The sequence below is a fragment of the Halpernia frigidisoli genome (assembly GCF_900113805.1).
Classification (GTDB): domain Bacteria; phylum Bacteroidota; class Bacteroidia; order Flavobacteriales; family Weeksellaceae; genus Halpernia; species Halpernia frigidisoli.
This window is the reverse complement of the sequence record NZ_FOQT01000002.1, coordinates 288,358-690,532: the sequence shown is the minus strand read 5'-3', so window position 1 is coordinate 690,532 and position 402,175 is coordinate 288,358. Positions and strand designations below refer to the sequence as shown.

Annotated in this window: 362 protein-coding genes, 7 tRNA genes, 1 other RNA gene, 6 pseudogenes and 2 riboswitches (1 of these 378 cut by a window edge); of the genes and pseudogenes, 237 read left to right on the top strand and 139 right to left on the bottom strand. The window is 33.3% G+C overall.

Features of this window, described 5'->3' with window-relative positions; genetic code table 11:
- Positions 1–77: 77 nt before the first annotated feature.
- A complete protein-coding gene (locus BM238_RS08315) occupies positions 78–500 on the bottom strand; it encodes a very short patch repair endonuclease (RefSeq protein WP_090079729.1) in 423 nt (140 codons plus the stop codon).
- A 214-nt stretch (positions 501–714) separates the two neighbouring features.
- On the opposite strand from BM238_RS08315, the gene BM238_RS08310 reads away from it, so the two are divergent.
- The 4 genes from BM238_RS08310 to BM238_RS08295 are packed head-to-tail and all read left to right on the top strand — an operon-like array spanning position 715 to position 4,256.
- Positions 715–915: a helix-turn-helix domain-containing protein gene (locus tag BM238_RS08310; protein WP_090079727.1), complete on the top strand. Its 201-nt coding sequence runs from the start codon at positions 715–717 to the stop codon at positions 913–915.
- A 54-nt stretch (positions 916–969) separates the two neighbouring features.
- Positions 970–2,040, top strand: coding sequence for a DNA cytosine methyltransferase (locus BM238_RS08305; protein ID WP_090079726.1), 1,071 nt, complete (start codon positions 970–972; stop codon positions 2,038–2,040).
- Entirely contained in the window at positions 2,030–3,346 is a 1,317-nt protein-coding gene (locus BM238_RS08300; RefSeq protein ID WP_177205445.1) for a DNA cytosine methyltransferase, read from the top strand. The genes BM238_RS08305 and BM238_RS08300 overlap by 11 nt, the downstream gene beginning before the upstream one ends.
- On the top strand, positions 3,291–4,256 hold the full coding sequence (locus BM238_RS08295) for a restriction endonuclease PLD domain-containing protein (RefSeq protein ID WP_090079724.1): 966 nt from the start codon (positions 3,291–3,293) through the stop codon (positions 4,254–4,256). Before BM238_RS08300 ends, BM238_RS08295 begins: the two co-directional genes overlap by 56 nt.
- Before the next feature lie 32 nt (positions 4,257–4,288).
- On the opposite strand, the gene BM238_RS08290 is transcribed toward BM238_RS08295, so the two are convergent.
- The 4 genes from BM238_RS08290 to BM238_RS08275 all read right to left on the bottom strand — a co-directional run bounded on the left by BM238_RS08290 (position 4,289) and on the right by BM238_RS08275 (position 11,605).
- Entirely contained in the window at positions 4,289–5,953 is a 1,665-nt protein-coding gene (locus tag BM238_RS08290; RefSeq protein ID WP_090079723.1) for a sodium:solute symporter family protein, read from the bottom strand.
- Between the two features lie 289 nt (positions 5,954–6,242).
- On the bottom strand, positions 6,243–8,678 hold the full coding sequence (locus tag BM238_RS08285) for a PIG-L family deacetylase (RefSeq protein ID WP_090079722.1): 2,436 nt from the start codon (positions 8,676–8,678) through the stop codon (positions 6,243–6,245).
- An 84-nt stretch (positions 8,679–8,762) separates the two neighbouring features.
- On the bottom strand, positions 8,763–9,593 hold the full coding sequence (locus BM238_RS08280) for an alpha/beta fold hydrolase (RefSeq protein WP_090079721.1): 831 nt from the start codon (positions 9,591–9,593) through the stop codon (positions 8,763–8,765).
- Positions 9,594–9,976: 383 nt separating this feature from the next.
- Positions 9,977–11,605 carry an acyl-CoA carboxylase subunit beta gene (locus BM238_RS08275; RefSeq protein WP_090079720.1) on the bottom strand — a complete coding sequence of 543 codons (1,629 nt, stop codon included), beginning with the start codon at positions 11,603–11,605 and terminating at the stop codon, positions 9,977–9,979.
- A 210-nt stretch (positions 11,606–11,815) separates the two neighbouring features.
- Between BM238_RS08275 and miaA the strand changes: the two genes are divergently transcribed.
- From miaA to BM238_RS08250, 5 genes are all read left to right on the top strand, one after another.
- Positions 11,816–12,718 (top strand): tRNA (adenosine(37)-N6)-dimethylallyltransferase MiaA, encoded by a 903-nt coding sequence (miaA, locus tag BM238_RS08270; protein ID WP_090079719.1) that lies wholly within the window; start codon positions 11,816–11,818, stop codon positions 12,716–12,718.
- A gap of 24 nt (positions 12,719–12,742) precedes the next feature.
- Positions 12,743–13,300, top strand: coding sequence for a thioredoxin family protein (locus BM238_RS08265; RefSeq protein ID WP_090079718.1), 558 nt, complete (start codon positions 12,743–12,745; stop codon positions 13,298–13,300).
- Between the two features lie 115 nt (positions 13,301–13,415).
- The gene (locus BM238_RS08260; protein ID WP_090079717.1) at positions 13,416–14,642 is read left to right on the top strand and encodes an MFS transporter; all 1,227 of its coding nucleotides are present in this window, start codon (positions 13,416–13,418) and stop codon (positions 14,640–14,642) included.
- The gene (treF, locus tag BM238_RS08255) at positions 14,632–16,110 is read left to right on the top strand and encodes an alpha,alpha-trehalase TreF (protein WP_090079716.1); all 1,479 of its coding nucleotides are present in this window, start codon (positions 14,632–14,634) and stop codon (positions 16,108–16,110) included. Before BM238_RS08260 ends, treF begins: the two co-directional genes overlap by 11 nt.
- Positions 16,111–16,118: 8 nt before the next feature.
- Positions 16,119–17,144 (top strand): hypothetical protein, encoded by a 1,026-nt coding sequence (locus BM238_RS08250; protein ID WP_090079715.1) that lies wholly within the window; start codon positions 16,119–16,121, stop codon positions 17,142–17,144.
- A gap of 33 nt (positions 17,145–17,177) precedes the next feature.
- Here the strand turns inward: BM238_RS08250 and BM238_RS08245 are convergent, their stop codons facing one another.
- Positions 17,178–17,816 (bottom strand): MBL fold metallo-hydrolase, encoded by a 639-nt coding sequence (locus tag BM238_RS08245; protein WP_090079714.1) that lies wholly within the window; start codon positions 17,814–17,816, stop codon positions 17,178–17,180.
- 95 nt (positions 17,817–17,911) lie between these two features.
- On the opposite strand from BM238_RS08245, the gene BM238_RS08240 reads away from it, so the two are divergent.
- A complete protein-coding gene (locus tag BM238_RS08240) occupies positions 17,912–19,123 on the top strand; it encodes a type IX secretion system plug protein (protein WP_090079713.1) in 1,212 nt (403 codons plus the stop codon).
- Between the two features lie 3 nt (positions 19,124–19,126).
- Here the strand turns inward: BM238_RS08240 and hemH are convergent, their stop codons facing one another.
- Positions 19,127–20,155, bottom strand: coding sequence for a ferrochelatase (hemH, locus tag BM238_RS08235; RefSeq protein ID WP_090079712.1), 1,029 nt, complete (start codon positions 20,153–20,155; stop codon positions 19,127–19,129).
- Positions 20,156–20,324: 169 nt separating this feature from the next.
- Positions 20,325–21,203, bottom strand: a complete 879-nt coding sequence (locus BM238_RS08230; protein ID WP_090079711.1) for a NifU family protein — start codon at positions 21,201–21,203, stop codon at positions 20,325–20,327.
- Between the two features lie 136 nt (positions 21,204–21,339).
- Between BM238_RS08230 and BM238_RS08225 the strand changes: the two genes are divergently transcribed.
- The 3 genes from BM238_RS08225 (at position 21,340) to BM238_RS08215 (ending at position 25,070) form a co-directional block, all read left to right on the top strand.
- Positions 21,340–21,852, top strand: a complete 513-nt coding sequence (locus BM238_RS08225; protein ID WP_090079710.1) for a gamma carbonic anhydrase family protein — start codon at positions 21,340–21,342, stop codon at positions 21,850–21,852.
- 98 nt (positions 21,853–21,950) lie between these two features.
- On the top strand, positions 21,951–22,898 hold the full coding sequence (locus BM238_RS08220) for a YihY/virulence factor BrkB family protein (RefSeq protein WP_090079709.1): 948 nt from the start codon (positions 21,951–21,953) through the stop codon (positions 22,896–22,898).
- A 45-nt stretch (positions 22,899–22,943) separates the two neighbouring features.
- Entirely contained in the window at positions 22,944–25,070 is a 2,127-nt protein-coding gene (locus BM238_RS08215) for a helix-turn-helix domain-containing protein (RefSeq protein WP_090079708.1), read from the top strand.
- Between the two features lie 144 nt (positions 25,071–25,214).
- Here BM238_RS08215 and upp read toward each other — a convergent pair whose 3' ends face one another.
- Together upp and der are read right to left on the bottom strand one after the other, a co-directional pair.
- Positions 25,215–25,865, bottom strand: coding sequence for a uracil phosphoribosyltransferase (gene upp / locus BM238_RS08210; RefSeq protein WP_090079707.1), 651 nt, complete (start codon positions 25,863–25,865; stop codon positions 25,215–25,217).
- A gap of 269 nt (positions 25,866–26,134) precedes the next feature.
- Positions 26,135–27,445, bottom strand: coding sequence for a ribosome biogenesis GTPase Der (gene der / locus BM238_RS08205; RefSeq protein WP_090079706.1), 1,311 nt, complete (start codon positions 27,443–27,445; stop codon positions 26,135–26,137).
- 156 nt (positions 27,446–27,601) lie between these two features.
- Here der and BM238_RS08200 point away from each other — a divergent pair, with 156 nt between their 5' ends.
- From BM238_RS08200 to ribB, 3 genes are all read left to right on the top strand, one after another.
- A complete protein-coding gene (locus tag BM238_RS08200; RefSeq protein WP_090079705.1) occupies positions 27,602–28,090 on the top strand; it encodes a heme-binding domain-containing protein in 489 nt (162 codons plus the stop codon).
- 6 nt (positions 28,091–28,096) lie between these two features.
- Positions 28,097–28,507 (top strand): thiol-disulfide oxidoreductase DCC family protein, encoded by a 411-nt coding sequence (locus BM238_RS08195; RefSeq protein ID WP_090079704.1) that lies wholly within the window; start codon positions 28,097–28,099, stop codon positions 28,505–28,507.
- 84 nt (positions 28,508–28,591) lie between these two features.
- On the top strand, positions 28,592–29,713 hold the full coding sequence (ribB, locus tag BM238_RS08190) for a 3,4-dihydroxy-2-butanone-4-phosphate synthase (RefSeq protein WP_090079703.1): 1,122 nt from the start codon (positions 28,592–28,594) through the stop codon (positions 29,711–29,713).
- 75 nt (positions 29,714–29,788) lie between these two features.
- Here the strand turns inward: ribB and BM238_RS08185 are convergent, their stop codons facing one another.
- Together BM238_RS08185 and BM238_RS08180 are read right to left on the bottom strand one after the other, a co-directional pair.
- Positions 29,789–32,626 (bottom strand): alpha-amylase family glycosyl hydrolase, encoded by a 2,838-nt coding sequence (locus BM238_RS08185; RefSeq protein ID WP_090079702.1) that lies wholly within the window; start codon positions 32,624–32,626, stop codon positions 29,789–29,791.
- A gap of 58 nt (positions 32,627–32,684) precedes the next feature.
- Positions 32,685–33,383 carry a DUF4230 domain-containing protein gene (locus tag BM238_RS08180; protein WP_090079701.1) on the bottom strand — a complete coding sequence of 233 codons (699 nt, stop codon included), beginning with the start codon at positions 33,381–33,383 and terminating at the stop codon, positions 32,685–32,687.
- 133 nt (positions 33,384–33,516) lie between these two features.
- Between BM238_RS08180 and BM238_RS08175 the strand changes: the two genes are divergently transcribed.
- From BM238_RS08175 to rpoN, 7 genes and pseudogenes are all read left to right on the top strand, one after another.
- Positions 33,517–33,966, top strand: a complete 450-nt coding sequence (locus BM238_RS08175; RefSeq protein ID WP_090079700.1) for a hypothetical protein — start codon at positions 33,517–33,519, stop codon at positions 33,964–33,966.
- 67 nt (positions 33,967–34,033) lie between these two features.
- A complete protein-coding gene (locus BM238_RS08170; RefSeq protein ID WP_090079699.1) occupies positions 34,034–34,543 on the top strand; it encodes a nitroreductase family protein in 510 nt (169 codons plus the stop codon).
- 9 nt (positions 34,544–34,552) lie between these two features.
- Positions 34,553–35,146 (top strand): hypothetical protein, encoded by a 594-nt coding sequence (locus BM238_RS08165; protein ID WP_090079698.1) that lies wholly within the window; start codon positions 34,553–34,555, stop codon positions 35,144–35,146.
- Positions 35,147–35,266: 120 nt separating this feature from the next.
- A pseudogene (locus BM238_RS08160) lies at positions 35,267–35,866 on the top strand (30S ribosomal protein S16); the annotation flags it as partial.
- 146 nt (positions 35,867–36,012) lie between these two features.
- Positions 36,013–36,555 carry a ribosome maturation factor RimM gene (gene rimM, locus BM238_RS08155; protein ID WP_090079791.1) on the top strand — a complete coding sequence of 181 codons (543 nt, stop codon included), beginning with the start codon at positions 36,013–36,015 and terminating at the stop codon, positions 36,553–36,555.
- A gap of 175 nt (positions 36,556–36,730) precedes the next feature.
- Positions 36,731–38,179 (top strand): asparagine--tRNA ligase, encoded by a 1,449-nt coding sequence (gene asnS / locus BM238_RS08150; protein ID WP_090079696.1) that lies wholly within the window; start codon positions 36,731–36,733, stop codon positions 38,177–38,179.
- 304 nt (positions 38,180–38,483) lie between these two features.
- Positions 38,484–39,962: an RNA polymerase factor sigma-54 gene (gene rpoN, locus BM238_RS08145; RefSeq protein ID WP_090079695.1), complete on the top strand. Its 1,479-nt coding sequence runs from the start codon at positions 38,484–38,486 to the stop codon at positions 39,960–39,962.
- A 94-nt stretch (positions 39,963–40,056) separates the two neighbouring features.
- On the opposite strand, the gene pncB is transcribed toward rpoN, so the two are convergent.
- Positions 40,057–41,235 (bottom strand): nicotinate phosphoribosyltransferase, encoded by a 1,179-nt coding sequence (gene pncB / locus BM238_RS08140; protein ID WP_090079694.1) that lies wholly within the window; start codon positions 41,233–41,235, stop codon positions 40,057–40,059.
- A gap of 179 nt (positions 41,236–41,414) precedes the next feature.
- Positions 41,415–43,124 carry a T9SS type A sorting domain-containing protein gene (locus BM238_RS08135; protein ID WP_090079693.1) on the bottom strand — a complete coding sequence of 570 codons (1,710 nt, stop codon included), beginning with the start codon at positions 43,122–43,124 and terminating at the stop codon, positions 41,415–41,417.
- Between the two features lie 129 nt (positions 43,125–43,253).
- On the opposite strand from BM238_RS08135, the gene rpsL reads away from it, so the two are divergent.
- The 7 genes from rpsL to BM238_RS08100 all read left to right on the top strand — a co-directional run bounded on the left by rpsL (position 43,254) and on the right by BM238_RS08100 (position 48,966).
- Complete coding sequence (gene rpsL / locus BM238_RS08130) at positions 43,254–43,667, top strand: 30S ribosomal protein S12 (protein ID WP_090079692.1); 414 nt, start codon at positions 43,254–43,256, stop codon at positions 43,665–43,667.
- 23 nt (positions 43,668–43,690) lie between these two features.
- A complete protein-coding gene (rpsG, locus tag BM238_RS08125; protein WP_090079691.1) occupies positions 43,691–44,167 on the top strand; it encodes a 30S ribosomal protein S7 in 477 nt (158 codons plus the stop codon).
- 4 nt (positions 44,168–44,171) lie between these two features.
- Positions 44,172–46,289: an elongation factor G gene (fusA, locus tag BM238_RS08120; RefSeq protein ID WP_090079690.1), complete on the top strand. Its 2,118-nt coding sequence runs from the start codon at positions 44,172–44,174 to the stop codon at positions 46,287–46,289.
- Positions 46,290–46,307: 18 nt separating this feature from the next.
- Positions 46,308–46,613 (top strand): 30S ribosomal protein S10, encoded by a 306-nt coding sequence (gene rpsJ, locus BM238_RS08115; RefSeq protein WP_090079689.1) that lies wholly within the window; start codon positions 46,308–46,310, stop codon positions 46,611–46,613.
- Between the two features lie 184 nt (positions 46,614–46,797).
- Positions 46,798–47,112: a hypothetical protein gene (locus tag BM238_RS08110; RefSeq protein ID WP_090079688.1), complete on the top strand. Its 315-nt coding sequence runs from the start codon at positions 46,798–46,800 to the stop codon at positions 47,110–47,112.
- A 64-nt stretch (positions 47,113–47,176) separates the two neighbouring features.
- Positions 47,177–48,022, top strand: coding sequence for a GLPGLI family protein (locus tag BM238_RS08105; protein WP_090079687.1), 846 nt, complete (start codon positions 47,177–47,179; stop codon positions 48,020–48,022).
- A gap of 209 nt (positions 48,023–48,231) precedes the next feature.
- Positions 48,232–48,966 carry a GLPGLI family protein gene (locus tag BM238_RS08100; RefSeq protein WP_090079686.1) on the top strand — a complete coding sequence of 245 codons (735 nt, stop codon included), beginning with the start codon at positions 48,232–48,234 and terminating at the stop codon, positions 48,964–48,966.
- Positions 48,967–49,066: 100 nt separating this feature from the next.
- On the opposite strand, the gene BM238_RS08095 is transcribed toward BM238_RS08100, so the two are convergent.
- From BM238_RS08095 to BM238_RS08085, 3 genes are all read right to left on the bottom strand, one after another.
- Complete coding sequence (locus BM238_RS08095) at positions 49,067–50,809, bottom strand: tetratricopeptide repeat protein (RefSeq protein ID WP_143093369.1); 1,743 nt, start codon at positions 50,807–50,809, stop codon at positions 49,067–49,069.
- 389 nt (positions 50,810–51,198) lie between these two features.
- Positions 51,199–53,865, bottom strand: coding sequence for a hypothetical protein (locus BM238_RS08090; RefSeq protein ID WP_090079684.1), 2,667 nt, complete (start codon positions 53,863–53,865; stop codon positions 51,199–51,201).
- Between the two features lie 24 nt (positions 53,866–53,889).
- Positions 53,890–54,864: a hypothetical protein gene (locus BM238_RS08085; protein ID WP_090079683.1), complete on the bottom strand. Its 975-nt coding sequence runs from the start codon at positions 54,862–54,864 to the stop codon at positions 53,890–53,892.
- A gap of 89 nt (positions 54,865–54,953) precedes the next feature.
- On the opposite strand from BM238_RS08085, the gene BM238_RS08080 reads away from it, so the two are divergent.
- The 31 genes from BM238_RS08080 (at position 54,954) to rplQ (ending at position 71,140) form a co-directional block, all read left to right on the top strand.
- Positions 54,954–55,271: a hypothetical protein gene (locus BM238_RS08080; protein WP_143093368.1), complete on the top strand. Its 318-nt coding sequence runs from the start codon at positions 54,954–54,956 to the stop codon at positions 55,269–55,271.
- A gap of 52 nt (positions 55,272–55,323) precedes the next feature.
- The gene (locus BM238_RS08075; protein WP_090079681.1) at positions 55,324–56,034 is read left to right on the top strand and encodes a GLPGLI family protein; all 711 of its coding nucleotides are present in this window, start codon (positions 55,324–55,326) and stop codon (positions 56,032–56,034) included.
- Between the two features lie 4 nt (positions 56,035–56,038).
- Positions 56,039–56,875 (top strand): GLPGLI family protein, encoded by an 837-nt coding sequence (locus BM238_RS08070; protein WP_090079680.1) that lies wholly within the window; start codon positions 56,039–56,041, stop codon positions 56,873–56,875.
- Positions 56,876–57,110: 235 nt separating this feature from the next.
- On the top strand, positions 57,111–57,737 hold the full coding sequence (gene rplC, locus BM238_RS08065; RefSeq protein WP_090079679.1) for a 50S ribosomal protein L3: 627 nt from the start codon (positions 57,111–57,113) through the stop codon (positions 57,735–57,737).
- Positions 57,728–58,357 (top strand): 50S ribosomal protein L4, encoded by a 630-nt coding sequence (gene rplD / locus BM238_RS08060; RefSeq protein ID WP_090079678.1) that lies wholly within the window; start codon positions 57,728–57,730, stop codon positions 58,355–58,357. Before rplC ends, rplD begins: the two co-directional genes overlap by 10 nt.
- A gap of 3 nt (positions 58,358–58,360) precedes the next feature.
- Complete coding sequence (gene rplW, locus BM238_RS08055) at positions 58,361–58,651, top strand: 50S ribosomal protein L23 (RefSeq protein ID WP_090079677.1); 291 nt, start codon at positions 58,361–58,363, stop codon at positions 58,649–58,651.
- Between the two features lie 14 nt (positions 58,652–58,665).
- Positions 58,666–59,487, top strand: coding sequence for a 50S ribosomal protein L2 (rplB, locus tag BM238_RS08050; protein WP_090079676.1), 822 nt, complete (start codon positions 58,666–58,668; stop codon positions 59,485–59,487).
- Between the two features lie 2 nt (positions 59,488–59,489).
- Entirely contained in the window at positions 59,490–59,768 is a 279-nt protein-coding gene (rpsS, locus tag BM238_RS08045) for a 30S ribosomal protein S19 (RefSeq protein ID WP_090079675.1), read from the top strand.
- Positions 59,768–60,172 (top strand): 50S ribosomal protein L22, encoded by a 405-nt coding sequence (rplV, locus tag BM238_RS08040; protein ID WP_090079674.1) that lies wholly within the window; start codon positions 59,768–59,770, stop codon positions 60,170–60,172. Before rpsS ends, rplV begins: the two co-directional genes overlap by 1 nt.
- A 7-nt stretch (positions 60,173–60,179) precedes the next feature.
- Positions 60,180–60,932, top strand: coding sequence for a 30S ribosomal protein S3 (gene rpsC, locus BM238_RS08035; protein WP_090079673.1), 753 nt, complete (start codon positions 60,180–60,182; stop codon positions 60,930–60,932).
- Positions 60,933–61,012: 80 nt separating this feature from the next.
- On the top strand, positions 61,013–61,438 hold the full coding sequence (gene rplP, locus BM238_RS08030) for a 50S ribosomal protein L16 (protein ID WP_090079672.1): 426 nt from the start codon (positions 61,013–61,015) through the stop codon (positions 61,436–61,438).
- Positions 61,439–61,449: 11 nt separating this feature from the next.
- On the top strand, positions 61,450–61,638 hold the full coding sequence (gene rpmC, locus BM238_RS08025) for a 50S ribosomal protein L29 (RefSeq protein ID WP_090079671.1): 189 nt from the start codon (positions 61,450–61,452) through the stop codon (positions 61,636–61,638).
- Positions 61,639–61,650: 12 nt separating this feature from the next.
- Entirely contained in the window at positions 61,651–61,908 is a 258-nt protein-coding gene (rpsQ, locus tag BM238_RS08020) for a 30S ribosomal protein S17 (protein WP_090079670.1), read from the top strand.
- A complete protein-coding gene (gene rplN, locus BM238_RS08015) occupies positions 61,908–62,276 on the top strand; it encodes a 50S ribosomal protein L14 (RefSeq protein WP_090079669.1) in 369 nt (122 codons plus the stop codon). Before rpsQ ends, rplN begins: the two co-directional genes overlap by 1 nt.
- A gap of 18 nt (positions 62,277–62,294) precedes the next feature.
- Entirely contained in the window at positions 62,295–62,624 is a 330-nt protein-coding gene (rplX, locus tag BM238_RS08010; protein ID WP_090079668.1) for a 50S ribosomal protein L24, read from the top strand.
- A gap of 11 nt (positions 62,625–62,635) precedes the next feature.
- On the top strand, positions 62,636–63,187 hold the full coding sequence (gene rplE / locus BM238_RS08005) for a 50S ribosomal protein L5 (protein WP_090079667.1): 552 nt from the start codon (positions 62,636–62,638) through the stop codon (positions 63,185–63,187).
- Between the two features lie 3 nt (positions 63,188–63,190).
- Complete coding sequence (rpsN, locus tag BM238_RS08000; protein WP_090079666.1) at positions 63,191–63,460, top strand: 30S ribosomal protein S14; 270 nt, start codon at positions 63,191–63,193, stop codon at positions 63,458–63,460.
- 87 nt (positions 63,461–63,547) lie between these two features.
- Positions 63,548–63,946 (top strand): 30S ribosomal protein S8, encoded by a 399-nt coding sequence (rpsH, locus tag BM238_RS07995; protein ID WP_090079665.1) that lies wholly within the window; start codon positions 63,548–63,550, stop codon positions 63,944–63,946.
- 17 nt (positions 63,947–63,963) lie between these two features.
- Positions 63,964–64,509 carry a 50S ribosomal protein L6 gene (gene rplF / locus BM238_RS07990; RefSeq protein WP_090079664.1) on the top strand — a complete coding sequence of 182 codons (546 nt, stop codon included), beginning with the start codon at positions 63,964–63,966 and terminating at the stop codon, positions 64,507–64,509.
- Positions 64,510–64,521: 12 nt separating this feature from the next.
- Positions 64,522–64,875, top strand: a complete 354-nt coding sequence (gene rplR / locus BM238_RS07985; protein ID WP_090079663.1) for a 50S ribosomal protein L18 — start codon at positions 64,522–64,524, stop codon at positions 64,873–64,875.
- A gap of 12 nt (positions 64,876–64,887) precedes the next feature.
- Entirely contained in the window at positions 64,888–65,409 is a 522-nt protein-coding gene (rpsE, locus tag BM238_RS07980) for a 30S ribosomal protein S5 (RefSeq protein ID WP_090079662.1), read from the top strand.
- Between the two features lie 10 nt (positions 65,410–65,419).
- Positions 65,420–65,596 (top strand): 50S ribosomal protein L30, encoded by a 177-nt coding sequence (gene rpmD, locus BM238_RS07975; protein ID WP_090079661.1) that lies wholly within the window; start codon positions 65,420–65,422, stop codon positions 65,594–65,596.
- 107 nt (positions 65,597–65,703) lie between these two features.
- Positions 65,704–66,150, top strand: coding sequence for a 50S ribosomal protein L15 (gene rplO / locus BM238_RS07970; RefSeq protein WP_090079660.1), 447 nt, complete (start codon positions 65,704–65,706; stop codon positions 66,148–66,150).
- A 58-nt stretch (positions 66,151–66,208) separates the two neighbouring features.
- A complete protein-coding gene (secY, locus tag BM238_RS07965; protein ID WP_090079659.1) occupies positions 66,209–67,594 on the top strand; it encodes a preprotein translocase subunit SecY in 1,386 nt (461 codons plus the stop codon).
- The gene (gene infA, locus BM238_RS07960; protein ID WP_090079658.1) at positions 67,595–67,810 is read left to right on the top strand and encodes a translation initiation factor IF-1; all 216 of its coding nucleotides are present in this window, start codon (positions 67,595–67,597) and stop codon (positions 67,808–67,810) included.
- A 138-nt stretch (positions 67,811–67,948) separates the two neighbouring features.
- Positions 67,949–68,065 (top strand): 50S ribosomal protein L36, encoded by a 117-nt coding sequence (rpmJ, locus tag BM238_RS07955; protein ID WP_007839480.1) that lies wholly within the window; start codon positions 67,949–67,951, stop codon positions 68,063–68,065.
- Positions 68,066–68,068: 3 nt separating this feature from the next.
- A complete protein-coding gene (gene rpsM, locus BM238_RS07950; protein ID WP_090079657.1) occupies positions 68,069–68,446 on the top strand; it encodes a 30S ribosomal protein S13 in 378 nt (125 codons plus the stop codon).
- A gap of 12 nt (positions 68,447–68,458) precedes the next feature.
- Positions 68,459–68,848, top strand: coding sequence for a 30S ribosomal protein S11 (gene rpsK, locus BM238_RS07945; RefSeq protein WP_090079656.1), 390 nt, complete (start codon positions 68,459–68,461; stop codon positions 68,846–68,848).
- Between the two features lie 89 nt (positions 68,849–68,937).
- A complete protein-coding gene (gene rpsD / locus BM238_RS07940; RefSeq protein WP_090079655.1) occupies positions 68,938–69,546 on the top strand; it encodes a 30S ribosomal protein S4 in 609 nt (202 codons plus the stop codon).
- A gap of 28 nt (positions 69,547–69,574) precedes the next feature.
- Positions 69,575–70,570, top strand: a complete 996-nt coding sequence (locus BM238_RS07935; RefSeq protein ID WP_090079654.1) for a DNA-directed RNA polymerase subunit alpha — start codon at positions 69,575–69,577, stop codon at positions 70,568–70,570.
- 6 nt (positions 70,571–70,576) lie between these two features.
- Positions 70,577–71,140, top strand: a complete 564-nt coding sequence (gene rplQ, locus BM238_RS07930) for a 50S ribosomal protein L17 (protein WP_090079653.1) — start codon at positions 70,577–70,579, stop codon at positions 71,138–71,140.
- A gap of 114 nt (positions 71,141–71,254) precedes the next feature.
- Here the strand turns inward: rplQ and BM238_RS07925 are convergent, their stop codons facing one another.
- Positions 71,255–71,617: a hypothetical protein gene (locus BM238_RS07925; RefSeq protein ID WP_090079652.1), complete on the bottom strand. Its 363-nt coding sequence runs from the start codon at positions 71,615–71,617 to the stop codon at positions 71,255–71,257.
- 180 nt (positions 71,618–71,797) lie between these two features.
- On the opposite strand from BM238_RS07925, the gene eno reads away from it, so the two are divergent.
- The 6 genes from eno (at position 71,798) to BM238_RS07890 (ending at position 79,855) form a co-directional block, all read left to right on the top strand.
- Positions 71,798–73,090 (top strand): phosphopyruvate hydratase, encoded by a 1,293-nt coding sequence (eno, locus tag BM238_RS07920; protein WP_090079651.1) that lies wholly within the window; start codon positions 71,798–71,800, stop codon positions 73,088–73,090.
- Between the two features lie 83 nt (positions 73,091–73,173).
- Entirely contained in the window at positions 73,174–74,460 is a 1,287-nt protein-coding gene (locus BM238_RS07915; protein ID WP_090079650.1) for a citrate synthase, read from the top strand.
- Positions 74,461–74,970: 510 nt separating this feature from the next.
- Complete coding sequence (locus BM238_RS07905) at positions 74,971–75,885, top strand: dimethylarginine dimethylaminohydrolase family protein (RefSeq protein WP_090079648.1); 915 nt, start codon at positions 74,971–74,973, stop codon at positions 75,883–75,885.
- 256 nt (positions 75,886–76,141) lie between these two features.
- Positions 76,142–76,247: riboswitch (SAM riboswitch) on the top strand.
- 136 nt (positions 76,248–76,383) lie between these two features.
- Positions 76,384–77,679: an O-acetylhomoserine aminocarboxypropyltransferase/cysteine synthase family protein gene (locus BM238_RS07900; RefSeq protein WP_090079647.1), complete on the top strand. Its 1,296-nt coding sequence runs from the start codon at positions 76,384–76,386 to the stop codon at positions 77,677–77,679.
- A gap of 17 nt (positions 77,680–77,696) precedes the next feature.
- A complete protein-coding gene (locus BM238_RS07895; RefSeq protein WP_090079646.1) occupies positions 77,697–78,650 on the top strand; it encodes a homoserine O-acetyltransferase family protein in 954 nt (317 codons plus the stop codon).
- An 11-nt stretch (positions 78,651–78,661) separates the two neighbouring features.
- Positions 78,662–79,855 (top strand): homoserine dehydrogenase, encoded by a 1,194-nt coding sequence (locus BM238_RS07890; RefSeq protein WP_090079645.1) that lies wholly within the window; start codon positions 78,662–78,664, stop codon positions 79,853–79,855.
- A 106-nt stretch (positions 79,856–79,961) separates the two neighbouring features.
- Here the strand turns inward: BM238_RS07890 and BM238_RS07885 are convergent, their stop codons facing one another.
- The gene (locus BM238_RS07885) at positions 79,962–80,624 is read right to left on the bottom strand and encodes a copper homeostasis protein CutC (protein WP_090079644.1); all 663 of its coding nucleotides are present in this window, start codon (positions 80,622–80,624) and stop codon (positions 79,962–79,964) included.
- Between the two features lie 9 nt (positions 80,625–80,633).
- A complete protein-coding gene (locus BM238_RS07880) occupies positions 80,634–81,623 on the bottom strand; it encodes a glycosylasparaginase (RefSeq protein WP_090079643.1) in 990 nt (329 codons plus the stop codon).
- Positions 81,624–81,723: 100 nt separating this feature from the next.
- On the opposite strand from BM238_RS07880, the gene ctlX reads away from it, so the two are divergent.
- A complete protein-coding gene (gene ctlX / locus BM238_RS07875; protein ID WP_090079642.1) occupies positions 81,724–82,647 on the top strand; it encodes a citrulline utilization hydrolase CtlX in 924 nt (307 codons plus the stop codon).
- An 83-nt stretch (positions 82,648–82,730) separates the two neighbouring features.
- Here the strand turns inward: ctlX and BM238_RS07870 are convergent, their stop codons facing one another.
- From BM238_RS07870 to BM238_RS07855, 4 genes are all read right to left on the bottom strand, one after another.
- Positions 82,731–84,956, bottom strand: a complete 2,226-nt coding sequence (locus BM238_RS07870) for a TonB-dependent receptor domain-containing protein (protein WP_090079641.1) — start codon at positions 84,954–84,956, stop codon at positions 82,731–82,733.
- A 104-nt stretch (positions 84,957–85,060) separates the two neighbouring features.
- Positions 85,061–87,259: a TonB-dependent receptor domain-containing protein gene (locus tag BM238_RS07865; RefSeq protein WP_090079640.1), complete on the bottom strand. Its 2,199-nt coding sequence runs from the start codon at positions 87,257–87,259 to the stop codon at positions 85,061–85,063.
- Positions 87,260–87,697: 438 nt separating this feature from the next.
- A complete protein-coding gene (locus BM238_RS07860; protein WP_090079639.1) occupies positions 87,698–90,067 on the bottom strand; it encodes a M1 family metallopeptidase in 2,370 nt (789 codons plus the stop codon).
- 76 nt (positions 90,068–90,143) lie between these two features.
- The gene (locus tag BM238_RS07855) at positions 90,144–90,725 is read right to left on the bottom strand and encodes a HupE/UreJ family protein (protein ID WP_090079638.1); all 582 of its coding nucleotides are present in this window, start codon (positions 90,723–90,725) and stop codon (positions 90,144–90,146) included.
- 56 nt (positions 90,726–90,781) lie between these two features.
- Between BM238_RS07855 and BM238_RS07850 the strand changes: the two genes are divergently transcribed.
- Positions 90,782–91,282: a DUF6702 family protein gene (locus BM238_RS07850; protein ID WP_090079637.1), complete on the top strand. Its 501-nt coding sequence runs from the start codon at positions 90,782–90,784 to the stop codon at positions 91,280–91,282.
- Positions 91,283–91,331: 49 nt separating this feature from the next.
- Positions 91,332–92,756, top strand: a complete 1,425-nt coding sequence (locus tag BM238_RS07845) for an SDR family oxidoreductase (RefSeq protein WP_090079636.1) — start codon at positions 91,332–91,334, stop codon at positions 92,754–92,756.
- Here the strand turns inward: BM238_RS07845 and BM238_RS07840 are convergent.
- From BM238_RS07840 to recJ, 3 genes are all read right to left on the bottom strand, one after another.
- Complete coding sequence (locus BM238_RS07840; RefSeq protein WP_090079635.1) at positions 92,753–93,094, bottom strand: DUF3817 domain-containing protein; 342 nt, start codon at positions 93,092–93,094, stop codon at positions 92,753–92,755. The genes BM238_RS07845 and BM238_RS07840 overlap by 4 nt on opposite strands.
- Before the next feature lie 89 nt (positions 93,095–93,183).
- Positions 93,184–93,765, bottom strand: a complete 582-nt coding sequence (gene nadD / locus BM238_RS07835) for a nicotinate (nicotinamide) nucleotide adenylyltransferase (RefSeq protein ID WP_090079634.1) — start codon at positions 93,763–93,765, stop codon at positions 93,184–93,186.
- Positions 93,766–93,777: 12 nt separating this feature from the next.
- Positions 93,778–95,505, bottom strand: coding sequence for a single-stranded-DNA-specific exonuclease RecJ (recJ, locus tag BM238_RS07830; RefSeq protein ID WP_090079633.1), 1,728 nt, complete (start codon positions 95,503–95,505; stop codon positions 93,778–93,780).
- Positions 95,506–95,844: 339 nt separating this feature from the next.
- Between recJ and BM238_RS07825 the strand changes: the two genes are divergently transcribed.
- A complete protein-coding gene (locus BM238_RS07825; protein WP_090079632.1) occupies positions 95,845–96,561 on the top strand; it encodes a ferritin-like domain-containing protein in 717 nt (238 codons plus the stop codon).
- Between the two features lie 27 nt (positions 96,562–96,588).
- The gene (locus tag BM238_RS07820; protein WP_090079631.1) at positions 96,589–97,425 is read left to right on the top strand and encodes a ferritin-like domain-containing protein; all 837 of its coding nucleotides are present in this window, start codon (positions 96,589–96,591) and stop codon (positions 97,423–97,425) included.
- Positions 97,426–97,507: 82 nt separating this feature from the next.
- Here the strand turns inward: BM238_RS07820 and BM238_RS07815 are convergent, their stop codons facing one another.
- The gene (locus BM238_RS07815; protein WP_090079630.1) at positions 97,508–99,130 is read right to left on the bottom strand and encodes an ABC-F family ATP-binding cassette domain-containing protein; all 1,623 of its coding nucleotides are present in this window, start codon (positions 99,128–99,130) and stop codon (positions 97,508–97,510) included.
- Between the two features lie 85 nt (positions 99,131–99,215).
- On the opposite strand from BM238_RS07815, the gene smpB reads away from it, so the two are divergent.
- The 5 genes from smpB (at position 99,216) to BM238_RS07790 (ending at position 104,023) form a co-directional block, all read left to right on the top strand.
- Positions 99,216–99,674, top strand: coding sequence for an SsrA-binding protein SmpB (gene smpB / locus BM238_RS07810; protein WP_090079788.1), 459 nt, complete (start codon positions 99,216–99,218; stop codon positions 99,672–99,674).
- Between the two features lie 77 nt (positions 99,675–99,751).
- A complete protein-coding gene (locus tag BM238_RS07805) occupies positions 99,752–101,245 on the top strand; it encodes an OmpA family protein (protein ID WP_090079629.1) in 1,494 nt (497 codons plus the stop codon).
- Positions 101,246–101,337: 92 nt separating this feature from the next.
- Entirely contained in the window at positions 101,338–102,078 is a 741-nt protein-coding gene (locus BM238_RS07800; protein ID WP_090079628.1) for a YebC/PmpR family DNA-binding transcriptional regulator, read from the top strand.
- Positions 102,079–102,225: 147 nt separating this feature from the next.
- Positions 102,226–103,050: a UDP-2,3-diacylglucosamine diphosphatase gene (locus BM238_RS07795; RefSeq protein WP_090079627.1), complete on the top strand. Its 825-nt coding sequence runs from the start codon at positions 102,226–102,228 to the stop codon at positions 103,048–103,050.
- A gap of 1 nt (position 103,051) precedes the next feature.
- Entirely contained in the window at positions 103,052–104,023 is a 972-nt protein-coding gene (locus BM238_RS07790; protein ID WP_090079626.1) for a glycosyltransferase family protein, read from the top strand.
- Here BM238_RS07790 and BM238_RS07785 read toward each other — a convergent pair.
- From BM238_RS07785 to BM238_RS07775, 3 genes are all read right to left on the bottom strand, one after another.
- Positions 104,012–104,302 carry a GNAT family N-acetyltransferase gene (locus BM238_RS07785; RefSeq protein WP_090079625.1) on the bottom strand — a complete coding sequence of 97 codons (291 nt, stop codon included), beginning with the start codon at positions 104,300–104,302 and terminating at the stop codon, positions 104,012–104,014. The genes BM238_RS07790 and BM238_RS07785 overlap by 12 nt on opposite strands.
- Before the next feature lie 250 nt (positions 104,303–104,552).
- Entirely contained in the window at positions 104,553–105,746 is a 1,194-nt protein-coding gene (sucC, locus tag BM238_RS07780) for an ADP-forming succinate--CoA ligase subunit beta (protein WP_090079624.1), read from the bottom strand.
- A gap of 296 nt (positions 105,747–106,042) precedes the next feature.
- Positions 106,043–107,323 carry a chloride channel protein gene (locus BM238_RS07775; RefSeq protein WP_090079623.1) on the bottom strand — a complete coding sequence of 427 codons (1,281 nt, stop codon included), beginning with the start codon at positions 107,321–107,323 and terminating at the stop codon, positions 106,043–106,045.
- A gap of 237 nt (positions 107,324–107,560) precedes the next feature.
- Between BM238_RS07775 and BM238_RS07770 the strand changes: the two genes are divergently transcribed.
- Positions 107,561–109,438: a chloride channel protein gene (locus BM238_RS07770; protein WP_090079622.1), complete on the top strand. Its 1,878-nt coding sequence runs from the start codon at positions 107,561–107,563 to the stop codon at positions 109,436–109,438.
- Between the two features lie 17 nt (positions 109,439–109,455).
- Here BM238_RS07770 and BM238_RS07765 read toward each other — a convergent pair whose 3' ends face one another.
- The 5 genes from BM238_RS07765 to BM238_RS07750 form a co-directional block, all read right to left on the bottom strand.
- Positions 109,456–109,713 (bottom strand): hypothetical protein, encoded by a 258-nt coding sequence (locus BM238_RS07765; RefSeq protein WP_090079621.1) that lies wholly within the window; start codon positions 109,711–109,713, stop codon positions 109,456–109,458.
- A gap of 27 nt (positions 109,714–109,740) precedes the next feature.
- Positions 109,741–110,487: a DUF1223 domain-containing protein gene (locus tag BM238_RS07760; protein WP_090079620.1), complete on the bottom strand. Its 747-nt coding sequence runs from the start codon at positions 110,485–110,487 to the stop codon at positions 109,741–109,743.
- A 195-nt stretch (positions 110,488–110,682) separates the two neighbouring features.
- Positions 110,683–111,069, bottom strand: a complete 387-nt coding sequence (locus tag BM238_RS07755) for a DUF423 domain-containing protein (protein ID WP_090079619.1) — start codon at positions 111,067–111,069, stop codon at positions 110,683–110,685.
- 1 nt (position 111,070) lies between these two features.
- Positions 111,071–111,235 (bottom strand): hypothetical protein, encoded by a 165-nt coding sequence (locus BM238_RS14410; RefSeq protein ID WP_177205443.1) that lies wholly within the window; start codon positions 111,233–111,235, stop codon positions 111,071–111,073.
- Positions 111,236–111,238: 3 nt separating this feature from the next.
- Complete coding sequence (locus tag BM238_RS07750; protein WP_090079618.1) at positions 111,239–112,567, bottom strand: hydroxymethylglutaryl-CoA reductase, degradative; 1,329 nt, start codon at positions 112,565–112,567, stop codon at positions 111,239–111,241.
- Positions 112,568–112,714: 147 nt separating this feature from the next.
- Between BM238_RS07750 and BM238_RS07745 the strand changes: the two genes are divergently transcribed.
- Positions 112,715–112,945 (top strand): hypothetical protein, encoded by a 231-nt coding sequence (locus BM238_RS07745; RefSeq protein ID WP_090079617.1) that lies wholly within the window; start codon positions 112,715–112,717, stop codon positions 112,943–112,945.
- A gap of 274 nt (positions 112,946–113,219) precedes the next feature.
- Here BM238_RS07745 and BM238_RS07740 read toward each other — a convergent pair whose 3' ends face one another.
- A complete protein-coding gene (locus BM238_RS07740) occupies positions 113,220–115,148 on the bottom strand; it encodes an ABC-F family ATP-binding cassette domain-containing protein (RefSeq protein WP_090079616.1) in 1,929 nt (642 codons plus the stop codon).
- Positions 115,149–115,711: 563 nt separating this feature from the next.
- Here BM238_RS07740 and tkt point away from each other — a divergent pair.
- From tkt to BM238_RS07700, 8 genes are all read left to right on the top strand, one after another.
- The gene (gene tkt / locus BM238_RS07735) at positions 115,712–117,718 is read left to right on the top strand and encodes a transketolase (RefSeq protein WP_090079615.1); all 2,007 of its coding nucleotides are present in this window, start codon (positions 115,712–115,714) and stop codon (positions 117,716–117,718) included.
- 30 nt (positions 117,719–117,748) lie between these two features.
- On the top strand, positions 117,749–118,213 hold the full coding sequence (locus tag BM238_RS07730) for an RpiB/LacA/LacB family sugar-phosphate isomerase (RefSeq protein WP_090079614.1): 465 nt from the start codon (positions 117,749–117,751) through the stop codon (positions 118,211–118,213).
- A 144-nt stretch (positions 118,214–118,357) separates the two neighbouring features.
- Positions 118,358–119,449: a transaldolase gene (gene tal / locus BM238_RS07725; protein WP_090079613.1), complete on the top strand. Its 1,092-nt coding sequence runs from the start codon at positions 118,358–118,360 to the stop codon at positions 119,447–119,449.
- A gap of 2 nt (positions 119,450–119,451) precedes the next feature.
- On the top strand, positions 119,452–120,075 hold the full coding sequence (locus BM238_RS07720; RefSeq protein WP_090079612.1) for an HAD family hydrolase: 624 nt from the start codon (positions 119,452–119,454) through the stop codon (positions 120,073–120,075).
- Between the two features lie 4 nt (positions 120,076–120,079).
- Positions 120,080–121,516 carry an NADP-dependent phosphogluconate dehydrogenase gene (gndA, locus tag BM238_RS07715; RefSeq protein WP_177205442.1) on the top strand — a complete coding sequence of 479 codons (1,437 nt, stop codon included), beginning with the start codon at positions 120,080–120,082 and terminating at the stop codon, positions 121,514–121,516.
- 141 nt (positions 121,517–121,657) lie between these two features.
- Entirely contained in the window at positions 121,658–123,169 is a 1,512-nt protein-coding gene (zwf, locus tag BM238_RS07710; protein ID WP_090079610.1) for a glucose-6-phosphate dehydrogenase, read from the top strand.
- Positions 123,170–123,172: 3 nt separating this feature from the next.
- Positions 123,173–123,895 carry a 6-phosphogluconolactonase gene (pgl, locus tag BM238_RS07705; RefSeq protein ID WP_090079609.1) on the top strand — a complete coding sequence of 241 codons (723 nt, stop codon included), beginning with the start codon at positions 123,173–123,175 and terminating at the stop codon, positions 123,893–123,895.
- Positions 123,896–123,927: 32 nt separating this feature from the next.
- Positions 123,928–124,674, top strand: coding sequence for a hypothetical protein (locus tag BM238_RS07700; RefSeq protein WP_090079608.1), 747 nt, complete (start codon positions 123,928–123,930; stop codon positions 124,672–124,674).
- Between the two features lie 18 nt (positions 124,675–124,692).
- Here the strand turns inward: BM238_RS07700 and glk are convergent, their stop codons facing one another.
- Positions 124,693–125,763 (bottom strand): glucokinase, encoded by a 1,071-nt coding sequence (gene glk, locus BM238_RS07695; protein ID WP_090079607.1) that lies wholly within the window; start codon positions 125,761–125,763, stop codon positions 124,693–124,695.
- 458 nt (positions 125,764–126,221) lie between these two features.
- Between glk and BM238_RS07690 the strand changes: the two genes are divergently transcribed.
- The 19 genes and pseudogenes from BM238_RS07690 (at position 126,222) to BM238_RS07605 (ending at position 154,646) form a co-directional block, all read left to right on the top strand.
- Positions 126,222–129,356: a glycoside hydrolase family 2 TIM barrel-domain containing protein gene (locus tag BM238_RS07690; RefSeq protein WP_090079606.1), complete on the top strand. Its 3,135-nt coding sequence runs from the start codon at positions 126,222–126,224 to the stop codon at positions 129,354–129,356.
- A gap of 85 nt (positions 129,357–129,441) precedes the next feature.
- Positions 129,442–130,845, top strand: a complete 1,404-nt coding sequence (locus tag BM238_RS07685; protein WP_090079605.1) for an Ig-like domain-containing protein — start codon at positions 129,442–129,444, stop codon at positions 130,843–130,845.
- A gap of 11 nt (positions 130,846–130,856) precedes the next feature.
- Positions 130,857–131,687 carry a glycoside hydrolase family 16 protein gene (locus tag BM238_RS07680; RefSeq protein ID WP_090079604.1) on the top strand — a complete coding sequence of 277 codons (831 nt, stop codon included), beginning with the start codon at positions 130,857–130,859 and terminating at the stop codon, positions 131,685–131,687.
- 29 nt (positions 131,688–131,716) lie between these two features.
- Entirely contained in the window at positions 131,717–135,151 is a 3,435-nt protein-coding gene (locus BM238_RS07675; protein ID WP_090079603.1) for a hypothetical protein, read from the top strand.
- A 45-nt stretch (positions 135,152–135,196) separates the two neighbouring features.
- Positions 135,197–137,575 carry an MFS transporter gene (locus tag BM238_RS07670; RefSeq protein ID WP_221404929.1) on the top strand — a complete coding sequence of 793 codons (2,379 nt, stop codon included), beginning with the start codon at positions 135,197–135,199 and terminating at the stop codon, positions 137,573–137,575.
- A gap of 15 nt (positions 137,576–137,590) precedes the next feature.
- Positions 137,591–138,489 (top strand): annotated as a pseudogene (locus BM238_RS07665) (glycoside hydrolase family 17 protein).
- Between the two features lie 8 nt (positions 138,490–138,497).
- Positions 138,498–139,445, top strand: a complete 948-nt coding sequence (locus BM238_RS07660) for a glycoside hydrolase family 17 protein (protein WP_090079602.1) — start codon at positions 138,498–138,500, stop codon at positions 139,443–139,445.
- Complete coding sequence (locus BM238_RS14405; RefSeq protein WP_177205441.1) at positions 139,438–139,596, top strand: hypothetical protein; 159 nt, start codon at positions 139,438–139,440, stop codon at positions 139,594–139,596. The genes BM238_RS07660 and BM238_RS14405 overlap by 8 nt, the downstream gene beginning before the upstream one ends.
- Positions 139,597–141,147 carry a family 16 glycosylhydrolase gene (locus BM238_RS07655; protein WP_233741940.1) on the top strand — a complete coding sequence of 517 codons (1,551 nt, stop codon included), beginning with the start codon at positions 139,597–139,599 and terminating at the stop codon, positions 141,145–141,147.
- Between the two features lie 173 nt (positions 141,148–141,320).
- Positions 141,321–142,841 carry a T9SS type A sorting domain-containing protein gene (locus tag BM238_RS07650; protein ID WP_090079600.1) on the top strand — a complete coding sequence of 507 codons (1,521 nt, stop codon included), beginning with the start codon at positions 141,321–141,323 and terminating at the stop codon, positions 142,839–142,841.
- Between the two features lie 72 nt (positions 142,842–142,913).
- The gene (locus BM238_RS07645) at positions 142,914–145,601 is read left to right on the top strand and encodes a helix-turn-helix and ligand-binding sensor domain-containing protein (protein ID WP_143093367.1); all 2,688 of its coding nucleotides are present in this window, start codon (positions 142,914–142,916) and stop codon (positions 145,599–145,601) included.
- Positions 145,602–145,998: 397 nt separating this feature from the next.
- On the top strand, positions 145,999–147,333 hold the full coding sequence (locus BM238_RS07640; RefSeq protein WP_090079598.1) for a phage integrase SAM-like domain-containing protein: 1,335 nt from the start codon (positions 145,999–146,001) through the stop codon (positions 147,331–147,333).
- Positions 147,334–147,372: 39 nt separating this feature from the next.
- A complete protein-coding gene (locus BM238_RS07635) occupies positions 147,373–147,711 on the top strand; it encodes a type II toxin-antitoxin system RelE/ParE family toxin (RefSeq protein WP_090079597.1) in 339 nt (112 codons plus the stop codon).
- Positions 147,693–148,007 carry a helix-turn-helix domain-containing protein gene (locus BM238_RS07630; protein WP_090079596.1) on the top strand — a complete coding sequence of 105 codons (315 nt, stop codon included), beginning with the start codon at positions 147,693–147,695 and terminating at the stop codon, positions 148,005–148,007. The genes BM238_RS07635 and BM238_RS07630 overlap by 19 nt, the downstream gene beginning before the upstream one ends.
- Before the next feature lie 29 nt (positions 148,008–148,036).
- Positions 148,037–148,636 carry a hypothetical protein gene (locus BM238_RS07625; RefSeq protein ID WP_090079595.1) on the top strand — a complete coding sequence of 200 codons (600 nt, stop codon included), beginning with the start codon at positions 148,037–148,039 and terminating at the stop codon, positions 148,634–148,636.
- Between the two features lie 247 nt (positions 148,637–148,883).
- Positions 148,884–149,504, top strand: a complete 621-nt coding sequence (locus BM238_RS07620) for a hypothetical protein (RefSeq protein WP_143093366.1) — start codon at positions 148,884–148,886, stop codon at positions 149,502–149,504.
- Between the two features lie 77 nt (positions 149,505–149,581).
- Positions 149,582–149,860: a helix-turn-helix domain-containing protein gene (locus BM238_RS07615; protein ID WP_090079593.1), complete on the top strand. Its 279-nt coding sequence runs from the start codon at positions 149,582–149,584 to the stop codon at positions 149,858–149,860.
- Positions 149,861–150,079: 219 nt separating this feature from the next.
- A complete protein-coding gene (locus tag BM238_RS07610; protein WP_090079592.1) occupies positions 150,080–151,363 on the top strand; it encodes a hypothetical protein in 1,284 nt (427 codons plus the stop codon).
- A 529-nt stretch (positions 151,364–151,892) separates the two neighbouring features.
- Positions 151,893–154,646: a class I SAM-dependent DNA methyltransferase gene (locus BM238_RS07605; protein ID WP_090079591.1), complete on the top strand. Its 2,754-nt coding sequence runs from the start codon at positions 151,893–151,895 to the stop codon at positions 154,644–154,646.
- Between the two features lie 333 nt (positions 154,647–154,979).
- Here BM238_RS07605 and BM238_RS07600 read toward each other — a convergent pair.
- Positions 154,980–155,051, bottom strand: a tRNA-Gln gene (locus BM238_RS07600).
- 252 nt (positions 155,052–155,303) lie between these two features.
- Between BM238_RS07600 and recA the strand changes: the two genes are divergently transcribed.
- Positions 155,304–156,311, top strand: coding sequence for a recombinase RecA (gene recA / locus BM238_RS07595; protein WP_090079590.1), 1,008 nt, complete (start codon positions 155,304–155,306; stop codon positions 156,309–156,311).
- 57 nt (positions 156,312–156,368) lie between these two features.
- Here recA and fmt read toward each other — a convergent pair whose 3' ends face one another.
- The 5 genes from fmt to folK all read right to left on the bottom strand — a co-directional run bounded on the left by fmt (position 156,369) and on the right by folK (position 162,357).
- Positions 156,369–157,316: a methionyl-tRNA formyltransferase gene (gene fmt, locus BM238_RS07590; RefSeq protein ID WP_090079589.1), complete on the bottom strand. Its 948-nt coding sequence runs from the start codon at positions 157,314–157,316 to the stop codon at positions 156,369–156,371.
- 14 nt (positions 157,317–157,330) lie between these two features.
- Positions 157,331–159,229, bottom strand: coding sequence for a RecQ family ATP-dependent DNA helicase (locus BM238_RS07585; RefSeq protein WP_090079588.1), 1,899 nt, complete (start codon positions 159,227–159,229; stop codon positions 157,331–157,333).
- A gap of 79 nt (positions 159,230–159,308) precedes the next feature.
- Positions 159,309–160,757: an OmpA family protein gene (locus BM238_RS07580; protein ID WP_090079587.1), complete on the bottom strand. Its 1,449-nt coding sequence runs from the start codon at positions 160,755–160,757 to the stop codon at positions 159,309–159,311.
- A gap of 85 nt (positions 160,758–160,842) precedes the next feature.
- The gene (locus BM238_RS07575; RefSeq protein ID WP_090079586.1) at positions 160,843–161,922 is read right to left on the bottom strand and encodes a flagellar motor protein MotB; all 1,080 of its coding nucleotides are present in this window, start codon (positions 161,920–161,922) and stop codon (positions 160,843–160,845) included.
- A 12-nt stretch (positions 161,923–161,934) separates the two neighbouring features.
- Positions 161,935–162,357, bottom strand: coding sequence for a 2-amino-4-hydroxy-6-hydroxymethyldihydropteridine diphosphokinase (gene folK / locus BM238_RS07570; RefSeq protein ID WP_090079585.1), 423 nt, complete (start codon positions 162,355–162,357; stop codon positions 161,935–161,937).
- Positions 162,358–162,380: 23 nt separating this feature from the next.
- Here folK and sppA point away from each other — a divergent pair, with 23 nt between their 5' ends.
- The gene (gene sppA / locus BM238_RS07565) at positions 162,381–164,135 is read left to right on the top strand and encodes a signal peptide peptidase SppA (protein WP_090079584.1); all 1,755 of its coding nucleotides are present in this window, start codon (positions 162,381–162,383) and stop codon (positions 164,133–164,135) included.
- A 278-nt stretch (positions 164,136–164,413) separates the two neighbouring features.
- On the opposite strand, the gene BM238_RS07560 is transcribed toward sppA, so the two are convergent.
- The 5 genes from BM238_RS07560 to rpmB all read right to left on the bottom strand — a co-directional run bounded on the left by BM238_RS07560 (position 164,414) and on the right by rpmB (position 166,587).
- Positions 164,414–164,674 (bottom strand): GlsB/YeaQ/YmgE family stress response membrane protein, encoded by a 261-nt coding sequence (locus BM238_RS07560; protein WP_090079583.1) that lies wholly within the window; start codon positions 164,672–164,674, stop codon positions 164,414–164,416.
- Positions 164,675–164,781: 107 nt separating this feature from the next.
- A complete protein-coding gene (gene ftsY / locus BM238_RS07555) occupies positions 164,782–165,738 on the bottom strand; it encodes a signal recognition particle-docking protein FtsY (protein WP_090079582.1) in 957 nt (318 codons plus the stop codon).
- A gap of 242 nt (positions 165,739–165,980) precedes the next feature.
- On the bottom strand, positions 165,981–166,136 hold the full coding sequence (locus BM238_RS07550) for a DUF4295 family protein (RefSeq protein ID WP_090079581.1): 156 nt from the start codon (positions 166,134–166,136) through the stop codon (positions 165,981–165,983).
- A gap of 19 nt (positions 166,137–166,155) precedes the next feature.
- Entirely contained in the window at positions 166,156–166,338 is a 183-nt protein-coding gene (gene rpmG / locus BM238_RS07545) for a 50S ribosomal protein L33 (protein WP_090079580.1), read from the bottom strand.
- Between the two features lie 6 nt (positions 166,339–166,344).
- Positions 166,345–166,587 carry a 50S ribosomal protein L28 gene (gene rpmB / locus BM238_RS07540; protein ID WP_090079579.1) on the bottom strand — a complete coding sequence of 81 codons (243 nt, stop codon included), beginning with the start codon at positions 166,585–166,587 and terminating at the stop codon, positions 166,345–166,347.
- Positions 166,588–167,058: 471 nt separating this feature from the next.
- Between rpmB and BM238_RS07530 the strand changes: the two genes are divergently transcribed.
- The 3 genes from BM238_RS07530 to BM238_RS07520 all read left to right on the top strand — a co-directional run bounded on the left by BM238_RS07530 (position 167,059) and on the right by BM238_RS07520 (position 171,357).
- Entirely contained in the window at positions 167,059–167,787 is a 729-nt protein-coding gene (locus BM238_RS07530) for a sterol desaturase family protein (protein ID WP_090079577.1), read from the top strand.
- Positions 167,788–168,120: 333 nt separating this feature from the next.
- Positions 168,121–168,567: a KTSC domain-containing protein gene (locus BM238_RS07525; RefSeq protein ID WP_090079576.1), complete on the top strand. Its 447-nt coding sequence runs from the start codon at positions 168,121–168,123 to the stop codon at positions 168,565–168,567.
- Between the two features lie 195 nt (positions 168,568–168,762).
- Positions 168,763–171,357: a KAP family P-loop NTPase fold protein gene (locus BM238_RS07520; RefSeq protein WP_090079575.1), complete on the top strand. Its 2,595-nt coding sequence runs from the start codon at positions 168,763–168,765 to the stop codon at positions 171,355–171,357.
- A 6-nt stretch (positions 171,358–171,363) separates the two neighbouring features.
- Here the strand turns inward: BM238_RS07520 and BM238_RS07515 are convergent, their stop codons facing one another.
- The 7 genes and pseudogenes from BM238_RS07515 to BM238_RS07490 form a co-directional block, all read right to left on the bottom strand.
- Positions 171,364–172,821, bottom strand: coding sequence for an FAD-dependent monooxygenase (locus BM238_RS07515; protein ID WP_090079574.1), 1,458 nt, complete (start codon positions 172,819–172,821; stop codon positions 171,364–171,366).
- A gap of 47 nt (positions 172,822–172,868) precedes the next feature.
- Positions 172,869–173,420 carry a hypothetical protein gene (locus BM238_RS07510; protein ID WP_143093365.1) on the bottom strand — a complete coding sequence of 184 codons (552 nt, stop codon included), beginning with the start codon at positions 173,418–173,420 and terminating at the stop codon, positions 172,869–172,871.
- 58 nt (positions 173,421–173,478) lie between these two features.
- Positions 173,479–174,381 carry a histone deacetylase family protein gene (locus BM238_RS07505; protein WP_090079572.1) on the bottom strand — a complete coding sequence of 301 codons (903 nt, stop codon included), beginning with the start codon at positions 174,379–174,381 and terminating at the stop codon, positions 173,479–173,481.
- 192 nt (positions 174,382–174,573) lie between these two features.
- On the bottom strand, positions 174,574–174,786 hold the full coding sequence (locus tag BM238_RS14530; protein ID WP_233741937.1) for a hypothetical protein: 213 nt from the start codon (positions 174,784–174,786) through the stop codon (positions 174,574–174,576).
- Positions 174,783–174,968 (bottom strand): hypothetical protein, encoded by a 186-nt coding sequence (locus BM238_RS14525; protein WP_233741936.1) that lies wholly within the window; start codon positions 174,966–174,968, stop codon positions 174,783–174,785. The genes BM238_RS14530 and BM238_RS14525 overlap by 4 nt, the downstream gene beginning before the upstream one ends.
- A 296-nt stretch (positions 174,969–175,264) precedes the next feature.
- A complete protein-coding gene (lnt, locus tag BM238_RS07495; RefSeq protein WP_090079571.1) occupies positions 175,265–176,893 on the bottom strand; it encodes an apolipoprotein N-acyltransferase in 1,629 nt (542 codons plus the stop codon).
- Positions 176,894–177,112: 219 nt separating this feature from the next.
- A pseudogene (locus BM238_RS07490) lies at positions 177,113–178,132 on the bottom strand (LLM class flavin-dependent oxidoreductase).
- A 150-nt stretch (positions 178,133–178,282) separates the two neighbouring features.
- Here BM238_RS07490 and BM238_RS07485 point away from each other — a divergent pair.
- Positions 178,283–178,966, top strand: coding sequence for a cytochrome b/b6 domain-containing protein (locus BM238_RS07485; protein WP_090079570.1), 684 nt, complete (start codon positions 178,283–178,285; stop codon positions 178,964–178,966).
- The gene (locus BM238_RS07480) at positions 178,956–179,702 is read left to right on the top strand and encodes a molybdopterin-dependent oxidoreductase (RefSeq protein ID WP_090079569.1); all 747 of its coding nucleotides are present in this window, start codon (positions 178,956–178,958) and stop codon (positions 179,700–179,702) included. Before BM238_RS07485 ends, BM238_RS07480 begins: the two co-directional genes overlap by 11 nt.
- A 144-nt stretch (positions 179,703–179,846) precedes the next feature.
- Here BM238_RS07480 and murB read toward each other — a convergent pair whose 3' ends face one another.
- From murB to BM238_RS07445, 7 genes are all read right to left on the bottom strand, one after another.
- On the bottom strand, positions 179,847–180,866 hold the full coding sequence (murB, locus tag BM238_RS07475) for a UDP-N-acetylmuramate dehydrogenase (RefSeq protein WP_090079568.1): 1,020 nt from the start codon (positions 180,864–180,866) through the stop codon (positions 179,847–179,849).
- On the bottom strand, positions 180,866–181,318 hold the full coding sequence (locus BM238_RS07470) for a hypothetical protein (RefSeq protein WP_090079567.1): 453 nt from the start codon (positions 181,316–181,318) through the stop codon (positions 180,866–180,868). The genes murB and BM238_RS07470 overlap by 1 nt, the downstream gene beginning before the upstream one ends.
- A gap of 6 nt (positions 181,319–181,324) precedes the next feature.
- The gene (locus BM238_RS07465; RefSeq protein WP_090079566.1) at positions 181,325–182,524 is read right to left on the bottom strand and encodes a pyridoxal phosphate-dependent aminotransferase; all 1,200 of its coding nucleotides are present in this window, start codon (positions 182,522–182,524) and stop codon (positions 181,325–181,327) included.
- Between the two features lie 470 nt (positions 182,525–182,994).
- Positions 182,995–183,519 (bottom strand): SRPBCC family protein, encoded by a 525-nt coding sequence (locus BM238_RS07460; RefSeq protein ID WP_090079565.1) that lies wholly within the window; start codon positions 183,517–183,519, stop codon positions 182,995–182,997.
- A 77-nt stretch (positions 183,520–183,596) separates the two neighbouring features.
- Entirely contained in the window at positions 183,597–183,875 is a 279-nt protein-coding gene (locus BM238_RS07455; RefSeq protein ID WP_143093364.1) for a hypothetical protein, read from the bottom strand.
- 178 nt (positions 183,876–184,053) lie between these two features.
- Positions 184,054–184,812: a hypothetical protein gene (locus BM238_RS07450; RefSeq protein WP_090079563.1), complete on the bottom strand. Its 759-nt coding sequence runs from the start codon at positions 184,810–184,812 to the stop codon at positions 184,054–184,056.
- 497 nt (positions 184,813–185,309) lie between these two features.
- A complete protein-coding gene (locus tag BM238_RS07445; protein ID WP_090079562.1) occupies positions 185,310–185,792 on the bottom strand; it encodes a hypothetical protein in 483 nt (160 codons plus the stop codon).
- Between the two features lie 578 nt (positions 185,793–186,370).
- Here BM238_RS07445 and BM238_RS07440 point away from each other — a divergent pair.
- Positions 186,371–187,000 (top strand): LemA family protein, encoded by a 630-nt coding sequence (locus BM238_RS07440; protein ID WP_233741935.1) that lies wholly within the window; start codon positions 186,371–186,373, stop codon positions 186,998–187,000.
- A 90-nt stretch (positions 187,001–187,090) separates the two neighbouring features.
- Positions 187,091–188,992: a DUF2207 domain-containing protein gene (locus BM238_RS07435; protein WP_090079561.1), complete on the top strand. Its 1,902-nt coding sequence runs from the start codon at positions 187,091–187,093 to the stop codon at positions 188,990–188,992.
- Between the two features lie 475 nt (positions 188,993–189,467).
- Here the strand turns inward: BM238_RS07435 and BM238_RS07430 are convergent, their stop codons facing one another.
- From BM238_RS07430 to BM238_RS07390, 9 genes are all read right to left on the bottom strand, one after another.
- Positions 189,468–190,397 (bottom strand): hypothetical protein, encoded by a 930-nt coding sequence (locus BM238_RS07430; RefSeq protein ID WP_090079560.1) that lies wholly within the window; start codon positions 190,395–190,397, stop codon positions 189,468–189,470.
- Positions 190,394–190,993, bottom strand: coding sequence for a P-loop NTPase family protein (locus tag BM238_RS07425; RefSeq protein WP_090079559.1), 600 nt, complete (start codon positions 190,991–190,993; stop codon positions 190,394–190,396). The genes BM238_RS07430 and BM238_RS07425 overlap by 4 nt, the downstream gene beginning before the upstream one ends.
- A 353-nt stretch (positions 190,994–191,346) precedes the next feature.
- The gene (locus BM238_RS07420) at positions 191,347–193,659 is read right to left on the bottom strand and encodes an FdhF/YdeP family oxidoreductase (RefSeq protein ID WP_090079558.1); all 2,313 of its coding nucleotides are present in this window, start codon (positions 193,657–193,659) and stop codon (positions 191,347–191,349) included.
- Positions 193,660–193,691: 32 nt separating this feature from the next.
- Complete coding sequence (locus tag BM238_RS07415; protein WP_090079557.1) at positions 193,692–194,063, bottom strand: DUF7009 family protein; 372 nt, start codon at positions 194,061–194,063, stop codon at positions 193,692–193,694.
- The gene (fdhD, locus tag BM238_RS07410; protein ID WP_090079556.1) at positions 194,053–194,898 is read right to left on the bottom strand and encodes a formate dehydrogenase accessory sulfurtransferase FdhD; all 846 of its coding nucleotides are present in this window, start codon (positions 194,896–194,898) and stop codon (positions 194,053–194,055) included. The genes BM238_RS07415 and fdhD overlap by 11 nt, the downstream gene beginning before the upstream one ends.
- Positions 194,882–195,487 carry a molybdenum cofactor guanylyltransferase gene (locus BM238_RS07405; RefSeq protein WP_090079555.1) on the bottom strand — a complete coding sequence of 202 codons (606 nt, stop codon included), beginning with the start codon at positions 195,485–195,487 and terminating at the stop codon, positions 194,882–194,884. Before BM238_RS07405 ends, fdhD begins: the two co-directional genes overlap by 17 nt.
- Positions 195,488–195,810: 323 nt before the next feature.
- A complete protein-coding gene (murA, locus tag BM238_RS07400) occupies positions 195,811–197,118 on the bottom strand; it encodes a UDP-N-acetylglucosamine 1-carboxyvinyltransferase (RefSeq protein WP_090079554.1) in 1,308 nt (435 codons plus the stop codon).
- The gene (locus BM238_RS07395; RefSeq protein WP_090079553.1) at positions 197,118–197,765 is read right to left on the bottom strand and encodes a DUF4290 domain-containing protein; all 648 of its coding nucleotides are present in this window, start codon (positions 197,763–197,765) and stop codon (positions 197,118–197,120) included. The genes murA and BM238_RS07395 overlap by 1 nt, the downstream gene beginning before the upstream one ends.
- A gap of 52 nt (positions 197,766–197,817) precedes the next feature.
- The gene (locus BM238_RS07390; RefSeq protein ID WP_233741934.1) at positions 197,818–198,402 is read right to left on the bottom strand and encodes a ComF family protein; all 585 of its coding nucleotides are present in this window, start codon (positions 198,400–198,402) and stop codon (positions 197,818–197,820) included.
- A 281-nt stretch (positions 198,403–198,683) separates the two neighbouring features.
- Here BM238_RS07390 and BM238_RS07385 point away from each other — a divergent pair, with 281 nt between their 5' ends.
- From BM238_RS07385 to BM238_RS07355, 7 genes are all read left to right on the top strand, one after another.
- A complete protein-coding gene (locus BM238_RS07385; RefSeq protein ID WP_090079551.1) occupies positions 198,684–199,130 on the top strand; it encodes a 6-pyruvoyl trahydropterin synthase family protein in 447 nt (148 codons plus the stop codon).
- Positions 199,131–199,261: 131 nt separating this feature from the next.
- Entirely contained in the window at positions 199,262–200,032 is a 771-nt protein-coding gene (locus BM238_RS07380) for a UDP-2,3-diacylglucosamine diphosphatase (RefSeq protein WP_090079550.1), read from the top strand.
- Positions 200,032–200,508, top strand: coding sequence for a hypothetical protein (locus BM238_RS07375; protein ID WP_090079549.1), 477 nt, complete (start codon positions 200,032–200,034; stop codon positions 200,506–200,508). Before BM238_RS07380 ends, BM238_RS07375 begins: the two co-directional genes overlap by 1 nt.
- Positions 200,505–201,509: a LuxE/PaaK family acyltransferase gene (locus BM238_RS07370; RefSeq protein WP_090079548.1), complete on the top strand. Its 1,005-nt coding sequence runs from the start codon at positions 200,505–200,507 to the stop codon at positions 201,507–201,509. Before BM238_RS07375 ends, BM238_RS07370 begins: the two co-directional genes overlap by 4 nt.
- 4 nt (positions 201,510–201,513) lie before the next feature.
- Positions 201,514–202,053: a hypothetical protein gene (locus BM238_RS07365; RefSeq protein WP_090079547.1), complete on the top strand. Its 540-nt coding sequence runs from the start codon at positions 201,514–201,516 to the stop codon at positions 202,051–202,053.
- Between the two features lie 123 nt (positions 202,054–202,176).
- Positions 202,177–202,563, top strand: a complete 387-nt coding sequence (locus tag BM238_RS07360; RefSeq protein ID WP_090079546.1) for an START-like domain-containing protein — start codon at positions 202,177–202,179, stop codon at positions 202,561–202,563.
- A gap of 60 nt (positions 202,564–202,623) precedes the next feature.
- Positions 202,624–203,409, top strand: a complete 786-nt coding sequence (locus BM238_RS07355; RefSeq protein WP_090079545.1) for an aminotransferase class IV — start codon at positions 202,624–202,626, stop codon at positions 203,407–203,409.
- 155 nt (positions 203,410–203,564) lie between these two features.
- On the opposite strand, the gene BM238_RS07350 is transcribed toward BM238_RS07355, so the two are convergent.
- Positions 203,565–204,113, bottom strand: a complete 549-nt coding sequence (locus BM238_RS07350) for a YqgE/AlgH family protein (RefSeq protein ID WP_090079544.1) — start codon at positions 204,111–204,113, stop codon at positions 203,565–203,567.
- A 22-nt stretch (positions 204,114–204,135) separates the two neighbouring features.
- Here BM238_RS07350 and pdxH point away from each other — a divergent pair, with 22 nt between their 5' ends.
- Positions 204,136–204,780, top strand: a complete 645-nt coding sequence (pdxH, locus tag BM238_RS07345; protein WP_090079543.1) for a pyridoxamine 5'-phosphate oxidase — start codon at positions 204,136–204,138, stop codon at positions 204,778–204,780.
- A gap of 43 nt (positions 204,781–204,823) precedes the next feature.
- Here the strand turns inward: pdxH and BM238_RS07340 are convergent, their stop codons facing one another.
- Positions 204,824–205,141, bottom strand: coding sequence for an HU family DNA-binding protein (locus tag BM238_RS07340; protein WP_090079542.1), 318 nt, complete (start codon positions 205,139–205,141; stop codon positions 204,824–204,826).
- A 356-nt stretch (positions 205,142–205,497) separates the two neighbouring features.
- Between BM238_RS07340 and panD the strand changes: the two genes are divergently transcribed.
- Both panD and BM238_RS07330 read left to right on the top strand, forming a co-directional pair.
- Positions 205,498–205,848, top strand: coding sequence for an aspartate 1-decarboxylase (panD, locus tag BM238_RS07335; protein ID WP_090079541.1), 351 nt, complete (start codon positions 205,498–205,500; stop codon positions 205,846–205,848).
- Positions 205,849–205,851: 3 nt separating this feature from the next.
- A complete protein-coding gene (locus BM238_RS07330; protein WP_090079540.1) occupies positions 205,852–206,877 on the top strand; it encodes a lysylphosphatidylglycerol synthase transmembrane domain-containing protein in 1,026 nt (341 codons plus the stop codon).
- A gap of 393 nt (positions 206,878–207,270) precedes the next feature.
- Here BM238_RS07330 and BM238_RS07325 read toward each other — a convergent pair whose 3' ends face one another.
- The gene (locus BM238_RS07325) at positions 207,271–209,283 is read right to left on the bottom strand and encodes a M3 family metallopeptidase (RefSeq protein ID WP_090079539.1); all 2,013 of its coding nucleotides are present in this window, start codon (positions 209,281–209,283) and stop codon (positions 207,271–207,273) included.
- Between the two features lie 208 nt (positions 209,284–209,491).
- Here BM238_RS07325 and BM238_RS07320 point away from each other — a divergent pair, with 208 nt between their 5' ends.
- The 3 genes from BM238_RS07320 to BM238_RS07310 all read left to right on the top strand — a co-directional run bounded on the left by BM238_RS07320 (position 209,492) and on the right by BM238_RS07310 (position 211,647).
- Positions 209,492–210,010 (top strand): SRPBCC family protein, encoded by a 519-nt coding sequence (locus tag BM238_RS07320; protein WP_233741933.1) that lies wholly within the window; start codon positions 209,492–209,494, stop codon positions 210,008–210,010.
- A 53-nt stretch (positions 210,011–210,063) separates the two neighbouring features.
- Positions 210,064–210,699, top strand: coding sequence for a hypothetical protein (locus BM238_RS07315; RefSeq protein ID WP_090079538.1), 636 nt, complete (start codon positions 210,064–210,066; stop codon positions 210,697–210,699).
- Between the two features lie 84 nt (positions 210,700–210,783).
- The gene (locus tag BM238_RS07310) at positions 210,784–211,647 is read left to right on the top strand and encodes a glycoside hydrolase family 25 protein (protein ID WP_090079537.1); all 864 of its coding nucleotides are present in this window, start codon (positions 210,784–210,786) and stop codon (positions 211,645–211,647) included.
- Between the two features lies 1 nt (position 211,648).
- Here BM238_RS07310 and BM238_RS07305 read toward each other — a convergent pair whose 3' ends face one another.
- Together BM238_RS07305 and BM238_RS07300 are read right to left on the bottom strand one after the other, a co-directional pair.
- Positions 211,649–212,437 carry an alpha/beta fold hydrolase gene (locus BM238_RS07305; RefSeq protein WP_090079536.1) on the bottom strand — a complete coding sequence of 263 codons (789 nt, stop codon included), beginning with the start codon at positions 212,435–212,437 and terminating at the stop codon, positions 211,649–211,651.
- A 56-nt stretch (positions 212,438–212,493) separates the two neighbouring features.
- Entirely contained in the window at positions 212,494–213,621 is a 1,128-nt protein-coding gene (locus tag BM238_RS07300) for a hypothetical protein (protein WP_090079535.1), read from the bottom strand.
- Positions 213,622–213,734: 113 nt separating this feature from the next.
- Between BM238_RS07300 and BM238_RS07295 the strand changes: the two genes are divergently transcribed.
- The 5 genes from BM238_RS07295 (at position 213,735) to BM238_RS07275 (ending at position 220,428) form a co-directional block, all read left to right on the top strand.
- Positions 213,735–215,627, top strand: a complete 1,893-nt coding sequence (locus tag BM238_RS07295; protein WP_090079534.1) for an ABC-F family ATP-binding cassette domain-containing protein — start codon at positions 213,735–213,737, stop codon at positions 215,625–215,627.
- Between the two features lie 266 nt (positions 215,628–215,893).
- Positions 215,894–218,209 carry a TonB-dependent siderophore receptor gene (locus BM238_RS07290; RefSeq protein WP_090079533.1) on the top strand — a complete coding sequence of 772 codons (2,316 nt, stop codon included), beginning with the start codon at positions 215,894–215,896 and terminating at the stop codon, positions 218,207–218,209.
- A 75-nt stretch (positions 218,210–218,284) separates the two neighbouring features.
- Entirely contained in the window at positions 218,285–218,803 is a 519-nt protein-coding gene (locus BM238_RS07285) for a hypothetical protein (RefSeq protein WP_090079780.1), read from the top strand.
- A 105-nt stretch (positions 218,804–218,908) separates the two neighbouring features.
- The gene (locus BM238_RS07280) at positions 218,909–219,496 is read left to right on the top strand and encodes a hypothetical protein (protein WP_090079532.1); all 588 of its coding nucleotides are present in this window, start codon (positions 218,909–218,911) and stop codon (positions 219,494–219,496) included.
- Positions 219,497–219,588: 92 nt separating this feature from the next.
- Positions 219,589–220,428 carry a mechanosensitive ion channel family protein gene (locus tag BM238_RS07275; protein ID WP_090079531.1) on the top strand — a complete coding sequence of 280 codons (840 nt, stop codon included), beginning with the start codon at positions 219,589–219,591 and terminating at the stop codon, positions 220,426–220,428.
- A 4-nt stretch (positions 220,429–220,432) separates the two neighbouring features.
- On the opposite strand, the gene BM238_RS07270 is transcribed toward BM238_RS07275, so the two are convergent.
- From BM238_RS07270 to pfkA, 5 genes are all read right to left on the bottom strand, one after another.
- Positions 220,433–220,714 (bottom strand): DUF427 domain-containing protein, encoded by a 282-nt coding sequence (locus tag BM238_RS07270; RefSeq protein ID WP_090079530.1) that lies wholly within the window; start codon positions 220,712–220,714, stop codon positions 220,433–220,435.
- A gap of 21 nt (positions 220,715–220,735) precedes the next feature.
- Positions 220,736–221,017 (bottom strand): Txe/YoeB family addiction module toxin, encoded by a 282-nt coding sequence (locus tag BM238_RS07265; RefSeq protein WP_090079529.1) that lies wholly within the window; start codon positions 221,015–221,017, stop codon positions 220,736–220,738.
- Complete coding sequence (locus BM238_RS07260; protein WP_090079779.1) at positions 221,002–221,208, bottom strand: DUF2683 family protein; 207 nt, start codon at positions 221,206–221,208, stop codon at positions 221,002–221,004. The genes BM238_RS07265 and BM238_RS07260 overlap by 16 nt, the downstream gene beginning before the upstream one ends.
- Positions 221,209–221,468: 260 nt before the next feature.
- Complete coding sequence (gene gap, locus BM238_RS07255) at positions 221,469–222,473, bottom strand: type I glyceraldehyde-3-phosphate dehydrogenase (RefSeq protein WP_090079528.1); 1,005 nt, start codon at positions 222,471–222,473, stop codon at positions 221,469–221,471.
- A gap of 32 nt (positions 222,474–222,505) precedes the next feature.
- Complete coding sequence (gene pfkA / locus BM238_RS07250; protein WP_090079527.1) at positions 222,506–223,492, bottom strand: 6-phosphofructokinase; 987 nt, start codon at positions 223,490–223,492, stop codon at positions 222,506–222,508.
- A 619-nt stretch (positions 223,493–224,111) separates the two neighbouring features.
- On the opposite strand from pfkA, the gene BM238_RS07240 reads away from it, so the two are divergent.
- From BM238_RS07240 to BM238_RS07220, 5 genes are all read left to right on the top strand, one after another.
- Positions 224,112–226,568: a TonB-dependent receptor gene (locus BM238_RS07240; RefSeq protein ID WP_090079525.1), complete on the top strand. Its 2,457-nt coding sequence runs from the start codon at positions 224,112–224,114 to the stop codon at positions 226,566–226,568.
- A gap of 80 nt (positions 226,569–226,648) precedes the next feature.
- Positions 226,649–227,161: a YceI family protein gene (locus BM238_RS07235; protein ID WP_090079524.1), complete on the top strand. Its 513-nt coding sequence runs from the start codon at positions 226,649–226,651 to the stop codon at positions 227,159–227,161.
- An 82-nt stretch (positions 227,162–227,243) separates the two neighbouring features.
- Positions 227,244–227,816, top strand: coding sequence for an acyl carrier protein phosphodiesterase (locus tag BM238_RS07230; protein ID WP_090079523.1), 573 nt, complete (start codon positions 227,244–227,246; stop codon positions 227,814–227,816).
- A 50-nt stretch (positions 227,817–227,866) separates the two neighbouring features.
- The gene (locus BM238_RS07225) at positions 227,867–228,115 is read left to right on the top strand and encodes a hypothetical protein (RefSeq protein WP_090079522.1); all 249 of its coding nucleotides are present in this window, start codon (positions 227,867–227,869) and stop codon (positions 228,113–228,115) included.
- Positions 228,112–228,390, top strand: coding sequence for a type II toxin-antitoxin system RelE/ParE family toxin (locus tag BM238_RS07220; protein ID WP_090079521.1), 279 nt, complete (start codon positions 228,112–228,114; stop codon positions 228,388–228,390). The genes BM238_RS07225 and BM238_RS07220 overlap by 4 nt, the downstream gene beginning before the upstream one ends.
- A 1-nt stretch (position 228,391) precedes the next feature.
- Here the strand turns inward: BM238_RS07220 and BM238_RS07215 are convergent, their stop codons facing one another.
- The 4 genes from BM238_RS07215 to BM238_RS07200 all read right to left on the bottom strand — a co-directional run bounded on the left by BM238_RS07215 (position 228,392) and on the right by BM238_RS07200 (position 233,730).
- Positions 228,392–229,237 (bottom strand): alpha/beta hydrolase family protein, encoded by an 846-nt coding sequence (locus BM238_RS07215; RefSeq protein WP_090079520.1) that lies wholly within the window; start codon positions 229,235–229,237, stop codon positions 228,392–228,394.
- A 295-nt stretch (positions 229,238–229,532) separates the two neighbouring features.
- Positions 229,533–230,441 (bottom strand): ribokinase, encoded by a 909-nt coding sequence (locus BM238_RS07210; RefSeq protein WP_090079519.1) that lies wholly within the window; start codon positions 230,439–230,441, stop codon positions 229,533–229,535.
- Positions 230,442–230,476: 35 nt separating this feature from the next.
- On the bottom strand, positions 230,477–231,112 hold the full coding sequence (locus tag BM238_RS07205; protein ID WP_090079518.1) for a DUF4241 domain-containing protein: 636 nt from the start codon (positions 231,110–231,112) through the stop codon (positions 230,477–230,479).
- On the bottom strand, positions 231,109–233,730 hold the full coding sequence (locus tag BM238_RS07200) for a valine--tRNA ligase (RefSeq protein WP_090079517.1): 2,622 nt from the start codon (positions 233,728–233,730) through the stop codon (positions 231,109–231,111). Before BM238_RS07200 ends, BM238_RS07205 begins: the two co-directional genes overlap by 4 nt.
- Before the next feature lie 117 nt (positions 233,731–233,847).
- Here BM238_RS07200 and BM238_RS07195 point away from each other — a divergent pair, with 117 nt between their 5' ends.
- The 3 genes and pseudogenes from BM238_RS07195 to BM238_RS14685 form a co-directional block, all read left to right on the top strand.
- A complete protein-coding gene (locus BM238_RS07195) occupies positions 233,848–234,309 on the top strand; it encodes a DUF1573 domain-containing protein (protein ID WP_090079516.1) in 462 nt (153 codons plus the stop codon).
- 79 nt (positions 234,310–234,388) lie between these two features.
- Complete coding sequence (locus BM238_RS07190) at positions 234,389–235,258, top strand: PPK2 family polyphosphate kinase (RefSeq protein ID WP_090079777.1); 870 nt, start codon at positions 234,389–234,391, stop codon at positions 235,256–235,258.
- 111 nt (positions 235,259–235,369) lie between these two features.
- Positions 235,370–235,834 (top strand): annotated as a pseudogene (locus tag BM238_RS14685) (CPBP family intramembrane glutamic endopeptidase); the annotation flags it as partial.
- Between the two features lie 160 nt (positions 235,835–235,994).
- Here BM238_RS14685 and rnpB read toward each other — a convergent pair.
- The 4 genes from rnpB to BM238_RS07165 form a co-directional block, all read right to left on the bottom strand.
- Positions 235,995–236,321, bottom strand: an RNA gene (gene rnpB / locus BM238_RS07180) — RNase P RNA component class A.
- A 158-nt stretch (positions 236,322–236,479) separates the two neighbouring features.
- Positions 236,480–238,267, bottom strand: coding sequence for a membrane protein insertase YidC (yidC, locus tag BM238_RS07175; RefSeq protein ID WP_090079515.1), 1,788 nt, complete (start codon positions 238,265–238,267; stop codon positions 236,480–236,482).
- Positions 238,268–238,413: 146 nt separating this feature from the next.
- Positions 238,414–240,021, bottom strand: a complete 1,608-nt coding sequence (locus BM238_RS07170) for a CTP synthase (RefSeq protein ID WP_090079514.1) — start codon at positions 240,019–240,021, stop codon at positions 238,414–238,416.
- A 461-nt stretch (positions 240,022–240,482) separates the two neighbouring features.
- The gene (locus BM238_RS07165) at positions 240,483–241,226 is read right to left on the bottom strand and encodes a dienelactone hydrolase family protein (protein WP_090079513.1); all 744 of its coding nucleotides are present in this window, start codon (positions 241,224–241,226) and stop codon (positions 240,483–240,485) included.
- A gap of 129 nt (positions 241,227–241,355) precedes the next feature.
- Here BM238_RS07165 and BM238_RS07160 point away from each other — a divergent pair, with 129 nt between their 5' ends.
- The 9 genes from BM238_RS07160 to BM238_RS07120 all read left to right on the top strand — a co-directional run bounded on the left by BM238_RS07160 (position 241,356) and on the right by BM238_RS07120 (position 245,506).
- The gene (locus BM238_RS07160; RefSeq protein WP_090079512.1) at positions 241,356–241,793 is read left to right on the top strand and encodes a DUF6759 domain-containing protein; all 438 of its coding nucleotides are present in this window, start codon (positions 241,356–241,358) and stop codon (positions 241,791–241,793) included.
- Positions 241,794–241,996: 203 nt separating this feature from the next.
- A complete protein-coding gene (gene radA / locus BM238_RS07155) occupies positions 241,997–243,349 on the top strand; it encodes a DNA repair protein RadA (protein ID WP_090079511.1) in 1,353 nt (450 codons plus the stop codon).
- Between the two features lie 59 nt (positions 243,350–243,408).
- Positions 243,409–243,606 (top strand): 30S ribosomal protein S21, encoded by a 198-nt coding sequence (gene rpsU / locus BM238_RS07150; protein ID WP_090079510.1) that lies wholly within the window; start codon positions 243,409–243,411, stop codon positions 243,604–243,606.
- Positions 243,607–243,680: 74 nt separating this feature from the next.
- Positions 243,681–244,562 (top strand): tyrosine-type recombinase/integrase, encoded by an 882-nt coding sequence (locus BM238_RS07145; protein WP_090079509.1) that lies wholly within the window; start codon positions 243,681–243,683, stop codon positions 244,560–244,562.
- 115 nt (positions 244,563–244,677) lie between these two features.
- The gene (locus BM238_RS07140; RefSeq protein WP_090079508.1) at positions 244,678–244,968 is read left to right on the top strand and encodes an HPF/RaiA family ribosome-associated protein; all 291 of its coding nucleotides are present in this window, start codon (positions 244,678–244,680) and stop codon (positions 244,966–244,968) included.
- Positions 244,969–245,068: 100 nt separating this feature from the next.
- Positions 245,069–245,142: transfer RNA gene (locus BM238_RS07135), tRNA-Thr, on the top strand.
- Positions 245,143–245,162: 20 nt separating this feature from the next.
- A tRNA-Tyr gene (locus BM238_RS07130) sits at positions 245,163–245,243 on the top strand.
- 72 nt (positions 245,244–245,315) lie between these two features.
- Positions 245,316–245,388: transfer RNA gene (locus BM238_RS07125), tRNA-Gly, on the top strand.
- A gap of 46 nt (positions 245,389–245,434) precedes the next feature.
- Positions 245,435–245,506: transfer RNA gene (locus BM238_RS07120), tRNA-Thr, on the top strand.
- 119 nt (positions 245,507–245,625) lie between these two features.
- On the opposite strand, the gene BM238_RS07115 is transcribed toward BM238_RS07120, so the two are convergent.
- Entirely contained in the window at positions 245,626–247,143 is a 1,518-nt protein-coding gene (locus BM238_RS07115) for a DUF4394 domain-containing protein (protein WP_221404928.1), read from the bottom strand.
- Between the two features lie 335 nt (positions 247,144–247,478).
- Between BM238_RS07115 and tuf the strand changes: the two genes are divergently transcribed.
- The 5 genes from tuf to BM238_RS07090 all read left to right on the top strand — a co-directional run bounded on the left by tuf (position 247,479) and on the right by BM238_RS07090 (position 250,798).
- Positions 247,479–248,666 carry an elongation factor Tu gene (gene tuf / locus BM238_RS07110; RefSeq protein ID WP_090079506.1) on the top strand — a complete coding sequence of 396 codons (1,188 nt, stop codon included), beginning with the start codon at positions 247,479–247,481 and terminating at the stop codon, positions 248,664–248,666.
- A 53-nt stretch (positions 248,667–248,719) separates the two neighbouring features.
- Positions 248,720–248,790 (top strand) — tRNA-Trp (locus BM238_RS07105).
- Positions 248,791–248,802: 12 nt separating this feature from the next.
- Positions 248,803–249,009, top strand: coding sequence for a preprotein translocase subunit SecE (secE, locus tag BM238_RS07100; RefSeq protein WP_090079505.1), 207 nt, complete (start codon positions 248,803–248,805; stop codon positions 249,007–249,009).
- Between the two features lie 21 nt (positions 249,010–249,030).
- Positions 249,031–249,573, top strand: a complete 543-nt coding sequence (gene nusG / locus BM238_RS07095; RefSeq protein WP_090079504.1) for a transcription termination/antitermination protein NusG — start codon at positions 249,031–249,033, stop codon at positions 249,571–249,573.
- Positions 249,574–249,784: 211 nt separating this feature from the next.
- Positions 249,785–250,798 carry a zinc-binding alcohol dehydrogenase family protein gene (locus BM238_RS07090; protein ID WP_090079503.1) on the top strand — a complete coding sequence of 338 codons (1,014 nt, stop codon included), beginning with the start codon at positions 249,785–249,787 and terminating at the stop codon, positions 250,796–250,798.
- 94 nt (positions 250,799–250,892) lie between these two features.
- Here the strand turns inward: BM238_RS07090 and BM238_RS07085 are convergent, their stop codons facing one another.
- The 3 genes from BM238_RS07085 to BM238_RS07075 form a co-directional block, all read right to left on the bottom strand.
- A complete protein-coding gene (locus BM238_RS07085; protein ID WP_090079502.1) occupies positions 250,893–251,303 on the bottom strand; it encodes an OsmC family protein in 411 nt (136 codons plus the stop codon).
- 95 nt (positions 251,304–251,398) lie between these two features.
- Positions 251,399–252,475: a GNAT family N-acetyltransferase gene (locus BM238_RS07080; RefSeq protein ID WP_090079501.1), complete on the bottom strand. Its 1,077-nt coding sequence runs from the start codon at positions 252,473–252,475 to the stop codon at positions 251,399–251,401.
- Positions 252,472–253,464: a polysaccharide deacetylase family protein gene (locus tag BM238_RS07075; RefSeq protein WP_090079500.1), complete on the bottom strand. Its 993-nt coding sequence runs from the start codon at positions 253,462–253,464 to the stop codon at positions 252,472–252,474. Before BM238_RS07075 ends, BM238_RS07080 begins: the two co-directional genes overlap by 4 nt.
- 252 nt (positions 253,465–253,716) lie before the next feature.
- On the opposite strand from BM238_RS07075, the gene rplK reads away from it, so the two are divergent.
- The 12 genes from rplK to BM238_RS07015 all read left to right on the top strand — a co-directional run bounded on the left by rplK (position 253,717) and on the right by BM238_RS07015 (position 265,118).
- On the top strand, positions 253,717–254,160 hold the full coding sequence (rplK, locus tag BM238_RS07070; protein WP_090079499.1) for a 50S ribosomal protein L11: 444 nt from the start codon (positions 253,717–253,719) through the stop codon (positions 254,158–254,160).
- A gap of 11 nt (positions 254,161–254,171) precedes the next feature.
- Positions 254,172–254,861, top strand: a complete 690-nt coding sequence (rplA, locus tag BM238_RS07065) for a 50S ribosomal protein L1 (protein ID WP_090079498.1) — start codon at positions 254,172–254,174, stop codon at positions 254,859–254,861.
- Positions 254,862–254,874: 13 nt separating this feature from the next.
- Positions 254,875–255,477, top strand: a complete 603-nt coding sequence (gene rplJ / locus BM238_RS07060) for a 50S ribosomal protein L10 (protein WP_090079497.1) — start codon at positions 254,875–254,877, stop codon at positions 255,475–255,477.
- A gap of 51 nt (positions 255,478–255,528) precedes the next feature.
- Complete coding sequence (gene rplL / locus BM238_RS07055; protein WP_090079496.1) at positions 255,529–255,897, top strand: 50S ribosomal protein L7/L12; 369 nt, start codon at positions 255,529–255,531, stop codon at positions 255,895–255,897.
- Positions 255,898–256,145: 248 nt separating this feature from the next.
- Positions 256,146–256,667 carry a hypothetical protein gene (locus BM238_RS07050; protein WP_090079495.1) on the top strand — a complete coding sequence of 174 codons (522 nt, stop codon included), beginning with the start codon at positions 256,146–256,148 and terminating at the stop codon, positions 256,665–256,667.
- A gap of 98 nt (positions 256,668–256,765) precedes the next feature.
- Complete coding sequence (locus BM238_RS07045; protein WP_090079494.1) at positions 256,766–258,553, top strand: SdrD B-like domain-containing protein; 1,788 nt, start codon at positions 256,766–256,768, stop codon at positions 258,551–258,553.
- A gap of 253 nt (positions 258,554–258,806) precedes the next feature.
- A complete protein-coding gene (locus tag BM238_RS07040) occupies positions 258,807–259,583 on the top strand; it encodes a hypothetical protein (RefSeq protein WP_143093363.1) in 777 nt (258 codons plus the stop codon).
- Between the two features lie 194 nt (positions 259,584–259,777).
- Positions 259,778–261,286 carry a hypothetical protein gene (locus BM238_RS07035; protein ID WP_090079492.1) on the top strand — a complete coding sequence of 503 codons (1,509 nt, stop codon included), beginning with the start codon at positions 259,778–259,780 and terminating at the stop codon, positions 261,284–261,286.
- A 77-nt stretch (positions 261,287–261,363) separates the two neighbouring features.
- On the top strand, positions 261,364–262,011 hold the full coding sequence (locus BM238_RS07030; RefSeq protein WP_090079491.1) for a hypothetical protein: 648 nt from the start codon (positions 261,364–261,366) through the stop codon (positions 262,009–262,011).
- Between the two features lie 291 nt (positions 262,012–262,302).
- Entirely contained in the window at positions 262,303–262,869 is a 567-nt protein-coding gene (locus BM238_RS07025) for a hypothetical protein (protein ID WP_143093362.1), read from the top strand.
- A gap of 113 nt (positions 262,870–262,982) precedes the next feature.
- Positions 262,983–264,470, top strand: coding sequence for a DUF11 domain-containing protein (locus BM238_RS07020; protein WP_221404927.1), 1,488 nt, complete (start codon positions 262,983–262,985; stop codon positions 264,468–264,470).
- A gap of 72 nt (positions 264,471–264,542) precedes the next feature.
- On the top strand, positions 264,543–265,118 hold the full coding sequence (locus tag BM238_RS07015) for a hypothetical protein (RefSeq protein WP_090079488.1): 576 nt from the start codon (positions 264,543–264,545) through the stop codon (positions 265,116–265,118).
- A gap of 104 nt (positions 265,119–265,222) precedes the next feature.
- Here BM238_RS07015 and BM238_RS07010 read toward each other — a convergent pair whose 3' ends face one another.
- The gene (locus BM238_RS07010; RefSeq protein ID WP_090079487.1) at positions 265,223–266,050 is read right to left on the bottom strand and encodes an alpha/beta fold hydrolase; all 828 of its coding nucleotides are present in this window, start codon (positions 266,048–266,050) and stop codon (positions 265,223–265,225) included.
- A gap of 529 nt (positions 266,051–266,579) precedes the next feature.
- Here BM238_RS07010 and rpoB point away from each other — a divergent pair.
- The 8 genes from rpoB to BM238_RS06970 all read left to right on the top strand — a co-directional run bounded on the left by rpoB (position 266,580) and on the right by BM238_RS06970 (position 283,183).
- A complete protein-coding gene (gene rpoB / locus BM238_RS07005; protein WP_090079486.1) occupies positions 266,580–270,407 on the top strand; it encodes a DNA-directed RNA polymerase subunit beta in 3,828 nt (1,275 codons plus the stop codon).
- Between the two features lie 88 nt (positions 270,408–270,495).
- The gene (gene rpoC / locus BM238_RS07000) at positions 270,496–274,761 is read left to right on the top strand and encodes a DNA-directed RNA polymerase subunit beta' (protein WP_090079485.1); all 4,266 of its coding nucleotides are present in this window, start codon (positions 270,496–270,498) and stop codon (positions 274,759–274,761) included.
- Between the two features lie 107 nt (positions 274,762–274,868).
- A complete protein-coding gene (locus tag BM238_RS06995; protein ID WP_090079484.1) occupies positions 274,869–275,189 on the top strand; it encodes a DUF3467 domain-containing protein in 321 nt (106 codons plus the stop codon).
- Positions 275,190–275,401: 212 nt separating this feature from the next.
- Positions 275,402–278,212 carry a T9SS type A sorting domain-containing protein gene (locus tag BM238_RS06990; RefSeq protein WP_090079776.1) on the top strand — a complete coding sequence of 937 codons (2,811 nt, stop codon included), beginning with the start codon at positions 275,402–275,404 and terminating at the stop codon, positions 278,210–278,212.
- Between the two features lie 75 nt (positions 278,213–278,287).
- A complete protein-coding gene (locus tag BM238_RS06985) occupies positions 278,288–278,683 on the top strand; it encodes a hypothetical protein (protein ID WP_221404926.1) in 396 nt (131 codons plus the stop codon).
- 219 nt (positions 278,684–278,902) lie between these two features.
- Positions 278,903–279,442 (top strand): hypothetical protein, encoded by a 540-nt coding sequence (locus tag BM238_RS06980; RefSeq protein ID WP_090079482.1) that lies wholly within the window; start codon positions 278,903–278,905, stop codon positions 279,440–279,442.
- Between the two features lie 42 nt (positions 279,443–279,484).
- A complete protein-coding gene (locus BM238_RS06975) occupies positions 279,485–281,635 on the top strand; it encodes a TonB-dependent receptor (protein ID WP_090079481.1) in 2,151 nt (716 codons plus the stop codon).
- Positions 281,636–281,917: 282 nt separating this feature from the next.
- Entirely contained in the window at positions 281,918–283,183 is a 1,266-nt protein-coding gene (locus BM238_RS06970) for an alkaline phosphatase family protein (RefSeq protein ID WP_090079480.1), read from the top strand.
- 50 nt (positions 283,184–283,233) lie between these two features.
- Here BM238_RS06970 and cdd read toward each other — a convergent pair whose 3' ends face one another.
- A complete protein-coding gene (cdd, locus tag BM238_RS06965) occupies positions 283,234–283,713 on the bottom strand; it encodes a cytidine deaminase (RefSeq protein ID WP_090079479.1) in 480 nt (159 codons plus the stop codon).
- A gap of 103 nt (positions 283,714–283,816) precedes the next feature.
- On the opposite strand from cdd, the gene namA reads away from it, so the two are divergent.
- The gene (namA, locus tag BM238_RS06960; protein WP_090079775.1) at positions 283,817–284,866 is read left to right on the top strand and encodes an NADPH dehydrogenase NamA; all 1,050 of its coding nucleotides are present in this window, start codon (positions 283,817–283,819) and stop codon (positions 284,864–284,866) included.
- A gap of 303 nt (positions 284,867–285,169) precedes the next feature.
- Here the strand turns inward: namA and hemL are convergent, their stop codons facing one another.
- The 3 genes from hemL to BM238_RS06945 all read right to left on the bottom strand — a co-directional run bounded on the left by hemL (position 285,170) and on the right by BM238_RS06945 (position 288,600).
- Entirely contained in the window at positions 285,170–286,456 is a 1,287-nt protein-coding gene (hemL, locus tag BM238_RS06955) for a glutamate-1-semialdehyde 2,1-aminomutase (protein WP_090079478.1), read from the bottom strand.
- Positions 286,456–287,505 (bottom strand): glucosaminidase domain-containing protein, encoded by a 1,050-nt coding sequence (locus BM238_RS06950; RefSeq protein ID WP_090079477.1) that lies wholly within the window; start codon positions 287,503–287,505, stop codon positions 286,456–286,458. Before BM238_RS06950 ends, hemL begins: the two co-directional genes overlap by 1 nt.
- A gap of 189 nt (positions 287,506–287,694) precedes the next feature.
- Positions 287,695–288,600, bottom strand: coding sequence for a 1-aminocyclopropane-1-carboxylate deaminase/D-cysteine desulfhydrase (locus tag BM238_RS06945; RefSeq protein WP_090079476.1), 906 nt, complete (start codon positions 288,598–288,600; stop codon positions 287,695–287,697).
- 324 nt (positions 288,601–288,924) lie between these two features.
- Between BM238_RS06945 and BM238_RS06940 the strand changes: the two genes are divergently transcribed.
- The 12 genes from BM238_RS06940 to BM238_RS06880 all read left to right on the top strand — a co-directional run bounded on the left by BM238_RS06940 (position 288,925) and on the right by BM238_RS06880 (position 304,499).
- Positions 288,925–292,188: a beta strand repeat-containing protein gene (locus BM238_RS06940; RefSeq protein WP_090079475.1), complete on the top strand. Its 3,264-nt coding sequence runs from the start codon at positions 288,925–288,927 to the stop codon at positions 292,186–292,188.
- A 165-nt stretch (positions 292,189–292,353) separates the two neighbouring features.
- The gene (locus BM238_RS06935; protein WP_090079474.1) at positions 292,354–292,593 is read left to right on the top strand and encodes a VF530 family protein; all 240 of its coding nucleotides are present in this window, start codon (positions 292,354–292,356) and stop codon (positions 292,591–292,593) included.
- Between the two features lie 273 nt (positions 292,594–292,866).
- The gene (gene lpxK / locus BM238_RS06930; RefSeq protein ID WP_090079473.1) at positions 292,867–293,892 is read left to right on the top strand and encodes a tetraacyldisaccharide 4'-kinase; all 1,026 of its coding nucleotides are present in this window, start codon (positions 292,867–292,869) and stop codon (positions 293,890–293,892) included.
- 98 nt (positions 293,893–293,990) lie between these two features.
- Positions 293,991–295,076: a DNA polymerase IV gene (dinB, locus tag BM238_RS06925; protein WP_090079472.1), complete on the top strand. Its 1,086-nt coding sequence runs from the start codon at positions 293,991–293,993 to the stop codon at positions 295,074–295,076.
- A 47-nt stretch (positions 295,077–295,123) separates the two neighbouring features.
- Positions 295,124–296,701 carry a Na+/H+ antiporter gene (locus tag BM238_RS06920; RefSeq protein ID WP_090079471.1) on the top strand — a complete coding sequence of 526 codons (1,578 nt, stop codon included), beginning with the start codon at positions 295,124–295,126 and terminating at the stop codon, positions 296,699–296,701.
- Between the two features lie 75 nt (positions 296,702–296,776).
- Entirely contained in the window at positions 296,777–298,249 is a 1,473-nt protein-coding gene (locus BM238_RS06915) for an alpha-amylase (RefSeq protein WP_090079470.1), read from the top strand.
- Positions 298,250–298,261: 12 nt separating this feature from the next.
- On the top strand, positions 298,262–298,651 hold the full coding sequence (locus BM238_RS06910) for a barstar family protein (protein ID WP_090079469.1): 390 nt from the start codon (positions 298,262–298,264) through the stop codon (positions 298,649–298,651).
- A gap of 270 nt (positions 298,652–298,921) precedes the next feature.
- Positions 298,922–299,980 (top strand): NAD(P)-dependent alcohol dehydrogenase, encoded by a 1,059-nt coding sequence (locus tag BM238_RS06900; protein ID WP_090079467.1) that lies wholly within the window; start codon positions 298,922–298,924, stop codon positions 299,978–299,980.
- A 247-nt stretch (positions 299,981–300,227) separates the two neighbouring features.
- The gene (locus BM238_RS06895; RefSeq protein ID WP_090079466.1) at positions 300,228–300,518 is read left to right on the top strand and encodes an NTF2 fold immunity protein; all 291 of its coding nucleotides are present in this window, start codon (positions 300,228–300,230) and stop codon (positions 300,516–300,518) included.
- A gap of 152 nt (positions 300,519–300,670) precedes the next feature.
- Positions 300,671–300,982 (top strand): NTF2 fold immunity protein, encoded by a 312-nt coding sequence (locus tag BM238_RS06890; protein ID WP_090079465.1) that lies wholly within the window; start codon positions 300,671–300,673, stop codon positions 300,980–300,982.
- Positions 300,983–301,147: 165 nt separating this feature from the next.
- Positions 301,148–301,331: riboswitch (cobalamin riboswitch) on the top strand.
- Positions 301,332–301,440: 109 nt separating this feature from the next.
- Positions 301,441–303,345, top strand: coding sequence for a TonB-dependent receptor plug domain-containing protein (locus tag BM238_RS06885; protein ID WP_090079464.1), 1,905 nt, complete (start codon positions 301,441–301,443; stop codon positions 303,343–303,345).
- Positions 303,346–303,491: 146 nt separating this feature from the next.
- Positions 303,492–304,499, top strand: coding sequence for a DNA/RNA non-specific endonuclease (locus BM238_RS06880; RefSeq protein WP_090079463.1), 1,008 nt, complete (start codon positions 303,492–303,494; stop codon positions 304,497–304,499).
- 54 nt (positions 304,500–304,553) lie between these two features.
- Here BM238_RS06880 and BM238_RS06875 read toward each other — a convergent pair whose 3' ends face one another.
- Both BM238_RS06875 and BM238_RS06870 read right to left on the bottom strand, forming a co-directional pair.
- Entirely contained in the window at positions 304,554–305,981 is a 1,428-nt protein-coding gene (locus tag BM238_RS06875) for a CCA tRNA nucleotidyltransferase (protein WP_090079462.1), read from the bottom strand.
- A gap of 268 nt (positions 305,982–306,249) precedes the next feature.
- Positions 306,250–306,798: an L-threonylcarbamoyladenylate synthase gene (locus BM238_RS06870; protein ID WP_090079461.1), complete on the bottom strand. Its 549-nt coding sequence runs from the start codon at positions 306,796–306,798 to the stop codon at positions 306,250–306,252.
- A gap of 311 nt (positions 306,799–307,109) precedes the next feature.
- Here BM238_RS06870 and BM238_RS06865 point away from each other — a divergent pair, with 311 nt between their 5' ends.
- Positions 307,110–308,129 (top strand): LLM class flavin-dependent oxidoreductase, encoded by a 1,020-nt coding sequence (locus BM238_RS06865; protein ID WP_090079460.1) that lies wholly within the window; start codon positions 307,110–307,112, stop codon positions 308,127–308,129.
- A gap of 70 nt (positions 308,130–308,199) precedes the next feature.
- Here BM238_RS06865 and BM238_RS06860 read toward each other — a convergent pair whose 3' ends face one another.
- From BM238_RS06860 to gldB, 6 genes are all read right to left on the bottom strand, one after another.
- The gene (locus tag BM238_RS06860; protein ID WP_090079459.1) at positions 308,200–308,691 is read right to left on the bottom strand and encodes a DNA-deoxyinosine glycosylase; all 492 of its coding nucleotides are present in this window, start codon (positions 308,689–308,691) and stop codon (positions 308,200–308,202) included.
- Between the two features lie 3 nt (positions 308,692–308,694).
- Complete coding sequence (locus BM238_RS06855) at positions 308,695–309,234, bottom strand: hypothetical protein (RefSeq protein WP_090079458.1); 540 nt, start codon at positions 309,232–309,234, stop codon at positions 308,695–308,697.
- Positions 309,235–309,240: 6 nt separating this feature from the next.
- Positions 309,241–309,735 carry a DinB family protein gene (locus tag BM238_RS06850; protein ID WP_090079457.1) on the bottom strand — a complete coding sequence of 165 codons (495 nt, stop codon included), beginning with the start codon at positions 309,733–309,735 and terminating at the stop codon, positions 309,241–309,243.
- 84 nt (positions 309,736–309,819) lie between these two features.
- Entirely contained in the window at positions 309,820–310,965 is a 1,146-nt protein-coding gene (locus BM238_RS06845; protein ID WP_090079456.1) for a cystathionine gamma-synthase, read from the bottom strand.
- Between the two features lie 92 nt (positions 310,966–311,057).
- Complete coding sequence (gene gldC, locus BM238_RS06840; protein ID WP_090079455.1) at positions 311,058–311,384, bottom strand: gliding motility protein GldC; 327 nt, start codon at positions 311,382–311,384, stop codon at positions 311,058–311,060.
- Positions 311,385–311,489: 105 nt separating this feature from the next.
- Complete coding sequence (gldB, locus tag BM238_RS06835; protein ID WP_090079454.1) at positions 311,490–312,470, bottom strand: gliding motility lipoprotein GldB; 981 nt, start codon at positions 312,468–312,470, stop codon at positions 311,490–311,492.
- 103 nt (positions 312,471–312,573) lie between these two features.
- Here gldB and nadE point away from each other — a divergent pair, with 103 nt between their 5' ends.
- From nadE to BM238_RS06815, 4 genes are all read left to right on the top strand, one after another.
- Positions 312,574–313,365 (top strand): NAD(+) synthase, encoded by a 792-nt coding sequence (gene nadE, locus BM238_RS06830; RefSeq protein WP_090079453.1) that lies wholly within the window; start codon positions 312,574–312,576, stop codon positions 313,363–313,365.
- A 58-nt stretch (positions 313,366–313,423) separates the two neighbouring features.
- Positions 313,424–313,918, top strand: coding sequence for a ribonuclease domain-containing protein (locus tag BM238_RS06825; RefSeq protein WP_090079452.1), 495 nt, complete (start codon positions 313,424–313,426; stop codon positions 313,916–313,918).
- A gap of 109 nt (positions 313,919–314,027) precedes the next feature.
- Positions 314,028–314,552, top strand: a complete 525-nt coding sequence (locus BM238_RS06820; RefSeq protein ID WP_233741932.1) for a matrixin family metalloprotease — start codon at positions 314,028–314,030, stop codon at positions 314,550–314,552.
- On the top strand, positions 314,553–314,840 hold the full coding sequence (locus tag BM238_RS06815) for a barstar family protein (RefSeq protein WP_090079451.1): 288 nt from the start codon (positions 314,553–314,555) through the stop codon (positions 314,838–314,840). It abuts the gene before it with no gap.
- 74 nt (positions 314,841–314,914) lie between these two features.
- Here BM238_RS06815 and BM238_RS06810 read toward each other — a convergent pair whose 3' ends face one another.
- Positions 314,915–316,339, bottom strand: a complete 1,425-nt coding sequence (locus tag BM238_RS06810) for a hypothetical protein (protein WP_090079450.1) — start codon at positions 316,337–316,339, stop codon at positions 314,915–314,917.
- 39 nt (positions 316,340–316,378) lie between these two features.
- Positions 316,379–319,171: an outer membrane beta-barrel protein gene (locus BM238_RS06805; RefSeq protein WP_090079449.1), complete on the bottom strand. Its 2,793-nt coding sequence runs from the start codon at positions 319,169–319,171 to the stop codon at positions 316,379–316,381.
- Between the two features lie 258 nt (positions 319,172–319,429).
- Here BM238_RS06805 and BM238_RS06800 point away from each other — a divergent pair, with 258 nt between their 5' ends.
- The 10 genes from BM238_RS06800 (at position 319,430) to BM238_RS06755 (ending at position 330,662) form a co-directional block, all read left to right on the top strand.
- Positions 319,430–320,107 carry a response regulator transcription factor gene (locus BM238_RS06800; RefSeq protein ID WP_090079448.1) on the top strand — a complete coding sequence of 226 codons (678 nt, stop codon included), beginning with the start codon at positions 319,430–319,432 and terminating at the stop codon, positions 320,105–320,107.
- A gap of 8 nt (positions 320,108–320,115) precedes the next feature.
- Entirely contained in the window at positions 320,116–321,144 is a 1,029-nt protein-coding gene (locus tag BM238_RS06795) for a sensor histidine kinase (RefSeq protein ID WP_090079447.1), read from the top strand.
- A gap of 121 nt (positions 321,145–321,265) precedes the next feature.
- Positions 321,266–321,832: an IS1096 element passenger TnpR family protein gene (locus BM238_RS06790; RefSeq protein WP_090079446.1), complete on the top strand. Its 567-nt coding sequence runs from the start codon at positions 321,266–321,268 to the stop codon at positions 321,830–321,832.
- 204 nt (positions 321,833–322,036) lie between these two features.
- Positions 322,037–323,380 (top strand): alpha-amylase family glycosyl hydrolase, encoded by a 1,344-nt coding sequence (locus BM238_RS06785; protein ID WP_090079445.1) that lies wholly within the window; start codon positions 322,037–322,039, stop codon positions 323,378–323,380.
- Positions 323,381–323,567: 187 nt separating this feature from the next.
- On the top strand, positions 323,568–325,313 hold the full coding sequence (locus BM238_RS06780; protein WP_090079444.1) for a DUF885 domain-containing protein: 1,746 nt from the start codon (positions 323,568–323,570) through the stop codon (positions 325,311–325,313).
- A gap of 45 nt (positions 325,314–325,358) precedes the next feature.
- The gene (locus BM238_RS06775) at positions 325,359–325,799 is read left to right on the top strand and encodes a hypothetical protein (protein ID WP_090079443.1); all 441 of its coding nucleotides are present in this window, start codon (positions 325,359–325,361) and stop codon (positions 325,797–325,799) included.
- 60 nt (positions 325,800–325,859) lie between these two features.
- Positions 325,860–326,654, top strand: coding sequence for a thymidylate synthase (locus BM238_RS06770; RefSeq protein ID WP_090079442.1), 795 nt, complete (start codon positions 325,860–325,862; stop codon positions 326,652–326,654).
- 176 nt (positions 326,655–326,830) lie between these two features.
- Positions 326,831–327,055, top strand: coding sequence for a hypothetical protein (locus BM238_RS06765; RefSeq protein WP_090079771.1), 225 nt, complete (start codon positions 326,831–326,833; stop codon positions 327,053–327,055).
- A 6-nt stretch (positions 327,056–327,061) separates the two neighbouring features.
- Positions 327,062–329,566 (top strand): M1 family metallopeptidase, encoded by a 2,505-nt coding sequence (locus BM238_RS06760; protein WP_090079441.1) that lies wholly within the window; start codon positions 327,062–327,064, stop codon positions 329,564–329,566.
- Between the two features lie 262 nt (positions 329,567–329,828).
- Positions 329,829–330,662 carry a hypothetical protein gene (locus BM238_RS06755; RefSeq protein ID WP_090079440.1) on the top strand — a complete coding sequence of 278 codons (834 nt, stop codon included), beginning with the start codon at positions 329,829–329,831 and terminating at the stop codon, positions 330,660–330,662.
- A 241-nt stretch (positions 330,663–330,903) separates the two neighbouring features.
- On the opposite strand, the gene BM238_RS06750 is transcribed toward BM238_RS06755, so the two are convergent.
- Together BM238_RS06750 and BM238_RS06745 are read right to left on the bottom strand one after the other, a co-directional pair.
- Positions 330,904–332,133: a dicarboxylate/amino acid:cation symporter gene (locus tag BM238_RS06750; RefSeq protein ID WP_090079439.1), complete on the bottom strand. Its 1,230-nt coding sequence runs from the start codon at positions 332,131–332,133 to the stop codon at positions 330,904–330,906.
- 47 nt (positions 332,134–332,180) lie between these two features.
- The gene (locus tag BM238_RS06745; RefSeq protein ID WP_090079438.1) at positions 332,181–332,528 is read right to left on the bottom strand and encodes a hypothetical protein; all 348 of its coding nucleotides are present in this window, start codon (positions 332,526–332,528) and stop codon (positions 332,181–332,183) included.
- Between the two features lie 176 nt (positions 332,529–332,704).
- Here BM238_RS06745 and BM238_RS06740 point away from each other — a divergent pair.
- From BM238_RS06740 to BM238_RS06715, 6 genes and pseudogenes are all read left to right on the top strand, one after another.
- A pseudogene (locus tag BM238_RS06740) lies at positions 332,705–334,030 on the top strand (hydroxymethylglutaryl-CoA synthase family protein).
- A gap of 91 nt (positions 334,031–334,121) precedes the next feature.
- A complete protein-coding gene (locus BM238_RS06735) occupies positions 334,122–335,021 on the top strand; it encodes a DnaJ C-terminal domain-containing protein (RefSeq protein ID WP_090079437.1) in 900 nt (299 codons plus the stop codon).
- Between the two features lies 1 nt (position 335,022).
- On the top strand, positions 335,023–335,322 hold the full coding sequence (locus BM238_RS06730; protein ID WP_090079436.1) for a chaperone modulator CbpM: 300 nt from the start codon (positions 335,023–335,025) through the stop codon (positions 335,320–335,322).
- Between the two features lie 26 nt (positions 335,323–335,348).
- On the top strand, positions 335,349–339,554 hold the full coding sequence (locus tag BM238_RS06725) for a T9SS type B sorting domain-containing protein (RefSeq protein WP_090079435.1): 4,206 nt from the start codon (positions 335,349–335,351) through the stop codon (positions 339,552–339,554).
- Positions 339,555–339,895: 341 nt separating this feature from the next.
- Complete coding sequence (locus tag BM238_RS06720) at positions 339,896–344,113, top strand: T9SS type B sorting domain-containing protein (RefSeq protein WP_090079434.1); 4,218 nt, start codon at positions 339,896–339,898, stop codon at positions 344,111–344,113.
- 98 nt (positions 344,114–344,211) lie between these two features.
- On the top strand, positions 344,212–345,177 hold the full coding sequence (locus BM238_RS06715) for a YpdA family putative bacillithiol disulfide reductase (RefSeq protein ID WP_177205438.1): 966 nt from the start codon (positions 344,212–344,214) through the stop codon (positions 345,175–345,177).
- 259 nt (positions 345,178–345,436) lie between these two features.
- Here BM238_RS06715 and BM238_RS06705 read toward each other — a convergent pair whose 3' ends face one another.
- The 6 genes from BM238_RS06705 to fbp form a co-directional block, all read right to left on the bottom strand.
- Positions 345,437–347,110: a glutamine--tRNA ligase/YqeY domain fusion protein gene (locus BM238_RS06705; protein ID WP_090079770.1), complete on the bottom strand. Its 1,674-nt coding sequence runs from the start codon at positions 347,108–347,110 to the stop codon at positions 345,437–345,439.
- 65 nt (positions 347,111–347,175) lie between these two features.
- A complete protein-coding gene (locus BM238_RS06700) occupies positions 347,176–348,183 on the bottom strand; it encodes an o-succinylbenzoate synthase (protein ID WP_090079431.1) in 1,008 nt (335 codons plus the stop codon).
- Positions 348,184–348,198: 15 nt separating this feature from the next.
- Entirely contained in the window at positions 348,199–348,744 is a 546-nt protein-coding gene (locus BM238_RS06695; protein ID WP_090079430.1) for a cysteine hydrolase family protein, read from the bottom strand.
- A gap of 65 nt (positions 348,745–348,809) precedes the next feature.
- Complete coding sequence (locus tag BM238_RS06690; protein WP_090079429.1) at positions 348,810–349,280, bottom strand: GNAT family N-acetyltransferase; 471 nt, start codon at positions 349,278–349,280, stop codon at positions 348,810–348,812.
- Between the two features lie 82 nt (positions 349,281–349,362).
- A complete protein-coding gene (locus tag BM238_RS06685; protein WP_090079428.1) occupies positions 349,363–349,752 on the bottom strand; it encodes a tautomerase family protein in 390 nt (129 codons plus the stop codon).
- 101 nt (positions 349,753–349,853) lie between these two features.
- Positions 349,854–350,870, bottom strand: coding sequence for a class 1 fructose-bisphosphatase (gene fbp, locus BM238_RS06680; protein ID WP_090079427.1), 1,017 nt, complete (start codon positions 350,868–350,870; stop codon positions 349,854–349,856).
- 217 nt (positions 350,871–351,087) lie between these two features.
- Between fbp and BM238_RS06675 the strand changes: the two genes are divergently transcribed.
- The 4 genes from BM238_RS06675 to BM238_RS14400 all read left to right on the top strand — a co-directional run bounded on the left by BM238_RS06675 (position 351,088) and on the right by BM238_RS14400 (position 355,319).
- A complete protein-coding gene (locus BM238_RS06675) occupies positions 351,088–352,326 on the top strand; it encodes an aspartate kinase (protein ID WP_090079426.1) in 1,239 nt (412 codons plus the stop codon).
- A 12-nt stretch (positions 352,327–352,338) separates the two neighbouring features.
- Complete coding sequence (locus BM238_RS06670) at positions 352,339–354,180, top strand: lysophospholipid acyltransferase family protein (RefSeq protein WP_090079425.1); 1,842 nt, start codon at positions 352,339–352,341, stop codon at positions 354,178–354,180.
- A 90-nt stretch (positions 354,181–354,270) separates the two neighbouring features.
- A tRNA-Phe gene (locus tag BM238_RS06665) sits at positions 354,271–354,343 on the top strand.
- A 211-nt stretch (positions 354,344–354,554) separates the two neighbouring features.
- A complete protein-coding gene (locus BM238_RS14400; protein ID WP_177205437.1) occupies positions 354,555–355,319 on the top strand; it encodes a PD-(D/E)XK nuclease domain-containing protein in 765 nt (254 codons plus the stop codon).
- Between the two features lie 26 nt (positions 355,320–355,345).
- On the opposite strand, the gene BM238_RS06655 is transcribed toward BM238_RS14400, so the two are convergent.
- Complete coding sequence (locus tag BM238_RS06655) at positions 355,346–355,780, bottom strand: PDDEXK-like family protein (RefSeq protein WP_090079424.1); 435 nt, start codon at positions 355,778–355,780, stop codon at positions 355,346–355,348.
- Between the two features lie 281 nt (positions 355,781–356,061).
- On the opposite strand from BM238_RS06655, the gene BM238_RS06650 reads away from it, so the two are divergent.
- Entirely contained in the window at positions 356,062–356,541 is a 480-nt protein-coding gene (locus BM238_RS06650) for a restriction endonuclease (protein WP_090079423.1), read from the top strand.
- On the opposite strand, the gene BM238_RS06645 is transcribed toward BM238_RS06650, so the two are convergent.
- The 7 genes from BM238_RS06645 to BM238_RS06615 all read right to left on the bottom strand — a co-directional run bounded on the left by BM238_RS06645 (position 356,538) and on the right by BM238_RS06615 (position 365,081).
- Entirely contained in the window at positions 356,538–357,308 is a 771-nt protein-coding gene (locus BM238_RS06645) for a DUF2971 domain-containing protein (RefSeq protein ID WP_090079422.1), read from the bottom strand. The two genes, BM238_RS06650 and BM238_RS06645, sit on opposite strands and share 4 nt — an antisense overlap.
- A gap of 2 nt (positions 357,309–357,310) precedes the next feature.
- Positions 357,311–360,310: an Eco57I restriction-modification methylase domain-containing protein gene (locus BM238_RS06640; RefSeq protein WP_090079421.1), complete on the bottom strand. Its 3,000-nt coding sequence runs from the start codon at positions 360,308–360,310 to the stop codon at positions 357,311–357,313.
- A gap of 72 nt (positions 360,311–360,382) precedes the next feature.
- Positions 360,383–361,594, bottom strand: coding sequence for a tyrosine-type recombinase/integrase (locus BM238_RS06635; protein WP_090079420.1), 1,212 nt, complete (start codon positions 361,592–361,594; stop codon positions 360,383–360,385).
- Between the two features lie 2 nt (positions 361,595–361,596).
- A complete protein-coding gene (locus tag BM238_RS06630; protein ID WP_090079419.1) occupies positions 361,597–361,809 on the bottom strand; it encodes a helix-turn-helix transcriptional regulator in 213 nt (70 codons plus the stop codon).
- A 78-nt stretch (positions 361,810–361,887) separates the two neighbouring features.
- Positions 361,888–362,274, bottom strand: coding sequence for a hypothetical protein (locus tag BM238_RS06625; protein ID WP_143093361.1), 387 nt, complete (start codon positions 362,272–362,274; stop codon positions 361,888–361,890).
- Between the two features lie 303 nt (positions 362,275–362,577).
- Positions 362,578–363,282, bottom strand: a complete 705-nt coding sequence (locus BM238_RS06620; RefSeq protein WP_090079417.1) for a hypothetical protein — start codon at positions 363,280–363,282, stop codon at positions 362,578–362,580.
- 131 nt (positions 363,283–363,413) lie between these two features.
- The gene (locus BM238_RS06615) at positions 363,414–365,081 is read right to left on the bottom strand and encodes a hypothetical protein (RefSeq protein ID WP_090079416.1); all 1,668 of its coding nucleotides are present in this window, start codon (positions 365,079–365,081) and stop codon (positions 363,414–363,416) included.
- 672 nt (positions 365,082–365,753) lie between these two features.
- Between BM238_RS06615 and BM238_RS06610 the strand changes: the two genes are divergently transcribed.
- Positions 365,754–366,353 carry a recombinase family protein gene (locus BM238_RS06610; protein WP_090079415.1) on the top strand — a complete coding sequence of 200 codons (600 nt, stop codon included), beginning with the start codon at positions 365,754–365,756 and terminating at the stop codon, positions 366,351–366,353.
- 574 nt (positions 366,354–366,927) lie between these two features.
- Positions 366,928–367,752 carry a hypothetical protein gene (locus BM238_RS06605; protein ID WP_090079414.1) on the top strand — a complete coding sequence of 275 codons (825 nt, stop codon included), beginning with the start codon at positions 366,928–366,930 and terminating at the stop codon, positions 367,750–367,752.
- Between the two features lie 58 nt (positions 367,753–367,810).
- Here BM238_RS06605 and BM238_RS06600 read toward each other — a convergent pair whose 3' ends face one another.
- Positions 367,811–368,128, bottom strand: a complete 318-nt coding sequence (locus BM238_RS06600) for a hypothetical protein (RefSeq protein WP_090079413.1) — start codon at positions 368,126–368,128, stop codon at positions 367,811–367,813.
- A 79-nt stretch (positions 368,129–368,207) separates the two neighbouring features.
- Complete coding sequence (locus BM238_RS06595; protein WP_143093360.1) at positions 368,208–368,423, bottom strand: hypothetical protein; 216 nt, start codon at positions 368,421–368,423, stop codon at positions 368,208–368,210.
- Between the two features lie 386 nt (positions 368,424–368,809).
- Here BM238_RS06595 and BM238_RS06590 point away from each other — a divergent pair, with 386 nt between their 5' ends.
- From BM238_RS06590 to BM238_RS06565, 6 genes are all read left to right on the top strand, one after another.
- On the top strand, positions 368,810–369,145 hold the full coding sequence (locus BM238_RS06590) for a 7(1) septoil knot domain-containing protein (protein WP_090079411.1): 336 nt from the start codon (positions 368,810–368,812) through the stop codon (positions 369,143–369,145).
- 23 nt (positions 369,146–369,168) lie between these two features.
- Entirely contained in the window at positions 369,169–370,602 is a 1,434-nt protein-coding gene (locus BM238_RS06585) for a WG repeat-containing protein (RefSeq protein ID WP_090079410.1), read from the top strand.
- A 50-nt stretch (positions 370,603–370,652) separates the two neighbouring features.
- Positions 370,653–372,350: an MORN repeat-containing protein gene (locus BM238_RS06580; RefSeq protein ID WP_177205436.1), complete on the top strand. Its 1,698-nt coding sequence runs from the start codon at positions 370,653–370,655 to the stop codon at positions 372,348–372,350.
- A 411-nt stretch (positions 372,351–372,761) separates the two neighbouring features.
- Entirely contained in the window at positions 372,762–373,937 is a 1,176-nt protein-coding gene (locus BM238_RS06575; protein ID WP_090079408.1) for a thioredoxin family protein, read from the top strand.
- On the top strand, positions 373,938–374,543 hold the full coding sequence (locus BM238_RS06570; RefSeq protein WP_090079407.1) for a DUF3575 domain-containing protein: 606 nt from the start codon (positions 373,938–373,940) through the stop codon (positions 374,541–374,543).
- Positions 374,544–374,747 carry a hypothetical protein gene (locus tag BM238_RS06565; protein ID WP_090079406.1) on the top strand — a complete coding sequence of 68 codons (204 nt, stop codon included), beginning with the start codon at positions 374,544–374,546 and terminating at the stop codon, positions 374,745–374,747.
- Positions 374,748–374,752: 5 nt separating this feature from the next.
- Here BM238_RS06565 and BM238_RS06560 read toward each other — a convergent pair whose 3' ends face one another.
- Entirely contained in the window at positions 374,753–375,949 is a 1,197-nt protein-coding gene (locus tag BM238_RS06560) for an exo-beta-N-acetylmuramidase NamZ family protein (RefSeq protein ID WP_090079765.1), read from the bottom strand.
- A 4-nt stretch (positions 375,950–375,953) separates the two neighbouring features.
- On the opposite strand from BM238_RS06560, the gene BM238_RS06555 reads away from it, so the two are divergent.
- Both BM238_RS06555 and BM238_RS06550 read left to right on the top strand, forming a co-directional pair.
- A complete protein-coding gene (locus BM238_RS06555) occupies positions 375,954–377,183 on the top strand; it encodes an ABC transporter permease (RefSeq protein WP_090079405.1) in 1,230 nt (409 codons plus the stop codon).
- 310 nt (positions 377,184–377,493) lie between these two features.
- Positions 377,494–378,474 (top strand): PLP-dependent cysteine synthase family protein, encoded by a 981-nt coding sequence (locus BM238_RS06550; protein ID WP_090079404.1) that lies wholly within the window; start codon positions 377,494–377,496, stop codon positions 378,472–378,474.
- 92 nt (positions 378,475–378,566) lie between these two features.
- On the opposite strand, the gene BM238_RS06545 is transcribed toward BM238_RS06550, so the two are convergent.
- Positions 378,567–381,476, bottom strand: a complete 2,910-nt coding sequence (locus BM238_RS06545) for a TonB-dependent receptor plug domain-containing protein (RefSeq protein WP_090079403.1) — start codon at positions 381,474–381,476, stop codon at positions 378,567–378,569.
- Positions 381,477–381,801: 325 nt separating this feature from the next.
- Between BM238_RS06545 and BM238_RS06540 the strand changes: the two genes are divergently transcribed.
- The 5 genes from BM238_RS06540 to BM238_RS06520 all read left to right on the top strand — a co-directional run bounded on the left by BM238_RS06540 (position 381,802) and on the right by BM238_RS06520 (position 386,189).
- Positions 381,802–382,137 (top strand): PadR family transcriptional regulator, encoded by a 336-nt coding sequence (locus tag BM238_RS06540; protein ID WP_090079402.1) that lies wholly within the window; start codon positions 381,802–381,804, stop codon positions 382,135–382,137.
- A gap of 4 nt (positions 382,138–382,141) precedes the next feature.
- Positions 382,142–383,818, top strand: a complete 1,677-nt coding sequence (locus BM238_RS06535; protein WP_090079401.1) for a PspC domain-containing protein — start codon at positions 382,142–382,144, stop codon at positions 383,816–383,818.
- A gap of 396 nt (positions 383,819–384,214) precedes the next feature.
- Entirely contained in the window at positions 384,215–384,781 is a 567-nt protein-coding gene (locus BM238_RS06530; RefSeq protein ID WP_090079400.1) for a 1-acyl-sn-glycerol-3-phosphate acyltransferase, read from the top strand.
- Between the two features lies 1 nt (position 384,782).
- Positions 384,783–385,205, top strand: coding sequence for a PaaI family thioesterase (locus BM238_RS06525; RefSeq protein WP_090079399.1), 423 nt, complete (start codon positions 384,783–384,785; stop codon positions 385,203–385,205).
- A gap of 3 nt (positions 385,206–385,208) precedes the next feature.
- Positions 385,209–386,189 (top strand): chorismate-binding protein, encoded by a 981-nt coding sequence (locus tag BM238_RS06520; protein ID WP_090079398.1) that lies wholly within the window; start codon positions 385,209–385,211, stop codon positions 386,187–386,189.
- Here the strand turns inward: BM238_RS06520 and BM238_RS06515 are convergent.
- The 9 genes from BM238_RS06515 to BM238_RS06475 form a co-directional block, all read right to left on the bottom strand.
- Complete coding sequence (locus tag BM238_RS06515; protein ID WP_090079397.1) at positions 386,179–386,376, bottom strand: hypothetical protein; 198 nt, start codon at positions 386,374–386,376, stop codon at positions 386,179–386,181. The two genes, BM238_RS06520 and BM238_RS06515, sit on opposite strands and share 11 nt — an antisense overlap.
- Positions 386,377–386,470: 94 nt before the next feature.
- Positions 386,471–387,067, bottom strand: a complete 597-nt coding sequence (locus BM238_RS06510) for a MarC family protein (protein ID WP_090079396.1) — start codon at positions 387,065–387,067, stop codon at positions 386,471–386,473.
- 40 nt (positions 387,068–387,107) lie between these two features.
- Positions 387,108–388,835 carry a BatD family protein gene (locus BM238_RS06505; RefSeq protein WP_090079395.1) on the bottom strand — a complete coding sequence of 576 codons (1,728 nt, stop codon included), beginning with the start codon at positions 388,833–388,835 and terminating at the stop codon, positions 387,108–387,110.
- Positions 388,835–389,551 (bottom strand): tetratricopeptide repeat protein, encoded by a 717-nt coding sequence (locus tag BM238_RS06500; protein ID WP_090079763.1) that lies wholly within the window; start codon positions 389,549–389,551, stop codon positions 388,835–388,837. The genes BM238_RS06505 and BM238_RS06500 overlap by 1 nt, the downstream gene beginning before the upstream one ends.
- A 107-nt stretch (positions 389,552–389,658) precedes the next feature.
- On the bottom strand, positions 389,659–390,666 hold the full coding sequence (locus BM238_RS06495; protein ID WP_090079394.1) for a vWA domain-containing protein: 1,008 nt from the start codon (positions 390,664–390,666) through the stop codon (positions 389,659–389,661).
- A 66-nt stretch (positions 390,667–390,732) separates the two neighbouring features.
- Positions 390,733–391,731 (bottom strand): vWA domain-containing protein, encoded by a 999-nt coding sequence (locus BM238_RS06490; protein WP_090079393.1) that lies wholly within the window; start codon positions 391,729–391,731, stop codon positions 390,733–390,735.
- Entirely contained in the window at positions 391,724–392,620 is an 897-nt protein-coding gene (locus BM238_RS06485) for a BatD family protein (protein WP_090079392.1), read from the bottom strand. Before BM238_RS06485 ends, BM238_RS06490 begins: the two co-directional genes overlap by 8 nt.
- Before the next feature lie 6 nt (positions 392,621–392,626).
- A complete protein-coding gene (locus BM238_RS06480; RefSeq protein ID WP_090079391.1) occupies positions 392,627–393,490 on the bottom strand; it encodes a DUF58 domain-containing protein in 864 nt (287 codons plus the stop codon).
- A gap of 240 nt (positions 393,491–393,730) precedes the next feature.
- Entirely contained in the window at positions 393,731–394,735 is a 1,005-nt protein-coding gene (locus tag BM238_RS06475; protein ID WP_090079760.1) for an AAA family ATPase, read from the bottom strand.
- A gap of 229 nt (positions 394,736–394,964) precedes the next feature.
- On the opposite strand from BM238_RS06475, the gene BM238_RS06470 reads away from it, so the two are divergent.
- The 8 genes and pseudogenes from BM238_RS06470 (at position 394,965) to BM238_RS06440 (ending at position 401,978) form a co-directional block, all read left to right on the top strand.
- Positions 394,965–395,435 (top strand): DinB family protein, encoded by a 471-nt coding sequence (locus BM238_RS06470; RefSeq protein WP_090079390.1) that lies wholly within the window; start codon positions 394,965–394,967, stop codon positions 395,433–395,435.
- A 111-nt stretch (positions 395,436–395,546) separates the two neighbouring features.
- Positions 395,547–396,299, top strand: coding sequence for a 23S rRNA (guanosine(2251)-2'-O)-methyltransferase RlmB (gene rlmB, locus BM238_RS06465; RefSeq protein WP_090079389.1), 753 nt, complete (start codon positions 395,547–395,549; stop codon positions 396,297–396,299).
- Between the two features lie 53 nt (positions 396,300–396,352).
- Positions 396,353–397,408: a DUF6263 family protein gene (locus BM238_RS06460; protein ID WP_090079388.1), complete on the top strand. Its 1,056-nt coding sequence runs from the start codon at positions 396,353–396,355 to the stop codon at positions 397,406–397,408.
- 20 nt (positions 397,409–397,428) lie between these two features.
- The gene (locus BM238_RS06455) at positions 397,429–397,662 is read left to right on the top strand and encodes a hypothetical protein (RefSeq protein WP_090079387.1); all 234 of its coding nucleotides are present in this window, start codon (positions 397,429–397,431) and stop codon (positions 397,660–397,662) included.
- A gap of 13 nt (positions 397,663–397,675) precedes the next feature.
- A complete protein-coding gene (locus BM238_RS06450) occupies positions 397,676–400,261 on the top strand; it encodes a YfhO family protein (RefSeq protein ID WP_090079386.1) in 2,586 nt (861 codons plus the stop codon).
- A 111-nt stretch (positions 400,262–400,372) separates the two neighbouring features.
- Positions 400,373–400,447 (top strand): annotated as a pseudogene (locus BM238_RS14655) (GIY-YIG nuclease family protein); the annotation flags it as partial.
- Positions 400,448–400,476: 29 nt separating this feature from the next.
- On the top strand, positions 400,477–400,626 hold the full coding sequence (locus tag BM238_RS14650; RefSeq protein WP_317040683.1) for a GIY-YIG nuclease family protein: 150 nt from the start codon (positions 400,477–400,479) through the stop codon (positions 400,624–400,626).
- Between the two features lie 53 nt (positions 400,627–400,679).
- Complete coding sequence (locus BM238_RS06440) at positions 400,680–401,978, top strand: glycosyltransferase family protein (protein ID WP_090079385.1); 1,299 nt, start codon at positions 400,680–400,682, stop codon at positions 401,976–401,978.
- 134 nt (positions 401,979–402,112) lie between these two features.
- Here BM238_RS06440 and BM238_RS06435 read toward each other — a convergent pair whose 3' ends face one another.
- On the bottom strand, positions 402,113–402,175 hold the final stretch of the coding sequence (locus BM238_RS06435) for an endonuclease MutS2 (RefSeq protein WP_090079384.1). Its footprint extends 2,085 nt past the window's final position; 63 of the gene's 2,148 nt are visible here — the last part of the coding sequence; its start codon lies off the right edge, out of view — the gene reads right to left on this strand; the stop codon is at positions 402,113–402,115.

Below are 402,175 nucleotides of genomic sequence, written 5' to 3'. Positions count from 1 at the left end.
AATAATACCAGAAATAATTTAATTATTGCTGATGATAAAAGTAATTTTAAACCGTCATATCAGTATAAATGCAGTAATTAACTTTCGTTTTTGATCTGTTCAAAGACTTCTAATAATGTTTCTTCAAACTTGTCTGTTTTAAGATCACATTCCCAAACTGTGATTACCTTCCAACCGAGATCAGTCAATTTTTTATTATTGATTTTATCCCGATTTGCAGTTCCGGTGATTTTATGTGTCCAGAATTCTGTGCGTGTTTTTGGGATGATAAAATACCTGCAACCTTCATGGCCATGCCAAAAACAACCGTTCACCTGAATGATAGTTTTGTATTTTCTTAAAACAATATCCGGTTTTCCTGGAAGTTTTTTATTGTGAAGTGAGTATCTGAAACGTTCTGCGAATAATGCTTTACGAAGTTTTACTTCGGGTTTTGTATTGCTACTGCGAACTTTACTCATGTTAAAGCTGCGCTGCTCTTTTGTGTGAACGTCTGCCATTAAAACTTTTATAATATTTTCACTGCAAAAGTAATCAACGTTTTGTAAACGCAGTATCAAGTGACAATTTTAATGGTCACTTTATGCGTCTAAATTCTATTTATTTCTAAATGAAAAGAACTTTAAAAACTAACAATATTAATTATTGTTGTCTATTGCCAGTTGTAGTATTGACAACAAAAGACAAAATTTACAATGCTTCAAATATATATTTATGAATGTAAAAGAAAAGCTAGGAGAGCGGATTTGCGAATTGCGAAGAGAACAATCATTATCTCAGGAAAAGCTCGCATTGAAAGCAAACATAGACAGAGCTTACATGCATTTGATCGAAAAAGGTAAGACTAATGTTTCCATAGAATTGATTGAAAAGATAGCAATTGCTCTGGAGATAAATATTAAAGATCTTTTTTGATTTAATGTTTAATGAACATTATAAAAATAAAAGTTAAAAATAGACTATATAAAAATGAACGGTAAGATAACAGCAGTAGATTTATTTTCAGGATGTGGAGGTTTTTCATATGGCTTTCAACAAGCGGGCTTTCATGTTGTTTTAGGTGTCGACAATACTGCAATTGCTCTAAAAACATTTGAAAAAAATCATAATAATTCGAAAACATTACAACTTGATTTGCATAAAGAAAGTGCAATTGATGAGATTTTAAGTGAAACTAAAGATATAGAAATTGATGTTGTAATTGCGGGTCCTCCTTGCCAAGGATTTTCACTTACAGGTACAAGAAAAGAAAACGATGAGAGAAACTCTCTTTTCTATTCTGTTTTTAGACTTGCTGAAAAACTAAATCCTAAAGCAATAATAATTGAGAATGTACCAGGTTTATTAAATCTTTACGGTGGAAAGCCAAAAAAGGAAATAATGCGACTCTGTGAGGAGATGGGTTATGCATGTCATCCACAGATACTTTACGCACCCGATTTCGGTGTTCCTCAAATTCGTAAACGTGTTTTCTTTGTCGCATTGAAAAAGGAGTTAGGGATTTTTGAATTTCCAAAACCAACTTACGATGTTGAGAATTATGTGGGTTGTGAAGATGCTATAGGAGATTTACCAGATTTAGTAAATAGTTTAGGAGGTGATAATTTGAAATATGACAAACAAACTTTTAGCGATTATCAAAAGATAATGAGAAATGGTAATAAAGTATTAAAAAATCATGTAGGAACTCAACATACAGAGCATGTAATTAATGTTATTTCTCAAGTTCCTGAAGGGGGGAATCACAAAGATTTACCGAAAGGTGTGGGAGATTCTCGGAAATTTAATGAGGCCTGGACAAGATATCACAGCAAGAAACCTTCAAAAACAATAGATACTGGACACAGAAATCATTTTCATTATAAATGGAATAGGGTTCCAAGTGTTAGAGAAAATGCGAGATTACAATCTTTTCCAGATGTCTTTGAATTTTTAGGAAATAAGACTGAACAATATAGACAGGTTGGAAATGCTGTACCGCCATTATTAGGAAAAATACTTGGAGAGCAACTTTTAAAATATTTAAATCATGAAGTTTAATGTAATAGATTTATTTGCTGGGTGCGGAGGATTAACTGATGGTTTTTTACAAACCGGAAATTACAATACATTGGCTACAGTGGATTGGGAGTTTCCTACCGTTCAAACTCTGAAAAAAAGATTAATTACAAAATGGAATTATGATTTAGAGGCAAATAACGTTTTACATTTTGATATTCAGCGAACTGAAGAATTAGTATCAGGCTATAATGATTCAAAATTCGGAAATAGTATTGGTCTTGATAAAATTATAGATAAACAAACTGTTGATCTAATTATTGGCGGTCCTCCTTGCCAAGCATATTCTATGGCAGGAAGAGTTAAAGACGAAAATGGAATGCAAGATGATTACCGTAATTTTTTATTTGAGAGTTATGTACAAATGGTTGCTCATTATCAACCGAAGGGTTTTGTTTTTGAAAACGTGGAAGGAATTTTATCTGCAAAGCCAGGTGGAGTTTCAATTATAAAGAGAGTTAAGGAAGCATTTGATGAGATAGGTTATGTAATAACTGAAAATTTGCGTGTCAACGCTTTGTTTGATACATCCTATTATGATGTTCCCCAAAAGAGAAAAAGAGTTATTATTTTTGGTGTTAAAAAAAGTGAAAATAGCGAAAAGCAAGTTAGAAGGTTTTACTCAATAATGAAGGAAAGTGGTAGTGTGAATCAAATTAGTTCTAAAATTGCTTTTGAAAATTTACCAAAAATTTTTCCCTATAAGAAAAATGCAAAGCATTCGCACTCAATAAAACTGAATGGAACGTCTCTTATTAAAAATCATGAACCAAGATTTCATAGTGAAAGAGATATTGAGATTTTTAAACTACTAGCGGAAGATATAAAAAGTGGTAGAGAAGAATACATCACAAGTAAAGCTCTAATTCAACTTTATAAAGAGAGGACGGGTAAAGAATCTAATTTTCATAAGTATAATGTTATTCGGGAAGATAAACCAAGTAATACAATACCTGCTCATTTATATAAAGATGGATTGAGACACATTCATCCTGACCCAGAGCAAGCCAGATCCATAACAGTTCGCGAAGCAGCGCGTATACAAACTTTCGATGATGATTTTGAATTTTTAGGTTCTAGAGGTGATCAATATAAAATGATTGGTAATGCTGTGCCACCAAAATTTGCAAAATTGATAGCTGAAACAGTCTTTAAAATTTTTGTAAATGATGATAATTTATACAGATTAGGAAACGAACTTTTCACAGAATTTAACGAACAAAAATCAAACTATGCTTTATCACCAAAACTTAGAGGAATTAATTTTCCAGAGACACGAGATTCTTGACACAGATGAATTAATTGTACTTTCTGGTTATTTAGGTCCAACTCCAGTTGAGCGATTAGAAGAATTACCTTTAAGCACCAGAGTAATCTACGGTATGTATGGATCAGAAGGAATTCAGACAAATTTGCATAATTCTCTACGAAGAATACAGCATTCAGTTAAAAATTTGAATATTTTTTATTCTCAAATTCCTGTTCACTCAAAATGCTATGCTTGGAGAAAAAATGGACAAATTATTCATGCTTTAATTGGTTCTGCTAATTTCTCTATAAACGGATTAACAACACCTTACAGAGAAATTCTAGCTGAAACTACAAAAGATACTTATAATCCTTTAAATGAATACATATCTCATATATTTAATAATTCTATTTCTTGTTTAGAAATAGGTTTACGCGGTATACAAGAAAAAATTCGAGGAGGTACTTTTTGCGACATGTCTTTTTTGATGGACAACGGTGAAACTCACAATGCAAGTGGACTCAATTGGGGTTTTATGGCTAATGGTTTACCATCCCCAAAAAGAGGTATTAATGACGCTTGCATACCCATTAGTATTAGTCATATTAGACAATTTCCAGATTTGTTCCCTCCAAAACTAACTGCGAGAGAGCTTGTTGATATTAGAGGAAGGAGACAAAGATCCAACGAGGCAATTGAACTTATTTGGGATGATGGCATCACCATGGAAGGTTTGTTGGAGGGTACTAACAACGTTGATGGTGTTGAATATCCTAAACAGATTAGTTCTTTTCCTGCTAAAAATCAAATGGGAGAATATTTAAAAATGAGGCTTGCTATTCCACTTGGACAACCAATAAGAAAACATCATTTAGTAAGTTACGGCAGAACGGATGTTACAATTTCTTTAATTGGAGATGGAATTTATAGTTGCGATTTTTCAGTGTAATAACTTATAACTTGTGTTACATATCTATATAATTAAATAAGTCTTTTTCTCATAACTGACTCCAACAAACTCGCCACTCCAATCATCAACAAACACCCAATCGGATTCAGCCACAAAAACTCCAGTTCAATCACCTCTTTAAAATCCAAAAAGTAAAGCAAAATAATAACAGGTTCTACAATCAGAATACTTCGCATTGTGGCTTTACCACCAATTTTTGGAAAGAGAAAGGCGATGGCGAAAACACCGAGAATTGTTCCGTAAAATAAAGAGCCTATAATATTCACGGCTTGAATTAAATTTTCAAATAAACTCGCATTCACGGCGAAAAAAACGGCAACTATTCCCCACATTAAAGTAAAAAATCGGGACGCATTTAAATATTGCTTATCCGAAATATTAGGCGCAAAATTTCTTTTGTAAATATCTACAACGGTCGTTGTTGCCAAAGCATTCAATTCTGAAGACGTAGAACTCATCGCGGCAGACAAAATAACGGCGATCAATAAACCGACAATTCCGGTGGGCAAATAATGTAAAATATAATAAATAAAAACGTAATCTTTGTCGTTAGATTCTATGTCGGGCGCATTTTTGTCAATGACTTTTTTGGCGTTGCTTCTGATCTCAGCTTCTTTTGCATGAAGATTTTTCAGTTCAGACATTACTTTTTCAGAATGTCCGTTTTTCCACTCGGCAATTTTCTTTTCTTTTAAATCAAAATTTTTCTCAAATTCTAAATTCAAATTTTTATATTCCGTATTATTTTGAAGTTTTTGCGAAAGCGGATTGAAATTTAAAGGCGTCTTTTCAAACTGAAAAAAGACGAAAACCATCACGCCAATAAAAAGGATAAAAAACTGCATCGGGATTTTAAACAAGCCATTAAAAAGCAAACCCAAACGTGCTTCCTTCAAACTTTTCCCAGTTAAATACCGTTGAACCTGACTTTGATCTGTCCCAAAATAACTCAAAAACAAAAATGTTCCACCCAAAAAAGCCGACCAAATATTGTAGCGGTTATTTAGATCAAATTCAAAATTCACCGGATTAATTTTCCCCATCGAGCCGGAATAAAGCAGCGCGTCATTTAAGTCTAATGGCAATTTTTGCAGAATGAGAAAAAACGCCAAAAACATCCCGATAAAAATCACGATCATCTGTTGTTTCTGCGTCTGGCTCACGGCTTCCGTACCGCCGACTATCGTATAAATAGTCACCAAACCACCAATTAAAATATTGGTAAAAATTAAATTCCAACCTAAAATTGTGGACAAAATAATGGCAGGTGCGAAAATCGTAATTCCCGCAGCCAAACCTCTTTGTATCAAAAATAAAATCGCCGTTAAAATTCGGGTGGAAAGTCCAAAACGTTTTTCCAGATATTCATAAGCCGTTAAAACATTCATTTTGAAGAATTTAGGCAAGACCCAAACGCACAAGATCACCATCGCAATCGGCAAACCAAAGTAGAATTGCACGAAACCCAAACCGTCATTATACGCTTGTCCGGGCGTTGATAAAAACGTGATCGCGCTCGCTTGCGTCGCCATTATGCCCAATCCGACCATCCACCAGGGATTGGTTTTTCCGCCCAGAAATGATTCTGAAGTTTTTACCTGTCGCGATTTATAAATGCCGTAAACCACGATAAACAGTAAGACAAAAACCAAAACTATCCAGTCTAACTGCTTCATTTATAGTGATTTTGAAATAGTAACATTGCAACGATCAACAGAAAAGTAAACACCAAAAGTGATATATAGAGTTTTTTCCAGTTTGTGTTTTTTTCTTCGTTCATTTCTTATATTTTTTTGGGCGCCAATTTCCGCCTTCCGTTCCCAATCTTTTTTTCAAATGCAAAAAAAGGATTTCCACTCAAGTCGGGGCGCAGAGTTGTCAAAATTTCAAATTTGTCTTTTAAAAATTAATTTTTTTTGAGAAAGACAATTCAAAAACTGTCAACGGACAACAATCAACTGACAACTATTTTTTTCCCCCCAAAGCCAACAAATTCATAAACAATTTATAAGCGCTCGGAACGCCCGCCGGCAATTCCCGGAAAAACGATAAACCCGTGTAAACATATTTTCCTTTGCCATAATTCGCAACCATTAACATTCCTCTTTGCGGACTTTCGCCCGTATCATTTCCTTCCAAAAGTGGCGTAAAATTTTTGTCCCAGGAATCCGCAAAATACAATCCTCTTTCCTGAACCCAATTTTCCATATCGTTTCGCGTGATCTTATTCGGCACATTAAAAACAGGACTTTCCGGAACTAAAAATTTCAGTTTTGCATCTTCTTCTGAAATTCTATTTGATGTTAAATGAATGTCGTAAGGTGCAATTTCATTGGTTAAAAGTCCGCCATTTACATTGTACTGATTTAAAACCAAGCCGCCATTTTGCACAAATGTCCACAAATCTTTATTGATCAAACTCATTTCAGGTTTTGTATTATAAATTCTAATTCCTAAAATAATGACATCGTAATTTTGTAAAAGTGCAGCATTCCAGTTTTTCAGATCCAATTCATCAACCGTTAAACCAATCGCTCGCAAAGATTGCGGAATATCATCACCCGAACCTTTAATGTAAGCAATTTTCACATTTGGAATTTTTAGATCTAAATTGAGAATTTGTGCTTCTGCTTTTTTAAGTAAAATTTGTCGATTAATATGAGGATAATCGACCACATCCAAAGATTGATTGTAATTATTTCCCTGTGATTCAATGTTTGCGCTTAATGTAGAATTGGCATTTTTAGAAAGTGGTTCGATGGTAAAAACCACATTTTTCTTTTCACCAATTTCTGCAAAATTTATCGTTTGCGGTGCAGAAACTTTCCAGTCTTTATTGGTGTCAAGAGAAACTTTTGCCGTCGAATTTTTTACAAAACTTTCTACTTCAATGCTGATTTGTTTTGGTTGATTACTAAAAATATAATTGCCTTGTTCAAAATTGGCAACGAAAGCCGGAACATTATAAAAAGGTTCATAACGCTCTCCAATTGAAGGATTTACTGTTTTTTGTTGCAAAGGAATTTCAAAATTTATTTCCTCAGAACCAAACTTTATTATAATGTTTTTCGTAATTGGATTTAAAATTTCTGGCTGACCAATATTTTCCTGATCATTATCAACATATAAATTATGAACAGGTTTTTCATTTAACCAATATGGCGAAGAATAATTGTCATTATCAATTTTAAATTTTTCTGCGGTTTTAAAATCATCACCTGCTAAAATTTCCTGTGATGATTTTCCGGAAATCGATACAGAAAGATTTTTTGGACTTCTATTCGTCATTTCCAAATTAGTTGAAATTTCTTCGTCTTTTGTTCCAAAAGCATCTTTTGTTGTCCACTCAAAATAAATTCCCTGGGTTTTTAGAATTAAATCTTTTAACTGTGATAATTCTAATTTTTCAGCGGGATTATTTTTAAATAAATTATACAACTGAAGCAAATTATTTAAAGACAATTGCGGATTATTAAACTGATAATCTGAAATCAATCTGTTCATTTTATCCTTAATTTCTTTATTGTCAAAAGTCAACGGAATTCCGTCAAAAATATCTGTGTTTTTTGGTTTGTCGCCTTTTAAAAATTTTAAATATTCAATGTCATTTCCGCGTTGCAATGCCATTCCAAATCCCTGACTTGCGTGACTGCTTCGGCTTTTTGAGGAAATTTCATTATTAGAAATCCCAAGATTTTGGTAATAATTTCCGACGTTTATAGAGTAGAAATCACTTTTACTGGCTTTGTCAAAATCATCCTGGCTTTTGTAAAAAAACGAACCTGTATTCCAAAATAATCTTTTAGGCTGCCAGATTTTCACATATTTTAATTGTTCTGGAAAGGCATTTTTATCGCCAGCCAAATCAAATGCTTCCATTGCTAAAATTGCAGAAGAAGTGTGATGACCATGGGTTTGCCCATTTGAATTAGGATCAAAACGCGTGATAATTATTTCTGGTTTATTTTTTCGAATTGCCCAAACTACATCTGCTAAAACTTTTTGTTTGTCCCAAAGTTCCAGACTTTCCGTGGCAGTTTTAGAAAAGCCAAAATCATTTGCTCTTGTAAACCATTGTCTGCCTTTGTCAATCTTTCTTGCCTGCAGAAGTTCCTGAGTACGCATTAAACCTAACAATTCACCTTTTTCTGTGCCGACTAAATTTTGTCCGCCATCGCCTCTTGTTAAAGATAAATAAACTGCATCAACATGTTTTTCGTGTGTCAACCAGGAAATAACTTTCGTGTTTTCATCGTCCGGATGCGCTGCCAAATACATGACGGTCACATTATTTTGCAGACGAAGCATGTCGTCGTAAATTTCCGAGGAACTGTTTGAAACCGACTGTGCAGAAAATAAAAGTGCTGCAAAAAGACAAATTCCAAGAAGATATTTTATCATGTGTTAAAGATAAAAAGTTATTCTTAGAATTTGTAATATAAAAATTTCTTTTAGAGAATTAAAGTAAATGGTATTGCTAAAATTTTAATGCAAGAAACTTTCAATTAAAGGAAATAGTTTTTCCGGTTCCTCAACTTGTGGATTATGCCCGGATTTTTCAAACATCACGAATTTTGCCTGTGGGCAATATTCTTTATATTTCACCATCATTTCCGGGACAGCAACTCTGTCAAATCTTCCGCCATAAATTAAGACTGGCAATTTTAAATTTTTTAAATCTTTCCGAAAATCGAACGTTCCAATATCGCTTCCCACAATAAAATCGCCGTCTCTTCCGACCATTTGATAATACAATTTAGAATTGAAAGGATTTGGATAAGGTTTGCCGCCACGTCCTACAAATATATCTGGATTATAAGCATATAAAAAACCATAAGGTACTTTTCCGTAAATTTCCTGATGACTGGCGTCGCTGGAAACGGCGCCTTTTTCACGAATTACCATTAATTCTGCCCAGACTTCCGGGTAATTGGTTTTTATTTCATGGTTGGAATTATCATCATTTTTTTGCCACATTAAATAACTGTGAAATGTGTCTGCAAGATTCAAATGATTAACGTTTTGTGGATATTTTACAGCATAACCTTGTGCAACCAAACCGCCGTAAGAATGCCCCAGAACATTGATTTTGTTTAATTTTAATGCTTTCCTCAAACTTTCAATATCTTCGATGTCACGCGCCAAGGTATATTCCGTCACTACTTTTGCGGTATCGCTTTTTCCCCTGCCAAATCCGTCATAATAAATGATTTTATTGTCTTTTGCAATGGCGTCAAAAGCACGGTATTTAAGATGATTACCTCCCGGTCCGCCAGGAATTATGATCATCGGATCACCTTGCCCGACTTCTACCACATAGAGTTTTGCGCCGTTTACTTCGACATATTTTCCGTCTGTATAACTGCTTGGATGGTTTTATGCGAAACTAAATTTTACTAAGAAAAATGCGAAAAGAAAGATTAATTTTTTCATGTTTTAAATGTTTAAAAATGTTCTTTTCATCTTATTTAATGAACAGAAATTGTAAGTAAAAGTTCTAATTTTTCTATTTTAATAAAGTTGAACATTCAATTGGAAAATCGAAAATCGTTCTTACTAGCCGCGGGTGAAGTGGCATCCTTTTTTTGCTTACTAAGTCTTTTTTTTTAAAGAATAAATTTCCAGCAAAAAAAAGATATAACGGAACACGGGAACCATCTTCGGAAATATGAATTCTTGTCTTGCTCCTTATTTTTCTATTACACCTGAATCACGCCCAAATTAAATTTCTCCGTGATCGGCGAATGATCGGCCGCTTCAATTCCCATGGAGATCCATTTTCTGGTGTCGATTGGATTAATGATAGCGTCGGTCCAAAGTCTTGCGGCTGCGTAAGTGGCTTCGGTTTGCTTTTTATATTTCGCGGAAATTTCGTCTAAAAGTTTTTGACGGTCTTCATCGGTTAAGATTTTACCTTTCTTTTTTAAAGTCGATTCCTGGATTTGTGCTAAAACTTTCGCTGCCTGACTTCCGCCCATTACAGCCAAATCCGCCCATGGCCACGCCACTATTAATCGTGGATCATATGCTTTTCCGCACATCGCATAATTTCCGGCGCCATAAGAATTTCCTGTAATGATCGTAAATTTTGGAACAACAGAATTGGAAACGGCGTTCACCATTTTTGCGCCGTCTTTAATAATTCCACCTTGCTCAGATTTTGACCCAACCATAAAACCCGTCACATCTTGAAGGAAAACTAGAGGGATTTTTCTTTGGTTACAATTCGCAATAAATCGCGTTGCTTTGTCAGCAGAATCTGAATAAATAACGCCGCCAAACTGCATTTCGCCTTTGCCGTTTTTCACTAAAGTTCTTTGATTGGCGACAATTCCGACGGACCAACCGTCAATTCTTGCGGTCGCACAAATAATTGTTTTGCCATAATCTGCTTTGTATTCCTCAAATTCAGAATTATCAGTCAGGCATTTTAAAATTTCTTTTGTGTCATATTGCTCGTTTCTCAAAGCGGGCATAATCCCAAAAATATTTTCAATCTTCTCGTTTGGTTCTGCGCTTTCAATCCTATCAAATCCGGCTTTTTCAAAATCACCAAGAGATTTCATAATATTTTTAATTCTATTTAAAGCATCCGCATCATCTTTTGCTTTAAAATCTGTCACGCCGGAAACTTCACAATGCATTGTTGCACCACCAAGTGATTCATTATCAATAGATTCGCCAATTGCGGCTTTCACCAAATAACTTCCGGCAAGAAAAATTGAACCGGTTTTATCAACGATCATCGCTTCATCACTCATAATTGGCAAATAAGCGCCGCCTGCAACGCAACTTCCCATCACCGCAGAAATCTGGATAATTCCTGCCGCGCTCATCTTTGCATTATTTCTAAAAATCCTACCAAACATTTCTTTATCAGGAAAAATTTCATCCTGCATCGGCAAATAAACGCCTGCAGAATCTACCAAATAAATAATCGGCAAACGGTTTTCCATAGCAATTTCCTGCGCTCGTAAATTCTTCTTTCCTGTAATTGGAAACCATGCGCCTGCTTTCACGGAAGCGTCATTTGCAACTACCAGACATTGTCTGCCGGAAACATAGCCCATTTTCACCACAACGCCTGCTGCAGGACAACCGCCTTCTTCCTCATACATTTCAAAACCTGCAAAAGCGCCAATTTCTATAGAATCTTTTTTATCATCCAAAAGATAATCAACACGTTCACGAGCCGTCATTTTCCCTTCATCACGTTGTTTTTGCAGGCGTTTTTCGCCGCCGCATTTATTTATTTCTTTTAGCAAATAATTGATGTCCGACAATTTCTGCTTGTTGATATCTTCGCGTTTATTAAATTCTAAGTCCATAATAATATTTATGTTTTAAAGATAAGGATTTAATTGAAAAATGAAAAATTCTTTAATGCTTGAGTTATTTAAATATAATATTTTGACTTTTACGGCGTTATAAAATTAATAGTTTATCCTAAGTTTATTTTTTTAATAGTTGAGAATCCCGAGAATTACAAAGTTCTTGGGATTTTTAATTTATTGAGTTAATTTTGGAAAAAATATCTTTTGGCTAAAAAATTAATCTCCATCATTGGTTCTACTGGAATTGGCAAAACTTCTTTAGCAATAAAAGTGGCGAAATATTTTGAAACCGAAATTATTTCCTGCGATTCCCGCCAGTTTTTTAAAGAAATGAAAATCGGAACGGCTGTTCCTTCAGATGAAGAGCTAACTGAAGTTTCGCATCATTTTATTGGAAATCTTTCGGTGGAAGATTATTATTCGATTGGTCAATATGAAATTGACGCTTTAAAAAAAATTGACGAAATTTTCATTAAAAATGATTTCGCCGTTTTAGTTGGCGGAAGCGGAATGTATGAAAAAGCCGTCGTTGAAGGTTTAAATAATTTGCCGGAAGCCAATGAAGAAAACCAACAGAAATTAATGCAGATCTGGGAAACTGAAGGTTTAGAAAAATTGCAAAATATTTTAGAAAATTTAGATCCAGAATATTTTAAAATAGTTGACAAAGATAATCCACGCCGACTTTTGCGTGCGATAGATATTATCTGGCAAACTGGAAAAACTTACACAGAAAATATTAAAGAACATCAACCAAAACGAGATTTTGAAACTTTCAGAATTTGTTTGGATGCGCCGCGGGAAATTATTTACGACAGAATAAATCAGCGTGTTGATGTGATGCTGGAAAATGGTTTAGAAGCAGAAGTTAAAAATTTAGAAAAATTTAAAAATTTAGTGCCTTTACAAACCGTTGGTTATAAAGAATTGTTCAATTATTTTGATGGAATTTGGAATCTTGATTTTGCAATAGAAGAAATTAAGAAAAATAGCCGCCGTTACGCAAAAAGGCAAACGACCTGGAATAAAAAATTAGAAAACATTGAAGTTTTGCCCTACGATTATTCTTGGGAAGACGTTCTTAAAATCTTACCTTTGAAGTCTTAAATTAAACTTTTAAAAAATTAAACCATGTCTGATACCAATTCTAAAATGCTTCCTTTAGGCACAAAAGCACCGTTTTTTGAACTTCCAAATCCTTCAAAGAAAAATGAAGTTCAAACTTTAGAAGATCTTAAAGGTGAAAAAGGAACTTTGGTTATTTTTATGTGTAATCATTGCCCGTTTGTATTGAGCGTAATCGATCAGTTGGCCGAATTGTACGAAGATTACGGCGAAAATGGTATTGAATTTATTGCGATCAGTTCTAATAATGTTGAGAAATATCCTGAAGATTCACCAGAAAAAATGGCGGAATTTCAAGAAGATGAGGGTTTTAAATTTCCTTATTTGTATGATGAAAGTCAAAGTGTGGCGAAAGCATTTGACGCGGCTTGCACACCAGATTTTTTCTTTTTTGATGATAAATTAGACTTAATTTACCGCGGACAAATGGATGATTCCCGCCCGGGAAATCAGAAAGAAGTAACCGGCGAAGATTTAATAATTGCTTTTGAAAATCTTTTAGCAGGCGAATCTCAGGAAGAAGTTCAAAAACCAAGCATGGGTTGCGGCATTAAATGGAAATAAGATGTTGACATCTTTCTTTTAATAAAATATTTTTACGCTTTTACTTATAATTCATTTACTTTGTTAAATGAATTTTTTGTTTAAAGACGCTAGATTTTATATTTAAAAGTAACCAATGAAGAACATTTCGCTTAAAATCGCCTTATTTATCAACTATTTTGTTTTCGCCGCGCTTTTAAACAGTGTTGGGATTTTAATTTTAAAATCGCAAAATGTTTACGGTGTTTCAGAGAATTTAGCTGGGTGGCTTGATCCAGCAAAAGACATGACTATTGCTGTTGTGGCTTTTTTTGTTGGTTCACTTTTGCCCAAATTTGGTCATAAAAAAGGAATGTTGATCAGTTATATAATAGTTTTTGTAGGCTGTTTAACGATGTATTTTGCGGATTCTTTTTTCACTGTCGCTCTATTATTCGCATGTACCGGTTTTTCTTTTGCTATCATAAAAGTTTCAGTTTATACCTTAATTGGCGTTGTTGCGGAAACTGACAAAGCGCACAAATCCTTTATGAGTATCATAGAAAGTGTTTTTATGCTTGGGATTGTCTTTGCTTATATTGTTTTTCCCTTATTTAACAGTGAGACTGATCCGAAAGCGTGGTTGAATGTTTATCTGGTTTTAGCTGCATTAATTGCAGTAGTTTTTATATTCATTGCTTTTTCAAAATTTGATCTTCCGGCAGAAGTTCCAAGTTCGTTAAAAGAAGATGTAAACACGATGGGAAATCTTTTAAAAAGACCATTAATTATTTTATTCGCCGTTTTTGCGTTTATGTATGTCATGACAGAACAGGGAATTATGAGTTGGCTGCCGACTTTTAACCAAAAAACTCTTCATTTAAATGAAAGTCTGGCGAGTCAGATGGCTGTTATTTTAATGTTGTCGATCGCGATCGGGCGTTTTGTTTCGGGTTTTATTATTAAAAAAATCCATTGGTATATTTACCTTACGAGTTGTTTAGTAGCGGCTGCGCTTTTGGTCATTTTTGCTTTACCGTTGGCTTCTGGTTTAGCAGTAACAAATATTTCAACACTGGAAAATGTGCCTTTAATTGGATTTGTTTTCCCTTTAATTGGTCTTTTTTTAGCGCCAATTTATCCCATCATCAATTCTACTATTTTGAGTGCTACCGAAAAAATACATCATAGTGCTGTAGCAGGTTTGCTGACATTTTTCTCTGCTGTTGGTGGTAGTTTTGGTTCTGTGGTTATCGGCAGATTATTTCAGGTAGTTGGTGGTGATAAAGTATTTTATTTTGCGCTAATTCCTTTGACAATATTAATAGTGGTCCTATTTTTTATAAATAAAACAACTAAAAAGACAGAAATAAATGCAGACTAATTTTCATACAGAAGCTATTTTTGAATTGTTTGATGCCGTTCAAACCGCAGAACTTTTTGCTGACCAAAAAACTTTTTGTGACGCCATTCCTAAATTTGAAGTGGAAATAATTAATCAAAAATTCAGCACAGAAAAAAATCTTAAAAATTTTGATTTAAAAGATTTTGTTAATGCCAATTTTGATTTTAAAAATGAAGATCTTTTAGTTGAAATTGTAGAAAATTTGCCAATTGAAAAACATATTGATCAACTTTGGAAAGTTTTAACACGGGAAGCAAAAGACAATAAAAGTTCACTTTTAGCCTTACCAAAACCGTACATCGTTCCTGGCGGAAGGTTTAATGAATTTTTTTACTGGGACAGTTATTTCGTGATGCTTGGTCTGCAGGTTTCTGGCGAAAAAGAAATGGCAAAAAATATTGTTGATAATTGTGATTTTTTAATACAAACAATTGGTTTTGTGCCAAATGGAAACCGCACTTATTTTCTCAGTCGTTCGCAACCGCCGTACTTTTCACTGATGGTAGAATTGCTGGTTGAGATTTATGGTGATGAAAGTTTGTATGAAAAATATTTACCTTCCTTAATTAAAGAATATGATTTCTGGATGAACGGTTCCGATGAATTTTCTGAATCGAACGCGCATAAAAGAGTTGTAAAATTAAACAATGAAAATATTTTAAACAGATACAACGACACAGATAATTCACCGCGACCGGAAAGTTATTTAATTGATATTTTAGATAAAAAAAAGACAGAAAATCCTGATTTTTATAATGATGTCCGTTCGGCGTGTGAGTCTGGGTGGGATTTTTCAAGCCGTTGGTTTTCAGATCCACAAGATATTTCGACGATACAAACGCAATCTATTTTACCAATTGATTTGAATTGTTTACTTTTTCATTATGAAAAAACTTTAGAAAACTTTTTTAGCAAAACAGATATTGAAAAATCAGATTATTACAAATCAAAATCTGAAAAAAGAAAATCTGCCGTTCAAAAATACTTATACGACGAAAAAACTGGAGTATTTTCTGATTATAATTTTAAAGAAAATAAAATCTCAAAAAGCATAAGTGCGGCAATGGCTTATCCATTATTTCTAAATATTGCAACCGAAGATCAGGCGATAAATACTGCAAAAAACATCGAAAAGTTTCTCTTAAAAGATGGCGGAATTATCACAACCGACATTATTTCCGGTCAGCAATGGGACGCGCCAAATGCTTGGGCACCTTTGCAATGGATCTGTTTTAAAGGTTTGAAAAATTATGGATTCGATGATTTAGCCGATAAAATTAAAAATAATTGGTGCGAAAATGTGGAAAGAGTTTACGCAAATACCGGCAAATTAATGGAAAAGTATAACGCAATGGACACAAGCCAAAAAGCAGGCGGCGGCGAATATCCAAACCAAGATGGTTTTGGCTGGACGAATGGTGTTTATTTGAAAATGAAAAATTCTTAAATTTGCATATGGAATCATTTGAACCACAAAATTATTTAAGGAAATCTGTCATTTTTGGTTTGCCAATTTTAATGATCATTTTTTCTGTTTTGATACTAAAATCCAGAAGTTATTTAGCCAGACCAGATTTGATGTCTTTTGCAGTTACTTTTGATTTTTTATTTACAATCCCAATAATTTATTATTTTTTGATTCGAAGTACTAAAATTACAAAAAATTCAATATCAATTTTATTGACGTTAAATATTATTTTAGCAACAATTTTCATCTCTAATCAAAATCAATTTTATTTAAATTTTTTCAAAAAATGGTTTCTGCCTTTATTAGAAGTGATAATAATTGGAATTTTAGTATTTAAAGTAAGAAAAGGGATCCGCGATTTAAGTGAACCTGAAAACAGACATTTAGATTTTTTTAATATTTTAAAAAAGGTTGCGGAAAGTATTGTTCCAAAAAGTTTGGTGACACCGCTTTCAACAGAAATTGCAGTTTTTTATTACGGTTTTTTAAATTGGAAAAAACCGATTTTAAAGGAAAACGAATTCAGTTATCATAAAAAAAGTGCGATAATAGCGATTTTAAGTTCGATTATTTTTTTAACAATTACTGAAACATTTGTTGTGCATAAATTATTGGTCAAGTGGAATGATGCATTTGCATGGGTCATTACTGCGATAAGTATTTACACGATAATTCAAATTTTTGGCATTTTAAGAGCAATTCCAAAAAGACCAATTGCAGTCTTAAAAAATGGAATTTCAATAAAATATAGTTTTATAAGCGAAACTTTCGTGGAGTTTGAGAATATTCGAAATGTTGAAATGTATAATTCGGAGATTTTAAAAAAAGGTAACATAAAATATTTTTCACCTTTTGGGAAATTTGAAGGAAATAATATTAAAATTGAATTAATGAATGAACAAACTGTAGAAAGTTTTTACGGCATAAAAAGAAAATTAAATACTTTTGTTTTAAACGTTGACGATGAAAATGAATTTATAAAACAAGTGAAACTGTCTTTGCCAAAAACATAATTTTATTTTTAAAAGTTCAAAAAATATTTTAATCTATTTAAAAAAAGTATTAAAATCTCTTTCAAAACCTATACTAGTCGGATTTCCGTGACCATTAAAAACCTGGGTTTCGGCGTGTAAATTAAACATTTTCATTCTGATACTTTCTAAAAGTTGTGCGTGATCGCCTTTATACAAATCGGTTCTGCCAATGCTTCCTTCAAATAAAACATCACCTGAAATGATCAATTTTTGCGCTTCATTGTAAAATGCAATGTGTCCCGGCGAATGTCCCGGAAGATGCAAAACTTTCAATTCATCTTCATTTAAATTTAAAACATCATCTTCCTTCAAATAAAGAATTTCCCCGACGAAAGCTTTAAACTGAAAACCAAAACGCATCGCATCAATTGGATTTCTGTCTAAAATTTCCCTTTCGATTTCATGCAACATTACCGGAACTTGATATTCGTCAAAAGCCCATTGCACACCTAAAACGTGGTCAATATGAGCATGAGTCAATAAAATGTGTTCAACTTTCAGATCATTATCCTTAATAAAATGTTTTAAAATATTATTTTCCTCATCAGTGAAATTTCCAGGATCAATAATATAAGCGTTGTTAAACTCGTTATAAACGACATAAGTGTTTTCTGAAAAAGGATTAAAAGTGAAAGATTTTATCTGAAGCATTATATTAAAATTTAAAATACAAATCTAAACTTTTTTAAAAATTATCAAATTGTCAAATTGAAGAATTGTCACATTAAAAATCTTATCTTCGTTTTATGAAGTTTTTTCACATTTTTTTATGTTTTTTTTCTCTGTTGATTTTTGGACAGAATATCCAAAGTATTCAGCTTTTTAATCCAAAAACCAATGACGAAACGCCGATAATTGGTTTTAATGATCAATTAATTTTAAAATTTGATGATCTTACAAATTCAAGTCAGATTTACCGTTATACTTTTAAGCATTACGACAGAAACTGGGAAGATGACAACTTATTTTTCACAGAATTTGCAACCGGAACTTTGAATGCGCTCATCGATCAGTTTCAATATTCTTTTAATACGACTCAACCTTACACAAATTATACTTTAACTTTTCCCAACGATAAAATTCAGCCGAAAATTTCCGGAAATTTTGAAATTATTGTTTACAAAGATTCTGCGGATAAACCGTTATTTACAAAACGATTCTGCATTGTGGAAGACGGTGTAAATCTGGCTTTAAATATCACTCGTTTTCAGGATGCATCAAAACCAGATCTTAACCAAAGAGTCGAAGTGCAGGCAGTTTCTAATGGTAAGGATCTTTCTTCAAATTTAAATTCTATCAGTTTAAATGTCATTCAAAACAATAATTTTCAAAACGGCGTTTTCGACCAAAGACCGAGTTCGAGTTTGGGAAGCAAAGTTTTATTTCAACAGTTAAGTCTGGCTTTTCCGGGAAATAATGAGTTTTATTATTTTGATAATAAGAGCATCAATCAGGCTTTCGATCAAGTAGCAAATGTTGAGAATATTGACGGTAAAAATCAAACATTTCTGTTTCCGGTCTTTGCGTATCCATTAAATTATCAAAATCAAGGTGATGTAAATGGTGCTTTTTATTTCCGCAGAAATGATCTCGGAATTGAACGTAATGCCGACAAAGAAGCTGATTATTCCTGGGTTTATTTTAATCTGGATGCTGATAAAACGGATAAACAACTTTATGTTTTGGGTCAGTTCAACGATTATATTCCCAACGAAAAAAGCGAAATGTTTTATGATGCTGCTAATAAAAGATATACGGCGAAAATTTATTTAAAACAAGGATTTTACAACTATCTTTTAGCTACAAAAGATGAGTCGGGATTATTAAATTTAGGCGAAATAAACGGTAATTTTTGGCAAACTGAAAATCTTTATCAGGCCTTTTTATACTACAAACCTTTCGGCAGAAATTACGACGGACTGATTGGTTACGGGGAAACCAGAAGAGCCGTTCGGTAGAAATTAAACCAAATAAAACTCATTTATTTTTTCCATACAAAGTGTTTTTACAACTTCGATCCAGCGGTCTTCATCGTTCAAACACGGAATATAATTAAAAGTTTCGCCGCCTGCTTCCTCGAAAATTTCTTTGCCTTCCACGGAAATTTCCTCTAATGTTTCAAGACAATCGGAAACAAAAGCCGGACAAACGACCGCTAAATTTTTAATTCCTTTTTTTGGCAATTCTTCTAAAGTAGCGTCGGTGTATGGTTCCATCCACTTATCTTTTCCCAAACGTGATTGAAAAGTCACTAAAACTTTTTCTTTTGGTAAACCTAATTTTTCGATCACTTTTTCCGTCACTTTAAAACACTGGTGTCTGTAGCAAAACTGATGACTCGGGTTTTCCGCGCGTGAACAGCAATCCGTTAAATTACAGGTATTTGTAGGGTCAGTTTTATAAATATGACGCTCCGGAACGCCATGATATGAAAATTGCAAAGCATCAAAATTTTCCGGTAATTTCTCACGGATACTTTCTGCCAAGCAGTCAATATAAATTTCCCGATTATAAAAAGGTTCTATATAATTGATCTTAATATCTTGAAAATATTTTTTGCGAACTTCTTCTGCTTTATCGATCACAGTTTCCGTCGTGCTCATCGCATATTGCGGATAAAGAGGGAATAAAACAATTTCTGTCACTCCTTGTTCAGTTAGTTTTCTGATTCCTGCTTCAATGCTTGGTTGCGCGTAACGCATCCCGATTTCCACTGGAACATCCACTATTTTTTGAAGTTTTTCCTGAATTTTTTGGGTGAAAACAATTAATGGTGAACCTTCCGGCGTCCAAACAGTTTTATAAGCTTCAGCCGATTTTTTTGGTCTGGTATTCAAAATAATTCCCTGCACCAAAAGCGAGCGGAAAAACCAGGGATAATCGATCACTTTTTCGTCCATCAAAAATTCATCAAGATATTCACGCACATCTTCTGTTTTGGTAGATCTTGGCGAGCCGAGATTAACGAGTAAAATTCCTTTTTTAGACAAAATATTTATTTTTTTTGGGCGCCTTTATCCGTCTTCCACTCCCGCTTTTTTGTTCCGCTTCGCTTCACAAAAAGAGCTCCGTTCAAGCCGGGGCGCAAATTATATTTTTTAATTTAATGATTTTATAATAATTAAAGTAAATTTTATCTTCAATCATTAATCATTATTTTTAGCCATTTACAGCTTCCACGTGTTCTACAACTTCCGGTAAAAACTGTTTCAAAATATTTTCAATTCCACCTTTTAGAGTGGCTGTTGAAGAAGGACAGCTAGAACACGCACCTTGTAAAAGCATTTTTGCTGTTTTACTTTCTGCAACGTATTCTATTAAAGAGATTTTTCCACCATCGTTTTCAACTGCCGGCGAAACATATTCATTTAAAATATCTGAAATTTTTTGCTCGGTTTCAGTATAATCTCTTTCAATTAAATTTTCAACCGGTTTTTCGTGAGACTGAGGTTTTGCATGAGAAACAGTTTTTCCTTCCTGCAAAAAATCTGAAATTAACGCGCGAACCGCAACCATTACTTCATGCCATTGTACAGTTTCATCTTTCGTAACTGCTACAAAATTATCAGAGATAAAAACTTCTTTTACAAAATCAAATTCATTATAAAGCGCTTCAGCTAAAGGCACAACAACAGAACTTTCCTTTGTTTTAACTTCCACAAAACCTTCCATCAAAAATCTGTTTGAAACAAATTTCATCACATTTGGGTTTGGTGTCATTTCAGAATAAACCTGAAAAAGTTCACGCTTTTTTTGCTGATAAATTCTTGGATTTGCCAAAAGTTCATCTTCAATAATATTTTTTAAACCTTCGATCACATGTTCCCATTCCACAGAATCCTGTTTTGCGATGGCGATAAAGTTAGCTGTAATAAAGATCTTTTCTACAAATGGAAATTTAAAAAGTTCTTTTGCTAAAGGTATTTCTGAAAGATCAGAATCTCTGTCAAGTTCCACAGAACCGGGAATTAGAGTGTAATCCGTCACAAATTTCATTACTTTTTTGTTTTCGGTAGGCTCTATTAATATTTGCTGCATTTTATTTTTTAAATTTACTTTACAAAAATACGCATTCAAAGTTAGAAGATTTAGATTGTCAGTAGATTTTTTAAATGATATATATTGCGTAATTTAGTTTCAAACTTTTACAGAATTTTTAATTAAAAAAAACAAAATGGCTTTTATAAGAGAGGTTTTAGGACACACACCAATAATTGGAGAAAATACTTTTTTAGCCGAAACTGCAGTGGTAATTGGCAATATCGAAATGGGAAAAGATTGCAGTGTTTGGTACAATGCCGTGATTCGCGGCGATGTCAATTTTATAAAAATGGGAGATAGAGTAAATGTTCAGGATAACGTTATGTTGCACTGTACATTCGAGAAATTTCCTTTGATAATTGGCAATAATGTGTCGATAGGTCACAACGCAATTGTTCACGGCTGTACGGTAAAAGACAATGTTTTGATAGGAATGGGCGCCATTGTGATGGACGATTGTTTGATTGAAGAAAATTCAATTATTGGCGCAGGTTCAGTTGTCACCCAAGGTACGAGAGTTAGATCTGGTGAAGTTTGGGCAGGAAGTCCGGCAAGAAAATTAAAAGATATTTCAGCAGAACTTTTGGAAGGCGAAGTGGAAAGAATTGCAAATAATTATGTGAAATATTCAAGTTGGTATAAATAAGTTCTCACCTCAAAAGAGAAATCTTAATTTTTAGAGAAAAAAAAGTAAAATCAAATTTACTTGGCACAAGTTTCGTGGCAAAATTTTTAAACTTATTTATGAATAAACTAAAACTCACCTGGAAACTTTTTAAAACAACTTACAACGATTGGTCAGGAAGTCCAGCGATGAAAGAAAGTGCTGGTATAGCCTATTTCGCGCTGTTTTCTATTCCTGGATTATTGATAATTATAACCTGGGTTGCAGGTATTTTTTTCGGCGACGAAGCCGTTAATGGACAAATTCAAAGTAGTATTAGCGGTTTTATGGGTCCGGATATTGCCAAAAGTATTCAGGAAATGGTGGCGAGCGCAGTTTTAGACAATACCAATATTTTGATGAAAATTATTGGAATAGGTTCTTTAGTTTTTGGTGCGACAACTTTATTTTTTCAGATGCAGCGTACTTTAAATCAACTTTGGGATGTTGAATCCGCGCCCAAAAAAGCCTTTCAACAATATCTTTTAGATCGAGCCAATTCCTTGGGAATGATCGTTATGATCGCATTTTTGCTTTTGGTCAGTTTGATTTTATCTTCGATTATTGGCGTTGCGAATAATTGGTTTACAAAATTTTTCGGCCTTGAAACTTTTGTCTTGATGAAAGTAATTTACTGGCTTATAAGTTTTGGAATTATCTGGTTGCTTTTTGCCATTATGTTCAAAGTTTTACCTGATCTTCAAATACAATGGAAATCAGTTTGGATGGGCGCTTTCGTAACTGCAATTTTATTTAATTTAGGGAAATTGTTATTAACATATTACTTCGAAGTTTCAAATCCAGCTTCTCTTTTTGGCGCCGCAGGAAGCGTAATTTTATTAATGGTGTGGATCAATTATTCCTGTCAGTTAATATTTTTCGGCGCAGAGTTTACCAAAGTTTACGCTCAGGAAATGGGTCACAAAATAAAGCCATCAAAACACGCAAAATGGATCGCTTCGAAAGTACTTCGTCAACAGGAATTAGACAAAGCAGAGAAATCTTTGACTCAGGAAGTATTAAATTAGACTAAATTTTCAATTTTTTAGATCTCATTTCCTATTTTTGTAGAAATGAATGATTCTCTATTTGATTTACTTGAATTTACCAACCGAAGCATTTTTCTCACCGGAAAAGCAGGAACAGGAAAGACCACTTTTCTGAATGATTTTGTTAAAAAAACTCAGAAAAAACACATTGTAGTTGCGCCTACAGGAATTGCCGCAATCAACGCAGGTGGCGTTACCATTCATTCTATGTTCAGTTTGCCTTTGCGGACTTTTCTTCCAACTACGGAAAGAATTGACACCAATTACGCGATGAATATTGCGGATTTAATGCCGCATTTCAAATACAGAAAAGATAAATTAAAACTTCTTCGTGAAATAGAAATCATTATTATTGATGAGGTTTCAATGTTGCGCGCAGATGTTTTAGATATGATGGACTTTTCTTTAAGATCTGTTCGCAGGAATCCACAGAAATTTGGTGGCGTTCAGATGCTTTTTATTGGTGATCTCTACCAACTTCCGCCGGTTGTTCGTGATGAGCATATTCTGAAAAAATTATATAATTCCCCGTTCTTTTTTGAAAGTTTAGCGATCAAAGAATTGCCGTTTATCACAATTGAATTAGAAAAAGTTTACAGACAAACGGATGAAGATTTTTTAGCAATTTTAAATGCAATCCGTGACGGCGACAAAAGGGATATAGATTTTGAAAAATTAAACGAACGCTATATTCCGGATTTTGATCCTAAAGAAGAATCTTATGTTTATTTGACGTCGCACAATAAAATGGCAGATGAAATAAACCGCAAAAAAATTCAGGATCTAAAAACAAAATTATACAAATACGAGGCAAAAATCACGGGTGATTTTAAAGAAAACCAGCATCCAAACGAAGTGGTTTTAGAATTGAAGGTTGGCGCGCAAGTTATGTTCATTCGAAATGATGCAACTGAAAAACGTTATTTTAATGGAAAATTAGCAGAAATCATTTATCTGGACGAAGAAGAAGTGCAGGTTGTTTTAGACGGAAGTGACGTTGAAATTACCTTGAAAAAAGAAGTTTGGGAGCAGAAGAGATACAGTTTGGACGGTCAAAAAAACATTCAGGAAGAAGTTTTGGGCAGTTTTGAGCAGTTTCCAATTCGTTTGGCTTGGGCGGTTACCATTCATAAATCTCAAGGTTTGACATTTGACAGATTGATTATAGACGCCGGAAAAAGTTTTGCTTCCGGACAGGTTTACGTTGCTTTGTCACGTTGCCGGACTTTAGAAGGCATTGTTTTAAAATCTAAAATCACGCCCGATGTTATTTTCAGCGATCCGAGAATTTCGGTTTTTCAAGGCGAAACAAATGCAAATGATCAATTAGAAACAATTTTAAGCGCAGAAAAATTTGATTACAGCATTAAAAAAGTTTTGAGATACACGGATTGTCGTTGGTTTCAGGAATCCCTAAATTCCTGGAATATTTCTGCGCAGGAAAGTAAATTTTTAGATAAAGCAAAAGCCAAAGAACTTCATTCAAAATTGAAAATTGACGTTGATAATTTGATTCAGGTTTACGATAAATTTGAAAAAATTCTGCTTCACAAATCACATCAATTTTCTATAAATAAAATTGAATGGCAGGAAATTGAAGATAAATCTGTGGGAGCGGTGAATTTCTTTTTTAAAAATATCAATGAGAAAATTTTTGCTGATTTAAAAGAATTTTATTCTGAAACGAAATCAATGAAAGGTTTGAAATCCTACAATGAAGATTTGCGAACTTTTATTGATGATCTTGAAGATTATCTAAAAGGTTTACGCGATGTGAAATTGCTGGAAAAGTATTTATTTGATTCTAAAAATAATGTTGAGATTTCCACAAAAATTATAAAAGTGCCATCACATATTTTAAGTTTTAAATTATTTGAAGAAGGAAAAACAATCCCTGAAATTTCCAAGGAACGTGGTTTGGTTACGGAAACGATTTATGGACATTTAGCACGTTTTGCCGAACAAGGCGTTTTGGATGTAAAACGGATTTTTGCCAAAGAAAAAATTAAAATCTTTGAAGATAGTTTCAATAAAAATTCTTTTGAATCTTTAAACGACTGGAAACGGGAATTGCCAAATGATTTTGAGTTTAATGAAATCCGATTGTTGCTCAATCATTTTACTTATTTAAAGGAAAAGGAAAATGCATAATTTTTACCGCAAAGTCGCAGGAGTATGATTTTTAGGCAAAAAATATATATTTTTATTACTTTGTCATTCTGACGAAGGAAGAATCTTCAGTAAATAAAGATTCTTCACTTCACTTTTTTTCGTTCAGCATGACAAAAATCAAAATTACCGCTGCAATTTCTCACCATAACTTAAATCACCTGCGTCGCCTAAACCTGGCGTGATATAACCTTTTGAAGTTAATTTTTCATCAATTACCGCGATCCAAAGTTTCGCATTTGGATAAGCATTTTGAATGGTTTCTACACCTTGTTGGCTTGCAATTGCGGCAACAATGTGCATTTCTGTTGGTTTTCCGTGGTTTAATAAGTCTTTGATTGCTTCAATTAAACTTGCGCCGGTTGCAAGCATTGGATCTGCGACGATTAAAGGTCTCCCGTTTAAGTCGGGACAAGTCAAGTAATCTTGTTTGATGCTAAAATAATCATTCGCGTCGTGTTTTCTGTAAGCCGCCACAAATCCGCAATCTGCTTTATCAAAATAATTTAATAAACCTTGAAACATTGGAACGCCGGCGCGTAAAATCGTTGTAATAACGGGTTGAACCGCAATTTCTTGAGAAGTGATTTTTTCTAAAGGTGTGGTGATTTCTACCGTTTTTTGTTCTAAAGTTTTGCTGATCTCAAACGCTGCAATTTCCCCAATTCTTTCCATGTTTCTGCGGAATTTCATTCTGTCCTGTTGAACATCGACGTTTCGCAGGTCGTTGATCCAGGAATTTACGAGGGAAAATTGTTTGGAAAGTATCGTTATCATCGGATTATTTTAGACTGCGAATTTCGGAAAAAGATTTTAAACTTTAAATGTTTGATTTTGTGAGAAGTCGGACAAAAAAATACATTTCAATTTAGCCCCGATTGAAGGGAAAATCCTTTTTTTTTTGTTAAAAACTTTCGTTTTAAAAGCAACTTTACTAAAAAAAAGATTGGAATGAAAGCGGGTTTTATTTTGGATAAAAGCACAAAACTTCTTGCTCCAAAAAAAACCTCCAGAAAATCTGAAGGTTTAATATTATTTTAAAATTTTTATTTCTGTCTAAAATAAATTTCAATCGGAACTCCGGTGAAACCAAATTCTTTTCGCAATTGGTTTTCAGTAAATCTTTTATACGCTTCTTTTACGTATTGTGGCAGATTGCAGAAAAATACAAACTGCGGCGACGGCGTCGGCAATTGCACGCAATATTTAATTTTAATATATTTTCCTTTATTGGCCGGCGGTGGCGTTCTTTCGAAAATTGGCAACATGACTTCGTTTAATTTTGAAGTTTTGATACGTTTTTTACGGTCTTCGTAAACTTCCATTGCCACTTCAACGGCTTTTAAAATACGTTGTTTGGTCAAAGCAGAAACAAATAAAATTGGAATATCTGTAAACTGACCGATTCTGTCTTTGATCTTTTCTTCAAAGTCACGCATCATATTTGTGGTTTTATCTTCCACTAAATCCCATTTATTAATCAAAATGACGATGCCTTTTCTGTTTTTCTGAGCCAAACCAAAAATGTTCATATCCTGACTTTCCCAACCTTGCGTGGCGTCAACCATGATAATGACAACGTCAGAATATTCTATGGAACGGATGGCACGCATCACGGAATAAAATTCTAAATCTTCTTTTACTTTGGCTTTACGACGCATTCCAGCGGTATCAACCAAGACAAATTCATGTCCGAATTTGTTATATAAAGTTTGAATACTATCGCGGGTTGTTCCAGCAATGTCAGTTACAATATTTCTTTCATCATCCAAAAGCGCGTTTGTCATCGTAGATTTCCCCACATTTGGACGACCAGCGATCGTGATTTTTGGTAAACCTTCAAAAGGATCTTTGTATTCTGTGGTTGGAAAATCTTTTACAACCTGATCTAATAATTCACCAGTTCCGGAACCACTTGCGGAAGATAACGTGAAATAACTGTCAACGCCTAATTGGTAAAATTCTGTAGCAGCGAGTTCTTCTTTATTCGTATCAACTTTATTGATGACCAAATAAATTGGTTTGTTGGATTTTCTTAAAAGATGAAAAATTTCTTCGTCAGTTTCCACTAAACCTTCGTCAACATTTACCATGAAAATAATGGAAGTGGCTTCTTCGACTGCCAATGCAACCTGTTTGCGGATTTCTATTTCAAAAACATCTTCTGTTCCGATATCGTAACCTCCGGTATCAATTACCGTAAAATCCACACCGTTCCAGTCAGATTTCCCGTAATGACGGTCTCTGGTAACGCCTGCTTCGGAATCTACAATGGCTTCTCTACGTTCTAAAAGTCTGTTGAATAAGGTTGATTTACCCACGTTTGGGCGGCCGACAATGGCTACAATGTTTGACATAAATTTTGTTTAATAATGTAATTATTAATGGGTTACTCCAGGTATTGAAGCCCAAAAATTTTTGCAAAGGTAAGGTTTAATTTGCAGAATCTTTTATCCAAATAAATATTGCTTAATCTCTAAGATTTTTACTTAAATTTATACATTATTAAAATTATGAAAAAAATATTAATTGTTCTGCTGCTTGCGTTTGTCATCATTCAATTTTTCCCAATCGACAAAACGAATCCACCGGTGAATAATGGAACAGACTTTTTAGTGGTTAAAAATACCCCGGAAAATGTAGCTAAAATAATTAAAACTTCCTGTTATGATTGCCATTCAAATGAGTCAAAATATCCTTGGTATTCAAGCATTCAGCCTTCAGCCTGGTTTTTGAAAGATCACATTGAGGAAGGAAGAAAACATTTAAATTTTTCAAATTTTGCTACCTATACGGTAAAACAGCAATCAAGAAAACTGGAAGAAGCTGCGGAAGAAATTCAGGGTGGCGATATGCCGTTAAGTTCTTACACGATGATTCACGGTGATGCAAATATGACCGCAGAACAAAAAGTGCTGGTCATTAATTATTTTAAGGAAATGTCAAATGATATCAGGATCTTAAATAATTTGCCTGCAGATCAGGTAAAAGTTAAAAAATAAACTGTTTTGAATTTAGTAAATAAATATGTCGTTTTTTACGATGGTGATTGCGGTTTCTGCAATTTCTGGGTGGGCTGGATCTTAAAAAATGACAAAAAAGACCAATTTCTTTTTTCAGCGTTACAGTCGGAATTTGGTCAGAAGTTTTTGAGTGAGAGAAACCTTGAATTGAAAAATCTAAGTACTTTATACCTTTTTTCTCCGGGAAAATTTTATCTAAAAAAATCAGCAGCGGTTCTCAAAATTGCCACACTTCTTGGCGGCAAATATTCTTTAATGGAAGTTTTTAAAATAATTCCCGCTTTTTTTAGTGATAAAGTTTATGATCTGATTGCCAAAAACCGCCAGAAGATCGCGTCGGCAAAATGCTATCTTCCAACGCAGGACGAGCGGAAGAAATTCATTCAAAATAATTAAATCTTCATAATTCCTTTTTACTATTTTAATAAATTGGCTGATGCTTCAATTGTAAGTATCTTTGTGAAAATTTAAAAAAATAGAATGTCAGAAGTTATTTTGAATACAATTCCTGAAGCGATTGAAGATCTTAAAAACGGTAAAATCATTATTGTTGTTGACGACGAAAATCGCGAAAACGAAGGTGATTTTCTTTCTGCAGCAGAATTAACGACGCCGGAAATCATCAATTTTATGACCATTCACGGTCGCGGTTTGATCTGTACGCCACTTCCTGAAAAACGTTGCGATGAATTAGGCTTAGACGTAATGGTTTCCAGAAGCAGCGATCCGAAAGAGACGGCTTTTACAGTGTCAATCGATCTTTTAGGCAAAGGTGTTTCGACAGGAATTTCTGCCAGTGACCGCTCTCAAACTATTTTAGCATTAATGGATAAAGATACAAAACCGGAAGACTTTATGCGTCCGGGACATATTTTTCCATTGCGTGCAAAGAAAGGTGGCGTTCTTAAAAGAGCCGGACATACTGAAGCGGCGATCGATCTAACAAAATTATCAGGTTTAAAAGAAGGCGGCGTTATTTGCGAAATCATGAATGACGACGGTTCTATGGCGCGTTTGCCAGAACTATATGTTTTAGCAAAAAAACACGATCTTAAAATTGTTTCTATCGAAGATCTTATTCATTATCAACTCAAAAAAGGAGATTTAATTGAGAGAATCGAAGAAAAAGAAGTGAAAACTTTTTATGGCGATTATCAATTTTACGCTTTTAAAGAAACGAGCACGGACCAAATTCACTTTGCTTTAACTAAAGGAAGTTGGGTTGCAAATGAACCGGTTTTAGTTCGCGTACAATCTTCAAATTCTTATTTTGATGTTTTAAGCCGTTTAAATTCCGGGGAAAAACCTTTGCTTGAGAAAGTTTTTAACAAAATAAATGAGGAAGGAAAAGGGGTGGTAATTTTTATTAACAATGTTTCAACTTCTGAAAATACGTTAAGAAAATTGCAACAGTTTTTAGATTTTCAAAATGGAAAAGAAGAGCGCCCGACTTTAGCCTCGAACTTTCACGATTATGGAATTGGAACTCAGATTTTAAAGAACTTAGGTGTTAATAAATTTAAAGTTTTAACACAAAATCCAGACTTAAAACCTTTGGTTGGTGGATATGATGTTGAGGTTACAGAAATGGTGCAACTTTAAAAACTTTTAAAAATTTAAATAAAAAAAGCAGGAAAAATTAATTTCCTGCTTTTTCTTTTATCAAAATGATGGCAATTATTTCACGATCATTTTTGTGACAGCGTTTCCTTTTTCAGTTCTTAACTGAATAAGATACATACCAGATTTTATGTTATTTAATTTTAAAACCTGAGTTCCGTTATCAGTTTCAGTTTTCGCAGATGTAATCAATTTTCCGCTAAGATCATAAATTGCAATCGTTCCGTTTTTGGCGTTGTTCAATTTTAATCTTGCTTCGCCGTTCGCTACCGGATTTTGCTCCAGCTGAAGTTTGACTGAATTTATGCTGGTTTTAGTTTCATCCGTTGCAAGAGCTGCAGAAGGTTTGTTCCCTAAAATGATAAAATCTCCTGGCTGTAAAGTAACTGCATCTGTTGTTGTACCGAAGTTTCTAACAGAGCTGTCCATTAAATTATACCAGGTTCCGGCGTAAGGTAAATTTGGAATTATGTTTTGTACCGTTAAAGTTAAATTAGCCAAGATAACAACATTTTTGAGTGTTGAAGCGTCCAGTGCATCATTATTAATGAAAATTATTGGCATTAAATTACCAGATTCTACGGTAAAAGTTTTTGTGTCAAAAACCTGATTTGCCAATCTGATCTGTAAAATTTTTGCCCAGGTGTCGTAAACTGCTTTTCTGTTTGCGTCCTGATCGTAACCTAAAGTAAAGGCAACTGGTTTTTCATCCAAGCGACAGTTGTTGTTTATTGATCCGTCCACACATCTGTTGATGCCGAAATCATAACCTAGTTCCCCAAACTGCCAGATCATTTTTGGTCCTGGAATTGGTAAAAATATTGCGCCGTACGCTTTTTGTCTTTGCAATGCGGTTGCTAAATCTTTCACATTGTAAGTACCATTTGTAGCGCCAAAATTAATGTCTTTATAGACGATTCTCTCTTCGTCATGACTTTCGCCATACGTCATATTTCTTCTTTCTGTGAAACCGTGGTTCTCAAAATCAGCTCTTCCAATATTGCTGTCTGAAGTGTAACCCATCGAGTTTTGGTCATAAGCGCCGGTGATATTATCCCACATCATAATTCCTTTTCCCTCGTTTATTCTGTAATTCGCCCATTCCTGTTCTTCAGCATCAGTTCCTAAATGTTCAAAAATAATGTAGGAATTTGGATCGCTTGCCCACTGATAGTCTGCATAACCTTTCAAAATATCCACACGATCTTGTTGGTAAGCATTAGTACAGGCTTGATCTGCGTCTGTGCACTTTTGTGTGAATCCTTTTGTAAGATCCCAACGGAAACCATCCACTTTATATTCATTGATCCATTGTGCTAAAACACGGTTCACATAATATTTAGTTTCAGGTTTTGAATGGTCAAAATCATAAAAAACACTGTATGAATGTTTCGCAGTCTGGTTAAAATAAGGATTGTTTGCGGCAACCGGTCCGTAACCGCTTCCATCATCTACGCTCCACATTCTTTCTAAAGGTGATTGTCCTGTCGCGTGATTTAATGCGATATCCAAAATTACGGCAATTCCGTTTTGGTGGCACTTATCAACAAATTCTTTAAATTTTTCTGGTGTTCCGTAAGCTTTATCTAAAGCATAATGGAAAGCAGGATTATAACCCCAGGAATTATTTCCATCAAATTCCATAATTGGCATTAATTCGATGGCGTTAACGTTCAATCCTTTTATGTAAGGAAGTTTATCGATCATTGCCTGCCAGTTTTTATTGGCTGTAAAATCTCTTACCAAAGCTTCATAAACAATTAAATTTTGTTTAGCAGGTTTGGTAAAGTTTGTAGTTGTCCAGTTGTAAGCAGGTTTTGCAGTTTGAATAATTGAAACATCAAATTGCTGTCCTGCAGGGTAAGCCGGCATATTAGGATAAGTAGTTGCTGAAATAAATTTATCATCATCCGGTGAAAGAATTAATGAAGAGTAAGGATCGGCTACTTTTACGCCGTCATTTGTTCTGTATTGAAAAGTATAGATCTGCTGCGCCGTCAGACCTATAATTTCAATCCAGTAAAGATCGGGGTTTGCCGTGTCTTTTTTCATTAAATAATTACTGTTCACAGACCAGTTATTAAAACTTCCAAGTACATGAACATAAGTCTTTAAAGGCGCATAAAGTGCTAAACCGACTTTCGTTGGATCTGCAGGATCGTAATTTATACCTTGTTTTATATAAGCTGGAATTGCGGCACTTTGTACAACCGGAGTATTACCAAAGGCAAATTTTGAACTTAAAACACTATTGTCTGCAGGATTTGTCGCAGTTAATTCCATATTGACATCAGTTGTTACCGAATATGGGTAAAAATATGATGACGTATTGTTTGCAGTATTAATAACCGTTCCATTCGCTTTTAAAACCCAATTTGCTGCAATTGAAGTTTTGTAATTGATAGGGTAACTTCCGCCAGGTGCTACAAATGTTGTTGTTCCGCTTTTAGGATTGAGATTGGTAAACTGAAATGCACCGATTGCCTGAAAATAATCAATAGTCTGAACCGTTCCCGTTTGATTTTTAATTAAAAACCCCATTTTATTAATACCGTTTCTGCCAAAAAAAGCAGTCGGCGTAAAAGTATAGGTGTAATTATTTGCGCCGGCGTTGTAAGTCATTTTATTTGTTGCCGTAGAGTTGCCGAAAGAAGATCCGTTTGTAGGACAGTCAACCTGAGTATTTGTCGCAGTGTCGAAAGACCAGGACCAGATATAAAGATTGGTAGTTGCCCATACAGCCTGATTAATAGTGCTGGCATCAACAGTTAGCGTGACACTTTGATTTTCACCAAACGTAGTTGGTGAAAAGGTGTAAGTAATGTTTTGTTTTTGAGAAAAAGCGAGCATCTGTATTAAAAACACAAACGTCAGAGCATATAATTTTTTGTACATAAATATTATTTTGGGGGTAAATATAAAAATAATATCGAAATGTAATCGGTTAATTAAATTATTTAACCATTAGCTCTTTTTGAGAAATTAAGGAAGGATTTTCTATCTGCCAGTTTTTGCCCTGTAAAAGTTCAATCAAAAGCATTTTCATCTGATCTGCAGCAACTTGGGGAAGATGACTTTTTTTTGCAGCTTCGATCACCTGCTTTTTTCCATTCTGCTGAATATTTGCCAGATCATCCTTACTGAAAAGATTAAAAAACTGTTCTTCAATGTTATAATATTTATAATCTGTTTCTGTTGAAAGAATTTCAGGTTCGGGAAAATAGAGGAGTTTTACGGTTTTAAGTTCATCGTTTATTTCCCATTTAAATTTATCGAAATCGTAGCCAACTAAAATTTTTGCCTGCACAATTACCAGTGCTTTTTTCTTTGAAGGAATAAAATTAAAAAGTTTCGTGGTTTCTTCGTAATTATAGATTTCATTGAAATGACCTTCCGCTGTCACTACTTTAAAAACCTTCCGCATACTTTCTGCGATCGTGTGCGAGCTTTCAGAAATAACCGGCGCAGAACTACCGAACTTTTTTGAGGCTAAAAACGCAATGATTCCGCCTAAAACCAATCCGATTAAAAGCATTATCACCGTAATTAAAGCGCTGTTTCCTTTAGAATTTGCGGCATTAAAAGCAACCAATGCTAAAATTAATATTAAAAATCCACCAATTGACCACAGAATTATTTTAAATTTTTTCAACCTCAATATTTTTGGCAAAGTTAATGATTATTGTAATTATTATTTTTAATGTTAATAGCCGATAATATTTAAATCTATCGCACTATGTTTTGAATATTAGTACAATTTATTACCTTTAATTTTATTTTAAAATATGCAGCAGAAAACAATTGTTAAAGATGAGATAAGAGACTTTGTATTGTCCATTATAAAAGATAAGATCGAACGGCAGGGAAATTTTTTGGAATTCACGCTGGAAGCAAGTCGAGAAATAAAGAAAACCGCGAAATACGATTCCATTCGTGAAGAAATGCAGGAAGAAATTTATCAGATGCAAAAACAGCAGGCTTTTTTACACGGCTTGAGGCGCGACATGGCTAAAGTTAGAAATAATTCCGCCGAAATCATAAGATTGGGATCGCTTGTGATTACCAACAAAGCCAGATTTTACATTTCTGTAGGACTGGGCGAGTTTTTCTTTGAAAAAGACCGTTTTTACGCCATATCAGAAATCAGTCCAATGGCGCAGATCATGAAAGGCAAAAAAGCGGGTGATTTTTTTACTTTAAATAACATTAGCCAAACTATCGAAGCGGTTTTATAGAGAATTTCGATTAATCGCGAACAGACGCAAGTTTTGTTTTGTTTATTTTTGTGCCTTTAAAACAATTATGGAAAACAGAGAAATTCTTAAAAAAATAATAGAAGACAGAAAAAGTCATTACCCGAAAGATTTTATTCCCGGCGATCTTAAAGAAGGTGTGATTGATGAGATCTTATATTCCGCACAGTTTGCACCCAATCATAAAAAAACCAAACCCTGGCGTTTTCAGGTCTTTGAAGCATTAGACAAAGATGTTTTGGGCGAAGAAATGGCGGAAGTTTATAAAAAATCAACATCGGAAGAAAAATTTTTAGAAAAGAAATACTTAGATATTCAGGAAAAAGTAAAACAATCTGCGGCAGTGATTGCAATATCTGTTAACTTCAGCGGGCTTTTACCTGAATGGGAAGAAATTGCGGCCACCTCTATGGCGGTTCAAAATATGTATCTTACTTGTACGGCAATCGGAGTGGGATGCTATTGGAGCACGCCTGCCGTCAAAGATGAACTTAGCAAATTTTTGAACCTTGAAGAAAACCAAAAGTGCATTGGATTTTTTTACATCGGGAATATTTAAAAAAAAGTTTTGAATATTTATAAAAATTTTAACGAAGAAGAATTAATTGACGCATATATTAACTTGACGGATTATGCAGGTGAGATTAATGATGATCTACTAAAAGTCATTAATGAAAGATCAGATTTAAAAACTATTAAAGAAAAGGCAAATCAGAAAAGAATCATAATTAAAGAAAAAGGCAGGATTTCTTTTGAAATTAATCAATTGATTAAGAATAATAAAACTTTAGATGAGATTGATGAAAATATAAAGTCAGATATTTTAACAGATCAGGAATTATCAGATTTTGTTTTAATTAAATATAATTTTCATAAAAAGGATGTAGAAAATAGGAGGCTTGATAATAAAACTCTTTATAAAAGCCTGATCGCGATACTGCTTTCAACATTTATTGGAGTTATTTTCCTTTTATTAATCGCCGTTAATTTAGAATTTTTCTTTTACTATTTTCTGGTTCCTTTATATATCTTTTGTTATTTTATTATAAAATTGATTACAGGGAAAAGCAGAGAAAATCTTTTTGTTTTTATTTCAAGTTTGGTTGCAACAGTTTTATCGGTAGTTGTTGTCATCCTCTTGGGTTTTAGAATTTCTAAATAGTTTTTTTATTTAATATTTTGGTAGAATCTATTCAAAAATAAAATGTTTGTAAAACGCAATTTTTTCATATCTTTGCGCACTTAATAAATAACGGGACGAGTTCCCACAAACTAAACTTATATGTCAGTAAAAATTAGATTACAAAGACACGGTAAAAAAGGAAAACCTTTTTTCCACATCGTAGTAGCAGATGCAAGAGCAAGAAGAGATGGTAGATTGATTGAAAAAATCGGTACTTACAATCCAGTTACCAATCCAGCAACTATCGATTTAGATGTTGATGCAGCAGTAAAATGGTTAAACAATGGTGCGCAACCAACGGATACAGCCAGAGCAATCCTTTCTTACAAAGGCGTGCTTTACAAAAAACACCTTTTAGGAGGCGTGGCAAAAGGTGCTTTTGATGAAGCCGAAGCAGACAAAAAATTTGCAGCTTGGTTAGAAGAGAAATCTAAACAAGTAGAAGGTAAAAAATCAAATTTATCTCAATCTAAAGCAGATGCTAAAAAAGCAGCTTTTGATGCAGAATCTAAAGTAAACCAAGATAGATTAGACGCAGCAGCGAAAATTCAGGCAGATGCAAAAGCGGAAGAAGATGCTAAAAAAGCAGAATTAAAAGCAGCAGCAGATGCAAAATTAGCAGAAGAAAAAGCGGCTGAAGAAGCAGCGAATGCTGCTGTTGAAGAAGAAAAAACTGAGGAAGCTCCGAAAGTTGAAGAGCCTGCAGCTGAAGATAAAAGTGTTGCAGAAATTGCAGCAGAAAACGTAAGTGAAAAAGCCGCAGCGAACGTAGATGAAAGCGCAGCTAACGGTTCTGATAAAACAGAAGGAACTGAAGAAGCAAAAGCATAAATAAAAAAACCATGATGCGAAAAGAAGATTGCTATTTTTTAGGCAAAATTACTCGCAGACATGGTCTGGCTGGAAATGTCATCCTGAAAATGGATACTGACCAACCGGAATTTTATAAAAACCTGGAATCAATATTCGTTGAAATAAACGGAATATTGGTTCCTTTTTTTATTAATAAATTGGGTTTTTCGAAACGGGATACACTCAATATTTCCTTTAAAAATTCTACTGAGGCTTTGGTTGATCAAAGTATTGGCAGAAACGTTTTCCTTCCGATGGAAACTTTGCCGCCACTTTCCGGCACCAAATTTTATTACCATGAAGTGATTGGTTTTGAAATTCTGGATCAAGACGGAAAATCTTGTGGCATCATCAAAGAAATTAATGATTATATCGCGCAACATTATTTTATCCTAAATCTTAATGGCAAAGAAGTCATAATTCCAGTAATTAAAGATTGGGTTTTAGAAGTGAGTCGTGAAGAAAAAACTATTAAAATGCAGGTTCCAGAAGGACTTTTGGATGTGTATTTAATTAATTCTAAAAAAGACGAGTAGAAACAATTCGTTAATAATCATACTTACAAAAGTTTAAAATTTCTTTTTTAAACCTTATTTTTTACCATCAAAAATTTTCCCCTTCATCAATAATTACGCCATTTTTTATTATATTTGTGAACCTTTTTAGATATTTAGAAATAGATATTTACAAAGCAAATATTTTAAAAACTACATGGAAAAGACAACGATAAAAAAACTTCTCGGAGATTATAAAAAATTAATTCACCACGATATCACCGTTCAAGGCTGGGTTCGGGCATTTCGCTCAAATCGTTTCATCGCATTGAATGATGGTTCTACAATTAATAACTTACAGATCGTTGTTAATTTTGAAGATTTCAGCGAAGAATTAATTAAAAATATTCATACAGCAAGTTCTCTTAAAATTACCGGAGAATTGGTTGAAAGTCAAGGTTCTGGGCAAAGCATCGAAGTTTTAGCCAAAAAAATAGAAATTTTAGGTGATAACTTTTTTGAAGAAATGCAAACTACGATTCTTCAACCTAAAAAACACAGTTTAGAAAAACTTCGTGAGCAGGCGCATTTGCGTTTTAGAACTAATCTTTTTGGAAGCGTTTTTAGAATTCGCCATGCCGTGAGTTTTGCGATACATCAATATTTTAATCAAAATGAATTCTTTTATTTAAATACGCCGGTTATTACGGGAGCAGATGCAGAAGGCGCTGGCGAAATGTTTGGAGTTACTAATTTTGATTTAAATAATTTACCAAAAAATGAAGAAGGAGAAATTGATTACGAGCAGGATTTCTTTGGTAGAAAAACAAATCTGACGGTTTCCGGACAATTGGAAGGTGAAACTGCAGCGATGGGATTGGGAAGGATTTATACTTTCGGACCAACATTTAGAGCAGAAAATTCTAATACCACACGTCATTTAGCAGAATTTTGGATGGTGGAACCAGAAGTTGCTTTCAATGATTTGGAAGACAATATTGATTTGGCAGAAGATTTTTTAAAATATGTAATTAAATATGTTTTAGAAAACTGCAAAGATGATTTAGCATTTTTAGATAATAGATTTGCAGAGGAACAAAAAACAAAACCAGAAAAAGACAGAGCAAAAGAAGGTTTAATAGAAAAATTGGAAAATGTTATTGAAAAGCGTTTCAAACGTGTAAGTTATACAGAAGCAATTGAGATCTTATTAAACTCAAAAGAAAATAAAAAGGGTAAATTTCAATTTCCGATCGAGAATTGGGGAACGGATTTGCAATCCGAACACGAACGTTATTTAGTGGAGAAACATTTTGAAAGTCCGGTTGTTTTGTTTGATTATCCGAAAGATATTAAAGCGTTTTATATGCGCCAAAATGAAGATGGAAAAACTGTTGCAGCGATGGATGTTTTATTCCCGGGAATTGGTGAAATTATTGGCGGATCTCAGCGGGAAGAACGTTATGAACTTTTAAAAACCAGAATGCAGGAAATGCACGTCGATGAAAAAGAACTTTGGTGGTATTTGGATACGCGAAAATTTGGATCTGTGCCGCACGCAGGTTTTGGTTTAGGTTTGGAAAGGCTGGTGCTTTTTGTGACAGGAATGTCGAATATTCGAGATGTAATTCCTTTCCCAAGAACTCCGAAAAATGCGGAATTTTAGTTTTAATTTAACCACAAAGTCACAAAGTTTTTTTATTTAAATAACAAAGAGGCACAAAGAATTATTTGAAATAAAATTTTAAGCCACGAAAACAAGATTTTTTAACTTTAATAAAAAAGTATTGAAACTTTAAATAAATTGCAGCCCGACTTGAGTGGAAATCCTTTTTTTTGCATTTGAAAAAAAAGATTGGGAACGGAAGGCGGAAATGTCTGCCAAAAATATAATTTAAAGTAAACATTCGATGTAATCAAATGTTTGCCAAAATAATAAAAAAAATCACTTCAAAAGTGAAGAAGCATATATGTTAAAACAAGGTTTTCAATTAAAATTAGGGCAGAAATTAGCGCCACAACAAATTCAGTTGATGAAATTGATTCAGCTTCATACATTAGAGTTTGAAGAAGAACTGGAGCGTGAACTGGAGGAAAATCCCGCTTTGGAGAAAGCCAAAGAAGAAAATAAGGAGGAATACGAAGACAACTCCGAAGATTATAACGACGAAGGCAGCGAAAGTATTGATACGGATTTTGACGTCAATGACTATATTTTTGACGATGAACCGGCCTATAAAACCAGTGCAAATAATTATTCTGCGGATGACGAGGAATTCGACAGTCAGGCACTTTTAACCGAAAGTCAATCTCTTTATGATTATCTTTTAGAGCAGATCAGGTTAAGCGCGATTGATGAAGATGATCTTCAAATCGCTGAATATATTATTGGAAATCTTGATAACGACGGCTATTTACGACGTGAGATAAAAGCACTTGTTGATGATCTTGCCTTCGCAAGAGGTCTTTATACAACAATTGAAAAAGTAACGGGAATTTTAGAAAATTACGTTCAGAAATTGGATCCGCCAGGAGTTGGCGCAAGAAATCTTCAAGAGTGTTTGCTTTTGCAGATTGAAAAAAGAGTAACAACTGATAAAGCAGTTTTTTTGGCGGCAAGTATTTTGAGAAATCAATTTGATGCTTTAACCAATAAACACTACCAAAAAATAGTGCAGAAATATGACATTGAAGAAGATGATTTAAAAGATGCGTTGGATGAGATTTCAAAACTTTCACCACGTGTTGGTGGAAATTTCGATACGCAAACCATCACCATTAACCAGGAAATTATTCCGGATTTTTTAATTCAAATTATTGAAAAAGGAAAAAATGGGGCAGAAGTTTTGGCAACGTTAAACAGTAAAAACGCGCCAAGTTTAAGGGTTTCAAGTGAATATAAAGATATTTTAAGTACTTATTCTCACGATAAAAAATCTAAAGAACATAAGCAGGCAGCACTTTTTATCAAGCAAAAATTAGATGCTGCGAAATGGTATATTGATGCGATCAACCAACGCCAGAATACTTTGTTGCAAACTATTAATGCTATTATTAGTTTACAGAAAAATTATTTTTTAACAGGTGATGATAAATCATTAAAACCTATGATTTTAAAAGATGTTGCTGACATAACTGGTTTTGATATTTCGACAATTTCCCGTGTTGTAAAAAGTAAGTACGCTGATACGCCGAACGGAATTTTATATCTTAAAAACTTGTTTTCGGATAGTTTGACTAACGATGATGGTGAAGAAGTTTCTACAAAAGAAATTAAAACGCATTTGATGGATATTATCGAAAAGGAGAGTAAAAGAAAACCTCATACTGACGATGCTTTGGTTAAACTTTTAAAGGAAAAAGGTTACAATATCGCAAGAAGAACGATCGCAAAATACCGCGAACAGCTTAATATTCCTGTTGCGAGATTGAGAAAGGAATTGCTTTAGAATATTAGGTTGTAGTTTTTTGGTCGTAGGCATTGGGAATATTTAGTTTATTGCTAATTCGTACCACCTAAAACCTTAAAGCAACGACCTAAATTTAATCCTTGATTCTCAAAAATTCTTTTGCTAATTCTATCATTTTAGGATCGCCGGTGTATTTTCCTTTTTCGTCGGACAATTTTACGGTCGCGATCCAGTCTTTATTTGGTGCTTGAACGCCAATTAATTTCATCACGATATTCATTGGTTTTAAGCCGACATCGTTGGTAAGATTTGTGCCAATTCCAAAAGAAATACCGATTTTTCCGCGACATGCTTTGGTGATTTCATCTACTTTTTCGAGATTTAAACCATCTGAAAAAATAATGTATTTGTATAATGGATTGATGCCGTTTTCCTCATAATGTTTAATAGTTTTTTGCGCAAATTCAATCGGATCTCCGCTGTCGTGACGAACACCGTCAAATAACTTGGTGAATTTTTTATCAAACTGTTTAAAGAAAACTTCCGTCGTAAAAGTGTCTGAAAGAGCAACTCCCAGATCGCCGCGATAGATATCTACCCAATGTTCGAGCGCGATTTTATTGGCCATTTTAAAACCATATTCTGCGGCGTGAAACATAAACCATTCGTGCGCGTGCGTTCCAATAGGTTTTGTCTGGTACAGCATCGCCATATGTACATTTGAGGTTCCGATAAACGTGGAAGTTCGATCACGGCTCAATGCATCTAAAACCAAGCGCTGCACTTTATAAGAATGTCTTCTGCGCGTACCAAATTCAGCAAAAGTAACGCCCAAATATTTTAGATGTCTTGCTTTATCTAACGTATTTTCTAAAACCGTTTCATTAGAATTTCTCTCCAGATTTTCCATTATATAATGCAATTCGCTTATTAAAGAAAGTAAAGGAACTTCCCACAAAATAGTGCGGTACCAAAGTCCTTCAACAGTAACTTCCAAATCATTTCCATTTTGTGAAATGTGAACTTCTGATGGATCATATCTGTAACCTTCCAGAAAATCTAAATAAGGCAAATCAATGTAAGGACAAGTTTTCGCCATGAATTTCTTTTCCTCTTTCGTCAATTGTAATTCTGCCATTGAATTGACCGAATTTCGCAATTCTTCCCCAAAATTTTCAGGAAACGTGTGTTGACCGCGGTTAATGAATTTGTACTTTACGATTTGGCTCGGGAATAATTTCACCACGGCATTTTGCATGGTAATTTTATAGAAATCGTTGTCAAGAATAGAATTAAGTTTAACTAAAGGCATTTAGGATAAATTTTAACGAAAGATAAGAAAATTCCAATTTTAATTAAAAACTTATTGCTTTTTTTTGGGCAGCAATTCCGCCTTCCGTTCCCACTCTTTTTTTCAAATGCAAAAAAAGGAGTTCCACTTAAGTCGGGCTGCAAAGATTTCTTCTAATTAAGTGCAAAAATCGTATGAAATTACTTCTTAATAAATTTAAAAGTTTTGGTGGAAGTCGGCATTTTTAGCAAAATGACATAAGCGCCACTTGGAAAATTATGAACATTCACGCGCAATTTAGATGGCCCTGAATCGGAAAAAATCATTTTGCCACTCATATCGAAAATGGAAATACTTTCCACCTTTTCATTAACTGCCCGGATAAAAAGCAGATCAGAAGTAGGATTTGGATAAATACTCAGATTTTTATCAATTTCAGAAGTGCTCAACGTGGAAACTAAAGTTACCGGTTCGCGGTAGAAAGATATTTCAAGAAAATAATCCGTATAATTTTTTGCAAAATAAGCTTCACAAGTATAATTTGTGTAATCGTCTTGTTTAATGCCATTAATATAAAAATTCTCTGATGTTGACGACTGTCTGTCCTCCAAATTTTTAAACCAGGAAAACTGATAATCGTCTCCTGAAAGTGATTGTTTTAAAACGACATTTTCTTCAAAAGCTGCCGGAACAGAAAGTGGGTCGTCATATCTTTGAGGAGAATAAGTGAAATCCGTTAATTTTGATTTTTTATCTAAAAAAGTTTTAATATCAGACAAGGAAAATCGGTTGTCATCAATAAAAGTAAGCGCCGGAATTTTAGCCGGAATGGTGCCCGAAAGTTGATTTCCCGTTAAAGATAACATTTGAAGTGTTGACAGTTGTAAAAGATCTGTGGGAAAACTATCCTTTAATATATTATGATTTAAATAAAGTTGCTCCAGATTTTTTAGACTTAAAAGTGCCGAAAAATTACCTGCAAGTAAATTTCTACCTAAATTTAAATGAACAAGATTGGTTAAAGTGCCAATATTTGACGGTAAATTTTCCAGTAAATTATTTTCGAGGGAAAGCCATTCGAGATTTTTTAAATTACTTAAAGGTGATTCAAAATTTGTGGCTAAAAGATTTCGGCTAAGATCTAAAGTCGTCAATTTCGTTAGAGTTCCGAGTTGTGTCGGCAATTTCGAAAGTTGATTTCCTGCTAAATTGAATTCTTTTAAATTTATTAAAGATGAAAGATTATCAAATCCTGTTTTTAGTTGGTTATCGCTGAGATCTAAACTTTCTAATTTTGTAAGTGTTGCAATTTTCGGCGGAACTGCATTCAGATTAAGTCCTGCAATATTTAAAACTTTTAGCTGTGAAAAATTCTGAATTAAAATATCAAGATCAGCGATATTAAATAAATTATGACCAATGGAAAATTCTGCTAAATTGGAAAGTGACGATAAAGCTGCAGAAGGATCGCCGGTTAATTTATTATCATTAAAACTTAAAGAAACCAAATTTGTTAAAGTTCCAACACTTAGTGGAACATCGCCCGACAGATTGTTATTGCTGAGATCCAAAACCTGTAAACTTGAAAACGCAGAGAGATTTGAAGGGAAACTACCTTTTAAAAAATTACCACGTAAACTAATCCCGGTTACGACGTGATTTTTAATTTTAATGCCGTACCAGTTTTGCGGATCTTTATTTAAATCCCAGGTTTGGCTCCAGTTGTTGCCATCAGTACTTTGATAAATTGAAAGTAAGGCATTTCTTTCCGCAGAAGTGATGCTGTACTGCGCAGGAAAAAAAGTTGAAAAAAGTATAAAAAGTAAAGTTATTTTCAATGAAATGTAATAAGTGGTTGTAGAAAAATGAAAAAGAACCAGCGGAAAACTGTTTTTTTTATCAAGTGTCAAATATATTTAATTTCACTGAGGTATAAACTTTTTTTAACACTGATTTATAAAAAGTTACACTTATTATTGTACAATCAAATTAATTTCTTATTTTTGCACCCTGAATTATTTAAAACAAAAAGCAATTAAATGCCTACTATTCAACAATTAGTAAGAAAAGGAAGAGCCACACTTGCCAAGAAGAGCAAATCGGCTGCTTTGGATTCTTGTCCACAAAAACGCGGTGTTTGTACGAGAGTATACACCACAACTCCTAAGAAACCTAACTCTGCACTACGTAAAGTAGCGCGTGTAAGACTTTCTAATGGGAAAGAAGTTAACGCCTACATCCCGGGCGAAGGACATAATCTCCAAGAGCACTCGATAGTATTGGTACGAGGCGGAAGGGTGAAAGACCTACCGGGAGTAAGATATCACATCGTGAGAGGTGCTTTAGACACTGCAGGAGTTAGTGGAAGAACACAGAGAAGATCCAAGTATGGAGCAAAAAGACCTAAACCAGGCGCTGCAGCAGCTGCACCGGCAAAAGGCAAGAAAAAATAATCATTAAATAAGGTACAGAAGCAATGAGAAAGACAAAAGCGAAAAAAAGACCGTTGTTACCAGATCCAAAATTTAATGATCAATTGGTAACTAGATTTGTGAACAATTTAATGTTTGATGGTAAAAAATCCATCGCATTTAAAATATTTTACGATGCATTAGAAATCGTAGAAAGCAAAAAAGGAGAAAATGAAAAAACTTCTTTAGAAATTTGGAAAGACGCACTTACTAATGTGATGCCTCACGTAGAGGTAAGATCAAAAAGAGTAGGTGGAGCAAACTTCCAGATTCCAATGCCTATTAGAGCTGATAGAAAAATTTCTATGGCGATGAAATGGTTAATAAAATATTCTACTGCAAGAAATGATAAATCTATGGCTAACAAATTAGCAGCAGAGATCATCGCGGCAGCAAAAGAAGAAGGTGCAGCTGTTAAAAAGAAAACAGACACTCATAAAATGGCTGAAGCTAACAAAGCATTTTCACACTTTAGATTTTAATTAAATGAGTAGAGACCTACAATACACACGTAATATTGGTATTGCTGCGCATATTGATGCCGGTAAAACCACTACTACTGAAAGAATTTTATTTTACACAGGTGTAAATCATAAAATTGGAGAAGTGCATGATGGTGCTTCTACAATGGACTGGATGGAGCAGGAAGCAGAAAGAGGTATTACAATTACTTCTGCTGCAACAACTTGTTCCTGGAATTTCCCTACAACTCAAGGTAAGGTTTTACCTGAGACAATGCCTTATCACTTTAACATTATTGATACACCTGGACACGTAGATTTTACGGTTGAGGTTAACAGATCTTTAAGAGTTTTAGACGGTTTGGTATTTTTATTTTCAGCAGTTGATGGTGTTGAGCCGCAATCTGAAACCAACTGGAGATTAGCTGATAATTACAACGTTGCAAGACTAGGTTTTGTAAATAAAATGGACCGTCAGGGTGCAGACTTTTTAATGGTTGTAAATCAGGTTAAAAAAATGTTAGGTTCTAATGCAGTTCCTATCGTTTTACCAATTGGTGCTGAAGAAACATTTAAAGGTGTTGTAGATCTTATCAAAAACAGAGCGATCGTTTGGGATGAAGCAGGACAAGGAGCAACTTATGAAGTAGTGCCAATTCCTGAAGACATGAAAGCAGAAGTTCTTGAATACAGAGAAAAATTAGTTGAGGCTGTTGCAGATTACGATGATACTTTGATGGAGAAATTCTTCGAAGATCCAGATTCAATCTCAGAAGACGAAATTAATGAAGCCTTAAGAAAAGCGACGATTGATTTATCAATTATCCCGATGACTTGTGGTTCTTCTTTCAAAAACAAAGGTGTTCAGTTCATGTTGGATGCAGTTTGTAAATATCTTCCTTCTCCAATGGATAAAGATGATATCGTAGGAACTAATCCTGATACCGAACAAGAAGTTACGAGAAAACCAAGCGTTACAGAACCTTTCGCAGCATTGGCTTTTAAAATTGCTACCGATCCTTTCGTAGGGAGATTGGCATTCTTTAGAGCATACTCTGGAAGACTTGATGCAGGTTCTTATGTTTTAAACACAAGATCTGGTAACAAGGAAAGAATCTCTCGTATCTATCAGATGCACGCTAACAAACAAAATCCTGTAGATTATATTGAAGCAGGAGATATTGGTGCAGCAGTTGGTTTTAAATCAATTAAAACTGGTGATACTTTATGTGATGAGAAAAATCCTATCGTTTTAGAATCTATGGTTTTCCCAGATCCAGTAATTGGTATCGCGGTTGAGCCTAAAACTAAAGCAGATCAAGATAAAATGGGGAATGCTTTGGCTAAATTGGCTGAAGAAGATCCAACTTTCCAGGTTAAAACTGACGAGGCTTCTGGTCAAACTATCATTTCAGGAATGGGTGAACTTCACCTAGATATTCTTGTTGACCGTATGAGAAGAGAATTTAAAGTGGAGGTAAACCAAGGTGAACCACAAGTTGAATACAAAGAAAATCTTACGCAAACTGCTAATCACAGAGAAGTTTACAAAAAACAATCTGGTGGTCGTGGTAAATTTGCTGATATTGTTTTCACAATTGGTCCTGCTACAGATGGCAAACCAGGTTTGGAATTCATAAATGAGATCAAAGGTGGTAACATTCCAAAAGAATTTGTACCAGCAGTTGAAAAAGGATTTAAAGAATGTTTGAAAAATGGTCCTTTAGCAGGATTTGAAGTAGAAGGTTTTAAAATCGTATTAAAAGATGGCTCTTTCCACCCGGTGGATTCTGATGCATTATCTTTTGAATTGGCTGCAAAGATGGGCTTCCGTGAAGCTGGGCGCGCTGCTAAACCAGTAATTATGGAACCAATTATGAAACTTGAAGTGGTAACTCCGGAAGAGTATATGGGAGATATCGTTGGTGACCTTAACAGAAGAAGAGGCACGGTAAACGGTATGGACGATAGAAATAACGCGAAGATCATTAAAGCTTTTGTACCTTTATCAGAAATGTTTGGTTATGTAACTTCACTTCGTACACTTTCCTCAGGTAGAGCAACTTCTTCCATGGAATTTGAAAAATATGAAGCGGCACCATCAAACGTTGCAACAGATGTAATTGCAAAAGCAAAAGGTTAATCTCTAAATTAAATTAAAATGTCACAAAGAATCAGAATAAAATTAAAATCTTATGATTACAATTTAGTAGATAAATCTGCTGAGAAAATCGTAAGAACTGTAAAAGCTACAGGTGCAGTAGTAAATGGACCAATTCCATTGCCTACAAACAAGAGAATTTTCACAGTGTTGAAATCTCCACACGTTAACAAAAAAGCAAGAGAGCAATTTCAGTTATCTGCACACAAAAGATTGATGGATATTTATTCATCTTCTTCCAAAACTGTAGATGCATTAATGAAATTAGAATTGCCTTCAGGCGTTGATGTAGAAATTAAAGTATGATGCAATTTGCTACGGCAAAAAATCAAAACTTATATTATAAAATCCCTTTTCGAAAGATTGGGGATTTTTTTTATTTAAAATGAATCCAAATTACGTTATTTTAGTTAAATTTTAAAAAATAACTTGCATAGTTTTAGTTTTAGTTTTAGTTTCGTACTACATTATCCAACAAAAATAATGTATTATGAAAAAAGTTTTATTATTAGCAGCTTTTGGAGTTGCAGGATTGATGAGTGCAAATCAAGTGAGTCAAACATTTGCTAAATCACATTTAACCGCTGAACAAAATTTAAATTTTATCAAATCAGCAAACAATAAATTTGCTCCACCAGCACATCAATTTGTTCCTATTCAATCACCATGTGGTCAAGTTTATTATTTGGATTTGAATCAATATAGCGATGATGCCGCTGGGCTAATACAGTTTGGAAATGATATTAATTATTTCAATGAGCAAAAATGTGGCAGCGGTGGCGGTTTTCAAGGACAATATACCTAATGTTTTTTAATATTACGTAGTATGATTTAATTTCATCTTAAATTTTTATAGTAATAGATGTCCTATGATTTATTTAAAATTTGCACTCTTTTTTTTTCCAATTATTTTATTGTCCCAAGAAACCACATTTCCCAAAGACTTTAAAATGAGAAGCTCTGCTTTTTTGGTCAAAAACTACGACGAAAGTATTTTAAATGTTTACTATATTTTTAATTCTATTGATAAGAGTAATTTAAAAGGTAAATCAGTTGAATCTGTCTGTATTCTGCAAATTGGAAAAAATTTTTCAAAATTTAGCGATACATCAAGGTTAAGATTAGATTCTTTAATGACAAAATATTCTCGTCAAGATAATATTGGGTCAGTAGAAATTAATGATCTTCTCAGGTATAAAATACTTTGGTCGGGTGTAAGTTTAAAAGATTTTAAGGAAAAAAAAGTAACCCATCAAAACACAGTAGCGGGAAAAATATACCAATATGACGAAGGGGTTCCCGAACAAATTTGGCAACTTAAAAACGAAGTAAAAATTGTTCTGGGTTATAAATGTAATAAGGCAATTCTCAAATATCGCGGAAGAATATATACAGCTTGGTACGCGCGGGAAATTTCAATCAATAACGGGCCCTATATATTTCAGGGACTTCCGGGATTAATCTTGGAAATACAAGATCAGGATAATTATGTTCATTTTACTGCAAAAGGTATTGATAGAAAATTAATGGATATTTATTTGGAAAACAATCAATCGATACTTAATGTTAACCGGGAGAAATATAGAGAAATAAGAAAAAATTATTTTGATAATCCATCGGCTTTTATTTATGGCACTGCATATAACCAGGATGGCACGCCAATAATTTCAAAACCAATTCATACTAGTGTATATAATCCACTGGAATTAGAATGAAACTATCAAATCCCTTTTCGAAAGATTAGGGATTTTTTTATTAAGAAGTTCGTCATTGTGAGGAACTTCCTGTCCCGCAACTTCGGGAAAACAATCCGTTCACATAAAGAATAATTCTTAGAAGCAACAAGATTTGCGATACTTTTCTAAGTCTCACCCGCTTTCCGCTATATCTTTTTCTGCGCTCGCTTCGCTCGCACAGAAAAAGGATGCCGCTACAATCGGGGCTAGATCACCATTTGGATATTAATCCAGGTAATGTAGAATACTATGACAGAGATTATTTTATAATGGATTCTCTAATGACCAATAATGCTCCGATGACAGAGGAGAATGTAAAATTGAATCTCGGTGATGTTGAAATTCACGATAAAAATTCCCAAAATTATGATACTTATGAATTGCTGCAATTTGATATGATTCATCTAAAATCTGTGGACAAACAAAAATGGAAACTTTCTAATGACAAAAAAATGATTGGGCAATATAACGTTCAAAAGGCAGAAACCAATTGGGGCGGAAGACATTGGACGGCTTGGTTTGCAGAGGCAATACCATTTTCAGAAGGTCCGTATAAATTTAATGGACTTCCAGGCATTATCATGGAACTATCTGACTCAAGAAAAGATTACAGTTTCAAAATGATAAAATCTGAAAATTTACCAGAAACTGCAAAAACGCCATTTTCTTTTTTTATTAAAAAAGCCGTCTTTATTCCAGGAGAAAAATATGTAAAGACCAAAATAATGTATTACAATGATCCTCTGGCTTTTTTAAAAAATATGAATATAACATTAACTCCAGATAATTGGGCGATGTTAAAGGATGGAACAAAAGTGAATTTAACCAATCAAAAAGAAGTCATAGCAACTCAACAAAAATTGATCAGAGATTACAATAATCCAATTAATTTAGACGAAGCGATTCAATATCCCTCAAAATAAATTTTTAAAATCTTTATTTCAGTTGTTCAATAACTTTTGCTAAAACAATCAGCAACAACTAAATGGAATTGTACGTCTATTTGAAAGATCAGGGATTTTTCTATTTATAAAATTCAAAAAATTTCTCGTACTGATCTTCATATTTTAAACGAAGCCTTTGCTTTGCTTTCTTTACTGCATAAAGAGTGACACCCAATATTCTGGCAATTTCCGCATTATTGAGTTCCAATTGTGTAAGGTAAATTACTCTCAAATTTGCTTCTGTAAGATTCGGAAAATTTGTTTCTAAATATTTTGAGTAGACTGGCTTTTCATTTTCAAAGGCAGCTTTAAAATTATTCCAGTTTTCTGCCGTTAAAAGATGGGATTTTAACAGATCGTCTAATTTTGTTTTATGATCTTCTTTTTTATTTCCCAAACCCCTCGTTTTTTGTACTTCTGCCTCCAATTCCTGAATTTGTCCTGTCTTTTCCAAAAGATAATTTCGATAAGAAACCAACGATTTTGTTTTTGAATTTAGCTTATTTTCAGAAATTAACTTTTCCATTTGCAAAGCCAGCAAACTTCTTTCGTAAGTTATTTTTTGATTTTTTCTTTTTTTTCTGGAGGTAATAATAAGAATAACTAAAGCGGTCAGAAAAATACCTGCAAATAAATAAGCAATTATTTTTAAATAAAATTGTTGTTGGTATTTATTTTTTTCGAACTCAACTTTATTTTCTAAATTTTTTTGCCCGATCTGCCAGCCGACAGCCTTAATAACATCCAGTCCATCTAAAGTTTTTAGTGAATCCTGCAAAATTTCCAAAGTTCGACGCGCTTTTAGTTCTTTTTCAGAATTCCCTTGTCTTCTTGCAATTTGAAGCATAAATTCATTTATTTCATACAAGGAATTTTTAAAATAAGGTTTAGACTTTGCATAAAACTCTGCTTTTATGATTGCATCTTCGGCTTCATTTACTTTGTTTTGCTTTAGATAAAACTTACAAAGCTTGATCAGAGCAAACATTGTGTTTTTATCACTTTTAAGATTTTTAGAAATGTAAATATCTTTTTGTAATTTATTTACTGCATTTTCCAGATCATTATTTCTAAAATCAATTTCAGCCAGATTGCCCAATACTTTTGCTTTTCTAATATCGTCCTGGAACTTCTCAGAAATTTGTAATGCTTTTTCAAAATAACTTTTTGCGGCGATCAGATTGTTTTTATTTAGAAAAGCAAGACCAAGATTATCTTGAATTTTTGCCATTTCTTTACTTTCTCTCTCCGCAATTTTCTCGGCTTTTTTTAGAAAAGAAATAGCAAGGTCATTTTCATTCGAAGTAATTAAAAAGAAAGATATTTTTTCAAAGGTATCAAGCGGATCTATCAGGTTTTTTTCGTTGTCTTCATTTATTTTTTTAATGCAAAACATAAAATAGGGATAGCAATCTTTATATTTACTGAAGCAGTAAAGATATTTTCCGTAGTTAAGATTGGTCCATATTTCAAAACTTTCGTCATTGGTTTCTTTTGATAATTTAATAGCTTTTAAAAAAAGTGCTGAACTTTCAGGATTGATCTTATCTAATTTCTCAGCATTGTTTTGAGCCTTGAAAATATTTTTCGCGATAACTTCTGCATATTTATTTAGCTCTGAATGATTATCCTTATAATTCTTTAGAAACTTTTTTAAATTATCGTTCTCAACTTTAGAATATTTGATTGCAGAAGTAGAATCTACGCTAACAGTTGGTGCACCAAAATGTATTTTGCGCAGATTATTTTTACAAAAACTGTAATGTATGAAGAGGAAAAATAGGATAAATGTGCCGTTTCGCCACATATTTCGATTATCCATTGCAAATATTACTATATTTTAAAAAGTTATTCTAAAATTATTATTCAATTAAGTTATTGATATACAGCTATTTAATAAATGTCCACCCCTTTGTCTACTACTATTTTAATTGCAGTGTTTTCTAAAATAATAAATTAGCATCAACAAAATAACACGATAAGTGTTTAAATGGCATAAAAAATGCGGTGATTCGTAATTATAAATAACAGATAAATTTATAAAATTTAAATTAAACAGAAATATATTTTTCAGAAGCTTTTTTTTGCTTTAAAAGTTAGTAACTGAATTACAATACGGGATTAACACAAATGATGAAAAAAAATTTAATCTCCTAGCCCTTTTCGAAAGAAGAGGGTTTTTTTTGTCTTAAAATTTTTAAGTACAAACTATTATTTACTCAGATAATATTGAAAATATAGACAAGTGCTTTGCAGGTTTTGAAAGGTTTTTGTGTCACCATAATTTTTCTTCAAATTTGCAAAAGAAGATCTGTACTGAGAATTTTTAAGTTGATCTAACTGCAATTGTTCTGCCTCAGATTTTGCTTGATAATCTTTGTCGCTGTAATCTGTTACTTTGCGATTTTTGCTTTCATATTGGTAATATTTTCCTTGTTCTGCGCTCGCCATTTGAAATAATATTTGCGCTTGTGATTCTTTATCTTTACTTAAAGACAATGCTTTTTTATAATAACTGATGGCGAGATCAAAATTATCAGGCTCAATAAAGCTCACGTCAGTGAAGTTTTTATAATAATACTGAAATGTATTCTGAGAAGTTCCAAATTGAAATTTTGGACCGTTTTCATTATCAATATCCATCACAAAAGTTTGTCTGTAATATCCCAGAATAGAAGTGTTATACAAAAGATTGCCAAGTAATTTATTAGCAAGAGCGCTTTTTTCTGAATTCCCCTGCGCTATTTTATATAACTGGATTGCATTTGCCGCAAGTTGTAATTTGTTCATTTTATTTTTAATGAAAGGAAAATCTGTAATATTTTCTGCTTCCATTGATTCGTTTTCCGTGCTTTCAAAACTTTCCCAAACGTTGTGGCCGAATATCAAATCTGATATATTATTAAAACCATCGTATTCCTTATCATTAAATTGCAAAGGTGATTCAGTTCGTGTATTTTCAGACCAATCATAAATTACTCTCGGAATTCCGCTAAAATTTTGTGCCTTTTCGTAAAAATTCTTTGCCTTGATGAAATCTGCTTGTCTCATAGCAAAATCGCCATAAATTACATTAAAAAAAGCATCCGTGTTTCCAACATTATTTAAGTTTTCCGCGATATATTTTTCAAAGCTGTTTTTATTCGGTTTTCTGTAAAAATCTTCTACCTTTTTTACCAGTTTAGAATTTGGATTATATTGCAGATCAGAAAGCTGATTGTTCATTAAAAATGCTTTTCCATCTTCGCCTTGTAGAAAATAACGGTTTGCAAGTATATCGCGAATAAATTCTTTTGTGTCCGGCAAGTCGCCGTAATCTTCCGTATTTATTACTTTTGGCGCATTAAAAAACGATGCGTAATCAGTCATCATTTTATTCTCAAAATCAGCATTTATTTTTGGCTGTGACACGATCTCGTTCAGCATTTTCATCCGGTTGATCTGCGTAAGATATTCCGGATTTGTAGTTTTGATTTCCTTTAAAATCTCTTCACTTTTTGTATAATCTTTTTTTAGGAAAGAAAGATAAGCGCTTGTAATTTGCCAAAATTCGTCAGTCGATTTTTCTTTTATTTTTGAAGTTAAATTTTCAAAATCATTCAGAAAATTTTCAGAAGGCTCGTCAGAATAAAGGTTATTATTTGCGCTAAAAAAAGGTATTCTATTGGAATTATTTAAAAGTTCACCATCATCGTCGGTGGTTTTTTTATTTTCAGTCTTACTTTTATCTGAGCTAAAAATATTTTTGAAAAAATTAATAAATCTTTGCCAGAAACCTACTTTTTTTACTGAAGAATTATCCTGTTTTCCTGAAACGTTTTCTTTCTTTTCTGAATTGTCTTTAAAGTTTTGGTTTAAATTATTCGTGTCTTTTTGATTATAATATGTTGGAAGAAAGTCGCGCTCCAATTCATTCACACTTCTCGCCGCAAGAACTTTTAATATTTCTGAATTCGGATCTATTTCAAACATTTTTTCCATCATCGGAATTGGGTCGTTGAAATCTTCATAAGCCAAAAGAAAATAGGCCATATTTTTTTCCTCCGGCGTTTGAGCACGTTTCAGAACATTATTAAAACTGGCAGAATCTGATAATTTCATAGAAACAAAAGCACTTTCTTTCCGGCTTTTGTTGTTCATAAATACTTTAAAAAAATTCCAGTTGGCTTCAGTTCCATTGCTTAATCCGCTTTGCGCGCCAGCGAGTTGATCCAAAGCCATAAAATAGGGCGCAGATCTGGATTTTAAAGGTTCAACATAATTTCTGAATGCTTCTTCAGATTTTGAGTAATTTCTTGTGTAATGATTAAAACGAACGATCTGAAAACCGTATCGCATTTTAATTTCACGGTTTTCCACGGATTTATAAAGCAAGATTAAAGCAGAAATTGTTTTGGTATAATCGAGCTGCGTTGCATTTTTAGTGTTTTCGCTGGCAGAATAATAAAAAGAATTAGGACTTTCAACATAATTGATTCGCATAAAAGGTTCTAAATATTTAGCTTCGATCAAGTAATCGATACCTTCAGAATATTTTTGATAGGAACCTAATTTTTTCAAGATCAAATTGGCAGAATTACCTTTTTTAAACAAATTAAGTTCGCTCATTGGCAATTGTTCCACCAGATTTTTAGTGTCAGTATAATTTAATGTTTTACCGAAATATTGTTGCCAGCTTTCAATGCTTTCATCAGGAATTTCAAAATGTTCGTGACCGTAAAAACGGTTGGAAAATGTGAGTAAAAAAGGCAGATAGCTTTTATCTTTGATGATGCCCTGTGTGAAGAGATTAAAATATTCATAATCCGGATCGTACCAGGAGCAGGCTTTCGTATTCCCAAATAAAATTATTGATAATAATAAAATTAGTTTTTTCATAATGTATGTGTTTTAAAATATCAACTATTTTAAATTGTAGTTTTTAATGAAACGGCTGTCAAGCTGATAATATATAATGTTGTAAAAAGTAATTTGTCCATTTATAAACGAAAGTGTTTCATCAAGATCTTTTTGTGAAACGGCTTCAATTTTTATTTTAAAACCTTTACTTAAATAATTTCCAAAGTAGAAACCATCTTTTAAAACTTCAAAATTATCATCAGAAATTTTCTTAAAATTATTGTTTTTTTTCAATTCTTCGGAAGATAAAGCGTTGATCAATTTATGTTTTCCTAAATGATTGGTGACAATTCCCCAGGAATAGATCGGAAGTGCTATGTCCATTTTCAGTGGATAAACCATTAAATGGTCGAGATAATTTTTTAAAGTTGTGACGTCTAAAATTGAATTTTTTAAAGAATTTTCTAAAGGTGAAGATGTGGCGTAACACATTAAATAAACTTTTTCAACCGGAGGAATTCCCATAAAATTTCTGTCTTTTACCTGATGCAACCTTAAAGTACAAGTAATGTTTTTGTGGGAAATTTGCTTCAGACTTTTAAGCAAATCAAAATATTCCTTATTTGTTCCTGAATTCCAATCGCAGTCGATCTGGATCTCGTCGCTTAAATTAAGTTGGAGTTGTTTGCCTTTTCTGATAATTAAATTAAAAATACTTTTTGCTAAAAAATCGATCTCATCAGGTTTGATGTCGTACAAAATTTCATTTTTTATAAAAACTACCGGCACAATTTTTTTATTGGTTTTAAAACTGTCGTCTTTTGTAAGAACACCAACGGGCTGAAATTTTCCCTCAATTTTATCAATGTCAAAAAAACGGGTATATAAAAAAGGAACTTTGGAATTATTGAGTGCTGTTTTTTCTGCCTTATTTAAACTTAGGTTCGTTCGCCAGTAGTAAAAAGTATGCTCGTGGGAAGTTAGTTTTCCGCACGATAAAAGAAAAAGTAAGCAGAAAATAAGAAGACGATTTTTCATTTTCAAATTTATTAAAATTAAAGTAAAATAAAATGGCTATTTAGTTTGAATACAAATTGCGAATATCTTGTTAAAAATTAAAAAAGAACTTGCATAATTTTAATTTTAATTTTAATTTTAATTTAGCACTTATTAACCAACAAATATTATTTATTATGAAAAGATTTATTTTATTAGCAGCCTTTGGAGTTGCTGGAATGATGAGTGCAAAAACAGCAGAAGTTAAAAATAGCACAACGTCTCTAGTAGAAAAAACAGTAGTGAAGGACGAGTGTCAATGGTGCGTTCTTGCTAATGGAAATCAGTATTGTGCTGAAGCTGCAACCTGTGGTGAAGCAAAAGATGCTGCGAGAAAAATGGCAATTGCTGAAATTACCCCACCACCAACACCAGGACAAGGAGCATAAATAACAATTATAAGGGCTATTATTTAGCCCTTATAATTTTAATAAAAGACAAATGAAATTATTATTACTATTGTCAATATTTTCAAATATCGTAGTTTTTTCACAAAGTGGGCTTGACGTTAAATACACAACAAATAATGAAGGGACTAAATTCCAAAGTGAATTATTTTATTCGAATGAAAGTTCCCTGTATATTAACTATACTAAAGATATAAAACCTGGTACGGCGCACTTCAATGATAGAGATGAGATGGTGGGTGAAATGATTGAATCCAGAGAAGAATTTTTTAAAGATTTCAAAAAAGATTCTGTTTATTCAGAGTCAAATATATCGTACGTTACTAAAAAAATTTTAAAAGAGTCTTTAAAATTTGATTGGAAAATAGATTATTCTAAAACAAAAACAATATTAAATTATAACTGTTTTCAGGCGAAAACTGAATTTAGAGGTAGGAGTTATACTGCTTTTTTTTCTAAAGATTTAAAGATACCAGATGGTCCTCGTAAATTTGCTAATCTTCCAGGTTTAATTTTAGAATTAAAAGAAGATTCTGGTAAATTGGAAATTACTGCTACTTCAATTTCGGATTTTAAGGGAAAAATTCATACGCAATTAAATATTAGTAGTGCAAAAAATTTAGACTCGCTAATATCAGAAGCTAAAAATTTGTATTATTCAACTAAAGAAAAAATTGAAAAGGAATCCAACAGTCATATTCACACAGATTTTTCTAGTAGATTAGAAGTGTTTGATTTAAATTAATAAAATGAAACTGTACATATTTATATTTATTTTAAGTGCTTCTTTTATGCATTGTCAGGGGTTGCAGGTAATATATGAAATTTCTTACAATCCGATCAAAAACAATCCTAAAAAAGAAAAGGAACTGATGGCTCTCGAGATAGATAAGAATAATTCTGTGTTTTATAGCTACGCAAAAGTTATATCTGATTCTCTTTATCAAAAAATTAATATTGCCAACGAAGCCAATAAAAATTATTTAAGAAGTATATTACCATCTCAATCTTTCAACGAAATTATTGTCAAAAACTATTTAGATAAAAAAGATCAAGTGATAGAAAGATTTAATGGTGAATATTTTAGTTATCCTAATTCTTTTAACGGTAAATGGGAAATTCAAAAGTCCAGTAAAATAATTAATAACTATAACTGTACTGCAGCAAAATTATTTTACGGAGGTAGAATTTGGGAAGCCTGGTTTACAAATGATATTCCAATTCAAGATGGTCCGTTTTTATTTCAAGGTTTGCCAGGTTTAATTCTACAGATTTCAAGCGATGATGGGGATTATTTTATCAGTAGTAAGTCAATTTTGAAAAAAAAGTCAACATTTGAGTTACCGAGTAAAATTGTGACAATTAAAACATTAAATAAGTTAATAGACATTAAAAAAAATTACATCCGGGATCCTAGTGCAAAATCTCGACAAGAAGATGCGATCGATGGAATTTCAGGAACTTCAATTATTAACGGTGTAAAATTTAATGCTGTGGAATCTTATAAATTTTTAAACAATGAATTATGGAATTGGATGAAGCTTCATAATAATCCTTTAGATAAAACTGATATATGGGTAAGGTAGATATTGAAATAAATACTCTATTATTTTTTTGAAAAAAGCATTTTCATTTGGAGGATGTTTTTTTTTCATCCTTTAAAAGAATTATTTCGCAATTTTTTTTAATTGTCTCATTGTCAATTAAAAATATATTCTTACATTTGCACACTCAATTTAAGAAGAAGTGTGCCTATTTCAAACATAGAAACTACGGAAACTTAAGTGAGACAACCAGAATATAAATAGATATATATAAACAATGTCAGGTATTATTGGAAAAAAAATCGGGATGACTTCTCTGTTTGACGCAAACGGCAAAAATATGCCGTGCACCGTTATTCAAGCAGGTCCTTGCTCGGTTTTACAGGTCAGAACCAAAGAAAAAGATGGGTATGTTAGTGCACAACTAGGTTTCGATGACAAGAGTGAAAAGAACGTTGGTAAAGCGTTACTCGGCCATTTTAAAAAGGCTGGGTCTGCTCCAAAAGCGAAGTTGGTAGAATTCTATCACGAGTTTGTAAAAAACTTAAGCGTTGGAGATGAAGTGAAAGTAAACTTATTTGCTGAAGGTGAATTTGTTGATGTAACTGGAACTTCAAAAGGAAAAGGCTTTCAGGGTGTTGTGAAAAGACACAACTTTGGAGGTGTAATGCAAGCAACTCACGGACAGCACAACAGATTAAGAGCTCCAGGTTCTATCGGTGCAGGTTCAGATCCTTCAAGAGTATTTAAAGGAATGAGAATGGCAGGAAGAATGGGTGGTGACAAAGTTACTGTTCAAAATCTTCAAGTGTTAAAAGTAGACGAAGAGCAAAACCTTTTAGTAGTAAAAGGCGCGATTCCGGGAGCAAAAAATTCTTATGTAATTATTAGAAAATGGAATTAGTAGTATTAAATACATCAGGAAAAGAAACCGGGAGAAAAGTAACGTTTGATGATGCTGTTTTCGGTATCGAACCAAACCAACACGCGGTTTACTTAGAAGTGAAGCAATATCTTGCCGCTCAGCGTCAAGGGACAAGCAAGTCTAAAGAAAGAAGTGAAATAACAGGATCTACTAAGAAACTTAAGAAACAAAAAGGTTCAGGATCTGCTAGATACGGTGATATTAAATCTCCAATTTTTAGAGGTGGTGGTCGCATTTTCGGTCCAAAACCAAGAGATTATAGATTTAAATTAAATAAAGCACTTAAAAGATTGGCTAAGAAATCAGTTCTTTCTCAGAAAATGAGAGAAAACAGCATTTCAGTTTTAGAAGATTTATCATTTGATGCGCCAAAAACCAAAGATTTTATCAAGTTGCTTGCGGCTTTAGAATTCACTGGTAAAAAAGCATTATTTATTCTTCCGGAAGCAAATAAAAATGTGTACTTATCTTCAAGAAATTTACCTAAAACAAAAGTGATGAACTACAATGAAATTAGTTCTTACGATATTGTTCATGCAGGTGAAGTAATTTTCTTAGAAGGTGCAATAGAGAAATTTCAAGAAAACTTAAAGAAATAAATCATGTCGATTATCATTAAACCAATTATTTCGGAAAAAGCGAATTACTTGCAGGATTTAAGAGGTGCTTATTCTTTCTTAGTTCAACCTAAGGCGAATAAAATCCAGATTAGAAAAGCAGTAGAAGCAATGTACGGTGTAAAAGTAACTGACGTTCGCACAATGATTTATGCGCCAAAAGTTTCTTCGAAAAACACTAAAAAAGGATTACAAGTTGGGAAAACCAACAAATTGAAAAAAGCAGTAGTTTCCCTTGCAGGAGGAGAAGTTATTGACATTTTTGCAACTAACTAAAATAAACAATCGTAATGTCTGTTAGAAAATTAAAACCTATCACCCCGGGACAGAGATTCAGAGTTGTAAACAACTTTGAGGAAATTACTACCAACAAACCAGAGAAATCTCTAACAGTTGGTCTAAGTAAATCAGGTGGTCGTAACAATACTGGTAAAATGACCATGCGTTACACCGGAGGTGGACACAAAAGAAAATACAGAATTATCGACTTCAAAAGAAATAAATTCGATGTTGAAGCAACGGTAAAATCTGTGGAATACGATCCAAACAGAACTGCATTTATCGCTTTATTAGAATATGCTGACGGAGAGAAGAGATATATCATCGCTCCACACGGTATCAAAATAAATCAAACAGTAGTTTCAGGAGAAACAGTGGAACCAGAAGTGGGGAACGCTATGAAATTGAAAAATATTCCTTTGGGAACAACAATTTCTTGTATTGAATTAAGACCAGGACAAGGTGCTATTATGGCAAGAAGTGCAGGTTCATCCGCACAATTGACTTCCAGAGATGGAAAATATGCTATCGTAAAATTGCCTTCTGGTGAATCTAGAATGATTTTGGTAGAATGTATCGCAATGGTAGGTTCGGTTTCAAACGGTGATCATCAGTTGACAGTATCTGGTAAAGCAGGTAGAAGCAGATGGTTGGGTAGAAGACCTAGAACCAGACCAGTAGTAATGAACCCTGTCGATCACCCAATGGGTGGTGGTGAAGGTAAATCTTCTGGTGGACACCCAAGATCTAGAAACGGTATGCCGGCTAAAGGTTACAAAACTAGAACTAAAAATAAAGCGTCTAACCGTCACATTTTATCTAAAAGAAAATAATTATGTCTAGATCACTTAAAAAAGGACCTTTCATTCACTATACATTAGTAAATAAGGTCGAAGCAAACAAAGAGTCTAATAAAAAGACGGTTATAAAAACTTGGTCTCGAGCATCTATGATATCTCCAGACTTTGTAGGTCAAACTTTCGCAGTACACAACGGGAAATCTTTTATCCCTGTTTATGTTACTGAAAATATGGTTGGCCATAAATTGGGAGAATTTTCCCCTACGAGATCTTTTAGAGGTCACGGTGGTAACAAAAATAAAGGAAGCAGATAATGGGATCAAGAAAAAGAGAAAGTGCTTTAGCACGTAAAATAGCAAACCAAGATGTGGCAAAATCGTTATATAATGATTGCCCTTCTTCCCCAAGAAAAATGCGATTAGTTGCAGACATCATCAGAGGTGTTGAAGTTGCAAGAGCATTATCTATCTTAAAATTTTCTAAGAAAGGTGCTTCTATTAAATTAGAAAAAGTTTTACTTTCTGCGATGGCCAACTGGCAATCTAAGAACGAAGGACAGGATATTGAAGCAGCAAACCTTGTTGTGAAAGAAATTATGGTTGATAGCGCGAGACAATTGAAAAGATTACGCCCTGCACCACAAGGTAGAGGACACAGAATCAGAAAGAGATCTAACCACATTACCTTAATTTTAGGTGATAAAACAGTAAATCAATAATCTAGTTATGGGACAGAAAACAAATCCAATTGGCAATAGATTAGGAATCATCAAAGGATGGGACTCTAACTGGTATGGTGGGAAAGATTATGGAGACAGAATCGCAGAAGACTATAAAATCAGAAGATACCTTGAGGCAAGATTGTCTAAAGGTGGAATTTCTAAAATTTATATTGAAAGAACATTAAAACTTGTTACAGTTACTATTACTACTGCGAGACCAGGTTTAATTATCGGGAAAGGTGGTTCTGAAGTAGATAAATTGAAAGAAGAATTAAAAAAATTAACTGGGAAAGATATTCAGATCAATATTTTTGAGATCAAAAGACCAGAACTTGATGCAATCCTTGTTGCTGATAGTATTGCAAAACAAATTGAAAATAGAATTTCTTACAGAAGAGCTGTTAAAATGTCAATTGCAAGTACTATGAGAATGGGTGCAGAAGGTATTAAAGTACAAATTTCCGGCAGATTGAACGGTGCGGAAATGGCAAGATCTGAGAACTTTAAAGAAGGTAGAATTCCTTTATCAACATTTAGAGCAGATATTGATTATCACATTGCTGAAGCAAATACTACTTACGGGAAGTTAGGTGTGAAAGTATGGATCATGAAAGGAGAGGTTTATGGTAAAAGAGATCTTACACCATTAGTTGGTCAGCAGAAAAAAGGCGGACCTTCTGATAGAGGACCAAGAGATAATGACCGCAGAGAAAGAGGTGATAGACCTGACAGAAGACCATCAAGAGATAAAAAATAATTAAAAATTTTAGGCCACAATTTTAAACGACCGTTACTTTTTTAAAATTCAAATCTAAAATTCAATCTAAAATTTAAATTATGTTACAACCAAAAAGAACCAAGTTCCGAAAAGTTCATAAGATGAAGATGAAGGGGATTGCCCAAAGAGGGAATCAACTTGCTTATGGAACTTTCGGTATTAAAGCGAACGAAGGCGCTTGGGTTACTGCAAGACAAATTGAAGCGGCGCGTATTGCTGCAACAAGATATATGAAAAGAGAGGGTCAACTTTGGATCAAAATATTTCCAGACAAGCCAATTACTAAAAAACCAGCCGAAGTAAGGATGGGTAAAGGTAAAGGTGCTGTGGAATATTGGGTATCTGTAGTGAAACCTGGTAAAATAATGTTCGAAGTAGGAGGTGTTCCTTATGATGTGGCTAAAGAGGCTTTGCGTCTTGCTGCTCAGAAACTTCCCGTAACTACAAGATTTGTAGTAGCGAATGATTTTGTTAAACCTCAATAATCTTAAAAGAAATGAAAAAAGCTGACATCAAAAATTTAAGCGCAGGGGATATTCAAAATAAACTGACTGAATTAAGAACTGATTTTAATAAACTTAAAATTACTCATGCAATCAGTCCTGTTGAAAACCCAATTCAAATCAAAGATTTGAGAAGAACAATCGCAAGATTGGAAACAGAATTAACACTAAAACAACAATAAGAATTTCATTTTATCATGGATAGAAATTTAAGAAAAGAAAGAATCGGAGTAGTTTCCAGCAATAAAATGGAAAAGACCATTGTTGTAAGTGAAACAACCAGAGTAAAGCATCCTATGTATGGAAAGTTCGTTTTAAAAACGAAAAAATATACAGCTCATGATGAAAATAATGAGTGCAACGAAGGTGATACAGTAGAAATTACTGAAACAAGACCTTTAAGTAAGAGTAAAAGATGGAGATTAGTAAGAATCATTGAAAAAGCTAAATAATGTTACAAACAGAATCAAGATTAAAAGTAGCTGATAACACTGGTGCAAAAGAAGTATTGGTAATCAGAGTTTTGGGTGGTACCAGAAGAAGATATGCTTCCGTAGGTGACAAAATTGTAGTAACAATTAAAGATTCTTCACCATCAGGAACTGCAAAAAAAGGACAGGTTTCTAAAGCCGTTGTTATCCGTACTAAAAAAGCGGTAAGAAGAAAAGACGGGTCTTACATCAAATTTGATGATAATGCTTGTGTACTTCTTAACACGACAGGAGAAATGAGAGGAACACGTGTTTTTGGCCCAGTTGCCAGAGAATTACGTGATAAAGAATATATGAAGATCATTTCATTAGCCCCGGAGGTTTTATAAATTTTAAATTTAAAAAAAATGACAAAGTTAAAAATCAAAAGAGGCGATAACGTAATCATCACCACCGGAAGAAAAGAAATCAAAGGTAAAACAGGTGAGGTTATCGAAGTGATTAGAAAAGAAAACAAAGACGCTAGAGTAATTGTTGCTGGTTTAAATATCGTGAAAAGACACACAAAACCTTCTGCTGGAAACCCACAAGGAGGAATTGTTGAAAAAGAGGCTTCTGTACATATTTCTAATGTAATGCTAATTGATCCTAAAGATAATAAAGGAACTAAAGTAGGTTACAAAATGGATGGTGACAAGAAAGTAAGAATTTCAAAATCATCTGGTAACACTTTATAATAATTAAGAAGATGGAATATATAGCAAGACCAAAGCTAAACTATAACGAAAAAATTGTTCCTGCAATGATGGAAGAATTTGGGTACAAATCCATAATGGAAGTTCCTAAATTACTTAAAATCTGTCTTTCTCAAGGTTTGGGAGAAGCAACTGCAGACAAGAAAATTGTAGATTACGCTGTAGAAGAAATGACACAGATTACAGGTCAAAAAGCGGTTGGTACAATCTCTAAGAAAGATGAGGCTGCTTTTAAATTAAGAAAAGGAATGCCCGTTGGCGCAAGAGTTACTTTAAGATCTCATAAAATGTATGAGTTTTTAGACAGATTAACTTCTTCTGCTTTACCACGTATTAGAGATTTTTCTGGTATTAAAGCCGCTGGTTTTGATGGTAGAGGAAACTACAATCTTGGTATTACTGAGCAAATCATTTTCCCAGAGATAGCAATTGACAAAGTAAAGAAAATACAAGGTATGGATATTACTTTTGTAACTTCAGCTAAAACCGATAAAGAAGCAAAATCTTTACTTGCTCATTTCGGATTACCTTTTAAAAAGAACTAAGAAATGGCAAAAGAATCAATGAAAGCGCGTGAGCGCAAAAGAGAGGCTACTGTAGCAAAATATGCTGAAAAGAGAAAAGCTCTAAAAGCAGCAGGTGATTTTGAAGGACTTCAAAAATTGCCAAAAGATGCTTCACCAGTAAGATTACACAACAGATGTAAATTAACTGGAAGACCAAGAGGATACATGAGAACTTTCGGCTTATCTAGAGTAACATTTAGAGAAATGGCTAACAAAGGTCTTATCCCGGGAGTGAAAAAAGCCAGTTGGTAATAATTTAGAAAAATCGAGGTGAGAAAGTTTTTTAAGATAAACTTATTAAATACTGCTCATCATAAACCAATAATTTAAAATGAAGAAATGGTAACAGATCCAATTTCAGATTTCCTAACTAGAGTAAGGAACGCACAAAGCGCAGGCCACAAAGTGGTGGATATTCCTGCATCGAAAATTAAAAAGGAGATTACGAGAATCTTATTTGAACAAGGTTATATCTTAAACTACAAGTTTGAAGAAAGCGCTGTTCAAGGGAATATCAAAATCGCCCTTAAATATGACAAGCAAACAACTAAAGGGACTATCAAGTCTATTCAGAGAGCTTCAAGACCAGGTCTTAGACAATACAAAGGATCGCAAGATCTTCCTAGAGTATTGAACGGTCTTGGTGTTGCGATCATCTCTACCTCTCATGGTTTGATGACGGACAAAAAAGCCCGTAAAGAAAAATTAGGTGGTGAAGTAATTTGCTATGTTTATTAATTGTAAAAAAGGAAGAAATGTCTAGAATTGGTAAATCCATTATACAAATTCCTGCCGGTGTTACAGTTAGCGTTAAAGATAACGTAGTAACAGTTAAAGGTCCCAAAGGAGAACTTCATCAGACTCTTACGGAAGGTATTATCTTAGAACAAGAAGATGGTGTCATCACAATGACGCGTCCTTCAGAATCTAAGTCACATAAAGCATTACACGGTCTTTACAGAGCGTTGGTAAACAATATGATTATTGGAACTGCAGAAGGTTTCACTAAAAAATTAGAATTGGTAGGTGTAGGTTATAGAGCTTCTAATACGGGTAACCGTTTAGATTTGTCTTTAGGCTTTTCACACGGTATCGTGCTAAATCTTCCATCGGAAGTTAGCGTAGAAACATTGACTGAGAAAGGGAAAAACCCGATCATTACTTTAAATTCTTATGATAACCAACTTTTAGGAATGGTTGCTGCAAAGATCAGATCTTTCAGAAAACCTGAGCCATACAAAGGAAAAGGTGTAAGATTCGTAGGTGAGATAGTAAGAAGAAAAGCCGGTAAATCTGCATAAAATTTAAAGAAAATGGCATTAACAAAAACTCAGAAAAGAAACAGAATTAAAAATAGAGTAAGAGGTAAGATTTCAGGATCTGCATCTTTACCGAGATTGTCTGTTTATAAAAGTAATAAAGAAATCTACGCACAATTAGTAGATGATTTAGACGGGAAAACTTTGGCATCTGCCTCTTCCAGAGAGAAGGGCGTAGACGTAAAAGGAACAAAAACGGAAATTTCTGCCGCAGTTGGTAAAAAAATTGCTGAAAAAGCAAAAGCCGCAGGTATAGAAAATATAGTGTTTGATAGAAATGGTTTCGTGTACCACGGTAGAGTGAAAGCTTTAGCAGACGGTGCAAGAGAAGGTGGTTTGAAATTTTAAAATTAAAGAATTATGTTAGGATTTGACAATATAGAAAGAGTAAAACCAGGAGGCCTAGAATTAGCTGATCGTTTGGTATCAGTAAATAGAGTTACAAAAGTGACCAAAGGTGGTAGAGCATTCGGTTTTTCAGCAGTAGTAGTTGTTGGAAATAGTGATGGTATCATTGGTTTTGGTTCAGGTAAATCTAAAGAAGTTGCTTCTGCTATCGCAAAAGGCGTTGAAGATGCAAAGAAAAATTTGGTAAAAGTTCCTGTTATTAACAGCACTATTCCTCATCAGACTGAAGCAAGATTTGGTGGAGCTCATATTTTCTTGAGACCAGCTTCTGCGGGTACCGGTGTTATTGCTGGCGGTGCAGTACGTGTGGTTTTAGAAAGTGCAGGTATCCATGATATTCTTTCAAAATCTAAAGGATCTTCTAATCCTCAAAATGTAGTAAAGGCAACTTTCAAAGCATTATTGCAGGTGAGAAAACCAGAAGAGATTGCAAGAATGAGAGGTATTTCATTAGATAAAGTGTTTAACGGTTAATATTAAAACAATGGCTAAAATTCAAATTAAACAAGTAAGAAGCGCTATTGGTAGAACCAAAACTCAAAAGAGAACGCTTGAAGCTTTAGGCTTAAAAAAACTTCACCAAGTGGTAGAACATGACGACTCACCAGCTATCTTAGGGATGGTAAATGCAGTTAGTCATCTATTGGAAGTAACTAAATAATTTTAAATTAAGAAGTTAGAAATTAGATACGAATATTAATTACCCTTCGGGATTTTTTAATTTTTTTTTCTGATTTCTAACATTTTATATCTAACATCTATAAAGAAATGAACTTAAATACAATAAGACCTGCAAGTGGTTCTACCCACAACTCAAAAAGACTTGGCCGTGGCCAGGGAAGTGGTAAAGGTGGTACTTCTGCAAAAGGTCATAAAGGACAAAAATCAAGATCTGGTTACTCCAGAAAAATCGGTTTTGAAGGTGGGCAGATGCCAATTCAAAGAAGGTTGCCAAAATTTGGTTTTACCAATATCAACAGAAAGGAATATAGAGGAATTAATATCGATACACTTCAGATATTAGCAGACACGAACAGCATCACAGAGATTACTCACGATGTTTTAGTTCAGCACGGTTTAGCTAAAAAAAGTGAAATCGTAAAGATTATGGGAAGAGGAGATCTTACGGCTGGTTTATCAGTTACGGCTCACAAATTCACAAAATCTGCTGAAGAAGCTATTTCTAAAGCTGGCGGTACAGTAGTTACTCTATAATATTTACAATGAAATCGCAAGATTAAATTTGCCTTAAAAAAATATTGACAAATATCAAATGAAAGAATTTATACAAACAATAAAAAACATCTGGAGTCTTAAAGAATTAAGAGATAAAATTCTTCTTACCTTGGGATTAATTCTGGTGTATAGATTCGCTTCTTATATTTCTTTGCCTGCTATTAATATGGCAGAGGTAGGTAGCCTTTTAGATAAATATCAAAGTCAAGGTGGAAGCAAACAGGGCGCAGGTCTTTTAGGTTTGCTTTCCTCTTTTACAGGTGGTGCATTTAGTCGCGCGTCTGTGATGGCGTTAGGAATTATGCCTTACATATCCGCTTCTATTATCGTACAACTTATGGGAATGGCTATTCCTTATTTGCAGAAATTACAAAAAGACGGCGAAAGCGGTAGAAATACGCTTAACCAGATCACGAGATGGTTAACGATTGGGGTTTGTCTTGTGCAGGCACCGTCGTATCTTACAAGTATTACAAAAGTATTTTTACCAACAACACAATTTGCATCTGCTTATTTGGTTGATCCTAATTCAATCATATTGTTCTGGCTGCCAAGTGTTATTATTTTGGTTGCAGGTTCAGTATTTGCGATGTGGTTAGGTGAGAAAATTACGGACAAAGGTATTGGTAATGGTATTTCTATTTTAATTATGGTGGGTATTTTAGCAAATTTACCTTCTGCTTTTATTCAGGAATTTACTACAAAAACAAGTACTGGTGGATCTGGCGCTATTATGATTTTGATAGAGGTCATTTTTTGGCTCGTGGTTATCATGCTCGCTATTATTTTATCAGTAGCTGTAAGAAAAATACCGATTCAATATGTTAGTAGAGCACAGGCAAGAGGCGGCGTAAACAGAAATTTAATGGAAGGCGCAAGACAGTGGATTCCTTTAAAAGTTAACGCAGCTGGTGTAATGCCAATTATCTTTGCTCAGGCTTTAATGTTTGTTCCAGGTTTATTAACGGGTATCGATTCAACCAATACGTTTTTAGCAGGATTTAAAAATGTTTTTTCCTGGCAGTACAATATTCTTTTTGCACTATTGATCATCATATTTACATTTTTTTATACAGCGATTACAATTCCTGTAAATCAAATGGCTGATGATTTGAAGCGAAATGGTGGTCTTGTACCAAAGGTTAGACCCGGTAAAGAAACCTCAGATTATCTGGATAGTATTTTATCAAAAATAACCTTGCCCGGTTCAATATTTTTAGCTATTTTTGCAATCCTTCCCGCGATAGTGCACGGTACTTTAGTTTCAACAGATGGATTCGCTCTATTTTTTGGTGGTACCTCGCTTCTAATCATGGTAGGGGTGGTTTTAGATACTGTACAACAGATCAATACTTATCTTTTAAATCACCATTATGACGGCTTGATGCAATCAAAATTATCAAGAACGTCCAATAATATTTAAATGGCTAAACAGAAACACATAGAACAAGACGGTTTAATTACCGAAGCACTCTCAAACGCACAGTTTCGTGTAGAGCTGGAAAACGGGCATATTTTAATAGCTCACATTTCCGGTAAAATGAGAATGCATTACATTAAACTTTTACCTGGGGATAAAGTTCGTTTGGAGCTTTCCCCTTATGATTTATCTAAAGGTAGAATTACATTCAGATACTAATTTCAGATTTTTTCTGAAAGTTATTATAAAAGCGAACAGACTATAATCGTAAGATTAAAGTTTGTTTGAAATTTAAACAAAATGGGAATGAATCCATAAGAACTCATTTAACCGTTGCAAAATTAAAATCATTATTAAATGAAAGTTAGAGCATCTATTAAAAAAAGAAGTGCTGATTGCAAAATAGTTCGCCGTAAAGGTGTTCTTTTCGTGATCAACAAGAAAAACCCAAAATTTAAACAAAGACAAGGCTAAATTATGGCGAGAATTTCCGGTATTGATTTACCTAAAAACAAAAGAGGCGTAATAGGTCTTACTTACATCTTCGGAGTAGGTAGAAGTACATCAGCCCAAATCTTGAAAAATGCTGGGATCAGCGAAGACAAGAAAGTCAACGAATGGAATGACGACGAATTGGCATTGATCAGAAACTATATCACTGAAAACATAAAAGTTGAAGGTGAATTGCGTTCTGAAACACAATTAAACATCAAGCGATTGATGGATATTGGTTGCCAACGAGGAATACGTCACAGACTAGGATTACCTTTAAGAGGACAAAGAACAAAAAATAATTCTAGAACCCGAAAAGGAAAGAGAAAAACTGTTGCTAACAAAAAGAAAGCAAGTAAATAATCGGTAAGAATTATGGCAAAACAGACTAAAGTTACAAAAAAGAGAAAAGTAAAAGTTGAAGCAATCGGCGAGGCTCATATCCAGGCGACCTTCAACAATATTATTATTTCTTTGACCAATAAAGCAGGAGAAGTTATTTCTTGGGCTTCTGCTGGTAAAATGGGATTTAGAGGTTCTAAAAAGAATACTCCCTTCGCAGCACAAATGGCTGCAGAAAATTGCTCACAAGTTGCCCATGATTTGGGTCTTAGAAGAGTAAAGGTTTATGTGAAAGGACCTGGTGCAGGTAGAGAATCTGCAATCAGAACTATTCACAATTCAGGAATTGAAGTAAGTGAAATCATTGACGTTACGCCAATGCCACACAACGGATGTAGACCTCCAAAAAGAAGAAGAGTATAATCTAAAGAATTTTAAATTATAGAATTTAAAGCTTTAAATGGAAACATTTATTTTAAATCTAAAATTTTAAATCTAAAATCTTAAAAATAATGGCAAGATATATAGGACCAAAAACAAAAATCGCCCGTAAATTTGGCGCTGCGATCTACGGAGATGATAAAAGCTTCGAAAAAAGAAAAAATCAACCACCAGGAGTTCACGGCCCAAACAGAAGAAGAGGTGCTAAAAAATCTGAGTACGCAATTCAGTTGATGGAGAAGCAAAAAGCTAAATATACTTACGGTATCTTAGAAAGACAATTCTCTAACCTTTTCGTGAAAGCGCAAAGCAGTAAAGGGATCACAGGTGATGTATTGTTACAGCTTTGTGAGTCTAGACTTGATAATGTAGTTTACAGATTAGGTTTTGGTAAAACAAGAGCTGGAGCAAGACAATTGGTTTCTCACCGTCACATCACTGTGAATGGAGAACTAGTAAATATTCCTTCTTATTCTTTAAAAGCAGGTGATCAAATCGCTATCAGAGAGAAATCTAAATCTTTGGAAGTTATTGCTGATTCATTGGCTTACAAATCTAATTATGAGTGGTTACAGTTCAATGACGAGACTAAAACTGGTACTTTTACTTCAGCACCTGAAAGAATTCAGATTCCTGAAGACATCAAAGAACAGTTGATCGTCGAACTTTACTCTAAATAATAATCAAATTTTTGCTCAACCCAATAATATGGCAATTTTAACTTTTATAAAACCCGACAAAGTAATACTAATCAAATCGGATGATTTTAAAGGACAGTTTGAATTCAGACCCTTAGAATCCGGTTTTGGTCTTACGATCGGTAATGCTTTGAGAAGAGTATTGCTTTCTTCTCTTGAAGGATATGCTATTTCTTCTATTAAAATAGAAGGTGTAGAGCACGAATTTTCAACTATCAAAGGTGTAATAGAAGACGTTACAGAAATTGTATTAAATCTTAAGCAATTAAGATTGAAAGCTACTTCTGAAAATGCTTCAGCTGAGCAGGTAACTGCAAAAATTACTGGTAAAGAGGTGATTACAGCAGGTGATTTAGGTTCATCAATTAACGGTTTTGAAATATTAAACCCAGATTTAGTGATCTGTAATCTTACCAAAGATGTTACTTTTGAGATTACTTTTAATATAGAAAAAGGTAGAGGTTATGTGCCATCAGATCAAAACAAAGCAGCGAATGCAGCTCTTGGAACGATCGCGATCGACTCAATTTTTACTCCTATCAAAAAAGTGCAGTACAGTGTAGAAAATTACCGTGTAGAGCAAAAAACTGATTACGAAAAACTTATACTTGATATTGAGACTGATGGTTCCATCTCACCTCAAAATGCTTTAACTGAAGCTTCCAAAATATTAATTTATCATTTCATGTTATTCTCCGATGAGAGAATTACTTTGGAAACAGAAGCAGTGAAAGCATCCATTCAATATGACGAAGAAACACTTCACACACGTCAGCTTTTAAAATCAAAATTAGCCGATATGGATCTTTCCGTAAGAGCTTTAAATTGTTTGAAAGCAGCGGAAGTAGAAACACTAGGTGAACTTGTTTCTTACAGTAAATCAGATTTAATGAAATTCAGAAATTTTGGTAAAAAATCTCTGACAGAACTTGAAGAATTAGTGCACGCGAAAGGTCTAAATTTTGGCTTTGACGTAGCAAAATATAAATTAGACGCAGATAAATAAATAACAATGAGACACGGTAAAAAATTTAATCATTTAGGAAGAACTACTTCGCACAGAAGCGCAATGCTTTCTAATATGGCTTGTTCTCTTATTGAGCATAAAAGAATTAATACAACAGTAGCAAAAGCGAAAGCTTTGAGAGTATATATTGAACCAATTCTTACTAAAAGTAAAGATGACACAACGCACAACAGACGTACAGTTTTCTCTTACCTACAAAGTAAAGAATCAGTTACAGAACTTTTCAAAACTGTAGCACCGAAAATTGCTGACAGACCTGGAGGTTATACAAGAATCATCAAAACTGGTTTCAGATTAGGTGATGCGGCAGATATGGCGATGATAGAATTAGTTGATTTCAACGACATCTATAATCCTAACGAGGCTGAGAAGAAAACTACCAGAAGAAGTAGAGCAACTTCAAAAGCTAAAAAAGTTGAGCCAGTTGCAATTCTTGCTGATGCAAAAGTAGAAGCTAAAACTGAAGAAACTGAAGCACCAGTTGCTGAAGTAGAAGAAGTAAAAGCTCCTGAAGCAGATACAACAACAGAAGAAAAATCTGCGGAATAAATTCCAAAAGATTTTTAAATATAAAATCCGTCCCTTTTTATTTGGGACGGATTTTTTTTGTTAAAAGTTTAATATCTAGTAATTACTTTATCTAAATAATTGAGAAATTTTCAATTAATATTTCTCTAGAACTAAAGGTATCACATTATCATCCTGCGTGATAATTAATGAGTCTTTCTTTATTTTCGCCTGCACGCCATTTCTTTCATACACTTCAGAATCCTGATCACCATCTTTTTTGTCTAATACATATTTCATATTATTTGCTTTAATAGTAATAGTATGGCTACCTCCTGCATTTTGAAAACTAAGATTTACGCGGTCGCTATTTGACGCCAGATAAGTATAGCTTCTACTTTCATCCATTTTTAAAGAATTCAATTCTGGGTCAGCAGCTGGAGTTGTACTGTTATTTTCTTTTTTACAGGCGATTAAACTTAATCCAAGAATCGAAGCAACTAAAAGCGTTTTTTTCATAATGTTTTATTTACGTTAAAGTTAATATATTATTACTAATTAGTGTTGTCTCAATCTATTTAATCTTAAATATTGTTGGGTTAATGCGACGGTTTTAAATGACATATTTTTAATTTCCCCCAAATTTTCCGTAAATTTGTTATTCATATAATTTATAAATCGATTAATCAATATTAAATCATGAGTTACATTTCTTACATTGAAGCACGTCAAATTTTAGATTCCCGCGGAAATCCAACCATAGAAGTAGATGTTTTTACCGAAAACGGTTCTATGGGAAGAGCTGCTGTTCCATCTGGTGCTTCCACCGGCGAACATGAAGCCGTAGAATTGCGGGATAATGCAAAAGAATTCGGAGGAAAAGGCGTTTTGAAAGCCGTAGAAAATGTACGAGAAATTATCGCTCCAGAAATAATTGGAATTTCTGTTTTTGAGCAAAATTACATTGATAAATTAATGATCGAATTAGACGGAACTCCTAATAAAGCCAATCTTGGAGCAAATGCTATTTTGGGTGTTTCCTTGGCAGTTGCGAAAGCAGCGGCTTTAGATTTAAAAATTCCTTTGTATAAATATATTGGTGGTGTAAATGCAAATACACTTCCAGTTCCAATGATGAACGTTATTAATGGCGGTTCACATTCTGACGCGCCTATTGCTTTTCAGGAATTTATGGTAATGCCTGTGAAAGCAGATTCATTTTCTCACGCTTTGCAAAAGGGAACGGAGATTTTTCATGAGTTAAAAGCAATCTTAAAAAAGAGAGGTTTATCGACTGCAGTTGGCGATGAAGGTGGTTTTGCGCCAACATTTGAAGGAACGGAAGACGCTTTGGATACTCTAACGCAGGCAATCGCAAATGCTGGTTACAAAGCCGGCGACGATATTATGTTCGCTTTAGATTCTGCGGCATCGGAATTTTATGTAGATGGAAAATACGATTACAGAAAATTTGAAGGGGAAAATGGAGCTGTCAGAACAAGTGCAGAGCAAGTTGATTATTTAGCAGAACTAGCCTCAAAATATCCAATCATTTCTATTGAAGACGGAATGGATGAAAACGATTGGGAAGGTTGGAAATTATTAACAGATCGTTTAGGAAAAACTGTGCAGATCGTTGGTGACGATTTATTTGTAACCAATACAGAAATTCTGGCGAAAGGAATTAAAAATGAAACTGCTAATTCTATCTTAATTAAAGTAAACCAAATTGGGACTTTATCAGAAACAATGGCAGCCGTTCAAATGGCTCAAAATAATAAATACACGACAGTAATGTCACACAGATCAGGTGAAACTGAAGATTCTACAATTGCAGATCTTGCCGTAGCAATGAATTGCGGCCAAATTAAAACCGGTTCAGCTTCCCGTTCAGATCGTATGGCAAAATACAATCAATTATTGAGAATTGAAGAAGCATTGGGCGATACAGCGGTATTTCCGGGACTTAATGCATTTAAGATAACACGATAATTGATAAAAATCATCGATAATCATTGTCTCAATTTTGTTTAATAATTCATTTTTACTTAAATTTATAAAAATATTTAAATTATATGTCAGATAATAAAGTTACACTTAATTACGACGGAAAATCATTCGAATATCCTATTGTGGAAAGCACTTTGGGAGATCGAGGTATTGATATTTCGAAATTAAGAGATCAAACCGGTTTAATTACTTTAGATTTAGGTTACAAAAATACAGGAGCTACAATTAGTGAGATCACTTATTTAGACGGTGACAAAGGTGAATTATTCTACCGCGGTTACCCAATTGAGCAAATCGCAGAAAAATCAAATTTTTCTGAAGTGATGTATTTGTTGTTACACGGAAATTTACCTAATAAAGACCAGTTTAGTACTTTTGAAAACGGCATTAAAAAATATAATTTCGTTGCAGATGAGATGAAAAGGTTGGTAGATGTTTTTCCAAGATCAGCGCATCCAATGGGTGTTTTGTCTTCCTTAACGTCCGCTTTAACGGCATTTAATCCTAAATCTGTAGATGTAAGTTCAAAAGAAGATCTGGATCACGCAGCAGAAATGCTTATTGCGAAATTCTCCCATCTTTGTGCCTGGACTTATAGAAAGAAAATGGGTTTACCAATTAACCATGGTGACAACAGCTTAAATTACGTAGAAAACTTTTACAAAATGGTTTTCCGTGTTCCAAACAAAGAGTTTGAACTTGATCCTACCGTTGTAAATGCGTTAGATAAATTATTAATTCTTCACGCAGATCATGAGCAAAACTGCTCTACATCAACTGTGAGAATGGTTGGTTCTGCGCACACAGGCTTATTCGCTTCTGTTTCTGCCGGTATCGGCGCACTTTGGGGCCCACTTCATGGTGGCGCAAATCAGGCAGTTATCGAAATGTTGGAAATGATCGAAAAAGATGGAGGCGATGTTGCAAAATATGTTGATAAAGCCAAAAATAAGGAAGATAACTTCCGTTTAATGGGCTTCGGACACAGGGTTTATAAAAACTTTGATCCAAGAGCAAAAATCATTAAAAAAGCAGCTGATGATATTTTTGAGGCTTTAGGAATTGAAGACAAAGCTTTGGATATTGCAAGACAACTGGAAAAAGTGGCGTTGGAAGATGAATATTTCATCGAAAGAAAACTTTATCCAAATGTTGATTTTTATTCCGGAATTATTTACCGCGCATTAGGAATCCCTACAGAAATGTTTACCGTAATGTTCGCTTTAGGTAGACTTCCAGGCTGGATTTCTCAATGGAAAGAAATGCGTTTACACAATGATCCAATCGGGCGTCCGCGTCAGGTTTACCAAGGTGCAACACCACGTGATTACATGGAAATGAATCAAAGATAATTATCTTAAAATATTATAAAAATCCCTTTTAAAATTTTTAAAAGGGATTTTTTTTTTCAATTTTTTAGCATTTTTAAATGTTATGTAATTTGATTTTGGCGCACATTTCCGTCTTCCGTTCCGACTTTTTTGCCATTGCTGTCGAAGATTTTTTATTAAAAGTATAGGTAAATACCGCAATGCCAAAAAGAGTTCCACTCAAGCCGGGGCGCAGATTTTGCGTAAAAGTAGATCATTTTATAAATTCAACTATATTTCATTTTTATAATATTTTTCTTTCAAACCATTGTGCAATTTTGAGCTAATTAGCGAGAAAAAGATTTTTAAAAAAATTATAAAATTTTAGTCTAAGTAAAATTTTGGATTATCATTCTTGTTTTTTTCTTCTTGCTTCTTTTACTTATATTTGTGTAATTGTCAACTAATAAAATCGCTTTGAGATTTTTTGTAAAATCATATTAAAAAACTTTATCGATAAAATTTGACCTTTAAAATTATAAGAATCTAAACATGAAACTCAACATTAAAAACGAAACCGGGAAATTAAGGTCTGTGGTTTTGGGACAACCAACTTCAATGGGTGGAACCCCAACTTTAGCCCAAAGTTACGATGCAAAATCATATAACACCCTTGAAAACGGCAATTACCCAAGCGAAACTGACATTACTTCGGAAATGACCGCTTTTGAGAATATTTTAAAAAAATATGATGTAGAAGTTTTTCGTCCAAATGTAATTCACGATTATAATCAGGTTTTTGCCAGAGATGTAGCTTTCGTGATAGAGGACAAAATGATCATTTCAAACGTCATTCACGACCGTGCGGACGAACAGGAAGCCTACAGAAAAATTTTTGAAAAAGTAAAATGGCGCGATATCATCAATCTTCCGGAAACTGCGCATATAGAAGGCGGCGACGTTATAGTCTGGAATGATTTTATATTCATCGGAACGTGTTACAGCGAAGATTACCGTAATTTTAAAACAGCCAGAACCAATCAATATGCTATTGAAATTTTAAAAGAATATTTTCCAAAAAAAAGAATTTTAGATTTTGAACTGAAAAAAAATGACCAGGATCCCTTCGTTGGCATTTTACATTTAGACTGCACTTTTAACCCTGTTGGTAAAGATAAATGCATCATTTATAAGAATGGTTTTGTTGATGAGAGTGACTACCAGTTGATCATTGATATTTTTGGGGAAGAAAACTGTTTTCATGTTACAGACGAAGAAATGTTTGAGATGTTTCCTAATATTTTCTCCATTTCAAACGAAGTAATTGTCTCAGATAAAAGTTTTAAAAGATTAAATGACCACCTAAGAAATGAGTGGGGAATGACCGTAGAAGAAATTCCTTACCGCGAAATTTCTAAGATGGGCGGGCTTTTACGCTGTTCTACATTGCCTTTGGTGAGAGAATAGTTTTTTTTTGGGCGCCTTTTTCCGCCCTCCGTTCCCGCTTTTTTTGTTCCGCTGCGCTCCACAAAAAAGAGCTCCACTCAGGTCGGGGCGCAACTTTTGAGCAAAATCAAGTGCCAATATAATTTGGAAAATTTAGAAAATTATATTTTGAAAATCTGCGTTATCTACAAAATCTGTGAGAATTATTTTTTAAAATTTGCAGAATAAAAAAACATTTCTATCTTTGCAGAAGAAATTACGTTCTTTAAAACATCGCAACTTATTCAGAAAAGTGGAGGGAATTGACCCGATGAAACTTTAGCAACCTGTTTAGAAATAAATAAGGTGCTACATTCAACTCGCATTAGCGGGCAAGATAAGTCAGAAACAGAAATATAAAATATCACAATATTTATATTAAACTCTTTTGATTTTATCGAAAGAGTTTTTTTTATGCTCTAACGGTAAAACTTTTCAAAGGATAAGTTGCAAAAAATTTAAAATAAAAATATTTAAAATATGAGCAATTTAAGATTTGAAACTTTACAACTTCACGCCGGTCAAACCGTAGATTCAACGACAAATTCCAGAGCCGTTCCGCTTTATCAAACTGCATGTTATACTTTCAACGATGCAGATCATGCCGCGAACCTTTTTGGTTTAAAAGAATTTGGGAATATTTATACTCGTTTGATGAATCCTACAACGGATGTTTTTGAAAAAAGAGTTGCTGCGCTTCATGGCGGTGTTGCTGCTTTGGCAACGGCTTCCGGACACGCTGCACAATTTTTAGCAATAACAAATATTCTTCAAAACGGTGATAATTTTGTTAGTTCACCGTATTTGTATGGTGGAAGTTACAATCAGTTCAAAGTTTCCTTTAAAAAACTAGGGATCGAATGTCGTTTTGCGAAAGATGATAATCCCGCAGATTTTGAAGAACAGATCAACGAAAATACAAAAGCCATTTATCTTGAAACTATTGGGAATCCAAGTTTAAATGTAGCGGATTTTGAAGCAATCGCAGAAGTCGCGAAAAAACATAATTTGCCGTTAATTGTCGATAATACTTTTGGCGCAGGCGGATTTATTTTTCAACCTTTAAAGCATGGTGCAAATATCGTGGTAGAATCTGCCACAAAATGGATCGGCGGTCATGGAACTTCAATCGGCGGAATTATCGTAGATGGTGGGAATTTCGATTGGGGAACGGGAAAATTCCCACAGTTTTCTGAGCCTTCTGAAAGTTACCACGGTTTGGTTTTTTCTGATGTTTTTGGCGTAAATGGTCCTTTCGGAAATATCGCGTTCATCATAAAAGCCAGAGTAGAAGGACTTCGCGATTTTGGTCCGGCGATTTCACCTTTCAATTCTTTTTTACTGATTCAAGGTTTAGAAACATTGTCTCTTCGTGTAGAAAGAACTGTTGAAAATACCCAAAAAATAGCAGAATATTTGGAAAATCATCCGCAAGTAGAAAAGGTTTTATATCCAGGCTTACCAAGTTTTCCGGATCATGAAAATGCTAAAAAATATTTTAAGAACGGTTTTGGTGGTGTTCTTAGTTTTGAGATAAAAGGTGGAAAAGAATCTGCCATCAAATTTATTAACAGTTTAGAACTGATCAGTCACGTGGCAAATGTGGGCGATTCCAAAACTTTAATTATTAATCCAGCATCAACAACGCACGAACAACTTTCTGAAGAAGAACAGTTAAAAGCGGGAATTAAACCCGGACAAGTTCGTTTGAGTGTCGGAATTGAGCATATTGCTGATATTTTAGATGACATTAATAAAGGTTTTGCTTCTCTTTAAATAAATAAAAAAAAGATTTGAAACATTTTAAAACAGAAGATTTTACTTTAGAATCTGGTTCAGAAATCTCTGATATAAATATTGCTTACCAGGTTTTTGGGGATTTTTCACCTTCAAAAAAAGTGGTTTGGGTTTGTCATGCTTTAACGGCAAACTCAGATGTTGAAGATTGGTGGAATGGCTTATTTGGGGAAAATGATTTATTTAATTCAGATAAATACACCATTGTTTGCGCTAATATTTTAGGTTCATGTTATGGTACTTCTTTCAAATCTGAAGAAAAACTACCGCTTATTTCGATTCGGGATATGATAGAAATGCATCAGAAATTAGCAGATTTTTTAAATATTTCAAGTATTGATTTTTTGATTGGCGGTTCACTCGGCGGAATGCAGGCTTTGGAATGGGCAGTTACAAACCCGGATTTTATAAGTAATCTGACGGTAATTGCTACAAATGCGAAACATTCGCCGTGGGGAATTGCTTTTAACGAAGCGCAAAGAATGGCATTAAATTCTGGCGAAAATGGCATCGAAGCAGCGCGTGCAATTGCATTACTGTCTTATAGAAATTATGAAACTTTCGATAAAACGCAGGAAGATAATGAAGAAAAATTAGAAAATTTTCGTGCGGCCACTTATCAAAAATACCAGGGTGAAAAATTAAGAAAAAGATTTACCAAGGAAAGTTATTGGATCTTATCAAAATCAATGGACAGTAATAATCTCGGCAGAAATAGGATTTCCATTGAAAATGCTTTGTCTAAAATCACGGCAAAAACATTAGTAATCGGAATTGAAAGTGACATTCTTTTTCCGATTTCTGAGCAGGAATATTTAGCAAAAAATATAAAAAATTCTAAGTTAGAAATCATTAAATCTTTATACGGACACGATGGTTTTTTATTGGAAACAAAACAAATTTTAACTGTTTTAAAAAATTATTTTATAGAATTAAAAGTTGAAGATTAGAAAAATAAAAAATGAGTAAGAAAAAATTAATTATAGGATTATTCGGTTACGGCGTAGTTGGAAGCGGTTTGTATGAAGTGCTTCATCAAGCCAAAAATCTGGACGCAAGCATAAAAAAAATCGTAGTAAAACATCCGGAAAAAATAAGGAATATTTCAGCGGAACATTTCACTTATGATAAGTTTGATATTTTAAATGTTGATGAAATCAATACGGTCGTTGAATTAATTGATGATTCTGAAGCCGCTTTTGAAATCGTAAAAATTGCGATGGAAAAAGGAAAATCTGTGGTTTCTGCAAATAAAAAAATGATCGCGGAACATTTTCAGGAAATTTATGATCTTCAAAAAAAACATAATGTTTCTTTTCTTTATGAAGCCTCTGTTTGCGGTAGTATTCCGATTATTAGAAATTTGGAAGAATATTATAATAATGATTTTTTACAATCTATTGAGGGAATTGTGAACGGATCAACCAATTATATCTTGACGAAAATTTTCGAAGAAAACATGAGTTTTCCCGATGCTTTAAAGGAAGCGCAGGAAAAAGGTTATGCCGAAAGCAATCCAATTTTAGACACGGGCGGTTTTGATGCGCGCTCGAAATTACAGATTTTATTGGCACATTCTTTCGGGATCATTACTGAACCAAAAGATGTTTTCAACGTCGGAATTCAGAATTTATCAAGTTTAGAACTGGCTTATGCAAAAGAAAAAAACCTGCAAATAAAATTACTCGTTTATGCGCATAAGAAAAACGAAAAGGAAATAATTACTTTGGTAATCCCAAAATTTATTTCCGCGAACAGTTCTTTTTCAAATGTAAATGATGTTTTTAATGGCGTAAAAGTTCAGACTGCTTTTGCAGATAAACAGTTTTTTTCCGGTCGTGGTGCAGGTTCTTTCCCCACGGCGAGTGCGGTTTTATCTGATATTTCTGCTTTGGGTTATGATTATCGATATGAATATAAAAAAATTCAGCAGAATGAGGATTTTTGCTTGACAGAAGATTTTCATCTGAAAGTTCTTTTTAGACATTCCGTAGAAAAAAGCGACTATTTTAAAAATGATTTTGAGGAAATTGAAGAATTTTATGGCAATAAAGAAGAAGCCTATTTCGTCGGAAAAGTTTCATTTAAAAATTTGAAGAAAATTTCAACTGAAAATCCTGATGATATTTCTTTTGTTTTGATTGATTTGTGCTAAAATATTTAAATTTTGTTTTGTCATTCTGAACGGAGCAAAGCGTAGTGAAGAATCTTTTTTTTTTGAGATTCTTCCTTCGTCAGAATGACAAAATTATAAATTTAGACTAAACAGAAAACCGTTTCATTTTCCTGATTTCCTCATCATTTGCAAACTGTTCATAACTTGGAATCGCTGAGGAATGAAAATGAGTTCCTTTAGTATAAATCTTAATTTCCTCAATATTTTCTGAACGAACATTTCCGCCAATCAGAATATTTATTTTACCTGAATATTTTTCAATTAAATTTTTAAGACTTTCTTTTCCTTCTAAAGCCGTTTTTTCACCACCGGAAGTAAGAATAGTTTTAAATCCAATTTCAATCAATGTTTCACAGGATTTTTCTAAATTTTTTGTTCTGTCAAAAGCGCGGTGAAATGTGCATGGAATTGGTTTCGCCAGTTCAACTAAGAAAGAATTTCTTTCAAGGTCAACTTCATTGTTTTCATCTAAAATTCCGAAAACAAAACCATTTGCGCCAAATTTTTTAAATAATTCAATGCTTTTTATCATTAAAGAAAATTCATCTTCATCATAAAAAAAACCGCCGCCTTTTGGACGGATCATCACATAAATTGGTTTTAAATATTTTTCTTTTAGAAATTTAAATTCTTCAATTTCCGGGGTTAATCCACCAAGTGTAATTTCTTTGCAAAGTTCGATTCTACCTGCAGACGATTTTAAGGCAATTTCTGCGGAAGTGATTTCAAAGCAAGCGATTTCTAACATTTTATAATTTTAAATTAAAAATTTTCCGGGAATTAATTTACTTCCAGATTGATCCTGAACGGCATAATTAAAACCTTTTTGCAAACAAAAACCACCAGTTTCACCGTTTTTGTTTAAAGCAATAAAACCGATCTGTATATCTTTTGGATTTTTTTTCCTGTTCAAAACCAATTTCAAAATTCTTTTTACGGCCTCTTCACACGCATCTTGCGGCGATTTTCCTTGTCGCATCAATTCTACAACGAGATGCGTTCCACAGGTTCTGATCACTTCTTCGCCTTGTCCAGTTGCTGTTGCAGCGCCGATTTCATTATCCACAAAAAGTCCGGCACCAATTATTGGCGAATCGCCAACTCGGCCGTGCATTTTGTACGCCATTCCCGAAGTGGTGCAAGCGCCGGAAAGATCACCGTTTTTATCCATAGCGATCATTCCAATTGTGTCATGATTTTCAATATTGACTATTGGTTTATATTGTGAAGTTTTGAGCCATTCTTTCCATTCTTTTTCAGATTCTGGCGTAAGAAGATTTTGTTTTTTAAAACCTTGAGAAAGTGCAAATTGAAAAGCTCCTTCTGAAACCAACATGACGTGTGGCGTTTTTTCCATCACTGCTCTCGCGACAGAAATTGGATTTTTGATATTTTCTAAGCAGGCAACCGAACCAATATTGGCGTTTTCATCCATTATGCACGCGTCCAAAGTCACTTTTCCGTCTCTGTCCGGTCTTCCACCGAAACCGACACTTCTTTCATTTGGATCATCTTCCACCAATCTTACGCCTTTTTCTACGGCGTCTAAAGATTTCCCACCTTTTGAAAGAATTTCAAAAGCCACTTTATTGGCTTCAACACCAAAATCCCAAGTCGAAATTACAATGGGTTGATTTAATTTTTTTGTGGGAAGAGAATTATTTTTAGCAAATAAATCGAAAGGATTTAGAAGTAATGTGGTTGAGGCAATTGCACTGTTTTTAAGAAATTTTCTTCTATTGCTCATTTTAAATATTGTATGAAATAAATTTAAACAAAATTATTCATTTTAAAGTATTTTCTTTAACCGCAGGAATTAGTTAATTTTACAAAAAAAGTAAATAGCAATGCAAACAACGGATACTGTTTTAATGATAGAGCCAGTGAATTTTGGCTTTAATGCAGAAACGGCGGAAAATAATTATTTCCAGACCAATACTGAAAACGGAAATACTCAGGAAAAAGCCTTAAAAGAATTTAATGCTTTTGTAGCAAAATTACGCGACAAAAAAATAAATGTAATAACTGTAAAAGACAGTTCTGACACTTACACGCCAGATTCAATTTTTCCAAATAATTGGGTGAGTTTTGATGCGGCGGGAAATACTTTTCTTTATCCAATGTTTGCAGAAAACAGACGTTTAGAACGAAGAAATGAAGTTTTAGATGCAATAGAAAATTGTGGATTTTTAATTAATGACATTATTGATCTTTCTGAAACTGAAAACGACGGAAAATATCTGGAAGGAACGGGAAGTATGATCTTTGACCATGACAAAAAACTGGCTTATGGCTCTGTTTCATTGCGTTTAGATGAAGATTTATTTAAAAAATATTGTGAAAAAATTGGTTATGAAGCGATAGTTTTTCATTCTTTTCAAACGGCGAATGGTGAAAGATTGCCAATTTATCACACCAATGTAATGATGTGCGTCGGTGAAAAATTTGTGGTGATTTGTTTAGATTGCATCGACGCGGAAATTGAACGTGAAAAAGTAATTGAAGTTATTAAAAATTCCGGGAAAGAATTAATTGAAATTTCTGAAGATCAAATGCACCAGTTTGCTGGAAATATGCTTCAGGCGAAAAATTCGGAAAATGAAAATTTTCTTATCATGTCTCAAACGGCTTTTAAATCTTTAAATCAAAAACAGATCGAAGCCATTGAAAAATATTGCGAAATTATTTACGCCGATTTAGAAACGATAGAAACAAACGGCGGCGGAAGCGCGAGATGTATGTTAGCAGAGGTTTTCTTGCCAAAAGTTTAGATTCTAAAATTTATATAAAGCAAAAACCACCGAAAAATTCCGGTGGTTTTTTAATGAAAAATATAAAACTAACTGAAACTATTCTATCTAGTTCTTCCTTTTATGTCGTCTGTTGCGCTGTTCAGATCACGGATTTTTTTCACTTTTTGATTTCCGAAACTGTAAACTATGGTCAGATCAAAACCGTTATTGAATTGCTGCTGATTCACATAATTAAAGTTTCCGTTGGCTTGCGTATCAGTAATTATGACCTTGCTGGTGTTGAAAACATCATAAACGCCCGCTTTAAATGTCCACTGATTCCATATTTTCTTGATATTTAAATTTAAACTTTGCAGCGCTTTCAATTGTCCTAATTCGATTTGCTGTTTATCCACAAAAAAGTAGTTTGCGCCAAGAAACCAGGTTTTCTTTTTATCAAGTTGCAGGTTGATATCAGATTGGATCTGTAAACTTGTAGAAGCGATACTATTGCTGTATTGAGGAAATATTTGTCCGTCAAGAGGATCCTGGTTTAAAGTACCGCTGTTAATATTTCTCAGCGCACCGATGTTAAAATTTAAACTTACATATTTATTGAAAAAAGATTTTTGCATACCAAGCATTAAACTGATTTCCTGTTTATCGCCAAAATTTGTCCGGATGTAGCGCAATTGATTCACGCCATTTACCAAGCCCTGAAGCGGAACCTGCGTGATGACGTCTTTCGTTTTCGTATAACTTCCAACCAAAAAATAGGAACTTTTAAACATGTATGTCAATTCCTGAGAATAAATTGAAGATGCTTTTACAAAAGGATTATTTTGGGTGTAATTATTTTGGGTTAAAATATTCTTTACCGGATTTAGTTCCCAAAAACTTGGTCTTCTCATTCTGCTCGAAAACGCATAGGAAATATTATTGTTGTCATTTATTGCGTAATTAAAGGTGACATACGGTAAAAACTTACTATAATTTCTTACAATATTTCTGAGGTTTTCATCTTGTGCATTGTCAGAATTTCCTTCACTTTTTGTGATTTCATAGCGGGAACCAATTTTACCTGAAAATTTTGGGGAAAATACCTTTTCAACGGTTAAATAGCCGGCATAAATATTTTCATCGTATATAAAATTATTAGGTAAGTTTTGTGAAAGATTTTGCACATAATCTATAGAATTGTATTTTGTGTCGTTATCGGTTTTTGTTTTATTATAATTTCCGCCTACTGAAACAGTCAGATCTTTTGCAAATTTTTGAATGTAATCTGCTTTCGCTGAAAAGTTGTTGATTTTCTGAGGTTGTTCCTGAAAAATAGTTCCAATTAATGAATTTGTGTTTTGCGAAACATCAGAATTAAAGGTGCGGTTTGTAGAATTCTGCATTCTTTTATAAATTAAACCTGCAACATTTAAAGTCAGTTTACTTCCTAGTGAATCCGTTTTTAATTCGTAATTCAAATTGGCTGAATTATTAGTAGAATGGGCATTTTCCAGATTTTTTGTAATATTATATCCAGTCTTCATTACGCCTAAAGAATCAGTCGTTTTGATGGTATTAAAAAGGTCAAAAACAGAATTATTACTTTTATTAGAATAGGAATTATACGTCAAAGCCAAACTGCTTTTATCATTTAACTGATAATCAACATTTACATAGCCACCGAGATTAAAATTGGGATCAAGCGTAAGTCCTTCAGATTGATTGCTTGAAAATGCATTACCGTTTTTAAGAATATACCGTTGAGCCTCAATATTTTTGCTCATATTAAAATTAGAACTAATTCCCAGTTTATCTTTTCTGTAATTAAGACTTACACCTGCACTTTGGGCATTAGCATAATTTTGAGCATTATTCATTCTCATATTTCCGCTAAGTCCGTTGCTGGATTTTTTCTTGAGAACAATATTGATAATTCCGTCAGAAGAAGCCACATCAAATTCACTTCCTGGAAGTGTAATAACTTCGATTCTTTGGATGTTTTCCGCCGGTGTATTTTTTAGAAAAGCAACCAAAGCATCTGCATCCATCATTGTTTTTCTGCCGTCAATATAAACTACAGCATTAGATTTTCCCGCGATTCTTAATGTTTTATCATCAGTTGAAGATACCAGAGGCGTTTCCTTTAAAAGTCCAAAAGCCGTATTTCCTTTTGCAACGGGGGAATTCGCAACATCGTAAACAAAACGGTCTGATTTTTTTTGAAATACTTTTTTAGTTAAAACCACTTCTTCAATTTTTTTAGTTTGGGTGGAATCTTTTTTTTCTGCTTTCTGCGCGAATATTAGTGAACTTGCAAGAACGGCGAGTGAAGTAATTAGAATTTTCATTTGTAGAGTTTTATAGTTTTAGTTTTTTTAGTCTTTATAATAAACCAGACATTTCAGGTTAAAGAAATATTACATTTAGAAATTGAATTTTTAGAAAAATTTATTTAGGTTCTGTCTTTAATTGAAGAATTTGCGCTTTCAGTTTTTCTAATTTTTTCTACTTTTTTGTTACCGAAATTGTAAGTAATTTTTACGCTCACATTTTTGTTGTGACGATTTTGATCAACACTATTAAAAAATCCTGTGTTTTGTACTTCCTTAAAATTTTCTCTGTTTTTACCGAAAACATCATTTAATTCTACCATAAATGTCCAGTCTTTATAAAGTTTTTTCACAGAGAAATCTAAACTTTGCAGTGATTTTAGTTTACCCAATTCAATTTGCTGAGGTGAAAGATAGAAGTAATGAACGCCTAAGAAAAGATCTTTTTTAGCCGACAATCTGATGTTATTATTAAATTCTAAACTGTAATAAAAAGTGGTCTTATTAATATCATAAGTCGGGAAATCTTCATTGGTAATGGGATCTTTTGAAACTGATCCTTTAAAAATATTATAGGATAAGTTTAAACTGTTATTGGCGCTCCAAATTCCTTTAAAAAAGGTTTTTTGCATACCTAAACTCATCTCAATTTCCTGCTTGTCGCCGTAGTTGGTGCGTATATATCTTAATTCTGTTTCGCCGTTTGCATTTGTTTTCTGCAACGGAATTTCCTGGTTTTCATCTTTTATAAAAGTGTGATTTAAAATTAAAAAATAAGAACTTTTGTACATATAGTTTAATTCATGGATGTAATAGGTTGAAGCCTTCATGAAAGGATTGTTTTGCAGATAATTATTTTCAGTAAGATATTGTCTGGAAGGATTTAAATTAGAAAATGACGGTCTTCTGATTCGGCTGGAAAATGTGTAGGAAAGCGTATTGTCTTTGTTAAAATTATAATTGGCTGTTGCGTAAGGCAAAATGTTAGCGTAATCATTTTTGAAATGATAAAATGGATCATTTTTACCTAAAACATCACCTTGGTTATGCGTTAATTCTAAACGGGCACCAAGTTTTCCGGATAATTTTTCACCAAATGATTTCTCTAGAGTGCCGTAAATTCCGGAAATATTTTCCATGTAAACGAAGTGATTGGAAAGGTCTGCATCGCTTCCTGTTGGCGGAATTAAATTTTCAAAAGTGGTGTCATTATCAGTTTTTGTGTGGTTGTAATTTCCACCAAATGACAGTGTTGTTTCTTGTTTTAATTTCTGAACATAATCTGCCTGAAAACCGAAATTGTTAACTTTTTGTGGCGTTTTTTGCAAAAATTTTAAATCAATGTTATTGGTATCAAGATTTTTTGTGTTGTTCACGTTTTGCTGAAGTCTTTGAAAATTCAGATAAGAGGAGTTTAAAATTAATTTACTTCCTTCCTCATCCGTTTTTAATTCATAGTTCAGGTTTAATGAATGACTTCCTGCGTGGGAATCTTCATCGTTAAATGTGTTAGTTTTCCTAATTGTATTTTTAGAAAAATCTACGGCTGTATTATTTAAATTTGTTTGAGAATTATTACTATTAAATCTTGTGTTATAAGAAAGTCCTATATTTTGAGTTGGTGTTAATTCATAATCTAAATTTAAATAGCCACCAAGATTTTTATTTGGATTTGTAATTGCGCCAATACTTGTGTTTTTGTAGGTGTCGTTTCCGTTGGTTAAAAATAATGTTCGTTCCTGTTTTTGCAAACTTGAATACACATTTCCATCAATGCCCAATTTTCCTTTTCTGTAGTTTAAACTTAATGCCGCAGAAGGCTGATTGTAAAAAGATTGTGTATCGGCCAGTTTTAATGTACCATTTAAACCATCAGTTTGTTTTTTCTTTAAAATAATATTGATAATTCCATCATTACTTTCCACCACAAATTCAGACGAAGGAACAGTGATAATTTCAATTTTTGAAATATTTTCAGAAGGCATATTTTTTAGCATTTCAACAACCGCTTCTGCGTCCATATTGCTTTTTTTACCATTGATGTAAATTATTGCATTGTTTTTTCCTAAAATTTTTAAAGTAGCGTTGTCTGTGGAAGAAACTAATGGCGTTTCTTTTAAAAGGTCAAAAGCGTTTGTTCCTTTTGCAATCGGTGAGTTGGCGACATCGAAAATCATTCTGTCTGCCTTCTTTTGAAAAACTTTTTTTGTCATTACAACTTCTTCAATTTTTTTAGTTTGGGTTGAATCTTTTTTTGAAGTTTCCTGTGCGAAAAACATTGAACTTGCAAGAAGAGCGAGAGAAGTAATTAAGATTTTCATTTGTAGATTTTTATAGTTTTTATTTGTCAAATGTTATCGCCAGAAATTTATTTCTCTTTAACAAAATTTGTTAGTGGCGATTTCATAGTTGTTAGTTTTAAAAAAAATAAAAGCCGCTGATTATTAGTTTGTTGATTTGGTTATCAGTTTGCGACTTTTATTTTGAGTTGTTTTAGTTTCTTATTAATTGACATTGCAAAGATATATAATTATTTAAGTAATATGCAATACAAAGTAGTAAATAAAATGTTTAAAGTATTTTAACCAATTGATTATCAGTTATAAAAATTTAATTATAATTTCCTGAATTTATATTTTGTAAATAATTTTGATTCCCAAACGATTATTTTTAAATCAAATATTATTTTTAAATCAAAAAAAAGAACAAAAAAAATGCTGAAATTTAATTCAGCATTTTATAAAAATATTTAAATAAATTTATTTTTTTCCTGCGGCTTGCATTGGATTAATTTTTCCTGCGGAAGCGCCTCTTATAGGTCCATTGCTTTTTTGTTTAAAAACCTGAAATTTTGAAACTGGTGCAGGAATTTCTCCCCAGAAATTATTCGTGATGTCAATATCTGCCGTTTCAAGCATTGGATCAAGCTGAATTGATTTTAGTTTTTTAGAAAAATAATAGGTTTTAGATACCTTATTTTCATTTAATCTCCAGATCTGTGCAGAAGATTTGTCGCTTAATCTTGTGCCATCCTGGAATGTGAACTGCAAAATAATTGGCATTACCAAACCGCCTTTATTACTAAAGTCAATTTGATAAGCGTACATATCTTTAAATTTATCTTTATCTGCAGCATCGGTGGTTGCAAAATAATTATCTTCTATGGTATAAGTTTTCAAAGAATCTACTTTCTCCTGACCGCGATCATATTTGTAATAAAAGTCCTGTACTGTTTTATCTTGTTCTACTTCAAATTTAATATTTTTATTATTTCTGTTTCTTATTTTCGAAATGTCATCATAAGTTGGCGTCAGAGCTTTGTCCATCTTATAAGTAGCCGTTTTAGCTTTTGGCGCAACAGGGAAATCAGGTGCTGCTACAGTAACTTTATCTATAGAAATATCAACAGCTTCGATTCCGTAGAACCACCCGCGCCAAAACCAATCAAGGTTTTCTGCACTTGCATCGTTCATTGTTCTAAAAAAATCTGCCGGTTCCGGATGTTTAAAAGCCCATCTTTTTGCATAAGTTTTGAAAGCTTTGTCAAAAAGTTCTCTACCCATAATGGTTTCACGCAAAATATTTAATCCTGTAGCAGGTTTTGAATAAGCGTTTGGTCCAAAACGAACAATATTTTCTGAGTTTGTCATTATCGGCTCCAACTGATCTTTCGGCAATTTCATGTAATCAACAATTGTGAAAGCCGGACCACGTTTTGACGGGAAATTATTATCCCATTTTTCTTCTGTTAAATATTCTACGAAAGTGTTTAAGCCTTCATCCATCCAAGTCCATTGTCTTTCATCAGAATTGATGATCATTGGGAAAAAGTTATGTCCAACTTCGTGAATGATTACACCTATCATTCCGTTTTTAATACCTTCTGAATAAGTGCCGTCCTTTTCAGTTCGTCCATAATTAAAACAGATCATCGGATATTCCATGCCGTTTGCCGCTTCGATTGATTGCGCCACGGGATATGGATAAGGAATAGTAAATTCTGAATATGTTTTGATCGTATGAGCAACTAGTTTTGTAGAATATTTGCTGTAAAGATTATAAGCTTCTTTTGGGTAAAAACTCATTGCCATCACCTCATTTTTGTTTTCAGGAATTACCACTTTCATACCATCCCAGATAAATTTTCGGGAAGAAGTCCAGGCAAAATCTCTTACATCATTGGCTTCAAATTTCCAGGTTTTCCTGTCTTTAGACTTGTTTTTTTCAGCATTTTTTGCTTCTGCTAAAGTCACGATTTCTACAGGCGTAGAAGAATTTTGAGCTTTTTGCCATCTGTCAAATTGCGCGTTGGTTAGAACGTCTTTATAATTTTTTCCCTGTCCGGTTCCAGTTACAATATGATCTGCAGGAACATTCATTGATACTTTAAAGTTTCCGAATTCCAGTGCAAATTCTCCGCGACCTGTGAACTGATTATTTTGCCAGCCTTTGAAATCGCTGTAAACACAAAGTCTTGGGTACCATTGCGTCATTGTATAAAGATCATTGCCATCTTCCGGGAAAAATTCATAACCGCCGCGTCCGCCTTTCTCAAGTCTGTTAGCGATGTTATAATTCCAGTTTATTTTAAAAACCAACTTATCGCCTTTTTTTAGAACTTTAGGCAAATCGATGCGCATCATCGTTTTATTTACCGTAAATGGAAGAGCGTTTCCACTGGCATCGGTCACTTTTTCTAAATTAACACCATATCCATTATCACTTTCTGGTAAAGCAGTTTCTGCAAGATTTCCGGTAGTAGTTATTTTTGGGATTGATGAACTGCCGTCGTAACCCGCGTTTTTCACAGAAGACTGTTGGTTTTCATCAAGCTGAAGCCATAAATAATCCAGATCATCCGGCGAATTATTGTAATAGGTAATTGTTTCAGAACCTTTAAGGTTTCTTTTGTCCTCATCAAGATATGCTGAAATGTCATATTCTGCACGATTAGTCCAGTATCCTTGTCCTGGGGCGCCGGAACCGGTTCTGTAAATGTTTGGCGTTGGGAGAATTGTCCCTAAAGCTTCAAATTTGTTCCCGTGATTGCTCGTGGGATTATTTTTAATGTCCTGCGCAAAAAAGCTGACAGGAATTAACAAAGAAAATAAGATTGATTTGATTTTCATTTTAAAAATTAAAAGTGAATGAACGGTATTCTCCAAAATTAATTAAAATAAATGAATTGTTAAGAAAACTTTAAGCTTATGAAAAAGGAATTCTGTTTAACACCATCGATAACGAAAAAATCAATGCTACAGATGACACAGCAATTAACCAGTATTTTTTGTTTAATTTAAAATATTTAAATAAAATAAATTCAAATCCCAAAATTAAAAGAACGATTGCGATCTGTCCTAATTCTAAACCAATATTAAACCCGAGTAATGGCGCGAAAATATTTTGTTCTCTCGCGATCATCATTCTGGCAGAATTTGCAAAACCCATCCCGTGAATAAGTCCAAAAATTAATGCTAAAAAATAGTTTAACTTCATTAACTTTTCTGTGTTTTTGAACATCAAAATATTTCCAATAGCCGTTATTGAAATAGTTACTGGAATTAAAAATTCTACCCAATTGCTGGGAAATCTCACCAGATCTAAAACACTTAAAGCGAGTGTCAATGAATGACCAATTGTAAAAGCTGTTACTAAAATTAGTATTTTTTTTAGATCTTTCATTGCATAAACCGCTACCAATGCCAAGATAAAAAGTTGATGATCCAAAGCATCAAAGGCAATGATATGAGACCAGCCAAGTTTTAAGTAAAAGAAAAAATCCTGCATATTTTAATCTAAATTTTAGAAAAGCGATAATACAAATTTTATCTTTACTTTTGATTATGCAAAAATTATTTCTTTTCCTTGTTTTTATTATTTCTTTAAATTTTAGCGCAAAATCACTTCATCCTTATCACGTGGGTTCTGTCGAATTTAAATACAATGAAAAATCCAAAACATTTGAAGTTTCAGCACGGTTTTTCCTCGATGATTTGGAAAATGCGGTCAATAAAAAATATGGAAAAACGGTACATTTTAATGACGCAAAATTTAAAGATCAAATTAATGTTCTTCTAAAATCTTACTGTGAAGATTATTTAAAGATTAAAGTTAATAACAAAGCCATAAAATTAAATTATTTGGGTTTTGAAGAAGATAAGGAATCTGTCGATATTTATCTTGAAACCGAAGCTGTTTTAAATCCTAAGAAGATAGAAACAGCTGTTAGTTTGCTTTACAGCTATTATGATGATCAAATGAATATCGTTCATATTATCGTAAAAGATGTTCGTAAAAGTTCTGAAGTCGTTTATCCAAACCGTTATCTGTATCAACAATTTTAAAATTTTATTTATTTAAAGTAAGAATTCCGTACATTTATTAAAAAATTGTATGAGAATTTTACTGACGGGCGTTACAGGTTACATCGGAAAAAGATTGCTGATTCAATTGCTAGATGAAGGTCATCATATTATTTGTGCGGTGCGTGATGTGCAGAGGTTTAATGAAAAACTAGATCACAGAAAAGGAACTTTAGAGGTTATTTACACCGATTTTCTCTTACCTGAAACTTTGGGTAATATTCCTGAAGATATTGACGCGGCCTACTATTTAATCCACTCAATGTCTACCGCAACAGGTGATTTTGAGAAAATGGAAGAAGAATCTGCTATTAATTTTAAAAGTTGTATTGAAAAAACGACTGCGAAACAGGTTATTTATTTAACGGGAATTGTAAATAACGACCAGCTTTCAAAACATTTAAATTCAAGAAAAAAAGTAGAAGAAACTTTAGGTAGCGAAAAATATGCTTTAACAGCATTGCGCGCCGGAATAATCGTTGGGTCGGGAAGTGCCTCCTTTGAAATAATCCGTGATCTGGTGGAAAAATTGCCGGTGATGATCACACCAATTTGGGTTCAGACGAAATGTCAACCAATTGGCATCCGGAACGTTATTCAGTTTTTGGTAAAATCTCTATTAAATCCTTATACTTTCAACAAATCTTTTGATATCGGCGGCAAAGATATTTTAAGCTATAAAGAAATGATGATGCAGTTTGCGGAAGTTCGGAAGTTAAAAAGAAAAATAATTACCGTTCCTGTCATGACGCCTAAAATATCATCTTACTGGCTCTATTTCGTGACTTCTACATCGTATCCATTAGCTAAAAATTTGGTCAACAGTATGAAAATTGATGTTGTGGCGAAACCAAATGATCTGGCGGAAGTTTTAAATATCGAGCTTTTAGATTATAAACAGTCGCTCGAGCTCGCTTTCGATAAGATTAAACAAAATGATGTGCTTTCCAGTTGGTACGATTCATTTACTGAAAATTTTCATGATCTAAATGTTTGGCAATACATGGAAGTTCCGAAATACGGCTGTTTCAGAGATATTAAACAAAGAAAAGTAATTGACGAAGAAAAAACTTTAGACCGTATTTTTTCCATTGGCGGGAAAAACGGCTGGTATTACGGCGACTTTCTTTGGTCCGTGCGTGGTTTTATTGATAAACTTTTTGGTGGAGTAGGAATTAGACGCGGCAGAAGAAATTTAAACTATCTGGAAGCGGGCGATACGCTTGATTTTTGGCGCGTCCTATATGCCAGCAAAAGTGAAAAAAGGCTGCTGCTTTTTGCAGAAATGAAACTCCCGGGTGAAGCCTGGCTGGAATTTAAAATTGTAGATGGAATCCTCTATCAAACTGCGAGTTACCGACCTTTGGGGATTTCTGGTCGACTTTATTGGTACAGCGTTTTGCCTTTCCACTACTTTATTTTTAACGGAATGATCAACAGTTTGGTAAAACCTTAATCGCGGTCAAGTTTTGTGAATTTTTTCTCGATCCAAATGGTTGCAAATGGAAAAAAAGCTGATAAAAAAGCAAACACGGAATCTTCATCATCCCAAATAAAAATTTTGCGCATTGGAATGCAAAAGATGAGGTAAAGCGTGAAAAAAAAGCCGTGAATATTTCCCACAATAATGATCAAAATAGTAGCCCATAATTCTTCCGGGAAGTACCTTTTTAAAGGCATTGCTACTAAATATAAAAAAAAGCAGGTTACGCCTTCACCAAAAGCAAAAAACTTAAAATATTTTATCAGTTTTTCATCAGAATATTTCGCGAAAAATTTGTCAATAAAATTCATAAATACCGTAGAATTTTCTGTGATTTAAAGTGTCGAAGTTAGCATTAAAAATCTTGATTTTTGCAGTTTAAAAACTGAAGTCTGTCACGTTATTTATAAAAACTGCTTCCATCAATAAAGTCAAAAACTTCGGGCGGCAACATTGGGCGTACATTTTTTCCTTCTTTGATCATAGCGCGGATTTCTGTGGCTGAAAGTTCAATAATAGGCGCTGAAATTCTATGAATATTTTCCTGGTTAAAAGAAATTTCGTCTGCTGTTTCTGTTGAAATCCTGGGATAGACAATAATTTGATGGTTTTTGATCAATGACTCAAAGTTTTTCCACTTTGGTAAAGATTTCAGATTATCTTCGCCCATAATTAGTGAAAAAGAATTTTCCGGATATTTTTCCTTTAAATAAGCTAAAGTATTTGTGGTGTAAGATGGCGTGGGTAATGAAAATTCCACATTTGAAGCCCGCATTTTCGGGTAATTTTTCAATGCTAAATTCACCATATCAAGTCGATGGTAATCTTTAAGCAAAGATTTTTTCTCTTTGAAAGGATTTTGTGGTGAAACTACGAACCAAAGTTCCTCCATATCAGTGTTTTCCAGAATATAATTTGCCAAAATCAAATGGCCAATATGAATAGGATTAAATGAACCGAAAAATAAACCGATTTTTTTCACTTAAAGTTTATACTAGTTAAAATCAGACGGTTCGTGAAATTTCACATCACGAATATTTAAGAAATAAGTCACATTTCCACGCCAGTGATTTTCATCGATCGTAAAAGCAAGATCGAAATTTTTTGACCGAAAATCATTCTCAAATTTACCCAGTTTGAAACCGAGACACTCCATATTTTTTCCTGTTTTTTCATTTAAAATATGAAATTTTATATGCGCATTTTCTTTTCCTATTAATTTTATAAAGCCTGATGTTTTGAGGTTTTTAATTGCCAAAACCGGCTTCATATTTTCTGGTCCAAAAGGCATAAGTTTTCGCAAAAAATTAAAAAAATCTTTGTCAAGATCTTCTACTTTTATTGCCGCATCAATTTTTAAAGAAGGTTTTTTTTGATGATCTTCAATCTGCGCAGAAACAACATTTTCAAATTTTACTTTAAACTGTTCAAATTTTTGCTTTTCCATCGAAAGTCCTGCAGCAGCGGGATGACCGCCAAATCTTAAAAAAAGATCAGAGCATTTATCTAAAGCATGGTGCACGTCAAAGTCTGCGACAGATCTCGCTGATGCAACCATTTCACCATTATTTCCATCGGTAAAAACAAGTGTCGGTTTATAATAAGTTTCAGTTAAACGCGAGGCGACAATTCCGATAACGCCTTTATTCCAGTTAGAACCGTAAACAACGGTTGAAAAATTATTTATTTGATCTGTTTCAATAATTTGCTCCAAAGCCTGAACGGTGCTAAAACCGTCAAGTTCGCGACGTGAAGTGTTGAGATCTAAAATATTATTTACAATTTCGTGTGCTTCCTTTAAATTGTCTGAAACCATTAGTTCTACTGCGGCTTTTCCGTGAGAAATTCTTCCCGCAGCGTTTATTTTTGGTGCAATTTCAAAGACAATATTTGAGATTTCAAAAGTTGAAATTTTATCTTCCGGAATTAATAATCTTAAACCGATATTTCGGGTTTTGCGTAAAATTTTTAAACCCTGTTTTGCAAAAACTCTGTTTTCTCCCGTCATCGAAACAATGTCTGCTGCGATGGAAACTGCGAGTAAATCAGTTAGTTCAAAAAGTTCGTTCTCGGGAATTTTGTAGATCGTGTTTAAACCTTGACAAAGCTTAAAGCCAACGCCACATCCAGAAAGTTCTTTGAAGGGATATCTGCAATCTGCTCTTTTTGGATCTAAAACTGCAACCGCTTTTGGAATTTCTTTTCCTGGTAAATGATGGTCGCAAATAATAAAATCAATGTTCAAGGAGCTTGCGTAGTCAATTTTATCTAAAGATTTTATGCCGCAGTCTAAGGCTATTATTAAAGAAAAATCGTTTTTTTTGGCAAAATCAATTCCATCAATAGAAATGCCGTAACCTTCTACATTTCTGTCTGGAATATAATAATCGATGTATTGTTTTTGAACTATTTTAGAAAGGTAGCGATACATAACAGCCACCGCGGTAGTTCCATCGACGTCGTAATCACCAAAGACAAGAATTTTTTCCCCGTTTTCAATTGCAGTTGCGATACGTTCTACCGCGATCTGCATGTCTGCCATCAAGAAAGGATTGTGAATATCCGTAAGGTTTGGTTTAAAAAAAGCACGCGCTTTGGAATAATTATCAATACCTCTTAAAATTAGAATTTTAGATTCTAATGTGCCGAAACCTAATGATGTACTGATCGAATCTACTAATTCTGCATCTGGTTCTTCGCTGAAAATCCACTCCTGACTCATAACACAAATTTAACGAAAATTTTGGCAAAAATTGATTTTTATCAGGTTTAAAATTACTTTTTACAAAAAAAATTGAAAATAAGGCAGATAAAAGTTTTTTTAAACAATAACAAAAAATGATGATTTTGACAACAATTTTTGAGAATATTAATATTTTTTATAAAAAATTGGCACAATAAATGTATGAATCGGAAAAATAAATTATTCTGTGATCTAAATCGTTCTTATTATTTCATGTTAATGTGAGGAATATCATATTATTTTAAAATTATTAAATCCGAGATTGAAGATACGTCGTAATTTGTAGAAACCGTTTTAAAACCATTAAAAAAAAATATTATGGAAAAACCAATCATTGTATCGAATAAAGGGGCGACCTTAGATACCAGTAGAAGAAACTTCTTGAAACTTGGTGGTGTTGGTCTTGCAGTTGCAGGTCTTACTCTAGCAGGATGTAGAGATGATAATTATCAATATGTACCAGATGGGGCAATTTTTGATCTTGGAAAGGGAGATGTAGGTATTTTGAATTTTGCTTATGCTTTAGAGCAATTAGAAGCTGATTTTTATACTAAAGTAGTTAACTCTTTTTACAGCGGCATCAGCTCTGTTGAAAGACAACTTTTTACAGACATCTATAATCACGAGATTATCCACAGAGACTTTTTTAAAGCAGCTATTTCAGGTGCAGCACCAACTCAGTTACTACCAACTCTAGAATTTAAATATGACGGTGTTGATTTTACTAGTAGAAATTCAATTTTAGCGACAGCTAAAGCATTAGAAGATACTGGTGTTGGAGCTTACAACGCAGCAGGTAAATATATTACTGATCTTAACTATTTAGTTATTGCAGGTAAAATTGTATCTATCGAAGCAAGACACGCTTCTGCTATCCGCGATGCTATTAATCCTAAATCAATGGATTTTGCAGGTGATGATGTAATTAACGTTACAACTGGATTAGATATCGTTTTAGAGCCGAAACAAGTTGTTGCAAACGCAGGTCCATTTATCAAAACACCTTTCACCTGGAAAGAACAAGGTATCGGATAATTTTCTAAACCCCAAAAAATTTACATTATGAACTTATTAAAAATATTAGATCAACTGTCTGACGATAAATTATTCGAGGCAGATGGTATTACAAGAAAAGCTGGTTTCTCACAATTAGCAAACTTTGGAAAAAAAGCTGTAGTTGCAGGTATTCCATTAGGACTTTCTTCTTTTATGTCTAACTCCGCGAAAGCTGAAGTTAAAAAATCTGAAGCTACTTTCGCAGCATCAGCAGCATTAGATGCTGTATCTGATGCACTAAATTTAGCTTTAACTTTAGAATATTTGGAAGACGAATTTTATAGAATTGGACTTGGAGCAGCAGGACTAGTGCCAGCAGCTGATAGAGTAGTAATTCAACAAATTTCTAAGCATGAAACGGCTCACGTTGCATATTTGAAAGCAGCCCTTGGTACTGCCGCGGTTTCAAAACCAACATTTGATTTTACAGGTGGTAAAGGTGGAACTAATGGTCCATTCAAAGATGTTTTTACAAATTACGCAACTTTCCTAGCTTTAGCACAAACATTTGAAGATACAGGTGTTAGAGCTTACAAAGGACAAGCTGGTAATGTTGCTTCCAACAAAGCTGTTCTTCAGGTTGCTCTACAAATTCACTCCGTTGAAGCAAGACATGCTTCTCAGGTAAGAAGAATGAGAGGTTTGAAAGGATGGATCATCGGTAACGACGGAGGTGGACCAGTTCCACAATATACTGCACCAAGTTATAACGGTGAAGAGAACTTAATACAAGCAGGTTTTAATACCAGTACAAAATTCGGCGTAGATGCTGGTTCAGCATCTTTTGACGAAACTATAACAGGTCAGCTTGCTACAACGATCGCAAGTACATTTATAGTGTAAGCTATATTAAATAAATCATATAAAAAAGCCTTTCAAATTATTTTGAAAGGCTTTTTAATTTTAAAACTATTTTAAAATAATATTATGCATACATTTCTTCCTGAAGTTCTTTTACTTTTTTATCAGTAAGATATTCATCATAAGTCATTTCTCTGTCGATAATACCTTTTGGTGTTAATTCAATAATTCTGTTACAAACCGTTTCAAGCATTTCGTGGTCATGTGATGCTAAGAGAATTCCTCCTTTAAAGTTTACTAATGAATTATTTAAAGTCGTGATACTTTCCAGATCTAAATGGTTTGTTGGTTCATTTAAAAGTAAAAAATTGGCTTTCTGCAACATCATTCTGGAAAACATGCAGCGCATTTTTTCCCCCCCGGAAAGAACCGTGCTTGATTTTAAAGCTTCATCACCGGAAAAAAGCATTTTGCCCAAAAAACCACGCATATATTCTTCGTGTCTTTCTTCGTCATTTTTTGTGTATTGACGCAGCCAATCTACTAAATTGATCTTTTCTTCAAAAAATTCTGTGTTATCCAATGGCATGTATGATTGGGTTGTTGTAATTCCCCAATTAAATTCACCATTATCAGTTTTGGCGTTTTCAGTTAAAATTTCAAAAAATTCCGTTATGGCAAGTGAATTTTTGGATATAACTGCTACTTTATCACCATTTTTTAAATTAAGATTAATGTCAGAAAAAAGGAGTTCACTATCTTTTGTTTTTTCTAAATTTTTTACTTCCAAAATTTGATCTCCAGCTTGTCTTTCTGTATCAAAAATAATAGCAGGATATCTTCTGGAAGATGGCTTAATATCGTCGATATTTAGTTTCTCGATCATCTTCTTTCTAGCAGTTGCCTGTTTTGCTTTTGCAACGTTTGAGCTAAATCTAGCGATGAAATCCTGAAGCTCTTTTTTCTTGTCTTCTGCTTTTTTATTGGCCTGTTGCTTTTGGCGCGTTGCAAGTTGCGATGCTTGGTACCAGAAAGAATAATTACCGGTATAAAGATTTAATTTAGAATAATCCAAATCGCCAATATGCGTACAAACTGTATCTAAAAAGTGACGGTCATGCGAAACGACTATTACTGTGTTTTCATAGGTGGAAAGAAAATCTTCAAGCCACGCGATAGTTTGTATATCAAGATCATTAGTTGGCTCATCTAATATAAGAACGTCAGGACTTCCAAAGAGTGCTTGAGCAAGCAGTACACGTACTTTATCTTTGTTCTCCAACTCAGACATCATCTGATAATGCATATCTTCTGAAATATCTACGTTTGAAAGCATTGTTTGTGCATCAGATTCAGCATTCCAGCCTCCCATTTCTTCGTAAATAACACCCAATTCTCCGGCTTTAATACCGTCTGCGTCCGAAAAGTTTTCCTTTGCGTATAGCGCATCCATTTCGTCTTTTATTTCATACAACTTTTTGTTACCTCTTAATATGGTATCTAAGACAGTGAAATTATCATAAGCAAAGTGATCCTGCTCTAAAACAGACATTCTTTTTCCTGGTTCGAGGGAAATATTTCCTGATGTGGGATCTTGTTCTCCGCTTAAAATTTTAAGAAATGTGGATTTTCCGGCACCATTTGCGCCAATTATTCCGTAGCAATTTCCTTTTGTGAATTTTATATTAACTTCGTCAAAGAGTACTCTTTTACCGAACTGAAGTGATAGATTTGAAACTGTTAACATTTTGTTTTGTAAATTTGGCGCAAAAGTACGAAAATTTAGATATATTATAAAGGACAACGTTATGGTTGCCTTAAAATGCAAAGAAATGAAAATACAGAAATCAGTTACCATCTTAAATAAGCGTGCCCGCTTTGAATATGAGCTGTCCGATGAAGTAGAGGCAGGAGTTGTTCTTACAGGTACAGAAATTAAATCCCTTAGAAGTTCTAAAGCTTCCATCACAGAATCTTTTTGTCAATTTACTGATAATGAGTTATATATAATAAATATGAGCATTGAAGAATATAAGTTGGGTACCTTTTATAATCATAAGGCCAAAAGGGAACGAAAGTTGTTACTGCACAAAAAGGAAATGTTAAAATTTAACAAAAAGATGAATGACGTTGGAAATACAATTGTACCTTTAAAATTGTATATAAATGACGCAGGACGTGCTAAGATATTAATAGCAGTAGGAAAAGGGAAGAAATTGTTTGACAAAAGGGAAAGCATTAAAGACCGTGAAAGTAAACGGAGTTTACAAAGAGTATTAAAGAAAAGTTAAAAAAACTCTGTAAATCTTTGTGTATAAGGAAAAATTATATTTATTTTGCATTATCAATTATTTAATCATTTAATTCTATGAAAAATCTAAAATTAGGAATTTCAGCATTGGCACTAACTGTGGCCTCTACTGTTTTCGCCCAGACTACGACAAACCCGTGGCTTATTGGAATAGGTGCTCATGCAGAGAACCATATTGCGGCAGGAGGCAAGGCTGGAGATGTTCTATCAACTGCTTTTGGCGGTAAAAGTCAAGGCGACTTGTACAGAATTGGTAACTTTTCAATTACACCTCCATTATCAAAACTGACTGTTGCAAGAAACATCAATAAATTTTTAGTTATTGACTGGCAAACAACTGTTGGTAACGTTGATAACAAAAGATTCAACTATGGTAAAGAATTTTTTCTGATGACAGGTTTAGGTCTTCAATTTAAAGTTAATGGACTTTGGAGTGAAGATTCTTGGTTTGATCCTTATGTTAGAGTTGGTGGTAACTACCTAAGACATGATTATACAGGATTAACTTTCCCGAGAACTGATGTTAATGGTATGGTTAACGCTAATTATGATGAGGATGGTAACAAAACAGGTAAGGCTGATCACTTTACATTATCTACTGGTATTGGATCAAATTTTTGGTTTACAAAAAATTTCGGTGTAGGTGTACAAGGTGATTATGTTTCAACACCAACTGACAAATCTACAGTTTCAAACTTTTGGCAAGCTTCTGCTTCCTTATTATTTAGATTTGGAAATACAGACAGAGACAAAGATGGTATCTTAGATAAAGACGATGCTTGTCCAGATACTCCAGGTATTGCTTCAACTAATCCAGAATTTAATGGTTGTCCAGATACTGACGGCGACGGTGTATTTGATAAAGTTGACAAATGTATCGATGTTGCAGGTCCTGCAGAAAATGACGGTTGTCCTTGGCCAGATACTGACGGCGATGGTGTATTAGATAAAGATGATGCTTGTCCTACAGTTGCAGGTCCAGTTGAAAACAAAGGTTGTCCATGGCCAGATACTGATGGTGACGGAATTTTAGATAAAGATGATGCATGTCCTACAGTTCCAGGTTTACCTGAGTACAACGGATGTCCAAAACCACAATCAGCTTACGCAGATGATGCTACAGGAGCTCTTAAAGGTATTTTCTTTAACTTTAACAAAGCTACTTTAAGACCAGAATCTTCTGACAAATTAGATCAGGCTGCAAGTATCGTTAAATCTTCAAATGGTGGAACTTTCTTAGTAACAGGTGAAACTGATAAAAAAGGTTCTGACGCATACAATTTAAAACTTTCTAGAGAAAGAGCTGCAAGTGTAGTTGCTGCTTTAGAAGCAAGAGGTGTTGCAACAAGTCAATTGAAATCTAAAGGTTTTGGTGAAGCAAACGCAATGGTTGCTGAAACTGCATCAGATGCTGAAAGAATGGCTGACAGAAAAGTCGTTGTTACTGCTGTTGATCAAGCTGCTTTTGATGCAATGGATAAATCTGATATGCCAGTTGTAGTTAAAAAAGCTCCAATGAAGAAAAAAGCTCCAATGAAAAAAAGAAAATAACATTTCTTTTTAATTAATAAAGAAAACGCTCTAAATTTTGAGAGCGTTTTTTTTTGGTTTTTATGTAAATTTGCACAAATATAAAAATTACAATGGGAAGAGCATTTGAATACAGAAAAGCTTCAAAAATGGCCAGATGGGATAAGATGGCTAAAACATTTTCGAAAATAGGCAAAGACATTGCATTAGCGGTAAAAGCCGGAGGTCCTGATCCGGAAGCGAATCCTGCGCTCCGCCACTGTATCAGAAATGCAAAAGGTGCAAACATGCCAAAAGACAATGTTGAACGTGCTATTAAAAAGGCAAGTGGAGCAGATGCGGAAAATTATGAAGAAATTACTTACGAAGGTTATGGACAGGGCGGTGTCGCGTTTTTTGTTGAATGTACTACCAATAATTCAACCAGGACCGTTGCTAATGTTCGCGCTATCTTTAATAAATTTGATGGTAATCTAGGTAAGAATGGTGAATTGGCTTTTATCTTTGATAGAAAAGGCATATTTAGTTTAGAAAAATCTGCGGTAAATTCTGATTGGGATGATTTTGAAATGGAAATGATCGATGCTGGAGCAGAAGATATAGATCAGGATGAAAATGAAGTTTTAGTAACTACAGCGTTCGAAGATTTCGGTGCGATGTCACATAAACTTGATGATTTAAAAATTGAGATTAAAAGTGGTGACTTACAAAGAATTCCAAATAACACAAAAGAAGTTACAGAAGAGCAGTTTAAAGTTAATATGAAAATGCTTGATCGTTTTGAAGAAGATGATGATGTACAAAATGTTTATCATAATATGGAAATAACAGACGAACTTCTCGAAATCATTTAGAAAAATAATATTCAATTAATATTTAATTAATAAGCAAGTAGTTTCTTTGTATAAAATCGTGACTGAAATCGCAATTCGTTTTTAAGTTATTAAAAATTGCGAAACGCGATTAAAGTTGACAATTCAAATACAAATAAATATTTGCAAATGAAGCGAAATGTAGAATTGGTAGTTATTTCAGATGTACATTTAGGAACTTATGGATGTAAGGCTAAAGAATTATTAAAATATTTAAATTCGATAAATCCCAAAACATTAGTGTTGAATGGTGATATTATTGACATCTGGCAATTCAAAAAATCTTATTTTCCCAAATCTCATTTAAAAGTAATTAAGAAAATAATTTCTTTTGCCTCAAAAAAGACCGGTATTTTTTACATTACTGGGAATCACGATGAAATGTTTCGGAAATTCACTGATTTTAAATTAGGTAAATTAAAACTCTGTAATAAGCTTTGTTTAGAATTGAATGGAAAAAAAATCTGGATATTCCATGGTGATGTTTTTGATGCTTCAGTTCAACATTCTAAATGGCTCGCAAAATTAGGCGGAAAAGGTTACGATTTGTTAATTTTGATAAACACGCTTATTAATTGGTTTTTAGAAAAAATGGGTAAAGAAAAATATTCATTTTCAAAAAAAATTAAAAGTAACGTTAAAAAAGCCGTCAAATTTATCGGTGATTTTGAGTTGACTGCTTCCGAACTTGCAATTGATAACGGTTACGATTATGTAATCTGCGGTCACATTCACCAACCACAAATTCGAGAAGTCTATAATAAAAACGGTTCTTGCATTTATTTAAATTCCGGTGACTGGATAGAAAATCTTTCTGCATTAGAATACAATAATGGTAGTTGGGAAATTTTCTATTATGAAGAAAATAAACATTTATTTATAAATGAAGAACAAGATGATATTCCCGACATAAGCAACGATGAACTTTTGAAAATTGTAACTCAATTTGCTTAATATGAAGGTTCTATATGCTTTTCAAGGAACGGGAAACGGACATGTTGCAAGAGCACAGGAAATTATTCCAATTTTAAAAAAATATGCGGAAGTTGGTACTTTAATAAGCGGTCATCAGTCTCAGTTAAAAACAGATTTCCCAATTGATTTTCAGTACAAAGGGATTTCGTTATTATATAATAAGAGCGGTGGAATTTCCTATAAAAAAACATTTTTTGAAAATAATTTCTCATTTGCATTTAAGGCGATAAGAGAAATTAATTTAAATCAATATGATTTAATAATAAACGATTATGAACCTTTAACAGCGTGGGCTTGTAAATTGCGAAATTTAAAAATGCTTGAACTCAGTCATCAGGCATCAATGAGTTTTAAAGAAACGCCAAAACCGAAATCAAAAGATTTTTTAGGCGAATTTATTTTAAAATATTACGCACCAAGTAAAAATAAAATTGGGTTTCACTTTGACAATTACAATCCTCAAATTAAAAAACCTGTTATTAGAAGAAAAATAAGAAATTTAGATCCAAGTAAAAAAGGATTTTACATCGTTTATCTACCAAGTTTTTCTGATGAAAACATTCTCAAAGTTTTAAACCAAATTCCAGTTCAATGGAAAGTGTTTTCGAAATATGCAAAAATTCAATCAAGACAAAATAATGTAGAAATTTTCCCGATTGATGAATTCCATTTTTTAAATTCTTTTGAAAACTGCGAGGGAATTCTCTGTAATGCAGGTTTTGAAGGTCCCGCCGAAGCACTTTTTATGAATAAAAAACTATTCGTAATCCCAATTCATAATCAATATGAGCAAGAATGCAACGCTTTTGCTTTAAGTGAAATGGGAATTAGCAATTCCAAAATTTTAGATGTAAAAGAAATTTCAGATTGGGTTAATTCTTACCAAAATATTTTGGTTGATTATCCTGATAATACCGAAGAAATTATACTTAATGAAGTCTTAACTTTCTAGCAAAATATCTTCTAAATCATTCATTCTTTTCATAACCGATCTTGCGTAACTGCAATGTGGATAAACTTTCCAGTTGTTTTCGCGTGCAAATTTAATTGCATCTTCCACCAAATATTTTCCCATTCCACGACCTTCAAATTTCGGATGAACCAATACAAAAGAAATGATCAGTTTATTTTCATCCGGAAAAATGGTGTAAGTCAATCTTCCAACTTCATCTGCTTCTTTATTTAATGTAATAAAACCGCCGTGGCCGTTTTTGTTATTTATGAATTCCATATTTTTTGTTATTAAGGGCTAATTTTAATTTGTTCTTTTAAGTTTCACAATAAATAAATTTTCTTTCCCCGACCCTAAAGGGAGGAAAATTTCTCACAAATTTTATCAAAAATACTCCCTTTAGGGTCGGGGAAATATTTTTGATAAAATTTGAATATTATTTTAAATTTAAAAAATTATTTATCAATTCTACCAATGAAAAAAGAAGACCAAAATTGATCTTCTTTAAATATATTTTTAAGATTGAAATTTAGTTTCCTAAAACCTCTTTCACTTTATCTGCCGCTTCTTCCAAAGTAATCGCAGAGTGAACCGGCAAACCGGAGTCATCAATTAATTGTTTTGCTTCAACAGCATTAGTTCCCTGAAGTCTTACGATCAAAGGAACAGGAAGGCTTCCCATTGCTTTGTAAGCATCCACAATTCCTTGTGCAACTCTGTCACAACGTACAATCCCACCAAAAATATTAATTAAAATGGCTTTCACATTTTTGTCTTGCAAAATAATTCCAAACGCTTTTTGAACTCTTTCAGCATCTGCAGTTCCACCAACGTCTAAGAAATTCGCTGGATTTCCACCAGATAATTTAATAATATCCATTGTCGCCATCGCCAAACCTGCACCATTTACCATGCAACCAACGTTTCCGTCAAGTTTCACGAAATTTAATCCCGCTTCACCTGCTTCAACTTCTGTGGCATCTTCTTCACGTGTATCTCGCAATGCTGCCAAATCTTTATGACGGAAAAGTGCATTATCATCTAAAGAAACTTTAGCATCAACCGCAATTATTTTATTATCAGACGTTTTTAAAACCGGATTAATTTCAAACAAAGAAGCATCAATTCCAACATAAGCGTTGTAAAGAGACACGATAAATTTTGTAAAATCTTTAAAAGCCTCACCTTCCAAACCTAAATTAAAAGCAATTTTTCTCGCTTGGAAACCTTGCAATCCAACTGCAGGATCAACCACTTCATTGTGAATCAAATGTGGCGTAACTTCCGCAACGTGCTCAATGTCCATTCCACCTTCTGTAGAATAAACGATCATATTTTTTCCTTGCGCTCTGTCTAAAAGAACAGAAACATAAAATTCTTTTGTTTCAGTTTCACCAGGATAGTAAACATCTTCAGCCACCAAAACCATGCTCACTTTCTTACCTTCAGCCGAAGTTTGTGGCGTTACCAACTGCATTCCAAGAATATTCCCTGCGTTTTCCTTCAACTTTTCCATAGTTGGCGAGAATTTCACACCGCCACCTTTTCCACGTCCACCTGCATGCACCTGCGCTTTCACAACCCACGCTTTTGCGCCAGTTTCGTCAGATAATTGTTGTGCTGCTTTTTCCGCTTCCTCTACAGTGTTGGCAACGTGTCCACGTTGTATTCTAACGCCATATTTAGCAAGAAGTTCTTTCGATTGATATTCGTGAAGATTCATAATTTATTTTAATTAATTATTTTTTTAGGATTTACAAATTTAAGAAAAAAGAAGCACTTTTTCCCATATTGAGTAATTGAAAATTTTATGGATTTAATAATTTTTTGGGCAGACATTTCCGCCTTCCGTTCCCAATCTTTTTTTTCAAATGCAAAAAAAAGGATTTCCACTCAAGTCGGGCTGCAGATTTTCGCTTCTTTCAATATCTTTTGAAGTTTGAATTTAGTTTAATAACTTTTTCCACAAAATTTAAATCAATCTGTGAAAATCTGTAAAATCCGTGCGCTAAGAATTTATCAAAGATGTTTTTGTTTCTTTTCAGATTGTGTGCTAATAAAAGGAATTTTAGGTGCTAAAAAATAACCCGTCAAACTCGCAAAAAGTATCGGAATAAAAAAGGTAAATCCAGTCAAAGTTGCAAGCAAGATCGTTGTACTCATCGGCGTTCGCGTTACGCAAGAATTTATCGCCGCCATACAACTTACGATTGCCAAAGTTAAATTGGTCTCTGGAAAAATGTGGTGAATTATTAATCCCAGAGCAGTTCCCACGAAGAATAACGGAATAATAAATCCACCGCGCCATCCTGAAGTTACGGTGATTGAAGTAGCTAAGATTTTAAATACTAAAATTACAACAAGCATCGTAAAAGTATAATTTGAACTTACTAATTGATTAATTTCGACATGACCAAAAAATCTCGTGATTGGAACATAATAAGAAATAATTCCCAATAAAATGCCACCAATTAAAGTTTGGATATAAATTGGTAAAGGTCTGGCTTCAAATAATTTTTTGAAAAATTTAGTTACATAAATAAAAGTCCAGCCAATAAAAGTGGCGCAAATACCAAAAAGAACCGCGTAAAGAAAATCGTAAACACCTGAATATTGATAATCTTGCAAATTCCACGTGGCACCCAAACCCAAATGAATAATTAAAGCAAAAACGACATAACTAAAACAACTGGAAACCAACGCCGGAATAATCGCTTTGTAATATTCAACGGCGTGCTCGTGATGCAAAATTTCCAAAGAAAATAGACTTCCGCCAAGTGGCGCGCCAAAAAGCGAAGTAAATCCAGATGCCATTCCAGCAATCGTTAAAGACCGAAGATCTTCACCTTTTAATCTGAAAATTTTTCCCAACCAAGTTCCTGTAGAACCTGTGATTTGGACCATCGGACCTTCTGGTCCCAAACTTCCGCCTGACGCAACGCAAATAAGCGATGATAAAAAAGCAGAAGGATTATTTTTAGGATCAAGTTTGCCTTTATTAAATCTAATATTATCAACTATTAAATGCATCTCACCAGGGTCGCCAATAAAGTGAATAATTAAACCTGCAAGAAGTCCAGCAATTGACATAAATGGAATAACTTCCCAACCTACAATAAAATGTGCTTTGTCCGTTAAAAATAAAAGTGCGATCCAATACAATGCTGCAATAAAACCACCTATCAAACCAACAGTTGCCCACATTAAAAAATTTCTACTAAATACAAAAGGGCTAAATTTAATTGGATGATCCAAAATATTTAGATAATGTACTAATTTTCGGCGTCGTTGTAATTTCATTTTAAAAGTAATTTTGAAAAATAATATTTAAAAGTTTTCAATTTTGCAAATTTAAGGAAAAATTTAAAACAGTCGTTTATTGCAAGTGGATTGAAAACATGATATAATATCATCAAAATATTTTAAGATAAATGCAAAGAATTTTTATAATAAAAAGATTAAAGGCTTTTTATTATCCTTTAAGTTACGTAAATTTGAAATCCAACGTTATTTTTAAAAAACGTTATCATTAGCAAAATGCAAAAAAGTAACTTATTAAATGATGGAATTCCAATTTCCCCTTCATTACATTCAACTCTCATAGCAGAGAATTTTGTAACAAGAAAAGGAGAGAATAAAAAAAGAATACTCATTATTTCTGGATTGGCATTACTTTTAGGAATTTGTGTAAGTTTAATCGCTAAATTTTTAATTCTTCTTCTTAACTTAATTACCAATATTTCTTTTTACAGCCGTTTTTCATTGGAGCATGCAACACCAGTCGGAAATTCTTTGGGAATTTTTGTAATTATAATTCCTGCAATTGGTGGAATAATTGTCGGTTTTATGACCATTTATGGTTCAAAAGCAATTCGCGGGCATGGCATTCCGGAAGCAATGGAACAAATTTTAACAAATGAAAGTAAAATAAAACCTGCAATTACTTATTTAAAACCATTGTCTTCCGCAATCGCAATCGGAACTGGTGGACCTTTTGGTGCGGAAGGACCGATCATTGCAACTGGCGCCGCCTTGGGTTCGACGCTTGGTCAAATTTTGAAAATATCCGATAACGAGCGAAAAATATTATTGGCTGCGGGCGCAACTGCAGGTATGGCTGCAATTTTTGGAAGCCCAATCGCCTCAATTTTTCTAGCTATAGAATTATTGTTATTTGAATTTTCCGCACGTTCCATTATTCCGGTTGCAATTGCATGTATCACGGGTGCGGCGGGACATCATCTTTTATTTGGCGCAAATCCAGTTTTTGAAATGCCTAAAATGGCGATTCCAAGCAACTTCGCATTATTTGCTTACAGTATGATGGGAATTATTATTGGCGTTTTATCGGTTGGCGTGAGTAAAATAGTTTATTTAGTAGAAGAAAATTTTGAAAAACTTCCCGTTCATTTCTTTTGGTTTCCCGCCATTGGTGGCTTGGTGGTTGGGGTGACCGGATATTTTGCACCAGAAACTTTAGGTGTAGGTTATGAAAATATCACCAATATTCTTTCAGGTAACTTGACGCTTTCAGTAGTGTTATCATTATGCTTTTTAAAATTTATTTCCTGGGCAATCGCTTTGGGAAGTGGAACTTCTGGTGGAACTTTAGCGCCATTATTAACAATTGGTGGCGCGGTTGGCGTATTATTAGGAATGGGAATTAAACTTATTTTTCCTCAATCAGGCGTTCTAATTCCACTTGCTGCATTAGTTGGAATGGCTGCAATGTTTGCCGGTTCTTCCAGAGCATTGTTAACTTCAATAATTTTTGCGTTGGAAACTACTGGACAATCGAGTGCGTTACTTCCTTTACTTGGCGCTTGTCTTGCGGCGTATGTTGTTTCATTTTTCTTAATGGAAAACACAATAATGACCGAGAAAATTGCCCGTCGAGGTGTAAGAACGCCAACTTCATATGAACCAGATTTACTTGAAAAATTAACGGTGAATAAAGTTTTAAAAAGTGTCGGAATGGTAATTAATGAGCATGAAACGATTAAAAACATAAAGGAACAATTGTATTTAGAAAAAGGGGAACAACAAAATTATTTTGTAATTGCTAATAATGAAGGAGAATATAAAGGAACCGTAAGTTTTTCTACTATTTTTGATACCAATAATTCTGACGAAGATGAAGTTAAATCTTTACTTAAAGGAAATTACGTTACAATAAATTTGAATGATTCTTTATTAACTGCCGCAGAAACAATGGCAAAAGAAAATACAGACGTTTTACCAGTTGTAAATAATAAAACTATTGTCGGAATTGTATCTTATCGTGATATTCTCTCTTGTTACAAACAGGGAATTTCTACTCACGAAATGAAAAATCCTAATATTTCTTTAAAACGAAAAAGTTACAAAATGTTGATTCGCGGGCAGAAATTAGTTCATAAGTTTCGAAAAAACTAAGACTTGTTATAATTTTTTTAAACTGATTTCGCAGCCTGTTTACAGATCTCTAAATATTTTTTCGGCATTTTCCCAAAATAATTATTCTCATAATATTCATCTGTTTTTGGAATATACAAACTGTAAGTTCGATGCAAAGGGATAAACGGAATAAAAAAGAAGTCAAAATAAAAGCGGTAAACTTTGATAATCCCAGTCACCATTTCGCCATTGTATAAAACCTTTTGGTCAATTTTCTGTTTTAATTTTTTGCTGATTCCGAAGATAAAGAACATATAATTTTTTTGTAAAAGAAGTTGTTTTTAAAATGACGATGTTTCAGCCGCTGAAATTTTGCCTGTTTTTTTGTTCTGTAAAAAAGCAACCACATGAAAATCTTTTTGATTTAAATTATCATCATTTAAATCTATTTTTCCAGTTTTTCCAGGATTTACAGACGTAAATTCTTTTACAATATCAACATGAGAAAGTGTTCTGTTGCTATTTTCGCCACGTTTCACTTGCGTTATTGCATGATTTTGAACTAAGGCGAAATTTAAAATATCATCAGGATTTATTTTTTCTAAATTATATTCTACAGAAATCTTGTCATTTTTAGAATCTGAAATTTTAATAGAAAGTCCACGATTTTGAATATTTAAAGTAGGATTTTTCAAAGCCTTCGAAAGTTCACTTTCATCTGAACCAACAAATTGCTTTTGTCCATCAACCACGATTTGCGGTGTGTAAATGGAATTCAAATTAAAAATACTGGAATACCAACTTTGTCTTTCTGAAAATTTCTTTTGGCTAAAAGTATCTTTCCAACCTAATCTGTCCCAATAATCTACGTGATAAGCGAGAATTATGACGTTTTCAGAATTATTTTTTTGAACTTCCTCAACCAATTTATCGGCAGGTGGACAACTTGAGCAACCTTCCGAAGTAAATAGTTCAATAACTTTCACTGATTTTGAGTCACTTGAAATTTGTGAGATGTTTTTTTTGGCGTTTTGCGAACAACCAAAAAGCGGTAAAATCAGAAGTATTAAAAGCGACTTGAGTTTCATAATATTTTAATTAAATATACTAAAAAACTTGATTTTCAGATTTTTAAGGAAAATTGAAAGAAGAAAAACGCTTCAAAAATAGCCCCGATTGAAATGAAAATCCTTTTTATAATTTTTTAAAATTATAAAAAGATTGTAATGGAAAGCGGGAACAATCTTCGAAATATAAATAACTCCTCTTGCTTCTAAAAAAAATTAAACACGATTTTTAGCGAAAAAATAAATCAACATTCCCCAGGAAATTATCATTAAAAGTCCACCAAGCGGCGTAATTGGACCGATTGCTTTTGTTGGTAAATTCGCATTTTCTGAAAACGCCAAAAGGTAAATGCTGACGGAAAACAAGAATGTTCCGGCGATCATCAAAATTGAGATCCATTTTTCTGTTCCCGTTTCAAATTTTAGAAAAAACCCAATAATAAGAAGAAAAAAAGCCGCGTACATTTGGTAACGAACGCCGGTTTCAAAACTTTGAAGTTTCTCCATTGTAAGAAATTTTTTGAATAAATGCGCCCCAAAAGCACCAAGAATTACGGAAATTAAACCGTAAACAGCGCCAAATATTAATGTAAAAGTCTTCATATTATTTGTTTAAAAAGAGTAGTGTTAATTTTCCAGCGAGTGTGATAATTCCCAAAAGGATAAATAGCCACGCGAATTTTTTAGAATTTTGAAATTCAGGTTCTTTCGTAATTTTTAGAAAAATACCAAATATCAAAATAACAACTGCGAGAATAATTCCGAACATTTTCTACAGATTTCTCATTTTATTAAACTCATCAATCACCTCGTGGTGCGAAACGGTTTTGTCTTTAAAATAGTTGACGAAATATTTTTTTTCATCTTCTGTCGCGCCCAATTGATTCAGAATATTAAGCAAATGCATTTTCATGTGACCTTTTTGAATTCCAGTCGTGATCAACGAACGAAGCGCTGCAAAATTTTGGGCCAAACCAGAAACCGCCAAAATACTCATTAATTCCTGCGCGGAAGGCTTGCCTAAAAGCGACAGAGAAAATTTAACCAAAGGATGAAGGTTCGTTAGACCGCCGACAACGCCCACAGAAATTGGCAGATCGATCCAAAAACGAAAAATTTCATTGTCAGTTGTACAATGCGTTAAACTTTTATATTTCCCGGATTTTGCGGCGTAAGCGTGCGCACAGGCTTCCGTCGCGCGGAAATCATTTCCTGTGGCGATCACAACTGCATCTACGCCGTTCATTACGCCTTTATTATGCGTGGTTGCGCGATAAGGTTCAATTTCTGCAATCGTCACGGCTTGTTTAAATTTCCACGCAAAGTCTTCATTTGAAATTCCGCTATCGTCTTTCAGATCTTCAATTTTACAAGAAACCTCGGCTCTTACAATACAATTTGGTGTAAAATTCGAAAGAATATTCATCACAATTTGTAAGGAATTTTTTTCTTCTTCTGTGAAACTTTCCTCTTTTGAAACTTCTTCTTTTAAAGTTTTTCCAAATTGTTCAAGACATGAATTTATGAAATTGGCGCCCATCGAATCTGCCGTTCCGAAACTGGCTTTTAACTGGAAATAATTTTCCAGATCTGCCGTTTTATCAATTAATTTTATATTTAAAATTCCGCCGCCGCGGTTTCGCATATTTTTTGTGATCGCTTCTGTGGCTTCTAATAGTTTCTTTTTTAATTTAAAATTAAAGAAATGCAAGACTTTGTGCGGTTCCACATTTAAAATAAAATGCGTGTGACCGAGTTTTTCGGTGTTGATAATTGTCGTTTTAAAACCACCTTTATTAAGCCAGAATTTTGCAGATTTTGAAGCCGCCGCAACTACTGAACTTTCCTCAACTGCCATTGGTAAAGCGAGTAATTTGCCATCGATTAGGAAATTAGGCGCAATTCCATAAGGCATGTAAAAATTGGAAATCGTATTTTCAGAAAACTCATCGTGCAGTTTCTGCAGATCGGCATCTTCATTATAATATTGCTCTAAAACTTTTTTAAAATCCTGATTATTTTCTAAATATTCCTGTAATAACCAATCGATTTTTTCTTGCTTAGAAAGTTTAGAAAAACCTTCCACCGGCGTATGATTCATAGAATTTCATTTGAATTTCAAAGATAAGGAAATTTAGGATTAGGATGAGATTTAGGTTAAGAGTAAGTTAGAGAAAATTTTTCATCAATAAATTTCATTTTCACCTAAATATTTTATTGCTAAATTTGTTTCAATAAATATTTTCTAATGAAAACAATTACATTGCATTACAGCGAATCCATATATGAAAAATTGAAAAATTTTTTGGATACTTTTTCGAAGGAAGATTTGGAAGTAGAAGATACGTCAAAATTTGAAAAAATAAAGTCTCAATTGCAAAGAGATTATGATTTATATAAACAAAATCCCACTGATGTTTTAAGTGTAAATGAGGCCGAAGCGGAAATGGATTTATTTATTAAAAATAATGAAAATTGATATTACACCGCAGTTTCAACAAAAACTGCAAAGACAAGTAATTTATATTTCTTATGACAAACCTATCGCTGCTAAAAACTTAAGTAAAGTTATTTAAGCTGAAATCAGAAAAATTATAAATATGCCTTACAAAAACAATCTAAATTTTTTAATGATAAAAATTTTAGAGAACTTATTGTAAAAGGTTATGCTTTAAATTTTGAGATTGTTCCAGAGGACAATAAAATCGTAGTATTTGGTTTACACAAATGGGAAAATGACCTGAATCTGTAATTTAAACCTCAACTTGATCCGCCAAAAACGACCATTCTTCCAAAGCAGAATTCAATTCTTCTTTTTTAGAATTGTAATTTTCCAGAGTTTCGTCCGAAGGATTTTCTGTGGTAAAAGATTTTTCCAGAGTTTCAACCAAAGTTTCTAATTCTGAAATTTTTTCTTCTACTTTTTTAATTTTATTGATCAGATTTTTCTGCTCTTTGCTTTGAATCACAATTGGCGCAGATTCTACAATGACTTCTTTTTTAGCTGCAACTGCCGTTGCGTCTTTTGCAAGTTGAAGTTTAGAACGTTCCGCAGAGATTTCTCGGATGCTTTCTTTTTGTCGATATTCTAAGTATTCATCAATGTTTCCAAGGAATTCTTTCATTCTTCCATCACGGAATTCGAAAATTTTATCAGCCAAACCTTGCAGAAATTCCCGGTCGTGAGAAATCACGATTAAAGTGCCTTCATATTTATTTAAAGCCATTTTAATAATTTCCTTCGACTGAATATCCAGGTGATTCGTCGGCTCATCCATAATCAAAACATTGAACGGACGCAGCAATAATTTACACAAAGCCAAACGGTTTCTTTCCCCACCGGAAAGTACTTTAGTTTTTTTCGTCACATCATCGCCTTGGAAAAGGAAACTTCCCAATAAATCCCGAACTCTTGGTCGTGTTTCTTCGGTCGCCGCATCTTCTGCTTCTTCTAAAACGGTTTTATTTGGCGTTAAAACTTCTTCCTGATTTTGAGCAAAATAACCGATATTTACGTTGTGACCTAAATTCCATTCGCCTGTATAATCTGTAATTTCACCAGATAAAATTTTAGCAATCGTTGTTTTTCCCTGTCCATTCTGACCTAAAAGCGCGATTTTCTCACCGCGTTCTACGAAGAAATCCACTTCATCAAAAACCTCTTTTTTACCGTAGGCTTTTCCTAATTTTTTGGCTTCAAAAATAACTTTTCCGGGAACAACAGATTGCACAAAACGAATATTGAATTTTGAAACATCGTCATTGTCAACTTCAATTCGGTCAATTTTATCTAATTTTTTAATTAAAGATTGCGCAAAAGAAGACTTGGTTGCAGAGGCGCGAAAACGGTTGATGTTGTCTTCCATCTGCTTAATTTCCACATCCTGATTTTTCTTTGCCTGAATTTGTTTTTCTTTTCGCTCTTTGCTGAGTTCTAAATATTTGGAATAATTCGCTTTATAATCGTCAACTTTTTTATTATTAATGTCAAAAGTCCGGTTACAAACCGAGGTCATAAATTGCTTATCGTGACTTACCAAAACGATTGCGCCGTTGTAAGTTTTCAAAAAATCTTCCAGCCAAATGATGGATTCCATATCCAGGTGATTGGTTGGCTCATCCAGAAGCATTAAATCATTTTTTTGAAGTAAAAGTTTTGCCAATTCAATTCTCATTCTCCATCCTCCAGAAAATTCATCGGTAATTTTATGAAAATCATCGGCTTTAAAACCCAATCCAAAAAGCACTTTTTCAACATCGCCTTCTAAATTATACGCGTCGTGATGCATTAACAAATCGTTTAAATCTGTCATTTTTTGAATTAAAAGTGCGTAATCATCACTTTCATAATCGGTTCTGGTTGTTAATTGTTTATTAACTTCTTCAAGTTCATTTTTTAAAATATTGATTTGTTCAAAAGCCTGCATGGTTTCATCCCAAACGGTTCTTCCTTTTACAAAATCTAAATCTTGCTTTAAAAATCCAATGGTAATATTTCCTTCGGGAACAATTGTGCCTTCGTAAAAATTAATGCCGCCGGTAAACATTTTTAAAAGTGTTGATTTTCCGGCACCGTTTTTCCCAACAAGACCGATTTTATCATCTTTTTTAATGGTAAAATTGACGTTTGAAAATAAATAATTTCCTGAATGATGAAGACCTAAACCTTGAACTGAAAGCACGCGATAATATTTAAAATTGAACTCTTTTTTGAATTTGCAAAAGTAGTGATTTTCAAGGGATTTGAAAATGTAAATTTAAAACTGTTTTTCTTAAAAATATTTGGTAAAAAAAGTAATTAAATGCCTTAATCTTTTTCAATATGAGTAAGATCGCATTTGAAATATTTAAAGTTAAACCAAAGTATATAATAATCGATTTGTCTTAAATGTGAGGAATCGAAATTCTCTATTAATTGAATAAATCATTCGGCATAAATTTGGCTACCTTTAGTTATCTAAAAAAATATTTTAATAAATATTTTTAGAATTCAAACTTACTATGTCAAATAAGAGTTTAATATTATTCAGTTGTTCGGACTTTTACAGTCTTCAAATAGCTAAAATATTAAATAAAAATTCTTCCAATTATCTTAAATATAGTTTGAATTTTCAAATTAATATTACAGATTTAAATTTTTTGCGCAAGACAAATTTGATTATAGATTCCTGCTAAATAAGGAATTTTATATTTATCAATTATAAGTATTTTTCTAAAATTTAAATCAAAAAATTACATAAAAAAAATGAAAGCAAAAGATCTCATCCAAAAAGGAATCGACACCGTAAGAATTATATCCGCCGATGCTATTCAAAAAGCAAATTCCGGACATCCGGGAACACCAATGGCTTTGTCGCCTTTAGGTCATGTTTTGTGGGCAGAAGCAATGAACTACAATCCGAAAAATCCAAATTGGGCAAACCGAGATCGTTTTGTTCTTTCCTGCGGACACGCTTGTATGTTGCAGTACAGTTATTTACATTTAACAGGTTATGGAATTTCGATAGATGATATTAAAAATTTCCGCCAACTTCACAGCATTACGCCGGGACATCCGGAATATGGAATGACGCCCGGAATCGAAGTTACAACCGGACCTCTCGGACAAGGTTTCGCAAATGGTGTCGGAATGGCGATCGCGCAACAATATATGGCGGAAAGATACAACCAGCCAGAATTTGATATTTTCGATTATAAAATTTACGCGATTTGCAGCGATGGAGATTTAATGGAAGGCGTTTCTGCAGAAGCCGCGTCTCTTGCAGGTCATCTTGGTTTGGGAAATATGATTTATTTTTACGACAGCAATCACATTACAATTGAAGGAAATACGGATATTGCATTTGATGAAAATGTGTCTAAAAGATTTAAAGCCTACGGATGGCATGTTCAGGATTTGCCAGATATCAATGATTTAAAAGCAGTTAGAAAAGCCATTAAAAAAGCAAAAAAAGAAACCAATCGTCCTTCGCTGATAAAAGTGAGCAGCATTATTGGTTACGGAAGTCCAAATAAAGAAGATTCTGCAGCAGCGCACGGTTCGCCGCTTGGTAAAGAAGAAGTTCGATTGGTAAAAGAAAATTTTGGTTTTGATCCTGATAAAGATTTTTTTATTCCTGAAGAAGTTGCCGATTTTTACAAAAAAGCAGGCGAAGTTTCTGCGGAAAATGAAGCAGAATGGAATACTTTATATAAAAATTATAAAAAACGCCATCCGGATTTAGCCAAAGAATATGAGTTAATTTCATCCGGTAAATTACCAGAAGGTTGGAAGGAGAAATTACCCGTTTTTGAATCTTGTGCAGGAATCGCAACCAGAAAAGCCTCTGGAAAAACCTTAAACGCAATTGCCGAATTTTTACCCAATTTAATTGGGGGTTCCGCAGATCTATCACCTTCTACAGATACTGTTCTTAATGATTATCAGTCATTTTCTGCTGAACATCGCGATGGTAGAAATTTCCATTTTGGAATTCGTGAACATTCGATGGGTTCGGTATTAAATGGAATGGCTTTGAGTAATTATTTAATTCCTTATGGCGCGACTTTCCTGATTTTCTCTGATTATATGCGTCCACCATTGCGTTTGGCTGCGATCATGAAAATCCGTCAGATCATGGTTTTCACGCATGATAGTATCGGTTTAGGCGAAGATGGAACGACGCATCAACCAATTGAGCAACTTATTGGTTTGCGAACTGTTCCAAATATGACGGTAATTCGTCCTGCAGATGCGAACGAAACTGCACAAGCGTGGCGCGTTGCCATCGAACATAAAGATGGACCGGTTGCCATTTCTTTGACCCGTCAGGAACTTCCAATTATTGATCAGAAAAAATATGCAAAAGCAGAAAATCTTGAAAAAGGCGCTTACATTTTATCAGATTCTGAAGGTGAACCGGATGTGATTTTGATTGCGACAGGTTCAGAAGTTCAATTAATTCTAGAAGCACAATCAGAATTGAAAAAAGATAAAATCGATGCTCGCGTTGTAAGTATGCCGTGCTGGAATTTATTTGATAAACAATCTGCTGCTTATCGTGAAAAAGTTTTCCCTAAAAATATCCGAAAAAGATTGGCTGTTGAAATGGGATCAAGTGTTGGTTGGTTAAAATATACCACCGATGAAGGCGATGTTTTAGGCATTGACAAATTTGGAGAATCCGCACCGGCAGAGGAAATTATGAAAGAATATGGTTTTACAGTTGAAAATGTGGTGAAAAAAGCGAAGGCTTTAATTTCTAAAAAATAATTCTAAAATCAACCTTTAATATAATAAAAAATGTCCGAAAATTCATCAAATAAAATAGGAATTTGCGCAGACCACGGCGGTTTTGAATTAAAGGAAAAAATAAAATCTTTTTTAAATATAAATAATTTTGAGTGCGTCGATTTTGGTGCAACTGAGTTAAATTCTGCCGATGATTTCCCAGATTTTGTTATTCCGCTAGCGAAAGCAGTTGCTAATAGAGAAGTTTTTCGTGGCATTGCGATTTGTGGAAGTGGTGTTGGTGCTTGTGTTGCAGCGAATAAGATTTCCGGAATTCGTGCGGCATTAATTACAGATTATTTTTCTGCGCACCAAGGTGTGGAAGACGATGATATGAATTTAATTTGTCTCGGCGGTCGTGTTACAGGTTTTGCAAGTGCTGAAGAATTAGTTTTGGCGTTTTTAAATGCGAAATTTATCGGTGCTGAAAGACATTTAAGGCGTTTAGAAAAAATCAAAAAATCAGAAAAAAATTAGAGAAAATTTTAATTGTTCTCTGCCAAATGAAATGCCTCTGCGAACTTAAAAGCATTAAAATAAATTAAAACTCTGAGTTCTCTGCGTTCAAAAAAACACAAGAACAGTTTACATTTAAAAATATTAACATTAAAAATTAAAAATATGAATCCATTAAATAAAGTAAGAAATTTAGGACAAAGCATTTGGCTCGATTTATTAGACCGCGAAATTATGCGCTCAGGAAAATTGCAAAGTTTAATTGATAATGACGATTTGCGCGGTTTAACTTCAAATCCGGCAATTTTTGAAAAAGCAATCAGCGGAAGTTCAGATTACGATAAGGATATTGTTGAACTTTCAAAAACGGAAAATGATAGTTCTGCAATATTTTTCAATATGGCGATTTCAGACATACAAAAAGCAGCAGATCTTTTTAAACCGGTTTACGATAAAACCAATGGTGAAGATGGTTTCGTGAGTTTGGAAGTTTCGCCTTATTTAGCACGAGATACTGAGGAAACAATTTCTCAGGCAAAAGATCTTTGGAAAAGAGTCGACCGAAAAAATGTAATGATCAAAATTCCGGGAACAAAAGAAGGATTGATCGCTATTCGTGAATGTCTGCGCGCTGGAATTAATATTAATGTGACTTTACTTTTTGGACTTCCGCGCTATAAAGAAATTACCGAAGCCTTTATGAGCGGTTTGGAAGACAGACTTTCAGACGGAAATTCGATAGGAAATATTGCTTCCGTGGCAAGTTTCTTTTTGAGCAGAATTGATGTCATGATCGATCCAATGTTAAAAGAAAAGGGCGCAGAAAATTTATACGGAAAAATCGCAATTTCTTCTTCAAAACAGGCTTATCAAATCTATCTTGAAATGATAAACAGCGATCGTTTTAAAAAATTAAAGGAAAAAGGGGCGAAACCGCAACGCGTACTTTACGCAAGTACGGGAACGAAAGATCCAACATTTAGTGATGTGGTTTATGTAGAAAGTATTATCGGGAAAGATACGGTGAATACGCTTCCGATCGAAACAATTGATGCTTTCAGAGATCACGGAAACGCAGCAGAAACTTTGACTCAAAATGCAGATGAAGCCAAAAAAGCCTTGGAAGAATTAAAGGAAAAAGGAATTGATTTAGATAAAATCACGCAGAAATTAGAAGATGAAGGCATTGAGAAATTCAACGACGCTTACGATAAATTGCTGAAAAGTATTGACGATCAAAAAAATAAAAAATCATAGAAATGAGTGATTTTGATGTTTCAAAAATAAAAGCCGTTTTCATGGATATTGGCGGCGTTTTGCTGACGAATGGTTGGGGACACGAATCCCGAATCGAGGCCGCGAAAGTTTTTGGTTTTGATTATGAAGAAATTAATATTTTGCACAATTTTATTTATGACGTTTTCGAGATTGACAGCATTTCATTGGATGAATATCTTAATACCATTTTATTTCATAAGCCGCAAGATTTCACGAAAGAGCAATTTAAAGAGTTTATGTTTGCTCAATCTGTAGAATTACCACAAATGTTAGAATGGTTAAAAACCTGGAAAAGACAAATTGATTTACCCGTGTTTGCGCTAAGCAATGAAAATAGGGATTTAAATGATTACCGAATTCAGAACTTTAAATTACATCAATTGTTTGACGGTCTCTTTTCATCTTGTTATATAAAAATCAGAAAGCCTGATCCCAGAATTTTTAAAAGGGCAATGGAAATCGCACAAGTTCAACCGCACGAATGTGTTTATTTTGACGACCGACCAATGCTCGTAAACGCAGCAAAAAAACTCGGCATGAACGCCATTCTTCACGAAAACTTTGAAACAACAAAAAATATTCTCGAAAATTTTATAAGAAAATAATATTATGAACGAACAAAATACAAATCAAAACGCTTTTGGAATGATCGGTTTGGGAACAATGGGTTCCAACCTTTTACAAAACATTGCAGATCACGGCTACAATTGCGCGGGTTACGACAATAGCAAACAAAAAGTGGATGCGCTAAATAATTTAGGAAGCGAAAATATTAAAGGCTATTCCACTTTAAAGGAATTTACCGACAGTTTAAAAAGTCCGAAAATCGTAATGATGCTCGTTCCTGCAGGTGAAATTGTAGATAGCGTGATCAAAGATTTATTAACAGTTTTAGAAAAAGGCGACATCATCATCGATGGAGGAAATTCACATTTTACAGACACCGAGCAACGTTTCATAGACTTGGAAGGAAAAGGCTATCATTTTGTGGGAATGGGCGTTTCCGGCGGTGAAGAAGGCGCAAGACGCGGTTCAAGTATGATGCCGGGAGGCGATGAAGAAGCGTACGAACATCTAAAACCAATTTTAGAAAAAATTGCTGCGCACGTCAATGGCGAACCAACTGTCGCTTTCATGGGCGAACGTTCCGCGGGACATTTCGTAAAAATGGTTCACAATGGGATTGAATATGCCATCATGCAGTTGATTTCAGAAACCTACGAGATCATGAAAAAAGGTCTCAAAATGGACAATGAGGAAATTCATCAAGTCTATAAAAAATGGAATGAAGGCCGACTAAAATCTTACTTATTAGAAATTACCACTGATATTTTCGCATATAAAAATGAAGGTGAGAAAACCCTTTTGCTGGATGAAATTCGAGATGCAGCGAAAGCAAAAGGTACTGGTAAATGGACTTCGCAAGCAGCGATGGATCTACATATTCCCACGCCAATTATCGACATTGCCGTTTCTATGCGCAATCTTTCTTCCCTAAAAGATCTAAGAGTTGAGGCTTCAAAAATTTATTCTGATTCTACCGAGATCAATTATAAAACCAATAATGAAGACTATTGCAACAAATTAGAAGATGCCTTTTATTTTGCGATGGTTTCCGCGTATGCGCAAGGAATGCACTTGCTTTATCAGGCGAATATTGAATTTGATTACAAAGTAAATTTAGACACGATTGCCAAAATCTGGCGAGGTGGCTGCATTATCCGTTCAGAATTTTTGGAAGATATTTATTTCGCATTTAATAAAAATCCTAAACTTCAACATTTACTTTTAGATAACGAAGTGGCAAAAAGTTTAACCGAAACTCTTCCGGGAATTCGCGCGATCGTCTCAGATGCGGCGCTTCACGGTATTTCTACGCCGGCTTTTTCTTCGTCTGTAAGTTATTTTGATAATTTTAGAAATGAAAATATGCCGACGAATTTGGTTCAGGCGCAACGCGATTATTTCGGTTCGCACACTTACGAGTTAAAAGGAAAAGAAGGCGTTTTCCATACAAAATGGATGATGGAAAATATTAAAGAATAAATTTAATTTTTTTATTTGGGCAGCGATTTCCGCCTTCCGTTCCCTCCCGATTTTACATCGGGATACACTCAAGTCGGGCTACGGATTTGCGCCAAAAATAAAAAGTTTTTCTAAAAACAACATTTAAACAAAAATTTAAAAATGCCAAATACTATAAATATAACAAAACCAACCGTGATCATCGTTTTCGGTGGAAACGGCGATTTAACAAAACGGAAAATAATTCCTGCTTTGTACAATCTTTTTCTCGAAAACCGTTTGCCAGAAAAATTCGCCATCATCGGCACTTCGCGAACAGAATTTAAAGATCAAAAATACCGAGATCTTTTATTAGACGGAATCAACGAGTTTTCCCGAACCGGAAAAGCAAAAAAAGAAGACTGGGCAAAATTTTCTGAAAAAATAACTTACCAAGCCTCAAATATTAAAGACGTCGGCTCTTACAATGAATTTGCAGATAAGATCAGCGATTATAAAAAAGAATGGAAAGAAGATATTTCTACGCTTTATTATTGCGCCGTTTCGCCGGATCTTTTTTGTACGATCGCAGAAAATGTTTCAAAAAGTAAATTAGAAAACAATCGGGAAACCACGCGGATGATCATTGAGAAACCTTTTGGTCGCGATCTGGAATCTGCAAAAACTTTAAACGCAAAATTGCTCACGATTTTTGATGAAAAACAAATCTACAGGATCGACCATTATTTAGGCAAAGAAGTCGTGCAGAATGTGATGGCTTTTCGTTTCGCAAATACCATTATGGAACCTTTATGGAATCGCACGCATATCGAACATGTTCAGATTTCAGTTACCGAAAAAATTGGCGTAGAAGACCGCGGAAGTTATTTCGATAACGCCGGAATTTTACGTGATATGATCCAAAATCATTTGCTACAATTGCTGTGTATTATTGCAATGGAACCACCAATTAATTTTGACGCAGATCTCGTTCGTGATAGAAAAGTTGAGGTTTTAAAAGCCATCCGAAAAATCGTTCCCGGCTCGGTAGATTCCATGGCGGTTCGCGGTCAATACGGTTCCGGTTGGGTAGAAGGAAAAGAAGTTCCCGCTTATCGCGATGAACTGGATGTCAAACCAGATTCTAATACAGAAACTTACGCTGCGATGAAATTTTATGTGGATAATTGGCGTTGGCAAGGCATTCCGTTTTATTTAAGAACCGGAAAAAGACTTTTTAAATCTGATTCTCATATCATTATTCAGTTTAAAGAAGTGCCGCATAATATGTTTCAAAATCAGGAAAGAAATATACCAAAAGCAAATCGTTTGATCATTAGTATTCAACCGGATATGGCGATCAAATTTCAACTGGAAAGCAAAACGCCGGGTCTGGAAATGACTTTAAATACGGTAGATATGGTTTTTGATTATTCCGGAAAAACAAAAGGCGATTCACCTGAAGCCTACGAAACACTTTTATTAGATGTGATTTCCGGCGATCAGACTTTATTCATGCGTGCTGATCAGGTAGAAGCAGCATGGGAAGTGGTAATGCCAATTCTGGATTATTGGGAAAATAATAAAAACGCCGATTTTCCAAATTATCCTGCCAATTCCTGGGGACCGGAAAATGCAGATGCTTTGATCGCAAAAGATGGTTTTCACTGGATCAATTTACCCGATAAAAAATAGAAAATGAACGAAGTAAAAATATTTAATGAAGTCAATGAGTTGATGAATGCTTTGGCAGAAAGCATCGTCATTGCCGCAGAATACGCTATTGAAGTAAACGGTAAGTTTAATTTTGTACTTTCTGGTGGAAGTTCGCCCAAAAAATTATACGAATTATTAGCGTCAGATTCTTTTAAGAATAAAATAGATTGGGACAAAACTTTTTTCTTTTTTGGCGATGAAAGGTTTCTGCCGGAAGATAATTCTGAAAGGAATTCGATGATGGTAAAAGAAGCCTTATTTGAACCTTTACATATTAAAAGCGACAATATTTTTAAAGTTAATCCTTCCGGTTCTCCGGAAGAATCAGCCAAAAATTACTGGGATTCTATTTTAAAACATTTTAACGGGAAACCAGTTGAATTTGATTTCAACCTTTTGGGTTTAGGCGATAATTCTCACACCGCGTCACTTTTCCCAAATACTTCGGTTCTTAATGAAATGGAAGCAACGGTAAAATCTGTTTTTGTCGAAGAAGTTGATATGTACCGAATTACGATGACAGCACCTTTAATTAACCAATCTAAAAATATTGTATTTTTAGTATTTGGCGAAGGAAAAGCAGAAGCCGTTTTTCATATTTTGGAATATCAAGCCGGCTCTGAAAATGAATTTCCGGCCAGGTTGATAAAATCTGAGGGAAAAGTTGTTTGGTTTTTGGATAGTGCGGCGGCGGGCAGATTGTAGGATATTCTAAATTTAAAATTTTTAATCATTTTATGACGGACTCTGCAAAAATTATTAATGAAACTAAAAATTATATTTTAGAAATTTTTAAAAATGGTTTAAGTAAGCAAAAAGATGTAGCATTAAACTTAAAGAAAGGAATAGATTTATTAGTTGGATCCGAATGTGAAGATATTGACTTTTTGAAAAAAAAAATTATTAAATTTTGCCATGAGGAATTAATTGAACTCTACAATAATCCAAGTTCTAATCAAGTTAATTTAGATAGAATTGCGTTAATTGAAAAGAATTTTAAAAAATTCGTTATTGATTTGAATATTGCTTCTATGAGTAATCTACATCAACTTCCTTTCGAAAGAAGATTAACTAATGAAGAATCTGAAATTTTAAAAAGTAAACTTAAAAATGATTGGGATTTTGATGGATGGAATAAAGGAAATTATTATTGGGAACCATTAGCAAAAACTAATAATAGAAATTCATTAATATTCTTTAAATATGACTTATTTGATGATGATGACGTAAAACGTATAATTAATTTAATAAAGAAAATATCTCACAATAAAATTTTATTCCTAACAGAAGATCAACTTGATTATGAAATTGACGTTATTGAATTTAATCTTGATTTGCTGGAATCTTCATACACAAATTGGGAAAATACTTGGTTAATTTATATTTCACATGAAGACATAATTACTATTGGAGGAGAAATTTTAACAGAATTAATGAAACTGGAATTTCCATTAAAAATAATTTCTAAAAATGATCTTTGGTAATTTTGCTAAATTATCAAACTAAAGCCCCATCGCAGCATAATAAGCAGCGCCCATTAAAGCCGTTTTATCATTTAACACAATTTTTACGGGAATGTTTTTAAGCAAATTTTTCATTCTTCCCACGTTGATAAAATTTTCGTAAAATTCTTTTTTATCAATTAAGGGAAGAATTTTTGGGACAATTCCGCCACCGATGAAAATTCCGCCCGTTGCTTTTCCTTTTAATGCCAATTCACTTGCTTCTACGGCAAGATATTTTAGAAAAAGTTGAATGGTTTCTTCGCAAACTGCGTCTTTTTTTTCTAATGCTGCGGCTGAAATTATTTTCGCAGAATTGTCAATTTTCAGTTGTTCTTTAAGCCATTTTGGTTCTTTTGCTTTTCTAAATTGTCTCAAAAATTCGTAAATATTCATAATTCCCCTGCCGGAAATCACTCTTTCCCAACTAACGTGATCGAATTTTTTAGTTAGAAATTTAAATAATTCGACATCCAAATCCGTTCTTGGCGCAAAATTACAATGTCCGCCTTCTGATGCATAAGGATTAAATTTTGAACCGTCCCAAAATAATCCGGCTTCACCAAGGCCAGTTCCCGGCGAAATTACAACGGCATTTCCTGCCTCTCTTTTACCTTTGGAAATGGTTTCAAAATCAGAAGTTTTTAGCGCAGAAAGTCCGTAAGCATTGGCTTGAAGATCATTAATTAAAAGAACAGTTTTTATTTTTAAATCTTTTTGCAATTTTTTCGCATCAATTTCCCACGCGAAATTAGTTCCGCTTACTTTATCGCCTTCGACAGTTCCGGCAACGCCTAAACAGGCACAATTAATTTTTAAAGATTTATCATCGTGAAATTCTTGAATGGCTTTTACAAAAGATTCATGGTCTTTCGTCGGATATCTTTGACTTTTAAGCGAGATTAATTTTCCATTTTTTATTTGAAAAAGTGCCAATTCAGTTTTTGTTCCGCCAATATCTGCAGCCAAAACGACTCCCGCTCTTGGTAATTTATTTTTACCGGAAGGAAAAGACATTGGTAAAGTTGTATCTGAAATATCAGGGAGGGAGATTGATTTAAAAGTTTTCATTAAATTTTAGATGAGGTTAAAAGGTAATTTTTGACAAGTTTTTTAAGTAAAAATTTTTCTAAAAATTGTAAATTAAATAAAAAGCTGAAGTTCCAAATCATCAAAAATGCAACCGAAAAGCATATCATTTTAAATTTTTAGATAAAATATTTCAAAATCAGAAATTGTTATCTATTATCTTTTTATGAGACAAAAATTTGAAATTGTTATGAAAAGGCTTGCTTCACGGGGATTGCTAAAGTGTTTTATTTTTCTAAAATTTTGAACTTTAATGCCATATTTCATGATATATTTAATCTATTAACTGTTTAAAACATTGATTATTAATAAGTTAAAATATTAATAACTATGTATATATAATGTATATAAATGTAGCCCAAATCTTTAAATTACATTTAGGATCTGGATATAATAAAACTGTAATAAAAATCTAATAACCCAAAAACACTTTTTAATAGATGAAAAAATATATTTATTTTCTATTCTTAATTTTCATTTCCTCCAATATTTTCTCTCAAACGAATAAGGTTGAGCTTACCACAGATAATGATGGAAACCATTTACTTGTAGATCAGCAAAAATTTATGATAAATGGGATGAACTGGGATTACTTTCCGATCGGAACTAATTTTTCATACAGCCTTTGGACGCAGTCTGATGATATTATTAAGAAAGCTTTAGATTCTGAAATGGCTTTGCTTAATAATATGGGCGTAAATACAATTCGCGTTTATACAGGAATACAGCCGAAATGGATAAAATATATTTACGAAAATTATGGTATTTATACTGTAATTAACCACACTTTTGGCCGATATGGATTGACCTTAGATGGCACTTACGCCCCGAATACCGATTATTCGGATTCTCGGGTAAAAAATATACTTTTAAAGGAAGTGCAGGATATGGCGAATGAGTATAAAGGGACGCCAGGACTTCTTATGTATCTTTTAGGAAATGAAAATAATTACGGTTTATTTTGGGAAGGTGCTGAGACAGAAGATGTTCCCATGGAAGACAGAAAATCTACTAAAAAAGCTGAAGCTTTGTACTCTTTGTTTAATCAAGCAACTTTAGCCGTAAAAAATATAGATAATTCCCGACCTGTTTCAATTTGTAATGGTGATCTATTATTTTTAGATATGATAAGTAAAGAATGTCCGGATATTGATGTTCTTGGTTTAAATGTTTACAGAGGAACTTCTTTTGGAGATGTATTTCAACGGGTAAAAAAAGTGGTGGATAAACCAATAATGTTCACTGAATTTGGATCTGATGCATTTAATAATCTAGAACAGGGTGAAAATCAAAAAGACCAGGCTGATTACTTAGTTAATAACTGGAAAGAAATATATGAGAATGCCGCAGGTTTTGGTAAAGCAGGAAATTCATTAGGAGGCTTCACTTTTCAGTTTAGCGATGGTTGGTGGAAATCCGGGCAAACTGTTGATCTCGACATTCATAATACAGATGCATCCTGGAGTAATGGCGGTTATATAAAAGATTTTGTTCAAGGTGAAAATAATATGAACGAGGAATGGTTTGGGATCTGTGCAAAAGGTTCTGCGGATGACAATGGTTTGTATCAGCTTTATCCACGTGCTGCATATTATGCACTAAAAGATGTACACCATATAAAACTTTTTGGTGAAGATCAATCGTTAGTAAAATTGGATGATAAGTTTAAAAATATAAACTCAACGGCTGCAGGTTTGCAGGCGCGTGGCGATAAAGCTGCATTAGAAGGAAACTCTTCAAAACTTTTGAGGTTGAGTAAATTTAATGCAAACTTCACTACTTATAATACTGGAGGCAGTTTAATAACAACGCCCAAACAGGAGGATGTCAACAAATCAGTTTATCCCAACAGACAGGGATTTGACCATATGGAATCCATTTATCTAGGCGTAGAAGCTAATCCTGCTTCAAATATGCGTGCAACAGCTGAGTTTAATATTGTAGGACATGTTGCCCTAAATCCTATTGACGAAATTTTTTATGAAAACAGAGCAAGACCTGTAAAAGTAAAAACAGTTGATGGCACAACTATTTTAAATTCTGAAGGCAGAGTGGCGCTTTATAGAGCAACTTACAACTGGCAGACTAAATATTTTGATTTAAATGGTTTTTACAGAACCGGACATTATCATTGGGAATATGAGGGCGATTTCTTCGGACTCTATCCGGAAGCTAATTATGGTGCAAACATAGACATATACAACGGAGAAGCGCCGGTAGGTTTTGAATTTACAGGTAAGAAGCATATTAATGGTTTAAAACTAGCTTTTGGTCCGCAACTGTGGTGGGGAGCAAATCCGGCATTATTGGTGAAATATTCCAAAATAATTGGAAAAACCCGATTAACAGGTATTTACCATGAAGATCTGGATAAACAACAAAATACAACAAGTTCATACGCTATTCCTCAACCAAAAACAAGACGTGTCACTTTAGCGTTAGACAGAACTTTTGGTAAATTTAAAATTGATTTAGGCGGAATTTGGGCTGGTCAACCTCTAAATGGTCGTCTATTTCAGGCTGTTCGTGGCGATGAAGGCAACTATTCGATTTATCAGGACTTCGTGAAATCAAAAGATAACTTTGGCGGTAAAATGAAATTAACTTACACTGGCGGAAAATTCAACATGTATGCCCAGGGCGCTGCAATGGGATTGGTTGCCTTTGGCGGAGCAGATTATACGCAGACTTTTACCGGATGGCGTTTAAAAGACAGCGGTAGTGGTAACCAGTATAATTTCCTTTCAGGTTTTACATACAATATGGGAAATTTCCAGATCGCACCAAACTTCTTATGGCAGAAACCTATTGAAGGACCTATCCCAATGAATGTCCCAAGTCCAGGAAGACCTAGAAATATTTTAGATGATCCTTTCAGCGTGCGGGTGAATCGCCAAATGACTGCTGGAGAGTTGCTGTTTACATATGACCCAACACCGGCAACATGGATGTATCAGTGGGATAATGACCGCACTGAATATGCACCTTTTGCTTTTAACGTTGGAGCAATTTACAGACATATGCCTACAACTCAGGATGCAGCGATAGGTATTTTTCCGGACGGAAGATCAACTTTCGCATTTCCGGGTGCACCGCCCGCAGCAAATCTTTGGGAAGTGAATGGAAAAGTAGTTATGAAATTTAACTCACAATTTGGACTTATTTCAAATTTCTATGGTGGTGATGCGCAGGCCAATGGAAGTGATCCAAGAAAAATAAAACGTTTAGGGATTGACTTAAGAACAATTTACAAAAAAATGAAATTAATAGCTGGGGCTAAAATTAATGATTGGGGACCTTACGATTACCACCGTGATTTTAACTTAACTTTTCCACTTCAGTTAGTATTAGATCTCTCTACAACTATTGGAAAACCGAATTGGTTCATTCTTCCAGGCACGCAGATCGGGATAAGAGGAACTTACAGAACTCTGGATCAATATTCTCCACGCTATAATCCTACATCTACATTTAATCCTGCTGGAGCTTATGTTCCAGACCCGACGGCAATAGGATTTCCAAATGGTAACGAATGGGAGATCAGGACTTACATTCAAATAAATATTGGTAAATAATATTTTTCAATAAAAATAAAGTATTCAATAAATTGGTCAACAAACGAGAAATTAAATTGACCATTAAATAAATAAATATTAACAAATGAAATCAAAAATAAATTTAATAAAATTCACTAAAATTTTGCTGTCATTTTCAGTTCTGATATCAATTGGATCGTGTCAGCGGGATATAAGTGAATTGCAGGAAGCTACAAATCCTACAAATGGAGATATCTTCATCGATGGATTTAGTTCAGGACTTCTTTACGCCGCATTTGGTGGATCGGTGCCAACAGCATTTGATACGGATAAAGATGTTACTTATAATAATTCCGCAATGTCAATGAAGTTCGCTGTGCCTGATTTTAATGATCCAAAAGGCGCATATGCGGGCGGCGCATTTTTCACTAATTCTGCAAGAGATCTGTCCCGTTTCAATACGCTAAGTTTTTGGATAAAAGCGACGCAACCTGCAAATATTGATATTATAGGTTTCGGTAATGATCTTGGCGCAAATAAATACCAGGCTTCTATCAGCGGGCTGCCAGTAAATACAAATTGGAAAAAAGTGTATATACCAATTCCGGATGCTGCGAAATTAACAGCAGAGAAAGGTATGTTTTTTATTTCCGAAGGACCTGAAAATAACAGAGGTTACACTTTTTGGATTGATGATTTAAAATTTGAAAATGTGGGAACAATTGGTAATGCTCAGGCATCTATTTTTAAAGGTTTGGATAAGGTTACAAATTCATTTATAGGCGTTACGAACAATGTCGATGACGTTGCTGCTATTTTTAATTTACCTGATGGCGTAAATCAGACGGTGAATGTTTCTCCAAGTTACTTTACTTTTAATACATCCACACCTGCCGTTGCAACTGTGAATAATGCGGGTTTAATAACAACAGTAGGAGCAGGAACAGCAAAAATTACTGCTAACTTAGGTAAATCTGTAGCGAAAGGAAGTTTAACAATTAATTCATCAGGTGCATTTTTATCTGCACCAAAACCCACACAAACAAGTGCAAATGTCATTTCAATTTTCAGTGATAATTATTCAAATGTGCCAGTCGATTATTATAATGGTTATTACGCGCCTTATCAAACCACACAATCTGCGGATTTTACAGTGAGCAATGATCATGTTTTAAATTATACCAATTTTAATTTTGTTGGAATTCAATTCAGTAAACCTACAATTGATGCTTCTACAATGACAAGTTTTCATATCGATATATTTTTACCACAAGCCCTGAAGCAAGGTGCAAATTTTTCAGTACAATTGATCGATTGGGGTGCAGATGGAGTTTATGGTGGAAATGATGACACTAATGCGACTAGAATTTTTTCATCACCAATTTTAGCGGGTCAAAAATGGGTGAGTTTAGATATTCCTTTTTCTTCGCTGGGTAGTTTGGTAAACAGAAAACATTTAGCTCAAATCATTTTATCGGGTACAAACATCGATAATTTTTATGCAGACAACGTATTTCTTTATAAATAAATTTTACAAAAATGAAAAAAACAATTTTATATAAATTCAGTTCAGTAATTTTTTTCACGACAGCACTTTTGGCCATAAATTCTTGCCAGAGAGAAGCTGTTCAGGATTTACCAGATCACAATTGGCAATTGGTTTGGAGTGACGAATTTGAAGGCGCTGCAGGAAGTGCGCCAGATGCAAAAAACTGGAATTTTGACATTGGAAACGGTATTTCCGGTTGGGGAAATCAAGAATTAGAATATTACACCAGTCGACCACAAAATATCTCCCAAAATGGCAGTGGTAATTTGGTTATCACGGCAAAAAGTGAGGTTTATAATGGAAGTCAGTTCACCTCTAGCAGGATTAAAACTAAAGGTTTATTTAAAACTACTTACGGTAAAGTTGAAGCAAGAATCAAAACACCGTACGGACCGGGTATTTGGCCGGCATTCTGGATGATTGGCGCAGATGAAGATACAAACAGCTGGCCTAACTGCGGTGAGATCGACATAATGGAACTTCGCGGACAAACACCAAATATGATCAACGGAACAGTCCACGGACCTGGCTATTCCGGAGGTGCTTCTATCACAAAACAATATGGTTTGCAGAATGACAGATTTGACAAAGACTTTCACAGATTCTCTGTAGAATGGTCACCAAATCAAATCGATTTTTTCGTAGACGATTATTTATACCAATGGATCACACCTGAAAAAGTAACTGGGAAATGGGTTTTTGACCATGATTTCTATCTGATTTTAAATCTAGCGGTTGGCGGAAATTATGTGGGATTTCCAACTTCTTTAACGCCGTTTCCGCAAGAGATGACGGTCGATTATATTCGTGTTTATAAATAGTTTTTAAATCTAAACTTTAGAAATTTTTGATGATTGATGCTGTTCCAAATATGACTGAGGAAAATATTTCTTCCGTGAAAATGTCTCAAATTAATATTGACAATGAAGTTTTTTTTAAAATTTCTAATGTTGATGAAATGCGTCCATTTTTCATGAGTATTGTAAGCGATTCCAATCATTGGATGTTTATTTCAAGTAACGGTGCTTTGAGCGCGGGAAGAAAAAATAGTGAATTGGCTCTTTTTCCTTATTATACAGATGATAAAATAACAGAATCTGCGGAAATTACTGGAAGCAAAACCATTATTAAAGTTTCAAAAAACGATGAGGTTTTAATTTGGGAACCTTTTTCAATTAGAAATCATTTTAAAAATATTAAAAGAAATCTGTACAAAAGTTTCTATGGAAATTCAGTAATTTTTGAAGAAATTAACGAAGATTTAGGTCTCGTTTTTAAGTACAAATGGAGCAATTCCAATGTTTATGGTTTTGTTCGCGAAACGGAATTAAAAAATATTTCAGATTTTGACATCAATGTTAGTATTTGTGATGGTTTGCAGAATATTTTGCCAGCCGGAGTCGGAAGCGATTTGCAAAATAGTACAAGTAATTTAGTTGATGCTTATAAAAGAAGTGAGTTAGATTCTGCTTCAAAAATTGGGATTTTCGCTTTGAGTGCTACAATTGTTGATAAAGCCGAACCAAATGAATCTTTAACTGCAAACATTGCTTATTCTCTGGGTTTTAAAAATTCTAAAATTTTATTGTCATCAACTCAACTTCAAAATTTTAGAGATAAGAAAGATGTTTCGCAAGAGACTGATTCCAAAGGAGAAAAAGGGGCGTATTTTATCATTTCAGATTTCAACCTTTCTGCTGATGAAACCAAAGAATGGACAATCGTTGCAAACGTAAACCAGAATATCTCAAATATTGTGAGTCTAAGTTCTGAGATTTCTGACAAAGAAAATTTAATTAAAAACATAAATTCTGATATTAAATTAGGAACAAAAAACCTTTTAAAATTAATCAATTCTGCGGACGGAATTCAGCATACTGCGGATTTGAGGGATGACACAAGATATTACTCAAACACGCTTTTCAACATAATGCGCGGTGGAATTTTTGATGATCAATACAATATTGAGAAGCAAGATTTTCTTGTTTCAATTAAAAAAAGAAATTCTAAAATTTTCACTCATTATTTCGAAGAATTAAATCAATTACCAGAAGTTTTTACAAAATTTGAACTCTCAGAATTAGTTGAAAAGTTAGGAAATGAGGATTTAAAAAGATTAAGTGTAGAATATTTACCTTTAAAATTTAGCCGTCGACACGGAGATCCTTCGCGTCCGTGGAATAAATTTTCCATTGAAACAAGAAGTGAAAAAGACGGTTCAAAAATTTTAAACTACGAAGGAAACTGGCGCGATATTTTCCAAAATTGGGAGGCTTTGGCGCACGCTTTTCCAGCGTGGCAAAACTCGATGTTGTTTAGATTTTTAAATGCTTCTACTTTTGAAGGTTATAATCCATACAGAATTATAAAAAATGGCTTCGATTGGGAAACCATTGAGCCAGATGATCCTTGGTCTTATATCGGTTATTGGGGAGATCACCAGATTATTTATCTTCTTAAATTTTTAGAATTTTCTGAAAATTATTATCCAAAATATTTGGAAGATCTTTTTCTGCAAAAATCTTTTGTTTACGCAAATGTTCCTTATAGAATCAAAAATTACCAAGAAATTTTAAAAAATCCAAAATCTACCATTGATTTTGTTCAAAAAGACGAGTTAGAAATTCATAAAAATAAAGCACTTTTAGGTGAAGATGCAACGTTGAAATTCAATCAAAAAAATGAAATTCACCACGTTACTTTTTTAGAAAAAATTCTGGCAACAACGTTAAGCAAACTTTCAAATTTTATCCCGGAAGGCGGAATTTGGATGAACACGCAACGTCCGGAATGGAACGATGCGAACAACGCTTTGGTTGGAAATGGCGTTTCTATGGTAACGCTGAATTACTTAAGCAGATTTCTAAATTTCTTTAAAACTATTTTAGAAAAATCGGAAGAAAAATCAGTTGAAATTTCTGTAGAATTAGAAGTGTTTTTTCAAAGTTTATTGGAAATATTTACCGAAAATCAATCTCTTCTTCAAAGTAAAATTACTGATGAATCCAGAAAAAAAATGATGGATTTGCTTGGAAATGCGGGAAGTAATTACAGAGAACAAATTTATAATAATGATTTTTCTGGAAATTTTAAATCCATAAAATCGTCAGAAATTTTAAAATTAATGACCGTTTCTTTGGCGTTTTTAGACAAAACAATTGATGCAAATAAAAAAGAAAATGGACTTTATCACGCGTATAATTTAGTTTCTTACATAGAAAATTCGGCAACAATTTCGCATCTAAGTGATATGCTGGAAGGTCAAGTGGCGGTTTTAAGTTCTGGTCATTTATCCGGAAATGAATCTTTGGAAGTTTTGGATGCGTTAAGAAAAAGCGATTTGTACCGACAAGATCAAAACAGTTATTTGCTTTATCCAAATAATCAAATAAAAGGTTTTTTAACTAAAAACGTAATTCCAGAAAGTGAAGTTTTTAGTTCTGATATTTTAAAAAATCATATAGAATCAGGCAATAAAACTTTAATAGAAAAAGACGTTAAAAACCATTATCATTTTAACAGCAATTTTAAAAATGCAGATGATCTAAAACAAGAATTAGAAGTTTTAAATATTGATAAAAATGAAATAATTAAAATCCTAAATATCTACGAAAACGTCTTTAATCACAAAGAATTTACCGGCAGATCTGGAACTTTTTTCGGTTATGAAGGTTTGGGTTCAATTTATTGGCACATGGTTTCAAAATTACTTTTGGCATTACAAGAAGTAACGATCAAAGCAAGAAAAGAAGGAAATTCTGCAGAAATTTTAAATCAATTAATCGATCATTACGAAGATATAAAAGATGGAATTGGCGCGCATAAATCACCGAAAAATTATGGTTCTTTTCCGACAGATCCTTATTCCCACACGCCTTTTCACCGTGGTGCGCAACAACCGGGAATGACGGGACAAGTAAAAGAAGATTTGCTTGCAAGATGGGGCGAACTGGGAATTGTGGTGGAAGGTGGTTGCGTAAAATTTGATCCTTTTTTATTGAGAAAATCAAATTTTATTGAAACTGAATCTGAAATAAAAATTACGGATGTCAACAATGGAGCAATTAATTTAAAATTGCCAGCAAAATCTATGGGTTTTACGCTTTGCCAAGTTCCTGTAGTTTATCTAATTTCAAATGAAAAGTTCATTAAGATAAAATATTCAGATCGGGAAGAGCAAATTTCTTCCAATACTTTAAATGAAAAACTAAGCGCTAAAATCTGGGAACGAACTGGTGAAATAAAAGCCATTACCGTGGGAATTTTAGAAGAACAATTGAGATAATGAAGATTTAAAAAGCAATAAAACTACAATCATTAAAAAAATTATATGGATCAAAACGCCTCTCTTACGCAAGGAAAAGTAGCAATGGGACAAAAAATTGCCTTTGGTTTTGGTATGCTCGCCAACCAAATGTTCCCCGCTGCCTTGGGGATTTTTATGGTTGTTTTGGTTCAAAATTTAGGTTTCCCAACCTGGATGTGGGGAACTTTGTTCTTTTTCCCGAGAATTTTTGATGCCTTTGTCGATCCAATTATGGGTTTTATTACGGATAATACAAGATCAGTTTGGGGTAGAAGAAGACAATATGTTTTTATTGGCGCCATCATTATGGGAATTTCTTTTTCCTTAATGTGGCAAATGACGAAAGCAGACGGCGTTAATTATAATTTTGTCTATTTTCTTTTGTGGTCTTTCGTGTTTTATTTGGGACTTTCCATTTTCAGTGTTCCTTATGTAGCGATGGGTTATGAAATGAGCGAAGATTATAATGAAAGAACCAATATTATGGCGATCGCGCAATGGATCGGTCAATGGGCGTGGGTAATTGCGCCTTGGTTTTGGGTAATAATGTATGATCCAAAATGGTTTCCATCCGGTGATGTGGCGACCAGAACTTTAGCAATTTGGGTTGGAATTTCGTGCGCACTTTTAGCCATGGTTCCTGCATTTTTTATTAAAAGTAAATCGACCGTTGACGAAACTTCGTATTCGCCATTATCTTTAAAGGGTGCAGGAAAAAGTTTGTCTGAAATATTTACAGGTTTTAAAGATGCTTTTAGTTATCCGTCTTTTAGAAAACTTTGCTTTTCTACTTTTTTAATTTTTAATGCTTTTAACACTGTTGCAGGTTTTACTTTTTTCATCATCGTTTATTATTTATTTAAAGGTAATGCAACAGACGCCGGACTTTGGCCAACATTATTTGGTTGTGTCGGTGCTTTGGCAACAACTTTTATTGTGATACCGATTGTAGCCTGGATGTCCAAAAAAATGGGTAAAAAAGATGCATTTATGCTTTCGCAAGGAATTTCCGTATTTGGTTATATTTTACTTTATTTTTTATTGGTCCCCGGGAAACCTTACCTGTTTTTATTTGCATTGCCGTTTTTCTCTTTTGGAATTGGAAGTTTATTTACCATCATGATGTCTATGACAGCCGATGTTTGTGATTTGGACGAATTGGAAACTGGCAAAAGAAGAGAAGGGATTTTTGGCGCCATTTATTGGTGGATGGTAAAATTTGGTTTCGCCATTGCAGGATTGTTAACTGGCGTAATTATGACCGTTGTAGGTTTTGTTCCAGATGCGGTAAATTCCCCGGAATCAGTTCATGGTTTAAGATTATTTTTCTCAGGATTACCAATTGCGGGAACTCTCGGCGCGATGTGGATAATGCGAAATTATGATTTAACAGAAGAAAAAGCCGTTGGAATCAGCGCACAAATAAAAGAAAGAAAAGCAGAACTAATTAATCCATCCGGATTTTCTGAAACGCTTTTGGGAGCGGGAATAAATTTTACATTTTTAAATGAAGCAGAATTAAAAGCGCAATATCCTTTTATGTCAACTTCTACAATTGATTTTAAAGCAATTTCTGCGCAGGATTTAAAAACAGAATTTCAAAAAGTATTTAATTCCGGAATGCATGGAATTTGTTTTAGCGCTTACGACGGTTTACAAAAACCTGGCGATCAAATTACAGAAGATCAAATTAGAAGAAAATTAGAAGTTTTAAAACCTCATACAAAATGGATTCGTGTTTTTTCTTGTCTAAATGGTCACGAAAATATTCCGAAAATTGCCAAAGAAATGGGTTTAAAAACCTTGGTTGGCGCCTGGATAAATGGTAAACCAGAAGAAAATGAATTAGAACTACAATCTTTATCAAAATTAATCAATGCAAATTTGGTCGATATCGCTGCCGTTGGAAATGAGGTGCTTTTCAGAAATGAATTGAGTGAAGAAACGGTAATTATTTACATCCAAAAAATTAAAAGTATCGCAAATGGAATTCCTGTTGCCTGTGTTGATGTGTATTATCAATTTATAAACAGGCCAAATTTAACCGCTGCATGTGATATAATTCTTGCTAACTGTTATCCGTTTTGGGAAGGTGTAGGAATTGATAATGCTGGATTTTCACTTCAGGAAATGTATCAAAAAACTAAAAATATTGCAAACGGAAAAAAGGTAATTATTACGGAAACCGGTTGGCCAAGTAAAGGAAATAAGGTTGGAAACGCAGAACCTTCCGCAGAAAATGTGATGAAATATTTTATTAAAATTCAAAATTGGGCGCAAAAAGAAAATGCGGAAATGCATTATTTTTCTTCCTTTGATGAGTCCTGGAAAACCAATTTTGAAGGGTCGGCTGGAAGTTTCTGGGGATTGTGGGATAATGATGAGAATTTTAAATATCAATAAAAAATTTACCAGAAGATGTCATATAGAATAGAAAAATATTTATCATTTCCTGAAGTAAATCAAGAAGATTATTTAGAAGGAAAATCTGAGGTAGAAATTAAAAATTTGTTCACAGAAATACTTCAAAATGGCGTTTATGGCTTTTGTTTTAGTTTGTATGAAGACGGACAAAAACCTGGTGACATTATTTCTGAGCAACAAGTAAGGCGAAGAATGGAGATTTTAAAACCTCATACCAATTGGGTTCGATCATTTTCCTGTATTGAAGGCAATGAATTTATACCAAAAATTGCAAAAGAATTTGGGATGAAAACCCTTGTAGGAGCGTGGCTTGGGAATGATCCGGAATTAAATAAATTAGAAATTGAAGCATTAATAAAATTGTCAAATGAAGGTTTTGTAGATATCGCAGCGGTTGGAAATGAAGTGATGTACAGAAATGATTTAAGCGAAGATGAATTATTAGATTTCATTGATAAAGTAAAACAAAATATCCCAAAAAACATTCCTGTAGGTTATGTTGATGCGTATTATGAGTTTTCAGCAAGACCGAGAATTACAGAGGTTTGTGATGTTATTTTGTGCAATTGTTATCCTTATTGGGAAGGTGCTTCGTTTGAAAATTCATTAAAATATATGAAGCAAATGTACCATCAGGCAAAAGATGCTGGAAATGGTAAAAATTCATCATTTCAGAAACGGGATGGCCAAGCAAAGGCGAAGGTTTAAAAGGTGCAAATCCATCTCATGATAATGCCTTGCAATATTTTATCAATTCTCAACTTTGGTCTTTGGATGAGGAAATACCGATGTTTTATTTCTCTTCTTTTGATGAATCCTGGAAGGTTGGCGTAGAAGGAGAAGTCGGTGCTTATTGGGGAATTTGGGATAAAAATGAAAAATTAAAATTTTAAAATCAGTCATGACAATTTTTGATAAATATCAACTTTTACCTGGAAACGCAATTTGCTATTCTGGTTTTCGTGCGGGTCAAAAACCGGGCGGGAAATATCCCTCTTATGAGGAAATTAAAGAAGATTTGAATTTACTTGGACCCTATTTTAAATATTTAAAGATTTACGATGTAGATGTGCATGCGGAAACCGTCTTGGAAGTCATTAGCAAAGAAAATTTTAATTTTAAAATAATGCTTGGAGCGTATATCGAAGCAGAAAAAAATAATGAAAACTGTCCGTGGGAAATGCCTTTTTTGTCTGATGAAAATTTAGATAAAAACAAACAAAGTAATGAAGTTAAAATTGAAAAATTAATAGATTTATCCAATTTGTATCCAACGATTATTTCATTTTTATCCGTAGGAAACGAAGCATGCGTAAGTTGGACAGATCATTTGGTTTCGCAGGAAAGTGTTGTTAATTATACAAAAATGGTTCAAAAAAATGCAAAGCAACCGGTAACTTTTTGTGAAAATTATTTGCCTTGGATCAATGAATTGCAAACTTTAGCAGAAACTGTAGATTTTATTTCAATACATTCTTATCCACTTTGGGAGCACAAAGATATTGAAGAAGCATTAGATTTCACGAAACAAAATTATTGGGAGGTAAAAAATAAATATCCTCACAAACAGATTGTGATTACAGAAGCAGGGTGGGCAACAAATGCCAATGGGAAAGGATTTCCCGCACATAATGCCAACGAAATTGCACAACAGGATTATTTTCTTGCTTTAATGAATTGGTGCAATACCGAAAGCATTTTATGCTATTATTTCGAAGCTTTCGATGAACTCTGGAAAGGTTCAGAAGATCCTCTAGAACCTGAAAAACACTGGGGTTTATTTTATGAAAACCGATCGCCAAAGCAGGCGGTCAATGATAATACTATTTTAAAATTAAATTATGTTTAAGCCTTTATTTTTTAGATTATTTTTTGTCAGTATATGCATTTCTATTTTTGGGAAAGCACAAGTAGATGTTGTTTATCAAGACCTGGTTTTCTCGGACGAATTTAATGTAAACGGTGCTGTTGATAACGGTAAAAGGTTTCACCAAACTTAAATTCCTACATCTACTGGTTGGTATAATGGTGAATTACAGCATTATACAAATCTACAGGAAAACAGTAATGTAGTTTCGGGCGTTCTTAATTTAGTTGCTAAAAAGAAAACTTATACAGATCAAGGTGTAACAAAAGATTATACGTCTGCAAGATTAAATTCTAAATTTTCTTTTAAATATGGCAGAGTCGATATCCGTGCAAAAGTACCTGTTGATAAAGGATCATGGCCAGCACTTTGGCTGCTCGGAAAAAATGTCAACGAACCCGGAGGTTATTACAATGCAGATTTTGGTACATCAAATTGGCCCGCGTGTGGAGAAATTGATATGATGGAATACGGTATTTTCAGTGGAAAACCAGCAAACTACATCCAAAGTACTTTGCATACACCATCTTCTTCAGGAAGTTCTGTAAACCACGGAAGTACAATTGCCGATAGTGATATACAATCAAATTATCATATTTATTCTTTGAACTGGTCACCCAATCAGATCACTTTTTTACTGGATGGCGTTGCTTATTATACGTATAATCCTTCTGTAAAAAATGCCTCTACCTGGCCTTTTGATAAAGAACAGTATTTACTTTTAAATATAGCAATGGGTGGAGTAGCAGGTGCAGTTCCGGCAAATTTTTTGGAAACTGCAATGCAGATCGACTATGTGCGGGTTTATCAAAATACAGCGCCCGACACTGAATCTCCAACTCTTTTCACTGCTAAAACGGGTAATATATCAAATAATTCAATAGAGCTTTTGTTAAATGCAACAGATAATTTAGGTACTTTAAATTATAAAATTTCCTATAATGGAATTGAAAATAACATAACTGGCGCATCTGGAGTAGATAAATCTGTAATTATAAATAATCTTGCACCAAATACAACCTATAATTTTGTAGTTTCAGCATCGGATAGTGCTGGAAATAGTGCTGCAAACAGTCCACTAAGTATTAGTGCAAAAACAACAAACAGCACAAGTACAGATTGCGCAGGAACGAGTGCTGTTGCGAGTCAGGGATCATTTAGCATCGGCTATAATTATCAGTTTCAAACAATAGGGAATGATGTGAAATTTACATTTAAATTACTGGATACTGACAAAAGTGGTGTGGTTGCTTATCTTTTTAGGGAAAATCCGTTTCAGGAAACGCCCATGAATGCTTTAGGAAATAATACTTTTACACAAACAGTCTCGAATCAGACTTTATACTCTACCATTAGCTACGCAGTAAAATTCGCTTTCGCAGGGGGACTTTCTGTTACAAAGTATTATCAGTATGTAGTAGGTAGTAATTGCGTCCTTGGAACGTCTGAATTATTTTACAAAGGTGCTAAAATTTATCCAAATCCTGTAAAGAACGTACTTCACATAGATTTAGAATCTGCAGAAAATGATATTACACTAGCTGATCAAAGTGGTAAAGTAATTTTAAATAAGAAAGCAGGTAGGAGTTTCACAGTTGACTTAGCATCATATCCAGCAGGTCTTTATTATCTCACAGTTAAAAATTTAAATAAAACAGAAACGCTCAAGGTAATTAAAGAATGAAAGTTTAAAACCGAAACAATCCACTATCTATACATTATATATACAAGTTCGTATTTTGCTGTATTACAATAATTTAATTGGGGCAAGTTGTTATATTTGAGAACCAATTTTTTAAAAATCATAATCAATTCAAAAATCAAAATAAATAAATAATATTAACTTAAATTTTAAAAATGAAAACAAAATTTCTATCTCTTTTAATCGCAGTTTTTGCTTTTGCCATTGGCTCTGCGCAGGAACTCGTAACGAACGGAAACTTTAATGCAGGAGGTACCGGATGGTCTGGTAATGCATTAAATGTAGTAACTGTTGGCGGCAACAGTTATAATGAAGCTAATGTTGCAGCTGCTGGAAATGCCTACGATTCAAATTTAAGCTATGTTCTTCCATTAACGGGAGGCACAAAATACACGCTTACATTTGATTCATGGTCAACAGCGCCCAGAGCTTTTATTGTTGGATTAGGATTAAATCATGATCCTTATACTTCTGTAACTACAACTCAAAATATTACAGCTACCCAAACTACTTATACGATGAACTTTACACCTACAGTTACTGATACTAACAGTAGAATAATTTTTGATATGGGAGCTCAAACAGGGATTGTAAGAATTGATAATGTTTCTTTAAAAGTTTTTGTAGCAGATCCAACTACAGATGCAACTTTAACTGACTTAAAAGTAAATGGAACTTCAATTATTGGTTTTAGTCCAGATACAACTACTTATACGTACAGTTTGCCAACTGGCACTACAACAATTCCACAAATTACATCTGTCACAAAAAGTAATGTTGCGGCGTCTGCTGCTATCGTTCAAGCAACTGCTTTGCCGGGAACTGCAACTGTAAATGTTACCGCTGTAGATGGATCAACAATGAAAACGTACACTGTAAATTACATTTTATCAGGTCCTGCTACACCAGCTCCAACACCGCCAGCAAGAAATGCGGCAGATGTAGTTTCACTTTTCAGCGATGCTTATACGCCAATTGTTGTAAATAGTCAGGATGCAGGATATTGTGGAGCAAACTCAATTGAAAATATTCAGGTTGCAGGTGACAATATTAGAAGATGGACAGGTAACGCTTGTCAGGGTATAGACTTTTCCGGGGCAGGTAACCACAAGAATTTATCCGCATTTGATCACCTTCACATCGATTTTTATACAGAAGATGTGAGTTTAGTTGGACGTGTATTCAATCTTAAATTAGTAAATTTTGCAGGTGGCGCGGGAGAATCTTCCTCATTACAGGTAAATATTAATGACGGAACAAATCCTGGTATTACTAAATTAGGTTCATGGATATCTATCGATATTCCAATCACTGCAGTTGGAGGTCTTGTTGCTGGTTCTGTAACAAGAGATGATATCGCGCAAGCAGTAATTTCCAGTAATTTGGGGAAATTATGGTATGACAACTTTTATGTTTACAAAGGATCGCCTTTGGCAACGGGAGAAGTTTCCGCAAAAAACAATTTACAGGTATATCCAAATCCTGTAGCTGCTAATTCAAACTTTAATATTACAGGTAAAGTTAAATCTGTAAAGGTTTACAGTATGAATGGACAGGTTGTAAAAACTTCCTCTTCTTCACAAATTAGTACTCAGGGAATGGCAAAAGGTATTTATATCGTAGAAGCAATACAGGAAGATGGTTCTGTAAAACGTTCAAAACTGATCGTAAAATAAATTAACAATTTTCTAAATAATAAAGCTGTCTGATTTTTTCAGGCAGCTTTATTTATTTAATTATCTTTAGACGTGAAAAAATTAATCCTATTATCTATTATTTTCTTAAGCACATTCGTTCATGCTCAAAGTATTGAAGTGAAAGGTGTTCCATTAATAGAAAATTTTGTGCCTGCGCAATACAAAAATGCGGGTAAAATCTGGGATATTAATTCTGCAAAAAATGGCATTCTCTACTTTGCTGCAGATTTGGGACTTTTAGAATTCGACGGTAAAAAATGGCAGCTTTTTAAAGGAAGTAAAGGTTTCACGCGTTCACTTTTAGTGGAAAACGATTCAACTATTTATACAGGCTCAGATGTTGACTTTGGAATTTGGAAAAAAGATAAATTTAATAGATTTAACTACCGTTCTCTTTATTCTAAAAAGAATAAATCTGCTAATGAATATGAAGAATTTTGGGGTGTTTATAAAAGTTCAGATCAAATAATTTTCGCTTCTCATGAAAATATTTACATTCAAAAAAACAGTAAATTATCTTTGATCAAAGCTCCTTCTAAGTTTTACGCCAGTTTTGAAGATGCAGGTAAGATCTACTTTGCGGATGAAAATAAGGGGTTATTTCTACTTGATAATGACAAATTAAGATTACTGTTCGCCTATCCGGAAAATAAAAATCTGCAGATAGTAGGCGTTAGTACAATAGAAAATAAATTAATTGTAGTAACCAGAAGTGATGGGCTTTTTACTTTCGCAAATAATAAATTGACAGAGGTTCACAACTCTTTATCAGACAAACTTAAAATTGAAAAAATCTTTAGCTTTAAAAAAATAAATAATTCACTTTTGACCTTTGGAACTATTATAAATGGTCTTTATATTACAGATCTTCAAGATGATATTCTGCATCATATTGATAAAAAGAAAGGCTTAGCAAATAATACAATTTTAAATTTAGAATGTGATAATGTAGGAAGTTTGTGGTGTGCGATGGATTTTGGTTTAAGTAAAATTAATTTACAAAATAATCTGTCTTACTTTTTTGATAATACGGGGAATTTTGGCTCGGCAACTAGCGCTGTAATCTGGCAAAATAAATTCTATCTTGGAACAAACCAAGGACTTTATATTTCTGATTGGAAAAATTTGGATGACTCTCAACCTTTAAATCAATTCAAGTTAATTCCTGGTTCTGAGGGACAGGTTTGGAGTTTGCAAAATATTAAAGGAGATTTACTGATAGGCCACGACCAGGGTTTGTTTCAAATAAGCGGTGAAAAATTTGAAAAAATAGATGCGCACCACGGTGTCTGGACAATGAATTTTTTAAAGGATAATTATCTTTTGACAGGAAATTATAATGGAATATCAGTTTTTAAAAAAATTAATAATATTTGGCAATTTCAAAAAAAATTAAATGGAATTGGTGGATCCTGTAATCAGATCGTTCTTCAAAATGATAACAAGCTTTGGGTAAATGTTCCAAATTACGGCATTATAAAAACTGATCTTGATGATCATCTAAATACATCAAACATCAAAACTTTTGTCACAGAAGACTTTGAGGGAAATAATTTTAATCTTTACCAAAAAAACAATAAGATTCATGTTCAGACAAACTTAAAAGATTACGTCTTTGATGATAAAACAAATAAATTTAATTCAAGTTATATACAGCAGAATTTAAATAATGAAAATCAACTTCTTAATCCCTTTAAAATTCCGGTTTCTATTTCGAAAGACTATCTTTTTCACTGTATTGACAACGGTTTTGCATTAGAAAAAGTTTATGCGAAAAAGACTGATGAATATTTTAATCCAACACTTTTCCGGAGTTTGGAAATTTTTAATAATTCTGAGCGGAAGAGCATTTCTTTAGATACAAAAATCGATTATGACTTTAATAATGTACGTCTCAATTTTATAGTACCGCAAACTGAAAATGCGGTTTTTCAGTATAGATTTGGTGGCGATAAAAAGTGGAGTTTTTGGACGGCAAATGACCAGTTTGTTTTTTTAAACTTAAAAGAAGGAAAATACGACTTTTATGTAAGAGCAAAAATTAAAAACCATATTAATGACGTTGTGAAAATTAGTTTTATTATCGCCGCGCCATTTTATAGGAGTTGGTATGCTTACCTATTTTACTTGCTATTAGCCATTTTAGCATTTATCCTTTACAGAAAGAGGGAAGAACGATTGCTTGCCAATCAGAAGAAAGTTTTGCTGGCAAGACAGCAAAAAAAATTAGAAAAACAATCTGAAAAATTTCAACAGGAAAAGGCTTTTAACGAACAAATTCAACTGGAAAAAGAAAAATTTCAGCTTCAGCAGCAGGTAAAAGATAAAACCATAGAGCTTGCGATAAAGGCAAAAGAAGATGATGATAAAACGCGAATGCTTGTGATCATAAAAGAAAAACTGGAAGACGCTCAAAGTAATCCGTCACAAAATGGAATTCGCCAAAAAGAAATCAAACGTCTTTTAGAATCCTCGTTAAAAGCAGAAGATCATACTTTTGAGATACAGATGGATGAGTTACATCAAAATTTCTTTAAACAATTACAGAACGCACATCCCGTGCTTTCAATTTATGATTTGCGTTTATGTGCTTATCTTAAAACAGGTCTAAATACTCAGGAGATTTCTGAAATATTGGGAGTTTTGCCTTCAAGTTTGTATGTGAAGCGTTCCAGACTTCATAAAAAATTAGATTTAGGACCCGACGATGACTTGTATGTTTTTTTGAATAATTTTTAAGATGTAAAACATTTTTTACTGTAAAATTTTGCAATTTCAATTAAGGTTAGAAAAATTACTCAGATCCAATGGTTAAAAATCTTATTAAGATTATAAAATATGATTAAATTTATTTGGTTAAATTTAAAAAATCAAAAAACGCACTGAAAATCAGCGCGTTTATAAATAAATTGTAGACCCACAGGGAATGCAACACCTTATTTACCTTAAATTATAACAAATTACTAATTTCTCTTTATTTTTCATAAACCCTCTATTAATGGTTATTTAGAATCAATTATAAATATTTTGTAGTAAGATGAGGTAAGGTTAATTAAGATTAAAATACAAATCGGCTGACTAAATGCTGACTAGATTAATTTTAATGTGTATCTTTGATTTGTTCAAATCTTACATTATGGCTACATTAAAATTTATCTTGCAATCCAAGAATGGAAACGCACCTATTTACGCAAGGTTATCAGTTTCCAAATTCCAAACCATTAAACGCAAAACAAGGGAAACAATAAATCCCGATAAGTGGGAAGCAAAAAAGGGCGCACCGAAAAATATAAAATCGGGCACGGCTGAAACTATTAAAGATTTAGAAAATTTAAAACAAAAATTATCGGCAATAGAAAGTTTTGTTTTGAATGCCTATAATCAAAGAAATGAAACCGAAATAATAAACGGGGATTGGTTAAGTGAAATATTAGAAGCATTTTATAATGGTGGGCGAAAAATTGAAAAATTAGATTTTCTTCCTAACTATTTAGATTATTACGAAACCTATATTTTACCATTCAGAAAATACAAAGGTTCACCCATAGCATACCGAACCAAACAAAAACAGATTACCATTATTTCTAAACTTAAATCTTTTTTGCAGACGTTAAATAAAAACGTTCGTGTTTCGGATTACGGGGAATCGATGGGAAACGAATTTGTAACCTATTTACGAATAGTAGATAATCTCAACGAAAATACCGTAGGAAAATATTTAAAGTATTCTAAAACCATCATTAAAGATGCTTATAAAATAGATATTCAAACCAACTCAAACATTGACCAAATAAAAGGTTTTACCGTAGAAACCCCAACCGTTATTTTTACGCCCGAAGAACTTGAAACAATCCAAAAACTAATTTTTTTAAATGTAAAATGGGAAATTACACGTGACTGGTTGATAATAGGATGCTATACGGGTCAGCGTGCGGGAGATTTATTTAGTATGAAAAAAGAAATGATTACCAAAGACCAAAACGAGCGGGAATTTATAAACTTAACACAGGCAAAAGTAAAGGCACGGGTAAAAATACCAATTGGTAAGGAAGTAAAAAAGATTTTAGAAAAATATAAAGGAAATTTCCCACCCGTTTATTCTCAAAGTTTAGAAAGTAATAAAACCATTTTTAACAAATATCTAAAACAGATTACCGAACGGGCGGGAATTGATAGATTAGACAAAGGGCGTATTTATGACAAGGAGCAGAAAAAATATATTTTTGGGATGTATCCACTTCACAAATTAGTTTCTTCGCATTTATGTCGCAGAACTTTTGCAACAATGTATTACGGTAAAATAGCAACACCAATAATAATGAGTGTTACCAAACATAAGACCGAAACAGAATTTCTAAAATATATCGGTAAAGACAGTGACGAATTAACCTCGCAAATGTTTGATTATTGGGATAAACTGGAAACCGAAAAAACGGAACAGGAAAACAAAGAATTAAAAAACGTTAATTAATATTTGTAACTAATTTGTTACATTTGCATTATATTTGATATGAGAAAAGTAGATTTTACCGATGAGGTTTTAGAATTTATAAACGGTGCAGACCCGAACGTAAAAATAAAAATAGATTACATTTTAGACGTCCTTATAAATCAATCGGTAATAAATACCAAAATAGCAAAGAAACTGGTTAATACCTATCTGTACGAAATTAGAATACAGGTAAATAATGAATACAGGATTTTATGTTTTTGTATAGATACTGAGAATATAACACAGGCAAAAGAAATTTTATTTATAAATGCATTTCTTAAAAAATCTACAAAGGATTACGATAAACAAATAAAAAAGGCAATTAAAATATTAGAACAATGGAACGACCAAAACTAAATTTAGAAAAACTAAAAAAGGAAACCCACAGCGCAAACGACTATTTAAATAAGGAACACGGAAAAATAGGAACACCCGAACGTGCAGAATTTAGCGCAAAGGCATTATCTTACTATTACGGGGAATTGATAAAAGAAAGCCGTAAAGAGCAGAAATTAACCCAAAAGGATTTGGCGCAAAAAGTAGGAAAAGAGCGGGAATACATAGCCAAAATAGAACAGGGCAAAACCGATATGCAGATTTCTAATTTTGTGCAGATTATTAATGCATTGGGTTTGAGTTTGCAGATAGCGTAAAATAAAATTTTTAAAATAAACTAAAAAATATGAAAAAATATTTACTTATCGTAGTGGTATTTGTAGGAGTATTCGCAAATGCACAATCAAATAAGATAGTTGTCGAAATTGATAGAAGTAATCAATATCTTTATGAGAGTACTTATAACAGAATAAAGGCTGATCAATACAAAAAACAGAGTGCAGACAAACTTAAAAATTTTGCAGATCGATATTTTGAAAATTTAGAAACAATTGCTACCAATTTACTTAAAAGTGGTGCAGACTATAATGCTGTGAATATAGAGGTTAAAAGATTAAAATTATTTGGAGATGAGATTATTAAGTTAGCCCCATATCTTGAAAGTGATCAATTGACGGTAGAACAGGTAGAATATACCGTAAAAAGGGCTAATCAAGAGTTAAATCATTCATATCAAGTTGGTGTTCTGAAACAATTAATGAAAGAAGTGTCAATTACTAAAGCCATCAACACTTTCACATATGAACAAATTTTACAAACAATTAAATACATGTCTGGTATAAATGAAAAAGAATTAAAGGAAAATTTTAGACCAAATGACAATTTAACTTATGAACTCTTTGTTAAGAATGTTTTGAAAGAACTCATGATGAAAAAAATTGATTAGTATGAGTTTATCGAAGTAAATACAATTATAGCGGAACTTATTGTCTATTTAGAATATCTGCAAATGAGTTTACTAACAGTTTTAGTTAGAATTATGAATTTAGAGTTACTTCTAATTAGAATTTAACCCTTAACTCAATGCAGATTTTTCGTAAAATAGTTTCTGCCTTAAACTAAATCCCGATTTTATTTTTATTAGAATATAGTAGTGGATGTACTACTTTTTTAAAAACGATTAAGCATAAAAAATGGAACTACCTCTTTACACAAGCCTAAGTGATTTTGAAAAATTTTATATGAAAGATTTCGCAGATCAAGAAAAACTTAATTATTTAGATTTTTTAATTAATCAGAGTGATTTATACAACATATTAGCACAAAATATTTTAGATGTTGGTAAGACAAAAATTAGTAATACTACAATTGAAAGTGAGGAGTTAGATTTATACGATAAAACAAATAATTCAGTAAATAAAGTATTAGAAATAATAAGGTTCATTGAAATTGAAAAAATAAAACATTCAGAATCTTTAAAATCCAATATTAAATCTGAAAATAGCGAAACACCCGAAAATGATTTTTCAGATAATAAACCATTAGAGCGAATGATAATTTTAGAAAAACTAGGCGTTATAAAATATATTAAATCTTTGCAGAATGATGGATTTAATGAAAAACAAACCGCAGAAATATTGTCTTCATTTACTGGCATAACTTCGGGAACTATTGCAAAAAATTTAGGTGTGATGTTACCACATAATAAAAAAGATACTGATAAAAATAGCCCTTATAAAAACTCTAAAAATCTACAATTAGCAAATAAGAGTATTAATAGATTCAATATTGATTTAACTAAGATTTTTCAATAAAGTAAGAAATGGGAAAATAGAACGTTCCCATCAAATTCCCATTAATTCCTTTGCACTATTAATTAAAAATAGTACAAATGGAAAACATTCAATTTATAGGTACAACACCAAATGCTCTTATTTCCGAAATTGTCGAGAAACTAAAAACCGAACTACTTTCGGAACTTACCAAAACTTTCAACGAGAACCAACCCAACAAATACATTTCTGCACAGGAAGTATGTGAGCGGTTTAATATCTCAAAGCCGACTATTCATGAATATCGGCGTAGAGGATTATTAAAGTCTTACAAATGGGGTTCACGTGTTTTCTATCGCATGTCAGATATAGAAAATGCAATGATTATTAACGATTAATATTTTATAATATGTTAATCGTAGAAAAAATAATCGCGTTAGAAAAGGCGCTTCGTTACTGCAATCCAATTTCAAAGGAATTGCATGCAAAACTCTATATCAAAATTATTAATCTAAACTAAAAAAAAGGGAATGCAAATAAATGTATTCCCTTTTGGCGTTCAAACCTTACAATTGCTTACGCTATTGTAAAAACAAAGATAATATTTTATAATCAAAATGATAGATTTTTTAAAGGCAAAAACGGAAAATCAAACCTACATAAATAGGTTGTTTTCTTATGCGGAAAATTATCTAAAACCGCACAGACCACAAAATAATAATTATGTTTGTTTTAGTAACGGTTCAGGCCGTTTTCGTTTGGAGTTTCGCAAGATCATTTACAAGGGAAAATTAGCGGGATTTTATAACTTGGAGATTTGTTTTAGTCCACATTATCTTTTTAATAACGACTTGCATAATGGAAATGATTTCGCGCCCTTGGAGTGCATTAAGACAATTAGAGAAACGTTTTTAAAAATTGGTATTGAAGAAAGTGAATTGATAGATTTTAAGGTAGTAAATTTAGAATATGCATTAAACCTTATCACAGGTCTGTTAATTGAATTAATAGTGAACGGTATTTTGTACACAAAGAAAACTTCTTTTATAATACCGAATCCAGCGCACCAATATTTTAAAATTTCATTCTCTACAAATTACAAAGAAATAAAGGCTTACGCCAAAGGTTTACAGTTTGCAAATTTTCCTCATTACGGAATTGACATAAATACTTTTCGTTTTGAAGTGCGAACCAAACAAAGTAAAAACATTAAAAAGTTAGGTATTAATACAATTGCAGACCTTCTAAATATTGAAGTTTATAATGCCTTATTTCAATCTTTGAATAATGAGTGGGAAAATGTTTTGATTATAAATTTAGAACTTACAAATAAAGAAAATACGCCCAAATTTTGGAGCGATATTTTGGAGCAGAAATACCGTAATAAATTCTCTAAAACTAAACTAAAATATTACGAAAATTTAGCCCTAAAAAACGATTTGCACCACCTAATCAAATGTAAAATTATAGATAAAATTACAGCATTACAAAAAGGTGCAAATTCCACAGAGAAAACTGCCATTCATAAAGGAAAGTTACCTAATGAGAAATCCCTATCAAATAGGATAAACTTGGAATATGCACCTTTTAGGGAAAAAGATGAGGTAAATAGTAGACTTTGTAAAGTAACCGGCTTGGATATTTCAATGCAGAAAAAGAGCAGTAAATATTTATGCTCGACAGGTTTAAAATGCTATAAAGAGAATGATCCAGAAACATTTGGAAAACTGTGTTTAAAATTTCTTACGGATAAAACAAGAGGACTTTCGTTGGAAAAACAGATTTATCACATAGGTCATAATATCAGAAATACAAAAACAAATCCCCAGAATAATCGAAAACGATTTGATCGGCATCACTATCATCCAAGCCAAAAACAATTTCAATTTACCTACAATTAATTTACAAGTATGAAAGACAAAAAAGAATTATCAATTGAAGAAATATAGGAACTTTTAGACGTTGCTACGGCTGAATTATTTAACTTCTTTATCCGTGAACAAATCATCACCATAAATAATCTAACCACGAAATATACTTTAGAAGACAATTGTAGTTTTGTAGAAATAAATCTAAGAGCAAAGCCTTTTAGTACAGATCCATTTGATAAAGTTATTCAAAACTAAATCTTTGTTTACCCTGCAATTCACAGGGTACTTCTTTGTTAATATCATTTTTTGCTTGACGATTCGTTGGAATGGAATTCTTAAATCATTATTCCGGTAGACAAGTTTTAATTCTTGCTCTGTACAAAATCGACTTTGAATTTGAAAAAATTCCATTTGAAATTTTGAGGGGTGGGTCTCAGAAATCTAAAGTTGGGGTGCGTTTTTATTTTGAGGTATTGTTATATATTTACAATTAAAATAATACTAAGAGTATAATTTTTTTAGAAAAGTACCTCTGTTACCAAAAATACACACGATAAAAATGGCTTTAAGTTGGAACGAAATTAAGGATAGAGCATTAAAATTTTCAAAAGAATGGCAAGATACCGAACGAGAAGAAGCGGATGCAAAACCCTTTTTAGTAGAATTTTTCAATGTTTTTGGCATTTCAAGTAAACGCGTTTCTACCTTTGAGCATCGTGTAAAAAAATTGAACCAAAAAGACGGCTATATTGATTTACTCTGGAAAGGCAACATTTTAATAGAAATGAAAAGTCGGGGTAAAAATCTCGATAAGGCATTTGAACAAGCCAAAGAATATACTTTTGGTCTGAAAGAATTTGAACTCCCAAAGTACATTTTGATTTGTGATTTTGAATATTTCAGATTATACGACCTTGAAGAAGATAAAATCATTGAATTTACTCTTAAAGAACTTGTCGATAACGTTCAACATTTCGGCTATTTATTAGGCTACCAAAAGAAAATTTACAAAGAACAAGATCCCGCCAATATTAAGGCTGCGGAATTAATGGGTAAACTTCACGATAGATTGGAGGAAATAGGTTATTCTGGCCATGCATTGGAAGTCTATTTGGTCCGTATTCTCTTTTGTATGTTTGCCGAAGACACCACGATTTTTGAGAAAGAACAGTTTCAGGCATTTGTTGTGCAGCGTACTTCACAAGATGGAAGTGATCTCGCCGGAAAACTACAAGAACTCTTCCAAGTTCTAAATACTTCCCCAGAAAATCGTTTTAAAAATCTTGATGAGCAATTAGCGAACTTCCCTTACATCAATGGGAACCTTTTTGCAGAAATTCTACCAACTGCAAGTTTTGACAGTAAAATGCGACAGGCTCTTTTAGATTGTTCGCGTATTGATTGGAGTAAAATTTCTCCCGCGATTTTTGGCTCCATGTTTCAAAGTGTGATGAACCCGAAAGAGCGTAGAAACTTGGGCGCACATTATACAAGTGAAACTAATATTTTAAAATTAATTAAACCTCTTTTTCTTGATGAACTATGGGCGGAGTTTGAAAATATAAAGGGAAACAGAAATAAACTACCAGAATTTCATAAGAAATTAAGTACACTGAAATTTCTTGATCCAGCGTGTGGTTGTGGGAACTTTTTGATAATTACTTACAGAGAATTACGATTATTAGAGTTTGAGGTTTTAAAGGCGCAGAATAAGTCTGGACAAGCCTTTCTTGATGTAAGCCAAATTTTGTGGATTGACGTCGATCAATTTTACGGTATAGAATACGAAGAATTTCCCGCAAGAATTGCTGAGGTTGCGATGTGGCTGATTGACCACCAAATGAATATGCTCGTAAGTGCAGAATTTGGACAATACTTTGCGCGTTTGCCTTTAAAAAAATCTGCAAAAATTATTAATGGAAATGCATTGGAAGTTGATTGGGAAGAAGTTTGCCCCAAAGATGAATTATCTTTTATTATTGGAAATCCACCTTTTATTGGAAAGAAAGAACAGACGATAGAACAAAAAAATGATATGCGACAAATTTTCGCAGGTTCGAAGGGAACGGGGGTTTTAGATTATGTTTGTGCATGGTATATTACAGCGGCAAAATATATACAAAAAACAAAAATTAAAGTAGCATTTGTTTCAACAAATTCAATTAATCAGGGTGAACAAGTTGGATTACTATGGAAACTTCTTTTCAATAAATATAATATTAAAATTCATTTTGCGCATAGAACATTTAGTTGGAGCAATGAAGCAAAAGGTAATGCAGCAGTTCATTGTGTTATTGTAGGATTCGCCAACTTTGATACTGTACAAAAAAACATTTTTGAGTATGAGGATATTAAAGGCGAACCGCATGAATTTCGGGTTAAAAATATTAATCCTTTTTTAGTTGTAGGAAAAGATATTACTGTTGAAAATCGGAAATCTCCTTTATGTGATGTACCTGAAATGAACTATGGGAATATGCCAATTGATGAAGGTCATTTGATATTGACAGATGAAGATAAAGAGGAAGCATTACAAAATGAGCCTTATATTTTACAAACTATTAAAAAATATACTGGAGGTGATGAATTTATTAATAACAAAAAACGTTGGTGTTTATGGTTGCTAAATGTTGAACCAAATATTTTAAAGAATTCAAAATTTATTCTTGAAAGAATCGAGAAGACTAGACAATTTAGATTAGATAGTGGAAGAGCCGCAACGAATAAACTTGCTGAGAAACCAATGTTATTTGGAGAAATAAGGCAGCCCTCTTCCAGATATATAATTATTCCAAAAATATCTTCAGAAAATAGAAAGTACATTCCAATAGGAATTTTGGAGCCAACAACTATTGCAAGTGGAAGTACGTTAATGATTCCTAATGCTAATTTATATTTATTTGGTGTAATGACTTCTGAAATGCATATGGCTTGGATGAGAACAACTTGTGGAAGAATGAAAAGTGATTTTCAATATTCAGCGAGCATTGTTTATAATAATTTTCCATGGCCTGAAAATCCCACAGAAAAACAAATAAAATCAATTGAAGAAAAGGCACAGCAGGTTTTAGATGTTCGTTTAAATTTTCCCAATAGTTCTTTGGCAGATCTTTATAATCCTTTAACAATGCCACCAAGTCTTACAAAGGCGCACAATGAATTAGACAAGGCGGTAGATCTGGCTTACCGCTCACAGCCATTTTTATCAGAAGCCAAACGAATGGAATTTTTGTTTGAACTTTATGAAAAATACACCGCAGATCTTTTCACAAAAGAGAAACCTAGAAAGATTAAAAAAACGGTTGAGAAGTAATTGAAGTTTTTGCCACAGATTTTTAAAATTTGTGATTTCTAAATTGATATATAATGTGAAGGTATAAAAACGTTTCTCGCCTTATATAATATTAAAATCTTAGATGGCGAAAGAACTCCTTTTGCGTAAGAAGTAATAGAGGAAATTTACTTTTAGAAATAACATAAAGGAAAAGTTAAGAAGTCGTTTAGTTTATCGTAATAGTTCTAAAATCCGACTATCAGTAAGACTATTAAAAAACGGCTAAAAGTATTAAATTTCCAACTTGCTGACTAAATGCTGACTAAAATAAAAAAAAACGCGCTGAAAATCAGCGCGTTAATAGTAAATAAGTAGACCCACAGGGACTCGAACCCCGAATGTCGGTACCAAAAACCGGTGTGTTACCAATTACACCATGGGTCTGTCTTTATTTTGGTGGTGCAAATCTAAAAATAATTTTTATACCAAGCAATTTTTATTTGATTTTTTTTAAATATATTTTTTTTGGTTAAAAACTGGATTTCTGAAATGCAATTAAAACCAAAAACAGATCTTTCACTATTTAGACTTAATTCTGAAAAAGTTTTTTTATGCTATAATTTGTAGCAACTTTCATTTTTAATTGTAAGTGAAATTCGAGTTTTATTCCGTATTTTTACGTTCTAAATATTATAAATGGCTACAGCAGAAGATAAGAAAAAAGCACTGAGTTTGGTGCTCGAAAAATTAGATAAAACGTACGGGAAAGGAACGGTAATGACTTTAGATGATGGCGCAACGATAGAAGATATCGAAGTAATTCCATCAGGTTCTTTAGGTATCGATCTGGCTTTAGGAGTTGGCGGATATCCAAGAGGTCGTGTAATTGAAATTTATGGTCCAGAATCTTCGGGAAAAACGACCTTAACTTTACATGCAATCGCAGAATCTCAAAAACAAGGAGGAACTGCAGCTTTTATCGATGCAGAACACGCTTTTGATAGAGGTTATGCTAAAAAATTAGGAATAAAATTAGACGAATTAATTATTTCTCAACCAGATAATGGTGAGCAGGCTTTGGAAATTGCTGATAATTTAATTCGCTCTGGTGCAGTCGATATCGTGGTAATTGATTCAGTTGCAGCATTGACGCCGAAAGCAGAGATTGAAGGCGAAATGGGGGATTCTAAAATGGGTCTTCATGCAAGATTGATGTCTCAAGCTTTAAGAAAATTAACCGGAACAATTAGTAAAACAAAATGTACTGTGATTTTCATTAACCAATTAAGAGAAAAAATTGGTGTAATGTTCGGTAATCCTGAAACAACGACCGGTGGAAACGCCTTGAAATTTTATGCTTCTGTAAGAATTGATATTAGAAAAGCAAGTGCGCCAATTAAAAATGGTGATGAAGCCGTTGGAAGTCGCGTGAAGGTGAAAATTGTAAAAAATAAAGTGGCGCCGCCATTTAAAATTGCAGAATTTGATATCATGTACGGCGAAGGAATTTCTAAAGTTGGTGAGATTTTAGATCAAGGTGTAGATTTAGAAATCATCAAAAAAAGTGGTTCTTGGTTTAGTTATGAAGGAACAAAATTGGGACAAGGAAGAGATGCCGTAAAGGAAGTTATAAAAGACAATCCGGAATTGGCAGACGAACTTGAAGGTAAAATTAAAGACAAGATCAAAGAAAATAAAAAGTAATTTTCTTTTAAATTAAAGCCGACTTATTTTATAAGTCGACTTTTTTTGTGCTAAATTTTATATTATTTCAATATTCTCAAAATTCCTGAAACCATTAAGAAAATCTTTTACAGACATTCTTTTTTTACCTTCTAATTGAACTTCCGTAGGTTTATAAATTCCATTTTTAGTAAAAATGTTAAACTCTTTTTTAGAAATCTCTAACTTTCCAGATGGCGAATTTTCCTCGTTTTCTTCAAAAGTTCCTGCAAATATTTTTAAAGTTTTTTCTTCATTATTAATTTTGATTGTCGTGAAAGCAGAAGGATAAGGCGAAAGTCCGCGGATGAAATTATAAACTTTTTCCGCTGGTTGATCCCAATCAATTTTCATATCATCTTTGAAAATTTTAAAGGCGTTTTTTGGATCTTCAACTTCAGGCTGAGGTTTTTCTTGAATATTATTTTCAGCTAAACCGTCTAAAGTTTTTACGATGAGTTTTGCGCCTAAATCCATTAATCTGTCGTGAAGTTCGCCAGCATTTTCCGTAGAAGAAATGTCTAATTCATCCTGTAATAAAATATTGCCTTCGTCAATTTTTTCGTTGATAAAAAAAGTGGTTGCGCCGGTTTTTGTTTCACCATTTATTATGGCAAAATTAATAGGAGCAGCACCGCGGTAATCGGGCAGAAGTGAGGCGTGTAGATTAAATGTTCCTAATTTTGGCATTTCAAATAAGATTTTCGGCATCATTCTAAAAGCAACAACTACGAAAATATCAGCTTCTAATTTTTTCATTTCAGCTAAAAAATCTTCGTCTTTTAATTTTAGGGGTTGAAAAAGCGAAAGATTATTTTCTTCGGCAAACTTTTTAACTGGCGAACTATTTACTTTTTGGCCGCGACCAGACTGTTTATCAGCGACTGTCACCACGCCAACTATTTCGTGTGAGGATTTATGTATTGCTTCAAGCGATGTTCGTGCAAAATCAGGTGTTCCGAAAAACACCACTTTTAATTTTTTCATTTATTGTTTTAAACTTAATTTAAAGTATAGGTTTTAAAATCTGCCATTTTTATTTTATCCAGATCTAAAAGTAATATTACATTTTCAAGTATTTTTTCTTTGTTAAATTCAGGCAATTGTACACAGATCTGCTCCAGCGAAAATTTATTTTTTGCAAGCAATTCTATAATTAGATCTGGTAATGTTTTAGGATTTAGGAACATTTTATTATGCTCGCAAATATTGCATATGCCACAATCTTGAACGTTCTTCTCGCCAAAATAGGAGAGTATCAGTTTCATTTTACAATAAGTTTGGTCTTCCATGAAAAATTTCATTTCTTCCCATTTTTGCAGCTTATTTTTTTGGATCTGTTCGAATAATTGCCAGTATGAATTTTCTGTTAGGCGTTCGTTTCTGTGTTTTAAAAACTTTATAGAAGCAGAATCTCCATCCTGATAATTGAGATAATTTTTTCTTACCAGATCTTTTAAACGCTCCTTGATGATATTTTTATTAATTTGAAGTTTTTCACTTAAATAATCTTCGTTAAAAGAGACTTTGTATGAAGAAAATCCTGAAATATTACGAAGTAAAAGTTCAATAAAATACGAATCTTTCGATGGAAGCTGATCGATCTCGTCGGAAGAAATCTTTAGTTCCAGCGTACTTTTTGATTTTTTATTTTGGTAAAAAATAATTTCCTGAGTGTGGAGAAAATTTAAAACATTTTTAATTTTTGCCGCGGAAAGTTTTGTGAAATTTTGAATATTTTGAATTTTTAGTTCAAATATTTCTTCAGGAAGATCGTGCTCTGCAATTTGAAATGTAGAATATAAAAAAGAATTAATTTTTAAAAATTCTTGTTTACCTGGTATCGCATTATATAAAATGTCATTTATAGAGCTGATCTCGGATTTATTCCAAAGTAAAAAAGCGTAACTCAAAATCCCATCTCTTCCGGCTCTCCCAATTTCCTGATAATAGTTTTCAATGGAAGCAGATGGTGACAGATGAATCACAAAACGAACATTATCTTTATCAATACCCATCCCGAAGGCATTTGTTGCTATAATCACGTGATTTGCGCTTTTAAGCCAGAATTCCTGTATCCTATTTTTGTCCTGTGCCGATAAACCAGCATGATAGAAATCTACACTCTTATTTTGCTTTTTTAAAAATGCACATAGATCTTCTGTTTCTTTGCGGGTTCTTGCGTAAATAATACCGGAGGAATTGGCGAAATTTAATAAATTTAAAATTCGTTCGTATTTATTTGAAATTTCGTCAACAAAAATTTTAATATTTTTCCTTCTAAAACTCTTTTGAAATAATTGTACTTTTTTTAGTTCTAATTTTTTTTCAATTTCATTTAAAACCTTGGGCGTCGCAGTTGCCGTTAAAGCTATACACGAAAGCTGAGAAAAATTGCTTCTAAATTTTGATATATTCTGATAACTTGGTCTAAAATCCTGACCCCATTCTGAAATACAGTGCGCTTCATCAACGGCAATAAATGATAGTTTAATATCATTTAAATGATTCAAAAATATTGGATCCATTAATCTTTCCGGAGAAACATAGAGGAGTTTGGTAACTTCATCTCTGCAGTTGTTGTAGATAATCTCCGCTTCAATATCATCTAATTCGGAGGAAATATATTCTGCTTCTATTCCTCTGTTTTTTAGCTGCGAAACCTGATCTTTCATTAGTGAAAGTAATGGAGAGATGACCAGACAGGTTCCTTCTAGAAGTAAAGCGGGTAATTGGTAGCACAATGATTTACCTCCACCTGTGGGCAAAAGTATAAGATTGTCATTGCCTGAAATTACAGAGTCAATAATTTCCTCCTGATTTTCTCTAAATGCGGAAAAGCCCCAAAAATGGAGAAGCGTTTTCATTTTCAGGTCTTGAAAATTAGTATTGGAAATCATTAGGTAAAAGTAAAGAAAATTTAGAAATCAAAAAAGCCACGCAATACGTGGCTTTTTATATAAAAATAATTATTTAAAATTATTTTGCTTCGAAGTAAACTCTTCTATTTGCTCTGTTTTTCCATTCAGGACATTTAGTAGCTGGATCACATTCTGGATATTTAAGGTCTTTTTCACCTCTACCGATTGCGTCTAATTTAGCAGCATCAGCTCCGTTTTTCACCAAGTAAGATTTTACGTTATTTGCTCTTCTTTCAGAAAGATTTTGATTGTAAGAATCAGATGCTCTTGTATCAGTTCCACCTATTACACTGTAAGATGTATTAGAAGAATTAATGTAACTGGCAGCACTATTAAGAATTGGAGTATTTGAAGATAAAACTCTGTCAGAATTTAAATCAAATTCGATTCCTTCTAAAGCTCTTTGTGGATCAGTAACAACGCCAGTTCCTGCAACAGGACAACCTTGATTTTCTACTGGACCTGGAACTACAACACATTTATCATAAAGGTCAATTACACCATCTAAATCTGTATCTAAAGCTACACCTGCACCGTCAACTCTTGCTCCGGCTGGTGTATCTAATTGTCTGTCCCAATCGTCACAAACGCCATCATTATCAGCATCACCTTTTTTACAAACTTCGATATCCTGATTTTTAGCAGCTAATACATCTAATTTGTAATAAATTTCCTGCAATGGATCATGCCACATTAAGTGAGATTCGTGTTTTCCTAATTTTAAAGATAAACCAACTGTTGCGTTGAAGAAATTATCAGAAGTTCCTTCTTCTCTTTGATTAACAGCACTTGTTGGAGCACCTCCACCATCAAACTGATCGTCAGTAGTTACAACATACATTAATCTAGTTTCAAGATCAATTCTTCTGCTTACTTTATATTTTAGACCTGCACCAGCTTGTCCAAAAAGTGAATTAAATTGAAAAGGTTTAATTTCTGTCATTAAAACCTGTCCTGCTGGAGTTTTTTGGTAAGCTCTGTAAGCTAATGTACCAATACCTGCATAACCGTGTAGAGCCCATCTGAAGTTTGATTTGTTATCAACTCTTCTTAATAAGTTAGAAAAGTTAAGATCTCCTAAAAGTGATATCGCATCATACTGAGTTCTTGCACCAATTTGTTGGTAAGGGTTACCAGTTGTTGGGATTGCATCTTTAGTATTGTAAAAACCTTGTCTTGTTTCTCCTCTGTCATACTGAAGATTTAAACCAAAAGCGTGGGTAATAGCTTTATCAATACTGATATATGCTGAATAACCGAAAAGGTTTTTACCGTTACCATTTTTGATAGATGTTAAATCTGCTGATTGCATTAATGGAACACCACCACCAAATGAAATTGCCCAGTCATTGAATCTTTTAGAATCCTGTGTGAATGGAGATACGTTGGATGAACCTGAAGAAAAGGTCGTTGGAGCCATTTCTGTTGCTACTGCCATCGAGTCTTGCGCGAAAATTGCAGTTGGTAAAACCAATGCTAGAGCTACGCTAGCTAAATTTAGTTTCATAATTGTTTATTTTATATTTATTATTTTTTGTTTTAACGAAAATTATGTTAATTTTTTTACTTCTTAACAAAAGGTGTGCCAATTTTTATTTTACTGGACAACCATTATTTTCTACAGATCCCGGAACTGTTACGCATTTGTCATTTAAATCAATAACACCGTCAAGATCCATATCAAGTGCTTTACCTGATCCATCAACCCTTGCACCTGCAGGAGTATCTAATTCTCTATCCCAATCATCACAAACACCATCATTATCCTGATCACCTTTTTTACATACTAAAAGATCTTCAGACCTGTTTTCCAAAATATTCATTCTATCGTAAGCATTTTGTAATGGATCATGCCAAGTCAGATGAGAAGGATGCTTTCCTAATTTAAACGTCAACCCTAAATTAACGGTGAACATATTATCAGCTCTGGCCGTATTAATTTTGTTGTAAGCATCAAATTGAGTAAATCCACCACCATCAAATTCATCATCTCCGGAGAAAATGTACATTGCTCTGGCTTCAAGATCAATTAATCTACTTACTTTAAATTTCACGCCCGTACCAAATTCATAGAAGAATGACTGTATACCAAGTTTTTGTTCAACCATGATTGGGATTCTTCTTGGCACTGTACTAAATCTTGAAGTATCATTATCAATAAGCTGCGTATTATAACCCATAAAACCAGCACCAAGGTAACCGTGAAGAGCCCATCTGTAATTAGAATGGTTATCAACACGTCTCATAATATTGGAGAAATTAATATCACCAATTACAGAGATCTGATCGAATTTTGTATATGCTTCTGCAACTCCTGCTTTAACGCCAGCTGCGCCAGGCAATTGTCCTTTTTGATTAGTTCTCCCTTTTTGGTAGAGTAAACTCATTCCAAAAGTGTGAGAAATTTGTTTATCTAAACTGATATAGCCATTATAGCCATAATTTATTTTTTTTCCATAAAATGAAGTCAGATCCGCGGAATGCATAAATGAACCGCCACCACCTACTGAGATGGACCAGTCATTGAATAGTCGGGAACTGTTGTCAAATTTTTGAATATTTGCACTACCGGAAGAAAATGTAGTAGCACCAGAACTTAGTGTGTCAATTTTTGACTGTTGCGCAAAAAACGCCATCGGCATGATAGCCGCTAAAAATAATTTTACTTTCATATTTGAGTGTTTTTAGTTGTCTACTAATTGCGCGATCAGTTTTTTAGAAAAATCACGCTCATTAAGATTTTTATCGTGTGGTATCGTTAATTTTTTACTCTTAAAAGTTAAATTATCAAATAACACGATGTCAATATCAATGATTCTGTCAGAATATTTGCCCAAATCTGCAGAATCAATCTGCCTTCCCATTTTTTTTTCATACTGTTTAAGCTTTTGAAGTAGCTTAAAAGGCGATAAATCGGTAAATATTCTAAGTGCAATGTTACAAAAAATATTGCAACTTTCAAATTCTACGGCGGAAGATGATAAATGTTCTGATTTCTGTTTTATTTCGCCAATTTCTTCCTGCAGAAAAAACAAAGCCTGATCAATATTTAATTTTGCATTACCAAGATTACTTCCGAGTAACAAAACCACCGAATGTTGCGACATATATTCCAAATTGATATAAAATTATGAAGAATTTTTTTAAGTTAGTCCTGGCAAATATAGTCGCAATAGCATTAATGCTGACAGGAATTGTTGTTTTTTTCTTTCTCTTTATCGCAGCTTCAGCTATAAATGGTAAAAAAGAGGTTACCGTAAAAAGCAATTCGATATTAACTTTAGACTTTAAAACAAAAATAATAGATAGTCCTGCAGAAGGAAAGGAGAATATTTTTAATTTTAATGATGATCAAAACAATGTCACCTTATATAATATCATTCAATCTGTAAAAAAAGCAAAAAATGATGATAAAATTAAAGGGATAAGTATTGAGACCGACAATATTAATGCAGGAATAACGCAACTGGAAGATGTTCGCAATGCATTACTGGAATTTAAAAAATCAGGAAAATTTGTTTACGCTTACGGAAATACGGTGAGTCAACCGGCCTATTATTTAGGATCGGTAGCGGACAAATATTATTTAAATCCAGCAGGTGGCGTAGAATTAAAAGGAATGGCAGCGGAAGTTGTCTTTTTTAAAGATTTTATGGATAAATATGGTATCAACGCAGAAGTTATTCGCCACGGTAAATTCAAAGCAGCGGTAGAACCATTTTTAAAAAACGAAATTTCTCCTGAAAATAAAGAGCAGCTTTCCACTTTATTAAATGATATTTGGGGAAGAACTTCATCAGAAATTGCAAAATCCAGAAATATATCACCAGAAAGTTTTAAAACAACTGTTGACAGTCTTTATTCTTTGATGCCGGATTTAAGTCTAAAAAATAAACTAGTAGATCAGCTTATTCAGGAATCTCAATACGAAGCTATTTTAAAAGCAAAGCTTAATATTAAGAAAGATGAAAAATTGAATAAAATTTCATTCGCAAACTATGTAGAATCTAATAAACAGGATGATTCTGATAAAGATAATCAGATCGCGGTATTGTATGCTTCCGGTGAAATTTATGGTGGAAAAGGTTATGATGGAATTTACGCTGAAAATTTTAAAAAACAGATTAAAAAATTAGCGGATGATAAGGATGTGAAAGCAGTCGTTCTTCGTGTAAACTCACCTGGTGGAAGTGCAAATGCAGCAGACGAAATTTTATTTGAACTTCAGCAACTTAAAAATAAAAAACCTTTAGTTGTTTCTTTTGGTGATTATGCAGCTTCGGGCGGATATTACATTGCAATGGCAGCCAATAAAATCTATTGTGAACCAAATTCAATTACTGGTTCAATAGGCGTTTTTGGCATAATTCCTTATTTTAAAGATATTGCCAATAAAAATGGAATTCGGTCCGACGTTGTTTCTACTAATGCGAACTCGTTGATGGTTTCTCCAATCAACGGATTAACTCCCGGAACGGTAAGCATCATGACGAGAAATGTAGAGGGAACTTACAAGCGATTTGTCTATTTCGTAACCCAAAACAGAAAAAAATCTTTCGAACAGATAGACGCACTTGGCGGTGGAAGAGTGTGGAGCGGAACAAGAGCAAAAGAAATTGGTTTGGTTGATGAATTGGGCACTTTGGACGACGCTATTTTATACGCTGCAGGTTTAGCAAAAGTTAAATCTTATGACATCAGTTCTTATCCGAAAAAGATGAACAAATTTGAGCAGCTATTTAAAGGCATGAATGAAGATGAAATTTCTACTAAAATTATTGAGAATGAGATTGGTAAAGACAATTATCAAACATTTGAGCAGATCTTCAATCCTAAATATAAAGAAGGAATAATGATGAAAACAATGTTTAATGTAAAATTTTAACGAAGAATTTAAGTAAAATAATTCCCGGTTTGATATCTCAGACCGGGATTTTTATTTTTGATGATTTAAAAGAGAGTTACAAATATGAAATATACTTTGAATAACATTGCAAATAGTAAAATAGAATTTATCAAATGTTTGAGCCGTTCTACAATCCTAAATATAAAGAAGGAATTAGGGTAAAAACGATTTAATGTAAAATTTTAATTTATAATTTAAGCACAAAAAAATCCCGATTTGATATTTCAAACCGGGATTATTATTTTGTCTTAATTTAATTAAGCTCTACCTTTCGTTAAAGCGCCATAAATGAACAAGACGACAATTGCTCCGAGTACTGCCATCGCAATTCCACCAAAAGTGAAACTTGATGCATCAGAACCGATACCTAGCAAAGTGCCTATCCAGCCACCTACTAATGCACCAATGATGCCTAAAATAATTGTGATGATCCATCCACCACCTTGTGCACCAGGCATAATAAATTTTGCAATTGCACCAACGATAAGGCCAAAAAGAAGCCAAGCTAAAATTCCCATAGTTTTAAAAATTTAATTGTTAATAATTTTTGTTTGTTAATAAAAGTGAAGTTAAAAAATAATTTTTAAAAAAAATAATTTCCACAAATTTATTTTAAAAATAATTTCTAATTCCGCTTCCTGAAAAAAGAATCCACAAACTCTGTGCCATTGAACAATTGTAAATCAGTCATTTTTTCACCAACGCCTATATATTTCACCGGAATTTTAAACTGATCAGAAATCCCAATTACCACGCCTCCTTTCGCTGTTCCATCTAATTTTGTGATTGCCAGTGCAGTAACTTCCGTAGCAGCCGTAAATTGTTTTGCCTGTTCAAAAGCATTTTGCCCGGTAGAACCATCTAAAACTAAAAGAACTTCATGTGGCGCATCCGGCAAAACTTTTTGCATTACACGTTTTATTTTGGTCAATTCATTCATCAAATTGACCTTATTATGTAATCTTCCGGCAGTGTCGATGATCACAACATCTGCATTTTGCGCGACTGCACTTTGCACCGTGTCAAAAGCAACAGACGCCGGATCGGATCCCATATTTTGTTTCACGATAGGCACGCCAACTCTTTCGCTCCAGATCACCAATTGATCAACCGCCGCTGCTCGAAAAGTATCAGCTGCGCCAAGAACTACATTTTTGCCGTCAGATTTAAATTGATGTGCCAGTTTCCCAATCGTCGTAGTTTTCCCCACGCCATTTACACCGACAACCATTATTACGTAAGGTTTTTTACTTTCATCGATATTTCCCGTTTGTGCGTGTGGATTATCAAGCAGAAGATTAGAGATTTCTTCTTTTAAAATTTCATTTAATTGGGAAACATTCGTGTATTTATCTTTTGCAACGCGCGCTTCTATTTTTTTAATGATTTTAATGGTCGTTTCGGCACCAACGTCAGATGCGATCAACACATCTTCCAGATCATCCAAAACCTCTTCATCCACCACACTTTTCCCTACAACCGCCTGAGAAATATTCTCAAAAAACCCCTGACTGGATTTCTCAAGACCTTTATCTAAAGTTTCTTTCTCTTCTTTTTTAAATATTTTTTTAAACCAACTCATAGTTTTTAATCCAGATTTTATTTAAATGATCTGGTTTTTATTTAATTATTAAAACAATTTTCTGTTGCCCCAAACCTAAAGGAAGAAGAATTTATCACGAAATTTTAACAAAAATACACCCTTTACGGTGGGGAAGTATTTTTGATGAAAATTAAACTAAATCCTAACTTTAGGCAAAAACAAATATAAAAAAAAACTATCCAAAAATTTTGGATAGTTTTATATTTAGTTAGACTAGATAATTATTTTTTCAAATATTCATCAACTTCTTCTGCGTTCATTACTTTTTCATTAAAAACGTAAGCACCAGATTTATCTGATTTTTCCATTTTTATTACTTTAGTCATTTTTTTAGTTCCTGCACCACCTTGAAGGGTTGCTACTACTTTTTTTGCCATGGTAAGTTATTTTATAAAATTACTTAATTTCTTTGTGAACAGTATATTTCTTCAAAACCGGATTAAATTTTCTTAATTCCAATCTCTCAGTCGTATTCTTTTTATTTTTAGTCGTGATGTATCGGGACATACCTGCTATACCACTTTCTCTGTGCTCTGTGCACTCTAGAATTACCTGTACTCGGTTACCTTTTTTTGCCATTATTTCTTATGCTTTTTTAATGAAACCGTTTCTAGTCGCTCTTTGCACAGCTTCTTCGATACCGATTTTGTTAATAATTCTTAATCCGTGAGCTGTCACTTTTAGAGTTACACTTCTGTTTTCCTCAGGAAGAAAAAATTTCTTTTCCAGTAGATTAATTTCAAAACGACGTTTCGTTCTGTTTTTAGCGTGAGAAACATTGTTTCCAACCATTGCACGCTTACCTGTAATTTGGCATATTCTAGACATAACTCGATGTTCTTTTTACGATTAAGTATTTGAGTTTGCAAAATAACGACTATTTTTTCACTCTTACAAATTTATTCAAACTAATTTTTTAAGAATTTGAAGCAAGAAAATTTTCGCTTTTTCCGAAGACCCGTCCCGCTTTCCGCTCTATCTTTTTTGGCGCTCGCTTCGCTCGCGCCAAAAAAGGATGCCGCTTCAATCGGGGCTAGAAGTTCATTTCTTTTTTTGTTTTCAAAAGATTTTCAACATTTTTTTCAAAAACTCAGCAAAGTGAAACGCCTCTGCGAACCTCAAATTGTCATCATGAAATATAAATCTCTGTGCACTCTGCGTTCAAAAATTAAAATTTGCAATAAATTAAAACCAAATCAAAATAGATAATGTAAATACAATTAACCTTTTATTAATCAGATAACTCTATAATTACCCAAGATAGTTTCCCTAACTTTGACCTAAATTCATCACCACAAAATGACCGATTTTCTCACTTATATTTTAATCTTTTTCGGCATTCTGCTTTTGCGTTATTTCGCAGCCGCAGGTTCATTTTATGCCTATTACCACAAAATAAAAAGTAGTGAATCAACAGACAAAATTTTAAGCAAAAGACCACCAAAAACCGCTCAGATCAAAAAAGAAATTTTCTGGTCTATAATTTCATCAGCTATCTTTGCATTTTTTGGCGCTGTTACATATTGGCTTTATTTAGAAAACTTCACAGCGATTTATATTGATCCATTAAAATTCGGGATATGGTATTTGCCAATCAGTCTTTTCTTAGTTTTGATCATTCACGAAACCTATTATTATTGGCTTCACCGTTTTATGCATTTTCCAAAAATTTATAAAATAATCCATAAAGTTCACCACAACAGTTTGAGTTCCACACCTTGGACGGCCTTTTCATTTCATCCCTGGGAAAGTATTTTAGAAGCCTTAATTGTGCCGATCATCTTAATAGTTTTACCTGTTAATATTTATGTCTTGCTTTTTTATCTTGTATTTATGACGTTTAGCAGTGTAATTAACCATTTAGACATCGAAGTTTACCCAGAATCTTTTCGCAAAAGTGCTTTCGGCAAATTATGGATCGATGCCACGCACCATCATTTTCACCACAAAGAATTTCTCACCAATTATGGTTTATATTTCACCTTTTGGGACAAAATAATGAAAACCGAAAGCCGCAAAATGGAATAAAGAATTTAGTATTTTAAATTTTTATCACTTTTGCAATCTTCTCCAAAAAACCAAAACGTTGCTAAGTAAAAATCTTCTATGCTCACAAATTGTTTAAAATTTTTCGCCCTTTAGGGTCGGGGAAAGAAAATTTTTGATAAAGAAATGCAAACTCCTTTTCAGTCTTAATTTTTGATCAATTGAAACAAAATCTTTCCGCTCTTTGCGTTAAAAATTTCAACATTATTTAATTTTAATATATCGTGATTAATTTCATGAAAATCAGCCATTTTCGAATATTGCATTAAAAAATAAAACCCTAATTTTGCACCCCGAAAATAGACCTCTCATATTATGAAAAGAATTGGCGAACACAGAAAAACACTTGGCGTAGATAAAACGGCAACATTAAAAGACTTAAAAACAATTTACAGAAACACCATGAAGGATGCGCATCCTGATAAATTTGTAAATGACGAAGCCGGGAAACTGGAAGCCGAGGAAAAAAGTAAAACCGTGATCGAGGCGTATCATTTTTTGGTAAGCATCAACCCGGAAACGCAGGAAAAATACAAAGAAGAATACACGGAAACCATTTCAAAATCTATGATCCAGGATTTTCATATTGAGAAATCAATTTTAAAAGTTCAGCATACGAACGGTAAAAAGTTTGAATACATCGGTGTTCCAAGAAATACGTACATCAAAATGGTCAATTCAGATTCGCCGAGCCGATTTGCCAGAAGACACATTTACGGTAAATTCATTTACAGAAAAAACGGCGAAGCGATGGAAGATTAATTTTTTTTATATAAAATTTAAAAAGCACAATTTCGAGAGAGATTGTGCTTTTTTATTTGCTCTAAAAAACTTTTAGAATTATTAGATCTAGATATGATAAAACTTTAATAATTGTAACTCAAAAAATGCAGAATTTACTTTAGAAAAAGTCCTGGCTATATAAATATTAGTAAATTTGTTAAAAAGCACTTTTATATGAAATTTGAAAAAGTTAGTGGAAAGATTTTATATTTTTTATTAGGAATATTTCTTGTTTTTTTCTGTAACCCAATTTTTATATTTCTTTTTACTAAATATATTAACGAATACTCTTCTCAATTTGAATCAAACGTATATTTTATTTTCATTTTCATCATAATCTGTTTTCTGATAACTTCCATAACAGTTAAAAAATGTTCCAAATCAATTCCAGATAAAAAAAACACATATTTTCTTTTACTGATTGTATTTTATTACTCATATCATAGATATTGTGGTGATGTAATTGAGTTCCTTCCATACGAAAGTAAAATCAAATATTTAGACGTAATATATTTGATATTTGCCTTAGACCTTGGAAAATACTTAAAGATACTTTCGCCGTCTAAAACTTTTCCAATTTCTAAACTTTATGGTGATTCTGCTTTAAAAAATATTGAAGATAATGAACTTGGGGATGGAATAGATAAGTTCGTAGAAAAGATTAATACAATTATAAGAGAAAATTGTTTTTCAACTGCTTATTCTATAGGTATTAATTCTCAATGGGGAGACGGAAAAACTTCATCATTGAATATTTTAAAAAATAAACTAAATGTTTCAGAAAACTCTGATGATTATGTTTTAATTGATTTCAATCCATGGTTAAGTTTCGATAATAAAATTCTTGTTGGTGATTTTTTTAAATCTATAACTGAAAATCTCTCGAATGATATTTTATCTAAACAAATAACAGAGTATGCAAGTAAATTAATTGATGAAGACAAATCTCTTTCTAAATTTATAAAAAGTTTTGTTCCCTTTTTGGATGATCATAAATCTTTAGAAACCATTTTTGATAAAATAAATAACAGTCTCACAATACTGAATAAAAAATTAATTATTTTTATTGATGATGTTGATAGATTGGATAATGAAGAAGTATTTCAGTTGTTAAAATTAATTAGAAACACAGCAAATTTTAGAAATACTTTTTTTGTAATAGCATATGATCGAGATTATATTAATAATGCAATAGTGAAAGTAAATTCTTTTCCTTCAAACAATTATTTGAATAAAATAATTAACATTGAATTGTCTTTACCTTATTATGATAAAAATATTCTTTCAAATATTTTTATAAAAAAAGTTTTAAATTTAATTGGTGAAAACTATAGAGAGCAAATAACAAAGGCAATTAGTTCATTCGATAAAATGGATCTTTTTCTTGATGGTTTAGATCAAAAGAATTCTTTTGGCTATTGGATTACCAATATTCGTGATATCAAGAAACTTGCAGATTCTATTTATATAAATTTCGATGGATTATTGGAAGATGTTGATTTTGAAGATTTATTAATTGTAGAAATTTTACACTTAAAATACCCTAATGTTTATAAGTTAATTTTCAATAAGAAAGATGATCTTTTTTATGAAAATAATGGAATACTTTATATTAAACCGAAGATCACAAGTCATGAGAATCGTACAAATGAAATTAATGATTTTTCTAAAACTTTTTTTAACTTTTATTTAACTGATTTGATTCGTAAAGGTTCACTGTTACGAGAAGACAAAGGGAAAGTAGTAGAACTTTTCAGAAAACTTTTTTCTTTAAAGGACAATTCAGGAATAGGTTTTACGAATTTTAGAGAAAAGAAAGAAAATTATTTGACTGTTAATAGAGCAAGAAAATTTGAAAGATATTTTGCGCAAATTATTTCTCGAGAAAATCTATCAGAAATTGAATGGAATCAACTCATTAATTCTAATGATAAAGAAGAAATGTTCTTATTGATAAGTAAGTATGTTGAGGAGGGAAAAGAAGAGGATTTAATTGAAAGATTGGAAAATTTTCAAAATTTTGTTAATTATGAACAATTTATAAATTTCATATACATTATTTTTCAAATAAGTAAAACACCATCTACAAATTTCAGCGGTAAAATAAATATCAGCACAAAGCAATTATTAAATTTATTTTCTTTCCCAAATGATTCTACAAAACAAATTCTTGAATTAAACAATAGTCAAATAAAAGATGTTTTTTTAGATGAATTAGAAAGTAGCAATAATCTCTTTAATCTTGATTTTTTAATATCTCTATATGAAAAAGGTCCATATAAAAATGTTTTAGAGTTCGAGAACAAAATTTTGAGTCGAGAAGAAGTTCACATAATATTGAAAAATTATTTTTTTAAATTTTTAGATGATCACGGTATAAAATCTGATGAATTTTGGAATTACTATCATGGTGCTAAAACAATAGAATATATTGAACACGAAGCAGGAAGTAACATAAAACGACTTGAGGAAAAAATATATTTAGATGACGATGTGAAAGAAAAACTAATTTTTATTGGTAGAAAGGATAATAATATTAATTCTTTTCTGCGACTATTTATTGAGACTAACAATAGAAACGAAAACAGTTTGCACATACGAAGAAGTTTTATCGATACTGTTTTTGACAATGTAGATAATTTCAAATTATTTTTGGAAGATTTAGATCAAATTAGAAATCCATTCTTAGAAGAATTCAAATCTTTCTTCCGAAAATGCGAACGAGATGATTTTAAAAATTTTATAAACTTTAATTTTACAACGTTGTAAGATTTTTCACAGATCCTTCCTTTTCAAAACCCTTCCCCTCGGTTCATTTCCCTCAAAAAGTGCAATATCAGAATGCAGAAATTGTGCGGCGGCGGCAGAATCTTTTACTTTTGTGGCGGTGCGTTCCAGCATTTCTGTTTCAAAATCTTTTAAAACATTTTTCCTTAGTTCTGTTTCGCGCCAGTGAGATAAAGGTTGGCAATTTTTATAAATTTCGCGCGCCAAAGACAAAGCGTCGAGCAAGGCCTGGTTTGCGCCCTGTCCTTTAAACGGACTCATCGGGTGCGCTGCATCGCCGAGTAAGGTGACTGAACCTGCATTTTTTAGCATTTCAGAAGTCAGCAACTCCCGATCATAAACTGGATAGCCGGTAATTTTATTTTCATCTGTTGCCATCAAAATTTCAGGAATAGGCGAGTGCCATTGTGTTCTGCGGATAGCTTCATTTTTAAGGGAAGATTTTCCCTCGGCACTCAGTTTTTTTGCTGCGGATTCTTCAATTGGAAAACTGAGTTGCCACATGATTGAATTTTGGTCGAAAGGCATCATGTAAATTCTTTCCTTTCCGTTTGCTGTTTGAAAAACCGTGGCAGAATCGAGTAAAGGATTTTCTAAATGTTGAAGTTTAGACAGGTCACAAATCCCTAAAATCACCATGCAATCTAAATATCTCAAAGGTGATTTTTCTTCAGGAATGATCGTATTTCGCACAGCACTTCGGATGCCGTCTGCACCAATTAGCAGATCTGCGGGATAAAATTTAGGAACATTATTTTCTAAAAAATGAAGGTGAAATTTTCCCTCAGCATTTTTATCGTAACCGACAAATTGATGGTTCCACTTTATTTGATCGTCGCCGTCCAATTGTTCCAGTAATTGAAGGCGAAGATTTTGTCGGGCAATGTGAATATTGCTTTTTTGAATATTATTTTGAGTCGTAAATTTGTCAACTTTTCCCAGCCATTTTCTCATTCCCCATTGTCCCACGATTTTTCCATCTGGCGCATGAACCACGTGGTGATTGGAAATAATGCCATTTTCTAAATTGAAAATCCCGAAATTTTCCAACGTTTTTCTGGCTTGTTGTAAGGTCAATCCGTAGCCTTGCGAACGCTCATTAAAACTTTGGTCTTTTTCATAAATGGTAAATGGAATACCACGATGCAAACAGCCGATTGCTAAAGCAATGCCACCAATTCCTGCTCCGATAATCGCAACGTGCGGAAAACTGTCATCGCGAATTGGGAAATTTTCAGAGGGAATTATTCCTGAACCAAAACAATTCTCGCAAGAATGTGAGTGCGCTTGCGGACGAATTGGTTCAATTCCTTCGTTGTTATTTTTTCTAAATTTTTCTAATTCTGCCTCATAACGCAGCCGAAATCTGTTTTTTATTCTGCCCTTTTTTTTGCCGAGACCTTTACATTCCGGGCAGACTGTGAAAGAAGTTTTTTTTTTGGTCATTAAATCGATTATAATTTTGAACCTGTTAAGATTTCTTTTGCAAAATTTTAGTTAACTGTCGTTCTGAAAAATCCACTTCCGTAATTTATAGAGTTGTCTTCATTATTACGAAACTTAATTTTTATTTCCCCAAAAATACTATCCTTAATATTATAATTCTTTTTATCTAAAATAAGTTTTTGAGAAAGAATTTTGTAGCCTTTTTTTGATGTGTTCTCAATCACATTATCTGAAACATCTTCCATTTCAATTCTAAATCTATTTCCTAATTTATAGATTTGGATAACATTTCCACCAAATCCGTTAGATTGACTAAGTCTAAAATATCCGATTTGACTGTGATTTTTATTTTGCGAGACGCTAAAATCGTGACAAACAGTATCATTTTTCTTTTTCCCTAAAGAAAAGTCAGTACTTATTTTTTCAGGTTTATAATAACCGAGATCCCAAAAAATTTTATTGTCAAGATTTTTTATTTCTTTGGAACTGGCAATTTTTTCTTGAAATTCAATTTTTGTAAATAAAATGAAATACAAAGAAGTAATCACAATTATAATAATAGCGATAATAATTACAAAGATTTTAAAAAATTTCTTCATTTTATGATTATAATTCTGTTTATTATTACACCGAAATATAAGAAAAGAAATTATGTATTTAAAAATAAAAATCTGCTGCCACCCGATAAGTATTCGCATGAGCATCAATAATAGTTTTTATTTCCGGTGAATAACCGCCACCCATACTAACTTGCACAGGAATTTCAAATTTGTTGCAGTTTGAGAAAACAATTTCATCTCGCTTCTTACAACCTTCGATTGTACAACCTAATTTTCCCAATTTGTCTGTCGCTAAAATATCAACGCCGCTTAAATAAAAGATAAAATCCGGTTTTTCCTGGTTAATTAATTTTGGGACAAATTCATTGATTATTTTTAAATAGTCGTCGTCCGAAGTTTTATCTTCCAACGCAATATCAAGATCAGATTCTTCTTTTCTAAAAGGATAATTGGTTCTTCCGTGAACAGAAAAAGTAAAAACTTTTGAATTTTTTTGAAAAATTTCTGCCGTTCCATTTCCCTGATGAACGTCGAGATCAATAATTAACATTTTTTTGGCTAAATTTTTATCTAATAAATATTGCGCGGAAATTGCCTGATCATTTAACATGCAAAATGCTTCGCCACGATCTGAAAAAGCATGGTGTGTTCCGCCCGCGATATTGAAAGAAATGCCGGTTTGAAGCGATTTTTCACAACCTGAAATGGTACCTTTTGTGATTCTTAATTCGCGTTCAACTAATTCTGCAGACAATGGAAATCCAATTTTCCGTTGTGCTTTTGCATCTAAAGTTAAATTCAACAAAGAATCGACGTAATTTTTTTCATGTATTGCTAAAACGTATTTTAAATCGACAATTTCCGGTGCAAAAAAATCGCTTTCTTCTGTGATTCCCTGCAAGATTAATTGTTGAGGTAAAAGATCATATTTCAGCATGGGGAATTTATGACCTTCGGGCAAAGGATGTTTGTAAATTGGATGAAAGGCGATTGGAAGCATTTGATTTTTTATTTTTTTCTCGCTGATTTGGCTGATTTGGCTGATTTTCTATGATAGTAATTTACAGTATTTTGTAATTGATTACGTCGAATCTTCGATTTCCATAGGAATCTAAACGGTTGAGATTCCTACGGAATGACAAAACTCTGTTGATGTTATGTTCTAATATAAAGCGCTAATTAACAAAAACTACTAAAGTTCAATTTCAAAAAAACAAACATCTGCATTTTGATAATGCGCTTGAAGTTTGGATGAATCTTTCAATTTGTGCATTCCTAAAAAATTAAAGCCGCAATTTTTATAATGGTTGATCAAAACCATATTTTTGCCGCAAGTGTCCATTCTTACGAACTTTTTGTTTTGTTCTTTGGCAAATTCTTTAGACCATTCTGTGATTCTTTTCACGAAATTTTGTCCTCTAAATTTTGGATTTGTTGTCTGTTTTCCTTAATTTCTTGAGTAATAAGATCAGAATCAAATTCTGGCCAGACATTTCCGGGGAAATGTTTTTTTTGATAATCTGTCGCTACATTATAAAGCCTGAAAATTTCTGGAAGATCTTCTAAATTGCTGTTTTTAATTTCCAATTATATAAATTTTTTTGATAGATTTTTTTAAATAATTTTGTCATTCCGTAGGAATCTCAACTGTTTTTATTCCTGCGGAATGACAAACACACTTACTTAAATTGCAATAGTTTAATTCCTTACAATAACGTTTCGAAAGAAAAAAAACTTTTGAAAAATAGCCCCGATTGAAATGGAAATCCTTTTTTTACGCGAGCGAAGCGACCGTAAAAAAGATTGTAATGGAAAGCGGGAACAATCTTCGGAAAAAGCGAAAATTTGTTGCTTCTAAATCTGAACGCGCTAGAAGCACGTTCTTACTTTTTACGTGCCAACCATTTTTCTCCGTAGTAATAAATAACCAAAAACCCGAGGGCAAAAATGCATATTCTGGATGCTAGATCGCCCGTTCTGCTGTAAAAAGTAAGGTTATTATACAATTGAACTGTTGCGGGAAGCGCGGTGATGTCGCCGTAAAAAGTGTCTTCTAAAACATCGCCACGCGCATTAATGTGCGCGGAAATTCCGCTGTTTGCTGCGCGTGCAATTTCACGGTGATTTTCTACTGCGCGAAGTCTGGCATAAGCCATTAACTGCTTGTGGCCCAGAGAATTTGCCCACCAGGAATCGTTGGACATTATTGCAAGAAAATTAGCTCCATTTCTCACATATTCTGTAACATAATCGCCGTATATACTTTCATAGCAAACGATTGGCGCCAATTTTCCTTTGTTGAATGGATTGGTAAAAACTTTCCGCGTTTTGTCCATTCCGAGAGAAGCAGTTGTGCCGCCAAGATCGATCATGGCGTTGCCCAAAATTGGTTTTAAATAGTTGATGTAGGGAAACATTTCTACGCCGGGAACTAGTTTCGCTTTGTGGTAAACTTCCACATTTTTATCGGGCATTATTTGAATGGCAGAGTTAAAACTGTCCACATAAAATCCCTGCGGCGTAAGATAGGCAGTTTCAGATTTCGATTCTTCGTTTGGGTAAACTTTATGGGAAGAAATGCCGGTTACGAAAATAGAATTTGGTGTATTTTTAATAAAATCTTTGACATTATTTAATAGTAAACTTTGCTGAAAACCGTTCTCAGAAATGGAACCGTAACCGGGAAGTGCCGTTTCAGGTGCAATAAAATAATCCACTTTAGCGCCTGGTTTAACTTCTGCAATTTTGAGAAGATCTTTTAAAATCTGAATACTGTCAACAGTGTATTTTTCATTGTAAGGATCAAGATCGGGTTGAAGCAAAACGACGTTGGCTTTCCCGATTGGTTTTTCATTAAAATTTTCATATTTTATAAAAGAAATTATAATCGGTATAAAAATGATTGCACCTAAAATCGCTAAGTTTTTAAATAAATCTTTTGGTTTTCGTCCGGCTTCCCAAATTCTTAAAGTATAAAAGGCGAAAACATTAATTAAAAGAATCCAGAATGAACCGCCGGTTGCGCCAATTGTGTCGTACCATTGAATGACTTTCGGATAATCTGCGAAAGCATTTCCTAAATTTAACCAGGGCCAGGAAAATTCCCATTCAAGGGTGAGTTTTTCCATTGCCATCCAAATTACTACGAAAAAAACCAGGCCGAAATAAGTTCCTGCGGCATTTTTGTATTTGTGGTAAATTAAGAAAGTGATTGACATTAACGCGGAATTAAATAGAACCGGGAAAATAGCGGCCATCAAAGAATGGCTTCCGTCAGGATTTAAGGCGTTGTAGAGCCAGCCAGTCGTTACGATATTCCAGATCATAAAAGCCAAGTAACTCAAGCCAAAAACGACCAAAGGTTTTCTTTTTATTTTGCTGAATTTTGAAATTTCGTGTTCCATTATCAACAATGGAACGAAGGCGAAAAATATAAAAAACGGAATGCCGTAAGTGGGCCAGGAAAGGCTTAAAAGCACGGCAGAAATTAGACTGAGAACAATATATTTCATGTTATTTCATAGAAAAATTAAAGCGTAAAATTACAAAATTTTACGCTTTGATTTTTTGATTAGATTTATCAAATTCTGAAGCTGTGATTTCAATTTCTTGGCTCACAGATTTCACAGATTAGCACAGATTTACTTTTTCAGTGTTTTAAATTTACTATATTACAAGTTGTTTATCTGTGAAAATCTGTGCGACTCTTATTTGAGTTTAAAAAAAATATATTAAATTGCTACAACTTGATTTAAGTTATTCACCGCCGTTTTTAAAATTTCATAAGATCGCAATTTGGCTTTTTGACTGTAAATATGTGATGTGATCATCAATTCATCCACATGAAAAGTGTCCTGAAATTCTTTTATTTGATTTTCTATACTTTCTGCATCACCAATAAAACTATATTTCAGTTTTTGCAAAATTGCCGCTTTTTCCATTGGACTCCAGATATTATCCATATCAGTTGAAGGCGCAGGAAAAGGTTTTCGGTCATTGCGGATTATATTTAAAAAGGCCTGATAAAGTGTGGTTGCTAAACTTTTTGCTTCGTCGTCAGTTTCTGCGGCAATTCCATTAACACAGGCAATAATATAAGATTCATCCAAATATTCTGAAGGCTGAAAGTTTTCTCTATAAATGTAAAAAGCTTCACGCATCATTTCCGGCGCAAAATGTCCGGCAAAAGCATAAGGCAAACCCATTTCAGCTGCCAAATAAGCGCTGTCGGTACTCGAACCTAAAGTATAGATCGGAATATTTTGACCTTCACCAGGAATTGCTCGAACTTGCGCTGACGAATTATCTTCAGAAAAATAATTTTGAAGTTCAAAGATTTGTCTTGGAAAATGTTGATTTATATTTCTTGCATCTCTTCCCAAAGCCTGCGCTGTCAAACCATCTGTTCCGGGAGCTCTTCCGATTCCAAGATCAATTCGGCCGGGAAATAAACTTTCTAATGTTCCAAATTGTTCGGCAATAACCAAAGAACTGTGGTTTGGAAGCATAATTCCACCGGAACCAACCCGGATTTTTTTCGTTCCATTTGCGACATAACCTATTTAAATGGAAGGCGCAGAACTTGCGATACTTGCCATATTGTGGTGTTCTGCGAGCCAGAATCTTTCGTAGCCAAGATTTTCTATATGTTGGGCAGACTCTAAAATTTCATCAAAAGTTTGTTTTAAACTTCTGTTTTCTTTTACAGTCGCTAAATCTAAAGTCGATATTTTGAGTTGGGTATTTTTCATAGCTTAAGTTTCTCAAATTTTGAACCAATTGATTTTTCTGTAAAAATTCTGCCAAAATTTCATTAATCTTGAATTTTTGTATTCGTTAAATCTTTTATTGAAAATTTATAGTAAATTATTTTAACTTTACTGAACTATAAATCTATCACAATGGAAGGAAAAGAGGAAATTGTTGAAAAACACCCGCTAGCAATAAGGTGGTTTCATTGGGTAAATTTTCCCATTTTGGCGTTGATGATCTGGAGCGGTTTGCTAATTTATTGGGCAAGCAGCGTTTACAATATTAAAATCGGCAATACTGTTATTTTTCATTTTTTCCCGAAAGAGTTTTTTACAGCTTTGGGAATTCCTTACAGACTGGCAGAAGGGATGAATCTGCATTTTTTCTTTATGTGGTTCTTCTTTTTTAACGGAATTATCTACGTGCTTTACCTGATTTTTTCAAAAGAATATAAATATTTGCTTCCACAAAAAAGGTCTTTTAAAGAAGCTTTTCAAGTCGTTTTGTATGATTTAAAAATTAGAAAAACAAAACCAGAACAAACCAAATATAATGCTGCACAAAGAATTGCTTACACTTTGGTTATTTTAATGGGAGTAGGTTCTTTATTAACGGGTTTGGCAATTTATAAGCCAGTGCAGTTGAGTGGTTTGACTTATATTTTCGGAGGTTATTCTAATGCAAGAATCATCCATTTTGTCTTGACAATTCTATTCTGTTTATTTTTCCTTGTTCACGTTATACAGGTGATTTTGGCAGGCTGGCAGAATTTTATTGCGATGGTAAGAGGTTTTGAGGTTAATAAAAAGAAAAAAATTAAAGATGAAGAATAAGCAGGTCTCTAAATCATACATCGCAAGAACTTCAATTATTTCCGGCGTCATATTTTTGATATTTATTTTTGGTTCAGTATTTTTATTTAAAAAATTGAAAGCTGAGAAACAAGATAATGGAACACCAAACACTTTGCGCAAAACTTTAGATTTAAATGAAAAAATAGCAAACAATGCTTTTAACATAACAAAAACTACCCGAGTTTTTGATAAAAGCGAAGCCGCAAAAAACGTTCGCGTAAATGGTTATGTAGGAATACAAGATGCGCCAGATCGTGAAAATTATTTTATTAGTATTGTAAAAAATAACGGCGACACTTTAAAAGTGAGCGTTGATGAACTTAAAAAATTACCAAAAACAGAAGTTACTTTTAACTTTAAATGCATTGAAGGTTGGAGTCAAATTACCAATTGGAGCGGCGTAAAATTCACGGATTTTATAAAAGCCTATCATTTGGAAAATGAAAATGCATTAAATTATGTAGGAATGTCAACGCCGGATAAACAGTATTATGTAGGAATTGACCATAAAAGTATGATTCAGCCACAGACAATTTTGGCTTACGAAATGAACGGCAAAACTCTGCCTGCAAACCAAGGTTATCCGATCAGATTAATAATTCCTGTAAAGTATGGCGTGAAACATTTAAAAAGAATTGGAACAATTGTTTTCTCTAATGACCGTCCAAAAGATTATTGGTACGAAAGAGGTTATGATTATTATTGTGGATTTTAGATTTTGAAGTAATTCATTATAATCATCGTAATATTTTTCTCGCAGATTTAGCAGATTTTTAAACTATTGAATTTTAATCTGCGTCATCTGTCAAATCTGCGAGAGAAAAATCTATTATCTATCAATCTATAATCTAAAAGTCTTTTAAATAATATTCACTTCCCGTTCCAGTAATATTCCAAATTTTTCCTGAACAGAATCAATGATCATTTGTGAAAAATTATAAATTTCTTTACCTGTCGCATTTCCGGTTGCATTGATTATGACCAAAGATTGGTCTTTGTGACTTGCCACATTTCCGATTTGTTTCCCTTTCCAACCACATTGTTCGATCAGCCAACCTGCAGGAACTTTAATGCCGTTTTCATTTGGATAACCTGGAATGGTGTCAAAATTCTCTTTTAACTTTAAATAATTTTCTTTTGAAATAGTCGGGTTTTTAAAGAAACTTCCCGCGTTTCCGGTTTTTCGCCAGTCGGGCAGTTTGCTTTGTCTAATTGCAATTACGGCTGTTGAAACATCTTGAATCGTTGGGTTTTCAATTCCCATTTCTTCCAATTCCACTTTTATCGCGCCGTATTCTGTTTTGATGAGGTGATTTTTTGTGGTCAATTTAAAAGTCACTTCCAGAATTACATATTTGCCTTTGCCTTCTTTTTTGAAAATTGAATCGCGGTAACCGAAATCGCATTTTTCTTTATCAAATACTTCGACTTCTAAAGTTTCTAAATTTAAAACCTGGCAACTCACAAAAGAATCTTTAATTTCCACGCCATAAGCGCCAATATTTTGCATTGGCGACGTTCCAACATTTCCCGGAATTAAAGATAAATTTTCAATTCCGCCATAATTTTTAGCCAAACAATATTGAACCAGTTCATGCCAATTTTCTCCGGCTTTTACAGTGACTAAAACTTCATTTTCAGAAATTAGTTCTTCTGAAATTCCTTTTAAATTTAATTGAATAACCAAACCATTATAATCTTTGGTGAAAAGAATATTGCTTCCGCCACCGAGAAATAATGGTGTTTGGTTTTTGGTTTCTTGTTTTTGGTTGTTTAAAATTTCTATTAATTCTTCAACAGTCGACACTTCCGCAAAATATTTTGCCGAAACATCAACGCCAAAAGTGTTGTAGTTTTTTAAAGAAAATTTTTCCTTCATTACTTTTGTGCAGCCATTTTTTGAAGAATAACTTTCAAATTTTTGAGTTGTTTAGACTTTACTGGATCAGAAACGTTGGTTAATGTGTACGTTTTGTTGTTTGTCACTATTTCATAAATCTCATCCGGACCGTCATAATAACCTCTGCTTTTTCCACTTTGCGTATTTTTTATGTCTTCCAGATTTAAACCTGCAACAATTGAGTTCCAGTTTTTGATATCAATCTTGCTGCTTTTTGTCGGGATTTCTTTCGTGGCAATGCTGTTGTTCACAGAAATTAAAGAATCTTTGGTCGCCGTAATACTCACTGTTCCGCCTCTGCCAAAAGTATTGGTCACGGAAACAGAATTGATCGTGCTTAAATTTTTGTTTGTTTGCGCCGTCGTATTACAACTTAAAAAACAAAGCAAAATGACACTCAAAAATCCTGATATTTTAATCAATTTTATCATAAAGAATTATTTCACTGAATTATATTGAATAAGTGCATTGTGAAGCAATTCCACACTTCTTTTTAAATCAGTTTCATTTAAAACATACGCCATTCTTACCTGTTTTTTTCCTAATTCCGGATTGCTGTAAAAACCGCCCATTGGCGCAACCATAATTGTCTCGTTGTCGTGAGAATAGGTTTCTAAAAGCCATTGCGCAAATTTATCGGTATCGTCAACCGGCAATTCTGCCACGCAATAAAAAGCACCTTTTGGTTTTGGGCAAATAACGCCGGGAATTCCATTTAATAAATCTACCAAAAGATTTCGACGTTTCGTGTATTCTTCACGAACGCTTTGGATGTAAGCGTGGTCATTTTGATGTGCCGCCGCCGCAATAATTTGTCCAATTAAAACCGGACTCAATCTCGCCTGTGCAAAAAGCATCGCGGCATCATGGATTTTTTTCGAACGCGTCACCATAAAACCAATTCTTACGCCACACATACTATAACGTTTTGATTCAGAATCTATTATGATGCAATTTTCCGCCAGTTCTGGAAATTCTAACATTGAAACTTGTTGTTTTCCATCATAAACATATTCGCGGTAAACCTCATCAGAAATCACGACGATATCATGTTTCAAGGCAATTTCCGCTAATTTTTGCAATTCTTCTCTCGTGTACAAATAACCTGTCGGATTTCCCGGATTGCAAATAATGATTGCGCGTGTTTTATCCGTAATTTTTTTCTCAAAATCTTCAATCGGTGGCAAAGCAAAACCTGTGTCAATCGTTGATGGAATGGCTACAACTTTCACATTATAGGCTGCTGTAAAACCATTATAATTCGCATAATAAGGTTCCGGAATAATAATTTCGTCACCTGCGTCGCAAAGCGTGGAAATTGCAAAATTCAAGGCTTCCGAACCACCGTTTGTCACGATGAAATTATCGGTTGTTAAATCATTAAATCCCAAAGAATGGTAATAATTATTGAGCGCCGTTCTGTATTCCAGATTTCCTTCAGAAAGTGAATATTCCAAAACCTTTAGATCGATGTTTTTCAAGGCATTCAAAGCAGTTTCCGGCGTTTCAATATCGGGTTGACCGATGTTTAAATGGTAGACTTTCGTGCCTCTTTTTTTGGCTTCGATAGAGTAGGGAATCAATTTTCTTATGGGTGAAGCGGGCATTTCCTGCGCGCGCCGGGATATTTTTGGCATTGCAATTATTTTTTACAAATTTAAGGATTTTTAGAAGCAAGACCAAGATTTTTCTGTTTCAAATTGGTACCGGCTTTCCGCTATATCTTTTTCTTTTTTGTAAAAAAAAGAAAAAGGATGCCGCTTCAATCCGGGCTAAATAGATGGGTAATTTTATTTTTGAAGGGACGAAAAATGCGGTTAAAATAAATTGCGAATATTATATTTTGCTGGCGCGAGCGTCACGCTCGTGTCCAATCATTTTATGAAGATTTTTTATTTATGCACGGGCGGGACGCTCGCGCCAGCGGGGGGGGTTAAGATGGTGGGTTTTGTTCGGCATTAGCGGGACGCTAGCGCTGGCGGGGCAATCGTGCGGCAGCGGGTGCTATTTTTAAAATTCAAAATTAATAATTCCTAAAAAACTACAAATTCCAAATGCTCAATTCAGCATTTCTACCCCTATTTTGCCAAACCCACGTTAGCAGCACTTATTTTGAGTTTTTGATACATTCTGTATATAATTTGAATTTTTCAGCACTACTTGGATCAACATCTTCGTCATAAATATATAGTCTGAATTTTTTAATTTTCTTTGTTGAAAATGTCAAAAGGTCTGTTGATGTCAATGTAATAAATGATGAATAATCAAAACCATTACTTCCTGCATCAACATCAATTTTTGAAGATCGTGTCCATTTTGTGCCATCTTGGAATAAAATTATAACGCCACTTTCATTAACATTCACTGTACTTCCATTTGTATGCAAACTCAAATAATAAACTGATTTTCCTTTATTAATATGCTTATAGATTATCATCGGTGATATTTGTCTACCACTCATTAAAGGGGAACTAAATTTGAGTTCACTTGTGAATTCATCTTTTTCTTTTTCGATTTTAGAGCAAAAATAGTCTGTTGGATACTTTATCTTAGAGGTGTTGAATGGAAAATTATGCTCATATTCTTTGTCATACTTATAATAAATTTTCTGTCCGCTTGCAGTATCTTTCAAAACGAATAGTGGTTTAGCAAAATAATCCGTTTTAGAAGATTCATTCCACTCTTGTCCTGTTTTATCAATAATATTTTCTACAAGGAATTTCTGTTTTTTAAAGAATCCTTAACAGTAACAAAATTATATTTCGTGTCTGGATATATTACATTATTGTCATAGGCAGACTGACAATACTTTATGTCTGAATAAAAAGTGTGGTCAAAGCCTGAAATTGGATTGTCAATTAATTTCAGAAGAACTCCTTTGTAAAGTGAAAATTCATCGCCAAGGTAGTTTTGCTCAAATGTTGTCTGTGCTTGAACTTTCAAAAAGGTCGTCCAAAGCACAAGAAATAATAAAAATCTTTTTGTCATACTAATTGTTTGTCTATGTTACGGGTTTTTATATTTGCTACCAACGCTTTATGTCTTTGCGATGGTGCGGATTAATATGATAAATCTTTCTTTTATAAACTAAACATCGGAATATTTAAAATCTTTAAATTTGCGAGAATCCCGCACTATTGCAAAACCGCTGCTAGCGGTAGTTTTTTTACCAAAGTTCTTTTTCAGGAAATAGAGTTCTTAAGCGTTTATCAATTTCGTTGGTCAGTTCTTTATAGCCTTGTTCGATTGGATGATATACTAATGCTCTGTGATGTTTCAAATCTGAAGGAATATCATTAATGGATTGAGTAATTGGTATTACAGTTTTTCCCAAAGTATGAGCAATTCCAACTTCATAAAATACATTTGGATTTTTTCCTGTAAAATCAGCAATCATTACTTTAGAAGTAAAAATAAGCTCAAAAATATCTTGAATAAATGTAGTGTTTTCCCAAATATCATCTGCTTTTTTGCATTCTAAACCTAAATTGTCACAAGCATTTTTTACAGCGTTAAATGTTCCTTGTTGAGAAAATGGTAGCATAACTGTAACTAATTTATCATTTTGAGATTTAGTAGGAATACTAAAAACTTGAGGAGAAAATGTCATCATTTTTTTAGGCACTTCAGTATGTGCTGTTGAAATATATTCAGAAACTTGTGGATTAGAAAATTTTTCAGAAAGATAAATCTTTATCTCTTTAAAATTATTGGTGTCAAGTTTTATTATTTCGTCCAATACAGTTAAAACATTTCCCTCATAATCTTCATCTCCAAAACTTAAACTTCTCAATAATCGAGGATGATTTTCAATTATATCATTACATCCTAAATAAAATCCCAATTCTAACCATTCTGACTGACCGAATTGTTTCAATATTATGTTTTTAATTTCTAATAGTTCTTTTCCTTGAGTTTTATCCATTTTCTAAAAATGTTGAATTTTCCTGTTTTTTTTTAAAATTACCGCTAACGTTTGGGTATTTGCGAAGAAAGCCCCTATGCACAATGTACTTTTGGGGCTTTTTTTGCAAATATCTTGTTGTAAGATGTTTTCTTTAAGTGGTCTTTAGATATTTATAAATAACTAATGCAATTAAGTAGAACCAAATTAAAGTGCCTATTGCAATAAATACATTACCAAAAAATTTGTACTGATTGAGTTTTAATAGTACTCCAATAATTGATGCAAATATTGATGATAATAATAAAATTTTGTTTCTAGTTGTCATATTAATTTATATTTTAATTTTTTATCCATGAATTTGGCAATATGCCGCAGCTACAAGTGGAACAGCAGAGTTAGAATACCAAGCGACACAGCCTATGAAACCATCGCAGATATCATTGTATGCTTGGTCGAAACATTCTCTAAATGGTCGTCTCCCGTATGCAAGTGTTGAGTTGATTTCTTTACCATTTTCAAAATATTGTTTTGTTTCTCCTTCTCACATTTGTATAAAACATTTCACCATTACCTTTATTATCAACCAAATTTTCAATTATTACCCCGTTATTAACATCAAAGGTCTCATTTTTCTTAACTGAAACTACCAAAAATTTTGTCGTACTATTTTTAAATACAATTGTATAGGAAATTGCGGCGTCTTCCCAAACTGTTTCAGTGACTTTAGTCAAATCCAAATCATCTGCCGAAAAAGCATTTTTTGAAAAACTGTTTGATGATTTAATATTATTAAATGTCATTTTATCGGTTTTGTTAACATAATTACTTATAGAAACAAATCCGTACTTTTTTTGTAATAATGTGCTTTCTTTTTTATTATAAAGTGATTCAGTCGTTGATAACATTTCTGTATTTCCATTTTCACCACTTCTACACGAGTAGATTATAGATAATGTTAATACTGAAAAAATCGCTAAAATTGAAAATGTTCTTTTCATAAAATTTATTTTAATGTTTTTTCCTACTTATTTTGTTATAGTAACTTCTCATTATGAAGGCAGGTTTTCGGTTAATTCCAACCCGTTGCACAATTTTTTTAATTTGAAATCTTTGTTGTCAAAGCGTTTCGACAGTTTTGAATATGAAAAATCAAAGTTTCATTAGACAATCTTTCGATAACGTTCCATCCTAAAAATATCTTACAACTTGTATATATGTATGACAAAACTACACAAAGCCACCCATTTATGGGTAGATATGTATGACTGCTGACTTTATTAATAAATCAAATATAGAAAATTGAATTGAATAATAATTACGGAATACCGTAATTTGAAATTACTATTCTTCCTTTCGAACGAAAAATACCCAAACTTTTAGCCCCGATTGAAACGGCATCCTTTTTTGTTATTGCGATTGCGATCATTTTCAACGGATTGCTTCGTTCCTCGCAATGACAAAAAAGATATAGTAGAAAGCGGGTACCATCTTCAAAGAAGCGAAAATCTTGTTGCTTCTAAGTTTTTATAATGTCAAGGGATTGCTTCGTTCCTCGCAATGACGAAAAGATTGAAAAGTGTCTCGCAATGACAAAACTTTGCTCGCAATGGCTTGGGGAAATTGTTTATCTTTACTTTTAAATTTTAAAACTATGGTAATTCTTTTGGTTATTGTCGCACTGGTTGTGATTTTTGTGATGTATGGCGTTTCTATTTACAACAGATTGGTGAAATTTCGCACGATGGTGCAGGAAGCGTTCAGCAGTATGGATGTGATGATGAAAAAACGCCACGATCTGATACCGAATCTGGTGGCGACGGTGCAAGGCTACGCGACGCATGAACGCGCAACGCTTGATAGTGTGACGCGCGCGAGAACGCAGGCCGTGAACGCAACGACTGTGGAAGAAAAGCAGGCGGCGGAAAAAAATCTTGGTCAGGCAATGGTCAATTTAAACGCGGTAGCGGAACAGTATCCGGATCTGAAAGCGAACAAGAATTTTATGCAGTTGCAGGGTCAATTGTCTGACCTGGAATCTGACATCGAAAAATCCCGCAGGTACTACAACGGAACGGTGCGTGAGAATAATATTCTGGTGGATACTTTCCCAAGTAATTTTATCGCGAATATGTACAAGTTTGTGAAATCACCTTTCTTTGAACTGGAAAGTCCGGCGGAAAGAGCGGTTCCTGAGGTGAAATTTTAAGGTTTGAAATCGTTATTTAATAGGTTTGAAAATAGACATTCGCGAAATTGGGCGTTTGCCTGGTCTTTTTTAAAACAGTAAAAACTTTATATGAAGCGGTTTTTTGTCTTTTTATTCCTTAGTTTTTGGGCATTTTCTTTTGCGCAGACGGATTCATTAAATACGGAAGAAAGAATTATTTCTTTCCATTCTGATATTGTGGTGAATCAAAAAGGTGGCATTCAGGTTTCGGAACATATCAAAGTTTATGCGACAGGAAATACTATTCGTCGCGGGATTTTTAGAACGCTTCCGGAAACCAGAAATTTAAATAATAAGGAAGAACAGGTTCGGTATTCTGATATTTCTATCACGAAAAATGGTGAAAAGGAAGATTATCACACGGAAACAAATAATGGAAATCTGGTAATTTACGTCGGTAAAAAAGATGTTTTCCTGACGCCGGACGTTTACGATTATGTGATCAATTACACGGCGAAAAATCAAATTGGTTTTTTTCCGAAATATGATGAATTTTACTGGAATGTAAATGGAATCGCCTGGGATTTTAAGACTGAAAATATTTCAGCCAATATCAAATTACCGGACGGCGCAAAAATCATTCAAAATTCCTGCTACACGGGAAAGTATGGCGAGAAAGGACAAGATTGTACTTATGAGAAAATTTCTGATAATGAAATATCTTTTTCGGCAAATAATTTTTCTGAAAATGAAGGTTTAACGGTTGCGATCGGTTTTGAGAAAGGTTTGATTATTCCGCCGCCACCGCCCACTTTTTTAGAAAAATACAGCATTTTAGGGGCAGCAATTGTGTTTTTAATTGGCCTCTTTATTTTCTTTTATCAATCGTGGGACAAATATGGCAGAGATCCGGAATCACCGACGATTTATCCGCAGTTTAATGTGCCGAATAATTTGTCGCCGGCTTCTTTTGGTTATCTGAAAAAAGAAAGATTTGACAATAGTTTTATCACGGCAGGCGTTGTAGATTTAGCCATAAAAGGTTATCTAAAAATTACTGAAACCGAGGAAGGTGGACTTTTCGGTCATTTTAAACAGAAAAGATATACGATCTTAAAAGTTCAGGACAGTGATAAAAATTTGCCTGCGGAAGAGCAGGAAATTATCGACCGTTTATTTAATGGAAATGAAACTTCCATCACTTTAGATAATCAATATGACAGCGGGATTGAGACGATGGTCAATTCGGTGAAAGCGAGTTTAAATTTTCAGCACGATGCTTTTTTAACGGCGGGAAATAATCAAAACAAATTAATTTTGCCAACTTTAGCGATCCTGGCTTTTTATGGAATTGCCTTATTTACAAGTTATTTCCTTGATCCGGATTTTGGAAAAATAGTGTTGGGCGGACTAATTTTCGTTGCCTTGACTGTTGTATTCTTCATCGTTCAGTTTTTTGGAAAGTTTAAATTTTCTGCTAAACTTTTTTGGATCGTGCCGTTCTTTTTCTTTTTTATCTCAACGATGGGTTTAAAAGTCGGTTTGACTTCTTTAAATGATCAAAATTTTAATTTTTGCTATTTATTTTTAATGATCGCTTTTTCTGGTTTGATGGTTTACAGTTATCTCATCAGAAAACCAACAGTCGAAAAATTAGAACAAAAATCTTTGATCGATGGTTTTGAAATGTATCTGAGCGCGGCGGAAAATCAGTTGATGAAATTTCACAATCCGCCAAAAATGACACCTGAAGTTTTTGAGAAATATTTGCCTTTTGCGATGATTTTGGGTGTGGATGAAATTTGGGGCAAAAAGTTTGAAAATACGCTTCAATCGATGAATCAGCCTTATCAAAACAGTTGGTACATCGGTGGGAATTTTAATAATATGATGTTTGCCAGTTCTTTTGGCAGCAGCATGACCAATTCGCTAAGTACGGCTGCAACGCCACCTTCAAGTTCGGGAAGTGGTTCCGGCGGCGGCGGATTTTCTGGCGGCGGTGGCGGTGGTGGCGGTGGTGGCGGTTGGTAGGATTATTTTAAATAATTCTATTCGCTTTTTGTAAACGCATATTAGAACCGAATTATTTGGTTTTTTTAGAAGCAAGAAAAAGTTTTTTTTTGTTTGAAATTAAGTCCGGCTTTCCCTACAATCTTTTTTGTCATTGCGAGGTACGAAGCAATCCGTTGAACATTTTTATAATCGCAATAACAAAAAAGGATTTTCGTCCAATCCGGGCTAAAAAGAAGGTTTATTGTTTTTTTTCGAAGGGACGAAAAGTATGTTAAAAATAAAGTGAAATATTTGCATTTGCTTGCGCGAGCGTCTCGCTCGTGTCCAATCTTTTTTTTTAACTTTTTTTTAAGGCACGAGCGAGACGCTCGCGTCAGCGGGGTGAACTTCGGAACAGAGATTATTCTGTTAAGATAAAATTTCTTGCGAAAGAAAAACTTGAATTTTTCACATATTTCGCAATCTCGCAAAACCGCTGTTGGCAATAGTTATTTTAGTCATTTCCATAGTCAAAATCTGGTTCAATATTTTCAATTTCAAAATATTCTCTTGGGTCAAATATTTCCTCAATTTTATATTGGCCACCAAGTTCAATTGAGTCTAATTCTTGGTGGTTTGTAAGTTGCAAATCACAACATAAACAAATAAAATAGGTTGGTAAAATATTTAAGTTTTGGGTAATATCAGAATCACTTGCTTTACCTTCTGAAATCGAAATTAGTTTACCTGTTAATATACCATTATTTCCACAAGAAGGACAAATCTCATCTTTTCTATATACTCGACTTCCAAACCATTTGTCTCTTTCTGAATTTGAAATTTTTTCAGTTTGTATTTCAATAGAAAGGGCCTTGAAACTCTTTTTGTGTCTTGAAATCCTATCTTTTATAGTTTTTTCGAGATTTGCTTCTCTCTCGGCAATCATTTCTTCAGCTGCATCTGCTTCATCACTTCCTAAAAAATCCAACAGTGTTTTTTCTTGAAATTCTAATAATATTTTTAAAGTTTTATAGTATTTTGAAAGCCATATTTTTGTGGGGAAATTATCGAATCCTAAATTTCCACTATGAAGTTCTTCATTTCGCTTGATAGTTATTTCTTTACAAAATGTTTTTTCATTTTCTGTAAAATTTGGAACAATCACTTCACATCTTTCTAAAACTGTTTTGGTTGGAACAGAAATAGGAATATATAATGGCTTTTTTTGGAAGCCAAAAACATAAAGGATATTTTCTCCTTCTCTTGGGTCAGCTAGTAAAACAGGATGAACTTTTGCTAAAGTTGCTCTTGCAATAAATTCAAGTGCAATTGCTGAAAAAAAAGGAAACATTTCACTTTCTCTGTCTTCTGAAAGTGCTTTGCTTATATAAACTTTAGCTTTTAACCATAATTTTTCGTAAGTCCAAGCGCTATCAAAACTCATTGTATCATAATTCTTTGAATGTTTCTAAAATCAATTTCATTGTCTTTAACCTCTGGTCTTGTATGTAAATATTTCCAATTATCAATAATTACTGTTTTATTAATTTCCCAATTTATTATTTTTTTAGGCAGTGAGGAAATCAATTTTTCTAAATGTGTAGAGTTATCATTTTTCATATCAATAGGTTGCATTATACAATTATCAAATCTAAAAATTTTTTCATCCTCTGATAATATTGATGAATAAAATGATGAATCTTTTGATTTAACTTTCCAAACGGAATGTTTTAGTATTTGTTTATCAAAAGAATTTATGTTTTGTAAATTACATAATATTGTTGGTGTTGGCTTTGAAATTCCATTAGTGTATCTTAATAAGATAAATTTTGGTGGAATTTTAAAATATGCACCATCAGTATGATAAGGAAAATCACTAGTACCAAAATTTGCAGATAAAGATTGTTTATGAGCATTTTCTTTTTTTAATGGAATCAAATTATCAATCAAACTTCCATTAATTCTTGAAGATATTGGCCTGCCTAATTCACAAGCAAGCTTTAAAAAATCATCTTCATTATCTATTTTAAGTTCTGTCATTTTTTTTAATTACTGCCAAATTTTATATATGTATGGCAAAACTATATATAACCACGCAAATACGTGATGGTTTTTATGAATATCGAAATACTTTATATCCAACCAAATATAGAAAAAGGAATTCGATAAAATTGTAAAAACCATAATTCAAGAAATTACTCTTCTTCTAGTCGGGCAATAAAAATAAAAGAACTTCTAGCCCCGATTGAAATGGAAATCCTTTTTTGCGCGAGCGAAAGCGAGCGCAAAAAAGATTGTAATGGAAAGCGGGTACAATCTTCAAAGAAGCGAAAATCTTGTTGCTTCTAAAAAGAAATCTTATTATTTATTTATATGATTTTCAAATAGTTGCTTTAATCAACGGATTTTTTCACCTCAATAATCACAGATTTACTCGTCGGCGTATTACTTCCATCACCCACTGAATTTATGGGTACCAAAACATTAGTTTCGGGGAAATATGTGGCGCAACATTCCTCGGGAATAGAGTAGGGAATTACCAAAAATTTTCTGGCAACACGTTCCACATTGCCGTAATAATTGAATAGATCGACAACGTCCAGTTTTTTAAGTCCGCGTTTTGCCATGTCTTTTTCATTCATAAAAATAACGCGTCTTTCATCTTTGATTCCGCGGTAACGGTCATTCATGCCATAAATAGTGGTGTTAAACTGGTCGTGACTTCGGATGGTGATCATGATCAACTCATTTTCTTTCACTTCTAAAGTATCGGCAACAGAAACGCTAAAATTGGCTTTTGAATTTTCAGTGTTAAATTTACCTTCGCGGGCTGCATTCGGCAAATAAAATCCTGCTTTCAGTCGCACTCTTTCGTTATAATTATCAAAACCCGGAATCACTTTTTCAATATCGTCGCGAATTAAATCGTAATTTTCATTATAAGATTTCCAGTTTACTTTTGTTTTGTCACCTAAAACTTCGAGTGCCATTTGACAAACTATAGCGGTTTCACTCAGCAATTGTTTACTAACCGGTTCAAGATTTCCCTTGCTGTTTTGTATAACGCCCGTTGAATTTTCTGTGGAAATAAATTGCGGTTTACCATTTTCAAGAACAATATCACTTCTGCCGTAAGTTGGTAAAATGAGTGCTTCTTTACCGGTTACTAAATGGCTTCTGTTAAGTTTTGTTGAAACATGCACTGTCAATTCACAATTCTGAAGCGCTTTCGCAGTGTATTTGGTGTCTGACGTGGCGCTTAAAAAATTACCGCCCAAGCCAAAAAATATTTTTCCATCGCCTTTGTGCATCGCAGTAATGGAATCTACCGCGTCAAAACCGTCTTTTTTGGGTGGCACAAAACCGTAAACTTTTTCGATATTTTCTAGGAGCCAATCTTCGGTTTTTTCATTGATACCCATCGTCGTATTACCCTGAACGTTGCTGTGACCGCGAACAGGAAAAGTTCCGGCGCCGGGTTTTCCGATGCTGCCTTTCATTAAAAGTAGATTAACCGCTTCTTTGATCGTGTTTATTGAATTTTTATGCTGCGTTAAACCCATCGCCCAGCAGATCACAATTTTATTTTTAAATTTTAATTTCTCTGCTATTTCTTTTATCTTATCCAAAGGAATACCGCATTTTTTAGATAAAATGTCAAGATCCTGCTCTATAATATGTTTTTTAAAGGCTTCGAATCCTGCTGTTTCTTCCGTAATAAATTTTTGATCTAAAACTTGTCCTGGATTTTCATCTTCAAATTGGAACCAAAATTTTGCGATAGCTTGCATCAAAGCCATATCGCCATTAACTCTGATTTGAAGGTAGTAATTAGAGATCGTAACTTCCCGACCTAAAATTCCCGCAATAGATTGTGGATCGGTGAAATTTTGCAAACCAGCCTCTTTTAATGGATTTACAGCAATAATTAAAGCATCATTTTCTCGTGCTTTTTTCAATGCAGAAAGCATTCTTGGATGGTTTGTTCCAGGATTTTGTCCTATAATAATTATCGCTTCGGCTTCGTAAAGATCTTGTAAAGTTGTAGAACCTTTTCCAATCCCGACGGTATCTTCAAGCGCGATCGCACTACTTCTATGGCATAAATTATTACAATCTGCCATATTATTTGTCCCAAATTCTCTTATAAAAAGTTGATAAAGAAACGCTGCTTCATTACTTGTACGACCACTATTGTAAAAAATTGCTTCGTCTGGCGAATTTAAACCGTTTAATTTTTCGGCGATTATTTTGAAGGCATTTTCCCAGGAAATTGGTTCGTAATGCGTCCCGTTTTCCGGAAGATACATCGGTCGACCAATTCTTCCGCTTTTGCCGATGTGATAATCATCTAATTTCGACAATTGTTCAACAGAGTGCAGAGCAAAAAAATCTTCCCAAATTACTTTTGTGGTCGCTTCTTCTGAAATTGCTTTTGCACCATTTTCGCAATATTCTGCAACTGCGCTTCGATCATCATCCGGATCTGGCCAAGCACAACTTGGACAGTCAAAACCGTCGTAAGCATTCAATTGATTTAATGCTTTAAATCCGCGAACTGGATTCATCGCCTTTAAAATATGTTCCGCAGAGACCAAAACGGCTTCTTTTCCTGCAGCGTAAGTTTCTGGTTCTGATAATTTTAGATCGGTAAAAGTTGCAGGATTTTCTGCGTTTGGATTGTGATGGCTTTTATTTTCGGACATTGCGGTGAGTTTTTAGGTAAATTACAAATTAATTAGCAAACTGTTTTCGTGTTTTTAAACATGTCGCTTTGGTCTTCAGTCGTAGAATCAAGGCATTCCAGATCTTTCTCTATCAGAAGTAAAAGTCCTTTTTCTGTTCCATTTTCCTGATTTCCCTGAACTGTGATCTCGTTGGTTTCAGTTAATGTTTTAGCATTCTTCTTAGATAAGAAAACGTTTATTTTATTTTGATCAAATCTCGCTGAAATTTCAGAGATATTGTCGTCAATTTCCAAAGTATATTCAAAAATATTGGTATCGTTGAAAACTGTTTTTTCTTCAATTTTGCCAAAATTTTTCAGGTTTTTTACGTCGGTTTTTGTCAAGCGCAATCTGATGCTGTTTCCTTTTATTCTAATTTTCATTTTCTAAGTTTAAATCTAATTTGTCTGCACCACAATAAATATTGGCATTTCCATTTTTTAAAAATCCGACCAAAGTTATTCCGAAATTTTCTGCAGTTTCTACGGCAAGCGAACTTGGTGCGCCAATCGCGCAAATGATCGGAACTCCTGCCATTGCACATTTTTGTATCAATTCAAAACTTGCTCTTCCGCTTAAAAGGACAATTCTGTTTTTTAAGGAAAAATCTTCGTTTTCATATTTTAAAAGTTCTGAACCAATTAATTTATCTAAAGCATTATGTCGGCCAACGTCTTCACGATAATTTATCAAATTTCCTTCCAGGTCAAAAAGAGCCGAAGCATGAATTCCACCAGTTGATTCAAAAGTTTTTTGGACGTTCAACAATTTTTCTGTCAATGAAAAAAGGGTTTCCATTTTTACTGAAGTTTCCGGTTTTAAAATTGGGATTTTGCAAACCTGTTTTATGGCTTCAATGCTTTCTTTACCGCAAACGCCACAACTGCTCGTAGTGTAAAAATTTCTTTTTAATTTTTGAAGATCTGGATTAAATTCTGAAGAAAATTCGACAATCAATTTATTTTCTTCAACCTGCGCCGAAATTTTGCCGGAAAGATTGGATTTTTGATTTATAATTCCTTCTGTAAATAAAAAACCAATCGCTAAATCTCTGTCATTTCCCGGCGTTCTCATCGTAACAGAAAGTGGATGAATTCCTGTTTTTGAGGCAATTTTCAATGAGATTTCAAGAGGTTCTTCAATGGCTAAATTGTCGTTTTTTGAAAAATTTTCTTTTCCAAAACCGACGACTTTATTTATTTTAAATTCTTTGATCATTTTTATTTTTTAAATCTAAAAACGCCTCTTCTGTGTTGATGTTTTTAAGAAAATTTTCACCGTCAATTTTTATTCTTCTAGTTTTAATTTCCTCTAAAAAATAACGTAAAGAATCATTTCCTTTAACAAAAAATTCCTGTAATTTTATAATACTTTCCTTTTCTATAATTGAAATTAGTGGCTGTAAAAATCCGTCATTTTCAAAACAAATGGTCTGAAAATCTTCAGATCTTTCATTAAATAATTGTTTTAAATTTTCACTTTTTAATAAAGGAAAATCTGTTGCCACAATGAAAAATCCTGAATTTGAATATTTTTCGATTACGCTCAAAACACCGGAAATCGGTCCGTGGTTTTTATACTTTTCAGCGTCAATTATAAACTTTCCTTCTTCATTTTTTGCCCAGTTTTTCCATTGGTTTTCATTGATTGAAATTACGACTTCTTTGCAAAAAGGAATCAACATTTTCGATACAATTTTCCACTGAGCGTCATCGTGATATTCCAATAATGCTTTGTCGGTTTTCATGCGTTTGCTTTCGCCGCCGCAGAGAACAATTCCGATCAGATCTTTTTTTATTGTGAACATTGGAAAGATTACATTAAGGTTTCTAAATTTAAATAAAAATCTTTAGAATCAATTTAAATTCTCTCTTAATTTTACAGAAATCTATGTGTTATTTTTTGTTTTTGAACGCGCCAGAGGCAAGTTCCTACAAAGATTTTAAAATTTCGAACAAAAAAAATACCTGGACTTTGTAGCCCCGATTGGAACGGCATCCTTTTTCGTTATTGCGAGTGTGTAAAAGTTCAACAGATTGCTTCACTTCGCTCGCAATGACGAAAAAGATATAGTGGAAAGCGGGAATAATCTTCAGAGAAACTAAAATCTTCTTGCTTCTAATTAAAATATTAAATCCTAACGATGTTCGCGCCTAAGGCTTTCAATCGTCCGTCTATGTTTTCATAACCACGGTCGATCTGTTCAATATTATGAATGGTAGATTTTCCTTCTGCAGAAAGTGCTGCGATCAAAAGGGCATTTCCTGCACGAATATCGGGCGAAACCATAGAAGTTCCGCGCAAAGGCGATTCGTGATTTAAGCCGACAACTGTTGCTCTGTGCGGATCACACAAAATGATCTGCGCGCCCATATCAATGAGTTTATCGACGAAAAATAAACGGGATTCAAACATTTTTTGATGAACGAGCAAAGTTCCTTTTGCCTGAGTTGCAACGACTAAAATAATCGACAGCAAATCTGGCGTAAAACCCGGCCACGGCGCATCTGAGATGGTTAAAATAGAGCCGTCAATAAATTTCTGAATTTTATAATGTTCCTGTGCGGGAACGAAAATATCTTCTCCACTTCTTTCTAAAGTTATTCCTAATTTCCTGAATGTGTTTGGAATGACGCCAAGTTCGTCGTAATTAACATTTTTAATGGTGATTGCAGATTTTGTCATCGCCGCAAGTCCGATCCACGAACCGATTTCGACCATATCCGGAAGCATCGTGTGCTCTGTACCGCCCAAATGATTGACGCCTTCAATGGTCAATAAGTTTGAACCAATTCCGGAAATTTTTGCGCCCATTCTGTTGAGCATTTTGCAAAGTTGCTGCAAATAAGGTTCGCAGGCAGCGTTGTAAATTTTAGTTTCACCTTTGGCTAAAACTGCGGCCATCACAATGTTTGCTGTTCCTGTAACGGATGCTTCTTCTAATAAAATAAATTTACCACGAAGTTCTTTGGCTTTTAAAGTATAGAAATAGTCGTTTTCATCGTAATGAAATTCTGCGCCCAGTTCTACAAATCCCTGGAAATGCGTGTCTAATCTACGTCTTCCGATTTTATCACCACCTGGAGTTGGCATATAAGCTTCACCAAATCTGGCTAACATCGGACCTAAAATCATGATCGAACCACGCAGTTTTGCGCCGTCTTTTTTAAATTCAGGTGATTTTATGTAATCGAAATTAATTTCGTTGGCTTTAAATGAATAATCTCCAGAACCGTTTTTTGTTACTTTTACCCCAAAATCACCTAAAATTTCTATCAGACGGTTTACGTCCTGAATATCGGGAATGTTTTTTATCCTAACTTCTTCATCTGTCAATAAAACTGCACAAAGAATTTGTAAGGCTTCATTTTTTGCGCCTTGTGGCGTTATTTCACCATGTAATTGTTTCCCACCTCTTATTTCAAACGCTCCTGTCATTAGTTTCTGTTATTTTTTGGATTGAAACTACGTCTTTTATTCTGGTTGTTATTGGTGTAATTTCTGTTTTTATTATTGCTGTTATTCTTGTTTGTGGCGTAGTAAATTTTGCTTTTATCTAAACTTTCAATGTTGGTCAAGTCCAAACGGTTTTCAGAAAGTTCTTTTAAATGTCTAAAAATAACATCATCATGAACGTGCTCTTTATTGTAAACATTGTATGATTTCTTCATATTATTTGCAATCACTTCTATTAAAGCCTCTTTTTCTTCGCCGGGTTCTAATTCTATTGCTTTTTCGATTAAGGTTAATATACTTTTACCATAAAATTTAAAATCACCCTGTAGCTTCGGGTAATCCATTCTTTTTGGTGGCGTGTGAAGTTCTTCCTGGCTCGTAATCGGATAAGGTGAATCTACATCTAAGTCAAAACTTGCCAATATAAAAAGATGATCCCACAATTTGTGTTTGTAATTTTCTTCATCGCGAAGTTGCGGGTTTCTTTGCCCCATAAAATCAACGATCGCATTTGCCATTTCATTTCTTTCCTCTTTCGTCGCAAGTGTTTTGCATCTTTCTACTAAAATCTGTATAATTCTGCCATATTCTGGCATATTTAGGTGTGTTCTGTCTGTATTATATTCCATAAATGCAAATATACTAATTTGGATGCTAAATTTTAATTCTGAAAATGAGTTTTTAACCTTCGTCATTCGCCATTACTAAAACACTTATTTTATTATTTTTATTTTTTAAAATTTCCCAAGCCATCGTGCTCATCGTGTTTCCCGTGGTAAAAACATCGTCTATTAACAAAACATGTTTCCCGGAAATCGATTTATTTAATGAAAATAAATTTTTAGTAACCACACGTTTTGAGAAAACTTTCAGTGCTTGTGCTTTAGTGTGAAAATTTCTGCGCATTATATCTTTGTCGTAAGAAATGGCGTAATGTTTAGAAATATTGTCAGCGTAAAGTTGAAGTTGGTTGTATCCGCGTTTTTTCTGTTTCCTTTTGTGAAGCGGAACTGTGATTATTAAATCTGGTTTTTCTTTAAAATGCAAACGTTCAATGGTCCATTCTGCAAATAAATTTCCGATATTTTCCCGGCCTTTATATTTTAAATTATGCATTAATTCTCTGGAAAGACCTTCTTTTTGAAATTCCATCAAAGCAAAAGCATTTTCTACGGGAAATAAACTTTTACATTTCTCTTTGACGATATTTTCACTTTCAAAAGAATCTGTTGTAAATTTTATCTGGCTAATGCAGATTTCACACACAAAAACATTTGCCGCAATAATCGTATTGCAATTCAAACACCGATCTGGGAAAAAGAAATCTGTAAACAAATTATAAACTTTTAAATAAATTTAAAACAAAAAATCTAATTTGCCTTATAATATTGAGGGCATGTTTTTCGCCACCGCAATTGCCCCTTCAAAAAAACCGCGCTATCCGTTGCAATCTTTTCTACTTCCGCTTTGCTACAGCAAAAAAGGATTTTCACTACTATCGCTCACGCAAAACGCACTCAGTTTAAAATTTCACTTATCTTTGCAAAATGATCAGGATTACTAAAATTTTCACTTTTGAAACAGCGCACGTCCTTTACAATTACGACGGAAAATGCAAAAATATGCACGGACATTCCTACAAACTTTTTGTGACTGTTAAAGGAAATCCCATCAATAATTTAGACGATACTAAAAATGGAATGGTGATGGACTTTGGTGATTTAAAAGCGATCGTAAACTCTCAGATCGTTAATGAATGGGATCATGCGGTGATGTTAAATGGTAATTCGCCACACAAAATTTTAGGCGAAACTTTAGAAAAAGACGGTCATAAAGTTATTTATTGCGATTTTCAACCGACTTGCGAAAATATGCTTTACGAAATCGCCTCAAAAATTAAAAATAATTTACCTTCAGAAATTCAATTGGCTTATTTAAAGTTAAATGAAACTGAAAATTCTTACGGCGAATGGTTTGCAGAAGACCAAATTTAATTTGAAAATTTGTTGATGAGGTAATTTGAAAATTAAATACTGTAAAATTTTCTTATTTTCACTTTAAAAAGCAAAAACATAAACTTTAAAATTCTTAAAACTTTTGTTCCTTTTATGGTTAAAATTCACCAATGATAAAAATCGATTTACAGAAAAATAAAAAAATCTACTTCGCTTCCGATCAGCATTTTGGTGCGCCAAATCCTGCTGAAAGTAAGATTCGAGAAACTAAATTCATTTTATGGCTCGACGAGATTAAAAAAGACGCACAGGTTTTATTTTTAATGGGCGATCTTTTTGATTTTTGGCATGAATGGAAACACGTTATTCCAAAAGGTTTTGTGCGTGTTTTGGGAAAATTGGCCGAGATAAAAGATGCGGGAATTGACATTTATTTCTTCGTCGGAAACCATGATCTTTGGATGAAAGATTACCTCGAACAAGAAATCGGTGCCGCTATTTTCTTTGAAAAACAATATTTTGAAATCAACGGCAAAAACTTTCTTTTAGCGCATGGCGACGGACTTGGTCCCGGCGATAAAGGTTATAAAAGGATGAAAAAAATCTTTACAAATCCTTTTGCACAATGGTTTTTCAAATGGTTGCATCCAGATATTGCTATGAAAATGGCCATTTATCTTTCCACTAAAAATAAATTAATCTCTGGCGATGAAGACAAGTCGTTTTTAGGCGAAGACAAAGAATTTTTAATTATTTATTCCAAAGAAAAACTAAAAACTGAAAAAATTGATTTCTTTATTTACGGACACCGCCATTTGCCGATGGTTTTAGATTTAGAAAATGGAAGAGCAAAATACATCAATCTTGGCGACTGGATTTCTTATTTCACTTATGGTGAATTTGATGGTGAAGGTTTTGAATTGAAAAGTTTAAAAAAATAATGGAAGAAGTTCCAATCATTTTCTATCCAAGTAAAATAAAAGTGTATTCCACTTTTATAATTAGTTTAACATTTTTAATTTCTTGTTTTTTTATTTTTGAGAATAGAGGATCTATTGGTTTGTGTTGCGTAATTTTCTTTGGATTGGGTACAATAATTTCTTTAATACAAATTGTTTTCCCAAATTCTTCTTATTGGCAAGTCACGGAAAAAGGAATTAAAATTAAAGGTTTAATTAAATCCTCTTTTTTACCTTGGGAAAATATTCAAGATTTTAAAATAGGAAAAAAATTTGTAAAATTCACAAATGAAAAAAGAGTCTTGATTAATCTTTATATGTTATATAATAAACAAAATTTAAATAAAACATCATCAATTTCTATGACTGGATTTGAAGGGGAGTCGTTAGATGATTATTTTTTAAAATACGATGAAGTAAAAAGAATTTTAAATAAAAAAGGATTTAACCAAAATTGAAAGATATTTTTAACATAGAAACCGAATCAGAATTCCAGCAAAAATGCCTGGAAATTTTCCGTTATCAATATGAAAACGTAGAAGTTTACCAAAAATTCGTAGATTTTTTAAACATTGATATTTCAACAGTTGATGAGGTTGAAAAAATTCCATTTCTGCCAATTGAAATGTTTAAAAATCACCATATTTTAGATAAAAATAAAACTGCGGATCTTTATTTTCAAAGTTCTGGCACGACTTTGCAAACGCGCTCTAAAAATTATATTGCTGATGAAAATTTATATCAAGAAAGTATTGTTAAAAGTTTCGAGCAATTTATTGGAAAAACTGAAGATTACATTTTTCTAGGACTTTTACCAAACTATTCAGAAAACGAACATTCGTCCTTAATATATATGGTTGATTTTCTGATGAAAAAATCAGGAAAACCAGAAAACGGCTATTTTCTTTACAACCACCAGGAATTGTTTGATTTGCTTAAAAAATTGTCTAATGAAAACAAGAAAGTGATTTTATTCGGCGTTTCGTTTGCGTTATTAGATTTTCTTGATTTTATAGAAAGTTCCGAACAGAAAATTGAAGTTTCAAAGCAATTAACAATCATTGAAACTGGCGGAATGAAAGGAAGAAAACAAGAAATCACCAAAGATGAATTATTGAAAATCCTGCAAAATGGTTTTAAAACAGAAAAAATTTATTCCGAATATTCTATGACAGAATTGCTTTCTCAGGCCTATTCTTTGGGAAATAACACTTATAATTGCCCAAATTGGATGCGGATTTTGATAAGAAATGTAGAAGATCCATTTTCTTATGAAATTGCAGGAAAAACCGGTGCTTTAAACATTATTGATCTGGCAAATCTTCATACTTGTAGTTTTATTGCGACACAGGATTTGGGAAAATTAATTGAAAATAAAGCGGAAAATAATCTTCAATTTCAGGTTTTGGGAAGAATTGACCATTCAGATATTCGTGGTTGTAGTTTATTAGTTAGTTAAAAAAATGATCAAAGTAGAAGAATTAACACACGCTTACATTTCTCAAAAATGTGATTTTGAACATCATTTAATTTTATCAAATCACTTTCACACGGATTGGGAAGCCGATATTTTAATAATTGACAAAGAAGGTTTTAGTCATGAAATTGAAATAAAATTATCAAAAGCAGATTTTAAAAATGATTTTAAGAAATCTTACACCAATGAAAAAACGGGTGAGAAATTTCTAAAGCACGATAAAATCAGTTGTGGCGATTATGTTTGTAATAATTTTAGTTTTTTACTGCCAATGGGAATGGTCGATATTGAAAATATTCCTTTGCACTGCGGCATTATAGAGTTTTATCACAATCCAGATTCCTGGGAAACTGAGTTTTTTGAAATTCGAAAACCAAAAGAAATTCACAAAGATTCTTATTGGAAAATGATTGATAAAGAAGCATTTAGCAGAATATTAGCGCGAAATCTTTTATTCAAAAAATTTCAATTAAAGGGAAAAAAAGAAGAACTTATTTTTAAAAATCACTTTTTAGATAAGTCATAAATCATTTTCAAAATCACTTTTTTAAAACCTGCGAAATCTCACTAAAAAATACTTTGAATTTTAGGCAATTTTTTTTTAAATCTAAATTTAATTTATATATTGCGGGCAATTAATAGGACGAGTATGACCAAAGTAAAAGTGCAATATGAATATACAATGCACTGCCTTTCAGAGATTTTGTATGAATATATGGCGAGTGCGGAAGGGCTTTCTGAATGGTTCGCAGATGAAGTAGACGAAAGAGGAGACGATTTTTATTTCACCTGGGAAGGTGGTGGCGAAGAAAGGGCCACTCTAATACGTTATAAACCAGAGAGTTTCGTACGTTTTCGTTGGGAAGAAGATGAAGGAACAAAATATTACTTTGAATTGGTTATTACTATAGACGAAATCACAGATGATTTATCTTTAAATATTACAGATTTTTGTGAAGAAGACGATCGGGAAGAAAATAAATTATATTGGGAAAATCTAATTGAAAATCTTCGCCTGAAATTAGGCGCTTCATAAGTTTAAAAGTGGTAATTTTTTATCACTTTCTTTTTTTATATCAATTTTAAATTATTTTTAATGAGTATTTCTGACTTGCAAAACAGAGCCTTTTTATTTGGTGATGCGGTTTGGGTGTCTTTTTATGTGAGAAATGGCGCGCTTTTTTTAGAGGAAGAATGCTATTTTTTCTTAATGTCTTCCATGCGAAAAATGCGGATGAATATTCCGGCAGATTATACTTTAGAATATTTTCAAAATATTTTTCAATATGATTTTATTGATAATGATTCTCAGGAAGGAATTATTAGAATGATGGTTTATCGGAATTCTGACAATGAAAATTTAGCAAAATCTGGTGTTTCTCATTATTTTGAATTTATAGCCAAACAGGATATTTTAAATATTGAAAAAAATATTGAGATAGATTTAATTAAAGAAATAAACGTTAATAATAATTTATTTAGCAATATTTATACAAATTCACCGGAAAATATTTATGGCGAAATTTATGCGAAAGAAAATGATTTAGACGATGTTATTTTTCTTAATCCGCAAAAGAGAATCGCAAGAAGTATTTTTGGAAATTTATTATTTCTTTCTGAAAATTCTGTTAAAATTCCGAAGCAAACTGAAGGCGCTTATATTTCGCCTTTGATGGAAGCATTTGTCACCTATTTGCATAAAAGCAATACTTTAAAAATTGAAGAGGTAGAAATGATGGCTTTCGAATCTCAAAAATCTGAAGAAATTTTAATAATTTCGGAAGCAAAAGGAATTTTTTCTGTTGACAAAATCCGAAATAGAAATTTTGAAAATAAAAGGTTTTCAGAATTGCTCAACAACTGGAAATTAAGCTTGGTTTAAATTGACAAACCCGGGAAACAACCAGTTTAATAGTTTTTTACCGAGTTTTATGAGTTAAATATTTTCGAAATAAATTCTGAATATTTGTTTTAGTATCTTTAAAACGGAAGACCAATCTTAAAAATTATTTAAGAGAATAATAAAGTTTTGTTAAATTAATTCATGCTCACATCTTCCGGCGCGTTTGCCCAAAGCAAATATTCACCACCAAGATTTTGCATGATATTTTTCCAAAGATTTTGATCATTTGGCGAAGTGTAATCCAAGTTATAAACTTCTACAATCGTCCACATTTTTGCTTTAAGTTCTGTCTCCAACTGTAAAGCAGCCCAACCGGAATATCCGCTAAATATTTTCACATTTTCCTGTAATAACTTTCCCGAAGAAAGCGCTTCAATAACCGAATCCTGATCTTCAGTTAAATGGTAATTTTCATTGATCTCAACTGAAATTTCAGAAACCTTCAATCCATTTACAATAAAAAATGTTTTAAAATTTTCCACAGGTCCGCCATCATAAACATCGACAGGAAAGCCAAATAAATGAAGTAACTTTTGCGAAGCCTGATCGTTTTTTTTATTTAAAATCAATCCAAAAGCGCCGTTATCATTATGTTCTACAACTAAAACAACAGATCGTGAAAATATGTCACCGGAAATATCGGGTGTGGAAATTAAAATTTTACCTTTGCAAGAATAATTCATATTCAAAATTAATAAATTTTCTATGGAAAACCTGCATGACAAAAGAAAAAGTTACGAAAAAGCAGAACTTTTAGAATCAGAAATTAAAAGTTCACCTTTAGAACAATTTAAAATCTGGTTTAAAGATGCAGAAAATTCGCCCGAAATTTCAGAGCCCAATGCTATGTCAATTTCAACAGTTGATGAAGACGGTTGCCCACGAACGCGCGTGGTTTTGCTGAAAGAATACGATGAAAGTGGCTTTGTTTTTTACACCAATTACAATAGCCAAAAAGGAAAAGCAATTGCTGAAACCGGTAAGATTTGCCTTCATTTTTTTTGGCCAAGTTTAGAGCGTCAGATTTCCATTAAAGCAAATATTGCAAAAGTATCTGAAGAAAATTCAGAAAATTATTTTCATTCCCGTCCACGTGGAAGTCAGTTAGGCGCAGTAGTTTCTCCACAAAGTTCAGAAATCCCGAACCGTGATTTTTTAGAAAATAGATTAGAAGATTTAGAGAAAGAATTTGAAGGAAAAGATATAGATCGTCCAGTAAATTGGGGCGGTTTTATCGCAAAACCTTACGAGATAGAATTTTGGCAAGGTCGCCCAAATCGTTTGCACGATAGGATTGTGTACAAGAAAATGTCAGAAGAAAACTGGGATATTTCCCGTTTAGCACCATAAAAAAATGCCGCAGGAAATGCGGCATTTATATTTTAAAAAAAAATTATTTCTTTTTAGCAGGTGCTTTTTTAGGAGCAGCTTTTGCGCCCATAACAGCTGTAGATAAATCAGATCCAGCTTTAAATTTTGCTACATTTTTTGCAGCGATAGAAATTGGTTTTTTCGTTGCAGGATTAATTCCTTGTCTTGCAGCACGGTGCGCTACGGAAAAAGTACCAAAACCCACTAATGAAACCTTACCATCTGCCGATTTCAAGGCGTCTGTAACGTTTGATACAAAAGATTCTAATGCTTTCTTCGCTGCTACTTTAGTGATGTCTGCATCAGCTGCCATCGCATCGATTAATTCAGATTTGTTCATAATGATAAGTTGTTAGAGTTAATTATTAATTGATATTAAGCAAATATAAAACAATTTTAATAATAAGCAAATTTTTTTAAGATTTATAATAAAAAGTTTATATATAGTTAATAAATAGATAGAAAATCATAATTTGATCATTTTTATTAACAAAGACTTTGCCACGTTTTTATTGTTAATAAAGTGCCGTCGTCTCTAAACAAAATCTGTTTTTAAAAGCGAATTTTGCTATTATCAAATTCGCAATTTTTACTATTTATAAATTCGATATTTTTCGACAAATTTTTTTTAATACATTTATTTTCTTCTTAATGTTTCGTTGTTTTTTAAATCACAAATTTGATTAAATTTGCGCCATGTTAATAGAATTATTCAAATCTAAGATTCACCGTGTAAAAGTAACGGAGTCGGATCTCAATTATATTGGAAGCATCACAATCGATGAAGATCTTTTAGACGCTGCCGGAATTTTAGTTGGTGAGCGTGTTTATATTGTCAATGTCAATAACGGCGAGCGCTTCGACACGTACACGATCAAGGGAAAAAGAAAATCTGGAGAAGTTTGCTTGAACGGTCCGGCTGCCAGAAAAGTGCAAAAAGGCGATGTCATTATCATCATCGCTTACGCTCAAATGACACCGGAAGAAGCCAAGACATTTCAGCCGAAAATAGTTTTCCCAAATGAAAATACCAATCTTTTAACCTAAAATATGGTAGAAGATCAGAAGAAAAATCCGGTTAAAACTCTTATTACAATTGTTTTATCGATCGGCATCGCTGCTCTTTTTTTGTGGCTTGCACTTCGGGGTTTGGAAAAAGATAAAATTTTAAATTCTCTGAAAAATGCCAATTATTTTTGGGTTTTTGCCGCCATGCTTTTTGGTTTGGGCGCTTACTGGTTCCGTGCAATCCGCTGGAATTTATTGCTCGAACCAATGAATTATAAAATTTCAAATTCCAACGCACTTTGGTCGCTTTCTTTTGGTTATTTAATGAATTTAACGATTCCCAGAAGTGGTGAAGTAGCGCGTGCAACCGCACTTTACGGCGTAGAAAAAGTACCAGTAGAAAATTCTTTCGGCACCATTATTTTAGAAAGGATCGTCGATCTATTGTGCATGTTTTTGTTTTTAGCACTTGCTTTAATATTTAAATTTAAAGCAATTTCTTCTTTTTACACATTTGCAACGGCTCAAAAATCCTCAACTTCAACTTCAACATCCTCAACTTTATATTTTATTTTAGGCGCAATAATTATTTCAGTTATCTTGCTTTATTTTATTTTTAAATCCAAAATTGAGGCGCATTCTTTCTACAAAAAAATTACGAATTTCGGCAAAGGGATTTTAACAGGATTAAAATCTATTTTACATTTAAAACAGAAAGTCAAATTTATCATTCTTTCGTTAGCCATTTGGATCTGCTATTTTTTCGCCTCTTATCTGGTTTGTTTTGCACTTCCGGAAACGGCAAATTTCACTATCGCAGACGGTTTTTTCATTATCGTTGTCGGCACTTTGGGAATGATGGTTCCCGCATCCGGCGGCATTGGTGCGTTTAATTATGCGATGAAACTGGGATTTATGGCGCTATTTCTGTCAATGGGCAAAAATCCAGAAGCAGGCGGCGAAATCGGACTAACTTATTCATTTATTTCGCTTCCGTTGCAGATTCTGATCATGTTGGTGATGGGCTTAATTTCCATTCCAATGCTTGCAAAAGCCCGTAAAAAGTAAGAAAGTGCTTTTGGCGCGTTCAAAATTAGAAGCAAGACGATTTTCGCTTTTTCCGAAAAGTCTTCCCGCTTTCCGTTGCAATCTGTCATTGCGAGGCACGAAGCAATCCTTTGAAGATTTCAGCACGCAATGTCAGGATTTCCACTGCAATCGGGGCTATTTTCGACGTTTCGTTTTTTATTTCAAATGATTCTTAATGCAAAAAAAACTATTCAGACTTTAAAGTCTGAATGGTTTTAAATATTTAATGAGATCTTTCGAAAAAAAGAAATTCCCGAATTTCTAGCCGCGATGGAAATGGAAATCCTTTTTTGTCCGCCGCGGCGGATAAAAAAGATTGGAATGAACAGCGGGAAGACTTTTCGGAAAAAGCGAAAATCTTCTTGCTCCAAATTATCCAAATGCTCTCTTCAGCAAACTTTCTACTTTCGGCTCACTTCCACGGAAATTTTTAAACAATTCCATCGGATCTTTTGTGCCGCCGGAAGACAATAATACTTTATATTTTGCCGCTATTTCTTTATTGAAAATTCCGTTTTTCTTGAAAAATTGGAATGCGTCTGCATCCAAAACTTCCGCCCATTTATAGGAATAATAGCCTGCAGAATAACCGCCCTGAAAAATATGTGAAAAACTCGGACTCATCGCGGTTTCTTTATTCATCGGATAAAGTTGGGTTTCTTTTGTTTGCAGATCTTCAAATTCTTTGACATTTTCAATTGGTTCCAAAGTTTTGTGATAAGACATATCGAGCAATCCTAAGCCAATTTGCCGCATCGTTTGGTAACCTTCCATAAAGTTTTTGGAATCCGATAATTTCTGAATTTTTTCGTCTGGTAAAACTTCGCCGGTTTTATAATGTTTTGCAAAAGTTTTCAAAAATTCCGGTTCATAGCAGAAATTTTCTAAAAACTGGGAAGGCAATTCTACAAAATCCCATTTCACAGAAGTTCCGGAAAGTGTCGGATATTCTGTATTAGCCAAAATCCCGTGAATCGCGTGTCCAAACTCGTGGAATAAAGTGGTGACTTCCGTAAAAGTCAATAAACTGGGGGTTTCAGAAGTGGGTTTAGAAAAATTACAAACCACAGAAATGTGCGGACGACTATTTTCTCTGTCTTTTATGGATTGACTTCTAAAACTTGTCATCCAGGCGCCGGCTCTTTTTCCTTTGCGTGGGAAATAATCGGCGTATAAAACGGCTTTGAATTCACCATCTTCCAAAACTTCATAAGTTTTTATTTCCGGATGGTATTTTTGAACATCGGTAACTTCTTTAAAAGTTAAACTAAATAACTTTTCAGCCAAATCAAAAACTGCAGATTGCACTTCTTCCAAACAGAAATATGGTTTTAATTCTTCGTCATTTAAATCATATTTTTCTTTACGAAGTTTTTCTGCATAATAAGAATGATCGTAAGATTGCAGATCTTCAATGCCATCTTTTTTTGCCAAAGTTTTTAATTCATCAATTTCTTTTTGTGCGTAAGGTTTTGCTTTGGTTAAAAGTTCTTCTAAAAAGTCTAAAACTTTTTCTGGCGATTTTGCCATTCTTTCTTCCAAGACATAATCTGCGTAGGATTTATAACCTAAAATCTTTGCTTTCTCCTGCTTCAATTTTAGAATATCTTTGATCAAATTTTGATTGTCAAACTCATCATTCGCAAAAGATTTTTTTCCATTTGCCAACGCCAGTTCTTTTCGCAATTCTCTATTTTTAGCATAAGTCATCGCGGGAATATAACTTGGATATTGCAAAGTAATCACATAACCAGCCAAATCTCGTTCTTTCGCATCGTGCGAATATTGTTCTAAAATTGCATCGGGAATTCCTTCTAATTCATTTTTAACTAAAATATGTTTAAAATATTGATTGGTTGAAGCCAAAACATTTTCGCCAAATTTTAAAGTTTTAGATGATAATTCAACGTTTATTTTTTCTAATTCCTGCTTTTTTTCGTCGTCTAAATTAGCGCCACTTCTTACAAAACCTTTGTAAGTTTCTTCTAAAAGCATCTTTTGCTCATCATTTAAATCCCTATTTTTTTGACTGTATACCGATTTTATCTTAGTAAACAATTTTTCGTTTTGAGAAATTTTAGATGAAAATTCTGTCAGTAAGGGCGAAACTTCCTGCGCGATTTTTTGGATTTCGTCGTTGGTTTCCGCTGAATTCAAATTAAAAAATAAATTAGAAACACGATCTAATTGTTCGCCTGAAAAAGCAAGTTCTTCAATGACATTTTTAAATGTTGGTGCTTCTGTATTTGAAACTATTTCGTCAATTTCTGCTAAACTTTCGTCAATTAATTGTTTAAAAGCCGGCACAAAATCCTGCTCGGTAATTTCGTTGAAAGGTGCAGTTTCATGCGGCGTATGGAATTTTTCTAAAAGTGGATTTGTCATTTGTAAAGGTATTTTTTAACTAAATAAAAAAGTCAAAATTAATGCCTTTACGCTGATTTGTGACAAATCGTTCCATATTTTAAGATGTGTTTTTAAAAAAATGGTTTTGTAATACAAATTTAAATTATTAAGTATGTAATAAAGTTCAATGATTTATTTAAATTAATTAAAGTTTATTTAAATTTGATAAACATTAAAAAAAATTATCATGAAAACTATTTTAAAGATCTTTTTAGCACTTATTGTTATTATTGTAATCGCCATGTTTGCAATTGGTGAAAAATACCATTTTGAAAAATCTATTGTCATCAATGCGCCTGCGGAAAAAGTGTACGGACAGGTGAATTCTTCAAAGAAAATAAACCTATGGAATCCCTGGATGAAAATGGATCCAAATTTAAAATTACAATATTCAGGAAATCCTGGAGAGGTAGGTGATAAATATTGTTGGAAAGGAAATGATCAGGTTGGCGAAGGTTGTCAGGAAATTACGGCTCTTGCTCCGAACCAAAAACAAAGCACGAAAATGACTTTTTTAAAGCCGTTTGAAAGTATTGCAACTTCTGACATTTTATTGTCGCCGAATGGAAATCAAACAAAAGTAACCTGGACGATGGATTGTGAATTGGAATATCCGAAAAATTTAATGAAGATATTTTTGAACGGACAAATGGATAAATCCTATGGCGAAGGTTTAGCAAAACTGAAAGAAATTTCTGAAAAATAGTTTTTGGGTGAAATCTAAAAATAAAAAATATATATTTGCCCAAATTAAAAACTATGAAAAAATATTTATTATTTGCAATCTTAATGCTTACTGCGGTTAAAACTGCTGCGCAAAAACAAATTTTTGAAGCAACAAATCTTCAGGAAAAAATAAAGGAAGAAAAAACAGTTGCCATTTTACCTTTTGATGTAACGATTACATACAAAAAAATCCCAAAAAACTTTGATAAAGAGGAAAATGACGCGCAGGAGATAAAAATGTCAAAAAATATTCAAAGTAGTATGTACACATTTCTGTTAAGAAAAAAAGATAAGTATTCTGTGACTTTTCAGGATGTAGATAAAACAAATATTTTGCTTAAAAAAGCAGGATTAATGGACAAAATTGATGAATCCACGAAAGATGAAATCGCAAAGGCTTTAGGCGTTGATGCGGTTATTGGTGGTAAATATGAGATTGAGCAAACGAAATCAGAAGCTGGAGCAATTGCTTCCGCCGTGCTTTTAGGCGGTTTTGGTGGAAAGACTGGAACCGGAACTTTAACTTTAACAATTAATGATGGACAAAGCGGAGATTTGCTTTGGAGATTTTTCAAAACTTTGGATGATAATATTATGACATCAACTGATGATGTAGTTGAACATATGATGAGAAAAGTTTCAAGAAATTTTCCTTACGACAATAAATAAAATGACTAAATATCAACCCAAATCCTTTCAATTTGAAAGGATTTTTTTTGTTTTAAAAATCAAAAGTTTAGTTTTGCAACTTCAATGGCAAAAATAAATTATCAAAAAAAAACCCGGAAAAAGATCCACAAAAAACGAAAAAGAAGTTTTTGGTTTAGACGCGAAATTTTATTGGTGGTTTTTGCCTTTATTTTGTTGGGAACCGGTTTTTACTTAAAGGAGAAGATCGGGTTTTACTTTGCGATGTATTTTAATAGAAATGATCACAAAAAACTGACAAACGACGAATTTGAAACTCAAAGGATTACCAAAATAATTGGTGAAAATACAGATAAAGTTTTCGGTTTTGATGTGTCCCATTACCAAAGAAAAGAAGATATTAAATGGGACAGTTTAAGTTTGGCAAACCAAAGTATTCCGTTGAAGTTTGTTCTGCTGCGTGCTACCATGGGAAATCGAAATGCTGACAAACATTTTCAGGAATTTTGGGAACTGTCTAAAAAAAATAACTTGATCAGAGGCGCTTATCATTTTTACCGCGCAGACGAAGATCCGGTAAAACAGGCGAATAATTTTCTGGAAAATGTAAAACTGGAAAGTGGTGATTTACCACCTGTTTTGGATATTGAAAAAATTCCGCGACGTAAAACCAACGAAAAATTAAAGGAAGATTTAAAAGTCTGGTTAAAAATTGTGGAAGAAGCTTATGGTAAAAAACCAATTATTTACACGTACTATTATTTTTACAAAGATTTTTTAGCTGAAGATTTCGGAGATTATCCGCTTTGGTTGGCGAATTACAATGATGTTCCGGCACCAAACCCGGAGAATAAATGGGATTTTTGGCAGTTTTCTGAAAAAGGAATTGTGTACGGAATCAATACAAAAGTAGATATCAATGTCTACAATGGCGGATTGTGGAGTCTGAGAAATATGACGATTGACTGACTTATTTTAAAAATGAGATAATATCTTTTATCAATTCTTCAGAATGCTCAATCGGGATTGAATGCGTTGCATCTTTGTAAATTTTCATCTTGGCTTTTGGGATTTCTTTCGCGATCAATTTCGTGTGAGGCCGAAGAATTACATCGTGATCGCCTGCAATAATCAACGCTTTACTTTTTATATTCATCAATTGTTGTTGCGTGATTTTTGGTTCATCAATCATTAATTGTAACAATCGGATGTCTTTTTGTGGTTGATTTTCTGCCTTCATTTTCGAAACATCTCTTTTCATGTTTTCAACTTCTTCATTTCCAACGCCTAAAGGATAAACATTGGCACCGCTTGTGATAAATTTTCGTAATGTTTTAGAGTATTTTATGGCAAATTCGATCGCTGTATTTCCACCGTCGCTCCAGCCGAAAATATTTATTTTTTTTAAGTTTAAAAAATCGGCGAGTGCTTTCACGTCATCAGCAAATTTTATGTAAGATAAAGGTTCTGTAGATAAATCCGTGCTTCGTCCTTGCGCCCGCGTGTCCATCGCGATCACCATAAAATGTTTGGATAATTCCGGGATTTCCTTTGCAAACGCGCTCATACTTCCGCCGTTTCCGTGCAGTAAAAATAATGGTTTTCCTTTGCCATAAACTTCGTAATAAATATCTGCATCTTTCAAGTGTAGAAACTTACCTTTTAAATTTTGATCTATCGTACCCAATACTTTTTCAGACGCAGGATTTGCGCAGGAACATAAAAGTATCAGAAGAAATAAAAGTGATAGTTTTTTCATTTTTTCAAAGCATAAAAGTAATAATTTTCTTGATTTTTTATGTTTAAATAATTTTTTTATTTAAAAGGTTGTCTCGCGATCCAGGGTTTTGATGGATTTAAATTTGAGATCGATTTTGCCAAAATTAAATTTAAAAATGAATTTTGGTGTTTTACGATGCCGAAAATTTGCTGCGGTTTTGCGCCGATTGTAGATTTTATTTCAAGCGCTGTTCTTCCGAAAATGATATTTTTCTTTTGGTTTAAAATTCCAAAATTCACCATATCTAAAAGCATATTTAGATAAAGTTGTTTTGACTTCTGATAAATTTTATCATAACCTAAAAAATAAGTATCGACATCTTCGTGGTTAATGAAAAGTGTGTAAAAAGAAAGAATTTCACCGTTTTCGAAATAAGCAAAAACTTTAAAATTGTCTTTTAAATGCTTTTTTACAGTAAAAAAATGATTTTCCGGAATTATAAAAGTATTAAAATCTGCGTCGTTCGCGACATTCAAATAGAGTAGATATAAGATTTTTTGATTTTCTTTTATTTCCGCTAAAGTCAATTCTTTCTTTTCAATTTTGCCTAATTTCTTTATTGCTGACTTTGCTCTTGTTCTATATTTCGTTGTGAAATTTTCCAAATAATCATCGAATGTTTTCCAGTTTTGTTTTAATTCCAAGATCATATTCGGTTGCACAGAAAATGAGTTAAAATCTTTCATTAAATTACTTTTTATAGTTTCAGAAAGTTCCTTTTCATAATCTTTTAATAAAATTAAACTGGATTTTTTAATTTTTTGCTGAATAAGATTTGTTGATTCTTCCAGTAATTTTATAGCTTCAATTTTTGAAATTAGATTTAAATCAAAGTAAAATCCATTTTGTCCCGTGACCAAATTATTGCCGACAATTAAAACAGAATTTGCAAAAAATTTCACTGTCAGATTATTTAAATTTAAAAAAGAAGATTTCCTGAAAATCTCATGTTTTTTAAAATCTAAATATTGCAAAAGTGCGCCGCCAATTAAAATTTCATCTTTATAAAACGCCGCAAAATAATTCTGCATATTTTTTGGCTGACTTTCCTGCAAGGCTTTTAGAAATTTGGTAGAAAGAAGAATGCTATTTTTCGCAACAATTGAGTTCCACTTTGAAGGTAATTCATTGGCATTTAAAATTAATTCCGTGCGAAAGTTCATTTTCAAATATAATTATTTTAAAGGCGAAAATCTCAGTTTTTTAAAATCAAAATACCGCTTATATATTTCGTATTTTTGCCGCTTCAAATATTCAACTTTCTATTTCTTTTTTTATGAATTACGTTACGGCAGAAAATCTCACGAAATCTTACGGTGTAAAAACACTTTTTAAAAATATTACTTTCAACGTCAATGAAGGTGATAAAATTGCCATTGTTGCCAAAAACGGTACCGGAAAATCTACTTTATTGAAGATTTTGATGGGAAAAGAAATTGCAGATAGTGGAAATGTGATCATTAATAAAGATATTCAGGTTGTGTTATTTGACCAGGAAATTGACTTTGAAGGCGAACTTTCCATCGATGAATTTATGATGACTTTAAGTTCTGCGCCGATTATGGCTTTAAAAAATTACCATTCTGCTTTGCATTCCGAAAATCCGGATGACATGGAAAATGCTTTGGCGGAAATGGAAATTCACAAAGCCTGGGATCTTGAAAATGAAATGGCTAATATTCTTTCGCAGTTAAAAATTACAGATCTTGACGCAAAAATGCGCACTTTATCTGGTGGACAAATTAAACGTGTGGCTCTTGCAAAATTGTTGGTAGAAACCAGAGCAGAGCACAAACACACACTTTTGATAATGGATGAGCCGACCAATCACCTTGATGTTGATATGGTGGAATGGCTGGAAAATTATTTAGGCAAAGCGCGTGTGACATTGCTTTTGGTAACCCACGACAGGTATTTTCTGGATGCAGTTTGTAATATTATCTGGGAAATGGAAGATCATAAAATGTATTTTCACAATGGTGCGTACGACACATACTTGGAAAATAAAATGATCCGTGAAGATAATTTAAATTCGACAATTGATAAGGCAAATAATCTTTACCGAAAGGAATTGGAATGGATGCGCCGCCAACCAAAAGCGCGAACGACAAAATCAAAAAGCCGACAGGACGATTTTTATGAAACTGAAAAAGTGGCCAAAATGGACACTCGAAAACAAAGTCTGGAACTTGAATTCGAAATGAAACGTTTGGGTTCAAAAATTTTAGAACTACATAAAATATCAAAATCTTATGGTGATAAATTATTGCTAAAAGATTTTTCTTACCAATTTCAGCGAGGGGAAAAAGTAGGAATTATTGGTAAAAATGGCGCGGGAAAATCAACTTTATTAAATATTATTCAAGGTTTAGAAAAGTATGATTCTGGCGAAATTGAGACAGGAGAAACGATAAAATTTGGGTATTTCTCACAGAAAGGTTTGAAATATAAAGAAGATCAACGTGTGATTGATTTTATAAAAGATATTTCAGAAAATTTCCCGATCGCAAATGGACGAACGATTTCTGCATCACAGTTTTTACGTTTATTTTTATTTGAAGACCAAACACAATATTCGCCGATCTCAAAACTTTCAGGCGGTGAAAAAAGACGTTTGCATCTGATGTATGTATTGTATCAAAATCCAAATTTCTTGATTTTTGATGAACCAACGAATGATTTAGATTTGCCAACATTAACAGTTTTAGAAAACTTTTTACAGCAATTTCAAGGGACATTAATTATTGTTTCTCACGACAGATATTTCATGGACAGAATTGTTGAGCATTGTTTGGCTTTCGAAGGTGAAGGAAAAATTAAAGATTTTGTCGGTACTTTTTCGGAATACCGTGAATTTGATAAGAAGCAGGTTTCAGAAGGAAAAGAGGTGAAAATTGAAAAAGTAATTGAGCCTGAAAAAAAAGAAGAACCAAAACCAATTGAGAAAAAAGTCGAAGTTGCTTCGAGAAAATTATCTTTTAAGGAAAAGTCTGAATTAGATAAATTAACAAATGAAATCCCGGAATTTGAAACAAAACGCGAGGAACTTTCGAAATTATTAAACAACGAAACTGATTATGACGTTATTTCAAAATTGTCTGATGAGTTGCAAAAATTGTCTGATGATTTGGATGAAATGGAATTGCGCTGGCTGGAATTGCAGGAATAATTGCAAAATTTTTTAAAATAAATTAATCTTCTGGAATTTTTCAGAGGATTTTTTTTTTGCGGTAAATTCATTTCAAATCTTTAAATTTTGTTCTAATATAATTTAAATCAGAAAAAGTGATTAAAATCATAACTTATTAATTAATTGTAAATCAATTGATTAAAAATTATTTCTTTTATTGTTTTTAATTGTTCTAAATAAACTTTGTTCAAATCAATTTAAAATTTATTTTTGCAGTGTTATTTAAAACTATTCTAAATAAAACCATGAAAAAAACAATTATATGCCTTGGAATGCTCAGTTTAAGTGGATTCGCAGGCGCGCAGATGAGATTTGAATTAGTGAGCGATACGTTAAAAATTCAGGAAATTGAAGATGTGCAACTTCATAAATCCGGAAATCCTAACAAAGCGAAAGTTCAAAGCGGAAAATCTCAACTTACAGCAATGGAAACGCCGCAAGCAATTTCCATCGTCACACACGAAATTATTGAGCAGCAACAATCAAAACAGTTAAGTGAGGTTTTACAAAATGTGAACGGTCTTTACGTTACTTCTTCTCGTGGAAGTTCGCAGGACAGTTTTGGTGGAAGAGGATTTAATTTTGGAAATGATAATATTTTTAAAAATGGCGCGCGTGTAAACAGCGGTGTTTTTCCAGAAGTTTCAGGTTTAGAACGCGTGGAAGTTTTAAAGGGAAGCAATGCTATGCTTTATGGAAATACTGCTGCAGGCGGAATCGTGAATTTAATTACAAAAAAACCACGTTTTGAGCAGGGTGGAAGTGTCTCTTTAAATGCAGGAAGCTGGAATAATTATAAACCAACGGTAGATCTTTACGGACCACTTTCAAAAAATATTGCATTTCGTGTGAATGGCGCATATGAATATGCGGAAAGTTTTCGGGATGTCGTGACCAACAAAAAATATTATTTTAATCCTTCTTTTGTCCTTAATTTGGGAGAAAAAACGCAGATCATCGTGGAAGGTGATTATTTAAAAAATGATTTCACACCTGATTTTGGTATTGGTAGTATTACCAATAAAGACGGTAGTTACAGGATCAATGATCTTTTAAAAAGAAGCGATTTTGTGGGCGCAAACTGGCAATATCAAAATGTGCAACAAGCAACGTCTGACATAATCGTTAATCATAAATTTAATGATAAATGGTCTTTAAATTCTGTTGTTTCCTACCAGAATTACACGAAAGATTATTTTTCTACAGAACGCACGCAATGGGCTTTTGACAATAATAACCGTCTAAACTGGAACCGACCTTTAAACAGAACTTATAATGAACAAAATTACGGTTCTGCACAAGTCAACATTAATGGGGAATTTAACACAGGGAAAATTAACCACAAAATATTGATTGGCAGTGATGCAGATTACAGTCAGTCAGATTCTTACACTTATTTTAATCCTGATAGTAATAAAACATTTGGAACCAGTTATTTTTACGGCACAAACGGCAGCGCAAACGGAACCGTTTATTTGGATGATCCTTCTTCATGGGCTTCGGGAGCGATTCCAAATTCTCAAAAATTAGAAAAAAATAGAATCAGCACAAGAAGATTTGGCGCATTTGTGCAGGATTACATCAGTTTAACTAAAGAATTTAAGGTAATTGCAGGACTTCGCTGGTCTTACATTGAAAATTTAGCAACCTTAAATACAAAGTTTAGAACAAATATAAAAACACAACTTAATAATACAGGAACTTCCGATCAGGCTTTTTCGCCAAAATTAGGTTTGGTTTATATGCCGAATGAGAATCTGTCAGCTTTTGCGACTTACACCAATTCGTTTGCAAGCAACGCCGGTTATACTTCTGATGGCATTAGTAATTTAAACACAACAGGAACGGCAGCCCAGATTTTAGATCGCGTGAATAATTTGTCTAAAAGTGGAATTAATCCTACAACTGTTGATCAATATGAAGTTGGTGGAAAGAAAAATTTCTGGAATAATGCAGTTGCTCTAAATGTAACTTTATACCAAATTTTATATAATAATTTTTATCAGAATTATTTTTACGTTGATGCAGCAGGTTCCATTCAAACGCCGGATTCTAATTTAAAAGAGTTTGCCGGAAAATTGAGAAGTCGTGGTTTTGAAGTTGATATTACGGGAAATCCTAATAAGAATATTTCTATAATTGGTGGTTTTTCTTATAACAATTCTGTTTACGTCGACACGCCGGAGAAAGGTTATGTTGAAAATCAAAGATTAGTAAGAACACCTGCTACCACAGCAAATGCGTCAGTTTTTTATAAATTTACAGATTATGGATTAAGTGGTTTAAATGTTGGAATCGGCGCTTATTTTATCGGTGACAGAATTGCCGGCTGGAATGACTCTAAATCTACAAATATCAGTAGAAAAGGAGTTACCAGAAGTTTTGATGTAAATGATTACACGACGATAAGTTTATCTGCAGGTTACGATTGGAAGAAATTTTCGATTCAGGGAAAAGTGGGAAATTTATTTGATGTTGTCAATTATAATGTTCATGAAAATTATTCCGTCAACCCAATCACACCAAGAAACTTTTATTTTACTTTAACTTACAAACTTTAATATTTTTCATTTATATTAGATTTTTTCAGGCGGCAATTTCGGTTGCTGCCATTTCATATTTTAAAACAAAAAATTATGGCAGAAATTAAAAACACAAAAAGTTTTATGCGCGTGACGCATCGTTATTTAGGATTTTTTATGGCAGGGATCATGGCGATGTATTCCATCAGCGGAATTTTATTAATTTACAGAGATTCCGATTTTTTAAAGAAGGAAAGCATTATCGAGAAAAATATAGGCAAAAATTTGTCAGATAAAGATTTAGGAAAAGAGCTGAAAATCAAGAATATGGAAGTTTTAAAAACAGAAGGAAACATTCTGTCTTTTAAAGAAGGCGTTTATAATAGTGAAAGTGGAGATGTAAAATATACCAAAAAAGAATTGCCTTTAATTTTAAAAAAGATGACAAATCTGCATAAAGCGCAGTCCAAAGACCGACTGTCATTACTGAACGTTTTCTTTGGAATTTCTTTATTTTTCTTTGTACTGTCCAGTTTTTGGATGTTTAATGTAAAATCTAAAGCATTCAGACGGGGAATGTTATACACCGCAGCGGGATTAATTTTAAGTGTAATTTTAATTTATCTTTCTTAAATTTTTTTATTTTAACTAAATGATAATTGTCATATAGGTGGTAAAATGGCACAAAAATTGAGTTTTGAAGAATATTAAATTTAACATTATTAAAATATTAACATTATGAAAAAATTAGTATTGGGCATTACTTTTGCAGCTGCTGGATTAGTTTCTACTGCAAATGCTCAAATTCAAAAAGGAAATACATTGGTGGGTGCATCATTATTAACAAGTAACTTTGGTTTGAATACAGATGCTGGTTATGACATTTCTTTACAACCAAGAGCTGCCTATTTTATTGAGGATAATATTGCTTTAGGTGGATATGTTACACTTGGTACAAGCAAAATCACAAAAGATAGCGGAACAAAATTTACTTACGCAGTTGGTGGTTTAGGTAGATATTATGTTTCTCCAGGTGAGCAGGGCATTGACAATTTACTGAAACACGGGCGTTTCTTCATGGAAGGAAATGTGGGTGTTGGTGGACAAAATACCAAAGGTGGTACAAACACAACTGGATTAGATTTCGGTTTCGGACCAGGTTATTCTTATTTTATTACACCAAATATCGGTATTGAAGGTTTATTAAAATACAACGGAATCACAGGTTTTGGAAATGAAGGTTTAACGTCTAATCTTTCAATTAATGTCGGATTCAGTATTTATTTGCCGTCAAAAGTGCCTGCAAATGTAAAATCTGAAATGTAATATTAAGTATCTTAAGTTTTAAAAGGGTTGAAAGCGAAGAAGTTTTCAACCCTTTTTTATTTACTTAAATTTGCACAATTAATTATTTCAAAATGAATTATATCGATACCGTTTATTCCGTTCTGCAAAGATGGACCTCAGAATTTGCCGCTTTTACGCCGCGCCTTGTGGTTGGTCTTGTTGTATTTCTGATCATTTTTGCTTTAAATACTTATTTGAGTAAAGTTTTCTTAAAAATACTTCATAAATTCTATCCAAAAAGTAAAAAAGTAGAAACGGTCACAACTTTACTTGGTGTTTTTAAATTTTTGATCCTTTTGATCGGTGTTTTCATTTCTCTGGAAATAATGGGATTGGGCGGGTTTGTTTTTAAATTTTTAGGAAGTTTGGGAGTTGCCGGTGTAATTGCCGGTGTAGCGTTGAAAGATCTGGTTTCAAGTATATTTTCCGGAATGTTGGTTGGAGTTGATAAAGCCTTTAAAGTTGGAGATTATGTGACTATCGATGGTGTTTCCGGCACTGTTTTGGAAATTGGTTTTTTAACGACGAAAGTTTCTGCAGATGATGGGCGGAAAATTTTTATTCCAAATCAGCTGATATTTTCTGCGCCATTTGTCAATACAACGGCCTCCGACGGACGAAAAATTTACATCAGTTTAGAAATTCCAAACACCGAAAATCTTACGAAAGTAAAAGAGGCCTTAGCTGATGAGGTTTCAAAATTAGAAGGTTCTCAAAAACCTGAAGAAACCCAGATCATTGTAGTAAAACAAAGTTTGGGAGTTTATTATATTGACGTTCGTTTTTGGATGGAAACCGGCGGAAGTTTCCTTAAAGTAAGAAGTGAAGCGTACGTGCAATTGAAGTCGAGGTTGGATAAAGAGGGAATCTCAATGGTAAATCCGCTTCAGAATATGACTGCTGCTACTTAATATTTTATGGTTTTACTTCTACACCTTTCCAAAAAGCAACATAATTTTTAATATTTTTTGCTTTATCGGAAGGTTCTGCATAAAACCAGGCGGCATTTTCATTGGTTTTTCCATCAACTTCTAAAGTGTAATAACTTGCCCAACCTTTCCACGGGCAGTTTGTTTTGTAAGTTGATGATTTATAGAATTCTTTTTTGATAGAATTTTCGGGGAAATAATGATTGTTTTCTACAACAATTGTGTCATTACTTTCGGCGATTGTTTCGCCGTTCCAAATTGCTTTCATAATATTTTTTTTTTTTTAAAATTATTTATCATTATAATGACCAAGCGCCTGAATAACGATAATTAAAGTCTCTTCTTCAAAAATTTCGTAAACTATTCGGTCTTTTTTATTAAGCTGTCTACTCCAAACTTCGCCGTCATAGTATTTCAAATGTTCAGGTGATCCTAAGCCTTCACGCGGCAAATTTTTCAACTCTATAAAGATTTTTTCAATTTTTAAAATATCCAGTTTTCTACCGGATTTCTTAATTTTTTGTAAATCTTTAAGTGCGATTTTTGATAGGCGAATTATATACTCTCCCACAAATTCTCCGCATCAATGGTTATTAATTCACCATTTTCTTTTTCCTTTCTTGCTTTCTGAATTTTTTTTGTGAGTTCTGGATCCGGATCTTTTAGATTTTCACTTTTAAACTGAATTTTCATTTCTTGCAACAAAGATTTTAAAAGAGAAAGTTGTTTTTCATTTTTAGGAATGACTATTAAGTTTTCCATTTTCTTTTTTATCAAAGTTAGATAATTATTTATGATTTGCAACTTCAAAATATCATTCTATTGCAAAAGGGATAGAAGCGGCATCCTTTTTTTGCTGTGGGAAATTTTCTATTTAAAAAATAAGCGTCGGCAAAAAAAGATATAGCGGATAGCCCGACCCAAGCGGCTGGAAAAGCATTGGCGAGGGATTTGCCCAAAAAATTAAAATAAAAAAACCTCTGAAAATGAATTCAGAGGTTTTCGTTTTATTTAAAAATTCCTTACAAAGTTGAAGAATATTCTAAAAGATCTGTCAGTTTATTTGAAAAACCTGCTTCGTTATCATACCATGAAACTACTTTTACGAAGTTTGGTGATAACATAATTCCCGCTCCTTTGTCGAAAATAGAAGTTCTTTTGTCACCGATGAAATCCTGAGAAACCACCTGATCTTCTGTGTAACCAAGAATTCCTTTTAAATCACCTTCTGAAGCGGTTTTCATGGCTTGTGCAATTTCATCGTAAGAAGTTGCTTTTACTAATTTCACGGTCAAATCTACCACAGAAACGTCTGCTGTAGGAACTCTGAAAGACATTCCTGTTAGTTTTCCGTTCAATTCAGGAATTACAACACCAACTGCTTTTGCAGCACCTGTTGAAGATGGAATAATATTTAAAAGTGCTGAACGACCACCTCTCCAGTCTTTGTGGGAAGGTCCGTCAACTGTTCTTTGAGTTGCAGTTGTTGCGTGAACGGTTGTCATCAAACCTTCTTCAATACCGAAATTATCGTGAAGAACTTTAGCAATTGGTGCTAAACAGTTTGTGGTACAAGATGCGTTTGAAAAAATATTAACGTCTGCAGTTAAATTTTTGTGATTTACGCCCATTACGAACATCGGCGTGTCATCCTTTGAAGGTGCTGAAAGAACTACTTTTTTCGCGCCAGCGTTGATGTGACCTTGTGCGGAATCTTTTGTTAAAAATAAACCTGTAGATTCTACGATATATTCTGCGCCAACTTCATTCCATTTTAAATTGTTTGGATCTCTTTCTGAAGTTACTCTGATGCGGTTTCCATTTACAATTAAATCATTTCCTTCAACGCGAACTTCGCCTGGAAATCTACCGTGAACAGAATCATATTTTAACATATAAGCCATATATTCTGCATCAATTAAATCATTGATACCAACGATTTCGATATTTTCTCTCTCAGCCATTGCAGAAAAGACAAGTCCGCCAATTCTACCAAAACCGTTAATTCCTACTTTAATTTTAGACATAATTTATTATTTATAATTATAATTTAGTTAATTTAAATTGCTAATATTTCTGAGATTTTTAAAAGATCTTCATCAATAGTGTTGTGCTTTTTGATCGCCTCTCTGAAAGGTGTGAAAACTAATTTATTCGCCTGCAAACCTGCCATCACATTGGTTTTTCCATCCATTAGACCAATCACAGCGCCATATCCCAGTCTGCTTGCTAAAACACGATCTGCACAAGATGGTGAACCGCCCCGCTGAATGTGACCCAATATTGCCACCCGAATATCATAATGAGGAAATTTTGCTTTTGTCGCTTCCGCTAAACTGTAGATACTTCCCAGTTTTTCATCTTCTGCAACGACAATAATACTGGATGATTTTCCAGATTTTTGTGCTTTGTTAAAAGTTTCAAAAAGATCTTCGATGCTGTCACGCGTTTCTGGAATAATGATATCCAATGCGCCAACAGCGATTCCGCTGTTTAAAGCAATAAATCCGGCATCACGACCCATCACTTCCACGAAAAATACACGATTATGCGATGTCGCCGTATCTCGAATTTTATCGATAGCGTCCATCGCTGTATTTAAGGCGGTGTCGTAACCAACCGTATTATCAGAACCAAAAATATCGTTATCAATAGTTCCCGGAATACCGATTGTTTTTATGCCAAATTCTTCGTTAAAAATTGTAGCGCCGGTAAAAGTACCATCACCACCGATGCAGACCAAAGCATCAATTCCTTCTTTCAGACAGTTATCGTAGGCCTTTTGTCGACCTTCTTTTGTTCTGAATTCCTGAGAACGTGCGGACTTCAAAATAGTGCCGCCGCGGTTAATAATATTTTTTACGGATCGTGCACCCATTTTTATGAACTCACCTTTTATTAAACCGTTGTAACCTTCCCAAACTCCATAGCAGTCAATATCAAAATGATTTGCTGTTCTCACCACTGCCCGAATCGCTGCATTCATCCCGGGAGAATCTCCACCGGAAGTAAAAACTGCAATCTTTTTCACCGCGCTCTCTGCCATATAATATTTTTTCAGTGCAAATTTACAAAATTCACTTTTAATTAATAATGAATAAAAATTAATGTTTCGATTTATTTAATAACTTTGCAAAGTGATACGCAATAAAAATTTCAAAAAATATCTCTCGGTGCTTTTTACGGGCATCTATCTTTTTGCTTTTTTGTTTGCTTCAAATATTCACAATCACAATGGCGGGTACTTTTACAAAGATTATAATTTTAAAGGTTCATCGTCAAAATTCAGTAAGCAAAATACGGTAAATAACAACGATGATTGTTTGTCCTGTCATTTTGCATCAACATCTTCTCTATTGCCAACTTCGGCAAATTTTTCTATTACAAAGTCGTTTTTTAAAAGTTCTGTTCCTGTGCTATCTTGTGCGGAAAAGACTTTTGCTTCTTATTTCAACTTCTTTCTTCGAGGTCCGCCCAACAATTTTATTTAAAATTTGATCGATTTTATCTAAGTAATAGTTTCCTGAATTTTTCTGGATTCTGTTTCATTTATTATTGATACTGCACAAAATTTATTAGTTATTCCTAATAATATTTATTGTGGAATTTCCAGCAACCTTTTGGCAAATAATTCAATTTTGCCTGAATAATTTTAAATAAAAAAAATGAATTTTAAAAATATACTAAGCCTTATATTAGGTTTATTTCTTAGCGTTTTAGGCTATTCTCAAAATACTTTATCTGGTAAAGTCATTGATATTACAACCAATACGCCGATCGCAAATGCGAAAATTACGATTTCAGATCTGCATAATTCTACTCAAAGTGATGCTTCAGGTAACTTTAAATTTATGGATATCCCGTCCTCAGAATATTTAGTGACCGCTACAGTTCCCGATTATAAGGCCACATCACAAACGGTAAATGTAAAAGGTGAAACTGTGATCGATTTTAATTTAGATAAAAGTTCTACAGAAATCGCCGAAGTGGTTATCACAGGCTCATCAAAAGCTACGCAGATAAAAAAATCACCTTTGCCGATCGTGAGTATAAGTCAGGCTTATCTCAAAACAAATTTATCGACAAATGTGATCGATGCCATTTCAAAAATTCCAGGTGTCACGGCAGTAACAACTGGTCCGAATATTTCAAAACCTTATATCAGAGGTTTGGGTTTTAACAGAATTTTGACTTTATATAACGGTGTTCGGCAGGAAGGACAACAATGGGGTGATGAACATGGGATCGAGGTCGATAATTATGGAGTTGATAGAATTGAAGTGATCAAAGGACCGGCAAGTTTAATGTATGGTTCTGATGCTTTGGCCGGAGTTGTCAATTTGATTCCCACGGAAACTGGACCCGAAGGAAAAATTTCAGGTTCTGCAACAACTGAATATCAAAGCAATAACGGAATGCTTGGCGGTTCTTTATTTTTAACGGGAAATAATAATGGTTTTGAATACGGGGGAAGAATTTCACAACAATTTGCCAAAGATTATAAAAATAAAATTGACGGCAGAGTTTACAATACAGGTTTTAGACAAACTGGAGCCGATGCTTTTTTTGGAATTCATAAAAAATGGGGTTTTAGCCATTTGAATGTATCGCTTTTTGATGATACCCAAGAAATTCCGGACGGAAGTAGAGATTCACTTTCCAGAAAATTCACCAATCAAATTACTGAAGATGATTTATTTCGACCAATCGTGAGCGATCAGGATCTAAATTCTTATAAAATTGCTGTAATTCATCAAAGGGTTCAGCACTATAGAGCTTTTTTACGCAACAGTTTCTATTTGGGTGACAGCCGACTTGATGCTAATTTTGCCTTTCAAAGCAGTCAGAGAAGAGAATTTAGTCATCCGGAAAATCCTTATCAAGATGTGCCGGGTTTAGATCTTAAACTAAAAACCTTTAATTATGATCTAAAATATTATTTACCGGAATTTGATAAATGGGCGATTGTAGTCGGCGTAAATGGTATGAGTCAAAATAATAACGTTCTTGGAGGTACCGAATTTGTGATCCCATCTTACAATCAATTTGACCTGGGTGCTTTCGCAACGGTGAAAAAAGACTGGAACAAATTTACTTTAGCGGGAGGAATAAGATATGATCTTCGTCATTTTAAAAATGATGCATTATACACAAAACCCAATTCTGAAAGTGGTTTTGATGAGCCGGTTTATGGAAATGACAGAGTAGGAGCAGATCAACCTTTTAATGATTATTCTACAAATTATGATGGCGTTACGGGAAGTTTGGGCGCCACTTATGCCTTTAATAAACAATGGGCGATAAAAGCAAATTTAGCACGCGGCTACAGAGCACCAAATGTTTCGGAGATTTCGGCGGATGGTGTTCATCCCGGAACTGGTTTTTTCCAGATAGGAAGTTCAACTTTTAAACCCGAATTCAGTAATCAGGCTGATTTTGGAGGCACTTATTCTTCGCAATTTGTAAATGCGGGTCTTAGTTTATTTGCAAATCATATCAACAATTACATTTATAATACCCGTTTGCAGGATGCGGATGGCAATGATGTTTTAAGCGAAAGTGGCGGTCAGCAATATCCAACTTATCAATTTAAACAAGGCAAAGTTTTGCTTTACGGTTTAGAAGGAAATATTGATTTTCATATTGTTAAAAATTTACATTTTGAAAATTCTGCTTCTTTAATTTATGGAAATAATGAAAGTTTTACTGGTGCGGAAAGAAATAACGACAATAAATACGTTCCTCAGATGCCACCGTTTAGATTGCTTTCAGAATTGCGTTATGATTTGGGTGAAAATTCAAAAATGTTTTCAAAAGCTTTTGTTAAAGCACAGTTACAATACACTGCAACGCAAAACAGAGTTTACAGTTACGATGATACAGAAACGGCAACTCAGGGTTACACATTATTTAATTTAGGTCTCGGAACTTCTCTTTTAAACAAAAACGGAAATAATATTGTCGATGTTTATGTTTTGGCTAATAATATTTTCGATGTCGCTTATCAGGATCATTTAAGTCGTTTAAAATATTTTGAAGACTATTCTGCTTCACCGAACGGTCGTTTAGGGATTTTTAATATGGGCAGAAATATTAGTTTAAAATTAATTAAAACTTTCTAATTTCTTACCTTAAGTCAAGGGAATGAAGTTTGAAATGATGCTAAATTTGCATCATAATTAACCACAAAAAAATAAATATTATGGCTACAACATGGAAATTAGATCCCGCGCACAGTGAAATTACTTTTAAAGTAAAACACATGATGATCTCAAATGTAAAAGGTAATTTTCAAACTTTTGATGCAGAAGTTCAGTCAGAAGATGATTCTTTTAAAAATGCTAAAACTACTGCGACGATCCAAACGGATTCAGTTTACACAAATAATTCTGATAGAGATCAACATTTAAAAGGGGCGGATTTTTTTGATGCTGAAGCAAACCCAACGATCACTTTCAGCACAGATTCTCTTAACGATGAAATCACAGGACATCTTACTTTAAATGGCGTAACAAAACCAATACAGTTGGATGTAGATTTTGGTGGTATCAACGTAGATCCTTACGGGCAGACGAAAGCTGGTTTTTCTTTTGACGGAAAAATTAACAGAAAAGACTTCGGTTTAGTTTGGAATGCAGCGTTGGAAACCGGTGGCGTAATGGTAAGCGATGAGGTAAAAATCTCTGGTGATTTGCAGTTTATCAAACAAGCGTAAAACACAATTCTTTATATAATTAAATTCCATGATTTTTTATTAAATCATGGAATTTTTTTAATTTTTACCTACTTTTACTTTAATGAATTATTTAGCACATTCTTTTCTGGCCTTTTCTGAACAGCAAATTGTTGGTCAGTTTTTGGAAGATTATGTCAAAAATAACCAGCGTGGTAATCTGCCGGAAGAAATACAGCAAGGCATCATTTTGCATCGCGCCATCGACACATTTACCGATTCTCATCCGATAATTTCTGAAGCAAAAGTCATTTATCAACCGTTAGTTCGGCTTTATTCGGGCGCTTTTGTTGATGTTAGTTTAGATTATTTTTTAGCGAACAGTTTGTCTGAAAGTGATTTAAAATTTCACACCGATCACGTTTATTTGGCTTTGCGAAAATACCAGCATTTTTTTCCGATCAGTTTTGATAACCGTTTGAATGGCATGGAAAAAGACAATTGGCTTTATAATTACAAATTTGACTGGGGCATAAAATACAGTTTTCAAAACGTTTTAAACAAAGCAAAATATTTAGAAAAAGACATTCCAATAATTGATGTTTTTCTTAAAAATAAAGATTTTTTACAAGAAAAATTCGACTTATTTTTCCCGGAATTAGAAGCGCATATTTTAGAAATTAATTCTAAATTTTAATGTGAAATTTGCTCGTAAGTTATACGTATATTTACCGTAAATAAATAGATATGCTACAAACTAAAAATAGAAAAGAAATTTCTTTAGATAACCAAACTTTGGCAATTTTGCAATTGCAGGCAGATAAGGAAGGTAGAAAACTTAAAAATTACATGGAATCTATTCTCAATGAAAAGGCAAATAATTTTGAACTGACTGATGAATATAAATCTTTGATTGATGATATGTTGGAAAAACATCAAAACAAAAAAATTAAATATTCTTCCTGGGATGATTTTAAAGTTGAAATTTCTGAATGAATTATCAACTAAATATTTCAGACGAGGCAAAATTAGATATTAAAGATGCTAAAAAATATTATGCAGATATTGACAAAATTCTCGCAAAAAAATGCATCACAGATATTTTAAACACAATTGACAGACTTGCGCAAAATCCGCTACATCATCAAGTTCGTTATAGGAATGTGAGGATTGCTTTTGCAGCTACATTTCCTTACGGAATACATTATATTATTGAAAAAGAAAACATTTTTGTTTTAAGAGTTTTTCACACTAAAAGATTTTTTAAATAATTTACTTTTCAAATTCCTCCAAAACCACGTTCCACAAAGGTTTATTGTAACTTCTGAAAAAATTAATATGTCCGATTTCCATTTTTGGTGAATCTGATATTTTTAAAGTTTTATACGTTGGTTTTAAATTAGGAAAAGTTTCTACCAATAAATTTTCTACACCTTTTTTAGTAAGCCATTCATCGTCTTCTGCGCGAAAAACCAATACTTTCTGGCTTAAATCTTTAGAATAATTTTGCACAACTTTTTCTAAAAGAGCGTTTGTTGATTTTTTATTTAAAATTAATTTTCGCCAGTCAAAAGCCACATTTTTTGGTAAACTTTCGCCCAAACCAAATCTGTGCGCCGGAAAATAACCGAATAGTTTTGTTGTTAATGGTTGAACAATTCCAAATCCTAAATAGCCTAAAATTTTTATTTTTGATTTTAAATGTCCGACAAATGCTTTTTGTGTGCTGATAAAAACAAAACTTTTGAATAGTTTCGAATCTTCATTCATTCCTAAAATTAATGCGCCAACAGAATGTCCGATCAAATATTTTTCAAAATCTGGATAATTAATTTTTATAAAATCGGTCAAAGTTTTGTAATCTGAAACGCCCCAACTTCGCATGCTACTTTCAGATTTTTTTAAATCTTTCGGTTTAGAAAGTCCAATTCCGGAATAATCGTAATTTAAAACCGTGAAACCATTTTCTGCAAAATATTGTGAAATTTTAAAGTAAACCTGCTGTTTTACGCCGGTTGCAGAATTAATTAAAGTTAGTTTCCCATTTGAATTTTCAGGCTCGAAAAGCGTCGCGAAAATGGGTTGGTCTAAATTATTATTTAATTTTAGTTCTTTCATTAAATATTTACAAGAAATTAAAGATAAACTTTTTATAAATAGTTTTCAGATTATTTGCAATTCGATACATCGTTTCAAAAAAAGAAATTCCCGTCTTTTTAGCCCGGATAGAAATGGAAATCCTGTCATTGCGAGGCACGAAGCAATCTGCTCACCGGATTGCTTCGTGCCTCGCAATGACAGATTGTAATGGATAGCCGGACAAATTTTCGGAAAATGCAGGATTTTCTTGCTTCAAAATAAAAAAGAGAACTTCAAAATTGAAATTCTCTTTGATTAAAATAAGCTTAAAATTTTAAACCAATTCGTTTTTTAAATAAGGCAAACCGCTTTGTGAACCGCGGTTTTCTGCGACTTTTAACGATATATCATTACCAAATTTCACGCAGTTTTTTATTTCATTTTTATGGCAATAAGCGATCGCAAAACCGGACGTAAAGGCATCACCCATTCCCATTTTGTGGGCAGTTTGCGCGGGATCATTTCTATAATAACTCATTTCTGTGCCGTTAAAATAGATGGTAGAATTAGTATCATCTCTAACAAATAACTTATTTGGAAGCCTTTTCATGATTTGTTCGCGACTTTCAGGACCGAAAATTTCAGCAAGATCAGCCGTTTTCGCAAGTATAAATTCTGACTGATCAATGATTTTTTGTGAAAGTTTTTTCGCGGGTGAAGCGTAAAGTGCAATTTTCACATTGTGTTTTTCACATTTTTTGTAAAGATATTCTACAGCTTCCAGAGGAATTTCAAGTTGAGTAAGAACAAGGTCAGCTTGAGAAATCGCTTTATCAGCTGCCTCAATGTCCATTGGTGAAAGCAAATTGTTAGCCGCAGGAACAACGACAATAGCATTTTTGCCTTCTGCTGCCGTTACAAAAGCAGTGCCTGTAGAACTTTGAGATTTTTCTGCTACAAAGCCAATATTAATATTTTCGTCACGAAGATTTCTTAAAATTTGCTGTCCGTGCGGATCTGCACCAACCGCGCCCACAAAATAAACGCTTGCGCCTAATCTTGACGTGGCAACAGCCTGATTTGCGCCTTTTCCGCCAAAAAAACTTTGCGACTGATCTGCCAAAACAGTTTCATTTGCCTGAGGCATTTTTGAAGTATTTAAGACTAAATCAATAGAACAGCTGCCTACGACAACTATTTTTGGCGAGAAGTTTTCATTGAAATTGATGCTGCGAAAATCCATTTTGTTACTAATTAATCTTTATTTGCAATCTAAAATTACGCCATTTCTATAAATTCCGAGATAATTTTCACTGGCTTATCTTCTGCATCGAAAGCAATATAACTGGCATAAAATCCTTCGCCGTAACCAGTTTCAAAGGCAATTAAATTTTCTTCTTTTTCTGAATCAGGTTTTAAGGTTGCAAATTGATTAACCAACCCATCAGTATCGTAAAAAAAAGGATGGAAAAATTCTTCGTAGATGCCCATAAAGTCTTCACCTTTTCTTACGTAAAGTTTTACTTCAAGCTGATTTAAAGCAGTTTGCGTTTCTAAATCCATAAAACATCCCATTCCACTTTCTACAGGATATCCGAAAATTTCACCTTCTTTAAGCGATGATATTTTTTGATCTTCACAAACTGCAAGTTCCCATTTTTTAATACTATTTTTAGAAAAAGTCACTTCTACGTAAGCAATGCAGTTGCTTTCTTTTTCTTTGTGAATTAAAACAGGAAAATCACCAACTGGAAATTGTGTTAAAAAAGGCACTTTATCGTTTGTGATCACAGGATCGCAGGCGATTATTTGTCCAGAAGAAATGTGTAAATCTTCAGCTTCAAAAGTATCGATTAAGATATTATCTGCTAGATTTTGACTGAATAATTTGGTTAAATTTTCGATGTGTTTCATGATAAACTTGTCAGTTTTTCTTCCAGTAATTTGATTTTATCTTCCGCATCTTTCTTCTTGTTTTGCTCGTTTTCTAAAACTTGTTTTGGCGCGCCGGCAACAAATTTTTCATTAGATAATTTCTTTTCTACGGAAATTAAAAAGCCTTTTAAATATTTTAATTCTTCTTCAGTTTTTGTTTTTTCTTCCGCTAAATCTAAGTTTTCACTTAATGGAATTGAGATTTCTGTGCCGCCAACTAAAAATGTGAACGAAGGTTTTTCTGTTTTTTGGTTAAAATTAACCTGCTCGAAATTTCCTAATTTCTTGATGATTTCTTCATTTTTAAATGAATCTGAGTTTGTGAAAATCTCAATAGTTTCTCTCGGAGAAATACCTTTGGATTGTCGGTAATTTCTAATCCCGGAAATTATTTCCTTTGTAAAATCAAAACTTTTAACCAAATCTTCATTGAAATTTTCTGCTTTCGGGTGCTGAGAAATAACCAATGCTTCTTTTGTGTTTCTTTCGCCCATTTGTTGCCACAATTCTTCGGATAAAAACGGCATAAAAGGATGCACCAATTTCATTAATTCCTCAAAGAAATAAATGGTTTTGGTATAAACTTCCGCTGAAATTGGATCGCCATAATTTGGTTTAATAATTTCTAAATACCAAGAGCAGAAATCGTCCCAAATTAATTTATAAATCAAATGTAAAGCATCAGAAATCCTGAATTTTTCAAACTGATCCGCGACTTCAATAATTGTTTTATTAATTTGATTTTCAAACCATTCAATGGCTTGTTGATCAGCATTATTTGCTTCAATATCGCCAGATTTTTCCCAGTTTTGAACCAAACGGAAAGCGTTCCATATTTTTGTGGCAAAATTTCTGCCTTGAAGCATTAATTCTTCATCAAAAAGCAAATCATTTCCAGCCGGCGCGCTTAATAAAATCCCAACTCTAACGCCATCTGCGCCGTATTTTTCAATTAATTCAATAGGGTCTGGCGAATTTCCAAGTTGTTTAGACATCTTTCTGCGCTGTTTATCTCGCACAATTCCGGTGAAATAAACATTTTTAAAAGGAATTTCATTTCGAAATTCTAAACCTGCCATTACCATTCTTGCGACCCAAAAGAAAATAATATCCGGACCAGTTACTAAATCTGCAGTCGGATAATAATAATTTATTTCCTCATTATCGGGATTGTTTATACCATCAAAAACGGACATTGGCCATAACCACGAAGAAAACCATGTGTCGAGAGCGTCTTCTTCTTGCTTCAAGTTGTCGGTCGTCAGTTGTTGGTTGTCAGTCTTTTCTTTTGCTAAAATTAAGGCATCTTCAATATTTTCTGCTACAACAAAATCGTTCTGACCATCGCCATAGAAAAACGCCGGAATTCTTTGTCCCCACCACAATTGGCGGGAAATATTCCAATCGCGGATGTTTTCCATCCAATGTTTATAGGTGTTTTTAAATTTTTCCGGGAAGAATTTGATGTCTTCGTTCATTACGACATCCAGCGCAGGTTTTGCAAGATCTTCCATTTTTAAAAACCATTGAACAGAAAGTTTCGGCTCAATAATTTCACCTGTTCTTTCTGAAGTTCCTACTTTATTGACGTAATCTTCGGCTTTTAAAAGCAAACCTTTTTCTTCAAGTTCTTTGGCGATTTGTTTTCTTACGACAAATCGATCTTGTCCATTATAATGAAGTCCGTGTTCATTTAAATTTCCATCATCATCTAAAGCATCAATAATTTGAAGATTGTGTTTTTTTCCAATCTCGTAATCATTAATATCGTGCGCTGGCGTAATTTTTAAAGCACCAGTTCCAAATTCAATATCCACATATTCATCCTCAATAATTGGAACAACTCTGTTCACAATTGGAACAATGACATTTTTACCTTTTAAATGAACATATTTTGCATCATTTGGATTGATACAAACCGCTACATCGCCGAAAATCGTTTCAGGTCGGGTAGTAGCAACGGTCATAAATTCTTCCGAACCTTCTATTTTATATTTTAAAAAATAAAGTTTTCCGTTTAATTCTTTGTGAATGACTTCTTCATCAGAAATATTGGTTTTGGCTTTTGGATCCCAGTTTACCATTCTGAAACCGCGGTAAATTAAACCTTTATTAAATAAATCAACAAAAGATTTTATAACTTGTTTAGACAAATTATCTTCTAAAGTAAATTTTGTGCGTTCCCAATCACAAGAGCAACCGAGTTTTTTTAATTGCTTTAAAATAGTTCCGCCATATTGATCGGTCCATTTCCAGGCGTGTTTTAAAAATTCTTCACGCGTTAAAGTTTCTTTTTTTATGCCTTCTGATTCTAATTTGGCAACCACTTTTGCTTCTGTCGCAATCGAGGCGTGATCAGTTCCAGGAACCCAACAAGCATTAAAACCCTGCATTCTCGCACGACGAACCAAAACATCCTGAATAGTATTGTTTAGCATATGTCCCATGTGAAGAATTCCCGTCACATTAGGCGGCGGAATGACAATGGTATAAGCCGGTCTTTCGTCTGGAACAGAGTGAAAATAATTATTTTCAAGCCAGTATTTGTACCATTTATTTTCGGTTTCGGTCGGGTTATATTTTTCTGAAATCTGCATAAAATTTATATCTAAAAACGTAATGTCTGCAAAAATAAGATAATCAAAAATTATATGTTCTATTTATTAAATAATATTTAACTTTGCTTTATATTAATTCAAATTAAAATAATCAAAATGAAAAATATCTTAGCTGGTTTGTTCTTAACTGCATCATTTGCAGTTGCTTCAGCTCAAACTATTTCTTTTAATGAAACGACTCACGATTACGGAACGATTGCAAAAGGTGCAAACGGTCAAACTTTTTTCACGGTAACAAATACTGGTGATAAGCCTTTAATTATTAGCAAAGTTCAGCCTTCTTGTGGTTGTACTACGCCGAAATGGGATTCTAATCCGATTATGCCGGGAAAAACTTCAAAAATTGATGTAGGTTATAATACGCAACTGGTAAATCCTTTTCAGAAAATGATCGAGGTTTATTCCAATGACCCTAAGAATAGTAGATCTGTACTTTATATCAAAGGAACCGTAACTCCTGAGGCAACAATGTCGGCAACTGCAAGTACATCAGTTGAATTAATGCCTGCAAAAAAACAAATGACTGCTTTGAAAGCGCAGACAAAAGTTAAAAACTAAACTTAAAAGTTTAAAAAATAGAAACCGTTCCAGTTATTTGGGACGGTTTTTTTTGGTATATTTATTAAAAATTAAAATTATGAGTTACAGTTTTTCAAAAGATTTTCGTGCAGAGGATAAGTTTAAAATATCAAAATCTGAGACAAAATATAACGGTTCAATTTCAAAGAAAGACGGTAAAAAAATGCTGGAAGACGAACAAAAAATGCTTCGTCTCTTGCAGGAAAAACTCTACGCAGACGGAAGTCAATCGCTTTTAATTGTGATCCAGGCTATGGATGCGGCGGGAAAAGATTCTTTGATAGAACATGTTTTTGGTGGTATTAATCCGCAGGGTTGCGCAGTGACTTCATTTAAAACGCCTTCTTCAAAAGATTACAGTCACGATTTTCTTTGGCGCCATTATCTGGCCTTACCGGAAAAAGGGAAAATTGGGATTTTTAACCGTTCGCATTACGAAAGTGTTTTGATCTGCAAAGTTCATCCTGAATTTAATTTAAGTGAAAAAGTTTGGGATGATGTCTCAGATTTTGATGATGATTTTTGGAAAAACCGCTATGAAAGTATTAGAAATTTTGAAAAGCATTTAGTAGAGAATGGAACAAAAATTATAAAATTATTTCTTAATGTGTCTAAAGAAGAGCAGAAGCAAAGATTTTTAGACCGTATCAATGAAGAAGATAAAAACTGGAAATTTGGTTTCGGTGATATGAAAGAACGTGCGCTTTGGGACGATTATCAAAAGGTTTATGAAGAAGCGATCAATGAAACATCGAAAGATCACGCGCCCTGGTATATTTTGCCGGCAGATAGTAAATGGTTCACAAGATTGGCGGCATTGCAGATCATTATAGAAAATTTAGAAGAAATGGATTTAAAATTTCCTGTTTTATCCAACGAAGATCTTGGTGAATTGGAAGCTGTAAAATTGACTTTGGAAAAAGAATAAAATGAATTTATGGAAAGCGCTCTTATTTACAATTATTTTCATTTCATGTGATGCAGTAATTTATCTAATTTTTGTTTCCCCTTTTGAATTAAATTTGATTGAGGATTTAAAATTCTATTCAGGTTTGCAATTGCTTTCGAAAATCGTTTTCTCAGTCTAAATAACTCACAAGTCATTAATTGGGATTTTGTTTTTTATATATTAATTATTGCTTTTGGACTTAGATGTTTTAACCTATTATTTTTTAATATTTATAATTTTCTATTCCATTATAATGACCTGATCAAGTATAGAGATGTACATAAATTCAAATTTGACATTGATTTTATTTGCTACTGGATAGCAGCTTTGATAGTTGCTCCTATTGGTGAAGAATTATTTTTTAGGGGATTTATTTTTAAGAATCTTCGAAGATCAAACAGATTATTTAAATCAATTATCATTTCCAGCATTTGCTTTTCATTAATACATCTTCCAAATTATGGAAATATTTTACCAACTTTAATTTTAGGAATTTTATGTGCTTACATTTTTTATAAAACTAAAAGTATTATTTATCCAATAATATTGCATTTTTTGTATAATTTATCTTCCTTAGTATTTCAAGTAAAATGGATATTGCCAAAATTTTTAAATGACAATTTATTCGGAATTAAATATTTATTTTTTTATACATTCGGAATTATATTAATGTATATAGGCATTAATTTGTTGAACGGAGAAGTAAAAGAAAAAAACCACGAGAAAAACGATAAGCCGGATTCTGTTTTCAAAATAAATTGAACGCCTGTTATTTATCTACATCCTGCATTGCTGCAGGATTTTAGCTGTTTACCCCTCGATTTTCAGCGCCAGCAACGCCTATTTTAGATAAATCTAAAAGAATCGATGTACTTAACATTGCACCGCAAAGAGTTTACCTGGTTTCACTATAAATTAATATACATACTTTCTGTTGCACTTGTCCTGATCTCGCGACCGACGGCTGTTAACCGCTTTGCTGCTCTGTGGTGTCCGGACTTTCCTCCTTGAATAAATTCAAGACAACAGGCTGTTTTTCTCGTGGACGGCAAAGATAGAGAATTTTTAAATTTTAGATGTTGGATTTTGAATTAAGAATTGAAAATAAAGCGAAAAAAACCGTCCTAACAATTAATGTCAGGACGGTTTTGATTTTATATAAGTTAAATGAATTTAAAATTTATAATCCAAAATTTAAAATTATTTCTTGCCTTGTACTTTTTGTTGTTCTTGCGCTTTTTCCATCATTTCACGCATTTTCTTACTAAATTTCCCTTCTTTTTTCGGCTCTTTTTCTTTGTTTGCCTGAATTTGTGCGTGGATTTTTTTCTCATCCAAAATCCAGTATTTAATGATCAGAATAATGACGATATTCAAAGCATTGGATACAAAATAATACCAGGAAAGGCCTGATGCAGATGTATTTAAAAAGAATAAAAACGTCACCGGGAAAATGTACATCAACACTTTCATATTCGGCATTCCGGGTTGTTGCGGTTGCTGCATATTTCCGGAAGTCATGATCGTGTAAATTAAAATAACAATAGTACACGCAATGGCGAAAATACTTAAATGTTCTCCTAAAAATGGTATGTTCCACGGCAATTTGATAACATCATCGTAAGCCGTTAAATCTTTTGCAAACCAAAAACTTTGTCCCCGAAGATCTAGGTTATTCGGAAAAAATCGAAACAGCGCATAAAATATGGGGATCTGTAGAACCGCGGGGAGACAGCCCGCCATCTGATTGACGCCCGCCTTTTTGTAAACAGCCATTGTCGCCTGCTGTTTTTTCATCGCATCTGCATCTTTAAATTTCGCATTAACTTCGTCTATTTCCGGACGAATCACACGCATCATTGCACTTAGTTTGTGCTGTTTAAACATTACCGGCGATAAAATAATTTTTGTAATGATCGTCATTAAGAAAATCACCCAACCTGCCGCAATTCCCCATGAAGTCAATAAATTATAAATAGGAATAAAAAAATGTCTGTTTAAAGATCCAATGAAAGACCAACCTAAAGGTAAAATTTCATCAAAGTTTTTATTGTAAGATTTTAGTAATTTAAGATCTAAAGGCATAAAATACCAGGTGAAATCCTGGTTTAATTCGTTACCGGCCATTTTAACTTCGCCATCAAATGTGAATTTCTTTAGAATTTCACCGTCTTTTGGCTGATCCTGATTTCCTTTAGAATTTGTAAAACCACCGTTCGCCTCAATTACAGCGCCAAAAAATTGCTGTTTAACGCCAATCCAGTTTAGGGTTTCCTCCGGCTCATCCATCGTAGTTCTTCCATCGTAATCGAAAGATTTATAATCATTAAATCCGTAAGAAAATTCAGTGTGTGTCGCTTCCTGCGCGCGTCCTTTTTCTTTCCCACGAATATCGTAATTCCACAAAAAGTTTGCTTTTCCATCATTTACGATCTGCGCTAAACCTTGTGTTTTTACTTTAAAACCAACCTCATATTTTTCGTTTAAAGTATAAAGAAACTGAATAATAGCACCATTTACATTGGATTGCATCGTTACTGTATTTCCATTTACAGTCGGACTAAAAACCAAATCTTTTGTGTTAAAAACTTTTCCGGTTTTGTCTTTAAACTGAAAACCGTAAGACGCATTATTTTTATTAAATAAATAAAGTGGATCGGTATCTTTATCGGCTTTTTGGTTGTAGGCTTTAAATTTTACTAATTCCACTGATGAAATTTGTCCACCCAAACTTGAAAACTGCACATCCAAAAGGTCATTTTTTAAACTAACAGTTTTAATGGAATTTTGAGTAATTGCAGGATTTAAATTCTGTACTTCCGCAACTGGTTTTGCCGTAACCAGTTCCGTTTGTGCTTTCTGTTGGGGATTTGTAGCTTCTTTTTTCGCCTGTTTACCTTGAAAGTAAAACATAAAACCAAATAATATCAGAGAAAATAAGACAAAACTGATAATTTGATTTTTGTCTAAGCCGTTATTTTGTTGCATTTTGTTTGTTTAAATCAGGAAGTTTATGCAGTTTAAAGCAAGGTTTTTCCCTTAAAATTTGGCTGCAAAATTACTATTTTTATTTTAATATTTTGCAGCTGAAATTCTGAACTTTTTTAAGTTTAAATCTTTGATAAATTTAAAAATTACTTTCCGCTCACCGCCTTTATAAAAGCCAAAAATAAAGGATGCGGATTGGCAACCGTACTTTTATATTCAGGATGATATTGTACGCCGACGTAAAATGGATGGTCTTTTAATTCCAGAGTTTCTACTAATTCTGTATCCGGATTTATTCCGGAAGCGATAAAACCGTTTTTTTCAAATTCAGTTTTGTAATCACCATTAAATTCATAACGGTGCCGGTGACGCTCGGAAATATTTCTTGTCCCATAAATTTCCTGCAATTTTGAACCACTTTTTAAAGTACATTTCCAGGCGCCAAGACGCATTGTGCCGCCTTTCTCTACTACATTTTTCTGTTCCTCCATCAAAGCAATTACGGGTTCTTCAGTTCCCGTGTCAAATTCTACGCTATTCGCTTTAGTTAAATTTAAAACGTTTCTGGCAAATTCTATGGTCATAATCTGCATTCCCAGACAAATTCCAAGCATCGGAATTTTATTTTCACGTGCATACTTTGCAGCCAAAATTTTACCTTCAATTCCTCTGTCACCAAAACCCGGCGCGATCAACATTCCATCGACGCCTTTCAATTGCTCTTCCACATTTTCAGAAGTTAGTTCACCGGAATAAACCCAGCGAACCTTCACTTCAATTTCCTGCGCTGCACCTGCGTGAATAAAAGATTCAGAAATAGATTTATAAGAATCCTGAAGACTCACATATTTTCCAATTAAAGCGATTTCTACACTTTTTTTCGGATGGCGGTATTTTTTTAAAAATTCTTTCCAGTTTTTAAGATCGGCTTCTTTTTCATTTTTCAGATCTAAAACCTTTAAAACAACATCATCAAAATTTTGTTTTTGAAGATAGATTGGCACTTCGTAGATCGTGTCCAGATCCATACATTCGATCACATTATCCAGCGACACATTACAAAACTGAGCCAATTTTGCGCGCTGTTCCTTTGGAATTTTGTGTTCAGTTCTGCAAACCAAAACATCAGCTTGAATCCCACTTTCCATTAATTGACGCACAGAATGTTGCGAAGGTTTTGTCTTTAATTCACCGCTTGCAGCCAAAAAAGGTAACAAAGTTAAATGGATTACCATAGAATTATGCTCGCCCAATTCCCATTTCAACTGGCGCACAGATTCTATATAAGGAAGCGATTCAATATCGCCCACAGTTCCGCCAATTTCAGTAATGATAATATCGTAATTTTTATTTCCTAAAATCTTAATCCGCCGCTTAATTTCATTTGTAATATGCGGAATAACCTGCACAGTTTTTCCTAAAAAATCACCTTTTCGTTCTTTTTCAATCACGGTTTGGTAGATTTTTCCGGTTGTTACATTATTATTTTGTGAAGTCGGGGAATTTAAAAATCTTTCGTAATGTCCAAGATCCAGATCGGTTTCCGCGCCATCTTCCGTCACGTAGCATTCGCCGTGTTCATAGGGATTTAGCGTGCCTGGATCGATGTTGATATACGGGTCAAGTTTTTGAATTGTGACATTAAAACCGCGTTGTTTTAATAGAAGTCCGAGAGAAGCGGAAACGATTCCTTTTCCTAAAGAAGAAGTTACACCGCCGGTTACGAAGATGTATTTCGTTTGTTTTTTGCTCATTAGTTTAGGTTTGCGCAAAGTTAAACTATCTCGTTTGACTGGCAAATCTCAACCGGATTTAATTTAAAGTTATTACAAAGATTCGAATAAATGTTTTTGGCAAATCCCTCGCAGCGGCATTTCCCCTTTCTCGGGTCGGGCTGTCCGCTATATCTTTTTTTTGCCGAAGTTTATTTTAAAGATTGAAAATTTGTCAACAAAAAAAAGGATGACGCTTCCATCCCTTTTGCAAAGTTTGCGTAAAATAAAATTTAATCATAAAAAAACTTCTATAATATTTCGATTATAGAAGTTTAATATTTCCTTTAATAATTTTTGAAATTGAGAGATGTAAATCTTTCAATTTATTTCTCGCAGATTTTTCAGATGACGCAGATTGGAAAAAATGGTTTTAAAAAATCTGCTAATTCCGCAAAATCTGCGAGAGTTTCAAAAAAATTCTGTTGAATATTTTCAAAATCTTATTTCAAAATTTCCGCTAAAAACATCATCGTGTGATCCCACGCTCTTTTTGACATTACATCATTATAATCCGGACTTTCTGGATTTGTGAAAGTGTGTTTTGAATTAGAATAAGTGATCATTTGCCAGTCCGTTTTCCCAACATTTAATTCTTTGGTTAAAGCCGCAACAACTTCGGGAGTAACGCCGCCGTCATCTGCACCATTTTCCACCAAAACTTTGGTTTTGATTGGCATGTTTTCTCTCGCCGGATCTTTAGCCAATCCGCCATGAATTGAAACTACACCAACAACTGGAAAATTCGCTCTTGCCACTTCTAAAACGCCTGTTCCACCGAAACAGTATCCAATTACCGCGATTTTATCAACATTCGCACCTGCTTTTTTTAATTGATCTAAAGCCAAAGAAATTCTTTTTTGGTAGGCTTTATAGTCCTCTTTATATTTTCCGGCAATTTTTCCTGCTGAAGCGTTGTCAGTTGGAACATTTCCTTCACCATAAATATCTGCAACAAAAGCAATATAACCTGCTTTTTGTAATTCTAGAGCGGCATTTTTTGCTTCTTTATCAATTCCCTGCCATGCTGGAAGTACTAAAACGCCTGGTAATTTTTTACCTGTATTTGAAGTCACAAATCCGTTGAGTTTTTGCTCGCCATCTTTATATTGAACTGGCTTTAAGGTCTGTGCAACTGTGAATTGAATTGCCATTAGCATTGTTATTAGTGATAATGAAAGTTTCATAAAAAGTATTTTTAAAATTAGTAGTGTAAAGATATTCTTTAAAAGTTTACTAAATGTTATAATTTATAATCGAATCTTACTATAATTGTGTTGTTGAAATTTTTTTTAGATTTATGTAAAATTTATTGAATGAAAAATTTTGCTCTGTTTTATTTAATGCTTATTACTTTTGTTGGTTGCGAATCTACCAATTATCGCGTTATCAGAAATGGTGTTCGTGTTTCTAAAACAATTCCGACTTCTACAAACGAGTTTGAAAGATTAATGGAAAAGGATAAGATCGGAAAAACCCAGCGAAATGGGGAAGTTGTAAGTCAGTTGATCAATGAAAAACCCAGCGATAAATCTGCGGCAATTACGATAGAAAATACGACAAATTGTAATATTGTTGTGAGAATTTTAGGTGCTAAAAATTATCTGCTTCCTATTTATAAGAATGATAAAAATTTTATTTTGATCGATAAAGGAAATTATACCTTCAGTTCTGATTTTTGCCGGGCAAAATATTACAAACAGAAAAGTATTACTGAAAGCGTCGTGATTACTTTGTCTGAGTATTTAAAGTAAATTTCATCAATTGGAAATATAAAAAGCCCGTCTTTATAGCCCGGATAGAAATGGAAATCCTTTTTGTAAGAGCTTGCCTTTTGGCGCGTTCTTGCAAAAAAGATTGTAATGGATAGCCGGAACCATCTTCGGAAATGGCAAAATCTTGTTGCTTCTAAAAATTAATTATTTTCTTTAAAAAAAAATCAGGAAATTTGTAAACTATGGCAAAAATAAAAACGGCTTTCATCTGTCAAAATTGCGGTACAAATTACTCGCAATGGCTCGGACAATGCAAAGCCTGTGGCGAATGGAACACTCTGGTAGAAGAAATCGTAGAGAAATCGCCGCGCTCTACTTATGATATTTTAGGTTCCGGAAAGCAGAAAATCGTCAATATAATCGATGTTGAAACCGGAAATGAACAACGGATTTCTACACCTTCGGAAGAACTGAACCGCGTTTTAGGCGGCGGAATTGTTTTGGGTTCTGTCACATTAATTGGTGGTGAACCGGGAATTGGGAAGTCGACGCTTTTATTGCAAATTGCTTTAAAAATGCGAAAAAAAGTCCTTTATGTTTCCGGTGAAGAAAGTGCGTCGCAGATAAAATTGCGTGCGGATCGTTTGACCGAAATTCATCAGGAACACTGTTATCTTTATACAGAAACTTCGGTTGAAAAGATTTTGACGGAAGCGAAAAAACTGAAGCCAGATTTTGTGATCATTGATTCTATCCAAACTTTGCAAAGTCAAGTGATCGAAAGTTCGCCTGGAACAGTTTCACAAATCCGAGAATGCTCTTCGGAAATCATAAAATTCGCAAAAGACACGGGAACGCCGGTTTTTTTAGTTGGACATATTACAAAAGATGGACAAATTGCCGGACCGAAAGTTTTGGAACATATGGTAGATGTCGTTTTAAATTTTGATGGCGACAGAAACCACATGTTCAGATTGCTTCGCGCAAATAAAAATAGGTTTGGATCTACGGCTGAAATTGGGATTTATGAAATGGTGGCGCAGGGTTTACGGGAAGTGAAAAATCCGTCAGAACTTTTGATTACGAAGAAATTTGAGGAACTTTCCGGGAACGCAGTCGCAGTAACTTTGGAAGGAAATCGCCCAATGTTGCTGGAAATTCAGGCTTTGGTAAGTTCGGCTGTTTATGGTACGCCGCAGAGAAGTTCGACGGGTTTTGATGGTAAAAGATTGAATATGCTTTTGGCTGTTTTAGAGAAAAGAGCAGGTTTTATGCTCGGTGCAAAAGATGTTTTTTTAAATATTACGGGCGGAATAAAAACAGATGATCCGGCTTTAGATTTGGCAGTTATTGCGGCAATTTTATCAAGCACGGAAGATGTCGCGATCTCTGAAAAGTTTTGTTTTGCGGGTGAAATTGGTTTGAGTGGTGAAATCCGGCCGGTTCCACAGATCGAACAACGGATTTCTGAAGCGGAAAAATTGGGTTATGATAAAATTTTTGTTTCGGGTTTAAATAAAATTGCCAAGAAAAAATTGGGAATCGTAGTGGAAGTGGTGAATAAAATAGAAGATTTTCATGAAAGATTGTTTTAAAATTAATTGCAGAATTAAAAAATATGTGTATTTTTGCAATCCAAAATGAGATGTAAACTATGTTAATAATTCCAGTAAAAGATGGCGAAGCTATCGACAGAGCCCTTAAAAAATACAAACGTAAATTTGATAAAACGGGAACTGTAAGAGCCTTAAGAGGTCGTCAACAATTTAATAAACCTAGTGTTGTTAAAAGACAAGCGAACTTAAAAGCGTCATACAAACAAAGATTAATCAGTAAGGAAGAACAAGGATAAGATCCGAGGTTTTTACCTTTTCATTATAAATCACTTCTTAAATACGTATATTTGAGAGGTGATTTTTTTTACTTATGATCCAAAAGTTTTTAGAATATTTAGAAATTGAAAAACGGTATTCTGTAAATACCGTGAAAAGCTATGCCAAAGATTTATATGATTTTCAAAAATTTGTTTTGGAAACAGAGGCAATGGATGATATCGTAAAAGCTCAAAAATTGGTGCTTCGCAACTTTATTGTTGATCTGTCGTTAAAAAATTATTCTAAAAGAAGTCTTAACCGAAAAATTTCGTGTTTAAAATCGTTCTATCTTTTCCTTTTAAAAATCAGGGAAATTGATATTGATCCTGCTGAAAGCCTTTCAGCTTTAAAATTTTACCCCGAAAAACAGATCCCAATGTCAACAGATGAAATGGATGATCTGGAACGGATTTTCGATGATAAATCAGATTTACTTGGAGAATGTCTTGTGGAAGTGCTTTATCAGACCGGCATCCGAAAAGCCGAGTTATGCAGCATTTTAAACAAAAATGTAAATTTCGAAAACTTTGAAATTACAGTTGTAGGAAAAGGCAATAAAGAAAGAATTATTCCTATTTCTGAAAATCTTGCTTCAAAGCTTTTAGTTTATTTTAAAGAGGAAAGAAAAGCATTGAAAGATAGTGAGATGTATCTTTTTGTGTCTAAAAAAGGCCGTAAATTAAATGAAAAATTTGTCTATTCGGTTGTTAATTCCTATCTTAGTCTTGTAACTCTGAAGAAGAAAAAAAGTCCACATATATTACGGCACACGTTCGCAACTCATATTTTAGAGAATGGTGCGGAGATAAGCAAAATAAAAAAAATAATGGGGCACAGCAGTTTGGCTTCTACACAGGTTTACACTTCGGCAAATATTGAGCAGTTAAAAAAAGTTTTAAATGCTTCGCATCCGAGGGCAAGTAAAAAAGAATAATAATTTAATCTTAATCAAAATTTACTAAAATAAGATCGCTATTTATAAATTTTCTAAAAAATAGTTGAAGAAAAGCGATAAACCAATTACCAGATAAAACAACAAAAATTTTAATATGAAAATACACGTAAAATCCATCGGATTAACGCCGCATGCACCGCTTGAGGAACATTTAGAAAAAAAATTAAATAAACTAGACACTTATTATGATAAAATAATAGATTGTAAAGTTTTTTTAAAGGTTGAAAATAATTCTGATAAAGAAAACAAAACAGCAGAGATCATATTGGGCGTTCCGGGTGAAGATATCGTCGTAAAAAAGACCAGCGCAAGCTTTGAGGAAAGTTTAGATCTTTGTACTGAGGTAGCTAAAAAACTGCTAATCAAGAAGAAAGAATTAGCTTAAAAAAAAATATAAAAAAAAGCTAAAAAATATTTGTAGATTTAAAAAAAACTATGTTATATTTGCACTCGCAAAAACAGTTAAGTAGTTCTTTAAAATCTTTGCCTCCGTAGCTCAGCTGGCTAGAGCAGCTGATTTGTAATCAGCAGGTCGTGGGTTCGAGTCCCTCTGGAGGCTCTGTTTAGAAAAAAGATATTGGGGAGATACTCAAGCGGCCAACGAGGACTGACTGTAACTCAGTTGTGTAAACTTCGCAGGTTCGAATCCTGCTCTCCCCACATTTTTTTTTATAAGAAGTTTTATTTATAGCGTTTGCGAAACGTTTACCATCATTTTTGGAAACAAAAATTGCGAAAGTAGCTCAGTTGGTAGAGCGTCAGCCTTCCAAGCTGAATGTCGCGAGTTCGACCCTCGTCTTTCGCTCAAAAAAATCACAAAAGTTTGTTCATTTGTGATTTTTTTATTTTTTGCCGACTTAGCTCAGCGGTAGAGTGCTTCCTTGGTAAGGAAGAGGTCACGGGTTCAATTCCCGTAGTTGGCTCACTTGTTAATCTCTCACTTTTGAGGGATTTTTTTTATTTAATTCATTTAATTTTTAAAAATAAAAAATCCGGAATAAATTAATATTCCGAATCTTTTTTAATGAAAATTTGATATGAATTAAAATCCTAAACCTACAGAGAATCCTCTTACAATGTTAGGAAAACTTGATAATACAGTTGATGCGCCAGTCGCAGTATTTACCGTGTATAATTTTGTGTCAATACCTACAGTTGCCATCAAATAAGCTTTTTGGCTTGTGCTTCCGATATCAAAACCGTTTGTTGCTGTAATGGTAATGCCTAAAGCGCCAACATCAACTAAAGTTCCGCTATTTGCTGGATTTTGTTGGTATAATCTTCCTGTAACTGCATCAATTACAAATAATGTTGTAGTTGTAGCACCGGCAAAATTATTAGTATAAGCTGCGGAGCTAAGTGACGGCGTTCCTGGATTGATCGATCCGTCAACAGTCAAAGTTCCGTCAATAGGATTTAAACGTAAATTTTGTCCTGTATTACTTACCACTCTAATTCTGTCAACAGTTGGATTAAAATCAAAACCGAAATCAGTTCCGTTTAATAATGTTGTCAACTGACCTCCAACTACTGTTGCAGCGCCAGTTCCTAAATTCAGTGTGTAGATTCTACTTGAGCTTCCTAAGGCATATAATTGACCATTTAAAGGTCTAAAATCAATACCTAAAACATTTTCACCAGCTTGTAAACCTGTGATCGCTTTTGAAACTGGAGCTGCTGGGTTATTTGGATTAAATATCTGCAATGCATTACCCATAGTTACTGAGTATGCAACTGGATTTGTTGGTAACGCTACATCAATAATTTTTTGTGTAAGATCTCCAATATTTGTGCTTTTACCAGTATTTAGATCAATAGTGTAAAGTCTGTTGGTCATGCCGGTTGTTGCTGCAACGATTGCTGCGCCGTTATCAGGACTGATATCAAAAGCAGCCTGTCCTGTAAATGTAAATCCTAGAGCACCAACTTCTACTAAAGCACCATTATTTGGTGGATCCTGTTTGTACAGTTTTCCGGTTGTTGCATCTAAATCATACAATACTGTTGCAGATGCGCCAGAAACACTATTTGTGTAAGCAACACCTGAGATTGAAGGTGATGCACCACCATTTATGTTTGTGTCAACCGCAGCGATTACACCATTTTCAGGATTTAAACGAAGATTTTGACCTGTATTGGTAACTAATCTCACACGATCAACCGTTGGGTTAAAGTCAATTGATGCGATCGTTCCGGAAATTGCAGGAACGAATGGAGTTGCGCTTACTAATCTTGCAGCGGCTGTAGATGTATTGATAATATAAAATTTGCTAGCATCCGAAACTCCATAAAGTTCACCTGTTGCAGGTCTAAAATCAATACTTAGAATTTTTTCTCCAGCTGTTACACCGATTATTGCAGTTTTTGATGTAAAAACTGATGGTTTATTAGCGTTAAACAAAACAAGCTCGTTGGTTTGCGTAAGGCCGTAAACTAAAGTGTTTGGACCCACGCTCGCAGGAATTTCTGCAGGGATCATTTCGTTCATGTCGTTGTTTTGACATGATAATGCCGAGACGAGTACAAAAGCTGCAAGGCAGGTTTTAAATAAATTTTTCATAGTTTTCTTAATTAAAGTGAATAATAAATTTCGATTAAACATTATTTGCGGAATAGTTCAAATTATGGATTTAGTTTTTCACAATATATATAGATTATTTGTTTTTAGTGAAAATAAATCATCAGAAATCGATTAAATACTATAAGGACTATGTTTTCATATTTTTAAAAATTTTTGTACTTTTGCACTTCAAATTTTTCTTTAGGTGCAAAACATTTTAAATTTGAATACAAAAAGTTATTAAATTAAATCAAATAATTTTTTTTATTCAAAATTTCACTATATTTGCGCACTGAAAAATCAATTAAGTAAAATCAAAATAAATATTTAAAATCATGGCAAAGGAAACGTTTAATCGTAACAAACCCCACTTGAACATTGGTACTATTGGTCACGTTGACCATGGTAAAACAACACTTACTGCAGCAATCAGTAAAGTATTATCTGATAAAGGATTCGGAACAGCAAGAGATTTCTCTTCTATCGATTCTGCACCAGAAGAAAAAGAAAGAGGTATTACAATCAATACTGCTCACATCGAGTATGAAACTGCAAATAGACATTATGCTCACGTTGACTGTCCAGGTCACGCGGATTATGTAAAAAACATGGTAACTGGTGCTGCTCAAATGGACGGAGCAATTTTAGTAGTTGCGGCTACTGACGGACCAATGCCACAAACAAGAGAGCATATTTTACTTTGTCGTCAGGTAAATGTACCTAATGTACTTGTATTCATGAATAAAGTGGATATGGTAGATGATGAAGAATTATTAGAATTAGTAGAAATGGAAGTAAGAGATCTTCTTTCTTCTTACGAATATGATGGTGATAACTCACCAGTTATTCAAGGATCTGCTTTAGGTGGTCTTAATGGAGATCCAAAATGGGTAGCGAAAATCGAAGAATTGATGGATGCTGTTGATACTTGGATTGAATTGCCAACCAGAGATGTTGACAAACCATTCTTAATGCCTATTGAAGATGTATTCTCTATTACAGGTCGTGGTACTGTTGCAACAGGTAGAATTGAAGCAGGTGTTATCAACACTGGAGATGGTGTAGATATCGTAGGTATGGGTGATGAAAAATTAACATCAACTGTAACAGGAGTAGAAATGTTCCGTAAAATATTAGATAGAGGTGAAGCTGGTGATAACGTTGGTATCCTTTTAAGAGGTGTTGAAAAAACAGACATTAAAAGAGGTATGGTTATCGTAAAATCAGGTTCAGTAAAACCACACAAAAAATTCAAAGCTGAGGTTTACGTTCTTTCAAAAGAAGAAGGTGGTCGTCACACTCCATTCCACAACAAATACCGTCCACAGTTTTATGTAAGAACTACAGACGTTACAGGTGAGATTTTCTTACCAGAAGGTGTAGAAATGGTAATGCCGGGAGATAACTTAACTATTACTGTTGAATTGTTACAACCAATCGCTCTTAACGTAGGTCTTAGATTTGCAATTAGAGAAGGTGGTAGAACAGTTGGTGCAGGACAGGTTACTGAAATCCTAGACTAATTTACATTAAATTAAAAAATTCCGCAGGGAAACTTGCGGAATTTTTTTAATCTACGGGCATCGTCCAATGGTAGGATACCGGTCTCCAAAACCGTTGATCTGGGTTCGAATCCTAGTGCCCGTGCAAAATATTATTATGAGTTCATTAGTAGAATTTTTAAAAGGTTCTTATACAGAATTTACACAAAAAGTAGAGTGGCCGAAATGGTCGGAGCTGCAGTCTTCTACAACTGTAGTTGCTGTGACTTCGGTGCTTTTAGCATTATTTACATTTGGAGTCGATTCAGCATTTAGCACGTCGATCAAAAACGTGGTAGGTAGCTTAATTAACCTGTTTCATTAAAAATATTATTTTCCAAAAGAGATGAGTGAAATTAACTGGTACGTCCTAAAATCCATTAGCGGGCAAGAAAATAAGGTGAAAGCCTATATTGAGAATGAAATGAAAAGGCTGGGTTTCGAGAATGATGTTACTCAGGTTGTTATTCCGATGGAAAAAGTGATCCAGATGCGGAATGGTAAGAAAACACCACGCGAAAAGCCGTATTATCCTGGTTATTTAATGGTGGAATCTAATCTTCACGGTGAAATTCCTCACATTATTAAGAATATTCCTGGTGTTATTTCTTTTTTGAGTTTAACAAAAGGTGGTGATCCAGTTCCAATGCGTAAATCTGAAGTAAACAGAATGCTTGGCAGAATGGATGAACTTTCTGAATTTGCAGTTGATATGGAAATTCCATTCATAGTTGGTGACAGCGTAAAAGTAACAGACGGTCCTTTCAATGGTTTCAATGGAACTGTAGAAAAAATTCATGAAGAGAAGAAAAAAATAGAAGTTTCAGTAATGATTTTCGGAAGAAAAACACCAATGGAACTGAGTTTCATGCAGGTAGAAAAAGTTTAATTACTTTAAAATTATATAAAACCATCTTTTTTTAGATGGTTTTTTTTTGTCTTAAATTTCATCATTATATTTATTTAATGTTTAAAAATCTTACATTAATCAATATTTAAATATTTACATTTTTCAAATATTTAAAACTAGGAATTTGTATCATTTTTAAAGTGAAAATTTCAAAAACAGCAGTATATTCGTATTAATTAAATTTAAATAAATGAAAGCGATAGGATTTAAAACTTCATTACCAATAAAGGATGCAGGCAGTTTTATAGAATTTGAAATTGAAAAACCAAAACCAAATGGAAAAGATTTACTGGTAAAAATCGAAGCAATTTCCGTAAATCCCGTAGATTATAAAATCCGGCAAAACAGTTTTAAAGACAAAGTTCAGGATAAACCAAAAATTATTGGTTGGGATGCAACAGGAATTGTGGAAGAAGTTGGAAATGAAGCAGAATTATTTAAAAAAGGTGATAAAGTTTTCTACGCCGGAGATATTACAAGACCTGGTTCTAATCAGGAATATCAATTAGTAGATGAAAGAATTGTCGGTTTTGCGCCAAAAAATATTTCTACTGAAGAATCTGCTGCAATGCCTTTAACTTCATTAACCGCTTATGAAATTCTGTTTGACAGATTACGTTTATCAAAGGAAAAAGATGCCGGAAAATCAATTTTAATAATTGGCGGTGCCGGCGGCGTTGGCTCTGTAGCAATTCAATTGGCTAAAAAACTTTTAGATTTAAAGGTAATTGCAACTGCTTCCCGCGAAGAAACCGAAGATTGGTGTAAAAATTTAGGTGCAGATTTCGTGGTAAATCATAAAAATCTTGTTGAGGAAGTTAAAAATGCAGAATTTAAAGAAGTAGATTTTATCCTGGATTTTGTTGATGTTAATGAATATTGGGATGCTTTCGTACAACTTATAAAACCGCAGGGAAAAATTGGATCAATCAGCGATCCTACAGAACCAGTCAACTTAAAACAGTTAAAAGGTAAAAGTGTGAGTTTTCACTGGGAGCTGATGTTTACGCGCGCCATGTTTCAAACTGAAGATATGATCAGACAACATGAAATTTTAAATATTATTTCTAAGTTACTAGATGACGGAACTTTAAAATCTACTTTAAATAAGACAATAAAAGGTTTTTCTGTAGAAAATTTAAAGGAGGCACATGCACTTTTAGAATCGGGAAAAACAATTGGTAAGGTGGTTTTAAAATTTTAAAAATATTATACCAGCTTTTTAAATAATTGAAAATAGAACATAAAAAAACAGCAGAGATTAAGATCTTTGCTGTTTTTATTTTAAAAATATAATTTTAATTTAAAGTCGCCTTCAAAGTAATATCCATATTCAAGGCCTGACTAACAGGACATGTTTCTTTAGAATTTTCCACTAATTCCTGAAATTTTTCTTCAGAAATCCCTTCAATTGTTGCGGTTAATGTCAACTCAGATTTAGAAATTTTTCCATCTTCTAAAGTTACCTCAGAAGTAGTTTCTAATTTTGTAGGTGTGAAACCAGCTTCAGCTAAATCGCCGCTCACTTTCATTGTGAAACATCCGGCGTGCGCAGACGCGATCAATTCCTCAGGATTTGTTCCCGGACCATCTTTAAATCTTGAAGTGTAGGAATAAGGCACTTCGTCTAAAACTTTACTGGAAGTCGTGATATTTCCTTTTCCTTCTTTGATAGTACCATTCCAAATGGCTGTTGCAGTTCTTTTCATTTTATTTTTTTAAATATTAATATTCTTTATTTCGTTAAACAAAGATGTTACCAATTTTTATTTTTTAGGAAATTATCAAACATTTGTAAAATCTATTACGTAAAAACCGCATCGCTGTCACCAGCTGAAATCTGAAATTTAAAATCTTGTCCAAGTTCACTTTTCAGAGTTTTATGCATCAAAAATTTTCGATTACGCTCTTTTTTATAAAAGAAAATATTTTTATCCAAAAATTCATTCAAAGTTTTTTCAAAGGAAATAAAATTAGATACATTATTCTTTCTTAAATAGTGAAGTAAAATTTTTGATGATGTTCCATTTTGCTTGCCAAAAACGAAATGAAGTTTAGCGTTTTTGTCGCGGATTGAAATAATAAAAATACTTTCCAGTTTACCTGAATTATAAATTTTTAAAAGTACATACTCAAAATTTTCGCAATAATCTGAGAAATGATAGTTTTCGTCCTTTTGCTTTGAAGATAAGATCCAGGGATAATTTGTGATCCAGTTTATTTCTCTTAAATCTGTGTTAAAGCTGTTTTTTTCTGAATTTAATTTAATAAAATCTTCAGATTCTTTATTTAAATGGCTTTCAGTTTTAAAATTTAATCTGTTATTTTCTTTAAAATTATTTGCAGCTTTTATGATTGAGTTAACACTGAAATCGAAAATATTTAAAAGTGGATAAACAGTTTGCCATTTCTTATTTTTATGCGGAAGAATGTTTTTTAAATTTGAAAGAAGATGATAGGAACGGCCTTTTAGTGAATCCTGATAATCAAAATAGCCACTTTTTTTGTACATATTTTCGGCTTCAGGCGTAAATTCTGTAATTAAAATATGGCCGCTGTATTCATCGCAGGCTTTTGATAAAAGTTGTTGCGCAATTTTTTTTCCTCTAAAATTGGGATCGATCCATAACGTGCTAAGCCAACCGCAAGCAAATAACTGTTGATTTTTATAAATTTCATCCGGTAAAATACCGATATATCCGGCCAATTTATTTTCACTGAAAGCCAGGATTAAAAGTGTCTGATCTTCTTTTGCACGTGGATTATTAATGTGAGAAACGGCGCGATGAATTGTGATTGGTTTGAAGGGAAAATTCTTAAAATCATCAGATTTTATGAGGCTTTCTAATTCTGTTTTATTAAAAGTTTTCAATTCTATCATGATCGCTGAAGTATATTTTTATTTAGTAAGTTCTTGATCTGATAATAATTTTTCTCAAATGAAATTTCTTCTTTCGCAGAAAAGCCATTTTCCATGGGAATTCTGTGTAGATTTTTAGGGAATTCATCGATTTTAATTCCGGAGATTCCAAAAGTTAATTTCAAATTTTCATTGTGGTCAAAAAGTTTTTGAAAAAAATATTTTGACACTTTATGATCGGTAAAAGGAAAAGCAAAAGCATCATTAACAAAATTGTTTTCAGTCATAAAATCTAACGATTTTTGGGTATTTTCAAGTTGTTGTTCCAGAGAAAGTTCAAAATAATAAGGATGATCCCAACTGTGTGCGGCAATTCCAAAGCCGTCATTTTTAACAAGTTGTAAATCTTCTAAACTCATGTAAATTTTGTTTTTCGACTGATAATCTTTAAAATTTAGTTCAGAGTAAACAGAAAGAATATCTAATTTTTCTTTTTCTAAATAGGAAATAGATTGAACTTTTCCCGTGATTTCTTCGCGCGTATTTTTAGTTAAGTTTAAAAACTTTTGAATGCTTGGTGAAACTTTGTAATTATTGTTTTTAAATTTTTCCAGAATTAAACTTGCTTTAAAACGAAACATCATTTCAGAATTATCTACAAATGCGGGATTTACAAAATTGATAGCATAAATTCCTTTTCTTTTTAAAACAGGTAAAACAACGTCTTTGAATTCAATTAAACCATCGTCAAAAGTCAACATAGCAATAGGCTTTTTATGGCTTTTGTTGTAATTTTCTTTAAAAAAATCCCATTCTACAAAATCAAATTTTTTCGACATTTCATCCAGATCTTTTTCAAATTCTTTGGTGTTTTTATAATTGATAACTTGTTTTAAATGTGGTAAATGTTCATCAGAAATGCAATGATACAAAGGAATTACAAACGGCAAAGGAAATTTAGCCTGAAAAGGAATGAATTTGTTTAGTTTTTTAAGATTTTGCTTGAGCATTTGTTTTAATAATCTTCTAAAATATAAAAATTACTCAGAGTTTTCTCATCAAAATTTAAAAATATGAAATTCAGTGGAATAAGATTTTACTTTTTAAAGTAAACTCAAAATTTGAAGCAATTATATCTTGCATAATCCAAAAAGATTCTTAATTTTGCAGTCCGAAATGTAGAGTTACCAAATGCAAGGTAAACTGCAGATTTATAAATGCTTCCACATTCATAAATTATTAATTTTTTTAAAAAAAAGAAAATGGCTAAAAAAGTCTTTAAAATGGTGAAACTCCAGGTGAAAGGTGGCGCTGCCAATCCTTCTCCACCAGTTGGCCCAGCTTTGGGTTCTGCAGGTGTGAACATCATGGAATTTTGTAAACAATTTAATGCTAGAACTCAGGATAAAGCCGGACAGGTTTTACCGGTTTCTATTACAGTTTACGAGGATAAATCTTTCGAATTTGTAATTAAAACGCCTCCAGCAGCGATTCAGTTGTTAGAAGCTTCAAAACAAAAGAAAGGTTCTGGTGAACCAAATCGTCTTAAAGTTGGAACTGTTTCCTGGGCACAAATTCAAAAAATTGCTGAGGATAAAATGGCAGATCTTAATTGCTTTACAATGGATTCTGCGCTTACAATGGTAGCAGGAACTGCAAGATCTATGGGTTTAAAAGTATCAGGAACTAAACCAACTAACGCTTAAAACTAATAGAAATGGCAAAAATTACAAAAAAGCAAAAAGAAGCTTTAAGCAAAGTTGATGCAAATAAAATCTATAATATAGATGAGGCTTCTTCTTTAGTGAAAGAAATAAATACGACGAAATTTGACGCGTCTGTTGATATTGCTGTAAGATTGGGTGTAGATCCAAGAAAAGCAAATCAAATGGTACGTGGTGTAGTTTCTTTACCTCACGGAACTGGGAAAGACGTAAAAGTTTTAGCCTTGGTAACTCCAGAGAAAGAAGCAGAAGCAAAAGAAGCTGGTGCTGATTACGTAGGTTTAGATGAATATTTACAGAAAATAAAAGAAGGCTGGACGGACGTTGACGTTATTGTTACTATGCCTGCTGTTATGGGTAAATTAGGACCTTTGGGTAGAATTTTAGGCCCAAGAGGTTTAATGCCAAATCCTAAATCCGGAACTGTAACTATGGATATCGGAAAAGCTGTTGCTGAAGTAAAAGCTGGTAAAATTGATTTTAAAGTTGACAAATACGGTATCATTCATGCTGCGATTGGAAAAGTATCTTTTGATGCTCAGAAAATCAAAGAGAATGCAATCGAATTGATCCAGACTTTAAATAAATTGAAACCAACTGCTGCGAAAGGTGTTTATGTAAAAAGCATTTATTTGTCTTCTACAATGAGCCCGGGAATTGCAATTGATACTAAAACAAACTAATACCTGAGAAACAATGACTAAAGAAAATAAAGTAACTGCGATACAGGAAATAAAAGATTTGTTAAAGGGCGCAAAGAATGTTTATGTGGCTAACCTTAATGGTTTGAACGCTGCTGTAACTTCAGATTTCAGAAGACAGGCTTTTAAAAATGATATCACGCTGAAAGTTGTAAAAAATACTTTACTTCAAAAAGCAATGGAGCAGACAGAAGGTGTAGATTATTCTGAAATGTTTGAAACATTTAAAGGAAATTCTGCATTATTAATTTCTGATATTGCAAATGCACCGGCAAAACTAATTAAAACAGTTAGAAAAAAAGGAGATTTTCCTTCTTTGAAATCTGCAATATTAGACGGTACAGTTTACGTTGGTGATGAAAATCTTGAGACTCTTGCAAACATTAAATCGAAAGAAGAAATGCTTGGTGAGATCATCGGATTACTACAGTCTCCAATTAGAAATGTAATTGCTGCATTGCAAAATCAAGACAAAATGAAAGGTGATGCTGCTTCTGAAGAAGCAACTGAAGCTACACCAGAGGCAAATGTTGAAGCTCCGGCTGAAACTGCAACTGAAGAACCTGCAAAAGGAGAAGATACTCCGGCTGCAGAATAAAAATACTCAAAACAAAATCAATAAATCGTTTAACAACAAAACATTACAACAATGTCAGATTTAAAAACTTTAGCGGAATCGCTAGTAAACTTAACAGTAAAAGACGTAAATGAATTAGCAACTATCCTTAAGGATGAATATGGTATCGAACCAGCTGCTGCAACTGTTGTTGCAGGTGCAGGCGGAGGTGCTGAAACTGCTGAAGAAAAAACAGAATTCGATGTAATTCTTAAAGCTGCAGGTGCTTCTAAATTAGCAGTTGTGAAATTGGTAAAAGACTTAACCGGTGCAGGCTTGAAAGAAGCTAAAGACATGGTTGATTCTGCTCCAACAGCAATTAAAGAAGGAATTCCTAAAGATGCTGCAGAAGCATTGAAAAAACAATTAGAAGAAGCAGGTGCTGAAGTAGAGATTAAATAATTTCTTTTCACACTTTACTAAAAAAAACCTTTTCGAAAGAAAAGGTTTTTTTATGTCTTTTATTTTAAAAATAATGATTTTAAAACTATATTTCATTTTTTTCGTATATGGATTTTGGCTTGTAAGTCATAAGACTGCGATTTATAAAATTCATAATAATAATAGCATATTTATTGATTATTTATATTTACCTTTGCAGTCCGAAATTTCGGGTCAACAACACAAATCAACGACTTAAACACAATTTGATGAAAAATAATATTGTTCTACTGGCCGTGCTATTTAGTATTTCCACATTTTCGCAGGTCGCAATCGGAAAAAATTCAACCACAAACAGTTCCGTTTCTTTAGAATTTGGTAATGCAAATAAAGGCGTTATTCTACCTTGGGTTACTTCTTCTGCAGCAACAAGCGGTGCGGTTGATGGCACAATGATTTTCGACATCGTTGATAAAAAAATTAAATTTAAAAGTAATGGTTCCTGGATGGATTACACCACAGATCTAACAGGTGTGGTTGATACTAAGATTCAAAATACTTTACAGGAAAATTTAACGGCAAAAGTTGCAATTGGTAAAGATAATTCAACAGACACGGCTCCCGGAATTTTAGTTTTAACGGATACCGACAAAGCAATGATTCTTCCAAAAGTGGCAAATCCTTACTTAAATATTATCAATCCTTCTGCAGGAATGGTAGTTTATGATACTGTAAGCCATCAAATGGCAACATTCAACGGAACTGTTTGGTCTTTTTGGAAACCTTCTTAAAATCTACAATTTTTCTCTTTTTTTATTTAAAACGAATTCGCTTTAAATTTCATTATTTTCAGTTTAAATATTGATTTCTTGAGCATAATAAAATTACAATGGTAAAAAAAATATTACTTCTTTCTTTTATTCTCACTACGATGTTCAGTTTTGCACAGGTCGCGATTACAAAAGTTTATTCTGATTTTGGTGGTTACTGGGAAAGTGGTACATCAATAAAACCTAATAATGATCATAATCTTTTGGCTTTCACCTGGAATCAGTCCACTTATTCTACTGGGATCAATGATGTGCTTTTAGGAACTAAAGGTGTTTCTTTTAATCCAACTTCTTTTAGAGCATTTTCTACATTTTTGTCACAAACGGTTTTATCGAATAATACCTTTATAGGAGTAGGAGAAGCTTTTGGCGGTTTAGGAAATGTGACGCCGGTTCCGGTTCAAAATAATTTAACAAAATACCTTATCGATGGTCCGAACGGACTGGATTTGGGAACAGGAATTTTTAATTTTCCAAAATCCGGTCAGGTATCTTTTGAAATTGTGAGTATTGATGCTAATTCAATAAATGATGGCGTTCCTGATGTTGTCATCACACAGATTGGAGATCCGGGAAATTCTTCGTCTTTAGATGAATACTATTTTGTTGATGCTAATAACAATATTGTTGGGAATAAATATATCGTTAATTTCGGCACCGTAAAAAGTGTTGGTGTTGCTAACTGGAAATTTTATAACGCAAATGTTGATCCGCCGACTTACAATACTGGTGTTTCTTCTTCCCCAGGCAGAGATCTTCGTCTATTGGCTTTTGATTGGTCTGAGCTTGGCCTTACCAAACAAAATCAAAGTCAGGTCGTAAAATTGGTGCAGGTTTTTTCTGGTGACAGTGATACAGCATTCACGGCTTATAACAGCAGATCAATAAATATAAAACAATCGATTACGGGTGTAGTTTTTAATGATAATAATGCAGGAACGCCCGATGGAAATGGTTATGCTAATGCAACTTTAAGCTTAAAAAATTCTGTTGGAAGTGTAATTAAAACAACGACAACCGGCGCAAATGGAAATTATGCTTTTACAAATGTGTCAAGTGGTATTTATACAATTGAACTAACCACACCAAGTGGTTTTGTAATAGTAGGAAATGCTGACGTAAACACGACAAATGTTTTGCGAACTGTTGTTGCAGATACTCCAATTACTGAGAGGAATTTTGGTATAAATCAACAACCAGTTGCAAAAGATGATGTTTATACCACGCAATTCAATACGATTCTTTCCTCAAATATTTTAGCAAACGACCTTGATCCAAACAGTGGCGTTTTGATTCCTGCTTCAATAAATTTAACAGCGCCTTCTGGAGCGACAAATTTGATTATAACCAATGGTCTTTTGAAAGGATTCACAATTGCCGCGCAGGGGAAATGGTTCGTTGATAATACCGGTATTTTGACATTCACTCCAACTGCTGGTTTTATTGGCAACCCTACATCAGTGCAATATATTGTAAAAGATAATGCTAATTTGACGAGCAATATAGCAACAATCTTTATTAAAGTAGAAGAATTTTGCTATAAACCTGCTGCAACAGGCGGTACTTCATTAGATACAACTCAGGGAATTACATCTTTGGGAAGAGCCGGCGCGGCTCAGGATAACTGGCCAATGGTTAGGAAAGGTGCCTGGACAGCGATGGAATCTAAAACCAAAGGTTTTGTAGTTAATCGAATTGCTAAAACGGCTACGGTTAATGCCATTCCTAATCCAATTGAAGGAATGCTCGTTTATGATCAGGAAGCAAAATGTCTGAAAATTTACACAACTGTTGACAATGGTGCTACTTTCAGCTGGAAGTGTATGAACAAGCAAGCTTGTCCGTAGATATAGTTTTACAAAAAAAATGGAGACCTTTTTGAGAGAAGAGGTCTTTTTATTTTTTAGAATGTGTAATATTTTAGTGATTATAGTTTACATCGTTTTATAAAAAATTTATTTCAAAGGTGTTTTCATGATTTGAAATTTTTCTGAGTTATTTCTTATTATTATTATTAACTCGTCTAACTTATCGCTAACTTTTTCTATATTTGCAGTGAAATATATTTGCAAAGATATATTGTCATAAACACAAACACATTTGATCGAAAAATTATTTCCTAAGGAAGTAATACCTAACTGTTGTAAGAGTAGAATTTCTTCTCTCTACACTCCGTTGCTATTATTTTCTTTTTTCTTAAATCCAGTTTTTATTAATGCGACAGCTTTAATAAATTGTGCTATTCCACCTATTCAAGATAAAATTATTACAGTGCAAGGAAATGTATCTGTTTATAATTCAGCGATCGTTCTTACCTCCAAAGCAATTAATGGTCCTTCAGTATTGACTAATATCCCGACAATAAAGATGGACTCGGAGCAAATTTATTCTGTCAATGGAGTTAATATAATTTTTTCGGAAGGAGTCTATATTTATAATTCTGATGAGATTTTTTTTTCAGTTAAAAAAAATCATAAGAATCCCGATTATTCAATAAAAATTTCACAAAAAGAAATTAATTCACCTGGAATTATTACAAAAGATATTGCGAAAAAAAATAAGAGCAAAACGACAATAATAAAAAATATTGAACATATTGCATCAGAAATATCAATTATTAAATTTTCAAATTTACCTTTTTCTGATTCCGATTTTATTCAGAAATCATCATTTTTCTTAAATGGTGTTATTGTTCCAAACAATTTGATAAAAGAATATTTTCTCTCGGAATCAAATTATATATTTTTCATACATCATTTTGTTTTAGTAGTAAAACAAAAATTCTATCCCAAATTTGTTTTTTTGCAGGTCTGCAATCGTGCAAATCTTTCTCTTAGAGCTCCGCCAAACGTCTTTTCCAATTCAACTAAGTTATAAAGATTTAAATTTAGACCATTCACAATAATAAGATGTTTGGTTGCTCGAAATCATATACTTTAAAAATATCAGATTTATAAATTATTTCAAATTTATAAATCTTAAAAAATATTTTTCAAATATGTTGGTATTAAAATAAAATTTAACCTTGGTCGGATCAGAAAATTTTCTTCTTAAAACACAAAAAACACAAAATGAAAAAAAATTTAATCTATAAAATAGTGTTCATCATTGCGCTGTTTGTTTTACAAAAAGTTGATGCCCAAAACAGTAATCAACAAAATAAAAATAATTCTATCGAAAAGGTTTCTAGTTTAGGGTTACAGAAAGCCACTGTTGATTCTGACGGTGACGGAATTCCGGATAATTGTGATCTGGACGATGACAATGATGGAATATTAGACGTTAACGAGGTGAGTTGTGATGTTTCATTATCACCAACTGTTAGGGTCGGTTACATACCTGATTCTAGAGATAACCTTACTTCTGACAGAGGCTATACATTTGATGGATCTCACATGAAAAATTCAAGTGTATTAAAGCTTCTAAATGCGGCAAATTTTGGTCCTTCTGGTACAGCCAAATTTAAATTTGAGTTAGTGCCAATGACAGGAACTATTACTAAATCGTCAATTACAGGTTTAAATTTAAATGCAATTTTTATTGGTGGAATTGATAATCCAACAGCAGGAATATCGTACTTGTCTACAGCCGAATTAGATGCTATTAAAGATTGGTCTGACGACCAGCCTGCGAATTTTGTAGTTTCCACCCAGGTATCTACTAAATCATATGGATCCACAATAACAAGCGGAAATGCAAATCCCGATTCTCCAACTTCTTTTGGTGCTGGTACTGAAATCTTTAATGGTCCTTTTGGTATGGTGACATCTTTTAATCAAGGAGGAAGTTACCAAGCATATTTCGCAACTCTAAACAATTCATGCGCTACAAAAGCGGTTGCAAAAGATAGCAGTAATAGAACTGTTATGTATATTGACGGGGATTATAACGATCTGTTAATCTCTGATGTTGATATTCTAACTGATTTGGGTGGTGTTACAAATGGTGCTTCTGTAACCTCTAATAATGACAAACTGTTTGCAAATATTTGGGCATTTGTAGCAAAACAGTCACTCTGTGTGGATGCGGATACAGATCTAGATGGTATAGTTGACAGATTAGATCTGGATTCCGACGGAGATGGCTGTCCTGATGCAGCGGAAGGAGGTGGTAAGTTTGCAGTGACAAGCTTAGTAGTATCTTCAGGTACAATTTCCGCACAATCTGTTAATAAAAACTTTGGAGTTGGTGTTGATTCAAATGGTATACCGACTACAGTTGGTGCACAAGGCCAATCTGAAGGTAGTTCACAAAATGCCTCTATAAATGGATGTATATGTTATAATGATCCATATACAGGAGGAATTAAAGAAGATACAAAGCATGGTATTACCTTATTAAAACGTGCGGGCTCAGGAAATACTGACAATTGGCCTATGATAAGAAAAGGTGCATTTACTGTTTTAGAATCTAATACTAAAGGTTTTGTAATCACAAGAGCAAAAACTTCTGAGATTAATGCCATCAAAACGGGTGGTCATGCTGTTGAAGGAATGATGATTTATGACACAGACTTAAAATGTTTGAAATTATATGATGGAACTAACTGGAGTTGTTTCAATACACCAACTTGTCCATAAAATTAAAATATTAAAGAAGTTTTTTTAATTTAAAATTCAGAAACTTCTTTTTTTTAATTTAAATAAAATAAAAAAAAATGAAATCAAAGATTTATTCATACTTACATAAAAACACAAATATCATGTATAAAAAATCATTATTATTATTAACCTTAATGATAATCACCGGAGTCAACGCGCAAGTGATTATTGGTAATAGTACAGGAGGAGCAGAGGCGGATAAAAGCGCAGTACTACTAGAATTTGCATCAGGAAAAAACAAAGGAATTATTGTGCCTTATGTTAGAATATTGCCAACAATTGCAAATGGATTAGTGGGAGGAACTATAGTGTTAGATGCTTCTTTACCTGCACTTACTCCGGGGACCAACTCAAGAGTAAAATTTTATGCAGGAGCGGATGGTTGGAAAGATTTAAGTGGACAAGATGCTAATTTAGTTAGTACTGATCCATTAAAAGAAAATTATATGGCATCACAACCCGCCTTGTCTATAATAGAAGGTGCCAGTACAAAAGCAATTATCGGAGACTTACCCTTATTACCTTCAAATGCAGATGGCGTTTTAGTTTTAAACAGCACTAAAAAAGCGATGGTTCTACCAATAGTGGCAGATGTGCAGAATATCACAAGTCCGTCACCGGGAATGCTGGTTTATGTAAACAAAAGTGGTGCAAAACGTTTGGCTGTGTACAATGGATCTAAGTGGAGCTTTTGGAAATCTTAGTTAGTAAATAATCAAATATTTAAACCACTTCGTAAGAAGTGGTTTTTTTTTAAACTATTGCATTTTTGCAGTAAATTTTATTGCGTTTTTTATTACATTCAAATTCAAAAATATTTTATAAAATTCAAAAATAAATGCATTATTATATAATTATTAATAAAATTTATAATTATATAAACATTAGTAATATAGATAAGTGCTTATTTTAAGCAATTTTGTCTATTTTTGCTACATGATCTATGATACGTTACAAAGCAGATTGAGTGAAGCTTGGATAAAAATTTACTTTTTGTGAACTCAGGATTTTTAATAAACATTAAAAAAAATGTTTCAAAGCTTCTGTGCATCATATGTTTAGTGGTTTTCCTGATTCCACAATATTCTTTCGGCCAACAACTTCCACAACAACAAAATGATCAAAATTCCAGTGTTTTATATGTCGCGAACGGTGCTACAGTTTATGGTGCTACTGACATTAGCAATGTTAAAATTGTAAAAATAAAAACCGGGCAAAAACAAAACATCCAAAAATCCAAGATTTCTGTTAAAAGAAAAGTGGCAGTTTTTGCAAAAAAAGAAGTGAAGCAATCGCCAGAAAAATTTGCTAAAACCGAACATGTTCAAGCGTTTAAATTTTTAAGCAATTCTTCCGATCAGGATATCCAAGCCTCGGGTGGAATAAACACGAAATTTTCCGTAAATAATTCAAATTATACAGGTAAAGCATTTACAGCTAATCATTTTTTACTGGCTAAAAAACTGAGTTTTTACAAGGTTAAAAGCTGTGAATTCAGAAGTTTTTCTAAGATGACTTCCTTAGTACCCATATTAAGTATCAGACCGCCACCAGTAATTTAGATCAAAAAAAGTTTATAAAACTTTAAAAATTCTTAATTACAAATTCTTAATAAAAAATAATGAAATTAAATTTCTTTAAATTAACATTTGCTCTTGGAATGATTTGTAGCAATATGTTTTTTGCACAGATTAATCCAGATCTTGAACTTACAACTGGTGGTGGAGATATATCTAATGGTCCTGCTACGACGACCACAGTAACATTTAGTAAAAATTCAGATAATCCAACTGGTTCTACTTATAGTGCTTATAATATTTCTGGTGGTTTAACGGCAACTTACACTTTACAAAATTTTACAGCTGCTTATCAGGGAACGACAATTTCGGGAGGAAATTCTGTGAGTTTTGGACATACAGCTGCAACAGTAGCTCCAAGATTTCAGCAATTCATTCAGGGGGCACCATCAAATACAGATTTTACTTCCTCAACAAGCGCAGCCGGAACTGGTATAATTACAAACGGAACGGCCGCAACAAATAATTATGGAGTTAATTTGAAAGCATACACTAGTAAATTAAACACTGCAGGTGTTCCTAGAAATGGAAGAGTAAAATTAGCAGAACTAAAAATACTTTTTAGCAGGCCTGTCAACAATCCGATTTTGCAGATAACTGGTTTAGGAGGTACTAGTGGTACCGCTGGATTTTCTGCGGAATTTACTCTAAACTCAACCTTATCAAGTGCAATAAGTAGTATAGCCAGATTATCTGGTAGTAGTGCATTAGTAGTTAGTGGTTTATCTATTAATAATGGTGCCTCTGCTCTAACCGCAACGGGAGCGGGAATGGCTGCCGGGTCGGTTAGAATTAATGGTTCAAATATTACTACCGTAGTTTTAGATATATATGTGAGAGGTGATGGTGTTGGAACAGCGGCATCTTGGGGAGATGGCACGAATGCTGATACTACTGGAGATGGATTATTAGTTGGTTTTACCGCAACTGAATCAGATTTATCAATAACAAAAACCGTTGATGTTGCAGCGCCAGTGGCAGGTAATAATGTTGTTTTCACTATTACTGCAGTAAATAACGGTGCCTCTAATAATACAAATGTTAGTGTACAGGATTTGTTACCTTCTGGCTTACAATATGTGTCGCATACGGCAGCAACAGGAACAACTTATGTCCCTGGCTCCGGTGTATGGACAATTGGAAATTTGAATGATGGTTCAAATGTCGTTTTGACTGTCACTGCCAAAGTTTTAAACACCGGCAATTATCAAAACACTGCTGTAGTAACTTCTACAAGTGGGATTTCTGACCCAACAAGTGTCAACAATACAGGTTCTGTTACATTAGCTACTATATGTTATAATCTTCCAAATACAGGAACTGCTGGAGTTAATACACGTCATGGAATTACTGTATTAAAAAGAGCGGGTGCAGATAATGGTAACTGGCCTATGGTAAGAAAATCTGCTTTTACAGCGTTGGAATCAAATACAAAAGGTTTTGTAATAACCAGAGCAACAACGGTTCAAATAAGTAATATTGTGTCGCCACAAGACGGCATGATGGCATATGATACCGACTTCGGTTGTTTAAAATTATATGATGGAACAGCCTGGAGTTGTTTTTCAACACCAACTTGTCCTTAACAAAATTAAAATAAGTTGGAATTATTTATAGTATAATAATTCTTTCGTATTTAAATATTAAAAATTTATAAAATGAAAAAATTAGTATTAGTTCTGTTAATTGCGATGATGTCACTCTCGCAGGCTCAGGTAATTATAGGAGATGCTGTAGGAACAGCACCCGTAAAAACTTCAGTTTTATTGGATTTCGCAAAAAATGATAACATAGCACTTCCAAACCAAAGTAAAGGAATTATTGTTCCTTACGTTCGTACACTTCCAACTGGTGCTGCATTAGTGGGAGGCAGTATTATTTTAGATGCAACATCAGCAACTGCGTCAAGAATGAAATTTTACAACGCAAAAACTTCTACCTGGATTGACATTAGCGGTCAGGATGCAAATCTTACAACTCCTGTAGATTTTATGACAGTGCAGCCTACTTTGGTAGCTGATGCTTCAGCGCGCGCAATAATTGGTGCAGCAAACAGCACTGCAGACGGCGTTTTGGTTTTAGAATCAACAACGAAAGCGCTGCTTTTACCAATCGTTGCGGACGTTCAAAATATCCCATCACCTTCACCAGGAATGATGGTTTATGTTAATAAAACTGGTGCTAAAAGGCTGGCTGTTTTTAACGGAAGTAAGTGGAGTTTCTTTAAACCATAAAATAATTGTAATACAAAAAGCCGGTTCTGCAAAGAGCCGGCTTTTTTATTTTACAAGTTAATTTCAAAATTTAAAATTGACTCCTATTTTTTAAAAAAATAATCTTAAGATTTAAGGAAATCAGCTAAAATTTCATTAAGTTCCTCAGTATGGGTGATGTTTAAACCGTGTGGACCGTCTTTTATTATTTTAAAAATATTATCGGTGATACCTTCAGCCGCCTGGTTTCCAGCAGTTCCAATTGGTACGATCTGATCTGCATCGCCATGAACGATAAGGGTTTTTACGTTTACGTTTTTTAATTCTGGTCTAAAATCTGTGCCTGCCCAACTCTCAGCCGTTTTTATAGTTGCTAAAGGTGACGCATGCGTAGAAATACTCCAGTCGTAGTTCAACTGAGCCTGGCTTACTGAATGACTTAAAATACCATAGTTGTAGAAATTTTTGTGAAAACCTTCCAGAAAAGTAACGCGGTTATTTTTCACCTGATCTAAAATTCCATCGAGATCTTTTTGAGGGACGCCATCGGGATTATCTTCTGTTTGTTTTACGATCGGGATGATGGATGAAATTAATCCAATTTTAGCAATATTTTCGCTGCCATAATTAGTTAAATATCTTACAACTTCTCCGCCTCCCATTGAAAATCCGAATAGGATAACATTTTTTAAATCTAATTCTGTAATTAAATTGTGCAAATCTGCGGTCAAGGTATCATAATCAAAACCAGATGTTGGAAAAGATGATTTTCCAAAACCACGTCTGTCGTATGCAATTACACGATAGCCTAAATCGACTAGTACCGGAATTTGACTTTCCCATGATTTACTGCTTAAGGGCCATCCGTGTGTTAAAATGATTGGCTGACCAGAACCGTGATCTTCATAGTATAATTTAAAATCGTTTTCACTTTGTGATTGAGTGTAAGCCATAATTTATTTTTTATTTAATTTGATAACCAAAGTTTAAGCCATAAGTCAAAATTTTATTTTCAAAAGATGTGTCGCAGTTAGTATATTTATACTTTATAAACTTTAACAATATTTGGCATTGATATTTGTGCCAAATTATTTTTTGTGAATATTTTTTCGTACTTTTGCAGTCCTGTTTGAAGCTACTAAAATATTACTGATTAAAAATCAACGACTTACTCTTTTATTTATTTAAAGGGGTGTTCTTGTTTTTATAGTAATTAATGTTTAAAACTTCCCACAGTGAAAAATATTTTGCACTACTCCGTGAAAAGATATACCGGTGTTGCAGTGAGGTCTTTAGATAATAGACTTTAAGATAATAGATTACAGGCAATTCAGAGCTGCTGGAGATTGGCTTCAAACACCTTTCAAATCTCAATCATTCAGTTTTTATAGTCTTCATTTATCCATCTTTAATCTAACTTTCTAACTTCCCGTATTTTTAAAATCAAAATATTTTTTAACCCAATTATTCTTAATTTTTTTTATGAGTAAATCTAAAGCAGTCGCTCAAACTCAGGAAACCGCAAGGATTAATTTTTCCACAGCAAAAGGAAAAATTGAAACACCTGACTTTTTGGACATTCAGATCCAGTCCTTCAAAGAATTTTTTCAACTGGATACCCTTCCAGAGCAAAGAATGAACGAATCTTTGTACAAAACCTTTGAAGAAAATTTCCCAATTACCGATTCTCGAAACAACTTCGTTTTAGAATTTCTCGATTATCTGGTAGATTCTCCACGTTATTCAATAGACGAATGTGTAGAAAGAGGTTTAACCTACAATGTGCCGTTAAAAGCACGATTAAAATTATACTGTACCGATCCGGAACATGAAGATTTTCAAACCGTAGTGCAAGACGTTTATTTAGGACCAGTTCCTTATATGACGCCTTCCGGTTCGTTTATCATCAATGGGGCAGAACGTGTTATTGTAACGCAATTACACAGATCTCCAGGTGTTTTCTTCGGACAGACTTACCACGCAAATGGTACAAAATTGTATTATTCCCGTATCATTCCTTTTAAAGGATCCTGGATGGAATTTACAACGGATATCAACAGCGTAATGTATGCGTATATTGATAGAAAGAAAAAATTACCTTTAACAACTTTGTTAAGAGCAATCGGTTACGAATCTGATAAAGATATTCTTCAGATTTTTGATCTTGCAGAAGAAGTGAAAGTTTCTAAAGCAGCACTTAAAAAAGTAGAAGGTAGAACTTTAGCAGCGAGAGTTTTAAACACATGGTTTGAAGATTTCGTTGATGAAGACACTGGTGAAGTAGTTTCTATCGAAAGAAATGAAATTATCCTTGACCGTGAAACTATTTTAGAAAAAGAGCATTTAGATCTAATTTTAGATTCTGGTGCAAAATCTATTTTAATTCACAAAGAAAATTCCAATGAGTTTTCTATTATTCAAAATACACTACAAAAAGATCCAACAAATTCTGAAAAAGAAGCCGTTGAATATATATATAGACAATTAAGAAACGCAGATCCACCCGATGAAGAAACTGCAAGAGGAATTATTGAAAAATTATTTTTCTCTGAGCAGCGTTACTCTTTAGGTGAAGTTGGTCGTTACAGATTGAACAAAAAATTAGGTCTTAAAATCGCCGAAGACAAGCAGGTTTTAACTAAAGATGATATCATTGCAATTGTAAGATATTTAATTCAGTTGGTTAATTCTAAGGCTGAGGTTGATGATATTGATCACTTATCAAACAGACGTATCAAGACTGTTGGTGAGCAACTTTCTGGTCAGTTTGGTGTTGGTTTGTCAAGAATCGCGCGTACCATTAAAGAAAGAATGAACGTTCGTGATAATGAGATATTTACACCAACAGATTTGGTTAATGCTAAAACTTTGACTTCTGTAATTAATTCCTTCTTTGGAACGAATCAGTTGTCTCAGTTTATGGATCAAACCAATCCACTTTCTGAAATTACGCACAAAAGAAGACTTTCTGCCCTTGGACCTGGTGGACTTTCAAGAGAAAGAGCAGGTTTTGAAGTACGTGACGTTCACCATACGCACTACGGAAGAATTTGCCCGATTGAAACGCCAGAGGGACCAAACATTGGTTTGATTTCTTCTCTTGGTATTTATGCGAAAATTAACAATTTAGGTTTCATTGAAACGCCTTATAGAAAAGTAACTAATGGTAAAGTTGACTTAAATGCAACGCCAATTTTTCTTAATGCTGAAGATGAAGAAGATAAAGTAATTGCGCAGGCGAATGTTGAAATGAAAGATGATGGAACAATTTCTACCGAACGTGTTATTGCACGTTTAGATGGCGATTATCCAGTTGTTGAGCCTCAGCAAGTTGATTTAATTGATGTTGCACCAAACCAGATCTCTGGTATTTCTGCTTCGTTAATTACTTTCCTGGAACATGATGACGCGAATAGAGCCTTGATGGGATCAAATATGATGCGTCAAGCGGTTCCTTTATTGAAACCAGAAGCACCTATCGTAGGAACTGGTCTTGAGCAACAAGTTGCAAAAGATTCAAGAATTTTGATCAATGCAGAAGGAAATGGAACTGTAGAATATGTAGATGCTGATAAAATTGTCATCAATTATGAAACTACAGAAAACCAGGATTTAGTAAGTTTTGATACTTCTGTTAAAACTTATAAATTAACAAAATTCCGTAAAACGAATCAAGGAACAACCATTACTTTAAGACCAAACGTTAGAGTAGGTGAAAAAGTAACTGAAGGACAGGTTCTTTGTGACGGTTATGCAACTGAAAAAGGGGAGTTGGCTTTAGGTAGAAACTTAAAAGTAGCCTTCATGCCTTGGAAAGGATATAATTTTGAGGATGCGATCGTAATCAATGAAAAAGTAGTTCGTGAGGATTGGTTTACTTCAATTCACATTGATGAATATTCTTTGGAAGTAAGAGATACGAAATTAGGTATGGAAGAATTAACTTCTGATATTCCTAACGTTTCTGAAGAAGCAACCAAAGATTTAGATGAAAACGGTATGATCCGTATTGGTGCAGATGTAAAACCTGGAGATATTTTAATTGGAAAAATTACACCAAAAGGTGAATCTGATCCTACGCCGGAAGAAAAATTACTTCGTGCCATCTTTGGTGATAAAGCAGGTGATGTAAAAGATGCTTCTTTGAAAGCAGATTCTTCCTTGCGTGGTGTGGTAATTAATAAAAAATTATTTGCACGTAATATTAAAGACAAAAAGAAAAGATCTGAAGAGAAATTAAAACTTGAAGAAATCGAAAATTCGTTTAAATCGAAAAATAATGATTTAAGAAATATTTTACTAGAGAAATTAAATGTTTTGGTAAGTGGAAAAACTTCCCAGGGTGTGACTAACGATTTAGATGAAGAAGTTCTTGGTAAAGGGGTGAAATTCACACAAAAATTACTTTCAAGTGTTGAAGATTACGTTAATATCAGTGGTGCAAACTGGACGGTTGATCAGGATAGAAATGAGTTGATTGTACAATTAATTCACAACTATAAAATCAAATACAACGAATTACAAGGTGTGAAAAACCGCGAGAAATTTGCGATTTCCATTGGTGATGAGTTACCAGCAGGTATCATGAAACTGGCTAAAGTTTATATCGCTAAAAAACGTAAGTTAAATGTTGGTGATAAAATGGCGGGTCGTCATGGTAATAAAGGAATTGTTTCCCGTATTGTTCGTGAAGAAGATATGCCATTCTTAGAAGATGGAACCCCAGTTGATATCGTATTGAATCCACTTGGTGTACCTTCCCGTATGAACATCGGTCAGATTTATGAAACGGTTCTTGGTTGGGCAGGTAAAGAATTAGGTTTAAAATTCGCAACACCAATTTTTGATGGCGCAAATATTGACCAAATTACTGAGTATACTAAGCAAGCAGGCGTTCCGGAATTTGGTAGCACTTATCTTTATGATGGTGGTACAGGTGAAAGATTTGCACAGCCGGCAACAGTTGGTATCATTTATATGTTGAAATTAGGACACATGGTAGATGATAAAATGCACGCACGTTCAATCGGACCTTATTCATTAATTACGCAACAGCCTTTAGGTGGTAAAGCGCAATTTGGTGGACAAAGATTTGGTGAGATGGAAGTTTGGGCACTTGAAGCATTTGGTGCTTCTAATATCCTTCGTGAAATCTTAACTGTGAAGTCTGATGACGTGATTGGTAGAGCGAAAACTTACGAAGCCATCGCAAAAGGTGAAGCAATGCCAGAACCTGGTATTCCGGAATCTTTCAACGTGTTACTTCATGAGTTACAAGGTCTTGGTTTAGACGTAAGACTTGAGGAATAAGATACAAGATATTAGATTCAAGATACAAGATTTTTTTCTTGGCTCTTGTTTCTTAATTCTTGATTCTTTTAATCTTTAAAAATAAAAAATGTCAAATAAAAATAAAACAAGCAATTTTACTAAAATCAGTATTGGTTTGGCTTCCCCGGAATCTATTTTACAGGATTCTCGCGGTGAAGTTTTAAAACCAGAAACGATTAACTATAGAACGCACAAACCTGAACGTGATGGTCTTTTTTGCGAGAAAATTTTTGGTCCTGTAAAGGATTATGAATGTGCTTGTGGAAAATACAAGAGAATCCGTTATAAAGGTATCGTTTGTGACCGTTGTGGTGTTGAAGTTACTGAGAAAAAAGTACGTAGAGAGCGTATAGGACACATTAGTTTGGTTGTTCCTATCGCGCACATCTGGTATTTCCGTTCTTTGCCAAATAAAATCGGTTATCTTTTAGGTCTTCCGTCTAAGAAATTAGATATGATAATCTACTACGAAAGATATGTCGTAATTCAGCAAGGTATCGCGAAAACAGCCGATGGTGGTGATTTCGAAGATAAACAATTTTTAACTGAAGAAGAATATCTTGATATTTTAGAAACACTTCCTCAGGAAAATCAATATCTTGATGATAACGATCCAAATAAATTCGTAGCCAAAATGGGTGCGGAAGCAGTTGAAGAATTATTAAGAAGAATTGATCTGGATTCTCTTTCTTTTGATCTTCGTCACAAAGCACACAATGAATCTTCTAAACAAAGAAGAACTGAAGCGCTTAAAAGACTAAATGTTGTTGAAGCCTTAAGAGGTGCAAACACCAGAATGATCAATAAAGCAGAGTGGATGATTATGCGCGTTTTGCCGGTTATTCCACCAGAATTGCGTCCATTAGTGCCATTAGATGGTGGTCGTTTTGCGACTTCTGATTTAAATGATCTTTACCGTCGTGTAATTATCAGAAACAACCGTCTTAAAAGATTGTTGGAGATCAAAGCACCGGAAGTAATCTTAAGAAACGAAAAAAGAATGCTACAGGAATCTGTAGATTCATTATTCGATAATACAAGAAAATCTTCTGCTGTAAAATCTGAATCAAACAGACCATTGAAATCACTTTCAGATTCATTGAAAGGAAAACAAGGTCGTTTCCGTCAGAATTTACTTGGAAAACGTGTGGATTATTCAGCGCGTTCCGTAATCGTTGTAGGGCCAAACTTGAAACTTCACGAATGTGGAATTCCAAAAGATATGGCTGCAGAACTTTACAAACCTTTCGTTATTAGAAAACTAATTGAAAGAGGAATTGTAAAAACTGTAAAATCAGCAAAAAGAATTATCGACAGAAAAGAACCTGTAGTTTATGATATTTTGGAAGGGGTTTTAAAAGGCCACCCAGTATTATTAAACAGAGCGCCTACTTTGCACAGATTAGGAATCCAGGCATTTCAGCCAAAAATGATTGAAGGAAAAGCAATCCAATTGCACCCTTTGGTTACGACGGCATTTAATGCGGATTTTGATGGTGATCAAATGGCGGTGCATTTACCTTTGGGTCCAGAAGCAATTTTGGAAGCACAATTGTTAATGTTAGGTTCTCAGAATATTTTGAACCCTGCAAATGGTTCCCCGATTACTGTACCTTCTCAGGATATGGTTTTGGGTCTGTATTTTATGACCAAAGAATTATCTTCAACTGAAGACATGAAAGTAAAAGGCGAAGGTCTTGCTTTTTATTCCCCAGAAGAAGTTGAGATCGCTTATGCAGAAGGACAAGTGTCGCTGAATGCAAAAGTAAGATGTAGAGTTCCTGTTAAAGTTGATGGCGAATTAGTTGTTAAATTAACTGAAACTGTAGTTGGTAGAATTTTATTTAACCAAATAGTTCCGAAAGGAGTTGGTTATATTAATGAACTTTTAACAAAAAGATCTTTAAGAAATATTATCGGTAGAATCTTAGATGATACGGATTTCCCAACAACTGTAGTGTTTTTGGATGCTATGAAAGATTTGGGTTATGCAAATGCATTTAAAGGTGGTCTTTCTTTTAGTTTAGGTGACATTGTGATCCCTGCGGAAAAGAAAAAAATGATCGTTACTGCAGTAGAAAATGTTGATGAAATTAAAGCCAATTATAACATGGGTTTAATTACAGATACAGAACGTTACAATCAGGTTATTGACGTTTGGACCAACACAAATGCTGGTCTTACGGAAATGATCATGAGCAGAATGAAAGTTGACCAAGGTGGATTTAATTCTGTTTATATGATGCTTGATTCTGGTGCGAGGGGTTCAAAAGAGCAAATTCGTCAGTTATCTGGAATGCGTGGATTGATGGCAAAACCTCAAAAAGCCGGTGCAGGTGGTGCTGAAATTATTGAAAATCCAATTGTGGCCAACTTTAAGGAAGGTTTATCAATTTTGGAATACTTTATTTCTACCCACGGTGCGCGTAAAGGTCTTGCGGATACCGCTTTGAAAACAGCAGATGCTGGATATTTAACAAGAAGATTGGTAGATGTTGCGCAGGATGTTATTATCACGGAGCAAGATTGTGGTACTTTAAGAGGTACTGAAATCGCTGCTTTGAAGAAAAACGATGATATCGTTGAGAAAATTTCTGAAAGAATTTTAGGTCGTGTGTCATTACATGATATCTACGATCCTGAAACAGATGAACTGATGGTTCACGCTGATGAAATTATCAATGAAACTTTAGCAAAAGCGGTTGAAGCCGCAGGTATTGAGACCGTAGAAGTACGTTCACCATTAACTTGCGAAACAGCAAAAGGTATTTGTGCTAAATGTTATGGTAGAAACTTAGCCACTGGAAAACCTATTCACATGGGTGAAGCAGTTGGTGTTATTGCAGCACAATCCATCGGTGAGCCGGGAACTCAGTTAACATTGAGAACTTTCCACCAAGGGGGAACTGCAAGTAATATTACTGAAAATCCTTCGATTGTTGCAAGACGTGACGGTATCGTAGAAATGGATGAGGTAAGAACAGTAACTTCTGAAGACGAAAATGGTAATAAAGCGGAAGTTTTGGTATCTCGTTCAACAGAATTTAGATTGGTAACTGATAATGAAATGAGAACGCCAATAATGGTAGCCAACGTTCCTTACGGTTCCATCTTATCCGTGAAACCAGGTGATAAAGTGAAAAAAGGAGATCTTATCGCAAGATGGGATCAATATAACGCGGTAATTATTGCGGAAAGTGCCGGTAAAGTAGAGTATGAAGATATTATACAAGGTATTTCTTTCCAATTAGAGATCGATGAGCAAACTGGTTTTGAGGAGAAAGTAATTTCTGAATCAAGAAACAAGAAAGCCGTTCCTACTTTGAAAGTAATGGATGGTAAAGGTGAAGAGATCAAAGCCTACAATTTACCGGTTGGAGCCCACATTATGGTGAACGATGGAGAAAAAATCAAGGCTGGTAAAGTCATGATCAAAATCCCTCGTAAATCTGCAAAATCTGGGGATATTACCGGTGGTCTTCCACGTGTAACTGAATTATTTGAAGCGAGAAATCCTTCAAATCCAGCAGTTGTAACGGAGATTGACGGTGTAGTTTCTTATGGAAAAATCAAAAGAGGTAACCGTGAGTTGATCGTTGAAGCAAAAACTGGTGAGATCAGAAAATATTTGGTTAAATTATCAAATCAGATTTTAGTTCAGGAAAATGACTTTGTACGCGCTGGAGTTCCATTGTCAAATGGATCTGTAACGCCGGATGACATCTTGAAAATTAAAGGACCAACTGCCGTTCAGGAATATTTGGTTAATGAAATTCAGGAAGTTTACCGTCTTCAAGGGGTGAAAATCGATGATAAACATTTTGAAATTATCGTTCGCCAAATGATGACCAAAGTTGCTGTAGTTGATGGTGGAGACACCCAGTTCTTAGAAAATGCTTTAGAACATAAATTTGATTTCTTATTAGAAAACAACCGTGTTTTTGGTCTTAAAGTAGTTGTGGAAGCAGGTGATTCGAAAGAATTCAAACCTGGCCAAATGATTACCACTAAAGAATTAAGAGATGAAAATTCTAAATTGAGACGTGAAGATCAGGCTTTAGTAGAAGTACGTGAAGCATTATCTGCAACTGCAACACCAGTTTTACAAGGTATTACAAGAGCAGCGCTTCAAACGAAATCTTTCATGTCTGCGGCATCGTTCCAGGAAACAACTAAAGTGCTTAATGAAGCCGCCGTTTCCGGTAAAATTGATTACTTAACAGGTCTTAAGGAAAACGTGATCGTTGGTCATAGAATTCCTGCAGGAACTGGTTTAGCAGTTTACCAAAATGTGATCGTAGGTTCTAACAAAGAATTTGAAGACCTTAACTAAAATTAAAAAAAGTTTGAAATTGTTTGAAAAGTTTAATTTTGTTTAAACTTTTCAAGCGAAATCAAATAAATTAAACGAAATCAAACATTTAATATAATTAAAAGAAAATGGACAATAATCAAAATCAAGATCCAAATCAGGATCCAAACAACATCAACATTAATTTAAACGAAATGGTAGCGCAAGGTGCTTATTGCAACCTGGCTTTAGTAAACCATTCTCCTTCAGAATTCGTAGTTGATTTTATTCAATTAATGCCAGGCGTTCAGCAAGCAAACGTAAGATCAAGAATTATTCTTGCACCTTTACACGCAAAAAGAGTAATGGCAGCTTTACAGCAAAACATTACTAATTATGAGCAGCAATTTGGTGAGATCAAAGAAATGGAACCTTTCGTTCTTGGTCAAAACAACAACGTTCAGGCTTAATTTTAATTGATCCTTTTCAATATAAAAATCCCGATTCTTCTGAATCGGGATTTTTTTTGTTTAAATTTTCTTCCTAATTCTTCGAAAAAGCAGTTTACAAAAGACCATCAAAACAAATTACTTAATTAAAATGGAATAACACCGATTAAATTTTTAGACGATTTTAGTATGTGATGTATATAATTATATTTATCTTAGCAAAAAATACGAATATGATAAATAGATTATTTTCTGGTGCGTTGCTATTGCTGTTTGCAGGCGGTTTCGCACAGAATGACAATACAGCTAAGAAGAGAAAAATGCTCGAAAATCAATATACAAAACTTGATCAAAATTTAAAAAAAGAACATTCTAAGCTAAAAGCCGCGGGAATACCACCTAATGAATATAACGAGCAGGATTTTAGAAATACAATGGATCCTGAAACTGGAGCGCCCGCTTTTTCTTCCTTATTAAAATTAAGAAAAGATTTAAATTCCGGAAAATTTGCACCAAAAGTGGGATTAAGCCTTTTTGGAAATGCTGCCGCAGATGCAAATGGACGAACAATTATTAATCAAAGCTGGGTTGAAAGAGGTCCGTATTCCGTGGGAGGTAGAACTCGTGCGATAATTTTTGATCCAAATGATGCGACAGGTAAAAGAGTCTTCGCGGGTGGAGTATCAGGCGGTTTATGGGTTAATCAGGATGTGACAACTGCAACAAGCGAGTGGAAACCTTTAAGCCAGTTTTGGGCAAATACCTCAGTTTCAAGTATTGCTTTTGATCCAAATAATACACAGGTCATTTATGTAGGAACTGGCGAATGTGAAACTGGTGATGCTATCGGATCAGGTATTTGGAAATCAACTGATGGCGGCACAACATGGAGCAATATTTTTACAATTCCAGTTACTTATAATGGGAATGTGAGATATGGAAATTTTTATGTTAATGATATCAAAGTAAGAAATAATAAAGGTGTATCAGAAGTTTATGCCGGTGTTAGTGCTGGTAATGCTACAATTGGCGGTGCTTTTAATGGCCTCTATCAGGCTGGTCTCTACAAATCAACAGATGGCGGTGCTACTTTTGCTAGAAATACTACTTTTGACGCATACATTAATGGAGGCACTAGAATAGGTCATGGAATACAGCAAATTGAAATCGCACAGGATAATTCCGTTTGGGTTTCCACTAGAAGATCAGTTTTTGGAGCATCAGTGCCGTCTGGTGGCAAGCTTTTTAGATCTGCGGATGGCTTGACATTTACAGCGGTATATAATTCAGGACTTGCAGATAATAGGGTTAATTTCTGTTTATCAAAAACCAATCCTCAAAAAGCATATATTTTAATGCAGGGAAATGGAGCTGCAGAACCTGTAAGGATTTTAAAAACAACAGATGGTGGTGCAAACTGGTTGGCAACAAATGATGCTACACCAACAATAACTTTACCTGCTGACGCTGATACTAGTATTCCTGCAAATGATTTCACGAGAGGTCAGTCTTTCTATGATTTGATAATAGTCGCAGATCCTACCAATGACGATCAGGTCTATGTTGGAGGAATTGACATTTTTAAAAGTATAGATGGTGCTACGAGCTGGACACAAATTTCAAAATGGTCAAATAATAACAATCTTTTAAACTTAAATGTAGCAAACGTTCACGCAGATCAACATACACTTTTATTTAATCCAAAAAATGCAAATCAAATGCTTTCCGGTAATGATGGCGGAGTTTTTTACGTTGCAAATAAAACAAATTTCACGGGTGCGACTGGTTTTGCGGTAAGAAATTCAAGATATAATGTGACGCAGTTTTATCGTGGTACACTTAATCCAACTTCGACGCCATCAAACGAAGAATTTATTGCCGGAGCTCAGGACAATGGAACTCAAGCTTTGTTTGGTGCGCCATTAGCAAATAATTTTTATGGTGGAATAACTTATACAGGAGGTGATGGTGCTTTTACGGAATATGATGACAATGCACAGTATATTTTAAGCAGTTATGTTTATAATACTCATTATTTAGATTCAACACCAAATAATTCCTTCGCTTCAATATTTCCTTTAAAAGCCGATTACGATCTAGGCCATTTTATAAATGAAATGACAGTAGATAGAAATAAAGATATTTTTTATTCTTACCGCGTTGGTTTAACAATTAATAAAGTTACAGGTTTACTCACTACAGGTCCGCAAACATTGGTTCGAACAACTTTTAGTCTGGGTACTCCGGATACAGGTGAGCAGGTTTCTGCCTTGAAAGTTTCGCCTTACACTACGGCGTCTTCTACACTATTTGTAGGTTCAAGTGTTGGTAAACTTTACAAAGTTACAAATGGAGATACTGCAACTCCAACATCAACATTAATTAATACCCCGTTTGTCGGAAATATTTCGGACATCGAATTTGGAACCTCAGAATCTCAGATTTTGGTTACAATTTCAAATTATGGATCTTCAACAATTAATGTTTTTTATTCTGCTGATGGTGGCTTAAATTGGTCAAACAAAGAAGGTAATTTACCTGATATGCCGGTAAGAACTATTTTAATGAATCCTACAAAAACCTCTGAAGTTATCATTGGAACAGAACTTGGAGTTTGGGGTACCGCAAATTTTATGGATCCTACACCAATTTGGGCGCAATACTCAGGAGATATGGGTAATGTGCGTGTTACTGATCTTGATTACAGACCGGCTACATTTACAGTTTTAGCTTCTACTTACGGAAGGGGTTCCTGGACGAACACGATCTCTACAGAATTAGCAACATCAGAAAATACCGGTAACCGCAGTTTCACGAGAGTCTATCCAAATCCTTCAAGAGGAATTCTTCATTTAAAATATGACAACACGAAAAATAAAAATGTGACAGTTACCATTTTTGATGCATCAGGAAAACTGGTTTTCACAAAAGAAAATGTTGCATCAGATCAAGAATTTCAGACAACTTTGCCTAAAGGATTCTATGTTCTTAAAGCAACAAATGGATCTGAAACAGTATTTACCTCTTCAGTAATTATGAAATAAATGTTAAATTTTAATTTCACATATCTTTTTACAACAGTGCTTCTTTCATGCAGCCCCGTACAGAATACTGCTGAGATGAAAAATGATTTTACACTAATCTCTGCCAAAAAATCAACGTGGTTTGGTGGCAGAGAAGGTGTGAAAGGAGCGATTTATAATATTGTTTTAAAAAATAACCAAAGCAAACCTTACGTTTTCACAAAATTTAAATATGGAAAAAATTCTGTTCCCTTCATTATAAAAAGTACGGGAAGCAACATTTATATTTCAGCTAATATTAATATGAATTCTCCTCTACCAGAAATAGATATGCAAACAGGTAAAAGAGTGGACCAGATTGCGGAGGAAAACGACGTCAGTGAAATAGTTTTGGAATATCAAATATCTTCATCAAAAGAAAATAGATCTCTTAAGATTACAAGTATTTCCGAAGTTGAAAATTCTTCGTCCAAAGACGCTCTTCCAAATTAACCAAACATCATTTTGTCAAAATCATCTAAGGAGCAGATATTTCTGCTCCATTTTTTTTATTCAAGAATTCGTTGTTGAAATTCACTTGAAGTTCATAAAAGATAAATTTTACCGTAAATTAATAGTACTTAATTGTTAAAAATTGTTAATTTTGTGAAATCAAGATTTGGAGTTTCTTTATTAAATGAGCTTATAAATTTTGGTTTTTAATATACATTTTTGAAATTTAAATTAAAATTTTACCATTTTTTCATCATTCTTTTCATCGGTTTTTCGGTGATATCTTTGCCTTTTGTTCATTATTTAAAAAATGAAATCAAAAAAGAGGTGAAAATTATTATTTTGCAAAATAAATTATCTCATACAGATCTTGTCCAGTTTTCTGAAAAAGACCTGAAAAACGCCAGTTTTATTGATAAAAATGAATTTTTACTTAAAGGTGAAATGTTCGATATAGTCACTTCGAAAGTAATTAAAGGAAGAAAGATTTATTATTGTTTTTTAGACAAAAAAGAAACAAAGATCGCCGTTTTGGAAACGAAAATTCACAACTTCTTTTCAATCTCAAACCTCAAGCAGATTAAAGGAAAAACCTACGTTTTAAATTCACCAAAAACCGGGAAATTCTCCGAAAATATAAAAATATTTGCGATAAGTTATTATCAGGATTTAGAAAAGAGATCTCAGTATAGGTCTTATAATTTTTACAGAAAATCTTCAGATTACGTCAAAAAAGCAGTAATTCCACCAGAAGTTTAAACTAAATTTCACACAAATTTTTTTAAACTTTTAAATATTACAATGAAATCACAACTATTTTTAGGTGCTGTTTTGGCATCATCATTCGCTATGGCGCAGAATCAGGAAAAGTCTATTGACACGGTTCAGGTCATGGGAAGAAATAAATTAAAGCACGAACGTGCAGAATTTAAGCGTCATGCACAAAGCACCGAAACGCTTGGTATTTATGAATTAAACCGAAATAATTCTGCTTTTTTAGAGCAAAGTTTAAGTACCATGTCCGGCGTTCAGGTTGATAAAAGAACTGCTTTGGGTGGCCAAAGAGTCGTTGTCCGAGGTTACGGCAATGATCAGAAATTTAATAACTGGGGTGTAAAATTTTATCTCAACTCAGTACCGATCACTAATGCAGACAATACAACAACCTTAGAAGGTATTGATTTTTCTTTGATCAATAGTGTTGAAGTTATCAAAGGACCAGCCGGAACGATGTATGGAAGTGGAGTAGGCGGCGTTGTACGTTTTTACATGCGTCCCGAAACTGAAAAAGGAGTAACAGTATCACAAAAATTGGCAGCTGGTTCCTTTAAATTACTGCAATCAGCAACCAGAGTTGATGCGGTTGGTGATGATTATTCTGTCATGTTTAATTACAGCCATTTGCAAAGTGACGGTTATAGGGTAAACGGCTCAAGTTTACGTAATGATTATGCTTTTTTAGGTAATTTTCAATTAAATCCAAAAGAAAGCCTTTCGGTTTACGCCAGTCAAAATTATTCTCATGAAGGCGTTTCCGGTCAGATTTCTTACCCGGATTATTACGCAGGTATCGACAATGGAAATACGGCTTACATCAGAAAAAACTCAGGTAATAAGTTTGCAACAACGCGTGCAAGCGTCACGCACAACTATCAGTTTTTGCCGAATTTCAGCAATATGACGTCGATTTTTTATACAAATTTAGATGCTAACAGCGTTTCTGCGGGAGCTTTGGGTAATACGGTAAGTCCAAATTACGGTTTTAGATCCACGTTTCATTTAAAAAATAAGATCGATGAAAACTTTAAAAATGATGTTGAATTTGGTGCAGAATACATGCAGTCGCGGTCAATTGGTACAAGCTACAGATTTACCGGAAGCATCACAAATCCTTTAGAGGTAACGGCGATTAGCGGTTCAACTTATGCAAGAAATTTCAACCAGGCACTTTCATTTTTTGCCATCGATAAATTGACTTACAATCCGTGGGATCTGACTTTAGTTGCAGGTTTAAGTGGAAATAATACTAAATACAGCCGCGAAGATCTTCTGGCAGTTCCAGGCTTAATTCCGGGTCACAAAGACAATTCTTTCAGCAAAAATTATGGCACAGTTTACACACCGCACATCGCTTTGCAAAAAGTTTTTATGGATCAGATCTTTAACTTAAGCTACAGCGAAGGTTACAATGCACCAACTTCCGCCAGTTCATTTATCGCAACTTTAAATGTTCCTAATGACAATTTAAAAGCTGAACGCGCAAAAATGTGGGATTTCAGTATTCACGGACTTTTAAGCCATACAAGATTTGATTATCAAATTTCTGCATTTAGAATCAATGTCAGAGATAAATTGACGCAACTTTCAAGTCTTTCCGGTACAACGGCTTACACGTATTTTGCAAACACCGGCGATCAGAGAAACCAGGGACTGGAATTAAGCATGGGTTATGTCCTTTCCCCAAATGATGGCTTCTTAAAAACCGTCCGTCCTTTTGCAAATTATTCCTATTATGATTTTAAATACACGGATTTCAAAACCATTATTGGCGGTGTTTTGAGCAATTTTGATCACAAAACAGTTGTTGGGGTTCCAAGAAATAAGCTGGCATTAGGTTTAGATTTTGACACCAATATTGGTCTTTATTTAAACAATACTTTCAGCTATTTGGGAAATGTTTACACAGATTTTGCCAACACCAATTTAGTAAAAGGTTACACGCAATACAACGCAAAGTTGGGTTACAAAATGCGTTTCGGAAAATTTGATTTTGATGTTTACGCCGCGGGTAATAATCTTACCAGCCAGATAAATTATACTTTTCTGTTCCTTGGAAACAGTATCAACGACAGTGACACAAATTCCAATTATCCGGGTCAAAAAACCGATATCAATCCCGGACCTAGCAAAGCTTACTTTTTTGGTGGAGCAAACATAAAATACCACTTCTAAGCACATTAATTTTAAATAAAAACCGTCCTAAATTCTTTTAAGGCGGTTTTTTATTTAGGAGCAAGACAGGGTTTTTTCTGTCCCAAGACCCGTCCCGCTGTCCACTATATCTTTTTTGCCGCTCGCTGCGCTCGCGCCAAAAAAGGATGCCGTTTCCATCGCGGCTATAGATCAAGTTCCTCTTTTTGTTTAACCGTTTCTTCAAATCCACTGAATAAATTAATATTTATTTAACCCAACTTCATTCTCAAATTAATTAAATTTGTTCTACAATACAGTTCCATGAAAAAATACTTTTTTTTAATATTATTTATCACTTTTAATCTGATCTTTTCTCAAAGTGACACCGCGCAGATCGTAGTTCCACAGCGAGAAAATTCAAAACTTTCTGAAACAAAACCTTACGTCATTCTCATTTCCGCTGACGGTTTCCGATACGATTATGCTAAAAATTACAAGGCTGAAAATTTATTAAAATTCGCAGCAAACGGTGTTGCAGCAGAAGCGATGATGCCAAGTTTCCCGAGCATCACTTTCCCGAATCATTATTCCATAATCACCGGTTTATATCCAGCGCACCACGGTTTGGTTGATAATTATTTTTATGATTACACCCGGAAAGATTTTTATTCTATGAGCGCAAAAGATAAAGTAAGAGACGGAAGTTGGTACGGCGGTCAGCCGCTTTGGTCACTCGCAGAAAAGCAGGGAATGCTGGCTGCATCAATGTTTTGGGTAGGATCAGAAAGTGACGCAGGCGGAAAACGCCCGACATATTATTACAATTACCAGGAAAAATTTTCACCCGAAGATAAAGTAGAAAAAGTAATGAGCTGGTTAAAGTTACCACTTGATAAACGACCGCATTTTATCACTTTATATTTCCCCGAAGTTGATCATGAAGGCCATAGCTTTGGCCCGGATTCACCACAAACGGAAGCGTCTGTAAAACTGATTGATTCAGCAGTCGGAAGTTTGGTGCAAAAAGTTAAAGAATTGGGTTTACAGAATGTCAATTTTATTTTCCTGTCAGACCACGGAATGATAAAAGTGGCAAAAGAAGATCCGATCGCAATTCCTGAAATGCTTTTAGACAAAACAAGATTTGATTATTATAATTCGCAAACGCTTTTAAGAGTTGTGGTAAAAAATCCTGCTGAAGTAAAAACTGTTTATCGTGAACTGAAAAAAAATCAAACCAAAGATTACAAGGTTTATTTAGACAAAAGATTTCCGAAAAGATACCACTTCAGTGAAAAAGATGACCGCTACAACAGAATTGGTCAAATCTTACTTGTACCAAAAGCCCCGGAAATTTTTCTTGAAAAAGGCAAAAAATCTTCTTTCGGCAAACACGGTTACGATCCAAAAACAACACCGGAAATGCGCGCTACTTTCTACGCTTTTGGCCCTGCTTTTAAAGAACATTTAGAAATAAAAAAATTCTCAAATGTGAATGTTTATCCTTTAGTTGCAAAGATTTTAGGCTTAGAAATTACCGAACCAATTGATGGAAATATCAAAGTTTTAGATAAGATTTTGAAGTAAATTTTCCAATTAAAATCTACAACCTAGAAACCTTAACCTGCAATTAAAATCTACAAAAACGAAGAATCAAAAGAAAACGGCAACAAATCCCGAATAGATTTTGTTTTAAAAATTTCACCATCCAAAGACGCAAAATAAATTTCAATAAGATCTTTCTGTTTCGCTTCGTATTCCAAAATGCTTTGTCGGCAAGCGCCACATGGCGGAATTGGTGTAGAAGAAGTCGCAGCTTTAGGTGCACCAATAACGAACAGTTTTTTTATCTTTTGATCCGGAAAATTAGCTGCTGTCCAAAAAATCGTAGTTCGTTCCGCGCACAAACCTGAGGGATATGCCGCATTTTCCTGATTGGTGCCGGTGTAAATTTCACCGTTTTCAAGTAGAATCGCACAACCAACTAAAAACTCCGAATACGGTGCGTACGCAATTTTTCGAATATCAATCGCGGCGTCAAATAACTTTTTTTCAAGATCATTTAGTGAGGCATAATTTTCAATAGCTTCAAAACGAATATTTATTTCTTTCTGCATTAGTTAAATTAAGGGTGGTAAAGATAGATTTTTTTTATCGATAATGACAAGCGCTTTCATCCGTGTAATTGTACTTTTGCAGGGCAATTTTAAAAATAATAATATGCTTTATAATCCGATAAAATTTAGAAATTTAGAACTTCCCAACCGTTGGGTAATGTCTCCAATGTGTATGTATTCCTCAGAAAATGGTGTTGCGACAGATTTTCATTATGTGCATTACGGAAGCAGAGCGCAGGGTGGAACAGGTTTAATTATGGTGGAAGCTACCGCCGTTGTGCCTGAAGGAAGAATTACCCCAAAATGCATGGGAATCTGGAATGACGAACAGGCTGCAAAATTAGGCGAAATAGTAAAATTCATTAAAAATAATACTAAAAGTAAAACAGCAATTCAACTGGCACACGCTGGAAGAAAGTCATCAACCTGGGAAAATAAGCAGCTTACTTTGGATAACGGCGGCTGGGAAACTTCGTCTGCAAGCGACATTCCATACGACGAAAGTGAAAGAAAACCCAATTCTTTAACAGTTGAAGAGATCAAAGAAACTGTGCAGCAATTTAAAATAGCAGCACAAAGATCTGTTGATGTAGGTTTCGATATAATTGAAATTCACGCGGCGCATGGTTATTTAGTTCATCAGTTTTTATCGCCTTTATCAAATACAAGAATGGACGAATATGGTGGAAATTTAGAAAACAGAAGTCGGATTTTAGTAGAAATTGTGGATGCCGTCAATGAAGTTTTAGATGAAAACCATCCTTTATTTGTGCGTATTTCTGCGACAGAATATGCTGAAAATGGTTGGGATTTAGAAGAAAGTATTGAACTTTCAAAAATTTTAAAATCTAAAAATGTAGATTTAATCGATGTTTCAAGTGGTGGAAATATTCAGGGTGCGAAAATTCCGGTTTTCCCGGGTTATCAGGTTCCATTTTGTGAGGAAATTAAAAAAGAAGCGGATATTGCAACTGGTGCAGTTGGATTGATCACCTCAACGGAACAAGCAGAAGGAATTTTGTTGCAAAATAAAGCAGATCTTATTTTTGTAGCCCGTGAAATGTTAAGAAATCCATATTTAGCAGTTGAAGGTTCATTTATAGAAAGTGAAGATTGCTTTTTTCCGCATCAATATGACCGCGCGAGAATTTAAGTTTAAAAACCATTAAAATTTCATGCACATATCAAATTTTAAGAAAATTTTTCTTTTCCCAAACCCTAAAGGGAGGAAAAATCCTCTTAAAATTTATCAAAACTACTCCCTTTAGGGTTGGGAAAATAATTTTGATAAATTTTAAACAGAATGTCAATCATAAAAAAAGTCACAAAGTTTAAACTTTGTGACTTTTTTTATGATTTTTGTAAAACTTTGTGTCCTTAAACTCAAATAATTATAAATTATTTGTGACTTTGTGGTAAAAATCAAATTCACCATTATTTTTTTTAGCAAAAAATATTAGTTTAAAAATTCAAATTTCCTCACCGCTTCCAAAGTTTTATCAATTTCATTTTCATTAATTGAATTAGAGATAAACCAGCTTTCATAGCCACTTGGTGGCAAATAAATACCTTTTTCTAAAAGTTGGTGAAAGAAATTATTAAACAAAGCATGGTTTGCATTTTTTGCTTGTCCAAAATTTGACACCGAAGAAATATGGAAAAATATCGACATCATAGAACCCTTGCGGTTTATACGATGCTGAATGCTTTTTTCATTTAAAATCTTACCGATCTCAAAATCTAAAGTTTCAGTAGTTTTAGCTAATTTTTGGTAGAAATTATGGTCTTTTTTAATAAGTTTTAAAGTTTCAAAACCTGCGCGCATTGCCAACGGATTTCCACTTAAAGTTCCTGCTTGATAAACTGCGCCTTTTGGTGCAAGACAATCCATTATTTCATTTCTCGCGGCAAAAGCCCCGACTGGAAGTCCGCCACCAATGATTTTCCCGTAAGTAACAATATCAGCTTTTACATTATAAAGTTCCTGCGCACCACCAAAAGCCAGTCTGAAACCAGTCATCACTTCATCAAAAATTAAAAGCGCGCCATATTCGTCGCACAAAGTTCTCAATTTATGAAGAAAATTATTTTCAGGTAAAACGCAACCCATATTTCCAACAACGGGTTCTATAATTATCGCCGCAATTTCACCAATATTATTTTTTAAAATATCTTCAACCTGCTCGATATTATTGTATTCCGCCACCAAAGTATCTTTCGCAGTTCCTTTCGTAACGCCCGCAGAATCAGGATTTCCGAAAGTTACCAAACCACTTCCTGCCTTTATTAAAAATGAATCAGAATGTCCGTGGTAACAACCTTCAAACTTGATAAATTTTTCCCTTTTAGTAAAACCTCGCGCCAATCTGATTGCGCTCATACAGGCTTCCGTGCCCGAAGAAACCATTCTGATCTGATCGATATTTGGTACATTTTCTACAATAAATTTTGCAATTTCCGTTTCCAGTTCGGTAGGTGTTCCGTAGGAAAATCCGTTTTCTGCTTGTTTCTTAATGGCTTCTAAAACTTCAGGATGCGTATGTCCCAAAATTGCCGGTCCCCACGAGTTTATATAATCGATATATTGTCGGTCATCAGCATCAATCAAATAAGCGCCTTGCGCCTTTTTCATGAAAAGTGGCGTTCCACCCACGGATTTAAAAGCACGAACTGGCGAATTTACACCGCCCGGAATATATTTATAAGCTTCGTCAAAAAGTTTACTGCTTCTTTCGTATAACATTAATTTCTTGGTTTTTTATTATTCAGATAGATCAACTGTCCAACTTTTGGTTGCTGACCGTCATCCATTCTGTTTTTAGAATATAATTTATTTACTTTTATACCAAATTTCTGCGAAATACTGTGCATATTATCGCCCAAAACTGCTTTGTAAGTGTCTACACTTCCGCTGGAATTTTTCGATTCTAAAAATAAAATATCGTTTTTAGAAAGATTTGTTGAGGTGAGTTCATTCCATTTTGTTAAACGACTTTCGCTGATATCAAATTTATCTGCAATCTGACTCAACTGAATATCTTCCGGCACGATCAAAAATTTTAAGCCACCATTTGGATGATTTTTTACCAAAATTGAATTTAAAGTTTCTGCACGTGTTTTTATTTTCTCTACACGTTCCTGTTGCTTGGCGTAAGAAACTGGTTTATAGGGAACAACAATCGTTTGGGGTTTCGAATTTGCAACATTCTGTCCCAACTTCGCCATAAAAATTTTATCATTATTAAGTTCCGGATACTTTTTCAAAACCGCATAAAGAACCGTTTTAGAATCCGTATTGTCAAAATCTTCTAGATGATAACGTTCAATTTTTCCGATTAAAATGTTTGCGTAGCGAGGATTCGTCGCGTAACCCGCTTTTTTCAAACCATTTGCCCAGGCTTTGTAATCCTTTTGATCAAGTTTAAAAAGATTCACGTAATATTTCCGGAAAGCCAAAAATTTTGAATGGTCTTCGTATGAATCTTTTGGATCATCATAAACGCGGAAACATTCATTCGGCGCGTCATCCGTATGTTTCATGGTTTTCCCCGTCCAGTCTTCCTTGCATTTTATGCCAAAATGATTATTTCCCTGTTGCGCAAGAATACTTTGTCCGCCACCAGTTTCTAAAAGTCCCTGCGCCAAAGTGATGCTCGCAGGAATTTTATATTTTTCCATTTCTTCTACGGCGTAAGGCGCAAATCTTTGGATATATTGATCTTCCGTTGCCCAACCTTGAGCGCCCAATTTTGATAATATCAAAAATCCAATTAACTGGAATAATCTTCTCATAAATATGTTATCTTTTATAATTGCAAGCAAAGAAATCTTTTTCTTTATTTTATTTGGGCAGCTTTTCCGCCTTCCACTCCCGCTTTTTTATTCCTCGTTCCTCGTCATAAAAAGAGCTCCGTTCAAGTCGGGCTGCAATTTTTAGCGCAATACAAAATTATCTAATAATTAAAAAGTAAGTTCTAAAATCTAAAATCTGATTTCTTCTCTCTTCTTATTTCTTAACATCGCATTTGCGCCTTCTATTCCCTGTAATCCGCCTGTGTGAAACGCTAAAATTTTACTTCCAGATTCAAAATAATTGTCGTCAATCATTTCAAATAATTTTTGCATCATTTTTCCCGTATAAATCGGATCCAGAAGAATTCCAAATTTGTCATTAAAATCATTTATAAAACGAATGTTTTCATCCGTTATTTTGCCATAAGAGCCAAAACCCGCTGAAATCAATTCAAAATTCTTTTTTCCAGACCATTTGAAAATCTGATTTTCCAATGATGAATCTTCAACCACTTTAAAACCCAAAACCTTCTGTTTTTCCGCTGCAGATCTGGAAATTCCCGCTAAAGTTCCGCCCGTTCCAACTGCGCTGCAAAGATAATCAAATTCTTTTGTATCGTTTGTGAGCATGTGTTGTATTCCTTCCACAGCCAGTTCATTAGAACCACCTTCGGGAATTATTAAAGCATCCGGAAATTCTTCTTGTAATTTTTTAGTTAAATTTTCTTTATCCCGATAATCTGCGCGGGAAACAAAGCAAAATTTCATTCCATTGTCGCTGGCTTTTTTTAAAGTAAAATTATCCTTCCATTTTTCCCTTAATTCTTCACCGCGAATGATTCCCAAAGTCGAAATTTTATAAATTTTCCCTACCGCAGAAATCGTAAAAATATGATTGGAATAAGCGCCACCAAAAGTAATTATCTTTTTTTCAGGAGCTAGTTTTTCTAAATATTGATTAACATTATTAAACAATTTCCAGTACTTATTGCCCGAAATTTCAGGATGAACCAAATCTTCCCTTTTTAAAAACAAACGCACAGTTTTTTCTAAAGGAATTTCAACAATCGGAACTGAAATCAAAGGAAGTTTCATCTTGTAAAATTACTGTTCTTTAATAAAGAAAAAATAGGTCAAATCACTAAATTTTTTTGTCGCGGATAAATAGAGTTTTAATGAAAATAGAAAGTTTGAAGTTATTTAAAATTTAATTCCAAAAATTTTAGTAGTTTTTTTACTAACAATAATTACATCATTGCAAATTAAAATCTTCGAAAGCACCATCTTTTCATCCAAAAAATCCAATTATTAATATGGCATATAAATGTTAAAATTTATAAATAAAATTTATTTTTTTATAATATAAGTTAAATTATCAATTAAAAAATTATATTTGCATTTAATAATATACAAATTTATATGAAAAAAACATTATTTTCTATTTTTTGCATTTCGTCTGCGTTTATAAGTGCGCAAGTAACGGGAAGTAAAACAGTTGGCGCAGATTACGCAAGTTTGGCCGCAGCGATCAATGATCTTAACACCAATGGCGTTGGTGCAGGAGGTGTTACTTTTAACATACCAGCAGATTATACCGAGATTGCACCTTCCGGTGGATTTACAATTACAGCAACAGGAACAGCCGCGAACCCTATCAAATTTGTAAAATCAGGTATCGGTGCAAACCCAACATTCACAGCTTCTGATATGCAGGTTGTTAGTACGATCACTGATGCGGTTTTTAAAATTGTTGGAGGAGATTACATTACGCTTGATGGTTTGACCTTGCAGGAAAATGCTGCGAATACAGTTCTTGTTGATGCAGCAACCAATAATATGACAGAATTTGGGGTAGCTCTTCTTACTGCCTCTACTACAGACGGTGCGCAAAATAACACTGTACAAAACTGTACGATTTCCTTAAACAGACTTTATCGAAATTCATTTGGTATTTACAGTAATGTTTTACATTCTTCGACAGATGCTGTTACTCTGGCAAATATTACAAGCGCGACAGGTGCAAACAGCAATAATAAATTTTATACCAACGCAATTAGCAATGTAAACGTCGGATTATCTTTTATCGGATCTCTTACTGCTGCATTTATGGATACGGGCAATGATATTGGGGGAACATCCGCAGGAACAGGTAACACACTTACCAATTGGGGCGGAAACTCAACTTTTTCTGCATACGTTGCAATAGTAACCAACTCATTAGGAATTTATGATACTAACCAAATGGGTGAAAATTTCTCTTATAATACTGTTACGAGTGCATCATTAACAAGTCCGGTAACGATATTTGGAATTTTAAAATTTTACAATGGTGGTCAGCCAGCAGGTACTTTCACATCTAATGTAAATAATAATACCGTAAGCGTTGCAAATACGCCAACGACTGCTACGGTTGGTACTATTGTTTGTGTCAGCAGCCAGGGATTAACGCCTCTATTGGCAACTGCAACATTAAATATTAATAATAATATTGTACAAAATTCTACAATTAGCGGTGCCGTGTCAACAACCGTTGGAATATCAGGAATCAGCAATTCTTCTGTTCCTGGAATAATTAATTTAACAGGAAATATTGTTCAGAATAATTCAATTAACGCGACAACTTCGACTATAGGCGGCATTACGTGTTTGTCTAATAGTGGTGCAGCAGGTACAGCAAATTTAACAGGCAATTCAATCTTAAATAATTCCATTACTTCACCAGCTGCAACTGGTGCGATAATGCTTGGGATTATTAATAGTGGAGCAGTAGCAACATCTAATATTAACAATAATATTTTAAGGGGTTTTGCTACAACTTCAACCTCTGGTCAGATGCAGTCAATTCTTTCAACAGGTGCCGTAACTACAGCAGTAAATATAAACAATAACCAGCTAGGGAATACTGATGGAGGATTGTTAACGGCTAGCGCAGCAAATTCCGGAACCTTATTTGGTGTTCTGGCACAAGGTCTTTTACCGGCGGCTTCTTTAAGTATTCAGAATAATGATATCCGTGGAATTGTTTATAATACTACATCTAGTGCTTCTCAAAATTATATTCAGTTTACGCACGCATCTGCCACAACAGATAATATTTTAAATAATACATTCACGAATTTAAATATCAATTCTACTGGCAGCGTAGGATTTATTGTTAGAGGTACAACTGGGGGGAATATGACAGCAACAGGCGTAGAAAATGTTAATAACAATAGCATTGTTACTGGTTTTAACAAAACGGCTGCGGGTGGTACAATATCTTTGTATAGCGCAGCGGCTTCATCTGTATCTGGATCTATAATGAACCAGACTGGTAATAATTTCTCTAATATTACATTTACTGGTGCAACTGCAATGAATGGCTGGAATAATACAGAAGGTGCTTCTGGAACTAATTCGCCTGCTAAAAACATTTCCGGAAATACATTTACAAACTGGAATGGTGGAATAAGTGCAGTTCTTGCTATAACTTCAAATTTCGGTGCTAATAATACTATAATTGCAAATAATGTTATTGATGCAATTAGCTCTCAGGGAACTTTAACAGGAATCTCTATTGGCGCAAGTAATGGTGGTACTCAATCTTTAAGTGGAAATACGGTATCTAACTTATTGACATCTGCAATTTCTGCAACAGGTATTCTATTTGGTGCAAGTAATGGTCAAAATGTATTTAAAAATAAAATTGTTAACATTAGTGCAACTGGTGCTGCAACTGCTGCAAACAGCGTATCTGGGATTTCGGCCACAGGAATACCTTTAACTTTTAATATTTACAATAATGTTATTGGTAAACTTTCAGCACCGGCTGGTAACGGTACAGATGTAGTACGTGGTATTTCTTTCACCGGAACTACTGCTCTATCTACCATTAAGCTTTACTATAACTCTGTTTATTTAGATGCGGTTTCTACAGGTACTAACTTTGGTACATCTGCTTTGTATCATACATTTAGTACAACTGCAACATCCGCAAGTTTAGATTCAAGAAATAATATTTTTATAAATAACAGTACGCCTGCAGGTACGGGGACAGCTGCTTCATTCAGAAGAAGTGCTGCTACTAACCTAAATAATTATGCAGCCAGTTCTAATAATAACCTTTATTATGCTGGGACGTCTGCTGCTGGGAATATTATCTATTCTGATGGTACCAATAATGACCAGACTTTAGCTGCTTTTAAATCTAGAGTTTCAACACGGGATGCAGTATCACAAACAGAAAACACGACATTCCAAAGTATAGTTGGTCCAGATCCTAACTTTTTAAAGATTGCTGCAGGAACAGTTTCTTTAGCAGAATCTGGTGCACAGTCAATTTCAACTATCACAGATGATTATTTTGGGATTGCCAGACCTTTCTTTAATCCAACTAACGGTGGCACTGCAACAGATATCGGTGCTTCAGAATTTGACGGTAAAATAACTACCTTAGCAGTGAGCGATACTACTTCTAAACAAGGAGTATCAATTTACAGAGAAGGTCAAAACTTTACTGTAAGATCATCTTCTGCGAAAATCACCACTGTTGAAGTGATTGAAGCAACAGGAAGAACTCTTCTGAAAAATCAATCCAATTCTGACTCAGTTTCTATCCCTGCGGAAAGACTTAACATTGGCGTTTATTTAATTAAAGTTACATTGCAAAACGGTACGCAGACTTTATTAAAGATCAGAAAATAATAAAATAAACATCATTTTTTATAAAGAGCACTTGCAAAAGTGCTCTTTTTTAATATTAGCTTTTAATTATATGGAATTCTTCATGCTTGTAGTACTTAAAAGAAAAGAGGGTTTGCAATTTAAAATTCTCAGACTCTCATTAAAATAAAACTGTAATTTTACTTAATGGAACAAAAATCAAAAGACCCTTTGCATGGAAAACGTTTGGATGCTATTCTTGAAGAACTGGTTGATTATTACAACGGCTTTGAAGATTTAGGAAAACAAATTAATATCAGATGTTTTACAGACAAACCAAGCATTAATTCTTCCTTAAAATTTTTGAGGAAAACCGATTGGGCACGCGCAAAAGTGGAAAGTCTTTATTTGTATGTTCTTCGGCAGAAAAAGAAAAATCTCAACTAAGCAAAATAGTTATAAGCGCTAGAAATTGCGCCCCGAGCTGAGTGGAGCTCTTTTTATATGAACGAAGTGAAATGTAAAAAAGCGGGAACGGAGCGCGGAAATGTGCGCCAAAATAAAATAAAATATACACATTCAAAAAGGTGAAAAGGCGCCCAAAAAATTATAAAAATTGAGGTTATCAGTTTTCTCACCCATAAAATTTCAGTAATTTCGCCACTTGGTATTTAACCGGAAATTAGATGCCAATTATCAACACTTTATGATCGGAATTATATGAAAAGATGGTATCTCTACCCTTTTTCTTTAGGTTATCATTTAGCGACATCGCTCCGAAATCGCTTCTACGACCTGGGAATCTCTAAATCAACAACATTTCACACACCCATTATTGGCGTGGGAAATTTATCTGTTGGAGGAACAGGGAAGTCGCCAATGGTGATGTATTTAGCAGAATTATTATCAAAAAGTTACCGAGCAGGCGTGCTTTCCCGCGGATATGGAAGAATTACGAAAGGCTATGGCATTGTTAATTATGACAGTAATTACAAGATGGTTGGCGATGAGGCAATGCAGCTTTTTGAACGTTTTAAAAATCGATTTGTCATCGGTTTGTCAGAAGACCGCGTTCCCGGTGCGAAAAAACTGATTGCAGATATGGGTTTAGAGGTTTTGGTGTTAGATGATTCTTTCCAACACCGCGCTATAAAACCCGGTTTTAATATACTTTTGACCGATTATAATGATCCATTTTTTAAAGATTTTATCCTTCCAGCAGGTGATTTGCGAGAAAGCAGAAGCGGAAAAAAACGGGCAGATTTAATTGTCGTAACAAAATGTCCCGAAGAATTAACAGAAGAAAAAAAGCAGTATTTTATAAGCAGAATTAAGCCTCAACATTATCAAAAGGTATTTTTTTCATCTATTAATTATGATGAAAATGTTTATGGTTTAGATAAATTTTTGCCGGATAATAATCTTAATTATTACGACATCTTATTGATCACAGGTATTGCAAATCCGACTTTGCTGCTTAAACATTTAGCTAAATTTAGTTCTAAAGTGAAGCATTTAAAATATCCCGATCATCATAATTTTACGGAAGAAGAGGTGAAAAAAATTGGCGAAGAATATAAAAAACTGGGTGAATATAAATTAATTTTAACGACGGAAAAAGATTATGTCCGCCTAAAAACTTTTGATTATCTGCGCAATAAACTATACTATTGGCCAATAAATGTCAATATTCAGGACAAAGAAAATTTTGATAGAACGATTTTAGATTACGTAAAAAAGAATTAGATAGATTAAATTCTATCATTTAAAATTAAAGTCCGTATTGAAGTTGTCTTCATACGGATTTTTTGTTTTTATCTTTGTTAAAATAATTTCTTAGTTAAATGGAACTTCCACAGCGCAAAATAATTCACGTTGATATGGATGCATTTTATGCTTCCGTGGAGCAGATGGATTTTCCTGAACTTCGCGGAAAACCTTTGGCAGTTGGCGGTGGCGAACGAGGAGTTGTTGCTGCAGCAAGTTATGAAGCAAGAAAATTTGGCGTTCGTTCTGCGATGCCAAGTAAAATTGCGAAAGAAAAATGTCCGCAACTTATTTTTGTAAAACCACGTTTTTCGCGTTACAAAGAAATCTCTCAACAGATACGAACAATATTTTTTGATTATACAGATTTGGTAGAACCTTTGTCTTTGGATGAAGCTTATCTGGACGTGACGGAAAATAAAAAGAACATAGATTCTGCAAATGATTTGGCGCGCGAAATTAGAAAAAGGATTTTTGATGAGGTTGGTTTAACAGCTTCGGCAGGAATTTCCGTTAATAAATTTTTAGCAAAAGTCGCTTCGGATATTAACAAGCCAAACGGACAAAAAACAATTCACCCATCAAAAATTTCTGAATTTTTAGAAAATCTTAAAATCGAAAAATTTTACGGCATTGGAAAAGTCACCGCGAATAAAATGCATACGATGCATATCTTTAATGGTGCAGATCTGAAGCGAAAAAGTTTAGAAGAATTGATCAGTTTATTTGGGAAATCCGGCGGATATTATTACAATGTCGTTCGCGGCATTCATAATGGTGAAGTAAAAGCCAATAGAATTCAGAAAAGCGTCGCGGTGGAAAGAACATTTTCCGAAGATCTTAGTGATGATCTTCAGATAAAAGAACGTCTGGAAGCTTTAAGTTTGGAACTCGAAGAGCGACTTGAAAAGAAAAATATTTTAGGTAAATCTTTAACCTTAAAAATTAAATACAAAGATTTTTCGCAATATACAAGAAGCAAAACTCAAGAAGATTTTTACAGTTCTTCAAAAGAATTTTATCAAACGGCACTTCAACTTTGGCAGGCAAGACCTTATAATAAAGCGATCCGGCTTTTGGGTTTGTCATTTTCAAATTTAAATACAGAAGAAAAAAAGCAAATTTCTGTTCAGTTAAAAATCCCTTTTGAAGAATTTCAATAGTGATATTTCAAGATATTTTAAGATTACATTTACACTAAATTTTTATTATGCTGGAAAACTTTACATTTTACCTTTCGATGGTATTATTAATTACTTTTCTAATTATTTTATCTAAAAAAATACAGATCGCTTATCCGATTTTATTGGTAATTGCGGGTTTGGCAGTAAGTTTTATTCCGGGAATTCCCTCAATTAAAATTGAACCTGAAATAATTTTTGTGATCTTTTTGCCACCGCTTTTATATGAAGCAGCTTGGAGTTCATCTTGGAAAGAATTGTGGCGGTGGCGCAGAATTATTTTTAGTTTTGCTTTTGTAGTGGTATTTTTTACTGCGCTTTCAATTGCCATTTTTGCCAATTATTTTATCCCGGGATTTTCTTTGGTTTTAGGGTTTTTATTAGGAGGAATTATCTCACCTTCAGATGCCGTAAGTGCAGGCGCAATTTTAAAAACATTAAAAGTTCCGAAAAGATTTACCTCAATTCTGGAAGGTGAAAGTTTACTTAATGACGCCAGTTCATTGATCATTTTTAGATTTGCTTTAATTGCCGCCGCGACTGGTCAATTTATCTGGCTTGATGCCGCTGGAAGTTTTATCTGGATGTGCATCGGTGGTGCAAGTTTCGGAGTTGCAATCGGTTATGTTTTTCTGAAAATGCATAAATTTTTACCAACGGATGCCAATACAGATCTGCTTTTATCTTTGGTTGCGCCTTTTGCAATGTATCTCGGAGCCGAGGAAATCCACGCTTCCGGTGTTTTGGCGGTAGTTTGTGGTGGTTTATTTTTGTCTTATAGAAATCATGATTTTTTAAGCAGTTCCTCCAGACTTCGCGCAATTACAGTTTGGGAAAGTTTTTGCTTTTTGCTAAATGGTATCGTTTTTCTTTTAATAGGTTTAGATCTACCCGAAATTGTATCCGGCTTGGGCGATACAAATATTTTTTCCGCCATCGGTTACGGTTTTGCAGTGACCGGCGTTTTAGTTTTAGTGAGAATTTTATCGGCGTACGGCGCAGTTCTTACGACTTTAGTTATGAGAAATTTTATCACCGTTGCAGATCCTGTAGCGCCCGACTGGAAAAGTCCATTATTATTGGGTTGGGCAGGTATGAGAGGTGTTCTTTCTCTTGCTGCGGCACTGTCTATTCCTCTAACCTTGTCAGACGGGTCACCTTTTCCACAAAGAAATCTTATTTTATTTATCACTTTTACGGTGATTATTTTAACGCTTTTGGTGCAGGGATTTACGCTTCCTTTCTTGCTTAAAAGATTTCCTTTGGAAGATCGGGATTTTACTAAAACTGAAAGGGAAACCGATCATGAACTGCGAAGCGCACTTGCTAAAATTGCCATCGACAAATTAAATACAGATTTTCCAGAAAAAATTGCAAAATTCCCAGCTTTAAAAGAGCAGATGGATATTTGGGAAAGACGTTTTAACAGTTCGGAGATTATCATCAATTATCCGGAATATTTAAAGATTTACTCCGAAATTCTCGCAGAACAAAGGAATTTTCTTGTCAGTAAAAATAAGGAGGAATTATTGCTGGATGAAGAAATTATTAAAAAACATCTTCGTTTATTAGATCTTCAGGAAGAAAAGCTAAAACTAAGTTTGTAAGAATTTTTGCTAAAAATTTTTTTTTAGAAAAAGTTTTGTATAGTTTTTGATGAAAGAAAATTTAAATTAAAAACTATGAATTCTACGATGATTCAATTTTTCCATTGGTACACCGATGGAGATTCTCAACTATACGATCAAATAAAAAATTCCGCAGATTATCTTAATGATCTGGGGATTGATCACGTTTGGTTTCCACCCGCCTACAAAGCTGCTGGTGGCGGTTATTCAGTAGGTTATGATCCATACGATCTTTTTGACCTTGGTGAATTTGACCAAAAAAATTCTGTTCCTACAAAATATGGGTCGAAAGATCAATATCTGAATTCCATCAAAGCTTTAAAGGAAAATAACATCAATGTAATTGTAGACATTGTTCTCAATCACAAAGCTGGTGGAGATGAAAAGGAGACGTTTCAAGCCATAAAAGTGGATGAAGAAAACAGGAAAAAAGCCATAAGTGAAGTTCATGACATTGAATCCTACACAAAATTCACTTTTCCGGGAAGAGGTGACACTTATTCAAATTTTAAATGGAATTTTTCTTGTTTTTCTGGTGTAGATTATGCGGAAGGTCAGGACAAAGCAATCTACAGAATCATCAATGATTTTGGAAAATGGGATGACATGATCGATGATGAAAAGGGTAACTATGACTTTTTAATGTATGATGATATCGAACACAGAAATCCTGCCGTGCGTGAAGAATTAAATCACTGGGGAAAATGGTATCAGGAATTAACTGATTTTGATGGTGTAAGATTAGATGCCGTAAAACATATTTCCAATGATTTTTATAAAGAATGGCTTGCTTTGTTGCGCTCAAATTCCGGTAAAAATATTTTTGCAGTTGGCGAATATTGGGCACCTGGACAATTGACTTTGCTTCAAAAGTATATTGATTACACGGAAGGTTGCATGAGTTTATTTGATTCTTCGCTTCAACACAATTTTCACGTGGCTTCAAATGAAGGAAATACCTATGATTTAAGACAAATTTTTAACGAAACACTGACTTTAGCAGATCCTATTCATTCTGTTTCTTTGGTTGATAATCATGATACACAACCTTTGCAATCGCTTGAAGCGCCGGTTGATCAATGGTTTAAACCTTTGGCTTATGCTTTAATTTTATTAAGAGAAAATGGTTTTCCATGTATTTTTTATCCGGATCTTTTTGGTGCAAAATATACAGATAAAGATAAAGAAGGAAATGATCAGGAAATATTTTTGGATAAAGTAGAGAAGATCGAAGAACTTTTGAAAGCCCGTAAAAATTTCGCGTACGGAAATCAAAAAGACTATTTTGATGATGCCAATGTTTTAGGTTGGGTTCGTGAAGGAAATGAGGAACACGCAGGTTGCGCCGTGGTTTTAAGTAATAAAGATGCTTCCGAAAAATCTATGGAAATGGGAACTTTATATGCCGGAAAAACTTTCTATGATTACGTTGGTTGGTTTGAAAACAAAGTAACAATTGATGAAAACGGTTGGGGAAATTTCCCGGTTCCGGCGGGCAATGTTTCAGTTTGGGTGGCGGAGAATTAAAAATAGATTTTATTGAAAGAATTACAAATCGAAGGATCGAAAATCAGCAGCATTAAAAGTTTTTACGAAGAAATCAATAAAGTCTTTATGCAAAATGAAGTCTGGAAACTCGGCGAAAGTCTGGATGGTTTTAATGATTTACTTAATGGTGGTTTCGGAGAAATAAAAGGAAATGAAAAAATAGAACTGATCTGGAAAAACTTTGAAGAAAATAAGAGAGCGTTGGGTTTAAATCCGACGCTTGCCTTTTACGAAAATAAACTAAAATTGCCGGAAGTTTATAATATCGATTTTATTCAGGGGAAAATTTCAGACCTAATACGCGGAAAAGGACAAACTTATTTTGAAATCATTCTTGAAATTATTGCGGATCATCCGAATATTGAAATTATTAAACAATAAAATTTCGAAAATTATTGCGCGATAAAATCATTTCGGAAAAAGAAGAGATCTACTTTTTAGCCCGGATAGAAGCGGCATCCTTTTCTGCTGAAACAAATTTTCAACTTGGTACAAACCTTCGAAAGCAGAAAAGATACAGCGGATAGCCGGAACAAATTTCGGGAAATCTAAAATTTTGTTACTCCCAAATGTTAAAATTTTCGCAAAAAATAAATTTATGATATTTTCAATTTTTAAGGTCTTAAATTTACATTTCAATAAAATAAAATTATGAGTACAACTACAGTAAAAGCCTTTGGTGCAGAATCCAAAACGGCGGATCTAAAGGAAATGAATATCGAAAGAAGAGAGGTGACGGCAAATGATATCGAGATCGATATTCTGTTTTGCGGCGTTTGCCATTCCGATTTACACACTGCCAGAAATGATTGGGGCGGATCAAAATATCCGGCTGTTCCTGGACACGAAATTGTGGGAAGAATATCTAAAATTGGTGCAGATGTTAAAAACTTTAAAGTTGGCGACCTTGCGGGCGTTGGCTGCATGGTAGATTCCTGCCGTGAGTGTGAAAACTGCAAACAGGACCTTGAGCAATATTGCACACAGGGAATGACGGGCACTTATAACGGCAACGATACACATTTGGGAGGACACACTTTTGGTGGTTATTCTGAGAAAGTAGTTGTTGATCAAAATTACGTTTTGAGAGTTCCTGAAAATCTGGATCTTGCGGCTGTAGCACCTTTGCTTTGTGCAGGAATCACGACTTATTCACCACTGAAACACTGGAATGTGAATGAAAATTCTAAAGTTGCAGTTGTTGGTTTGGGTGGTTTGGGTCACATGGCGATCAAACTGGCAAAAGGTATGGGCGCACACGTGAGTTTATTTTCACGTTCCCCGGAAAAAACGCAGGACGCAATGGATCTTGGTGCAGATGCGGTGATTATTTCTACCGACGAATCTCACATGAAAGATGTTCAAAGTAAATTTGACCTTATTATTGACACAGTTCCGTATGACCACGATCTTAATGAATACATCCCAACTTTAAATGTAAATGGTACAATCGTTTTATTAGGTTTCATCGGAAGTCTGGAAGATAAACTAAGCACAGTTCCTTTGGTTTTGGGTAGAAAAGCAATTGCCGGTTCTTTGATCGGCGGCATCGCAGAAACTCAGGAAATGCTGGATTTTTGTGGTGAGAAAAATATTGTTTCAGAAATTGAAATGATCGATATGCAAAACATCAACGAAGCCTACGAACGCATGTTGAAAAGCGACGTGAAATACCGTTTCGTGATCGATATGAAAAGTTTGAAAAACTAAGAATTTTTCAAATATTATTTTAAAGCACTTCAGAAATGGAGTGTTTTTTTTGTTAATTTTTAAACTGATGTGCTCTAATGCTTACTAAAATAGAAAAGATTTTAAGCAACTAATGTGTTAAAAAAAATCGATAATTTGACACATAAGTTGATTTTTAAAACTTTGATTAAGAAAACATAAGAGTACATAAGTTTTAAATTTTCTCACATGAAAGGTTTTTTAATTAAATTTGGTTAAAATTATACTCATGAAAATTTATATTATTTTCATTTTAATGATTATTTCTTGTAATAATAAAATCAATTCTAATAAAAATATTAGTGACGAAGATATTGCACTAAAAATTGCCGAAGATAAATTCAATGAAGTTTATGGTAAAGACAAAATAGCAAATGAGCAACCATTTAAAGCCAAAAAAATAAATGATAGTATATGGTTTGTTGATGGAACTTTACCAAAAGGATATAAAGGTGGCGTTGCTTACGGTAAAGTAGATGTTAAAAATAAAAAATTCATAAAATTTTCTCACAGTAAATAATTTTAAATTATGTTTCAAAATTTTCTTTTCCCCGACCCTAAAGGGAGAAAAATTTCCCGCAAAAATTTCAGCCAAAATACACCCTTTAGGGTCGGGGGGAAATTTTTTTGATGAAATTTAAGCAAACCTTATTTTTGTTATAAATTTATCAAATGAAAATCTACAGTTTACTTTTCGTCATTGTTTTTCCTTGCACCAAAAAGGATGAGTTTTTAAAGTACAATTATTCCGTACTTTCCGATGAACAAAAATCTGAAAAAGCCGTAGAAATTGCTGAAATAGAATGGAATAAATCTTACGGAAAAGAAATGATATCGAATGAGAAGCCATTTAGTGCCAAAAAAATTAATGATAGTATTTGGTTTGTTCAAGGAACTCAACAAAAAGTACAGATTGGTGGAGTTGCTTTTGGGAAAGTTGATGTTAAAAATAAAGCAGTTCTTGAATATTCTCACGGAGAATAATTTTGAATTTTCTTCCAAGAAAGTTTCTTTCCCCAACCCTAAAGGGCGGAAAATTTCCTACAAAATTTTATCAAAAATACTCCCTTTAGGGTCGGGGAAATATTTTTGATTAAATTTTAAAAAGGATATAAAAATCACCATTCCCCAATTCACATTTATTATCTATCTTCGCCAAACTTTTGGTTTCCGTGTAAAAGCGGGATTAATAGGGAATGAAGCGTAAATCTTCAACTGTCCCCGCAACTGTAAATCACATAAAAGATTTTTTTGCAAAACCAGCCACTGTCGAAAGATGGGAAGGCGCAAAAAAAGTGAAAGTCAGGAGACCTGCCAAATTTGTTTATAATTTTTATGCTTTCGGAGGAAAAGCCAAATTCTGCTGAACTTTTTCGGTTCAGTTCTATTTGCTTTAATTTTTCCGATAAGTCATACTTTAACCAAATTTATTTTCAAAAAAAATGAAAAAACAAATTTTAGTTGGAGCCATGCTTGTCGTAAGTTCATGCGCGTTTGCCCAACAGGAAACTGGAATTCAAGAAGTGACAATTGCTTCAAAAGTTCCACAACAAATCTTCAAAACCGGAAAAAATGTACAGTTGCTTTCGGCAAAAGATTTAGAAAAATTTAAAGGTCAAAATGTAAATGACGTTTTAAACCAATTGACAGGTTTCCAGATCACGGGAAACAATAACAACGGAACCGAGCCAAAATCTATGAAAATCAGAGGCGGAAAAAGTGCTAATGTTTTGATTTTAGTGGATGGCGTTCCTTTAAAAGACGTCACCGGAAATGATTATACCGTTTCGGATCTTCGTCTAATTGCTTTAGAAAATATTGAAAGTATCGAAGTTTTAAACGGCGCATCTTCGGTCTTATATGGGAGTAATGCAACGGTTTCGGTGATCAATATTAAAACCAAAAAATCCGCACAGAAAAATATCGAAGGTCAATTATCTGCAAGAGCAGGTTCTTTTGACACTTATGGACAAGCTGTTTTGCTAAAAGGAAAATTGTCAGATTTCAATTATCAGGTTTCTGGATTTAATGAAAAATCTGAAGGTTTAAGTTCTGCAGATGGAATAGATTTTAAAAAAGACAGCTATGAAAAACAAAATTTTGCTGCAAATGTGGGTTATAATAAAGATAACTTTAGCCTAAATGTAAACGGTGGTTATAGTCATAATTTATATGATTATGATGGCGGTGCTTTCACAGATGCAGATAATCGCGGTGATGATTTTCAAAAATTTGCAGGTTTAAGTTCAAAATACAATTATAAAAATGGCGAAGTTCATTTTAATTCCAGAATTACTTCAACTAATAGAGTAGGACAAAGTTTTGACGGAAATTATTTTCAAGATCAGTTTACTTATGCCGGAACAAACTTTTTTTCTGAATTATTTAATCAATACCAGTTTTCAAAAAATATCAGTTTAATTGCCGGCGTTCAATATGAAACTCAAAAATTAGGCGCAACATCGCTTCCTTTTGGTGGAACTGCTTTGGAAGATGTTTTATTAAAAAACGATACCAAAAATAATAATTTTGATGTTTTCGCACAGGCCAATTTTAATCTGGAAGGTTTTAATTTAGACCTTGGAATTCGAAATACAAACCAGTCAAAATTTGGTAATCACTTCGTTTACAGTATAAATCCGTATTATTTGAAAGAATTTGCGGACCAATATTTAAAAATCGGTTATTCCTTTTCTACGGCTTTTATTGCGCCGACTTTATACCAGAGTTTTGGTTCTTTGCCATACACTCTGGCTAATTTTGATTTAAAACCGGAAACCAATTCTTCCAACGAAATTGACCTCGCTTTTGGTGAAAAAGACCAAAGTTTCGTTATCAATGTGTCACTTTTTCAACGTCAGGAAAAAGAAGCTTTTGCTTATCAGACTGTAGATTTTGTGACTTTCGCAGGGCAATTTTTAAATGTTGAAAATAATAAAGTAAAAGGCTTTGACGTTGGTTTTAATTATAGAATTAACCCAATTTTCAATGTCGGAGGAAATTTTAGTTACGTTGAAAAAGAGAAAGAAGCGACAATGCTTCGCCAGCCAAAACAAAGAATTAATTCTTTTGTGGAAATCACAGCATTTAAAGGAAATCGAATTAATTTGACGCAACAATTTGTCTCAAAAAGAGCCGACGCTTATTTCGATTCTAACACTTTCGCAATTGTGCCGGTTGATTTAAAATCTTATAATTTATTTAATTTAAACGTTAACCAAACTATTGTAAAAAATCTTTCCATATTTGCAAACGTATGTAATTTATTTAATACAAGTTATGTAGATGTCGTTGGTTTTACCACGAAACCACGAAATTATACAGTGGGATTTGATTATAAATTTTAATTTTGTAACCATGAAAAGTTTTTAAAACATTGAGTGATTTTTAAAGAAATGCTTCCACGTCTGGAAGCATTTTTTTTATTACTAAATTATTATTCTATTTAAATTATAAAATTCTTAATTTTGAATAAACTAATAACCTGTTAATTATGAGTACTTTAAAAGAAATTGCTTTTTCAAAAGAAGAACTTTTAAAATGTAAAGGTTTTATTGAGAATTTTATTGATGATAAAATTACCGTCTCTTCTGCAAATATTTTAAATAAAGATCAAAAAAAAATTTTACCAAAAGTAGAAGGCAACAAAAATGGAATTTTAAATTATACGAATTTAAGTGTGCATTATAATTCAAACCGAAAAATTCCTTTTTTCTCGGCGTACAATATTAATGGTGCTGACAAAAAAGATAAAATTTCAAGGGCAAATTCATTTCATCACGATCCCAGAATTCCTAAAGAAGTTCAACTTTCGGAAGATTTTTATAGTTTTAAATACAAAGATTCGAAAACGGGAAAATTTCGGATTATTTTTGAAATTGGACATGTTGCCGCACATAACGAAATGACTTGGGGAAACGATGCGCAAATAATGGCTTACCGCACATTTCATTTCCCAAACAGTTTTCCGCAGGCGGAAATTCTTAATAGCGGTTTGTGGCGAAGTCTGGAAAATTATATCATTAATGAAACGTCAGAAATTGATAAAAATAAAAAGATTTCGGTTTTCACTGGTCCGTTTATTTTAGATTCTGATCCAGTTTATAAAAATGTGGAAAATTTTCAAATCCCGATTTTATTTTTTAAAGTTGTCGTTTTCAGTACAGAAAAAGGTATTTATAGTACGGCATTTGTGATGAGTCACGAAAAGAAAATAAAAGAGTTAGGAATTATTGAAAGTAAAGAAATTTTAAAAAGAGCTGAAACTGTTACCGAATTTTCAGATTTTAAATATAAAAAAGTTTTTCAGGTCGATATAGATTTTCTACAGAAGCAAAGTGGTTTAAATTTCACCTGGAAAGGCGTAAAAAAAATAAAAATCAAAGATCAGATCAATCAACTTCAACTCATAAAAGACACTGGAAACGCTGATGATGCGGGAAAGAAATTAAAGCCAGAAGATAAAAAATCGACTTTAAAACTAAATTTAATTTTACCTTAAAATTTTTATTATTGATTAAAATCTGCGTCACCTTTTAAATCTGCGAGAGATATTTTAATTTTTAGATAATATCAAGCCCAGTTTTTCACCTTCAAATATCACAAAATTTCTCGCTTCAAAATGATCATTAGAAATTTCGCCTTCCAAGATCGCCTCCTTCACTTTTTCCTTTAAAATCCCGATTTCCCGTCCAGGTTGTAAATTAAAAAGTTCCATAATTTCTTCCCCGGAAATCGGTGGCTGAAAATTCCGGACGTGGTCTTTTTCTTCAACTTCTTTTATTTTTTCCGCGACATATTCAAAATTTTTCTTGAATTTTTCCTGCTTTTTAGAGTTCTTGGTCGTGATATCGGCTTTGTTTAAAATAAATAAATCTTCCAGATCTTCACCTGCATCAAAAAGTAAACGTCGTAAAGCAGAATCCGACGTTCCATCGTCAATCAAAGCAATTGGTCGGGAAGATAATTTCACCATTTTTTGCACAAATTTCATATCATTTCCCAACGGTAACTTCAATTGGTAAAAAATATTTTTTACCATTTTTGAACCTAAAAATTCGTGTCCGTGAAAAGACCAGCCAATGCCTTCAATGAATTTTTTTGTCGGCGCTTTTCCAATATCGTGCAATAAAGCCGCCCATCGCAACCAAAGATTATCGGTGTTTTCAGAGATATTATCGACGACTTCCAAAGTGTGCCAAAAATTGTCTTTGTGCGTTTGTCCTTCTTTTTCTTCGATGCCTTTTAAGGCCAATAACTCCGGTAAAATTAGATTTAACAAACCCGTTTCTTCCATTAATTTTAAACCGACGGAAGGTTTTTCGGAAAGCATAATTTTGTTAAATTCCACCATCACGCGTTCCAAGGAAACGATTTTAATTCTTTCCGCTTCATTTTTAATGGCTTTTAAAGAATTTTCTTCAATTGTAAAATTCAAGGTTGAAGCAAAACGCAAAGCGCGCATCATCCTCAAAGGATCATCGGAATAAGTTTGCAAAGGTTCTAAAGGTGTGCGTAAAATTTTATTTTGCAAATCTTCCTGTCCGTTAAAAGGATCAATTAATTCGCCAAAATTTTCTTTGTTTAAAGAAATTGCCAACGCATTAATAGTAAAATCCCGGCGTTTTTGGTCGTCCTCCAGACTGCCATTTTCTACGGCAGGATTTCTGGAATTTTCAGAATAACTTTCTTTTCTGGCGCCAACAAATTCTAAATCCAAATGGTTAAATTTTACCATCGCAGTTCCGTAAGTTTTAAAAATCGAAACTTTCAAAGTTGGGTCTAATTCTTTGGCAACTGCTTTTGCAAGATCAATTCCGCTTTGTTCCGTGACGAAATCTATGTCAGTTGGCGCTTTTCTTAGCATCAAAAGGTCGCGCACAAAACCGCCCACAATAAAAACCGATTGCTCATTTTTTTCTGCAACGGAAGAAATTGTTTTAAATAATTTAAAATTTTTATTTTGAGTAAGATTGATGGTCATTTTGAAATTTAAGACTCTCGCAGATTTATCAAATTAAGCAGATTTAAAAAAGAAAAATCTGCTCTATCTGTAAAATTTACGAGAAATATTTTTGCAAAGATAAGTTTTCTCTTAAAAATTAATTTTTCCAATTGCTGAAAAGTGAACTTTTGCTATTTAAAAGAAATCTAAAAAAATTAATTTTGTCATTCCGTAGGAATCTAAGCGGTGATTTTTACTGCTGAGATTCCTACGGAATGACAAAAAAACTTTGAAAATTTTAAATTAATTATTCTCTAATAACCTTAATTCTGCTATCATTCCAGATCTTTATAATGGAAGAACCCGAAAATTCTGAGACTTTATCTTCTAAATCTTCCACCACAAAATCAACCGCATTTTTAATTTCATCAGAAATATCAGAAAATTTCAGTGGACTTTTAAAACCGCTTAAATTGGCAGAAGTAGAAACCAAAGGCGCATTTAATTTAGTAATTAATTTTTTACAAAAGTCATTTTTCACCACACGAATTCCAACAGAACCGTCTTCTGCTAAAAGTTCTTTGGGTAAATTTTTCACTGTTTCATAAATTATTGTCACTGGCTTTTCACTCAAATCCATTATTTCCCACGCCATTTCCGGAACATCAACTAGATCCTGCAAACGCTTGTCATTTTCTACCAAAATAATCATAGATTTTGAGGCTTCTCTTTTTTTGATTTCAAATATTTTTTGAATCGCTTCTATATTTGTTGCGTCACAACCAATTCCCCAAATCGTATCTGTTGGGTAAAGAATAGTGCCGCCTGATTTTAATATTTCTATAATATTTTCCATTGATTATTTTAAAGTGTAAAAGTAATAATTTTATAGTGAGGAAAAACTTTGATTACAATGATAACTTTTGCAGCCCGACTTGAGCGGAAATCCTTTTGTGAGGAGGAACGACGAACAAAAGATTGGGAGCGGAAGGCGGAAATGTCTGCCATAAAAAAATAATAAATAGACATTCGGCGTAGTCAAATGCTGCCCAAATAAGAATCATCATTCAATGGTTTAAATTTCTTGAATTATAAACTTCCTTCCTATCTTAGGTCAACATTTTTTAGATTTCGATGCTTTAAATTTGTAATATAAAATTAGAGAAAATGGAATTAGGAATAGGAATGTTTGGCGATGTGGCTTTTGTTAAAACCACTGGAAAATATAAAGATGCAGGCGTAAAACTTCGTGAGATTTTAGAAGAAGTAAAATTAATGGACGAGGTCGGGATTGATGTTTTTGCGATCGGCGAACATCACCGCCCGGAATATGCAGTTTCTTCGCCGGCAATTTTATTGGCTGCCGCTGCAAGTATTACAAAAAAAATAAAATTAGCAAGTGGCGTAACGGTTTTAAGTTCGTCCGAACCCGTAAAAGTGTATCAGGATTTTTCAACTTTGGATTTAATTTCAGATGGAAGAGCGGAAATTTACGTCGGACGCGGTAGTTTTATTGAATCTTTTCCCTTATTTGGCTATTCTTTAAACGATTACGAAGAACTTTTTGATGAAAAATTAGATTTATTATTAAAAATAAATTCCGAAGAAAACGTTTCGTGGAAAGGAAAACTGCGCGCGCCAATGGAAAATCAAACGGTTTATCCAAGAGCAAAAAATAACGGGAAATTACCAATTTGGCGCGCCGTTGGTGGAACGCCACAATCGGTTTTAAATGCTGCAAAACTCGGAATGCCTTTGGTGGTCGCTATTATTGGCGGAATGCCGATTCAGTTTAGAAATTTAATTGAATTTTATAAACAGGAATATTTGAAAGCAGGATTTCCGGAATCTGAAATGCAAATTGCTATTCATTCCCACGCTTTTGTGAGTGAAGATCAAAATGTAATTGATGGTTATTTTGAAAATTACAAATCTCAAATGGACAGAATTGGGTCTACGCGAGGTTGGGCGCCTTACACGAAAATGCAATATGAAGGCGGAAGAATGAAAGATGGCGCTTTGTTTATTGGAAATTCTGAGCAGGTTGCCGATAAAATTAATTACATGAAAGAGATTTTTGGCATCACAAGATTTATTGGTCATATGGACGTTGGTGCGCCTGAACACGATATTATGATGGAATCTATCAAATTATTTGGTGAAAAAGTTGGCCCGAAAGTGAAGTAGAATTTCATCAATAGAAATGGGCTTTAGCCCATTTAAAGAAAATGATTTACAATTGGCTTCAGCCAAAATTTTAATCAATATAATTACAGATAATTTTCCACTTTTCTAATTTTTCGACAAAAGAAATTGTGTGAAGCGGACTTGTTGAAGGCAATAAAAAAATAGGGATTCTAAAGTTTTTTCCTAAAATATTCTCTAAACTTTTAAAAGATTTTCCGCCATTGCAAAAGATGGCGGAAATTTTTTGATGATTTTCCAAAAGTTCCAGAATTGGATTGGCTTCTTCGTTTTTTATTTCGGAATCCAAACTTCCTTTTCTTTCGCAGGAATCAATTACATCCCAAAGTGCGATGTTATTTTTCTTTAAAAGATTGATTTTTTCGGTATAATTTTGGGAAAATTCTTCATTAAATAAATCGAAGATTATCTTCCAGAATTTATTTTGTGGATGACCGTAATATTCTTGTTTTTCTAAAGATCTTACGCCGGGAATCGAGCCTAAAATTAAGATTTTAGAATGTTTATCGATAATTGCAGGAAATGAAGAAATGCGGTTTTCCAAAATTTAATTTTTCAAGATTCTTTTCATTTTACTTTTAAAAAAGTACTGAGAGAATAGAACTGGAAAATTTAAACGAACGCCCTCTTGTATTATTGTAAAAAGAATACTGTAATCTTTTATAAAAACTAAAGTTGTTTTTTCATGATTTCCAAAATCAAAATCATTTGTAGGTTTATTGAGAAAAATTAAATTATTAGAAATTTTGGTTATTCTAAAATTATTGTTCTTTCCAAATTGTAAAATCCTCATTTTTGCATCTTCGCTATGAATATTGAAAGTTATTTCTTTTAAACATTTTTCTGAAAATTTGCAGTAAAAAGCATAAGCGGATATTAAGATAATAAATGGGAAAATGTAGTATCCAACAGTATCATTTTTTGAATTTGGATCAATTTCGAAGATTGACATTAGTGAGAAAATTGCCATTGCTAAATAAATGAGATAGTTCGTGTACAGATCAATTTTATCCAGCCAACTTTCTTCAAATACTAATTTTTTTGAGTTGATGCTTTTAACATCATTTAAATTTTTTAGAACTCTCATTCAAGGTTATAAATATCTTTCTTCGATTACATTCAAATGATGCAAATTATGACCAACAATTAATTTCCCAATTGTTTCCACAGAAATTTCGTTTCCATTTGCAAAACCTTTATTAGAAAGTGTTTCTTTTTTAAAACTTTTAAACAAAATTAAACTTGAAGCGCGAACTAAGGAATGTTCTGCAATTAAATCTTCTAAATGTCGCTCATCGGCATTTGAATTTTCAGCAAATAATTCTTCATCGAAACCAGGCAAATTTTGTGTGTCGCCGCGCGAAATTGATAAAGCACGGTATTGAAAAATTCGTTCGCAATCTATTAAATGCTGCAGAACTTCTTTAAAAGTCCATTTCTTTTCTGCGTATTTAAATAGAGAAGTTTCTTCATTTAATTTTGAATAAATTTCTAATGTTAGCTTCTCACAATTCACCAATTCTTCCATCCAATTTTCGGTTGGAATTAAATCTAAATAGCGCTGAATGTATTTTTCAAATTCTGTCATAGTATTAAATTTACCAATCAAAAAGTCTAACAGTTTACCAATTTTAAAAATATTGGTAAATTGTTAAACTGGTGTATTATTACATTATTTGGAAAAAGCATTTTCTAAATCTTCCAATAAATCTTCTGCATCTTCAATGCCAACGCTTAATCTTACTAAATCATCAGTGATGCCCAATTCTGCACGTTTTTCAGCAGGGATTGAAGCATGCGTCATCAATGCTGGATGATTTGCCAAAGATTCTACGCCGCCTAAAGATTCCGCTAAAGTGAAAACTTTTACATTTTCTAAAAATTTTACAGCGTCTTCTTTTTTGCCGGATTTAAAAGTAAAAGAAACCATGCCGCCAAAATCTGACATTTGTTTTTTTGCCAATTCATTTTGCGGATGAGATTTCAAACCCGGATAAAAAACTTTGTCAACTGCTGCATGATTTTCTAAATATTCCGCGACTTTCATTCCGTTTTCTGAATGTCTTTCAACGCGTAAAGCCAAAGTTTTAATCCCTCTTAAAACCAGATAAGAATCCATTGGTCCTAAAATTCCGCCACTTGCAAATTGTATAAAGTGAAGTTCTTCCCCTAATTTTTCATCTTTTGCAACCAATGCACCAGCAATTACGTCAGAATGTCCGCCCAAATATTTTGTTGCCGAATGCATCACAATATCGGCACCAAGATCCAAAGGTTTTTGTAAATAAGGCGTTGCAAAAGTGTTATCAACGGCCACTAAAATATTTTTTCCTTTAACTAAATCGCAAACGGCTTTTATATCCACCAATTTCATTAACGGATTTGTAGGCGTTTCAATCCAGATTAGTTTTGTTTTATCAGAAATTTTATCTTCTAATTTTGAAACATCATCAAAATTCATAAAAGTAAATTTCAAGTTATATTTTTCAAATAACCGAACGAATAACCGATAAGTTCCGCCGTAAAGATCATCAACGGCGATAATTTCATCGCCTGGTTTTAATAATTTTAAAACACAGTCAATTGCTGCCAAACCAGACCCAAAAGCCAAGCCTTTTGCGCCATTTTCTATGCTTGCCAAACTGTCTTCCAATGCTTGTCTTGTAGGATTTGCAGCGCGAGAATATTCATATTCGCTGATCGGTTGTCCAGGTGAAGTTTGTGCGAAAGTGGATGTCAAAAAAACCGGAACATTTACCGAACCAGTTGTTGGTTCTATGTGTTGATTTCCGTGTATTACTTTAGTGTTGAATTTCATAATTTCTTATTTTAAATTAATAGAAGCAAGATTTTAGAGTCAAGATGCAAAATTTATTTTTTAAATCTTGACTCTAAAATCTTGGTTCTTTTTTACATTTTTATTGCCGCTTTCACTGCGAAAGTCTCCGCGGTTTCTTCCAGCCATTGTGCGACATCTTCTTCGCCAGTTGCTTTTTCGTAAGTGTGGCTGATGGATAACAAAATTTGGTGAAGGAACATTTTCATATCGTCAACAGGCATTTCTTTTGTCCAAAGATCAATTCTTAAGGCTTCTTTTTTTGCATCATCCCAAACGGAGATCATCGTCGCTTTGGTTTCTTCATTTTCGATTCCACCGTCTTCAGCGTTCCAAAACATTTTTTCTGGAACCTGGTTTTCGTCTAGTTCAACGCGGATATTTATATTTGTTGTTCTCATATTCTTTTATTTAATGTACCAATTTATCGATGTAAAAGTTTACCAATTTTGTGAAAGCATTAGTATTGCTAGACTTTTACATTGGTAAATCTTTATATTTATAAGTTAATTTTTAGGTCTGTATTCTGCGGTGTTAAAAATAGTTTGCGCGTCCATTTTTAGAAAATCCTGAAGTTTTGTTTCCGGTTTTACGCTAAAATATTTTTTACAAATTTCCCATCCGGTGAAACGTCCGATTTGTGGAGAAGATTCATTATCAATTTCAGTATAAAATTTTGAAAACGGACCGACTGATAAAAAACGTTCCGATAATCTTGGTTCATCACTGTAAACTAAATTATTCTCTACAAAATAGTTCCAGATATTTTCCTCATTTTGCTTTGACCATTCGTACTGTTTTGCCGTATAATTTATTTTTAAATAATCTGGTTCAGTTGGCATAAAAGCATCTTGAAGTGTTAATAATTTGCCTTCATAAATAATTTGATCTAAAAATTTTTGCTGTCTTCCAATAGGTTGAACCATATTTTCGGAAAGTATCTCGGAAACTTTAGGCAAAATATTCTGCGGATTCATCGATTTTTGGAAATAATTCTCCATTCCTTTATAATTGGGATTATTTTCTCCCATAAAACCGGTAATGTCTATAAACAACAAATTATTTTTTGATTCTAAAAAAATTGGATCCTTCGCCATTTGAAGAGCCGAAGAAAATAAAAATACTTTAGGAATTTTAAACTGCGGAAAATAATGCTGAACATGCGCAAAAAGCAAAGTCAGATCTTCATTAAGCTTTTTCTGGTCTATTTTTCCGATGGCTTCTTTATAAATTTTTATCTCGTCTGCGTCGGTTCTTCTGATGCTATAATCTTCATCCGGAACACTTCCCTGAAACCAGGGAAATTCTGTTTTAAATTGATCTAATGGGATTTTTTGATCGTAAAATGCTTTAGAAATATCTTTAATTTCCACCTTTGGAAGCGCGTCGTCAATTTTAACGTCCCAAAAATTTGCTTCATCTTTTTTGCAGGATTGCATTATTGAAATAAAGGCAATGTAGAGGATAAAATATTTAAAAAACTTCATTATTTTTACATAAAATTTAGAACCGCAAAAATAGTGAAAATTTAACGGAATATATTTTTGAGCAATAGAATTGATGAGAAAGAATCATTTTAAAATTTAATAAATGCAATCACAAAAAGTTATAGATCACATCGTAAACTGGCTGAAAGATTACGCCGAAAAAGCGAATGTGAAAGGATACGTGATCGGAGTTTCCGGCGGTGTAGATTCCGGCGTGGTTTCGACGCTTTGTGCGATGACGGGTTTAAAAGTTTTGGTCGTAGAAATGCCAATTCGCCAAAAAAGTGATCAGGCAAACCGTGCTTTGGAACATATCGATTTTCTGAAAAATAAATTTCCAAACGTGGAAGGAATGTCTGTCGATCTGAATGAGCCTTTCGAAGCTTTGTATAAAACTTTTGATGTAAAAGACGAAGAATTTCCGGCAGAAAAACTTGCTTTTGCCAATACAAGAGCGAGATTGAGAATGTTGACCTTATATTATTACGGTCAAATAAACGGACTTCTGGTTTGTGGAACAGGAAATAAAGTGGAAGATTTTGGCATCGGTTTTTACACGAAATATGGTGACGGTGGCGTGGATGTTTCACCGATCGCTGATCTTTATAAAACGGAAGTTTTTGATTTGGCAAGAAATTTAGATCTTCCGGAAAGTATTAAAAATGCCATTCCAACTGATGGACTTTGGGATGTTGACCGAACTGACGAACAGCAAATCGGCGCCACTTATCCTGAATTAGAAAAAATTCAGAAAGAATTTGGAACTAAAACTGAAGCCGATTATTCCGGTCGCGATTTGGAAGTTTATAAAATATTTTCGCGAATGAATAAAGCGGCGCAACATAAAATTCAGCCGATTCCTGTGTGTGATATTCCGGAAGAATGGCGTAATTAAATTCTAAATTATTGATTTAGGTTTTAGATTAAATTATAAAAAATTTTAAATACAATTGATGAATTCTGAAAAAAGAAAAATCTTCCTCGCTTTTTTATTTGGTGGAATGGGAATGTTTGCTGTGATGTACATGTTTAATGGTTTTCCTAAAAAAAATATTACAACTGAAACTCAAAAAAGTGTAAAAACTGAAGTTTTAAAACAAGACATCCAGAATAAAAAAGGTAATATTTTTGAAATTACAAAAGCTGAAACAGTAATTTCTTATGTAAAAGACAATCACCATTTGCCTGATTTTTATTTAACAAAGAACGAAGCAAAAAAACAAGGCTGGATTCCTTCAAAAGGAAATCTTTGCGAAGTTTTACCGGGGAAAGCAATTGGTGGCGATTTTTTTGGCAACAGAGAAAAACAACTGCCAAAAAGTGAAAAATATTTTGAAGCCGACGTCAACTACCATTGTGGAAACAGGCAAGCCGACAGAATTATTTTTACAAAAAGCGGCGAAGTTTATTTGACTACTGATCATTATAAGAGTTTTCAGAAGCAGTAGGGAATAATAAATATTGATTGTTAAAAGTGAATTTTTGAAAATATATTTGAAATGTTTTTTGATTTTAACTTTATTTTTATCTTGCTCAAAGGATAAATTTATTTTAAAATTGAACAAAGAACAAATTATTCTTATTCAGCCATTTAAGGATTTGAATATAAAAGATGCGAATGAAATTGCAATAAAAATTAAAGAATTCTCTCCAAAAGTAGAAATCTTAAAACCAATTGATTTTCCTGAAAATTCATATTATTTACCACGAAATCGTTACAGAGCAGATTTAATTATTAAATATTTAAATAAAAATACTGAGTTTGGCTTTGTGAAATTAGGGTTAACATCAAAAGATATTAGTGCAACCAAAGGCAAAAATCTTGATTTTGGAATTATGGGTCTAGGTTATAGACCGGGAAAAGCCTGTGTTGCTTCAAATTTTAGATTAGATAAGAGAAATAATGAGCAATTTTTTAAAATTGCAATTCATGAATTAGGTCATACTTTGGGATTAAAACATTGCCCAAATAAAACTTGTTTTATGCGTGACGCAGAAGGGGGAAATCCTACAAATGAAGAGACAGGTTTTTGCGATAAATGCAAAGCCTATTTAAAAACAAATAACTGGAAATTTAATTAAATGAAAACAATAGAAATAGACTTCACAAACATCGGTGATTACGAAGAATTTTATGAAGTTTTAAAATCAAAAATAGAATTGCCTGCTCATTTTGGCGATAATCTGGACGCACTTGCAGATATAATTTCTGGTGAACTGGAAATGCCTCTCGACATTGAGTTTACAAATATGAGCGTCGATCAGTTGGAAACTTTCGAGGAATTACTCGAAACATTGGAAGATGTAGAATTCGAAAGTGACGAATTTTCTTTCAGTTATTATCTGGAACAATTTGAAGATTTAGATTAAAAATTTTAAACATAAAAAAATCCTGCAAAATGCAGGATTTTCTTTGATATGAAAAATGAAAAACTTAATTTGAATTACAGGTTATAATTGGTCCAGCCAGCATACCAAAAATCATTGGAATCTTTTACTGCTCCTCTATAAGTAACAGAAGTAAATCCGCTTAAAAGAGCATTTGTAAATAAACCTCCAGTTAATAATGGCGAACCTGCTGCAGGAGAAAAGTTAGGAGTTGTTCCTGCCGGAGCATAAGCTCCTGAAAATTTGATATCCGCGCTATACGTTAAAGCACTATTGTTATTTGCATTAAAGAAATCCTGAACGCTTTGTGTGGAATAACCTGTTGGCGTCGTGGATGAAGCTGCATATTTGAAATTCGTAACACAACCTGCGATCACATTATTTTGAAAAACAAGTTTTCCACTTGTGATGTTGTTGTCTGTAGTTGTTCCTTTCGAAGCATCGATAAATAAACCAACTGGATAACCCACAAATGCTGAATTAAAGACAGAAATACTTGAATTTCTTCTGATCTGTAAAGCATTTTGAAAAAGAGAGTTAATTCCTGCAACGTTTGTAGAAGCTGAAGTAGACTGAATTGGTCCGATGATCGTCACATTTGAGAAAATTGCAGATGTTTGTGGCGTTAAAGCAGAACCATTTGCATCATTATCAGATTCAAAAGCATTTGAGCCAGAAACGTCCGCTACCAAAGGATCTCTTACACCAATCGCAAACTGCACTTTTCCAGAATATCCGTTGTCTGTGTCAAAATCATCATCCAAACCTTTGTAAGCAATAATGTGTGTACAATTAACTGTTCCACCAAACCACTCAAAACTGTCGTCGTTTGCGTAAGCAACTTCAACATAATCTATCGTTGTGCCGTTACCAACACCTCCAAAAGTCAATCCGTTGATCTCTTTGTCCGGTAAAAATGCGTAACCTGCGTATTCTATTCTTACATATTTTAAAACACCACTGTTATCAGCTGCGTTAGTTCCACCATAAAGTCCGCTTCCCGCAGAATCATTTACACCGCCTTCAATTTCTCCAACACCTTGAACTCCATTGAATGATGCATTTGTAGGCGCAGCTCCCAAAATGATTACACCTGCCCAATCGCCTCTTTTTGGACTTGGTTTATCAGATGTAAAAATGATTGGATTACTTGCTGTTCCCTGTGCCATTATTTTTGAACCTCTCGTGATGATCAATCCACCGTTTTTATCGGCTTCACCAACAATTTTAGTTCCCGGTTCAATAGTTAGTGTTGCGCCATTGGTCACATATACCAAACCTCTTAATTTGTAAGTATTATTAGCTTTTAAAGTGATACTTGTTGTGATTTTCCCTGTTAATATAAGGTTCTCTGTTGCTGGCGAAGTTCCGGTGCCAGTGTTGTTAGTGATTGTTTCACCATCTTCTTCAATTTGTCTACAGGAGGAGACAATTGCTAAACTTCCCGTAAGAAGGTATAAAAAAGCATGTTTTAGTTTCATTTTATTATTTTTTATTGTTTTAATTATTTGATTTATTATTTAAAAATTATATCCTAAAGTCAAACTGATATTTGTTCCCGTTGTTCTTTCGATTGCTAAAGCATCGCTGCTATCGTATTTTTTATTGGCATTCAGATCGTGGTAATATTTTGCTTTTTGATTAAGAATATCAGAAATATTTAGTTTGATCTCACCTTTTTTATTCCATATTTTTTTTGCGATTTGATAATCTAAAAGTGGTCTTGGGTTTTCCCAGATTGGCGGAATCTGATCATTTCCTACATATAAAATTCTTCTTCCGATCTGGTTAAATAAAAGTGTAGAACTGATGCCGGAGTTTTCACTGTCATATTGAAGTGTAAAATTTACTGTGTAAGGCGATTGACCCTGCATTGGTCGGTCAATATTGGTTGTTTGATCCGTTACTTTGTTGTCAATCAGTGCGACATTGCCACCAAAAGTGAAATTCTTTAAAGCTGAAACGAAGTCAAGTTTTTTTCTAAGTTCGAATTCGATGCCGTAAGCATTGGCTTTATCAGCATTTAAATAATTAAAAGTATTACTCGTCCCAACGCCGGATTGATTAAAGTAAAGTTCAATAGGATTTTTAAAATTCTTATAAAAACCTGCTACAGAAATAATTTCACCATTTCTCGGGTAATATTCCCATCTGATATCCGCACTTGAAATTTTTGTCCGTTCAAGTTCTTTATTTCCCACAACCGTTGCGCCCAGATCAAAATCGTAATAAGCAACTGGTGAAAGCTCTCTAAACTCCGGTCTTACCACAGTTTGCGATCCTGCTAATCTTAGATTCATTTTGCTGCTCAGTTTCGCTGTAAGATTTAAAGCAGGCATATAATCTGTCACATTGGTATTTACAAATCGGTTATCTGATCTTTTTGTACTTCCCACTAACTGATCAAAATTTTCAACTCTTAAACCATAAATTGCCCGTAACCAAGGATTAAAATTACTGTCAAACTGTAAATATCCTGCGTTTAAAATGGTGTTTGCAATATATCGATACTGATTTCCGGAGATTTCATCAAAGCTGAACTGCCCTGGATTTGTTCCGAAATTTTCAGCGTTAAAAATGGTTTCAAATGGTTGGGTTAAAATATTTTGGTTAAAACCATTCATTTGTGCTGAAAACGGTCTTGAATTATAAATTCTATCTTTTACCTGAAATAAATATCCACCTTTTACCGTTTGTTTTTGTCCAAATAATTCGAATGATTTTGATAGATCGCCGCCGCCATTATAAAGATAATCGTTTAAAGTAGAGTAGAAAAAACTTCCTGATTTTTGTGATAGACCACTTGAAATTAAAGCGATATAAGGACTTCCCGTTAGATTTGGATATTCGTTATATTGTAATCTCTGCAGTTGCGGAATATATTGATCCAAAATACCAAAACTGCCATACCAGTTAAAAGTAACACCACCCAAAGCATCAATTTTATGATTACCTGAAAGCGTTGTGTTGTAAAACAATGTTTGTTTAAAGCTAAGTTCTCTAGCTAAAATATTTGTTCCGTTCACCGGATCAAATTCAAAATCCTTTCCAGTTCTCATTGAAACACTGCTTGTTCCGGTATTTGTGATGATGTTTTTAAGGGAAATTTTATTGTTGCTGTTAAATTTAAGTGAAAGATTTAAAAGTCCGCCCAAAATAATATCGTTGCTGTATTTTTCAGTATTATAATCAAAATTAACATTCGCATTTTGATCATTTATCGTGAAAAACCTATTAACTGTCTCTGTCCTTTTTTTGTTGTTATTGTAATTAAAAACAGCGATAACACCCAAATCTTTACCAAAAATTTTTGTGTTAAAACCTCCGTCTAACTGCAAACTTTCATTTTCTGGGTATCCAATTGTGCCGAAACCAAAATTTTTCGCGTATAAACTTCCAAATTTTGTTTTCTGCTCGTCACTTAAAATATTAAATTGATTTTTTGAAGGAAAACCTGCAGGCAATTTTCTGTAACCGCTGTCAATTCCAAGAAAATCAAATTTTCCGCCTTTATTGGTTAAAAATTCGCGGTTTATTGTGATAGAGTTTGCACCCACACCAACTTGGGCGTTAAAAAATTTCTTGCTTGGGACATCTTTCGTGTTAACCTGAATAAGTCCGCCTCCCCATTCACCAGTATATTCAGGAATGAAGGTTTTGTTGATGACAAGCGTTTCTATGACACTAGAAGGAAAAATATCGAAAGAAAAGGTTTTTCGGTCCGGCTCTGTGCTGGAAAGTTGAATACCGTTCAACATTGCCTGGTTGTACCGATCTGATAAACCTCTTACCACAATATATTTTCCATCTACAACACTGATCCCGGAAACTCTTTTTAAAACTTCACCTGTATTTCTGTCTGGACTTCTTTTAATAGCTTCTACGCCGATCACCTGCGATACAACACCAGAATTTTTTTGAAGTGAGATTGTAGAAGCGATTGTTTCTCTCCGTGCTGTTGATTTTATCACAACACCTTCAATCGCATTTTCTTTCGCCGAAACTCTGCCTAAAACAATATCTAAATGTGTGTTTTCTTCAGGTTTTATAATAACGTCGTCGATTTCTTTACTTTGATAACCATTCGATGAAATTGCTAAAATGTAAGTTTTATTAGCATCCAGAGAGATTGAGTAATAGCCGGAAATATCTGTAACATAATCGGTGTTATTTACCTTTATCACAACACCCTGAATTGGCGTATTGTCATTTTCATCAAGAACTCTGCCTTCTAAAACATGGGTTTGGGAGAATACAACGCCACTTGTAAATAGTGTAAAAAATAGGGCGGCTTTCTGAATGTTACGATTCATTTTTGTTTTATTTTCAGTACAAAGGAATTGGTTTTTTTCAGCAACTGTATTGAATCAGTTTTAAGGTTTTGTTACCGTTATTTTAATAATTTCGGGTTATGTTAAGAATTTGTAAACTTTGATATTTTAATTTAAACCAAGCTTCTAATTTTTTACCTTTGAGGTTAAACTAAAAATGAAATCGTCTGTAAAAAAGTTATACAGAAATCCTGATGACGAAGGCGGTGTCATAAGACCTTGAAAAAATAAATAATAAGCATGAAAGGCAAGAAAATTCTACTGATTGATGATGAACCGGATATTTTGGAGATCATTTCTTATAATCTGCAGCAGGACGGTTATGAAGTTTCTACCGCGCTGAACGGAATAGAAGGTGTAAAAAAGGCAGAAGAAATTATCCCCGATCTCATTTTGCTGGATGTGATGATGCCCGAAAAAGATGGCATAGAAACCTGTCAGGAGTTGCGCGCCATTAAAAAATTAGACAAAACACTCATTGTTTTTCTTTCCGCACGAAGCGAAGAATATACACAATTAGCAGGTTATCAGGCAGGTGCAAATGATTTCATCGTAAAACTGATAAAGCCAAAAATTTTACGTTCCAAAATAAATGCTTTATTAAAACTGACAAATCAGGAATTTAAGAGTAATTCTGTTATTGAGATAAAAGATCTTGTCATTGATAAAGAAAATTTTCGCGTTTCAAAAAATGGTCAGCTTTTTCTTTTGCCTAAAAAAGAATTTGATCTGTTGCATCTTTTAGCGTCAAACACAAATAAAGTATTTACACGTGAAGAAATTTTAGAGAAAGTTTGGGGAAGCGAAGTGGTTGTTGGTGAGCGAACAATTGATGTCCATATAAGAAGATTACGGGAAAAATTTGGTTTAAATTTTATTCAGACTTCCAAAGGCGTCGGTTACCGTTTGGTACTTTAAGTAAAAATATGCGGTTTCATAAACTTACTTTTTTTGCGGGTCTTTTTCTCACAGTTGTGATGCTTTTGGTGTCGCTTCTATTTGATTATTCGCACACCATAAAAGACAGTTTTGACCGTGATTTTTTATACAGCATTATTGGCGCTTTTGTATTTATGCTGGTCGTCAATTATACTGTTTTAGATCTACTTTTCAATTATTATGGTAAGCGCCAGATCCGCAAAATGTCAGATTTTTTACCTGAAGATCTCGTAACACAGGAAAAAGTTGTCAGTTTTCAACAATTAGGGGAAAGAATTACTTCGATTGCCGAGCAAAATGCCACAGAAGTTGGGTTTTTAAAGGAAATGGAAATTTACCGCAAGGAATATGTCGGAAATGTTTCGCACGAGCTGAAAACACCGCTTTTTTCAATTCAGGGTTACGTGGAAACTTTGCTTGATGGCGGCGTTGAAAATTTAAATATCAGAGATAAATACTTGGAAAGAATTGATAAATCCGTAGAAAGACTGCTTTCAATTGTGCAGGATTTAGATATGATAAACCAATACGAAAGTGGCGAAATTTCTCTTAATATTTCCAGTTTTGATATTAATATTGTCGTGAAAGAGATCATTGAACTGCTTGAATTTGAGGCTCAAAAAAAACAGTCTAAAGTGACGCTTCAAAATTCCCAGCCAGTAATTCTTGTAAGTGCCGATAAGCAAAAAATTTCTCAGGTTTTGATCAATTTAATATCAAATGCCATATATTATTCCAACCGCGAAAAAGCGCAGATCACCATTAAAACCAATGTTTTAAAGAATAAAGTCTATGTAGAAGTTTCCGATAATGGTATGGGAATTAAACCTGAACTTTTGCCCCGTATTTTCGAAAGATTTTATCGCGTTGAAAGCAGTAGAAGTAGACAAAACGGCGGCTCAGGACTTGGTTTGGCTATTGTGAAACATATTTTGGAAGCGCATCAGGAAAATATCCGTGTGGAAAGTCAGTATTTAGAAGGCACGAAATTCAGTTTTCTTTTAAATCTAGCCTAAATTTTCGGCACAATTACAAAAATTATTTTTAGAAAAAAAGACCTTTTTATTATTTGGTCAATTTTCAATTGTCTTATATTTGCAGTCTCAATACAAATAAAAATAAAATAAATTTTCAGTCATGGTATATAAGATTAGGGTGATTTTAGATGCTAAGGAAAGTATATTTCGGGACATCAGTATTAAAGATAAACAGACTTTATGGAATTTACATTTGGGAATAAAAAGTGCGTTCAGTTTACCTGGAGATGAGCTTTCTTCTTTCTTTTTTTCTGATAATGACTGGAATGAATTGCAAGCCGTTCCGTTGGAAGATATGAGCGATGATGGAGATGGCGAGATCATGTCAGACATTTATTTAAATGAAGGCTTTCCGGAAATTGGCGCAAAAATGCGTTTCACTTATGGTTTTATGGATCTTTGGGAATTTTTCTGTGAATTATTAGAAGAAGAACCGGAAAAACCTGCTGTTATTTATCCGATCACGATATTCAGATTTGGAAAAGTGCCTTTAAAAGCGCCTAATAAAAGCGGTTCATCTAATTCTAAAGTGGTAAAATTACCTACGGCAGAAATGAACTTTGATGATTTGGACGATGTTGATTTCAAAGAAGACACAGATGATTTTGATGATGATGAAGACGATTTCGATGATGGATACAATGATGAAATAGAAGAAGATATTTAAATATAAAACCCGATTTTTTCGGGTTTTTTTATGTTTAAAAATTAATTGAAGCAATTTCCACGAATAAGCAAATCTTCAAATATTATTTGCCTTTTACATTTATAAAGCTTCTATAAATTGCAAAATTTTACTTCAATAATTTTAAAAAAATTCGCTATCTTTCGATCTGTTTTTTACAATTAAATAGACATAATTTCACTAAAAATGAAGAAAATAATTTTGCTTGCCATCGCAAGTTTAGCAATAATAGCCTGTTTTAATGAAAATAAAACTAAAATGAAATCACAAAAAGAGCGGAAACACACAACCAATATTTACGAAGTAAATGTCCGCCAATACACTAAAGAAGGTACTTTCAACGCGTTTGCGAAAGAAATGCCGCGACTCAAAAAAATGGGTGTAGAAACTTTGTGGTTCATGCCTATTACACCGATCGCGCAAAAAGAGAAGAAGGGAAGCATGGGAAGTCAATATGCGGCGCAGGATTATACCACCATTAATCCCGAATTTGGAACTTTAGAAGATTTTAAAAAATTGGTTATTGAAGCACATAAACAGGGTTTCAACGTCATTATTGATTGGGTTGCCAATCACACCGGTTGGGATCATGTTTGGACAAAATCACATCCAGAATATTTTTTGCACGACGCGGACGGCAGTTTTCATCGCGCAAGTGGAATGGACGATATTATAGAACTCGATTACAGCAAACCAGAATTGCGAAAAGCAATGATAGATGCGATGAAATATTGGGTGAAAGAAACCAATATTGATGGTTTCCGTTGTGATCTGGCAAGTTGGGTAGAAGTTGATTTTTGGCAACAGGCAAGACCAGAAGTTGAAAAGATTAAACCTTTATTTTTCTTAGGGGAATTTGATGAACTTGAAAATCCTGAATATGGAAAAGTGTTTGACGCCAGTTATTCCTGGACCTGGATGCACAAAACGGCTGATTATTACAGTAAAAATGAACCTTTACAAGAATTACGCGATCTTTTAAGCAAATATTCTGCGCTGGGTGACAATTCTATGCGCGCCTGGTTTACTGCAAACCACGATGAAAATACCTGGAACGGCACAGAATATGAAAAATATGGCGTTATAGCAAAACCTTTGGCCGTATTTTCTGCCACCTGGAACGGCGTTCCGTTAATGTATTCCGGACAGGAATTGCCAAATATGAAACGTTTAAAATTCTTTGATAAAGACCCAATCGAATGGAACGGAACCTATCAATTAGCCGATTTTTACAAGACTTTATTTGCTTTAAAATCAACAAATTCCGCGTTGCGAGGTGGAGATTCTAATGTGAAAACTTATTTTGTAAAAACTTCCGCCGATGATAAAATTTTGGCTTACATCCGCAAAAATGGAAAAGATGAGGTTTTTGTAGTTTTAAATATGTCCAAAGAAGATGTCAATTTTACGATAAATGATTCGGAAGTTTCAGGGAAATTTAAAGAATTATTTAGCAAAGAAAATCGAGATTTTGATTCTAATAAAAACTTTGAAATGAAAATTTCGGGTTACGATGTTTTTGTGAAATAAATTAATTTTCAAAATATAAAGATCAATAGAAGCGGGCTTTAGCCCGTTTTTATTTTAAAAAATTTGCAATTGGCTTTAGCCAAAATTAATCTTATTTTTAAATGTTTAATATTAAACCAATATTTTTGAATTGAAAATTTTAAGACTTAATCTCGACAACTTTCATAAAGCATAAATAAGCAGTAAAATGAAAAAATTTATAATAATTCTTTGTATTTCAAGTATTTTTGGGATTTCAAAATCTCAAAATTCATCTTCTAATAAGATTTCAACTGATAAAAATCAAACTTTTACAGAATTTGAAAATAAATTTATGAATGATTATTGGGCGCAGTTTCCAGAGAGTTCTGTGTATAGCGGACTTCATAAATATGACGCGGTGCTGACAATTCCTAATTTAGAGAATAGAAATTCTGACCTTAATTTTGCTAAAAAATACCTTTTAAAATTAAATGAATTTTCATTAAATGAATTAAGTGATTTAAACAAAATAGACTTCCATTTAATTGAAGATCAACTCAATGAAATTGTTTGGAGCACAAATGAGTTGAGAAGTTGGCAATGGAATCCGGGTTCTTATAATGTGGGAGGGATTTTTGCACAAACTCTATTTGGCAAATATGCACCGCTGGAAGTTCGGCTAAAAAGTTTTCAAAAAAAGGCAGAATTAGTTCCGCAATATTTTAAAAGTGCAAAAGAGAACATCAAAAATCCGGTGGAAATTTTGCAGAATTTGGGGATTGCTCAAAACGAAGGTTCATTAGAAATTTTCGAAAAAAACATTCAGGATTCTGTAAAGGTTTCCAAACTTTCGGAAGCAGATAAAAATTTAGTTTTAAAATCTTCAAAAGCCGCAGCAACATCGATCAAAAATTACATTGCTTGGCTAAAAAATTTAAAACCGACTGAAAGACGTGATTTTCGTTTGGGAAAAGAATTGTATGATCAAAAATTTAGATATAATATTCAGTCTTCTTTTTCAGCAGAAGAATTATACCAACTGGCATTAAAGCGAAAAACTTTTATCCACACAGAAATGGCAAAATTGGCGAAAGAAATGTCGCCAAAATATTACGGTAATCAAAAAACACCAACTTCAGATTTCCAATTAATACGTAAAGTTCTCGACACGCTTTCTTCACAACACGTGAAACCGGAAGAATTTCAATCTGCCATTGAAAAACAAATTCCTGATTTGGTAAAATTCATTAATGATAAAAATTTACTTTATTTAGACCCTTCAAAACCGTTAATCGTACGAAAAGAACCTGCGTACATGGCAGGAGTTGCCGGCGCTTCAGTTAGTGCGCCCGGTCCTTATGACAAAGACGGTGACACTTATTATAATGTAGGAAGTTTGAGTGGCTGGTCTAAAGAAAAATCTGAAAGTTACTTGCGGGAATACAATAATTATATGTTGCAAATTCTTGATATTCACGAGGCAATTCCTGGTCATTACACGCAATTGGTTTACGCAAATCAATCGCCAAGTATTATAAAATCTGTGTTCGGAAATGGCTCTATGATTGAAGGTTGGGCAGTTTATGGCGAACAAATGATGCTGGAAAATGGCTATGGAAACTCTTCGCCCGAACTAATGTTAATGTGGTACAAATGGAATTTGCGATCTGTTTGCAATACGATTTTAGATTACAGCGTGCACACCAAAAATATGAGTAAAGACGAGGCGATGAAACTTCTGACTGATGAAGCCTTTCAGGAAAAAACTGAAGCAGAAGGAAAGTGGAATAGAGTTTCGGTAGGTAGTGTTCAATTAACAAGTTATTATAATGGTTATCAGGAAATTATCAATCTACGAAACGAAATAAAAGACAAAGAAAAATCTGCTTTTAATGTAAAAGCCTTCAATGAAAAGTTTTTGAGTTATGGTAATTCACCGGTAAAATACATCAGGGAAATGATGTTAAAATAAATTTAAAAACGATAAATTTCATACGGATTTTAACTAAAAACTTAAATGGAAAAAGCCGAAATTTTAAAAATCGTTCACGAGAAATTAAATCTAAAAATTAAAACTTTAGAAGATTTGATTTCCGAAACGCGCGCTTCCAACAACGAAACAAAAAGTTCGATGGGCGATAAATATGAAACGACGCGGGAAATGGTACAGCAGGAAATTAATAATCTGCAGGTTCAGTTAAATGAAAATTTAAAGGCCAAAAATTCTCTAAAATTAATTCAAATGTCGCCTTCGCAAAAAGTTGGGTTTGGTTCTTTGGTAGAAACGTCGACAGGTTTATTTTATATTACCGTTTCACTCGGAAATATTGATTTTAATGAAAAAAAAATATTTCTTATTTCGCCGGAAAGTCCTTTGGCAAAAGCAATGATTAATCATAAAAATAGTGAAGAATTTTCTTTAAATAATGTAGAGCAAATCATTAAAAACATTTGGTAAATATTTCATTATTTTTGTAAAAATTACCGATTTAAGATTACTCATTACTCATAAAAACTCATGCAAAATTACCTCAATCTTCTCCAACATATAAAACAAAACGGAACTGATAAAACCGACCGCACCGGAACAGGAACGCGAAGCATTTTTGGCTACCAATTGCGTTATGATTTATCTAAAGGTTTTCCTTTAGTCACAACAAAAAAAGTCCATTTAAAATCAATTATTTATGAATTACTTTGGTTTTTAAAAGGTGATACTAATATTAAATATTTAAAGGATAATGACGTAAAAATTTGGGACGAATGGGCAAATGAAAATGGCGATTTAGGTCCAGTTTACGGCGCACAATGGCGCAGTTGGAAAGGCGCAGATGGAAAAGTGATTGATCAAATTTTTGATGTTATTGATCAAATTAAAAAAAATCCGGATTCCCGCAGATTAATTGTTTCCGCCTGGAATGTTTCTGAAATTCCAAATATGGCTTTAGCGCCTTGTCACGCGTTGTTTCAGTTTTATGTGGCCCATGAAAAATTATCGCTTCAATTGTATCAAAGAAGCGCCGATGTTTTTCTTGGCGTTCCTTTTAATATCGCGAGTTATGCGCTTTTATTAATGATGGTTGCACAAGTTTGTGATTTAAAAGTAGGCGATTATGTGCACACTTTTGGCGATGTTCATATTTATAATAATCATTTTGAGCAGGTAGAAAGACAACTTTCTCGCACGCCAAAAGAATTGCCAACCATGAAATTAAACCCCGAAATTAAAGATATTTTTGATTTTAATTTTGAAGATTTCACCTTAGAAAATTACAACCCAGAACCGGGAATTAAAGCACCTGTTGCAGTGTAGATTTTTTATGAGCAACACAATTTTTGTATTTGTTCAAATCAGGTCCCGCTTTCCGCTGTATCTTTTTCTTTTTTTAAAGAAAAAGGATGCCGCTTCAATCGGGGCTAAAAAGAAATCTTATGCTTTTTCCGAATGAATTTTGTAACTATTTTATAAAATATCCAACAAATTATCAAATGAAATCCCTAAAAATAAATCTCGAAGATAAAGCCAATGCAGAAAAATTAATTGATCTTTTAGTTCAAATAAAAGGCATAAAATCTGTGGAAATTTTTGACGAAGAAAATATTGAAAGTGATCTTAGAAAAGCAGTCAATAAAAGCAAAGAACAACTTAAAAACGGAGATTACGAATCTTTAGTTAACGATGTTTTCGAAACTTTTTTAAACAAGAAACCATAATTTTAAATGAAAAAATTTATTATTTCCGTAAGTCTTCTCGGAATTTTAGTCAGCACAAATGCTATTGCACAAACCGATACTTCCGGCGCAACCGTCTACAGACAGACACATACAAAACACACAGAATTAAAACACACCAAACTAAAAGTAAGTTTTGATTACGCAAAAGAACAAATGGCGGGCGAAGAATGGTTGACCGCAAGTCCCTATTTTTACCCAACCGATTCTTTGGTTTTGGATGCAAAAGGAATGTTGATCAGCGAAGTGGCTTTAACGCAAAACGGAAAAAATTCGCCCTTAAAATTTGATTATAAGAATGATATTTTAAAAATTAATTTAGATAAAACGTATAATAGAAATCAGGATTATACAGTTTACATTAAATATACAGCGCGACCAAATGAAGTAAAAGGTGGAGGAAGTGCTGCGATTACAGATAATAAAGGTTTGTATTTCATTAATCCACAGGGAAAAGATCCGGATAAACCAACACAGATCTGGACGCAGGGCGAAACAGAATCTTCTTCCGCCTGGTTTCCAACGATTGACAAACCAAATCAGAAGACAACGAACGAAATTTATATGACCGTTCCTTCGAAATATGTAACGCTTTCAAACGGCGTTTTAAAAGACTCAAAAGACGAAGGAAATAATTTACGAACCGATCATTGGGTGATGGACAAACGCCATTCTACCTACCTTTTATTTATGGGAATTGGTGATTTTGCCATTGTAAAAGACAAATGGAAAAATATGCCGGTTGATTATTACGTAGAAAAAGAATACGAAAAAGACGCAAAAGGAATTTTTGGCAATACGCCTGAAATGATCGATTTTTATTCCACAAGATTAAATTATCCTTTTCCATGGCAAAAATATTCGCAAATGGTCGGTCGCGATTACGTTTCCGGCGCTATGGAAAATACAACGGCAACTTTGCATGGGGAAGGCGCTTACCAAAAAGCCGGTGATCTTATTGATGAAAATAAATGGGAAGATACGATCGCGCATGAACTTTTTCACCAATGGTTTGGCGATTTAGTAACTGCCGAAAGTTGGAGCAATTTGACTGTAAATGAAAGTTTCGCGAATTATTCTGAATACCTTTGGGAAGAGCACAAATACGGAAAAGACGCCGCCGATTATCATGAAATGAATGATATCAACGGATACAAGCGCGATCCAAAAAATGCAGATAAAAACCTGGTTCGTTTTCAGTACGATTCCCGCGAAGATGTTTTCGATGGCGTTACTTACAACAAAGGTGGTGGAATTCTAAATATGTTACGCCGTTATTTAGGCGATGATGCTTTTTTCAGTGGCTTAAATGATTACTTAAAAACCAATGAATACGGCAACGGCGAAGCGCAACAATTGCGTTTGTCCTTCGAAAAAATTTCTGGTAAAGACCTTAGTTGGTTCTTTAACCAATGGTATTACGGCAGCGGTCAGCCAAAAATTTCCTACACTTATTCTTACGAACCGGTCAAAAAAGAAGTGACGGTTTCTATTGCGCAAACGGATAGCAAATTGTTTCAATTTCCATTGGATATTGATGTTTTCGTAAATGGCGTTGCAAAAAAAGAATCCGTTTGGGTTGATGCAAAAGCAAAAAACAGTTTTACATTTTCCGCGGCAAAATCGCCGGATTTAATTAATTTAAATCCTGATGGCGTGATCGTTTCAGATATTACGGAGACAAAAACGCCTGAGCAATATTATACGCAGTTTTTTGGTTCTAAAGACTTTAAGGCAAAATATTTAGCAATCGAAGATGCGTCGAAAAACGCTTCAAAAAATCCTTCAGCCTTGAAAACATTAGTTGCAGGTTTAAAAGATCCGTTTTTTAGATTGAAAATTCAGGCTTTGGAGGGTTTGGATCTAACAAATGCCGATGAAGCGAAAATGGCTTTAAGTGAAGTTGAAAAATTAGCGCAAAATGATCCAAAAACTTTGGTTCAGTCCTCCGCAATTTCTGCTTTGGTAAAAACGAAGAACGCCAAATATTTACCTTGGTATGAGAAAAATATGTCCGCGCTTTCCAATGCTGTAAAAGCCAGTTCGCTTGCCGGAATCGCCAGTTTAGATCCTGCGAAAGTCGTTGCTTTGGCAGATAAATTAGATCTTTCCACGGCATCGGAAGATTTGATGATGACACTATTGCCAACAATTGTTGATAATAAAATCACCGCTCAAATGCCCGCAATTGGAAGTCTGGTCGCATTCTATCCTTTCTTAAAATTTCAAAAACTAGAGTTGGGAACGAAAGCCGAAGAAGGTTTCAACTGGATCATGACTTCGGATAATACCAAAGCCACGCACAACATTACGAAAGTTTTGATGCAGGCAAAAGGACAAGTTGAAGCAAATCCGCAAGCCAAAATGATGATCGTAAAAATGTTGCAGGACGGTTTGGCAAAAAAGACCGAAATTCTCAAAGCAAATCCTTCCAGCGCGAGTTTAAAAGCCCAGGTTGAAGATTTAAATAAAACAATCGAGGCTTATAAATAATCTTTTTAGGAGCAAGACGGTTTTGCTTTTTCCGAAAAAAGTTCCCGCTATCCGTTCCAATCTTTTTACAAAAAATGAGCGCGCCTTTTCGGCGCGCTCAGTTTTTGTAAAAAGGATATCCACTTCTATCGGGGCTAATTTTCAATAGTATTTTTTCTATTCAACGTAATGAAATTATGGATTTTAGAATTTCAAAATATAGTTTCTACTTTTAGAAAAATTGCCTATTTTTGATGGATTTCTGCGTTTATAATCAAACATTATGGAAGATTTATTATCAATATTCAAAATTACAAAAATTGATTTTTCGAAAGTTATTATCAAAAATAACTCTGAAAGATCAAGTGTAGAACATTTTGATTTAAAGCCCAGAGATTTTATTAGATATGCTAAAGATGATCTAAATAATAATGATAAAAAAGGATTTGTAAATTCTTTAACTAACTCAAAAAGAGCAATCGATTGTCAAATTGACACAATCTTTTATAATTATGGAATTTCCTTCGATAAAATCCCAAGCGCATCTGAAAAATTAATTGAAAGTCTCAATGTTAATAATGATTTGCCACACAAGTTGAAGATGATCCAAGCATTAAAATTTTCACCAAGCAATCTAACAACAAAAACTAGAAACTTCAGAAATAGACTTGAACATTATTATCAAATTCCTAACGAAAAAGAAATTCGGGAATCTTTGGAAATCGCCGAACTATTCATTCAATCTTGTGAAAGTAAAATCAAATGGGTTGAAGATGATTTTATTATAACAAACGAATCTTTTGGATATTTATACCCTCATCCTTTTGCTCCAGTTGAAAATAGCCATATTGGTTATTTACAAATGACCCTGTATAAAAATAATGTTTCAATTACATTTGATAACGAAAATAAATACTTTAAAATAACTCCAACAATTGATAAAATGGAAAATGAAGCAATTGTTTATTCGCAAGATAATCCGGAATTCTATTTTCTAATAAGAATTTTAAATTCAAAAGATGATCAAATAGATTTAAATGAATCCTTCGCTTTATTATTAAAATATAAAGATTATCCATTACCTCAAAAAAATATTAATATAGAAAATTGGTATTAAAAATCATATCTAAACAGTGCGTCGATAGCGCAGATTTATAATTAGTGCTTAAAAAATAATATAATTTTCATCTTTCCATTATTTTGTCATTCCGTAGGAATCTCAACTGCTGCTATTAACTTTGCAAAGATTCCTGCGGAATGACAAAATATAGTTTTAAACCCCAATCAGATAGAGCGAATTTGCAATCCGTGATCAAAAAAATATAAAATATTTTAAAAATTCTCTTTTTTTACACACTTCACAAATCACTGAGCGGTTCCGTAAATTTCTCACCTAAAAGTTTGGTTGTCACCATCGCCGCGACAGTATCACCGGTCGAATTTAAAACAGTCGCTAAAGGATCAACCAAAGTACCGATGATCATCACCGCCGGAATGGCTTCCTGTGGAAGATGATAGACAGAGATCATGAGCATTTCACCAATATAACCACCATTCGGAATACCGCCTGCAACGATACTTACAAAAACGGTGATAGCCAAAGCCAAAATTAAATTGGACGGCTCGAAAAAATCCCGTCCTATTATTAAAAATGCGACATATATTTTAATGATAGAAGACATAGAAGAACCGTTTTTGTGTAACGTACTTCCAATTGGGATGACGATATTGGCGATAAAAGAAGGAACGCCAATTTTTTGCGCCGCTTCTAGATTTGCAGGCATTGTTGCAAAACTACTACATGTACTTAAGGCGGTTGCACTTGGATAAATATTGTTTTTCCAGAACAGTTTAATGCCTTTCGAACCAAGCGCAAACCAGGCATAAATAGTGAAAAATATAAAGAAATAAAGAATTCCGGCAACATAATAAAGTCCTAAAGGTTTCGCATAAAACCCGAAAAGTTGTGGTCCAATGCTGGAAATTTGATAGGCAAAATAAGCACCCAAACCAACGGGCGCGGCTTTCATAATTAAGAGTAACAAATTTTTCATTACTTCATAACCAGAATTTAAAAAGACTTTAAAAGCATCGCCGCTTTTTCCGGATTTCCGGACAGAAGTTCCCACTAAAAAGGCAAAAATTAAGAGCGCTAACATATTTTTTCGGGAAAATAGATCCGCAAATTCCCCAACCGTGAAAAAACTTACAATTTGATTTCCCCAATTATCATCACTTTTCAAAAGTTCTGAAGGTGTATTATTTTGAAAAGAAAGCGCTTCTGTCGGGAAAAGATAAACCGCTAAAATGGTAAAAAGTGCTGCAATTAAAATAAAAGCCAAAAAAGTAAAGCTCATTGACAATAAAATTTTCCCAAATTTTGACTGTTCTTCCAGCGACGCAATGGAATTAGCAACAGCAAAAAATACCAGCGGAACAACACTTACAAATAAAAGATTTAGAAAAATATCACCTATCGGTTTTAAAGCAGGTACAACATCAGGAAAAAATATTCCGATGAAACTTCCCACAACAATACCTAAAATTAAAAGTAATAAATTAGAATAATTCTGTAAAATGCTTTTCATTTAAATAATTTGTATCAAAGTTAATTCTAATCATTTGATGTATAAACTTATTGTCCAACCGGTTTGTTTTTAGAATAAGCAGGAATAACGATCGCTGCTGCGACGATGCCAACTAACAATGGAACTGTTTTCCCCGCACTAAATTTTGCGATTTTAGTTATATTGGTTTTTTCGATGTTCAGATTTTTCTCTTCCAGTTTACCGATCAATTGCGTTTCGTTTTGATCTAAATATTCAAAACTTCTTATTTTATTTCCATCTTTTGTATCTACGATATATTTTGACTTAGATTTTAAAACTGAAAAATCAAAGTTATTTTGTAAGCTGACTTTTGTAGAAACGCAGGAAGTGAATAAGGTCATTAGAATGACAAGAGCGAAAATTTTTTTAAACATATTTTTTTTACGAAAATATGAAAATCGACCGTAACTTTTATATAGGATTTTTTTAAAATATTATTAATGATTGTTAATATTAAAAGAATTTCATATAATTTATCATCTATATTTTTATTACGCTCTTAAATTTAAGCGCCCAATTTTCCCTACCTTTATTTAAAAATTAATAAAAAATGAAAATTGGAATTGAGGCGGCAAGTTTTTATGTGCCGAAATTATATTTAGAAATTAGAGATTTAGCAGAAAAAAGAGGAATTGAACCCGCAAAATTAGAGAAAGGCTTGGGTTTACACAAAATGGCTTTAGCCGATGTGCACGAAGATGCAGCCACTTTTGCCGCAGAAAGTTTATACAAACTGATCACAGATTACGACGTAAATCCTGCAGGAATTTCAAGAATTTATTTGGGAACGGAAAGTGCTTTGGACGCCGCGAAACCAACTGCAACTTTCGCGATGCAAATGGTTGAAGAAAAATTAGCAAAGAAATTTGGCGAAAGAATTTTTAAAAACTGCGATGTTGTAGATCTCACTTTTGCCTGCATCGGCGCCGTAGATGCGCTTCAAAACTGCATTGATTTTTGCAAAGTAAACCCTGGAAAAAAAGCAGTTGTAATTGCATCAGATTATGCAAAATATGAACTCGCTTCTTCGTGAGAATATACGCAAGGTGGCGGTTCTGTCGCACTTTTAGTTTCAGATGATCCGCAACTTTTAGAATTTGAAAATACCTGGGGAATTGCCACAGAATCTGTTTTTGATTTCTTTAAACCAAGAAGAATCATTGACAAAAACCAAATTCAAAATTTATCGGAAACTGCGCCGGACAAAATAGAAATTTACACAGACGAACCGGTATTTGACGGACAATATTCAAATCAATGTTACCAAAATAGAATCCGTGAAGCTTATGAACATTATAAATCTCAAACAAATATTGAAAAACCTTATCAAAACTGGCGTTTTTTAATTTTCCATTTGCCGTATGCGTTTCATGGAAAAAGAGTTTTTACGGAATTGTTTGCGATTGAAAATAATTTACCTTTTGAAACTTTGGACGACCAAAAAGCCGTTGCAAAATCTGAAGATTATTTAAGATTTATTAATGAAAAAATAGAAACTTCACAACGTGCTTCGTCCGAAATTGGAAATATGTACACCGCGTCCATTTTTATGGCTTTGCTTTCTGCATTACAAACTTCTTTAAATGAAAACGAAAATTTAACAGGAAAAGAAATAGGATTTCTTGCTTACGGAAGTGGTTCTAAAGCCAAAGTTTTTACAGGAAAAATATCAGAAAACTGGCAAGAAATTGTCAAAAAATGGAATTTATTTGAAGTTTTAAACCAAAGACAAAAAATTGATTTTGAAACTTATGAAAAACTACATCGAAAACAATTAAAAATTTCAGTTCAGGAAAATTATTCAGGTTTTGGTTTAGATAAAATTGAAATGGAAAATCCGTTGTCACATGGCGCGAGATATTATAGTTTTAAATGAATTTAATTATAATTTAAATTATTAAGTATTAAATTATAAATTTAACAAAATATACTTTTTTATTCAGTAAATTTGATAAGACAAAACAAAAATGGCATTTATAGATTATTATAAAACTTTGGGCATCGCAAAAGCTGCAACCGCGGATGAAATAAAAAAAGCGTACAGAAAAATGGCGCGCAAACTTCATCCGGATTTAAATCCTGGTGATAAAGTAGCAGAGCAGAAATTCAAAGAATTGAATGAGGCGAATGAAGTTTTAAGCAATATAGAAAATCGTAAAAAATACGATAAATACGGCGAAAACTGGAAACACGGCGAAGAGTATGATCGACAACAAAAACAACAGCAAAGACAATATCAAGGCGGGCAATCCGGCGGTTTTGGTGGCGGCGAAGACTATTCTGATTTTTTTGAAAGTATGTTTGGCGGACAAGGTGGCGGTTTTGGCGGACAAAGTAGAGGAAGCGCTTCTAATAAATTTAAAGGACAGGATGTTTCGGCTGAAATTAATTTAAGTTTAAAAGATGCGGCGAAAACGCATCAACAAACATTTACTATTAATGGAAAAAGCGTGAGAATTACTATTCCCGCTGGTGTTTCTGACGGACAAAAAATCAAATTAAAAGCACATGGAAATCCCGGACAAAACGGTGGACCAAACGGTGATCTTTTTATCACTTTCAATATTTCTGCTGATAAGGATTTTAAAAGAATTGACGATAATCTTTTCGCCGATGTTGAGTTAGATTTATATACTGCGATTCTTGGTGGTGACGTTTTAATTAAAACATTAGACGGCGAAGTCAATTTAAAAGTAAAGCCAGAAACGCAAAATGACACGAAAGTCCGTTTAAAAGGAAAAGGTTTTCCTGTTTATAAAAAAGAAGGCGAAAACGGCGATTTGATGGTGACTTATAAAATAAAATTGCCAACAAATTTAAGCGCAAAAGAGAAAGAATTATTTGAAGAACTTCAAAAAATTAAATAAAATGCAGGAAAAAATATCACACTCAGATTTAGTGAAATTTTACAATGTAGAAATTCATTTTTTAGATTCGTTAGAAGAATTTGGCTTGCTAAAAACTTTTGAAGAAGACGATATAAAATACATTTATTATGAAGAATTGCCCAATTTGGAACGGTTTGCAAACTGGCATTATGACCTTGAAGTAAATCTTCCGGGTTTGGAAATTATACATGATCTTTTAAGTAAAATGGAAAATTTAATGGAAGAAAATAGAAATTTGTCTCAGTTCAAATTACATCTTGATTCATATACTGACCGCTAAAAATGTAAAAATTTAAATCTAATGCTATGAAAACGAAACCACATTTATTAGTACTTTTATTTGTGGTTTTTTTTGTAAAAAATCTGGCGCAGCAAACCTGTAATTTACCCAAAATTACTGACGATCTTGGAAATGAAAATCCAGTCGTTGACTGTAATTATCCTTTGACTGGAAAATGTTTAAATCTAAACGCCACATTTCCTAAATTTTATGAAACTTCGTCTTACAGCGTCACTTCTGAAAATTATTCACCGTATGGAACCTACAATTCCGGGACAGCATTAAATGCAAATGCGGACGATCTTTTCATTAAAAAAATTGTTTTACCTTTTAATTTCTGCTTTTTTGGAAATTCTTTTAGTGAAATTGTCGTTGGCACAAATGGTATTGTAACTTTCGAAAGTTCACAGCTCGGAAATATTAATTATCCCAATATTCAGAATCAAAATCCGAATATATCGCTGCCGAAAAATTCGATTTTTGGGGTGATGCAGGATCTTATTTTTTCTGATCAGGACGATTCAGAAATTTATTATTCTACAATTGGAACGGCGCCTTGCAGAAAATTTATCATTAATTTTTATAAAGGTAGGGTTGTGGGTTGCGACCAAACTTCCACTTCGCAAATTGTTTTAAGCGAAGGTTCAAATGAAATAGAAGTTTTTTCGGATGAAAAAGAAATTCCCTGCGCTGAGGCAAAATTTAAGGAATCTTTGATTGGAATTATTGACGGCAATGGCAATCTCGGCTATTCCCCACCAAACAGAAATACGGGTATTTGGTCCGCCAATAAGGAAGCCTGGAAATTTACGCCGAGTGGAAATGAGATTTTACCTCAAATTTCCTGGTTAAATTCTTCAAATCAAATTATCGGAAATGGTCCCAAAATCACAGTTTGTCCCACAAAAAATGAAATTTATAGGGTGAATGCAAATTATGCAACTTGTGCAAACTCAAATTTTGTTTTGCAGCAGCAAACTTCCGTTAGTTTTGCACCGGATTTTCCCTTGGCCGATGATCTCACAAAGATTTTTTGCACTTCAACAAATATTAATCTTGATACTTTTCAACCGGAAATTACACCACAAAATCCCGCGAATTTAATTTTTACCTTTCATAATTCTTTAGCAGAGGCACAAAATAATCAAAATCCACAGCCGAAAAATTTTGTTTTAAATAATAATAAAACATTTTTTGTTCGTGTTCAAAATCCTTCTAATTTAAACTGTTTTAGAACTTCTGTTTTAAATTTAAATCTAATTGCCAACAGTTTGATTTCCAATAAAGTTGAGATCTGTGATGTAAATAATGATGGGATAGAAAATAATTATCAACTTTCGTTATTAATACCAAAGTTATTTTTGCCTTCGCAAAATACAGTTAGCTTTTTTAATTCCTCCGCCGACGCGACCGGAAATACGAATGAAATTACGTACGCTAATATCACGAAGGGTTCACAGTTTTATGTGAGATATAAAACACCAGATTGTTCGGAAATTTTTGGTCCAATAACTATTAATTTTTTACCGTCACCCAATTTAAATTCGCCGCTGGATTTCCCATTTACGATCTGTGATTTTAAAAATGACAATACTGAGCCTTTTGACTTTGCTTTAACGATCGGTCCATTAATTTCTACCGATCCAAATCTTGTCTTTACTTTTTATAACACTTATAATGAGGCTTTTGCGGGCGTCGGTTCTAAATTAAACTCAATAAAAGAAGGGCAATATGTCGTTTATGCGCGCGCAGAAATTCCCGGTGGTTGTTTTAGTATTGCAACTGTAAATCTTGATATTACTTTTACAAAAGTTGTTGCAAATGATAATACGGTTTATCTCTGTTTTGATGGAAGTCAGGATGTTGATGTAAATCTCGATGATTACACCCAAAATATGCTCATTGATCCTTTGGTTGGCATCACGAAAACCTATTATTTAACGGAAAATGATGCTGTTTTAGATGTAAGTCCGATTTCGAATTTACAAACTTTAACGGGCAACGGAGACTTTGTTTCGAATGTTTTTTACGTTAAATTCTTAGATAATTCCGGTTGTTATGCTTTGCAAAAATTGACTATAAATCTGGTGCATGTGGTAATTTTTCAAAGCCAGTTCAATGTTTGTGATTTTAAAAATGATGGTGTAGAAAACGCGGTTTTAAGTAATTTTAATGCAAATATTGTGGGCACTCAAAATGCTTCTGTTACTTACTTTGTATCTCAAGATGATGCGACAAATAATGTCAATCCGATCACTAATTTTAATGTTAATAATACCGCGAAATTATACGTAAGAATTTCATCTTTCAACTGTATCGGTATTTTTGAAATTAATTTAAATCTTGTTCCAACGCCCGTTGTAAATCCAAATATTTCTGTGATCCGAAATTCTGTGTGCGATAATAATAATGATGGTCAGGAAAATTTTGATCTGACTTCCCTTCAACCACAAATTTATAATGGTTCAGACAAAGTTGTTTTTGAATATTATACTGGTTTTGATCCCCTTACCAACTTATTTTCAGGGCTTATTTTTTCACCGCAAACTTATGCTGTGGCGGGATCTTCTACGGTTTATGCAAAAATTATTTTCGTAAATGGCGGTTGTTATTCTTCAAGTAAAATTGATATTAAATTAAACTTTTTACCGCCAATTATCTTAAAATCCGGCAATCTGGCGAAGTGTGATTTTGATTTTAATCTAAATGAAAGTTTTACTCTTGAAGATGCTCTGCCACAGGTCTTTATTCAAAATGATAATTCAATTTCGCTAAGTGATCTTACTATCAATTTTTTTGCATCTCAGACGGACGCAAATTCCGGTGATCTGTCAATAGAAATTTTTTCCCCTTTTATTATTTCGACCTCATCGGAAACAGTTTATGTGAGATTTACAAGTAAAACGACATTTTGCTATTCTGTAGCGCCTGTTTTTCTTAAAATTTATTTACCGCCAAAAGCCTTAAATTCAACAATTGCGGATATATGTGATGAAAATCTGGACGGTTCATACGATGTTGATTTAACTGCTTTTACCGCTAATATGGTAACTCAAATAAGCGTTGATAATAATTTTAGTTTTTATTATTCTAAAACTGAGGCTCAAAATTTACTAAATCCCATCTTAAACCCAGAAAAATTTAATATTAATAATCTGCCACAGACACTTTGGGTTAGGGTAGAAAATATTCCTGGTTGTTTTGATGTGGCCTCCGTTGATCTGGTCGCAGGATCAAAAATTACATTAAATAATGCCGGACCTTTTCAGATAAATGTCTGTGATCTAGGAAACGATAGTATTGAGAATTTAGATCTTACGCATTTTGAAAGCACTATTTACAGTGGTACCGCCACTTTCGATTATTTTTTAACGCTATCTGATTTAAATAATTTTACTAATAAAATTACGAATCCGCAGAATTATTTGTTTAATGAAACGACAGGTAATAATAAAATTTTCATTAAAATTTCTGCAACTGGTTTTTGTCCGGAAATGGTTGAGATAGATTTAAGTTTAAAGAAAACACCGATTTTTTTGCTTCCTGATTACTATTTTTGTCCGGACGGTTTTGTAGATATTCAGCCCGATTTTACAGGTTTAAATATTTCAAGTTTTGAGTGGCTCGATTCTTCCGGTAAAATAGTTTCTACGAATAATGAACTTTTAAATATTAATACTGAAGGTACTTATCAAATAAATGTAACCGCACAAAATGGCTGTACTTTTTCGACAAAATTCGAGGTTATAAAATATGAAGTTCCCATAATCACCCAGTTAATTGCAGAAGGAAATTCCATCACAATTATCGCAACTGGAAGCAAAACCATTCTTTATTCCAAAGATGGAATTACATTTCAGACTTCGAATGTTTTTGAAAATTTACCGGCTGGAATTACCACTTTTTATGTAAAATTTGTAGATTCAGACTGTCTTGGTTTAACAAAATCTGGTTTAATTTTAAATATTAATAATGCATTTTCACCAAATGGTGATGGCATAAACGACACCTGGTTTATTGACGATCTCAACGTTTTTGACGGACAAAAAGCAATTTTAAAAGTTTTTGACCGGTTTCAAAAATTAGTTTTTCAGCAGGAAAGCAATTTGCGTTTAGAATGGAATGGCATGAGTAATCGACATAAAATTTCTACTGATTCTTACTGGTATATTATCACTTTGCCGGACGGCAGAATTTTTACCGGTTGGGTTTTATTAAAAAACAGAAATTAGTTTTTAAAGATATTTAATCTATATTAAATTAATTTAATAGTTTTTTTTACCTGAATTCTTGAAAAATATTTAAGTAAAATTTTTTGAATTTATTTTAGATTACTGTTTATCAGATAGTTAAAAACATTTCAGTCAATAATAATGGGCAAAATAGATTATTAACAAAAAATTATTTTAAACTTAATTATAAATTTATTAATAATAATAGGTTATTTGATTATTAAAGCGTAAACTTGTCTATTATAAGTATTAAATTATTTATAAAAACCACAATATAGAAAAACGTGTGGTTAACACAAATGCCGGAAAAATAAATTATTGTCTTTTAATAAAATAAAGAAATGACAAAATATTTATTCTTTTATATCTATCTTTTTGCGTCGGCAACTTTTAACGTAAAAGCGCAAGCTTCTTTTTTTCAGCCAAAAATAACAGATGCACAGGGGAATGAAAATCCTGTGATCAACTGCAATTACCCATTAAATGGAAATTGTTTACCACTTTCGGTAAATTATCCCAAACTTTTTGAAACAACAAGTTATGCCGTAGAATCTGAAGATTTTAAACCTTACGGCGCTTTTAACGCAGGAACGCCACTTTTGGCAAACGCTGATGATTTATTTTTTAAAAAACAGATCATTCCTTTTAATTTTTGCTTTTTTGGGAAGAATTATAACGAGGTCATCATCGGAAGTAATGGTATTGTGACTTTCAATAGTAGTCAGTTGGGAAATGTAAGTTATCCAAATATTCAGGTACAAAATCCTGATATTTCTTTGCCGTTAAACAGTATTTTTGGCGTCGCTCAGGATCTTGTTTTTTCTACAAAAGACGATTCAGAAATCTATTATTCTGTTGCCGGAACTGCACCTTTCAGAAAACTGGTCATTAATTTTTATAAAGGAAGAATAGTAGGTTGCGATCAAACTTCAACGTCTCAAATTGTTTTAAACGAAGGCACAAACGATATTGAAATTTTTATCGATGAAAAGCCACTTCCCTGCGCAACCGCAAAATTTAAAGAGTCATTAATCGGAATCATCAATGAAGACGGCACAAAAGGTTACTCGCCTGTCGGAAGAAACACGGGTGTTTGGACAGCAAAACAGGAAGCCTGGAAATTTAAAGCAAATGGAAATGAAGTTGTTCCGCAGATTTCATGGTTTAATTCGGACGGTAAAAATATCGGTTCTGGAAATACAGTAACAGTTTGCCCGGAAAAAAATGAAAAATACACGGCAAAACTTCTTTATGCTTTGTGTGGCAATAATAATTTTGAACTTCAGGCAGAAAGTTTGGTAAGTTTTACAGCGCAATTTCCTTTAGCAAAAAATTACACGAAAATTTTGTGCGGAACAGCACCCATAAATATTAATCTGGATGATTACCGGTCTTCTTTGACGCCGCAAATTCCAAGTGATTTAATTTTTAGTTTTCATAAATCTTTAACCGAAGCGCAAAACAACCAAAATGCTTTGTCTAAAGTGTTTCAGCTTAATGACAATATGGTTTTTTATGTGCGAATTCAAAATCCTGCCGATCCAAACTGTTACAGAACTGCGGTTTTAAAATTAAATCTGATTTCGAAAAGTTTGCTACGTTCCGTAGCTGAAATTTGTGATGTTAATAATGATGGCGTTGAAAAAAATTACCAGCTTTCACTGCTTAATCCAAAATTATTCAATTTGCCACTTGATGGAATTGTACATTATTTTAAAACAAAAACTGACGCAGAAAATAATCAAAATGAACTGATAAGTTTTGACATTAAAAATAACGAAGAGTTTTATATAGCTTACCAAACTGTAGATTGTAAGCAGATTTTCGGACCAATTACCGTAACGTTTATAAGTTCGCCAGTCATAAAAACACCGATCGATTTTCCCTTTACTACTTGTGATCTGAAAGATGATAAAACAGAACCGTTTGATTTTAAGCTTATTTTGTCACCATTGATCGCTACTGATCCGCTTTATGTTTTTAGTTATTTTAATACTTATGCGGAAGCATTTACCGGAACAGGTTCTCAGCTTTCAACAATTAGGGAGGGGAAATATACTATTTATGCCCGCGTTGAAATTCCCGGTGGCTGTTTCAGTATTGCTACTATAAATCTGGATATTACTTTTACAAAAGTTGAAGCAAAGGACGAAACCGCTTACATTTGTTTTGATGGAAAGCAGGATATTGATGTCAATCTGGACGATTACACAAAAAATATGCTGATCGATCCGCTGGTAGGAATTACAAAAACTTATTATTCTATTGAAGACGACGCTGTTCTAGATGTAAATCCTATTTCTAATCTGCAAAAATTGACGGGCGACGGTGATTTTGTACCAAACACATTTTTCGTTAAATTTTCTGATCCAGCCGGTTGTTATGCTTTAAAAACGGTGACCATAAATCTGGTACATCCAGTCATTGCGCAAAACCAATTTGATGTTTGTGATTTTAAAAATGACGGGACCGAAAATGTAAATTTAAATACATTCAGCGGTGCAATAATTGGTTCCCAGAATGCGACTGTTTTCTATTATCCTTCAATGAATGATGCGCAGGCTGATTCAAACCGAATTACAACTCTCACATTGGTCAATACTGAGAAATTATTTGTGAAAATTATTTCTTTTGGCTGTTCAAATATTTATGAGATCAATTTAAAACTAACAGCGACGCCAATCATTAAAGAAGCAGTAAATGTGGTGAGAAATTCTGTTTGTGACAATAATAATGATGATGTAGAAAATATTGACCTTACAAAACTTCAGGCTGAAATATACAGCGGTCCAAAAGCTGCAATATTTAATTTTTATACTGGTTTCAACGCTGCAGATAATTCTTTAACCGGATTAATTTCGTCGCCCGCCGCTTTCCCTGTTAAAGGTATTTCTACGGTTTACGCGCAGGTTACTTTTGCCGATGGTGGTTGCTACACGGTAAGTACGATCAATATTACGCTTAATTTTTTACCGGGAATTGTACTTAAAAAAGCAAGTTTGGCAAAATGCGATTATGATTTTAATTTAAATGAATCTTTCAATTTGGATGAAGCCATTCCGCAAAATTTTACGCAGTCGGAAAATTCAGTTGCACTTTCAGATATTGATGTTTCCTACTTTGAAACTGAAGCCGATGCCAATGATGGTAATCTTACGAAACAGATTAAAACGCCTTACATCACGAAGGATTCTGATGTGACGGTCTGGGCAAGATTTACCTCAAATAAAACACTTTGCTATTCTGTTGCTTCAATTAATTTAAAAACTTACTTGCCGCCGAAAGCTTTAAAATCAACTATTCCTGATATTTGCGATGATAATTTAGATGGAAAATTTGAAGTTAATCTACTGGATTTTACTGCAGATATGAGCGCTCAAACCAGTGCAGACAATCATTTTTCATTTTATTACAATGAATCTGATGCTAATAATAAAATAAATGCCATTGCAGATCCGGAAAATTTTAGCGCAAATCCTTTACCAGCTTTACTTTGGGTAAGAATTGAAAATATTCCTGGTTGCTACGATGTTTCTTCTTTTGATTTAAAATTAGGTACAAAGATTCCGCTAAAAAATTATGGACCGTTCAGCGGAAAAGTCTGTGATGAAGGAAATAATGGGGTTGAAGCAATTGATCTGACTCAATTTCAATCAACAATTTATTCTGGCAATGCCACTTTTGAATATTTTACATCAGTCGCAGATATTAATACTTACATGAATTTAATTTCATCGCCGCAAACTTATTCTTTCAATGAAAATTCTGGTACTAAAACGATCTTTGTAAAAATATCTGCGCCAGGTTTTTGCCCGGAATTAGTTGAAATTAATTTAAGCCTCAAGAAAACACCAATGTTTACTTTGCCCGATTATTATTTTTGCCCGGATGGCTTTATAGATATTCAACCGGATTTTTCAGAATTGGATATTGTAGGTTTTCAATGGCTCGATCCTTCAGGAAAAGTGATTTCAACAAATAATGAAATTTTAAATGTTAAAACTGAAGGAACTTATAAAATAAATGTCACAGCTTCGAACGGTTGTACTTTTTCAACCTCATTTAAGGTTAAAAAATATGAAGTGCCTGTGATAAAGGATTTAACGGCGGATGGAAATACAATTACAGTTAACGCCACAGGAAGCAAAACGATTTTGTATTCCAAAGATGGCATCACTTTTCAGTTAAGCAATGTTTTTAGCGATCTGCCGGCCGGAGTTACTACTTTTTATGTAAAATTTGTAGATTATGAATGTCTTGGTGATAAAAAACAAGGTCTTATTTTGAATATCAGAAATGCATTTTCACCCAACGGCGACGGAATTAATGACACCTGGTTTATTGATGAACTTTATGTTTTTGACGGAAAATCTGCTAATATTAAAATATTTGACCGTTATCAGAAAATGATCTTTGAGCAGGAAAGTTCTACAAAACTGGAGTGGAATGGTAAGGTTACGGGCGGTCGTGCAATACCAACTGACAATTACTGGTATATGCTTACTTTGCCTGATGGCAGAATGTTTAACGGTTGGATCGTGTTAAAAAATAGAAATTAAGATGTTTTTTTTAACACAATTAAATTTTAGAAACAACTGCATAGAAAATAACTTTTGGATAAATTAAAGTTTCGCAAAGCCTTTATTACCTTTGCATAATGAAATATGACGTAATAATTATCGGCGCCGGACCAATTGGTTTAAACTGTGCTTTGGAAGCAGAAAAAGCAAATTTGTCTTATTTGATCATCGAAAAAGGAACTATCGTAAATTCACTTTACAATTATCCGCTTTATATGACGTTTTTTTCGACGGCAGATAAACTGGAAATTGCAGGAATTCCGTTTATTTCAACCGCACCAAAACCGGGTAGGAGAGAGGCTTTGGAATATTATCAGGGAATTTCCAGAGGGAAAAAGGTTAATATAAATCTATACGAAGAAGTTCTGGAAATTACTAAAAATGAAAATTTTCAGATCAAAACTTCCAAGGATAATTACGAGTCAGAAAACGTCATTATTGCTACAGGATTTTATGATTTCCCTAATTTAATGAACATTCCCGGCGAAGATTTGCCTAAAGTTTTTCATTATTATAAAGAACCATATCCTTTCGCAAATCAAAAAGTTGTAGTGATCGGCGCCAGCAATTCTTCCGTTGATGCCGCTTTAGAAACTTACCGAAAAGGTGCAGAAGTCACAATGATTATCCGTGATTCTGAGTTTTCAAAAAGTGTAAAATATTGGGTAAAACCAGACATTGAAAACCGCGTGAAAGAAAAATCGATCAACGCGGATTTTAACTCACAAATTTTAGAAATTACAGAAAATTCTGTTATTTTTAAAAATGGGAAAGGAGATGTTGAGGAAATTGAAAATGATTTTGTTTTGGCTTTAACAGGTTATTTACCAAATTTTAAATTCCTTCAAAAATCCGGAATTAAACTTGAGGGAGATAATCTAAATCCCTTTTATAATCCCGAAACTATGGAAACAAATGTTCCTAATTTATATCTCGCCGGCGTAGTTTGCGGCGGGAAAGACACGCATCTTTGGTTTATAGAAAACTCGCGGATTCACGCAAATATCATTGTAGCAAATATTTTATCTAAAAAATCAATGTAACGTTTTTTTAATTTTTATTACTTATTCGTTAAATTAAAAGATGGAATTTTCAAAAGCAAAAATCGGCAGGTTTATTTTTATACTCGGCATTTTTCTAATTCCAATCTCATTCTTGTTCAAAAGGTATTTTAATTTATCTGACAACGAATATTTTTCAATGCTGATCGTTGGTCTTATTTTAGAATTAATTGGTTTCTTTTTACTCAAAAAAAAGAGCGCTAATTAATTAACGCTCTTCCATTTTATATATAAAATACTTTTATCCTGGTTTAAAACCATCTTTTAAAGTCACCGTTTGGTTAAATACCAAATGATTTTCTGATGAATCTCTGTCTTTTGTAAAATAACCCAAGCGCTGAAATTGCAAAGGTTCTTCCTCTTTTACTTCTGCTAAATTTGGCTCTCCAAAACCGTGAACGATTTCCAAAGAATTTGGATTCACATAGTCTAAAAAGTCAGTTTCTTTTTCCGCATCAGGTTGTTCTACCGTAAAAAGTCGGTTATACATTCGAACTTCAATTGGAAGCGCCGTTTTCGCTGAAACCCAATGGAGCGTTCCTTTTACTTTTCTTAAACTTTCTTCCGTTCCGCTGCCTGACTTGCTTTTTTCGTCATAAGTTGCATAAATCGTAGTGATTTCTCCATTTTCATCTTTGTCAACTCTTTCTGCTTTAATAATGTAACCGGATTTCAAACGAACTTCACCACCCAATTTTAACCTAAAAAACTTTTTATTTGCTTCTTCTTGAAAATCTGCTTTTTCAATGTAAAGTTCTCTGCTAAAAGGAATTTCGCGCGTTCCCGCATTTTCATCTTCCGGATTATTTTCCGTTTCCAGCATTTCAACTTTATCTTCTGGATAATTTTCAATAATTAATTTTACCGGATCCAAAACGGCCATCATTCTTTTTCCAACTTTGTTGAGATCTTCGCGAACGCAAAATTCCAAAAGTGCGATGTCTATTAAGTTTTCGCGTTTTGCAACGCCCACTTTTTCAATAAAATTTTTGATGGAAGTTGGTGTGTAACCTTTTCTTCGCATTCCCGAAATCGTCGGCATTCTTGGATCGTCCCAACCAGTAACAACATTTTCGGCGACCAATCTTTGCAATTTTCTTTTTGAAGTAATTAAATAAGAAACATTCATTCTTGCAAATTCACGTTGTTTTGGTGCTAATTTATCTTCAGATTTTACATTAGACAAATACCATTCGTAAAGCGGACGGTGATTTTCAAATTCTAAACTGCAAAGTGAATGAGATATCTGTTCTAAATAATCACTTTCGCCGTGCGCCCAATCATACATCGGATAAATTTTCCATTTTTCGCCAGTTCTGTGGTGTGCTCGTTTTAAAATTCGATACATAACAGGATCACGCATATTCATGTTTGGTGATTTCATGTCGATTTTTGCGCGCAAACTCATTGAACCTTCCGGAAATTCGCCATTTTTCATTTTCTCAAAAAGCGCTAAACTTTCTTCGGTCGGTCTGTTTCTAAACGGAGAATCTACACCTTCTTCGAAAGGACTTTTTCTTTGTTCAGTAATTTCTTCAGATTTTTGTTCGTCGATGTAGGCTTTTCCGTCTTTTATCATTTGAACTGCCCAATCAAAAAGTTGATCGAAATAATCCGAGGCGTAAAGTTCATTTTCATATTTAAAACCCAGCCATTCGATATCTTTTTTGATAGAATCTACAAATTCCTGCTCTTCTTTTTCAGGGTTAGTGTCATCAAAACGAAGATTTACGGGCGCATCATATTTTTCACCCAAACCAAAATTGATACAGATCGCTTTTGTATGACCAACGTGAAGATAGCCGTTTGGTTCTGGCGGAAAACGAAAGCGAAGTTGATCTTTAGATAAACCGTTAGCTAAATCTTCTTCTATTATTTGCTCAATAAAATTGAGGGATTTGTATTCTTCTTCCATAGGATTGTTCATAGTGCAAATTTAGATAAAAGTGGGGAAAGGAAAAATAGGGAAATCAGAACTTTTTAACTTGTTTTAAAAGAAAGTTGATCACCTTTCAAATCTAAAACAGAGGGAAAATTATTAGTAAATAGTGCGCCGGTTCCTAAACCTTGAGGCATTTTTGAGTTTTTGGTAAAAGTATATTGTGCGATTGCGTTTAAACCAATATTGCTTTCTAAAGCAGAAGTGATCCACCAACCAATATTTGATGTTTCTGCTAATGAAATCCATTCGTCAGTTCCGGAAAATCCACCAATTAAGGCTGGTTTTAGAATAATATATTGTGGTTTTATTTGTTCTAAAAGTGCTTTTTTATCTTCAAATTTTATTACACCAATTAATTCTTCATCTAAAGCAATCGGGGTTTCTGTGGTTGCGCAAAGTTTTGACATTTTTAAGACATTTCCCGCTTTTATGGGTTGTTCAATAGAATGAATTTTTAATTCTGCCAATTCTTTTAAAACTGTTTTTGCTTCTTCAAAGGAAAATCCACCATTGGCATCAACGCGAATTTCTAATTGATTTGCAGGGAATTTTGAACGTAATTGTTTGATGATTTCTTTTTCAGAATTCCAGTTGACACCGATTTTTAGTTTGATGCAATCAAATCCTTGCGATAATTTTTCTTCAATTTGGGTTTGCATAAATTCTGCATTTCCCATCCAAATTAAGCCGTTGATTTTTATCGACTTTTTTCCATCGGTAAATTCACTTGGAACATAAATATTCTGAGCAAGGTGTAAATTTAAAATGGCTTGTTCAAAACCAAACCAAATGGACGGAAAATTCAGTAATTCTTGTTTTAAAACTTCTTTATCTTCATTAATATTTTCGCACAACCACCTCAATTTTTCTTCATAATTCGGTACATCATCAAAACTTAAACCCCGAAATAATGCACATTCGCCGATTCCTTTTTTTTCGCCGTCGAAGATTTCTAAAAAAAAAGTTTCTTTTGTATTTAAAACCCCACGCGAAGTGCCGCTTGGATTTTTAAAATTGAGAATGTATTTATCAAAAATTGCAGTCATCTTTTTCAAGGCAGTTTATTCAGAAAGAAATTCGTTTGTATTTTTTATTTCCGCATAAAAAGAATTAAGACCTGCCAAAAATGCAGTTTGTACAAATTCTGCTTTTACTGCAATTCCGTTTAATTCAAGATCTCTGGTTGCTGTTGCATCGCCAATTACGGTACATTCGAATTCCAGATCTTTTGCTGCTCTCACAGTTGCGTCAATGCACATTTGGGTCATCATCCCGACGAAAACAAGTTCTTTGATGTTTTGTGATTTTAAATATTCTAAAAGTCCAGTTTCTCTAAAACTGTTTGGATAATTTTTTGCGATTACTTTTTCACCAGAAAGCGGTTTCACATTTTCATGAATTTTCTGTCCTTCTGTATCGGGCAGGAAAAATGTAGAATTTGGTGCCACAGAAAGATGCTGAATGTGAACCAAGGGAAGTTTTTCATTTCTGAATTTTTCCAGTATCAGTTTTGCATTTTCGCTGGCTTCCAGAGAACCCACAAGTTCCATAGCGCCATTTTCGAAATAGTCGTTTTGTATATCAATGATAATCAATGCTTTATTCATAATTGTGTCGTTTTAGCTTATTAAAATTCTGAAAAACACTAAATTTTATTTATAATTTAGTGTTTTTATTTATTGTCGTATTGCAAAGGTAAAATTAGTTTCATCTTGGCCAAAAAACGATTTTTAATAACCGATTCTTTTTTATCAAATGTGATGAAACCAAATTTTTTATAAAAGTTTTCTGCGTTTGGTTCTGAATCAAGTATTATAATTTTTTGCTTTAAATTTTTTGCTTTTTTTAAAAAATCTTCCATCATTAATTTTCCAAAACCTTTGCCTATGTATTTTTGAAAGAGAAATAAATTATCCAGTTTTATTTCACTTTCATTAATCATTATATAGGAATAATAACCAGCGATTTCTGAATTTAGAATTAATTTATAAACGCAATTTTCAGTAATGTAATCAGGTGAAATAGTTAAAAGTTCTGTCCATTCTGAAAGTTCTGCTTTAGAAAATCCCCAAAATGCTTTGCCGTCAAATGTTATTTCTGTGAGGATTTTGGCGTCTTCCGGGTTTGCTTTTTCAATTATCATTCTTGTTTTCGAATTATTTGAGCACGGATTACAAATCCTCGCTATCAAGATTGCAGATTTTCACTATCGTGAGTAATTTAAATTATAACTCGCCGGTAATATATTGTGCATCTCCATGACCAAAACTCCAGTCTTCTTTATTATTGGTCATAATTGAAATAAACAAATCTTTTCCATCTAAGCCGCATTTTTGATTTAACTTTTCTGACATCAATTTATAAAACTTTTGCTTCATTTTGACGTCACGAGGACTTGTGAACACCTGAATGACTACTAAATTTTTGCTTCGTTCAAAACCGAGTCCCGTATCCAGAAAAACCATTTCGTTTTGTTTATGTTGCGTTACTAATTGATATCGATCCCGGTCTGGAGTCTCGAAAGATTGCTCAACACAATCATTAATGGTATCTAGCAATATTTTTATTTCATCTTGGCTTCGACCTTCTACCAGATCAATACGTATTAATGGCATATTTATAATTTTGTTTTTTTATGTAAAAGAGTTTAGTGAAATCGTTAAACTTAATATTTATTTAAAAAAAGTATAGAGGAATACTGAATTGAAGTTAAATATTAAGAATTATCTGCATTTCTCATAAATTCTTCGGCTTTTTCTACCATTTTTGAGCTTCCGCAAAAGAAAGGCACTCTTTGGTGCAATTCTGTCGGTTCGATTTCTAAAACGCGTTGAAAACCGTCGCTGCATTTTCCGCCGGCCTGTTCTGCTAAAAATGCCATGGGATTACATTCATATAAAAGACGCAATTTTCCGTTTGGTGACTGGGATGTTGATGGGTAGATGTAAACGCCGCCTTTGATCATATTTCTATGGAAATCTGAAACTAGAGAACCGATATATCTTGCAATATAAGGACGATCATCTTTTTCTTCCTGGCAATATTTCAGATAATCTTTAACGCCTTGTGGAAATTTAATGTAATTTCCTTCGTTTATTGAATAAATTTTTCCCGTTTCGCTGAAAGTCATATTTGGATGAGAAAGGTAATAAGTGCCAATTGATGGATCCAAAGTAAAACCATTAACGCCATTTCCTGTTGTATAAACGATCATTGTAGAAGAGCCGTAAACGACGTAACCTGCGGCCACCTGATTAACACCTTTTTGAAGAAAATCACGCAATTCTACCGGTTGTCCGGGTTCTGAAACGCGGCGGTAAATTGAAAAAATAGTGCCTACAGAAACGTTGACATCAATATTTGAAGAACCATCTAAAGGATCCATCAAAACTACGTATTTGCTCAAATGTGCGTTGTTTCCCGTTTTTATTTCGATAAAATCATCATTTTCTTCCGATGCAATTCCGCAAACCACTTCTCTTTGTGAAAGGGCTTCAATAAAGATTTCATTGGCTAAAACATCCAGTTTTTGCTGGTCTTCGCCCTGAATATTTTGATTTCCCGCTTGTCCGATAATTTCTGCGATGCCGGCTTTATTTACTTCCCGGTTTACGACTTTTGAGGCAAGACGAATGGCGCTTAACAAGCGCGAAAGTTCACCGCTTGAGTATAGAAAATCGTCCTGTTTATCGATTATAAATTCACCTAAAGTCTGAAAAGATTGCTCGGCCATGTTTGCTTTAATTTTGATTTTTACAAATTTGGTGAAACTTTTTTAGATTAGTGGTATTTCCTGAAACTTTATCGTCTAAAAAAAAGACATTAGTTTTTAAAGAACTGTTTTAAAACTTAAGTTTTCATATCTCATTCTAAATTAATATTTTTGAAAGTTGAAAACTTTTTCAAAGTAGTTCTGTATTAAAATAATCCTCTGATTTACAATCTTTTAAATGAAAATCTTTAAATTTGGTGGTGCGTCTGTAAAAGATGCCGAAAGTATAAAAAATGTAGCTGTAGTTTTGAAAACAGAGCATTTTTCCAATTGTTTGATCGTGGTTTCTGCGATGGGCAAAACAACAAATGCTTTGGAAAAGGTAGTTCAGTATTATTTTGAAAAGAAAAATTATGAAACAGAAGTAGAAAATATTAAGGAAAATCATCTTAAAATAACGGGTGAATTATTTTCAAAAAACCATCCTGTTTTAGCTGAAATTGCGGTTTTTTTTGATGATATTAATTCTTTTTTGCGACGCAATAAATCGCCGAATTACAGTTTTGTTTATGATCAGGTTGTTGGTTGCGGTGAAATGATTTCTTCCAAGATTTTAAGTGAATATTTAAATGATATTCATTTTAAAAATAGCTGGATTGACGCCCGCGATTTTATAAAAACAGATTCCCAATACCGGGAAGGAACCGTGAATTGGGAAGAAACAGAAAAAAACATAGAGCTTCTGAACAAATCTGAATGTTTCGTAACGCAAGGATTTATAGGTTCTGATGATAATAATTTCACGGTTACTTTAGGTAGGGAAGGTTCTGATTATTCTGCTGCAATTTTCGCGTATTGTTTAAATGCCGATCATCTTACGATCTGGAAAGACGTTCCAGGAGTTATGACGGGTGATCCACGTAAGTTTGAAAACGTAAGTCTGCTATCAGAAATCTCTTATGAAGAAGCAATTGAAATGGCATATTATGGTGCCTCGGTGATTCATCCAAAAACTTTACAGCCTTTAAAGCAGAAAAATATTCCTTTTTTTGTAAAATCATTTATTGACCCAAAAAATGCGGGCACAAAGGTAGGTGTGAGCGAGAAAAATGAATTTGTAGAAAGTTATATTTTAAAGGAAAATCAGCTTTTAATGAGTGTTTCCACGCGCGATTTTTCTTTTATTGCAGAGGAACATTTGAGTCTGATTTTTTCACTTTTGGCGAAATTTAAAATTAAAATTTCTCTGATGCAAAATTCTGCGATTTCTTTGGCGATGTGCTTAGAAGATAAATTTAATAACATAGATTTGCTAAAGGAAGAAGTGGATCATTTGTTTAATACAGAACTGACAAAAAATGTGTCCTTATTTACCATTAGAAACGCAGATTTAAAAAATATAGAAAAATTTTATACCGGTAAGAAAGTTCTTTTGGAGCAGATTTCTAAACAAACTGTACAAATGGTAACCTGCTAATAAAAACTATTCATGAGCTTAATTTCAAAACAAGATATTATTTCTGCCGCAGGCCTGCAAAAGATCGGATTTCTAAAAAATCCCATTGCAGCTGCAATTATGAAATTAACCAAAATCGACCAGGTCAATTTAATGCATGAAAAAATCAGCCAATTTCATGGTAAAGATTTTTTTGAGGCTTTCGTAGAATACCGCAATCTTAAATATATTGTTTTTGAAGAAGATTTAGCAAAAATTCCGAAAACAGGTCCTTTTATTGTCGTAAGTAATCACCCACTTGGCGGAATCGACGGTGTTTTGATGATCAAAATCTTGATGGATATCCGTCCCGATTTTAAAGTAATGGGTAATTTTCTTTTAGAGAAAATAGAACCGATGCAGCCTTACGTTATTTCCGTAAATCCTTTTGAGCAAAAAAAAGATGCTTATAACAGTGCGACTGGAATGCGTGGCGCTTTACAGCATTTGCAGAATGGCGGATGTCTGGGTATTTTTCCGGCTGGGGAAGTTTCTAATACCAATAATGAATACGGTGAAATTTTAGATAAAAAATGGGAATCTACGGCTTTAAAACTTATTAAAAGAGCTAAAGTTCCGGTTGTCCCGATGTATTTTCACGCCAAAAACAGCAATCTTTTTTATAAAGCTGCAAAAATCAGTTCCAATCTGCAGACGCTTCTTTTACCGTCAGAAATGATGAATAAAAGAGAAAAACCTATCAGAATACGAATTGGTAAATCTATCAGTGTAAAGGTTTTAGATCAACAGGAGGGAATTGAAGAACTTGGAAATTACCTTCGCAATAAAGTATATAGACTGAAATCCTATTATGATAAAAGAAAAAGTCTCACAGATATTTTAAAACTTCCTAATTTAACTTTAAAATTTCCTCTTTTAAAATCCGGAAATATTGTTCAAAATATTATTGACGAGACGCCAGTTGCAGACCAGATTGAAGATGTAAGAAAACTTAGAGAAAATGACAAGATGCTTTTCAGTAATGGTAACTATGAAATTTATCTGGCAAAATATGAGGATATTCCGTCAATAATGCGCGAAATCGGCCGTCAGCGTGAATTAACTTTTCGGGGCGTTGGAGAAGGAACTAACTTGCCATTTGACCTTGATAAATACGATCAATATTACCGTCATCTTTTTTTATGGGACAGTGAGGCAAAAAAATTATGCGGCGCTTATAGAATGGGTCTTGGTAGCGAAATCATGAAAAAATATGGTATCGACGGGTTTTATACAAGCTCGCTTTTTGAATTTGATATTGAACTTCAGCCATTTTTCAGAAAGGTGATCGAAATGGGAAGAGCTTATATCTCAGTGGAATATCAGCAAAAACCATTGCCTCTTTTTCTATTATGGCGGGGTATCGTTCATGTCTGTTTAAGAAATCCGGAACATAAATTTTTGATGGGCGGCGTGACGATAAGTGATAAATTCTCAGAGTTTTCAAAATCTTTAATGATAGAGTTCATGCGTTCTCATTACTTTGATGCGGCTGTTGCGCAATATGTGCATCCGAAAAATGAATTTAAGGTTCATTTAAAAGAAAGAGATAAAAATTTGTTTTTTGAAGAAATGGATGCAGATTTAAATAAGTTGGATAAAATAATTGATGATCTGGAACCAGAAATGCGTCTTCCGGTTTTAATTAAAAAATATATCAAGCAAAACGCCAAAGTAATTGCTTTTAACGTTGATCCTACGTTCAATGATGCAATCGACGGTTTGATGTATATTAGAATCAGCGATCTTCCTGAAAGTACTATTAAACCTGTTTTAGAGGAAATGAGTGAACATTACAGAAGAGAGCAGGATAATATTGAAACTGAAAATCAGTAAGTTTCAGTTTTTTTTGCAAAAATGTGAAAAATCATTTGGGACTTATGGTAAAAGTTTTTACTTTTGCACCACTTTAAACAACAAAGTAATGGTTCCTTAGCTCAGTTGGTAGAGCAATGGACTGAAAATCCATGTGTCCGCGGTTCGAACCCGCGAGGAACCACTTTAAAGTCAGTCACTTACAGAAATGTAGGTGACTTTTTTTTGCACTATGCACGATTCGATGCACGAAAATTGTCATAATTTGTCAAAGTATAACTAACCTTCCGCACTAATACTTGATAATTCATTTTGATTTTTAGAAAATTCTAAATATTAACATTTGTTTTTTAATATTTTATCTTTGTGTTCGAATCAGCAATTAATGAAACTTTATGGATGATAATGAAAGATTACAATTTTTAATTGAAAAGGGAAATGATGTTTTAAAAACATATAAACCAAACCCTCCTAATACGTTTGGGTTTGAGACCTTGGATAGCGGACAATTTATAGGGTGGAAAACTCAAGCGCTTACCTTTATACAATCTATTCTTCCGTCAGACAGTCCTTACATTGAAATTTTTAAATCTAATGTAAAGAAAGGTTTTAATACTGATGTCAATGAGGGGATAGGAATTTTAGAATCTGTGAAAGAAGATTTAAAATTGGGTTTATATAAAATAAAAGACGAACCTACCTTCCAACCTGCGACACCGTTAATAAATATTTTTGAAAAATTTCATATTATATCTCGTCAGTTAAGAAACCGATATAACACCCGACCAACTTTAGATGTACAAGATGAATATGACTTGCAAAACTTACTTCATTCTCTATTACACTTATATTTTGAAGACATAAGACCTGAAGAGTGGACACCAAGTTATGCAGGTAAAAGTAGTAGAATGGATTTTTTGCTCAAGGATTTTAAACTTGTTATTGAGGTTAAGAAAACACGGAAGGGCTTAACAGAAAAAGAGTTGGGTTCTCAATTAATTGATGATATAGGTAGATATAGATCCCACCCCGATTGTAAGACATTAATTTGTTTTACCTACGATCCTGAAGGTCTTATAGGAAACCCAAGAGGTCTTGAAAATGATTTAAATAGAGTAGATGAAAGTGGCTTAATCGTAAAAGTCATCATCAGACCATGATGAAATTAAAAGTAAATTGTGTTTAGTTATAATATCTCTAAATCTTCTGAATCTAATTTACCCCAAGCATTTTGATAAATCCCAAGTTTCTTCACTTTTTTATAATCTAAATAAGTTCGTTTGTTTTTTTCCTTTGGAGTGTCGGTAAATAAGTCTAAACATTCTGCTGATGATAAAATAAAAAACTCGGGTTTCTCGTTGGTTTCGTTAACATGAAGATTTACCAAAACATAGAAAATATTATCTAAAACTTTTGTTTTATCTAAATTCCAACAAATAGATTTCGTTGTTTGAATCCCTTTTACTTGTACCGCCTTACTTTTACCATTTTTCTCAACCAATAGATCTATGCTTTTCGTATTACCAAAAGTAACAGAAACATTATAACCAAGTCTCCCAAGTTCGCCCGCAACATAAAATTCTGAGGCAATACCTGTCTGATTTTTTTCTAATTTTATCATTTTCTAATTTGTATATTTGAATAAATTTACAAAAAAACTGTCGAAATGTACGATAACGGAGACTCATTTATTGCATTTACTGCGTTGGGAAGCGTTATCCTGTTTATGTACCTTGCTCATAAAAAAAGGAAAAAGATGCAAAAATTTTTATCGCAGGATTACGAGCATCAATTATAAATAAAACTAAATCAGTAATTGAAAAACATAAAAAACAGTTAATAGTCGAACGTAAAAAATATGTTTATTTTGATGCTTACGGTAAAGAAAATACTGATAGATGGGTGAATAAAGAAATACCATATTTTATTGAAAATTATTTATTTCCGCTTCTAACAGTAGATGAAATTTCAAATTTTTATTTAGCATCAAATTCAATTTATAATAAAATTGAAACTATTGCGAAAGTAAAGATTTCTGAGAAATTAGAGTTTAGAGAAAAAATGAATGGTTTTGAATTTGAAATCTTTTGTTTAGAAAAATTGACGGAAAAAGGGTGGAATGTTTCTAAAACTAAAAATGGTGCAGATCAGGGTGTCGATTTAATTGCAAAAAAGGGCAAAAGAAATGTTGCTATACAATGTAAAAAATACGCAAGACCCGTAGGTAATAAGGCAGTTCAAGAAGTTAAATCGGGGTTAGAATTTTATTCGCTGAGTGAAGGTGTAGTAATATCTAATGGTGATTTTACTAAATCGGCTAAACAACTTGCGAGTGCAAATAATATAAGATTACTTCATTACTTAGAAATTGAAAAAATTTAAATTGAAAAATTTATTTTTTCACGTATAAATTTTAAACTGTTATATTTTTCTCTTCTTAACTGAAAAAACTCTATTTCTTTATATTGTAATTTTTCCATAATGTAAGTCTTGACATCTTCTGAAGAAGAGATGCCAAAAACTATTGATTTAATAATGGTTGGTTCATGTTGGTAAGAACCGCAAACTTTTGATATTATCCGAAACTCTTTCTCGTATGACCACTCTTTTGTTTTACGTATTATTATTTTTTTGAAATCTTTTGGTGAAAAATTCACATCGGTGAGTTCAAAAATTTTATTATCATATATTACCTTTTCGAAACTATCGAAATCTTTTAGGGAAGAACAGTTTAATTCATTTAATTTAAGATCAGCCAATTTATTAAATTCATATTCAATGCAATATCCTTTGTGGCAGTTAGCGTAATGTGACCACATCAAATTATTAAGATTATCAGTTGTTAAGGAAAAAATCCCCACCAACTTTTTATGTAAATTTATTGCATTCTTAACTGCCATTAAATAATCATTATTAACTTCGTCGTCATGTTTTTTTAAATTCAAGACATCCATTAACTTAGTTACACCATCAACATTATCCTTGAATTTATCTAAACTATGTAAACCCTCATTCTTGTCATTTAAAGACTCTAAATCGGAAAACCACATATAACTATAGTAAATAGACTCAACGTCTCTATCTAACAGTTTTTTACCATCTATTGATTGTAAATCAACATTGCCTCTATATTTGTAAAATTTACTCATTTTTAATTGTTCTCCACAATCCCAATTTCTTCTTCCGTCAACCCGTATAGTTGGTAAACCATTTGATCTATTTCCTGATCTGTAGTGGTGATCTGAGATTGAATTTGTAATGCTTTATTTTTCTCCTGTTCAAAGTAGGTTTCCCAATCCGCCTTTTGGGATAATGTAAGTACTACTTTTTGTTTTTTAAGTTCTAATAAGAAATCATTGTAAGATAAATGATACCAACTCTGTAATTTTTTTGAGAGAATTTTTATTAGAAATTCTCTCTCTAAAGTTTTATAGAATTTTTCATATTCGATTTTTAGATCAGAATGTAATTTTAAAATGTGATTACAAAGATTAATTAATTTAGACTTTACATTTTCATTAGATTTAACAATCGGTATATTCTTGAGAAGTTTACTATTAAAACTTGGATAACTTTTATTACTGCTTTTGGGTGATTGTTCGTTAACATAAAAATTGATTAATTTAGAATTTAGAATAGGAAGTAAATATTTTAAAGGATAATTATCTGTTTTCTCAATTATTACCGCCGCAATATTTTTCACGACTGATTTTTCTTCTATGTAAGTTGCGAATATTGTAGGATTTATTATTTCTCTTATTACTATTTTGGGATTATCAAAATATTCAACATTTCTTGGTTCCGCTAACCATTCGCCATACTTTATAAATTCGTTTTGAGTGTCATAATTATATCTTCTGATTCCTTGAGATATAAAATTGTAATTGAACTCATCAGATTTAATCTTAGAGATAAAAACATCATTATCAATTTCAAAATTTGTCTGTTTTGGTTTACCTTTTCCTTTTTGATATACTTTAACTCCCATAACTTGATCATATAACTCTATTAATGGAGTTGTGTTTTTTGTTTTTATTATGCTATTTAACACAACAAAAGAATTTTCGTAATTTGGGAAACTTGTTAAGTAATTATTATTTTCCAACAATTTATTTAATTTATCTACTAAATTTACTTTTGACAAATCAAGATAAAAGAAATTTGTATCACATTTCGACTTACTTTGTAAAATAATTATGGCGGTAGGTAAGTTAACTTCATCAAAGACATCATCTCCAAGTTTCACATTATAAATATTTTTGAAACAATTTGAAATAAAAATCCTTAAATCTTTAAAGTATTCTTTTTCAATATATGAATCGGGCATAATATAACTCAACGTACCATTTTCTTTGGTAATTTGAACTCCCAATTGAACAAAATACTTATATGAATCAATATTGCCGAAACTTGTTTTAGAATATTTTTTTTTAAGCCATTCCTTATTAGAGAGTTCTGCACCATACGGGGGATTACCAATAACTACATCAAAACCACCTTTACTAAAAACAAAAGGAAATTCTTGCTCCCAATTAAACGCTTTTTCCCCCGCAATTTCAGGATCATCAATTAAAGAATTTCCACATTTAATATTATCATTCAAACTGTTAAGTTTTCTGTTTGGTTCTGCCGTCCGTAACCAAAGTGATAGTTTTGCGATCTCAACAGATTCTTCATTAAGATCAACTCCAAACAGATTATGCTCTAAAATACTTTCAGAATGGTAACTAAAGATAATTGGCACATTCAATAGTTTCGCTTCCAACTCATCAATGTATTGGTGTTCCGTAATAAGGAAATTTAATGCTTCATTTAGGAATGCACCCGATCCGCACGCCGGATCCACAATCGTAATTTGTAATAACCATTTACGGTACTCATCCAATCTACCTAAAAGATTTTCTTTGGTCTTTTGTTGTCTTTTTTTATCTGTGAAATAATCTTCTTCAATAATTTTAAAATCGGTTTTCTTTTCCTCACAAAGTTTACCGACCGTATTCTCAACAATGTATTTGGTGATATATTTTGGCGTGTAAAACACACCGTCTTTTTTTCTCTTGGTTTTAGATTTATCAACTTCACTGCCTTCCAACTGTGCCTTAATCTCATCAATCTCATTAAGGGAATTTTCAAAAATATGTCCTAAAATATTAACATCAACTTCACTTGCGAAGTCATACTGAGACAATCTGAAGGTGTGGTTATAAAGTAGATCATCATCAATCTTAATGTTATCTAAAACTTCATCATCCTTAAAAAGTCCACCATTGTATGCAAAAACATCGTGGTTTTTCCCTTTAAAACCTGTATTCAGGTATCCGAAATATTTTTTATAACGATTATAAAGTGGATCATAGGCATCCATTTCTTTTAATTTATCCCATTGATCCAAGATTTGTCTTACAGAGTTGGGTGGAAGCAGCCCTCGATCTTCACCAAAAAAAAGAAAAAGAAGTCTATCCAATAATTTTTGAGATTTTTGAAATAATTTTAATGGATCGTGTTCGGGATTTAAAAGTGTTAGATTTTGAAACAATTCCCGTTTAAATACGGAGTAATCATTGTATAATTTTTTGGTAACAATATCCTCCTGATTTAGAGATTCCTCCTTAATTTTCTTGGGAATATTGTTTTTAATATTATCGAATGATAGAAGTAAGTGGAGTAGATTAAAATCTTCTTGTTTTAGGCTGAAAAGATTAAATTCTAAGAAGGTTACCGAATCATCTATGTAAATCCTAATCTTTTCAAAGTTAGATGTAATTACATAGGTGCATCCACTTTGGTTGTTTTTATAATTGAATGCCTGTTCTTCAATCTTACCAAGGTCAGTTGTGTTTGTTCCTTTAAGTTCTATAACGGCAATAACTTTATCTTCAATGATAATTGCACCGTCCGCCTTTTTACTGTCCTTAACGTTTTTATATTCTGTGGTGAGATTAAAACCGATTGTGGGATTTAAAGTATAACCGAAAATATTTACAAATAAATCTCTAAAAAACCCTTCCTGATATTGTTCCTCTTTAGAATTTTTAATATTTTCCTGTACCTGCAGATTTTGGAAGTGGGCACAAAAAAGATCCCATTGAGAAATGAGATTATCTTTGTTTTGCGTTTTTAGATACTTGGAAATTATAGTTTTTTGGAACATGTTTAAATTTAAACAATAAAAATAAACATTTGTTAAATGTTCCGCAACTAAACTGTTGTAAAAAAAATTACCTCATACCAAAACTGAGTTGACTTCAAATAATTTATCAATATCCATCGAACCTAAATAATGCTGAGTTACGGCGGTATTAGAATGACCCAACATTTCGGAAATCCTACTGATTGGTATATCATTTCTGTTTAATGTTGTAGCATAACAATCTCTTGCCTTACTTAAGGTCATCTCAATTCGTAAATCTAATTTTATTGAAATGGCACGAAGATTTTTATTTATTTTACCTTGGTATTTATGAAGTTTGTTCTCAAAATATTGAGCCGTATAATTATCAACAAGTTTTCCTAAAACAAATTGACTTTCTGTGTCACCTACTTTATTTAATAAATTTTGAATCCGTTCTGTAATAGGAACAACGATTTTTTGTTTATGATTTTTACGGGTATTCTCCGTTTTTTTTCTAAAAAATTTAAAACAGTTATCTTTTTTCTGATCCCATCTTAGTCTTAGTAAATCTGCATAATTTATTCCGTTACACAAGTAAAGTAGTTCCCAAGTATCCCGTGCATATTCTTCCTGCTTATTTTTAAAATAATTATAATTAAGAAACCGTTTAATATCCTCTTCATCTAATACATCTTTCTTGGTAAAGGAATTACATATTTTAAAACCATCAGCACCAAACGGGTATTTATAATTTAAAGGAATTATTTTTTTTGTTTTAGTGAAATAATTTATTACCGCCCTTAGATCTCTGAAAATTCCACTCACATAATTATCTGAGTTACCTAACTTCAATCTTGTTTTTTGAAAATCATCTAAAAAATCTTTATCAATCTCTAAAATGGTCATTTCTTTATTATCACCTACAATGGTGTTTTTAGACTGATTCATTTTAGAAATTGTTCTAACCGCAAGATTAGATTTGTCTGTAAAATAATTATCAAATAAATCCACCACCTTTAAAGAATCTCTATTTTTACTTTGTTTTTCATTATAAAAAAGTTCCCTTAGAAGTTGACGGTCAAATATTAGCATATCATTTATTATTTCTTCAGCACGATACAAATATTCCTGACATTCTTTTTTGAAATCTAAATTATCGTTGTTCGCAGATTTTTTGGAGAATACTTCACTGTATAGATCTTTTGTCATTTTACCTATGTTCAGGAAACATTTATTCTTCCCAAAATTAACCTCGATAGCTAAATTATGTTCATTTTTTTTGTCAATCTGACGGGTGTCTAATACCACTTTACAGGTAGCCATATTTATTTCTTTATTTTAATTAATTTGGGAAGTTTATTTTTTCTTGTCCTACCGCCTTTTACCCACTCATCAATTTCAATTCGATCGAAAATCAATTTCCCCCCAATTTTATCGAACGGAATAGTTTGTTTACATACCATTGTATAAATTGTTGATGTTTTTAGCGGAATGTATTCTACTATGGATTTCATATCCATGAATCTTTGTTCTCTCATTTTATTTTTTATTTTTAAATTTTAATAAAACAAAGACGTAGGCTATTCTACGGCTTTGTTTTTAATTTGCCAACCCTATTAAGGTATTTTGATTACCATAATTTCATTAAATTCTACTCGAGAACCATTAGGTATACACTCGATTAAATCTGATAATTCGTAGTGATTATTTAAAATTATAATTTCATCATCATCGTTTAACAATAACTCGTACTGATTAACTAATTCATACACCATTTTATGACACCAAGAATTTCTTTCCATCAGTATTTCTGAAGATATTTCAGTATCATTTAAATGCCCATATTCAGACATGTACACTTCTCTCAACATAAGTCGATATACATATACCGCCTTATTTAAATCGGATACACCAACAAACGAATTTGGTAGTTCGCTAATTATCATTGTGGCATTTAAGCCGTTGAATGGACTATTATGCGTCCCTTTTATAAAATAACTCATATTTAATTTTTTTTTATTTTTAATATTTCTGTACTTATGAAATTTTGATTCTACCAAATTTGTTTGTACTAATTCAAATTTAGTTTCAGGAATTAATTTATCCGTATTGAGATGAAAATCAAATTCTATTTTCTTACGGGGCTTCGTATTCTTACCATTTTATTTTTTAGTTTATATATTTATATTTTTTTGTCATTATGTTACCTCTTTAAGGTGTCTCAAAAACTGAATTGTAGTACACTTAATAATTGTACAACATGAAAATTGTGCAAAAAAAAGGTTTTTAACCTATAGTTTTTAGTTTTATATTAGATATGTTTTTTTGTATAATTCCCAAAGATGAAAACGCACAGAATCAATAATATACTCTTTTCGTGAAGTAATTTTTGCTTCAAACACCCACTGTTCCCCATCAATTTCTGCAATTAAATCAGCACTGAACTTGCCGTCTTTGGTCTTTACGTCAACTTCCGATATTATGTTCTTACCATTCATTCTTTCTCTAACCATTTTTTCAAGTAGAAGTAAGGAATTCATCTCACCACTTCTACCAAATATTTTTGTATTGTTTAAGTTTTTCTTACCATCATCATCTAACCATACAATTCTTGCTCGAAGATATTCAACGTCGTAGGGTTTTTTCTTGAGAATTGATTCGGTGATCTTAGGTTCTAATAATAAATTCATTCTTTCGACTTGAATCATTTTCTTTTTAGTTTGCTCAAAAATATTTGTCATTGACAAACCATCCTTACAGAAAGTTTCTACTATAAAAGGATCATTATAAAAAACTTCCATTTCATTGCAAAGTCTTTTCTTTTCGTGTTCAATTTCTTTATGATAGTTATTTACACTAAAATCATTGTTATTCGGATCAGAAAGTAAGTTACTGATCTCATCGGTTCGTAAACCTTTTATTTCTTTCAGTTTTAAGCCAACAAAAAAATAACCTTTTTTAATTGGTTGATTAAGAAGCGATTTAACTTCAGACAAAGAAGGAACAGTCATATGATTAATTATAATGATGCAAAGATATAAAAATTTATTTACCGTACAAAATTAAAATGTATTACTGCTTATATTTTTTTATAATTTCTTGATAATCAAAATTAAATATTTTTTACAATCTATTTTATAATTTATATTGTATGTTTTTTGGTATTCGAGCGTTTTGTACGATTGCACTCCTTTCTGTTCTTGTTTTCGTCTCTCCTATACTTTCTGTACCGCTTCAACATAGTTAACCAACTTTCATCAACTATTTTTTCGATTGTATCCATTGGATTAAGTATTGGTTTTATTTTAAAACCAATTGGCAAACCCGTAACTAATTTGATAGATTTACAGAGAATTTCCTTTATCTCGTTGGCGTAAGATTCATCTACTATTATTGAATCATGGACGGTAATGAAATTAAGATCAGGAATTTCACTTAGAACATTTTTAATACCAACCTCTAAAAATAAGTAGGACTCCACACGTTGTAATAAAGTTGATAAATTCCTAAGATCTCCTTTGTAACCATTAATCATCTCAATAATATCAGAAACGGTTGGATACCTCCTACTCATAGTCGTTATAAAAGAATTCCTATTCCTCTGATTTTTTAAGTTTAAGAGCATCATAACGCTATTTTTAACATACCCTCTTCCTTTCTCTCCGTCGAACAAAGTTTGATCAACGAACTCGTAAACTCCTTCGGAAAAAGGCAATGATCTATATTCATTTATATCATTATTATCAAAAATCCCCAACATATATAATAGCATTGAATTATTATATAATGATATTGATTTAGATTTATATTTAATTTGATTAGAAATTATTATACGACCAAATCTTGATTCATTTAAATTATTACTTAAGATATTAAAATAGTTTTGTTTTAATTTAAATAAAGAAAAATTATCTTTTTTATTATAAATAAAGTTTTTATCTAATATTGATGCTAACATGTAAAGATGACTATTACATATATCTATTTCAACGAGATTTCTACTATCTTTAATTTTTATAAATTTTCTTATTATCTCATCACAATAAGTTGGTAGTGAATATAACCTTCCATTATTTTTATGAACGAATTCATTGAATTCACCACCACGAATTTTTGAAACAATTGATAATAAATTTTTAATTTTATCTTCACTTTTTTTTGTTAGCCATTCCTTCTTATCTGTTCTATTTAAATTACTTAGTTTACTATCAAGTAATTCCTTATAATTTTTAATAAAATCATCAACCTCATCATCAATGGTTAATATAGAAGTATCATACTGATTGAGGAGATAGTCGAACCCTTCATTACCAACCACCGTTGCATGATCAAAATAGAGAGGTTGAGCGGTAACTTTTGCCAAATAATTACGGGAAATACACGACTGTATTGTGACAGCCCTGGGCGGACAACCACCAATACAAAAATCTAATCTTAAGCGATAAGATTTACTATATTTATTTGGCTGATAACTCTTATTTTCATCAATTATAGGATATTTGGGATCAGTTAAGAGATCAACCACTGTAGTTTTTAATTTATCCGTAATATCACTAAACTCTCGTGAGATTATCCCTTTCCAAAAACTTCTTTCTCCATATTTAAGTTCAAAATTTTCATCAGGATACAAGTATGACAGGAATAGGTAAATCGCCTCTTGTACTCTTTTAATTTGCGTGGGCGTTACTTTTTTAGGTTTCACTTTTTTTATACGTCTCGCAGTTAAGTGTTCTTCGATTTTTCCGAAGATTCGATTGTAATCAATATTGTCAGGGACAATGAAGTTTACAGGTTGATAATATTTAGCCATTTTTAAATTTATATAATGAATTTATTGTTATATTATATTGATTGTCAGATAGATAAAATATAAAGAAAATAAATTTTAATACCAAATACAGGGATAAATTTATCCGAGAAACATATATTTTATTAATAAAATAGTTTCACGATCAAGAATTGATAATAGCAAAGAAGAATTAATTTATTCCATGTAAAGACTGTACTTTCATAGTAGAATTTCAAAATTAAACAACACTTTTTGTCGTACGTGGCGAAAATGAACTTATTAGGATTTAAAACTAAAAACTAAACAAGTGCTTAATTAATATAGGTGAGAGGTGGAAAATGAAGAGCAACAAAGAATTGATGTGCCTAAAAAACATTGACCTGACCCTGAAATCAATAGATAATTTAATTTTTTTCTGCGACGGGTGAAAAGTGAGTTGTTTTGCCTTATTGTAAGGAAGGAATTTCGTTTAATGATATGTCCCTCCCAAATTTAAATATTATTATAACCCAACGATGATGGTCTAAATTAAATCCTGCAAAATACGTCTGCTCCATTTTTAGATTATAGTCTATATTAAATACGCAAATAATATCATCAATACCAAACCAAATCATATAAGATGTTACAAATAAGGGTACCCTAAATTTGGCACACCTGCCGTTAAGCGTTAACTTAGCCTAAAGCATTTATATGAAAGCAAGATACGTACGGGTTTCAACGGGAAATCAGAATGTGGCAAGGCAACTTGAAAAGTCTTACCCTGATGAAAAAATATACATCGATATAATTTCGGGTGCGGTGCCATTCTCCAAAAGACCTATGGGAGAAAAAGTTATCGAGGATATTAAAAATAACAAGATTAATTATTTAACAGTCAGTTCTATCGATCGCTTGGGAAGAAACTTAATAGATATTTTATCCAACATCGAAATACTAAATTTATATGCAATAAATTTAAAGGTTGATAACTTAGGGTTGGAAAGTTTAATTAAAGGTAAACCAAACTCAGCCTTCAAATTGATTGTCAGTGTCATGGGAAATATTGCGGAAATGGAACGGTCAAATTTACTCAAAATCCAAGAAGCCGGGATAGCCATAGCAAAAGCACAACATAGATACACAGGTCGTGTAAAAGGGTCTGTCGAGTCTGATGATAGTTTTTATAAAAAACACCATGAGGTCGTAAAAAATTTAAAAAAGGGAACTTCTATCAGAGATGTAGCAAAAATTTGTAATGTTAGTCCGTCGACTGTTCAAAAAGTGAAAAATAAAATTGGTTGTAAATTATAATAATTTTAATGTTCTGCGTTCATTAATATTTTTCACTTCATTCTCTTAAGCAAAACAAAATTTTGCGCGCATTTGAAGACCAACATGCGCTAAAAAAAGTGCGAGAGTTTTGAACTAATTGTTAGATTGATCGAAATTTTTTAGTGTGAAAAAACTTAAATAAAATATAAGAATTGTATAAACGGTGGGGGACTCCCTGTCAGAGGGGTGGAGGAATCCCCTCTCTCTCCCGAGCCTGTATAATTTATTGGTTTGTATAAGGGGGTCAATATGGTAAAAAAAATTTTTATATTTTTTCCTTCGAAAATTGAGAATCTAAAAAAATATTTTTAATTATTTTTGAGATTATTGGTCAAATTTCACTAAACTTTTAAGTCTAATCGTTAAAGAATTAGATTTATTAAATTAGTATATTATGGTTTACAACGATTATTTATTCTGATTTTTTGACATTCGAAATGGCTTTATCTACTGAATTCCGAAAATTTTCATAATTCCGAAATTTATTTGATATATAAGTTAATAAAATTTTGTAAAATTGATTAATTTTATATGACCCTGAAAAAATCTTGATATGAAAAATTACTTTAGAATATTTAACCCCAACTACAAATATTTAGATGATATTAATTTTAAAATTGACTCCATTTTGAAGCATAATAGCATCCTTAAATCACATTTAGAATTTAAAAAATCATTCAATTTAGAAAATGAAATAAGAAACATTTCATTACTAACTAATAAAATTGACAGTGCTGATAATGAAATTAAAAATTTAGAATCAAGTATAATCATTAAAACAAAAATGCAAGTTAATACCCGAAGCCAAATAAAATCTCGTTTCAACCCCAAATATTACTTGTCTAAATCTCAAATTTCCTTGCGTGCTGAAGTAAAAATGTTGCAGAATAATATCGAGAATTTCTATTTAGAAATTGAGCAAATTGGTAAGGCTAAGATTGAATATTTTGGATCAATAACGACTATAGAATCGGAAATTAACCGCTATAATTCTTTGCAAATTTTCAAAGTTAAAGACGATCTAAGTGAGAATGAGTTAATAATACAAAAGTTGAAAAACGGTTTGGATGCGATTAAGCCGAAAAAAGAAAAAATCGATCAATTATTAGATCCTACTATAAAAGAATTAAAAAGACTTGACCAAGATATAGAAAAAACAAATGAAATTATCCGAATTGCCGAAAATTATAGAAGGGATTTAGGAAATGCTACTAATACTTATGAGGCAAGAGAGGTTCACCAAAATTGTAGTGCAAGTTTAGGAAATGGTAATCCCGATTCAATCATTACTTGGAAATTAAAGTACAGGGAACAACTTTACAAACAAAGAGATAAATATTTGGTTACCGCAGAAAAAATTCGTGCTGATGTGCCGTAAACTTTAACCGTATTTTGATTAAATCTTAAAAAATATAAGAATGAAAACCAAATTTATTTTATTTATTGTAATCTTTTTCTTTTTGATTAACGGTTAATAGTAAGTATTTTATTAAATGCTTTTCAATTAAAATATTTCCGTTCGGATAACTAATTCGATCCACTTCTTGGTATGGGATATTTCCTTTGAATTTATTAAAATTAAAGTTAAGTTGTCCCTTTCCACGATGTCTTAATATTGATGCTTTATTATTTTCTACCAAAATCATAAGATTGCAATTAGGACATTCCAAATTCTTATCATTTTCTCTCATATAATACTCTTCATCATATAATTCACATTGGGGACATTTTCCTGTAAAAGAGATTGTTTTCATATAAATTAGTTTTTATGTGTTTTTTAGAAGTTCGTTTTCCAAGGGTTAGACACTAAATTAGAATAAGTGAGATAGGCTTTTAACCCCGACCCGAATAATAATCAAATTTAATTTTATGCTTATCTAAAAAATCGGTAAAAATATCAAAGGCATTATTTTTATTCTTAACCATATCGTGAAGGCTTTCTTCCACCTTAGCAATATCCACATCTAAAGCCTTACATACTTCTTCAGTATTATGAACAGTTGCACATCTTTCATATTCTGATGTCGGAGATAAATCCTGTAAATCCATTCTAATTTTTGATGTACTTACCTCCAACCAAATACACCGTCCGAACTGATCCGAAAATATCTCCATAAATGTTTTATTGTTTTACATACAATCCGTTTCAATAAATCTCTGTAACTCTTCCTCTGAAATGTCACCCCACATCTTATAATCTAAATCAAAATTCGAGTTAATCTTGTGAATTAATAGAACTAAAATTTAATAGTTCAAATTTTTTTTTAATTATTAGTATCTTTTAAGGTCTATTATGTATTAAATATCAAATTATTACAATAAAATTTTATAGTTTTATTAAATTTAAATATTACATTAGCGTTCATAAAATTACATTTTAAATATCCTTTAGGTATATGAAATTTTTAAATTAATTAAAATTACTAAAAAATATCATGAGAAAACTATTTTTAACTGCAATACTCCTATTAACTTTTAGTATTTCAAACGCTCAGAAAATATATTCAACTAATTCAGAAAATTCGGCTGATGTGAAAGTATTTGTTGTACAAAATGAAAACCAAGCGGATTTATTGGTTTACAAAGAAAAGTATGAAAACCAAGCAGGAAAAAATGATGGTAAGTGGTTTTTTACAGATAACTCCAATCAAGCGAAAAAGAAAATATATTTTGAGAAATATGAAAATCAAGCCGATCTAAAAATCTATTTTGTGGATTATGAAAATCAAGCGGGGTGGAGAAATTCTTCTAAAAAAGCATTGATGTACTAATATTATAATTTAAAAATAAATACATGAAAATTAAAAATATACTTTTTGTTATTATTCCCTTTTTTTCATTTGGTCAGGATAATTTATCAACTATCGTTAATCCAAAAATGGCATTATCCATAGATTTTAAAAGAATAAAAAAACCTAATGATAAGGCTTTAACCAATAACGATTTAAGTGGTGATATAATCAAATATGAGGAGATTAACAAAGTTCCATTTTTCACAGGTGTGCCAAACTTTTATTATAATTACGAAATTGTTAAAAAGAAAATTAGTTCCGAAAAATTTATTATTGAAATGTTGGACACCCGAAATGGAGATTTGTATGATTTAAGTAATTTAATAACTTTTCCCAATGATATGTACTACGAATCCTTCGGAAAAGATATTTTTTTTATGAGGAAAAAATTGAGTTTAAAATGGAACGAAGAAGAAAAAAAATTCATTTTGTCACAGATAGGTAAAACAGTAATTTCGAGTAATATTAGTCCAAAATTAATCAGTGATTTAAAAAAGAAATATAAAACAAACTTTAATGAAGGTGAAGGAGGCTTTTTACAAGTTCAAGGTGATAATATAGTACTTAAAGTAAATAAAAAAGAAATGTTATTTGACATTAATGGAAAAGAACTTTCTAAACCCATATATGATGAAATTTATTCTTATTATGCTCCTTATGTTTATGTTAGAAATGGCAAGTTAAATGGAATTTTAGATAATGAAGGCAAAACAATTTTTCCTGTTAAATATAATAGTACGCTTGTGGGAATTGGTGGTGGTTTGTTTACGACACAAGAAAATAATGGGTACAAGATAATTAATCTAAAAGGTGAAGATTTTAAGAAAGATATTTTTAATTCTGTTGGGCACTTTAATTCAGGTCTATTAAGGGTCCAAGTTGGAGATAAATGTGGTTATTTTGATATAAACGGTGATGTAATTGTTCCGAAGATTTATCAATATTGTCAAGACTTTAGTGAAGATATAGCGAGTGTGAGTAGAAACGGAAAATGTGGATATATAAATATGTATGGTACAGAAATAATACCTATTACATCTTTTGATAATTGTAGTAGTTTTGAAGATGGGTTAGCAGAAATTATTATTAAAAATAGAAGAGGATTAATTGATAAAACAGGAAAGATTCTCGTATTACCAATATATGATCTTTTACAAATTTTAAACAATGATTATATAAAGGTTATAAAAAATAATAAATGTGGCTTAGTTAACAGACATGGAGATATTGTAATACCAATAAAATACGATGATATTCAAAAAACACAGAAGAAAGACTTATTTATTGCTAAACTTGGAGATAATTTGGGTGCAATAGATGATAAAGGAAATGTTATAGCACCATTTGAGTATAATTATTTTGATCCTGATTCAGGATCTCTTTTACAGAAGGATTCAAATCATAAAGTTATTAAAAGTTTTGAACTTAATTTTTAAAAAAATTGGTCAAAATAAAAATGTATAATATTTTAAAAAAAAATTTAACTATGAAGTGTCTTATAGGGTTTTCACTTATTACATTACTAATTGCCAAACCGATTTTCGCACAAGAAAATAAATTAACCGAAAGAATTGCCATGAAAGGCAATAAAGAATGTAAATTTTTTACAACTTCTACAGATCCTGCACTTTACTCAGAATGGGATGGAAAGTGTAAGAAAGGTTTGGTTGAAGGGGATGGTATTATCAAAATGTATACAGATAATAAATCTAAGTTGAATGTTATACAAACCACTTTTAAAGATGGAATAATGGAAGGACGATCAAACAGATCAATTTTTTTTAATTCAGATTTAGTTACTAAATCAACTTATACATATCAAAATGGATTCTTGGTTGGTTTAGAAACGGGGGATTTCTTTAATACGGATGAAAATAAAAAAGGTTTAAATGAAGTATTTTCTTCATATTCAATTACTTGGGAGAGTGGCGGTAAAAAAGGATTCGGGAATTTAAAATTAAACGGAGGGAGCAAATATGAGGGTGAATTCTCTTATGGAGGATTACAACCAAATGGACATGGGAAATTAATGTACCTCAATGGAGATATTTACGAAGGAGAATTTAAACTTGGATTTTCGGAAGGAAAAGGGAAATATACGAGTAAAGATCTGATATATGTTGGAGATTTTTTAAAAGGAAGTATTAATGGTGTAGGTATAGGTAAATATTTTGGTGGTTGGGAATATAATGGAGAATGGAAAGATAATTCATTTAACGGAAATGGTACACTAACATCAGATATAGGGACTTTAAAAGCACAGTTTTCTAATCAGAAAGTTAATGGAAAAGGTATTTTTACATTTAAAAATGGGAATATTTACTCAGGTGAATTTAATACTGATTTTGAGCCTGATGGTTATGGTATCATGACATATTCAGATAAAGATACTTTTGAAGGGTTATTCGAGAAGGGGCGTATGAAAAAAGGATTATATACAGGAAAAAATTTAATCTATGACGGATCTTTTGATTCAACAGGTCATTTCTATGGTAAAGGAATTCTCACAAAAACTGACGGGGGAAATATAAAAAAAATTGATGCGAACTTCATTAATAATGATGATGGAGATGGTAAGATTTACTATAAAGATGGTTCAATATATGATGGGAAATTCACCAATAATGAAAAAAATGGTAATGGAACATTAATTATTGATGGTATTAAGAGTGTCGGAAACTATGTGAAGGGAGTTAAGGAGGGTGCTTTTGTTCTTTATCCAAAATCAGATGATGATACAGAAAGAATGGAATGCAATTTTAATAACGATGTTATAGATGGCTTAGTAAATTATTACCACAATGGAACAATGACAAAATTAGTTTTCAAAAATGGAGTAGCGGATAAACAGGCGAGTATTAAATTAAATACTTCTAATGATAGTCCAAAACAAAATAATAATTTCAAATTTGGCATTTATAAAGTGAATCCATCTATATCTAATTACTCATCAATGTATATAATGTTTAATCAAAAACATACTGTTGTAACTTTTTTAGGATCTGATCCATCTGATATACAAGACTCATCTAAATGGAAAAGTGGTGGAACATTTATTTTTGATGGAAATAAAATTAAAATGACAATAACCACTCCTCAGAGAACTAATACTGAATGGGAAATTATGTCAGATGGCACTTTACGGAATGGTGATTTATATTTAACTTTTTCTTCAAATAATTAGATATCCATTCATATAATTTCAATGCACGAATTAACGCACGATTTAAATCCAAAACTATCATAAAACATCTAAAACTAACATAGTAAATAAATTTTTCACCTTATTAAAATATTGATAATCAATAATATATATAAAATATTACATACACTGAAAATCCATGTGTCCCTGGTTCGAACCCTGGAGGAACCACAAAATTTAGTTTAAATTTAAATCCCCGCATTTTATATGTGGGGATTTTTTGTTTTAAAGATTTATCAAAAAACTTACAATAGGTATAAATCGTATTTAGCTGTAGCACTTAAAAATTTGTTTTAAATATTGAGTTTAAAAAAAGTTCTTTAACAAACTTTATAATCAAACGAAGTGTGGATAGGCAAATTAATTTTTAACTTCGCGGCTTACATTATTTAAATGAATAAAATAAAATATATCCTTTTTCTACTGATTTCATTGCAGGTTTTTTCACAGGAATCAATTAATTTTTCCCAAAAACCATTTGCAGAACTAATGGCTCAGGCAAAAGCTGAAAAAAAACTCATCTTTCTTGATGCGTATGCTTCATGGTGTGGACCGTGTAAGTTGCTGGAGAAAAATGTTTTTCCAAAACCCGCAGTGCGCGATTTTTTTAATAAAACCTTCATAAATACCCATATTGATATGGAAAAAGGGGAAGGACCCGGAATCGCGCAAAAATATATGATCCGCTCTTACCCAAGTTTATTGTTCATCAACGGAGATGGAGAAATTATTCAAAAGGCTTTAGGCTACATGGGAGAAGAAGATTTTTTAGCTTTAGGTAAAGAAGCAGGAAATCCTTTAAATGCAAAAGAATCCCCAAAAGCTTTATTTGCTAAAGGTGAAAAAAATCCACAATTTTTAGAGACGATCATTAAAAATAACGCCAATTCAGATTATAATTTTGCTAAAAGTGCTGCAGAGCGCTATTTTGAAGTAAAAAATACTAAGGAACTTTCAAAAGAAGAGATTTCTTACATTCTATATTTTGTAAAATCAACCAAAGATCCTTTATACAAGGAGTTTGTAAAAAATAAAGAGGAAATTACAAAGTCGGTTCCTTTGGAAACTTACAATCAGTTTGATCAGCAAATTAAACTATCCGAAGTTTTAGAAGCTTCCGTAAACGAAAGCGATGGTGGTATAAATGACGAGTATTTCTTTAAAAACGCTGTTCCGATTGTTGGGAGAGCAGATGCTGAAAAAGCACTGAACCGTACAAAAGTGGCGCTTTATCCACAAACTGGAAATTTTGAAGGTTATGAGAAAGCAGCGCTGGAATATTATAAGGATGCAGATTCTTTTGATGCTAAAGAACTCGACAAGGCTGCGTGGATTTTTAGCCAAAACATCACAAATGTAAATTCACTTAATGAAGCTAAAATGTGGTCTGAGAAATCTGTAATGAAAGGAGAAAATCCTGAAAATACTTATATTTTAGCCAAGCTTTATCAGAAAACCGGTGATACTGAAAAAGCCAGGTCTTTTGCTAAAATGTCAGCAGATATTTCAGCCCAAAGTGGTAAAGATGCGAGTTTGGCAACTGCTTTATTAACAGAATTAAACAAATAAGTGAAAAAATCTATTTCCCTATTTCTACTTGCTTTAAGTTTTTGTCTTTCTGCACAAAAAGTAAATTCACTTTACGTAAAAGCAAATGCATTACTTTTGCCAATCGGAGTTATTAATGTCGGTTTAGAACAACAATTGTCGGCCAGATATACAATTCAGGGTGATATTTTTATTTCTCCCTGGAAATCATTCGCAGTACATGAATTTCAGTATTATTCTGCTTCGCTGGAAGGACGGTATTATTTTGATGAAGCTTTTAAACACTGGTATTTAGGTGCAAATATTTCCACCGCAGCATTTGTGCTGCAAAAATGGAATTATTGGGGCGATGGTATTTACACCAATTCAAATAACAAAGAATTCGTAAGATCAAATCTTTACCAAAAAGGTATTTCTTTCATAATCGGCGCTACCGTAGGATATCAGTTTAATTTATCTGAACGCTGGAATATGGATGTTTATGCTACTGTCGGCACTTCTCAGGATTTATATAAAGGCTATGACAGAACGACTGGCGAAAGATATGATGTAGCGAAAAATTTTAATAAAAGCGGTGAAATTTTACCTTATAGAGGCGGAGTGATGATTTCTTATAAACTTAGATAAATGGATATAAAAAGTAAAAGATATTTATTAATTGCTCTTATTACATTCATCATATTGTTCCTGATGAATTATATCGGAAGTACTTATGAAGATAAATTATCAAGAGCTTTAATGACCGGTGGCGCAGGCGTTGTTGGTCTCACCGTCGCCATGTGGTATATGCACAGAACTAAAAAAAATGATACTTTTGACGAGTTTGATTAAATTTTTTAATCCTCGTAAATCACATACTTTTTTCTGATTTTTTTAAATTCTTCCAAATCTTTTTGCCACGATTTTTTAATTTCTTTTTCGGGCATTTTTGCTAAAATTTGTTTTCTTAAAACATCGCTTCCGGCAAGCTTATCAAAAAACAAATTTTTAAGAAAGAAATCCTGGTCAGGATTTTTGTAATCTTCATAAGATTTTATCAGCCATTTTAAATTGATTTCCCGAAGATTTAAATTTTTATCTGAAAGATTTTCTCCAAAACAAAGTTGACCGTTCAGAAAAGGATCTTTTGCGCCAGAAGTCGGTTTTGGTGTAAATTGGTATGAAAAATCTTTCGTCCACGGACTTCCAAATATTTGAAAGGGCAGATCTGTTCCTCTTCCAACAGAAACCTGAGTACCCTCAAAAAAGCAGAGCGATGGATATAGATTTATGGAAGTTGCATTTGGTAAATTTGGGGAAGGTTTTTCTGAAATTTCATACCGCTGCTTTTTATGATAATTATTAAGTTTGATCAAAGTATAATTCGCCTGAATTCCATTTTTCAACCATTTTTCACCGTTAACCATTTTTCCGTATTCGCCGATGGTTAAACCATAAACCACCGGAACTTCGTGTAAACCCACGAAACTTGAAAATTCCTTCTTTAATACGGGTCCGTCAACAAAACCATCATTTGGATTTGGTCGGTCTAAAACCATAACTTCTACTTTGTTTTCTGCGGCGGCTTCCATTAAATAACTTAAAGTTGATATATAAGTGTAAAATCGCACGCCGACATCCTGTATATCGAAAACAACAATGTCAACACCTTTTAATTGGTCTGGTTTAGGTTTTTTATTGTCCCCGTAAAGTGAAATAATTGGAATTCCTGTTTTTAGATCTTTTCCATTTTTCACATGTTCGCCAGCATCTGCATCACCGCGAAAACCATGCTCTGGAGCGAAAATAGTTTTAATTTTAATTTTATTTTTGACCAGAAAATCCACCAGGTTTGTTTTGTCTTTCAGCAATCCGGTTTGGTTGGTTAAAACAGCAATTGTCTTGTTTTTTAAAAGCGGTAAATAAAGTTCGGGTTGGTCTGCGCCAGTTTTAAAATTTTTTTGATCGGAATTTTGCGCGTTAAAAAATGAAGTGAAGCTAAAATAAATTAGGCAAATCAGAAGTAAAGCTTTAATTTTGAGTTTTAAATTCATCTTATTGAAATTTCCATTATATTTTTCGAAAAAAATAGCGTTTTCCAAAGATAATAAAAATAATCTCTCCCGTGTGATTGTCTTTATTGGTCGGCTTTCTGTGGCTTTAGGAATCATTGTTTCCTTGATCACCGTTTCTACTGGTTTGGGTTCAAAAAAAGCAATTAAAGAAAAATTGTCAGATTTTAGCGGTCATATTTCCATCAAATCCACACGATCCAATTCTTCTTATAACTCCACAGTTTTAGATAATACAAGTTTTTATCCGGAAAAGATAAAGAGTTTGCCAGAAGTGGAAAGCATTCAAAAATATGCGACAGTAAGCGGAATTTTAAGGAATAAAGATAATTTTGCAGGTATTATTTACAAAGGTGTTGGTAAAGATTTTGATGCCTTACGTTTTAAAAAATTCCTGGTAGCGGGCGTTTCGCCAAAAATTTCCGAAGAAGGCTACAGCAATGAGATCGCTGTTTCTCAAAAGATTGCGACTGATCTTAATTTGAAAGTTAAAGACAGCATCGTTGCAATTTTTTCAAAAGAAAATAAAAATCCTATTTATCGAAAGTTTGAAGTTGTCGGGATTTACAAAACGGACATCAAAATGATCGATGACCTTTTTATTATCGGCGATATTAATCAGGTTCGGAAAATACAGGAAATGTCGCAAGATGAAATCGGTGGAATGGATGTTTTTTTAAATAATATCGACAATATTGATGACGCATTTCCAAAAGTTGAAAAACTGATCGGTCTAAAAAATTATGCTGAAAAAGCCACAGATAAATATCCTGAAATTGTAGAATGGATCAATATTTTTGATGTTAACATCGCCATAATAATTGCTATAATGCTGATTGTTGTCGTCATTAATATCATTATGGTTCTTTTGATCTTGATCATCGAACGCACAAATTCTATTGGGATTTTAAAAACATTGGGAACAAGCAATGGACAAATTCGGTCAATTTTCATTAATTACACTTTACTTATTATGATTCCAGGAATCATTATTGGAAATGTTTTGGGAATTGGTTTGCTTTTGCTTCAAAAATATTTTGGTTTAATTACTTTAAATCCCGAAAATTATTATGTGAGCGTTGTTCCGGTTGATCTAAATCCACTTTATATTTTTATGATCTCTGCGGGAATTCTTTTGGTTTCTGCTATTTCACTGATTTTGCCAAGCTTTTTGATAAGTAAAATTTCTCCAGTAAAAGCGATTAAATACAGTTAGGGTTTATTTTGTGAAATAAGTCACTTAGCCATCAAAAACAAATTTCTTATTTTTGCAGTTGGAAAAAGCAAAGTCTACTTTTTTAGCCCCGATTGAAATGTAAATCCTTTTTTTTGTGATTCTTTTCTGTTAAAGAAATAATTTTATAAAAAAAAGATTGAAATGGAAAGCGGGACCAATTTTAAAAAAAAATACACTTTTCTTGCTCCTTAAAAAATTAAAAATTAAATCGCTTTACAACTGTTTAAAATTGGTAGTTAAATTCCTGAAGCGATAATATTTTTCAAATAAAATAAATTAGTAGTTTAAGATGAAATACGCAGAAAATATATTAGAAACCATTGGTAATACGCCTTTGGTAAAAATAAATAAAGTTTTGGGAGATGATTTTCCGGCTTTGGTTTTGGCTAAAGTTGAGACTTTTAATCCTGGAAATTCAGTAAAAGACAGAATGGCGCTGAAAATGGTGGAAGATGCTGAAAAAGACGGACGTCTAAAACCTGGCGGAACCATTATTGAAGGGACTTCCGGCAACACTGGAATGGGTTTGGCTTTGGCGGCGATCATTAAAGGTTACAAATGTATTTTTGTAACTAATGCGAAACAATCTAAAGAAAAATGTGATATTTTGCGCGCGATGGGCGCACAGGTGATCGTTTGTCCAACGGATGTAAAACCAACAGATCCAAGAAGTTATTACAGTGTTTCCAAGCGATTGGCGTCAGAAACCGAAGATGGTTGGTATGTAAATCAATATGATAATTTATCAAACAGAACGGCGCATTATGAATCTACCGCACCGGAAATTTGGGAACAAACAGAAGGAAAATTAACGCATTTTGTGGTAGGCGCAGGAACGGGCGGAACAATAACAGGTTGTGCAAAGTTTTTTAAAGAAAAAAATGAAAACATCAATATTATAGGTGTTGATACTTACGGTTCAATCTTAAAAGAATACCACGAAACGGGCATTTTAGATTTGTCAAAAGCCTACACTTATATAACTGAAGGAATCGGCGAAGATATTATTCCGGAAAATTTTGATATGTCGTTGATCGATCACTTTGAAAAAGTCACGGATAAAGACGGCGCTATTTATGCAAGGAAATTAGCCAAAGAAGAGGGAATTTTTTGCGGTTATTCTGCGGGAAGTGCAATGTCTGCGTTGGTTCAGATGAAAGATCAGTTTACCAAAGATGATATTATTGTGGTTCTTTTGCATGATCATGGTTCGCGTTATGTGGCAAAAATCTATAACGATGAATGGATGGAAGCGCAAGGCTGGTTGTAATGATCAAGCTGTAAATTAAAATCTACAGATTATTTTAAAAAATAAAATCCCCATTAAGAAATAACTTAATGGGGATTTTTAAAGTGAAAAATTTAGAAACTATAATTTACTCTAACAAATACATAGCGACCATTTTGTCCAAACTGAGAAACATTTCGGGAATATTCAAACTGGTTGTTATTAGAAAGATCAACTACAGCCGCGCCGGATTTATAATCTGCGGGTAGGGTAGAAACCGGTCCGCCAGGTCCTTGCAGAAATACAGTTGCGCCACTTGTATTTACGTATTTGTATTTTCCGTTTGCATCCGGTCTAAAAACAAGTTGGGTTTTTAAATTTTTATCTGGATAAAGATCAAATATATTGTTGCTACCGACAGTAAATTTAATTTTTTTGTTTAAAGAGTACGTCACTGAAAGATCTGTGATTGTTCTGGATTTAAATTCAGGATGTTCAGTTTCTACAAAAACACCATTAATGGATGTTGCTGCGATGTAGCCGTCTCCATTGACATCGGCAGTGTTTGGATCAGTTACTTTCCCAAAATAACTTTGGCGTATAAAGAAATCAAATTTTTTGTATTTTAAACTGTTAATTAAATTTGCTTTAACCCGCGGTATTGCTTCTTCCATGTAAATCCTCGTAGCTTCAGAATAATATTTATTGATCTGTCCACCAGCTACTAAAGCTGGAGAGCCGTTAATATCACCAATTCTCTCCGTTTTACTCATCGTTCCGGCAAGACTTGTGTTTAAGGTAAATTCATCAAAAGCAAATTTATTGCTGATGACAACGTCTAAACCTCTTGATTGCGTGTCTACAGCATTACTAAAAAATGTTGCTGTATTTGCATTTGCCTGATTAAAAAGAGTTGTTAGTTGAGGCGTTGAAGGTGAAAATCCGTCTGTAAGTACAACACGATCGTTAATTTTAATATAATAACCATCAACAGCAAATGTTAAATTTGTTTCAGGGATTTTATAAGTGATACCCAAACTGTAATTGTTGGATTCTTCTTGTTTTAGTTGTGGAATTCCTAGAATATTAGCTACTGTTCCACCATTTCTGAAAGTTCCCACTTCGAAAGGTACACCTCCAATAAATTGCGTAGACGTTGAGCTGTAATTGATCTGAGCTAAAGAAGGTGCTCTAAAACCTGTGGAAATAGCACCGCGAAGATTTAAATTGTCTGTTAATTTTATGCGGGAAGCGAACTTATAATTAAATGTAGAACCAAAATCTGAGTAATTTTCATAACGCAAAGCACCGCTTATTAGCAACCATTTTGTGATATCAAGTTCAGTATCAATATAACCTGCATAAGATTCGCGACCGTTATTTACCTGATTCGCCGGTCTGAAACCAGGAAAAACCTGCGCGCCACCAGGTCTGAAATTCCCGAAGAAATCTGTTGGTCTCAAAATATTTGGTGTAGCTGGACCGGCGTAAACTGTACCGTCAGAATTATAAGTTGCATAAGAATTTTCATTCCCTGCTTTTATGATGTACCGTTCCAGTCGGGCTTCTGCACCAAATGCAATATTAAATCCACCTAAAAGATCCAGCTTTTTCACGAAATCTAAGTTCGTTGTGTTTTGTTGGAATTTTAATTTACCTGCGTTAAAATCTGTTGGTGTGTTTGTGCCTAAAGTTACGTTTGCAGTATTTTCCACTGTGTAATCAAATGAATTGATGCCGAAAGTATTGCTTAAATCATAATCAAAACCTGCGACTTTACCTTTTACACCGCCCGCAATTGAGTAATCAATTACTCTTGAGCCTATTTCCGGTAAAAAACCATCCGGATAAACTGAAGTCAAAGATCTGGACTGCTCCGGTCTTCGGTAGAATCCAGCCGAATTTCCATCTCTATTACTATAGCCGCCAAATAAATAAACTTTATGCTGATCATTAATTGGGTATTCTGCATTGGCAAAAAACTGTGTGCTTGTCAATTTTGACTGACCAACACGCATATTAAAATCTTTACGCTGAAGACCTCTCGCAAATAATTCATTAGCTGAAGTATCAAACCTTAAAGCATCTTGTAATTGTGTTAAATTTCCTGCATTTTGAATTGCACTTTGCTGTGAAGCAGAAAAATAATTAACCTGATTAGCGCTGGTTTTTATAATGTTAAATAAATTACTTTGCGCCGTTCCTGTCAGCGCGTTGATGTTTGAAAACATGGAAGTAATATTATTTCCATTTGCTAAAGCAACACGTTCCACGGAATTATAGGCATTATAAATTGTTCCGTTGTAATCCGTTGCGCGGCTTGTGTCGTCCCGGAAACTAAAGCTACCTGTCACATTTATAAAACCTTTACCCTGATAAAGATGGGTTCCATAATTGGCATCCAGCTGGGTTTTAAAACCATCAAATCCGCCCCGATGATCGTTGGAACCATCAGAAATATTTGAACCACCAGTTAGGGATAAATTTAATTTATTGGTTGCGCGCTTCATTACCAGATTGATAACACCCGCGATTGCGTCAGAACCGTATTGGGCAGCAGCACCATCACGCAAAACTTCAATATTTTCCACCGCAAACGCCGGAATTGCATTTAAATCCGTACCCACTGAACCTCTTCCCGGCGAACCATTAACATTTACGAGCGCAGAATTATGTCTTCGTTTGCCATTAACTAACATTAAAGTTTGATCTGGTCCCAAACCACGTAACTGTGCTGGATCCACGTGATCTGTCCCATCTGCAACTGTCGTCGTATTGGATGTGAAAGATGGCGCAACGTAATTTAAAATTTGTGTTAAATCTGTTTGTGGAGCTGCAACGGCAAGTTCACTCATTTTTAAAACGTCGATCGGGACGGGAGAATCAGTAATAATTCTGGATTTATTCCTTGATCCTACGGTGATTTTAACCTCCTCAACATCGTTCGTTTTTATGGTATCTTTTACCTGCTGAGCATAAGAGAATGCACCGATTGACGTAAATGAACCTAAAAGAAAAGCTCTCTGAAAATAAATTTTCCACATATGATAATTATTTAATGTTATTAAGCAAATGTATAATAATTATTATAAAATACTGTTAAAAATTAAATAGATATTGTTAAAAAATATTAAAATGATTAATAAATAATAATTATATACTCTTTATTTGTTTGCATTTTATTTCCTGTTTGCTACCAAGAAATTAGAAAGTGAAAATAATACGCTTGATTATCAGGCATTTAAATACATTAGTGAAAATATTTTACTACTTTGTATTGCATAATACTATTTTTATTTTATATCTTTGCATAGTACAATTAAGATAGAGTCTATTTAATTTTTAAAATTTAATAATAATAACCAAATTATGAACACAGAGAACACCAAAGCGCAAATGCGAAAAGGCATTCTGGAGTTCTGTATTTTAAGCCTCATTGATAAACGCGAAATGTATGTTTCAGATTTAATTGAGGAACTAAAAAAAGGACAACTGGATGTAGTGGAAGGGACACTTTACCCTTTATTAACGCGGCTGAAAAACGCTGAATTTCTTTCTTATCGATGGGAAGAATCAACCGGCGGACCACCACGAAAGTATTATATGATCACGGAGAAAGGCAAAATGTTTCTTGCTGAACTTCAGATCACCTGGACGGAATTAACAGTTTCCGTTAATAAAATCACTCAAACTACTAATATTTAATACCATGAATAAGACACTCTCAATAGGACTTGCAGGTTTTTCTTTCACCATCGAAGAACATGCTTATATAAAACTCAGCGATTATTTAGCAGCTCTAAGAAACACTTTGGATGCTAACGAAGCGGATGAGGTGATGCACGACATTGAAATCCGCATGGTCGAGATTTTCAAAGAAACTTTAGGTAAAAGAGAAGTGATTAACGACGACGATGTAGAAAAAGTTATTGCACAGATTGGTGCTCCTGAACAAATAGAAGAACAAGAAAAAGCCTATTATTCGGAACAAACATCATCAACAAAAAAAGAAGAAAGAACCTCTGCTTTTTCAGGTCAAAAACAATTGTTCAGAGATCCTGAAAATGGAAAAATTGGCGGTGTTTGCGCTGGTTTAGCTAATTATTTTGGAATTGATCCGGTTTGGATAAGATTACTTTTAATATTCTTTGTGATAATGAAAGGTTTTGGGATTTTACTTTATGTAATTCTATGGATCGTTCTTCCTCAGGCAAAAACGGCTTCAGACTATTTAAAAATGAAAGGGAAACCAATTAATTTTGATAATTTAAAAGAAGAATCCGGAAAAATCGTTCATTTTGCGAATGAATCCAGCCAAAAACTTGGACAAGCATTCCAATCCCAAAAAGGCAATATTGACAATGTCGGTCATGTTTTATTAAGCATCGTGCGTATATTTTTCGCTATATTTTTCGGGATTTTGGGTATTTCATGTCTTTTGGGTTCCTTTGCCTTCTTCGGAATAAGCTTCGGTTCTGACGCGGTAAATGTACCGGAAGGAATTTCATTTTTTCTAGGAAATGATATGCCTAATTTTCTACTGATAACCATATTAGTTTTGACTTTACTAATCCCGGCAATAATTTTTATGCTAATTTCAATAAAATTATTTGCGCCAAATTCTAAACTAAGATATACAGGTTATGTTATCGGCGCCTTGGTTTTCCTTTGGTTCGGTTTGCTTTTAATAGGCGGTTTCACAGCGACGAAAATGTTTACTAAATATTCCGGTGATAATGATGAAACACAAAACATCGCTATTAATACAACGTCTGACAGTATTTTGGTTGATGTAAAAAAAGTAGAAATTCCGGCTAATTACAAATCATATTTCGGGGATTATTTCTCAGACGGGAAAATGATCTACCAGGAAGATTATCCATATATTGAAGTAAAACATCAAAATGTAGATCAACCTTATTTGATCGTGAAAAGAGAGGCGAGAGGTTATAACCAACCAATTCAATTGAAAGTTCCGGTAGAAATTAGAGATAATAAAATTCTTTTACCAAATTACTTTATTTATTCTTACAGAGATAGAATGAGACATTATAACGCTAATTACCAGCTTATCGTTCCTAAAAACTTTAAGGTAATAAAATTAGGAGACAGAATTAATTTTGATGATGATATGAATAAAGATGAGGATGATAATGATAACTCTGATGATGCGGATAATTCAGCAAATATCAATATCAACGGGACATCGATCAATATTCCCTCGAATGATTCTGATTCTATTATTATTAACGGCAAGAAAGTTGGGAAAGATGAAGCTGAAAGTTACGTTAAGAAAGTGATTTTAAATCCAAAAAATATAAATGGAGTTAATATCGACGTAAATTCTGACGATAAAAATAATAAAATTATAATTAAAACAAAATAAATTGAGAGTGGTGGAGTAAAAGTGAGTGGTCTTTATAACTAAATTATACACTCACTTTGCTCACTCTCAAATTATTTATCAGATCTTTAAATTAACAAAACTTTATGATGGTAATTAATTACAAATTATTACCTTCGTTAAGTTAATTATCACAAATTAATAAAAACAAAAACTATGGTACAGCTCGTTTTAGATGTCGTTCTCACGATAGTGAACTTCATCACCAATTTATTTTAACCAAAATCAGTCACTTATATTTGGAGTATAACCACTAGTTGGTTATACTTTTTGTTTTTAAAATTTAAAATGGAAAGTATTTTTTTAATATTTTTAAAGGAAATAAAGCAATAAAATCATTTAAAAATAAGTGGGTAAAAAATTATTATTAAAATTTATATGAAAAAATTTATAGGGCAATTGGGTTTAAAGATTTTAGGCTGGAAGATTGTTTTAGACGGCGATGTGGAAAACCTGAACCGCTGCATTCTAGTAGTAGCACCACATACCGATAATATGGAATATATTTTAGGAAACCTTGCTTATTGGGTTTTAGGTAAAAAATTAAAAGTGATCATAAAAGACGAGCACACAAAAGCCTGGTATGGCTTTGTTGTAAAAGCTTTAGGCGGTATTGGGATCGACCGTTCTCAAAGAAATGATCTTATCAATTTTGTAGATAACGAGTTTAAAAAAGACGATTTCAGCTTGGTTATTACGCCCGAAGGAACCAGAAGTTGGGTTGCTAAATGGAAAAAAGGTTTTTACCTTATGGCAATTAAATCCCGTGTTCCAATCGTTTTAGGTGCCGGAGATTTTGGTAAAAAAGAAATTCACATGGGAAAAGTGATTACCGTCGAAGAGCTGGAAACTAAAACTTATGAAGAAATAATGGCAGAACTTGAAGAATACTATAAAGTGATCACGCCGAGTGTGCCTGCAAACTGGAATCCCAAAATATATTAATATGACAGAGCAGGAAAAAGCAAAAACTTTAGATTTTTTAAATAATTGGGGCGAGGGTTTACTGGCTAAAAATCTTGGTATTTTATTCTCTGAAATCACAGATGATTCACTTTCTGCAACAATGCCTGTGAATGAAAATGTACATCAACCTTTTGGTATCATGCACGGCGGCGCAAGTTGCGTTTTGGCCGAAACTTTGGGTTCTTGTCTTTCTAATGTATTTATTGACACTGAAAAATTCTACGCAGTCGGTACAAATATCAATTCAAACCATTTACGAAGTGTAAGAAAAGGTGTTGTGACTGGAACTGCCAGATTTATTCGAAAAGGAAAAACGATGCACGTTTCTGAAATAGAAATACGCAATGAAAAAGGTGATTTAATTAACCATACGACGATGACAAACAATGTGATCGCAAAATAAATCATGACTCAAATTCTCTTTCGGCTTCCGTTTTCATCTAAAATTTTCGTTAATGATCTAAATTCTGAAAATGAAAATATTGGTTTCACGAGTTTTGACACTTTAAAACAATTGAATTTTAAAGGAAATTTTAAAGAAGTTTCACCGGAACAATTATTGGAAAATCAATGGTCGTCTTCTGATTTTAAATTTACCTTAAATGATTTAAAGGAAGAATCTGAGGAAGATTACATTCAGAAATTGGGAAACGTAATTTCGTTTATAAAAAAAAATAAACTTCCCAAACTTGTTATTTCGCGCAGGAAAATTATCGGTTTAGAAAATCAAAAAATTAATTTATCGCAAAGTTTTCTAAATTTAATTAAATCCTACGATAATGCTTTTATTTATTTATTTAAAACTGAAGAAGAATCCTGGATTGGAGCATTTTCAGAAGTTTTAGGAAAATTTAATAAAAAAACATCTGAATTTGAAACCATGAGTCTCGCCGGAACTTTAGGTTTGGATAAAGAGTGGACAAAAAAAGAACTGGACGAGCAGAAAACGGTGAGTAATTATGTGGAATCTGTCTTAAAGAAATATTCTTCTCAAGTAAAAATATCGGACACAAAAGACCATCATTCCGGAAATATTAAACATCTTCGAACTGATTTTAAATTAAAAATTGATGAAGAACATTTATCAAATTTAATAACTGATCTTCATCCAACTCCTGCTGTTTGTGGTATTCCGAAAGATTTTTGCAAAAAAGCGATCTTAAATTTTGAGAATAAACCAAGAGAATTTTACGCTGGTTTTAGCAGAGTGGAAATGTCAGATGATGTTTATTTTTTCGTAAACCTTCGTTGCGCAAAAGTTTACAAAAATGCCGCAGAATTATTTGTTGGCGGTGGAATAACCTCGCAAAGTAATCCTCAAAAAGAGTGGCAGGAAACAGAATTAAAGTCTGAAGCCATACTGAAAAATCTCAGTATTAGCTCTTAGAAGTAGAAAGTTTACTCATTGTATTGAGAATAATTACGAACAATACACCCAAAACTCCGGCTGCTAAAGGAAGCATGAATTTGGCATTTTCACCGCTGAAAAAGCCAAGATTCCAGTCGATCATATAAAGATCGATGGCGATAAGAACTACAAATAATGCTAAAAATACTTTATAAATGGTTTTCATATCTGACTGTTTATTTATCAAGATTATTTTTAATTTTTAATCTTAATTCATTATTTCTATAAAATTAATATTAATGGTGATTCCATTATATTTTTTAAAAATGAATATACTGCGCGAACAGCATTGCAAAGTTAGCGGTAAATAATTTAATAGCGATGGCTAAAAGGATAATTCCGAAAACTTTTTGCAATACCTGCAAACTTCCCTGACCCATCTTTTTTTCTATCCATGTGGCAGATTTTAAAACAAGATAGACGAAAAGAGTATTAAGTAAAATTGCACAAATAATATTTATATCATGGTATTCTGCACGAAGGGAAAGTGTGGTTGTCAACGTCCCGGCTCCGGCTATTAATGGAAAAGCGATAGGAATAATGGAAGCAGAATTACTTTCGCTGGCTTTATTAATTTCGATTCCTAAGATCATTTCCAGAGCGATAATAAAAATTACAACTGCACCTGCGATCGCAAAAGAATATTTATCGATCCCGATTAATTTTAAAATGTTGTCGCCAATAAAAAGAAAAGCAATCATTAAAACACCAGCAACAATTGAAGCTTTTTCAGATTCAATGTGCCCAAATTTTTTGCGCAGCGAAACAATAATTGGGATCGAACCTAATATATCAATAACCGCAAAAAGTACCATTGTGGCCGTGAGCGTTTCCTTTACCGAAAATAACTGGAACATAATAATTTATTAATTTCGCAAAATTATGAATAAAAAATAACTATTCTTTAATTTCAGAGATTATATTCTTTAATTTATTGAAAATAACATTAATGTTTTCAGGATCATGAACAGGCGTATATTTTTCCATGGAAAATTCATGAATAAGATTTCTAAAATCTTCGGCGAATTTTGCACCTTTATTTTGAATTAAATAATTGTTAAAAGTAAGATCAGACTTGCGTTCGCTATAAATTTCGAGATCTTTTTGAAAGTTTTCAAAGGATGTGAAAAAAGTTGTAAAATCCTGATTATGATTTAAAACTTCCAGATAACTGATCTCTGAGGCAAAATCAAACGGTTTATCTTTAATTAAACGCGCTTCGGCTTCTGCGATATTTTCTACTGGCGCTGCTTTTATATTTTTTGCAAAACTTACTTTTTTTCTTTTTTTATCTCTGTATTTAAATATCAAAAATAGTAAACCGCAAAGCAAAGCAAGATTTCCCAGAATAATTTTATAGTTCAACTCATGTGCTTTGGGGATTTGAAGCTGCTGCGCAATGATTTTTGGCGTATGAACTGTCGATAAAACGTTGGTCGTATATTCATTTACCTTTTCAATTGCAGTTTTTGTATCATTCAATTCGTCCGATGTAAGTGAAGCAAAAGATAAAGTATCTGAAGGTAAATTTTTATAGGCTTTTTTTTCAGGATCGAAGTAGGAAAAATCTTCAGTTTTTAAGATTATTTTGCCTGTAGTTTTTGGGATAATGATGTAATTTAAAACAATATTTCCTGCAGATCCTTTCTTTGAATTTTTAACATTATAGGTAATTTTTGGCGCAAAAAAACTGTATTCAGGAGATTCCGCGAGCTTAGGAAGATCCATCGTGTGTAAATTTCCTTCACCGCTTACCTTGACATTCAAATTAATAGGTTTTCCTACAAGATTATTTTCTTCAACGGTAGTTGACATATCAACATTAAAATTCCCAACCGCATTTCTGTAATTTTCCGGTGCTTTTCCTGGTAATTTTTTTACATTTAAAGTTACTTTTCGGGATCTTAAAACAGCGCTGGAAGAATTATTTCGAACTGTAGCTGAAACTGATGGAATCTTTATCTCACCACTTTCTGAGGTTGTGATAAGGAAAACGCCGATGACCTGCGATGACATATTAGAATCTTCATCTTGTTCAATATCCGATTTTGCAAAGCTTATCTGGTGGAAATTAACATCACCATTTTTTGGAAATTTTATTTTCGAAACATTTCTAAAATTGTCAAAATTTTTGCTGTAAGCCTTTAAAACTGCAATTGTCGGCTGGTTTTTGTAAATGGTTTTGTCCTTTACCTCAAGATTGAGATACATTTCGTTGGCAATACTAGGTTTCACGATCGCCTTTTTTGTCGCATTTGTTACGTAAACGTCAAATGGCTCTGTCTTATAAATTTTGTTATTTGCCGTATATAAAACAGATCCAACTTTTATTCTGCCCGTTTGTTTTGGCTGAAGTAAAACTTGAAAAACAATGGTTTTGGTTCGGATATTAAGATCCGTATTATTTTCTGAACCCGTTGTTAAAATGTTAAACTTAGAAAGATCGGGCATTTGAAGAGGTGACTGAATATTGAAGTCGTTGCCCTGAATTTCTAGTACAACAGTTAATTTTAATTCCTGATCAATACTTAGGTCACGTTTGTCTGGAATTACGCGTAAATCGACTTGGCCGTGAATTGATATCACAGAAATTAAGAATAATATGTAGCTGAAGCATATTTTCATTACCAGTCTTTCTCATTGCTTTGCGGCATTGAGTTTCCGTTTTTGTTTAAAATCTTTTGTGCAGTTTCCTGCTCTTTGTTGGAGGTCCGGTCTAAAATGGCTTTTTCAAGATCTTTTGGGATATTATTTTTACCGGAATTTTTTCCATTATTTCCGCTTCCGGAGTTTTCTTCCGAATTTCCGCCTGATTGTTGAGTTGGGTTTTTGCCTTTTCCGTCTTTATTGTCCTGATCTTTATTATTTCCACCGCCACCGCCGGATTTACCTTTTTGTTTATCCTGTTCGTTTTTTTCTTTTTCCTTTAATTTCGCGATTTGATAATTACGCTGTGCGCTTTCATTATTTGGTTGCTGTTTTAAAGCTTTTTTGTAATACTCTGCAGCTTTTTCAGGATTTTTACCTTCCATGAATGTATTGCCAATGTTGTATTGGGCAGCCATTTTATCAGGTAATGAAGTCGCGAAACTTTCTGCTTTTTGAAATTCTGCACGCGCTTCGTCGTACATTTTTCTTTTGTAAAGAGAATTGCCAAGATTGTAGTGAGAAGTAAAATCTTTTTCCTTGCCTTTAGAAGCTTCAAGGAATTTCGTAGAAGCACGTTCGTAATTTTTACTTTTAAATGCAGAATTTCCTTCATAAACCAAGGAATTATAACTTTCCTGAGCGTTTATAAATGCACTGATTAAAAAGAATAACACAAGTAAATTTTTTCCCATATTCATCATTACAAAATTACTCTATTAAGTGTTAAAATGTAAGCAAAAAAAAGTTAAATAAGGGTTAAAATATTGATTAAAAAGACCTTTACGTTAAATTTATCATACTAAATATTGAAATCACGTTTCGGATTTAGTAAAAAAATGAGGAAAAAAAAGAACAGTGAAACTGTCAAAGTATATTGGTAATAATGAACAGCTGTTTGAGAACTGACGTAACTTTCAGTTGAAGAAGCACTTTTTTGAAGATCTACGTCCATTTCCGAAACTGCGTTTTCCAGATTATTTCCATCCAGATACGAACCGCCGGTATTTGTAGCAAGATCTTCGAGCGCAGCAGTTTCCCTTTTTGAGATTACGGTTTCACCTGAGGAATTCATCTTATATCCCATTAATTCTCCAAAAATGTACTCCGGCACCGGCGCACCTTCTTCCGTCCCGATACCTACCGAAACAATTGAAATACCTTCTTGTTTTGCCAGTTTCAAAGCATTTGGTTCATTTCCTTCATTATCTTCGCCATCACTTATCAATACGACTTTCCGCGAACCTTTCGGGATGTTTTTAAATTTTTCAACTGCGACCTGCATGGCTTTTAAAAAATCCGTTCCCTGCGTCGGCATTACGCTGGTTTCAATACCATTTATATAAGTGGAAGCTGCGCTATAGTCTGCTGTTAAAGGCATAATCGATTGTGCGTCACCGGCAAAAACGATGAGGCCAACGCGGTCATTTTTCATTTTTGTGAGACTTTGCACCATCAGATTTTTAGCAGCATTTAATCGGCTTGTTTGAATATCCTGAGCGTTCATGGAGTTGGAAACATCCAAAAGAAACATCACATTATTGATCTTTTGTTTAGATTTTACCTGTTCTGTTCCGCTTAAAAAATCGACTATTGACAAAATTAAAAACAAACCTGCCAAAATATACAGGAAAGGCAAAACTTTTGAAAATCCTCTATTTTTAGGAAAAAATTCACCTTGGAATTTAGATTCTGCAAAAATATTTTTTCTTTTCTTTTTCCAGTTGATATATCGGTACATAAATATTCCCACTATTGGCAAAAGCAATAGCAGAAGTAAATACCAGTAATTTCCTAAAGTTAAATTCATTTTTATCTAAAAATCTTTTTAAGGTAAATCATTTTTAAAATCAATCAATATTTTTTATTTTAAAACCTAATTTAAAACTTTATAAAAAACCCATCTCAATATCGCATCAAAATATAGTATTCCCAACGCGACCAACAGAAAAATTCTAAAATATTCCTTGTAATTATAAAGTGTTGTTGATTTTAAATCTGTTTTCTCCAGCTGATTGATCTCATCGTAGATAAGTTCAAGATTTTCGGTAGAGGTGGCCCGGAAGTATTTCCCACCGGTGATCGAAGCGACTTCCTGCAAAGCGTTTTCATCAATTTGAACGGGTTGTTCCGTGAAAACAAGTTCACCAAAAACGTCCTGCGCCGTTGGAAAAAGAGCGTAACCGTTTGTCCCTATGCCGATGGTGTACACTTTAATGTTATTATTTTTAGCTAATTCGGCAGCAACTTGTGGCGGCATGGCATTTTGGACATTACTAACGCCATCTGTCATTAAAATTATGATCTTACTTTTTGCTTTGCTGTCTTTCAAGTGATTCACAGCAACAGCCAAACCTTCTCCGATCGCGGTTCCCTGGATCAACTCAAGACCGTTCAGATTATTTATTTCATTGATCAAAACTTCGTGATCGGATGTAACAGGCACTTTTGTGAACGCTTCTGCAGCATATTCTACCAAACCAATTCTGTCATTGGGCCTTTTTTCAATAAATTTTTTGGCAATATCTTTCAACGCCGTTATTCTGTCTGGCTGCAGATCTTTTGCAAGCATGCTGAGAGAAACATCTACGGAAAGCATTATGTCGATTCCTTTGGTATCATCCCGATTCTGCGATACCGTGAAAGTTCTTGGTCTGGCGATCGCGATAATAAGACAAGATAATATTAAATATTTTGAAATTTTTAGAAAAAAAAGCACCGGAACAATACTTCCATTTTCTTTCATATTCCGGACAGATGGAACTTTTAAACCAATAGATTTTTTCTTACTTAAATCTCTGATCAGTAAAGGAATAAAAAGAGCAAAAAGCAGTAGCAACCACGGACTGTAGAATATAAAATTTAAATTAAACATCGCTTCTTACTTTTTCAAATTCAATATCTTTTGTAGACCGTTTTACGAAATCCTGTATGCCTTTAAAATCATTTTGCATGGTTTCTTTGTCGGGAAAAGTTTTAGCAAATTTTACCAGATCGCCTCTTAAAAATACATCTTCTACAATCGCCTCATTTTCTTTTGAAATGGTATTATTGTTTTTCATAAAAGAAATAAGATCATCCGTCAAAAGCACATCTGCAGGAAATTTATATTGTGTTGAAATGAAATTCCGGCTGATATCAATCAACTCTATGTAAAAAGCACGGTAATTATTATTCTCTATATATTTTTTCTTTTTTAAATTTTCGAGATCTCTCAAAGTCTTGTTCGTGACAATTTTAGGGGAATTTTTATCTCTTTTGCTGTAACGGATAAAATAATAAATAATAATTATGAGTGCAATTAAAGCAATAAGTCCTAAAATGTAAAATTTATAGAGTTCCCAATAATCATTGACATCGAGTTTTACCTCTTTATTATTCATGATATCGCTGATCTCATCACCTTTTTTGGCGGTGTTTACAACTTCAACTTCATAGGGAATCGTTTTTAAAACTTTATCACCAACTTTAAATTCTAAAACCGGAATTGTATATTTCCCTTCATCAAAAACTGCAAATTCTACAGTTCGAGAATACGAGTCTTCTTTCAAACTAATTGAATCTTTTATACCTTCAAAATGAAAGGGTAGAAGTGAATTTTTGGCTGCAGAATTTACTTGTTTGCCTTGCAGATTATCAATATTTATTTTAAGAACTGCAGGTTCTCCCAAAGCCAAAGTCTTCTTGTCCAAAGTCGAAGAAAGTATCTGCGCGTTCGCAAAAACACTAATAAATACGATAAATAATAGAACTTTTTTTTTCAAACTAATTTACTTTCTTTTAAAATATTGGTATAAAATTTTAGAATAATCATCGGCGGTATTAATATTTAAAAAATGCCCCGAACTTTTCTCAAAATTTTCCTTAATATTTTTTATTTTTTGTTTCTGTTTCTCTGCAAAATCATAACGCCATCTTGCGCTTGAAGTATTTGCCCAGATTTTTTTCCCCGTTTCAGAATCTATAAAATGCGCAAAACCAACATCCGGAATTTCCTCATCTTTCTCATCAAAAATTCTCAAACCAAGCAATTGATTTTTCTTCGCCGCAATTTTTACTAGTTTCTCGTTATACTCATCTTCAAAATCTGAAAACAAAAAAACCAAAGATTTTTTCTTAAAAATATTCATTAAATAGTCCAGCGCAACATCAATTTTACTTTCCGCAGGAACATATTCCGCTGTTAAAATCGAACTTAGAATCGCCAAAATATGCTTTTTTCCTTTTTTCGGCGGAATTACTTTATAAACTTTATCCGCAAATAAAATCAATCCAACTTTATCATTATTTCCCGCCGCAGAAAATCCTAAACTTGCCGCAATCTCCGCCACAAAATCTTTTTTCAATTCATTTCTCGTTCCATAATTCATCGACGCAGAAATATCTACCAAAATCATCATCGTCAATTCCCGCTCTTCTTCCATCACTTTCACGAAAGGTTCCCGGAAACGCGCGGTTTTATTCCAATCCATCCTGCGGATTTCATCGCCATTTTGATAAGGCCGAACTTCTGAAAACGTCATTCCTTGTCCTTTAAAAGCGCTGTGATATTGCCCCATAAGCGTAGATTCCGTGCGACGACGCGTCCGGATTTCTATTTGCTTTACTTTTTTTACAATATCTTTTACTTCCATTTTGTCATTGCGAGGAACGAAGCAATCTGTTGATTACTATTTTACTTTTAATTAGTAGCAACACTATTTTTTTATATTTTCAAAACCCGTCCTGCTTTCCGCTACAATCTTTTTTTCAAATGCAAAAAAAAGATTTCCACTTCAATCAGGGCTAAAAAGTCGGGTATTTTTTCTTTTCACTTTTTTGAATGCGCCGAAGGCACGTTCTTAAAATATTACTTATTACTCATTAATTATTATTTAAGGCGCCTGAACTTTCCCCAAAATTTTATCAACAATTTCGTCTGAAGAAATATTTTCTGCTTCCGCTTCAAAACTCAACCCAATTCTGTGGCGTAAGACATCTTTTGCAATCTCCTTCACATCTTCCGGGATCACAAATGCGCGACCTTTTATAAAAGCATAAGCGCGGGAAGCAATTGCCAAATTTATCGAAGCACGCGGCGAAGCACCAAAACTGATGTAATTTTTCAGATCTGACATGCCGTATTTTTCCGGATATCTTGAGGCAAAAACCATATCGAGAATATATTTTTCAATTTTTTCGTCCAGATAAATTTGGTTGATGATAGCTTTTGCATCCGTAATTTGATCCAAAGAAATGACCGGTCTAATTTTCGGAATATCTTGTGTAGAGATCATTCTCATGATTTTTCTTTCAGATTCAAAATCAGGATAATCAATCGTACATTTTAACATAAAACGGTCGCTTTGCGCTTCCGGCAAAAGATAAGTTCCTTCCTGATCAATTGGATTTTGTGTCGCTAAAACTAAAAATGGTTTCGGCAAAAACATCGTTTCATCGCCAATCGTCACTTGTTTTTCCTGCATAACTTCCAATAAGGCAGATTGCACTTTTGCCGGCGCACGATTGATCTCATCCGCCAAAACAAAATTCGCAAAAACCGGTCCTCTTTTTATGGAAAAATCATTGTCCTTTACGCTGTAAATTTGCGTTCCAATAACGTCTGCCGGCAAAAGATCCGGAGTAAACTGTATTCTCGAAAATTTTCCCTGAACGGCTTCCGCCAAAGTTTTTATCGCCAAAGTTTTAGCCAAACCGGGAACACCTTCCAAAAGAACGTGACCGTTTCCTAAAAGTCCGATCAATAAACGGTCAATCATATATTCCTGACCAATAATGGCGCGGTTTATTTCCTGTTTTAAAAGAGAAAAATAAATATTTTGCTCTTTCACTTTTTCCGTTAAAAGTCTAATATCGTCTGCCTGATGTAATTCTGCCATAGCTGATTTTAAAATAATGGGTAAATTTCCAATAAAATTGGGCATTAATCAATATAATTAATACTAATTTTGAGTTAAACTTTGTTAAAAATTTAGAGCATAATTTAATTATTTAACTTCACAAAAGACAAATTTTTATTAAAAGATGTTAATGTGTTTTTGATAGACGCTTAAAATTTATGCAAATCCATATAAATGAAGTATTTTTGAAGATTAAAAAATTACTCCTTTGAATTACCATTTTGCGATACACCGGCAAACCCGCCGAAATTTATTAGAAATTTTGCAGGAAACTCCACAAGAAGATCTGCTTACGATTCCAGATGGTTTCAATAATAATATTTACTGGAATGTTGCACATTGCGTTGCGACACAACAACTTTTACACTATTATTTGAGTGGAAATCCTTTTAGAATAGATACTTTTTGGATCGAAAAATACAAAAAAGGAACATTGGCAAATTTAGACGTAAAAGCCTCTGAAATTGAAGATCTTGGTTTTTTATTAACTGAAACTTCCAGAATTTTAATGAAGGATTTTGATGATAATTTTTTCCCGGATTATACGCCTTATTCTACAAGTTATGGAATTGATCTCAAAAGTATTCAAGATGCCATTATTTTTAATAATATGCATGAGAGTTTACATTACGGCTACATTTTAGCCCAAAAAAGAGCGCTTTTAGCGGAAAGAAATTAATTAAAAAAGATACTCAAAAGAGTTTTTATGAAATTGCCAACCAGAAAGATGGTTTAAAATAAATAGTATTTATGGTGATTACAGTTACTTTTAAAAATTGAAAAATTTTAAATGAAAGAAAAAGATGACTTTATTTTCGGATTGCGTCCAGTGATGGAAGCCCTGGAAGCTGGAAAAACGATTGATAAAATATTTTTGCAAAATGCTTTGCAAGGACAAATTTATGCCGAGTTAAAAACTGCTTTAGCGAAATATGGAATTCGGGCAAATTATGTCCCGATTGAAAAACTGAATCGTTTTACACGAAAAAATCACCAGGGTGTGGTGGCGTTTATTTCTGATATTCCTTTTTATAATATTGAAAATCTTTTGCCGCAATTATTTGAGGAAGGGAAAACGCCGTTTTTATTGATGCTTGATCGTTTAACAGACGTTAGAAATTTCGGTGCGATCTGTAGAACTGCAGAATGCACGGGAATTGATGCGATAATTATCCCGGAAAAAGGTGGCGCGCCAATTAATTCTGATGCTATAAAAACTTCCGCAGGCGCACTTTACAATGTTAAAATTTGTAAGGAAAAAAATCTTTCTCACACGGTAGATTTTCTACAGCAATCTGGCGTTCAGGTTTTTGCTGCAACAGAAAAAGCGCAGAAATTAATCTATGACGTCGATTTTTCTGGTCCTTCATTAATTGTGATGGGAAATGAAGAAACAGGAATTTCCAAAGAAGTTTTACACCATGCTGACGAAAAAATCAAATTACCGTTGGAAGGAAAAACACAGTCTCTAAATGTTTCTGTGGCCTGCGGCGCTATTTTATACGAAGCTGTTCGCCAAAAATTGACAGTTTCTCAACTTTAAATAAAATAAAAGGCGGTTTAACTCTGCATTTAAAATAACTCAGACAAATCTTTATGAAAAATATATTAGCCATTGCGCTTATTTCTTTGACACTTTATTCATGTAAAAAAGAAACAAAAACAATCACTAAAACCGATCCGAAAACTGGTAAAACGATTACTATAGAAGTTCCGGTGAAGGATTCTACAGAAAATTCTTCAAATTCTGAAAATTTTGCAATAAAAGATTCTGCAGGAGTTTACAGACAAAGTTTTAATTTAGAAGTTGGCAAAAGTTATCCGCTTGTGACTTACCAAAGGGATCTTCAGGAAATAACAGATCCAATGGGTAAAAAAGTAAGTGGTACGAACGAAGCTACAGATGAAATGTCTTTTACCGTAAATGACCTTAAAAATAATGTTTACGATATAAGCATCAATCTTTTAAGCAAAAGAAATTCTCAAAGTGCAAATGGTAAAACTTCTGTTGTTGACACCAAACTAGCAATTCCGGAGGAAGATCAACTAAAAATGATGTGGACAATAAACCGCGCTTTGGTAGGAAATAAGTTAAATATGAAAATGGATAAATCAGGGAAAGTACTTTCGATCACCGGTTTTGATCCTGTTTACAAAAAAGTATCGGCCGCCACATCATCCATGATAAAAGATGCGCAAGCGCGTACAGGATTTATTGCTAATTTTAAACAAAACTTTAACGAAAAAATTCTCAAAGATCAGTTTACAAAAAACCTCTCTATCATTCCAGCGAAGGGCGCGAAAGTTGGCGATAAATGGAATATTTCGGAGAATGCTTCACCAGATGGAAAAATGAAATTAGTGACTTATTATACTTTAAAAAGCGCTGATAATGGCGTTGCAACAATTGCTGTAAATGGTGGAATTCCTTTGAAGTCAGATAAAAAAGTAGCGGATGGCGTTACGCATACTGTTAGTTCAGAGCTCTCGCAAAACGGGACGATCACATTTGATCAAAATTCCGGGTGGATCAAAAACCAAAACATTTCTGTAAAAACAACTCAAAAAGAAGGGATTTCTGACGGTAAAAAATCACAGTCTATGACGAGTGTTTCGACGTCTTCCGTCATGGTAAATCCTTCTGATAAATAATTTTAAAATTTAAATTAGTTATGCTTAAAGATATTTTAGATGTAATTATTGTTGTGATCATCGTGTCATTTGTCTGGAGATTGCTAAAAAGATTATTTGTAGGAAGTGTGGTTAAAAATTTTCAGCAAAAAAATCCACAAAATAACCCTTCAGCTGATCAACCTCAGGAACCACACATTACCAATAGAGTTCATTGGGATGCAGAAACTGTGGACTATGAAGAAGTGAAAGAGCCTAACAATAAATCAAATTAAAGGAAAAATTTCAATGCTGAAAAACAAAAGATATATTTTTATCGCAGCCAGTTTATTGCTTTTTATCATTATGGCTGTCGTTTATGCCAATCCGGTGTTAAATGGAAAACAGCTCTTTCAGCATGATATTGTCCAATACAAAGGTGGTGCAAAGGAACTTTTAGATTTTCGTGCTAATAATAATTCAGAAACTTACTGGAGCGATTCTATGTTTGGCGGAATGCCAACATATCAAATGGGCGCGCAGTTTCGCGGAGATTTGATACGAAGCGTGGACGATTTTTTTATGCTTTTGCCAAAACCTGCAAACTATTTATTTTTGCTTTTTTCAGGTTTTTTTCTTTTAGGTTTGGTCGTTGTTAAAAACTGGAAGTATGCACTTTTGGGTGCAACATTTTTTGGTTTTTCAACTTACTTTTTTATTGCACTTGCGGCAGGACATAATGGAAAAATACACACAGTTGCTTATTTTGCGCCACTTTTAGCAGGAATTTTATTAGTTTATGTCAGAAAAAAATATGTTGTTGGCTTTATCGTGACGACACTTTTTATGGCGTTGCAGATTTTTGCGAATCATGCGCAAATGACCTATTACTTTTTCCTTGCGATGGGTTTTCTCTTTCTATCAGAATTCTTACGAGCAGCAACTGGAAAAATAGACTGGAAACATTTTGGAATTTCTACAGGGATTTTAGCCGTTGCTTTTGTTTTGGGCGTTGGTATGAATTCCCAAAGAATTTTGGCCAATTCTGAATATATAAAAGAAACCGTCCGTGGCAAACAAATTTTAAATTCTGATGGTCAAACTGCTGGAAAATCTGGAATTGATAAAGAAGGAATTTTAATGTGGAGTTACGGCAAACTGGAAACTCTAAATTTATTTATTCCCCGTTTAATGGGCGGCGGAAGTCAGGAAGAAGGTTCTGCAGAAATGATGCAGAAAACCCAGGAGTTGGTTCAGCAAAATGCCACTTCTCAGCAGGAAGTTGATAATCTTCAAAAAGGCTTTGGCAGCGCTACTTATTGGGGCGATCAACCGGGAACTTCCGGACCGGCTTATCAAGGTGCGGTCGTTGTTTTCCTCGCCATTTTAGGATTTTTCTTCGCCTGGAAAAAATATAAGTATTGGATTTTTGGCGCGTCAGTTTTAACGATTTTTCTTGCTTGGGGAAGTCATTTTCTCTTAGTTTCAGATTTTTTTATTGATTTTGTACCTTTTTATAATAAATTTCGCGCGCCTAGTTCTATTTTGGTTGTAGTCGAATTACTGTTTCCTTTGATCGCGATGGTCGGTCTTTACCGGTTTTTTAATTCAAATGAAAGCATTGAAACTTCTGAGGAAAATATTTTAAAAGAAGACTACAAAAAGAAAATTTTAATTTGGATAAGTTCTATTGTTTTAGGCTTCACTTTAATTTTATTAGTTTTTGGTAAAAGCTTACTCGGATTTCATACTGATGCAGAGAAAACTTATTTTCCGCCATACCTTTTGGATTATTTTGTTGACGCAAGATATTCCGTTTTTAAAACTGATGCATTAAAAGCAATCCTGTATGTTGCGTTGGTTGCCGCAATTTTATACTTTTCCTTAAAGAAAAAAATATCGCAAAATATTGCTTTAATACTAATTGGTGCCATTAGTTTATTTGATCTTTGGTCAGTTAACCATAGGTATTTAAACAAAGATAATTTTGTTGATAAAACCTTTGCCGAACAACCTTTTCAAACCGAAACTTCAGATTTACTTGTTGACAAAGTTGGCGATAATCAAAATTTAATTTCACTTTTAAATGATGTTAAAGTAAATAAAGTTTTAGAGACAATCGCCCAAAAAGACGAAACACATTATCGCATTTATAACAATGTTTTAAGCACATTCAGCGAAACCAATACTTCTTATTTTAAATCTTCCGTTGGCGGCTATCACGCGGTAAAACTACGCCGGTATGATGATTTGATAAACAAATATTTCTTTAGTTCTGACACAAAGGTGATTCCAAAGATTTTAAATTTACTTAATGTAAAATACATGATTTTCGGTAATCAGGAAAAGCCTGAAATCGTTCCAAATCCTGAAACCAATGGAAATGCGTGGTTTGTTTCTGATGTGAAATTAGTAAAAACGCCAAATGAAGAACTGAATTCCTTGGGTATAATAGATTCTAAAAAAACTGCGATTGTTTCAATAAATGATGCAAGGTATATCAAGCATTATATTTTGCAATCAGATTCTACCGCAATTATCAATTTAACAAAATATCAACCGAATTCCTTAGAATATAAAACGCAGTCTAAAACGCCACAACTCGCAGTTTTCTCAGAAATTTATTATCCTGAAGGCTGGAAAATGCTGATTGACGATGTTGAAGTTCCTTACATTAAAGCCGATTATTTATTACGTGCGGTTGTAGTTCCCGCCGGAAATCACACGTTGCAAATGGTTTTTGAGCCAAAAGTAATCGCCACGGGAAAAATTATTTCGTTGATTTCGCTTTTGATATTTTTAATTTTAAGTGGTTTGGGGATTTATTTTATTTATCGAAAAAGAGATAAAAGTTTTAAGAATGTCATTCTGACGAAGGAAGAATCTCTTGTATGAGTAAGATTCTTCGTCCCTAAGGGTAACATAAGATGATTAACAAAATATTAATTTTGTATGATAAAAACTTTAGGAACTCATAATTACTACGTTTAAATTCTAACAAATAAAATGAAGACTGTTCTTTATACAGGAGTGACTAATGACTTAAAGAATAGACTTTATTGGCACAAAAATCCAGAGGCTATTTCCAGACATTTTACCACAAAATATAAATGTTTTTTCTTGATTTTTTTGAACATTATCAGGATATTGATATCGCAACTAACAGAGAAAAGCAGATTAAAGGGTGGACGAGAAAAAAGAAAGATGATTTAATTTCTGAATTTAATCGTTCTTGGCGATTTTTAAACGATGAAGTTTAAGATTGAAAATAGAGATTCTTCCTTCGTCAGAATGACAAAAGCACATTTATAGTTTGAACCAACCAAAAAAAATATTAATCATTTCCTATTATTGGCCGCCAGCAGGTGGTCCTGGCGTTCAGCGTTGGTTGAAATTTGTGAAATATTTACCGGAATTTGGCTGGAAACCCACGCTTTTTATTCCCGAAAATCCAAGTTATCCGATTGTTGATGAAAGTCTTAAAAACGAAGTTTCACCGGATTTAGAAATTATTAAAACCAAAATTTGGGAGCCTTATCAATTAGCAGAAAAATTCGGAAAAGCCAATAAAAAATTCAAAGCCGGACAGTTTGACGTTAAAGAAAACCAATCCTGGAAATCAAAATTATCGATTTTTGTACGCGGTAATTTTTTCATTCCGGATGCACGCGTTTTTTGGGTAAAACCTTCGATTAAATTTTTAGAGAAATATTTAGTAGAAAATCATTTTGATGCTTTTGTCACAACAGGTCCGCCGCATTCAATGCATTTAATTGGTTTGGGTTTAAAAGAAAAATATCCAAATTTAAAATGGATTGCAGACTTTCGTGATCCCTGGACGGAAATTTCTTATTATAAACATTTAAAACTCACTAATTCAGCCGATTTAAAACATAAAAATTTAGAAAAAAAAGTTTTTGAAACTGCTGATATTACTTTGGCAACAAGTTTTTCAGACGCTGAAAATTTTCGTAAGAAAGGCGCAAATGCAGTTTGTATTACGAACGGTTTTGACGAAAATGTTTTTAATGTTCAGGAACAAATTAAAAATGCAAAATTCACTTTAAGTTATGTTGGTGTTTTAGAGCAACTTCGAAATCCTGAAAATCTTTGGCAAATTTTAGAAGATTTGGTAAAAGAAAATGAGGATTTTAAAAATGATTTTGCATTAAAATTTGTTGGTAGAATTGATGATAAAATATTAGAAAATTTAAATCAATCTGAACTAAAAAATTCGATTAAAAACTTGGGTTATTTGTCTCACAAAGATTCTAATTTTGAGATGCAACAATCAGATTTATTGTTGATTACTAATTTTCCGGAAGATAAATCAAAAGGAATTATTCCTGGAAAAATATTTGAATATCTACAAACTGGAAATTCCATTTTAAGTTTCGGACCAAAAGATGCAGATGTTGAGAAAATTTTAAATGAAACAAATTCTGGTAAACATTTTTCTTATGAAGATTTTGAAACTTTAAAAGAATTTATTTTAAAAAAATACCAAGAGTGGAAGAGCGGTGAAACTCACTTAATTGAAAGACATATTTCAAAATATTCCCGCAAAAATTTGACTAAGAAATTGATTGAGGTTTTGGAAAATTATCTCTAAATTTTCTCGCAGATTTTGCAGATGACGCAGATGCAAAATCGTTATATTAAAAAAACCTGCCTGATCTTTAAAATCAGTGAGACTAATTTATTTTTTTAAATCTTGTTTCTTGACTCTTAAATCTTGATTCTAAATCAAACCCTTTCCAATTCATCACCAGAAATCTGAGTTTTAAAAGTGCTATAATTTACCGTCAC

What these genes read in the sequence shown, in the direction of transcription:
- BM238_RS06725 (WP_090079435.1), top strand. Translation starts at nt 335,349, where the DNA reads ATGAAAACGAAACCACATTTATTAGTACTTTTATTTGTGGTTTTTTTT.
- rplL (WP_090079496.1), top strand. Translation starts at nt 255,529, where the DNA reads ATGTCAGATTTAAAAACTTTAGCGGAATCGCTAGTAAACTTAACAGTA.
- BM238_RS06520 (WP_090079398.1), top strand. Translation starts at nt 385,209, where the DNA reads ATGACTCAAATTCTCTTTCGGCTTCCGTTTTCATCTAAAATTTTCGTT.
- BM238_RS07730 (WP_090079614.1), top strand. Translation starts at nt 117,749, where the DNA reads ATGTCCGAAAATTCATCAAATAAAATAGGAATTTGCGCAGACCACGGC.
- tal (WP_090079613.1), top strand. Translation starts at nt 118,358, where the DNA reads ATGAATCCATTAAATAAAGTAAGAAATTTAGGACAAAGCATTTGGCTC.
- glk (WP_090079607.1), bottom strand. Translation starts at nt 125,763, where the DNA reads ATGAAAACTTTTAAATCAATCTCCCTCCCTGATATTTCAGATACAACT.
- rpsM (WP_090079657.1), top strand. Translation starts at nt 68,069, where the DNA reads ATGGCGAGAATTTCCGGTATTGATTTACCTAAAAACAAAAGAGGCGTA.
- BM238_RS06810 (WP_090079450.1), bottom strand. Translation starts at nt 316,339, where the DNA reads ATGAAACTAAAACATGCTTTTTTATACCTTCTTACGGGAAGTTTAGCA.
- rplX (WP_090079668.1), top strand. Translation starts at nt 62,295, where the DNA reads ATGACAAAGTTAAAAATCAAAAGAGGCGATAACGTAATCATCACCACC.
- BM238_RS06780 (WP_090079444.1), top strand. Translation starts at nt 323,568, where the DNA reads ATGAAAAAATTTATAATAATTCTTTGTATTTCAAGTATTTTTGGGATT.
- BM238_RS06460 (WP_090079388.1), top strand. Translation starts at nt 396,353, where the DNA reads ATGAAAAATATATTAGCCATTGCGCTTATTTCTTTGACACTTTATTCA.
- radA (WP_090079511.1), top strand. Translation starts at nt 241,997, where the DNA reads ATGGCAAAAATAAAAACGGCTTTCATCTGTCAAAATTGCGGTACAAAT.
- BM238_RS07020 (WP_221404927.1), top strand. Translation starts at nt 262,983, where the DNA reads ATGTTTTTTGCACAGATTAATCCAGATCTTGAACTTACAACTGGTGGT.
- BM238_RS07915 (WP_090079650.1), top strand. Translation starts at nt 73,174, where the DNA reads ATGTCAGATAATAAAGTTACACTTAATTACGACGGAAAATCATTCGAA.
- BM238_RS06845 (WP_090079456.1), bottom strand. Translation starts at nt 310,965, where the DNA reads ATGAAATTCAACACTAAAGTAATACACGGAAATCAACACATAGAACCA.
- BM238_RS07455 (WP_143093364.1), bottom strand. Translation starts at nt 183,875, where the DNA reads ATGACAAAAAGATTTTTATTATTTCTTGTGCTTTGGACGACCTTTTTG.
- BM238_RS07050 (WP_090079495.1), top strand. Translation starts at nt 256,146, where the DNA reads ATGAAAAATAATATTGTTCTACTGGCCGTGCTATTTAGTATTTCCACA.
- BM238_RS07770 (WP_090079622.1), top strand. Translation starts at nt 107,561, where the DNA reads ATGCAAAAAAGTAACTTATTAAATGATGGAATTCCAATTTCCCCTTCA.
- BM238_RS06865 (WP_090079460.1), top strand. Translation starts at nt 307,110, where the DNA reads ATGGAATTAGGAATAGGAATGTTTGGCGATGTGGCTTTTGTTAAAACC.
- BM238_RS08310 (WP_090079727.1), top strand. Translation starts at nt 715, where the DNA reads ATGAATGTAAAAGAAAAGCTAGGAGAGCGGATTTGCGAATTGCGAAGA.
- BM238_RS07885 (WP_090079644.1), bottom strand. Translation starts at nt 80,624, where the DNA reads ATGTTAGAAATCGCTTGCTTTGAAATCACTTCCGCAGAAATTGCCTTA.
- gldB (WP_090079454.1), bottom strand. Translation starts at nt 312,470, where the DNA reads ATGAAGTTTTTTAAATATTTTATCCTCTACATTGCCTTTATTTCAATA.
- BM238_RS07900 (WP_090079647.1), top strand. Translation starts at nt 76,384, where the DNA reads ATGAGCAATTTAAGATTTGAAACTTTACAACTTCACGCCGGTCAAACC.
- BM238_RS06510 (WP_090079396.1), bottom strand. Translation starts at nt 387,067, where the DNA reads ATGTTCCAGTTATTTTCGGTAAAGGAAACGCTCACGGCCACAATGGTA.
- treF (WP_090079716.1), top strand. Translation starts at nt 14,632, where the DNA reads ATGCAGACTAATTTTCATACAGAAGCTATTTTTGAATTGTTTGATGCC.
- BM238_RS07515 (WP_090079574.1), bottom strand. Translation starts at nt 172,821, where the DNA reads ATGACCAAAAAAAAAACTTCTTTCACAGTCTGCCCGGAATGTAAAGGT.
- BM238_RS06565 (WP_090079406.1), top strand. Translation starts at nt 374,544, where the DNA reads ATGGATATAAAAAGTAAAAGATATTTATTAATTGCTCTTATTACATTC.
- BM238_RS07880 (WP_090079643.1), bottom strand. Translation starts at nt 81,623, where the DNA reads ATGAGCAATAGAAGAAAATTTCTTAAAAACAGTGCAATTGCCTCAACC.
- BM238_RS08225 (WP_090079710.1), top strand. Translation starts at nt 21,340, where the DNA reads ATGGCTTTTATAAGAGAGGTTTTAGGACACACACCAATAATTGGAGAA.
- pfkA (WP_090079527.1), bottom strand. Translation starts at nt 223,492, where the DNA reads ATGGCAGAGAGCGCGGTGAAAAAGATTGCAGTTTTTACTTCCGGTGGA.
- BM238_RS08200 (WP_090079705.1), top strand. Translation starts at nt 27,602, where the DNA reads ATGAAAAAAATATTAATTGTTCTGCTGCTTGCGTTTGTCATCATTCAA.
- BM238_RS06550 (WP_090079404.1), top strand. Translation starts at nt 377,494, where the DNA reads ATGAAATACGCAGAAAATATATTAGAAACCATTGGTAATACGCCTTTG.
- recJ (WP_090079633.1), bottom strand. Translation starts at nt 95,505, where the DNA reads ATGAGTCAGGAGTGGATTTTCAGCGAAGAACCAGATGCAGAATTAGTA.
- BM238_RS07140 (WP_090079508.1), top strand. Translation starts at nt 244,678, where the DNA reads ATGAAAATACACGTAAAATCCATCGGATTAACGCCGCATGCACCGCTT.
- BM238_RS08295 (WP_090079724.1), top strand. Translation starts at nt 3,291, where the DNA reads ATGCTTTATCACCAAAACTTAGAGGAATTAATTTTCCAGAGACACGAG.
- BM238_RS06455 (WP_090079387.1), top strand. Translation starts at nt 397,429, where the DNA reads ATGCTTAAAGATATTTTAGATGTAATTATTGTTGTGATCATCGTGTCA.
- BM238_RS06675 (WP_090079426.1), top strand. Translation starts at nt 351,088, where the DNA reads ATGAAAATCTTTAAATTTGGTGGTGCGTCTGTAAAAGATGCCGAAAGT.
- BM238_RS08305 (WP_090079726.1), top strand. Translation starts at nt 970, where the DNA reads ATGAACGGTAAGATAACAGCAGTAGATTTATTTTCAGGATGTGGAGGT.
- BM238_RS07290 (WP_090079533.1), top strand. Translation starts at nt 215,894, where the DNA reads ATGAAAAAAACAATTATATGCCTTGGAATGCTCAGTTTAAGTGGATTC.
- BM238_RS06985 (WP_221404926.1), top strand. Translation starts at nt 278,288, where the DNA reads ATGAAAAATGATTTTACACTAATCTCTGCCAAAAAATCAACGTGGTTT.
- rplA (WP_090079498.1), top strand. Translation starts at nt 254,172, where the DNA reads ATGGCAAAAATTACAAAAAAGCAAAAAGAAGCTTTAAGCAAAGTTGAT.
- BM238_RS06920 (WP_090079471.1), top strand. Translation starts at nt 295,124, where the DNA reads ATGCTGGAAAACTTTACATTTTACCTTTCGATGGTATTATTAATTACT.
- BM238_RS06890 (WP_090079465.1), top strand. Translation starts at nt 300,671, where the DNA reads ATGAAAATCTACAGTTTACTTTTCGTCATTGTTTTTCCTTGCACCAAA.
- BM238_RS08315 (WP_090079729.1), bottom strand. Translation starts at nt 500, where the DNA reads ATGGCAGACGTTCACACAAAAGAGCAGCGCAGCTTTAACATGAGTAAA.
- BM238_RS07360 (WP_090079546.1), top strand. Translation starts at nt 202,177, where the DNA reads ATGACCAAAGTAAAAGTGCAATATGAATATACAATGCACTGCCTTTCA.
- BM238_RS06645 (WP_090079422.1), bottom strand. Translation starts at nt 357,308, where the DNA reads ATGAGTAAATTTTACAAATATAGAGGCAATGTTGATTTACAATCAATA.
- BM238_RS07085 (WP_090079502.1), bottom strand. Translation starts at nt 251,303, where the DNA reads ATGAAAAGAACTGCAACAGCCATTTGGAATGGTACTATCAAAGAAGGA.
- BM238_RS07845 (WP_090079636.1), top strand. Translation starts at nt 91,332, where the DNA reads ATGAGAATTTTACTGACGGGCGTTACAGGTTACATCGGAAAAAGATTG.
- BM238_RS08090 (WP_090079684.1), bottom strand. Translation starts at nt 53,865, where the DNA reads ATGAAAAAACTAATTTTATTATTATCAATAATTTTATTTGGGAATACG.
- BM238_RS07240 (WP_090079525.1), top strand. Translation starts at nt 224,112, where the DNA reads ATGAATTTTAAAAATATACTAAGCCTTATATTAGGTTTATTTCTTAGC.
- BM238_RS06745 (WP_090079438.1), bottom strand. Translation starts at nt 332,528, where the DNA reads ATGTTTAAAAAAATTTTCGCTCTTGTCATTCTAATGACCTTATTCACT.
- BM238_RS07935 (WP_090079654.1), top strand. Translation starts at nt 69,575, where the DNA reads ATGGCAATTTTAACTTTTATAAAACCCGACAAAGTAATACTAATCAAA.
- BM238_RS07160 (WP_090079512.1), top strand. Translation starts at nt 241,356, where the DNA reads ATGAAAAATTTTGCTCTGTTTTATTTAATGCTTATTACTTTTGTTGGT.
- BM238_RS08100 (WP_090079686.1), top strand. Translation starts at nt 48,232, where the DNA reads ATGCCGCTACAATCGGGGCTAGATCACCATTTGGATATTAATCCAGGT.
- BM238_RS06530 (WP_090079400.1), top strand. Translation starts at nt 384,215, where the DNA reads ATGAAAAAATTTATAGGGCAATTGGGTTTAAAGATTTTAGGCTGGAAG.
- BM238_RS07380 (WP_090079550.1), top strand. Translation starts at nt 199,262, where the DNA reads ATGATAAAAATCGATTTACAGAAAAATAAAAAAATCTACTTCGCTTCC.
- BM238_RS07420 (WP_090079558.1), bottom strand. Translation starts at nt 193,659, where the DNA reads ATGTCCGAAAATAAAAGCCATCACAATCCAAACGCAGAAAATCCTGCA.
- BM238_RS07690 (WP_090079606.1), top strand. Translation starts at nt 126,222, where the DNA reads ATGAAAAAATATATTTATTTTCTATTCTTAATTTTCATTTCCTCCAAT.
- BM238_RS07790 (WP_090079626.1), top strand. Translation starts at nt 103,052, where the DNA reads ATGAAGGTTCTATATGCTTTTCAAGGAACGGGAAACGGACATGTTGCA.
- BM238_RS07675 (WP_090079603.1), top strand. Translation starts at nt 131,717, where the DNA reads ATGATTGATGCTGTTCCAAATATGACTGAGGAAAATATTTCTTCCGTG.
- BM238_RS07480 (WP_090079569.1), top strand. Translation starts at nt 178,956, where the DNA reads ATGAAGAATAAGCAGGTCTCTAAATCATACATCGCAAGAACTTCAATT.
- rpsG (WP_090079691.1), top strand. Translation starts at nt 43,691, where the DNA reads ATGAGAAAGACAAAAGCGAAAAAAAGACCGTTGTTACCAGATCCAAAA.
- zwf (WP_090079610.1), top strand. Translation starts at nt 121,658, where the DNA reads ATGCCAAATACTATAAATATAACAAAACCAACCGTGATCATCGTTTTC.
- rplC (WP_090079679.1), top strand. Translation starts at nt 57,111, where the DNA reads ATGTCAGGTATTATTGGAAAAAAAATCGGGATGACTTCTCTGTTTGAC.
- gldC (WP_090079455.1), bottom strand. Translation starts at nt 311,384, where the DNA reads ATGAGAACAACAAATATAAATATCCGCGTTGAACTAGACGAAAACCAG.
- rpmD (WP_090079661.1), top strand. Translation starts at nt 65,420, where the DNA reads ATGGCTAAAATTCAAATTAAACAAGTAAGAAGCGCTATTGGTAGAACC.
- BM238_RS07505 (WP_090079572.1), bottom strand. Translation starts at nt 174,381, where the DNA reads ATGCTTCCAATCGCCTTTCATCCAATTTACAAACATCCTTTGCCCGAA.
- BM238_RS07820 (WP_090079631.1), top strand. Translation starts at nt 96,589, where the DNA reads ATGAACTTATTAAAAATATTAGATCAACTGTCTGACGATAAATTATTC.
- fmt (WP_090079589.1), bottom strand. Translation starts at nt 157,316, where the DNA reads ATGAAAAAATTAAAAGTGGTGTTTTTCGGAACACCTGATTTTGCACGA.
- BM238_RS07350 (WP_090079544.1), bottom strand. Translation starts at nt 204,113, where the DNA reads ATGAATTATTCTTGCAAAGGTAAAATTTTAATTTCCACACCCGATATT.
- ftsY (WP_090079582.1), bottom strand. Translation starts at nt 165,738, where the DNA reads ATGAGTTGGTTTAAAAAAATATTTAAAAAAGAAGAGAAAGAAACTTTA.
- BM238_RS08250 (WP_090079715.1), top strand. Translation starts at nt 16,119, where the DNA reads ATGGAATCATTTGAACCACAAAATTATTTAAGGAAATCTGTCATTTTT.
- BM238_RS06705 (WP_090079770.1), bottom strand. Translation starts at nt 347,110, where the DNA reads ATGGAAGAAGAATACAAATCCCTCAATTTTATTGAGCAAATAATAGAA.
- BM238_RS07610 (WP_090079592.1), top strand. Translation starts at nt 150,080, where the DNA reads ATGATAGATTTTTTAAAGGCAAAAACGGAAAATCAAACCTACATAAAT.
- BM238_RS06595 (WP_143093360.1), bottom strand. Translation starts at nt 368,423, where the DNA reads ATGGATTTACAGGATTTATCTCCGACATCAGAATATGAAAGATGTGCA.
- BM238_RS06735 (WP_090079437.1), top strand. Translation starts at nt 334,122, where the DNA reads ATGGCATTTATAGATTATTATAAAACTTTGGGCATCGCAAAAGCTGCA.
- BM238_RS06560 (WP_090079765.1), bottom strand. Translation starts at nt 375,949, where the DNA reads ATGAATTTAAAACTCAAAATTAAAGCTTTACTTCTGATTTGCCTAATT.
- BM238_RS07760 (WP_090079620.1), bottom strand. Translation starts at nt 110,487, where the DNA reads ATGAAACTCAAGTCGCTTTTAATACTTCTGATTTTACCGCTTTTTGGT.
- BM238_RS06590 (WP_090079411.1), top strand. Translation starts at nt 368,810, where the DNA reads ATGAGAAAACTATTTTTAACTGCAATACTCCTATTAACTTTTAGTATT.
- rimM (WP_090079791.1), top strand. Translation starts at nt 36,013, where the DNA reads ATGCGAAAAGAAGATTGCTATTTTTTAGGCAAAATTACTCGCAGACAT.
- BM238_RS07430 (WP_090079560.1), bottom strand. Translation starts at nt 190,397, where the DNA reads ATGAGTTTTGATAGCGCTTGGACTTACGAAAAATTATGGTTAAAAGCT.
- rpoB (WP_090079486.1), top strand. Translation starts at nt 266,580, where the DNA reads ATGAGTAAATCTAAAGCAGTCGCTCAAACTCAGGAAACCGCAAGGATT.
- eno (WP_090079651.1), top strand. Translation starts at nt 71,798, where the DNA reads ATGAGTTACATTTCTTACATTGAAGCACGTCAAATTTTAGATTCCCGC.
- BM238_RS07285 (WP_090079780.1), top strand. Translation starts at nt 218,285, where the DNA reads ATGGCAGAAATTAAAAACACAAAAAGTTTTATGCGCGTGACGCATCGT.
- fbp (WP_090079427.1), bottom strand. Translation starts at nt 350,870, where the DNA reads ATGGCCGAGCAATCTTTTCAGACTTTAGGTGAATTTATAATCGATAAA.
- BM238_RS07755 (WP_090079619.1), bottom strand. Translation starts at nt 111,069, where the DNA reads ATGAAGACTTTTACATTAATATTTGGCGCTGTTTACGGTTTAATTTCC.
- BM238_RS06765 (WP_090079771.1), top strand. Translation starts at nt 326,831, where the DNA reads ATGAAATCCCTAAAAATAAATCTCGAAGATAAAGCCAATGCAGAAAAA.
- BM238_RS06490 (WP_090079393.1), bottom strand. Translation starts at nt 391,731, where the DNA reads ATGTTTAATTTAAATTTTATATTCTACAGTCCGTGGTTGCTACTGCTT.
- BM238_RS07470 (WP_090079567.1), bottom strand. Translation starts at nt 181,318, where the DNA reads ATGATAAAATTGATTAAAATATCAGGATTTTTGAGTGTCATTTTGCTT.
- rpsE (WP_090079662.1), top strand. Translation starts at nt 64,888, where the DNA reads ATGTTAGGATTTGACAATATAGAAAGAGTAAAACCAGGAGGCCTAGAA.
- BM238_RS06495 (WP_090079394.1), bottom strand. Translation starts at nt 390,666, where the DNA reads ATGAATTTAACTTTAGGAAATTACTGGTATTTACTTCTGCTATTGCTT.
- ctlX (WP_090079642.1), top strand. Translation starts at nt 81,724, where the DNA reads ATGCAAACAACGGATACTGTTTTAATGATAGAGCCAGTGAATTTTGGC.
- BM238_RS07870 (WP_090079641.1), bottom strand. Translation starts at nt 84,956, where the DNA reads ATGAAAATTCTAATTACTTCACTCGCCGTTCTTGCAAGTTCACTAATA.
- rplR (WP_090079663.1), top strand. Translation starts at nt 64,522, where the DNA reads ATGGCATTAACAAAAACTCAGAAAAGAAACAGAATTAAAAATAGAGTA.
- BM238_RS06750 (WP_090079439.1), bottom strand. Translation starts at nt 332,133, where the DNA reads ATGAAAAGCATTTTACAGAATTATTCTAATTTATTACTTTTAATTTTA.
- BM238_RS07300 (WP_090079535.1), bottom strand. Translation starts at nt 213,621, where the DNA reads ATGAACTTTCGCACGGAATTAATTTTAAATGCCAATGAATTACCTTCA.
- rplV (WP_090079674.1), top strand. Translation starts at nt 59,768, where the DNA reads ATGGGATCAAGAAAAAGAGAAAGTGCTTTAGCACGTAAAATAGCAAAC.
- sucC (WP_090079624.1), bottom strand. Translation starts at nt 105,746, where the DNA reads ATGAATCTTCACGAATATCAATCGAAAGAACTTCTTGCTAAATATGGC.
- rplQ (WP_090079653.1), top strand. Translation starts at nt 70,577, where the DNA reads ATGAGACACGGTAAAAAATTTAATCATTTAGGAAGAACTACTTCGCAC.
- BM238_RS07685 (WP_090079605.1), top strand. Translation starts at nt 129,442, where the DNA reads ATGAAATCAAAAATAAATTTAATAAAATTCACTAAAATTTTGCTGTCA.
- BM238_RS06535 (WP_090079401.1), top strand. Translation starts at nt 382,142, where the DNA reads ATGAATAAGACACTCTCAATAGGACTTGCAGGTTTTTCTTTCACCATC.
- BM238_RS07850 (WP_090079637.1), top strand. Translation starts at nt 90,782, where the DNA reads ATGCAAAAATTATTTCTTTTCCTTGTTTTTATTATTTCTTTAAATTTT.
- fdhD (WP_090079556.1), bottom strand. Translation starts at nt 194,898, where the DNA reads ATGATCAAAGAATTTAAAATAAATAAAGTCGTCGGTTTTGGAAAAGAA.
- BM238_RS07270 (WP_090079530.1), bottom strand. Translation starts at nt 220,714, where the DNA reads ATGAAAGCAATTTGGAACGGCGAAACAATCGCCGAAAGTAATGACACA.
- rpsU (WP_090079510.1), top strand. Translation starts at nt 243,409, where the DNA reads ATGTTAATAATTCCAGTAAAAGATGGCGAAGCTATCGACAGAGCCCTT.
- BM238_RS06630 (WP_090079419.1), bottom strand. Translation starts at nt 361,809, where the DNA reads ATGAGAGAACAAAGATTCATGGATATGAAATCCATAGTAGAATACATT.
- BM238_RS08245 (WP_090079714.1), bottom strand. Translation starts at nt 17,816, where the DNA reads ATGCTTCAGATAAAATCTTTCACTTTTAATCCTTTTTCAGAAAACACT.
- BM238_RS06545 (WP_090079403.1), bottom strand. Translation starts at nt 381,476, where the DNA reads ATGTGGAAAATTTATTTTCAGAGAGCTTTTCTTTTAGGTTCATTTACG.
- sppA (WP_090079584.1), top strand. Translation starts at nt 162,381, where the DNA reads ATGAAGAATTTTTTTAAGTTAGTCCTGGCAAATATAGTCGCAATAGCA.
- gap (WP_090079528.1), bottom strand. Translation starts at nt 222,473, where the DNA reads ATGTCTAAAATTAAAGTAGGAATTAACGGTTTTGGTAGAATTGGCGGA.
- BM238_RS06770 (WP_090079442.1), top strand. Translation starts at nt 325,860, where the DNA reads ATGCAAAATTACCTCAATCTTCTCCAACATATAAAACAAAACGGAACT.
- BM238_RS08095 (WP_143093369.1), bottom strand. Translation starts at nt 50,809, where the DNA reads ATGGATAATCGAAATATGTGGCGAAACGGCACATTTATCCTATTTTTC.
- BM238_RS07310 (WP_090079537.1), top strand. Translation starts at nt 210,784, where the DNA reads ATGGCAAAAATAAATTATCAAAAAAAAACCCGGAAAAAGATCCACAAA.
- BM238_RS07385 (WP_090079551.1), top strand. Translation starts at nt 198,684, where the DNA reads ATGATCAGGATTACTAAAATTTTCACTTTTGAAACAGCGCACGTCCTT.
- BM238_RS07625 (WP_090079595.1), top strand. Translation starts at nt 148,037, where the DNA reads ATGAAAAAATATTTACTTATCGTAGTGGTATTTGTAGGAGTATTCGCA.
- rplW (WP_090079677.1), top strand. Translation starts at nt 58,361, where the DNA reads ATGTCGATTATCATTAAACCAATTATTTCGGAAAAAGCGAATTACTTG.
- BM238_RS06450 (WP_090079386.1), top strand. Translation starts at nt 397,676, where the DNA reads ATGCTGAAAAACAAAAGATATATTTTTATCGCAGCCAGTTTATTGCTT.
- BM238_RS14650 (WP_317040683.1), top strand. Translation starts at nt 400,477, where the DNA reads ATGTTTTTTCTTGATTTTTTTGAACATTATCAGGATATTGATATCGCA.
- BM238_RS07530 (WP_090079577.1), top strand. Translation starts at nt 167,059, where the DNA reads ATGACCGATTTTCTCACTTATATTTTAATCTTTTTCGGCATTCTGCTT.
- BM238_RS07700 (WP_090079608.1), top strand. Translation starts at nt 123,928, where the DNA reads ATGACGGACTCTGCAAAAATTATTAATGAAACTAAAAATTATATTTTA.
- BM238_RS06525 (WP_090079399.1), top strand. Translation starts at nt 384,783, where the DNA reads ATGACAGAGCAGGAAAAAGCAAAAACTTTAGATTTTTTAAATAATTGG.
- BM238_RS07210 (WP_090079519.1), bottom strand. Translation starts at nt 230,441, where the DNA reads ATGGATTTTCGCAGCATCAATTTCAATGAAAACTTCTCGCCAAAAATA.
- BM238_RS07720 (WP_090079612.1), top strand. Translation starts at nt 119,452, where the DNA reads ATGAGTGATTTTGATGTTTCAAAAATAAAAGCCGTTTTCATGGATATT.
- BM238_RS07815 (WP_090079630.1), bottom strand. Translation starts at nt 99,130, where the DNA reads ATGTTAACAGTTTCAAATCTATCACTTCAGTTCGGTAAAAGAGTACTC.
- BM238_RS07330 (WP_090079540.1), top strand. Translation starts at nt 205,852, where the DNA reads ATGGTAGAAGATCAGAAGAAAAATCCGGTTAAAACTCTTATTACAATT.
- BM238_RS07325 (WP_090079539.1), bottom strand. Translation starts at nt 209,283, where the DNA reads ATGACAAATCCACTTTTAGAAAAATTCCATACGCCGCATGAAACTGCA.
- BM238_RS07550 (WP_090079581.1), bottom strand. Translation starts at nt 166,136, where the DNA reads ATGGCAAAAAAAGTAGTAGCAACCCTTCAAGGTGGTGCAGGAACTAAA.
- rpsH (WP_090079665.1), top strand. Translation starts at nt 63,548, where the DNA reads ATGGTAACAGATCCAATTTCAGATTTCCTAACTAGAGTAAGGAACGCA.
- BM238_RS08290 (WP_090079723.1), bottom strand. Translation starts at nt 5,953, where the DNA reads ATGAAGCAGTTAGACTGGATAGTTTTGGTTTTTGTCTTACTGTTTATC.
- hemL (WP_090079478.1), bottom strand. Translation starts at nt 286,456, where the DNA reads ATGTTATACGAAAGAAGCAGTAAACTTTTTGACGAAGCTTATAAATAT.
- lpxK (WP_090079473.1), top strand. Translation starts at nt 292,867, where the DNA reads ATGAAAAGATGGTATCTCTACCCTTTTTCTTTAGGTTATCATTTAGCG.
- rpsD (WP_090079655.1), top strand. Translation starts at nt 68,938, where the DNA reads ATGGCAAGATATATAGGACCAAAAACAAAAATCGCCCGTAAATTTGGC.
- BM238_RS06875 (WP_090079462.1), bottom strand. Translation starts at nt 305,981, where the DNA reads ATGACCATCAATCTTACTCAAAATAAAAATTTTAAATTATTTAAAACA.
- rplN (WP_090079669.1), top strand. Translation starts at nt 61,908, where the DNA reads ATGTTACAAACAGAATCAAGATTAAAAGTAGCTGATAACACTGGTGCA.
- infA (WP_090079658.1), top strand. Translation starts at nt 67,595, where the DNA reads ATGGCTAAACAGAAACACATAGAACAAGACGGTTTAATTACCGAAGCA.
- BM238_RS14405 (WP_177205441.1), top strand. Translation starts at nt 139,438, where the DNA reads ATGTTTAAGCCTTTATTTTTTAGATTATTTTTTGTCAGTATATGCATT.
- BM238_RS08230 (WP_090079711.1), bottom strand. Translation starts at nt 21,203, where the DNA reads ATGCAGCAAATATTAATAGAGCCTACCGAAAACAAAAAAGTAATGAAA.
- BM238_RS07825 (WP_090079632.1), top strand. Translation starts at nt 95,845, where the DNA reads ATGGAAAAACCAATCATTGTATCGAATAAAGGGGCGACCTTAGATACC.
- rplE (WP_090079667.1), top strand. Translation starts at nt 62,636, where the DNA reads ATGGAATATATAGCAAGACCAAAGCTAAACTATAACGAAAAAATTGTT.
- BM238_RS07860 (WP_090079639.1), bottom strand. Translation starts at nt 90,067, where the DNA reads ATGAAAATCAAATCAATCTTATTTTCTTTGTTAATTCCTGTCAGCTTT.
- rpsS (WP_090079675.1), top strand. Translation starts at nt 59,490, where the DNA reads ATGTCTAGATCACTTAAAAAAGGACCTTTCATTCACTATACATTAGTA.
- tuf (WP_090079506.1), top strand. Translation starts at nt 247,479, where the DNA reads ATGGCAAAGGAAACGTTTAATCGTAACAAACCCCACTTGAACATTGGT.
- BM238_RS08070 (WP_090079680.1), top strand. Translation starts at nt 56,039, where the DNA reads ATGAAACTGTACATATTTATATTTATTTTAAGTGCTTCTTTTATGCAT.
- rpsL (WP_090079692.1), top strand. Translation starts at nt 43,254, where the DNA reads ATGCCTACTATTCAACAATTAGTAAGAAAAGGAAGAGCCACACTTGCC.
- BM238_RS08285 (WP_090079722.1), bottom strand. Translation starts at nt 8,678, where the DNA reads ATGATAAAATATCTTCTTGGAATTTGTCTTTTTGCAGCACTTTTATTT.
- BM238_RS06800 (WP_090079448.1), top strand. Translation starts at nt 319,430, where the DNA reads ATGAAAGGCAAGAAAATTCTACTGATTGATGATGAACCGGATATTTTG.
- rpsK (WP_090079656.1), top strand. Translation starts at nt 68,459, where the DNA reads ATGGCAAAACAGACTAAAGTTACAAAAAAGAGAAAAGTAAAAGTTGAA.
- nadE (WP_090079453.1), top strand. Translation starts at nt 312,574, where the DNA reads ATGCAATCACAAAAAGTTATAGATCACATCGTAAACTGGCTGAAAGAT.
- BM238_RS08300 (WP_177205445.1), top strand. Translation starts at nt 2,030, where the DNA reads ATGAAGTTTAATGTAATAGATTTATTTGCTGGGTGCGGAGGATTAACT.
- BM238_RS08075 (WP_090079681.1), top strand. Translation starts at nt 55,324, where the DNA reads ATGAAATTATTATTACTATTGTCAATATTTTCAAATATCGTAGTTTTT.
- secE (WP_090079505.1), top strand. Translation starts at nt 248,803, where the DNA reads ATGAGTTCATTAGTAGAATTTTTAAAAGGTTCTTATACAGAATTTACA.
- BM238_RS06505 (WP_090079395.1), bottom strand. Translation starts at nt 388,835, where the DNA reads ATGAAAATATGCTTCAGCTACATATTATTCTTAATTTCTGTGATATCA.
- namA (WP_090079775.1), top strand. Translation starts at nt 283,817, where the DNA reads ATGCTTTATAATCCGATAAAATTTAGAAATTTAGAACTTCCCAACCGT.
- rplF (WP_090079664.1), top strand. Translation starts at nt 63,964, where the DNA reads ATGTCTAGAATTGGTAAATCCATTATACAAATTCCTGCCGGTGTTACA.
- BM238_RS06600 (WP_090079413.1), bottom strand. Translation starts at nt 368,128, where the DNA reads ATGAAAACAATCTCTTTTACAGGAAAATGTCCCCAATGTGAATTATAT.
- BM238_RS06995 (WP_090079484.1), top strand. Translation starts at nt 274,869, where the DNA reads ATGGACAATAATCAAAATCAAGATCCAAATCAGGATCCAAACAACATC.
- BM238_RS08265 (WP_090079718.1), top strand. Translation starts at nt 12,743, where the DNA reads ATGTCTGATACCAATTCTAAAATGCTTCCTTTAGGCACAAAAGCACCG.
- BM238_RS06610 (WP_090079415.1), top strand. Translation starts at nt 365,754, where the DNA reads ATGAAAGCAAGATACGTACGGGTTTCAACGGGAAATCAGAATGTGGCA.
- BM238_RS07510 (WP_143093365.1), bottom strand. Translation starts at nt 173,420, where the DNA reads ATGAAGAAATTTTTTAAAATCTTTGTAATTATTATCGCTATTATTATA.
- BM238_RS07010 (WP_090079487.1), bottom strand. Translation starts at nt 266,050, where the DNA reads ATGGCTTACACTCAATCACAAAGTGAAAACGATTTTAAATTATACTAT.
- BM238_RS06850 (WP_090079457.1), bottom strand. Translation starts at nt 309,735, where the DNA reads ATGACAGAATTTGAAAAATACATTCAGCGCTATTTAGATTTAATTCCA.
- BM238_RS07415 (WP_090079557.1), bottom strand. Translation starts at nt 194,063, where the DNA reads ATGAAAATTAGAATAAAAGGAAACAGCATCAGATTGCGCTTGACAAAA.
- BM238_RS07315 (WP_090079538.1), top strand. Translation starts at nt 210,064, where the DNA reads ATGAAAAAATATTTATTATTTGCAATCTTAATGCTTACTGCGGTTAAA.
- BM238_RS06945 (WP_090079476.1), bottom strand. Translation starts at nt 288,600, where the DNA reads ATGAAACTTCCTTTGATTTCAGTTCCGATTGTTGAAATTCCTTTAGAA.
- dinB (WP_090079472.1), top strand. Translation starts at nt 293,991, where the DNA reads ATGGAACTTCCACAGCGCAAAATAATTCACGTTGATATGGATGCATTT.
- folK (WP_090079585.1), bottom strand. Translation starts at nt 162,357, where the DNA reads ATGTCGCAACATTCGGTGGTTTTGTTACTCGGAAGTAATCTTGGTAAT.
- BM238_RS07905 (WP_090079648.1), top strand. Translation starts at nt 74,971, where the DNA reads ATGAAACTCAACATTAAAAACGAAACCGGGAAATTAAGGTCTGTGGTT.
- recA (WP_090079590.1), top strand. Translation starts at nt 155,304, where the DNA reads ATGGCTACAGCAGAAGATAAGAAAAAAGCACTGAGTTTGGTGCTCGAA.
- BM238_RS06655 (WP_090079424.1), bottom strand. Translation starts at nt 355,780, where the DNA reads ATGATAAAATTAGAAAAAAATCAGACAGGTATTGCCTCAGAATTTTAT.
- BM238_RS07145 (WP_090079509.1), top strand. Translation starts at nt 243,681, where the DNA reads ATGATCCAAAAGTTTTTAGAATATTTAGAAATTGAAAAACGGTATTCT.
- BM238_RS06640 (WP_090079421.1), bottom strand. Translation starts at nt 360,310, where the DNA reads ATGTTCCAAAAAACTATAATTTCCAAGTATCTAAAAACGCAAAACAAA.
- BM238_RS07615 (WP_090079593.1), top strand. Translation starts at nt 149,582, where the DNA reads ATGGAAAACATTCAATTTATAGGTACAACACCAAATGCTCTTATTTCC.
- BM238_RS07205 (WP_090079518.1), bottom strand. Translation starts at nt 231,112, where the DNA reads ATGAAACACATCGAAAATTTAACCAAATTATTCAGTCAAAATCTAGCA.
- BM238_RS06915 (WP_090079470.1), top strand. Translation starts at nt 296,777, where the DNA reads ATGAATTCTACGATGATTCAATTTTTCCATTGGTACACCGATGGAGAT.
- rpoN (WP_090079695.1), top strand. Translation starts at nt 38,484, where the DNA reads ATGTTAAAACAAGGTTTTCAATTAAAATTAGGGCAGAAATTAGCGCCA.
- BM238_RS08215 (WP_090079708.1), top strand. Translation starts at nt 22,944, where the DNA reads ATGAATGATTCTCTATTTGATTTACTTGAATTTACCAACCGAAGCATT.
- BM238_RS06755 (WP_090079440.1), top strand. Translation starts at nt 329,829, where the DNA reads ATGGAAGATTTATTATCAATATTCAAAATTACAAAAATTGATTTTTCG.
- BM238_RS07660 (WP_090079602.1), top strand. Translation starts at nt 138,498, where the DNA reads ATGACAATTTTTGATAAATATCAACTTTTACCTGGAAACGCAATTTGC.
- BM238_RS07605 (WP_090079591.1), top strand. Translation starts at nt 151,893, where the DNA reads ATGGCTTTAAGTTGGAACGAAATTAAGGATAGAGCATTAAAATTTTCA.
- BM238_RS07575 (WP_090079586.1), bottom strand. Translation starts at nt 161,922, where the DNA reads ATGAAAGTAAAATTATTTTTAGCGGCTATCATGCCGATGGCGTTTTTT.
- BM238_RS08275 (WP_090079720.1), bottom strand. Translation starts at nt 11,605, where the DNA reads ATGGACTTAGAATTTAATAAACGCGAAGATATCAACAAGCAGAAATTG.
- BM238_RS07680 (WP_090079604.1), top strand. Translation starts at nt 130,857, where the DNA reads ATGAAAAAAACAATTTTATATAAATTCAGTTCAGTAATTTTTTTCACG.
- BM238_RS07045 (WP_090079494.1), top strand. Translation starts at nt 256,766, where the DNA reads ATGGTAAAAAAAATATTACTTCTTTCTTTTATTCTCACTACGATGTTC.
- BM238_RS07035 (WP_090079492.1), top strand. Translation starts at nt 259,778, where the DNA reads ATGAAAAAAAATTTAATCTATAAAATAGTGTTCATCATTGCGCTGTTT.
- BM238_RS08240 (WP_090079713.1), top strand. Translation starts at nt 17,912, where the DNA reads ATGAAGTTTTTTCACATTTTTTTATGTTTTTTTTCTCTGTTGATTTTT.
- secY (WP_090079659.1), top strand. Translation starts at nt 66,209, where the DNA reads ATGAAAGAATTTATACAAACAATAAAAAACATCTGGAGTCTTAAAGAA.
- smpB (WP_090079788.1), top strand. Translation starts at nt 99,216, where the DNA reads ATGAAAATACAGAAATCAGTTACCATCTTAAATAAGCGTGCCCGCTTT.
- BM238_RS07190 (WP_090079777.1), top strand. Translation starts at nt 234,389, where the DNA reads ATGAGTTACAGTTTTTCAAAAGATTTTCGTGCAGAGGATAAGTTTAAA.
- BM238_RS07080 (WP_090079501.1), bottom strand. Translation starts at nt 252,475, where the DNA reads ATGATAGAATTGAAAACTTTTAATAAAACAGAATTAGAAAGCCTCATA.
- rpmC (WP_090079671.1), top strand. Translation starts at nt 61,450, where the DNA reads ATGAAAAAAGCTGACATCAAAAATTTAAGCGCAGGGGATATTCAAAAT.
- BM238_RS06870 (WP_090079461.1), bottom strand. Translation starts at nt 306,798, where the DNA reads ATGGAAAATATTATAGAAATATTAAAATCAGGCGGCACTATTCTTTAC.
- cdd (WP_090079479.1), bottom strand. Translation starts at nt 283,713, where the DNA reads ATGCAGAAAGAAATAAATATTCGTTTTGAAGCTATTGAAAATTATGCC.
- BM238_RS07340 (WP_090079542.1), bottom strand. Translation starts at nt 205,141, where the DNA reads ATGAACAAATCTGAATTAATCGATGCGATGGCAGCTGATGCAGACATC.
- BM238_RS06695 (WP_090079430.1), bottom strand. Translation starts at nt 348,744, where the DNA reads ATGAATAAAGCATTGATTATCATTGATATACAAAACGACTATTTCGAA.
- BM238_RS06635 (WP_090079420.1), bottom strand. Translation starts at nt 361,594, where the DNA reads ATGGCTACCTGTAAAGTGGTATTAGACACCCGTCAGATTGACAAAAAA.
- BM238_RS07525 (WP_090079576.1), top strand. Translation starts at nt 168,121, where the DNA reads ATGAAAAGAATTGGCGAACACAGAAAAACACTTGGCGTAGATAAAACG.
- BM238_RS07580 (WP_090079587.1), bottom strand. Translation starts at nt 160,757, where the DNA reads ATGAAACTAAATTTAGCTAGCGTAGCTCTAGCATTGGTTTTACCAACT.
- BM238_RS06885 (WP_090079464.1), top strand. Translation starts at nt 301,441, where the DNA reads ATGAAAAAACAAATTTTAGTTGGAGCCATGCTTGTCGTAAGTTCATGC.
- BM238_RS07395 (WP_090079553.1), bottom strand. Translation starts at nt 197,765, where the DNA reads ATGGAATATAATACAGACAGAACACACCTAAATATGCCAGAATATGGC.
- rpmJ (WP_007839480.1), top strand. Translation starts at nt 67,949, where the DNA reads ATGAAAGTTAGAGCATCTATTAAAAAAAGAAGTGCTGATTGCAAAATA.
- BM238_RS07090 (WP_090079503.1), top strand. Translation starts at nt 249,785, where the DNA reads ATGAAAGCGATAGGATTTAAAACTTCATTACCAATAAAGGATGCAGGC.
- BM238_RS08085 (WP_090079683.1), bottom strand. Translation starts at nt 54,864, where the DNA reads ATGAAAAATCGTCTTCTTATTTTCTGCTTACTTTTTCTTTTATCGTGC.
- rplK (WP_090079499.1), top strand. Translation starts at nt 253,717, where the DNA reads ATGGCTAAAAAAGTCTTTAAAATGGTGAAACTCCAGGTGAAAGGTGGC.
- rpsJ (WP_090079689.1), top strand. Translation starts at nt 46,308, where the DNA reads ATGTCACAAAGAATCAGAATAAAATTAAAATCTTATGATTACAATTTA.
- BM238_RS06540 (WP_090079402.1), top strand. Translation starts at nt 381,802, where the DNA reads ATGAACACAGAGAACACCAAAGCGCAAATGCGAAAAGGCATTCTGGAG.
- BM238_RS06685 (WP_090079428.1), bottom strand. Translation starts at nt 349,752, where the DNA reads ATGCCATTAATACGTATTGATCTGGTAGAAGGTCGAAGCCAAGATGAA.
- pdxH (WP_090079543.1), top strand. Translation starts at nt 204,136, where the DNA reads ATGGAAAACCTGCATGACAAAAGAAAAAGTTACGAAAAAGCAGAACTT.
- BM238_RS07450 (WP_090079563.1), bottom strand. Translation starts at nt 184,812, where the DNA reads ATGGATAAAACTCAAGGAAAAGAACTATTAGAAATTAAAAACATAATA.
- BM238_RS08110 (WP_090079688.1), top strand. Translation starts at nt 46,798, where the DNA reads ATGAAAAAAGTTTTATTATTAGCAGCTTTTGGAGTTGCAGGATTGATG.
- BM238_RS06970 (WP_090079480.1), top strand. Translation starts at nt 281,918, where the DNA reads ATGAAAAAATACTTTTTTTTAATATTATTTATCACTTTTAATCTGATC.
- BM238_RS06940 (WP_090079475.1), top strand. Translation starts at nt 288,925, where the DNA reads ATGAAAAAAACATTATTTTCTATTTTTTGCATTTCGTCTGCGTTTATA.
- BM238_RS07560 (WP_090079583.1), bottom strand. Translation starts at nt 164,674, where the DNA reads ATGGGAATTTTAGCTTGGCTTCTTTTTGGCCTTATCGTTGGTGCAATT.
- BM238_RS07795 (WP_090079627.1), top strand. Translation starts at nt 102,226, where the DNA reads ATGAAGCGAAATGTAGAATTGGTAGTTATTTCAGATGTACATTTAGGA.
- BM238_RS07260 (WP_090079779.1), bottom strand. Translation starts at nt 221,208, where the DNA reads ATGGAAAACTTAATAGTCATTCCTAAAAATGAAAAACAACTTTCTCTT.
- rplD (WP_090079678.1), top strand. Translation starts at nt 57,728, where the DNA reads ATGGAATTAGTAGTATTAAATACATCAGGAAAAGAAACCGGGAGAAAA.
- BM238_RS06775 (WP_090079443.1), top strand. Translation starts at nt 325,359, where the DNA reads ATGGAAAAAGCCGAAATTTTAAAAATCGTTCACGAGAAATTAAATCTA.
- BM238_RS07170 (WP_090079514.1), bottom strand. Translation starts at nt 240,021, where the DNA reads ATGAGCAAAAAACAAACGAAATACATCTTCGTAACCGGCGGTGTAACT.
- BM238_RS08105 (WP_090079687.1), top strand. Translation starts at nt 47,177, where the DNA reads ATGATTTATTTAAAATTTGCACTCTTTTTTTTTCCAATTATTTTATTG.
- rpoC (WP_090079485.1), top strand. Translation starts at nt 270,496, where the DNA reads ATGTCAAATAAAAATAAAACAAGCAATTTTACTAAAATCAGTATTGGT.
- BM238_RS07115 (WP_221404928.1), bottom strand. Translation starts at nt 247,143, where the DNA reads ATGAAAAATTTATTTAAAACCTGCCTTGCAGCTTTTGTACTCGTCTCG.
- nusG (WP_090079504.1), top strand. Translation starts at nt 249,031, where the DNA reads ATGAGTGAAATTAACTGGTACGTCCTAAAATCCATTAGCGGGCAAGAA.
- BM238_RS06475 (WP_090079760.1), bottom strand. Translation starts at nt 394,735, where the DNA reads ATGGCAGAATTACATCAGGCAGACGATATTAGACTTTTAACGGAAAAA.
- BM238_RS06855 (WP_090079458.1), bottom strand. Translation starts at nt 309,234, where the DNA reads ATGAGAGTTCTAAAAAATTTAAATGATGTTAAAAGCATCAACTCAAAA.
- murA (WP_090079554.1), bottom strand. Translation starts at nt 197,118, where the DNA reads ATGACAGGAGCGTTTGAAATAAGAGGTGGGAAACAATTACATGGTGAA.
- BM238_RS07195 (WP_090079516.1), top strand. Translation starts at nt 233,848, where the DNA reads ATGAAAAATATCTTAGCTGGTTTGTTCTTAACTGCATCATTTGCAGTT.
- BM238_RS07305 (WP_090079536.1), bottom strand. Translation starts at nt 212,437, where the DNA reads ATGAAAAAACTATCACTTTTATTTCTTCTGATACTTTTATGTTCCTGC.
- BM238_RS07630 (WP_090079596.1), top strand. Translation starts at nt 147,693, where the DNA reads ATGGAACGACCAAAACTAAATTTAGAAAAACTAAAAAAGGAAACCCAC.
- BM238_RS07840 (WP_090079635.1), bottom strand. Translation starts at nt 93,094, where the DNA reads ATGAATTTTATTGACAAATTTTTCGCGAAATATTCTGATGAAAAACTG.
- BM238_RS07230 (WP_090079523.1), top strand. Translation starts at nt 227,244, where the DNA reads ATGAATTATTTAGCACATTCTTTTCTGGCCTTTTCTGAACAGCAAATT.
- BM238_RS07275 (WP_090079531.1), top strand. Translation starts at nt 219,589, where the DNA reads ATGAATTATATCGATACCGTTTATTCCGTTCTGCAAAGATGGACCTCA.
- BM238_RS06825 (WP_090079452.1), top strand. Translation starts at nt 313,424, where the DNA reads ATGAATTCTGAAAAAAGAAAAATCTTCCTCGCTTTTTTATTTGGTGGA.
- pgl (WP_090079609.1), top strand. Translation starts at nt 123,173, where the DNA reads ATGAACGAAGTAAAAATATTTAATGAAGTCAATGAGTTGATGAATGCT.
- rplB (WP_090079676.1), top strand. Translation starts at nt 58,666, where the DNA reads ATGTCTGTTAGAAAATTAAAACCTATCACCCCGGGACAGAGATTCAGA.
- BM238_RS07800 (WP_090079628.1), top strand. Translation starts at nt 101,338, where the DNA reads ATGGGAAGAGCATTTGAATACAGAAAAGCTTCAAAAATGGCCAGATGG.
- BM238_RS07220 (WP_090079521.1), top strand. Translation starts at nt 228,112, where the DNA reads ATGAATTATCAACTAAATATTTCAGACGAGGCAAAATTAGATATTAAA.
- BM238_RS06990 (WP_090079776.1), top strand. Translation starts at nt 275,402, where the DNA reads ATGATAAATAGATTATTTTCTGGTGCGTTGCTATTGCTGTTTGCAGGC.
- BM238_RS07640 (WP_090079598.1), top strand. Translation starts at nt 145,999, where the DNA reads ATGGCTACATTAAAATTTATCTTGCAATCCAAGAATGGAAACGCACCT.
- BM238_RS06815 (WP_090079451.1), top strand. Translation starts at nt 314,553, where the DNA reads ATGAAAACAATAGAAATAGACTTCACAAACATCGGTGATTACGAAGAA.
- BM238_RS14400 (WP_177205437.1), top strand. Translation starts at nt 354,555, where the DNA reads ATGGATGATAATGAAAGATTACAATTTTTAATTGAAAAGGGAAATGAT.
- der (WP_090079706.1), bottom strand. Translation starts at nt 27,445, where the DNA reads ATGTCAAACATTGTAGCCATTGTCGGCCGCCCAAACGTGGGTAAATCA.
- BM238_RS06895 (WP_090079466.1), top strand. Translation starts at nt 300,228, where the DNA reads ATGAAAATTTATATTATTTTCATTTTAATGATTATTTCTTGTAATAAT.
- lnt (WP_090079571.1), bottom strand. Translation starts at nt 176,893, where the DNA reads ATGAAATATATTGTTCTCAGTCTAATTTCTGCCGTGCTTTTAAGCCTT.
- panD (WP_090079541.1), top strand. Translation starts at nt 205,498, where the DNA reads ATGTTAATAGAATTATTCAAATCTAAGATTCACCGTGTAAAAGTAACG.
- BM238_RS08220 (WP_090079709.1), top strand. Translation starts at nt 21,951, where the DNA reads ATGAATAAACTAAAACTCACCTGGAAACTTTTTAAAACAACTTACAAC.
- BM238_RS07485 (WP_090079570.1), top strand. Translation starts at nt 178,283, where the DNA reads ATGGAAGGAAAAGAGGAAATTGTTGAAAAACACCCGCTAGCAATAAGG.
- BM238_RS06730 (WP_090079436.1), top strand. Translation starts at nt 335,023, where the DNA reads ATGCAGGAAAAAATATCACACTCAGATTTAGTGAAATTTTACAATGTA.
- ribB (WP_090079703.1), top strand. Translation starts at nt 28,592, where the DNA reads ATGTCAGAAGTTATTTTGAATACAATTCCTGAAGCGATTGAAGATCTT.
- BM238_RS06605 (WP_090079414.1), top strand. Translation starts at nt 366,928, where the DNA reads ATGAAAAATTACTTTAGAATATTTAACCCCAACTACAAATATTTAGAT.
- BM238_RS06625 (WP_143093361.1), bottom strand. Translation starts at nt 362,274, where the DNA reads ATGAGTTATTTTATAAAAGGGACGCATAATAGTCCATTCAACGGCTTA.
- BM238_RS07435 (WP_090079561.1), top strand. Translation starts at nt 187,091, where the DNA reads ATGAAGCGGTTTTTTGTCTTTTTATTCCTTAGTTTTTGGGCATTTTCT.
- BM238_RS07855 (WP_090079638.1), bottom strand. Translation starts at nt 90,725, where the DNA reads ATGCAGGATTTTTTCTTTTACTTAAAACTTGGCTGGTCTCATATCATT.
- BM238_RS06935 (WP_090079474.1), top strand. Translation starts at nt 292,354, where the DNA reads ATGGAACAAAAATCAAAAGACCCTTTGCATGGAAAACGTTTGGATGCT.
- BM238_RS07890 (WP_090079645.1), top strand. Translation starts at nt 78,662, where the DNA reads ATGAGTAAGAAAAAATTAATTATAGGATTATTCGGTTACGGCGTAGTT.
- BM238_RS07295 (WP_090079534.1), top strand. Translation starts at nt 213,735, where the DNA reads ATGAATTACGTTACGGCAGAAAATCTCACGAAATCTTACGGTGTAAAA.
- tkt (WP_090079615.1), top strand. Translation starts at nt 115,712, where the DNA reads ATGAAAGCAAAAGATCTCATCCAAAAAGGAATCGACACCGTAAGAATT.
- BM238_RS06790 (WP_090079446.1), top strand. Translation starts at nt 321,266, where the DNA reads ATGGTATATAAGATTAGGGTGATTTTAGATGCTAAGGAAAGTATATTT.
- BM238_RS07030 (WP_090079491.1), top strand. Translation starts at nt 261,364, where the DNA reads ATGAAATCAAAGATTTATTCATACTTACATAAAAACACAAATATCATG.
- BM238_RS06690 (WP_090079429.1), bottom strand. Translation starts at nt 349,280, where the DNA reads ATGATAATTGAAAAAGCAAACCCGGAAGACGCCAAAATCCTCACAGAA.
- BM238_RS08260 (WP_090079717.1), top strand. Translation starts at nt 13,416, where the DNA reads ATGAAGAACATTTCGCTTAAAATCGCCTTATTTATCAACTATTTTGTT.
- BM238_RS07365 (WP_090079547.1), top strand. Translation starts at nt 201,514, where the DNA reads ATGATCAAAGTAGAAGAATTAACACACGCTTACATTTCTCAAAAATGT.
- BM238_RS06785 (WP_090079445.1), top strand. Translation starts at nt 322,037, where the DNA reads ATGAAGAAAATAATTTTGCTTGCCATCGCAAGTTTAGCAATAATAGCC.
- BM238_RS07925 (WP_090079652.1), bottom strand. Translation starts at nt 71,617, where the DNA reads ATGAAAAAAACGCTTTTAGTTGCTTCGATTCTTGGATTAAGTTTAATC.
- BM238_RS07320 (WP_233741933.1), top strand. Translation starts at nt 209,492, where the DNA reads ATGAAAACTATTTTAAAGATCTTTTTAGCACTTATTGTTATTATTGTA.
- BM238_RS06620 (WP_090079417.1), bottom strand. Translation starts at nt 363,282, where the DNA reads ATGACTGTTCCTTCTTTGTCTGAAGTTAAATCGCTTCTTAATCAACCA.
- BM238_RS06480 (WP_090079391.1), bottom strand. Translation starts at nt 393,490, where the DNA reads ATGGAAGTAAAAGATATTGTAAAAAAAGTAAAGCAAATAGAAATCCGG.
- BM238_RS06880 (WP_090079463.1), top strand. Translation starts at nt 303,492, where the DNA reads ATGAGTACTTTAAAAGAAATTGCTTTTTCAAAAGAAGAACTTTTAAAA.
- BM238_RS08185 (WP_090079702.1), bottom strand. Translation starts at nt 32,626, where the DNA reads ATGTACAAAAAATTATATGCTCTGACGTTTGTGTTTTTAATACAGATG.
- BM238_RS07805 (WP_090079629.1), top strand. Translation starts at nt 99,752, where the DNA reads ATGAAAAATCTAAAATTAGGAATTTCAGCATTGGCACTAACTGTGGCC.
- BM238_RS06805 (WP_090079449.1), bottom strand. Translation starts at nt 319,171, where the DNA reads ATGAATCGTAACATTCAGAAAGCCGCCCTATTTTTTACACTATTTACA.
- BM238_RS07165 (WP_090079513.1), bottom strand. Translation starts at nt 241,226, where the DNA reads ATGAAACTTTCATTATCACTAATAACAATGCTAATGGCAATTCAATTC.
- BM238_RS06580 (WP_177205436.1), top strand. Translation starts at nt 370,653, where the DNA reads ATGAAGTGTCTTATAGGGTTTTCACTTATTACATTACTAATTGCCAAA.
- BM238_RS07200 (WP_090079517.1), bottom strand. Translation starts at nt 233,730, where the DNA reads ATGCAGATTTCAGAAAAATATAACCCGACCGAAACCGAAAATAAATGG.
- rpsC (WP_090079673.1), top strand. Translation starts at nt 60,180, where the DNA reads ATGGGACAGAAAACAAATCCAATTGGCAATAGATTAGGAATCATCAAA.
- BM238_RS07785 (WP_090079625.1), bottom strand. Translation starts at nt 104,302, where the DNA reads ATGGAATTCATAAATAACAAAAACGGCCACGGCGGTTTTATTACATTA.
- asnS (WP_090079696.1), top strand. Translation starts at nt 36,731, where the DNA reads ATGGAAAAGACAACGATAAAAAAACTTCTCGGAGATTATAAAAAATTA.
- rpmG (WP_090079580.1), bottom strand. Translation starts at nt 166,338, where the DNA reads ATGGCAAAAAAAGGTAACCGAGTACAGGTAATTCTAGAGTGCACAGAG.
- BM238_RS07750 (WP_090079618.1), bottom strand. Translation starts at nt 112,567, where the DNA reads ATGAATCATACGCCGGTGGAAGGTTTTTCTAAACTTTCTAAGCAAGAA.
- BM238_RS06795 (WP_090079447.1), top strand. Translation starts at nt 320,116, where the DNA reads ATGCGGTTTCATAAACTTACTTTTTTTGCGGGTCTTTTTCTCACAGTT.
- BM238_RS14410 (WP_177205443.1), bottom strand. Translation starts at nt 111,235, where the DNA reads ATGTTCGGAATTATTCTCGCAGTTGTTATTTTGATATTTGGTATTTTT.
- BM238_RS06900 (WP_090079467.1), top strand. Translation starts at nt 298,922, where the DNA reads ATGAGTACAACTACAGTAAAAGCCTTTGGTGCAGAATCCAAAACGGCG.
- pncB (WP_090079694.1), bottom strand. Translation starts at nt 41,235, where the DNA reads ATGCCTTTAGTTAAACTTAATTCTATTCTTGACAACGATTTCTATAAA.
- rpsN (WP_090079666.1), top strand. Translation starts at nt 63,191, where the DNA reads ATGGCAAAAGAATCAATGAAAGCGCGTGAGCGCAAAAGAGAGGCTACT.
- BM238_RS06585 (WP_090079410.1), top strand. Translation starts at nt 369,169, where the DNA reads ATGAAAATTAAAAATATACTTTTTGTTATTATTCCCTTTTTTTCATTT.
- rpmB (WP_090079579.1), bottom strand. Translation starts at nt 166,587, where the DNA reads ATGTCTAGAATATGCCAAATTACAGGTAAGCGTGCAATGGTTGGAAAC.
- BM238_RS07375 (WP_090079549.1), top strand. Translation starts at nt 200,032, where the DNA reads ATGGAAGAAGTTCCAATCATTTTCTATCCAAGTAAAATAAAAGTGTAT.
- BM238_RS07425 (WP_090079559.1), bottom strand. Translation starts at nt 190,993, where the DNA reads ATGACAGAACTTAAAATAGATAATGAAGATGATTTTTTAAAGCTTGCT.
- BM238_RS07650 (WP_090079600.1), top strand. Translation starts at nt 141,321, where the DNA reads ATGAAAACAAAATTTCTATCTCTTTTAATCGCAGTTTTTGCTTTTGCC.
- BM238_RS07670 (WP_221404929.1), top strand. Translation starts at nt 135,197, where the DNA reads ATGGATCAAAACGCCTCTCTTACGCAAGGAAAAGTAGCAATGGGACAA.
- BM238_RS07745 (WP_090079617.1), top strand. Translation starts at nt 112,715, where the DNA reads ATGAAAACAATTACATTGCATTACAGCGAATCCATATATGAAAAATTG.
- BM238_RS07225 (WP_090079522.1), top strand. Translation starts at nt 227,867, where the DNA reads ATGCTACAAACTAAAAATAGAAAAGAAATTTCTTTAGATAACCAAACT.
- BM238_RS07775 (WP_090079623.1), bottom strand. Translation starts at nt 107,323, where the DNA reads ATGAAATTACAACGACGCCGAAAATTAGTACATTATCTAAATATTTTG.
- BM238_RS08170 (WP_090079699.1), top strand. Translation starts at nt 34,034, where the DNA reads ATGGAAAACAGAGAAATTCTTAAAAAAATAATAGAAGACAGAAAAAGT.
- BM238_RS07765 (WP_090079621.1), bottom strand. Translation starts at nt 109,713, where the DNA reads ATGTTCTTTATCTTCGGAATCAGCAAAAAATTAAAACAGAAAATTGAC.
- BM238_RS07620 (WP_143093366.1), top strand. Translation starts at nt 148,884, where the DNA reads ATGGAACTACCTCTTTACACAAGCCTAAGTGATTTTGAAAAATTTTAT.
- rplJ (WP_090079497.1), top strand. Translation starts at nt 254,875, where the DNA reads ATGACTAAAGAAAATAAAGTAACTGCGATACAGGAAATAAAAGATTTG.
- gndA (WP_177205442.1), top strand. Translation starts at nt 120,080, where the DNA reads ATGAACGAACAAAATACAAATCAAAACGCTTTTGGAATGATCGGTTTG.
- BM238_RS07015 (WP_090079488.1), top strand. Translation starts at nt 264,543, where the DNA reads ATGAAAAAATTAGTATTAGTTCTGTTAATTGCGATGATGTCACTCTCG.
- murB (WP_090079568.1), bottom strand. Translation starts at nt 180,866, where the DNA reads ATGAAGGAAAAATTTTCTTTAAAAAACTACAACACTTTTGGCGTTGAT.
- rplP (WP_090079672.1), top strand. Translation starts at nt 61,013, where the DNA reads ATGTTACAACCAAAAAGAACCAAGTTCCGAAAAGTTCATAAGATGAAG.
- BM238_RS08175 (WP_090079700.1), top strand. Translation starts at nt 33,517, where the DNA reads ATGCAGCAGAAAACAATTGTTAAAGATGAGATAAGAGACTTTGTATTG.
- BM238_RS07280 (WP_090079532.1), top strand. Translation starts at nt 218,909, where the DNA reads ATGAAAAAATTAGTATTGGGCATTACTTTTGCAGCTGCTGGATTAGTT.
- BM238_RS06615 (WP_090079416.1), bottom strand. Translation starts at nt 365,081, where the DNA reads ATGGCTAAATATTATCAACCTGTAAACTTCATTGTCCCTGACAATATT.
- BM238_RS06700 (WP_090079431.1), bottom strand. Translation starts at nt 348,183, where the DNA reads ATGACTGCAATTTTTGATAAATACATTCTCAATTTTAAAAATCCAAGC.
- BM238_RS06575 (WP_090079408.1), top strand. Translation starts at nt 372,762, where the DNA reads ATGAATAAAATAAAATATATCCTTTTTCTACTGATTTCATTGCAGGTT.
- rlmB (WP_090079389.1), top strand. Translation starts at nt 395,547, where the DNA reads ATGAAAGAAAAAGATGACTTTATTTTCGGATTGCGTCCAGTGATGGAA.
- fusA (WP_090079690.1), top strand. Translation starts at nt 44,172, where the DNA reads ATGAGTAGAGACCTACAATACACACGTAATATTGGTATTGCTGCGCAT.
- BM238_RS07465 (WP_090079566.1), bottom strand. Translation starts at nt 182,524, where the DNA reads ATGCCAAAAATATCCCGGCGCGCGCAGGAAATGCCCGCTTCACCCATA.
- BM238_RS06500 (WP_090079763.1), bottom strand. Translation starts at nt 389,551, where the DNA reads ATGGGAAAAAATTTACTTGTGTTATTCTTTTTAATCAGTGCATTTATA.
- BM238_RS07075 (WP_090079500.1), bottom strand. Translation starts at nt 253,464, where the DNA reads ATGCTCAAGCAAAATCTTAAAAAACTAAACAAATTCATTCCTTTTCAG.
- BM238_RS07215 (WP_090079520.1), bottom strand. Translation starts at nt 229,237, where the DNA reads ATGAAAGAACTAAAATTAAATAATAATTTAGACCAACCCATTTTCGCG.
- BM238_RS06950 (WP_090079477.1), bottom strand. Translation starts at nt 287,505, where the DNA reads ATGAGAAGATTATTCCAGTTAATTGGATTTTTGATATTATCAAAATTG.
- BM238_RS06975 (WP_090079481.1), top strand. Translation starts at nt 279,485, where the DNA reads ATGAAATCACAACTATTTTTAGGTGCTGTTTTGGCATCATCATTCGCT.
- rplO (WP_090079660.1), top strand. Translation starts at nt 65,704, where the DNA reads ATGAACTTAAATACAATAAGACCTGCAAGTGGTTCTACCCACAACTCA.
- BM238_RS07585 (WP_090079588.1), bottom strand. Translation starts at nt 159,229, where the DNA reads ATGATTTCCAATACTAATTTTCAAGACCTGAAAATGAAAACGCTTCTC.
- yidC (WP_090079515.1), bottom strand. Translation starts at nt 238,267, where the DNA reads ATGCAACAAAATAACGGCTTAGACAAAAATCAAATTATCAGTTTTGTC.
- BM238_RS06715 (WP_177205438.1), top strand. Translation starts at nt 344,212, where the DNA reads ATGAAATATGACGTAATAATTATCGGCGCCGGACCAATTGGTTTAAAC.
- BM238_RS07405 (WP_090079555.1), bottom strand. Translation starts at nt 195,487, where the DNA reads ATGTTCACAATAAAAAAAGATCTGATCGGAATTGTTCTCTGCGGCGGC.
- BM238_RS07445 (WP_090079562.1), bottom strand. Translation starts at nt 185,792, where the DNA reads ATGAAAAGAACATTTTCAATTTTAGCGATTTTTTCAGTATTAACATTA.
- BM238_RS07235 (WP_090079524.1), top strand. Translation starts at nt 226,649, where the DNA reads ATGGCTACAACATGGAAATTAGATCCCGCGCACAGTGAAATTACTTTT.
- BM238_RS06720 (WP_090079434.1), top strand. Translation starts at nt 339,896, where the DNA reads ATGACAAAATATTTATTCTTTTATATCTATCTTTTTGCGTCGGCAACT.
- BM238_RS06515 (WP_090079397.1), bottom strand. Translation starts at nt 386,376, where the DNA reads ATGAAAACCATTTATAAAGTATTTTTAGCATTATTTGTAGTTCTTATC.
- BM238_RS07865 (WP_090079640.1), bottom strand. Translation starts at nt 87,259, where the DNA reads ATGAAAATCTTAATTACTTCTCTCGCTCTTCTTGCAAGTTCAATGTTT.
- upp (WP_090079707.1), bottom strand. Translation starts at nt 25,865, where the DNA reads ATGATAACGATACTTTCCAAACAATTTTCCCTCGTAAATTCCTGGATC.
- BM238_RS07635 (WP_090079597.1), top strand. Translation starts at nt 147,373, where the DNA reads ATGAGAAAAGTAGATTTTACCGATGAGGTTTTAGAATTTATAAACGGT.
- BM238_RS06760 (WP_090079441.1), top strand. Translation starts at nt 327,062, where the DNA reads ATGAAAAAATTTATTATTTCCGTAAGTCTTCTCGGAATTTTAGTCAGC.
- BM238_RS07520 (WP_090079575.1), top strand. Translation starts at nt 168,763, where the DNA reads ATGAAATTTGAAAAAGTTAGTGGAAAGATTTTATATTTTTTATTAGGA.
- BM238_RS07355 (WP_090079545.1), top strand. Translation starts at nt 202,624, where the DNA reads ATGAGTATTTCTGACTTGCAAAACAGAGCCTTTTTATTTGGTGATGCG.
- BM238_RS06670 (WP_090079425.1), top strand. Translation starts at nt 352,339, where the DNA reads ATGAGCTTAATTTCAAAACAAGATATTATTTCTGCCGCAGGCCTGCAA.